The organism is Micromonospora vinacea (assembly GCF_015751785.1).
Taxonomy (GTDB): Bacteria; Actinomycetota; Actinomycetes; order Mycobacteriales; family Micromonosporaceae; genus Micromonospora; species Micromonospora vinacea.
This window is the reverse complement of record NZ_JADOTY010000001.1, coordinates 4,851,936-5,299,948: the sequence shown is the minus strand read 5'-3', so window position 1 is coordinate 5,299,948 and position 448,013 is coordinate 4,851,936. Positions and strand designations below refer to the sequence as shown.

At 71.9% G+C, this 448,013-nt stretch carries 439 protein-coding genes and 8 pseudogenes (2 of these 447 cut by a window edge); 198 read left to right on the top strand and 249 right to left on the bottom strand.

Going from position 1 to position 448,013, the window contains the following annotated elements:
• Positions 1 to 1,051 carry the 3' portion of an MFS transporter gene (locus tag IW249_RS24925; RefSeq protein WP_196922976.1) on the top strand. The gene continues 173 nt to the left of window position 1, outside the view, so 1,051 of the gene's 1,224 nt are visible here — the last part of the coding sequence; its start codon lies beyond the left edge, outside the window; the stop codon is at positions 1,049 to 1,051.
• A 71-nt stretch (positions 1,052 to 1,122) separates the two neighbouring features.
• Complete coding sequence (locus tag IW249_RS24920; protein WP_307788697.1) at positions 1,123 to 2,016, top strand: aminoglycoside phosphotransferase family protein; 894 nt, start codon at positions 1,123 to 1,125, stop codon at positions 2,014 to 2,016.
• Positions 2,017 to 2,038: 22 nt separating this feature from the next.
• Here IW249_RS24920 and IW249_RS24915 read toward each other — a convergent pair whose 3' ends face one another.
• Positions 2,039 to 2,614: a hypothetical protein gene (locus tag IW249_RS24915; protein ID WP_196922974.1), complete on the bottom strand. Its 576-nt coding sequence runs from the start codon at positions 2,612 to 2,614 to the stop codon at positions 2,039 to 2,041.
• A gap of 221 nt (positions 2,615 to 2,835) precedes the next feature.
• Here IW249_RS24915 and IW249_RS24910 point away from each other — a divergent pair, with 221 nt between their 5' ends.
• Both IW249_RS24910 and IW249_RS24905 read left to right on the top strand, forming a co-directional pair.
• Positions 2,836 to 3,774 (top strand): sialidase family protein, encoded by a 939-nt coding sequence (locus IW249_RS24910; RefSeq protein ID WP_196922973.1) that lies wholly within the window; start codon positions 2,836 to 2,838, stop codon positions 3,772 to 3,774.
• A 39-nt stretch (positions 3,775 to 3,813) separates the two neighbouring features.
• Positions 3,814 to 4,497, top strand: coding sequence for an SGNH/GDSL hydrolase family protein (locus IW249_RS24905; protein ID WP_196922972.1), 684 nt, complete (start codon positions 3,814 to 3,816; stop codon positions 4,495 to 4,497).
• 80 nt (positions 4,498 to 4,577) lie between these two features.
• Here IW249_RS24905 and IW249_RS24900 read toward each other — a convergent pair whose 3' ends face one another.
• The 12 genes from IW249_RS24900 to IW249_RS24845 all read right to left on the bottom strand — a co-directional run bounded on the left by IW249_RS24900 (position 4,578) and on the right by IW249_RS24845 (position 15,853).
• Positions 4,578 to 5,936, bottom strand: a complete 1,359-nt coding sequence (locus tag IW249_RS24900) for a hypothetical protein (protein ID WP_196922971.1) — start codon at positions 5,934 to 5,936, stop codon at positions 4,578 to 4,580.
• Complete coding sequence (locus tag IW249_RS24895; RefSeq protein ID WP_196922970.1) at positions 5,933 to 6,901, bottom strand: alpha-ketoacid dehydrogenase subunit beta; 969 nt, start codon at positions 6,899 to 6,901, stop codon at positions 5,933 to 5,935. Before IW249_RS24895 ends, IW249_RS24900 begins: the two co-directional genes overlap by 4 nt.
• Positions 6,902 to 6,929: 28 nt before the next feature.
• Entirely contained in the window at positions 6,930 to 7,901 is a 972-nt protein-coding gene (locus IW249_RS24890; RefSeq protein WP_196922969.1) for a thiamine pyrophosphate-dependent dehydrogenase E1 component subunit alpha, read from the bottom strand.
• On the bottom strand, positions 7,898 to 8,689 hold the full coding sequence (locus IW249_RS24885) for a DUF3050 domain-containing protein (protein ID WP_196922968.1): 792 nt from the start codon (positions 8,687 to 8,689) through the stop codon (positions 7,898 to 7,900). Before IW249_RS24885 ends, IW249_RS24890 begins: the two co-directional genes overlap by 4 nt.
• Before the next feature lies 1 nt (position 8,690).
• On the bottom strand, positions 8,691 to 9,599 hold the full coding sequence (locus IW249_RS24880) for a phytanoyl-CoA dioxygenase family protein (protein ID WP_196922967.1): 909 nt from the start codon (positions 9,597 to 9,599) through the stop codon (positions 8,691 to 8,693).
• The gene (gene hppD / locus IW249_RS24875) at positions 9,596 to 10,687 is read right to left on the bottom strand and encodes a 4-hydroxyphenylpyruvate dioxygenase (protein ID WP_196922966.1); all 1,092 of its coding nucleotides are present in this window, start codon (positions 10,685 to 10,687) and stop codon (positions 9,596 to 9,598) included. The genes IW249_RS24880 and hppD overlap by 4 nt, the downstream gene beginning before the upstream one ends.
• A 75-nt stretch (positions 10,688 to 10,762) precedes the next feature.
• Complete coding sequence (locus tag IW249_RS24870; protein WP_196922965.1) at positions 10,763 to 12,001, bottom strand: beta-ketoacyl-[acyl-carrier-protein] synthase family protein; 1,239 nt, start codon at positions 11,999 to 12,001, stop codon at positions 10,763 to 10,765.
• Positions 11,998 to 13,614 (bottom strand): class I adenylate-forming enzyme family protein, encoded by a 1,617-nt coding sequence (locus IW249_RS24865; protein WP_196922964.1) that lies wholly within the window; start codon positions 13,612 to 13,614, stop codon positions 11,998 to 12,000. Before IW249_RS24865 ends, IW249_RS24870 begins: the two co-directional genes overlap by 4 nt.
• On the bottom strand, positions 13,611 to 14,048 hold the full coding sequence (locus IW249_RS34420) for a beta-ketoacyl synthase chain length factor (RefSeq protein WP_307788696.1): 438 nt from the start codon (positions 14,046 to 14,048) through the stop codon (positions 13,611 to 13,613). The genes IW249_RS24865 and IW249_RS34420 overlap by 4 nt, the downstream gene beginning before the upstream one ends.
• 161 nt (positions 14,049 to 14,209) lie before the next feature.
• Positions 14,210 to 15,349 (bottom strand): beta-ketoacyl synthase N-terminal-like domain-containing protein, encoded by a 1,140-nt coding sequence (locus IW249_RS24855; protein ID WP_196922962.1) that lies wholly within the window; start codon positions 15,347 to 15,349, stop codon positions 14,210 to 14,212.
• Positions 15,342 to 15,587, bottom strand: a complete 246-nt coding sequence (locus tag IW249_RS24850) for an acyl carrier protein (RefSeq protein ID WP_112638592.1) — start codon at positions 15,585 to 15,587, stop codon at positions 15,342 to 15,344. The genes IW249_RS24855 and IW249_RS24850 overlap by 8 nt, the downstream gene beginning before the upstream one ends.
• Positions 15,587 to 15,853 (bottom strand): acyl carrier protein, encoded by a 267-nt coding sequence (locus tag IW249_RS24845; RefSeq protein ID WP_196922961.1) that lies wholly within the window; start codon positions 15,851 to 15,853, stop codon positions 15,587 to 15,589. The genes IW249_RS24850 and IW249_RS24845 overlap by 1 nt, the downstream gene beginning before the upstream one ends.
• Positions 15,854 to 15,868: 15 nt before the next feature.
• Between IW249_RS24845 and IW249_RS24840 the strand changes: the two genes are divergently transcribed.
• Positions 15,869 to 16,543: a 4'-phosphopantetheinyl transferase family protein gene (locus IW249_RS24840; protein WP_196922960.1), complete on the top strand. Its 675-nt coding sequence runs from the start codon at positions 15,869 to 15,871 to the stop codon at positions 16,541 to 16,543.
• Here IW249_RS24840 and IW249_RS24835 read toward each other — a convergent pair.
• The 3 genes from IW249_RS24835 to IW249_RS24825 all read right to left on the bottom strand — a co-directional run bounded on the left by IW249_RS24835 (position 16,471) and on the right by IW249_RS24825 (position 19,416).
• On the bottom strand, positions 16,471 to 17,820 hold the full coding sequence (locus IW249_RS24835; RefSeq protein WP_196922959.1) for a class I adenylate-forming enzyme family protein: 1,350 nt from the start codon (positions 17,818 to 17,820) through the stop codon (positions 16,471 to 16,473). The genes IW249_RS24840 and IW249_RS24835 overlap by 73 nt on opposite strands.
• A 295-nt stretch (positions 17,821 to 18,115) precedes the next feature.
• On the bottom strand, positions 18,116 to 19,258 hold the full coding sequence (locus tag IW249_RS24830; protein ID WP_307788695.1) for a helix-turn-helix domain-containing protein: 1,143 nt from the start codon (positions 19,256 to 19,258) through the stop codon (positions 18,116 to 18,118).
• Positions 19,255 to 19,416, bottom strand: coding sequence for a hypothetical protein (locus IW249_RS24825; RefSeq protein WP_196922958.1), 162 nt, complete (start codon positions 19,414 to 19,416; stop codon positions 19,255 to 19,257). Before IW249_RS24825 ends, IW249_RS24830 begins: the two co-directional genes overlap by 4 nt.
• A gap of 178 nt (positions 19,417 to 19,594) precedes the next feature.
• Between IW249_RS24825 and IW249_RS24820 the strand changes: the two genes are divergently transcribed.
• The gene (locus IW249_RS24820) at positions 19,595 to 20,962 is read left to right on the top strand and encodes an NsdA family TPR-like regulatory protein (RefSeq protein ID WP_307788694.1); all 1,368 of its coding nucleotides are present in this window, start codon (positions 19,595 to 19,597) and stop codon (positions 20,960 to 20,962) included.
• A gap of 516 nt (positions 20,963 to 21,478) precedes the next feature.
• Positions 21,479 to 22,567: an AlbA family DNA-binding domain-containing protein gene (locus tag IW249_RS24815; RefSeq protein ID WP_196922957.1), complete on the top strand. Its 1,089-nt coding sequence runs from the start codon at positions 21,479 to 21,481 to the stop codon at positions 22,565 to 22,567.
• A gap of 143 nt (positions 22,568 to 22,710) precedes the next feature.
• Here the strand turns inward: IW249_RS24815 and IW249_RS24810 are convergent, their stop codons facing one another.
• The 9 genes from IW249_RS24810 to IW249_RS24770 all read right to left on the bottom strand — a co-directional run bounded on the left by IW249_RS24810 (position 22,711) and on the right by IW249_RS24770 (position 31,031).
• Complete coding sequence (locus IW249_RS24810; protein ID WP_196922956.1) at positions 22,711 to 23,028, bottom strand: antibiotic biosynthesis monooxygenase family protein; 318 nt, start codon at positions 23,026 to 23,028, stop codon at positions 22,711 to 22,713.
• Positions 23,025 to 24,281 (bottom strand): beta-ketoacyl synthase N-terminal-like domain-containing protein, encoded by a 1,257-nt coding sequence (locus IW249_RS24805; protein ID WP_196922955.1) that lies wholly within the window; start codon positions 24,279 to 24,281, stop codon positions 23,025 to 23,027. Before IW249_RS24805 ends, IW249_RS24810 begins: the two co-directional genes overlap by 4 nt.
• Before the next feature lie 156 nt (positions 24,282 to 24,437).
• Positions 24,438 to 25,712 carry a beta-ketoacyl-[acyl-carrier-protein] synthase family protein gene (locus tag IW249_RS24800; protein ID WP_196922954.1) on the bottom strand — a complete coding sequence of 425 codons (1,275 nt, stop codon included), beginning with the start codon at positions 25,710 to 25,712 and terminating at the stop codon, positions 24,438 to 24,440.
• 115 nt (positions 25,713 to 25,827) lie between these two features.
• Entirely contained in the window at positions 25,828 to 26,232 is a 405-nt protein-coding gene (locus tag IW249_RS24795) for a cupin domain-containing protein (RefSeq protein ID WP_196922953.1), read from the bottom strand.
• Positions 26,225 to 26,980 (bottom strand): SRPBCC family protein, encoded by a 756-nt coding sequence (locus tag IW249_RS24790; RefSeq protein ID WP_196922952.1) that lies wholly within the window; start codon positions 26,978 to 26,980, stop codon positions 26,225 to 26,227. The genes IW249_RS24795 and IW249_RS24790 overlap by 8 nt, the downstream gene beginning before the upstream one ends.
• Positions 26,977 to 28,407: an acetyl-CoA carboxylase biotin carboxylase subunit gene (locus IW249_RS24785; RefSeq protein ID WP_196922951.1), complete on the bottom strand. Its 1,431-nt coding sequence runs from the start codon at positions 28,405 to 28,407 to the stop codon at positions 26,977 to 26,979. Before IW249_RS24785 ends, IW249_RS24790 begins: the two co-directional genes overlap by 4 nt.
• Before the next feature lie 19 nt (positions 28,408 to 28,426).
• Complete coding sequence (locus IW249_RS24780; protein WP_196922950.1) at positions 28,427 to 28,942, bottom strand: acetyl-CoA carboxylase biotin carboxyl carrier protein; 516 nt, start codon at positions 28,940 to 28,942, stop codon at positions 28,427 to 28,429.
• Complete coding sequence (locus IW249_RS24775; protein ID WP_196922949.1) at positions 28,939 to 30,696, bottom strand: acetyl-CoA carboxylase carboxyltransferase subunit alpha; 1,758 nt, start codon at positions 30,694 to 30,696, stop codon at positions 28,939 to 28,941. The genes IW249_RS24780 and IW249_RS24775 overlap by 4 nt, the downstream gene beginning before the upstream one ends.
• The gene (locus IW249_RS24770; RefSeq protein ID WP_196922948.1) at positions 30,693 to 31,031 is read right to left on the bottom strand and encodes a TcmI family type II polyketide cyclase; all 339 of its coding nucleotides are present in this window, start codon (positions 31,029 to 31,031) and stop codon (positions 30,693 to 30,695) included. The genes IW249_RS24775 and IW249_RS24770 overlap by 4 nt, the downstream gene beginning before the upstream one ends.
• 424 nt (positions 31,032 to 31,455) lie before the next feature.
• On the opposite strand from IW249_RS24770, the gene IW249_RS24765 reads away from it, so the two are divergent.
• From IW249_RS24765 to IW249_RS34415, 4 genes are all read left to right on the top strand, one after another.
• Positions 31,456 to 32,253: an AfsR/SARP family transcriptional regulator gene (locus tag IW249_RS24765; protein ID WP_196922947.1), complete on the top strand. Its 798-nt coding sequence runs from the start codon at positions 31,456 to 31,458 to the stop codon at positions 32,251 to 32,253.
• A gap of 129 nt (positions 32,254 to 32,382) precedes the next feature.
• Complete coding sequence (locus tag IW249_RS24760) at positions 32,383 to 32,793, top strand: TcmI family type II polyketide cyclase (protein ID WP_231392645.1); 411 nt, start codon at positions 32,383 to 32,385, stop codon at positions 32,791 to 32,793.
• A gap of 1 nt (position 32,794) precedes the next feature.
• Positions 32,795 to 34,138 (top strand): FAD-dependent oxidoreductase, encoded by a 1,344-nt coding sequence (locus IW249_RS24755; protein ID WP_196922946.1) that lies wholly within the window; start codon positions 32,795 to 32,797, stop codon positions 34,136 to 34,138.
• A gap of 351 nt (positions 34,139 to 34,489) precedes the next feature.
• Positions 34,490 to 35,527 (top strand): helix-hairpin-helix domain-containing protein, encoded by a 1,038-nt coding sequence (locus tag IW249_RS34415; RefSeq protein ID WP_307788693.1) that lies wholly within the window; start codon positions 34,490 to 34,492, stop codon positions 35,525 to 35,527.
• Between the two features lie 206 nt (positions 35,528 to 35,733).
• On the opposite strand, the gene IW249_RS24745 is transcribed toward IW249_RS34415, so the two are convergent.
• Complete coding sequence (locus tag IW249_RS24745; protein ID WP_196922945.1) at positions 35,734 to 36,450, bottom strand: isocitrate lyase/PEP mutase family protein; 717 nt, start codon at positions 36,448 to 36,450, stop codon at positions 35,734 to 35,736.
• A 38-nt stretch (positions 36,451 to 36,488) separates the two neighbouring features.
• A complete protein-coding gene (locus IW249_RS24740) occupies positions 36,489 to 37,244 on the bottom strand; it encodes an SDR family NAD(P)-dependent oxidoreductase (RefSeq protein ID WP_196922944.1) in 756 nt (251 codons plus the stop codon).
• Positions 37,245 to 37,334: 90 nt separating this feature from the next.
• On the opposite strand from IW249_RS24740, the gene IW249_RS24735 reads away from it, so the two are divergent.
• Positions 37,335 to 37,925: a TetR/AcrR family transcriptional regulator gene (locus tag IW249_RS24735; protein WP_196922943.1), complete on the top strand. Its 591-nt coding sequence runs from the start codon at positions 37,335 to 37,337 to the stop codon at positions 37,923 to 37,925.
• Positions 37,926 to 37,945: 20 nt separating this feature from the next.
• Here IW249_RS24735 and IW249_RS24730 read toward each other — a convergent pair whose 3' ends face one another.
• Positions 37,946 to 38,248: a GNAT family N-acetyltransferase gene (locus tag IW249_RS24730; RefSeq protein ID WP_196922942.1), complete on the bottom strand. Its 303-nt coding sequence runs from the start codon at positions 38,246 to 38,248 to the stop codon at positions 37,946 to 37,948.
• Between the two features lie 129 nt (positions 38,249 to 38,377).
• Here IW249_RS24730 and IW249_RS24725 point away from each other — a divergent pair, with 129 nt between their 5' ends.
• From IW249_RS24725 to IW249_RS24715, 3 genes are all read left to right on the top strand, one after another.
• Positions 38,378 to 39,073 (top strand): DUF1223 domain-containing protein, encoded by a 696-nt coding sequence (locus IW249_RS24725; protein ID WP_196922941.1) that lies wholly within the window; start codon positions 38,378 to 38,380, stop codon positions 39,071 to 39,073.
• Positions 39,074 to 39,113: 40 nt separating this feature from the next.
• Positions 39,114 to 39,512, top strand: a complete 399-nt coding sequence (locus tag IW249_RS24720) for an MmcQ/YjbR family DNA-binding protein (RefSeq protein ID WP_196922940.1) — start codon at positions 39,114 to 39,116, stop codon at positions 39,510 to 39,512.
• 157 nt (positions 39,513 to 39,669) lie between these two features.
• Positions 39,670 to 42,537 carry a glycosyl hydrolase gene (locus IW249_RS24715; RefSeq protein WP_196922939.1) on the top strand — a complete coding sequence of 956 codons (2,868 nt, stop codon included), beginning with the start codon at positions 39,670 to 39,672 and terminating at the stop codon, positions 42,535 to 42,537.
• A gap of 92 nt (positions 42,538 to 42,629) precedes the next feature.
• Here the strand turns inward: IW249_RS24715 and IW249_RS24710 are convergent, their stop codons facing one another.
• Together IW249_RS24710 and IW249_RS24705 are read right to left on the bottom strand one after the other, a co-directional pair.
• Positions 42,630 to 43,991, bottom strand: a complete 1,362-nt coding sequence (locus IW249_RS24710) for an endo-1,4-beta-xylanase (protein ID WP_196922938.1) — start codon at positions 43,989 to 43,991, stop codon at positions 42,630 to 42,632.
• Positions 43,992 to 44,332: 341 nt separating this feature from the next.
• Entirely contained in the window at positions 44,333 to 46,183 is a 1,851-nt protein-coding gene (locus IW249_RS24705) for a family 43 glycosylhydrolase (RefSeq protein WP_372432996.1), read from the bottom strand.
• Positions 46,184 to 46,734: 551 nt separating this feature from the next.
• Between IW249_RS24705 and IW249_RS24700 the strand changes: the two genes are divergently transcribed.
• The 3 genes from IW249_RS24700 to IW249_RS24690 all read left to right on the top strand — a co-directional run bounded on the left by IW249_RS24700 (position 46,735) and on the right by IW249_RS24690 (position 51,172).
• The gene (locus tag IW249_RS24700; RefSeq protein ID WP_196922937.1) at positions 46,735 to 49,068 is read left to right on the top strand and encodes a beta-L-arabinofuranosidase domain-containing protein; all 2,334 of its coding nucleotides are present in this window, start codon (positions 46,735 to 46,737) and stop codon (positions 49,066 to 49,068) included.
• A gap of 160 nt (positions 49,069 to 49,228) precedes the next feature.
• On the top strand, positions 49,229 to 50,167 hold the full coding sequence (locus IW249_RS24695; RefSeq protein WP_196922936.1) for an SMP-30/gluconolactonase/LRE family protein: 939 nt from the start codon (positions 49,229 to 49,231) through the stop codon (positions 50,165 to 50,167).
• A 132-nt stretch (positions 50,168 to 50,299) separates the two neighbouring features.
• Positions 50,300 to 51,172: an endonuclease/exonuclease/phosphatase family protein gene (locus IW249_RS24690; RefSeq protein WP_307788692.1), complete on the top strand. Its 873-nt coding sequence runs from the start codon at positions 50,300 to 50,302 to the stop codon at positions 51,170 to 51,172.
• Positions 51,173 to 51,209: 37 nt separating this feature from the next.
• Here the strand turns inward: IW249_RS24690 and IW249_RS24685 are convergent, their stop codons facing one another.
• Both IW249_RS24685 and IW249_RS24680 read right to left on the bottom strand, forming a co-directional pair.
• Positions 51,210 to 52,094 carry an MHYT domain-containing protein gene (locus IW249_RS24685; protein ID WP_196922934.1) on the bottom strand — a complete coding sequence of 295 codons (885 nt, stop codon included), beginning with the start codon at positions 52,092 to 52,094 and terminating at the stop codon, positions 51,210 to 51,212.
• Between the two features lie 167 nt (positions 52,095 to 52,261).
• A complete protein-coding gene (locus IW249_RS24680) occupies positions 52,262 to 55,063 on the bottom strand; it encodes a DEAD/DEAH box helicase (RefSeq protein WP_196922933.1) in 2,802 nt (933 codons plus the stop codon).
• Between the two features lie 86 nt (positions 55,064 to 55,149).
• On the opposite strand from IW249_RS24680, the gene IW249_RS24675 reads away from it, so the two are divergent.
• Positions 55,150 to 55,920, top strand: coding sequence for an HAD family hydrolase (locus tag IW249_RS24675; RefSeq protein ID WP_196922932.1), 771 nt, complete (start codon positions 55,150 to 55,152; stop codon positions 55,918 to 55,920).
• Between the two features lie 67 nt (positions 55,921 to 55,987).
• On the top strand, positions 55,988 to 56,905 hold the full coding sequence (locus IW249_RS24670; protein ID WP_196922931.1) for an EamA family transporter: 918 nt from the start codon (positions 55,988 to 55,990) through the stop codon (positions 56,903 to 56,905).
• Here IW249_RS24670 and IW249_RS24665 read toward each other — a convergent pair.
• The 6 genes from IW249_RS24665 to IW249_RS24640 form a co-directional block, all read right to left on the bottom strand.
• The gene (locus IW249_RS24665; RefSeq protein ID WP_196924941.1) at positions 56,868 to 57,791 is read right to left on the bottom strand and encodes a diacylglycerol kinase; all 924 of its coding nucleotides are present in this window, start codon (positions 57,789 to 57,791) and stop codon (positions 56,868 to 56,870) included. The genes IW249_RS24670 and IW249_RS24665 overlap by 38 nt on opposite strands.
• Before the next feature lie 137 nt (positions 57,792 to 57,928).
• Positions 57,929 to 58,879 carry a twin-arginine translocase subunit TatC gene (gene tatC, locus IW249_RS24660; protein WP_196922930.1) on the bottom strand — a complete coding sequence of 317 codons (951 nt, stop codon included), beginning with the start codon at positions 58,877 to 58,879 and terminating at the stop codon, positions 57,929 to 57,931.
• Between the two features lie 18 nt (positions 58,880 to 58,897).
• On the bottom strand, positions 58,898 to 59,212 hold the full coding sequence (gene tatA, locus IW249_RS24655) for a Sec-independent protein translocase subunit TatA (protein WP_196922929.1): 315 nt from the start codon (positions 59,210 to 59,212) through the stop codon (positions 58,898 to 58,900).
• 159 nt (positions 59,213 to 59,371) lie between these two features.
• Positions 59,372 to 59,617, bottom strand: coding sequence for a hypothetical protein (locus IW249_RS24650; RefSeq protein ID WP_196922928.1), 246 nt, complete (start codon positions 59,615 to 59,617; stop codon positions 59,372 to 59,374).
• Positions 59,618 to 59,627: 10 nt separating this feature from the next.
• Complete coding sequence (locus IW249_RS24645) at positions 59,628 to 60,683, bottom strand: helix-turn-helix transcriptional regulator (RefSeq protein WP_196922927.1); 1,056 nt, start codon at positions 60,681 to 60,683, stop codon at positions 59,628 to 59,630.
• Complete coding sequence (locus tag IW249_RS24640) at positions 60,680 to 61,678, bottom strand: helix-turn-helix transcriptional regulator (RefSeq protein ID WP_196922926.1); 999 nt, start codon at positions 61,676 to 61,678, stop codon at positions 60,680 to 60,682. Before IW249_RS24640 ends, IW249_RS24645 begins: the two co-directional genes overlap by 4 nt.
• 117 nt (positions 61,679 to 61,795) lie before the next feature.
• On the opposite strand from IW249_RS24640, the gene IW249_RS24635 reads away from it, so the two are divergent.
• On the top strand, positions 61,796 to 62,800 hold the full coding sequence (locus IW249_RS24635; RefSeq protein WP_196922925.1) for a cation diffusion facilitator family transporter: 1,005 nt from the start codon (positions 61,796 to 61,798) through the stop codon (positions 62,798 to 62,800).
• A 49-nt stretch (positions 62,801 to 62,849) separates the two neighbouring features.
• A complete protein-coding gene (locus tag IW249_RS24630; protein ID WP_196922924.1) occupies positions 62,850 to 63,935 on the top strand; it encodes a DUF3866 family protein in 1,086 nt (361 codons plus the stop codon).
• A 114-nt stretch (positions 63,936 to 64,049) separates the two neighbouring features.
• Here IW249_RS24630 and IW249_RS24625 read toward each other — a convergent pair whose 3' ends face one another.
• From IW249_RS24625 to rfbA, 4 genes are all read right to left on the bottom strand, one after another.
• Positions 64,050 to 64,244, bottom strand: coding sequence for a hypothetical protein (locus IW249_RS24625; RefSeq protein ID WP_196922923.1), 195 nt, complete (start codon positions 64,242 to 64,244; stop codon positions 64,050 to 64,052).
• A 79-nt stretch (positions 64,245 to 64,323) separates the two neighbouring features.
• A complete protein-coding gene (gene pafA / locus IW249_RS24620) occupies positions 64,324 to 65,682 on the bottom strand; it encodes a Pup--protein ligase (RefSeq protein ID WP_124771093.1) in 1,359 nt (452 codons plus the stop codon).
• 68 nt (positions 65,683 to 65,750) lie between these two features.
• On the bottom strand, positions 65,751 to 66,374 hold the full coding sequence (gene rfbC / locus IW249_RS24615) for a dTDP-4-dehydrorhamnose 3,5-epimerase (RefSeq protein WP_196922922.1): 624 nt from the start codon (positions 66,372 to 66,374) through the stop codon (positions 65,751 to 65,753).
• Positions 66,371 to 67,258, bottom strand: coding sequence for a glucose-1-phosphate thymidylyltransferase RfbA (gene rfbA, locus IW249_RS24610; protein WP_196922921.1), 888 nt, complete (start codon positions 67,256 to 67,258; stop codon positions 66,371 to 66,373). Before rfbA ends, rfbC begins: the two co-directional genes overlap by 4 nt.
• A gap of 85 nt (positions 67,259 to 67,343) precedes the next feature.
• On the opposite strand from rfbA, the gene rfbB reads away from it, so the two are divergent.
• Genes rfbB through IW249_RS24580 form a run of 6 tightly spaced genes read left to right on the top strand, consistent with a single transcriptional unit; the run spans position 67,344 to position 72,626 of the window.
• The gene (gene rfbB, locus IW249_RS24605; protein WP_196922920.1) at positions 67,344 to 68,345 is read left to right on the top strand and encodes a dTDP-glucose 4,6-dehydratase; all 1,002 of its coding nucleotides are present in this window, start codon (positions 67,344 to 67,346) and stop codon (positions 68,343 to 68,345) included.
• Positions 68,342 to 69,229, top strand: a complete 888-nt coding sequence (rfbD, locus tag IW249_RS24600; protein ID WP_196922919.1) for a dTDP-4-dehydrorhamnose reductase — start codon at positions 68,342 to 68,344, stop codon at positions 69,227 to 69,229. Before rfbB ends, rfbD begins: the two co-directional genes overlap by 4 nt.
• Positions 69,226 to 69,597 (top strand): DUF2304 domain-containing protein, encoded by a 372-nt coding sequence (locus IW249_RS24595; RefSeq protein WP_196922918.1) that lies wholly within the window; start codon positions 69,226 to 69,228, stop codon positions 69,595 to 69,597. The genes rfbD and IW249_RS24595 overlap by 4 nt, the downstream gene beginning before the upstream one ends.
• Positions 69,590 to 70,291, top strand: coding sequence for a glycosyltransferase family 2 protein (locus IW249_RS24590; RefSeq protein WP_196922917.1), 702 nt, complete (start codon positions 69,590 to 69,592; stop codon positions 70,289 to 70,291). Before IW249_RS24595 ends, IW249_RS24590 begins: the two co-directional genes overlap by 8 nt.
• Positions 70,288 to 71,601 carry a lipopolysaccharide biosynthesis protein gene (locus IW249_RS24585; protein WP_307788691.1) on the top strand — a complete coding sequence of 438 codons (1,314 nt, stop codon included), beginning with the start codon at positions 70,288 to 70,290 and terminating at the stop codon, positions 71,599 to 71,601. Before IW249_RS24590 ends, IW249_RS24585 begins: the two co-directional genes overlap by 4 nt.
• Positions 71,598 to 72,626, top strand: a complete 1,029-nt coding sequence (locus IW249_RS24580) for a glycosyltransferase family 2 protein (RefSeq protein WP_196922916.1) — start codon at positions 71,598 to 71,600, stop codon at positions 72,624 to 72,626. The genes IW249_RS24585 and IW249_RS24580 overlap by 4 nt, the downstream gene beginning before the upstream one ends.
• Before the next feature lie 69 nt (positions 72,627 to 72,695).
• Here IW249_RS24580 and prcA read toward each other — a convergent pair whose 3' ends face one another.
• The 6 genes from prcA to arc all read right to left on the bottom strand — a co-directional run bounded on the left by prcA (position 72,696) and on the right by arc (position 78,837).
• Positions 72,696 to 73,517, bottom strand: coding sequence for a proteasome subunit alpha (gene prcA / locus IW249_RS24575; protein ID WP_124771101.1), 822 nt, complete (start codon positions 73,515 to 73,517; stop codon positions 72,696 to 72,698).
• Positions 73,518 to 73,577: 60 nt separating this feature from the next.
• Positions 73,578 to 74,417 (bottom strand): proteasome subunit beta, encoded by an 840-nt coding sequence (gene prcB / locus IW249_RS24570; RefSeq protein WP_196922915.1) that lies wholly within the window; start codon positions 74,415 to 74,417, stop codon positions 73,578 to 73,580.
• Complete coding sequence (locus IW249_RS24565) at positions 74,336 to 75,007, bottom strand: endonuclease VII domain-containing protein (protein WP_196922914.1); 672 nt, start codon at positions 75,005 to 75,007, stop codon at positions 74,336 to 74,338. Before IW249_RS24565 ends, prcB begins: the two co-directional genes overlap by 82 nt.
• A 6-nt stretch (positions 75,008 to 75,013) precedes the next feature.
• On the bottom strand, positions 75,014 to 75,229 hold the full coding sequence (locus IW249_RS24560) for a ubiquitin-like protein Pup (protein ID WP_088948111.1): 216 nt from the start codon (positions 75,227 to 75,229) through the stop codon (positions 75,014 to 75,016).
• Between the two features lie 104 nt (positions 75,230 to 75,333).
• Positions 75,334 to 76,851, bottom strand: a complete 1,518-nt coding sequence (gene dop, locus IW249_RS24555) for a depupylase/deamidase Dop (RefSeq protein ID WP_372432995.1) — start codon at positions 76,849 to 76,851, stop codon at positions 75,334 to 75,336.
• A 201-nt stretch (positions 76,852 to 77,052) separates the two neighbouring features.
• The gene (gene arc, locus IW249_RS24550) at positions 77,053 to 78,837 is read right to left on the bottom strand and encodes a proteasome ATPase (protein ID WP_196922913.1); all 1,785 of its coding nucleotides are present in this window, start codon (positions 78,835 to 78,837) and stop codon (positions 77,053 to 77,055) included.
• Between the two features lie 178 nt (positions 78,838 to 79,015).
• Between arc and IW249_RS24545 the strand changes: the two genes are divergently transcribed.
• Positions 79,016 to 79,309 (top strand): ferredoxin, encoded by a 294-nt coding sequence (locus IW249_RS24545; RefSeq protein ID WP_091408893.1) that lies wholly within the window; start codon positions 79,016 to 79,018, stop codon positions 79,307 to 79,309.
• 49 nt (positions 79,310 to 79,358) lie between these two features.
• Here the strand turns inward: IW249_RS24545 and IW249_RS24540 are convergent, their stop codons facing one another.
• From IW249_RS24540 to IW249_RS24530, 3 genes are read right to left on the bottom strand one after another with little or no spacing between them, the layout of a single operon-like run.
• Complete coding sequence (locus tag IW249_RS24540; protein WP_196922912.1) at positions 79,359 to 79,931, bottom strand: hypothetical protein; 573 nt, start codon at positions 79,929 to 79,931, stop codon at positions 79,359 to 79,361.
• Between the two features lie 46 nt (positions 79,932 to 79,977).
• Complete coding sequence (locus tag IW249_RS24535; RefSeq protein ID WP_372432994.1) at positions 79,978 to 80,979, bottom strand: tRNA (adenine-N1)-methyltransferase; 1,002 nt, start codon at positions 80,977 to 80,979, stop codon at positions 79,978 to 79,980.
• Complete coding sequence (locus tag IW249_RS24530; protein WP_372433047.1) at positions 80,976 to 82,067, bottom strand: site-2 protease family protein; 1,092 nt, start codon at positions 82,065 to 82,067, stop codon at positions 80,976 to 80,978. Before IW249_RS24530 ends, IW249_RS24535 begins: the two co-directional genes overlap by 4 nt.
• 140 nt (positions 82,068 to 82,207) lie before the next feature.
• On the opposite strand from IW249_RS24530, the gene IW249_RS24525 reads away from it, so the two are divergent.
• From IW249_RS24525 to IW249_RS24505, 5 genes are all read left to right on the top strand, one after another.
• Positions 82,208 to 83,122: a RecB family exonuclease gene (locus IW249_RS24525; RefSeq protein WP_196922910.1), complete on the top strand. Its 915-nt coding sequence runs from the start codon at positions 82,208 to 82,210 to the stop codon at positions 83,120 to 83,122.
• A 210-nt stretch (positions 83,123 to 83,332) separates the two neighbouring features.
• The gene (locus IW249_RS24520) at positions 83,333 to 84,019 is read left to right on the top strand and encodes a response regulator (protein WP_112700581.1); all 687 of its coding nucleotides are present in this window, start codon (positions 83,333 to 83,335) and stop codon (positions 84,017 to 84,019) included.
• 355 nt (positions 84,020 to 84,374) lie between these two features.
• Positions 84,375 to 85,142: an ABC transporter ATP-binding protein gene (locus tag IW249_RS24515; RefSeq protein WP_112587338.1), complete on the top strand. Its 768-nt coding sequence runs from the start codon at positions 84,375 to 84,377 to the stop codon at positions 85,140 to 85,142.
• A complete protein-coding gene (locus IW249_RS24510) occupies positions 85,142 to 87,697 on the top strand; it encodes an ABC transporter permease (protein WP_196922909.1) in 2,556 nt (851 codons plus the stop codon). Before IW249_RS24515 ends, IW249_RS24510 begins: the two co-directional genes overlap by 1 nt.
• A 158-nt stretch (positions 87,698 to 87,855) precedes the next feature.
• Positions 87,856 to 88,233, top strand: coding sequence for a carboxymuconolactone decarboxylase family protein (locus IW249_RS24505; protein ID WP_196922908.1), 378 nt, complete (start codon positions 87,856 to 87,858; stop codon positions 88,231 to 88,233).
• 48 nt (positions 88,234 to 88,281) lie between these two features.
• On the opposite strand, the gene IW249_RS24500 is transcribed toward IW249_RS24505, so the two are convergent.
• The 3 genes from IW249_RS24500 to IW249_RS24490 form a co-directional block, all read right to left on the bottom strand.
• The gene (locus IW249_RS24500; protein WP_196924938.1) at positions 88,282 to 88,938 is read right to left on the bottom strand and encodes an HAD family hydrolase; all 657 of its coding nucleotides are present in this window, start codon (positions 88,936 to 88,938) and stop codon (positions 88,282 to 88,284) included.
• A 121-nt stretch (positions 88,939 to 89,059) separates the two neighbouring features.
• On the bottom strand, positions 89,060 to 89,803 hold the full coding sequence (locus tag IW249_RS24495) for a neutral zinc metallopeptidase (RefSeq protein ID WP_196922907.1): 744 nt from the start codon (positions 89,801 to 89,803) through the stop codon (positions 89,060 to 89,062).
• 146 nt (positions 89,804 to 89,949) lie between these two features.
• Positions 89,950 to 90,159, bottom strand: a complete 210-nt coding sequence (locus IW249_RS24490; RefSeq protein WP_196922906.1) for a hypothetical protein — start codon at positions 90,157 to 90,159, stop codon at positions 89,950 to 89,952.
• Between the two features lie 218 nt (positions 90,160 to 90,377).
• Here IW249_RS24490 and IW249_RS24485 point away from each other — a divergent pair, with 218 nt between their 5' ends.
• Positions 90,378 to 90,770: a YciI family protein gene (locus tag IW249_RS24485; protein ID WP_231393993.1), complete on the top strand. Its 393-nt coding sequence runs from the start codon at positions 90,378 to 90,380 to the stop codon at positions 90,768 to 90,770.
• A 3-nt stretch (positions 90,771 to 90,773) separates the two neighbouring features.
• Positions 90,774 to 92,030, top strand: a complete 1,257-nt coding sequence (locus tag IW249_RS24480; RefSeq protein ID WP_196922904.1) for an RNA polymerase sigma factor — start codon at positions 90,774 to 90,776, stop codon at positions 92,028 to 92,030.
• Positions 92,031 to 92,077: 47 nt separating this feature from the next.
• Here IW249_RS24480 and IW249_RS24475 read toward each other — a convergent pair whose 3' ends face one another.
• Positions 92,078 to 93,178: a calcium:cation antiporter gene (locus IW249_RS24475; protein ID WP_196924937.1), complete on the bottom strand. Its 1,101-nt coding sequence runs from the start codon at positions 93,176 to 93,178 to the stop codon at positions 92,078 to 92,080.
• A gap of 111 nt (positions 93,179 to 93,289) precedes the next feature.
• Here IW249_RS24475 and IW249_RS24470 point away from each other — a divergent pair, with 111 nt between their 5' ends.
• Together IW249_RS24470 and IW249_RS24465 are read left to right on the top strand one after the other, a co-directional pair.
• Positions 93,290 to 93,652: a metalloregulator ArsR/SmtB family transcription factor gene (locus IW249_RS24470; RefSeq protein ID WP_196922903.1), complete on the top strand. Its 363-nt coding sequence runs from the start codon at positions 93,290 to 93,292 to the stop codon at positions 93,650 to 93,652.
• Positions 93,649 to 94,152, top strand: coding sequence for an SRPBCC family protein (locus IW249_RS24465; protein WP_196922902.1), 504 nt, complete (start codon positions 93,649 to 93,651; stop codon positions 94,150 to 94,152). The genes IW249_RS24470 and IW249_RS24465 overlap by 4 nt, the downstream gene beginning before the upstream one ends.
• Here IW249_RS24465 and mug read toward each other — a convergent pair.
• Complete coding sequence (gene mug, locus IW249_RS24460; protein WP_196922901.1) at positions 94,149 to 94,718, bottom strand: G/U mismatch-specific DNA glycosylase; 570 nt, start codon at positions 94,716 to 94,718, stop codon at positions 94,149 to 94,151. The genes IW249_RS24465 and mug overlap by 4 nt on opposite strands.
• 74 nt (positions 94,719 to 94,792) lie before the next feature.
• Here mug and IW249_RS24455 point away from each other — a divergent pair, with 74 nt between their 5' ends.
• From IW249_RS24455 to IW249_RS24435, 5 genes are all read left to right on the top strand, one after another.
• Entirely contained in the window at positions 94,793 to 95,536 is a 744-nt protein-coding gene (locus tag IW249_RS24455; RefSeq protein ID WP_196922900.1) for an SAM-dependent methyltransferase, read from the top strand.
• A 37-nt stretch (positions 95,537 to 95,573) separates the two neighbouring features.
• Positions 95,574 to 96,383 carry a CPBP family intramembrane glutamic endopeptidase gene (locus tag IW249_RS24450; RefSeq protein ID WP_196922899.1) on the top strand — a complete coding sequence of 270 codons (810 nt, stop codon included), beginning with the start codon at positions 95,574 to 95,576 and terminating at the stop codon, positions 96,381 to 96,383.
• Between the two features lie 99 nt (positions 96,384 to 96,482).
• A complete protein-coding gene (locus tag IW249_RS24445) occupies positions 96,483 to 97,193 on the top strand; it encodes an alpha/beta fold hydrolase (protein ID WP_196922898.1) in 711 nt (236 codons plus the stop codon).
• Positions 97,194 to 97,620: 427 nt separating this feature from the next.
• Positions 97,621 to 98,808, top strand: coding sequence for a ThuA domain-containing protein (locus IW249_RS24440; protein WP_196922897.1), 1,188 nt, complete (start codon positions 97,621 to 97,623; stop codon positions 98,806 to 98,808).
• A gap of 87 nt (positions 98,809 to 98,895) precedes the next feature.
• Positions 98,896 to 101,727, top strand: coding sequence for a PQQ-dependent sugar dehydrogenase (locus IW249_RS24435; protein ID WP_196922896.1), 2,832 nt, complete (start codon positions 98,896 to 98,898; stop codon positions 101,725 to 101,727).
• A gap of 44 nt (positions 101,728 to 101,771) precedes the next feature.
• On the opposite strand, the gene IW249_RS24430 is transcribed toward IW249_RS24435, so the two are convergent.
• A complete protein-coding gene (locus IW249_RS24430; protein WP_196922895.1) occupies positions 101,772 to 102,539 on the bottom strand; it encodes a helix-turn-helix domain-containing protein in 768 nt (255 codons plus the stop codon).
• A gap of 80 nt (positions 102,540 to 102,619) precedes the next feature.
• Here IW249_RS24430 and IW249_RS24425 point away from each other — a divergent pair, with 80 nt between their 5' ends.
• Positions 102,620 to 103,006 carry a nuclear transport factor 2 family protein gene (locus IW249_RS24425; protein WP_231392643.1) on the top strand — a complete coding sequence of 129 codons (387 nt, stop codon included), beginning with the start codon at positions 102,620 to 102,622 and terminating at the stop codon, positions 103,004 to 103,006.
• Here IW249_RS24425 and IW249_RS24420 read toward each other — a convergent pair.
• The 3 genes from IW249_RS24420 to IW249_RS24410 form a co-directional block, all read right to left on the bottom strand.
• Positions 103,003 to 103,947, bottom strand: coding sequence for an acyltransferase domain-containing protein (locus IW249_RS24420; protein ID WP_196922894.1), 945 nt, complete (start codon positions 103,945 to 103,947; stop codon positions 103,003 to 103,005). The two genes, IW249_RS24425 and IW249_RS24420, sit on opposite strands and share 4 nt — an antisense overlap.
• Positions 103,948 to 103,976: 29 nt before the next feature.
• Entirely contained in the window at positions 103,977 to 104,561 is a 585-nt protein-coding gene (locus IW249_RS24415; protein ID WP_231392642.1) for a hypothetical protein, read from the bottom strand.
• A 119-nt stretch (positions 104,562 to 104,680) separates the two neighbouring features.
• A complete protein-coding gene (locus tag IW249_RS24410) occupies positions 104,681 to 105,109 on the bottom strand; it encodes a VOC family protein (RefSeq protein WP_196922892.1) in 429 nt (142 codons plus the stop codon).
• Positions 105,110 to 105,193: 84 nt separating this feature from the next.
• On the opposite strand from IW249_RS24410, the gene IW249_RS24405 reads away from it, so the two are divergent.
• Complete coding sequence (locus IW249_RS24405; RefSeq protein ID WP_196922891.1) at positions 105,194 to 106,111, top strand: NAD-dependent epimerase/dehydratase family protein; 918 nt, start codon at positions 105,194 to 105,196, stop codon at positions 106,109 to 106,111.
• On the opposite strand, the gene IW249_RS24400 is transcribed toward IW249_RS24405, so the two are convergent.
• Positions 106,079 to 106,999: a LysR family transcriptional regulator gene (locus IW249_RS24400; protein ID WP_196922890.1), complete on the bottom strand. Its 921-nt coding sequence runs from the start codon at positions 106,997 to 106,999 to the stop codon at positions 106,079 to 106,081. The two genes, IW249_RS24405 and IW249_RS24400, sit on opposite strands and share 33 nt — an antisense overlap.
• A gap of 168 nt (positions 107,000 to 107,167) precedes the next feature.
• On the opposite strand from IW249_RS24400, the gene IW249_RS24395 reads away from it, so the two are divergent.
• Positions 107,168 to 107,887: an SDR family oxidoreductase gene (locus IW249_RS24395; RefSeq protein WP_196922889.1), complete on the top strand. Its 720-nt coding sequence runs from the start codon at positions 107,168 to 107,170 to the stop codon at positions 107,885 to 107,887.
• Between the two features lie 142 nt (positions 107,888 to 108,029).
• On the opposite strand, the gene IW249_RS24390 is transcribed toward IW249_RS24395, so the two are convergent.
• Complete coding sequence (locus tag IW249_RS24390) at positions 108,030 to 108,470, bottom strand: VOC family protein (protein WP_196922888.1); 441 nt, start codon at positions 108,468 to 108,470, stop codon at positions 108,030 to 108,032.
• Positions 108,471 to 108,858: 388 nt separating this feature from the next.
• On the opposite strand from IW249_RS24390, the gene IW249_RS24385 reads away from it, so the two are divergent.
• The 3 genes from IW249_RS24385 (at position 108,859) to IW249_RS24375 (ending at position 110,857) form a co-directional block, all read left to right on the top strand.
• The gene (locus IW249_RS24385; RefSeq protein ID WP_196922887.1) at positions 108,859 to 109,302 is read left to right on the top strand and encodes a peptidoglycan-binding domain-containing protein; all 444 of its coding nucleotides are present in this window, start codon (positions 108,859 to 108,861) and stop codon (positions 109,300 to 109,302) included.
• Between the two features lie 99 nt (positions 109,303 to 109,401).
• Entirely contained in the window at positions 109,402 to 110,430 is a 1,029-nt protein-coding gene (locus IW249_RS24380) for an ArsR/SmtB family transcription factor (RefSeq protein WP_196922886.1), read from the top strand.
• 91 nt (positions 110,431 to 110,521) lie between these two features.
• Positions 110,522 to 110,857 (top strand): hypothetical protein, encoded by a 336-nt coding sequence (locus tag IW249_RS24375; protein ID WP_196922885.1) that lies wholly within the window; start codon positions 110,522 to 110,524, stop codon positions 110,855 to 110,857.
• A gap of 151 nt (positions 110,858 to 111,008) precedes the next feature.
• On the opposite strand, the gene IW249_RS24370 is transcribed toward IW249_RS24375, so the two are convergent.
• Together IW249_RS24370 and IW249_RS24365 are read right to left on the bottom strand one after the other, a co-directional pair.
• The gene (locus IW249_RS24370) at positions 111,009 to 111,221 is read right to left on the bottom strand and encodes a hypothetical protein (RefSeq protein ID WP_196922884.1); all 213 of its coding nucleotides are present in this window, start codon (positions 111,219 to 111,221) and stop codon (positions 111,009 to 111,011) included.
• Positions 111,222 to 111,264: 43 nt separating this feature from the next.
• Positions 111,265 to 111,489, bottom strand: a complete 225-nt coding sequence (locus IW249_RS24365) for a hypothetical protein (protein WP_196922883.1) — start codon at positions 111,487 to 111,489, stop codon at positions 111,265 to 111,267.
• 59 nt (positions 111,490 to 111,548) lie between these two features.
• On the opposite strand from IW249_RS24365, the gene IW249_RS24360 reads away from it, so the two are divergent.
• On the top strand, positions 111,549 to 112,007 hold the full coding sequence (locus IW249_RS24360) for a hypothetical protein (protein WP_196922882.1): 459 nt from the start codon (positions 111,549 to 111,551) through the stop codon (positions 112,005 to 112,007).
• 142 nt (positions 112,008 to 112,149) lie between these two features.
• On the opposite strand, the gene IW249_RS24355 is transcribed toward IW249_RS24360, so the two are convergent.
• The 4 genes from IW249_RS24355 to metH all read right to left on the bottom strand — a co-directional run bounded on the left by IW249_RS24355 (position 112,150) and on the right by metH (position 118,495).
• Entirely contained in the window at positions 112,150 to 112,845 is a 696-nt protein-coding gene (locus IW249_RS24355; RefSeq protein ID WP_196922881.1) for a 4a-hydroxytetrahydrobiopterin dehydratase family protein, read from the bottom strand.
• A gap of 126 nt (positions 112,846 to 112,971) precedes the next feature.
• Positions 112,972 to 114,066, bottom strand: a complete 1,095-nt coding sequence (locus IW249_RS24350) for a hypothetical protein (RefSeq protein WP_196922880.1) — start codon at positions 114,064 to 114,066, stop codon at positions 112,972 to 112,974.
• A gap of 68 nt (positions 114,067 to 114,134) precedes the next feature.
• Complete coding sequence (locus IW249_RS24345) at positions 114,135 to 114,725, bottom strand: hypothetical protein (RefSeq protein ID WP_196922879.1); 591 nt, start codon at positions 114,723 to 114,725, stop codon at positions 114,135 to 114,137.
• Between the two features lie 269 nt (positions 114,726 to 114,994).
• On the bottom strand, positions 114,995 to 118,495 hold the full coding sequence (gene metH / locus IW249_RS24340; protein ID WP_231393984.1) for a methionine synthase: 3,501 nt from the start codon (positions 118,493 to 118,495) through the stop codon (positions 114,995 to 114,997).
• A 276-nt stretch (positions 118,496 to 118,771) separates the two neighbouring features.
• Here metH and IW249_RS24335 point away from each other — a divergent pair, with 276 nt between their 5' ends.
• Together IW249_RS24335 and IW249_RS24330 are read left to right on the top strand one after the other, a co-directional pair.
• Positions 118,772 to 119,641 carry a PAC2 family protein gene (locus IW249_RS24335; protein WP_030332815.1) on the top strand — a complete coding sequence of 290 codons (870 nt, stop codon included), beginning with the start codon at positions 118,772 to 118,774 and terminating at the stop codon, positions 119,639 to 119,641.
• Positions 119,642 to 119,764: 123 nt separating this feature from the next.
• Positions 119,765 to 120,556 (top strand): GntR family transcriptional regulator, encoded by a 792-nt coding sequence (locus IW249_RS24330; RefSeq protein ID WP_196924936.1) that lies wholly within the window; start codon positions 119,765 to 119,767, stop codon positions 120,554 to 120,556.
• A 329-nt stretch (positions 120,557 to 120,885) separates the two neighbouring features.
• On the opposite strand, the gene mshC is transcribed toward IW249_RS24330, so the two are convergent.
• The 6 genes from mshC to IW249_RS24300 all read right to left on the bottom strand — a co-directional run bounded on the left by mshC (position 120,886) and on the right by IW249_RS24300 (position 126,452).
• The gene (gene mshC, locus IW249_RS24325; protein ID WP_196922877.1) at positions 120,886 to 122,124 is read right to left on the bottom strand and encodes a cysteine--1-D-myo-inosityl 2-amino-2-deoxy-alpha-D-glucopyranoside ligase; all 1,239 of its coding nucleotides are present in this window, start codon (positions 122,122 to 122,124) and stop codon (positions 120,886 to 120,888) included.
• 66 nt (positions 122,125 to 122,190) lie between these two features.
• Positions 122,191 to 123,009 carry an SCO1664 family protein gene (locus tag IW249_RS24320; protein ID WP_196922876.1) on the bottom strand — a complete coding sequence of 273 codons (819 nt, stop codon included), beginning with the start codon at positions 123,007 to 123,009 and terminating at the stop codon, positions 122,191 to 122,193.
• Positions 123,006 to 123,590 (bottom strand): DUF3090 domain-containing protein, encoded by a 585-nt coding sequence (locus IW249_RS24315; protein WP_196922875.1) that lies wholly within the window; start codon positions 123,588 to 123,590, stop codon positions 123,006 to 123,008. The genes IW249_RS24320 and IW249_RS24315 overlap by 4 nt, the downstream gene beginning before the upstream one ends.
• A gap of 157 nt (positions 123,591 to 123,747) precedes the next feature.
• The gene (locus IW249_RS24310; protein ID WP_196922874.1) at positions 123,748 to 124,461 is read right to left on the bottom strand and encodes an MSMEG_4193 family putative phosphomutase; all 714 of its coding nucleotides are present in this window, start codon (positions 124,459 to 124,461) and stop codon (positions 123,748 to 123,750) included.
• 105 nt (positions 124,462 to 124,566) lie between these two features.
• Positions 124,567 to 125,403: an undecaprenyl-diphosphate phosphatase gene (locus tag IW249_RS24305; RefSeq protein ID WP_112587410.1), complete on the bottom strand. Its 837-nt coding sequence runs from the start codon at positions 125,401 to 125,403 to the stop codon at positions 124,567 to 124,569.
• Complete coding sequence (locus IW249_RS24300) at positions 125,400 to 126,452, bottom strand: LLM class F420-dependent oxidoreductase (RefSeq protein WP_196922873.1); 1,053 nt, start codon at positions 126,450 to 126,452, stop codon at positions 125,400 to 125,402. Before IW249_RS24300 ends, IW249_RS24305 begins: the two co-directional genes overlap by 4 nt.
• 186 nt (positions 126,453 to 126,638) lie before the next feature.
• Here IW249_RS24300 and IW249_RS24295 point away from each other — a divergent pair, with 186 nt between their 5' ends.
• Entirely contained in the window at positions 126,639 to 127,610 is a 972-nt protein-coding gene (locus tag IW249_RS24295) for an aldo/keto reductase (RefSeq protein ID WP_124770871.1), read from the top strand.
• 55 nt (positions 127,611 to 127,665) lie between these two features.
• Here the strand turns inward: IW249_RS24295 and IW249_RS24290 are convergent, their stop codons facing one another.
• The 3 genes from IW249_RS24290 to IW249_RS24280 are packed head-to-tail and all read right to left on the bottom strand — an operon-like array spanning position 127,666 to position 129,976.
• Positions 127,666 to 128,571 (bottom strand): hypothetical protein, encoded by a 906-nt coding sequence (locus IW249_RS24290; protein WP_196922872.1) that lies wholly within the window; start codon positions 128,569 to 128,571, stop codon positions 127,666 to 127,668.
• Between the two features lie 14 nt (positions 128,572 to 128,585).
• On the bottom strand, positions 128,586 to 129,647 hold the full coding sequence (locus tag IW249_RS24285; RefSeq protein WP_196922871.1) for a WXG100 family type VII secretion target: 1,062 nt from the start codon (positions 129,645 to 129,647) through the stop codon (positions 128,586 to 128,588).
• Entirely contained in the window at positions 129,644 to 129,976 is a 333-nt protein-coding gene (locus IW249_RS24280) for a hypothetical protein (protein ID WP_196922870.1), read from the bottom strand. The genes IW249_RS24285 and IW249_RS24280 overlap by 4 nt, the downstream gene beginning before the upstream one ends.
• Positions 129,977 to 130,068: 92 nt before the next feature.
• Here IW249_RS24280 and IW249_RS24275 point away from each other — a divergent pair, with 92 nt between their 5' ends.
• From IW249_RS24275 to IW249_RS24265, 3 genes are all read left to right on the top strand, one after another.
• A complete protein-coding gene (locus IW249_RS24275; RefSeq protein WP_196922869.1) occupies positions 130,069 to 130,488 on the top strand; it encodes a YbaB/EbfC family nucleoid-associated protein in 420 nt (139 codons plus the stop codon).
• Positions 130,485 to 131,312: an SseB family protein gene (locus IW249_RS35065; protein ID WP_196922868.1), complete on the top strand. Its 828-nt coding sequence runs from the start codon at positions 130,485 to 130,487 to the stop codon at positions 131,310 to 131,312. Before IW249_RS24275 ends, IW249_RS35065 begins: the two co-directional genes overlap by 4 nt.
• 187 nt (positions 131,313 to 131,499) lie before the next feature.
• Positions 131,500 to 131,691, top strand: a complete 192-nt coding sequence (locus tag IW249_RS24265) for a DUF5703 family protein (protein WP_013734349.1) — start codon at positions 131,500 to 131,502, stop codon at positions 131,689 to 131,691.
• Positions 131,692 to 131,742: 51 nt separating this feature from the next.
• On the opposite strand, the gene IW249_RS24260 is transcribed toward IW249_RS24265, so the two are convergent.
• Positions 131,743 to 132,405, bottom strand: a complete 663-nt coding sequence (locus IW249_RS24260) for a hypothetical protein (RefSeq protein ID WP_196922867.1) — start codon at positions 132,403 to 132,405, stop codon at positions 131,743 to 131,745.
• A gap of 58 nt (positions 132,406 to 132,463) precedes the next feature.
• On the bottom strand, positions 132,464 to 133,792 hold the full coding sequence (locus tag IW249_RS24255; RefSeq protein ID WP_196922866.1) for a M20/M25/M40 family metallo-hydrolase: 1,329 nt from the start codon (positions 133,790 to 133,792) through the stop codon (positions 132,464 to 132,466).
• A 148-nt stretch (positions 133,793 to 133,940) separates the two neighbouring features.
• Here IW249_RS24255 and IW249_RS24250 point away from each other — a divergent pair, with 148 nt between their 5' ends.
• From IW249_RS24250 to IW249_RS24240, 3 genes are all read left to right on the top strand, one after another.
• The gene (locus IW249_RS24250; RefSeq protein ID WP_196922865.1) at positions 133,941 to 134,552 is read left to right on the top strand and encodes a hemerythrin domain-containing protein; all 612 of its coding nucleotides are present in this window, start codon (positions 133,941 to 133,943) and stop codon (positions 134,550 to 134,552) included.
• Between the two features lie 83 nt (positions 134,553 to 134,635).
• A complete protein-coding gene (locus IW249_RS24245) occupies positions 134,636 to 135,616 on the top strand; it encodes a LysR family transcriptional regulator (RefSeq protein WP_196922864.1) in 981 nt (326 codons plus the stop codon).
• Positions 135,617 to 135,676: 60 nt separating this feature from the next.
• Entirely contained in the window at positions 135,677 to 135,922 is a 246-nt protein-coding gene (locus IW249_RS24240; RefSeq protein ID WP_196922863.1) for a hypothetical protein, read from the top strand.
• Positions 135,923 to 135,978: 56 nt separating this feature from the next.
• On the opposite strand, the gene IW249_RS24235 is transcribed toward IW249_RS24240, so the two are convergent.
• The 3 genes from IW249_RS24235 to IW249_RS24225 are packed head-to-tail and all read right to left on the bottom strand — an operon-like array spanning position 135,979 to position 139,087.
• Entirely contained in the window at positions 135,979 to 136,329 is a 351-nt protein-coding gene (locus IW249_RS24235) for a DUF3140 domain-containing protein (protein ID WP_091408434.1), read from the bottom strand.
• Positions 136,329 to 136,532 carry a hypothetical protein gene (locus IW249_RS24230; protein WP_196922862.1) on the bottom strand — a complete coding sequence of 68 codons (204 nt, stop codon included), beginning with the start codon at positions 136,530 to 136,532 and terminating at the stop codon, positions 136,329 to 136,331. Before IW249_RS24230 ends, IW249_RS24235 begins: the two co-directional genes overlap by 1 nt.
• The gene (locus IW249_RS24225; RefSeq protein WP_196922861.1) at positions 136,529 to 139,087 is read right to left on the bottom strand and encodes an ATP-dependent Clp protease ATP-binding subunit; all 2,559 of its coding nucleotides are present in this window, start codon (positions 139,085 to 139,087) and stop codon (positions 136,529 to 136,531) included. Before IW249_RS24225 ends, IW249_RS24230 begins: the two co-directional genes overlap by 4 nt.
• Before the next feature lie 140 nt (positions 139,088 to 139,227).
• On the opposite strand from IW249_RS24225, the gene IW249_RS24220 reads away from it, so the two are divergent.
• From IW249_RS24220 to IW249_RS24200, 5 genes are all read left to right on the top strand, one after another.
• Complete coding sequence (locus tag IW249_RS24220) at positions 139,228 to 139,620, top strand: PIN domain-containing protein (RefSeq protein ID WP_196922860.1); 393 nt, start codon at positions 139,228 to 139,230, stop codon at positions 139,618 to 139,620.
• A 152-nt stretch (positions 139,621 to 139,772) separates the two neighbouring features.
• The gene (locus tag IW249_RS24215) at positions 139,773 to 140,033 is read left to right on the top strand and encodes a hypothetical protein (protein ID WP_030332749.1); all 261 of its coding nucleotides are present in this window, start codon (positions 139,773 to 139,775) and stop codon (positions 140,031 to 140,033) included.
• A gap of 6 nt (positions 140,034 to 140,039) precedes the next feature.
• Positions 140,040 to 141,116 carry a hypothetical protein gene (locus tag IW249_RS24210; RefSeq protein ID WP_196922859.1) on the top strand — a complete coding sequence of 359 codons (1,077 nt, stop codon included), beginning with the start codon at positions 140,040 to 140,042 and terminating at the stop codon, positions 141,114 to 141,116.
• Positions 141,109 to 143,784 (top strand): FtsK/SpoIIIE domain-containing protein, encoded by a 2,676-nt coding sequence (locus tag IW249_RS24205; RefSeq protein WP_196922858.1) that lies wholly within the window; start codon positions 141,109 to 141,111, stop codon positions 143,782 to 143,784. The genes IW249_RS24210 and IW249_RS24205 overlap by 8 nt, the downstream gene beginning before the upstream one ends.
• A complete protein-coding gene (locus IW249_RS24200; RefSeq protein WP_196922857.1) occupies positions 143,781 to 144,443 on the top strand; it encodes a hypothetical protein in 663 nt (220 codons plus the stop codon). Before IW249_RS24205 ends, IW249_RS24200 begins: the two co-directional genes overlap by 4 nt.
• 168 nt (positions 144,444 to 144,611) lie before the next feature.
• Here the strand turns inward: IW249_RS24200 and IW249_RS24195 are convergent, their stop codons facing one another.
• Both IW249_RS24195 and IW249_RS24190 read right to left on the bottom strand, forming a co-directional pair.
• Positions 144,612 to 145,889, bottom strand: coding sequence for a cupin domain-containing protein (locus IW249_RS24195; RefSeq protein ID WP_196922856.1), 1,278 nt, complete (start codon positions 145,887 to 145,889; stop codon positions 144,612 to 144,614).
• 9 nt (positions 145,890 to 145,898) lie between these two features.
• Positions 145,899 to 146,204 (bottom strand): hypothetical protein, encoded by a 306-nt coding sequence (locus tag IW249_RS24190; RefSeq protein WP_196922855.1) that lies wholly within the window; start codon positions 146,202 to 146,204, stop codon positions 145,899 to 145,901.
• Positions 146,205 to 146,361: 157 nt separating this feature from the next.
• On the opposite strand from IW249_RS24190, the gene IW249_RS24185 reads away from it, so the two are divergent.
• Entirely contained in the window at positions 146,362 to 147,135 is a 774-nt protein-coding gene (locus tag IW249_RS24185) for a DUF72 domain-containing protein (protein WP_196922854.1), read from the top strand.
• A 42-nt stretch (positions 147,136 to 147,177) separates the two neighbouring features.
• On the opposite strand, the gene IW249_RS24180 is transcribed toward IW249_RS24185, so the two are convergent.
• The 10 genes from IW249_RS24180 to IW249_RS24135 all read right to left on the bottom strand — a co-directional run bounded on the left by IW249_RS24180 (position 147,178) and on the right by IW249_RS24135 (position 153,012).
• The gene (locus IW249_RS24180) at positions 147,178 to 147,606 is read right to left on the bottom strand and encodes a DUF2267 domain-containing protein (protein WP_124775985.1); all 429 of its coding nucleotides are present in this window, start codon (positions 147,604 to 147,606) and stop codon (positions 147,178 to 147,180) included.
• Positions 147,599 to 147,784: a hypothetical protein gene (locus tag IW249_RS24175; RefSeq protein ID WP_124775983.1), complete on the bottom strand. Its 186-nt coding sequence runs from the start codon at positions 147,782 to 147,784 to the stop codon at positions 147,599 to 147,601. The genes IW249_RS24180 and IW249_RS24175 overlap by 8 nt, the downstream gene beginning before the upstream one ends.
• Positions 147,785 to 147,895: 111 nt before the next feature.
• The gene (locus IW249_RS24170) at positions 147,896 to 148,768 is read right to left on the bottom strand and encodes a DUF72 domain-containing protein (protein ID WP_196922853.1); all 873 of its coding nucleotides are present in this window, start codon (positions 148,766 to 148,768) and stop codon (positions 147,896 to 147,898) included.
• Between the two features lie 48 nt (positions 148,769 to 148,816).
• Positions 148,817 to 149,215: a TraR/DksA family transcriptional regulator gene (locus IW249_RS24165; RefSeq protein WP_091408390.1), complete on the bottom strand. Its 399-nt coding sequence runs from the start codon at positions 149,213 to 149,215 to the stop codon at positions 148,817 to 148,819.
• 164 nt (positions 149,216 to 149,379) lie between these two features.
• Positions 149,380 to 150,042 (bottom strand): nucleoside/nucleotide kinase family protein, encoded by a 663-nt coding sequence (locus IW249_RS24160; RefSeq protein ID WP_196922852.1) that lies wholly within the window; start codon positions 150,040 to 150,042, stop codon positions 149,380 to 149,382.
• Positions 150,043 to 150,083: 41 nt separating this feature from the next.
• Complete coding sequence (locus IW249_RS24155) at positions 150,084 to 150,689, bottom strand: winged helix-turn-helix domain-containing protein (RefSeq protein ID WP_196922851.1); 606 nt, start codon at positions 150,687 to 150,689, stop codon at positions 150,084 to 150,086.
• A gap of 248 nt (positions 150,690 to 150,937) precedes the next feature.
• Positions 150,938 to 151,486: a winged helix-turn-helix domain-containing protein gene (locus IW249_RS34815; protein ID WP_196922850.1), complete on the bottom strand. Its 549-nt coding sequence runs from the start codon at positions 151,484 to 151,486 to the stop codon at positions 150,938 to 150,940.
• A gap of 50 nt (positions 151,487 to 151,536) precedes the next feature.
• Complete coding sequence (locus IW249_RS24145) at positions 151,537 to 152,025, bottom strand: rhodanese-like domain-containing protein (protein WP_196922849.1); 489 nt, start codon at positions 152,023 to 152,025, stop codon at positions 151,537 to 151,539.
• A 41-nt stretch (positions 152,026 to 152,066) separates the two neighbouring features.
• Positions 152,067 to 152,522: a cysteine dioxygenase gene (locus IW249_RS24140; protein WP_196922848.1), complete on the bottom strand. Its 456-nt coding sequence runs from the start codon at positions 152,520 to 152,522 to the stop codon at positions 152,067 to 152,069.
• A gap of 112 nt (positions 152,523 to 152,634) precedes the next feature.
• Positions 152,635 to 153,012 (bottom strand): signal peptidase I, encoded by a 378-nt coding sequence (locus IW249_RS24135; protein WP_196922847.1) that lies wholly within the window; start codon positions 153,010 to 153,012, stop codon positions 152,635 to 152,637.
• A gap of 63 nt (positions 153,013 to 153,075) precedes the next feature.
• Here IW249_RS24135 and IW249_RS24130 point away from each other — a divergent pair, with 63 nt between their 5' ends.
• Positions 153,076 to 153,468: an ankyrin repeat domain-containing protein gene (locus IW249_RS24130; protein ID WP_196922846.1), complete on the top strand. Its 393-nt coding sequence runs from the start codon at positions 153,076 to 153,078 to the stop codon at positions 153,466 to 153,468.
• A 151-nt stretch (positions 153,469 to 153,619) separates the two neighbouring features.
• On the top strand, positions 153,620 to 154,570 hold the full coding sequence (locus IW249_RS24125; protein ID WP_196924935.1) for a DUF3500 domain-containing protein: 951 nt from the start codon (positions 153,620 to 153,622) through the stop codon (positions 154,568 to 154,570).
• A 105-nt stretch (positions 154,571 to 154,675) separates the two neighbouring features.
• Here IW249_RS24125 and IW249_RS24120 read toward each other — a convergent pair whose 3' ends face one another.
• The 8 genes from IW249_RS24120 to IW249_RS24085 form a co-directional block, all read right to left on the bottom strand.
• Entirely contained in the window at positions 154,676 to 155,434 is a 759-nt protein-coding gene (locus IW249_RS24120; protein WP_196922845.1) for a class I SAM-dependent methyltransferase, read from the bottom strand.
• 76 nt (positions 155,435 to 155,510) lie between these two features.
• The gene (locus IW249_RS24115) at positions 155,511 to 155,705 is read right to left on the bottom strand and encodes a helix-hairpin-helix domain-containing protein (protein WP_196922844.1); all 195 of its coding nucleotides are present in this window, start codon (positions 155,703 to 155,705) and stop codon (positions 155,511 to 155,513) included.
• A 38-nt stretch (positions 155,706 to 155,743) separates the two neighbouring features.
• The gene (locus IW249_RS24110; protein ID WP_196922843.1) at positions 155,744 to 156,232 is read right to left on the bottom strand and encodes a DUF2231 domain-containing protein; all 489 of its coding nucleotides are present in this window, start codon (positions 156,230 to 156,232) and stop codon (positions 155,744 to 155,746) included.
• Between the two features lie 331 nt (positions 156,233 to 156,563).
• Complete coding sequence (locus tag IW249_RS24105; protein ID WP_196922842.1) at positions 156,564 to 157,304, bottom strand: GAF and ANTAR domain-containing protein; 741 nt, start codon at positions 157,302 to 157,304, stop codon at positions 156,564 to 156,566.
• Between the two features lie 182 nt (positions 157,305 to 157,486).
• A complete protein-coding gene (secA2, locus tag IW249_RS24100) occupies positions 157,487 to 159,778 on the bottom strand; it encodes an accessory Sec system translocase SecA2 (protein WP_196922841.1) in 2,292 nt (763 codons plus the stop codon).
• Positions 159,779 to 159,853: 75 nt separating this feature from the next.
• A complete protein-coding gene (locus tag IW249_RS24095; protein ID WP_196922840.1) occupies positions 159,854 to 161,635 on the bottom strand; it encodes an ABC transporter ATP-binding protein in 1,782 nt (593 codons plus the stop codon).
• Positions 161,636 to 161,676: 41 nt separating this feature from the next.
• On the bottom strand, positions 161,677 to 162,765 hold the full coding sequence (locus IW249_RS24090) for a zinc-dependent alcohol dehydrogenase (protein WP_196922839.1): 1,089 nt from the start codon (positions 162,763 to 162,765) through the stop codon (positions 161,677 to 161,679).
• On the bottom strand, positions 162,758 to 163,768 hold the full coding sequence (locus IW249_RS24085; RefSeq protein WP_196922838.1) for a Gfo/Idh/MocA family protein: 1,011 nt from the start codon (positions 163,766 to 163,768) through the stop codon (positions 162,758 to 162,760). The genes IW249_RS24090 and IW249_RS24085 overlap by 8 nt, the downstream gene beginning before the upstream one ends.
• Positions 163,769 to 163,995: 227 nt before the next feature.
• On the opposite strand from IW249_RS24085, the gene IW249_RS24080 reads away from it, so the two are divergent.
• The 5 genes from IW249_RS24080 (at position 163,996) to ctaD (ending at position 169,712) form a co-directional block, all read left to right on the top strand.
• The gene (locus tag IW249_RS24080) at positions 163,996 to 164,979 is read left to right on the top strand and encodes a glucosyl-3-phosphoglycerate synthase (protein ID WP_307788837.1); all 984 of its coding nucleotides are present in this window, start codon (positions 163,996 to 163,998) and stop codon (positions 164,977 to 164,979) included.
• 79 nt (positions 164,980 to 165,058) lie between these two features.
• Complete coding sequence (locus IW249_RS24075) at positions 165,059 to 166,216, top strand: glycosyltransferase (RefSeq protein ID WP_196922836.1); 1,158 nt, start codon at positions 165,059 to 165,061, stop codon at positions 166,214 to 166,216.
• Positions 166,217 to 166,300: 84 nt separating this feature from the next.
• Positions 166,301 to 166,759 carry a DUF4383 domain-containing protein gene (locus IW249_RS24070; RefSeq protein WP_196922835.1) on the top strand — a complete coding sequence of 153 codons (459 nt, stop codon included), beginning with the start codon at positions 166,301 to 166,303 and terminating at the stop codon, positions 166,757 to 166,759.
• Between the two features lie 108 nt (positions 166,760 to 166,867).
• Positions 166,868 to 167,596 (top strand): ATP-binding protein, encoded by a 729-nt coding sequence (locus tag IW249_RS24065; protein WP_196922834.1) that lies wholly within the window; start codon positions 166,868 to 166,870, stop codon positions 167,594 to 167,596.
• Between the two features lie 124 nt (positions 167,597 to 167,720).
• Positions 167,721 to 169,712 carry an aa3-type cytochrome oxidase subunit I gene (gene ctaD / locus IW249_RS24060; protein ID WP_196922833.1) on the top strand — a complete coding sequence of 664 codons (1,992 nt, stop codon included), beginning with the start codon at positions 167,721 to 167,723 and terminating at the stop codon, positions 169,710 to 169,712.
• Between the two features lie 64 nt (positions 169,713 to 169,776).
• Here ctaD and IW249_RS24055 read toward each other — a convergent pair whose 3' ends face one another.
• Together IW249_RS24055 and IW249_RS24050 are read right to left on the bottom strand one after the other, a co-directional pair.
• Entirely contained in the window at positions 169,777 to 170,919 is a 1,143-nt protein-coding gene (locus IW249_RS24055; protein ID WP_196922832.1) for a SigB/SigF/SigG family RNA polymerase sigma factor, read from the bottom strand.
• 222 nt (positions 170,920 to 171,141) lie between these two features.
• Positions 171,142 to 172,584, bottom strand: a complete 1,443-nt coding sequence (locus IW249_RS24050; RefSeq protein ID WP_307788690.1) for a hypothetical protein — start codon at positions 172,582 to 172,584, stop codon at positions 171,142 to 171,144.
• A 145-nt stretch (positions 172,585 to 172,729) separates the two neighbouring features.
• Between IW249_RS24050 and IW249_RS24045 the strand changes: the two genes are divergently transcribed.
• Positions 172,730 to 172,960, top strand: a complete 231-nt coding sequence (locus IW249_RS24045; protein ID WP_196922830.1) for a CDGSH iron-sulfur domain-containing protein — start codon at positions 172,730 to 172,732, stop codon at positions 172,958 to 172,960.
• Between the two features lie 185 nt (positions 172,961 to 173,145).
• On the opposite strand, the gene IW249_RS24040 is transcribed toward IW249_RS24045, so the two are convergent.
• Genes IW249_RS24040 through IW249_RS24030 form a run of 3 tightly spaced genes read right to left on the bottom strand, consistent with a single transcriptional unit; the run spans position 173,146 to position 177,164 of the window.
• Positions 173,146 to 174,243, bottom strand: a complete 1,098-nt coding sequence (locus IW249_RS24040) for an iron-containing redox enzyme family protein (protein ID WP_196922829.1) — start codon at positions 174,241 to 174,243, stop codon at positions 173,146 to 173,148.
• A 49-nt stretch (positions 174,244 to 174,292) separates the two neighbouring features.
• Positions 174,293 to 176,047 (bottom strand): thiamine pyrophosphate-binding protein, encoded by a 1,755-nt coding sequence (locus IW249_RS24035; RefSeq protein WP_196922828.1) that lies wholly within the window; start codon positions 176,045 to 176,047, stop codon positions 174,293 to 174,295.
• Positions 176,040 to 177,164 (bottom strand): baeRF2 domain-containing protein, encoded by a 1,125-nt coding sequence (locus tag IW249_RS24030; RefSeq protein WP_196922827.1) that lies wholly within the window; start codon positions 177,162 to 177,164, stop codon positions 176,040 to 176,042. The genes IW249_RS24035 and IW249_RS24030 overlap by 8 nt, the downstream gene beginning before the upstream one ends.
• Positions 177,165 to 177,306: 142 nt before the next feature.
• Here IW249_RS24030 and IW249_RS24025 point away from each other — a divergent pair, with 142 nt between their 5' ends.
• Positions 177,307 to 177,855: a hypothetical protein gene (locus tag IW249_RS24025; protein WP_196924934.1), complete on the top strand. Its 549-nt coding sequence runs from the start codon at positions 177,307 to 177,309 to the stop codon at positions 177,853 to 177,855.
• 77 nt (positions 177,856 to 177,932) lie between these two features.
• Here the strand turns inward: IW249_RS24025 and IW249_RS24020 are convergent, their stop codons facing one another.
• Complete coding sequence (locus tag IW249_RS24020) at positions 177,933 to 178,271, bottom strand: DUF3817 domain-containing protein (protein ID WP_112602008.1); 339 nt, start codon at positions 178,269 to 178,271, stop codon at positions 177,933 to 177,935.
• Between the two features lie 153 nt (positions 178,272 to 178,424).
• Between IW249_RS24020 and IW249_RS24015 the strand changes: the two genes are divergently transcribed.
• Complete coding sequence (locus IW249_RS24015; RefSeq protein ID WP_196922826.1) at positions 178,425 to 179,903, top strand: glutamate-cysteine ligase family protein; 1,479 nt, start codon at positions 178,425 to 178,427, stop codon at positions 179,901 to 179,903.
• Positions 179,904 to 179,933: 30 nt separating this feature from the next.
• On the opposite strand, the gene IW249_RS24010 is transcribed toward IW249_RS24015, so the two are convergent.
• The gene (locus IW249_RS24010) at positions 179,934 to 180,320 is read right to left on the bottom strand and encodes a DUF2267 domain-containing protein (RefSeq protein WP_196922825.1); all 387 of its coding nucleotides are present in this window, start codon (positions 180,318 to 180,320) and stop codon (positions 179,934 to 179,936) included.
• Between the two features lie 327 nt (positions 180,321 to 180,647).
• Between IW249_RS24010 and IW249_RS24005 the strand changes: the two genes are divergently transcribed.
• A complete protein-coding gene (locus tag IW249_RS24005; RefSeq protein WP_231392639.1) occupies positions 180,648 to 181,661 on the top strand; it encodes a S66 peptidase family protein in 1,014 nt (337 codons plus the stop codon).
• Here IW249_RS24005 and IW249_RS24000 read toward each other — a convergent pair.
• Entirely contained in the window at positions 181,658 to 182,233 is a 576-nt protein-coding gene (locus IW249_RS24000) for a GNAT family N-acetyltransferase (protein WP_196922824.1), read from the bottom strand. The genes IW249_RS24005 and IW249_RS24000 overlap by 4 nt on opposite strands.
• A gap of 222 nt (positions 182,234 to 182,455) precedes the next feature.
• Here IW249_RS24000 and IW249_RS23995 point away from each other — a divergent pair, with 222 nt between their 5' ends.
• The 5 genes from IW249_RS23995 to IW249_RS23975 all read left to right on the top strand — a co-directional run bounded on the left by IW249_RS23995 (position 182,456) and on the right by IW249_RS23975 (position 187,754).
• Entirely contained in the window at positions 182,456 to 183,466 is a 1,011-nt protein-coding gene (locus IW249_RS23995; protein ID WP_196922823.1) for a carboxypeptidase-like regulatory domain-containing protein, read from the top strand.
• Between the two features lie 65 nt (positions 183,467 to 183,531).
• Positions 183,532 to 184,050 (top strand): RNA polymerase sigma factor, encoded by a 519-nt coding sequence (locus IW249_RS23990; RefSeq protein ID WP_307788689.1) that lies wholly within the window; start codon positions 183,532 to 183,534, stop codon positions 184,048 to 184,050.
• Positions 184,037 to 185,239 carry a WD40/YVTN/BNR-like repeat-containing protein gene (locus IW249_RS23985; protein ID WP_196922822.1) on the top strand — a complete coding sequence of 401 codons (1,203 nt, stop codon included), beginning with the start codon at positions 184,037 to 184,039 and terminating at the stop codon, positions 185,237 to 185,239. The genes IW249_RS23990 and IW249_RS23985 overlap by 14 nt, the downstream gene beginning before the upstream one ends.
• 80 nt (positions 185,240 to 185,319) lie before the next feature.
• Positions 185,320 to 185,682 carry an SCP2 sterol-binding domain-containing protein gene (locus IW249_RS23980; RefSeq protein WP_196922821.1) on the top strand — a complete coding sequence of 121 codons (363 nt, stop codon included), beginning with the start codon at positions 185,320 to 185,322 and terminating at the stop codon, positions 185,680 to 185,682.
• A gap of 20 nt (positions 185,683 to 185,702) precedes the next feature.
• Positions 185,703 to 187,754: an amylo-alpha-1,6-glucosidase gene (locus IW249_RS23975; protein WP_231392638.1), complete on the top strand. Its 2,052-nt coding sequence runs from the start codon at positions 185,703 to 185,705 to the stop codon at positions 187,752 to 187,754.
• 8 nt (positions 187,755 to 187,762) lie between these two features.
• On the opposite strand, the gene IW249_RS34400 is transcribed toward IW249_RS23975, so the two are convergent.
• Together IW249_RS34400 and IW249_RS23965 are read right to left on the bottom strand one after the other, a co-directional pair.
• Positions 187,763 to 188,299, bottom strand: a complete 537-nt coding sequence (locus IW249_RS34400) for a hypothetical protein (RefSeq protein ID WP_231392637.1) — start codon at positions 188,297 to 188,299, stop codon at positions 187,763 to 187,765.
• 123 nt (positions 188,300 to 188,422) lie between these two features.
• Positions 188,423 to 189,076: a TetR/AcrR family transcriptional regulator gene (locus IW249_RS23965; RefSeq protein WP_196922820.1), complete on the bottom strand. Its 654-nt coding sequence runs from the start codon at positions 189,074 to 189,076 to the stop codon at positions 188,423 to 188,425.
• A gap of 79 nt (positions 189,077 to 189,155) precedes the next feature.
• Between IW249_RS23965 and IW249_RS23960 the strand changes: the two genes are divergently transcribed.
• Entirely contained in the window at positions 189,156 to 189,830 is a 675-nt protein-coding gene (locus IW249_RS23960) for a maleylpyruvate isomerase family mycothiol-dependent enzyme (protein ID WP_196922819.1), read from the top strand.
• A gap of 159 nt (positions 189,831 to 189,989) precedes the next feature.
• Entirely contained in the window at positions 189,990 to 190,736 is a 747-nt protein-coding gene (locus IW249_RS23955) for an SDR family NAD(P)-dependent oxidoreductase (protein WP_196922818.1), read from the top strand.
• A 74-nt stretch (positions 190,737 to 190,810) separates the two neighbouring features.
• Here IW249_RS23955 and IW249_RS23950 read toward each other — a convergent pair whose 3' ends face one another.
• On the bottom strand, positions 190,811 to 191,749 hold the full coding sequence (locus IW249_RS23950) for a helix-turn-helix domain-containing protein (RefSeq protein ID WP_196922817.1): 939 nt from the start codon (positions 191,747 to 191,749) through the stop codon (positions 190,811 to 190,813).
• A gap of 94 nt (positions 191,750 to 191,843) precedes the next feature.
• Between IW249_RS23950 and IW249_RS23945 the strand changes: the two genes are divergently transcribed.
• A complete protein-coding gene (locus IW249_RS23945; RefSeq protein ID WP_196922816.1) occupies positions 191,844 to 192,857 on the top strand; it encodes a saccharopine dehydrogenase NADP-binding domain-containing protein in 1,014 nt (337 codons plus the stop codon).
• 249 nt (positions 192,858 to 193,106) lie between these two features.
• The gene (locus IW249_RS23940; RefSeq protein ID WP_196922815.1) at positions 193,107 to 194,615 is read left to right on the top strand and encodes a DUF1996 domain-containing protein; all 1,509 of its coding nucleotides are present in this window, start codon (positions 193,107 to 193,109) and stop codon (positions 194,613 to 194,615) included.
• A gap of 86 nt (positions 194,616 to 194,701) precedes the next feature.
• Here IW249_RS23940 and IW249_RS23935 read toward each other — a convergent pair whose 3' ends face one another.
• A complete protein-coding gene (locus tag IW249_RS23935; RefSeq protein WP_196922814.1) occupies positions 194,702 to 195,208 on the bottom strand; it encodes a hypothetical protein in 507 nt (168 codons plus the stop codon).
• 129 nt (positions 195,209 to 195,337) lie between these two features.
• Here IW249_RS23935 and IW249_RS23930 point away from each other — a divergent pair, with 129 nt between their 5' ends.
• A complete protein-coding gene (locus tag IW249_RS23930; protein WP_196922813.1) occupies positions 195,338 to 196,048 on the top strand; it encodes a carbonic anhydrase in 711 nt (236 codons plus the stop codon).
• 5 nt (positions 196,049 to 196,053) lie between these two features.
• Here the strand turns inward: IW249_RS23930 and IW249_RS23925 are convergent, their stop codons facing one another.
• The gene (locus IW249_RS23925; RefSeq protein WP_196922812.1) at positions 196,054 to 196,710 is read right to left on the bottom strand and encodes a hypothetical protein; all 657 of its coding nucleotides are present in this window, start codon (positions 196,708 to 196,710) and stop codon (positions 196,054 to 196,056) included.
• A 187-nt stretch (positions 196,711 to 196,897) separates the two neighbouring features.
• Here IW249_RS23925 and IW249_RS23920 point away from each other — a divergent pair, with 187 nt between their 5' ends.
• Positions 196,898 to 198,085 carry a DUF418 domain-containing protein gene (locus IW249_RS23920; protein WP_196922811.1) on the top strand — a complete coding sequence of 396 codons (1,188 nt, stop codon included), beginning with the start codon at positions 196,898 to 196,900 and terminating at the stop codon, positions 198,083 to 198,085.
• A gap of 9 nt (positions 198,086 to 198,094) precedes the next feature.
• Positions 198,095 to 199,186 (top strand): winged helix DNA-binding domain-containing protein, encoded by a 1,092-nt coding sequence (locus IW249_RS23915; RefSeq protein ID WP_196922810.1) that lies wholly within the window; start codon positions 198,095 to 198,097, stop codon positions 199,184 to 199,186.
• A gap of 15 nt (positions 199,187 to 199,201) precedes the next feature.
• On the opposite strand, the gene IW249_RS23910 is transcribed toward IW249_RS23915, so the two are convergent.
• The 5 genes from IW249_RS23910 to IW249_RS23890 form a co-directional block, all read right to left on the bottom strand.
• Positions 199,202 to 199,645, bottom strand: a complete 444-nt coding sequence (locus IW249_RS23910) for a DUF5990 family protein (RefSeq protein WP_196922809.1) — start codon at positions 199,643 to 199,645, stop codon at positions 199,202 to 199,204.
• A 14-nt stretch (positions 199,646 to 199,659) separates the two neighbouring features.
• Positions 199,660 to 200,313, bottom strand: coding sequence for a TMEM175 family protein (locus IW249_RS23905; RefSeq protein WP_196922808.1), 654 nt, complete (start codon positions 200,311 to 200,313; stop codon positions 199,660 to 199,662).
• A 20-nt stretch (positions 200,314 to 200,333) separates the two neighbouring features.
• Positions 200,334 to 200,861 (bottom strand): pyridoxamine 5'-phosphate oxidase family protein, encoded by a 528-nt coding sequence (locus IW249_RS23900; protein WP_196922807.1) that lies wholly within the window; start codon positions 200,859 to 200,861, stop codon positions 200,334 to 200,336.
• Positions 200,862 to 200,928: 67 nt separating this feature from the next.
• On the bottom strand, positions 200,929 to 201,675 hold the full coding sequence (locus IW249_RS23895; protein WP_196922806.1) for an MBL fold metallo-hydrolase: 747 nt from the start codon (positions 201,673 to 201,675) through the stop codon (positions 200,929 to 200,931).
• A gap of 33 nt (positions 201,676 to 201,708) precedes the next feature.
• Positions 201,709 to 202,113, bottom strand: coding sequence for a nuclear transport factor 2 family protein (locus IW249_RS23890; protein WP_196922805.1), 405 nt, complete (start codon positions 202,111 to 202,113; stop codon positions 201,709 to 201,711).
• 67 nt (positions 202,114 to 202,180) lie between these two features.
• Here IW249_RS23890 and IW249_RS23885 point away from each other — a divergent pair, with 67 nt between their 5' ends.
• The 4 genes and pseudogenes from IW249_RS23885 to IW249_RS23870 form a co-directional block, all read left to right on the top strand.
• Positions 202,181 to 202,777: a TetR/AcrR family transcriptional regulator gene (locus tag IW249_RS23885; protein WP_231392635.1), complete on the top strand. Its 597-nt coding sequence runs from the start codon at positions 202,181 to 202,183 to the stop codon at positions 202,775 to 202,777.
• A gap of 31 nt (positions 202,778 to 202,808) precedes the next feature.
• Complete coding sequence (locus IW249_RS23880) at positions 202,809 to 203,510, top strand: DUF4396 domain-containing protein (protein WP_196922804.1); 702 nt, start codon at positions 202,809 to 202,811, stop codon at positions 203,508 to 203,510.
• A gap of 182 nt (positions 203,511 to 203,692) precedes the next feature.
• Entirely contained in the window at positions 203,693 to 206,338 is a 2,646-nt protein-coding gene (gene rph / locus IW249_RS23875; RefSeq protein WP_196922803.1) for a rifamycin-inactivating phosphotransferase, read from the top strand.
• Positions 206,339 to 206,371: 33 nt separating this feature from the next.
• Positions 206,372 to 206,692, top strand: a pseudogene (locus IW249_RS23870) (serine hydrolase); the annotation flags it as partial.
• A gap of 4 nt (positions 206,693 to 206,696) precedes the next feature.
• Here IW249_RS23870 and IW249_RS23865 read toward each other — a convergent pair.
• Positions 206,697 to 207,263, bottom strand: coding sequence for a dihydrofolate reductase family protein (locus IW249_RS23865; RefSeq protein ID WP_196922802.1), 567 nt, complete (start codon positions 207,261 to 207,263; stop codon positions 206,697 to 206,699).
• A 270-nt stretch (positions 207,264 to 207,533) separates the two neighbouring features.
• On the opposite strand from IW249_RS23865, the gene IW249_RS23860 reads away from it, so the two are divergent.
• The 3 genes from IW249_RS23860 (at position 207,534) to IW249_RS23850 (ending at position 209,244) form a co-directional block, all read left to right on the top strand.
• The gene (locus IW249_RS23860) at positions 207,534 to 208,208 is read left to right on the top strand and encodes a winged helix-turn-helix transcriptional regulator (protein ID WP_196922801.1); all 675 of its coding nucleotides are present in this window, start codon (positions 207,534 to 207,536) and stop codon (positions 208,206 to 208,208) included.
• 115 nt (positions 208,209 to 208,323) lie between these two features.
• The gene (locus IW249_RS23855; protein WP_196922800.1) at positions 208,324 to 208,581 is read left to right on the top strand and encodes a hypothetical protein; all 258 of its coding nucleotides are present in this window, start codon (positions 208,324 to 208,326) and stop codon (positions 208,579 to 208,581) included.
• A 33-nt stretch (positions 208,582 to 208,614) separates the two neighbouring features.
• A complete protein-coding gene (locus IW249_RS23850) occupies positions 208,615 to 209,244 on the top strand; it encodes a 4a-hydroxytetrahydrobiopterin dehydratase family protein (protein ID WP_196922799.1) in 630 nt (209 codons plus the stop codon).
• A 22-nt stretch (positions 209,245 to 209,266) separates the two neighbouring features.
• Here the strand turns inward: IW249_RS23850 and IW249_RS23845 are convergent, their stop codons facing one another.
• Complete coding sequence (locus tag IW249_RS23845; RefSeq protein ID WP_196922798.1) at positions 209,267 to 209,608, bottom strand: DUF3592 domain-containing protein; 342 nt, start codon at positions 209,606 to 209,608, stop codon at positions 209,267 to 209,269.
• Between the two features lie 37 nt (positions 209,609 to 209,645).
• Here IW249_RS23845 and IW249_RS23840 point away from each other — a divergent pair, with 37 nt between their 5' ends.
• On the top strand, positions 209,646 to 210,032 hold the full coding sequence (locus IW249_RS23840; RefSeq protein WP_196922797.1) for a hypothetical protein: 387 nt from the start codon (positions 209,646 to 209,648) through the stop codon (positions 210,030 to 210,032).
• Between the two features lie 68 nt (positions 210,033 to 210,100).
• Here the strand turns inward: IW249_RS23840 and IW249_RS23835 are convergent, their stop codons facing one another.
• Positions 210,101 to 211,015: an SDR family NAD(P)-dependent oxidoreductase gene (locus IW249_RS23835; RefSeq protein ID WP_196922796.1), complete on the bottom strand. Its 915-nt coding sequence runs from the start codon at positions 211,013 to 211,015 to the stop codon at positions 210,101 to 210,103.
• A gap of 100 nt (positions 211,016 to 211,115) precedes the next feature.
• Here IW249_RS23835 and IW249_RS23830 point away from each other — a divergent pair, with 100 nt between their 5' ends.
• The 3 genes from IW249_RS23830 to IW249_RS23820 all read left to right on the top strand — a co-directional run bounded on the left by IW249_RS23830 (position 211,116) and on the right by IW249_RS23820 (position 213,337).
• On the top strand, positions 211,116 to 211,781 hold the full coding sequence (locus IW249_RS23830; protein WP_196922795.1) for a TetR/AcrR family transcriptional regulator: 666 nt from the start codon (positions 211,116 to 211,118) through the stop codon (positions 211,779 to 211,781).
• A 177-nt stretch (positions 211,782 to 211,958) separates the two neighbouring features.
• Entirely contained in the window at positions 211,959 to 212,144 is a 186-nt protein-coding gene (locus IW249_RS23825) for a hypothetical protein (RefSeq protein WP_196922794.1), read from the top strand.
• 308 nt (positions 212,145 to 212,452) lie between these two features.
• The gene (locus IW249_RS23820) at positions 212,453 to 213,337 is read left to right on the top strand and encodes a S41 family peptidase (RefSeq protein ID WP_196922793.1); all 885 of its coding nucleotides are present in this window, start codon (positions 212,453 to 212,455) and stop codon (positions 213,335 to 213,337) included.
• 174 nt (positions 213,338 to 213,511) lie between these two features.
• Here IW249_RS23820 and IW249_RS23815 read toward each other — a convergent pair whose 3' ends face one another.
• Positions 213,512 to 213,844 (bottom strand): YciI family protein, encoded by a 333-nt coding sequence (locus tag IW249_RS23815; RefSeq protein WP_196922792.1) that lies wholly within the window; start codon positions 213,842 to 213,844, stop codon positions 213,512 to 213,514.
• Positions 213,845 to 213,960: 116 nt separating this feature from the next.
• On the opposite strand from IW249_RS23815, the gene IW249_RS23810 reads away from it, so the two are divergent.
• From IW249_RS23810 to IW249_RS23800, 3 genes are read left to right on the top strand one after another with little or no spacing between them, the layout of a single operon-like run.
• Entirely contained in the window at positions 213,961 to 214,338 is a 378-nt protein-coding gene (locus IW249_RS23810; protein ID WP_196922791.1) for a DUF2089 domain-containing protein, read from the top strand.
• Positions 214,338 to 214,595 (top strand): hypothetical protein, encoded by a 258-nt coding sequence (locus IW249_RS23805; RefSeq protein WP_196922790.1) that lies wholly within the window; start codon positions 214,338 to 214,340, stop codon positions 214,593 to 214,595. Before IW249_RS23810 ends, IW249_RS23805 begins: the two co-directional genes overlap by 1 nt.
• An 11-nt stretch (positions 214,596 to 214,606) precedes the next feature.
• Positions 214,607 to 215,029, top strand: a complete 423-nt coding sequence (locus IW249_RS23800) for an SHOCT-like domain-containing protein (RefSeq protein ID WP_196922789.1) — start codon at positions 214,607 to 214,609, stop codon at positions 215,027 to 215,029.
• Positions 215,030 to 215,257: 228 nt separating this feature from the next.
• On the opposite strand, the gene IW249_RS23795 is transcribed toward IW249_RS23800, so the two are convergent.
• Positions 215,258 to 215,599, bottom strand: a complete 342-nt coding sequence (locus IW249_RS23795; protein WP_196922788.1) for a GlsB/YeaQ/YmgE family stress response membrane protein — start codon at positions 215,597 to 215,599, stop codon at positions 215,258 to 215,260.
• A gap of 21 nt (positions 215,600 to 215,620) precedes the next feature.
• Here IW249_RS23795 and IW249_RS23790 point away from each other — a divergent pair, with 21 nt between their 5' ends.
• On the top strand, positions 215,621 to 216,463 hold the full coding sequence (locus tag IW249_RS23790) for a hypothetical protein (RefSeq protein WP_231392634.1): 843 nt from the start codon (positions 215,621 to 215,623) through the stop codon (positions 216,461 to 216,463).
• A 62-nt stretch (positions 216,464 to 216,525) separates the two neighbouring features.
• Here the strand turns inward: IW249_RS23790 and IW249_RS23785 are convergent, their stop codons facing one another.
• The gene (locus IW249_RS23785; protein WP_196922787.1) at positions 216,526 to 217,035 is read right to left on the bottom strand and encodes a 2-thiouracil desulfurase family protein; all 510 of its coding nucleotides are present in this window, start codon (positions 217,033 to 217,035) and stop codon (positions 216,526 to 216,528) included.
• Between the two features lie 148 nt (positions 217,036 to 217,183).
• On the opposite strand from IW249_RS23785, the pseudogene IW249_RS23780 reads away from it, so the two are divergent.
• The 3 genes and pseudogenes from IW249_RS23780 to IW249_RS23770 form a co-directional block, all read left to right on the top strand.
• Positions 217,184 to 217,333, top strand: a pseudogene (locus IW249_RS23780) (VOC family protein); the annotation flags it as partial.
• Between the two features lie 333 nt (positions 217,334 to 217,666).
• Entirely contained in the window at positions 217,667 to 218,134 is a 468-nt protein-coding gene (locus tag IW249_RS23775; protein WP_196922786.1) for a peptidase inhibitor family I36 protein, read from the top strand.
• A 188-nt stretch (positions 218,135 to 218,322) separates the two neighbouring features.
• Positions 218,323 to 219,084 (top strand): hypothetical protein, encoded by a 762-nt coding sequence (locus IW249_RS23770; protein WP_196922785.1) that lies wholly within the window; start codon positions 218,323 to 218,325, stop codon positions 219,082 to 219,084.
• A gap of 28 nt (positions 219,085 to 219,112) precedes the next feature.
• Here the strand turns inward: IW249_RS23770 and IW249_RS23765 are convergent, their stop codons facing one another.
• The 4 genes from IW249_RS23765 to IW249_RS23750 form a co-directional block, all read right to left on the bottom strand.
• Entirely contained in the window at positions 219,113 to 219,592 is a 480-nt protein-coding gene (locus IW249_RS23765; protein WP_196922784.1) for a hypothetical protein, read from the bottom strand.
• Positions 219,517 to 220,284, bottom strand: a complete 768-nt coding sequence (locus tag IW249_RS23760; RefSeq protein ID WP_231392633.1) for a helix-turn-helix domain-containing protein — start codon at positions 220,282 to 220,284, stop codon at positions 219,517 to 219,519. Before IW249_RS23760 ends, IW249_RS23765 begins: the two co-directional genes overlap by 76 nt.
• Positions 220,285 to 220,400: 116 nt before the next feature.
• Positions 220,401 to 221,591 (bottom strand): helix-turn-helix domain-containing protein, encoded by a 1,191-nt coding sequence (locus IW249_RS23755; RefSeq protein WP_196924926.1) that lies wholly within the window; start codon positions 221,589 to 221,591, stop codon positions 220,401 to 220,403.
• A gap of 102 nt (positions 221,592 to 221,693) precedes the next feature.
• Positions 221,694 to 222,272, bottom strand: coding sequence for a DUF8453 domain-containing protein (locus tag IW249_RS23750; protein WP_196922783.1), 579 nt, complete (start codon positions 222,270 to 222,272; stop codon positions 221,694 to 221,696).
• A gap of 1,113 nt (positions 222,273 to 223,385) precedes the next feature.
• Between IW249_RS23750 and IW249_RS23745 the strand changes: the two genes are divergently transcribed.
• Complete coding sequence (locus IW249_RS23745) at positions 223,386 to 224,177, top strand: SDR family NAD(P)-dependent oxidoreductase (protein WP_196922782.1); 792 nt, start codon at positions 223,386 to 223,388, stop codon at positions 224,175 to 224,177.
• A gap of 152 nt (positions 224,178 to 224,329) precedes the next feature.
• Here IW249_RS23745 and IW249_RS23740 read toward each other — a convergent pair whose 3' ends face one another.
• Complete coding sequence (locus tag IW249_RS23740; protein WP_231392632.1) at positions 224,330 to 224,521, bottom strand: hypothetical protein; 192 nt, start codon at positions 224,519 to 224,521, stop codon at positions 224,330 to 224,332.
• Positions 224,522 to 224,714: 193 nt separating this feature from the next.
• Between IW249_RS23740 and IW249_RS23735 the strand changes: the two genes are divergently transcribed.
• Positions 224,715 to 225,455 carry a uroporphyrinogen-III synthase gene (locus IW249_RS23735; protein WP_196922781.1) on the top strand — a complete coding sequence of 247 codons (741 nt, stop codon included), beginning with the start codon at positions 224,715 to 224,717 and terminating at the stop codon, positions 225,453 to 225,455.
• Positions 225,456 to 225,598: 143 nt separating this feature from the next.
• Positions 225,599 to 225,889, top strand: a pseudogene (locus tag IW249_RS23730) (transposase family protein); the annotation flags it as partial.
• A 105-nt stretch (positions 225,890 to 225,994) separates the two neighbouring features.
• On the opposite strand, the gene treZ reads toward IW249_RS23730, so the two are convergent.
• From treZ to glgX, 3 genes are read right to left on the bottom strand one after another with little or no spacing between them, the layout of a single operon-like run.
• Positions 225,995 to 227,719, bottom strand: coding sequence for a malto-oligosyltrehalose trehalohydrolase (gene treZ / locus IW249_RS23725; protein WP_196922780.1), 1,725 nt, complete (start codon positions 227,717 to 227,719; stop codon positions 225,995 to 225,997).
• Entirely contained in the window at positions 227,716 to 230,022 is a 2,307-nt protein-coding gene (treY, locus tag IW249_RS23720) for a malto-oligosyltrehalose synthase (protein WP_196922779.1), read from the bottom strand. Before treY ends, treZ begins: the two co-directional genes overlap by 4 nt.
• 1 nt (position 230,023) lies before the next feature.
• Positions 230,024 to 232,141 (bottom strand): glycogen debranching protein GlgX, encoded by a 2,118-nt coding sequence (glgX, locus tag IW249_RS23715; RefSeq protein ID WP_196922778.1) that lies wholly within the window; start codon positions 232,139 to 232,141, stop codon positions 230,024 to 230,026.
• A gap of 315 nt (positions 232,142 to 232,456) precedes the next feature.
• Between glgX and IW249_RS23710 the strand changes: the two genes are divergently transcribed.
• The gene (locus tag IW249_RS23710; protein ID WP_196922777.1) at positions 232,457 to 233,896 is read left to right on the top strand and encodes a glycosyltransferase family 4 protein; all 1,440 of its coding nucleotides are present in this window, start codon (positions 232,457 to 232,459) and stop codon (positions 233,894 to 233,896) included.
• A 500-nt stretch (positions 233,897 to 234,396) separates the two neighbouring features.
• Positions 234,397 to 235,041, top strand: coding sequence for a maleylpyruvate isomerase N-terminal domain-containing protein (locus IW249_RS23705; RefSeq protein WP_196922776.1), 645 nt, complete (start codon positions 234,397 to 234,399; stop codon positions 235,039 to 235,041).
• 257 nt (positions 235,042 to 235,298) lie between these two features.
• Here the strand turns inward: IW249_RS23705 and IW249_RS23700 are convergent, their stop codons facing one another.
• The 4 genes from IW249_RS23700 to IW249_RS23685 form a co-directional block, all read right to left on the bottom strand.
• On the bottom strand, positions 235,299 to 236,582 hold the full coding sequence (locus IW249_RS23700; protein ID WP_091408199.1) for a citrate synthase: 1,284 nt from the start codon (positions 236,580 to 236,582) through the stop codon (positions 235,299 to 235,301).
• A 230-nt stretch (positions 236,583 to 236,812) separates the two neighbouring features.
• The gene (locus IW249_RS23695; RefSeq protein ID WP_196922775.1) at positions 236,813 to 238,816 is read right to left on the bottom strand and encodes a sulfatase-like hydrolase/transferase; all 2,004 of its coding nucleotides are present in this window, start codon (positions 238,814 to 238,816) and stop codon (positions 236,813 to 236,815) included.
• Positions 238,809 to 240,239 (bottom strand): class I SAM-dependent methyltransferase, encoded by a 1,431-nt coding sequence (locus IW249_RS23690; protein WP_196922774.1) that lies wholly within the window; start codon positions 240,237 to 240,239, stop codon positions 238,809 to 238,811. The genes IW249_RS23695 and IW249_RS23690 overlap by 8 nt, the downstream gene beginning before the upstream one ends.
• A gap of 17 nt (positions 240,240 to 240,256) precedes the next feature.
• Positions 240,257 to 240,406, bottom strand: coding sequence for a hypothetical protein (locus tag IW249_RS23685; protein WP_165947858.1), 150 nt, complete (start codon positions 240,404 to 240,406; stop codon positions 240,257 to 240,259).
• 201 nt (positions 240,407 to 240,607) lie between these two features.
• Between IW249_RS23685 and IW249_RS23680 the strand changes: the two genes are divergently transcribed.
• A complete protein-coding gene (locus IW249_RS23680) occupies positions 240,608 to 241,456 on the top strand; it encodes an arginase family protein (RefSeq protein ID WP_231393961.1) in 849 nt (282 codons plus the stop codon).
• Between the two features lie 12 nt (positions 241,457 to 241,468).
• Here IW249_RS23680 and IW249_RS23675 read toward each other — a convergent pair whose 3' ends face one another.
• The 5 genes from IW249_RS23675 to IW249_RS23655 all read right to left on the bottom strand — a co-directional run bounded on the left by IW249_RS23675 (position 241,469) and on the right by IW249_RS23655 (position 247,547).
• Positions 241,469 to 242,716 (bottom strand): bifunctional glycosyltransferase family 2/GtrA family protein, encoded by a 1,248-nt coding sequence (locus tag IW249_RS23675; protein ID WP_196922772.1) that lies wholly within the window; start codon positions 242,714 to 242,716, stop codon positions 241,469 to 241,471.
• Positions 242,713 to 244,929 (bottom strand): ArnT family glycosyltransferase, encoded by a 2,217-nt coding sequence (locus tag IW249_RS23670; protein ID WP_196922771.1) that lies wholly within the window; start codon positions 244,927 to 244,929, stop codon positions 242,713 to 242,715. The genes IW249_RS23675 and IW249_RS23670 overlap by 4 nt, the downstream gene beginning before the upstream one ends.
• Before the next feature lie 44 nt (positions 244,930 to 244,973).
• A complete protein-coding gene (locus tag IW249_RS23665) occupies positions 244,974 to 246,479 on the bottom strand; it encodes a sensor histidine kinase (protein ID WP_196922770.1) in 1,506 nt (501 codons plus the stop codon).
• Entirely contained in the window at positions 246,457 to 247,197 is a 741-nt protein-coding gene (locus tag IW249_RS23660; protein ID WP_372433046.1) for a response regulator transcription factor, read from the bottom strand. Before IW249_RS23660 ends, IW249_RS23665 begins: the two co-directional genes overlap by 23 nt.
• A gap of 119 nt (positions 247,198 to 247,316) precedes the next feature.
• Positions 247,317 to 247,547: a DUF8847 domain-containing protein gene (locus IW249_RS23655; RefSeq protein ID WP_091408172.1), complete on the bottom strand. Its 231-nt coding sequence runs from the start codon at positions 247,545 to 247,547 to the stop codon at positions 247,317 to 247,319.
• 200 nt (positions 247,548 to 247,747) lie between these two features.
• On the opposite strand from IW249_RS23655, the gene IW249_RS23650 reads away from it, so the two are divergent.
• From IW249_RS23650 to IW249_RS23640, 3 genes are all read left to right on the top strand, one after another.
• Complete coding sequence (locus IW249_RS23650; RefSeq protein WP_196922769.1) at positions 247,748 to 248,695, top strand: serine/threonine-protein kinase; 948 nt, start codon at positions 247,748 to 247,750, stop codon at positions 248,693 to 248,695.
• A 70-nt stretch (positions 248,696 to 248,765) separates the two neighbouring features.
• Positions 248,766 to 249,191: an OsmC family protein gene (locus IW249_RS23645; protein WP_196922768.1), complete on the top strand. Its 426-nt coding sequence runs from the start codon at positions 248,766 to 248,768 to the stop codon at positions 249,189 to 249,191.
• A gap of 397 nt (positions 249,192 to 249,588) precedes the next feature.
• Positions 249,589 to 250,437, top strand: a complete 849-nt coding sequence (locus IW249_RS23640) for a hypothetical protein (protein ID WP_196922767.1) — start codon at positions 249,589 to 249,591, stop codon at positions 250,435 to 250,437.
• 24 nt (positions 250,438 to 250,461) lie between these two features.
• Here the strand turns inward: IW249_RS23640 and IW249_RS23635 are convergent, their stop codons facing one another.
• From IW249_RS23635 to IW249_RS23615, 5 genes are all read right to left on the bottom strand, one after another.
• Positions 250,462 to 250,977 (bottom strand): ATP synthase subunit B family protein, encoded by a 516-nt coding sequence (locus IW249_RS23635; RefSeq protein ID WP_196922766.1) that lies wholly within the window; start codon positions 250,975 to 250,977, stop codon positions 250,462 to 250,464.
• 114 nt (positions 250,978 to 251,091) lie between these two features.
• Complete coding sequence (locus IW249_RS23630; protein WP_196922765.1) at positions 251,092 to 251,538, bottom strand: response regulator; 447 nt, start codon at positions 251,536 to 251,538, stop codon at positions 251,092 to 251,094.
• Between the two features lie 84 nt (positions 251,539 to 251,622).
• Positions 251,623 to 251,970, bottom strand: coding sequence for an STAS domain-containing protein (locus IW249_RS34810; RefSeq protein WP_196922764.1), 348 nt, complete (start codon positions 251,968 to 251,970; stop codon positions 251,623 to 251,625).
• 116 nt (positions 251,971 to 252,086) lie between these two features.
• Positions 252,087 to 253,127, bottom strand: a complete 1,041-nt coding sequence (locus IW249_RS23620; RefSeq protein WP_196922763.1) for a cobalamin B12-binding domain-containing protein — start codon at positions 253,125 to 253,127, stop codon at positions 252,087 to 252,089.
• Positions 253,124 to 254,881: a PP2C family protein-serine/threonine phosphatase gene (locus IW249_RS23615; RefSeq protein ID WP_196922762.1), complete on the bottom strand. Its 1,758-nt coding sequence runs from the start codon at positions 254,879 to 254,881 to the stop codon at positions 253,124 to 253,126. The genes IW249_RS23620 and IW249_RS23615 overlap by 4 nt, the downstream gene beginning before the upstream one ends.
• Before the next feature lie 221 nt (positions 254,882 to 255,102).
• On the opposite strand from IW249_RS23615, the gene IW249_RS23610 reads away from it, so the two are divergent.
• The gene (locus tag IW249_RS23610; RefSeq protein ID WP_196922761.1) at positions 255,103 to 255,441 is read left to right on the top strand and encodes an STAS domain-containing protein; all 339 of its coding nucleotides are present in this window, start codon (positions 255,103 to 255,105) and stop codon (positions 255,439 to 255,441) included.
• A gap of 73 nt (positions 255,442 to 255,514) precedes the next feature.
• Here the strand turns inward: IW249_RS23610 and IW249_RS23605 are convergent, their stop codons facing one another.
• Complete coding sequence (locus IW249_RS23605; protein WP_196922760.1) at positions 255,515 to 255,829, bottom strand: hypothetical protein; 315 nt, start codon at positions 255,827 to 255,829, stop codon at positions 255,515 to 255,517.
• 201 nt (positions 255,830 to 256,030) lie between these two features.
• On the opposite strand from IW249_RS23605, the gene IW249_RS23600 reads away from it, so the two are divergent.
• From IW249_RS23600 to IW249_RS23590, 3 genes are all read left to right on the top strand, one after another.
• The gene (locus IW249_RS23600) at positions 256,031 to 257,008 is read left to right on the top strand and encodes a DUF2267 domain-containing protein (protein ID WP_196922759.1); all 978 of its coding nucleotides are present in this window, start codon (positions 256,031 to 256,033) and stop codon (positions 257,006 to 257,008) included.
• Between the two features lie 115 nt (positions 257,009 to 257,123).
• Positions 257,124 to 257,918, top strand: a complete 795-nt coding sequence (locus IW249_RS23595) for a spermidine synthase (protein WP_196922758.1) — start codon at positions 257,124 to 257,126, stop codon at positions 257,916 to 257,918.
• 58 nt (positions 257,919 to 257,976) lie between these two features.
• Positions 257,977 to 259,062, top strand: a complete 1,086-nt coding sequence (locus tag IW249_RS23590) for an AI-2E family transporter (protein WP_196922757.1) — start codon at positions 257,977 to 257,979, stop codon at positions 259,060 to 259,062.
• A gap of 47 nt (positions 259,063 to 259,109) precedes the next feature.
• On the opposite strand, the gene IW249_RS23585 is transcribed toward IW249_RS23590, so the two are convergent.
• The 5 genes from IW249_RS23585 to IW249_RS23565 form a co-directional block, all read right to left on the bottom strand.
• Positions 259,110 to 260,411, bottom strand: a complete 1,302-nt coding sequence (locus tag IW249_RS23585; protein ID WP_196922756.1) for an NAD(P)/FAD-dependent oxidoreductase — start codon at positions 260,409 to 260,411, stop codon at positions 259,110 to 259,112.
• A gap of 54 nt (positions 260,412 to 260,465) precedes the next feature.
• Positions 260,466 to 262,619, bottom strand: coding sequence for an amylo-alpha-1,6-glucosidase (locus tag IW249_RS23580; protein ID WP_196922755.1), 2,154 nt, complete (start codon positions 262,617 to 262,619; stop codon positions 260,466 to 260,468).
• Positions 262,620 to 262,734: 115 nt separating this feature from the next.
• Complete coding sequence (locus tag IW249_RS23575) at positions 262,735 to 263,262, bottom strand: GNAT family N-acetyltransferase (protein WP_307788688.1); 528 nt, start codon at positions 263,260 to 263,262, stop codon at positions 262,735 to 262,737.
• 70 nt (positions 263,263 to 263,332) lie between these two features.
• The gene (locus IW249_RS23570) at positions 263,333 to 264,055 is read right to left on the bottom strand and encodes a VOC family protein (RefSeq protein WP_196922753.1); all 723 of its coding nucleotides are present in this window, start codon (positions 264,053 to 264,055) and stop codon (positions 263,333 to 263,335) included.
• A 96-nt stretch (positions 264,056 to 264,151) separates the two neighbouring features.
• Positions 264,152 to 264,916: a group II truncated hemoglobin gene (locus IW249_RS23565; protein WP_196922752.1), complete on the bottom strand. Its 765-nt coding sequence runs from the start codon at positions 264,914 to 264,916 to the stop codon at positions 264,152 to 264,154.
• A 71-nt stretch (positions 264,917 to 264,987) separates the two neighbouring features.
• Between IW249_RS23565 and IW249_RS23560 the strand changes: the two genes are divergently transcribed.
• From IW249_RS23560 to IW249_RS23550, 3 genes are all read left to right on the top strand, one after another.
• Positions 264,988 to 265,332, top strand: a complete 345-nt coding sequence (locus tag IW249_RS23560) for a winged helix-turn-helix transcriptional regulator (protein WP_196922751.1) — start codon at positions 264,988 to 264,990, stop codon at positions 265,330 to 265,332.
• A gap of 64 nt (positions 265,333 to 265,396) precedes the next feature.
• A complete protein-coding gene (locus IW249_RS23555; protein WP_196922750.1) occupies positions 265,397 to 266,041 on the top strand; it encodes a hypothetical protein in 645 nt (214 codons plus the stop codon).
• 79 nt (positions 266,042 to 266,120) lie between these two features.
• A complete protein-coding gene (locus IW249_RS23550; protein ID WP_196922749.1) occupies positions 266,121 to 267,050 on the top strand; it encodes an alpha/beta fold hydrolase in 930 nt (309 codons plus the stop codon).
• Between the two features lie 10 nt (positions 267,051 to 267,060).
• Here IW249_RS23550 and IW249_RS23545 read toward each other — a convergent pair whose 3' ends face one another.
• The 6 genes from IW249_RS23545 to IW249_RS23520 form a co-directional block, all read right to left on the bottom strand.
• Positions 267,061 to 267,480, bottom strand: a complete 420-nt coding sequence (locus IW249_RS23545; protein ID WP_196922748.1) for a hypothetical protein — start codon at positions 267,478 to 267,480, stop codon at positions 267,061 to 267,063.
• Between the two features lie 34 nt (positions 267,481 to 267,514).
• Complete coding sequence (locus IW249_RS23540; protein WP_196922747.1) at positions 267,515 to 267,808, bottom strand: DUF6510 family protein; 294 nt, start codon at positions 267,806 to 267,808, stop codon at positions 267,515 to 267,517.
• A gap of 35 nt (positions 267,809 to 267,843) precedes the next feature.
• On the bottom strand, positions 267,844 to 268,623 hold the full coding sequence (locus IW249_RS23535; protein ID WP_196922746.1) for a ferredoxin reductase: 780 nt from the start codon (positions 268,621 to 268,623) through the stop codon (positions 267,844 to 267,846).
• Positions 268,616 to 269,215, bottom strand: a complete 600-nt coding sequence (locus IW249_RS23530) for a sulfite oxidase-like oxidoreductase (protein ID WP_091408112.1) — start codon at positions 269,213 to 269,215, stop codon at positions 268,616 to 268,618. Before IW249_RS23530 ends, IW249_RS23535 begins: the two co-directional genes overlap by 8 nt.
• A 75-nt stretch (positions 269,216 to 269,290) precedes the next feature.
• Entirely contained in the window at positions 269,291 to 270,316 is a 1,026-nt protein-coding gene (locus tag IW249_RS23525; RefSeq protein ID WP_196922745.1) for a TerC/Alx family metal homeostasis membrane protein, read from the bottom strand.
• A 217-nt stretch (positions 270,317 to 270,533) separates the two neighbouring features.
• Positions 270,534 to 270,944, bottom strand: a complete 411-nt coding sequence (locus tag IW249_RS23520) for a DUF2267 domain-containing protein (RefSeq protein WP_196922744.1) — start codon at positions 270,942 to 270,944, stop codon at positions 270,534 to 270,536.
• 155 nt (positions 270,945 to 271,099) lie between these two features.
• Between IW249_RS23520 and IW249_RS23515 the strand changes: the two genes are divergently transcribed.
• Positions 271,100 to 271,372, top strand: a complete 273-nt coding sequence (locus tag IW249_RS23515) for a DUF2795 domain-containing protein (RefSeq protein ID WP_030332551.1) — start codon at positions 271,100 to 271,102, stop codon at positions 271,370 to 271,372.
• Positions 271,373 to 271,414: 42 nt separating this feature from the next.
• Positions 271,415 to 272,080, top strand: a complete 666-nt coding sequence (locus tag IW249_RS23510) for a DUF1345 domain-containing protein (protein WP_196922743.1) — start codon at positions 271,415 to 271,417, stop codon at positions 272,078 to 272,080.
• A gap of 267 nt (positions 272,081 to 272,347) precedes the next feature.
• On the opposite strand, the gene IW249_RS23505 is transcribed toward IW249_RS23510, so the two are convergent.
• From IW249_RS23505 to IW249_RS23485, 5 genes are all read right to left on the bottom strand, one after another.
• Positions 272,348 to 273,016: a hypothetical protein gene (locus IW249_RS23505; protein WP_231392631.1), complete on the bottom strand. Its 669-nt coding sequence runs from the start codon at positions 273,014 to 273,016 to the stop codon at positions 272,348 to 272,350.
• Between the two features lie 52 nt (positions 273,017 to 273,068).
• Positions 273,069 to 274,043 (bottom strand): pirin family protein, encoded by a 975-nt coding sequence (locus tag IW249_RS23500; protein WP_196922742.1) that lies wholly within the window; start codon positions 274,041 to 274,043, stop codon positions 273,069 to 273,071.
• Between the two features lie 100 nt (positions 274,044 to 274,143).
• Complete coding sequence (locus tag IW249_RS23495; RefSeq protein WP_196922741.1) at positions 274,144 to 275,145, bottom strand: hypothetical protein; 1,002 nt, start codon at positions 275,143 to 275,145, stop codon at positions 274,144 to 274,146.
• A 234-nt stretch (positions 275,146 to 275,379) separates the two neighbouring features.
• Positions 275,380 to 275,964 (bottom strand): hypothetical protein, encoded by a 585-nt coding sequence (locus IW249_RS23490; protein WP_196922740.1) that lies wholly within the window; start codon positions 275,962 to 275,964, stop codon positions 275,380 to 275,382.
• Between the two features lie 709 nt (positions 275,965 to 276,673).
• The gene (locus IW249_RS23485) at positions 276,674 to 276,997 is read right to left on the bottom strand and encodes a MazG-like family protein (RefSeq protein WP_196922739.1); all 324 of its coding nucleotides are present in this window, start codon (positions 276,995 to 276,997) and stop codon (positions 276,674 to 276,676) included.
• A 341-nt stretch (positions 276,998 to 277,338) separates the two neighbouring features.
• Here IW249_RS23485 and IW249_RS23480 point away from each other — a divergent pair, with 341 nt between their 5' ends.
• Positions 277,339 to 278,709, top strand: a complete 1,371-nt coding sequence (locus IW249_RS23480; protein ID WP_196922738.1) for an alpha/beta hydrolase family protein — start codon at positions 277,339 to 277,341, stop codon at positions 278,707 to 278,709.
• A gap of 66 nt (positions 278,710 to 278,775) precedes the next feature.
• Here IW249_RS23480 and IW249_RS35360 read toward each other — a convergent pair.
• The 3 genes and pseudogenes from IW249_RS35360 to IW249_RS23470 all read right to left on the bottom strand — a co-directional run.
• Positions 278,776 to 279,216: pseudogene (locus IW249_RS35360) on the bottom strand (hypothetical protein); the annotation flags it as partial.
• An 80-nt stretch (positions 279,217 to 279,296) separates the two neighbouring features.
• Positions 279,297 to 279,489, bottom strand: a pseudogene (locus tag IW249_RS35355) (hypothetical protein); the annotation flags it as partial.
• A gap of 527 nt (positions 279,490 to 280,016) precedes the next feature.
• Entirely contained in the window at positions 280,017 to 280,505 is a 489-nt protein-coding gene (locus IW249_RS23470; protein ID WP_196922736.1) for a VOC family protein, read from the bottom strand.
• A 66-nt stretch (positions 280,506 to 280,571) separates the two neighbouring features.
• On the opposite strand from IW249_RS23470, the gene tsaA reads away from it, so the two are divergent.
• On the top strand, positions 280,572 to 280,994 hold the full coding sequence (gene tsaA / locus IW249_RS23465; protein WP_196922735.1) for a tRNA (N6-threonylcarbamoyladenosine(37)-N6)-methyltransferase TrmO: 423 nt from the start codon (positions 280,572 to 280,574) through the stop codon (positions 280,992 to 280,994).
• A gap of 67 nt (positions 280,995 to 281,061) precedes the next feature.
• On the opposite strand, the gene IW249_RS23460 is transcribed toward tsaA, so the two are convergent.
• Both IW249_RS23460 and IW249_RS23455 read right to left on the bottom strand, forming a co-directional pair.
• The gene (locus IW249_RS23460; RefSeq protein ID WP_196922734.1) at positions 281,062 to 281,691 is read right to left on the bottom strand and encodes an MBL fold metallo-hydrolase; all 630 of its coding nucleotides are present in this window, start codon (positions 281,689 to 281,691) and stop codon (positions 281,062 to 281,064) included.
• On the bottom strand, positions 281,688 to 282,776 hold the full coding sequence (locus tag IW249_RS23455) for an S-(hydroxymethyl)mycothiol dehydrogenase (RefSeq protein WP_196922733.1): 1,089 nt from the start codon (positions 282,774 to 282,776) through the stop codon (positions 281,688 to 281,690). Before IW249_RS23455 ends, IW249_RS23460 begins: the two co-directional genes overlap by 4 nt.
• 184 nt (positions 282,777 to 282,960) lie before the next feature.
• Between IW249_RS23455 and IW249_RS23450 the strand changes: the two genes are divergently transcribed.
• Both IW249_RS23450 and IW249_RS23445 read left to right on the top strand, forming a co-directional pair.
• Positions 282,961 to 283,380, top strand: a complete 420-nt coding sequence (locus IW249_RS23450) for a hypothetical protein (RefSeq protein ID WP_196922732.1) — start codon at positions 282,961 to 282,963, stop codon at positions 283,378 to 283,380.
• Between the two features lie 25 nt (positions 283,381 to 283,405).
• The gene (locus IW249_RS23445; protein ID WP_196922731.1) at positions 283,406 to 284,578 is read left to right on the top strand and encodes a low temperature requirement protein A; all 1,173 of its coding nucleotides are present in this window, start codon (positions 283,406 to 283,408) and stop codon (positions 284,576 to 284,578) included.
• Positions 284,579 to 284,584: 6 nt separating this feature from the next.
• On the opposite strand, the gene IW249_RS23440 is transcribed toward IW249_RS23445, so the two are convergent.
• The 4 genes from IW249_RS23440 to IW249_RS23425 all read right to left on the bottom strand — a co-directional run bounded on the left by IW249_RS23440 (position 284,585) and on the right by IW249_RS23425 (position 288,035).
• Positions 284,585 to 285,496 (bottom strand): SDR family NAD(P)-dependent oxidoreductase, encoded by a 912-nt coding sequence (locus tag IW249_RS23440; protein WP_196922730.1) that lies wholly within the window; start codon positions 285,494 to 285,496, stop codon positions 284,585 to 284,587.
• Between the two features lie 22 nt (positions 285,497 to 285,518).
• Positions 285,519 to 287,027 carry a flavin-containing monooxygenase gene (locus tag IW249_RS23435; protein WP_196922729.1) on the bottom strand — a complete coding sequence of 503 codons (1,509 nt, stop codon included), beginning with the start codon at positions 287,025 to 287,027 and terminating at the stop codon, positions 285,519 to 285,521.
• A 73-nt stretch (positions 287,028 to 287,100) separates the two neighbouring features.
• Positions 287,101 to 287,556: a hypothetical protein gene (locus IW249_RS23430; RefSeq protein WP_196922728.1), complete on the bottom strand. Its 456-nt coding sequence runs from the start codon at positions 287,554 to 287,556 to the stop codon at positions 287,101 to 287,103.
• Entirely contained in the window at positions 287,556 to 288,035 is a 480-nt protein-coding gene (locus tag IW249_RS23425; protein WP_196922727.1) for a hypothetical protein, read from the bottom strand. The genes IW249_RS23430 and IW249_RS23425 overlap by 1 nt, the downstream gene beginning before the upstream one ends.
• Before the next feature lie 44 nt (positions 288,036 to 288,079).
• On the opposite strand from IW249_RS23425, the gene IW249_RS23420 reads away from it, so the two are divergent.
• The 7 genes from IW249_RS23420 to IW249_RS23390 all read left to right on the top strand — a co-directional run bounded on the left by IW249_RS23420 (position 288,080) and on the right by IW249_RS23390 (position 297,282).
• Positions 288,080 to 289,057 (top strand): helix-turn-helix transcriptional regulator, encoded by a 978-nt coding sequence (locus tag IW249_RS23420; protein ID WP_196922726.1) that lies wholly within the window; start codon positions 288,080 to 288,082, stop codon positions 289,055 to 289,057.
• Positions 289,058 to 289,149: 92 nt separating this feature from the next.
• Positions 289,150 to 289,782, top strand: a complete 633-nt coding sequence (locus tag IW249_RS23415) for an ATP-binding cassette domain-containing protein (RefSeq protein WP_196922725.1) — start codon at positions 289,150 to 289,152, stop codon at positions 289,780 to 289,782.
• Positions 289,779 to 291,056 (top strand): type 2 periplasmic-binding domain-containing protein, encoded by a 1,278-nt coding sequence (locus tag IW249_RS23410; protein WP_196922724.1) that lies wholly within the window; start codon positions 289,779 to 289,781, stop codon positions 291,054 to 291,056. Before IW249_RS23415 ends, IW249_RS23410 begins: the two co-directional genes overlap by 4 nt.
• Positions 291,053 to 292,819, top strand: coding sequence for an ABC transporter permease (locus IW249_RS23405; protein ID WP_196922723.1), 1,767 nt, complete (start codon positions 291,053 to 291,055; stop codon positions 292,817 to 292,819). The genes IW249_RS23410 and IW249_RS23405 overlap by 4 nt, the downstream gene beginning before the upstream one ends.
• Positions 292,816 to 295,200, top strand: coding sequence for a tetratricopeptide repeat protein (locus IW249_RS23400; protein ID WP_196922722.1), 2,385 nt, complete (start codon positions 292,816 to 292,818; stop codon positions 295,198 to 295,200). Before IW249_RS23405 ends, IW249_RS23400 begins: the two co-directional genes overlap by 4 nt.
• Before the next feature lie 40 nt (positions 295,201 to 295,240).
• Complete coding sequence (locus IW249_RS23395; RefSeq protein ID WP_196922721.1) at positions 295,241 to 295,864, top strand: ABC transporter ATP-binding protein; 624 nt, start codon at positions 295,241 to 295,243, stop codon at positions 295,862 to 295,864.
• Positions 295,861 to 297,282 carry a DUF6297 family protein gene (locus tag IW249_RS23390; RefSeq protein ID WP_196922720.1) on the top strand — a complete coding sequence of 474 codons (1,422 nt, stop codon included), beginning with the start codon at positions 295,861 to 295,863 and terminating at the stop codon, positions 297,280 to 297,282. The genes IW249_RS23395 and IW249_RS23390 overlap by 4 nt, the downstream gene beginning before the upstream one ends.
• Positions 297,283 to 297,312: 30 nt before the next feature.
• Here the strand turns inward: IW249_RS23390 and IW249_RS23385 are convergent, their stop codons facing one another.
• A complete protein-coding gene (locus tag IW249_RS23385; protein WP_196922719.1) occupies positions 297,313 to 298,344 on the bottom strand; it encodes an extracellular catalytic domain type 2 short-chain-length polyhydroxyalkanoate depolymerase in 1,032 nt (343 codons plus the stop codon).
• 290 nt (positions 298,345 to 298,634) lie between these two features.
• Between IW249_RS23385 and IW249_RS23380 the strand changes: the two genes are divergently transcribed.
• Positions 298,635 to 299,213 carry a dihydrofolate reductase family protein gene (locus IW249_RS23380; protein ID WP_196922718.1) on the top strand — a complete coding sequence of 193 codons (579 nt, stop codon included), beginning with the start codon at positions 298,635 to 298,637 and terminating at the stop codon, positions 299,211 to 299,213.
• On the opposite strand, the gene IW249_RS23375 is transcribed toward IW249_RS23380, so the two are convergent.
• Together IW249_RS23375 and pdxR are read right to left on the bottom strand one after the other, a co-directional pair.
• A complete protein-coding gene (locus IW249_RS23375; protein ID WP_196922717.1) occupies positions 299,195 to 299,905 on the bottom strand; it encodes a helix-turn-helix domain-containing protein in 711 nt (236 codons plus the stop codon). The genes IW249_RS23380 and IW249_RS23375 overlap by 19 nt on opposite strands.
• 41 nt (positions 299,906 to 299,946) lie before the next feature.
• Positions 299,947 to 301,419: a MocR-like pyridoxine biosynthesis transcription factor PdxR gene (gene pdxR / locus IW249_RS23370; protein ID WP_196922716.1), complete on the bottom strand. Its 1,473-nt coding sequence runs from the start codon at positions 301,417 to 301,419 to the stop codon at positions 299,947 to 299,949.
• Positions 301,420 to 301,481: 62 nt separating this feature from the next.
• Between pdxR and IW249_RS23365 the strand changes: the two genes are divergently transcribed.
• A complete protein-coding gene (locus tag IW249_RS23365) occupies positions 301,482 to 302,093 on the top strand; it encodes a LysE family translocator (protein ID WP_196922715.1) in 612 nt (203 codons plus the stop codon).
• 7 nt (positions 302,094 to 302,100) lie between these two features.
• The gene (locus IW249_RS23360) at positions 302,101 to 302,841 is read left to right on the top strand and encodes a B3/B4 domain-containing protein (protein ID WP_196922714.1); all 741 of its coding nucleotides are present in this window, start codon (positions 302,101 to 302,103) and stop codon (positions 302,839 to 302,841) included.
• Here IW249_RS23360 and IW249_RS23355 read toward each other — a convergent pair.
• Positions 302,814 to 303,416, bottom strand: coding sequence for an MBL fold metallo-hydrolase (locus tag IW249_RS23355; protein WP_196922713.1), 603 nt, complete (start codon positions 303,414 to 303,416; stop codon positions 302,814 to 302,816). The two genes, IW249_RS23360 and IW249_RS23355, sit on opposite strands and share 28 nt — an antisense overlap.
• Positions 303,417 to 303,495: 79 nt before the next feature.
• On the opposite strand from IW249_RS23355, the gene IW249_RS23350 reads away from it, so the two are divergent.
• Positions 303,496 to 304,302, top strand: a complete 807-nt coding sequence (locus IW249_RS23350; protein WP_196922712.1) for an SDR family oxidoreductase — start codon at positions 303,496 to 303,498, stop codon at positions 304,300 to 304,302.
• Positions 304,303 to 304,320: 18 nt separating this feature from the next.
• Here the strand turns inward: IW249_RS23350 and IW249_RS23345 are convergent, their stop codons facing one another.
• Positions 304,321 to 304,929, bottom strand: coding sequence for a hypothetical protein (locus tag IW249_RS23345; RefSeq protein ID WP_196922711.1), 609 nt, complete (start codon positions 304,927 to 304,929; stop codon positions 304,321 to 304,323).
• A gap of 181 nt (positions 304,930 to 305,110) precedes the next feature.
• Between IW249_RS23345 and IW249_RS23340 the strand changes: the two genes are divergently transcribed.
• The 3 genes from IW249_RS23340 (at position 305,111) to IW249_RS23330 (ending at position 307,472) form a co-directional block, all read left to right on the top strand.
• Positions 305,111 to 306,208 (top strand): DUF5919 domain-containing protein, encoded by a 1,098-nt coding sequence (locus tag IW249_RS23340; RefSeq protein WP_196922710.1) that lies wholly within the window; start codon positions 305,111 to 305,113, stop codon positions 306,206 to 306,208.
• Positions 306,209 to 306,281: 73 nt separating this feature from the next.
• Positions 306,282 to 307,163: a pentapeptide repeat-containing protein gene (locus tag IW249_RS23335; protein WP_307788687.1), complete on the top strand. Its 882-nt coding sequence runs from the start codon at positions 306,282 to 306,284 to the stop codon at positions 307,161 to 307,163.
• 72 nt (positions 307,164 to 307,235) lie between these two features.
• Complete coding sequence (locus IW249_RS23330) at positions 307,236 to 307,472, top strand: preprotein translocase YidC (RefSeq protein WP_196922708.1); 237 nt, start codon at positions 307,236 to 307,238, stop codon at positions 307,470 to 307,472.
• A gap of 7 nt (positions 307,473 to 307,479) precedes the next feature.
• Here IW249_RS23330 and rnhA read toward each other — a convergent pair whose 3' ends face one another.
• Both rnhA and IW249_RS23320 read right to left on the bottom strand, forming a co-directional pair.
• On the bottom strand, positions 307,480 to 307,953 hold the full coding sequence (rnhA, locus tag IW249_RS23325; protein ID WP_196922707.1) for a ribonuclease HI: 474 nt from the start codon (positions 307,951 to 307,953) through the stop codon (positions 307,480 to 307,482).
• 10 nt (positions 307,954 to 307,963) lie between these two features.
• Positions 307,964 to 309,244 (bottom strand): lycopene cyclase family protein, encoded by a 1,281-nt coding sequence (locus IW249_RS23320; RefSeq protein WP_196922706.1) that lies wholly within the window; start codon positions 309,242 to 309,244, stop codon positions 307,964 to 307,966.
• Positions 309,245 to 309,368: 124 nt separating this feature from the next.
• Between IW249_RS23320 and IW249_RS23315 the strand changes: the two genes are divergently transcribed.
• From IW249_RS23315 to IW249_RS23285, 7 genes are all read left to right on the top strand, one after another.
• A complete protein-coding gene (locus IW249_RS23315; RefSeq protein WP_196922705.1) occupies positions 309,369 to 310,196 on the top strand; it encodes an ArsR/SmtB family transcription factor in 828 nt (275 codons plus the stop codon).
• 333 nt (positions 310,197 to 310,529) lie between these two features.
• Entirely contained in the window at positions 310,530 to 311,015 is a 486-nt protein-coding gene (locus IW249_RS23310) for a hypothetical protein (protein ID WP_124775133.1), read from the top strand.
• A gap of 86 nt (positions 311,016 to 311,101) precedes the next feature.
• Positions 311,102 to 311,713, top strand: a complete 612-nt coding sequence (locus IW249_RS23305) for a class F sortase (RefSeq protein WP_196922704.1) — start codon at positions 311,102 to 311,104, stop codon at positions 311,711 to 311,713.
• 171 nt (positions 311,714 to 311,884) lie between these two features.
• On the top strand, positions 311,885 to 312,985 hold the full coding sequence (locus IW249_RS23300) for a magnesium and cobalt transport protein CorA (RefSeq protein WP_196922703.1): 1,101 nt from the start codon (positions 311,885 to 311,887) through the stop codon (positions 312,983 to 312,985).
• Between the two features lie 219 nt (positions 312,986 to 313,204).
• Positions 313,205 to 313,621 carry a YchJ family protein gene (locus IW249_RS23295; RefSeq protein WP_196922702.1) on the top strand — a complete coding sequence of 139 codons (417 nt, stop codon included), beginning with the start codon at positions 313,205 to 313,207 and terminating at the stop codon, positions 313,619 to 313,621.
• A 188-nt stretch (positions 313,622 to 313,809) separates the two neighbouring features.
• A complete protein-coding gene (locus IW249_RS23290; protein ID WP_231392629.1) occupies positions 313,810 to 314,532 on the top strand; it encodes a hypothetical protein in 723 nt (240 codons plus the stop codon).
• Positions 314,529 to 314,915, top strand: coding sequence for a VOC family protein (locus IW249_RS23285; RefSeq protein ID WP_196922701.1), 387 nt, complete (start codon positions 314,529 to 314,531; stop codon positions 314,913 to 314,915). The genes IW249_RS23290 and IW249_RS23285 overlap by 4 nt, the downstream gene beginning before the upstream one ends.
• A gap of 46 nt (positions 314,916 to 314,961) precedes the next feature.
• Here IW249_RS23285 and IW249_RS23280 read toward each other — a convergent pair whose 3' ends face one another.
• The 3 genes from IW249_RS23280 to IW249_RS23270 form a co-directional block, all read right to left on the bottom strand.
• On the bottom strand, positions 314,962 to 316,287 hold the full coding sequence (locus IW249_RS23280; RefSeq protein WP_196922700.1) for an MFS transporter: 1,326 nt from the start codon (positions 316,285 to 316,287) through the stop codon (positions 314,962 to 314,964).
• Positions 316,288 to 316,515: 228 nt separating this feature from the next.
• Positions 316,516 to 317,547, bottom strand: a complete 1,032-nt coding sequence (locus IW249_RS23275; RefSeq protein WP_196922699.1) for a mechanosensitive ion channel family protein — start codon at positions 317,545 to 317,547, stop codon at positions 316,516 to 316,518.
• 360 nt (positions 317,548 to 317,907) lie between these two features.
• Entirely contained in the window at positions 317,908 to 318,378 is a 471-nt protein-coding gene (locus tag IW249_RS23270) for a DIP1984 family protein (protein ID WP_196922698.1), read from the bottom strand.
• A 186-nt stretch (positions 318,379 to 318,564) separates the two neighbouring features.
• On the opposite strand from IW249_RS23270, the gene IW249_RS23265 reads away from it, so the two are divergent.
• From IW249_RS23265 to IW249_RS23250, 4 genes are all read left to right on the top strand, one after another.
• Positions 318,565 to 319,695, top strand: a complete 1,131-nt coding sequence (locus IW249_RS23265; RefSeq protein WP_196922697.1) for a peptidoglycan recognition protein family protein — start codon at positions 318,565 to 318,567, stop codon at positions 319,693 to 319,695.
• An 87-nt stretch (positions 319,696 to 319,782) separates the two neighbouring features.
• Positions 319,783 to 321,357, top strand: a complete 1,575-nt coding sequence (locus IW249_RS23260; protein ID WP_196922696.1) for an FMN-binding glutamate synthase family protein — start codon at positions 319,783 to 319,785, stop codon at positions 321,355 to 321,357.
• Between the two features lie 373 nt (positions 321,358 to 321,730).
• Positions 321,731 to 322,252: a GNAT family N-acetyltransferase gene (locus IW249_RS23255; protein WP_196922695.1), complete on the top strand. Its 522-nt coding sequence runs from the start codon at positions 321,731 to 321,733 to the stop codon at positions 322,250 to 322,252.
• Positions 322,253 to 322,371: 119 nt separating this feature from the next.
• Positions 322,372 to 322,836 (top strand): GNAT family N-acetyltransferase, encoded by a 465-nt coding sequence (locus IW249_RS23250; RefSeq protein WP_231393939.1) that lies wholly within the window; start codon positions 322,372 to 322,374, stop codon positions 322,834 to 322,836.
• On the opposite strand, the gene IW249_RS23245 is transcribed toward IW249_RS23250, so the two are convergent.
• Positions 322,728 to 323,705 (bottom strand): helix-turn-helix transcriptional regulator, encoded by a 978-nt coding sequence (locus tag IW249_RS23245; RefSeq protein WP_196922694.1) that lies wholly within the window; start codon positions 323,703 to 323,705, stop codon positions 322,728 to 322,730. The two genes, IW249_RS23250 and IW249_RS23245, sit on opposite strands and share 109 nt — an antisense overlap.
• A gap of 61 nt (positions 323,706 to 323,766) precedes the next feature.
• Here IW249_RS23245 and IW249_RS23240 point away from each other — a divergent pair, with 61 nt between their 5' ends.
• The 3 genes from IW249_RS23240 to IW249_RS23230 all read left to right on the top strand — a co-directional run bounded on the left by IW249_RS23240 (position 323,767) and on the right by IW249_RS23230 (position 325,973).
• Complete coding sequence (locus tag IW249_RS23240; protein WP_196922693.1) at positions 323,767 to 324,237, top strand: VOC family protein; 471 nt, start codon at positions 323,767 to 323,769, stop codon at positions 324,235 to 324,237.
• Between the two features lie 57 nt (positions 324,238 to 324,294).
• Positions 324,295 to 325,482, top strand: a complete 1,188-nt coding sequence (gene dinB / locus IW249_RS23235) for a DNA polymerase IV (RefSeq protein WP_196922692.1) — start codon at positions 324,295 to 324,297, stop codon at positions 325,480 to 325,482.
• A 122-nt stretch (positions 325,483 to 325,604) separates the two neighbouring features.
• The gene (locus IW249_RS23230; protein WP_196922691.1) at positions 325,605 to 325,973 is read left to right on the top strand and encodes a hypothetical protein; all 369 of its coding nucleotides are present in this window, start codon (positions 325,605 to 325,607) and stop codon (positions 325,971 to 325,973) included.
• A gap of 29 nt (positions 325,974 to 326,002) precedes the next feature.
• Here the strand turns inward: IW249_RS23230 and IW249_RS23225 are convergent, their stop codons facing one another.
• On the bottom strand, positions 326,003 to 327,424 hold the full coding sequence (locus tag IW249_RS23225; RefSeq protein ID WP_196922690.1) for a nitrilase-related carbon-nitrogen hydrolase: 1,422 nt from the start codon (positions 327,422 to 327,424) through the stop codon (positions 326,003 to 326,005).
• Between the two features lie 109 nt (positions 327,425 to 327,533).
• On the opposite strand from IW249_RS23225, the gene IW249_RS23220 reads away from it, so the two are divergent.
• The gene (locus tag IW249_RS23220; RefSeq protein WP_307788685.1) at positions 327,534 to 328,643 is read left to right on the top strand and encodes a sensor histidine kinase; all 1,110 of its coding nucleotides are present in this window, start codon (positions 327,534 to 327,536) and stop codon (positions 328,641 to 328,643) included.
• Positions 328,643 to 329,296: a response regulator gene (locus IW249_RS23215; RefSeq protein WP_196922688.1), complete on the top strand. Its 654-nt coding sequence runs from the start codon at positions 328,643 to 328,645 to the stop codon at positions 329,294 to 329,296. Before IW249_RS23220 ends, IW249_RS23215 begins: the two co-directional genes overlap by 1 nt.
• A gap of 55 nt (positions 329,297 to 329,351) precedes the next feature.
• Here IW249_RS23215 and htpG read toward each other — a convergent pair whose 3' ends face one another.
• A complete protein-coding gene (gene htpG, locus IW249_RS23210; RefSeq protein WP_196922687.1) occupies positions 329,352 to 331,280 on the bottom strand; it encodes a molecular chaperone HtpG in 1,929 nt (642 codons plus the stop codon).
• Positions 331,281 to 331,430: 150 nt separating this feature from the next.
• Between htpG and IW249_RS23205 the strand changes: the two genes are divergently transcribed.
• The gene (locus IW249_RS23205) at positions 331,431 to 332,129 is read left to right on the top strand and encodes an SDR family oxidoreductase (RefSeq protein WP_196922686.1); all 699 of its coding nucleotides are present in this window, start codon (positions 331,431 to 331,433) and stop codon (positions 332,127 to 332,129) included.
• Positions 332,130 to 332,189: 60 nt separating this feature from the next.
• Here the strand turns inward: IW249_RS23205 and IW249_RS23200 are convergent, their stop codons facing one another.
• Positions 332,190 to 333,644 carry a M28 family peptidase gene (locus tag IW249_RS23200; RefSeq protein WP_196922685.1) on the bottom strand — a complete coding sequence of 485 codons (1,455 nt, stop codon included), beginning with the start codon at positions 333,642 to 333,644 and terminating at the stop codon, positions 332,190 to 332,192.
• Between the two features lie 196 nt (positions 333,645 to 333,840).
• Here IW249_RS23200 and IW249_RS23195 point away from each other — a divergent pair, with 196 nt between their 5' ends.
• Positions 333,841 to 336,624 carry an ATP-binding protein gene (locus IW249_RS23195; RefSeq protein ID WP_196922684.1) on the top strand — a complete coding sequence of 928 codons (2,784 nt, stop codon included), beginning with the start codon at positions 333,841 to 333,843 and terminating at the stop codon, positions 336,622 to 336,624.
• A 14-nt stretch (positions 336,625 to 336,638) separates the two neighbouring features.
• Here the strand turns inward: IW249_RS23195 and IW249_RS23190 are convergent, their stop codons facing one another.
• Together IW249_RS23190 and IW249_RS23185 are read right to left on the bottom strand one after the other, a co-directional pair.
• Entirely contained in the window at positions 336,639 to 337,397 is a 759-nt protein-coding gene (locus IW249_RS23190; RefSeq protein ID WP_196922683.1) for a hypothetical protein, read from the bottom strand.
• Positions 337,394 to 337,894 carry a SigE family RNA polymerase sigma factor gene (locus tag IW249_RS23185; RefSeq protein ID WP_196922682.1) on the bottom strand — a complete coding sequence of 167 codons (501 nt, stop codon included), beginning with the start codon at positions 337,892 to 337,894 and terminating at the stop codon, positions 337,394 to 337,396. The genes IW249_RS23190 and IW249_RS23185 overlap by 4 nt, the downstream gene beginning before the upstream one ends.
• A gap of 138 nt (positions 337,895 to 338,032) precedes the next feature.
• Here IW249_RS23185 and IW249_RS23180 point away from each other — a divergent pair, with 138 nt between their 5' ends.
• A complete protein-coding gene (locus IW249_RS23180) occupies positions 338,033 to 338,863 on the top strand; it encodes a DUF3152 domain-containing protein (RefSeq protein ID WP_196922681.1) in 831 nt (276 codons plus the stop codon).
• A 21-nt stretch (positions 338,864 to 338,884) separates the two neighbouring features.
• On the opposite strand, the gene IW249_RS23175 is transcribed toward IW249_RS23180, so the two are convergent.
• From IW249_RS23175 to IW249_RS23165, 4 genes and pseudogenes are all read right to left on the bottom strand, one after another.
• Positions 338,885 to 339,532 (bottom strand): hypothetical protein, encoded by a 648-nt coding sequence (locus IW249_RS23175; RefSeq protein ID WP_196922680.1) that lies wholly within the window; start codon positions 339,530 to 339,532, stop codon positions 338,885 to 338,887.
• Between the two features lie 126 nt (positions 339,533 to 339,658).
• Positions 339,659 to 340,363, bottom strand: coding sequence for a S1 family peptidase (locus tag IW249_RS35350; RefSeq protein ID WP_443673252.1), 705 nt, complete (start codon positions 340,361 to 340,363; stop codon positions 339,659 to 339,661).
• 3 nt (positions 340,364 to 340,366) lie between these two features.
• A pseudogene (locus IW249_RS35345) lies at positions 340,367 to 340,723 on the bottom strand (snapalysin family zinc-dependent metalloprotease); the annotation flags it as partial.
• 337 nt (positions 340,724 to 341,060) lie between these two features.
• Positions 341,061 to 342,947, bottom strand: a complete 1,887-nt coding sequence (locus IW249_RS23165; protein ID WP_196922678.1) for an FG-GAP-like repeat-containing protein — start codon at positions 342,945 to 342,947, stop codon at positions 341,061 to 341,063.
• Between the two features lie 385 nt (positions 342,948 to 343,332).
• Here IW249_RS23165 and IW249_RS23160 point away from each other — a divergent pair, with 385 nt between their 5' ends.
• The gene (locus IW249_RS23160; RefSeq protein WP_196922677.1) at positions 343,333 to 343,896 is read left to right on the top strand and encodes an AMIN-like domain-containing (lipo)protein; all 564 of its coding nucleotides are present in this window, start codon (positions 343,333 to 343,335) and stop codon (positions 343,894 to 343,896) included.
• Between the two features lie 77 nt (positions 343,897 to 343,973).
• Here IW249_RS23160 and IW249_RS23155 read toward each other — a convergent pair whose 3' ends face one another.
• The 5 genes from IW249_RS23155 to IW249_RS23135 all read right to left on the bottom strand — a co-directional run bounded on the left by IW249_RS23155 (position 343,974) and on the right by IW249_RS23135 (position 347,145).
• The gene (locus tag IW249_RS23155; protein WP_196922676.1) at positions 343,974 to 344,552 is read right to left on the bottom strand and encodes a dihydrofolate reductase family protein; all 579 of its coding nucleotides are present in this window, start codon (positions 344,550 to 344,552) and stop codon (positions 343,974 to 343,976) included.
• Positions 344,549 to 345,748: an RNA polymerase sigma factor gene (locus IW249_RS23150; protein WP_196922675.1), complete on the bottom strand. Its 1,200-nt coding sequence runs from the start codon at positions 345,746 to 345,748 to the stop codon at positions 344,549 to 344,551. Before IW249_RS23150 ends, IW249_RS23155 begins: the two co-directional genes overlap by 4 nt.
• A gap of 16 nt (positions 345,749 to 345,764) precedes the next feature.
• On the bottom strand, positions 345,765 to 346,118 hold the full coding sequence (locus tag IW249_RS23145) for a YciI family protein (protein ID WP_196922674.1): 354 nt from the start codon (positions 346,116 to 346,118) through the stop codon (positions 345,765 to 345,767).
• Positions 346,119 to 346,157: 39 nt separating this feature from the next.
• Positions 346,158 to 346,571 carry a DUF6069 family protein gene (locus IW249_RS23140; RefSeq protein ID WP_196922673.1) on the bottom strand — a complete coding sequence of 138 codons (414 nt, stop codon included), beginning with the start codon at positions 346,569 to 346,571 and terminating at the stop codon, positions 346,158 to 346,160.
• A gap of 259 nt (positions 346,572 to 346,830) precedes the next feature.
• The gene (locus IW249_RS23135) at positions 346,831 to 347,145 is read right to left on the bottom strand and encodes an L-rhamnose mutarotase (protein WP_307788683.1); all 315 of its coding nucleotides are present in this window, start codon (positions 347,143 to 347,145) and stop codon (positions 346,831 to 346,833) included.
• 165 nt (positions 347,146 to 347,310) lie between these two features.
• Between IW249_RS23135 and IW249_RS23130 the strand changes: the two genes are divergently transcribed.
• From IW249_RS23130 to IW249_RS23105, 6 genes are all read left to right on the top strand, one after another.
• Complete coding sequence (locus IW249_RS23130) at positions 347,311 to 347,991, top strand: response regulator (RefSeq protein ID WP_196922671.1); 681 nt, start codon at positions 347,311 to 347,313, stop codon at positions 347,989 to 347,991.
• A 13-nt stretch (positions 347,992 to 348,004) separates the two neighbouring features.
• Positions 348,005 to 349,474 carry a sensor histidine kinase gene (locus IW249_RS23125; RefSeq protein WP_196922670.1) on the top strand — a complete coding sequence of 490 codons (1,470 nt, stop codon included), beginning with the start codon at positions 348,005 to 348,007 and terminating at the stop codon, positions 349,472 to 349,474.
• The gene (locus IW249_RS23120; protein WP_196922669.1) at positions 349,471 to 350,367 is read left to right on the top strand and encodes a Gmad2 immunoglobulin-like domain-containing protein; all 897 of its coding nucleotides are present in this window, start codon (positions 349,471 to 349,473) and stop codon (positions 350,365 to 350,367) included. Before IW249_RS23125 ends, IW249_RS23120 begins: the two co-directional genes overlap by 4 nt.
• Positions 350,368 to 350,504: 137 nt before the next feature.
• On the top strand, positions 350,505 to 351,134 hold the full coding sequence (locus IW249_RS23115; RefSeq protein WP_196922668.1) for a TetR/AcrR family transcriptional regulator: 630 nt from the start codon (positions 350,505 to 350,507) through the stop codon (positions 351,132 to 351,134).
• Between the two features lie 33 nt (positions 351,135 to 351,167).
• Positions 351,168 to 352,661: an MFS transporter gene (locus IW249_RS23110; protein WP_196922667.1), complete on the top strand. Its 1,494-nt coding sequence runs from the start codon at positions 351,168 to 351,170 to the stop codon at positions 352,659 to 352,661.
• Positions 352,662 to 352,770: 109 nt separating this feature from the next.
• On the top strand, positions 352,771 to 353,562 hold the full coding sequence (locus tag IW249_RS23105; protein ID WP_196922666.1) for a maleylpyruvate isomerase family mycothiol-dependent enzyme: 792 nt from the start codon (positions 352,771 to 352,773) through the stop codon (positions 353,560 to 353,562).
• A gap of 42 nt (positions 353,563 to 353,604) precedes the next feature.
• Here IW249_RS23105 and IW249_RS23100 read toward each other — a convergent pair whose 3' ends face one another.
• On the bottom strand, positions 353,605 to 354,804 hold the full coding sequence (locus tag IW249_RS23100) for an RtcB family protein (RefSeq protein WP_196922665.1): 1,200 nt from the start codon (positions 354,802 to 354,804) through the stop codon (positions 353,605 to 353,607).
• A gap of 376 nt (positions 354,805 to 355,180) precedes the next feature.
• Here IW249_RS23100 and IW249_RS23095 point away from each other — a divergent pair, with 376 nt between their 5' ends.
• Positions 355,181 to 356,188: a helix-turn-helix transcriptional regulator gene (locus IW249_RS23095; protein ID WP_196922664.1), complete on the top strand. Its 1,008-nt coding sequence runs from the start codon at positions 355,181 to 355,183 to the stop codon at positions 356,186 to 356,188.
• Here the strand turns inward: IW249_RS23095 and IW249_RS23090 are convergent.
• A complete protein-coding gene (locus tag IW249_RS23090) occupies positions 356,183 to 357,493 on the bottom strand; it encodes an RICIN domain-containing protein (RefSeq protein WP_307788682.1) in 1,311 nt (436 codons plus the stop codon). The two genes, IW249_RS23095 and IW249_RS23090, sit on opposite strands and share 6 nt — an antisense overlap.
• 159 nt (positions 357,494 to 357,652) lie before the next feature.
• Between IW249_RS23090 and IW249_RS23085 the strand changes: the two genes are divergently transcribed.
• Complete coding sequence (locus IW249_RS23085; RefSeq protein ID WP_196922663.1) at positions 357,653 to 358,840, top strand: spore photoproduct lyase family protein; 1,188 nt, start codon at positions 357,653 to 357,655, stop codon at positions 358,838 to 358,840.
• Positions 358,841 to 358,858: 18 nt separating this feature from the next.
• Here IW249_RS23085 and IW249_RS23080 read toward each other — a convergent pair whose 3' ends face one another.
• Both IW249_RS23080 and IW249_RS23075 read right to left on the bottom strand, forming a co-directional pair.
• A complete protein-coding gene (locus IW249_RS23080; protein WP_196922662.1) occupies positions 358,859 to 359,365 on the bottom strand; it encodes a DinB family protein in 507 nt (168 codons plus the stop codon).
• Positions 359,366 to 359,421: 56 nt separating this feature from the next.
• Positions 359,422 to 360,264, bottom strand: coding sequence for a M15 family metallopeptidase (locus tag IW249_RS23075; protein ID WP_307788681.1), 843 nt, complete (start codon positions 360,262 to 360,264; stop codon positions 359,422 to 359,424).
• 321 nt (positions 360,265 to 360,585) lie between these two features.
• Here IW249_RS23075 and IW249_RS23070 point away from each other — a divergent pair, with 321 nt between their 5' ends.
• Positions 360,586 to 361,623: a LacI family DNA-binding transcriptional regulator gene (locus IW249_RS23070; RefSeq protein ID WP_196922661.1), complete on the top strand. Its 1,038-nt coding sequence runs from the start codon at positions 360,586 to 360,588 to the stop codon at positions 361,621 to 361,623.
• 125 nt (positions 361,624 to 361,748) lie between these two features.
• Here the strand turns inward: IW249_RS23070 and IW249_RS23065 are convergent, their stop codons facing one another.
• The 3 genes from IW249_RS23065 to IW249_RS23055 form a co-directional block, all read right to left on the bottom strand.
• Positions 361,749 to 362,597 (bottom strand): peptidylprolyl isomerase, encoded by an 849-nt coding sequence (locus tag IW249_RS23065; RefSeq protein WP_307788679.1) that lies wholly within the window; start codon positions 362,595 to 362,597, stop codon positions 361,749 to 361,751.
• Between the two features lie 70 nt (positions 362,598 to 362,667).
• Positions 362,668 to 363,876, bottom strand: a complete 1,209-nt coding sequence (locus tag IW249_RS23060) for a D-alanyl-D-alanine carboxypeptidase family protein (RefSeq protein ID WP_196922660.1) — start codon at positions 363,874 to 363,876, stop codon at positions 362,668 to 362,670.
• Positions 363,877 to 363,923: 47 nt separating this feature from the next.
• The gene (locus tag IW249_RS23055) at positions 363,924 to 364,652 is read right to left on the bottom strand and encodes a MerR family transcriptional regulator (protein ID WP_196922659.1); all 729 of its coding nucleotides are present in this window, start codon (positions 364,650 to 364,652) and stop codon (positions 363,924 to 363,926) included.
• A 166-nt stretch (positions 364,653 to 364,818) separates the two neighbouring features.
• Between IW249_RS23055 and IW249_RS23050 the strand changes: the two genes are divergently transcribed.
• A complete protein-coding gene (locus IW249_RS23050) occupies positions 364,819 to 367,113 on the top strand; it encodes an ATP-binding cassette domain-containing protein (RefSeq protein WP_196922658.1) in 2,295 nt (764 codons plus the stop codon).
• A 62-nt stretch (positions 367,114 to 367,175) separates the two neighbouring features.
• Here the strand turns inward: IW249_RS23050 and IW249_RS23045 are convergent, their stop codons facing one another.
• From IW249_RS23045 to IW249_RS23025, 5 genes are all read right to left on the bottom strand, one after another.
• Positions 367,176 to 367,595 carry a protein-tyrosine phosphatase family protein gene (locus IW249_RS23045; protein WP_196922657.1) on the bottom strand — a complete coding sequence of 140 codons (420 nt, stop codon included), beginning with the start codon at positions 367,593 to 367,595 and terminating at the stop codon, positions 367,176 to 367,178.
• A 769-nt stretch (positions 367,596 to 368,364) separates the two neighbouring features.
• Positions 368,365 to 368,922: a hypothetical protein gene (locus tag IW249_RS23040; protein WP_196922656.1), complete on the bottom strand. Its 558-nt coding sequence runs from the start codon at positions 368,920 to 368,922 to the stop codon at positions 368,365 to 368,367.
• 699 nt (positions 368,923 to 369,621) lie between these two features.
• Positions 369,622 to 370,266: a response regulator gene (locus tag IW249_RS23035; protein ID WP_196922655.1), complete on the bottom strand. Its 645-nt coding sequence runs from the start codon at positions 370,264 to 370,266 to the stop codon at positions 369,622 to 369,624.
• Positions 370,257 to 371,426, bottom strand: a complete 1,170-nt coding sequence (locus IW249_RS23030; RefSeq protein ID WP_307788678.1) for a sensor histidine kinase — start codon at positions 371,424 to 371,426, stop codon at positions 370,257 to 370,259. Before IW249_RS23030 ends, IW249_RS23035 begins: the two co-directional genes overlap by 10 nt.
• 111 nt (positions 371,427 to 371,537) lie before the next feature.
• The gene (locus IW249_RS23025) at positions 371,538 to 372,320 is read right to left on the bottom strand and encodes a DedA family protein (protein ID WP_196922654.1); all 783 of its coding nucleotides are present in this window, start codon (positions 372,318 to 372,320) and stop codon (positions 371,538 to 371,540) included.
• On the opposite strand from IW249_RS23025, the gene IW249_RS23020 reads away from it, so the two are divergent.
• From IW249_RS23020 to IW249_RS23005, 4 genes are all read left to right on the top strand, one after another.
• On the top strand, positions 372,319 to 373,101 hold the full coding sequence (locus IW249_RS23020) for a carbon-nitrogen hydrolase family protein (RefSeq protein ID WP_196922653.1): 783 nt from the start codon (positions 372,319 to 372,321) through the stop codon (positions 373,099 to 373,101). The genes IW249_RS23025 and IW249_RS23020 overlap by 2 nt on opposite strands.
• Before the next feature lie 65 nt (positions 373,102 to 373,166).
• A complete protein-coding gene (locus IW249_RS23015; protein ID WP_196922652.1) occupies positions 373,167 to 373,970 on the top strand; it encodes an alpha/beta fold hydrolase in 804 nt (267 codons plus the stop codon).
• Between the two features lie 46 nt (positions 373,971 to 374,016).
• Positions 374,017 to 374,457 carry a VOC family protein gene (locus tag IW249_RS23010; protein WP_196922651.1) on the top strand — a complete coding sequence of 147 codons (441 nt, stop codon included), beginning with the start codon at positions 374,017 to 374,019 and terminating at the stop codon, positions 374,455 to 374,457.
• A gap of 45 nt (positions 374,458 to 374,502) precedes the next feature.
• Positions 374,503 to 375,003 carry a DinB family protein gene (locus tag IW249_RS23005; protein ID WP_196922650.1) on the top strand — a complete coding sequence of 167 codons (501 nt, stop codon included), beginning with the start codon at positions 374,503 to 374,505 and terminating at the stop codon, positions 375,001 to 375,003.
• 43 nt (positions 375,004 to 375,046) lie between these two features.
• Here the strand turns inward: IW249_RS23005 and IW249_RS23000 are convergent, their stop codons facing one another.
• The 6 genes from IW249_RS23000 to IW249_RS22975 all read right to left on the bottom strand — a co-directional run bounded on the left by IW249_RS23000 (position 375,047) and on the right by IW249_RS22975 (position 379,932).
• Complete coding sequence (locus IW249_RS23000; protein WP_196922649.1) at positions 375,047 to 375,688, bottom strand: histidine phosphatase family protein; 642 nt, start codon at positions 375,686 to 375,688, stop codon at positions 375,047 to 375,049.
• A gap of 33 nt (positions 375,689 to 375,721) precedes the next feature.
• Positions 375,722 to 377,167: a serine/threonine-protein kinase gene (locus IW249_RS22995; RefSeq protein ID WP_231392626.1), complete on the bottom strand. Its 1,446-nt coding sequence runs from the start codon at positions 377,165 to 377,167 to the stop codon at positions 375,722 to 375,724.
• A 110-nt stretch (positions 377,168 to 377,277) separates the two neighbouring features.
• Positions 377,278 to 377,481, bottom strand: a complete 204-nt coding sequence (locus tag IW249_RS22990) for a hypothetical protein (RefSeq protein WP_231392625.1) — start codon at positions 377,479 to 377,481, stop codon at positions 377,278 to 377,280.
• A gap of 2 nt (positions 377,482 to 377,483) precedes the next feature.
• Positions 377,484 to 378,527, bottom strand: a complete 1,044-nt coding sequence (locus tag IW249_RS22985; protein WP_307788677.1) for a LacI family DNA-binding transcriptional regulator — start codon at positions 378,525 to 378,527, stop codon at positions 377,484 to 377,486.
• Between the two features lie 135 nt (positions 378,528 to 378,662).
• On the bottom strand, positions 378,663 to 379,550 hold the full coding sequence (locus tag IW249_RS22980) for a Sco1979 family transcriptional regulator (protein WP_196922645.1): 888 nt from the start codon (positions 379,548 to 379,550) through the stop codon (positions 378,663 to 378,665).
• A 142-nt stretch (positions 379,551 to 379,692) separates the two neighbouring features.
• Entirely contained in the window at positions 379,693 to 379,932 is a 240-nt protein-coding gene (locus tag IW249_RS22975) for a DUF397 domain-containing protein (RefSeq protein WP_091406718.1), read from the bottom strand.
• Between the two features lie 264 nt (positions 379,933 to 380,196).
• On the opposite strand from IW249_RS22975, the gene IW249_RS22970 reads away from it, so the two are divergent.
• Positions 380,197 to 380,847 carry a GGDEF domain-containing protein gene (locus IW249_RS22970; protein ID WP_196922644.1) on the top strand — a complete coding sequence of 217 codons (651 nt, stop codon included), beginning with the start codon at positions 380,197 to 380,199 and terminating at the stop codon, positions 380,845 to 380,847.
• A gap of 4 nt (positions 380,848 to 380,851) precedes the next feature.
• Here IW249_RS22970 and rox read toward each other — a convergent pair whose 3' ends face one another.
• Complete coding sequence (gene rox, locus IW249_RS22965; RefSeq protein ID WP_196922643.1) at positions 380,852 to 382,279, bottom strand: rifampin monooxygenase; 1,428 nt, start codon at positions 382,277 to 382,279, stop codon at positions 380,852 to 380,854.
• A gap of 125 nt (positions 382,280 to 382,404) precedes the next feature.
• Positions 382,405 to 383,463, bottom strand: a complete 1,059-nt coding sequence (locus IW249_RS22960) for a phosphotransferase enzyme family protein (RefSeq protein WP_196922642.1) — start codon at positions 383,461 to 383,463, stop codon at positions 382,405 to 382,407.
• A gap of 137 nt (positions 383,464 to 383,600) precedes the next feature.
• On the opposite strand from IW249_RS22960, the pseudogene IW249_RS22955 reads away from it, so the two are divergent.
• Positions 383,601 to 384,062: pseudogene (locus IW249_RS22955) on the top strand (flavodoxin family protein); the annotation flags it as partial.
• 60 nt (positions 384,063 to 384,122) lie between these two features.
• On the opposite strand, the gene IW249_RS22950 reads toward IW249_RS22955, so the two are convergent.
• Positions 384,123 to 384,614, bottom strand: a complete 492-nt coding sequence (locus IW249_RS22950) for a type II toxin-antitoxin system PemK/MazF family toxin (protein WP_030336385.1) — start codon at positions 384,612 to 384,614, stop codon at positions 384,123 to 384,125.
• 50 nt (positions 384,615 to 384,664) lie between these two features.
• On the opposite strand from IW249_RS22950, the gene IW249_RS22945 reads away from it, so the two are divergent.
• The 3 genes from IW249_RS22945 to IW249_RS22935 are packed head-to-tail and all read left to right on the top strand — an operon-like array spanning position 384,665 to position 387,377.
• A complete protein-coding gene (locus IW249_RS22945; RefSeq protein WP_196922641.1) occupies positions 384,665 to 385,180 on the top strand; it encodes an NUDIX hydrolase in 516 nt (171 codons plus the stop codon).
• 26 nt (positions 385,181 to 385,206) lie between these two features.
• Positions 385,207 to 386,442: a hypothetical protein gene (locus IW249_RS22940; protein ID WP_196922640.1), complete on the top strand. Its 1,236-nt coding sequence runs from the start codon at positions 385,207 to 385,209 to the stop codon at positions 386,440 to 386,442.
• Positions 386,439 to 387,377: a phosphotransferase family protein gene (locus IW249_RS22935; protein WP_196922639.1), complete on the top strand. Its 939-nt coding sequence runs from the start codon at positions 386,439 to 386,441 to the stop codon at positions 387,375 to 387,377. Before IW249_RS22940 ends, IW249_RS22935 begins: the two co-directional genes overlap by 4 nt.
• Positions 387,378 to 387,401: 24 nt before the next feature.
• On the opposite strand, the gene IW249_RS22930 is transcribed toward IW249_RS22935, so the two are convergent.
• From IW249_RS22930 to IW249_RS22860, 16 genes and pseudogenes are all read right to left on the bottom strand, one after another.
• Positions 387,402 to 388,616 (bottom strand): FUSC family protein, encoded by a 1,215-nt coding sequence (locus tag IW249_RS22930; protein WP_307788676.1) that lies wholly within the window; start codon positions 388,614 to 388,616, stop codon positions 387,402 to 387,404.
• A 218-nt stretch (positions 388,617 to 388,834) separates the two neighbouring features.
• On the bottom strand, positions 388,835 to 394,345 hold the full coding sequence (locus IW249_RS22925; RefSeq protein ID WP_196922638.1) for a non-ribosomal peptide synthetase/MFS transporter: 5,511 nt from the start codon (positions 394,343 to 394,345) through the stop codon (positions 388,835 to 388,837).
• Positions 394,342 to 397,458 (bottom strand): non-ribosomal peptide synthetase, encoded by a 3,117-nt coding sequence (locus IW249_RS22920; RefSeq protein WP_196922637.1) that lies wholly within the window; start codon positions 397,456 to 397,458, stop codon positions 394,342 to 394,344. Before IW249_RS22920 ends, IW249_RS22925 begins: the two co-directional genes overlap by 4 nt.
• Positions 397,455 to 397,643 carry an MbtH family protein gene (locus IW249_RS22915; RefSeq protein ID WP_196922636.1) on the bottom strand — a complete coding sequence of 63 codons (189 nt, stop codon included), beginning with the start codon at positions 397,641 to 397,643 and terminating at the stop codon, positions 397,455 to 397,457. The genes IW249_RS22920 and IW249_RS22915 overlap by 4 nt, the downstream gene beginning before the upstream one ends.
• On the bottom strand, positions 397,643 to 398,596 hold the full coding sequence (locus IW249_RS22910) for a TauD/TfdA family dioxygenase (protein WP_196922635.1): 954 nt from the start codon (positions 398,594 to 398,596) through the stop codon (positions 397,643 to 397,645). The genes IW249_RS22915 and IW249_RS22910 overlap by 1 nt, the downstream gene beginning before the upstream one ends.
• 25 nt (positions 398,597 to 398,621) lie before the next feature.
• Positions 398,622 to 404,120, bottom strand: coding sequence for a type I polyketide synthase (locus IW249_RS22905; RefSeq protein WP_196922634.1), 5,499 nt, complete (start codon positions 404,118 to 404,120; stop codon positions 398,622 to 398,624).
• A gap of 14 nt (positions 404,121 to 404,134) precedes the next feature.
• A complete protein-coding gene (locus tag IW249_RS34395) occupies positions 404,135 to 406,075 on the bottom strand; it encodes a condensation domain-containing protein (RefSeq protein ID WP_231393928.1) in 1,941 nt (646 codons plus the stop codon).
• Positions 405,967 to 407,571 (bottom strand): annotated as a pseudogene (locus IW249_RS34390) (non-ribosomal peptide synthetase); the annotation flags it as partial. The pseudogene IW249_RS34390 and the gene IW249_RS34395, both read right to left, overlap by 109 nt.
• Before the next feature lie 110 nt (positions 407,572 to 407,681).
• Complete coding sequence (locus IW249_RS22895) at positions 407,682 to 409,991, bottom strand: lantibiotic dehydratase (protein WP_196922633.1); 2,310 nt, start codon at positions 409,989 to 409,991, stop codon at positions 407,682 to 407,684.
• Positions 409,988 to 413,086 carry a thioesterase domain-containing protein gene (locus tag IW249_RS22890; RefSeq protein WP_196922632.1) on the bottom strand — a complete coding sequence of 1,033 codons (3,099 nt, stop codon included), beginning with the start codon at positions 413,084 to 413,086 and terminating at the stop codon, positions 409,988 to 409,990. Before IW249_RS22890 ends, IW249_RS22895 begins: the two co-directional genes overlap by 4 nt.
• Positions 413,083 to 416,607: a beta-ketoacyl synthase N-terminal-like domain-containing protein gene (locus IW249_RS22885; protein ID WP_196922631.1), complete on the bottom strand. Its 3,525-nt coding sequence runs from the start codon at positions 416,605 to 416,607 to the stop codon at positions 413,083 to 413,085. The genes IW249_RS22890 and IW249_RS22885 overlap by 4 nt, the downstream gene beginning before the upstream one ends.
• Positions 416,608 to 417,193: 586 nt before the next feature.
• Complete coding sequence (locus tag IW249_RS22880) at positions 417,194 to 417,781, bottom strand: DUF2267 domain-containing protein (protein ID WP_307788675.1); 588 nt, start codon at positions 417,779 to 417,781, stop codon at positions 417,194 to 417,196.
• A gap of 68 nt (positions 417,782 to 417,849) precedes the next feature.
• The gene (locus IW249_RS22875) at positions 417,850 to 418,248 is read right to left on the bottom strand and encodes an NUDIX hydrolase (RefSeq protein ID WP_196922630.1); all 399 of its coding nucleotides are present in this window, start codon (positions 418,246 to 418,248) and stop codon (positions 417,850 to 417,852) included.
• A 50-nt stretch (positions 418,249 to 418,298) separates the two neighbouring features.
• Positions 418,299 to 419,585 carry an MGH1-like glycoside hydrolase domain-containing protein gene (locus IW249_RS22870; protein ID WP_196924917.1) on the bottom strand — a complete coding sequence of 429 codons (1,287 nt, stop codon included), beginning with the start codon at positions 419,583 to 419,585 and terminating at the stop codon, positions 418,299 to 418,301.
• A 116-nt stretch (positions 419,586 to 419,701) separates the two neighbouring features.
• Positions 419,702 to 420,523: a sugar phosphate isomerase/epimerase family protein gene (locus IW249_RS22865; RefSeq protein WP_196922629.1), complete on the bottom strand. Its 822-nt coding sequence runs from the start codon at positions 420,521 to 420,523 to the stop codon at positions 419,702 to 419,704.
• A complete protein-coding gene (locus IW249_RS22860; RefSeq protein WP_196922628.1) occupies positions 420,520 to 421,560 on the bottom strand; it encodes a zinc-dependent alcohol dehydrogenase in 1,041 nt (346 codons plus the stop codon). Before IW249_RS22860 ends, IW249_RS22865 begins: the two co-directional genes overlap by 4 nt.
• 116 nt (positions 421,561 to 421,676) lie before the next feature.
• Here IW249_RS22860 and IW249_RS22855 point away from each other — a divergent pair, with 116 nt between their 5' ends.
• The 5 genes from IW249_RS22855 to IW249_RS22835 all read left to right on the top strand — a co-directional run bounded on the left by IW249_RS22855 (position 421,677) and on the right by IW249_RS22835 (position 426,278).
• Positions 421,677 to 423,071, top strand: coding sequence for an ABC transporter substrate-binding protein (locus tag IW249_RS22855; protein ID WP_196922627.1), 1,395 nt, complete (start codon positions 421,677 to 421,679; stop codon positions 423,069 to 423,071).
• A complete protein-coding gene (locus IW249_RS22850) occupies positions 423,068 to 424,024 on the top strand; it encodes a carbohydrate ABC transporter permease (RefSeq protein ID WP_196922626.1) in 957 nt (318 codons plus the stop codon). Before IW249_RS22855 ends, IW249_RS22850 begins: the two co-directional genes overlap by 4 nt.
• Positions 424,024 to 424,890, top strand: coding sequence for a carbohydrate ABC transporter permease (locus IW249_RS22845; RefSeq protein ID WP_091406739.1), 867 nt, complete (start codon positions 424,024 to 424,026; stop codon positions 424,888 to 424,890). Before IW249_RS22850 ends, IW249_RS22845 begins: the two co-directional genes overlap by 1 nt.
• A gap of 110 nt (positions 424,891 to 425,000) precedes the next feature.
• Positions 425,001 to 425,615, top strand: a complete 615-nt coding sequence (locus IW249_RS22840; protein WP_196922625.1) for a methyltransferase domain-containing protein — start codon at positions 425,001 to 425,003, stop codon at positions 425,613 to 425,615.
• 57 nt (positions 425,616 to 425,672) lie between these two features.
• Positions 425,673 to 426,278, top strand: coding sequence for a class I SAM-dependent methyltransferase (locus IW249_RS22835; RefSeq protein WP_196922624.1), 606 nt, complete (start codon positions 425,673 to 425,675; stop codon positions 426,276 to 426,278).
• Between the two features lie 22 nt (positions 426,279 to 426,300).
• Here the strand turns inward: IW249_RS22835 and eccB are convergent, their stop codons facing one another.
• Positions 426,301 to 427,686 (bottom strand): type VII secretion protein EccB, encoded by a 1,386-nt coding sequence (eccB, locus tag IW249_RS22830; RefSeq protein ID WP_196922623.1) that lies wholly within the window; start codon positions 427,684 to 427,686, stop codon positions 426,301 to 426,303.
• Between the two features lie 129 nt (positions 427,687 to 427,815).
• Between eccB and IW249_RS22825 the strand changes: the two genes are divergently transcribed.
• On the top strand, positions 427,816 to 428,535 hold the full coding sequence (locus tag IW249_RS22825; RefSeq protein WP_196922622.1) for a polyamine aminopropyltransferase: 720 nt from the start codon (positions 427,816 to 427,818) through the stop codon (positions 428,533 to 428,535).
• A gap of 96 nt (positions 428,536 to 428,631) precedes the next feature.
• A complete protein-coding gene (locus tag IW249_RS22820; RefSeq protein WP_196922621.1) occupies positions 428,632 to 428,811 on the top strand; it encodes a hypothetical protein in 180 nt (59 codons plus the stop codon).
• Between the two features lie 12 nt (positions 428,812 to 428,823).
• Here IW249_RS22820 and IW249_RS22815 read toward each other — a convergent pair whose 3' ends face one another.
• Complete coding sequence (locus IW249_RS22815) at positions 428,824 to 430,626, bottom strand: acyl-CoA dehydrogenase (RefSeq protein ID WP_196922620.1); 1,803 nt, start codon at positions 430,624 to 430,626, stop codon at positions 428,824 to 428,826.
• 154 nt (positions 430,627 to 430,780) lie between these two features.
• Between IW249_RS22815 and IW249_RS22810 the strand changes: the two genes are divergently transcribed.
• From IW249_RS22810 to IW249_RS22800, 3 genes are all read left to right on the top strand, one after another.
• Positions 430,781 to 431,203: an MmcQ/YjbR family DNA-binding protein gene (locus tag IW249_RS22810; protein ID WP_196922619.1), complete on the top strand. Its 423-nt coding sequence runs from the start codon at positions 430,781 to 430,783 to the stop codon at positions 431,201 to 431,203.
• 99 nt (positions 431,204 to 431,302) lie between these two features.
• A complete protein-coding gene (locus IW249_RS22805; protein WP_196922618.1) occupies positions 431,303 to 431,683 on the top strand; it encodes a VOC family protein in 381 nt (126 codons plus the stop codon).
• Between the two features lie 40 nt (positions 431,684 to 431,723).
• Positions 431,724 to 432,419 (top strand): alpha/beta fold hydrolase, encoded by a 696-nt coding sequence (locus IW249_RS22800; protein ID WP_196922617.1) that lies wholly within the window; start codon positions 431,724 to 431,726, stop codon positions 432,417 to 432,419.
• 34 nt (positions 432,420 to 432,453) lie between these two features.
• On the opposite strand, the gene IW249_RS22795 is transcribed toward IW249_RS22800, so the two are convergent.
• From IW249_RS22795 to IW249_RS22785, 3 genes are all read right to left on the bottom strand, one after another.
• Positions 432,454 to 433,728 (bottom strand): MFS transporter, encoded by a 1,275-nt coding sequence (locus tag IW249_RS22795; RefSeq protein WP_307788674.1) that lies wholly within the window; start codon positions 433,726 to 433,728, stop codon positions 432,454 to 432,456.
• Positions 433,725 to 434,345, bottom strand: a complete 621-nt coding sequence (locus IW249_RS22790; RefSeq protein WP_196922616.1) for an ArsR/SmtB family transcription factor — start codon at positions 434,343 to 434,345, stop codon at positions 433,725 to 433,727. Before IW249_RS22790 ends, IW249_RS22795 begins: the two co-directional genes overlap by 4 nt.
• 61 nt (positions 434,346 to 434,406) lie before the next feature.
• Positions 434,407 to 435,978 carry an LLM class flavin-dependent oxidoreductase gene (locus IW249_RS22785; protein ID WP_196922615.1) on the bottom strand — a complete coding sequence of 524 codons (1,572 nt, stop codon included), beginning with the start codon at positions 435,976 to 435,978 and terminating at the stop codon, positions 434,407 to 434,409.
• A 114-nt stretch (positions 435,979 to 436,092) separates the two neighbouring features.
• On the opposite strand from IW249_RS22785, the gene IW249_RS22780 reads away from it, so the two are divergent.
• Complete coding sequence (locus IW249_RS22780; RefSeq protein ID WP_196922614.1) at positions 436,093 to 436,686, top strand: MarR family winged helix-turn-helix transcriptional regulator; 594 nt, start codon at positions 436,093 to 436,095, stop codon at positions 436,684 to 436,686.
• Positions 436,687 to 436,777: 91 nt separating this feature from the next.
• Here the strand turns inward: IW249_RS22780 and IW249_RS22775 are convergent, their stop codons facing one another.
• The 4 genes from IW249_RS22775 to IW249_RS22760 all read right to left on the bottom strand — a co-directional run bounded on the left by IW249_RS22775 (position 436,778) and on the right by IW249_RS22760 (position 441,641).
• Positions 436,778 to 438,289, bottom strand: coding sequence for a CehA/McbA family metallohydrolase domain-containing protein (locus IW249_RS22775; protein ID WP_196922613.1), 1,512 nt, complete (start codon positions 438,287 to 438,289; stop codon positions 436,778 to 436,780).
• 199 nt (positions 438,290 to 438,488) lie between these two features.
• Entirely contained in the window at positions 438,489 to 440,471 is a 1,983-nt protein-coding gene (locus IW249_RS22770; protein WP_196922612.1) for a Xaa-Pro dipeptidyl-peptidase, read from the bottom strand.
• A gap of 114 nt (positions 440,472 to 440,585) precedes the next feature.
• Positions 440,586 to 441,248, bottom strand: a complete 663-nt coding sequence (locus tag IW249_RS34385; RefSeq protein WP_231392621.1) for a hypothetical protein — start codon at positions 441,246 to 441,248, stop codon at positions 440,586 to 440,588.
• A gap of 246 nt (positions 441,249 to 441,494) precedes the next feature.
• Complete coding sequence (locus tag IW249_RS22760; RefSeq protein WP_196922611.1) at positions 441,495 to 441,641, bottom strand: hypothetical protein; 147 nt, start codon at positions 441,639 to 441,641, stop codon at positions 441,495 to 441,497.
• Between the two features lie 32 nt (positions 441,642 to 441,673).
• Between IW249_RS22760 and IW249_RS22755 the strand changes: the two genes are divergently transcribed.
• Both IW249_RS22755 and IW249_RS22750 read left to right on the top strand, forming a co-directional pair.
• On the top strand, positions 441,674 to 442,636 hold the full coding sequence (locus tag IW249_RS22755) for a helix-turn-helix transcriptional regulator (RefSeq protein ID WP_196922610.1): 963 nt from the start codon (positions 441,674 to 441,676) through the stop codon (positions 442,634 to 442,636).
• 58 nt (positions 442,637 to 442,694) lie between these two features.
• Positions 442,695 to 443,321 carry a DUF6624 domain-containing protein gene (locus IW249_RS22750; protein WP_196922609.1) on the top strand — a complete coding sequence of 209 codons (627 nt, stop codon included), beginning with the start codon at positions 442,695 to 442,697 and terminating at the stop codon, positions 443,319 to 443,321.
• Between the two features lie 46 nt (positions 443,322 to 443,367).
• Here IW249_RS22750 and IW249_RS22745 read toward each other — a convergent pair whose 3' ends face one another.
• Positions 443,368 to 444,141, bottom strand: a complete 774-nt coding sequence (locus IW249_RS22745; RefSeq protein ID WP_307788673.1) for a maleylpyruvate isomerase N-terminal domain-containing protein — start codon at positions 444,139 to 444,141, stop codon at positions 443,368 to 443,370.
• A 94-nt stretch (positions 444,142 to 444,235) separates the two neighbouring features.
• Between IW249_RS22745 and IW249_RS22740 the strand changes: the two genes are divergently transcribed.
• Positions 444,236 to 444,514: a DUF7336 domain-containing protein gene (locus tag IW249_RS22740; RefSeq protein ID WP_196922608.1), complete on the top strand. Its 279-nt coding sequence runs from the start codon at positions 444,236 to 444,238 to the stop codon at positions 444,512 to 444,514.
• A gap of 59 nt (positions 444,515 to 444,573) precedes the next feature.
• Here IW249_RS22740 and IW249_RS22735 read toward each other — a convergent pair whose 3' ends face one another.
• Entirely contained in the window at positions 444,574 to 444,969 is a 396-nt protein-coding gene (locus tag IW249_RS22735; RefSeq protein WP_196924914.1) for a winged helix-turn-helix transcriptional regulator, read from the bottom strand.
• A gap of 97 nt (positions 444,970 to 445,066) precedes the next feature.
• Here IW249_RS22735 and IW249_RS22730 point away from each other — a divergent pair, with 97 nt between their 5' ends.
• Together IW249_RS22730 and IW249_RS34380 are read left to right on the top strand one after the other, a co-directional pair.
• Entirely contained in the window at positions 445,067 to 445,924 is an 858-nt protein-coding gene (locus tag IW249_RS22730; protein ID WP_196922607.1) for an SDR family oxidoreductase, read from the top strand.
• Between the two features lie 178 nt (positions 445,925 to 446,102).
• Complete coding sequence (locus tag IW249_RS34380; protein WP_196922606.1) at positions 446,103 to 446,567, top strand: GNAT family N-acetyltransferase; 465 nt, start codon at positions 446,103 to 446,105, stop codon at positions 446,565 to 446,567.
• A gap of 33 nt (positions 446,568 to 446,600) precedes the next feature.
• Here IW249_RS34380 and IW249_RS22720 read toward each other — a convergent pair whose 3' ends face one another.
• On the bottom strand, positions 446,601 to 446,960 hold the full coding sequence (locus IW249_RS22720; protein WP_231392620.1) for a hypothetical protein: 360 nt from the start codon (positions 446,958 to 446,960) through the stop codon (positions 446,601 to 446,603).
• A gap of 108 nt (positions 446,961 to 447,068) precedes the next feature.
• Positions 447,069 to 447,758, bottom strand: a complete 690-nt coding sequence (locus tag IW249_RS22715) for a TetR/AcrR family transcriptional regulator (protein ID WP_307788672.1) — start codon at positions 447,756 to 447,758, stop codon at positions 447,069 to 447,071.
• Positions 447,759 to 447,959: 201 nt separating this feature from the next.
• Here IW249_RS22715 and IW249_RS22710 point away from each other — a divergent pair, with 201 nt between their 5' ends.
• On the top strand, positions 447,960 to 448,013 hold the beginning of the coding sequence (locus tag IW249_RS22710; protein ID WP_196922604.1) for an ion transporter. 894 nt of this gene lie beyond the right edge of the window; 54 of the gene's 948 nt are visible here — the first part of the coding sequence; its start codon is at positions 447,960 to 447,962; the stop codon falls past the right edge of the window.

The window sequence follows — 448,013 nt, the reverse complement described above, 5'->3', positions numbered from 1 at the left end:
GCTGGGCACGCCCTGGGCGGACCGGATCGGCCTGCGCCGTACCTCCATCTTCTGCGACGCGGGCAGCGCGGTGGCGATGGTCGTCGTCGCGCTGACCCCGTGGTTGGGCTTCGTCCCGCTGGTGGCGCTCGTCGCGGTGGCCGGTGCGCTGCGGGGCATCGGGGACCGGGTGAAGCACGTGATGTTCCGCCCGGTCGCGGAGGCCGCCGGGGTGCCGCTGATCCGGCTGACGTCCGCGTACGACGGGCTCAGCCGGGTGGTGACCCTGTTCGGCGCCGCCGTGGGCGGTCTACTGATCGCCGTGTTCGGAGTGACCGAGGCGATCCTCATCGACGCGGCCAGCTTCGGCGTCTGCGCGCTGCTCATCGGCGTCCTGGTCCGCCCACCGGCCGCGCCGACGCAACCCGCCCAGCCGGAGAGCTACCTGCGTGCGCTGCGGGGCGGCTTCAGCTACCTGGGCCGGGACCGGCCGCTGCTCGGCATGCTCGCCGTCATCTCGGCGCTGAACATGGTGGCCAACGCCAGCGTGGCCGTGTACATCCCGGTCTGGGTCGCCCGGGAGCTACCCGGCCCGAGCGGTCTCGGGCTGGTGCTGGCGGCGTTCTCGGCGGGCGCGCTGCTGGGAAACCTGGTGTTCACCGCACTCGGGCCCCGGCTGCCCCGGCGGCTGACGTTCCTGGTCGGCGCACTGGTCGCCGGCACACCCCGGCTGGTGGCGCTGGCGATCAGCGACGAACTGCCGGTGGTGCTCGTGGTGACGTTCCTGTCCGGAATCGGCATCGCGGCGGTCAACCCGCTGCTCGGGGTGGCGCTCTACGAGCGGGTGCCACCGGAGTTGCAGACCCGCGTGATCGGCATCGCCGGTTCGTTGGCGTTCGTCGGGTTGCCGGTCGGCGCGCTGCTCGGCGGCTGGTCGGTGGACGCGCTGGGGCTCACCCCGGCCCTGCTGACCATGGCGGCGGCGTGTCTGGTGATCACCGCGTACCCGCTGCTGAACAGGACATCCGGCCCGGATACACCAGCGCGGCCGACCCCCGTCGCCACCCGGTAAACCCGTTGCGGGGCATGCCCGGCTGCCGCAGGCTCGGACCGGTGAACGCACAGCCGCCGCCAGGCGTCCCCGTGACCGACGATGCAGTGGCCGACCGGATCGACGTGGCGCTGGTCCGCCGACTGGTGGCCGAGCAGTTCCCCCGGTGGGCGGAGCTGCCGATCCGCCCCGTCGCTGTCGACGGCTGGGACAACCGCACCTTCCACCTGGGCGGGGAGATGAGCGTGCGGCTGCCCAGCGGCGCCGGGTACGCCCTCCAGGTCGCCAAGGAGCAGCGCTGGCTGCCGGTGCTCGGGCCGCAGCTGCCGGTGGAGGTGCCGACCCCACTCGGCCACGGCCGGCCCGGGGCGGGTTACCCGTACCCGTGGTCGGTCTACCGGTGGATCGACGGGCGGACCGCCCACGCTGAGCGAATCGACGACCTGACCCGGTTCGCCACCGACCTCGCCGCCTTCCTGCGCGCCCTACGCGGCGTGGACGCCACCGACGGCCCGGCGGCCGGCCCGCACAGCGCCTGGCGGGGCGGTCCGCTGTCCACCTACGACGCCGAGACCCGGGCGGCGATCGAGACGCATCGCGACCGGGTGCCCGTCAACGTCGTCACCGGCATCTGGCAGGCCGCCCTCGACGCCACCTGGACCGGGCCGCCGGTCTGGTTCCACGGCGACGTCGCGGACGGCAACCTGCTGGTCCGCGACGGCCGGCTCGCCGCCGTCATCGACTTCGGCTGCTCCGGCGTGGGCGACCCCGCCTGCGACACAGTGATCGCCTGGACCCTGCTGCACGGCCCCAGCCGGGCCGCCTTCCGCGCCGCGCTCGGTCTGGACGACGCCACCTGGGCCCGAGGACGAGGCTGGGCGCTGTGGAAGGCGCTGATCACCCTCGACGATCGGGACCCGGCCAAGGCCGAGTGGGCCGGGCGGGTGCTCGGCGAACTCCTCGCCGAGCACCGCGTGGCCCGCTGAACCCCTTAGAGGCCGTGGCCCGTCAGCGCCCGGCCGCGGCCGGGGTGGCGTGTTCGGTACGGCAGCGCGGGCACCGCAGTCGCGTCCCGGCCGCAGTCCGGGGCACCCGGAGCCGCTGACCGCAGCCGCAGGTCACCACCAGCGCCGACGCCCGCAGGTATTCGTCCCGCTCCCGGCGCGGCCACCGGCCGTGGCAGCGGGCGCACCACTTCGGTGGGTAGCTGTGGTAGTGGGCCAGGCCGAACGCGCCCGCGACCATCAGCGCCGCGGGAACCAGCAGGCCGAGCGGCGCGAGCAGCGCGGTCGGCACTCCGCCGACGCCGTCGGAGACCAGCACGGCGACCACAGTGAGCACGACCACCGGCACACCGAGCACTGTGAACCCGAAACCCCAGGCGAAGGCCAGCACTGACGGCAGGAACATCCACATGCCGCCGGGCGCCCACCGGCGCACCCCGTACCCGCCGCAGCGTGGGCAGTTCGGCGAGGCGCGGTGCGGCACCGACCGCAGCGCCTTCGGCGCCAGCCACTTCACCAGAAGCTTGAGGATCTCCTCGACCAATTTCGACGCGAGGGCCTGAAGGAACGAACCGAGCATGCCGTCACCTCCCTCGCCGATCGATTCCGCTGTCGGCCCACCACCCATCGTGGGCGACGGGTGCCATCAGCCCACCCCAGCGCGCCGACGCCGTGACGCCCACGACGCCAATCCGACAGCACCCCCACGTTGTTCGTCGGACGTTCGGCTGCCGGTCGCGCGGGCGTCGGCCCGGGGCGGCTAGCGTCGACCGTCGTCACCGCACCTGGAGGCCGCAGCGCATGACGTCGTCACCCACCCGCCGCCGCACCGCCGAGGTCACCGCCGTGCGCCGGATCGGCGACAGCGCGCCGCACAGCGCGTTCACCGACCTCGTCCGGTACGCCGGGAACTGGTTCTGCGCCTTCCGGGAGGCCCGCACCCACCTCAGCGACGACGGCGTGATCCGGGTACTGACGTCGACCGACGGCCGGGCCTGGACCTCCGCGACCGTCATCGCGCGGCCCGGCACCGACCTGCGTGATCCGCGCTTCGTGGCGCGACCCGACGGGCGACTGCAACTGCTGGCGGCGGTCGCCACCGGCGCGGCCACCAAGACGTTCCAGACGGTGACCTGGCTCTCCACCGACGGGTACGCCTGGGGCGATCCGATCCCGGTGGGCGAGCCGGGCGTCTGGGTGTGGCGGGCCGCCTGGCACGACGACGCGATGTACGGCGTCGGCTACGCCACCCGGGAGCCGAGGTTCGCCCGGCTCTACCGCAGCACGGACGGGGTGGACCTGCGGCAGTGGGTGCCGACGCTGTTCGAGGGCGGGTACCCCAACGAGTCCGGTCTGGTCTTCGCCCCGGACGGCACCGCCCTCTGTCTGCTTCGGCGGGACGCGGGCACCGCGAGCGCGCAGCTCGGCCGGGCACTGCCGCCGTACCGGGACTGGACCTGGACCGACCTGGGCGTCCAGGTGGGCGGGCCGACGCTGCTCCGGCTGCCGGACGGGCTGCTGCTGGCCGGGGTGCGCCTGCACGACGGCGAGGTCCGCACCGCGATCTGCGTCGTCGACCCCGAGCGGGGCGAGCTGACCGAGCTGGTCGCGCTGCCGTCCGGCGGCGACACCAGTTACCCCGGCCTGGTCTGGCACGACGACCTATTGTGGGTGAGCTACTACTCCTCGCACGAGGGGCGGACAAACGTCTACCTGGCCGAGGTCAGGTTGACCGGCTGAGCCTGGCCGGGCAGCCCGCCGGCCGGTTAGCGTGCCGGCATGCCATCGACGTTGGACGAATCGACGGACCCGTACTGTCTGCGCCCCGGGGAGGCCGTCGACCTGCTGCACGGGCACCCGTGGCGGCGGTTCGTGGCGCTCGGCGACAGCGTCGTGGAGGGCATGTGTGAGCCGACACCCGGCTACCCGGACGTGCAGTGGGTCGACCGGGTCGCCGCCGAGCTGACCGCCGTCCGCCCCGAGCTGGCGTACCGGAATCTGGGTCGACGCGGGCTGCGCGCGCACCAGGTGCGTGCCACCCAGCTTGCCCCGGCGCTGGCCTTCGCGCCGGACCTGGCGCTGGTCGTCTGCGGCGGCAACGACGCCTTCCACCCGGCGTACGACGCGGAGGCGGTGGACGCCGAGCTGACCGCGATGATCACCGCGCTGCGCGATGTGGGCGCCGAGGTGATCACCGTGGGCATGTTCGACGTCTCGCACAGCCCGGCGGTGCCCGAACACCTCCGGCCCGGTCTGGGCGAACGAATGCGCCGCCTGTCCGCCCACACGGCAAACCTGGCCGAGAGCCTGAACACGATCCACGTCCACCTGACCGACCATCCCCTGACGGCCGACCCCACCCTCTACAGCACCGACGGCCGCCACGGCAGCGCCCGCAGCGACGCCATAGCAACGGCCGAAACCCTCCGCACCCTCTCCCACCGGCTCCCCTCACCCGGGTGATCATGAGGTTGGCGAGGCCAGGAGCGACCCAGAGCCCCGCTAACCTCATGATCAACCGGGAGATTGGCCCGGGGGGTGGTTCAGTCGGTTAGGAGGATTCCGGTTAGGAGGACGCCGTGGGCCAGGTTGAGGATTCCGTCGCAGCCGGGATAGCCGACCCTCGCCAGGCCGCCGGAGGCGTGGCGGCCGAACAGGTACGGGGCCAGCGAGTACGGGACGTCGGCGGTGACCGTCTCGCCCGTCTCGATCTGGACGAAGTCCATCGACACCCGGTCGGTCGGTAGGTACTCCTGGAGGATGGCGCCGCCCTGGTCGACGGCGGCGCGCACACCGTCGGCCCAGTCCGCCGCGCTCAACTCCGGGCCGAGCAGCACACCGTGCCCGGCCGAACCGTCGGCCGGCTTCGCCACCAACGTGGCCTGCTCGGCGATGGCCCGGTCGAGCACCGCGGCGGTCAACGGCACCGTGTACGGCACGTGCCGGCGGATCAGCGTCTGGTCGTCGGCGGGCAGCCCGTCCACGTCCTCCCACAGCCAACCGAATGTGGCCTTGTTGCCGAGCAGCCAGGCCGCCGCCGACACGAACATCGGCAGGGTGCCGGCGGCGAGGGCCACTGCCACCGCGTCCAGGCCGGCGGTCGGTGTGACCCGGTTGGGCACGAACAGCCGGAACAGCGCGTCGACCGGTGCGCCGTCGACGACGAGGCGGTTGCCGGCGTCCACCGTGGCGGTGGACACCGGGGCGATGACCAGGTCGATGCCGAAGTCCCGGGCGCGTACGGCGAGGGGGTCGAGGATCCGGATGAACGTCTGCGGGTCGTCGAGGCCCGGGTAGTCGCCGTCGAAGTCCATCAGCAGCGCCACCCGGGCGCCCTCGGGCAGCCGCAGCTCCTCGCGGATCGCCACGAACCGCTGGTCCAGCAGGGACGGCGCGGCCCGCACCGGCAGGTCGTCGAGGATCCCGTGCTCCCGGTAGAGGCGCGCGTACCGCTGGATGACGGTGTCGGCGTCGAACCCGCCGCCGAGGCTGCTGTCGATGTTGTACTCGACGAACTTCGGCACCCCGGCGGAGAAGATCACGTCCGGGCGGTACGCGGCCAGCAGCGCCTCGGTCAGCGGCTCGGACTCGTCCAGCAGTCGGGTCTCCCCCGCCGGTACGCCGAGCAGCTGGCGCAGCTCACCAGCGGTGCCGGCCCGGCGACGGCAGGCGTCGAGGATGAGCTGGGCCAGCCGGTCGCAGACCTCGTTGAGCTCCCGCCAGGCGTCGGCGGTGAGCACCGGGGGGCGGGCCAACCGCCACTGCTTGTTGTAGGTGGCCCGGCCGTGGAAGACCTGCTCCCAGGCCGCCGCCCCACTGGCCACCATGGCCCGACGGGCCGGCTCCGGCAGGTCGGTCCAGGCCCGGTCGGCCGCCGGCCACTGATAGTTCGGGTCGATCATGATCCGTCCTTCATGGTCAGGTGGATGGCGGTGGCGAGCTGGTCGCGGCCGGGCTGGACGGCCCGGTCCAGTGCGGGGGCGAACGGCAGCACCGCCCCGTCCGGTCGGGTGACCCGGCGTGGCGGGGCGAGCAGCCGGACCCGTTCCACCACCGATGCGATGATCTCGGCGGCCATGCCGCAGGAACGGTTACCGTCGTCGAGCACCACGAGGCGTCCGGTGCGGGCCACCGACTCGGTGAGACCGTCGATGTCGAACGGGTACAGGGTGCGCGGGTCGAACACCTCCACCGAGACCTGGTCGGCCAGCTCCTCGGCGACGGCGAGCGCGTCGTGCACCAGGTGCCCGATCGCGACCACTGTCACGTCGTCGCCGAAGCGGTGGATCCGGCCCCGGCCCAGCGGCACCGGCGTCAGGTCGTCGACGTCCTCGCGCAGGTCCATGGCGCCGGCCGGCGCGAACACCACCACCGGGTCGTCGTGGCGGATCGCGGTGACCAGCAGCCCGTACGCGTCGGCCGGGGTGGCCGGTACGACGGTGACCACGCCGACGTGGGCGAAGAGGCTGTACGGGTGGTCGGAGTGCTGCCCGGCCCACCCGGTACGCGAACCGGAGCCGGGCACCAGGTAGGTGACGGGGACACTGCACTGGCCCCCGGTCATCAGCGGGAACTTGTGCGCGTGGTTGACGATCTGTTCGAAGACCAGGAACAGCAGCGACGGGATCTGGAACTCGATCACCGGCCGCAGCCCGGCCAGCGCCGCCCCGGTGGCGAAGCTGGTGAACGCCTGCTCGGACAGGGGGGTGTCCCGGATCCGGTCGGTGCCGAACCGCTTGGCCAGCCCGGTGGTCACCAGGGACGCCCCCACCTGGACGTCCTCGCCGAGCAGGAACACCGCCTCGTCGCGGGCCAACTCGTCGGCGAGGGCCCGGGTGAGGGCCCGGCGGTACGACAGTCGGGGCACCTCAGCCACCTCCGGTGCGCGGGGTCATTCAGCCACCTCCGGTGCGGGCGGTCAGGCCGCTGGCGTACAGGTAGGTCAGCGCGTCGGCCGGGTCGGGTTCCGGGCTGTTCAGGGCGAACCGCACCGCCGCGTCGAGGATCGCCTCGACCTCGGCGTCCACGGCGGCGCGGTCGGTGTCGGTGAGGCGCTCACCCTGGATGCGCACCGGATCCCGGGCCCGGGCCCGGCTCACCTCGTCGGGCGGGCGGTAGTCGAGGCGTACCGCGTGTTCGAAGGTGTGGTGGGCGTCGAAGCGGTAGGTCCGGGCCTCGATCAGCTCGGGGCCGCCGCCGGCGCGCATCCGGTCGACGGCGGCGGACGCGGCGACGCGTACGGTCTCGGGGTCCTGACCGTCAACCTGGACGGCCGGGATGTCGAACGCGGCGGCCCGGCCGGCGATGCTGCCGGCCACCGCGCCGGCGACCGGCATGGTGGTGGCGTAGCCGTTGTTCTCGCAGACGAACAGCACCGGCACCCGCCAGAGCGCGGCCAGGTTGAACGCCTCCAGCAGCATCCCCTCGTTGACCGCGCCGTCGCCGAAGAAGCTCACCCCGACGGTGTCGCGGCCCCGGCGGCGGTGGGCCCAGACCGCGCCCGTGATGATCGCCCCGGAGGCGCCGACGATCGCGTTGGCGCCGAGCACGCCGATGCTCAGGTCGGCGGCGTGCATCGAACCGCCCCGGCCGGCGTTGAGGCCGGTGACCCGGCCGCACAGCTCGGCGAGCATGCGGGCCGGGTCGGCCCCGCGGGCCAGGACGTGCCCGTGCCCGCGGTGGGTGCCGGCGAGCACGTCGTCGGCACCCAGCGCGGCGCAGACGCCGGCGGCGATCCCCTCCTGACCGAGGTACGGGTGGATGCCGCCGACGATCTGCCCGCCGTGGACCAGCTCCACCGCCCGTTCCTCGAACCGGCGGATCAGCCGGACCGTGCGGTAGAGCCGGACCGGGTCGGCGTCGGTCACGCAGGCCCCTTGATGGCGGCCAGGATGTCGTCCCAGAGCCGGGCCCGGGCAGCGAGGGCAGTGTTGACAGTGTCGGCGCACTCCTGCCACTTGGTGTCGTCGTCGCCGCACAGGTCGGCGAGCATCTGCATGGCCATCGGGGTGTGCTGTTCGCCGTCGACCTCGATGTGCCGCTCCAGGTAGTCGACGAACGCGTGCAGCCGGTCGCTGCTCTCGTTGACCGAGACGACCTGGGTGAACATGTCCGGGATCAGGTCCTCCCGACCGAACGCGAAGGCCGCCGCCTGGCAGTGCACCGGGGTGGACTCGATGATCTGCCAGGTCGTCGCGGCGAACCTCGCCGACGCGGCCGGCACCCCGGCCTCGGCGAGCGCCTCGGTGACCGGCCGGCCGGTGCGCAGCCTGTCGATCAGGGCGTTCACCGCTGTGGTGTCCGCGCCGGCCTCGGCCATGCCCTGCACGTACAGCTCGAAGTGGCTGATGTAGCCGCCTCCCAGTTCGTCGCTCTCCTCGACCATCACGATGTCGTTGATGAGGCGGCGGCTGCCGGTCGGCCCGGTCGGGATCCACGGCACTGTGACGCAGGTCAGTTGCCGTTGCAGCGACTTCAGCAGGGACATGAAGTCCCAGACCGCGAAGACGTGGTGCTCCATGAAGGTGACCAGCGCCTGGTGGGTGTCGAGGTTGGCGTAGAGCGGGTGCTTGACCACGGCGTCGCGCCGGTCGGTCACCGCCCGCTCCAACCGCTCGATGCCCGGGTGCGTCTTACCCCAGTCGTACCGTGACATGTCAGCCTCCCTGCTGGGCGCGGTGGCGCCAGATGACCGGGCAGTAGTCGGGGTCCGCGTAGTCCGGCCGCCCGTCGTGGGTGCGGCGGACCAGCACGTCGTGGTTGTACGCGGCGAGCGTGCCGTCGGAGAGCGGATACTCCCGCCAGGCGTTGTCGCCGTCCTGCAGGTGCAGCGAGATCGCCTGCCGGGGGCGACCGCTGACGTTGGGGCCGCTGCCGTGGTAGGTGCGGCAGTGGTGGAAGCTCATGTGTCCCTTGGGGATCACCATCGGGATCTTGCGGATCTCCGCGCCGTTGTACGCGGCGTTCTCGGCCAGCATCTCCTCGAGCTGGCTGCGGTCCCGGTCGGCGAAGTGCCGCACCACAGTGTCGTCCGCGCCGATCTCCTTCCACCGGTGCGAGCCGTCGACCATGGTGATGGTGCCCATCTCCTCCCCGCAGTCGTGGAAGGGGATGAAGGCGGTGAGCATCTTCTCCGACGACGAGGACGCCCAGTAGTGCTTGTCGAAGTGCCAGGGCACGATGTTGCTCGGCTCGCCGGAGATCGGCGGCTTGTAGATCAGCGTGGACTGGAAGACCCGGATCTCGTCGGCCTGGGCGAGCCGGGCGGCGACCGCGCCGAGCAGCGGCTTGCGCAGGATCGCGCCGAGCCCGTCGTGTTCGTGGTGGACGTAGTCGTTGTGCCGCTGCACCGGGCCCAAGGACTGCTCCCAGTAGGCCAGCTTCGGTGGGCGTACCGGCAGCCGCCGGTCCCGCTCCCCGTCGTAGTAGCGCTGCGCGGCGGCGGCGAGGGCGTCCACCTCGTCGTCGGTGAACACCTTCTTCGACAGGTACCAGCCGTGCTCGGCGTAGTGCCGCACGTCGTCGTCGGACGGCAGCAGCGCCTGCTCCTCGGCGGTCAAGCTCACGCCCCCACCCCCTGTGGTGTGGCCGCCACGGCGGCCAACTCCCGTTCCTTGGCCTCGTAGAGCGCCTTGATGTTGCCGCTGCCGAAGCCCCGCGCGCCGCGCCGCTCGATCAGCTCCAGGAACAGCGTGCGACGCACGTGCATCGACTCGGCGAAGATCTGCAACAGCTGACCGTCGTGGTCGGAGTCGACAAGCACCCCCAGCTCACGCAGCCGGTCCAGCGGGGCGTCCACCCGGCCGACCCGCGCCTCCAGGGCGTCGTAGTAGCTGGCCGGGGTGCCGGCGAAGCGCACCCCGCGCCGGCCCAGCGCCTCCACCGCGCCGACGATGTCGTCGGTGCGCAGCCCCAGGTGCTGCACTCCCCCACCGGCGTGCTGGTCCAGGAACGCGTCGATCTGCCCGGGCCGCCGGGAGCGGTCCGGTTCGAGCAGGACCACTGTGACCCGCCCGGACGGGCTCTGCACCACCTTGGAGTTCATCCCCTGTCCGTCGACCTCGATGTGCTCCTCGAAGATCTGCGCGAAGTCGAACAGCGCTTCGAAGTGCCGGACCGTCTCGTCGAGCTGGCCGGGCGGCACGCAGACAGCCAGGTGGTCGATCTCGGCGAGCACCGGCGGGTGGTCGTCCGTCGTGGACGCCGCAGCGGTGATGGCGCCGGGCAGGAACTCGCCCCGGTCACCCCGGCGCTGCACCAGCCGGTGCCGCACGTCGGCGAAGCCGTCCACCTCGGCGATCACCACCTCGGCGTCCGCGCCGGTGCGGGTGGTCGGTGGCGTCACTCCTGTCGCACCCCGACCCACCAGCTCGGCGTACGCGGCCGACACGTCGTCGACCTCGACGGCGACGACAGCGATGCCGTCACCGTGGCGCTGCACGTACCGCGCGGCCGGATGCTCGGCGCTCAACCCGGAGGTGAGCAGCAACCGGATGTCGCCGTGGCAGAGCAGCACTGTGCGCTGCCCCGCCAGCCCGGTCTCCGGGCCACCCTGGCCACAGATCTCGAAGCCGACGGCGGTGCTGAAGTAGAAGGCCGCCTGTCGGGCGTCCCCCACGTAGAGTTCGATGTGGTCGATACCACGGATGTCCATGTCCCCTGAAACCCTTCCCACCCGATTCCCCCTGTGTTGCCGTCCGGGCACTCACCGCCCGGGATGCCGCCCCGATCACCCCCTCGGCTCGGCGACGCGGGCCAGCAGCAGGCTCACGTTCTGGCCGCCGAACCCGAACGAGTTGGTGACCGCGTACTCCAGGTCGGCCTTGCGGGGGGTGCCACGGATGTGGTCCGCCGGGCAGGCCGGATCCGGATCGTCGAGGTGGTACGTCGGCGGCAGCAGCCCCCGACCGAGCGCCAGCGCGGTGGCCGCCGCCTCCAGCACCCCGGAGGCACCGAGCAGGTGACCGGTGAGCGACTTGGTGGAGCTGACCGGCACACCGCCGACGCCGAAGACGTCGGCCAGGGCGGTGGTCTCCGCGATGTCACCGAGCTTCGTGCCGGTGCCGTGCGCGTTGACGTAACCGACCGCCGCCGCCGGCACACCGGCGCTGCGCAGCGCCCGGCGGATGCACGCCGCCGCGCCGGCGCCGTCCGGGCGCGGGGCGGTCGGGTGGTACGCGTCGGTCGTCGCGCCGTGGCCGGCCACCTCGGCGTACCCGACGACGCCACGCGCCGCCGCGTGCTCGGCGCGTTCGAGCACCAGCAGCGCGGCACCCTCGGACAGGACGAACCCGCTGCGGGAGGTGTCGAACGGCCGACTCGCCCGGCCCGGGTCGGTGCCGGCGCGCGCCAACGCCCGCGCGTTGCCGAAGGTGTCGGCGAAGGTCGGGAAGAGCGGTGCCTCGCTGGCCCCGCAGAGCACCACGTCGACCTCTCCGGTCGCGATGAGCCGGACCCCGTCGGCGACCGCCTGTGCGCCGGAGGCGCAGGCGGTGCCGACCGACGAGCTGTAGCCGCGGATGCCGTGCGCGATGGCGATCCGCGCCGCCGGCATGTTCGGCAGGATCCCGGTGAGCAGGTACGGGCTGACCGCCGCCCGCCCCCGGGCCGCCCGGGCCAGCACCTGCGACTCCAGGGTGGCCATCCCCCCGACCCCACCGACGATCACACCGATCCGATCGGGGTCGACGTCGCGGCCCACCTCGATGCCGGCGTCGGTGAGGGCGTCGGCGGCGGCGAGCAGGGCGAGGACGACGATCCGGTCCAGCACCCGTGTCTCCGGCCCGGACGCGACGGTCCGCGGGTCGATGTCGGGCAGCAGCCCGGCGACGTCCAGCGACTCGCTGACCGGGTGTCCCTCGGGCGGGCGGGTCAGCCCGGACCGGCCGGTGGTCAGCGCGTCGAAGGTCTCCTCGACGCCCCGCCCGACCGGTGTGAACAGACCCATCCCCGTGATCAATGCGGTCATGAAGGGGCCTCGGTGAGGTAGCGCTCGCGCAGGACCACCTTGCGGACCTTGCCGGTCACGGTGACCGGGATGTCGGCGGAGCGCACCGGCACGACCCGGCGCAGTGTGGCGCCGACGTCCGGGCCGAGGGCGGTGCGGACCCGCTCGGTGCGGTCCTCGGCCTCGTCGGCGCCGGCGGCCAACTCCAGCAGCACGTCGGTGACGACCACGCCGGCCTCGGCAACGATCACCACAGTGCAGTCGGTGACGTCCGGGCAGGCCGCGAGGATCCGCTCCTCGGACAGCGCTGTGTAGAAGCGCCGCCCGTCACCGGCGTCGACCGAGTCGACCGCCCGGTCCAGGTGGTAGTAACGGCCGTCGGCGTCGGCACGGACCAGGTCCCCGGTGAGGTACCAGCCGCGCTGGCGGAAGCGGTGGGTGGTGACCGAGTCGTTCCAGTAGCCCCGGAACAGCGACGGCGAGTCGATGCCCAGGAAACCCACCTCGCCGACCGGCACCGGGCCGCCGTCGGCGTCGAGCACCGCGACCTTGGTGAACCGGTACGGGCGGCCGATGCAGCGGCCGTACCGGTCGGTGTCGGCGCGGTGGGTGATGTGGAACATGGAGTGCCCCATCTCGCTGGAGCCCAGACCGTCGATGAAGACCGAACCGGGCACCTTCGCCACCCCGTCGCGGGTGACCGTGTCGTGCCAACCGACCGCGACGAGGCGACGGATGTGCGGCTCGTGCGAGGCGTCGCCGGTGTTGAACCACAGCCGTACCGAGTCCAGGTCGTACCCGGACAGGTCGAAGCGGGCCAGCTCCGCCCAGGTGACCGAGAAACCGAACACCCCGTCGGGGCGCCAGCGCTGGATCGCGTCCAGCACCCGCTCGCCGCCCTGCTCGGACAGCAGGAACATCTGCGCGCGGTTGCCCAGCGCCTGGTTGACCATCAGCACCGTGGCGGTGTGCGGGGCGGGCAGCGCGTTGAGGATCCGGGTGGTGCCCTGCGCCTGCGGCATGGTGAGCAGGTGCCGGGTGGCCGCGAACAGGCTGGCGTGCGAGTGCAGCACCGCCTTGGGCACCCCGGTCGTCCCGGAGGTGTGGGTGATCACGATCGGGTCGTCCGGGTGGTGCCGGTAGTGCGCCGGGGCCGTGGCCGGGTCACCAGCGCCGGCCTGCGCGGGGGTGCCGAGCAGCGGTACGCCGAGGTCGTGCCCGGCCAGCAGCGCGGTGTGCGCGTCGTCGGCCAGCACACCGACGCCCCGCAGGCGGCGGATGTACTCGGCGGCGATCTCCGGACGGAGTTTGCCGTTCATCAGCGCCGGGATCGCCCCGAGCCGGGCCAACGCCAGGAAGCTGAGCACCATGTCGGCGGCGGCGGTGGCCCAGACGGCGACCGGGTCGCGGGGGCGTACCCCCTGTTCGTGCAGCCAGGCGGCGCGGGCGGCGACCCGCTCGTCGAGCTGCCCCAGCGTCAGTGGCGTCTCGGCCGGGTGCCCGTCGACGGCGGTGTCGAAGGTCAGGCCGGGCCCGTCCGGGTCGGCGCCGTGCGCCAGTACCCGGGCCAGGACGTTGCCCGCACCCAGCTCGGTGTCGGCGGCCAGTGCGCCGCGCAGTCCCCGCGTCCTCATTGTCGTGCTCCTCCCCCCAGCAGCACCGCGACCGCCTCGGTCGGCCGGTCGGGTGCCTGTTCGATCAGGATCAGCAACACCTCGTCGGCGTCGCCGTCGTCGCGCAGCAGGTCGGCCTCGGCGACGCCGTCGCTGTACGGGTCGCCGGTCGGGCTGAGACAGACCACCGGGCCGCGCAGGTCCCAGCGGGCCGCGATGTGCCCGGCGACGCTGTTGGGCACGGACTGGAAGAAGAACAGCGGGCCGACCCGCCCGCCGGCCTCGACGGTCTCCCGTACGTGCTGGGCGCTGGCGAGATCGCCGCTGGCGCTGACCAGCACGATCCCCGTCCGCACTCCAGCGGGCACCCCCGCCGACCCGTACCCCCGCCGCAGACACCGCTCCGCGACGACCACCACCACCGGCGCGAAGTCCGAGTGCACGAACCCCGGCACCCCCGCCGCCGCACCCGCGACGTCCCCACCCTCAGGCCAGCAGGCCCGCGCCCTCTCCCCGGCCCCCTCCCCCGCCGATCTTGCGGTTTCGGTCGTCGTTTCGAGTGGTTGGTCGGATTCGTCGGGGCAGAAAGTGCAAGATCGCGGGGAGTGGGGGGCGGTCATCCGACGCCGACCAGGAGAGCGGTGTTGGCGCCGCCGAAGGCGGCGTTGAGGGTCAGGGCGTGGGTTGCCGTCGTCTTCTGTGGTTGGTCCTTGACGACGTTCAGGGGGCAGGAGTCGTCGGGTCCTAGCCAGCCGGCGTTGACCGGAAGCTCGCCGTGGCGCAGCGCGAGGGCGGTGACCACCAGTTCGAGCAGCCCGGACGCCTCCAACGCGTGCCCGTGCACCGACTTCGTGGAGCTGACCGCGACCCGGGTGCCATGCCCGCCGAGGGCCCGACGCAGGGCGGCTGCCTCGGCGGCGTCGCTCTGCGCGGTACCGGTGGCGTTGGCGTTGACGTAGCCGACGGCGTCCGGTGGCAGCCCTGCCCGGCGCAGCGCGGCGTCGACAGCGCGGGCCAGTCCGGTGCCGCCGGGCTCCGGCTGGCAGGGATGGAACGCGTCGCCGGCCCGCCCCCAACCGACCACTGTGGCCACCGGATCGACGCCGCGTCGCCGGCCGGTGCTCGATTCCAGCACCACCGCGACCACGCCGTCACCCAGTAGCAACCCCCGCCGGCCGGCGCTGAACGGGCGGACCGCCCCGTCGACAGCGAGGGCGCGACCGGCGTCGAAGAGCGCGAACTGGTCCGATTCGACCAGGTAGCCGGCCGCGACCACCACCCGCTCGACGTCACCGCGGGTGATCTGGGCGGCGGCGTCGGCCACCGCCGTGCTCGCCGACACGCAGGCGCTGGTGTAGACCCGGGTGTGACCGGACAGTCCACATCGAGCGGCGAGCTGACCGGCGAGCACGGCCGGGGCCGTACCGAGGGCCGGGCCTGCACCGGCGGCGGGGCCCGCACCGAGGGCCGGGCCGCCGTGCACGGCGAGCAGCAGGGCGCAGCCCGTGCGCTGCGCACGGTCCAGGCCGGCCGCCCGGCAGGCCGCGTCGATCGCGGCGGCCAGCTCGTCGGGGAGCGTGCCCACCTCGGGCACCGTGGCCGCCACTGTGACCCGGCGGGCAGCGGTGTCGAACCGGCTCACCGGTCCGAACGCCGGCACCCCGGCCAGCGCACCGGCGAGCTGCGCGTCGGCGCCCCGCCCCAGGGCACTGACCGCGTACACGCCGGTGAGCTGGGCGACGCGCGCCTCAACCATCTGCGGAGGCGGTCAGCGACGCCCGGAACACCACCAGGGCGTCGTCGACGGTACGGATACCGGCCAGTTCGTCGTCGGTGAGGTCGAGCCGGCAGTCGTAGCGCTGCTCGACGAGGTGCACCAGCCAGGCAAGCTCCATCGAGCCGATCCGGTCGGACACCTCGGCAGCCGGTTTCGCGGTGAGTTCGGCGAGCATGGTCATCAGGTCAGCTCGCCCCAGATCGGGCTGACCGCTCATCAGGCTTTGTCGCTCGTCGCCTCGGTGACGCGGTTGGCGACCATTGTGGTGAACTCGCCGACCGTCATGAGGGCCAGCTGCTCCGACTCGTCGTCGGCGAACGTCAGGCCGTAACGGTCCTCGACCCGGACGGACAGGTCGGCCAGGGCGAGAGACTCCAGGTCGACGCCGGACGGACCGAGCGTGGTGTCGTCGTCGAGCCCCTCGACGTCGTAGTTCATGTCGGCGAGCTGCTCGACGACGAAGGCGCGGACCTCGGCTCTCATGGATACCCTCTCTGCGTGGATCAGTTGACGGTGTCCGGTCGGGACACCGTCTACGTGTGGGTCGGCCGGGACACCGGCGGTCAGCCGGATCCGGCCGCTGTGCTGGTGCGGCGGGCGGGTTCGCTGCTGCTCGGTCGCGCGGAGACCGCTGTGGTGCTGACGCACGACCGCAAAGGACGGCCGGTCGTCAGGGTCGACGACGTCGGGTTGGCGGTCAGCGTCAGCCGCACCGCCGGGCTGGTGGTGGTCGCCGCCCGCCGCGCTGGCGCCGTCGGGGTGGACGTGGAGCGGATCCGCCCGCTGCCGGCGCTCGCGCTGGCCCGCCGCTGGTTCCCGCCCACCGAGCTGGCCTGGTTGGGCGATCGGCCCGAGGCTGGCCGGACTGTGGACTTCCTGCGGCTGTGGACCGCGAAGGAGGCGGTCGGCAAGGCGCTCGGGCGGGGGTTGCGGGACGACGGGCTGCGCCGGCTGATGCCGCCGCCGGGGCTGCCGTTGCGGCCGGTGCCCGGTGTCGAGCACCTGCGGGTCGGTCACCCGCACCTGGACGGGGGCCTCGTCCTGGCCGTCGCCGCGCACGCGAACGCGCCTGTCGACGTCGAGGTGGTGCAGTGGCCCGGTCACGGGGTGACCGCCGAACGCAGCACGTCGGTCGAGCGGACCAGCTTGCCGGTGGTGGTACGGGGCAACTGATCGAGCAGGTGCAGCACCCTGGGCCGTTTGTAGCCGGCCAACCGCTCGGCCAGGAGTTTGTCCAGCGTCTCCTCCGACAGCGGGCCGTCGGGTTGGACGTACGCGGTGATGCCGTCGTCCCAGACCACCACGGCGGCGGCCACCCCGGTCAGCTCGGCGACGGTGGCCTCCACCTCGGTCAGGTCGACCTTCATCCCGCCGACGGAGACCTGCGAGTCGAGTCGACCGCGCACCGTGACCAGGCCGGTGTGCTCATCGACGGTGCCGGCGTCGCGGGTGTGCAGCCAGCCGTCGGACCACCGGGTCGGGTCGCTCAGTCCGACGTACGGCGACGCCGGGCAGGACACCCACAGCTCACCGCCGGACTCCCGGACCTCGATCCCGGGCGCGGGGGCGATCGACGGTCGGTGCGCCCCGTACAGGTCGGTGCCGATCACCCCGACCTCGGTCATCCCGTACATGTTGCCCAGCGGCACCCCGTACCGGTCGGTGAACGCCCGGGCGACGGCCGCCGGCACCAGCTCGCCCCCGGTGGTCATCCGCCGCAACTGCGGCAATGGCCCGGTCGGGCGGGTGGAGGCGAGCAGTCCGATGTGGAACGGCACACCGAGGACGGTGGCCGGTGTGGTGCCGGCGCTGATCGCGGCCAGCACGGCGTCGCCGCTGAGCCGCTCCGGCGGCACCAGCTCGACCCCGGCGTGCAGCCCGTAGAGCAGGCCACCGACCAGGCCGAGCACGTGCACCATCGACGGCAGCAGGATGATCCGCTCGCCGGGCAGCGCCACCCCGTCGATCCGGGTGTAGCGGTGCACCTCGGCGACCAGGGCGGCGGCGGTGCGGCCGATCACCTTGGACGGGCCGGTGGAGCCGGAGCTGAGCTGGATCACGGCGTGGCCGCTGACCGCCGGGCGGTCGGCGTACCGGGTGACGCCCTCGGTGACGTCGACGAAGATCTTCAGCGCGCCGCCACCGGTCCGCACCGGGGCGACCATCACCTGCGGGGTCAACCGGCGCAGCGCGCGGTCCACCTCGTGGTCGGTGAGCCGGTGGTCGAGCAGGATCGCCTGCCCCCCGGCGCGCCAGGTGGCGAGCAGGTTCACCACGTACGCCAGCGACGGCGGCAACCGCAGCGCCGCGGCGCCACCGGGGCGCAGTCCGGCGGCGGTCAGCCGGTCCTGCGCGGCGGAGACCAACCGATGCAGGGTGCCCCGGTCGACGGGGTCGGGCAGACGGAGACAAACGTCGGTCGGGTGGCCCCCGAAGAGGACTTCATCCACCCAGCCAGGGTCTGTCGCCGTAGGATCTTCTGCCGTCACTGCCGTTCACCGCCCAGCATGAAAGAGGGCGAATCCGCCCATCACGTACGCTTGTCGGGGTGCTGCGGGGAACCATACGACGCCCACAGGGCCATTGCTAGATGCGAATGGATGGATCAAAAGCAGCGGCCAGCCGGATTGCCGACAGCCCGTTCGGCGGGCAGGATCGGGCGGGCGATCCGGCGGAGCGTCACCGAGGCATGACGCCTCGTACAACCGTCGCGTGGCCCCAGCCGGACGGCCGATGGCGTCACGCTCACCGGGTGAGTCCGACGAGGGTGGCCAGTCGCGCCACGCTGGCGGTCGCCCGGCCGCTGCGGGCGATCTCGGCGATAAGGGTACGGGCGGCGGGCCGGTAACGGACCTCGGCGGGCGCGACGGTGTCGGCGTCGGCCAGGGCGCGCCCGGCAGCGGCGACATCGCCGTTATGGAGGTAGGCGCGGGCGGCGTCCATGAGGTGGGCGGCGCGATGCTCTGCGGGTAGTCGATGCCAGTCGTCGCCGCGAATGGCCTTCTCGTGGCGGTACACGGCCTGGGCGGAGTCGCCAAGGTGCAGGGCGCTGACAAAGCGGGCCAGCCGCACGGTGGCAGGGCCGAACGCGGTGTGGTGCGGGTCGTCGGTGCCCGTACACCGCTCGGCCAACGCGGTGGCATGGTCGATCAGGTCGTCGGCGCGGCGGCCGTCGCCACAGCCGGCAGCAGCCATGGCGGCCTGGAGCAGCAGTGTTCCGCGTACCCCATCGTGGGCGGCCGTGCCCACGGCGGCGACGGACGCGGTGAGGGCGAGGCGGTCGCGGCCCAGGGCGCGCAGCGCCTGCGCTACGGCGATCGTGGCGGTGCCGGTGCGGATGGCGTCACCGGTGGCGGCGGCGACGGCCCGGTCCGCGGCCAGCCAGGCGAGGTCGGGTTCGCCGAGCTTGACGAGCACCGAGGCGGTGATCCGGTACACGGACACCAGCAGCCCCAGTGTGCCGTCGGTGGCGTCGAGCAGGGCGGGCAGCGCCCTGAGCAGTTGGGCGTAGTGGGCGTGCTGGTAGCTGAGCCAGGCGTGCGCGACGTGCCGTTCCACCTCGTCTGCGGACACAACTCGGGGGCGGCGTTGGTGGTAGTGGGCCAGGGCGGCGCGGACCGCGTCGATGCCGTCGAGGGCGGGGGCCGCCGTTGGTGGTGGCCTGCGGGGGTCAAGCAGCACGGTCGGGTCGAGGCGCAGAACCTCGGCGATCTCCTGGACGACTGAGTAGCGGTCCAGGTTGCGAACGCCGCGCTCGACCTTGTCTACCCAGCTCTTCGACTTGCCGAGCCGGTCGGCGAGCATCTGCTGGGTCATCCGGCGACGCACCCGCCACCGGGCCACCCGCCGCCCGACCGGCTCGTCACGCTCCGGCATTGGCCGGGTCACCCGTCCTGCCCCTGCGGCAGCGCCTGGGTGGGCTGCCCACAGTGGGGACACCACCTCGACTTCACCCGGAACGCCAGCAACCCGAGCAGGAACCCCGGCACCAGCCCACCAAAGATCAACGCCACCACTTCGGAAACCACAAGCACCTTCGCTTTCACAGCTCGCCATCGTGACTCGACCCCGCTCGTCCTGACGTGTCCAGTGGACTCCGTGCCGAGGGTCGCAAAGGCAGGTGCGCTCGGTGCCTATCAGTGCCCACGAGTGCCACAACCACCCGGTGTCGGACCGAATCGCTACTGTTCGTGTGGCGGTCGCTACAAACGAGGAGGCTGGACGGTGGCACCGAGTGGAGAGGCGTTGACGCGGTTGCTGGCCGAGGTGGGCTGGCAGCCGGAGCAGTTCGCTCGACGTCTCAACGAGTGCGCCGGGCGGCACGGGCGGACAGAGCGGCTACACCTCAAGACGCCGTACAAGTGGAGGAAGGGCGACGTTCCCCGGGCACCGTGGCCGTCGTTGACATCGGCGCTGCTGTCCGAGGTGTTGCAGCGGACGGTTGGTATCGACGAGCTGGGTTGGCCGAGCGACGGGTTCGAGGCCGTTCCAGCCTCGGCCGGTCTTGATCTGCCCTGGTCCTCAGGCGGGGCCTTGCGGGCGGGCGAGGTGGTGAACGAACCTGAGGGGATGACGCACCGACGGATGTTCCTCACTCTGCTCGGTTCCGCACTGACATCACCGGCGCACGAGTGGCTGATCGCCCAACCACCGCAGAACATCGCATCGACCGCAGGCCGGCCCGTGTCGGGCGACGTCGTGGACCACCTGGACGCGGTGACCGCCAGCCTGCGGCGGATGGACGACCACCTCGGTAGCGGTCAGACTCTGGGGCTGGTCCGGAAGCACCTGAGCACAGTGGTCGAGGTGCTGCGCGAACGCAGCTATACCGACTCGGTCGGCCGGCGGCTGCACGGCACCGCCGGTGAACTGCTGCGCCTCGCCGGTTGGCTCTCCTTCGACGACGGCCACCACACCCAGGCGCAGCGGTTCTGGATCGCTGGCCTCTATCAGGCCAACGCGGCCGGTGATCGCGGCCTCGGCGCGAACATCCTCGGCTTCATGTCCTGCCAGGCCAAGGATCTCGGTCAGCTCCGCCAGGCCGTGACCCTCGCGGAGACCGCGCGAGCCAGCTATCCGGCTACGAGCCCCAAGGTGGAGACGATCCTCGATCTGCGGGCCGCCGAGGCGTATGCCAACAACCGGTCCGTAACCGACACCCGCCGTGCGCTCGACAACGCATTCGACAGGTTCACGGACAGCCGGCCGGAGCACGGCGACCCCGACTGGTCCTACTGGATCAACGAGGCGCAGGCCCACGCGCAGGCCGGCTACTGCTTCGTCAAGCTCGAAGACTGGCCGCGCGCTCGTGACCACCTGCGGGCAGCCCTGCGGCTACAGAGCAACGAGTACACCCGCGAGGGCGCACTGCGTAACGCGTTGCTCGCGACCACGTACGTCCAGCAGGAACACCCCGAATTGGACAAGGCGCTCGCCCTCGGCGACCAGGCCGTGCAGACCCTGACCGGGCAGGTCACCTCCACCAGGTGCATCAAGCATGTCCGCAATCTGGTTGGCGCGCTGGCCCCGTACCGGCGCACTCCCACCGTCCGCCGTTTCTGTCAGGACGCCCGGGACCTCATCGCCTCGTGAACAGCCGCTCCGCGCGAAGGGGTCCCGCCTGCCTTACCTGCGCGAGGTGACCGGCAGGCCCCGGCTCGCCCGCATTGCGCTTCAACTATCCGCCCCGAGACCTCGGAGTAACTGTTCAACGACGCTCCGAAAATTCTGTCGTTCCGCGTTCCCATGAAGCTGCACCCGCATCGGACAGTGGTGCTGGCGGGAGGCAGACGTTTGCCGGATGACCGTGTACCTGGCTGGACAACTACCACGACGAATCACCGTGATAGCAACCGCATCCGAAGGGCAGTGGCTCGAGACTGAAGGATCTTCGGGATAGCGAGAAAGTATCCCGTGCTTGTTCTGCACCACGAACAGATCGCCCTCACACCAGCAAGGGGCCAGTTCGTGCGTCACCTTCGGGGCGATTCGGCGCACCTAAGAGCATGACAAGAAGTAGCAACGCACGAACGCACTGCATCCCTCACTGGGGCGCTCCGTCACCGCAACGGTGTTGCGTTCGAGGGGAGGTGGGTCCAACATGGTCTGATGATTGATCGGGTAGGCTGGGACCTTGACGAATGCGCCATCGCCTTGGGCAAATCACTGAAGTTGACCGAAGATTTCAATTCCCACAGCGCAACCCACATCTCACGGTTTGAAAAAATGACCGTCACTGAATTGAGAGAAGCGCTTGCGCTAGTCGCCGGGAGCGTAAAGAGTCACCTGCGAGAGTTGACGCTCTACGTGAGTCTTGTCGATGGACACCGGCACCGCAGACCGATTGACGAGTCTGCAAGGATAAGCCTGCTCCTCGAATTCGACTCCGAGGGCCGACTGGTCGCGGAGGTTGGTGTACTCGACCCGTGGATGCACGTCGAGGTCGAGGCTGGAAACGCTACCGGCCCAATTTTTCGATCTTACAATATCACCGCACTACGCATCAAATATATGGAGTACGGAAGTAGCGGGAACTACATGGAGTTCCGGCTACTGTTCGGTGATTCGTGGACGGTCGGAAGAATTGCAGAATTCACAGACCTGCTCGGCTTGATTGTGGGTCCAGACAAGATCGATCCAAGGTCACCCATTAGCGCTTTCTCCCTCGTCGCCTCCGGGCGCCCCGAAGGCCTCCTAGGGCAGGCGGAGTCCGCGTTCCTAGAGGTTAAAGAGAAGGGGTACGGTTTTCAAAATGAAAACCAGAAACATGAGTACGCGATGGATTTGGCCGCACTTGCCAATACTGAGAAGGGGGCACTACTCATCATAGGGATGAAGACCTCCAGAAACAAGGCGGGCCAGGATGTTATTACTAGTGCGGCCGGCTGCTCCGTCGGCTCCTTGTCCATCGAGTCCTATAATCAGATAGCGAAACAGAGAGTGGTGCCTCCCGTGGAAGGGATGGAGCTGCACCTTCTAGAACATTTCGGACGCCACTTCATGGCGATCCTCATTCCACCTCAGCCTGAATACCTCAAACCCTTCCTCGTTAAGGGTGGAGTCACACTGGAAGGGCGAACAAATGGTGCCTCCATTACGATACCGACACGGATTGGAGATGCCCGGTGGAACATGTCAGCGGAAGCCGTGCATTCTCTACTGGTCGCGGCCAGAGTAGCGCTGATCAAGAGTGAGTAATGTGATAATTTAATTGCGGGTGGGCCGATGGCGTCGGCCCCTGATATCAGGTGATGAAAAGTAGGTCAGTGGCGCCCCTGGGACCTACTTCTCATCACCTGATCATGCCAACAACGTCGCGATCACCGGGCGAGGGTGGAGCGTCAGGCCAGGGCCGGGGTCTGGGCGTGGATGTGGAAGCGCAGCGAACGGGCGTCGGTGAAGCACTCCCGCATCGGGCGCACCAGGTCCCGGTGCTCCGGGGTGCGTTCCCAGTCCTCGAAGTCGGCCAGGCTCGCCCACTCACTGGTGATCAACCACTGTTCCGGGTCGGTCGACGAACGGCACACCTGGTCGACCAGGTGCCCCGGCACGCCGCCAGCGACCAGGTGCCGCACCTCCTCGTACGCGGCGAGGAACTGCTCGGTGCGCGGCACCGGCACCCGTACCAGGAAGACCACCCGGGCCCGTTTGTCGCTCATGACGCCTCTCCCCTCATCGGCGCGGCCCCACGCAGGACCAGCGCGCTGTTGAACCCGTCGAAGCCCCGCGCGCAGACCAGCGCGAGCCGGCTGCGCGGCCGGCGGTGCTCGCGCAGGAAGTCCAACTCGCAGCCCTCGGCCACCTCGTCCGGCCCCGCCGACGCGGGCAGCGTGTCGTGGGCGAAGGCGAGCAGCGCGGTGGCCACGTCCAACGCCGAGCCGCCCTGGTACGCCCGTCCGGTCAGCGGTTTCTGCGTGGTCACCGGGGGCGGCCGGTCGGCGAACACGGCACGCAGCGCCTCGGCCTCGCTGCGGTCGTAGCGGGGCACCCCGAGCGCGTCGGGCAGCACCACGTCGATCCCGGCCGCGGCGACGCCCGCCCGGTCCAGGGCCAGGCGCATCGCCCGCGCGTACTGGGCCGGGTCACCGGTGCTCTCCGCCGTGGTGTGTGCGGCGTCGTGGGTGGAGCCCCACCCGCTCACCTCGCCGTAGACCCGGGCGCCCCGGGCCAGGGCGTGCCCCAGCTCCTCCACCACGAACACCGCTCCCCCCTCGGCCGGCAGGTAGCCGCTGGCCGTGGCGTCGAACGGCCGGTACGCCCGCTCCGGGTCGGCGACGTCACTGAGCAGCCCCGAGCGCAGCTGACAGGCGAGCGCGTACGGGCTCAGCGGGCACTCGGTGGCCCCGGCGATCACCACCGGGGTGCCCCGGCGCACCGCGCGGGCGGCGTGCGCCAGGCTGTCCAGTCCACCGGCCGACTCCGCGACCAGCACCCCGCTCGGGCCCTTGAACTGGTGGTGGATGGAGAGCTGCCCGACGCTGGCCGCGTAGAACCAGGCGATCGACTGGTACGCCCCGACCGTCCGCGACGTGCCGCCCCACAGGCGTTGCAGCTCCCGCTGACCGAACAGGTTGCCCCCGGACGAGCTGGCCAGGGTCACCGCGTAGCCGTACGGGTCGGGGGCCCGGTCGGGTAGGCCGGCGTCGGCCAACGCCAGTCGGGTAGCGGCGAACCCGAGGTGCGTCCACCTGTCGGTCTGCACCAGTTGCCGACTGTCGGCGTAGGAGTCGGCGGTGAAGCCGGGCACCTCCCCACCGAAGCGGGTCGGATAGCCGGACGGGTCGAACAACGTGATCGGCCCGGTCCGGCGGGTGCCGGCGAGGACCGTGCGCCAGTGCGCGTCCGCGCCGATGCCGCTCGGCGCGACCACCCCGATGCCGGTCACCACGGCGCGAGCGACCTCGGCACTCACGCCAGCACTCCGCTTCGCTCCGCGCCGGCGTGAGACGCCACGCTGCTGTGCCTGATGGTTCGCTCGCTACGCTCACTCACGCCAGCACTCCGCTTCGCTCCGCGCCGGCGTGAGACGCCACGCTGCTGTGCCTGATGGTTCGCTCGCTACGCTCGCTCACGCCGCCACCGTGCCGAGCATCCGGCGGAAGACCATCGCCGACTGGAAACCGCCGAACCCGCTGCCCACCGAGAGGGCGACGTCCACCGGGACCTCCCGCGCCTCGTTGGGTACGTAGTCCAGGTCGCACTCCGGGTCCCGGGTGCTCCAGTTCGCTGTCGGCGGCACCACACCGAACTCGATGGCGAGGGCGCACGCGGCCATCTCGATCGACCCGATCGCGCCGAGCGAGTGCCCCACCATCGACTTGATCGAGCTGATCGGTACCCGGTACGCGGCCTGGCCCAGCGCCCGCTTGAACGCGGCCGTCTCGTGCCTGTCGTTCTGCCGGGTGCCCGAGCCGTGCGCGCTGATGTAGGAGACCTGCTCGGGCAGGATCCGGCCCTGCTTGAGCGCGTCGGTGACGGCGAGGCCCATCTCCAGCCCGTCCGGCCTCAGCCCGGTCATGTGGAAGCCGTTGCTGCGGCTGGAGTAGCCGGCCACCTCGCAGTAGATGTGCGCCCCGCGCCGCCGGGCGTGCCCAGCCTCCTCCAGCACCAGCACCGCCCCGCCCTCGGCCAGCACGAATCCGTGCCGGTCGGCGTCGAACGGCCGGGAGGCGTGGGCCGGGTCGTCGTTGTCCGGGCTGGTCGCCTTGATCGCGTCGAACGAGGCGACAGTGACCGGCGAGATCGGCGAGTCGGCCGCACCGGCCAGCATCACGTCCGCCTCACCGTCCACGATCATCTGGTGGGCGTACCCGATGGCGTCGATACCGGAGGTACAACCGGTGGAGACCACCTGCGCCGGGCCGTGCAACCCGTGCCGGCAGGCCACGTCCGCCGCAAGGCTGCTGGGCACCAACGCCTGATAGAGGTACGGGCCACCGCGCGCCCCGTCCACGAGCCAGCGCCGGCCGTGCTCGCTCACTGTGACGTACTCCTGCTCCAACGCCATCGTGCCGCCGACCGCCGTGCCCAGCACCACTCCGGCCCGGTCCCGTTCCGCGTCGGTGAGCACCAACTGGGCGTCGGCCACCGCCTCGGCGGAGCAGGCCAGCGCGAACTGCACGTACCGGTCGGCCCGCCGCAGTTCGGCCTCGCTGAGCCCCGCCGCCACCGGGTCGAAGTCGCACTCCGCCGCGATCTGCGATCGGAACGCCGACGGGTCGAAGAAGCTGATCCGCCGGGTGGCGGTCCGCCCCTCGGTGATGGTCTTCCAGAAGCGGTCCCGGCTGGCGCCGCCCGGGGCGACCACCCCAATCCCGGTCACCACCGTGCGGCGCCCGGTCATCGCGTCACCTCTGTTCGCGACTGCGGGGCTCGCAAACCCGGCTCACTCCTCGCGCTCACGCTGCCATCGATGGTTCGCGACTGCGGGGCTCGCAAACCCGGCTCACTCCTCGCGCTCACGACGTGCCCCGCTGTTCGACAAGCTCGGTGTCGACGTGACCCAGCTCGGGCCGGGGGGCGAGTGGGCCCAGGTGGAAGACCACCTCGGCCGGCTCGACGCCGGTGTTGCGCAGCCGGTGCCGCACGTTCACCGGTACGAACAGCCCCTCGCCGGCGGCCAGCAGCGTCGGCTGGTCGTCCAGGTCGACGGTGATCGCGCCCCGCACCAGGTACAGGAACTCCTCGCTGTACGGGTGGTAGTGCTCGGCGATCCGCTCCCCCGGTTCGAGGGTGGCCACCCCGAGGAAGCCCGAGGTGCTGCCGACGGTGCGGGGGCCGAGCAGCACCCGCAGCTCACCGCCGCGACGGCGGTCGGCGGGTACGTCCCGGGCGGCGATCGGGCGGGTGCTCAGGTCACTCATCGTCGGCTCCCGTCGGCGCGTCGCTGGCGGTCGTGCTGCCCTGGTCGGCGCGCTGCCAGGCGATCCGCTCCAACCGGTCCTTGATCACCGCGAGTTGGATCACGCTGTTGGTGTTGATCCGCTCGGTCATCGCCGCGTTGTCGACCGGCGCGGTCGGCTTCATCGCGAAGTCCTGCGTCCAGGTCATCCGGGTGCCGTCGGCCTCCTCGGTGTAACGCCAGTGGATGCGCATGTACTCGAACGGCCCGGTCTCCACCCGGTGCGCCCGCACCTGCCTGCTCACCGGGTCGGCGGTGCGCTCGCTGACCCAACTCCAGGACACCCCGTTCTCGTCGGGGTACATGGTGAGCCGGAACCGCACCGTGTGCCCCTCGCGGTGCAGGATCTCCACCACGGCGTACTCGGTGAACAGCTCGGTCCAGTTCGCCACGTCGTTGGTGACCTCCCAGACCAGGCCCAGCGGCGCTTGGATGACCACGCTGTTCTCGGTGTGCCCGGGCGGGTCGGCGCGGCGGGCGACCAGGTCGGCCACGGCGGGGATGCTCAGCTGCCCGGCCTGCTCGGGGATGCTCACCTGCCAGCGGTCGGATACGACCGCCGACAGTTCCAGCAGGGCGAGCGAGTCCATGCCCAACTCCTCCAGCGACGCGGCGGGCGCCCGGGCCGCGGCGTCGGCGTCCAGCCCGCAGTGCGCCACCAGGATGTCGGTGATCTCGGCGGTCATCGGGCGACCATGGGTGACGGTCATCGGGTCCTCCTGTGGGTTGCGTCGGGATCTGCGGCGGGCGCGGTGCGCGGTGCGGGAGTGGCCGCCGGCCCCCGCGCCGGGGCGGCGAGCAGGCGGTCGACCAGGCCGGTGGTGTAGCGGCCCTTGCGGAATGCGGCGTCGTCGAGCACCCGCCGGACGAACGGGATGGTGGTGTGCACGCCCGGACCCGCGATGTCGAACTCGTCCAGGGCCCGCTCCAGGCGGTTGAGGGCCAACTCCCGGTCGGGCGCCCAGACGATCACCTTGGCGAGCAGGGAGTCGTACCAGGGGCCGACCAGGTATCCGGCGCTGGCGTGGGTGTCCACCCGGGTGAACGGGCCGCCGGGCGGGGTGAACCGCTCCAACCGTCCCGGGGTGGGGGCGAAGCCGCGCGCGGGGTCCTCGGTGTTGACCCGGCACTCCACAGCGACGCCGTGCAGGCGGATCTCCTCCTGCCGCCAGCGCAGCGGCACCCCGGCGGCGATGTGCAGTTGCTCGTGCACCAGGTCGATCCCGGTGACCATCTCGGTGACCGGGTGCTCCACCTGGATCCGGCAGTTGATCTCCAGGAAATGGAACTTCTCCTCGGCGTCGACCAGGAACTCCAACGTGCCGGCACCGACGAAGCCGACCTCGAGCGCCCCCCGCAGCGCGGTCTCGGCGATGGTGTCGAGAACGGCGGCGGGCAGTGCCGGGGCGGGGGCCTCCTCGACCAGTTTCTGGTGCCGGCGCTGCACCGAGCAGTCCCGGGTGCCCAGGTGCACGCCGTTGCCGTGGGCGTCGCAGAGCACCTGCACCTCGACGTGCCGCGCCTCGGTGAGGTACCGCTCGACGTACACCCGGTCGTCGCCGAAGGCGGCCTGCGCGGCGGCCCGGGTGCGCGCGTACGCCCGGCGCAGCTCACCCGGGGTGTGCACCACTGTCATCCCCCGGCCCCCGCCCCCGGCGGCGGCCTTCACGATCACCGGGTAGCCGACGGCCTCGGCCACCTCGGCCGCCGCGGCGGCGGTCGGCACCGGCGCGACACTGCCCGGCGACAGCGGCAGGCCGGCGCGGCTCATCAGTGCCCGTGCCGAGGACTTGTCGGCCAGCGCGGCCATCACCGCAGGTGGGGGGCCGATGAACGTCAGCCCGTTGTCGGCGCAGATCTCGGCGAAGTCGGCGTCCTCGGAGAGGAAGCCGTAGCCGGGGTGCACGGCCTGCGCGCCCACCTGCCGGGCCGCCTCCACGATGGCGGCGGCGTTGAGGTAGCTGCGCCGACTTGACGCCGGTCCGATCCGGACGGCCTGGTCGGCGAGGCGGACCGCCGCCGAGTCGGCGTCGGCGGCGGAGTAGACCACCGCAGTCCGGACGCCGAGCTCCTTGCAGGCGCGCAGCACCCGCAGCGCGATCTCGCCCCGGTTGGCGATCAGCACTGTCTCGAACATGGTCAACCACCCCGCGCCGTCACGCCGGGTCCAGTTCGACGAGCGGCTGGTCGTACTCGACCGGCTGGCCGTCCTCGACGAGGATCGCGGCCACCCGGCCGGCCCGGTCGGTGGTCACCTCGTTCATCAGCTTCATCGCCTCGACGATGGCGACCGGCTGGCCCGGGCGGACCAGGTCGCCCACCGCGACGAACGGCCGCGCGCCGGGCTCCGGCGCCCGGTAGAAGGTGCCGACGATCGGTGCCCGCACCGCGGCGGGCCCGGGCACCGGCGGCCGGATCGCCGCTGGCGGCGGCGCCGTCGGCGTCGCCTGGGCCGGTACGGCGGGTAGGTCCGGTCGGCTCGCGTCTTCGGGGTGCCACTCGACCTCCAGCACCGCCGGCCCGCTGCGCAGCCGGATCCGGCGCACCGGCCCGGCCAGTTCGGCGATCAGGTGCTGCGCCTGCCGGCGTAGCCCGGCCAGCGCCTCCTCGCCGTCCACCCCGACCTCGTCGGACGCGTCGACTGTCGACAGCGCACCATCACCGGCGGTCATCGCAGGCCCGCCCGGGCGCCGGCGCGGTTCGCGCCGAACCGCCGGAAGCGTTGCCGGCGCAGGCGGACCAGCATGGCGGGCGGCACGTCCAGCAGCGGCAGGAGATTGGCCAGCAGGGCCGCCCGCAAACGGTGGGCGGTCTCCGCCGGGTCGTCGTGCGCGGCGCTCGTCGGCTCCGACACGACCTCGTCGACCACCCCGAGCCGACGCAGGTCGGGCGCGGTCAGTCGCAACGCGCGGGCCGCCTGCGGCGCCGCGGAACGGTCCGGCCAGAGGATCGCCGCACACCCCTCGGGGCTGATCACCGAGTAGACGGCGTTCTCCAGCATCAGCACCCGGTCGGCCACCGCCAGCGCCAACGCGCCGCCGCTGCCGCCCTCGCCGGTGATCACCGCGAGCACGGGGGTGGGCAGCACGGTGAGGGTGAGGATGTTCTCGGCGATGGCCGCCGCCTGGCCCTGCTCCTCGGCGCTCACTCCGGGGTCGGCGCCCGGGGTGTCCACGAGGGTGACCACGGGCAGGCCGAGGCGGGCCGCGAGGCGCATCAGCCGCAGCGCCTTGCGGTGCCCGGCGGGGCTGGCCATGCCGAAGTTGCGGGCGACCAGCTCGGCGGTGGTGTGCCCCTTCTGGTGGCCGATGACCATCACGTGCCGGCCGGCCAGCCGCGCCACTCCACCGACGATGGCCGGGCAGTCCGCGCCGAGCCGATCGCCGTGCAGCTCCACGAACCCGTCGAAGACGGAGTCCAGGTAGTCCAGTGTGGTCGGTCGTCCGGGGTGCCGCGCCATCCGGACGGTGTCCCACGCGTCGCGTACCGCCGGGGTGTCGCCCGCTCCCGGGGTGCCGGCGTCTCCCTCGACCGCCGGCCGCGCGAGAGCCAGGCCGTCGTCGGCGAGACGCTCGCGGTGCGACGCCGGCTCCTGCCGGGGTACGGGCGGACGCGCCGGACGGCCGGCGCGGGTCGCGGCGAGCAGCGCCACCAGCCGTCCACGCAGCGACCTTCGCTGCACCACCATGTCGACCTGCCCGTGTCGGAGCAGGAAGTCGGCAGTCTGGAAGCCCTCCGGGAGGGCCCGACCGGTGATCTGGCGGATCACCCGGGGGCCGGCGAAGCCCATCCGCGCGCCGCTCTCGGCGAGCACCAGGTCGGTGTTGGTGGCGAACGAGGCGGCCACCCCGCCGTAGGTCGGGTCGGTGAGGACGCTCACGGTGAGCAGCCCCGCCTCGCGCAGCGCGGCGATGGCCTGGCTGACAGTGGCCATCTGCATCAACGACAGCGCACCCTCCTGCATCCGCGCCCCGCCGGAGGCGGTGACCAGGACGAGCGGAGTGCGATCGTCCAGCGCCCGTTCGGCCGCCCGGGTGATCAGCTCGCCCACCGCGCAGCCCAGGCTGCCGCCGAGGAAGCGGAAATCCATCACCGCCAGGGCCACCGGGTGCCCACCGATGGTGGCCGTGGCGCAGACGACCCCCTCGGCCAGGCCGGTGCTGGCCCGGGCGCCGGTGAGCCGGTGCGGGTACGGCAGCACGTCGACGAAGTCGAGCGGGTCCGCCTCCGGCAGCAGGTCGGGCAGCAGACGCAGGGAACCCGGGTCGACCAGCTGGCGCAGGCGTTCCGGCGCGCCGAGTCGGGCATGTTCCCCGCACTCCGGACAGACGTCGAGGTTGCGGCGCAGCCGTTTGCGGTAGAGCAGGCTGGCGCATCCGGCGCAGCGGGACCAGAGCTGCTCTTCATGCGGCGCGGTGGCCGTCACGACCGCCGCCCGCCGTCCGGCGCGTCGAACCGGTAGAAGCACCGCGCCATGGCGTCGCGCGGCGAGCGCCAGGTCGGCAGGTACGGCGAGACGTACGGTCGCAGGCGGTCACTGACCCGGATGAACTCGGGGTGGTCACGAGCGGCCTCCACCGCGCCCTCCGCCGGCTGCGCGGTCTCGAGCAGATGCACGTAGAGGTCGTGCAGTCGGTACAGCGAGCGGTGCCGGACACCGACCAGGCGCGGCAGCTCCGTCGCGTCCGACTCGGCGAAGATCTCGGCGACCCGCTCCTCGGCGGTCGGATCCACCTTCGCGACGATCAGCGATCGCTCCATACTGGGCCTCCCCCCACGACGTCCGGCCGGCGACGGGTGGCCCCCGGACGCGCTGGACGACTGCCGACACGATGCGCCGATCCTCGTCACGGCGGCGTCACCGCGCCGGGCCGACCAGCGACGCATGGCGGTGACGCTGCGTTGACGCAACCTGTGTATCAGCTATGCGCCCAGCGCTCTCCGCTCGCTAATGTTTATGCAGTTCAGAACCGATCTCGGGTTGACTGTCACTAATAGACGGCGCCGCTGACGTTGACTCAACGTGACCATCATTGATAATCTTCAGATTGGTCAGCCCGGCGGCCTCGGTGGGCGGGGCCGCGCCCGACCACGCCTCCGTCGGCGGGGTCGACAGTGGCGTCGCGGGCAACCGATCCGGGACACAGCAGACAGTCGGGACGAGCGTTCCGCAGGGGGTGCCGCCGTGGCCGCTGATCCGTCCGTGCCGACCGCCGGAGACCCGCCCGACGAGGGCGTCTCACTGCACCTGCTCGGAGGCTTCCGACTCCTCCGCGAGGCCGTGCCGGTCGTGGTGCCACGCGGGCTGCAACGGGTGATCGCGCTGATCGGGCTCCGCCCCGGCGCCACCCGCAGCCAGCTCGCCGGGCTGCTCTGGCCCGACGCGTCGGAGGAACGGGCGCTGTCCTCCCTACGTACCGCCCTGTGGCGGCTCCGACAGGACCCGTGCTGCCCGATGACAGTGGCCAGCGACACCGTACGCCTCGGCCCGGCGGTCCGGCTCGACGTGGACGACCTGGTCGGCACCGCGGCCCGGGTCCGGGACGGCGACGACCCCCGCACCGCGGCCGGGGCACTCGCCGCCGGGCGGCACGACCTCCTCCCCGGCTGGTACGACGACTGGGTGCTACTGGACCGGGAGCGCCTGCGCCAACTGCGCCTGCACATGCTGGAACAGGTAGCCGGGCACCACCTGGCCGCGGGGCGGCACGGCGAGGCCCTCGAAGCGGCGCTGGAGGCGATGGCCGCCGAGCCGCTACGGGAGACACCACACCGGCTGGTGGTCCGCATCCACCTGGCCGAGGGCAACGCCTTCGAAGCGGTGCACGCCTTCTACGTCTACCGGGACCTCCTGCGCCGGGAGTTGCGGCTGGAGCCGAGCCCCGCCATGAGCGCCCTGCTCGACGACACGCTCGCCCCGATCCGGCAGGCCAGCCGCGAGGCCATCACCGACCGCCCGTCACCCGCCGTCCGGCGTACGTGACGCGCCGCCCGTCACCGACCGCCCGGCGTACGTGACGGTGATGTGACAGGTGCTGCGGCACGGTGGGCGCACAGAGCACGTGGCACCGGTCCCCGAGGGGTCGGGCAGGCCACCGGCGGAAGGGGTCCCATGAGTCGTCTACTGATCGTCAGCCGGATCATCCCAGGAGCGGAGGGGCGGGTCGCGCAGATCTTCGCCGAATCCGACGCCACCGAACTCCCCGGCCTGACCGGCGTCACGCACCGATCCCTGTACTGCCTGCACGACCTGTGCGTACACCTGCTGGAGACCTCGGACGACGTCGACCCGGACGCGCTCGCGGCGGCCCGCAACCACCCGCTCTTCAAGCAGGTCAACGAGCGGCTCTCCGCGCACACGTCGCCGTACCTGCCGACCTGGCGCTCCCCCCGGGACGCGATCGCCGGCTGTTTCTACCGGTGGGACGCGGCCGAGGCGCCCACTGCGCGCCCAGCCAGCGCCGACGCGCCCGCTCCACGACCGGCCAGCAGCGAGGCGCCCGCCGCGCACCCGGCCGGCTGACATGTCCGCCGCGCCGCCGCACGTCCTGATCATCGGCGCCGGCACGGGAGGGCTGTGCCTGGCGCACGGCCTGCGCCGCGCCGGGATCAGCGTCGCCGTCTACGAACGACACCGCGACCGCACCGAAGGGCTGCTCGGCTACCGGGTCGGCATCGGCCCCACCGGTAGCCGGGCGCTACGGGAGTGCCTGCCCCCCGAACTGTTCGCCACCTTCCTGGCCACCTGCGCCCGGCCGCCGCACTACTTCAACGTCGTCACCCAGAGGCTCCGCCAGACCGCGACGTTCGGGCTGCGGCCGAGCGCCGACCCGGTACGCACCGAACACTCGGTGGCCCGGATGGTGCTGCGCCAGGTGCTGCTGACCGGCCTGGAGGACGTGGTGCAGTTCGACAAGACCTTCACCCGGTACGAGCAACGCGACGACGGCACGGTCACCGCGCACTTCGCCGACGGCACCAGCGCCACCGGCGACCTGCTGGTGGCGGCCGACGGCACGCACTCCGCCGTACGCCGCCAGTACCTGCCGCACGCCGTCACCCGCGACGCCGGGACGATCAACATCGCCACTCGGATCCCGCTGACCCCGCACACCAGCGGTCTCATTCCGGAGCGGGTTCAGCAGGGCATCTCGCTGATCTTCGGCGTCGGCGGGATGATGGGCGTGCTGCACGTCATGGAGTTCAAGTGGGACGCCGACCGTGCGATCAAGCCCGGCGTCAGCGAGGCCGACGCCGCCCGGCTCCGAGACTGGCCCGGCCTGGCCCACGACACCACCACCGACAACATCAACCTGATCATCTGGAGTGCGGCCAACCGATTCCCGGCAGACATCATGGAACGCCGCGGCGAGGACCTGGTGCAGGTCGCCCTGAACCTCACCTCGAACTGGCACCCGCACCTGCGGGAACTGCTCGCCCACGCGGACCCGGCCAGCGCCCTACCGATCAAGGTGTCCACCTCCGAGCCGGTGCCGCCCTGGAAGAGCAGCACCGTCACCCTGCTCGGCGACGCCATCCACACCATGACCCCGGGTCGCGGCGTGGGCGCGAACACCGCGCTGCGCGACGCCCGCCTGCTCTGCGCGCAGCTCAGCCGCGCCACCGCCGGCGACAAGACACTGCTCCAGGCGGTCGCCGACTACGAGGCGGTGATGGCACCGTACGGCTTCGCGCGGGTCGCCGAGTCGTTGAACCGCAGCGGCACCAACGGCGACGACCGGATGTACCGGCCGGTGGTGGGCCGGCTCGCGCTGCTCGGCGCGCGCGGCTACTTCGGAGTGACCAGCCGGGTGCCGCCGCTCCGGCGCCGGTTCGTCGACGAATTCCACACCTACGAGGGTGACTGAGACTGAACCCCGCATCGCCCGACCCGGGCTCGGCGTCCCTCGCCGGGCCCGGGTCGCATCATGTCCGGCGCGGTTGTGCCAGGCCGGTCTCGCCGAGGTCCGTTCCGTACCCCGGCTTCGATCTCATCGCGTCCGGGCCCTGCCGGGTCACGGTCCTTCCGGTCCTCGTCTCAACCTGTCGGATTCTGGTGTGATTGGGCGACGCTGTGTCACCCGGCAGGCACCGACTGAGGTGGCTGGCCCACCCTCAACGCTGTCGGCCGATCCTCTCTCTCGCCGGCAATACGCGTGTGCGAAGCTGCGGCGAGTTTTTCTCGTGACTTTTCCAACGAGCTGAGAGGGAGGTTCGCCGTGGCGTGGTCTTTCGGACACTCGCTGATACTGGTGCTGGCACTGTTGCTGGGCCTGGCCGCCGGGTGGCTGCTGCGCGGCCGGCGGGGCGTACAGGGCAATTCGATAGTGGATGGTGACCCCGTCGCCGGCCTGGCCGTCATCGAAACGCCCACGCCCGCTGCCACCACCGACGAGGCCCGGCCCGCGGCCGCCGTCGACCCGGCACCCGCCGCGGTCGCCGACGAGCCGGTGCCGGTCGACACGGTCAGCGCGCCAGCCGCGGTGACCGGACCGGACGGTCCCACGCCGGTGCCCGTGCCGGCGGACGCACCGAGCACCGCCGACCCGGCGGACATGGCGCTGACCGAGGACCCGCCACCGGTACCGGCGACCGAGCAATCCGACGTCGAGGAACTGCGTCAGGAATCGGCCCCCGAGCCGGTCACTGTCGACGAGCAGACCGCCCCGGCCGCCGCCGTGGTCTCTCCCCGGCAGCCCGCGGACGACCTCCCGCCCGCCAACGACGCGCCGGTCGCGGCCACCACCGTCGACAGCGCGCCCGCCGACGCGACGCCGGCCGACGACGCGCCGGCCGACGATGCGGAGACCAAGGCCGCGGCGGTCGACCCGACGCTGGCGCAGGCCGACTCCGTGAACGCCGAGCCGGCCCAGGCCGATTCCGCAGTCGACGCTGCGGAGGCCGAGCGGTCGGCGGTGGCAACGCCGCCGGTCCGGCCGGTCAGCACCGCGACCCCTCCGGTCCGGTCGGGCTCCGACACGACGATCAGCAGCGTCGACGCCGACCCGACGGGCCCGGCCGACGACTTCCGCCGGATTCAGGGAATCGGGCCGAAGATGGCGGCCGCGTTGCAGGACGCCGGCGTGCGCACGTACGGCCAGCTCGGCGAGTTGGACGAGCCGGCGCTGCGCGACCTGATCCGGGCCGCCGGCCTGCGCGCCGCACCGGGGTTGGCCAGTTGGCCGCAGCAGGCGCGCGTGCTCGCCGGCGCCGGCGAGGAGATGGCGGCGGTGCTGCCGAACGGCAACCAGGCCTGACCGCCTGTTTTCGAGCCCCCGGCAGCCGTCACTACGACGGCGCGCCGGGGGCTTGTCCGTAGCTGCCGAGAATCCCCCACGCCACCGTCTCGGTGATCGACTCGGCTTTCAGGAAACCGCGCCATCCACCCGCCCCGGACACCCCGACTTGCAGGAACCCCAGGCCGCGCGGCTGCGCGGCGTTAGCGCGGGAGTGACGTGCAGCCTCAGGCGCGCAGCTCGGCCGCGAGGTCGCCGATCGACGCCATCGCGTACCGCTGCATGCCCGGGCCGAAGGTGATGCGTGTGGCGCCCAGCCGGCCCAGCTCGGCCACGGACTCCCGGTCCGGTCCAGCGGCCATGTTGATCGGCCCGGAGATGCCCTCCCGCAGCTGCGGGAGCACCTGCGGTGGCGCCAGGATCGGGTAGACGCAGTCGGCGCCGGCCGCCACGTAGAGGCGGGCGCGTTCCACCGCGTCGGCCGGGTCACCCGTCCCGACCAGGAAGGTGTCGACGCGCGCGTTGATGAAGAGATCGTCGCCCGCCTCCGCGCGTACCTCGGCCAGCCAGTCGGCGTGCCGCCGCGGGTCCTTGAGGGTGGCGTGTCCCTCCGAGTCCTCCAGGTTGCAGCCGACGGCGCCGGCCTCCAACAGCCGCCCGACCAGCTCGCGAGGGGCGAGGCCGTAACCGCCCTCGACGTCCGCGGACACGGGAACGGACACGGCGCGGACGATGCGGGCGACCGCCGCGAACATCTCGTCCGGCGGGGTCGCGCCGTCCTCGTAGCCGAGCGAGGCGGCGACACCCGCGCTCGGGGTGGCGAGCGCCGGGTAACCGGCGTCGGCCAGCACCCGGGCACTGGCGGCGTCCCAGGGGCCCGGCAGGACGAGCGGGTCGCCGGCGGCACGGTCGTGGTGCAGGGCACGGAAAGTGGCGGCTGTCATCGTTGGGGTCTCCCGACGGGGCTGCGGAGGGGCGGGGCTCAGGCGGTGTATCCGCCGTTGGAGTCAAGCACGGCGCCGGTGATGTACGAGGCCGCGGGGCTGGCCAGGAACACGATGGCCGCGGCGGTCTCGGCGGGGTCGCTGACCCGTTGGATCGCGAGGCTGGACACCATGCCCTTGAGCATGTCCGGGGACGGTGGCTCCATCCCGGTCAACATCAGCCCGGCCTGCAGCATGTTGACGGTGATGCCGCGCGGCGCCAGGTCGCGGGCGACACCGCGGGTGTAGCCGACCAACCCGGCCTTGGTCGCGGCGTAGTCGGCGAGGCCGGGTACCCCGACGCGGGTGCCGATTCCGGAGCCGATGTTGACGATCCGCCCGTTGTCGCGCAGCACCTTCGCCGCCGCGCGGATGATCGCGATGACGCCGGTGTAGTTGGTGGCGTGCATCCGGTCCAGGATGGCCACGTCGACGTCCGGGTCGTCGACCGTCCTGCCCTGCTCCAGGGAGATCGCGGCGTTGTTGACCAGGATGTCCAGGCCACCGAGCCGGGTGACGACGTCGTTGATCAGCTGCGGTGCGCGGGAGCTGTCCGCCTGGTCGTTCTGCAGGGCGAGGGCGCGTACCCCCCGGCCCTCCAGCTCCTCCACGACGGCGGCGGCCTTGTCGACAGAGCCGACGTAGGTGATGGCGACGTCCGCGCCGGCGTCGGCCAGAGCGCGGGCCGTGGCCGCGCCGAGACCGCGGGAACCGCCGGTGACGAGGGCGACCTTGCCGGCAAGAGGCTGTGTCATGGGTTGGTCCTCCAGGCGATCTGGTTATTGACTGATCGGTCCACCATACGTTTGGTGGACCGATCGGTCAATAATTGCTACGCTGGTCACATGGCCAGGCCACGACAGTTCGACGAGGAGCAGGTGATCCGCGCCGTCCGGGACCAGTTCTGGGACGCCGGCTACGCGGCGACCTCGCTGGAAGACCTGGTGCGCGTCAGCGGGCTGGGCAAGGGCAGCCTCTACGGCGCCTTCGGTGACAAACACCGGTTGTTCCTGCGGGCGCTGCGGGAATACACCGACACCAGCGGCGGCTACCTGCGCGAGATGCTCGCGTCCGCTCCCCGCGCCCTGGACGCGCTGCGCGCGTTCGTCATGGCGCCGGTGAACGACCCGGGCGGAGCCGCCGCTCGGCGCGGTTGCCTCATGGCCAACAGCACGTACGAACTCGCCACCAGCGACCCCGACGTTCTCGCCGAGGCGCGGCGCACCTACGAGGCGACGACCGCCCTGGTCGCCGAGAGCGTCGGGCGGGCCCAGGACGAGGGTGACCTACCGCGCGACGCCGACCCGGTGGAGACGGCGCGCGCGCTGCTCGCCGCGCAGCAGGGGCTGGTGTTCATGGGGCGGACCGGGCTGGACATCGACACCCTGACCGCGACCGCCCGCACCCTCGCCGCCACGCTCCTACCGGACGCCTGACAACGCCCGGCGGCGCGCGCTTATTTGATCTTGCGGGTGGACCGGACCACGATGCTCTCGTACTCCGGGTGCTTGACCACCCAGTCGGCGATGAACGGGCAGATCGGCACGACGGTCCGGCCCTTGCCCCGGGCGTCGTCCAGCACGGCCCGCGCCAGCGTCGACCCGACGCCCTTGCCCTCGTACGCCGGATCGACCTCGGTGTGGGTGTAGGCGATGATCGCGCCGGTCAGCTGGTAGGTGACGAACCCGACGACCGCGCCCGACTCGTCGCGCGCCTCGAAACGCTCCCGCGCCGGCGCGTCTGTCACGGTGAACTGCACCCGACCATCCAACCACCCGGCCTGGCGGCACTCCCCGCGAGGCCGGCAGGGACGCGGCGCCCGCGCATTGTCGTTGCCGAAACGGGAACGCAGCGCCGCCGGCCAGACCGTGGGAGGAGACACGCCACCATGACGAATCCATCGGCCGACGGCGGCTTCGCCGTCGTCGAGATGTTCACGTCCCAGGGCTGCAACAGCTGCCCTCCCGCGGAGGAGTTGCTGAGCGAGATCGAGCGCGACGCCCGGGATCGGGGACAGAACGTCTTCGCCCTCGGTTTCCACGTCGACTACTGGGACGACCTGGGCTGGCCCGACCAGTTCGCGGACGCGGCGTACACCGCGCGGCAGGAGGCGTACGCCCGCGCGTTCGGCACCCGAGGTCTGTACACCCCGCAGATGGTCGTCAACGGCACCGTCGAGTTCGTCGGTTCCGATCGCCGACGGGCGGCCGGCGCGATCATGTCCGCCGTGGCCGCGACCGCCACCACACCACTGACGCTCTCCATCGCCAACGTGGGCAATGACCGGGTGATGGTGGACTACCGGGCCGAACGGCCGCCGGAGCGCGCGGTGTTGCACGTGGCGGTCGTGGAACGGGATCTGACCAGCAACATCGCCCGGGGCGAGAACGCCGGGCGGACGCTGCGGCAGGACAACGTCGTACGCGCCTTCCGGTCGGTGGGCCTGGACGCCGAGCGGGGGCAGATGGAGCTGGCCACGCCACCTGATCTCGATCCGCGGAACGCGAGCGTGGTCGGCTATGTCCAGGAGAACGGCGAACGGGCGATCGTCGGCGCCACAGCCGTCGAGCTGTCCACCGCGTAATCTCGGCGCATGCGGATGGTGCGCGGTGCGAGGGGGTTCGGTGGCTGACGCGGACGACGTACGCCGGGTGGCGTTGGCCCTGCCGCACACGGTGGAGATTCCCAGTGACGGCTTCGACTTCCGGGTGGCCGACAAGGGTTTCGTCTGGTCCTATCCGGAGCGGGTACCGGGCAAGCCTCGGGTGATCCGGCTCGACATCGCTGTGCTGTTCGTCGGCGACGAGGCCGAGAAGCAGGCTCTCCTGCTCGGGGAGCCCGAGATCTTCTTCACCACGCCCGGCTACCACGGCCTGCCCCTGGTGCTGCTGCGCCTGGCGGCGGTCGACCTGGACCGGCTGACCGAGCTGGTGACGGACGCGTGGCGGATGCGTGTGCCGGACTCGCTGGTGAGCGACCGTGAGGGCGAACCGCTGGGGGACCGTGCCGCCGCCGGCAAATAGCGACATCAGCACGCAACGGGTTGGACACATTGACGGGGATCTCGGTACTCCATTACCGTTGCCGAGAGAGCGCTCTCTCACCTGACCTTCCCCCCAATTCAGACGCAAAGCGCTGGACCCGGCAAGGGCCGCACCCGGCGCGCGCGATGGAGGCACGATGAAACCTCCCGTCCCCCACCGCCAATGGGCCCTGGCCGCCGCCACCGCGCTGGCCCTGGTCGTCGGCGGCCTCGCCATCCCCGTCACCCGCGCGGCCGAAGCCGCACCCGTCGGCGCCGGCAGCTACACCACCACCCCGGTCGGCCCGCTCCCCAGCGGCTGCGGCGCGATGTCCAGCAACCCCCGGCAGTTCGCCACCGCCAACGCGCCCACCGGTCCGATACCCACGAACGACTGGTGGTCCTCCCTACTGTGGAAGCGCACCGACTGCTCCTTCAGCGAACCGCTGCACGCCCACCCGATCTCGTACGACACCTTCGGTGACGGGCTCGGCTTCTCCGCCAACTCCACTCCCGCCATCAGCGGCACCGCCACCGGCGTCGGTGAGTTCCACTACCCGTACGTGCAGGACATCCGGGTCGGTGTGGCCGGGCTCGCCGCACCCCTGGTCAAGGTCGACGGCTGGACGGACTGGACGGTCAGCCCGCACTGGAGCGACGGAACGCGCACCATGCGCGCGACCATCGGCCACGGTCTGCCCTTCGCGTACTTCCAGACCACCGGCGGGAACGCGCAGATCAGCACCGCCGGCACCCCCGACGTCTGGTCCAACAGCGGCGCCACCATCGGCTTCCGGGTCAACGGCCACGACTACGTCGGGTTCGCGCCCAGCGGCGCCAACTGGACCGTGGCGTCGGGTCGGATCTCGTCCACCCTGGCCGGTCGCGGTTACTTCTCCGTCGCCCTCCTGCCCCCGACGTCGAGCGCAACCGAGCGCGCCGAGCTGGCCGCTACCTACGGCCGGTACGCCCACGCCCACGTGACCGGCACCCAGGTCTCGTACGCCTACAACCCCGCGAGCAGCGGCCTGACCACCACGTACGCGTTCACCACCACCGCCCGGGAGGGCACCGCCACGCAGACCGTGGTCAGCCTCTACCCGCACCAGTGGAAGTCGCTGAGCGGCTCCACCGCGATCACGCCGACCTACCCGTCGGCGCGCGGCCGGATGAAGGTGCTCACCGGCGTCAACCAGTTCCGCACCGCCATGAAGTTCCAGGGCATCCTGCCGGAGCTGCCGGCCGTCGGCGACGGCAGCGGTGCTGACCTGGCGACGCTCACCGGGCACCTGGCCGCCACCCGCGCCAACCCGATGGACCAACGTGGCAACGACACCTACTGGACCGGCAAGGGGCTCGGCCGGGCCGCGCGGATCGCCGAGATCGCCGACCAGGTCAACGACGTCACGACGCGCGACAGCGCGCTGAACGCGATCCGCAGCACCCTCACCGACTGGTTCACCGCGTCCAGCGGCAAGACCAGCCGGGTCTTCTACTACGACAACAACTGGGGCACCCTGATCGGCTACCCGGCGTCGTACGGGTCCGACCAGGAGCTCAACGACCACCACTTCCACTACGGCTACTACATCGCCGCTGCCGCGACCCTGGCGAAGTTCGACCCGACCTGGGCGGCCACCAGCCGCTACGGCGGGATGGTCGACCTGCTGATCCGGGACGCCAACAACTACCGTCGCGACGACACCCGCTTTCCGTACCTGCGGGACTTCGACATCTACGCCGGCCACGACTGGGCGTCCGGGCACGGGTCCTTCGGCTCCGGCAACAACCAGGAGTCCTCGTCGGAGGGGATGAACTTCGCGAGCGCCCTGATCCAGTGGGGGCAGACGACCGGTGACACGGCCGTCCGCGACGCCGGCGTCTTCCTCTACACCACGCAGGCCGCGGCCATCCAGGAGTACTGGTTCGACGTCAGCGACCAGAACTTCCCCAGCGCGTTCGGGCACTCGACGGTCGGCATGGTCTGGGGCGACGGCGGCGCGTACGCCACCTGGTTCAGTGGCGAGCCGGAGATGATCCAGGGCATCAACCTGCTCCCGGTCACCGGCGGTCACCTCTACCTGGGCAACAACCCGGCGTACGTGCGGACCAACTACGCCGAGCTCGTCCGCAACAACGGCGGACAACCGACAGTGTGGCAGGACATCCTCTGGCAGTTCCACGCCCTCGGCGACCCCGACACGGCACTGGCGAACCTCCGCGCGAACCCGGGCTACACCCCGGAGGAGGGCGAGAGTCGGGCACACACGTTCCACTGGATCCGCAACCTCGCGGCCCTCGGCAATGTCGACACGACCGTGACCGGCAACCATCCGCTGTCCGCGGTCTTCTCCCGCAACGGGGCTCGCACCTACGTGGCGTCGAACCCGACGGCGGCGCCGATCACTGTGACGTTCTCCAACGGCACCACGCTCACCGTGGGAGCCGGCAAGACGGCCACCACCGGGGCGTACACCTGGAGTGGTGGCAACGCGGCCGGCGGCGTCCCCCCGACGACGCCGACCACCCCGCCGCCGACGACCACCCCGCCGCCGACGCCGGGCAACCCGACGCGGTACCTGTTGCCCGGCGGTGGGTTGGGCGCCGCCGGTAGCGCGGCCACGACGACGGTCGCGGCGGCGAACGGAAACCACGACGGTACGCCCACCAACGCCCAGGTCTTCACGGCGACCGGCCTCAACCTCGCCTACGCCGGCGGGCAGACGGCGTTCGACCTGTTCGTGGACGCCGGGACGGCGGTCGGCAACGGCGTGCAGGTGCGGATCTCCTACGACCTCACCGGCAACGGCAGTTGGGAACGGGTGGAGACGCTGCGTTACTTCGCCACCGACCCGGTCACCGGCTACGAGCACTACACCCAGAACGCCGGCCTGTCCTCGGCCACGGGCACGTTGGGCGCGCTGAGCAACGGCACGGTCCGGGTGGAGGTGTGGTCGGCTATCGGCAACAACCCGACCACTGTGGGCATCGGCAACCAGTCGGTGCTGCGGCTTCCATACTCCTGATCGACCTGATCGTCGCGACACGGCGTCGGCCGGTGTGGAGGACCAGGATCGGTCCCCCACACCGGCCGACGTCTGCGGTCAGTCAGTCGTGCTCAGGAGGCGGTGCAGGTCGGCGTGATGCCGGCCCCACTGCCCGTGCCCTGGAAGCCGAACTCGGTGACCTGGCCCGCGCCGAGCCGGCCATTGTAGTCCACGTTGGCGAACCGGACCGTGCCGCTGGAGCCACTGGCCGTCGCGCTCCAGGTGTTCGTGACACTGGCACCGCTCGCAAGCGTGGCGCTGACGTTCCACCCGCTCGTTCCGGCGGAGCCGGCGGTCACCTTCACTGTGGCCACGAAACCGCCCGTCCACGAGTTCAGCGACACCGACGCCGAGCAGCCACCGGTTCCCGGCGGCGGGGTGGTCGGCGGGTCCGTCGGCGGGTCGGTCGGCGGGTCCGTGGGGATGGCGGGGCCGGCGTTGAGGGCGTTCAGAACGCTGGTGTACGCGGCCTTCTTGTTGCCGTTGCAGTCGAACAGCAGGGCGTTGTCGGACCCACGCCACGAGTCACAGTCGCGCACCCCCCACACCGTGATGCCGGTGCAACGGGAGACGTTCATGCAGGCGCGGGTGACGGCGCCGAAGATGTTGGCCTGGTTGCCACCGGTCATCACGTCCAACTCGGTGATCTGCACATCCACACCGAGATCAGCGAAACGCTGCAGATTGGCCTGGTAGTCACCGGCCAGCGAGGTGCCCAGGTGCGACTGGAAACCCACGCAGTCGATCGGCACGCCACGGGACCTGAAGTCCCGCACCATGTTGTAGATCCCCGTCGACTTCGCGTTGATCCCGTCGGTGTTGTAGTCGTTGTAACACAACTTCGCACCCGGATCCGCCGCCCGCGCCGCCCGGAACGCCGCCTCGATCCAGTCGTTCCCGGTGCGCTGAAGGTTCGAGTCCCGACGCCCGCCACTACCGCCGTCGGCGAACGCCTCGTTCACCACGTCCCACGAGTGGATCTTGCCTCGGAAGTGCGTCGCCACCTGCGTGACGTGGTTGATCGCCGCGTTGCGCAACGCGCTGCCGGACATGCCCTGCGCCCAGCCCGGCTGCTGCTGGTGCCACAGCAGCGCGTGACCCCGCACGCTCATGCCGTTGGCCTGCGCGTGACTGACCAGACGATCACCACCGGTGTAGCTGAACCGACCCTGCTGCGGCTCGGTGGCGTCCCACTTCATCTCGTTCTCGGCCACGACACTGTTGAACTCACGGTTCAGGATGGTCGCGTACACGCTGGTCGAGAGCTTGCCCGTCGCGACGGCCGCGCCGAAGTAGCGGCCCTTCTCGGCCGCCGAGGCCCGGAGGGTCGTGCCGGCGCTGGCCGTGGAGGTCAGCGTCAACGTCATACCGGCGGCGAGGGCGCCGGCAACGGCGATGGTCACCGCCGCTCGCAGGGCTCTTCTGTGATTCATGCGGATTCCTTCTCTGTGGTGGTGCAGCGATGGAGACGCACGCCCGAATCTGCTCCTGCGACATCGGAGACGTCAGCAACGGTCGCCGTCGCGGCAGCGGGTGCGGGGAAGTCCTGACCCGACGTCCGGCATGCCCTGGGCGGACGTCACGGGTCGAGGTGCCACAGCAGGTTCGCCCGGTGAACCACAGGTGCGGCCGCCCTCAACCATCGACTGTGAGCGATAACATGCCGTTCGTCAAGTCGTCACCAATCACGCCTGGCACCTGTCGCCCCGTCGCAGTGGCCGGGCACGTCGCCGTGCTGCCGGAGCCGCGCCGAGCACGGCTCCGGCAGCACCCGTCACTGGAACGAGGCGTCGTCGACGAGGAGGCTGTCGGTGCCCTCGGCTGTCTCGACGTAGAAGGCGGCGCTGGTCAGGGTGCCGCTCCACGACACGGTCGTGGTGCCGGTGAGCAGGGTCCAACCGTTGACGTTCACCCCGACCGCCGGGGTCAGCTGGAGGTAGTTCGTCGTGCCGTTCGCGGTCAGCGACAGTGTCGCCTTCGCCGACGGGGTGCCGCCCTGTGCTCGTACCCAGACGTTCGTGGTGTAGCTCTTGCCGTTGGTGAGCTTGCTGGTCACGTCCTGGCTGGGGCCGTTCCAGGCGCCGGTCCGGCCGGTGATGGACAGCGACCCGGTACCGCCGTGCGCGACTGTGGTGTTCCTGGCGAGCGTTCCGCTGCCGTGCACACCCCAGCCCGTCGTGCCGTTCTCCACATCGCCGTTGGTGATCAGGTTGGTGGCGCTGCCGCCGCCGGTGCCGCCGAACTGCCACCAGTTGATGTTGAACAGGTTGCCGCTGCCGCCGGCGAAGCGCAGGTAGAGATCATGGGTGCCGGTCGCTCCGCTGACCGAACAGGTGCTGGTGGTCCAGGTCTGCCAGCCGCCGGTGCCACCCACGGTGCAGGTGCCCACGGTCGGGCCGTTGGCGCTGTCGAGGCGTACCTCGATCCGGCCGCCGCTGGTTGCCGACGCGACCCGGGCGCTGAACGCTGTCGCACCCGCGCCGAACGCGACGCCCTTGACCTTGATGTAGTCGCCGTTCTCGATCCAGCCGACGTTCATCCCGCCCTCGCTGGACACTTCGGTCTCGATCCCCGAGCCCCACGCGATCGTCTCGGCCTCCTGCCGCACGTACGGGTTCAGCGTGCCCACCTGCGGGGCACCCGTACTCGTCATCGTGATCGTCGGGAACAGACCATTGCTGGTGTAACTGAACTTCTCCACAGCGACCGAACGCGTGTAACCACCGCCACCGGGCAGTGCGCCGTTGTGATAGAAGAAATACGAACCACCCTGGAAATCGATCACACCCGCGTGATTGGTGAAACTGGCGCCCTGCCGCGGCATGATCGTTCCCCGATATGTCCACGGCCCCGTCGGTCCCGTGGCCGTGGAGTACGCGATGAACTCCGAGCAACACTCCGCCGCGAACACGTTGTAATACAACCCGTTGCGCTTGAACACCCACGGCCCCTCCTCGTAGAGGGTCGGCCGACTCGCGTTACCGCTCCGGGTACCGAACCCCGCCGTGGTGAGCGGGATACGCGTCGCGCTGCCGGAGAACGAAATCATGTCCGGGTTCAATTTCACGTACCACAGACCCGGGTTACCCCAGTACAGATAGGCCTGCCCGTCATCGTCGATGAACGCGTGCGGGTCGATTTCGTTGTTGCCGACCAGTGGCCGACCGAGCGCGTCGCGAAATGGTCCGGTCGGGCTGTCCGCCACCCCGACGCCGATGACCATCTGCCCGTTGGAGCGCTGGCGCACCGGCACGTACCAGTAGAACTTCCCGTTACGCGGAACGACCTGCCCGGCCCACGCGTTGGCGTCCGCCCACGCGAACGTCGCCAGATTCATCGGCGAGCCGTGATCGGTCCAGTTCACCATGTCCGCGGACGAGTACACCCGCCACTCACGCATGGTGAAGTAGGTGGACCCGTCCTCGTCATGTCCGGTGTAGAGGTACACCCGGCCGTTGTGCACCATCGGCGCCGGGTCGGCCGTGTAGATGTTCTGGACGATGGGGTTGTCGGCCTTGGCCGTACCGGGGATCAGGGCGAGGACGCAGGCCATGCTGGCCAGCCAGGCGATGACCCGCCTGGCCCGGCGGGTGGCCCGGGTTGTGGTTCGATCTTCCACCTTCACGATTACTCCCACAGAGAGTGCGCCGTGCGCGATGCCTGACTGGGTGACGTGTTAGCGCTAACAGGTTGCTCCTGAGGACCCCTCCCCCGTCTGACCTGGATTTTTGCGAGTGCGAGATGACAGTCGTAACCACATCGCAGCAGTGATGTATCGACGCTGACATCGATAAGTTACGATGCACCGTACTGAGCGGCCGGGCGAGCGTCAACGGAAGAGCAGTCCTCGACATCCGTCACGCACGGTTATCGCTCCGGTGAACGCCAGGCAGGCGAATGTCCGTTTCGGACCATAGCTGCCACCTGAGCCCGGCACGCCAGGTCAGCCGCTCCGAGGGACGAGTCGGCGAGGCGCCTTGGGGGTTGCGGGCGTGTTAACGACCAACTATGTTAGCGATCACATCGATGTGCCGCGATAAGCGCAGGGGTGGGCACCCAGCGTCCACGGCGACCCCGTCCCACCACCCACACCGCACCCGTCGCCGGCCCTCTGCCGCCGACGATCCCCCGCCATCGATGGCGGCCCCGACGTACCCGGCCACCTGGAGGTTCCCCATGCCACCCCCACCCCTCAGCCGCCGCCACCTGCTTCAGGCCGCCGGAGCCACAGTGGCGCTCTCCGCGGCCGGCACCGCCGTCTCCCCCGGGAGCGCGTCCGCCGCCGTCGTGCCCCCGGTCCGGTCCGACATCGGCGTCTCGGCGTACGCGTTCGACCTCGGTCAGGTGCGGCTGACCTCCGGCCGCTGGATGGACAACCAGTCTCGGACGCTCAACTACCTGCGGTTCGTCGACGTCGACCGGATGCTCTACAACTTCCGCGCCAACCACCGGCTGTCCACGAACGGCGCCGCCACCAACGGGGGCTGGGACGCACCGAACTTCCCGTTCCGGACCCACATGCAGGGCCACTTCCTGAGCGCGTGGGCGTACGCGTACGCGGTGCTGGGCGACACCACCTGCCGGGACAAGGCGAACTACATGGTCGCCGAGTTGGCCAAGTGCCAGGCCAACAACGGCGCCGCCGGCTTCGGCGCGGGATACCTCTCCGGCTTCCCGGAGTCCGACTTCAGCGCGCTCGAGGCACGGACGCTGTCCAACGGCAACGTGCCCTACTACTGCATCCACAAGACCCTCGCCGGGCTGCTCGACGTCTGGCGCTACATCGGCAACACACAGGCCCGTACGGTGCTGCTGTCACTGGCGGGCTGGGTCGACACCCGGACCAGCCGACTGAGCTCCAGCCAGATGCAGTCGATGCTGGGCACCGAGTTCGGGGGCATGAACGACGTGCTCGCCGACATCTACCAGCAGACCGGCGACAGCCGGTGGCTCGCCACCGCACAGCGGTTCGACCACGCCGCCATCTTCGACCCGCTGGCCTCCGGCCAGGACCAGCTCAACGGTAAGCACGCCAACACGCAGGTGCCCAAGTGGATCGGCGCGGCCCGGGAGTTCAAGGCCACCGGGACCACCCGTTACCGGAACATCGCCAGCAACGCGTGGAACATCACCGTCGGCGCGCACACCTACGTCATCGGCGGCAACAGCCAGGCGGAGCACTTCCGGCCGCCCAACGCGATCGCCGGCTACCTCACCAACGACACCTGCGAGCAGTGCAACACGTACAACATGCTCAAACTGACCCGGGAGCTGTGGCTGCTCGACCCGAACCGGGCGGACTACTTCGACTACTACGAGCGCGCGCTGATGAACCACCTGATCGGCGGACAGAACTCGGCCGACAGCCGCGGCCACATCACCTACTTCACCCCGCTGCGGCCGGGTGGTCGTCGGGGTGTGGGCCCGGCGTGGGGTGGCGGCACCTGGAGCACCGACTACAACTCGTTCTGGTGCTGCCAGGGCACCGGCCTGGAGATCAACACGAGGTTGATGGACTCCATCTACTTCTACAACGGCACCACGCTGAGCGTGAACCTGTTCACGCCGTCGGTGCTGAACTGGACGCAGCGCGGCATCACCGTCACCCAGACCACCAGCTTCCCGGTCAGTGACACCACCACCCTGACCCTGAGCGGCTCGATGAGCGGCTCATGGAGCATCCGGGTGCGGATCCCGTCCTGGACCAGCGGTGCGACGATCGCCGTCAACGGCACTGTGGAGAACGTCACCACCACACCGGGCAGCTACGCCACGGTCACCCGCACCTGGGCCGCAGGCGACACCATCACCGTGCGGCTGCCGATGCAGGTCGCCATCAAGGCCGCCAACGACAACGCCAACGTCGGCGCGATCACGTACGGCCCCGCGGTGCTGGCCGGCAACTACGGCAACACAGCCCTGAGCACCCTGCCCACCCTCACCGTCTCCTCGATCACCCGGACCAGCACCAGCTCGCTCGCGTTCACCGCCAGCGCCAACGGGTCCACTGTGAACCTCGCCCCCTTCTACGACGCCCACGGCTACAACTACACGGTCTACTGGAACACCAGCGGAAGCGGCGGCCCCACCGGCAGCTACCGCCTGGTCAACGTCGGCACCGGGCTGGTCCTCGGCGTGCAGAACATGTCCACCGCCGACGGCGGTCTGGCCGTGCAGTGGGGCGACAGCGGCACCGCGGACCACAACTGGGTGGTCATCACCGACGGCAACGCGGTCCGGTTCCGCAACGTCCACAGCGGCAAGGTCCTGGGCGTGGAGAACATGTCCACCGCCGACAACGCCAGAGTCCTCCAGTGGGCCGACAACGGCACCGCCGACCACCGGTGGATCCTGGTGGACAACGGCGACGGCACCTACAAGATCCGCAACGTCAACAGCAACAAACTGCTCGGAATCCTGAACGGGTCGACCGCCTGGGGAGCGCAGGCCGTGCAGGATCCAGACAACGGCAGCGCCGACAACCGGTGGAGGCTGGTCCGCAACGCCTGACAGCCGCCCCGCTCGACGGGCTCACCGGCGCGGTCACCCGAAGGCCGCGCCGGTGACGCCGAGCGGACGCCCGCCAGCGGTCGTACAGTGGGGAGGGTCCTGGCCCCAGTGAACGTGGCGGACGTGTCGGCTCGTGCCGCTTCCGCCCGGAAGGAGCACAGTGAACCGCCCCCTCCGCACCACGCTCGGCGGCGCGTTGACCGCCGCCATGCTGGTCACCATCGCCGTCGCGCCGGCGCAGGCGCACCCCGCAGGGCAGCCGCCGACCGTCCTCGCCCTTCCCGACGGCTTCCAGCCCGAGGGCATCGCCACCGCCGGCCGGTACGCCTACTTCGGCTCCCGCGCGACCGGCGCCATCCAGCGCGTCGACCTGGTCACCGGCCGGGGCACGACGATCGGCGCGGCCACCGGCACGCCGTCGCTCGGCCTCAAGGTCGACCCACGCGGCCGGCTCTTCGTCTCCGGCGGCACGGCTGGCGACGCGCGCGTGCTCGACACCCGCACCGGCGAAGTCCTGGCCCGCTACCAGTTCGCCACCGCCCCGACGTTCGTCAACGACGTCGTGCTGACCCGCGACGCCGCGTACTTCACCGACTCGAACCGGCCGGTGCTCTACCGGCTGCCGCTCGGTCGCGGCGGGGCGCTGCCTCCCGCCGACGCCTTCACCACGATCACACTGACCGGCGCCTACGAGCAGGTCGGCACCGGCGTGAACCTCAACGGCATCGCCACCACACCGGACGGCCGGGCGCTGATCGTCGTCCAGTCCACCACCGGCACGCTGTACCGGGTCGACCCGGCGACCGGCGCGAGCACCGTCGTGGACGTGCCGGGCCACACCTTCACCAACGGCGACGGACTGCTCCTGCTCGGCCGCACCCTCTACGTCGTGCAGAACCGCCTCAACCAGGTCGCTGTGGTCCGGCTGAACCACACCGGCACCGCCGGCACGCTCACCAGCATCATCACCGACCCGACCTTCGACGTGCCCACCACCGTCGCCAAGTCGTTGGGCCGGCTCTACCTGCCCAACGCCCGGTTCACCACACCGCCGACCCCCACCACGCCGTACACCGCCGTCGCGGTCCGCACCCACTGACCGACCCGAGGGGGCACCCGCCGCGGGTGCCCCCTCGCGGCCCGCCGCTCTGGATCCCAATCGCCGATCGGCCGCCAGTAGGATCACTGGTACCTCGGCGATGACTGTCGCCTCGTGCACCCCGGAGTCCGTGTGGCCGCCCGTTCGTACCGGTTCCTGCGCCGCACCCTGGCGGTGGGCTGCCTCCTCGCCGCTGCCGCACTGCCGGCCACCCGGCCGACAGTGCCGCCGACCGTCATCGCCGACGCCACGGACGCCCCGCAGCCCACGGTCCTGCGGATGCTCCAGCTGAACCTCTGCAACAGTGGCCGCGCCGGCTGCTACACCGGACGAGCAATGGCCAGGGCCGCCGAGGTGATCACCGCCGAGGCACCCGACCTGGTCACCCTCAACGAAATCTGCGCGGGCGACCTGTCCGCCCTGCACGGCGTGTTCCAAACCGTCCACCCTGGCCGGACCGTGGTGGCCGCGTTCCAGGCCGCCGGCGACCGCCCGAGCGGCGACGACACCCGCTGCCGCAACGGCCAACGGTTCGGCATCGGGCTGCTGACCCACGTGCGGACGTCGGCCACCCCGCACACCGTGTACGCCGGAACCCACCCCACCCAGGACCTCGCGGACCCCGAGGAACGAGCCTGGCTCTGCGTCGACGTCGACGGCGCCCTGCTCGCCTGCACCACGCACCTGTCCGCCACCGGCTACCGCATCGCGCTCACCCAGTGCGACCACCTGCTCGACACCATCCTGCCGACGATCAGCCGCGACGCCGGGGACGAGCCCACAGTGCTGGGCGGCGACCTCAACCTGCGCGCCGGGCACGACCCCGACGTGCGGTCCTGTACACCACCGGGCCATCAGCGGATCGACGACGGCCGGCTGCAACACATCACGGCGACCACCGACATCACGCTCTGCTGTCGCGAACTGGTGCCCATGCACGGCGCGACCGACCACCCCGGGCTACTGGTCACCCTCACCATCGGCCCCAGCCGCCGGCCGGCCTGATCCGCGCCGCGCGGAAGGCGGGGCCGGCCGCACGTCGTCAGCGCGGCGGCGTGTCCCGACGGGACGGGAACGGGGTCCCCGGCTGGCCAAGGGTGGACCGGGCGCGCAACCCGACCGGGTCGGGAGCGGCCGTGGGCGTCGAGGGCGCCGGTTCCGCGAGCCGGCGCCCGTCGAGGTACGCGGCGGCGGCCCGGTCGTCGTCGGTCGGGGCGGCGAGCAACGCGTAGAGCAGACCGACGACCCCGAAGAGCACCGCCAGCACGATCGGCACCAGCAGGGTGCTCACCCCGGCGCCGGTCACCTCACCCGCCCGCTCGTGACGGTGCACCGACAGGGCGCTCATACCGGTGAAGTGCATCCCGTTGACGGCAATCCCCATGACCAGCGCGGAGGCGAAGATCGCCAACCCCCGCCGGACGGTCATCGCGAGCCACAGCGCGACGGTGGACGCGACCACGGCGATGACCACCGAGAGCACGACCCGGACGGTGTCGTAGCCGAGGCTGCCGTTGAGGCGCATGGCGGCCATTCCGGTGTAGTGCATGGAGGCCACCCCGGCGCCGGTGAAGACGCCGCCGGCGATCAGTCGTACCGGATTCAGCCGACCGGTGCCCACGATGGCCAGGCCGATACCGACCGCCACCACGGCGATGGCCGTGCTGGCCGCGGTCAACGGCACGTCGTAGCGGATCCGGGTGTTCTCGACGGCGAAGCCGAGCATGGCCATGAAGTGCATCGCCCAGATGGCGGTGCCGCCCAGCGCCCAGGCCGACAGCAGACCCCACCACGCCCGCTGACGGTTCGTCCGGGCCGTACGGATGCGTCCCGCGCAGACCAGACCGAGGATCGAACCGAGCACGGACAGCGCGTAACTCAGGGCGGGCGTGATCCACCCGTACTCAAAGTGATTGATCTCCGCCACGGCGTCTTTCTCCCCATTCGTTACCGACGCGTCAACAAGACGCCTCGGCAATGATCAGGGGTGCTGTGATCAGGCGCAACAGTGCCCCCCCGGGCTATTCGCGGGGTGCCGCGGCGGTGACGGTCCGCTGCGTCGATTCGACAGCCGAAAATGACTGGGCGTAGTGGTCAGCCTGACGTGTGGTACGCGAGAACGCCTCGATTGACGGCCGCTATAGCCTGTCGCGCGGTCGAGCGCAGCTCCGTTGTGGCACCACCGGAGTCGGCAATCTGACCGAGCAGGTCGACCACCTGTCGGGCCCACCGGACGAAGTCACCGGCGGGCATCTCACCATCGATCTCGTGCCCGCTGCCGAGCACCTTGGCCAGCGCCTCGCCCCGCGCCCACCGGTAGACGGGCCAGGCGAAACCGAGATCCGGCTCCCGGGTCGCGGTCAGCCCTCGCGCCGCCTCGTCGGCCTCGATCTCCCCCCACAGCTTCAGCGTCTCGTCCACCGCGTCGGCCACCGGCCCGCGCGGCAGCGACGCCCGCTCGTCGACATCACGACGCGCCTCGAACACCACCACGGACACCGCGGCGGCCAACTCGGCCGGCGACAACCCGTTCCACACCCCCCGGCGCAGACACTCGGCGACCAGCAGGTCCGCCTCGGTCCAGATCCGGCCCAGCATCCGACCGGCGTCGGTGACCGCGCCGTCGTGGGCGAGGTAACCACGCTCGGTCAGCAGTGCCACGATCCGGTCGAACGTCCGAGCGAGGGAGCCCGTACGGCCACTGACCCGCTCGCGCAGCTCCTCGGTGTCGCGTTCCAGCCGCCGACGCCGCTCCGCCCAGCGGGCATGCTCCTCCCGCTCGGGGCAGGCGTGGCAGGGGTGGTTGCGCAGCTCGGTGCGGAGCTGGGTGATCCGGTGGTCCTCGCCGCTCACCTGGCGGGAGCGGCCCCCGCGTCGGCCACCATGCCGGTCCAGGCCGGTGCCGCTGACCTCGGCGGCCAGGTCCCGCCGGGCGCCCGGGGACCGGTGGTTGAAGTGCTTGGGCACCCGGATCCGGGCTAGCACCTCGGCCGGGGTGGTGAAGTCGCCGGGGCTGACCCGCCCGGCCCACCGGTCCTGGGTGAGCACCAGTGGCCGGGGCTCACCGAACCCGCCGGTCGCCGGGTCCAGCACCACGGCCAGCCCGGCTCGCCGGCCCGACGGCACCCGGATCACATCGCCGACCCGCAGCCGCTCCAGCGACGCCACCGCGGCGGCCTTGCGCTGGGTCTGCCCCTGCCGGGCGATCGCCTTCTCCCGCTCGGCGATCGCCACCCGCAGCGCGAAGTACTCGTCGAAGTCGCCGTGGTGGCAGGCGGCCTCCACGCCGTACGCCTCGATGGTCTCGGTGTTGCGCTGCACCTGCCGGGCCAGGCCGACCACCGACCGGTCCGCCTGGAACTGGGCGAACGAGGACTCCAGCAGAGCCCGGGCCGGCTCCGCGCCGACCGTGCCGACCAGGTTCACCGCCATGTTGTACGACGGCCGGAAGCTGGAACGCAGCGGGTAGGTGCGGGTGGACGCGAGCCCCGCGACGTGCCGTGGGTCGGTCTCCGGGGACCACACCACCACGGCGTGCCCCTCCACGTCGATGCCACGGCGACCGGCGCGCCCGGTGAGCTGCGTGTACTCCCCCGGGGTCAGGTCGACGTGCGCCTCGCCGTTGTACTTGACCAGCCGTTCCAGGACCACGCAGCGGGCCGGCATGTTGATGCCCAACGCCAGCGTCTCGGTGGCGAAGACCGCCTTGACCAGGCCGCGGACGAACAGCTCCTCGACGATCTCCTTGAACACCGGCAGCATGCCGGCGTGGTGGGCGGCCAGACCGCGTTCCAGGCCGTCCAGCCACTCCCAGTAGCCCAGGACCGACAGGTCCTCGCCCGGAATGGCGGTGACCCGGGACTCGACGACCCGACGGATCTCGGCCCGCTCCTCCGCCGAGGTGAGCCGCAGCCCGGCGGCGAGACACTGCTGAACGGCGGCGGCGCACCCGGCCCGACTGAAGATGAACAGGATCGCCGGTAGCAGACCCTCCCGGTCCAGTCGGTCGACGATGTCCGGGCGCATCGGGCCACGCCAGCGCGGGCCACGCCGGCCGGCACCGGGGCCTGCGCTGCGCCCCTCCCCCAACTCCAGGCGACGCACGGTGTCCCGGGTGTACCGCAGCAGCTCCGGGTGCACGTCGTGCTTGCGGGCGGCGTCGGCGTCGTGGAACAGGTCGAACATCCGCTTGCCGACCAGCATGTGCTGCCACAACGGCACCGGCCGGTGCTCGCTGACCACCACGGCGGTCTCGCCGCGCACGGTGACCAGCCAGTCGGCGAACTCCTCGGCGTTGGAGACGGTCGCCGACAACGAGACCAGGGTGACCGAGGCGGGCAGGTGAATGATCACCTCTTCCCACACCCCGCCGCGGAACCGGTCGGCCAGGTAGTGCACCTCGTCCATCACCACGTACGCGAGGCCCTGGAGGGTGCTGGAGCCCGCGTAGAGCATGTTGCGCAGCACCTCGGTGGTCATCACCACCACCGGCGCGTCGCCGTTGATCGCGTTGTCGCCGGTCAGCAGGCCGACCTGCTCGGCACCGTACCGGGCGACCAGGTCGTGGTACTTCTGGTTGGACAACGCCTTGATCGGCGTGGTGTAGAAGCACTTGCGCCGGGCCGGTGGGGTCGTCGCGTCGGCGGCGGGCGCCGGGTCGTCGGGCCGCCCGCGCAACGCCAGGTGGACGGCGAACTCCCCGACCACCGTCTTACCCGCGCCGGTGGGAGCGCAGACCAGCACACCGCTGCCCCGCTCCAGCGACTGACACGCCTCCCGCTGGAAGTCGTCGAGGTCGAACCCCAACTCGAGCGCGAACTCGTCCAGCGCCGGAAACTGTGCGGCTTGTGCGGCCTTGCGGCGCGCCGCTGCGTACCGCTCGGCGGGGCTCGACATGGCTCCAAGATTAGTGCGTGCCGAGTCACGTCACCGCACAAGGCCGTCCGGCGGTGCGGTCGGAGGCGGTCGGTAGGGTGCACGGCGTGCCGGACCATGCCGAACCGCCCCAGACCAGTCCGCCGGGCACCGCCGAGGCGCCCGCCGCCCGCCGGGCGTCCCGACGCCCTGTCAAAGCGGTGCTCTTCGACTTCCACGGCACCCTCGCCCAGGTGGAGGACCCCCAGCGGTGGGTGCTGGAAGCCGCGGCGGCGTGCGGCGTCACCCTGAACCGGGTCCGCGCCACCTCGCTGGCCGACCGACTGCTGACCGCCGGCCGGGCCGGCGGGCCACTTCCGGCGCGGGTGCCACCCCGACTCGCCGAACTGTGGGCCGACCGGGACCTCTACCAACACGCCCACCGGGGCGCGTACACCGGACTGGCCGAGACCGTCGACGCCGGCATCGACGGCTTCGCCGACGCGCTCTACGAGCGGCTGCTGACCGCCGAGGGCTGGCTACCGTACGCCGACACCGCCGCCACCCTGACCGCGCTGCGCGACGCCGGGGTGCCGGTGGCAGTGGTCAGCAACATCGGCTTCGACCTACGACCACACTTCGACACCTGGGGGCTGACCGACCTGGTCGGCGCGTTCGTGCTCTCGTACGAGGTGGGGCGCTGCAAACCCGACCCGGCGATCTTCTGGCGTGCCTGCGGCATGCTGGGCGTCGACCCGGAGCAGACCCTGATGGTCGGTGACACCCCGGCGGACGCCGGCGCGGTGGCCGCCGGCTGCTCGGTGCTGGTGCTCCCGGCCGCCGAGCCGGGCCGGGAGAACGGGCTGGGCGCGGTGCTCGACCTCGCCCTGCCCGGCTGACCTGCGGTTGCCTCGGCCACGCCGGTGGACGCCGCCGCACAGTGGCCGACGAGGACCGCCTACCGTCGTGCCCGTGACGGAGACCCTGCTGCCCACGCCATCGCCGGCCGACACGCCACCGGCCCGGCGCGGCGGTGTCGCCGCCGTGGGGCTGGTGCTCGGTGGGGCGCTGTCGGTGCAGTTCGGCTCCGCCGTGGCCGCGTTGCTCTTCCCGCGTACCGGGGTGGCCGGCGCGGTGACCCTGCGGCTGACCATCTCGGCGGTGCTGCTGCTCGTCGTGTGCCGGCCCCGCCTGCGCGGGCACGACCGGTCGGCCTGGCTCGCGGCCGGCGCGTTCGGGCTGGCGTTGGCCGGCATGAACTCGCTGTTCTACCAGGCCATCGAACGCATCCCGCTGGGCCTGACGGTGACGCTCGAGGTGCTCGGCCCGCTGGCGCTGTCGGTGTTGACCGCCCGACGACTGGCCAGTTGGGCCTGGGCGGGGCTCGCGCTGGCCGGGGTGGCGCTGCTCGGGCAGGGCGGCTTCGACCGGCTGAACCCCGCCGGAGTGGCCTTCGCCTTCGGCGCGGGCGCCATGTGGGCCGCGTACATCGTGCTGAGCGCCCGGGTCGGCGGCCGCTTTCCCGGCGCGGACGGGCTGGCCCTGGCGCTGGCCCTCGCCGCGCTGGTCACCCTGCCGCTGGGCATCGTCGACGGCGGCGCGGTGCTGCTCGACCCGCAGGTGCTGGCGCTGGGCACCGCCCTCGCGGTGCTCGCCTCCGGGTTGCCCTACACCCTGGAGCTGCTGGCGCTGCGGCGGATGCCCACCGCCACCTTCGCGGTGCTGATGAGCCTCGGCCCGGCCGTCGCCACGCTCGCCGGGTGGCTGGTGCTGCGGCAGGCGCTGACAGTGCTGGAGTGCGCCGCCATCGTGCTGGTCATCGCGGCGAGCATCGGCGCGGTACGGGTCAACGCAGCAGCCGCAGGGCGCCCGGAACGGCGCTGATCGTCACCGGCAGTTCCAGGGAGCGTTCCCCGTCGGCGTACGAGGTGATGCCCTCGGCTGCCAACTCCACGGTGCGAGCCCGGAAACTGCGCACCAGCGGGTGGCTGACGTGGGTGCCCTGGTAGATGCGTGGCTTCACCCGGACCAGGGTCCTCCGGTTGACCCGACCCGCCACCACCACGTCGAGCAGCCCGTCGGTCGGGTCCGCGTCGGGGCAGATCCGCATCCCACCGCCGTAGGTGGGGCAGTTGCCCACCGCCACCAGCACCGCGTCCAGGTCATGCGACACCCCGTCGAGGCGCAGCGTGTAGCGGCGGGGGCGCAGCCGGGCCAACTCGACCAGGATCGCCAGGTCGTACCGGCGCGGACCGCGGGGCCAGCGCATCCGGTTGGCCCGCTCGTTGACGATCGCGTCGAACCCGGCCGCGAGGACCGCCCCGTACCAACGCTCGGCGCCGTCGACGGCGACCATCCGGGCCAGGTCGACCGGTTGGCTGCGCCCGTCGCGCACCGCCTCGGCGATCACCGCCGCCGCCGCGAGGGGGTCGGCCGGAAAGCCGGTGTCCAGGGCGAAGTCGTTGCCGGTGCCGGCCGGGATCGGCCCGAACGGTACATCGGTGCCGGCGACGGCCTGCAACGCCCGGTGCACGGTGCCGTCCCCACCGACCGCCACCAACGCGCCAGCGCCCTCGGCGACGGCGGCCCGGCACGCCGCCTCCGCCTCGGCAGGGCTGGACGCCGGCAGCAGCCGGACCGGCCGGCCGGCGGCGGCCAACCCGTCGAGCAGCCGGGGCAGCAGCGCGCGGTGCCGTCCCCGGCCGGCGGTCGGGTTGACGAGCACGGCGACCGGGCCGGGCAGGTGATCGTCTGCGGTCACGGGCAGCACCGTACCGGTCGGACACCAGCCGTTCACCAGGGGCAGGTGCCGTCACCATCAGTTCCGCTGCCGGCGCGCGTGGTGATGCAGCGACGCCGCCCCCGGTCAATGGGGGCGGCGTCGGCAGAACGGGTGGTGCGCGACCGTCAGGTCATGTCGTCGTAGCGGCGTTCGATCGGTGCCGGTGGGGCGACCGGTTCGGGTACGCCGATCGGCGCTGCCGAGTCGACCCGCTGCCCAGCCACGACCGGGTCCGCGTCGAACTCCAGCGGCGACACCTCGTCGTCGTCGATGCCGGCGTAGATCTCCTTGCCCCGCCCACGCCGCTTGTCGTTGAGGAAGGCGATGCCCACCGCGCCGAAGTACAGCGCGGAGAGGCAGATCGCCAGGGCGGTCATCCCGAACGGGTCCGGGGTGGGGGTGACCACGGCGGAGAAGGCGAAGAACACGAAGATCGCCACCCGCCACCAGCTGAGCAACCGTTTCGCGCTGGCGATGCCCACGAAGTTGAGCATCAGCACGACGAGCGGGAACTCGAAGGCCACACCGAACAACAGGATCAGGTTGGTGACGAAGGAGATGTACTTGGTGATCTCCAGTGTCGTGCTGATCTCGCTGTCCGAGATGCTGAGCAGGAACTCCAGGCCCTTGGCCGTGACGAAGTACGCCAGCACCGCACCGGCCGCGAACAGCGGCGCGGCGAGGGCGGTGAAGAAGTACGCGTAGCGCCGCTCGTGCCGGTGCAGGCCGGGCGCGATGAACGCCCAGAGCTGGTACAGCCAGATCGGCGCGGCCACGATCAACCCGACCCAGAGCGCGACCTTCAGGTTGAGCAGGAACAGGTCGGCCGGGCCGAGCTGCACGAACTCGCACTTGCCGTCGACATATCTGGCCTGCGGCAGGTCACAGTAGGGCTGCTGGAGCAGGTGCAGCACCGGCTTGGCCAACCAGAAACCGAAGCCGAACCCGACGAGGATCGCCACGGACGCGCGGAACAGCCGGTTACGCAGTTCGCGGACGTGCTCGATGAGCGTCATCGAGCCGTCGGCGGCCCGCTCGAACGCCTTTGGGCCGCGTTTACGCAGTGCGAAGGCCACGGTGGTGGGGCCCTTCGGTCAGTTGTCGCGGACGCGGTGCACCGGGTCGACGACCGGCTGCTGCGGCGGGGTCTGCTGGTACGGGGCCTGCTGCGGCTGGCCGGCGTACGGCGCCTGCTGCCCGGCGTGCGGCGGCAGCGGCTGGTAGCCGGCCTGCGCGTCGGCCTTCTCGGCGAGGTCGCGGTCGTCGTCCTGCAGGCTCTTGGTCTCGGCCTTGATGATCCGCAGCGACCGTCCCAGCGAACGGGCCGCGTCGGGGAGCCGCTTCGCACCGAAGAGCAGGATCAGCACAACCACGAGAACAGCGATGTGCCACGGCTTGAGGGCACCCATGAGAAGCTCCAGTCGCTCTGTGTCCGGGGGGTGGTACGCAGCCCATCGTACGTGCGGATCGGCTGCCCGCCACCCGCTGGGTGATGGTGGTATGGCCGGGAGGGTGAAGTCTTGACCAACCCGCGATGATCCGTCAACCACCGCCGGGTGCGTACACGATCAGCCGCGCTTGGCCTTGATCACCGCGAGTCGATGGGATGTGGTGTCGAGCCGACGTTGGACGTCCTCGGCACGCTGTTGCAGCGCCTCGGCGGTTTCCCGCAGCGCCTCGGCCTCGGCGGCCCGCCGCTGCAACGCCACGGCGGCGCGGCGCAGTCGGGGCAGCCGGGCCAGCACCGGCCGCACGGCCAGCGCGAGCGCCACGAGGGGTAGCAGCACCACGGCGAGCACGATCCAGATCAGCACGGCGGTCAGCCTACTGGGTGCGGCCGGCCACCGCCGGGTCACCCGACGGGGTCCGCTCCGGCTCGACCTCGGCGGGCCGGGGCACGGCCGTGGGCGTGGGCACGGCGTACGCGTCCAGCGCGGCGGCCGCCGTCGCCCGCACCTGCTCGGCCAACTCGACCGGGGCGACCACGGTCACCTCCGGGCCGAGGCCCAGCACGAACCGGCGGGCCCATCCCAGGTCGGTCACCCGCAGGGAGACCAGCCACTGGTCGCCGTCACCGGCCTCCACCCGCTCGCACGGGTAGTACTCGGTGATCCACCGCTCGCCCCGGCCGATGCGCAGGGTGATCAGCGGCAGGTCGGCCGAGGGGCGGAACACACCCTCGGTGAGGTCGTGCGGGACGGCCTGCGGCGGCACCGCGGCTGGCTCGCCCAGTTCGGTGATCGCGTCGATCCGGTCGCCGCGGAACAGCCGAACGGCCTCCGCACGCCGACACCACGCCTCCACGTACGCCCGGCCGCCGACCATGAGCATCCGCAGCGGGTCGATGACGCGCTCGGTGGTCTCGTCCCGGGCGGCCGTGTAGTAGGTGATCCGCAGGGCCTTGCCGCCCTCCACGGCGGCGCGCAGCGCCTCGACCCGACGGGTGTCCCCGGGCAACCGGACCGCCACCGGGGCACCCACCAGGTCGCCCGCGTCCTCGATCTTGGCGAGGGCCCGTTCGACCGCCTCCCGGTTGGCCACCCCGGGTGTCTCGGCCAGCATCCGCAGCGCCACCACCAGCGCGAGGGCCTCGTCGGGCGTCAGCCGCAACGGCCGGTCGATGCCGGCGTCGTAGGTGATGGTCACCCGGTCGCCGTCGAACGCCATGTCGATCAGGTCACCGGGGCCGTAGCCGGGGAGCCCGCACACCCAGAGCAGCTCCAGGTCCTCCCGGAGCTGACGTTCGGTGACGCCCAGGTCGCCGGCCGCCTCGGCGATCTCGATGCCGGGCCGGGCCAGCAGGTAGGGCACCAGGTTCAGCAGTCGGGCCAGCCGGTCGGCGGACGCGCGGGAACCGTTGCGGGCGGCCGGGCGGGTCACCGGGCACCCCCGCTGCCGGCCAGCTCGTCGTGGCGCACGGCGATCTCCTTGAGTCGTTGGATGACCGCCTCGCGGACCTCCGGTGGGTCGAGGACCCGCACGTCCGGGCCGTAGCCGACGAGGTGGCCGGCCAGCCCGTCCGGGTCCGCGTACGGCAGGACCAGCCGGTCGCCGTCCGGCCCGGCGGTCACCTCCACCGCCCAGCGGCGCAGCCCGGCGGCCCGCCCCGGCGCGGCCAGCACTGTGGCCCGGCCGGTGCGCTCCACCGGGCCCGACCAGCGGGCCACGTGGCTGATCAGGTCGACGTTTGCCGGCGGCTCGTACGCGCCGGGGGCGCCGGTCACCCGGACCGCGCCGACGACCCGGGACAGCCGGAAGCAGCGGGTCGCCTCACGGTCCTGGTCGTGGCCGACCACATACCACCGGCCGCGCCAACAGACCACGCCCCACGGTTGCAGCCGGCGCCGGCTGGGCGCGTCGCGGTCGGGCACCCGGTAGTCGAACCCCACCTCGCGGCGGTCCCGGGCGGCGGCGGTCAGCGGCGCGAACGCCGGGTCGACAGTGACCATCGGCTCCAGGCCGAGGGTCGCCTGCGGGTCCACGTCCACCCCGGCGGCCCGCAGCTTGGCCAGCCCGGACGACGCGGCGGCGGCCAGCCCGGCGTGCTGCCACAGCCGGGCGGCGATGCCGACCGCGGCGGCCTCGTCCGGTTCGAGGAGGATGTCGGGCAGCGCGTACTCGCGGTGGGCGATCCGGTAACCCGGCTCGGCGTCGAAGGCGCTCGCCGTGCCGGTCTCCAACGGCACACCCAGCTCGCGCAGCTCGGCCTTGTCCCGCTCGAACTTGCGCTGGAACGCCTCGTGGTCGCGCGCGTCGTCCGGATCGTGCTCGTAACCGGGCACGGTCGCGGCGATCTGCGCGGCGGTCAGGAACCGTCGCGTGGACAGTAGGCAGATCACCAGGTTGACCAGGCGTTCGGTGCGGGTCCGCGACACGCGGTAGACGCTAGCAGCCGACCCGCCCACACCGTGCACCCACGCGGGCGTGCCGCACACTTGTTCGGATCGGGCCTCCCCCGGCGCGTCGCCGTCCCCGGTCATAGGGTGATCCTCATGTCGCAAGCGGAGGCCAGGCCCGAGAGCGAGAGCACCGGCACAGTCGTCGTCGCCGGCGCCGCCAACCTCGCCATCGCGGTGGCCAAGCTGATCGCCGGGCTGATCTCCGGATCCGCCGCGATGCTCTCCGAGGCGGCGCATTCGGTCGCCGACACCACCACCGAGGTGCTGCTCTTCCAGGCGCTGCGCCGCGGCGCCCGTCCGGCCGACCAGCGACACCCCTTCGGGTACGGCAAGGAGAGCTACGTCTGGGCGTTCTTCGCGGCCATGTTCACGTTCGTCGCCGGCGCCGGTTTCGCCGTCACCCACGGCGTCACCACGATCCTGGTGCACGAGCACAGCGGCGACTACCTGCTCTCGTACATCGTGCTCGGGGTGTCGTTCGTCATCGAGTCGATCTCACTGGCCCGGGCCGTGCGGCAGGTCCGCCGCGAGTCGCGGCGCTGGCGGACCACGCCTCGACGGTTCCTGCGGCTGACCGCCGACACCACAGTCAAGGCGGTCTTCCTGGAGGACAGCGCCGCCCTGATCGGTCTGGTGCTGGCCGGGCTCGGCGTCGGCCTGTCGCACGCCACCGGCGACGAGGTGTGGGACGGCGTCGCGTCGATCCTGATCGGGTTCCTGCTGCTGACGGTCGCCGGGGTCCTCGCCGGCAACAACCTGTCGCTGCTGGTGGGCCGGGCCGTCCCGGAGCGGCTGCGTCACGAGATCGAGCAGGATCTGGCCGGGCTGCCCGAGGTGGAGCGCATCGACACCCTGTTGACCATGCAGCTCGGCCCGCAGGACATCCTGGTCGCCGCGAAGGTCGACTTCCGCGACGAGGCCACCGGCGCGCAGATCGAGGCCACCGCCGACGAGGCCGAGCGGCGGCTCACCGACCGGTACCCGGAGATCCGCTTCGTCTTCCTCGACCCCACCCGTTCGGTGCCGGGCGCCACCGGCACCGCCCGGCACACCCAGGCCGGGCCGAGCCCGGACGCCGGCGGCACCGAACCGACCTGACCCACACCCGGGCGCGGGCCGCCGGGCCCGCGCGGCTAGCGTGCCCGTCATGGTGCGATGGCGTACGGGGACGGTGGCGACGCTGCGACGGCAGTGGACCGGGGCGGTGGAGCTCGACGTCGACCTGCCCGACGGCACTCGGATGCGGGCGTTGGCCTACCCGGAGCTGGTCGGCACGCCCGAGCCCGGCGACCGGGTGCTGCTCAACGCCGGCGCGCTGCTGATGGGGCTGGGCACCGGCGGGTACGCGCTGGTGGTGGCCCTGCCGGACCGGCTGCCGCCGGACCCGCCGGACGTCGCCGACACCCGCGACGCCGGGCACCTGGTCAAGGCCCGCTACACGCCGTTGCAGCCGATCCTCCTCGGCGTCGACGAGGAGGCGTCCCCGCACCGCGACGTGCTGGCCGACGCGGACGACCTGGACGGTCTGCCGGTGGTCACCGCCGACCTGCACTCGGCGCTTCCGGCGATTTTGGCCGGCATCCGGGCCGACGCCCCGCAGGCACGGGTCGCGTACCTGCTCACCGACGGTGGGGCGCTGCCCGCCTGGTTCTCCCGCACCCTCGCCGGGCTGCGGTCCGAGCTGGCCGGCACGATCACCGTCGGGCAGGCGTTCGGCGGTGACCTGGAGGCCACCACAGTGCACGGCGGTCTGCTCGCCGCCCGGCACGTGCTCCACGCGGACGTCGCGATCGTCGCTCAGGGCCCCGGCAACCTGGGCACCGGCACCCGGTGGGGGTTCTCCGGCGTCGCCGTCGGCGAGGCGGTCAACGCGATCGCCACACTGGGCGGCCGACCGGTCGGCTCGTTACGCATCTCCGACGCCGACCCCCGCCCCCGACACCGGGGCGTGTCCCACCACAGCCTCACCGCGTACGGCCGGGTGGCGCTCGCCCCGGCGGAGCTGGTGGTGCCCGAGGACCTGGCGCCGTCCCTCGCGGCCGAGGTGCACGCGGCGCTGGCTCCCCTGGCGGCCCGGCACCGCATCGTCCGGGTGCTCGTCGACGGTCTCGACGCCGCGCTGCGGGCCAGCCCCGTGCCGCTGTCCACCATGGGCCGTGGCCTCGACGCCGACCACGCGTACTTCCTGGCGGCAGCCGCCGCCGGCCGTCACGCGGTGACCCTCCTCCCCTGACCCGATCCGAGCCGCCCGACCCGGTTGATCATGAGGTTGTTGCCCGCCGCCTCGGCGTGTCATGGCAATAACTCCATGATCGACGCGGGCGGGGGCGGGGGCCTGGGGGGGCGGTTAGGCCAGGAAGATCAGGGCTAGCCAGCCGCCCACGATGAGCACCAGCGCCAGGGCCAGCACCCAGGTCGGCACCGTGTACTCACCGCGCCGGTTACGGTCGATCTCGGCGCGGATCTTCTCCCGCCGGCGTTCGACCCAGTTCTGCCGCTCGGAGCCGCGCTCGGAGCGGTCGGAAGGTCCAGAAGTCGTCATGGCGCGCTCAGCTTAACCGCTCGGTGCGCCGGACCGACCGGCCCCGTCGGCGCAGGGCACCGCCGGGGCCGGCAACCGGTCACATGCTGGCGATCAACCGCTCCACCCGCTCGTCGTACGCCCGGAACGGGTCCTTGCAGAGCACTGTGCGCTGGGCCTGGTCGTTGAGCTTCAGGTGCACCCAGTCGACTGTGAAGTCCCGGCGCTTCTCCTGGGCGTGCCGGATGAACTCGCCCCGCAGCCGGGCCCGGGTGGTCTGCGGCGGGGTCTCCTTGGCCTCGAAGATCTCCGGGTCGGTGGCCACCCGGTCCACGTCGCCGCGGCGCTCCAGCAGCCCGTAGAGGCCCCGGCCACGACGCACGTCGTGGTACGCCAGATCCATCTGCGCCACCCGGGGGTGCGACAGCGGCAGGTCGTGCTTGCGCTGGTAACGCTCGATCAGCCGCAGCTTGCTGACCCAGTCGATCTCCCGGGAGACGGGCTCCAGATCGCCGGTCTCCACCGCGTTGAGCACCCGGCCCCACAGCTCGACGACCCGCTTGGCGGCCTGGTCGCCACCGCGTCGCTCGACGAACTCGGTGGCCTTGGAGAGGTATTCCTGCTGGATGTCCAGGGCGCTGACCTCCTTGCCGTTGGCCAGCCGCACCTTGCGCCGGCCGGTGATGTCGTGCGACACCTCCCGGATGGCCCGGATCGGGTTCTCCAGGGACAGGTCGCGCATCACCACCCCGGCCTCGATCATCCGCAGCACGATGTCGGCGGTGCCGACCTTGAGCAGCGTGGTGACCTCGTTCATGTTGGAGTCGCCGACGATCACGTGCAGCCGCCGGTAGCGCTCGGCGTCGGCGTGCGGCTCGTCCCGGGTGTTGATGATCGGGCGGCTCCGGGTGGTCGCCGAGGAGACGCCCTCCCAGATATGCTCGGCCCGCTGCGAGAGGCAGTAGACCGCGCCGCGTGGGGTTTGCAGGACCTTGCCGGCCCCGCAGATCAACTGCCGGGTGACCAGGAACGGGATGAGCACGTCGGCGAGCCGGCCGAACTCGCCGTGCCGGGAGACCAGGTAGTTCTCGTGGCACCCGTACGAGTTGCCGGCCGAGTCGGTGTTGTTCTTGAACAGGTAGATCTCACCCGCGATGCCCTCGTCGTGCAGCCGCTTCTCCGCGTCGACGAGCAGGCCCTCCAGGATCCGCTCGCCGGCCCGGTCGTGGGCGACGAGATCGGTCACCGAGTCGCACTCCGGTGTCGCGTACTCCGGATGCGACCCGACGTCCAGGTAGAGCCGGGCTCCATTACGCAGGAAGACATTGCTCGACCGGCCCCAGGACACCACGCGACGGAACAGATACCGCGCGACCTCGTCCGGGGACAGCCGCCGCTGCCCGCGATAGGTGCAGGTGACGCCGTACTCGGTCTCGAGGCCGAAGATTCGCCGCTCCATGGTGTGACATTAGCCGCCCGGAGGCCCGGTTCGTCACTGTCAGACCACAGGTCGTGCCCCGAGCGCTGTCACATACCGGTTGAGTGCGACATTCCGTCCGGGCCGAGGCTCGCCACGAACCGCCGGCAACTGTCGTACTCCGGGAGCAGGCCCCGCTCGCGGGCCTGCGCGAGGGTCGGCGCGGCGTCGTCCCGCGCGGACAGCAGCGGCACCTCGGCGGGCCACTCGATGCCCAACTCCTCGTCCAGCGGGTGCACCGCGTGCTCGCCGGTCGGGTTGTAGGTGGCCGAGCAGAGATAGCTCAACGTGGCGTCGTCGGTCAACGCGCAGAACCCGTGCCCCAGCCCCTCGCTGAGGTAGACCGCCCGACGGTCGGTGTCGTCCAGCCGGACGCCCTCCCAACGGCCGAAGGTCGGCGAACCCACCCGCAAATCCACGATCACGTCGAGGACCGCGCCCCGCACACAGGTGACGTACTTGGCCTGCCCGGGCGGGACGTCGGCGAAGTGCACGCCGCGCACCACGCCACGCGCGGAGACCGACAGGTTGGCCTGGGCCAGCCGCAGCGGATGCCCCACCGCCTCGGCGAGCTTGTCGAAGCGGTACCACTCCATGAACATGCCGCGCGGGTCACCGTGCTGCTGGGGGGTGATCTCCCAGGCGCCCTCGATGCTCAACTCACGGATCTTCACCAGGAACCCCCGTCGCCGGACTGCTCGGTGAGCAGACGGAGCAGGTAGTCGCCGTAACCGCTCTTGGTCAGCGGCTCGGCGAGCGCGCGCAGCTGCGCGTCGTCAATCAGGCCCGCGCGCCAGGCGACCTCCTCGACACAACCGATCTTGAGGCCCTGCCGCTCCTCGACCACCCGGACGAACTCGGCGGCCTGCATCATCGAGGTGAACGTGCCGGTGTCCAGCCAGGCGGTGCCCCGATCCAGCACCGTCACCGACAGCTCCCCGGTCTCCCGGTACGCCTCGTTGACCGCCGTGATCTCCAGCTCACCCCGGGCGCTCGGGGTGAGCTTGCGGGCGATGTCCACGACCCGGTTGTCGTAGAAGTAGAGGCCGGGCACCGCGTAGCGGGACTTCGGCCGGGCCGGCTTCTCCTCGATCGAGAGCACCCGACCATCGGCGTCGAAGTCGACCACGCCGTACTCCTGCGGGTTGGCCACCTGATAGGCGAAGACCCGCCCGCCGACCGGGTCACCGTGGGCGGCGAGCTGCCGACCCAGACCCACGCCGTGGAAGATGTTGTCGCCGAGCACCAGCGCGACCGACTCGGCGCCGATGAAGTCCGCGCCGAGGATGAACGCCTGCGCGATGCCCTCCGGACGCTCCTGACTGACGTACTCCAGCCGCAGCCCGAACTGGCTGCCGTCGCCGAGCAGCCGACGGAACTGGTCCTGGTCGTCCGGAGTCGTGATCACCAGGATCTCCCGGACCCCGGACATCACCAGGGTGGAGAGCGGGTAATAGATCATCGGCTTGTCGAAGACCGGCATCAGCTGCTTCGAGACGGCCCGGGTGATCGGCCAGAGCCGGGACCCGGTGCCGCCGGCAAGTAGGATTCCACGCACCGGGAGAGCCTAGCCGCACCCGGGCACATTGTGCGGGGGTCGCATAGCAGGTGCCGCACCGCCTGTCGCGTATACTTCCGGACCCGTGAGGATCCTCGTCACCGGCGGAGCCGGATTCATCGGGTCGGAGTACGTTCGCCTGCTGCTGGGCAAGCCGCTCGGCAGTGCAGCCGGCGTGCCGCCGCTCGAGCCGGCCGTCGTGACCGTGCTGGACAAACTGACCTACTCAGGCAACCTGGCCAACCTCGAACCCGTCCGCGACGATCCGCGACTGCGGTTCGTGCAGGGCGACATCTGCGACCCGGTCGTCGTCGACGAGGTGGTGGCCGAGCACGACGTGATCGTGCACTTCGCCGCCGAGTCACACGTCGACCGCTCGATCGCCGGCGCCGCACCCTTCGTGACCACCAACGTGCTGGGCACCCAGACGCTGCTCGACGCCGCCCTGCGCCACGGCACCGGCCGGTTCGTGCACGTCTCCACCGACGAGGTCTACGGCTCGATCGACGAGGGCTCCTGGACCGAGACGTGGCCCCTCGCCCCCAACTCGCCGTACTCGGCGTCCAAGGCCGGCTCCGACCTGCTCGCGCTGTCGTACCACCGCACCCACGGCATGGACGTGGTCGTCACCCGCTGCTCCAACAACTACGGCCCGTACCAGTTCCCCGAGAAGGTCATCCCGCTGTTCGTCAGCAACCTGCTCGACGGTGGCACCGTCCCGCTCTACGGCGACGGCGGCAACATCCGCGACTGGCTGCACGTGCACGACCACTGCCGCGGCATCGCCCTCGTGCAGCAGAAGGGCCGCGCCGGTGAGGTCTACAACATCGGCGGCGGCACCGAGCTGACCAACAAGGAACTCACCGGCCTGCTCCTGGACGCCTGCGACGCCGGGTGGGACCGGGTCGTTCCGGTCACCGACCGCAAGGGCCACGACCGCCGGTACTCCCTCGACATCACCAAGATCAGCGACGAGCTCGGCTACCAGCCCAGCATCACCCTGGAGCAGGGCCTCGCCGACACCGTCCGCTGGTACCGGGACAACCGCGGCTGGTGGGAGCCCCTCAAGTCCGCGCCGACCGCATGACCCGAGTACTCGTCACCGGCGCGGGCGGCATGCTCGGCCGGGACCTGGTCACCGTGCTGGGGACACGGCCCGACCTCAAGGTGACCGCCGCCACCCGCGCCGACCTGAACGTCACCGACCGCGCGGCGGTGGACGCCGCCGTCACCGGGCACGACCTGGTGATCAACGCGGCGGCGTGGACCAACGTCGACGCCGCCGAGGCCGACGAGGCCGCTGCGACGGCCGTCAACGGCCACGCCGTGACCAACCTGGCCGCGGCGTGCGCCACCGACGGAACCCGGCTCATCCAGGTCTCCACCGACTACGTCCTCGCCGGCAACGCGGACACCCCCTACCCGGAGGACGCGCCCACCGCGCCGGTCAACGCCTACGGCCGCGGCAAACTGGTCGGCGAACAGGCCGTCGCGCGGCTGCTACCCGACACCGGGTACGTCGTACGCACCGCCTGGCTCTACGGCGCGCACGGCCCGAACTTCGTGGCCACCATGCTCCGACTCGCCACCCAGCGCGAACACCTCGACGTGGTCGACGACCAACACGGCCAACCCACCTGGTCCTACGCGCTCGCCGAGCGGCTCGTCGCGCTCGCCGACGCGGCGCTGGCCGGTCACGCGGCGCCCGGCGTCTACCACGGCACCTGCGCCGGGCAGACAACCTGGTACGGGTTGGCCCGCGCCGCGTTCACCCTGGCCGGGCTGGACCCGGACCGGATCCGACCCACCACCAGCGACCGGTATCCGCGTCCCGCCCCCCGGCCTGCGTACAGTGTGCTAGGGCACAGCCGCTGGGCAGCCGTGGGTCTGGCCCCGCTTCCGGACTGGCACAGCGCCCTGGTCGACGCGTTCCACTCCCCCGCTCCACCCGCCCCGTGGAAGGTCGCATGAAGCTCACACTCGTCACCGGACTGACCGGCCTGCTGCTCCTCGGCACCATCGTCGAGCTGCTGCGCCGCCGTCAGCTGCGCGAGAAGTACGGCATGCTCTGGCTCGCCGTGCTGATCATCGTGATTCCGCTGTCGCTGTTCCCCCGGCTGCTCGACAACGTCGCCGAGACGCTCGGTGTCGCCTCCGGTGTCAGCCTCGTGCTCTTCCTCGGCATCGTCTTCCTGCTGCTGGTGTGCGTCCACCTCAGCTGGGAGGTCAGCGCCCTGGAAGAAGAGACCCGGACCCTGGCCGAAGACCTCGCCCTGCTCCGCGCCGAGATCGACGCGGACCGGGCAGCCCGAGACGAACTGGTGTCGACCGATGGTTAACGGCAAGCGCACCCTGATCATCATCCCGGCTCTCAACGAGTCGGGCTCGATCGCCGACGTCGTCGGCGAGGTCCGCGGCGAACTGCCCGGCGTCGACGTGCTCGTTGTCGACGACGGCTCCACCGACCGCACCGCCGCCGTCGCCGCCGCCGCCGGCGCGAAGGTCGCCAAACTGCCGTACAACCTCGGCGTCGGCGGGGCCATGCGCCTGGGCTACCGCTACGCCCGCGACCACAACTACGACGTCGCCATCCAGATCGACGCCGACGGCCAGCACGACCCGCGGTACGTGCCGAAGCTCGTCGACCTGCTCGAGGACAACGACCTCGTCATCGGCGCCCGCTTCGCCGGTGAGGGCGACTACAACGTCCGCGGCCCCCGCCGCTGGGCGATGGTGATGCTCTCCGCCGTGCTGTCCCGGGTCGCCCACACCAAGCTCACCGACACCACCTCCGGCTTCCGGGCCGCCAACCGGCGAGTCATCGAGATGTTCGCCAGCTGGTACCCGGCCGAGTACCTCGGTGACACGGTGGAGACCCTGGTACACACCGCCCGACGCGGATACCGCATCCGGCAGGTCCCGGTCGCCATGCGCAAGCGGATGGCGGGCACCCCCAGCCACTCCCCCGCCAAGGCGATGGTCTACCTCGGTCGCGCGTTCGCCGTCCTCACGCTGGCGCTCATTCGCCGGTGATCCGCCGCCTGCTACGCCTGATCCCGCCCGGCACCATCGCTGTTGGTGCCGGGCTGGGTCTTCTCGGCCTCGCCTCCTACGTCCACCTCGCCGTCGCCGGCCACAGCCTCAGCGGCGCCGACTACAACCGCCTGTCGGTGCTCTGGTCGATCGTGTTCACCCTCGGCATCGGCGTGTTCCTGCCGATCGAGCAGGAGGTCGCCCGGGTCGTCGCCGCCCGGCACAGCCAGGGGCTTCCCCCCGGGCCCGTGCTGGCCCGGGGCGTCACCGTCGCCGCCGCGATGCTCGCCGTGCTGGTGCTGGCCGTCACCGCCGGGCGCCAACTCCTCGCCGACCACCTCTTCCACGGCGACGGCACCATGGTCACCGTCCTCGTCGGCGCGCTCGCCGCGATGGCCGTCGCCTACGCCACCCGCGGTGTCCTCTCCGGCCTGCAACTCTTCCCCTGGTACGGCACCCAACTCGGCATCGACGGCGGGCTGCGCATCGCCATGGTCGCCCTGCTCGGGCTGGCCGGCGTCACCTCCCCCGTCTGGTACGGCGTCGTGCTCGTCGTCGCCCCGCTGGCCAGCGTCCTGCTCACCCTGCCGCCGGTCCTGCGCGCCATCGGCGGCGGCCCACCGGTCGCCTGGGCCACATTGCTGCGCGGCCTCGGGCTGCTCACCGCCTCCAGCCTGCTCTCCCAGGTCGTGGTGAACGTCGGCGTGATCAACCTGCAGCTGCTCGCCCCCTCCGACACCGCAGCCGCCGGCGCGCTGCTCTCCGCCCTCGTGCTGGTCCGCATCCCGCTGTTCGTCTTCGGCTCCCTACAGGCGTCACTGCTGCCCGGCCTGGCCACCACCGCCACCACCGGCGACCAGGCCGGCTTCCACAGCCTGCTACGCCGGGCGCTCGCCATCGTCACCGCGCTCGGCCTCACCGGGGCCGTCGGCGCCGTACTGCTCGGCCCGTGGCTGGTCGGCGTACTCTTCGACGCCCCCGGCGTCCTCGGCCACGGCGACTTCGCCTGGCTGGCCGCCGCCACGCTCGCCTACCTCTGGGCGATGGTGCTCGGCCAGGCCCTCCTCGCCCTCGACCGGCACCGCGCCCAGGCCCTCGCCTGGACCGTCGGCGTCGCCGCTCTGATCATCGTGACGCTGCTCCCCGCCCCGGTGATCCTCCGGGTCGAGCTGGCCTACACCGTCGGCTCCGTCATCGTGGCCGCCACCATGGCGGTGCTGCTGCTGCGCGGTGGCGTCCGCCGACCCACCACCCTCACCCGGCCGCTCGCCGACGCCGTCACCCCCGCCGTATCCGGAGGCATCCGATGACCAGCCCACAGGTGACCGCGGTAATGCTCGCCTACGGCGCCGAGCCATACCTGGTCGACGCCGCCCGGGCCGTACTGGCCAGCACCGACGTCGAGATCGACCTCGTCGTCGTCGACAACGGCTGCACCGGCGACGGCATCGACATCGTCAAGGGCCTGCCAGGGGTGCGGGTGATCCGACCGGAGGAGAACACCGGCTACTCCGGCGGTTGCCGCGTCGGCGCCGCCGAGGCCACCGGAGACTGGCTCGCCTTCGTCAACTCCGACGCCGTCGTCGCCCCCGACGCCCTCGCCAAGACGGTGGCAGTCGCCGCCGAACCCGGCGTCGGCGCCGCGATGGCGTCGATCCGGCTGGCCGACACCCCGGAGCTGATCAACACCTCCGGCAACCCGCTGCACTTCACCGGGCTGTCCTGGGCCGGCGGCAACGGCGAACCCGCCACCGCGCACGCCGCCCGCACCAGCGTCCCGTCGCTCAGCGGCTGCTGCTTCGTGATCAGCCGCCAACGGTGGCAGGAGCTCGACGGCTTCGCCGCCGAATACTTCGCCTACCACGAGGACACCGAGCTGAGCCTGCGGCTCTGGCAACGCGGCCTGCGACTGGAGTACGTCCCCGACGCCGTCGTGCGCCACCACTACGAGTTCTCCCGCAACGACCTGAAGCTCTACCTGGTGGAACGCAACCGACTCGTCACGCTGCTCACCGCGTACCAGACCCGGACGCTCCTGGTGCTCGCCCCGATGCTGCTGCTCACCGAGGCCGCCATGCTCGCCGCCGCGATGGCCGGCGGCTGGACCAAGCAGAAGACCCGCGGCTGGGGCTGGCTGTGGCGCAACCGGGCCTGGGTCGGTGCCCGTCGCCGCCAACTCCAGACCGAACGGACAGTGCCCGACGGGGTGATCGCCGAGCTGATGACCGCCCGGGTCGCCCCCTCGAACGTCGACTCGCCTCCCGGCATGGGCATCTTCAACGCGGTCGCCGCCGGCTACTGGGCTCTCGCCCGGCCGCTGCTCCAGCGCCGCTGACCCGGCCCGTACCCAGACGACAGCGCCGGGGCCCACTCACGCGGGCCCCGGCGCTTTCTCGTCACACAGTCAGCTGTCGGCCTGCCCGGGCCGATCCTCCAGGTCCGCGGAGCCCGCCGAACTGGTCGGCTTACCCGCCTCCCCGGTCGGCACGCTCGGCGTGTCCGGCAGGTCGCTCGCCGGCGGCGCCGCCTTCCCGTCCAACAGCGCGGTCAGCGCGGCCCCGGTGATCCGCCGGAACGTCCGGCCGACCCGCTGACGGTCCAGTACCGCCACCTCGAGCTGGTTCGCGGCGATCGTCCGGGCCGCCCCGCCCTCCCCGCCGACACTGCTCAGGGCCTGCACGGCGACCTTCGCGGCCTCCCCGAGCGACATGTCGGGCCGGTGGTTGGACTTCAGCACACCGGTGATGGCCTCGGCCTGACCGCCCATCGCCATCCGCCCCGGCTCGTCGTTCACCGAACCGTCGTAGGTGAGCCGGTACAACTCGTCCTCGGCGGCGGTGGCCCCCACCTCCGCCACGCAGATCTCCACCTCGAACGGCTTCGACTGCTCGGTGAAGATCGCACCCAGGGTCTGCGCGAACGCATTGGCCAGGGCGCGCCCGGTCACGTCCCGCCGGTCGTAGCTGAGCCCGTTCAGGTCGGCCATCCGCACACCGGCCCGACGGAGATTCTCGAACTCGTTGTACCGACCGACAGCGGCGAAGCCGATCCGGTCGTAGATCTCACTGACCTTGTGCAGGGCGCTGGAAAGGTTCTCCGCGACGAAGAGCACGCCGCCGGAGTAACTCAAGACCACCGCGCTGCGCCCCCGGGCGATGCCCTTGCGGGCCAACTCGGAACGGTCGCGCATGATCTGTTCGGGCGAGGCGTAGAACTGCATGGCCACGGCGGCGGTTCTCCTTACGGCGCTGTGCTGACGACTGCTGGCTGGTGGGGGTGGACGAGACTAACCGCCCGGGTTCTCCATCCGGCCGGCGACCACGCCCTCGGCGATCGTCGCCGTCTCGGCGTCGGTGAGCCGGTAGGTGCCCTCGGCGGTAGCGGTCATCACCACCGGGTAGATCCGCCGGGTCAGGTCGGGACCGCCGGTCGCGGTGTCGTCGTCAGCCGCGTCGTAGAGCGCCTCGACCGCCAGCCGGGTCGCGTCGGCGACCGACAGCCCGGCGCGGAAACGCTTCTTCAACGCGGACTTGGCGAACAACGACCCGGACCCGATCGCGTCGTAGCCGGTCTCCTCGTACGGGCCACCGGTCACGTCGAAGCTGAAGATCCGACCGGCCCGCGCCGGGTCGGCGGCAGCCAGGTCGAAGCCGGCGAAGAGCGGCACCACGGCGAGCCCCTGCATGGCCGCGCCCAGGTTGCCCCGGATCATCGAGGCCAGCCGGTTGGCCTTGCCGTCCAACGAGAGCATCGCGCCCTCGATCTTCTCGTAGTGCTCCAGCTCCACCTGGAACAGTCGCATCAGCTCGATCCCGATGCCCGCGGTGCCCGCGATGCCGACCAGCGAGTACGCGTCGGCCGGGTGCACCTTCTCGATGTCGCGCTGAGCGATCAGATTGCCCATGGTGGCCCGTCGGTCACCGGCCATCACCACACCCTCGGCGGCCGCGATGGCCACGATGGTGGTCGCGTGCGGTGCCAGGTCGGCGGCCATGCCCGGCGGCAGCGGTCGCCGACCGGGCAGCATCTCGGGGGCCACCCGACTCAGAAACGTCGTGAAGGAGGACGTCCCCGCGTTGGTGAACACATCTGGTAGACGCCCGGATGGATCAAAGCCCGCTGCCACGTGGTTCCTCTCAGGTACGTGATCGCCCTGGCCAGCCTCATGGGACTGTCACGGAACTGGCCAAGACCACCGTTGCAGTTGAAGCAGAGTATCCCGCGCACCCATCCGGTGCGATGATCGTGGTCCAGATGTTGCGGGTCGGCACCGCCACAGATCGCGCAGACCCCGCCCTGCTCGGCCAGGAGCTCCTGAAACTCCTTCTCGCCCACGCCGTACCGCCGCCGCAGGTGGTACTCGCGAGTCCCGCCGTAGAGCCGCTGCGCTGTCTCCTTACCCCGGGCATTATGGCAGGGTTTGCAGTAGCTGTGCCGGCCGCTGGCCTTGGTAGTCGTGGTGGGAAAGTCGTCCAGAGGCTTGATCTGCTCGCAGTCCGGACACCACTTGAGACCTTCCCCGACGGGCGTGGGCGACCTCCGCTGCGGAGCAATGCCGCGCTTGCGCCGGCTCGCCTCCGACCGGACAGCGGCACAGGCTTTGCAGTAGAAGGCGAGCCCGTCTACACGTCGGCGGTCACGGTGAAACTCCGTGCTGCACAGCGTTCTCTTGCACTGCGGGCATACCTTGTCCGGGAGGTCTGCCGAATCGGACATATGCCTCTATTCCCCCCCTTTCTGGACGTAACCCCTCACGAATTCTTCTGCGTTTTCCTCGAGGACGGAGTCGATCTCGTCGAGGAGGTCGTCGACGTCCTCGGTGATCTCGGCGTGCCGCTCGGCCACCTCGGGGTTGGCCTCGGTGGTGACGTCCTCGATTTCCTCGCCCTGACGGGACTTGCCGGACTGCGACTGGCCGCCGCTGTCATGAGTGGCCATTGCTGCCTCCTCCACGATCGTCTGCGATGAACTTACCTCGCGCAGGCGACGAAAAGCCCGCCGCGCGCCGGCTTGCGGCACACGGCGGGCATTCGCACCGGGGCTCAGCCTCCGGTCAACGTCTCCAGCAGGTCCTTGGCGCTGGCGCAGCGGTCGAACAGGGCACCGACGTGCGCGCGCGTCCCCCGCTCCGGTTCCATCATCGGCACCCGAACCAGCGACTCCCGGCCCACGTCGAAGATCACCGAGTCCCAGCTCGCGGCGACCACCTCGGAGGCGTACTGGGCGAGGCAGCGCCCCCGGAAGTAGGCCCTGGTGTCCTCCGGCGGCTCGGTCATCGCGCTGCGCGTCTCGTCGTCGGTGAGCAGCGTCTTCATCGCCCCCCGGCTGACCAGCCGGTGGTAGAGGCCCTTCTCCGGCCGGACGTCGGAGTACTGAAGGTCGACGAGTTGCAGCTTGTGCGCGCCCCAGCCGAGCTTCTCCCGCTCCCGGTAGCCCTCCAGCAGTCGCAGCTTGGCCACCCAGTCCAACTCGTCGGCGCAGAGCATCGGGTCCCGGCCCAGCCGGTCGAGGACGCTCTCCCAGCGGTCGAGCACGTCGATGGTCTGCTCGTCGGCGTCGGTGCCGTACCGGTCGTCGACAAAGGACCGGACCCGCTCCAGGTACGCCCACTGCAGGTCGAGGGCGGTGAGCCGACGGCCGTCGCGCAGTCGCATGCGGTGCGTCAGGGCGGGGTCGTGGCTGACGGCGCGCAGCTCGCTGACCGGGTCGGCGATGCCGAGGTCGGCGCCGAGCGCCTTCTCCTCGATCATGGTGAGGATCAGCGCGGTCGTGCCGACCTTGAGGTAGGTGGAGATCTCGGAGAGGTTGGCGTCGCCGATGATGACGTGCAGCCGGCGGTACTTGTCGGCGTCGGCGTGCGGCTCGTCGCGGGTGTTGATGATGGGCCGCTTCAGGGTGGTCTCCAGGCCCACCTCGACCTCGAAGAAGTCGGCGCGCTGGGAGATCTGGAAGCCGCTCTGGCCGCCGTCCTGACCGATGCCGACCCGGCCGGCGCCGCAGACGATCTGCCGGGTGACGAAGAACGGCGTCAGGTACGCCACGATGTCGGCGAACGGCGTCTGCCGGCGCATCAGGTAGTTCTCGTGGGCGCCGTAGCTGGCGCCCTTGTTGTCGGTGTTGTTCTTGTAGAGGTGGATCGGCTGGGTGCCGGGGATGGTGGCGGCTCGGCGCGACGCCTCGGCCATCACCCGCTCGCCGGCCTTGTCCCAGCGCACGATGTCGCGGGGGGTGGTGACCTCCGGGGTGGAGTATTCGGGGTGGGCGTGGTCGACGTAGAGCCGTGCGCCGTTGGTGAGTATCACGTTGGCTAGGCCGAGGTCTTCGTCCGCGAGGGCCTCGGCGGGGTCGTACGCGGCACCGGAGTAGGTGAAGCCGCGGGCGTCGCGCAGCGGCGACTCTTCCTCGTAGTCCCACCGTGCCCGGCCGCCCCGGTTGAGTTCCGGACGTGCCCCGTAGGCGTTGACCACCTGCGATGAGGTGACCATCGGGTTGGCCCCGGCCTGCCCGGGCACGGAGATGCCGTACTCGACCTCGGTGCCCATGATCCGTCTTACGCTCATCGACCTACCCGCTTCGCTCGCCCGACCCGGTCCACCGTCAGGTCGAGCGTAGTCCGCCCTGGGCGCCTGCACTCTGTAGGTGAGTGCCGGCGGGGCGGAACAGTTCGGTGGATTCGGTGTCGGAATTCGCTGCCGGGGCGACGCCCTGACCTACCCGCAGCGAGGGTGTCCGCCGGGATGGCGGACACCCTCGCTGGTGGGTCAGAGGTACTGGCCGGTGTTGCTGGCGGTCTCGATGGACCGGCCGGCCTCGGCGCCCTTGCCGCCGGAGACGAGCGTGCGGATGTAGACGATCCGCTCGCCCTTCTTGCCGGAGATGCGCGCCCAGTCGTCGGGGTTGGTGGTGTTGGGGAGGTCTTCGTTCTCGCGGAACTCGTCGACGCAGGCGTCGAGCAGGTGCTGCAGGCGCAGCCCCTTGCGACCCGAGGTGAGGAACTCCTTGATGGCCATCTTCTTGCTCCGGTCGACGATGTTCTGGATCATCGCGCCGGAGTTGAAGTCCTTGAAGTAGAGGACTTCCTTGTCACCGTTGGCGTAGGTGACCTCGAGGAATCGGTTCTCCTCGGTTTCGGAGTACATCCGCAGCACCACGGCGTCGATCATCGCCGCGACGGTGGCCTGGGCGTCGCTGCCGTGTTCGGCCAGGTCGTCCGGGTGCAGGGGCAGCCCGGAGAGGATGTACTTGGAGAAGATGTCCTTGGCCGCCTCGGCGTCCGGTCGCTCGATCTTGATCTTCACGTCGAGGCGACCGGGGCGCAGGATCGCCGGGTCGATCATGTCTTCCCGGTTGGAGGCGCCGATGACGATGACGTTCTCCAGCCCCTCCACGCCGTCGATCTCGCTGAGCAGCTGCGGGACGATCGTGTTCTCCACGTCGGAGGAGACACCGGAGCCGCGGGTCCGGAAGATCGAGTCCATCTCGTCGAAGAACACGATCACCGGCGTGCCCTCGCCGGCCTTCTCCCGGGCACGCTGGAAGATCAGCCGGATGTGCCGCTCGGTCTCACCGACGTACTTGTTGAGCAGCTCCGGGCCCTTGATGTTGAGGAAGAAGCTGGTGTGCTTCTCCTTGCCCTGCCGCTCGGCGATCTTCTTGGCCAGCGAGTTGGCCACCGCCTTGGCGATGAGCGTCTTACCGCAGCCGGGCGGGCCGTAGAGCAGGATGCCCTTGGGTGGGCGGAGCTGGTGCTCACGGAACAGGTCCGCGTGCAGGAACGGCAACTCCACCGCGTCGCGGATCTGCTCGATCTGCGACTGGAGGCCACCGATGTCGCCGTAGTCGACGTCGGGCACCTCCTCCAGGACCAGCTCCTCGACCTCGCTCTTCGGGATCCGCTCGTACGCGTACGCCGAGCGGGGCTCGATCATGAGCGAGTCGCCGGCCCGGATCGCCGAGCCGATGAGCGTCTCGGCGAGGTGCACGATGCGCTCCTCGTCGGAGTGGGAGACCACCAGCGCCCGGTCGCCCGGCCCGCCGTTCGGTCCCTCCAGGATCTCCTTGAGCATCACCACTTCGCCGACCCGCTCGTAACCGAACGCGTCGACGATGTTGAGCGCGTCGTTGAGCAGGACCTCCTGGCCGCGCCGCAGGTCACCCACGTCGAGCGAGGGCGAGACCGCGACCCGTAGTTTGCGGCCGCCGGTGAACACGTCCACCGTGCCGTCCTCGTGCTTGGCCAGGAAGACGCCGTACCCGCTCGGCGGTTGCGCGAGCCGGTCGATCTCCTCCTTGAGCGTCACGATCTGCGTGCGAGCTTCCTTGAGGGTGCTCACCAGCCGGTCGTTGTTCTCGGTCAGCCGCGCCAACTGTGCCTGGGTGGCCGCCAGCCGCTCTTCGAGCTGCCGGACGTGTCGGGGGCTTTCGGTCAACTTGCGCCGCACCAGGGCGAGTTCCTCTTGCAGGAACGCGACCTGCGTGGAGAGATCGTGGGCTTCCTTCTCCCACCGTGCGGCGCGCGAGTCCGCGTCGTCGCTACGTGCTGCCACGTCCCACCTCCCCGGGGGGCTTGAACGTTCTGCCCTAACACTAGCCGCTATGAGGCCGATTCGGTCCCACGCAACACCCTCGTCACCGAACCTTGATCGCCAAGGGTGGCCTGACGGGCCGTTACCGGCGTTCAGGTACCGTCGGAGCGTGGCACGGGAGAACATGGGGGGTGCACAGGTGGCCGAGGTCGCGACCGACGAACTGCAGGTCTGGGTCGACCAGGACCTCTGCACGGGCGACGGGCTCTGCGTGCAGTACGCGCCGGAGGTGTTCGAGTTCGACATCGACGGCCTGGCCTACGTCAAGGGCGTCGACGGTGAGCTGCGGATGGCACCGGGCAGCCGGGTCGACGTCCCCGCGCACCTGCGGCTCGAGGTGATCGACTCCGCGAAGGAGTGCCCGGGCGACTGCATCCACGTGGTGCGCGGCGACGGCGTCGAGGTCGCCGGCCCGGACGCCGAGGAAGACTGACCCACCGGCCGGGCCACGCGGCCCGGCCGGGCCCGGTACGGGGTACGCCTCAGAGCAGCGGACGGCCGACCACCGAGGCGACCAACCGCGCGAACTCCTCCAACCGGGCGATCTGCCCGGCCCCGCCGTCGTCGAGGGTCTTGCCGAAGCGGAGCGCGTCGTGTCGGGGGGTGCCCGCCATCTCCTCGCTCGGCGGCGCCTCGTCCAACGAGGTGAGCAGCAGGTAGACGTCGATGCTGTCGACCCTGATCTCGCCGCTCTCGGCACGGTTGAGCCGCCGACGGCAGCCCACCTCGGTGACTGTGGAGACCGGCACCACCCGCAGCGACGAGGTCATCGAGCCCGGCGGGCCCTCCTCCGGAGGTACGTCCTCGCCGTGCCAGAGAATCAGCCGACTGCCATCGCAGACGACGACCTCCTGCCACACCCCGTTGACCTCGTTGACGAAGCGTTCCAGGGTGAAACCGAGCACCGACGCGCCACGCAGCACGCCGCCGAGCGCCTCCAGGGCAACGTCCGGGTCGCGCAGGTAGGCCCGCGCCGCTGATTCCAGGTCCTGGTAGGGCGACCAGTCGGGAAAGACCGCGGGGAGGTCTCCACCGCCGTAGCCCGGTCGGCTCATGCCAGCGTCTCCCAGTGCTCGGCGGTGCCGACACCCAGCTCGATGGTCACGGCCTGTCCATCTCCCCCGCACCGTCGGCCTGGGCGCCTGCCGCCTGGGCGGCCGCGGCCTGTCGGGCCGCCTCCGCCTCGCGCAGGTCCTGGCGGCGCTGCGCGTACGCCTCGGTGCCCTTGCTGGGCTTGCGCCGGCGCGGCGGCGCGGTGACCCCCGGGGCCAGCTTGCGCGCGGACACCAGGAAGGCGGTGTGCGCGATCATGCGGTGGTCCGGGCGGACGGCGAGGCCCTCGGCGTGCCAGTCACGCACCAGGGACTCCCAGGCCCGCGGCTCGGTCCAGCCGCCGCGCTCGCGGAGCGCCTCCACCAGCTCGGAGAGCTGCGGTGTGGTGGCGACGTAGCCGATGAACACCCCACCGGGGACCAGCGCCCGCTCGACCATGTCGAGGGTCTCCCAGGGGGTCAGCATGTCCAGGATGATCCGGTCGAAGCCGGTCTCCTGGCACTGCGCGACGTCGCCGACATGCAGGTTCCACGAGGGGTGCGGCCCGTTGAAGAACGCCTCGACGTTGCGCTTGGCGATCTGGGCGAAGTCGTCACGCAGCTCGAACGAGTGCAGCTCACCCTCGGTGCCGACGGCGCGCAGCAGGGAGCAGCTCAGCGCGCCGGAGCCGGCGCCGGCCTCGAGGACCTTGGCGCCGGGGAAGATGTCGCCCATCGCGACGATCTGCGCCGAGTCCTTCGGGTAGATGACCTGGGCGCCGCGCGGCATGGACAGCACGTAGTCCGACAGGAGTGGCCGCAGGGCCAGGAAGGCGGTGCCGCCCCCGGAGGTGGTCACCACGCTGCCGTCGGGGAGCCCGATCAGCGCGTCGTGCGCCAGGATGCCGCGGTGGGTGTGGAACTCCTTGCCGGGCTCCAGCGTCACTGTGTGCATCCGCCCCTTGGGGTCGGTCAGCTGGACCCGGTCGCCGGGCCGGAACGGCCCCCGGTGCACGGGTGTCAGCGCCGGGTTGGCGGGGTCGGCGGCGACGGTGGAGGGAGTTGCGGTCACGGTGTCATCTTCCGGTTGGGTTCGAGGAGCTGGGCCAGGTCCGCGATGTGCAGAATGCCGACGACATCTTCGCCTGACGTCACCACGTACTGCGCGCCCGGGTGGGTCTGTACGGCCTCCATCACCCGCTCGCCGTCCCACCCGACCGGCAACGTGGGAAGTGTGCCCAGTGACCGGGCTACGGCGTCGACCGCCAGCCACGGTCGGCGCTCGACCGGCACCGCGTCGGCGGCGGCCGGGTCGACCAGCGCCACCGGTCGACCGGTGGAGTCGGTGACCAGCAGCGCGGAGCCGGGCTGCCCGCTCTCGGCGTGTCGGCGTTGGGCCTCGGCCAGCGGCGTTCCGGTGGCCACCGGCCAGGCCGGCCGGGCCAGCCGGGCGAGGTCGATCAGCGGGAACCGGCGGCTGACCCGGGCGGCCCGGATCGACTGCCCGGCGCCGCGCCAGAGGGTGACGGCGACCAGCAGCATCAGCGGCAGCGCCAACGGCGCCAGCCGCCGCTCGACGGTGAGCAGCAGGACCAGGGCGGCGGTGCCGACGGCGACGATCCGGCCGGCCCACCCGGCGACCTCGGTGCCGAGGTGCCGGTCGCGGGTCAGGCCCCAGACGGCGGCGCGCAGCGCCCGGCCGCCGTCGAGCGGCAACCCGGGCAGGCTGTTGAACAGCGCCACGATGACGTTGCTGACCGCGAGCTGGAAGGCGAGCTGGTGTGCCACGGTCCCCTCGGGCAGGGCGAGAGTGGCGGCGACCGCCAGGACGCCGAGCACCGCGGAGACCGCCGGGCCGGCCAGCGAGACCAGCAGGTCGACGCGGGGCGACGGGGCGTCCCGGTCCATCTCGGTGTAGCCGCCGAGCAGTTCCAGGGTGATCCCGCGCACACCGATGCCGTAGCGCCGGGCGGTGAGGGCGTGGCCGAGCTCGTGCAGCAGCACCGAGCCGAGGAGCGACACGACGAACCCGAACCCGATCAGGTAGCCGCTGAGCTGCGGAAGGTCCAGTTGTCGGCGGGCGAACTCGCCGTACAGCACCGCGATGAGCACCGCGAGCAGGACCATGGAGCCGTTGAGGTGCAGCGGCACCCCGAACACCCGGCCGACGTTCAGGCCGAGGCGTCGGTCTGGTCGGCGCGGCGGCCTGGTTGTCTGCTCCATCGCCACGATGCTACGGACCGTCGCTGTGTGGGGCGGGCGGCGGTCGGTGTCACACCGGTGCCCTAACCTTTGCCGACATGACGGCGGAATCGGTCACCACCTCCCAACCCTCCCCCGCGGCGCCGACGCCGCCGACGGTGCGGGCCTCGCTGTCCCCGTCGCGGGCGGCGGATTTCAAGACCTGCCCGCTGCTCTACCGGTTCCGCAGCATCGACCGGCTGCCCGAGCGCACCACCATCGAGCAGGCCCGGGGCACGTTGGTGCACGCGGTGCTGGAGCGCCTGTTCGACCTGCCGGCCACCGGCCGCACACCGGAGGCGGCCGGCGACCTGGTGGCCCCCCAGTGGGACCGGCTGGTCACCGAGCAGCCGGAGCTGGCCGGGATCTTCGACGGGGCGGAGCCGGCCGGCCCGGTGGAGTTCCTCCGCTCCGCCGCCGGGCTGTTGCAGGGTTACTTCGCGGTGGAGGACCCGACCCGGCTGGAGCCGGCCGAACGCGAGAGCCTGATCTCCGCGGTCGTCGACGAGGAGTTGCTGATCCGGGGTTACCTCGACCGGCTCGACGTCGCTCCGGACGGCGCGCTGCGGGTGGTCGACTACAAGACCGGCGGCGCTCCGCGGGAGGCGTTCGAGGCGCGGGCGCTGTTCCAGCTGAAGTTCTACGCCCTGGTGCTGTGGCGCACCCGGGGGGTGGTGCCCCGGGTGCTGCGGCTGCTCTACCTGCGCGACGCCGAGGTGTTGGACTACACCCCGGACGCCGACGAGCTGGTCCGCTTCGAGCGCACAGTGGTGGCGTTGTGGCGGGCGATCGAGCAGGCCACCGCCCGGCAGGATTTCCGGCCCCGGCCGAGCCGGCTCTGCGACTGGTGCAGCCACCAGGCGCTCTGTCCCAGCTTCGGTGGCACCCCGCCGCCGTTCCCGGTCGCCGCGGCGAGCGCCGACCCGCTGCGCGACTCCCGGTCCACGCCGGTGACACCGGGCGCCGACGAGTGACGGCCTGCTGACCGACCCGTACGCCCGGCGCGGCGATTCGGGCCGCCGGGAATCGCCTGCCACGGGCCGACGCCGGAGACCCGACCGCAGCGGTGCCGTCGCGGTCGGGACAGGGCGACCGGCCGGCCTCTACGGTGATCCGCGACGCACCGGCTCCGGTACGCGAGGATGACCGGTGCGCGCCAGGACGTCGGCGGGACGGGAGACGAGATGAGCGATCAGGCGCCCTCGGCGCGGCCGGTGCGGATCCTGCTCGCCGACGACCAGCCGCTGCTGCGGACCGGGTTCCGGATGGTGCTGGGCGCCGAGAGCGACCTGGACGTGGTGGCCGAGGCCGGTGACGGCGTGGAGGCGGTGGAGCTGTCCCGCCGGCTGCTGCCCGACGTCGTGCTGATGGACATCCGGATGCCCCGGATGGACGGGGTGGCGGCGACCCGGGCCATCGTCGATGCCCGGTTGCCGGTACGGGTGCTGGTGCTCACCACCTTCGACCTGGACGAGTACGTGGTGGGTGCGTTGCGGGCCGGCGCCAGCGGGTTCCTGGCCAAGGATGTGCCGGCGGAGGACCTGATCGCGGCGATCCGCACGGTCGCCGGCGGGGACGCGGTGGTGGCCCCGCGGATCCTGCGGCGACTGCTGGACCGCTTCGCCGAGTTGCTGCCCGACCCGGCGGCGACACCGTCGGCGGCGCTCAACGCGCTCACCGACCGGGAGCGCGAGGTGCTCGTGCAGGTCGCCCGAGGGCTGTCCAACGCCGAGATCGCGACGGTCCTGTCGGTGAGCGAGACCACCATCAAGACCCACGTCGGGCATGTGCTGACGAAGCTGCGGCTGCGCGACCGGGTGCAGGCGGTGGTGCTGGCGTACGAGTCGGGACTGGTCCGCCCTCGGGCGTAGCCGGACCGGCCCGGGTACCTCACCCGGCGTACTCGAAGATCCCTCCGTGGGGGGACGGCCACCGTTGCCGCCGTCACCTACCGTGACCGGAGATGGCCTGGTTCGGTTGACCCTCCTGTGGCGTCAGGTGGAAGTGTCGGTGCTGCCGCCCGCCGCCGTGGGGAAAAACGGTCGACCGGCCGTCGACTCAGGGGCAACCCTGATGCGGCATGGGGGTGCACCCGCAGCGGGAAATCCGCGCCGGGTCCCCCCAGGGTCGGACGGGGTGGGCGTACTCAGCACCGATGATTGAACAGTCGCGCCGGACCATCGGGGGGCGGCGTGCATTTTCGGACAGACGGAAGAGGTAGATGACGTGACCGCGACGGTAGGCCAGCAGGCGCAGGCCGCGGCCCGGGCGAACGACGTGTGGAAGGTGTACGGCAGCGGCGAGGCTCAGGTCGTCGCGCTGCGGGGGGTCAGCGCGGAGTTCGAACGTGGCCGCTTCACCGCGATCATGGGCCCGTCGGGTTCCGGTAAGTCGACGCTGATGCACTGCCTGGCCGGCCTGGACTCGGTGACCCGGGGGACGGTGTCGATCGGTGAGACGACGGTCACCGGGCTGGGCGACGCGGGGCTGACGAAGCTGCGGCGCGACAAGGTGGGCTTCATCTTCCAGCAGTTCAACCTGCTGCCGACGCTGACCGCCAAGGAGAACATCCTGCTGCCGCTGTCGATCGCCGGGCGCAAGCCGGACCCGGCCTGGTACGACACGGTGATCGAGACGGTGGGTCTGAAGGACCGGCTGGACCACCGGCCGGCGCAACTCTCCGGTGGGCAGCAGCAGCGGGTGGCGTGCGCGCGGGCGCTGGTGTCCCGCCCCGAGGTGATCTTCGCGGACGAGCCGACCGGCAACCTGGACTCGCGCTCCGGCGCGGAGGTGCTCAACTTCCTGCGTAACTCGGTGCGGGAGCACGGCCAGACCATCGTGATGGTGACCCACGACCCGACGGCCGCCGCGTACGCCGACCGGGTGGTCTTCCTCGCCGACGGCGAGATCGTCTCGGAGCTGATCGAGCCGACCGCCGAGACGGTGCTGGACACCATGAAGAAGCTGGACACCCCGGCCGAGGTGGGCAACTGATGTTCCGCGCGACAATGAAGAGTCTGCTGGCCCGCAAGGTCCGGCTGATCCTGTCCGGCCTGGCGGTGGTGCTCGGAGTGATGTTCGTCTCCGGCGCGTTCGTGCTCACCGACACGCTGGGTCGCTCCTTCGACTCGGTCTTCGCCGACGGTTTCTCCGAGATCGACGTGAACGTCGCGGCGAAGCCGAAGGTGCAGGTCAACGAGATGGAGGGCGAGCAGACCGTCGCCCCGCTGCCGGCCGCCCTGGTGGACCGGGTGAAGCAGGTGCCGGGGGCGGCCTCGGCGACGGGCGTCGTCAACGCCGATGGTGCCCGGGTGATCGGCAGCAACGGCAAGGTGGTCACCTCGTTCGGCCCGCCGCAGTTGGGCGAGAACTGGACCGGCGAGAGCGAGCTGCTGAAGCTGCGCGAGGGGCGGGCGCCGCAGGCCGAGGACGAGATCGTCATCAACAAGGCGTTGGCCACTGCCGCGAAGGTGCAGGTCGGCCAGAAGGTCGGCGTGCTCACCGCGTTCGAGTCGAAGAAGCGGGACTTCACACTGGTCGGCGTGTTCGGTTACAGCGGTGACCGGGACTCGATCGGCGGGGTCAACGAGGTCTTCTTCACCACCCCGGTGGCGCAGCGGCTGATGCTCGGCGAGCCGGATGTGTTCAGCAGCATCACCGTGCAGGCCGCCGACGGGGTCTCCGACGAGAAGCTGCGCGACGACGTGGCCCGCACCCTGGGCGCGGACTTCGAGGTGAAGACCGGCGAGCAGGTGGCCGCGGACGCCTCGGCCAGCCTGAAGGAGGGCCTGTCCTTCTTCAACAAGATCCTGCTCGGCTTCGCCGCGGTGGCGCTGCTGGTGGGCACCTTCCTGATCCTCAACACCTTCTCGATCATCGTGGCGCAGCGGACCCGGGAGTTGGCGCTGATGCGCGCCATCGGGGCCAGCGGCCGGCAGATCATCGGTTCGGTGGTGCTGGAGGCCATCGCGGTGGGCTTGATCGCGTCGGTGCTCGGCCTCGCCGCCGGCATCGGGGTGGGCGCGCTGCTGGCGTACCTGTTCGGCAAGCTCGCCGGTGGGCTCACCCTCGCCGGCATCGGTGTGCCGGCGGCGGCGGTGATCGGTTCGTTCGCCGTCGGTCTGGTGATCACCGTGGTGGCGGCGTTGCTGCCGGCGCTGCGGGCGTCCCGGATCCCGCCGATCGCGGCCATGCAGGACGTGGCCACCCCGGACCGGCCGTTGACCAAGGTCACCGTGGCCGGGTCGCTGGTCACCGGTATCGGCGCGGTGCTGCTGTTCCTTGGGCTCAGCGGCAACGCCGGTGGTCAGACGTTGTCGACCATCCTCGGTGGGGTGCTGTTCGCCTTCATCGGGGTGGCGCTGCTGACCCCGCTGATCAGCCGGCCGGTGGTGAGCCTGCTCGGGGCGATCTTCTCCTGGTCGGTGCCGGGCAAGTTGGGCCGGCTCAACTCCGGGCGCAACCCCCGTCGTACGGCCATCACGGCCGCCGCGCTGATGGTCGGCATCGCGCTGGTCACCGGCGTCACGGTCATCCTCGACTCGGCCAAGGGCAGCATCAGCGCGCTCGCCCAGGACACCATCAAGGCCGAGCTGGTGATCGCCGGCCAGCAGGGCGGCCCGCGTCCGCCGACCTTCGACCCTGCGGTTCTGGACCAGGCCAAGGCCCTGCCCGGTGTGCGGTTGGTCGACGGCGAGTACGGCGACATGGCGCGGATCGACGGCGAGGGCACCTGGGTCGCGGCGAGCAGCGACATCACGTCACTGCGGCAGATCTTCGGCGCGAAGCCGACCGCCGGTGACATCGACCGGCTCGGGCCGACCCAGATGCTCGCCAGCTCCGACACGGCCACGTCCCGTGGCTGGTCGGTGGGCTCCACCGTCAATGTGCAGCTGACCCGGGGCGAGGCACGCACCTACACGATCAGCGGCATCTACGAGTCGTCGCAGCTGACCAACCCGGTGACGCTGCCGGTGACCGCGGCGAAGGACTTCGCCATCCCGCAGCCCATCCAGGGCTTCATCCAGCTGGCCCCGGGCACCCGGGTGTCCGACGTTCAGCCGCAGGTGGAGGCGTTGCTCGCGGACAGCCCCGAGGTGTCGGTGGCCGACCGGGACGCGTTCATCAAGCAGCAGACCAGTTCGCTCGACGGGCTGCTCACGATGATCCAGATCCTGCTCGCGCTGGCCATCGTGATCGCTGTGCTGGGCATCATCAACACCCTGGCCCTGTCGGTGCTGGAGCGGACCCGCGAGCTGGGTCTGCTGCGGGCGATCGGCCTACGTCGGTCCCAGACCATGGGCATGATCACCGTGGAGGCGGTGGTGATCTCGGTGTTCGGCGCGCTGCTCGGCGTGGCGGTGGGCACCGGCCTCGGCGCCGCGGTGGTCGAGGCACTCAAGGACGAGGGCATCACCGACCTGATCCTGCCCTGGGGGCAGATGGGTGTCTTCCTCGGCCTCGCCGCCATCATCGGCGTGGTGGCCGCGGTGCTCCCGGCCGTTCGGGCGGCCCGGATCAACGTCCTGGGCGCCATCGCCCACGACTGATCGGCACTGCCGAGGCCCCCGGTCGCCATCCGCGCGACCGGGGGCCTCGGCCTGTCCCATTCCCCCTCGGCCACCCGTGCACGACTGCCAGGATGGTGCTGCCGGCAGGGCGCCGGCCCGCCCGCGAACCGGGCGGCCGGAGAGCCGGGGCCGGTGACATGACCGATGAGGACGCGTACCAGGGGGCACTCGACAACGCCGAGCGGCTGCTCGGCCAGCCGTTGGTCCTACCGCTCGGCGAGGGCGAACCGTCGGTGGGGCACGACTTCCGTCGTCTCGCCACCGTGCAGACCTTCGGCGCGGCCTGGCCCCGGGAGGGACTGGACCTCCGCAGCCGGTGCCTGGTCTCGGTGGCGATCGCCGCCGCCCTCGGCACCCACGAGCCGCTGCGCGGGCAACTGCGCATCGCGCTGACCTCGGGCGTGACCAGGGAGGAGATCGTCGAACTGTTCGTCCACCTGGCCGCGTACGCGGGGGCCGCGCGGGCGTTCGACAGCTACCAGGTGGTCGCCGCGGTCTTCGCCGAGCGCCAGTGAGCCGGCCGGTCCCGTCAGCCGAGCGCCCCTGACCCGCGCCGGGTTAGCTCAGCCGGTCGTCGCGGCCCGATCGGTCAGCAGCGCCGCGAGCAGTTCCAGGTCCACGCCGGCCAGGCTCTCCACCTGGTGTACGCCGACGGTGCGCGGCAACGCCACCTCCGCCGGTACGGCCAGCACCGCCGCGCCCGAGGCGAGCGCGCTGGCCACCCCGGTCGGCGAGTCCTCGATCGCCACGCTTCGCTCGATCGGCACACCCAGCAGCCGAGCCGCGGTCAGGTACGGCTCGGGGTGCGGCTTGGCCGCCACCACCTCGTCGCCGGCGACCACCGTGTCGAAGTTGTCCCGACCGAGGGTGTCCAGGGCGATCTCGACCAGCGCGCGAGGGCTGGAGGTGACCAGCGCGGTGGGGATTGCCGCCGCGCGGACCGCACGCAACAGGTCGTACGCCCCCGGACGCCAGCGCAGACCGGTCCGGAACAGGTCCAGGATCCGGGCGTTGATCCACGCCGCGCTGATCTCCGGGTCCCGCTCGGGCTGCCCCAGGTCGTCGTGCAGGATGCGCATCGACTCGGCCATGGCGGTACCGATGATCGACTGGCGGGCGTCGACGGAGAGCTCCCCGCCGTACTCCTTGGCGAGTTCCTGCAACGCGACGTCCCACAGCTTCTCGCTGTCGACCAACGTGCCGTCCATGTCGAAGAGCACAGCGGCGGGGTGATGGCTGCTCAGCGGAACCTCCAGGGTCGTGACCGACACCGGCGATCCTGCCAGCACGCCCCGTGGCCGGCGGCGGCAACGGCCGTCAGGGTGATCCGGGCAACCCCGCTCAGCCCAGGTCGCACTCCTTCAGGGAACCCTCGTAACCCCGGAAGAACATGTCGGTGCGCTGCTCGGCGGTGCCGTGCGCCCCTTCCGCGAACCACGGCTGGTCCGGGTCGTCGCCGACCGCGGCCACCCCCTCGCGGAACTCGTCCAGGTCGCCCTCGGCCAGGGTCAGGGCGCCCGAGCGCACGGAGTCGCCGAGGTACGCCCCGGCCATGCAGTCGGCCTGCAGCTCCTGCTGGATGGTGAAGCTGTAATTGATGCCGAGCCGCACCTGGATGGCGTGCGCGTACTCGTGCCCGAGCAGGTAGAACACGAACGCGTCGCCGACCTGGCGGAACGCCGCCACCGACCAGGCGACGTCGTACGCGATGAAGTCGCCCTGCGAGCAGTAGACGGCGTTGTTGCGGGGCAACGGCTGGCCGCCGCAGGACACCTCGCCGTCGCGCTGGTACGGGGTGATCCGGCGGATCGGTCGGAACCGCTGCCCGGATTCCTTGAACTGGGCCGTCCAGTACCGCTCGGCGACCTCCTGCGCGTCGGCGACGTCCTGCTCGAACTCGGCGACGCTCGTGGTGCTGTCGGCCCGGGTGGTGCTCGGTCCCGGCGAGGCGGCCGTCGGGTTCGTCCCGGGCCGTTCGGCCTCCGGCTCGGCCAGCCCACCGCCGGCGCAGGCGAGGGAGACCAGGGCGGCGATCAGCAGACCCGCCAACGGGCCCCGCGCGTCGCGTCCGAACCGTGCCCCCACTGTGCCTCCCCAGACATCGGTGCTCAGGCTGGTAGTACCCCGACGATAGGACCGAAACGCCCGTCACCGGTGTCACGCACGGCACGGCCGGACGGTTCACGCGCCGTCGGCGCAGGGCGGGCCGGACGGTTCACGCGCTCTGCCGGTCAGCCGCCCGACTCCCGACCGCGCTGCCACGTGTCACCCTGGTCACCGTGCCGCTCGGTCTCGTACCGCTGCTGCCGCGCCCGAGCGTCCCGCCCGGCCCGAGGTTCGTCGCCCCCAACCTCATCGGCCCGCCCCCGTCGCACCACAACGCCAAACGCCACCCCCGCCACCAGCACGAAACCCCCGACCACCACCCACACCACAGTCATCCCGCCAACCTAGGCCCCACCCACCACCCCGAACCTTTGTTGATCATGAGGTTAGCGTCATCCCGCTCGGCGTGTCGTGACGCTAACTTCATGATCACCGGATCGGGTGGGGGTGGACCCGGGGACGGTGGGATGTCTGGGTGGGGGTTTGGGGTTCGACGTTTCCTGTGGGGGCGCCGGGGTGGTGTCCGTGGGAGAAGGGAAGAACCGTGAAGTACATGATTTTGCTCTACGGGTCGCAGCAGGACTACGACGTGCTGTCGGGACGGGCTTCCGACCGGCCGGCGATGTCGGCCGAGCAGATCGCGGCGATGCACCAGCACATGGAGACCTTCCACCAGGCGCTGGCCGAGTCCGGAGAGCTGGTCGACGCCCGAGGGCTCAGCGAGCCGGTGCACGCCCGCCGGGTGCAGGTGCGCGCGGGGGCACCGGTGGTCACCGACGGCCCGTACCCGGAGACGCAGGAGGTCCTCGCCGGTTACACCATCGTGGAGTGCGCAAGCTTCGACCGGGCCACCGAGATCGCCGCCGGCCTGGTCGACCCGGACGCCCCCGGCGGGTACGTGGACGTGCGACCCGTGCTCGACGGTGTCGAGGACCTGGCCGGCTGACCCGTGCCGGAGACCCCCGCCGAGGATCTGCTGCGCGAGCTGGCGCCGCAGGTCCTCGGCGCGCTGGTCCGCCGCTACGGGCACTTCGACACTGCCGAGGACGCGGTGCAGGAGGCGCTGATCGCCGCGGCGAACGGTTGGCCGCGCGACGGCGTACCGGAGAATCCGCGTGGTTGGCTGATCACCGTGGCGTCCCGGCGGCTGACCGACCTGCTGCGTCGCGAGCAGGCCCGGATGCGACGCGAGGACACTGTGGCGCGGTGGGTGCTGCCGGAGCAGTGGCGCGCCCCCGCCGCCGATCGTCCGCCGGCGGACGCCGACGACACGCTCATCCTGCTGTTCCTGTGCTGCCATCCGGCGCTGTCGGCGGCGTCGCAGATCGCGCTCACCCTGCGCGCGGTGGGCGGGTTGAGCACCGCCGAGGTGGCGCGCGCGTTCCTGGTGCCGGAGGCGACGATGACCCGGCGGATCAGTCGGGGCAAGCAGCGCATCCGCGACAGTGGGCTGCGGTTCGCGCCGCCCACCGGCCCGGAGCGCGCCGACCGGCTCGCCGCCGTGCTGCACGTGCTCTACCTGATCTTCACGGAGGGGTACGCCCGCACGGCCGGGCCCGGGTTGCTGCGCGCCGACCTGACCGCCGAGGCGATCCGACTGACCCGCCTGGTGCGCCGGCTGGTGCCCGAGGATCCCGAGGTAACCGGGCTGCTCGCGTTGATGCTGCTCACCGACGCCCGCGCGCCGGCCCGGATCGGCGCGCACGGCGAGCTGGTGCCGATGGCCGAGCAGGACCGTTGCCGGTGGCGGGCCGACCAGATCGCCGAGGGGGTCGAGCTGATCAGCGGGGCGCTGCCGCGTGGGGTGGTCGGGGCGTACCAGCTCCAGGCGGCCATCGCGGCCGTGCACGACGAGGCGCCCAGCGCGGCGGACACCGACTGGGCGCAGATCACCGCCCTGTACGAGGTGCTCCTCGGGATGTCCGACAACCCGGTGGTGGCGCTCAACCACGCGGTGGCGGTGGCGATGAGCCGCGGCGCACCGGCCGGCTTGGCGCTGCTCGCCGACCTGGCCGACGACCCCCGTCTCGCCGACGACCCGCGACTGCCGGCCGCCCGCGCCCACCTGTGGGAGCTCGAGGGTGAACGGGTCGCGGCGCGGGAGGCGTACCGGATGGCGGCGGCACGCTCGACGAACCTGGCGCAGCAGCGCTACCTGAACGCCCGCGCGGATCGCCTCGCCGGCGACCCGCCGCCCGCCGGCTGAGCCGTGCGGTCACGGACCGAGCCGGCGGGCCGCGCGGGTGGCGTCGGTCAGGGGCTGGCGGCCAGGAAGACGAAGGCGGCCATCAGCACCAGGTGTACGCCGCCCTGCAACACGTTGGCCCGGCCGGGCACCACGGTGAGCACGGCGGTCACGGCGGTGAGCGCGAGCAGGGCGAGTTGGGTGCCGCCGAGGCCGAGCAGCAGCGGGCCGTCCAGCCAGATCGAGGCGATCGCGATGGCCGGGATGGTCAGGCCGATGCTGGCCATCGCCGAACCGAGCGCGAGGTTCAGGCTGATCTGCACGCGGTCACGGCGGGCGGCGCGGGCGGCGGCCAGGGTCTCCGGCAGCAGCACCAGCAGGGCGATGATCACGCCGACGAACGCGTGTGGCAGGTTCGCCGCGGCGACGCCTGCCTCGATGGTCGGGGAGACGGTCTTGGCGTCGCCGACCACCGCGACCAGCGCCACCAGCAGCAGCCCCAGGCTCATCAGCGCCGCGCGGGTGGTCGGCGGCTTCGCGTGCTCCTCGGCGTCGATCACCTGGCCCTGGCTGTCGACAGGCAGGAAGTAGTCGCGGTGCCGGCCGGTCTGCACGAGCACGAACAGCCCGTAGAGCGCCAGCGAGGCGACGGCGGCGAAGGCGAGCTGGGCCGGGCTGAACTCCGGGCCGGGACGGGCCGTGGTGAAGGTCGGAATGACCAGACTCAGGGTGGCCAGGGTGATCACGGTGGCCAGGGCCCCGCCGGTGCCCTCCGGATTGAACACCGCGACGCGACGGCGCAGCGCCCCGAGCAGCAGGGACAGGCCGAGTATCCCGTTACAGGTGATCATGACGGCGGCGAAGACGGTGTCGCGGGCGAGCGACTGGGTCTTCTCCGGCCCGCTGATCATCAGCGTGACGATGAGGGCGACCTCGATCACGGTGACCGCGACGGCGAGCACCAGCGACCCGTACGGCTCCCCCACCCGGTGGGCGACCACCTCCGCGTGGTGCACGGCCGCGAGCACGGCACCTCCCAGGAGCAACGCGACCACCACGATGACCGGGCCGGGCAGGTTCCGCCCCCAGGTGACGATCAACACCAGGACGGCGAGCACGGGTACGGCGAAGGTCCAGTCGGTCAGTCGGGAGCGAAGCAGGGCGGCCATGCCGTACAGAGTGCCAGGCCAGGTGATCATGTGCCCACCATCGACGCAGCGACCTGCGGTGCCGACGGTCCACAGCGGGCAAACCCGTAACCCATAGGTTACGCTTCCGGGGTGGATGAGGTGGCCGTCGCGATCGCGGACCCGGTGCGGCGGCACATTCTGACCCTGTTGCGCGACGAGCCGCTCTCCGCCGGCGACATCGCCCGACGGTTCACGATCAGCCGGCCCGCCATCAGCCGACACCTGCGGGTGCTGCGCGGCAGCGGCCTGGTCCGTGACGAGTTGGTGGGACGGCAGCGGATCTACCGGCTCGACCCGGGCCCGCTCGCCCCGCTGTTGGACTGGCTCACCGCGCTCACCACAGTCGACCGGTGGGGCCGGCACCTCGACGCGTTGGAGACCGAGGTCTATCGCACCCGCCGAGAGCGCCGCAGCCGCGGCCCGGCGGAGCACCGAAGGGAGCACACGGCATGACCCGCACACCCGCCGGACGCCTGTTTCGCACCGACACCGGCCATGATCTCGTCCTCACCCGGACCTTCCGCGCTCCGGCGGCGGACGTCTGGGCCAGCCTGACCGAGCCGGAGCGTACGGCCCGCTGGTTCGGCCCGTGGGAGGGCGACGCCGGGCCCGGACGGACCATCCGGGTCCAGATGGCGTACGAGGAGCAGCAGCCCTGGTGTGAGATGCGCATCGACGCGTGCGAACCGTCGCGACGCCTCGCCGTGTCGATGGTCGACGACTACGGCAGCTGGCTGCTGGAGCTGTCGCTGACCGAGACCGACGGCACCACCGAGCTGCGGTTCGTGCAGCACCTCACCAGCGTGGAGGGCATCGCCGAGGTGGGCGCCGGTTGGGAGTACTACCTGGACCTGCTGGTCGCCTCCCGGGACGGCTCACCCCGCCCCGAGTTCGACGAGTACCACCCGGCGATGCAGCCCTACTACCAGGGGCTGGTCACCTCGGCCGGCTAGGCGTCGAGTTCCCGCCGCAGCTTGGCGAACTCGGCGGTCAACGCCGGCAGGGGGAAGTGCGCGTTCAGGCCACTGGGGTTCGGCAGCGCCCAGACCCGGGCCGGGCCCAGCCGGTCCGGCTGCGGCCCCAGCCCGGCCTTCGGTCGGACGAAGGCGATCCGGTACGCGGTCACCCCGAGGATCGCCACCCACCGCGGCCGGTAACGCTCGGCCCTCACCGCCAACCCGGCCACGCCGGCCACCAGTTCCTCCGACGTCAGCTCGTCGGCGCGGGCGGTGGCCCGGTTGCTCAGGCTGGTGATGCCCAGACCGTGGCGCAGCAGCTCGTCGTGCTCCCACGGGCGCAGCTCCCGGTCGGTGAAACCGCCGCCGTGCAGGGCCGGCCAGAACCGGCTGCCCTTGCGGGCGAAGGGCAGGCCCACGGCGGCCGAGTAGAGGCCGGGGTTGAAGCCACAGAACAGCACCCGCAGGCCGGGGCCGATCACGTCCGCCAGGCCCCGACCGGCGGCCGCCGCCACCTCCTGCGGGGTCGGCCGCCGAAACGGCCCCGCCTGCTCCGCGCCCATCTGACCGATCCTGCCGTACGCCGGGGTGTCGGGCCCGGCGCACGCCGACGATCACGCTTTGACACCCTCAACGCATGCAGTCAACCGACCACCTCGCCGCCAGCCGCTACGCCCGGATGCGCTGGAACACGCCGCTGTCGCAGGAGCACGCCGCGTTGCTGCTGCAACGACTCGACGTCCGTCCCGGCGCGCGCGTGCTCGACCTCGGCTGCGGCTGGGGTGAGCTGCTGCTGCGGGCGGTCACCGCCGGCGGTGTGTCCGGCCCGGTCGCCACGCGGGGAGTCGGCGTCGACACCGACGAGGCCGCGCTCGCCCGGGGGCGGCGACTGGCCGCGGGTCGGTCGCTGAACCGGCACGTCGCCTTCGTGATGGGGGAAGCGGCGGCCTGGCAGGAGCCGGCCGACCGGGTGCTCTGCATCGGCTCGGCGCACGCCTTCGGCGGCACCACGGCCGCCCTCGACGCCCTCGCCGACGTGGTCCGCCCCGGTGGACGGCTGCTGTTCGGCGACGCCTACTGGGAACGGTCCCCCACGGAGGAGATCGCCGAGGTCTTCGGCCCAGAGGTCCCGACCCTTCCCGGCCTGATCGAGGCCGCCCGCGAGCGCGGCTGGCGGTTGCTGCACCTGAGCACCGCCGACCAGCGGGAATGGGACGACTTCGAGTCGACCTGGCTCGCCGGCCGGCAGGAGTGGCTGCTGGCGTACCCGGAGGATCCCCGGGCGGCCGACGTCCGCGCGGAACTCGACGACCGGTTGCGCCAGTACGTCGGCGGTTACCGAGGTGTCCTCGGCCTCGCCTACCTCGTCCTCGGCCGCTGACGGTCGGCCGTTGACGCCGCTGGCTACGCTGCGCGTGGTGAGCGCCGGACCTCGTCTCGCCCTGCCCTGGCGTGTCCTCGTCGTGGCCACCGGCGCCGTGCTGGTGTGGCTGTTCCTCGGCGCCCTGCTCGACAGTGACTACGACCGGCCCACCCATGCGGTCGGGGCGGTCCTCACCACAGCTGTCGTCGTACCGCTGGTGGTCGTCGCCCGTCGCGTCCTGGACCGACGCCCCTGGGCCGGCCTGGGGCTGCTGTCGCTACGCGCCGGCTGGCGGCGTCTGCTGTTCGGCATGGCCTGCTGGCTCGTCCCCGCCGCGGCGGGATTCGCGCTCTGCCTCGGTCTCGGCTGGGTCGAGATCAGCGTCCGGACGTCCGTCGGAGACGTGCTGCGCGTGGCGGTGCTGCTGGTCGTGCTGGTCTTCCTGAAGGAGGCGCTGCCGGAGGAGCTGGTGTTCCGTGGGTACCTGCAACACCACCTCGCCACCCGGCTGCCCGCCTGGCAGGCGGTGATCGGGCAGGCCGTGCTGTTCACAGTGTTCGGGTTCCTCATCGGGGCGGCCAGGTCCGTCGATCGACTGGCGCTCTTCCTCGTCTTCGCGCTGCTGCTGGGCGCCTTCCGCGCCGCGACCGGCGACATCTGGGCCGGCATCGGCCTGCACGTCGCCTTCCAGACGGTCGCTCAGCTGTTCGGCGACGTGGGGGCGGTGTTCGACGTGGTCGGCGGGGACGTCCTCGGTGTGGTGGCCATGGGGGTCATCCCGTTCTCGGTCAGCTGGATCGTCCTGCGTCACCGCTACCGGGACCACCTGGACTGGCGCGCCCTCGCACCGGACCCGGTGCGCTGAGCGGCTGAAGCCTGGGCGTTTGGCACACCGGGCCGACCGGCGTGGGGAAAAGTGGCGGGCGAGAGTTGTCGTCGACCGGCGAGCGCGTGGGGGTTCCAGATGAGTGACACGTCTCCGGCCACGCCCGCGCGCAACGTCGTCCTGGTCCATGGCGCCTACGCCGACGGCTCCTCCTGGTCCGACGTCATCCCGCTCCTGCAGCGGGCCGGGCTGACGGTCACCGCGGTCCAGAACCCGCTGACCTCCCTGGCCGACGACGTCGCGGCCACCAACCGCGCCCTCGACCGGCAGGACGGCCCGACGGTGCTGGTGGGCCACTCCTGGGCCGGCACGATCATCAGCGAGGCCGGCAACCACCCGAGGGTCACCGCCCTGGTGTACGTCGCGGCCCGCGCTCCGGACGCCGGCGAGGACTACAACGCGCTCGCGGCGAAATACCCCACGCCGCCGGCGAACGCCGGCCTCGTGCACCACGACGGGTACGCACAGCTCAGCGAGAGCGCTTTCCTCGCCGACTTCGCCGGGGGAATCGAGGAGACCCGTGCCCGCGCCCTGTACGCGGTGCAGGGCCCGATCGCCAAGGACCTCTTCCAGGGCCGTACGACGACGGCCGCCTGGCGGGACCGACAGTGCTACTACTCGATCTCCATGCAGGACCGCACGACCGCGCCGGAGCTGGAGCGGTTCCTGGCCGATCGGATGAATGCGACGACCATCGAGGTCGAATCATCGCATCTCGCCATGGTCACCCACCCCGAGACGATCGCCGACCTCATCCTCATGGCCACCCGGGGCACCGGACCCGCGTAGGGCGGCAGCCGAGGCCGACCGCCGTGGTGGTCAGGTCAGGGCGCACGCGGACCGGCAGCGCCACGAGCTGCCCCGCGGGCCGTTCTCGATAGTCGTCGGCGGCCATGCCATCGAGCATACGTCATACGTATCATCTCGGCGCCGACCCCGACCGTTCGCGGCCGCACTCGGGACCGAGCACGTGGGCTTGACGGGGCGTAGACATCGGAGGTTTACTGCGTCAACGATGCCAGTCGATGAATTCTGACCGTCCATTGTGGGGCGTTTGGATCGTCGTCGGCTGGTTTCACCCCCACCCCCGCACCCCCACCACCCCGCACCACCTCAGCCGAGCATCGGCGGCCCGGCTTCCGCACCACCGCCATCACGGCCTTCGGCCTGCCCGCCTGCACAGCCTGAGGTCGACGCTCAGCAGAGGAGCAAGACCATGCGTTCCCGTCCCCGCCTGTTGGCACTCGTCACCGGCCTGGCCGTCATGCTGGCCAGCCTGGTCGCCCTGCCGACCCCCGCCTCGGCGGCACCACTGACCAAGGTCCTGGTGTTCAGCAAGACCGCCGGTTTCCGGCACTCCTCCATCCCCAACGGCATCGCCGCGATCCAGCAGCTCGGCTCGGCCAACGGCTTCACAGTGACCTCGACCGAGGACGCCGCCCAGTTCACCACCTCCAACCTGGCCCAGTACCAGGCGGTGGTCTTCATGTCGACGACCGGCGACGTCCTCAACGCCAGCCAGCAGACGGCGTTCGAGTCGTACATCGCCGCCGGTGGTGGCTACGTCGGCGTGCACGCCGCGGCCGACACCGAGTACAGCTGGCCGTGGTACGGCTCGCTGGTCGGTGCGTGGTTCGACTCGCACCCGGCGATCCAGAACGCCACCGTGAAGATCGAGGACCAGACCAACCCGTCGACCGCCCACCTCGGCACCACCTGGGTCCGCTCCGACGAGTGGTACAACTACCGCACCAACCCGCGCTCCAGCGCACGGGTCCTGGCCAGCCTCGACGAGTCGTCCTACAGCGGCGGCAACATGGGCGGCGACCACCCGATCACCTGGTGCAAGGCGTACGGCGGCGGGCGTGCCTGGTACACGGGCCTCGGACACACCGAGGCGTCGTACACCGACCCGAACTTCACCCGCATGCTGCTCGGTGGCCTCCAGGTCGCCGCGGGCTCCGTGACGGCCGACTGCTCGCCGCGCACGACGACCCCGCCGCCCACCGCCAGCGGTTCCACCCTGCGGGCCCGCGCCAACAACCAGTACGTGAGCGCGCCCAACGCCACCACCTCGCTGATCGCCAACAAGACCTCCGTCGGCACCACCGAGCGGTTCGACCTGGTCAACCTCGCCAACGGCAACGTGGCGCTGCGCGCCAAGGGCAACGGGCAGTTCGTCGCGGCCGAGAACGCCGGGGCCGCCGCGCTGATCGCCAACCGGGCCACCGCCGGCGCCTGGGAGACGTTCCAGCTGGTCCGTAACTCCGACGGCACGGTGAGCCTGCGGGCCACTGTGAACAACCGCTACGTCGCCGCCGACAACGCGGGCGCGTCCCCGCTGATCGCCAACCGGACCTCCATCGGTCAGTGGGAGAAGTTCGACCTGGTCACCACCAACTGACCTGGTTCCCCGCTCGTTCTCCACCACCCCACCTGGTCGTGGTGCGCCCCCGCGCGCCCGTCCCCCGGTCGTCGAGAAAGGACGATCATGCTCTCGTACCCCCGGCGCTGGCCCCGGGCGCTCTTCGCGGCGGTCCTCACCGTCGCGAGCGCGGCCCTCGCTGTGGCTGCACCGTCCACCGCCCAGGCGGCGGTGATCCCCGCCTCCGACTATCAGCAGGTCAAGCTCGCCACCGGGTCGGGTGAGCTGGGTGAGGCCATGTCCCTGGCCGTCCTGCCCAACCGTTCGGTACTGCACACCGCCCGCAACGGCGTCCTGCGGGTGACCGACGTGGCCGGCAACACCAAGGTCTCCGGCACCCTGTCGGTCTACACGCACGACGAGGAGGGGTTGCAGGGCGTCGCCGTCGACCCCAACTTCGCCACCAACCGGTGGATCTACCTGTACTACTCCCCCACGCTGAGCACCCCGTCCGGGGACGCCCCGACCACCGGCTCGCAGTCTGACTGGGACCGGTGGAAGGGGCACCTGCGGCTGTCCCGGTTCACCCTCAACAGCGACGACACGCTCAACCTGGGCAGCGAGAAGATCGTGCTCCAGGTCGCCAACGACCGCGGGCAGTGCTGCCACGTCGGCGGTGACCTGGACTTCGACGCCGCCGGCAACCTGTACCTGACCACCGGCGACGACACCAACCCGTTCGAGTCGTCCGGCTACGCGCCACTTGACGAACGGACCAACCGCAACCCGCAGTTCGACGCCCAGCGCTCGGCGGGCAACACCAACGACCTGCGGGGCAAGGTGCTGCGGATCAAGCCGCAGGCCGACGGCACGTACACGATCCCGTCGGGCAACCTGTTCGCCCCCGGCACGTCGGGCACCCGCCCGGAGATCTACGCCATGGGCCTGCGCAACCCGTTCCGGATGAGCGTCGACAAGGCGACCGGCGTGGTCTACCTCGGTGACTACGGCCCCGACGCAGGCAGCACGAACTCCAGCCGGGGCCCTCAGGGTCAGGTCGAGTTCAACCGCATCGCGTCGCCCGGCAACTACGGCTGGCCGTACTGCACCGGCAGCAACACCAGCACGGAAACATACAATGAATACACCTTCCCGTCCGGGCCGTCGCAGTCCAAGTACAACTGCACGGGCGGGCCGACCAACAACTCGTTCCGCAACACCGGGCTCGGCACGTTGCCCGCGGCGAAGCAGGCCTGGATCAAGTACGCGGGCGACTCCGGTTCTCCGTCGGAGTTCGGCAGCGGCTCGGAGTCGCCGATGGGTGGGCCGGTCTACCGGTACGACGCCTCGCTCAACTCCAGCATCAAGTTCCCGGCCTCGCTGAACGGTCAGTTCTTCGCCGGCGAGTACGGCCGCCGCTGGATCAAGGCCATCGCGGTCAACTCCGACGGCTCGCGTGGGGAGATCTCCAACTTCCCGTGGACCGGCACCCAGGTCATGGACATGGCCTTCGGCCCGGACGGCGCCCTGTACGTGCTGGACTACGGCACCGGCTCGAACAACCAGGCGCTCTTCCGGATCGAGTACATCGGTGGTGGCAACCGCAGCCCGATCGCGGTCGCCTCGGCGAACCCCACGTCGGGGGCCAATCCGCTGACTGTCAACTTCTCGTCGGCCGGCAGCTCCGACCCCGAGGGCGGCGCGCTCAGCTACCTGTGGACCTTCGGTGACGGCACCACGTCGACGGCGGCCAACCCCACCAAGACGTACACCACCAACGGCACGTACTCACCCACGTTGAAGGTCACCGACCCGACCGGCCTGTCCGGAACGGCGAGCCTGATCGTCACCGTGGGCAACACCGCGCCGACGGTGTCGCTCACCACGCCCGCCGACGGGCAACTGTTCACCTTCGGTGACACGGTGCCGTACCAGATCTCGGTGAGCGACCCGCAGGACGGCACCATCGACTGCTCCAAGGTGAGCCTGACCTACGCGCTGGGCCACGACAGCCACGCCCACCAGATCACCTCGAAGACCGGGTGCAGCGGCTCCATCACCTTGCCGACCGACGGTGAGCACGACTCGGCGGCCAACATCTACGGGGTCTTCGACGCCGCGTACACCGACAACGGCGGGCTCACCACGCACAGCATCAAGACGCTGCAACCCAAGCACCGCCAGGGTGAGCACTTCGGCGCCCAGTCCGGTGTCCAGGCCACCGACCACACCAACGCCGAGGGTGGCCGCACGGCCGGGTTCATCGAGAACAACGACTGGATCTCCTACCAGCCGTACAACCTGGCCAACGCCAACCGCGTCACCGTAAGGGCGTCGTCGGCCGGCGCCGGTGGCACCATCGAGGTCCGGGCCGGGTCGGCCACCGGCACCCTGCTGGGCACCGTCACGGTTCCGGTGACCGGCAACTGGGAGACCTTCGTCGAGGCGTCCGCCACGATCAGCAACCCGCCCACCGCGTCGACGACGCTGTACCTGGTGTTCAAGGGTGGGTCCGGCTACCTGTTCGATGTCGACGCGTTCACCTTCACCACCGGCACCGGTAGCAGCGCGCCGGCGACCACCTTGCGGGCGCAGGTCAACAACCAGTACGTGTCGGCGGTCGGCAGCACCGCGTTGATCGCCAACAAGGCCAGCGTCTCGACGACCGAGCAGTTCGACCGGGTGGACGCTGGCAACGGTGCCATCGCCCTGCGGTCGCGCGCCAACGGGCTCTACGTCTCCGCCGAGAACGCGGGCGCGGAGCCGTTGATCGCCAACCGCACGTCTGTGGGTGCGTGGGAGACCTTCCAGCTCATCAACAACTCCGACGGGACGGTCAGCCTGCGCGCCACGATCAACAACCAGATCGTCGCTGCCGAGAACGCCGGGGCCGGGTCACTGATCGCGAACCGGACGTCGGTCGGATCCTGGGAGAGGTTCGTCCTGACCACAGGCTGACGAACGAGTGGTGGGCCCGGCCTGGACGGTGACCAGGCCGGGCCCTACCGCGTGAAGTAGGCGGCGCTCTGCGGGTCCGCCGGGTAGTAGGACTCCACAGCGATCTCCTCGATGGTGATGTCCATCGGAGTGCCGAACGTGGTGATGGTCGAGAACAGCCGCAGCTCGCATCCACCGACCCGCAGGATCATCGGGAGCACCACGTCGGCGTCGACCCGTTGGCCCGTCGGCTCCTCGGGCAGCGGGCTCAGCAGTTCCTCGTAGAGCGCCGCGAGTTCCGCGTCGGGAGCGGCGGCGAGCTGGCGTGAGATCCGGCTGCGGAACACCGCCCGCACGTCGCCCAGGTTGACGACCAGGGGGGCCAGTCCTCGCGGGTCCAGGCCCAACCGGACCAGGTTCACCGGCGGTCGCAACAGCTCGGGCGCCGCGTACGCGAAGAACGGGTCGACCGCGCGGTTGGTCAGCACGATGTTCCACCGGCGGTCGAAGACCAGCGCCGGATACGGCTCGTGCGCCTGAAGCACCCGGCGGACCGCGTCGAGGGCACCGGACAGGGCGGCGTCCTCGAGCGGACGCTGCGGGTACCGGGGCGCGAAGCCGGCGGCGAGCAACAGCTGGTTGCGATCACGCAGCGGCACGTGGAGCTGGTCGGCGAGCCGGAGGATCATGCCGGCGCTCGGCGTGGACTTGCCGGTCTCGACCAGGCTGACGTGCCGCGCCGAGACATCCGCGGCAATCGCCAGGTCGAGTTGGCTGAGCCCTCGGCGCTTGCGCCACTGCCGCAGGAGTTCCCCGACCGCATACACGATCATGAGCCTACTCATCGTCGCTCGGAACACCATGAAGTGCGATGTCATCGACAGGCGCCCGGGCCGCGCAAATACTTGCGGCCATGACCACCGAGAACAAGAGCATCGTCGGACGTGCGTTGGCAGGGCTGGTCGACACCGGCGACGTCGACACGCTCGCCTCGTTCCTGAGCGAGGACTTCATCCACCACCGGTCGGATTCGACGACCTCGACCAGGACGCAGTGGCTCGCCGCGGTCCGCGCCGCACTGGGCCCGACCGCCGGCATGCGGGTCGACGTCCTGCACCTCCTGGCCGACGGTGACCACGTCGTGGTGCACTCGCGACGCCGACTCCCCGACGTGGGGCCGGAGATCGTGGTGGTCGACGTCCTGCGGATCGCCGACGGGCTCATCGCAGAGGGGTGGGAAGTCATCGAACCGGCGGCCCGGACGGCCGTCAACGACGCGTGGTGGGACGCGGACGCCTAGATCGGGAAGCGGCCGTGGCGCCAGTGCCAGTGGCCGCCGGCCCGCAGATGGTCGACGATCGCGCGCTGGAGCGCGGTGCGGCGCGGCAACTCGTCGAGCGGCGTGGTCAGGGTGCGGAACCCGAAACGCAGCACCTCGATGTCGGCGTCCGGCCCCGCCGACTCATCGTAGGGCTCCAGCTCGAACCGGCGCTGGAACCGCACGATGTTGGAGTCCTCGGGGAGGTACTCCCGCAGCTGCGGGTCGAGCAGCCACGAGGCGCAGGAGAACGCGGTGTAGCGCTCGTCGGGAAAGTGCCGGGGAAAGAACGCGCGGGCCTCGTCCAGGGACGCCTCGACCGCCTCCGGGGTCAACGGCCCCGAATCGGGGACGTGCAGGCCGATGGCGCCGTCGCCACGCTGGTGCTGGAGCCGACCCAGCTCGTAGACGCTGCCGCGCGAGTGCAGCGTCAGCCAGCTCTGCATGATCGGCCAGCCCTCGCCGCGCATCCGTCGGTCGATGGCGAGGTTGCGGCCCAGGTCAGCCAGGGTCACCCAGGTCACGGCATCGGGGACCCCGTGGTCGCTGTGGTACCCGCGCACCACGTCGACCAGGGCCAGGTACGCGTACACGTAGAGGTGCCGCCAGGCGGGCCCCCGGTCTCGGGGCAGCTCCGGGCCGGGCGACAGCCAGTCGTAGCCCGCGAGGTCGGCGCGGACCACGGCGATCGAGCGGTCGAGCAGCCAGCGCAGCTCGGGAGTCCACAGCGGAGAGTCGGGGTCGGGCCAGCCCGCCATGATCTCGGCGGCGTCGTCCGGCGGCACGGCGAGCCGGTCGAGGAGCGCGGGCGCGTCGGCCTTGGCCGGCAACGGTGCTGACGGCCCGTCACCGGCGAGCCGGTGCACCCGGTCGACCTCCTCGACGGGCACCCCGAGCCGGGCGGCGATGTCGTCCAGATCCACGCCGACGACCCTACCGGCCGGCGGGGGTCTCAGGAGTCCGCCGGCACCCCGGCGTCGAGCTGCCCGATCATCGGCGCGAGGAGGTCGTTGAGCTCCCGGGCCAGCACCGCCACGGCCCGGCGCGCCGCCGCGGCGACCTCGTCGTCCGGACCGTCGGGCGTCGGCGGCAGGTCGTCGAGCGGGACCGGCGCCTCCACCTGAAGCAACGCGCGCAGATGCGGGCGGCGGGTCTGGTCCTCCTCGGTGGGCGTGGTGAACTGGCCGAACAGCTGGGGCCAGTCCTGCCAACCACGGTCGCGCTGCCACTGCTTGGTCCAGGTCAGCTCGGCCGGCCAGCGGGAGGCCACTGTCACCGCGCAGACCAGGCTGCCGTCCCACGGGCTGCGCGCGCAGGTCGCCGAGATGACCCGCCGGTGCCAGCGGACGAAGCCGGGCGACAGCTCGGTGGCCAGCCGCCAGGCGGTCACCGCGAACGCCACGGGCGCGAAGTCACCCCAGGTGTCGGCGAACTCGTCGATCCGCCGGAGCACCTCGGCCTCGTACCGGCCGCGCCCGTCGGTGCCGTGCTCGCGGTCGAACTGCTCGTCCAGCCAGAAGGCGCGCGGCTCCGGCATCCTCAACCCCGTTTCACAGCGATGGTGTCCCGCACCTCCAACCTATGCGAATGTCGGGGTCGCGGACGCCATCCTCGCCCGTTGTCAACCTGCGCTCTGGTGAGGTGGCGCAAACCCGCTCAGCCGACGAAGACGCAGAAGGGATGCCCGGCCAGGTCGGCGTACACGCGCAGCGGCTCGTCGGGGTCGTCGATGCGGTCGTACAGCAGCCGGCCGCCGAGGCGCAGCACCCGCTCGTGCTGGACCAGCAACTCGTCGACGGACTCCACGGTCAGGTCCAGGTGGAGCTGCTGGGGCACCGTATTCGTCGGCCACGTCGCCTCCGGCAGATGCTCCACCTGCTGAAACGCGATCTGAGGGCCACCGGCGGGCGACCGCAGCACCAGCCAGTCACCGCCGCGTTCGTCGGCCTCGCCGGCCGTTGGCGGTTCGTCACCAGGCCGGTAGACGAAGCCCAGCAGCTGTCGGTAGAACTCCGCCAGCGCCCTCGCATCGGTGCAGTCGAGGACCACCGAACACAGCTTGGGCACGCTCTCCTGGTCGACCACGCTCGATCACCTCCGGGTGCCATTCTGGTCGAACCGCGCCGCGTCCGCTTGACAAGGAGCCGGTTCCAGAGTGGACGATGCACCGTGCGAATTCTTGTGGTGGGTGGCAGTGGCCTGATCGGCGCTCACGTCGTGGACGTGCTCCGGGAGCGTGGCCACGCCGCCACCACTGTGGCGCGTACCGCCCAGCCGGGCATCGACCACCTGCTCGACGTCGGGTCCGCCTCGATCGAGCAACTGCGGCCGTTGCTCGCCGGCAACGACGGCGTCGTGTACGCCACCCGCACCGAGGAGCAACGGCCGCTGCCCAAGCCGATCTATCCCGAGTTCCGCCGCGACAACGTCGACCCGGTGGTACGCCTGTTCACCGCCGCCCGCCTCGAAGGGCTCACCCGAGGTGTCGTGATGGGCTCCTACTACACCTACTTCGACCGGCTCCACCCGCAGTGGCGCCTCGCCGAACGGCACACGTACATCCGGTGCCGCCTGGAGCAGGCCCGGGAGGGGCGGGCCGCCGCCGGTGACAGCCTGCCGGTCGCCGTACTCGAACTACCCTTCGTCTTCGGTCGCGCCGGCGACCGGCTGCCCAACTGGGCCGGTCCGCTGGACCGGTGGGCCCGCTCGCGTACCCCTCTGGTCGCCCCGACCGGCGGAAGCGCCGCAGCGTCCGCCCGCAGCGTGGCCGAGGTCGCGGTCGACGCCCTGGAGCAGGCCAGCGGCGCGGACGTCCCGGTCGCCGACGAGAACCTCAGCTGGCACGACATGATCGCGCGCATCGCCGACGCGGTGGGCCGACCCCGCCGGGTCCGCCGCCTACCGGCCGGGGCGGCGCGGGCCGCGCTGCGACTCGGCGGCGCGGCGCAGGCCCTCGGCCGCAAGGAGTCCGGGGTGAACCCCAGCTACCTCGCCGACCTCCTGCTCGCCGACCTGTTCATCGAACCGACGAGCGGCCGGCCGCTGGAGCCGGCCCTACGCGAGACCTTCCCGGTCGGAGCCGCCTGACCCCCCTTGACGTCGATCATGTGATTGCCTGGCCTGCCGGGCGGCGATCTCCACGAACTCGTGTACCAGGGGTGACTGGTTGTCCTCGGCCCAGGCCAGGCACACCTGGTTGTGTCCGAGGTCGGCGACGGACACGTGGACGACATCCGGTCTCGTGTAGAACGTCGCCGTCGACAGCGGCAGGATCACCATCCCGGCGGACGCGGCGACATGCTCCAGCTTCTCCTCGACGGAATTCAGCTCGGGCCGGGGGCCGGAGTCGGGGTCCGTCGGGCGGTTCGGCAGGTCCCGCCACTCCGGCACCGCGTCCGGGTCCTGCAGCAGCCGTTCCTCGACCAACTCGGTGAGATCGACCGACTCCTTGCCGGACAGGCGGTGATCCGTGGGCAGGACGACGACGCGGGGCTCGGTGAACAGTGGGCGCAGGCGCAGGCCGCGCTGGTCGACCGGCAGCCGCACGTAACTGACGTCCGCGCGCCCCTCGCGGACGATCTCGGCCTGGTCGTCCCAGGACGTACGGACGACGTTGACGGCAAGGTCGGGGTGCCGCTGGCCGATGGCACGGGCTTCGGCGGTGACGAGAACGCCGGGCATGAACGCGATGGTGAAGGTCGGCCTGCCGTGCACGGCCCGTTGCACCCGCCGCCGCAGGGCCTCGGCCGAGGCGAGCAGCGGACGGGCGTCGGTCAGCAGCTGGCGACCGGCCTCGGTCAGCACGGTGGAGCGGCGGTCCCGGACGAAGAGTTCGGCGCGGAGTTCGTGCTCGAAGGCCCGGATCTGGCGCGACAGGACCGGCTGGGCGATGCGCAGCCGTGCGGCGGCCCGACCGAAGTGCAGCTCCTCCGCGACCGCCACGAAGTAGCGGAGCTTGCGCAGATCGACGTCCACCCTGCCCCCGTCCGGTTTCCGCTCCGGGCGGTTCCACGATACCCGCCGGGTATGACTGGGGTGATGCCCAACGGGCATCACAGGAGGTGAAAGAGGTCTTGGACGCGGACGTTCCCGGCGGAGCACGGTGGTAACCGTCTCCACCACACCATCCGGAAGGACACGATCATGACCCTCATCGACCAGCGCGTCGTCGTACTCGGCGGAACCTCGGGAATCGGCCTCGCCACCGCCACCCGCGCCGCCCGCGACGGCGCCCAGGTCGTGGTCGCCTCCAGCAACCAGCGCAGCGTGGACCGCGCCCTCACGATCCTGCCGACCACCACCCAGGGGTACGTCGCCGACCTCACCGAACCCGACGCCGTGTCCCGGCTGTTCCACGGTCTCGGCTCGTTCGACCACCTCGTCTACACCGCCGGCGAACCCCTCGCGCTGATGTCCGTCGACGCCCTCGACCTCGCCGCCGCCCGGGCCGCCTTCGACCTGCGCTACTTCGGCTCCCTGTCGGCGGTCAACGCGGCACTGCCCTACCTACGCCCCGGTGGATCGATCACCCTCACCACCGGCACCGCCAACCACCGACCCAGCGCCGGCTGGTCGGTCGCGGCCAGCATCACCGGGGCGATCGACGCGCTCGTCCGCGCGCTCGCCGTCGAACTCGCCCCAATCCGGGTCAACGCCGTCTCCGCAGGCGTGATCCGCTCCCCGCTCTGGGACTCCCTGCCCGAGGAGACCCGGGAGCAGATGTACGCGCAGCTCAGCGAATCGCTGCCGCTCGGCCGGGTGGGCGAGCCCGAGGAGGTCGCCGAGGCGTTCGTCTACCTCCTGCGGGCGACCTACGCCACCGGCACGGTGGTGACCGTGGACGGCGGCACCCTGGTCGCCTGACCCCGTCACCTGCTGCCGGGCTCTGCACCCCGCGCCCCGCGCCCTCCAAGATCGCACTACTTCAGGGATCTAGTGGTCTCCGTCGCCCGAGAGGCCCCTATATCCCTGAAGTAGTGCGGGCGGGACGGTCCTGCGGTGGCCGTCATCGGAGCTGTTCGGCCAGGCCGACGACGATGCCCTCGGGGCCCCGGACGTAGCAGAGCCGGTAAATGTCCTCGAACTGCGCCAATTCCCCGACGAGCTCGGCGCCGTGGCCGCGCAGCCGGGCAACGACGTCCTCGATGTCGTCGACGGCGAACATGATGCGCCGAATGCCCCGCGTGTTCGCCGGTGCATCCTTCGGTTCCGCGCTGATCGCCGTCGGTCGGTGGAACATCGCCAGCTCGACCTTGCCGTGACCGTCCGGGGTCCGCAGCATCGCCACCTCCTGCCGGACGTCGTCGATCCCGATGACACGCTCCACCCACCGCCCCTCGACCGGACCTCGCCCCTCCACCTCCATGCCGAGTTCGACGAAGAACGCGATGACCGCGTCGAGGTCCTCGACAACGATGAGGACGTTGTCCATCCGCTGGATCGCCATGCTGGATCTCCCTGCTCTGGTGCGGTCACGATGACCGCATCCTCCCCGAGGACGGAGCCACTCGTCCGTTCTCGACATCCATAGCGGCCCGCCTTGGCGCGTGGCGGGCCGCTAGCCGTCGGCCCGGCTGTGCGGAGGCACGAGCATTCTCGACACGCCCGTCTCCACGTCGTACTCATAACCAGAGATCTTGATCTGGTCAGACAACAGGTGGCCCATTTCTGGACCCTAAGCGAGGCGCCCTGCCGCACGGCCGCGTATCTGCGATGTGGCCTGATCAGCGCCTGTTCCGCAGGAGTTAACACCGTTGGTCGGTCCGGGACCCGTCAGTAGCGTCGTGCGCGTTCGGTCGACGACCTGATCGGCCTTGACCACAAGGAGAAAACGGATGGTCTCTGCGTTTGCGCGGCGCCTCGCCAGCGTGGTAGTCGCTGGCACGGTTCTGGCCGGGGCGATGCTCACGTCGGCGGGCCCGGCCGCAGCCGCCTACCCCACCTGCTACGGCAAACGGAAGGTGGCGACGGCCCCGTACAACGAGCTGGTGTGGATTCCCGCCGTGTCGTCCACCGGCTCGACCAGCTGCAACCTGCGCCTGGGCAACTACAACAACACCGGTGTCAGCGTGCTCCAGGATGCGATCAACAGGTGCAACCGGCCGCAGAACTTCGCCCCGATTGTCGTAGACGGCGACTTCGGGCAGAAGACCAAGGATCTGCTCATCGTGGCGCAGGCGATCCGGGAGACGACGACGGACGGCATCTACGGCCCCCTCACCCGGGATGCGCTCTTCTGGCCACTGCCATCCGGGGAAGGCTGCCGCGCGGTCCTCTGACCGCCGGTCAGTCGTCGCGGGGTGTGTCGGCACGGCTGACGGCGTCACCGCCACCATCCGGGCCTTGCGAGCGGACCGCGGCCACCCGATCATCGCCGTGTGCTGCGCATCCACTTCTCCCGCGAAGATTTGGCGCGTATCCATTTCGCGCCCGGCGTCGACTGGTTCTGGGAGACCGCACTTAGCATCCACCAGCTGCGTCTGCGCGACTCCCATCCCCTTCTCGACTCGTGGAAGCGGTCCGCGCGGCAACAGCTACATCCCTCCGCCGGGCTGAGAGCGAAGACGAACCTGATCATCGCTCTCAGCCCGCCCCGCGGCTACTTCCCCGACTTCCTCACACCCCCGGACCAGGGGTTCGATTCTGGCGTCGAGGCCATCCTGTCCACCCCCCGCGCCCGGCTACGACACGAGATCGGCCTGCTCGGGGCGTCCAACAGGGACATCCGCGCCGGCGTCGACAGCCTCGCCCGAGGCCAACCGGCGGCGCTGGCCGCCCTCGGCTCGGCCCTGCGGGCCTACCGCGACGTGGTGCTGGCACCGATGTGGGCACAGGTGTCCGCCGCAGTCCAGACCGACCTGCAACGCCGCCTGCGGCACCTGGTCGCCGGAGGATGGGCGCAGGTGCTTGACACCCTGCACCCCCAGGCCAGATACGCCGACGGCACCCTGCACGTCGCGCAGTGGGGCGTGGCCCGCGACAGCGACCTGCACCTCGACGGACGCGGGCTGACCCTGATTCCGTCGTACTTCAAGGAAGCCCGGCAGCTGATGGTGCTCGCCGACTTCGACCTGCCGCCGGTGCTGGTCTACCCGATCGACCCCGCCATCCGGGTCCTCACGGACGCCAGTCACTCACCCCTGGCCGCGCTGATCGGCGCCACCCGCAGCCGCATCCTCGAACTCGCGGCGGGCCGCAACACCTCCGAGATCGCCCGGATCGCCGGCATCTCCGTGCCGGCGGCGAGCAAACACCTGGCGGTACTGCGCCAGAACAACGTCATCACCAGCGTTCGACGTGGTGGCATGGTCATCCACACCACGACCGCGCTCGGCATGGCGCTGCTACAAGGCGACGGCGTGACCGCGGCTGGGGTCAACGTCGCTGGTGTACGCGCCACCGAGTAGCTGGCGCGGCCATGCGACGCCGCACGGCCCGGCGATGGCCGGGATGTGTGGGGAGGCCGGATGATCGAGGTAACGGGACCCGTCAGGACTGATGCTGGCATGCAGGTGCTCTGGAACCCGGCCACACGGCGGCTGGAAGGCTGAGTGGGTGGGGCTGAAGAACGAGTTCGCGGCAGAGCTTGCCGAGGCGCGCCTGGCTGAATGGCAACGCGCCAACTACGGCGACTGGCGGGCGATGCTCGACGACAAGGAGGTACGTACCGTCGTCGGGGCGGACGGCACGCGGTACTGCATGGTCAGCTACGCCCTTGATGACGGCGACGGGCGTATCCGTATGTCCGTCGCCGTGGATCACGGGACCTGGTCGGCGTTCGTACCGCTGGTGCGCGACGAGATCATGAATCCGGATGGCACGTTCGTGGAGTGAGGAGCGGTCAGCTGCTGCGACAGTGTGCCGGCAGCCGTCCGTGCGTCCGGGCTCGATCGACGTGAGGCGAATATCGGCGGAGACGCCGACGGACTATCGCACCAGTCGCCCGGCGCGGGGGCGCCAGGTCAGGCTGCGGTCTTGCGGATGATCAGTCCCGGTCCCACTCCGACGAGGCACTGAGCACCAGCGGGATCGTGTCGACCAACTCTCGCGGCCCTTCCATCTGCCACGCACGTACACAGCAGCCGCAGCCGGTCTCCGCGATTGAGGTCAACGACTCGCGATAGCGCGCGATCCACGTTTCGGCGTCGGCCACCTCATGAGGCACGTCCACGCGAGCCATCATGCTGAATCGAGACATGGCGACACCGTAGCGGGAACCAGGCACGGTCCAGGCCCCCGCGCTACCACCGCCGACGCCATTCGACGGCACCCCGATGCGCCACCGCTGGGGCGTCTCCGCGCTGGACGTACAGCACCTCGTCCTCGACCCACCAGACGTCACCGGCACGAAGAACGACGGGAGATGCCAACGTCAGGGCGAGGCAACAGCCGTCGGAGCTGCCGGGCAAGCCCTCCAGGTCGTCCACCAACGCCGCCCGGCCTGCAGTGACGGGCTCGGTCTTCACGCCACCATCTTGCCGGTGCCCGTGTGGCCCGGCGACCCCTTGGCCCTAGCCTCTCTGGGATGGAGCAACTGCGCGACCTTGGCATCCGAATGGCGATGGACGAGCCGATCGGCGATGACCTGCCGATGGCGGCCGCTCATGCTCTGACCCGAGACGTCGACTCTCCGAGCTTGCGTGAGCTCGCCGGCCTTTCGAAGGGCCAGTCGCGGGAAGCCGTCGACCTGTTCCGGCTGGCGATGGATGAGCTGGGCTGCCCCGTCCCGGACAAGAGCGCCGCCCGACTACACCTCATGCGCCAGGCGGCGGCGAACATACTCGCCGGAAAGGGTGACCCCGAGGATCTGGCGCACCAGATCTACTGGCATGCCTGTTACTCCGACCGGCCGGAGCTGCGACCGGTCGGCGATCGTTTCCTGGAGTTGTTCGCCGGATGGGGCGCAATGTACAAGGAGACGGAAGAAGCGGTCGCGGCCATGAAGGCAGCGGCGCGGTCGTTCCTCCGCGACCACCCGGCCTGAGCGGCTGTCCGCTGTCAGTGTGCGCGACAAGACGGCGCGGTCGTCGTTCCAGGCCGCCGCGAGGGCGTGACGCTGGATGTCGATGACCGGGGTGAGCACGGTCGCCAACGGCCGCGACCTCTGACTGGCCGGTCAGCCCGGTCTACGAGTCGTCTCGGCCCTGCCAGGTCGTCACACAAGCCTCGTTACCCTCGATGTCGGCGAGAACCCAGAAGGCGGGGGCACGGGACGCGGATACCAGTCGGCCACCGGCCGTCAGCGCGGCGTCGATCCGCCGTGGTGCCTCGTCGTGCGGGACGCAGATGTCGAAGTGGATGCGATTCCGGTCCGGGCGTGGCTGATCCATCTGCTGAAACCACATCGCCGGACCCTGCCCGACCGGGTCGACGATCGGATCCTCGGGACCGTCGGCTCCCGCCTCGTCCGTGTAGCCCAGCACGGCCTTCCAGAACGGCCGGACCGCTGCGATGTCGAACGCGTCGATAGCGATCTCCACGAGCTGGACCGACCGCGGCGCTCCCGTACCAATTTCAGGCTCCGTCCGTAGCCCGACGTTCCGCATGGCGGCGGAAAGCCGATGCGCAAGGTCGATATCGCAAGCCGTGAGCGCCGCCTGATCCAACGACTGCAGGGTCAAGACGACCCGGTCTGGCCGGATGTCAGCGCGTAGGTGCCCATCGGCGTCGCTACCGCACGCCGCCACTACGCGCGCCGCCACCTCCGTTGCCTGGACCAATGAGCCGACGGGGACCGACGTGCGCAACGCGCCCAGCAAATACCGCCATCCCTGGTCGCTGATCGCATCCGAGGCCGCCTGCCGACTCAGCGCCTGGTCCATGTAGGCATCCTCACATGCGCCCGTAATGAGTTCCGCACGCTGGCAAGGTTCTCCAACATGTCTGCGCTGGTAGCGGGGCCCGTCGAGGGCTGAACGTCCATGTTCCACGCAGCGTGCGGCGCGCGATTAGCCGTCGAACCGTTCCCAGATGAAGTCCGGCGCGCGCAGCAGTCGCAGCGCCGACCGGTATCGGCTTCCTGCGTATACCTCTACTGATCCATCGGGGCAGGTCGCGGTCGTGACGACGAGCCCGGGAGCTACGTAATGCTGGGTAGGGTCTCCGGGCCATCGCATGGGTTGCAGAGGTACCTGATGCAGCGGTTCAACCAACCGCCGCGCCTGTTCGGCTGCAACAGTCGCGAAGCCACCAAAGGGACTGGAGTATGACGCCTCGCAGAGGAGGAACTGCAACAGGAACGCACTTAAGGGCTCCCGCTCGTGCTTCGCGTGCAGTCCGCTGTACTGAACTGTCGGGTCAGCCTCGGTCGGGTCCAGCAACATCGCGAAGACGCCCTGGCTCTCCGCCCCGAACTGCACCAGCCCGTCGTCCTCGTCCTCGAGCTCGTCGGCAGTGTAGAGCTGGTTGTGTAACCCGTACACCTCTTCGCGGCCGGCAGCCGCCCGGTAGAAGGCGAGCAACGGTTCGGGAAGTACCCGGTCCACGTCGCCAAGCGCATCGTCGCCTCGTGGGACGTCGGCGTACCAATCGGCCACGAACTCACCCAACGCGGCGACACCGTCGTAGGGCAGGAACCCGAGCCAGTTGAGGCCGGGAAGCGGGTGCTGCGATGTGGGCCGTACGCGGTCGAGAACGTGGAACGGCAGACGGTCTGTGATGTGCAGCTGGCAGAACGACAGTTTGCCTGGCAGACGATACGGAAACGGGCTGTCCTCAGCTATGTCACCCGGTTCGTGACGGCTGACCGCATGCCGCAACTCGCCCAACGACATGAATCCCTCTGGGAGGCGGACGAATCCGAGGCGCGGAAGCTCGGACCCGGCCAACCGGGCTTCCACACCTGCGGGGAAGGGCCCATGCAGCGCCAGATCGTCAAAGTTCTGCACCGCGCTGCCGTCGGGCCGGTCCCCGGCCTGGACGATGACCAGCGTCGCCGACGGCCCGACCACGAAGCTGACATCGCCACCCGACAGCACCTGCGCTCGCGCTCCCGCATACGACAGCACATCGGCCTCCGCAACGACACACCACGGCTCAGGCACGCGGCAAGGCTAGATGATTTCTACGCTCATCGGGTGTCCAGGCGTCGTCCCTAGCAATCGTTGGAGTACTAGAGCAGCGCATTTCCCAGAGTCCAATCTCCAGGGACGAGACGGTAGATCCGCCGCAGATCGTCTGCCGTCCGGCCCCGGACGAACAGCCACGCCCACTCGCCTGCCCCGTCCAGGCGCAGCAACTGGCCCGGGGCGGAGAACCAGCGAACTGGCTCCGCCGGTTCAGACCACATCGGGTACTCGGGAAAGTTGACCCGCTGGTAGTTCGCCTCGACCACGCTGATCAGCTCGGCCGGTAGCTCGGCGGCGTTCTCCAGGTACTCCGAACCGAACAGCACCTCGGTGAGCACCATCTCCACGCAGGCCAACGAGACACTGTCCAGGAACGGCCGCCAGCCCTCCCCGTGCTCCACGACCACTGGCGGATCCAGGTCAGCGATGTCGGGCAGTGGTATTCCCCACGACGCCACGCCTTGGTTCTCGTCGCGAAAAACCAGCACCTCGCCGCGCTCGTCGACCTCAAGGACGCGTGGTGGCAACAGCCGGTCCTGGTTTCTTGTCAGGTCATCGCGCCGACCGAACAACAGGTACGCCTCACGCAACGCCGCCGGAAGCTCGAATCCCAGCGCCTGTTCCGCATCACGCACCTCTTCGCGGTCAACCCCGTCACCGTCGCGCAACGGCCTGGTCCACTCAGCTGCGAAGGCCCGGATGAAGCGCCAGGCCTCCGCCCGACCGCCGATCCCAGACAACATGGCTCCCCGACATCGAACCTGTCCGTCATCCAACCCTGCCCATCCGCGCCCCGTCTACGGACCCTGAGGCTAGCGCCCGAGTTGACGGCCTGAAGACGGCATGACCATGATCCAGGGGCCTTCCGGGCGACCTGAGGTGCAGCTCAGGTCGCCCGCCGCCGCTACTTGGCGTTGAAGTAGTTGGCCTCCGGGTGGTGGACCACGATCGCGTCGGTGGCCTGCTCCGGCATGAGCTGGAACTCCTCGGACAGCTCGACCCCGATCCGGTCCGCGCCGAGCAGGTCCATGATCTTCGCCCGGTCCTCCAGGTCGGGGCAGGCCGGGTAGCCGAACGCGTACCGGCAGCCCCGGTAGTCGTTGTGCAGGATGCCGGCCAGGTCCGCCGGGTCGTCGTGCCCCAGCGGACGACCGTCGGGCAGGGTCATCTCGGCGCGGATGCGCTGGTGCCAGTATTCGGCCAGCGCCTCGGTGAGCTGCACGGACAGCCCGTGCACCTCCAGGTAGTCGCGGTACTCGTTGCGGGCGAACAGCTTCGCCGCGTACTCGCTGACCGGCTGGCCGACGGTGACCAGTTGCAACGCGACCACATCGAGCTGGTCGCCCTGGGGCCTGAAAAAGTCCGCCAGGCAGAGCCGCCGCTCCTGCCGCTGCCGGGGGAAGGAGAACCGGGCGCGCTCCGCGTGCCCGTTCTCGTCGAGCACCACCAGGTCGTTGCCCTCGGAGTACGCGGGGAAGTAGCCGTACACCACGGCTGCCTCAAGGACCTGGTCGGCGATCAGCCGGTCCAGCCAGTACCGCAGGCGCGGCCGGCCCTCGGTCTCGACCAGCTCCTCGTAGGAGGGTCCGCTGCCGCCCCGGGCGCCGCGCAGCCCCCACTGCCCGGAGAAGGTGGCCCGCTCGTCGAGCAGCGCCGCGTAGTCGGCCATCGGCACGCCCTTGACGACCCGGGTGCCGAAGAACGGCGGGGTGGGCACCGCCACGTCGGCGGCCACGTCCGAGCGGACCGAGGAGTCGTGCAGCTCCGGCAGCGAGGTGGTGACCATGGAGCGCTGCCGTTCCCGGCGCGCCCGCCGGGCCGCGAGAGCCGCCTCCCGCTCCGGGTCGATCACCGGGGCGCCGCCACGCTTGGCGGTCATCACCTTGTCCATCAGGGACAGGCCCTCGAACGCGTCCCGCGCGTAGTGCACCTGCCCCGGGAAGGTCGACCGCAGGTCGTCCTCGACGTACGCGCGGGTCAGCGCCGCCCCACCGAGCAGGACGGGCCAACGCTCCGCGACCCCGCGGGTGGCCATCTCGGCCAGGTTCTCCTTCATGATGACTGTGCTCTTCACCAGCAGCCCGGACATGCCGATCGCGTCGGCGCGGTGCTGCTCGGCGGCGTCCAGGATGGCGCTGATCGGCTGCTTGATGCCGATGTTCACCACCTCGTAGCCGTTGTTGGACAGGATGATGTCGACAAGGTTCTTGCCGATGTCGTGCACGTCGCCGCGCACCGTGGCGAGCACGATGCGACCCTTGCCGCCGTCCTCCGCGGTCTCCATGTGCGGTTCCAGGTAGGCCACCGCGGTCTTCATCACCTCGGCGGACTGGAGCACGAACGGCAACTGCATCTGGCCGGAGCCGAACAGCTCACCGACCACCTTCATGCCGTCCAGCAGGATGTCGTTGATGATCGACAACGGGGACCGGCCGCCGGCCATCGCCTCGTCCAGGTCGGCCTCCAGGCCGTTGCGCTCGCCGTCGATGATCCGCCGCTTGAGCCGCTCGTCCAGCGGCAGCGCCGCCAGCTCCTGGGCGCGGGTGGCCCGGGCACTGGTCACGTCGACGCCCTCGAAGAGCTCCAGGAAGCGCTGCACCGGGTCGTACCCCTCGCGGCGCCTGTCGTAGACCAGGTCCAGGGCGACCTCGCGCTGCTCGTCGGGAATCTTCGACATCGGCAGGATCTTGCTGGCGTGCACGATCGCCGAGGTCAGCCCGGCCTGCACGCACTCGTGCAGGAACACCGAGTTGAGCACCTGCCGGGCCGCCGGGTTGAGCCCGAAGGAGATGTTCGAGATGCCCAGTGTGAAGTTGACGCCCGGGTAGCGGCGGGAGATCTCCCGGATCGCCTCGATCGTCTCGAGGCCGTCGCGGCGGGTCTCTTCCTGCCCGGTGGCGATCGGGAAGGTCAGCGCGTCGATCAGGATGTCGGCGCGGTCCATGCCCCACCGGCCGGTCAGGTCGTCGATCAACCGCGCCGCGACCCGGACCTTCCACTCCTGGGTACGGGCCTGCCCCTCCTCGTCGATGAGCAGCGCCACCACCGACGCGCCATGCTCGCGGACGATCGGCATCACCCGGGCGTACCGGGACTCGGGGCCGTCGCCGTCCTCGAAGTTCACCGAGTTGACCACGCAGCGGCCACCGAGCATCTCCAGCCCGGCCTCCACCACGTTCGGCTCGGTGGAGTCCAACATGATCGGCAGCGTCGACGCGGTGGCGAACCGGCCGGCCAGCTCCCGCATGTCCTGCGTGCCGTCCCGGCCGACGTAGTCCACGCACAGGTCGAGCAGGTGCGAGCCGTCGCGCGCCTGACTGCGGGCGATCTCCACACAGGCCCGCCAGTCACCGGCGAGCATCGCGTCCCGGAACGCCTTCGAGCCGTTGGCGTTGGTCCGCTCCCCCACCATCAGCACCGACGCGTCCTGGGCGAACGGCACCGGGTGGTACACCGAGGAGACGCCCGCCTCGTGCTGAGGCTCGCGGGCCGGGGCGGTGGCGCCGTGCAGCCGCTCGGACAGCACCCGGATGTGCTCCGGGGTGGTGCCGCAGCAGCCGCCGATCAGCCCCACGCCGTACTCGGTGATGAACCGCTCCAGGGCCTCGGCCAGCTCCACGGGAGTCAGCGGGAAGTACGCCCCGTCGGCGGTCAGCACCGGCAGGCCGGCGTTCGGCATCACCGACAGCGGGATCCGGGAGTGCTGCGACAGGTAGCGCAGATGCTCGCTCATCTCAGCCGGGCCGGTGGAACAGTTGAGCCCGATCAGGTCCACCCCGAGCGGCTCGATCGCGGCGAGGGCCGCGCCGATCTCACTGCCGACCAGCATCGTGCCGGTGGTCTCGACAGCGACGTGACAGATGATCGGCACCGACTGGCCCAGCTCGGCCATCGCCCGCTTCGACCCGACCACTGCCGCCTTCACCTGGAGCAGGTCCTGGCAGGTCTCGATGATCAGTGCGTCCGCGCCGCCGACGATCAGACCCGCGGCGTTCTCCTGGTAGGCGTCGCGCAGGGTCGAGTAGGGGGCGTGCCCGAGGGTGGGCAGCTTGGTGCCCGGCCCGATCGAGCCGAGCACGAACCGGGGCCGCTCGGGGGTGCTGGCCGCGTCGGCGGCCTCCCGGGCGATCCGGGCGCCCGCCTCGGACAACTCGCGGATGCGGTGCGGGATGTCGTACTCGGCGAGGTTGGCGAGGTTGGCGCCGAAGGTGTTGGTCTCCACGCAGTCGGCGCCGACCGCCAGGTAGGCGTCGTGCACCCCACGCACCACGTCCGGGCGGGTGACGTTGAGGATCTCGTTGCACCCCTCCAGCCCGTCGAAGTCGTCGAGCGTGAGGTCCGCGGCCTGCAGCATCGTGCCCATCGCGCCGTCGGCGATGAGGATCCGGTCTGCCAGCACATCCATCAATGAAGTCCGCACCCGTTCAGGGTAGTGCGATAGGGCCGTACTCCACGACCGCCCTCGAGCGATCCCCTATTGTGTCACCGGGATCACCCTGTCTGGTTCGTTCGGGTATGACCTGTTGCCGGAGCGGCCGACCGGCGCGGCCGACGGGCCGCACCCTCGCCCTGCACGTAGGCTGACGGACGTGAAGGACAACAGGGACGCCGCCGTGCCCCACGGTATGACGACCGGGCGCGGTCCCGGCGCCAGCCGCGACGAGCAGGGTGAGGTGACGGCGTGACCGAGTTCGACGGACTGCCGGTGCTGCGGTCCCCGGTGGCGATCGCCGCGTTCGAGGGTTGGAATGACGCCGCCGACGCGTCCACCGCCGCGGTCGAGCACCTGGAGCAGGTCTGGAACGCCCGACAGATCGCCGAGCTGGATCCGGAGGACTTCTACGACTTCCAGGTCAGCCGGCCCACCATCACGATGGCCGACGGGGAGACCCGGCGGGTGGAGTGGCCGACGACCCGGTTCATGGTGGCCAGCCCGGAGGGCACCGACCGTGACGTGGTGCTGATCCGCGGCATCGAGCCGAGCATGCGCTGGCGGACGTTCTGCGAGCAGGTGCTGGAGATCTGCCACAGCCTGGAGGTGGAACGGGTGGTGCTGCTCGGCGCGTTGCTGGCCGACGTGCCGTACACCCGGCCGCTGCCCATCAGCGGCAGCGCCTCCGACGCGCAGGCCGCCGAGCGCTACCAGCTCACCCCCACCCGGTACGACGGTCCGACCGGCATCGTCGGCGTGCTGCACGACGCCTGCACCCGCGCCGAGGTGGACGCCGTCTCGTTCTGGGTGCACGTGCCGCACTACGCCAACAACCCGCCCTGCCCGAAGGCCACCCTCGCCCTGCTGCACCGGGTCGAGGAGGTCGTCGACCTGCCGGTGCCGATGGCCGACCTGGCGGAGGAGTCCGCCGAGTGGGAGCAACGGGTACGCAGCGCCGCCGAGCAGGACGCCGAGCTGGGCGAATACGTCCGCGAGCTGGAAGAACGGGTCGGCGACGAGGGAATCACCCCGTTGACCGGTGACGAGATCGCCCAGGAGTTCGAGAAGTACCTGCGCCGCCGGGGCGGTTCGGCCGGTCCCACCGCCGGCTCCTGGTAACACCGTTTCGCTGCGGGCCTTCGGACCTTTTGTGGTCCGGGGGCCCGTTTTCGCGTGTCCCGGGTAGCGCCGTCACACCCTCTAGGGCATCCTAGGAACCTAGATGTGATCAAGGAGGCGGGTGTGCAGATCAACCCCGGGGCCGCCGAGTTCCCGCACCGACAGATCGCCGCGCAGCTCAAGGCCCAGGTCCGCCGCGGCGACTGGGGCCCGGGCGAGCGGCTGCCGTCCATCCCGGCCATCGCCGAGATGTTCGGCGTCGCCAAGCAAACCGTGCAACGCGCCGTCGACCAGTTGCGCGTCGAGGGCATCCTGATCACCAAACCCGGCTCCGGTACGTACGTCCGGGGCACCCGCCGCCGACTCAACCGCCTCTCCCGAGGCCGGTACGGCGGCTTCCGCGGCTACCACACCGACCTGGCCGCCCGATACCGCCAACAACTCGTCTCCGTCGGGCACGCCCCCGCCCCCGCCGAGGTGGCCGACGCGTTCGGCGTGTCCGACGGCACCAACCTGCTCTGCCGCCGGCACCTCGTCCGCACCGACGACTCCCCCGTCGAGGTGGGCGCCTCCTGGTTCCTGCCCCGCGACACCGCCGGCACCTCGCTGGAGCGCACCGAGGCGTTCGGCCGGCCGCTCTACCAGGAGGCCGAGGAAGCCACCGGACGGCGGTACGTCTCGGCCACCGACACGATCAGCGCCCGCCAGCCGAGCCGGGAGGAGGCCGAGACCCTCCAGATCCGGCCGGACACCCCGGTGCTGCACCTGCTGCACGTCGCGTACGACGCGCAGCGCAAGCCGATCGAGGTGTCCCAGGCGACCTGGCCCGGCCCCATGACCACCCTCACCGAGGAGTACAAGATCCCCGGCCCCACCCCCGATCCGGACCCCGACCCCGGCCTGATCCTGGGCTAACCCGCCCAGCCCAGCCCGGCCCGGCCCGTCCCGGCCCGTCGATCTTGCACTTTCTGTCGCCCTTTTGCCCCGCTTAGCAACTTTCGGAACGTCAGAAAGTGCAAGATCGACGGCTGAGCATGGGGGCGACGCATGGCGCCGTTACGCCCCACTTCGAGCGCTCCGTCGATCATGGAGTTGTGGTGCGTCGCATAAGGGGCGCAGCACTACATACCGGCCACCACAACTCCATGATCGGCCAAGCCAGCGCGGGGCGAGCCAGCGCGGGGCGAGCCAGCGCGGGGCGAGCCAGCGCGGGGCGAGCCAGCGCGGGGCGAGCCAGCGCGGGATTAGAGGCGGATGCCCAGGAGGGCGTCGACCGTCTTCGCGAAGAGGGCGGGCGCTTCGGGGTCGTCGGTGGCGCCGGCGAGGGTCGCCTCGGCCCAACGGTCGGCTGCGGCAAGGGCTCCGGGGGTGTCCAGGTCGTCGGCCAGGCGTGCGCGTACCTCGGCCAGCAGCTCAGCCCCGGACGGCCCGGCGGGCGCGGCGGCGGCCCGCCGCCAACGGTCCAGGCGCTCGTGCGCGGCGGTGAGCAGGTCGTCGGTCCAGGTGCGGTCGCTGCGGTAGTGCCCGGATATCAGCGCCAGCCGGATCGCCATCGGGTCGACCTTGTCGGCGCGCAGCCGGGACACGAAGACCAGGTTGCCGCGGGACTTGGACATCTTCTCGCCGTCCAGGCCGATCATTCCGGCGTGCACGTAGTGCTCGGCGAACGGCGCCTGGCCGGTGAGCCGCTCGGCGTGCGCGGCGGAGGCCTCGTGGTGCGGGAACAGCAGGTCGTTGCCGCCGCCCTGCACGTCGACCCGGTCGCCGAGCAGGTTGAGGGCGATCACCGCGCACTCGATGTGCCAGCCGGGGCGGCCCCGGCCCAACTCGCCGCCCGGCCAGGACGGCTCGCCCTCGCGGGCGCCGCGCCACAGCAGCGGGTCGAGCGGGTCCCGCTTGCCGGCCCGGTCGGGGTCGCCGCCGCGCTCGGGGAAGATCTCCAGCATCTGCTCGCGGGTCAGGTTCGACTCGTAGCCGAAACGGGGCGTGGCGGAGATGTCGAAGTAGACGTCGCCGGTGCCGTCGTCGAGCCGGTACGCGGCGCCGTCCTTGAGCAGCACCTCGACCTTGTCGGCGATGTCCGGGATCGACTCGACAGCGCCCACGTAGTGCGCCGGCGGGATGATCCGCAGCGCCTCCATGTCCTCCCGGAACAGTGCCGTCTCGCGCATCGCCAGGACCACCCAGTCCTCGCCGTCGCGGGCGGCCCGCTCCAGCAGCGGGTCGTCGATGTCGGTGACGTTCTGCACGTAGCGCACCGGGCGGCCGGCGTCACGCCACATCCGCTGCACCAGGTCGAACGTGATCATGGTGGCGGCGTGGCCGAGGTGGGTGGCGTCGTACGGGGTGATGCCGCAGACGTACATGCTTCCCGCGTCGGCCGGCTCACTCGGGTGGACACCCTGCCGCGCCGAGTCGTACAACGCCAGTGGCTCGCCCCTGCCCGGCAGCCGTGGCACCTCGTGTCCCGCCCAAGACTCCATGGGATCAGCCTAGCCAGCCCGGCGACGACGCCGGAGCACCCCACGGGTGATCAAGATGACAGCGGCTCACATGGGCGGCCAGGGCATCGCCGGCCAGTCCTCCGGAGGTTGGGGGAAGCAGCCGGTGTCGCGCAGCCGGTCGATCCGGGCAGCCACCTCGGCCACCTCGCTGATCGTCAGGTGGTCGGCCAGCTCCGCGCCGAGCGCCCCGGCGGCCTGCCCGGCCAGCGCGTCGAGCATCTCCACGGCGTCCGCGGGCAGGCGCTTGCCGGCCCAACCCCAGAGCACCGTCCGCAGCTTGTCCTCCACGTGGAAGCTCACCCCGTGGTCCACGCCGTAGATCCGGTCGTCGGCACCGACGAGCACGTGACCGCCCTTGCGGTCGGCGTTGTTGAGCACGGCGTCGAGCACCGCGAGCCGGGCCAGCCGCGGGTCGTCGGCGTGGGCGAGGGCGTACGCGGCGCCGTCGTCGTCGCGGGCCGCGGCGATCGGAATCCAGCGCGGCGGCAACTCCCCGGCGGGCAGGAAACCGACGAGCGGTTCGGCGTCCTCCGGCTCGTCGATCCACAGCTGGCAGGAGCCGGGGCCGAACGGGCCGTCGCGCAGCACTGTGGGCGGCACCAGGTCCCATCCGGTGGCCCGGGAGACCAGGTACGCCGAGACCTCCCGACCGGCGAGGGTGCCGTCGGGGAAGTCCCAGAGTGGGCGCTCGCCACGGACCGGCTTGTAGACGCAGCGGGCGGTCACCCCGTCCAGGGTCAGGATGCCGCGCAGCGTCGTGTTCGACGCGTCGACAAGCCGACCCTCCAGGTCGAGGGCGCCGTCACGCAGCAGCCGCAGCGCGGCGTCGCCGTCCTGGCGAGGCTGGAGGCCGGACGAGGTCACCGGTGGTAACCGTTGTGCCGCGGGCAGAGGTGCCCGGCGGGGTCCAACGGTTGGCCGCAGAGCGGGCACGGTGGCCGGCCCGCGTTGACCACTCGCCGGGCCCGCTCGATGAACTGGCGGGTCGCCTGCGGGGTGAGCCGGACCCGGAGCCGATCCAGGTCCTCGTCCGGCTCGTCGTCCTCGTCCTCGTCGTCGTCCTCGTCGTCCTCGTCGCCGAGCTCGACCTCGGGCTCGACCTCGCCCGCCGCGATCGCCTCGATCACCACGGTCGCGGTGTCCACGTCGAAGGCCAGCCCGAGCGTGCCGACCCGGAACTCCTCGTCGACTGGCGTGTCCAGCGGCTCGTTGTCGCCGATCACCGGCGCCAGCTCGGGCAGGTCCACCCCGAAGCGGCGCTGCGCCTCGGTGAGCAGCTCCTCCAGCTTCTCGGCGAGCAGGGACACCTGGACCTTCTCCAGCGCGACGCTGACCAGCCTGCCGCCGCCGCGGGCCTGCAGGAAGAACGTGCGCTCCCCCGGCGGCCCGACAGTCCCGGCGACGAACCGCTCCGGCGGTTCGAAGGCGTGCACCTGGTGGGTCATACCCACGACCCTATCCGGCCCGCCTTGGCACCGCGCACCCCACCGACGCGAATCGCCGCAGCGGCGGCGCGCCCGGTGCACGAGGGGCTAAACCCGGGCGTGGCGGCGTTTCCGGCGTGCGCCGACGCCCCGGTCGCGGGCGCTGTCGTGACGTGCCTCACCGCGCCGCACCCGCCCCACCGCCGACGGCCGCGTCCGAGTCGGCCACCCGGCTCGCGCGGCGACGCCGCTTGGGCGGCGGCGGCACCAGCGCCGCCAAATCGCCACCGGTGTCGTTGAGTCGCACCACAAACGGACGCAGCGGCGTGAACCGGATCGCCGTCACCGACGCCGGGTCGGCCACGATCCGCTGAAAGGCGTCCAGGTGTACGCCGAGCGCGTCCGCCACGATGGCCTTGATCACGTCGCCGTGGCTACAGGCCAGCCAGACCGCCTCGGGCCCGTGTTCCGCGCTCACCCGGGCGTCCCAGGAGCGCACGGCCGCCACGGCCCGCGCCGCCATCGCCGCCATCGCCTCCCCGCCCGGGAAGACCGCCGCGCTGGGGTGCTGCTGGACGACCGGCCAGAGCGGCTCCTTGGCGAGCTTCTTCAGCGGCTGCCCCTCCCAGCTGCCGTAGTCGCACTCGATCAGCCCGTCCTCGACGACCGGGGCGGCCTGCGGAAGCGCCAACTCCAGCGTCTGCCGGCATCGGATGAGCGGGCTGGTCACCACGGCGGCCAGCGGCACCGGCCGCAGCCGCTCGCCGACCGCGGTGGCCTGGGCGCGCCCGGTGTCGTCCAACTCGACCGGTTGCCGGCCGGCCAGGCCGCCATCGGCGTTCGCCGTGGTTCGGCCGTGTCGCAGAAGCAGAAGGGTCGCCACGGAGACCACCCTATGACCTGCGCCCCGCGCCGGGCCGTCGTGGGCTCCGGAGGGATCACGACTGCGGCCCCCGCCTCCGCCTGCGGGCGGAGCCGGGGGCCGTCGACAGATCGGTCAGGTGGCGTCGATCGTTCCGGTCAGCAGCAGGGCCAGGACCAGGGTGCCCAGCGCGACCCGGTACAGCACGAAGACGTACAGGGTGTGGTGGGCGACGTAACGCAGCAGCCAGGCGATGGCCGCGTAGCCGATGCCGAACGCGATGAGGGTGGCCACGATCGTCTGGGCCACCGTGGGCACTGACGTGCCCGGAGCGGACGGTTCGAAGACGTCCCCGAGGCTGAACACGCCGGACATCACCACCGCCGGGATGGCCAGCAGGAACGAGTACCGTGCCGCCGCCTCCCGGGTCAGGTTGAGCAGCAGGCCGGCGGTGAGCGTGCCGCCGGAGCGGGACACCCCGGGGACCAGCGCCATGGCCTGGGCGAAGCCCATCACGATGCCGTCCTTCATCCGGAAGTTCTCCAGGGTGCGGGTCTGCCGCCCCCAGTACTCGGCGAAGGCCAGCACGAACGCGAACACGATGAGCGTGGTCGCCACCACCCACAGGTTGCGCCCTGCGGTCTTGATCTGGTCCTTGAACACGAAACCGAACAGCCCGATCGGGATCGAGCCGACGATCACGTACCAGCCCATCCGGTAGTCGAGGCTGGAGCGGACCGACTTGTCCCGGATGCCCACCAGCCAGGTCCGGGTGATCCGCCAGATGTCCTTGGCGAAGTAGATCAACACGGCCGCTTCGGTGCCGAGCTGGGTGACCGCTGTGAACGACGCGCCGGCGTCCCGGTCGAAGAAGATCGCCGAGGTGATCCGCAGATGCCCCGACGAGCTGACCGGAAGGAACTCGGTCAGTCCCTGGACGATGCCCAGGACGATGGCCTCGACCCAGGTCACTCGCCGACTCCCGAGAGGTCGAGAGCCTCGGCGACGGTACGCAGGGTCTGCACACCACTGTCCCGGTCGGCCACGAAGAGGGTCACCGACAGCGTGGTGACGCCTGCGGCGGCGTACTCCCGCATCCGCTCGGCGATGCGCTCCTTCGGTCCGAGCAGCGAGGTGCGGTCGATGAACTCCATGGGTACGGCAGCGGCGGCGTCGCGCTGCCGCTTGGCCAGGTACAGCTCCTGCACCTCGCGGGCGGCGTCGCCGTAGCCCATCCGGGTGGCGAGCTGGTTGTAGAAGTTCTGCTGACGGCTGCCCATGCCGCCCACGTACAGCGCGGCGTACCAGCGGACGAGTTCGGCGCAGGAGGCCACGTCGTCACCGATCACCACGGGCACCGACGGCACGACGTCGAACCCGGCCAGATCCTTGCCGACCTTGGCCCGCCCGGCGCGCACCGAGGCGAGCTGCTCCTCGGCGAACTCCGGGGCGTAGAACACTGCCAGCCAGCCGTCGGCGATCTCGCCGGCCAGCTCAAGGTTCTTCGGGCCGACCGCGGCCAGGTAGATCGGTATGTGCTCGCGGGGAGGGTGGAAGCCCAGTCGCAGGGCCTTGCCCGGGCCGTCCGGCAGCGGCAGCGTGTAGTGCTCGCCGTCGTACGCCACCTCCTTGCGGGCGATGGCCAGCTTGACGATGTCGACGAACTCGCGGGTCCGGGCCAGCGGCTTGGCGAAGCGCACGCCGTGCCAGCCCTCGGACACCTGCGGGCCGGAGACACCCAGACCGAGCCGGAACCGGCCGCCGGAGAGCGCGTCGATAGTGGCGGCGGTCATGGCGGTGGCGGCCGGCGTACGGGCGGGGATCTGCATCACCGCGGCGCCGACATCGATCCGTTCGGTCTGCCCGGCCATCCAGGCGAGCATGCTGGGCGAGTCGGAGCCATAGGCCTCCGCCGCCCACACCACCGAATAGCCCAGCCGGTCCGCCTCCTGAGCCAGCGCCAGGTGGTCGGCCGGTGTGCTCCACGCGGTCTGGTATCCGAGACTGAGCCCGAGTCGCACTGGTCCTCCCCCATCCGTGGCACAGGTCGCCCCAGGTTACGCAATGCCGATAACGGACTCGATCACCGGCTCGACCCCTTTGATCCCCCCTCCATCGGGGCAGCCCGGGGCGGCGGAACCGGCAGAACCGGCAGAGATACGGGAGCGAGGATATCGGTGGCGGCAGGTTCGAAATAAGGTTCACCCATGCAACAGCGACCGCTCGGCCGAAGCGGGCTGGCGGTTTCCCGGCTCGCGCTCGGCACCATGACCTGGGGCCGGGACACCGACGCCGACGATGCGGCCGCTCAGCTGAAGAGTTACCTCGACGCGGGCGGCAACCTGATCGACACCGCCGACGTGTACGGCGACGGCGACGCCGAGTCGGTGATCGGCTCACTGCTGGGCTCCCTCGTCCCCCGCGAGGAGCTGCTGATCGCCACCAAGGCCGGGTTGCGCCCCGGCAGTGGGCGACGTCGGGACGGCTCCCGGGGGCACCTGCTGCGCACGTTGGACGCGTCGCTGCGCCGGCTCGGCACCGACCACGTCGACCTGTTCCAGGTGCACGGGTACGACCCGGACACCCCTCTGGAGGAGACCCTGGCCGCCCTGGACCACGCGGTGGCCAGCGGCAAGGTCCGCTACGTCGGGGTGTCGAACTTCTCCGGCTGGCAGACCGCGCGGGCCGCCGCCTGGCAGACCGCCTGGCCGGGGCGGGCGCCGGTGGTCGCGTCCCAGGTGGAGTATTCGCTGCTGGAGCGGGGCGTGGAGCGGGAGGTGCTGCCCGCGTGCGACGCGCTCGGCCTGGGCGTGCTGCCCTGGTCGCCGCTGGGCCGGGGCGTGCTCACCGGCAAGTACCGGCACGGCCGTCCGGCCGACTCCCGGGCCGCGTCGCCGCACTTCGAACGGTTCGTCGCCACGTACCTGGAGCCACGCTGCTCCAGCATCGTGGAGGCGGTGGCGACAGCGGCCGGTGGGCTGGGGGTGTCGCCGCTGGAGGTGGCGTTGGCGTGGATCCGGGACCGGCCCGGCGTGACCGCGCCGATCCTCGGCGCGCGGACTGTGGGGCAGCTGCTCGGTGCGCTCCAGGTGGAACGGATCACCCTTCCCGAGGAGATCACCACCGCGCTGGACGACGTCTCCGCGGTGCCGGTCGGCTACCCCGAACGCGACGGCTGACCCACGCGCCGGGTCACCGTTGAGCAGCCGGCCGGGCCAAGGCTGACCGGCCGGGTCACGGCGTCGGGCGCTGGCCGGGGAGGTCCTGGATCGCGGTCAGGAAGCGCGACTGGTCGTCGCGGAGCGCGGGCTGAGTGAGCCGGATCCACGAGCCGTCGTCGAAGACGATGGTGGAGGCGAGCTGCACCAGCCCGCTCGCGCCACGCTCGGAGTCGACCCGGGCCACCCGGTCGCGGCGCACACTCCACAGCACCCGCGGTTGACGGCGGTCCGGCCGGTCGGCGTCCGGGCGGGGGCCCATCCGCAGCAGGTGCAGGTGGGTGTCGGTCACCGCCAGCGGGGTGCCGTTGTAACGCTCCAGGAAGAGCAGCAGGCTACCGGCGAGGGTGGCGAGGTCGCCGCTGAAGACGTACCGGCGACGGTAGGCGATCTCGGCGAGCTGGTCGGCCAGCGGACGGTACAGGCTGAGCCGAAACAGGGCGCGGAACGCCTCCTGCTCCTCGGTGAGCGGGATCGGCTCCCGCTGGGCGGGTTGCTGGGGCAGGCCCGGCTCCGGCGCGGCCACTTCCGGCACACCGGCGGCGATGGCACCGGCCTTGCCCGGCAGCAGCAGCACACCCGCGGCCAGCCGCACCGGCGTCAGCACGGCGTCGACCCAGACCACCGGGTTGACGATGTTGAGCAGCCCGAACAGCACCTTCGGGTCGAGCGAGTCGACAAGCTCGTCGGCCATCACGGTGGCGAGCTGCCGACCGGCCTTGTGGGTCGCCGGGACGCGGACCGGGCCGAGCCCCACATAGCGCAGCTCCTGCCCGGGCAGCAGTGGCCCGACGAGAGCACGTTCGGGTTCGTCGCTGGTGCGGAACTCGTCGCGCAGTTCACGGGCCTTGTCCCGGGCGGCCCGCGCGCCGCCGAGCACCGCGTCGGTGAACCGACCGAGCCGACCCCGCTCCCCTGACATCACCCGTCGCCCCCCTAGCGGCCCGCCGGCTGACCTGCCGGCGGCTGCCCGAAGACATTCTGGTCGATCCAGTCCGCGCCGCCCTGCACCGCCTGGTCGATCTGGTCGCCGACCTGTTCGCTGCCGGGAACGGAGAGCCCGCTGGTCAACGCGACACTCCCCCAGGTGACACCGTGGACCACCGAGTTCGGCACGTTCCACGGCAGGTGGGTCGCCCAGTCCCGGGCGATCACCCGGGCCCCGTCGGCGACACCGTGCGCCCGCAGCGCGGCGGCCCGGTCGAGGGCGCCCATGTCGAACGGGGAACCGGACTTGCCCAACTTGTAGGTGCCCTTGGTCGGGTCGAGGACCTTGTGGTGCCACTTGTCGAGCTTGCCGGCGGCGCGGCGCTTGTCGGCGTACTTCTTGCCGGCGCGCAGCGCCTTCTGCATGTCGACCAGCTTGTCCAGGTGCGTCCGCAGCTTGCGCAGATACAGCAGAACCCGCTGGAGCAGGCGGATGACCTTCTGCAGGTGCACCGCGAGCGGCCGGATGACCTTCAACATCCGGGTGACGACGATCAGGCCCCTGGTGACGGCCACGCCCACACCGGCAGCCCAGGACGCGCCCATGGTCACCGGGGCCATCAGCAACGCCGTCACCAGCGTCACCAGGAGGAAGTTCACGAACTCCACGCAGATGTCCACGAGCACGTCGTGCACTGTCTGCAGACCGTCGGCGACACCGCGCAGGTACTCCGCGGTCGCGGCGAACTGCTCGGCGACGTCGAGGAGCTGCTGCTCCACCTCGGCCAACCGCTGGCCGTACGCCACACCGGACGGTGAGCGCCAGCCTGCCTGCGCGGACTCCCGGGCCCCGCGGTGCCCCTGGGCCAGGTCGCGCACCTGCGCGGCCAGCGCGTCCCACTCGGCGGCCTTCGCGCGCAGCACGGCGGGCTCGCCGTCGACCAGGTCGACGAGCTGGATCAGTGGCCACGCCAGGGTCCGGCAGACACTGTCGACGGCGTCCTGCACGCCGGAAAGCGCGCTGTCCAGGCCGTTCCACAGCTGGACGGCACTGCCGGCCGGGCCGCTCATCCGGGCAGCCCCGCCTGGATGGCCTTGAACCCGGCGTCGAGGTCCCGCTCGTTGTGCTCGTACGCCTCGACGGTGTCGGCCAGCGCCGTGGCGACCCGCCCGAACGCGGCGTTCGCGGCGGCGAACAGCTCCTTGCCGCCGGTGACCTGCTCGGCGTACTTGTCGCGAAGCATGTCGCTGGCGAACGGCAGATGACCGAAGGCGTCCGACGGCACGTCGCCGGCCGAGACGATCTGCCGTTCCAACGCGGCGAGCGAGCTGGCGACCTGCTTGGCGGCTGTCTCCAGTCGACGGACCGCCTGCACGTCGACATCGATATCCGGTGGCATGCCGTTCCTCCCCCATGAGTCGAGCGCACCGACGATACGATCTCCCGGCCGCCGGGCACCACCCGGTCGCACGATCCACGGGGAGGAATCTCATGACGGACCCGACGTCCGCGTTCGACGCGCTCGCCGGGCGGATCGCCGACATCGAGCGCCGGTTCGCGGGCCTCCGCGACGACCTGGCCGAGCTGTCCGGCACCGCTACCGACGAGAGCGGGCTTGTCTCGGCGACCGTCGACGCCACCGGAGCGCTGACCGGGCTCACCCTCGCGCCGGCCGCCCTGCGCGCCGGCACCGAGGGGGTGGCCGAGCTGGTGCTCGACGCGTACCGGCGGGCTCGCGAGGTCGCCTCCACGCACGTCGACGAGCACACCGAGGGGTTGGACGTCGCGCTCGGCGCGGGGCTCGGCGACCTGTTCGGCACGCCGGGCGACTTCTCGGCGCTGGGCCGGCTGGAGGAGACAGTGGCCCGGCTCGGGCGGCTCGACGACCGCCTGCCGGGCGCACCGGCGTGACGTCGCCGTCGCCGACCTGGCCGGAGGTCGCCGCTCGGCTGCGGGACACCGTCGCCCGCTGCGACCGGGACACCGACCTGGAGCTCTCCGCCGGTCCGCGCGGGATCCGGCTGCTGGTGCGCCGCCAGGTGGTACGGGTGATCTGCCCCGGTCACGACGAGGCACGCCTGGCCGCGCTCGGCTGGCACCGTCCGACCGGCGGCGAGGGCTGGTGGTACGAGACGGCGCGCACTCCGGAGCAGGTGGAGCGGCTCAGTGTGTTCGTGACCCGTACCGCCGCCGAGGTGTTGACCGACGAGCCCGGCGCGCTCTCCTGCCGGCCGGTGCCGCCGGCCGCCGGCCCTGGCCCGACGGTGCCGCCGGCCGGGCACCCTGGCCCGGCAGCGCTACCGGTCGCCCAGCCGGCACCGGTCGAGGTGACCCAGGTCGAGGCGACACCCGCCGAGGCGGCGGAGCCGACGGTGGTTGCGGTGCTCGCCGCTGCCGTCGACCGGCGTGACCTGCCCGGCTACCTCGGAGCGCTGGCCGGCGCCACTGTGTGCGTCCCCCTCTCCGGGGAACCGGCGCCCGACGCCGACTTCCCGTGGACGGTGGTCGGCGACACGACCGGGGCACCGCTGCTGCCGGTCTTCACCTCGCCCGGGGCGCTCACCGCGTTCGCCGGGGACGGGGTGCCGTTCATCGCGCTGCCCTGCGCCGAACTGTTCGAGGACTGGCCGGACCCGGCCTGGGGGCTGACTGTCGACCCGGGCACCCCCCGGGCTGTCGCCCTGGCCGCGCCAGCCCTCGCCGCCCTGCTGACGGCAAACGTCCCCCCGGCCTGAGCGCCGCCCCTTTTCAGCGATCTTGCGGTTGCTGTCGCGGCACACCGGGCGTTCCCCCTCATTCCGGCAACAGGAACCGCAAGATCGGCGCGATGGGGCGCGGGGCGGCACGAACCGCCCACGGCAGCGTCGTTGGTCACTCCGGAGGGGGTGGCGAACAGCCCCTGGGCTGGGCAGCATGGAGGGCATGGACTACGAGTACGCGCCACTGCGGCTGCCGCCGAACGTCGACCGGCTGACCGCCGCGGCGCAGTTGGCGATCCAGGCGGAGTTCTCCGGATGGGAGTTGGCCCGGGTGCGGCTGTACCGGGACGGCACGCGCCAGGTGGTGCTGCGTCGTCGGCGGGTCAACCAGCCGCAGCCGGGTCTGTCGTACTGACGACCGGGCGGTGCCGCCCGAGGCCGGAGTCGGCCCCGGGCGGCACCCGGCCTAGTGCTGGTGCCCGGCGTGGTCGTGGTCGTCGTCGAGCTCCAGGAACGGGTGCTCGTCGAGCCGACCGACCAGCCGGTCGTCGGCAGCCGGCTGGAACGGGCCGACCGCGTCGTCGTCGTCGAACGACTCCAGGTCGACAGGGGTGCCCACCTCGCTGACCATGACCACGCCGTCGAGCGGCTCCAACTCGGGGACGTCCAACGCGCCGAGCGAGCCGTCACCGCTCTGCAGCAGCTCCAGCACCGCCTCGCCGACGCCCTCCACCGGCGCCGGCTCGTCGTCCTCCGGGGTGCCCTCGCGGCGGGCCGCCTCGGCCACCCGCAGCAGCGCGGCGACGCTCGGCACCCGGTAGTCACGACGCTGACGCACCGAGATCACCCGGGGGTGCGGGTCGCTGGCCTCGGCACCCTCGCCGCCGCCGAAACGCTCGTCGGCCTCGTCCGGGTCGATCGAGTCGACATCCCACGGCGTCACCTCGCCGAAGGCGTCGAGCAGTCGCTCGTCGTACGCGTAGGAGGCGTTGTTCAACGCCACGTACGCCTGCCAGACGTCGTCGTCGTCGACGCGGCCCTGCGCGGCGCGTACGGCAGCCAGGTGGTGGCGGGCCGCTTCGATCACCCGCTCGAGAGCGGCGTCCAGCTCACCATGCTGGTCGGTCATGTGGGGCAGTCCCTTCACGATGGGGAGGTTGCGCGCCGGCGGCCACCGCCGGACACGACTAGCAGGTGCGGAGGAACCGGTCGAGAACCCGCACGCCGAACTGTAGTCCGTCCACCGGAACGCGCTCGTCGATGCCGTGGAACAACGCCGAGAAGTTCAGGTCGGCGGGCAGCCGGAGCGGGGCGAACCCGAAGCAGCGGATGCCGAGCTGCGAGAACGCCTTGGCGTCGGTGCCACCGGAGAGCATGTACGGAACGGGACGCGCCCCCGGGTCCTCCGCGCGCAGCGCCGCCGACATGGCCTCGACCAGGTCACCGTCGAAGGTGGTCTCCAGCGCCGGCTGCCGCTGGACGTACTCGATGGCGATGTCCGGGCCGACCAACTCGCGCAGCTGCCGCTCCAACAGCTCGGACTGGCCGGGCAGGCTGCGGCAGTCGATGGTGGCGGTGGCCCGGCCGGGGATGACGTTGTCCTTGTAGCCGGCGCTCAACCGGGTCGGGTTGGCGGTGTTGCGGATGGTCGCGCCGATGATGTTGGCGATGGGGCCGAGCTTGGCGATGGCCGTCTCCGGGTCGTCCGGGTCCAACTCGATGCCGAGCAGGTCGGAGACCTCGGTCAGGAAGGCCCGCACGGTGTCGGTGACCACCACCGGGAAGCGGTGTCGGCCGATCCGGGCGACCGCCTCGGCGAGCGCGGTGACGGCGTTGTCGTCGTGCATCATCGAGCCGTGCCCGGGGCGGCCCTTGGCGTGCAGCCGCAGCCAGTCGATGCCCTTCTCGGCGGTCTCGATGAGGTAGAGCCGCTGGCTGTCGTTGACCGAGTAGGAGAAGCCGCCCACCTCGCCGATCGCCTCGGTGCAGCCGTCGAAGAGGCCCCGGTGGTTGTCCACCAGGAAGCGCGCCCCGTAGTCGCTGCCCGCCTCCTCGTCGGCGGTGTATGCGAGCACGATGTCGCGCGGGGGTCGCACGCCGGTGCGCTGCCAGTGCCGCACCACGGCGAGCACCATCGCGTCGAAGTCCTTCATGTCGATGGCGCCCCGGCCCCAGAGGTAGCCGTCGCGCAGCTCGCCGGAGAACGGGCCGACCGACCACTCGTCAGCGTCGGCGGGCACCACGTCCAGGTGGCCGTGCACCAGCAGCGCGCCCCGGCTCGGGTCGGTGCCCGGGATGCGGGCCACCACGTTCGCCCGGCCGGGCGCGGACTCGTGCAGGACGGACTCCACGCCGACCTCGGCGAGCTTCTCCGCCACGTACTCGGCCGCGCGGCGCTCGCCGACGCTGGTGTCGTTGTCACCCGTGTTGGTGGTGTCGATGCGCAGCAGGTCGCGGCAGAGGTCCACGACCTCTGCGGTGGGGTCGGGTCGGGCGGAGGCGGCATCGCTCGTCATCGCCTCTTCATACCAGCATGGGCTGGTCGGCGGGCCGGCGCGGGTGGACGCATCGACGGCTCGGTTTCGCGGTGGTCGCGTTCGGGTACCGCCGCCCACGACCGTACGTCCCTGCCGGAGCTTCCGCCCGCCAGTCGAGGAGGGCACCATGTCCGCTGTTCCCCTGCCGCCGTTGCCGCCCGCGCCCGCACCCGAGGAGGGCTACCGACCCGCCGGTCGCAGCATCGCCGACATCGTCGACCGGGAGCACCGGCAACTGCTGGCGCTGCTGGACCAGCTCTCCGGCCCGGACACCACACCGCGGGAAGGGCTGCCGGTGCTCACCGCCGCGCTGTCGCGGCACCTGTCCGCCGAGGAGCAGTACCTGCTGCCGGCGGTCCGCGCGGCGCTGCCGGCGGCCACCGAGCGGGTGGACGCGGAGATCAACGCCGACGCGGCCCTGCTGAGCGCCCTGAAGGGGCTGACGGACGAGGCGCTGACCGAGGTCGCGGAGCGGGTCCGCCGACACGTCGACGGGGTGGGCGCGCTGGTCGTCGAGCTGCGCGCGGTCGCGACCGAGGAGGAGCTGATCCGGCTCGGCAACCGGTTGGAGATCGCCGAGGAGGCCGCGCCGACCCGACCGCACCCGGGCACGCCGGCCACCCCTCCGTGGAACCGGATCGTGGAGCCGGCGGTCGGGGTGGTGGACAAGGTCCTCGACGCGGTGACCCGGCGGCCGACGTACCTGGCGGACCTGCCGGAGCCACCGCGCGACCGGTGACCGGCGGCCGCCGGCAATGCATTCATTATCACCGATCCGCTCGGGCTATTCCGCCAGCAGACCCGTAGTCCTACCGTCACCCTATGAACCTGGAGCTGCGTCACCTGCGGGTGGTCTGCGCGATCGCGGAGACGGGAAGTGTGACGAAGGCGGCCTCGGCGCTCGGCCTGGCCCAGCCGGCGCTCACCGCCCAGCTCCAACGCATCGAGCGGACGCTGGGCGGCCCGCTGTTCGACAGGGACCGGCGCGGGGCCCGGCCCACCGCACTGGGTGAGCTGGTGCTGGCCCGCGCCCGGGTGCTGCTGCCGGCGATGAAGGGGTTGCAGGACGAGGCCGCCCGGCTGGCCGGGGCGGGCGACACGCCGCCGTGCTACCGGTTCGGTGGGGTGAACAGCCCGATCCTGGGTCGGCTGGTGCACCGGTTGGCGGCCGAGCAACCGCCGGCCCAGATCACCACGTACGCGTCCTGGTCGGTGGACGAGTTGGCGCAGTTGGTGGCCGGCGGTCGGCTGGACTTCGCGCTGGCCGGGGTGTGCGGCGACGCCAGCCCGTCGGCCGGGTTCGGGTTGAGCTGGCAGGAGGTGGCCGTCGACCCGGTACTGGTGCTGCTGCCGGAGACCCATCCCCTCGCGGCCCAGGACGAGGTTCGCCTGGCGGACCTGCGCCACGAGCAGTGGGTCGCCGCGCCGGGCGACGGCTGCTTCGCCGACTGCTTCGCCGCCGCCTGCGCCCGCGCCGGCTTCACCCCCCGCAAGGTGTACGAGACCGACATCCGCGGCTGCGTCGACCTGGTGGAGGCCGGTGTGGCGGTGGCCCTGTGCCAGGCGACGTTCCGCCCGGTGAGCGGTCTGGTCACCCGTCAACTCGCCGGTACGCCGCTGCGCTGGCGGCTGCTACTCGGTTGGCATCCGGACTCCCCCGCCGCCCAGGGCGCCCAGCTGGTGCTGGAGACGGCCAAGGCGGCGTACGTCGACTCGTTGGCGCCGCACCCGGCGTACCTGGCCTGGCTGCCCCGCAACCCGGGGTTCGGGGTGCGGCAGCCGACCGGGGTCCGGCCGGGCTGACCGGCCGGTATTCCCGGCCGCTGGCGGTGCGAACCGCCGTGGGCCGGGTATCTGGCGGACATGACCGACCTCTACCCGCCCGCCGACGACCGCGAACTACTGCGCCAGGCGGCTGCCGCGCACACCGCCGCCACCCGTGAGGTGGAGGCGTTCCTGCGCCGACTGCCGACGGTGCCCGACCCGGCCGACGTGACCGAGTACGCGAACCTGCTCACCCGGGAGGACCAGACCCGCGGCGACCGGGACGCCGCCGCCGACGCGGCGGGCCTGACCATCGGCAGTCTCGAGTCCGACCAGGGCCAGTAGTACGCCGCGACGGTGCCGTCCCGGGCTCGGGACGGCACCGTCGCGGGTGGCCTCGCTCAGCGTTCGACGAGCGGATCGTGACCCAGGTCGAGCAGTGAGTGTCGCCAGCTGTCGTCGGCGTTGCCGCGCGACGGCTTGGCGTCCATCAGCTCGCGGATCCGCTCGACCGCCTCCCGCATCACCTCGATGTCCTCCGGGGTGAGGTCCACCTTGCGCTTGTTGAGCACCTTGAGGATCTCCCGGCCGGGCTGGGGCAGGTCGAGGTTCGGGTTCGGGCTGAACGACTCCTCCCCCGAACCCCGGGTCAGCAGCCAGGTCCGCAGCTGCTCCGACGGGACGTTCACCTCGGCGTGGAAGTCCTCCCAGAGCACTTCCACCTCGGGGTCGAGCCGCGCTTCGCGTACCATCAGGTCTCCTCTCCGGGCGGCGGCCCGGACGTCTCCGGGTCGTCCTGGTCGGTCTTCGGGTGCAGGCCCTCCGCTGGCACCCGCGTGCGGCGGGGGTTCGCGGTGGGCGACGCCAGGATCGGGTCGGGATGGTCGTCCTCGTCCCGGGGTTTCGCGGGCTGGTGCGGGTCCTCGTGGTCGTCCCCTCCCGCCGACCCGCTCATCGCGGGTGGGTGGTCGTGGCGGCGGTGTACCCCCGCTCACCCGCGGTCACGTCGAAGGTGAGCGCGCCGTCGCGGACGTCCACAGTGACCTTCTGCCCCGGCGAGATCGCCGACTCCAGCAACATCCGGGACAGGTGGTTGTCCACCTCCCGCTGGATCACCCGGCGCAGCGGGCGGGCACCGAACTCCGGCTGGTAGCCGTGCTCGGCGAGCCAGTCGATGGCGGCGGTGGTGAACTCCACCTGGAGGTCCTGGGCGTGCATACGGCGGCGGGTCTCCTCCAGCAGCAGCGCGGTGATGTCGCGCAACTGCTCGGCCTCCAGCCGGCGGAAGATGATGACCTCGTCGATGCGGTTGAGGAACTCCGGGCGGAAGTTCTCCTGCAGGCGACGCATCAGCCGCTCGCGCAGCTCGTTGCTCTCCTGCTCGCTGCCCACGTCCCCGGTGCCGAAGCCGACCGAGCGCTGGGCGCCGGTGATCAGCTCGGAGCCGAGGTTGCTCGTCATGATCAGGACGGTGTTCTTGAAGTTCACGGTACGACCCTGGCTGTCGGTCAGCCGCCCGTCGTCGAGCACCTGGAGCAGGATGTTGAACACGTCCGGGTGGGCCTTCTCGATCTCGTCGAGCAGCACCACCGCGTACGGGCGGCGACGCACCGCCTCGGTGAGCTGACCGGCCTCCTCGTAGCCGACGTATCCGGGCGGCGCACCGACCAGCCGGCTGACCGTGTGCCGCTCCTGGAACTCGCTCATGTCCACCCGGACCATCCGGTCCGCCTCACCGAACAACGCCTCGGCCAGAGCCCGCGCCAACTCGGTCTTGCCGACACCGGTCGGGCCGAGGAACAGGAAACTGCCCATCGGCCGCTCCGGGTCGGCCAGCCCGGCCCGGGAGCGACGCACGGCCTCGGCGACCGCGCTGACCGCGTCGTCCTGACCGACCACCTTCTGGTGCAGGTGACCCTCCAGGCGCAGCAGCCGGTCGCGTTCCTCCTCGGTGAGCTGGCTGACGGGGATGCCGGTGGCCCGGGAGATCACCTCGGCGATCTCCTGGGGGCCCACCTCGGGCACCTGGGAGCCGGACGAGCCGTCGTCGCCGTTCGCGCGACGGATGTCCTCCTCCAACTCGGCGATCCGGTCGCGCAGCGCGGACGCCCGCTCGTACTGCTCGTCGGTGACTGCCTGTTCCTTGTCCCGGCGTACCTCGTCGAGTTCCTGTTCCAGCTCCCGCACGTCGGACGCGGGGGTGCGGGTGCGCAACCGCACCCGGGCGCCGGCCTGGTCGATGAGGTCGATCGCCTTGTCCGGCAGGAACCGATCGGTGACGTACCGGTCGGACAGTTCGGCGGCGGCGACCAGCGCCTCGTCGGTGAAGCGCACCTGGTGGTGGGCCTCGTACCGGTCGCGCAGCCCGCGCAGGATGGCGATGGTGTCGTCGACGCTGGGCTCGGGCACCAGCACCGGCTGGAACCGCCGGGCCAGCGCGGCGTCCTTCTCGATGCTCTTGCGGTACTCGTCCAGCGTCGTCGCGCCGATCACCCGCAGCTCACCCCGGGCGAGGGCGGGTTTGAGCATGTTGGACGCGTCCATCCCACCCTCGCTGCCGGCGCCGCCGGCCCCGACCAGGGTGTGGATCTCGTCCATGAAGATGATCAGCTCGTCCCGGTGCGCCCGGATCTCGTCGATCACCTTCTTCAGCCGTTCCTCGAAGTCGCCCCGGTAGCGGGTGCCGGCGACCAGGCCGGCCAGGTCGAGCTGGACGACCCGCTTGCCGAGCAGGGTCTGTGGTACGTCGCCGTCGCAGATCCGCTCGGCCAGCCCCTCGACGATGGCGGTCTTGCCGACGCCGGCCTCGCCGATCAGCACCGGGTTGTTCTTGGTCCGCCGGGACAGGATCTCCACGGCCTGTTCGATCTCGTCGGCGCGTCCGATCACCGGGTCGATCTGGTCGTTGCGGGCCAGGTCGGTGAGGTCCTGCCCGTACTGGTCCAGGGTGGGGGTGCCGCGGTCGGGCTTGGGCCCGGTCATCGGCCCGCGCTCGGCGTTGGCGGCCTGCAACGACTCGGGTTGGATCCGGCCGGCGGCCAGCATCCGCCCGGCCGGTGACTCCGGGTTGAGCGGCAGCGCCATCAGGATGTGCTCGGGGCCGATGTAGTTGGCGCCCATCGCCCGGGACAACTGATGGGCGTCGAGCAACGCCCGCTTGGCGGCGGGGGTCAACGACAGGTTGGGCGGCACCTCCCCGCGCGGCGCGCCGTCGCCCTTTCCGCCGAGGGCGTTGAGCAGGGTGTCCGGATCGGCACCGGCCCGGCGTACCAGGTCACGCAGCGGTTCGCGTTGCAGCGCCGCCCAGAGCAGGTGGTCGGTGTCCAGGTCGCTGCTCTGCCGTTGCGCGGCCCGCCGGGCCGCGTCGGCCAGCATCTCCCGGGCGTCGGCCGTCATCAGTCGGGTGATGTCGACCCGGTGCGGCGGTCGGCGCCCTCCCTCGCCCCGGCCGAAGTACCTGGCCAGGAATTCGTCCCACGGGTCGGAGCCGATGTCACCGGGTCCCATCATGTCTGTCCTCCGCAGTAGGGCTCGGCACGGTCGGCAGGGGCTACCCGGCGCGAGCGCCGACAAACGCCGCATGTGGCGGAGGACCGGCATTCCGGGAGTGGCGTCGGGTCACTGCCGGCCGATGGTGGGAGGCTGACGGGATGGATGAGACCCCGCTGCTGATCGTGGATGGCGCCAACGTGGTGGGCTCGCGCCCGAACGGGTGGTGGCGTGACCGGGCCGGGGCCGCCGCCCGGTTGCGCGACTCGCTCGCCCCGGTGGCGAGCGTCGGGTTGCCGGCCCGCCTGACCGCCCCGGTGGAGGTGGTCCTGGTGGTCGAGGGGGCCGCCCGGGACGTGCCGGGCACCGAGGGCGTCCGGGTGGTTTCCGCCGCCGGCTCCGGCGACGACACGGTGGTCGAGCTTGTGGAGGGCGCGCCGCGCCGTCGCCGGCTGGTGGTCACCGCCGACCGGGAGTTGCGCGGGCGCGTGACGGCGCTCGGCGCAGAGGTGTACGGCCCGCGCTGGCTCCGCGAGGAACCGACCAACAACTGAGAAGTTCTCGCACTGGGACTCCCACAGATCGGACTCCCGGCACTTCCGAGGGCCTTCCGGACAGGCGGGCAGGAACACCGACAGGGCGGATGTTCTTTCGGGACCGCCGATAGGCTCTAATGGAGATCTCCCCGCCCCCAGGAGGTTCCGCCGTGGCGAGCGTCGCCGAGCTGAAGGCTGCCATCGATGTCGCCCTCCAACAGATCGGAGACGGGCAGACAGCTGTGCAGGCGGCCGGCGAGAAACTGTCCGAGGCACAGCAGACCCTGGCCGGGGCGCTGGAGGGCAGCGGGCACGAGACGGTGGAGGCCGCCCAGGCGTCGCTGACCCAGGCCAGCCAGGAGCTGGAGGAGTGTCTCGCCGCGACACTTGTCGCGGTGGAGCAGGCGCAGCTCTACGTCTCCACCCTGTAGGCGACCATGTCCATCATCGAGGATGTCGGCGGGCAGGTCCGTGCCGCCACCGAGGAGTTCCCGGTGGCCCTGCTCGGGCAGGCGCTGGAGAAGTTCGGCCTGGCCGCGGAGCGGCTGCGCTGGGTACGACAGGAGTCGGCCAACCCGATGGGGGTGCCCGAGCTCTCCGCCGCCACCGAGCACGCCGAGAGCGCCGGCTACGCGCTGCGGGTGGCACAGGAACAGCTGTCGGCCTACCTGACGGCGATCGGGCTCGGCGCGGACGGCGCCCCGGCCCCCCGCCCTGAGCAACGCGCTCCCCGACACGACACGCCCCCGGCGTCCGGGCCCACCCCTGTCGCGCCGGAGCAGGCCGAGCAGGTGCGGATGCGCCGCTGGTGGTCGGTGCGGGTGGCCGAGCTGACCGGCGGGCGCGAGGGCACCGACGACGAACCCGACGAGCGGGTGGACGACTCCCAGGAGTTGCTGCGCCGGGTGGTGGGTGGTGTCCGCTCCGGCGACCGGGACCGGCTCCGCAGGGAACTGCGCCGGGCCCCGGCCGACGTGGGGCTGGGCATGGCGGCGCTGGCGCCGCCGCTGCTGCGCGAGTTGGCCGGCGAGTTGCTGGGGCACCCGCCGCGCGCCACCGACCTGGGGCGCCTGCGCGGCGAGTTGGACGGACGTGTCCGGGACCTGCTGCCCGGGCTGCCGCCGCCCGTGCTGGAGACGCTGCTGACCCGAATGTGCCGGATGCCGCCGCCGCGCGCCTCCGGGGAGCCACCGCACGCCGCCGACTCCGCGGTGACCGCTGGGGTGGCGACCGGGCTGCTGCTCGCCCGCCTCGGCCGGGACCTGCCGGCCGGCGGCACGAGAGAACCGGCGGGCGCGGGGCAGCGAGGCGACGCGGGGCAGCCGGCGCGGGCCGGGCAACCGGCGGGCGCGCCGCAACCGGGCGGGACCGGACGGCCAGCGGTCGGGGTTCCCCGCCCCGGCGGTGCGGTGCAGCGGCCGGGCACCGCCGCTGCGCAGCGCTCCGGTGGTCTGCCGCCGCGTTCGGGCAGCCCCTGGCGGGACGCGCCGACGCGTCGGGGCTCCGATGGCTGACCGGCGCGGTCAGCTGGCCAGCCGGGTCCGGGACACCCTCGCCGAGGCGTTGGGGGCCACCCGCACCCGCCTGTCCGCCGCCCAGGCCGACCTGACCGCCGGGCGGGAACGACTCGCCCGCGTCCAGCGGGCGGCGGCCGCCGTACCGGAGCGGGTGGGCACCCAACGGGACCGCCGCATCGCCGAGATCGACGCCCGCTACTCGGCCCGGATCGCGGAGCTGGCCCGGCGGGCCGCCGACGCGGCCCGCCAGGAGGCGCCCGGGTGCGCGGGGTCCGACTGGGCCGGGTGGACGCGGACCCCCGCCCGCCGGGCCGAGCCGCCCGGCGCGCTGCGGGTCGGCACTGTCGGGATCGACGGCGTCGACCCGGTGCCCGCGCTGGTGCCGCTGCTCGACGCCGGGCACGTCCACCTCTCCGGCGACGACCGCGCCGGCTGCGACGCGGTGGTCTCCGCGTTGCTGCTGCGGGCCGTCGGCCGCGCCGACCCCGGGGCGGTACGACTGATCGGGTACGACCCGGACCAGCTCGGCGGTGGCCTGGCCGGGTTCGCCCCGTTGGGCACCGCGGGGCTGCTCACCTTCGTCGGCCCCGGCGGGCTGGGCCCGCTGCTGGACGACCTGGTGGAGCAGATCCGCCGGATCAACGAGACGGTCCTCGCCGGGGAGTACGCGTCGCTGCGCGAACTGGCGGCGGCGACCGGCCGACGACCCGAACCGTGGCGGGTGGCGGTGCTGCTCGGTGGTGAGGAACTGAACCGGCACGAGCGCGGCCAACTCGACCGGGTGGTGCGGGCAGGCGCGGCCTGCGGCGTACACCTGGTGGTGCACGGTGCGCCGTTGCCGGAAGATCCGACGGTGACCCGGGTGGTGGCCGGGGCGTCCGGCGCGCGGATCGGCGGTTCGGCCGGGCTACCGGTGCGGCTGGACCCACCGCCACCGGCGACGCTGGTCACCGAGACCTGCCGGGAGATCGCCGCCCGGGTGAACGCGGGCCCACCGCCGACCCCCTTCACCGATCTGCTGCCCCCGCCCGAGCTGATGTGGCGGGAGGACTCCTCCGACGGGCTGACCGCGCCGATCGGTGAGGGTCCGCAGGGCCGGCCGGTGCGGTTGACGCTGGGCGACTATCCACCGCACGCGCTGATCGGCGGGCCGTCCGGCACCGGCAAGACCAACCTGATCTTCGCCTGGATCGGCGCGCTGGCGGCCCGCTACTCCCCCGCCGAGCTGGAGTTCTACCTGCTGGACTTCAAAGAGGGGGTCTCCTTCGCGCGGTTCGCGCAGGGCCGGCGCGACCCGAGTTGGTTGCCGCACATGCGCCTGGTCGGCATCAACGTCAACACCGACCGGGAGTTCGGGCTGGCGCTGCTGCGCTTCCTCGCCGAGGAGTTGCGCCGACGCGCCGACGCGGCCAAGAAGCACGAGGTGACCAAGCTGGCCGAGCTGCGGGCGGTCGACCCGACCGGACACTGGCCACGGATCGTCGCGGTGGTGGACGAGTTCCAGATGCTGCTGGCCGGCCGGGACGTGGTCGCCCGGGAGGCCGCCGACCTGCTGGAGGACCTGGCCCGCCGCGGCCGGTCCCAAGGCATCCACCTGGTCCTCGCCTCGCAGGACGTGCGGGGCATCGAGGCGCTCTGGGGTCGCCCCGCGCTGGTCGCCCAGTTCACCCTGCGCATCGCGTTGCCCAAGGCGCTGCGCATCCTCGCCGAACGCAACGACGCCGCGCAGTCGCTGCCGCGCTGGCACGCTGTGGTCAACGCCGAGTCGGGCATGGTGGAGGGCAACGAGGTCGCGCGCATCCCGTCGGCCAGCGACTGGGAGACCTGGAGCGGGCTGCAGCATCGACTGTGGCGGATGCGCGCCCCCGACGCGGCGCCCGCCCGGCTCTTCGACGGCGACGCCATCCCCCGGCTGGCGGACGCCCCGGACTTCCGGGCGCTCGCCGTCCCCCCGGACGGGACCACGCCCCGCAACCCGGTGGCAGTGCTCGGCGAGATCATCGACGTGCAGTCCCGCTCGGCGTCGCTGCGGCTGCCGCGCGCCCCGGGCCGCAACCTCGCGGTGCTCGGCACCCGCGTCGATGAGGCGTGCGCGGTGCTGGACGCGGCGGCCCGGTCGCTGGCCCGTCAGCACCCGCCGGGCACCGCCCGGTTCTCCATCGCCTGCCTCGACCCGGACGCCGACCCGATCGCCCGGGCCCTCTACGACGACCTGGCCGACGACGCCGCCTGGTACGACGAGGAGACCGTCGGGGAGCTGATGGCCGAGACCGCCGACGGGCTCAGCGGCCCGGCAGGCCCGCACTACCTGCTGCTCTTCGCTGTCGACGCGGCAGCGGGTGCGCTCGCCGCCCGGGTGGGTCGACGCACCGGCCTGGAACAGCTGCGCCGGATCATGCACGACGGGCCGGAACGACGTACCCACGTGCTTGCCTGGTGGCGGGGCGTCGCCCGGATGCGCGCCGACCTTGGTGGGCCGGGCGCCCGGACCGACCAGATCGGCGCCTGGGTGGCCCTGGACGCGCACGGCGACGAGCTGGGCTCCTCGCTCTACCCGGGCACCGGCGGCCCGGACTGGTATCCCCGCCCCTGGCGGGGGCTCTTCTTCGACCGGGCGGTCCACCGCACCGGACAGGTGATCATCCCGTATGGACCCACACGATGAACGAACCGGTGACCAGCGAGACGTACGCGGCGCAGCTGCGGCGACTGGCCGACCTCACCACGCGGGTGCGCGAGCAGCGCGCCGAGGCGCACACCTGGCACGAGCGGCAGTGCGCTGCCGCCGAGCGGGCCGTCGCCGACGCGGTCGAGCAGCTCCGGAGCGCCGAGGAGGAGCTTGTCGCCGCCCGTGAGCAGCAGGAACGGGTCGACGCCGAGGTGGCGCACCTGTGGCAGCAGGTCCGCTCACGCCTCGGTGCCCGCCGCCTCGGCGGCCCGCCCGCGCCGGCGAACGGGGTCGGGGCCACCGACCCCGTTCTGCTGCTCGCCAAGGCCCGTGACCTGCTGGAGCGGGCCGGGCAGCCGGGCGAACTGCCGGGCTCGGTCAACCCGCTGCTGGCGCTCTGCGGGGTGGCCGGCGGCGTGCTGGCGTACGCGCTGGGCGCCGGCGCCCGCGCGCTCGGTGTCGGGTACGGCGGCGACCTGGCGGTCGGGCTACCGGTGCTGGCGCTGGTGGTGACGCTGCTCGGGCCCCTGGTCGGCCTGGTGCCGGCCCGGGTGCTGGCCGACCGCCGACACGCGGTGCTCGGCCCGCGACCGATCACTGTGGTCCTCGGCGCGGGGGTGATCACGACGGTGCTGCTGCTGGTGCTCGGCCGCTGACCCCGCGCGGCGCGGCCCCCGCCGCGCGCCGGTACGGGTGATCGACTCGGCTTCCTGGAAACCGCGCTGTCCCTGCCTCTCGGACACCGCGACTTCCTGAAAACCGAGTCGATCACGGCTGGCGAGCCCGTCCGGCCGGGACGGTCGATCACCGCCGACCGGCCGGCCTCAGGCCGGGACGAGCACCGCCTCGCGGAGCAGCCGGCGGGCCAGGGTGACCCGGTCGGCGTCGTCGGGCAGGCCGGGCAGGTCACCGACCCGGCTGACAGCGCCGGTGAGGAGGGCGCGGGCCGCCGGTTCGCAGCTCACCGGCAGGGTGATGGTGCGGTCGAACAGCCGCAGCGCCACCGTGTCCGCGTCGTGCGGCACCAACTGCCAGCGCAGGCCGGGCCGCACTGTGAGCCGGGATTCGACGTCCAGGGTGGCCAGCGCGTCGGCCTGGGCGAGTGGTCGGATCGGCGCTGGGCGGGCGGCCGGCCAGGCGCGCTGCCGCAGCCGCGCGGCGACCGCACCCGGGTCGGCCCGCAGCAGCCAGTCCCGCAACGCCTCCACGGTCTCGGTCAGCTCCGGCTCGATGGCGTCCGGGTCGGCGACGTCGGTGCCGAACGGCAGGCTGGCCCGTAGCCGCTGATCCTCGGCGGCCAGCGCCAGCAACTCCTCGACCAGGGCGTAGCGGGTGAGCGCGCGGATGCCCACGGTCAGGTGCAGCGAGCTGGCGTCCTGCGCCTGCGCGCTGTGCAGCCACCCCCGGGGCAGGTAGAGGGCGTCGCCGGGGGCGAGCACCACGTCCAGCGCGGCCGGGCCCTGCGCGGTGGCACCGACCTCGTCGGCGCGCCCGCCCCACTGCTGCTTCTCCAGCGGGTCGGGCAGCACCGGCGGGTGGATCCGCCAGTGCTTGCGGCCATCGACCTGGAGCACGAACACGTCGTGGGTGTCGTAGTGGGTGGCGAAGCCCTGGCTGCCCGCCGGCGTCAGGTAGGCGTTGATCTGCAACGGCTGGTTGAGCGCGAGGCCCAGGTCGCGGGCGAAGTCGACGAGCGGCGGCCAGATCCGGTGCAGACCCTGCAACACCAGGGTGGCCCCGGACGCGTACTGCTCCAGGACCCGTTCGTCGAGGACCTGGTCGCCGATCTCGGCGCCCGCGCCGCCGCCGCCGGTCCAGCGTGACGCCGCGACCAACTGGCCGTCCTTGGCCACGCGCAGGAACGGGGTACGCAGACCGCGCCGACTCAGCAGTTCGTCGGCGTCGGTCGGGCTGAGCAGGTCGGTGAAGCCGGCCGGGTCGGGCAGTTCGGCGGCGCGGGACAGCAGCGGGGTGTGCCCCCAATGCGCGGCGGCGAACTTGGCCGGTTCGACCGAGACGCAGCGGGCCAGCGCCGCGGCGGCCTCGGGGGACGGAACCGCCGGGCGACCGTGGTGGCCGCCCGGCGGGTCGAGGTACGTCATGGCGTGCCGCTACCGGGCGCTGCCGTCAGCGCCACCGTCCTGCTGGCCCGGAGTGGCACCACCGTCGGCCGGGCCTTCCGCGCTGCCGTCGGCGCCACCGTCGTGCTGGCCGGGGGTCGCCCCGCCGTCGGCCGGACCCTCCGCGCTGCCGTCAGCGCCACCGTCGTGCTGGCCCGGCGTGGCACCACCGTCGGCGGGGCCTTCCGCGCCGCCGTCGGCGCCACCGTCCTGCTGGCCGGGGGTCGCACCGCCGTCGGCCGGACCCTCCGCGCCGCCGCCGCCGGTGGTCTGCATGTCGTCATCGTTGAGTGCCATCGGTACTCCCTCGGGTGTGCCGCCCCGCCGTGCGCCGGGGTCCGTCGTGCTGCGGGTGGTACCCCACGCGCGATCTTCTCTAACCCTCACCGTAGACGCCGAACCGGGGCGACACGGGCAGTTCGCGAGCGGCGGCGGAGAGTGCCAGGATGGGGTGGTGATCCTGGTGGGCACGTCCGGCTGGCAGTACCGGGACTGGCGCGGCCGCTTCTACCCGCAGCGGCTGCCGCAGCGACTCTGGCTGGAGCACTTCGCGGCCGGGTTCGCCACTGTCGAGGTCAACAACGCCTTCTACCGGCTGCCCGAGCGGGACACCTTCGCCGCCTGGCGGGCGCGAACCCCGGAGGACTTCTGCGTGGCGGTGAAGATGAGCCGCTACCTCACCCACATCAAGCGGCTGCGCGACCCTGCGGAGCCGGTGGCCCGGTTCCTGGGCCGCGCCACCGCCCTCGGCGACCGGCTCGGCCCGGTGCTGCTGCAACTGCCACCGAACCTGCGGGCGGACGTCGAGGCGCTGGACGCGACGCTGCGACTCTTCCCGGCGGAGGTGCGGGTCGCCGTCGAGCCCCGGCACCCCTCCTGGTGGACCGACGCCACCCGAGCCGTGCTGGAACGGCGTCGGGCCGCGCTGGTCTGGGCGGACCGGCTGGGACGCCCGGTCGCCCCCCGCTGGCGCACCACCGACTTCGGCTACCTGCGGCTGCACGAGGGGCGGGCGCGGCCGTGGCCCCGCTACGGTCGGGCCGCCCTGCGATCCTGGGTGGGCCGGCTGACCGACGCCTTCGGCCCGGACGAGCCGGCGTACGTCTATTTCAACAACGACCCGGGCGGCGCCGCGATCGTGGACGCCATCGCGTTCGCCGCGCTGGCCCGTCGGGCCGGGCACCCGGTGTCCCGGGTGCCCGCCGCCGCCGAGGCCGCCGACGACTGAGCCCGCCCGACGGTGGTCGGGCGGGCTCGCGGGGTCAGGCCGTCACGGCATCATCGTGGCGAGGTCCTTCGGCATGGTGTCCTTCACGTCCTGCCACTCGCCCTGGGTGACATGGCGGCGCAGCGTGTCCAGCACCACCTGCGTCACCCGCTCCGGGCCACCCTCCGCGTCGTACGGGAAGCCCTGCCGGACCTCGTAGAGGAAGTCGTCACGGTTGAGCTTGATCGGCACGTCGGACGGCACCCAGCCGTCGAAGTAGATCCCCCGCACCAGCACCGGCAACTGCTGGGCGAACTCCACGCTCTCGTCCACCGGCAGCCGGTCGCGCAGCAGGTGCAGGACCGTGCGCAGCGCCGCGTACGACTGGTTGCGCCGTTCCTTCGGCCAGCCGTAGGCGTTCTCGATGTCCTTGAGAATGAGGTTCGTCTTGTCCAGCGAGGACTCGAACGCTGAGATCATCGCGTCAGCCATCGGTCGACCCCCGTTCCGTGGTGTCCCACCGTCGGTCGTCGGCGCGGCGCGGCGGCCCCACCGGCCCACGGCGGGCCCGCACCGGGCTGCCCTGCGGGGCTCGCCGGGCGTTGTCGGCCGCGCCGACCACATGTAGGACGGCACCGCGCCGTCGATCCGTCACCAGTCGAACCGTCATCCCCGTCACCTCCGTGTCGTCTCCGGCGTCGGCCGCCCAGGGACGGCCGTACCCACCGCGTCCACCCTGCCCGCCAGTGGGGTGAGGCGGCCCCACCCGGATCGGGTGAGGTCAGTCGGCGTCGAGGAGACCCGCGAGGGTCTTTGCGTTGGTCTGCGCGTAGTCGCGGTAGCAGTTGTTCATGAGGACGTGGGTCTGCCCGGCCTGGTCGGCCAGCTCGCGCAGCTTCGGCGCCCAGTCGGCCAACTCCCGCTTGGAGTAGTGGTAGCCGAACTTCTCGTGGATGTCCTTGCTGGTCCACTTGTCGCTGTGCCCGTGGAACCGCATGACCGCGAGGTCCGCGGTGGCGGCCAGCACCGGGGGCAGCGACGAGCGGTGGCCCTGCGGCATGTCCACGCAGACGTACGGCAGTTTGTGCTCGCGCAGGAAGGCCAGGGTCTCGTCGGCGTTGTCACCGTCGAACCAGGAGGCGTGCCGGAACTCGTACACCGGGCGCAGCGGCGCGCAGCGCTTCGCCACCTCCAGCAGGTACTGCTTGTTGGCCCGCTTGATGGTGAACCAGGGCGGGAACTGGAACAGCAGCGCGCCGAGTTTGCCGGCCTCGACCAGCGGGTCCAGCGCGGACAGGAAGCGCGTCCACACCTCCTCGTACGACTGCGCGGGCAGGTCGTCGGGGTAGACGTTCTTCTTCTCGGTGTCCGGGCGCAGGTCCTTGTAGAGCGCGCTGACCCGGGTGGGGTGCCCGGTGAGCAGGCTGAACGCCTTGATGTTGATGGTGAAACCGGCCGGGGTGCGTTCGGCCCACAGTCGCGCGGTCGCCTCGGCGGGCGGCGAGTAGTAGGTGGCGTCCACTTCGACCAGCGGGAACTGCCGGGCGTAGTAGGCCAGCCGCTTCTCGGGGGTGTCTGCGGTCTGCGGGTACCACCCCGAGTCCAGCAGTGTGCGGTCGGTCCAGGACGCGGTGCCCACGAGGATGTCACCCATTGTGGAAGTCCATCGCGTCGCGGACCGACCGGCAACCGCTGGTGTGGCTCAGGCCGCCCGCCGCTCGCGAGTCTGCTTGCACGTCACACACGTGGTGGCGGACGGGAAGATCTCCAGCCGCTCCACCGGGATCGCCGCCGAGCAGCCCTCGCACCAGCCGTAGGTGCCCTCCTCGAGCCGGCCGAGGGCGTGCTCGTACTGGGCGCGGCGGTCGAGGATGGTGCGCAGAAGGGACTGGGCGGTGTCCCGCTCGGCGGTCTTGGTGCCGCTGTCGGCCTGGTCGTCGCCGGCGGTGTCGCCGACCTCCACCAGCCGCAGCACCTGGCTCTGGAGCACCGCCTGGTCGTACTCCGCGGTCAGCTCGTCGTAGCGCGCCTGGAGCGACTGCCGGATCTGGTCGATCTCCGTCTGGGACCGGGTCGTACCGACCGTGTCGTGGACGAGCATCGCTGCCTGCCTTTCCTGGGCCTGTGGCTCAAGGTGTACCGGGTGCCGGCGGCGCGGGGCCCCGGTCACGGTCGCGTTCGGTGCGCGGGCGATCACCCGCGCTCTGTGAGCCGGGCGAGTACCCGCCGGATCAGCCGCGCAAACCGACATATTCTCGGTTGTTGTCAGTCGTCTCCGCCGGGTTCCACGAGGGCTGGTCGGCGGGGGTCGTCGGCGCGTACCACCACGTCGGCGAAGCTCGCCGGAGCGACCTCCTCGGCGTACCTGTCGAAGGCCGGCAGCGCCCACTGCTGGGCTGGTTCGGTCCGTCGGCGCAGCGCCGCCGGCGACAGCTCCAGGTGGACGGTGACGTCGAAGGGCAGCGCGCCGCCGAGCAGCAGCGAACCGCTGACCAGGACGACGCCGCCGGGTGCCAGGTCGACGTAGCGGGCGCGGCTGGCCCGATCGGCGTCGGCGTCCCAGAGCGACGGGAGGAGCCGGCCAGTGCCGCCCGACCCGGCCGGGTCGAGCACCTCCCGACGGAGCCCGGCCTCGTCGACCCAGGCCTCGTAGAAGGAATCCGGGTTGGTGCGTCCCAGCTCGAAACGCAGCGAGGCGGGGCGGAGGAAGTCGGTGGCGCGGACGTGCAGCACCGGGTGGCCCTGGGCGCGCAGCGGGTCGACGAGCGCGGCGGCCAGTTCGTCGGCGCCGGCGGCGGGGGCGCCGTCCACTGCCACCCGCAGTCGCGCCGGCCCCGCGGGACCGCTCGCGGCGTGTGTCGCCGCCTGGGCCAGGCGGCCGGTCAGCTCGGTGACGAGCAGGTCGGGCGAGATGGGACGGATGCGCACCCGACCATCCTGCCCGGCGCCGGGCGCGTCGGTGCCGCCGGTCAGCCGGTGCGGTCGATGGTGACCCGGGCGTCGTCGGCCAGCCGGTAGCCCACGCCGTAGACGGTGGTGACCAGCGGGACGTCCACGCCGACCTTGCCGCGCAGCCGACGCACGTGCACGTCGACGGTGCGGACGCCGGCGTGCTCGTAGCCCCAGACGGCGTTGAGAAGCTGCAGTCGGGTGAACACCCGGCGCGGGTGGGCGACCAGGTGCAGCAGCAGGTCGAACTCCAGCCGGGTCAGCGGCAGCGGCTCCTCGTCGCGCAGCACCGAGCGCGACGAGGCGAGGATGTGCAGGGCGGGAATCGTCGGGCTGATCGGGCGGGCCGGCGACCGGCCGGCGGGCGCCTGGTCGGGGCGACGTTCGGCCGGGACCGACCCGATGATCACCCCTTCGCCCCGTTCCAGCATCTCGCGAGCGGCCTCCAGCAGCCGACGTGCCGCCGGGGTCAGCGACTCCTCACAGGCCAGCGGGATGGACAGCGTCACGGTGAGCACGGGCGCTGCGGTGTTCGCCGGGCGACGCTGGCCACCGGGAGGTCGGCCGGGCACCGCGGGTTGGGACGTATGCCATCCGGCGCGCGACGAGGCAGGGCTGACCGACATGGTCCTCCTTGGGCTGGTCCGGGTATCTCCCCACGGCCCGGGACGCCGCTGCATCGATGCTTCCCGGCGCCTGGGCGAGGGTCAAGAGGCGGCTGCGTTGCATGAATGTGACAATTGACGAACACATCGGAGCCAGATGCTCGCTCTGCGTACGAGGCCTGATGATTACAGCAGAGTCGTCGAGATGCCCCGATACGGGGGTCCCCGACCGGTTCACCAGGCCTGTCACATCGCCGCCGGACCAGGGCTCAGCTGCTGTGATCCACGCTGATCGGGGCCTCGTCGGCCAGCCGGTACCCGACCCCGTAGACAGTGGTGACCAGCTCCGAGCCGGCCAGCTTGGCGCGCAGCCGACGGACGTGCACGTCCACCGTCCGAGCCACCGCGTGCTCGTAGCCCCAGACGCTGGACAGCAGTTGCAGGCGCGTGAAGACCCGGCGGGGCCGCTCGGCCAGGAACAGCAGCAGCTCGTACTCGATGCGGGTCAGCGGAATGACCCGGTCGCCCTGGCGGACCATCCGGGAGCCGGCCAGGATGCGGACGTGGTCCGCGTCGGCGGACGGCGCGGCGGCGACAGGGCGGGGGGCCGGTCGCGGCCCCGACCTGGGGTCCTGGGCGGCACCCAGTTGGCCCTCACCCGATTCGGCCAGCTCGCCGAGCAGTTCCACCAGCCGGGCCAGCCGAGGGCTCAGCGGCCCGGGAACGAGGTCGAGGGTGATGGTCAGGGTCGGGCTGGTGCGTGGGCGGGCCGGGCGTACGCCCGGGTGCCGGCGGGTGGGGATCGCGACGACGGACATGGTGCCTCCTGAGTGGCGGTGCGGCCGCCACGCCGGGTGTGGCGTGGCGGTCAGTGGCGCGCCCACCCGGCGTTGACCGGGGACGCGTGGGGAGAGGAGTGGTGCAGTGGGGTCGGGCCGAGGGCCGGCAGGCCCGCGATCCGCCAGGCCGCGAACCCGCCGACCACATCGGTGGCCCGGTGCAGGCCGACGTCCTGCAACGCGGCGGCGGCCAGCGACGAGGTGTAGCCCTCCTGGCAGAGGATCATCACCGGCACGTCGTAGTCGACGGCCTGCGGCAGCCGGGCCGGGCAGCGCGGGTCGAAGCGCCACTCCAGCACGTTGCGCTCCACGATGAGCGAGCCCGGCACCATGCCGTGCGCGGCGCGCTGCGCGGCCGGTCGGATGTCGACCAGCAGCGCTCCGGTCCGGTACGCCAGGTGCGCCCGCTCCGGGTCGAGCCGGCCCAGCCGGGCCCGCGCGGCGGCCAGGATCTCGTCGATGCCCCGGGAGCCCAGCGGCGGCACGGGGGCGGGACAGTGCTCGGCGGTTGTCTGCATTATCGGTTCCTTCCGGTGACAGGGGAGATCTCGGGGCGCACTTACCAGGACCGGCCGGCCTCGGCGACCTCGGCGACGCGGAGTCGCCCGTCCAGGAGGTGGTAGCGGGTCATCCGCAGCAGCGCCGGCCGGTAGACGTGCACGCTGACCGCCGGATCGACGCCCCGGTTGGTCACCTGGTGCACGTGCCGGGGGCCGAAGCGGCGGCCGGCGCCGGCCGACAGCAGTCGCGGGCGTAGTCGGCCGACGCTGACCGTCTCCTCGGTGAGCGCGCCGCTGACCACCCGGAACGCTCCGGAGGAGCCGCCGTGGTCGTGCAGGTCGGTGCCCTGCCCGGGCAGCCAACTCAGTGCCCACACCTCGTGCTCGTCGCTGACGGCGAGGCGGGCGTACCAGCGCTCGGCGGGATCGAAGCGCAGCGCGACCGGCCAGCCGGCCGGGTCGGCCCACCTGGCGGCGACGGCTTGCAGGTCGGGCTCCGGACGGTGGTGCGTCATGGCGGTTCCTCGCGGGTCGTTCGGCGGGGTGCCCTCGTACTCTAGACGGCAAAGCCTATAGGTTTAGTAGGTAATTCCGCCTGGTGGGACGCCGGTCAGCCGCACGGGTCGATCAGCGCACCACCGGCGGGTCCACGCGGTAGCCCGGCAGCGACGGCCAGCGCACCGTCAACACCACCGACGCGCGCTCGGCGAACCAGGAGTGGTCCACCCCACGGGCCCACACCACGTAGTCGCCCGGCGCGGCCAGCCGTACCGTCCGGTCCGGCAACTCCACCCGGAAACACCCCTCGACGAGTACGAGCAGAGTGGTCCGCACCTCACCGGTCGCCCACCGCGACCGGGCCTGCCCGGGCGGATGCACGCCCCACTTCACCTCGACGTCGGTGCTGTGCCGGATCTCCCCCGCCGGCGCGAAGTGCCCGAGCAGCCAACCGGCGTTGCTGGCGCCGTCGACGCCCGCGTTGCCCACGTACACCGTCTCACCCATCGGACCCTCCCCCAGCGCACCGGCCGAGCAACCTACCAGGACCGGTGTGGCTAACCTGAACGGGTGACCGAGAAACTCGACGCCGAGACCCTGGCGTTCGCGCATCGGATGTTCGACCTGGCCCGAGCCGGCGCCACCGACGAACTGGCGGCACAGGTCGACGCCGGCCTGCCGGTCAACCTCACCAACGACAAGGGCGACACGCTGCTCATCCTGGCCGCGTACCACTCCCACCCGGACACGGTGGCCGCCCTGCTCAGCCGCGGCGCCGACCACACCCGGGCCAACGACAGGGGTCAGACCGCGTTGGCCGCGGCGGTCTTCCGCAGCAGCACCGAAGCGGTCCGGGCGCTCCTCGCCGCCGGCGCGGATCCGGCACACGGCAACCCGTCGGCCATCGACACGGCGGCCTTCTTCGACCTGCCCGAGATGACCGAGCTGCTGCGCGTCGGCTGACACCGGCACGCCCGGCCGGTATACAGGGTCGGTGGAAGATCCTCTGCCGGAGCAGATGCGGGCGGCCAGCACCGCGCTCCTGACCGCCCTCGACCCCGCCGCCCGCGAGAGCGCCGTGCACTCGTTCGACGACGAGGCGGCCCGACGCTGGGTGGAAGATCCTCTGCCGGAGCAGATGCGGGCGGCCAGCACCGCGCTCCTGACCGCCCTCGACCCCGCCGCCCGCGAGAGCGCCGTGCACTCGTTCGACGACGAGGCGGCCCGACGCTGGCTGGAATACCGGCCCCGACCCCGACCGGGCGTCTGCCTCGCCGAGCTCGACGTCACCGCCCGCAAGGCCGCGCACCGGCTGCTGGCCACCGCGCTCAGCCCCTCGGCGTACGCGCAGGCCATGGCGATCATCTCGCTGGAGGAGGTGCTGGACCGGGCCGAGGGCTGGCAACGCGGGCGGCACAGCGCCGACTACTGGGTGGCCGTGTTCGGCGATCCAGCGCGCGACGACCGCTGGGCGTGGCGGCTCGAAGGGCACCACCTGTCGGTGAACATGACAGTGGTGGACGGTCAGGTCTCCCCCGCGCCGATCTTCTTCGGCGCCAACCCGGCGGCGGTCCGCTACGCCGGCCGGCCGGTCTCCCGCCCCCTCGGCGTCGAGGAAGACCTGGCCCGTGCCCTGCTCGACGCGCTGGGCCCGGCCGAGCGGGCCGCCGCGATCATCGCCGACGAGGCCCCCGCGGACATCATCAGCGCCACCCGTGGGCGGGTCGACGCGCCGCTGGAGCCACTCGGCGTACCGGCGGAGCGGCTGGGACCGACCGGCCGCGCACTGCTCGACCAGGTGGTCGCCCTCTACCTCGACCGGCTGCCGCCCGAGCTGGCCATCCGGGAGGCGGCCCGGCTGGACGCCGGCCCGCTGCACTTCGCCTGGGCCGGCCCGACCCACCCCGGGCGGCGGCACTACTACCGGGTGCAGGGCGACGACCTGCTGATCGAGTACGACAACACCACGGCGGACGGCAACCACGCGCACACAGTGCTGCGCCGCCCCGCCAGCGACTTCGGCGCCGACGTCCTGGCAACCCACCACCAGACCCACCCCCACTAGCAGGGCCCCCACCGCCGTCGATCTTGCAGTTTCGGTGGTCGAATTGCCCGGGTGGGCGGCTTTCGGGGGTGCCGAAAGTGCAAGATCGGCGGGTGAGGGTGTCCGTCAGGGGCGGTTGGCCTCGATGAGGAAGCGTTGGGCGTGGGCCACGAAGGGGCCCTCGTTGGTGATGCGCTGGTGGAGGTCGCGCAGTGAGGCGCGGTAGCGGTCGACAGTGAACCCGGGCACCGTCCAGATCACCTTGCGCAGGAACCAGACCACCGCGCCGATGTCGGAGAAGGTCGCCCGCAGGGTGGCCCGCCGCAGGTCGACCACCCGCAGGCCGGCGGCTTCGGCGGCGGCGACCGCGTGCTCGGGGTGCCGTTGGGTCGGCGGCGGCAACGGCCCGAGAATCGCCTCACTCAGCTCCCGCATGGTGCCGTTCCCGATCTGCTGCGACAGGAACGTCCCGCCCGGCCGCAGCACCCGCGCCGTCTCCACCCAGTCGGTACGCACCGGATGCCGACTGACCACCAGGTCGAACGAGGCGTCGCGGAACGGCAGCGGCCCGTCCGGCGCGACCGCCACCACCGTAGCGCCGACCCGACGCAGGGTCCGTCGGGCCACCTCCACGTTCGGCGGCCACGCCTCGGTGGCTGTCAGCAGCTTCGGTGGACGCGGCACCTCGGCGAGCACCTCCCCGCCGCCGGTGTCCACGTCCAGTGCCGCGTCGGCGCGCGCCATCCGGTCGGCGACCAGCCGGGCGTACCCCCAGGGTGGACGCTCCTCGGTGGCCCGGCCAGCCAGCCAGCCGAAACCCCAACCATCGACGGGTGCTGCGGCGGCCTCCGCGATCAGGTCTTCGGCGTCACGCTCAACGGTCATGGCGGTCAGCCTGGCGGCCGGCCACCGGGCCGGCAACCCATTTGCCGCCGCCGGGCCGGGGCGTCGGCAGTGGATTTCAGCCGAGGCCGAGCCCGTGCTCTTCGAGGGCGGCCTGGAGGATTCCGATCGCCTTCGGGCCCATGCCGTGCAGCTTGGCCAGATCACCCCGGGGGACGCCCGCGAGCTGGCGCAGCACGGTGTAGCCGGCACCGTGCAGGGCCCGGGTGGCGGGCGCGCCGATCTTCGGGAGCGAGTCCAGAGAGGAGGTCATCCGCGGATGGTAGACCGACCGGTCCGGCGCGCGGGCGGTCAGGGGCGGGCGATCTCGCCGGTGGAGCTGGCGAGCGCGTCCAGGCCGCCGGCCTCGACCCGGCCGCTGCTGTCGAACTGACGCATCAGCCGGGCGCCCAGGTGCACGCCGACCCCGCCGACGGCCAGCGCGACCAGCTCGGTGACCAGGATCGCGACCGACGCGCCACGCTGCGGGGAGTGTGACCGGACCAGGCAGGTGAGCAGGAACATGGCGGCCATCACCGCGTTCACCAGGTTGAAGGCGACGGCGGTACGGCGGGTGCGGTCGCCTGGCACATCCCACAGGTCGACCATTCCGGCCACGGCGGTCAGCGCGGCGGCGACGAGGGCGGCGACGGCCGTCCAGTAGCCGACCTCGCCGAGGAACGCGGGCCCGCCGATCACGTCGGTGAGGTCGAAGACGGTGGCACTGACGAAGAGCCCGAGCGGGAATGTCACCAGCATCGGTTGGATCGGGTGCCCCTGCACCCGCAGCCGGCTCTGCATCGGTCCTCCCCCGGGTCGGCGCAGCTCACCTGACCAGAGTGCTACCCGGGGCTGGTCGAGGCGAAACGATGCCGCCCGACTCGCCGGCAGCAGGGAGAACGGGCACGCCGCACGCCGCCTGCGACGCCGGACGGCCGGACCGACGGGTGATCGACTCGGTTTTCAGGAAGTCGCGGCGTCCGCCGGCCTTGGCACCCCGACTTCCAGGAACCCGAGTTGATCACGCGGCAGGCACGGCCGGCACCACCAGCGCGGCCAACCCCACCACGCGGCCAACCCGACCGGCACGGTCAACCCGACCGGCACGGCCACCCGACCGGCGCGGCCGGGATCAGGTGTCGCGTTGGCGGGAGACCGTGCGGACCAGGCGTTCGGCCACCTCGCGCAGCGGGATGTCCAGCGACGAGGCGGCGGTGCGCAGCACGTCGAGGGCCTCGGCCGGCGGGCACCCGCGCTGCGTCATGATCACACCGATGGCCTGGCCCACCACCCCGTCGTGCAGGAGCGAGGCGTCGCGTTCCCCGGCGAGGGTGAGCTGCCGGCCGCGGTCGCGGACGGCGGCGAGCAGCAGGCCGGCGTGTTCGGCGAGCAGCATGGCGGTCAGCTGGTGTTGCGGGGTCAACACGTCCGGCGCGGCGGCGTACAGGTTGATCGCCCCGATCACCTGGTCGTCGATGTCGACCGGTGCGGAGATCACCCCGCGTACGCCGAGGTCGCGGGCGCGAGCCGTCCAGGCCGGCCAGCGGGGCTCACCGGCCAGGTCGGCGGCGAGGACCATCTCGCGGCGGTGGATCGCGCTCATCGCCGGGGAGTCCGGCCCGTGTCGCAGGTCGTCCAGCCCGGCCAGTCCCTCGTCGGAGGCGGCCACCCCGGCCGGCTCGCCGGCCCGCAGGGCGGTGAACCCGCACCAGCGCACCCCGGCGACGGCGTCCCGGGTGACCCGGACCAGGGCCAGTAGCGCCTCATCAAAGTCGGTCAGGGCGATCAGCCCGGCGGTCAGCTCGCGTAACAGCGCGGCTGCTTCCAGGACGCCGAGGGTCTGCACCACCGGTTCCCGCGTGTCGAGGTTCACCGGTTCGCAGCCTCCGTGCCGTCTGGCGCCTGTACGGCACGCATCGTCACCTGTGTCATCGTCTGCTCTCTCCCCGACTCGACCGACCAGCCCTACTACCCTGGGAAACCTGGGTCGAAACGGCGTAAATCGGGGCCCCTGCCGCACCCGGAGGCGCGACCGGGGCCCCGACGGACGGTACGTCAGCGCGAGGCGCCGCTGAGCCGACGCCCGATCGACGCGATCAGACGGTCGAGCTCGGACCCGAACGGGTTGTCGTGCACCAGGTACGTCCAGGTGGCGGTGGGCCGGACCAGGGTGCCGTCGTCGGGCTGCCAGTCCTCATCGAATTCGGTCTCGGTGAAGGTGGCGATGGTGCGGGCCTCGATCTCCGGGATCAGGTCGTTGAACGCCGGCACCGCGGCCCGGTGGAACTCGTCCAGCGGGTCGAGCCGACCCAGTGCGCGCAGGTGCACGCCCTCGCGGACCTCCGACAGCTCGGCCAGGTGCTCGGCCCAGAGCCGGTCCAGGTGGTAGAGCGCGATCGACCGGGCGGCACGGGCGAGCAGGTCCTCGTCCATCTCGCCGGCCTTCTCGGGCTCCTTCTCCAGCAGCATCACCGCGGCCACGTCGCTGGTCAGCAGCCGCTCCCGGCGCGCGGCGAGGGCCTTGCGCTGCTGCTCGATCACCACGCTGTAGCGCCAGGTGTTGCGGTGGATCTCGTGGTTGACGCCCTCGGCGACCCGCTGGGCGTGCTCCACCGCGTAGTCGACCTGCTCGTCGGTCACCAGACCGTCGGCGTTCATCCGCGGCGAGGCCGGCACCGAGTCGGCGGCGTGCCGGACGACGAGGTCGTCCTCGAGGCTGACGAAGAAGACCGAGCCGCCCGGGTCGCCCTGCCGGCCGGCCCGACCGCGCAGCTGGTCGTCGACGCGGCGGCTGTCGTGCCGGCCGCTGCCGATCACGTAGAGCCCGCCGAGTTCGGCGACCCGCTCCTGGTCGGTCTGGTCGCTGCCGCCGAGGCGGATGTCGACGCCCCGACCGGCCATCTGGGTGGAGACCGTCACCGCGCCGTACGCGCCGGCCTCGGCGATGATCGCCGCCTCTTCGTCGTCGTTCTTGGCGTTCAGCACGACGCAGGGCACCCCTGCGGCGTTCAGCCCGGCGGCCAACCCCTCGGACTCCTTGACGTCCAGGGTGCCGACCAGCACCGGCCGCCCCTTGGCGTGCCAGCGCTGGATCTCGTCGATCAGCGCCTCGTCCTTCTCCGCCCGGGTGGCGTAGATGCGGTCCGGCTCGTCCTCGCGGATGCACGGGGTGTTCGGCGGGATCACCGCGACCTCGAGGTCGAAGAACTCCCGCAACTGGTCGCCGACCAGCACCGCGGTGGCGGTCATCCCGCAGACCTTCGGGTAGAGCGCGATGTACGCCTGCATGGCGATGGTGCCGAGCACCTCGCCCTCGGCGGTGGCGTCCAGCCCTTCCTTGGCTTCGACCGCGGCCTGGAGGCCGTCCGGCCAGCGGCGGCGCTGGGCCACCCGGCCGCGCATCTCGTCGACCAGCTCGACCGAGCCGTCCCGGACGATGTAGTCGACGTCACGGTGCAGCAGGGCGTGCGCGTGCAGCGCCACGTTGACAGCGGAGAGCTGCGCGACGTGCTCCTCGTCGTACAGGTCGATGCCGAGCTTGGCCTCGATGGCGGCCAGGCCGGCGGAGGTGAACGCCACGCTCCGACCGTCCTCGGCGACCGTGTAGTGCTTGCCCTTGCGCAGGCCACGGACGAGCGCGGCGGCGGCGTGCACCGGATCCTGCTCGCCCGGCACCGCGCCGGCCAGGACCATCGGCACCCGGGCCTCGTCGATCATGATCGAGTCGGCCTCGTCGACGATGGCGGTGGTCAGCGCGGGCTGCACCCGGTCTTCCACGTCGGTGACCAACTGGTCGCGCAGGTAGTCGAAGCCCGCCTCACTGACCGAGACGTAGGTGACGTCGCAGGCGTACGCGTCGCGCCGCTCCTGCGGGGTGGAGGCCTCGTTGACCCAGCCGACGGTGAGGCCGAGCAGGGTGTAGACCGGCTCCATCCACTGGGCGTCGCGGCGGGCCAGGTAGTCGTTGATGGTGAGCACGTGCACCGGGCCGTTACCGAGCCGGACGTGCCCGTACGCGGCGATCGTGGCGGTCAGGGTCTTGCCCTCACCGGTGGCCATCTCGGCGACCTTGCCGGAGAGCAGCGACATCGCGCCGAGCAGCTGCACGTCGTACGGCCGCTGATCGAGGCCACGGCGGGCGGCCTCGCGGCCGACGGCGCAGATCTCCTCGTAACCGGCGGCGGCGCCCGCGGCAGCGGTCAGCTCGGCGTCGTCGAGCGCGGAGAGCTCAGCCTCGCGCGCCTCGATCGCCGGGAGCAGTTTCTCCAGCGGAGCAAGATCCACGGTCGAGCCGGGGCGCTGGAGGAACCGCCGGAACTTGCTCTTGAACCGTTGCGACACACCCATGAGCGGCAACGGTACGCGATTCCGGGCGGCGTGCGCGGCCCGGCCGCCCGGCAAGTCGGCCTTCCTGGGACGACGTCAGCCGACCAGCAGCTGGTGGGTGGCGAGTTCCCGGTACAGCGGGTCGTTGGCGGTCAGCTCGGCGTGGGTGCCCACGGCCACCATCCGGCCGCCGTCGAGGACGACGATCTGGTCGGCGTCGACCACCGTGGCGAGCCGGTGCGCCACGATCAACAGGGTCCGGCGGACGGCCACGGCGTCGATGGCGCGGCGCAGCGCTACCTCGTTGCGCGAGTCGAGGTTGCTGGTCGGCTCGTCGAGCAGCAGCACCGGCGGGCCGGCGAGCAGCGCGCGGGCGATGGCCAGTCGCTGCCGCTCACCTCCGGAGAGCAGGACGCCGCCCTCCCCCACCTGCACGTCGAGGCCCTGCGGGGTGCGCTGTGCCAGGTGGCCCAGATTGACCTCGTCGAGGACGGCGCGCAACCGGTCATCGGTGGCGTCCGGGGTGGTGATCAGCAGGTTCTCCCGCAGCGTGCCGGCCAGCACGGGGGCCTCCTGCTCGACGTAGCCGAGCCGGGCCCGCAACGCGTCGCGGGGCAGGTCCCGCACGTCGGTGCCGTCGAGGCGGACCGCGCCGGCGCTCACCTCGTAGAAACGCTCCACCAGGGCCAGTAGGGTGGACTTGCCGGCGCCGGAGGGACCGACCAGGGCGGTCCGGGTGCCGGCGGGCACCGCGAAGCTGACCTCGTGCAGCACCGGCTCGCCACCCGGGTAGCCGAAGCCCACCCGGTCGAACTCGATCACCGGGGTCGGGCGGCGCGGGGTCGCCGTCGCCACGGCGGGCGCGGGCCGGTCGTCCGCGCCCTCCGCCGGCACGGTGAGGATCTCCTCGATCCGCTGGAGGGCGCCCAGGCCGGACTGCAACTGGGTGTACGCCCGCAGCACCTGACCCAGCGGCAGCGCCAGGAGGAACAGGTACATGACGAACGCGACAAGGTCACCGACGGAGATCGCCCCGGCGGCGACCCGCGCCCCACCGATGCCGAGCACCAGCAGGAACGCGCCCTGCACGGTGACCGAGCCGATCGGGCCGACCAGCGCCTGCACCCGGGCCACCCGTAGCCCCGCCGCGTACGCCTCCCGGGCGCTGCCGGTGACGGCCTCCGTCTCCCGGGTCTCGGCGCGGCTGGCCCGGATGGTCCGGGCCGCCGAGATCGCCCGTTCCACCGCCGAGGTCATCTCGCCGATCCGTTCCTGGGCGACCCGGGCCAGCGCCCGGACCCGGCGGGCGAAGGTGGCGGCGAAGACCAGCCCCAGCGCCACCCCGAGCAGGGTGACGCCGAACAGCAGCGGGTCGAGCAGCACCATGGCCGTGCCGGCGCCGACCACCGTCACCGCCCCGGTGACCGTCTCGAAGAGCCCGGAGGTGACCACCGCGCGCAGCAGCGTGGTGTCCGAGCCGACCCGGGAGAGCAGGTCGCCGGTGCGTCGGCTGTCGTACTCGGCGATGGGCAGCCGCAGCAGGTGGCCGGCCAGCCGGCGCCGGGTGCCCAGCACCACTCCTTCGGCGGTGCGTTGCAGCAGGTAGTCGCGCAGTCCGCCGATCGCCGCGCCGAGCACCACGAGCGCCACCAGCACCGCCACCAGCCGGGACACCCCCTGCTCGGCGCCGATCCGCTCGAGCACCGACCGGGTGAGCAGCGGCTGCGCCAGCGACGCCGCCGAGCCGACCAGCGACAGCGCGCCGACCACGACGAGGGTGCCGCGGTGCTCCCGCAGGTACGGCAGCAACGCGGCCAGGCCGACCGACCGGCTCTTGGCGGTGCCGGGAGGAGCCGGTCGGTCCTGCACTGTGCTCATGCCGGGAACGGTAGCCGCCCCTGGCACGCGACGACGGCGGGTCAGACGGTGAGCACCACCTGAAGCTCCTGGCGGCGACGGTCGGCCAGGTCGGTGAGGAGGGTGGGCGCCTCGTCGAACGGCACCACCGCCGAGACGAGGTGCTTGCGGATCGTGTCGCCGTACGTCCTGAGCAGGTCGACGGTCTCGGCGGAGAGCCGTTCGCGGTCCCAGGTGGGTGCGAGGCCGCGCGGCACCCGGCCGATCTGGGCGCAGCGCAGCGACAGCCCGTTGTGGTGGAACTCCTCACCGAGGCGGACCGCGTCCGCGCCGCCCTGGTAGAAGGCGAGGTCGATGACGGTGCCCTGGGGCCGCAGCAGCCGCAGGGCGAGGTGCAACGCCCACGCCTGCCCCCGGCACTGGAACACCACGTCGGCGCCCCGGTCGCCGGCGGTGTGCGCCCAGCGGGTCTTGAGCACGACCGCCGGGTCGTCCGCCTCGGGGTCGAGGGTTTCCAGGCCGAGCGCCTCGGCGACCTGGCGGCGCTGCGGGGTGGGGTCGAGCACCACCACCGACGCGGCGCCGTTGCGTCGGGCGAACAACGCTGTCAGCAGGGCCACGACTCCGGCGCCGACGACGGCGACCCGTCGCCCGCGTACTCCGTCGCCGAGCGCCCGGACGTCGGTGCCGTGCAGGTCGGCGGCGGCGTGCAGCAGACCGTTGGCGCAGATCGGGCCCATGTGCGCGACGTAGACGCCGAGCAGCGGGTCCAGGTCGTCGGGCAGCGCCACGAACCGTTCGGCGACCGGGTCGGCCAGCCAGCCGGTGCGGTGCCCGTACGTCATTGCGCCGACAGTGCCCACCGCGACGGCCGGCGTGTCGCTTTCCACCACCCGGCCGACCTGCATGTAACCGAGTCGGGTCACCGGGTAGGGCGTGCTGGCCTCGCCCGGCTGGAACAGGCCCAGGTCGGCGTTCCAGGTGACGTTCAGGTAGGGGTTCGTGCCCTTGACGTAGCTCAGTTCGGTGCCGGCGGAGACGCCGCTGAACAGCGTCTCGACCCGGAACGTGCCGGGGCGCAGCGGCGCGGCGTCCTGCTCGACCAGGTCGACCCGGCCGGGGCCGGTGACCACGACGACCTTGTCACGCATCGACTGTCACCCCGCTGGCGAGCACCGTCGGCGTGGTCGCGGTGGCGAGCCGCACCGTGGTGCCGGTGCGGGCCGAGTCGGCCACCGCGAGGGCCAGGCGCTGGGTGGCGAGGGCCTCGGCGTACGGGACGCGCACGTCGTCGCCGATGCCGCGGACGGCGTCGACGAAGGCACGGTCCACCGCCACCCGGGCGGCGTCCGGGTCGGCGGGGAGGTGTCGTTCGCCGTCGGCGTCGCGGATCGACAGCCCGTCCTCGGTGATCGCGAGGGCCAGCCCGTCGGCGAGGATCTCCAGGCCGGCGCGGTGCTTCCAGCCGAGGACGCAGGCGGCGCTGAGCGTGCCGACCGCGCCGTTGGCGAAGCGCAGTGCGGCGGTGGTCACCGAGTCGATGTCGGCGCCGTCGACCGGCGGTGGGGTGCCGTTGCCGTACGCGGTGACCTCGCTGACCTCGCCGGCCAGCACCCGGATCAGGTCGAGCACGTGGGCGGCCTGCTCGACCACCGGGCCGCCGGAGCGGTCCCGCAGCGACCACCACGCCACCGGGGGCACCTTGTCCAGCCAGGCGCCGCTGACCATCCGCACCGGACGGTCGGCGAGCAGGTCGCGGGCCTGGTCGAGCACGCTCAGGTAGCGCCAGTGGTGGCCGACCGCGGTACGCAGCCCGCGCTGGGCGACCAGGTCGGCGATCCGCTCGGCGGTGCCCAGGTCGACCGCGACGGGCTTCTCCACGAACATCGGCACCCCGGCCTCGATCACCGCCTCCTCGGCGGGGCCGTGCGCGAACGGAGGCACGCAGACGTACACGGCGTCCAGGCCGGCGGCCAGCAGTTCGGCGACGTCGGCGCACGCCCGCCCGCCGTGCTGTGCGGCCAGCGCGGCCGCGGCCTCCGGCGCGACGTCCGTGACGCCGACCAGCTCGACGTCGTCGAACCCGGCCAGTACCCGCGCGTGGCGTTGTGCCACACCGCCAGCTCCGACCAGACCCACCCGGCAGTTCCGCATTCCGACACCCCTTCGAAGACTTTTCATCTGCGATGGGAGCAGTCCCCTGGGGTGTGCGCAATCAAACGTTCATCCCCCGGGAACGCTGAGATGTCACCGTTGTGATCAAGCTGTTGCCCAGAAAGCGGTTAGCGCGTGGTGAGGAATGGGAACAACCAAATTCGGTTTTTCCACGCACGAACGGAGGGGTGCCCGTGCGGGACGAGACATCGAGCGTGTCACCGGTGGTGGAGGCATGGGCCACGTACCGGACGACGTCGGCGGGGGACTGGCCGGCGCGTCGACTGTTGCGCGCCAAGGGTGAGACCCGGGTCAGCGTGGTGCTACCGGCGCGTAACGAGGAGGCCACCGTCGGCGCGATCGTGTCGACCATCCGGGAGCACCTGATGGATCGGGTGGCCCTGGTCGACGAGCTGATCGTGGTGGATTCCCGTTCGACGGACCGGACCGCGCAGGTGGCCCGCGCCGCCGGCGCGGAGGTGGTCAGCCAGGACGCGATGACCCGGGGGTTGCCCCGGCTCACCGGCAAGGGCGACGCGCTCTGGGCCGGGCTGGCCGCCGCCGAGGGAGACGTGGTGGCGTTCATCGACGCCGACCTGCGGGAGTTCCGACCGCACTTCGTGAGCGGGCTGCTCGGCCCGCTGCTGACCGACCCGTCGGTCGACTTCGTGAAGGGCTTCTACCACCGGCCCCTGGTGGGCACCGCCAGCGTGGAGCAGGACGGCGGGGGCCGGGTGACCGAGTTGATGGCCCGACCGCTGCTGAACCTCTTCTGGCCGGAGCTGGCCGGCTTCGTGCAGCCGCTCGCCGGCGAGTACGCGGGCCGCCGGGACGTGCTGGCCCAGGTGCCGTTCGTCTCCGGGTACGGGGTGGAGACGGCCATGATGATCGACCTGCTCGACCTGGTCGGCCTGGACGCCTTGGCGCAGGTCGACCTCGGTGAGCGCAAGCACCGCCACCAGGACACCGCCGCCCTGGGCCGGATGTCCGCGCAGATCATGTTGACCGCCTGGTCCCGGCTGCAACGGCGCGGCTGGGCGACCCCTGGTCTCGTGCCGGAGGCATTGCTGACCCAGTTCCGTCGCGGTGGTTCGGACACTCTGCCGAACCTGGACCGCGAGATCGTGGTGAGCGACGTGTCGATCGAGGAGCGCCCGCCGCTGGCCGAACTGCGCCACCGGCTGCCCCGCCGCCGGGTGGCCGCCGCATGAGCGCGAGGAGTGAGCCGGTCCTGCGAGCCCCGCAGTCGCGAACCGTAGGCGCAGCGAGCTGCCGGAAGGGACGAGCCCGATGAGCCTCACCGTGCTGATGAACGCCGGCCCGTGGCTGTCGGTGCCACCGCCCGGCTACGGCGGTATCGAGAACGTGATCGCCACGCTGGTGCCGGAGCTGCGGCGACTCGGCGTACGGGTGGTGCTCGCCTCGGTGGGCAGCAGCACCCTGCCGGTGGACGAGCAGGTCTCGGTCTTCGCCGACGGGCAGTTCGCCGCGTTGCAACGGCCGTACAACCAGGTCTGCGGGATCGCCCAGGCGCACCTGGCTGGGGTGGTCCGGGAGTTGCACTCCCGCGACGACATCGACCTGGTGCACGACCATGTCGAGGCGGTTGGGCTGGCCACCCTCGCCGCGATGGGGCCGGCCGGACCGCCGACCCTGCACACCCTGCACTGGGACCTGGCCAAACACCCGGCGCTCTACGGCAGCCTGGACGGCGGCGACCGGGTCCGGGTCAACGGCGTCTCCGCGTCCCAGCTGGCCCGCGCCCCGCTGGCGCTGCGGGAGCACTCGGTGGGACACGTGCACCTGTCCACGCCGCTCGCCGTCGATGCCGACCGGCAGCCCCGACCGGAGAAGGGCGAGCACCTGCTCATCCTGGGCCGGATCAACCCGGGCAAGGGGCAGGACGTGGGTGCCCGGCTCGCGCACCGGGTGGGTATTCCGCTGGTGCTGGCCGGCCCCGTCGGCCCGTACCATCGGCCGGCCGAGCTGGCCGCGGCCGGCGACGAGGCCCGGCAGAATCCGGACGTGCGGTTCTTCCTCGACGAGGTGGCGCCGCACGTCGACGGTGACCTGGTTCGCTGGGTCGGCACCGTGGCCGGTCAGGAACGCGATGACCTGCTCGCCAGCGCCCGCGCGTCGCTGTTTCCGTTGCGCTGGGAGGAGCCGGGCGGCACGGCGGTCGTCGAGTCGCTCGCCCTCGGTACGCCGGTGGTGGCCACCGCCCGGGGTTGCCTGCCGGAGCTGATCGAGCACGGGCGCACCGGGCTGCTCACCACCGACGAGGAGGAGTTGGACGATCTCGTCCTCGCCGCCGAGTTGCTCGACCCGGACGAGTGCCGGCGGGTGGCCGCGCAGCGCTTCACGCCCGCGGTGATGGCGCAGCGCTACGTCGAGCTGTACGAGCGGGTCCGGCAGTCGGCGCGCGCGCCGAGGTTGCTGCCGGCCTGACCGCTGGCGCGGCTGGGCGGTTTGCCGGTCTTGCCAGCGGGTAGCCGGCAGCGCTCATGCCCGCCGCGCGACGAGGAGCCGGGAATGGTCGGATCGATGGCGCACTCCCGGGCCCGACCCAACCCGGCCGACGGCAAACCGCCGGTCCGTCGCGCGGCGGCGACGGTGGGCGTGTTGTTCCTGCTGGTCGGCGCGCTCGGCTTCGTGCCGGGGATCACCACCGGGATGGACGCGCTGCGCTTCGCCGGCCACGGTTCGGGCGCGTACCTGTTCGGGGTCTTCCAGGTGTCGGTGCTGCACAACCTGGTGCACCTGGCGTACGGGGTGGTGGGTCTGCTGCTGGCGCGGACGGTCACCGGCGCTCGGGCGTTCCTGATCGGCGGCGGTGCGGTCTACCTGGTGCTCTGGCTCTACGGGCTGGCGGTGGACCACGACACCGGGGCGAACGTGTTACCGGTCAACGACGCCGACGACTGGCTGCACCTGGGGCTCGGCGTCGGCATGATCGCACTGGGCGTCCTGACCGGCCGGGCCCGTCCCTGACCTGGGGTTGCGCGGCGTGACCTGCCTCGCCCCGGCGTCGGTCCGGTTTGGCCGGGAACGGCCTCGGGTAGTTGGCAGATCCCGACCCAGCAGCGAATTGAGGCGCCGATGTCGAGCGGGATCACCTGCGAGGTGCGTACCACGGCACCGGTGGCGGTCGTCCGGCTCACCGGCCCGCTGCACCTCGGCACGATGCGCTCGGTGCACCAGGCGCTCAGCGACGCGCTGGTCGACCAGCCGGAGGCGCTGGTGGTCGACATGGCCGGGGTGAGCGTGGAGGACCGGTTGGCGCTGTCCGTGTTCGCCGCGACCGCCCGCCGGGCCGAGGAGTGGCCGGCTGTGCCGGTGCTGCTCTGCTCCCCGTCGCCGGTTGCCGCACGGTGGCTGGCCGAGTCGACCACGTGTCGGGTGCTCCCGGTCTCCACGGACTGCGCGGAGGCGACCCGGTTGGCCGGCACCACGTCCGCCTTGCGGATGCGGGCCCGACTGGAGCCGGTGGCCGGGGCCTGCCGGCGGGCCCGGGACCTGGTCACCGACGCGTGCGCGCGGTGGAACCTGCCCGAGGCGTCCGGCCCGGCCGCGTTGGTGCTCAGCGAGCTGGTCGGCAACGTGGTGCGCCACGCCGGCACGCCGATGCAGGTGACGGTGACCCTGCGCCGGCCGTATCTGCACCTGGCGGTGGTGGACGGCAGCAGCGCCCAGGCCCGGGCGGGTGGGACGGACCTGCACGCCGAGGGTGGGCGAGGGTTGATGCTGGTCCGGGAGCTGACCCAGCGGTGGGGCAGTGTGCCGGCCGGTCAGGGCAAGGCCGTCTGGGCGATGCTGCCGGCAACCTGAGCGTTCGAGGTCCTTGCGCCGGTACTGGCGATCTGACCGAAATTACCGTCGTTGGCTGGTTACATGGTGTGAGGGTGGGTAGAGCACGCCCGTCCTTTCTGCCGTCACGACGGGGTGAGCAGCCATGCCCAAGCGGGTAACCACAGAACCCGGTCGCGATCGGGGCCCGGCGATCCTGGCACCGGCCCGTTTCGGGGGGTTCCCGGGAGCGGTACGGGCACCGGTCCCCGGAAACTCCCTGATCAAGTTCCTCGCCACGACCGACCACAAGCAGATCGGCCTGCTGTATCTGCTGACTTCCTTCGGGTTCTTCGTGGTGGCGGGGCTTCAGGCGATGGTGATGCGAGCCGAGCTGGCCCGCCCGGGGATGCAGTTCCTCTCCTCCGAGCAGTACAACCAGCTCTTCACCTCGCACGGCGCGGTGATGCTGCTGCTGTTCGCCACGCCCGCCGCGTTCGGGTTCGCCAACTACATCGTGCCGATCCAGATCGGCGCACCGGACGTGTCGTTCCCTCGCCTCAACGCGCTCGCCTACTGGTTGTACCTCTTCGGCGGCCTCATGGTGATCGGCGGGTTCATCACCCCGGGGGGTTCGGCGGACTTCGGCTGGACCGCGTACAGCCCGCTCAGCAGCGTCGAGCACAGCCCCGGCGTGGGCGCGAACATGTGGGTGCTCGGCCTGGTCGTCTCCGGGCTCGGCACCATCCTCGGCGCGGTCAACCTGATCACCACGATCCTGACCCTGCGCGCGCCCGGCATGACCATGTTCCGGATGCCGATCTTCACCTGGAACATGCTGTTCACCAGCGTGCTGGTGATCCTGGTGTTCCCGCTGCTGGCCGCCGCGCTGCTGGCGCTCTCCGCCGACCGGTTGCTCAACGCGCACGTGTACGACCCCGCCACCGGCGGCCCGATGCTCTGGCAGCACCTGTTCTGGTTCTTCGGCCATCCCGAGGTCTACATCATCGCGTTGCCGTTCTTCGGCATCATCACCGAGATCATTCCGGTCTTCTCCCGCAAGCCGCTCTTCGGCTACACCGGGATCGTGCTGGCCACCATCGCCATCACCGTGCTGTCCATGACGGTCTGGGCGCACCACATGTTCGCCACCGGCCAGGTGCTGCTGCCGTTCTTCAGCATCCTGAGCTACCTGATCGCGGTGCCGACCGGTGTGAAGTTCTTCAACTGGATCGGCACCATGTGGAAGGGCCAGCTCACGTTCGAGACGCCGATGCTGTTCGCCATCGGCTTCCTGGTCACCTTCCTGCTCGGCGGCCTCACCGGGGTGCTGTTGGCCAGTCCTCCGGTCGACTGGCACACCCACGACAGCTACTTCGTGGTGGCGCACTTCCACTACGTGGTGTTCGGCACGGTGGTCTTCGCCCTCTTCGGCGGCTACTACTTCTGGTGGCCCAAGATGACCGGGCGACTGCTCGACGAGCGGCTCGGCAAGGCGCACTTCTGGACGATGTTCATCGGCTTCCACGGCACCTTCCTGGTGCACCACTGGCTGGGCAACGAGGGCATGCCGCGCCGGTACGCCGACTACCTGCCCACCGACGGCTTCACCACGCTGAACACGGTCTCCAGCATCTTCGCGTTCATCCTCGGCCTGTCCACCCTCTTCTTCATCTACAACGCCTGGAAGTCCTGGCGGTACGGGGCGATGGTGACGGTGGACGACCCGTGGGGCTTCGGCAACTCCCTGGAATGGGCCACCAGTTGCCCGCCGCCGCTGCGCAACTTCGACCGGATGCCCCGGATCCGCTCCGAGCGCCCCGCCTTCGACCTGAAGTACGGTCCGCTCGTCGCCGACCTGGGCCGCGACCTGCCGCAGCGCACCACCAAGCCACCGCAGCAGTTCTCCGACGAACTGCGGATGGAGCACCACGCACCGGAGTCGCCGGCCGCCGAGGGCGCGCACGGCGCCCGGGACGCTGTCGACTACCGGCCGGCGCCACGCTCCGGCGCCCGCCCGGTGGACGTGCCGGAGCCTGAGGGCGTCCGCCGGCCGAGCTTCGAGGAGAGCGACCCGCCGCAGGACGCCGAGGACGCGCCGAAGCCGCACGAGCGCTGGCGGCATCCGCACAGCGACGGCAACCCCGAAGAGCACTGACAGGGGTACGCGGAAAGGGCCGACACCTCGCGGGGTGTCGGCCCTTCGCCCGTTTCGGGTGCGGTCAGTCCCGGGCCGGCGCCAGGCCGGCGGCGGTGAGCGAACGGCGTACCGCGGGTTGGACCCGGGTCAGCCGCAACGGCACCCCGGTCCGTTCCGCCGCGTCCCGCCCGGCCATCAGCGCGGCGATCCCGCCTGCGTCGAAGCCGCCGGCGCCGACCAGGTCGACGACCACCTCGCTGGGCTGGCCGGTGACCGCCTCGAGCATGGCCCGGCGCAGCTGGTCCGCGCCGTCGCGGTCGATCTCGCCGCCGACCTCGACCACCACCGTGTCGCCGTTCTGCTTGACCGAGATCCGGGTTTTGCCCGGGTCGGGTTCGGCGGCCCCGTTCTGCCACGGCGGCGGCGCGTCGGCGAGCATCGCCTGACGCAGCCAGGTGAGCGCCCGTGACAGCAGCCGGGACACGTGCATCTGCGAGATGCCGAACCGGGCGGCGATCTCCGCCTGGGTCTGGTTGCCGTAGAAGCGCATCGCGAGGATCCGTCGCTCCCGCCAGGGCAGGCGGTGCAGCAGACCGCTCACCGTCACCCGGTCGTCGACCGATTCCAACGCGTTGTCCGACTCGCCGACCAGGTCCCCGAACTCGGCGGAGCTCTCCCCACCCACCGGCGCGTTGAGGGAGGCCGGGCTGTAGCCGGCCGCCGACTCCAGGGCGGCGAGGATCTCCTCCTGCGGGGTCTCCAGCCGGGCCGACAGTTCGGCCACCGACGGGGCCCGGGACAGCTCGCTGGTGAGCGCGGCGGTGGCCTGCCCCACCTCGAGGATGAGGTCCCGCAACCGGCGGGGCACGTGCACGCCCCAGGTGCGGTCCCGGAAGTGTCGTTTGATCTCGCCCACGATGGTGATCGCGGCGTACGCGGTGAAGGAGCCCCGTTCCGGGTCATAGCGGTCGACGGCGTTGACCAGCCCCAGTCGGGCCACCTGCTCCAGGTCCTCCAGCGGCTCTCCACGTCCCCGGTACCGGCGGGCCAGCCGGCCGGCGAACGGCAGCGCGAAGCGCACCAGGTCGTCGCGGGCCTCCCCTCGCCGCTCCGGTGGCAGCCCGGCGATCCGGGCCGCGTACGCCATCGCCGCCGCGTCGAGATCCTCCAGACCCCGATCGGTGGGTGGTGGTGTGGTCGTGGTCGTGCTCGTCTGTCCGAACATCCGCGCCTCCCTCAGGAAGGTCCCCCGCCCGGATCGGGAAACCGGTCGTGCGCGTGGTCGAGCCACGCACCGGGCCGGAAAGTGGGTCAGTGACTGGGATGCCAGCGGGCGACACCGCCTCTACGCAGCGCAATCAGGCCGTCGCAGCCAGCGATGTTCCCGCTCCGTAGGTACTCAATCACGGGACCCCGGGTTCGCGAGGATGTTTCGGCGTCCTCCGTCTCAGGAGACCAACAACCCCTGGTGGCCGCCGCTGTCGCGGAGCACGGAAAGGGCCTCGGCGACCCCCAGCGGGGGCGGCGCGGGCAGGTCGTACGGCTGGGCACGCAGGACCTCGGTGGCCCGGCGGGTGGGCACCGAGGTGACCGGGTAGCCCCGGGCGGTGGTGCGGTCCAGCGCCCGACGCCGCCGGCCGAACCCGGCGACGGCCAGCCACTGCGGCAGCCCGGCCAGCGCGGGCGAGCGCACCCCGGGCGGCTCGGGCAACACGTCCACCGAGCTGAACGCCTCGCTGCCGGCCAGCCACCACTCGGCCTCGTCGACGTTGCGGCGGGTGGCGTTCTCGCACCAGTACGGCACCAGCCCCGCCCGCACCACCTGCCACGGGTCGAGCAGTCGGCCGCACTCCACCACCAACCGGTCGCCGGTCTTGCCGGCGCGCCGCAGCCACCGCCGGTACAGGTCGGCCACGCCCGCGCTCAGCGCCGCCGGCCGGGGCACCAACACCCGGTGCAGCGGGTGCTGGTGCCGGGCGGACCAGTCCCGAGCGGCCAACTCGAAGCCCGGGTCGACGCCGTGCTCGGCGTACGCCGACGGTACGGACACCTCCGGCGGCTCCCACCGGGTCGCGTCGCCGCCAACGGAGCGCAGCACCTGCCGCAGGGCGTGGCTGTCCGGGTGGAAGTCCACCGGGTCCAGCCCGCTGCCCGGGCAACCGACCTGGAAGCTGTGCCCCGGACCGCGCTCCAGGACCGGCCAGGTGCGCGCGTCGCGGATCAGCAGCACGGGGGCATCCGGCAGCAGCCGGTCGGCAAGGAACTGCGCGTACGCGGCCGGTAGGGCCCTCCACGCGGCGGTCAGGGACACGGTCGCCCCGGCCAACGCGCCCCCGCTGGCCGGGCAGTGCACCTGGCGCAGGTGCAGATCGGCGTTGCCGGCGAGCAACCGGGTGGCGAGTGCCGCGCCGTGCTCCACGGCGTCCGCCGGGCGGTCCACGCCGCCGTCGGGCCAGTGCACTGTCATCTCGAAGCCCGCCGGCAGCCACGGCACGCCGAGGGCGACCGCGAGGTGCGCCGCCGCGCCGTGCGGAGACCCGATCAGCACCCCGGGGTAGCGCCGGCGGGGGTACTGGTCGACGAACCAGCGGGCCACCCGGGCGGCGTCGACCTCGTCGACCTGGGCCACGGTGAGGGCGACCCGGCCGGCGGCGCGGGTGACCGCGGCGCGGCGTACCGGCTCGGGGGCGCCGGGGAACCGCGATGTCGGCCCGGTGTGCCCGAGGTCGGCGCAGTCGACCCCGCGCAGCGCCCGGGCGGTGGCGGCGACCAGCACCCGGGCCGAGCTGCCCGCGGCCACGACCCGGTCGCCGGCCAGACCGGCGCCATCGGCCGTGAGCCCCTTGTGCACCTTGTGCACCGGCCCCACCTTGCCTCGTTCGCTCACCACGCGGCCCGGCTTCCCGTCCCGATGGGGTTCAAACGGGGCATCACCCACCCGGCGGCACATTCCGCTGGTCAGCGGGGTGCCCCGGTCATCACCGTCGTTCTGCGTCTCGGGTTTCGGCAGGGCCAGGACGGGCACTTCCGGGGCCATGCGCGCCGACGACACCAGCGAGCCCACCGCCGCCACGATCACCCCGTACGAGGACGGACCGCTGCTGGTCCGCGGCGACTTCGCGTTGGTCACCCCGGACGGTGAGCGCATCGACGCGCGTCGGGGCACTGTGGCGCTGTGCCGGTGTGGCAAGTCGGCGCTCAAGCCGTTCTGCGACGGCACCCACAAGGCCATCAACTTCCGGGCGGGCACCACCCGCGAGGGCTGACCGCACGTCGCCGCGTCGCCGCGTCACGCGGCGAGAGCGCACGGACGGGCCGCACCAGAGACACGCCACCTTTGCTCTGCACCCGCCCACGCGCCAGTTACGGACCGTGCGTGGTGCGCGGGCGGGTGCAGAGCAAAGGATGGATTCCGCGCTCACGCCCCACCCAGACAGCCGGGCGGTCTGGATCAGACGAGCGCGGGCGGGGCCGGCGGGGCCACCGCGGGCAATGCGACAAGCGAGACCCTGGGCGGCAGGGCCGGCGGGGCGGGTGTCCGCAGCGAGCTGCGGCCGGCGGCCCACCTGTCCAGCAGGTGCGCGGCGAACAGCCGGTCCACCGCGAGCCCGGCCGCCGCGCCGAAGAGCACGTCCTCGGCCAGGGCCGGCTCGACGCGGACCAGGCCGCCGCACATGTCGTGCGCGGCGATCTGCTCGTGCACCGCGTCGGCCTCGACGTGCTCGTCGTAGAAGCGGGTCGCCACCTCGTCGAAGCCGAGCCGGCGCAGCCCGTTGCCGTAGCGACGGTTGGGCAGCGAGGAGGTCATCTCGAACGCGGCCAGGTGCCCGAGCAACGCGCCGCGCAGCCGTCGGTGCAGCCCGAACAGCGACATCAGGTTGTTGGTCGCCAACGTCACCGCCGGCACCACGTCGACGTGGGCGCCGTAGGCGGTGTCCAGGCCCAGTCGGTCGAGGGTGCTCCGGAACAGCTCGGCGTGCATCCGGTCCAGCCGCCCGTTGCCGTACTCGTCGGTCTGGATCTCCACGAGCGCGGCCTTGGCCGGGCCACCGAGGCGGGGCAGCGCCCAGCTGTGCGGGTCCGCCTCCCGCAGGTGGTAGACGGAGCGGTGCACGACGAACTCGCGGAACTGGGCGAGGTCGGCGCGCCGTTGCAGCGTCGCGGCCAGCGACGGCCCGTCATCGGCCGCGACCAGCTCGGCCAGGCCGGCCGCCACCCCGGCGGCGGGCACCGGCGGCGCGCCGACCAGCCGACGCAGCGCCGCCTCGAACGCCCGTTCGCAGCGGGCGCGCAGGGCCAGCAACGTCGGCTGCCACTCCCACGACTCGTCCACCCCGAGCCAACCCCGATAGTGCAGCTCGTAGCAGAGGAACAGCGTCAGCTGAAGGTCCTCGTCGGTGATCGGGTCCGCCGGGTCGAGGCCGACACCGAGATCGGCCGGCAGGTCGTGCGGCGGGTGCCGCAGAGCCTCGACGACCGCCGCGGAGAGCGGACCCCGCTCCCTCGGCAGGGTCGCGGGACCGTAGCGGCGGTCGGCGGGCTCGGACATGGGACCTCCAGCGTCGTCGGGCCGCTACTGATGCCCTGGTCCAGGGTGGCTAAACGAGATCGTCGGCGTTCGCGGTGACCTCCACCTGCTCGCGGACCTTGCGGGCCGGGGCGCCCTCGGCGTACAGGCCGCGCAGGTCGGCGAAGGCGGGCTCCGGCGGCGCCAGCGACACCGCCGGGTCGACGACCGCCTCGAATACGCAGGGGCGGTCCGCGGCGAGGGCCTCGTCCCAGGCCGCGCCGACCAGCTCCGGGCGGTCCACCCGCACCCCGTGCAGCCCCAGCAGCCGGGCCCACCCGGCGTACGGCACGTCCGGCCGGCGGTGGGCCGGGTCGGATGATGCTTGCCGTCCGCCACCCATGCCGTTCTGGTCCCGGTTGTTGAGCACCAGCACCACCAGCCGCGGGTCGCGCCACTGCTGCCAGAGGTGCGACACGGTGATCAGTTCGGCGAGCCCGTTGAGCTGCATCGCCCCGTCACCGACCAGGGCGATCACCGGCTGGTCGGGGGCGGCGAGCTTGGCCGCCACCGCGTACGGCAGCGCGCAACCCATCGAGCCGAGGGTGCCGCACAGCTGCGCGTTGACCCCGGGCGGCAGGGTGAGGTGCCGGGCGTACCAGTAGAGGACCGAGCCGACGTCGACGGCGACCGCCCCGGTGCCGGGCATCCGGGCCGACAGCTCCTGGAGGACGAGCTGCGGGTTGACCGGGTCCGCGGTGGCGGCGGCCCGCTCGGCGGCGACCTCCCGCCACCGGTCCACCGAACTCTCCACCGTCGCCCGCCACTGCTGCTCGGGCCGACCACGCAATCGGCTCAGCAGCGCCCGCAGCGTCTCGGCGGCGTCACCGACCAGCGGCACGTCGGCCGGGTACCGGGTGCCGATCCGGCGACCGTCGATGTCGATCTGCACTGTGCGCGCCTGCTCGGGCATCGGGAAGTAGTCGGTCCACGGGTCGTTGGTGCCGACCATCAGCAGCGTGTCGCAGCCACCCATCAGCTCGGCCGCCGCCGGGGTGCCGACCTCGCCGAGCACCCCGGTGTGGAACGGCAGCCGCTCGTCGAGCACCGGCTTGCCGAGCAGCGAGGTGGCCACCCCGGCGCCGAGCCGGTCGGCCATCTCGATGATCTCGGCGGCCGCGTCCCGACCGCCCTGGCCCACCAGGATCGCGGTCCGCTGACCGCCGCTGAGTAACTGCGCGGCGGCGTCCAGGTCCACCTCGTGCGGCAGGACCCGGGCCAGCGGCTCGCCGGGGGTCGCCGTGATCACCCCGGCGCTGTACGACTGCAGGTCGGGCACCAGCGCCTCCTGCAACTGCCGCGGCAGCACCACGCAGGTCGGGCTGCGGGTCGCCGCCGCCGTCCGGAACGCCTGGTCCAGCAGCGCCCCCACCTCCTCGGGGCGACGGCCGTACCGGACGAACTGGTTGCACACGTCCCCGAAGAGCCGGCTCAGCCCGATCTCCTGGTGCGCGCCACCGAGCGGGCCGGAGATGTCCTCCCCCACGATGGCGACCACCGGCTTGCTGTCCAGCTTCGCGTCGTAGAGGCCGTTGAGCAGCTGGACGGCGCTGGGCCCCTGGGTGGCGAGGCAGACCCCGATGCCGCCGGTGAACTTGGCGTGGCCGGTGGCCATGAACGAGGCGGTCTCCTCGTGCCGGGCCGGGATGAACGCCGGCTCGCCGCCGGTGCGGTCCAGCGCCTCGACCAGTGGAGCGATCGCCTCGCCCGGGTACCCGAAGGCGCGGGGCACCCGCCAGGCCAGGAGCCGCTCCACCACGACGTCCGCGACCGTTCGATCAACCATTGCCGCGCCCCGGCGTGCTGGGGTCGACGTAGCGCAGCACCGCGCCGACGCCGTCGGTGAGGTCGGGTGCCTCCTCGGGGCCGAGCACTGTCAACGCCGCGTCGGTGCCGACGAGCGCCCGGACCAGTGCCGCGTCGGCGCGTACCCGCTGCGGGTCGGCCACCGACATGGCGGCCAGCTGCCCCGGGTCGACGGCGATCTCGGTGGGTTCCGCGCCGATCCACAGCTCACCGTTCGCCGACGGGTCGTCCACGATGATCATCATGTCGACCTGGTTGCGTTGCAGGGCCGAGACGACAGCGTCGAGGCCGCCGCCCACGTCCTCCTGCACACCGAACTTGTCCAGCGCGGCGCTGATCCGCTGGTCGGCGATCTCCGCGATGGTCTGCACGGTGAGGTCGTCCAGCATGGTCTGGTCGGCGCCGCCGGCCCGCGACCCGGCGTCGGTACGGACCACCAGGTCCTGCCAGCGCTCCGGCATCTGGGCGGCGATCATTCCGGTGGCCCGGACGTCACCGGCGACCACCACCACGTCCGCGCCGACCTGGTCGGCCAGCTGCACGGTCGCCGCTGTGACGTCGCCGGCATTCTGGTGCCACGCCTCCATGGCCGCCCGCTGGTAGCGCGACTGGGACCAGCCGCCGGGCTTCGCCCGCCGCAGTGGGAACTCGTCCCGGCCGGCGACGTGCGCCCGCCGGGGCACTCCGCCGGCGCTGACCGCCATCGCGTCGGCGCCGAGCCGGTCGGCGATCACACGTACCCAGGCCACCTGCTCGCCGCGTTGCGCGAGCAGCGGCATCACGTGCGGCAGCGGCCCCACGTGGGCCAGGTCCCGCAGTGGTGGCGCGGACAGGTACTCGGAGAGCACCACCCGGCCGTGACTGGCAAAGAGCGCCAGACCGTAGTCCCCGACCATCGGATCATGACCTCGGACCACCCGGTCCAGCGCGGCGATGTTCGCCTCGTCCGCCCCCTGTTCGGCCAGGCTGCGCTCCAGGGCACGCCAGCGCAGATCCAACGCGGGATGGGCGTCCTCCGTGTCCGCGGAGGCGTCCAGATACACCGAGCACCACGGCCCGGGACGGTCGTAGAGCGGGCGCAGGAAGGACAGCTGCATGCTCGACCCCTTTCCAGCTCGGCCCCCCGCTTACCCGGGTCGCCGGGGATGTCACCTCGCGGCCGTGAGCCCGTGACCAGGTTTCATTCACGTCGTTCAACCGAGGACGTCGATACGATCTGTGAACACAAGCGGACTCTCGGTGGTGGGAATGGACAGCGGACTCGATACCCGACGGATCGTGCACCCGACGGAACGAATCGTCACCGGGCGGCTGATCCGCCTGCTCGACGGTTACACCCGCGAGGTACGCATCGGTCAGCCGGTGCTGGTGGCGGTGCTCGCCGCGGCGGCCTTCGCCCGGTTGCCCGCCCTGCTGCTGCGCTCGCTCTTCTCCTTCGGCGGCGGCGGCACCCGGCGTCGCTGGAAGGAGCTGAAGCAGGGCCCGGAATACCTGGTCACACCGGTGCGGCTGCGCAACACCGCCGGTCAGCTGTGCGAGGTGGAGCTGCACGGCCACCTGCCGCAGAGCGCCCTGCACCCGGCGGACCAGGTGCAGCTCACAGTGCGCCCGCAACGCGACCCGGAGCTGCCGCCCCGGATCGAGCGGATCGTCAACCTCACCACCGGGCAGTTGCTGACCCCGCGTACCGCGACGCTCTGGTCGCATCTCGGGCCGCCGCTGCTGTTGCAGGCGTTCCTGGGCGCGCTGCTGCTGGCCGGCATCGCGGCCTGCTCCGCGCTGACCTGATCCCGGCCAGCCCCGTCAGGGCCGGCCGGTCTGCCTCGGTCCCAGCCGGCCACTCGGCGAGCGGGCGGGTTGGCGGCTCAGCCGACCGGGGCGGGCTCGCGGGCCGGTTGCCGGTCGACGCCGAGCATTCCCCGGCGACGGGCCCAGCGCTCGAAGGCCAGGGTGGCGAACGGCGGCACGGCGCTGGCCAGGGCCACCGCCGTGGCCAGCAGGCTCCACCGGTGCAGCCGGGCCACGGCCAGCACCAGCAGGACGTACGCGACGAACAGGCCGCCGTGGATCGGCCCGAAGATCTTGACGCCCAGCTCGTTGTCCGGCGGGCCGTACTTGACCAGCATGCCGACCAGCAGGGCCAGCCAGGAGCAGGCCTCGGCAATCGCCGCCGCGACGAACAGCCGGGTCACCTTCTCGCGCATCCGCACGCCACCACCTCTCGGGGCGCAATGCTATCGGTCTGCCCTGGCTGGGCTAACAGGGCGGGCAACTGGGTAGGAAAGGGTCCTCGGGTCTTCCCCCGCCCGCCGATCACGTGCGAGGTTAGGGGGACCAGCGGTGACAGGGTGGTGACCATGGGCGAGGACGTCGGCGTACGAACCTTCAGTCGAGAGGATCGAGCCCGCTACCGCGACAAGGTCCGCCGCTGCCTGGATGTCTTCGCCGAGATGCTGCGCGAGTCCCGCTTCGACCTCGACCGGCCGATGACCGGCGTGGAGATCGAGCTGAACCTGGTCGACGAGGCGTCGAATCCGGCGATGCGCAACGCCGACGTACTGGCGGCCATCGCCGACCCGAGCTTCCAGACCGAGCTGGGCCAGTTCAACATCGAGATCAACGTGCCGCCGCGCCGGCTGACCGGCACCGGCACTGCCGACTTCGAGGAGTACGTGCGGGCCAGCCTCAACGCCGCCGAGGTGAAGGCCCGGGCGATCGGCGCGCACATGGTGATGATCGGCATCCTGCCGACGCTGCGCCCCGAGCACCTGACCGCCGAGACGTTGTCGGCCAACCCCCGCTACAAGCTGCTCAACGAGCAGATCTTCGCGGCCCGCGGCGAGGATCTGCCGATCGCCATCAGCGGGGTGGAGCGCTTGGCGGTCACCGCCGACACGATCACCCCGGAGGCGGCGTGCACCAGCACCCAGTTCCACCTCCAGGTCAGCCCGGCCCAGTTCGCCGACTACTGGAACGCCGCCCAGGCGGTGGCCGGCATCCAGGTCGCGGTCGGCGCGAACTCGCCGCTGTTCTTCGGCCGGGAGCTGTGGCGCGAGACCCGCATTCCGCTGTTCCAGCAGGCCACCGACACCCGGTCGGAAGAGATCAAAGCCCAGGGGGTACGCCCCCGGGTCTGGTTCGGCGAACGGTGGATCACCAGCGTGTTCGACCTGTTCGAGGAGAACGTGCGCTACTTCCCGGCGCTGCTGCCGGTCTGCGACCCGGAGGACCCGGCGCAGGCCCTCGCGGCCGGCGAGGTGCCCAATCTGGCCGAGTTGCGCCTGCACAACGGCACCGTCTACCGGTGGAACCGCCCGGTGTACGACGTGTCGCGGGGCCGGCCGCACCTGCGGGTGGAGAATCGGGTGCTGCCCGCCGGTCCGACCGTGTTGGACACCATCGCCAACGGCGCCTTCTACTTCGGGTTGGTGCGCGCCCTCGCCGAGTCGGACCGGCCACTGTGGTCGCAGATGTCGTTCAGCGCCGCCGAGGAGAACTTCACCAGTTGTGCCCGGCACGGCATCGACGCGCAGGTCTTCTGGCCCGGTCTCGGCTACCTGCCGGTCACCGAGTTGGTGTTGCGCCGGTTGCTGCCGTTGGCGTCTCACGGCCTGGACCGGTGGGGGCTCGACCCGGCCGAACGGGACCGGCTGCTCGGCATCATCGAGCAGCGCTGCCTGACCAGCCGCAACGGCGCGACGTGGCAGGTGGAGACGCTGCACCGGTTGGAGTCGGCCGACCACCTGGACCGGCCGGAGGCGCTGCGCGAGGTGGTCCGGCACTACGTGGACCTCATGCACAGCAACCGCCCTGTGCACGAGTGGCCGATTCCGTGAGCGCACCGGGAAGCCCGATCGGCGCGAGGCTCAGCCGCGTGGGGTGGGGACACCGAAGAGGTCGATGATGCCGCCGGGAAGCTGGGCGAGCAGGTCGTGTCGCTCGTCGTCGTTCAGCGCCTCCGCGACGGTACGCAGCACCGCCTGGGCGTGCTGACGCACCTGGTCGGCGTTCGCGACCTGTTCGCGGTCGCCGACGTGCTTCAGGAACTCACCAATGTCCCACCGGCGGCCCTGCGGATTACGGGTGACCGACGCGTCCAGCCGATCCGGCAACTGTGCCGCCAGGTTGTCCGCCTCCTGTCCGGCGAGCCGTTCACCGAGCACCGACAGGACGGCCTGTACGGACCGCACGGCCTCGTTCTCACCCAGGCCCGCGCGCTGTCGTACCGTGGCGATCATCTGCTCGTAGTCCATGCCTGCTCCTTCGGTCTCGTCGGCATGCCGTCTGGCCTGCCTGCTGACGAACGGGGCGAGTTCCCACGGTCTCTGGCGACAAACGGGTCACGCGTGGACCCGGACTTTCCCGCCGTCGGCGGGCGACCCTCGCAAACATCCGCGAACCAGGCGCGATCGCCGCGACTGGCACTGTCCCTTGTGGACCCCGCCTGACATCGACGATTGTCGTAGGCTGTGGCGGCTCGCACATCGTCTGATCACGATGAGGGGACGCCGGTGACCACTTCTGGAACAGACCCAGCCACGCTCCAGGGGGCCGGGCGGCTGCCCCTGTCCCGTCGACACATGCTGCGGATGGGAGCGGCGGCGGCCGGCGGCGCGGTGCTCGTCGGCTCGGCGGAGGCCGCGCAGGCCGCGCCGGCTGGTGCGAAACGCGCCCTGCGGGCGCCGGCGTTGGCACCCGGTGACCGGGTTCGGGTCGTGTCGCCCGGCGGCACCCCCAACCCCACGAACATGGCCCGCGGCATCGAGATCCTGCGCAGCTGGGGCCTGGAGGTCGAGCTGGGCGCACACGTCTTCGCCACGTACGGCTACCTGGCCGGCACCGACGCACAGCGGCTGGCCGACCTGAACGCCGCGCTCACCGACCCCGGGATCCGTGCTGTCTTCGCCGCCCGCGGCGGCTACGGCACCCAGCGGATCGTCGACCAGATCGACGTCTCCGGTCTGCGCCGGGATCCTCGGGTGGTGGTCGGCTTCAGCGACATCACCAGCATCCACGGCAAGCTCTGGCGCGACACCGGTCTGGTCACCTTCTACGGCCCCATGGTCAACTGGAACGACGCCCGCACCGGCCCGGAGTCGGCCGAGGCGCTCCGCAGGGCGGTGATGACCACCGCGCCCGTGACGATCGTCCGGGACCCGGCCGAGACAGCGGCCCCCGTGCTGGTGCCGGGGACGGCATCGGGGCCTCTGCTCGGCGGCACCCTGACGATGATCTCCACGTCGCTCGGCGCGGGGGACGCGCCACGGTTCGACGACGCGATCCTGTTCTTCGAGGACGTGGACGAGGCTCCGTACAGCATCGACCGGATGCTGACCGAGCTGCGTCGGGTGGGGGTGCTGGCCAGGGTCGCCGGGGTGGCCATCGGTCAGATCACCAACAGCGTCGGTGGAGCGGGTGAGTGGGACGCTGCGGCGGTGCTGAAGGATCGCCTGTACGACCTGGGCGTGCCGGTCCTGGCCGGGCTGCGACTGGGCCACGGCAACGGACAGCTCACCGTTCCGCTCGGCGCGCGGGCCACCATCGACGCCGAGGCGGGGACCTTGACGGTGGAGCCGGGAGTCCGCCCGCGCTAGCCGTTCGGCGCCGGCTCCCAGGGGGACGGGTCGTCGCGCAACCGGCTGTAGAGGTAGGCGTCGCGCCACTGGCCAGCGCGGAACTCGCTGGCCCGGATGATCCCCTCCAACTGGAAGCCGGCCTTCTCCAGCGCCCGCTGCTCGGCGACGTTCTCCGGGTGGGTGCCGGCCTGGATCCGCTGCGCCGGGCTGTGCTGGAACAGGTAGTCGCAGAGCAACGCCTGCGCGCGCCAGCCGATGCCCCGCCCGCGCCATGGCGGCAGCAGGACGATGCCGATCTCCCAGTACGACGCCCGTCCGGCGTAGCGCCCGGAGAGGTAGCTGACGAGGCCGGCAGCGGACCGTTCCTGCTCGACCTCGACGATGAGCCGCCCGTCGTCCTCGCCGAGGTAGCCGTCGACAGCGAACCTCCGCGCCGGTGCCCCGGCGTCCCGGAAGCCGGCCCAGTCCAAGCCGATCAGGCCGGGCTCGGTGCAGAGCCGCCGGAATATCGCCAGGTCGGGCTCGGCAACCGGTCGCAGCCGGACGGTGAGGTCGGTCGAGACCGGCGCCGACGTGCCACCACTCTTCATGGCGACACGCTAACTCGCCACGGCTGGTGGCTGGTGCCCGTGACGCACTCCCCCGCCGGCAGCGCCCACCCGGTCAGACCTTGAGCAGCACCTTCGTGCAGTCGTCCTGCGGGTGCGGAGGTGGCCGCCGGGAACGGTCGACATCACGACATTGACAGATTTGGATCAGCTGAGCGCCGATACCGTCGGCCCAACCCGCCGCGCCGCCGGAAGGACACCCCGATGAGGCACGCTCTCCTGCGCCACCTGACCGCCACCATCGCCGTCGCACTGCTCGTCGGGGAGGCCGCCGCGCCGGCCACCGCGCGTACCCCCGGGTCGCCCGCGCCCGGCGGCGTCCGCACCGTGGTCCGCGACGCGGCGACCGGCGCGCCGGTCCCCCGGGCCTGCGCCGCGCTCGTCCCGGTGGACGCCGCGGCGTTGGCGGCGGTCACCCTCGGCGAGGACCAACTCGGACGGTACGGGGGCTGCGCCGACGAGCAGGGCGTCCTGGTGACCGGCGACGTCGCCCCGGGGAGGTACCGGCTGCTGGTGCACCCCTACGACACGACGGTGCACGGCTTGCAGTGGGTCGGCCGGCACGGCGGCACCGGTGAACGCGAGCGGGCACAGGTGATTCAGGTGCGGCCCGGCGTGGTGACCAGCGCGCCGGCCATCCGGCTCGACCCGCCGGGCACCGTCGTCGGGGTGGTGACCAACGCGGCGACGGGCGCACCGATCCCCCGTGCGCTGGTCATGGTGGTGCCCTACGTGCCGCACCCGAAGTACGACGACCACGGCCCGACCACCGACGAGGACGGCCGTTACACGATCACCGGCCTCGGCCCGTACCACTGGCCGGTGCAGTTCGCCGCCGCCGGGCTGGCGACCGTCTGGTCCGGCGGGGTGGGCGGTCGGCAGCAGGCGCGGCCGGTGCGGGTCCGCGCCCGGCAGACGGCGACCCTGAACCAGGCGCTGCCAGCCGGAACGCCGCTGACCGGGACGGTACGGGTCGACGAGTTGCTCACCTACGCCCAGGTGATCGCGTTCGACGCGGCCACCGGGGACCTGGCCGGCGTGGCGGACGTGGGCAGCGGTTACGCCCTGCGGCTGCTCCCCGGACAGCGGGTGAAGGTGCGCTGCGACTGCGCGTACACACCGCCGGTCTGGCACCCGGACGCCGCCGGCTTCGACGCCGCGCTCCCCGTGCGGATCCGGCGGACGCCGGTCGTGGTGGACTTCAACCTCGGCTGACCGGATTCTGTCCGGCCATTGGAACCTTCTTCCCGGCCCGTTGGTGGGAGTGGTGGAGAAGGGGGGTGACGGTGTCCGACGGCGATCTGATCTCCGAGCTCTACGCCGGCTGTTTCCGACGACTGGTCGTGCAGCTGTACGCGGTGACCGGCGACCTGACCGAGGCGCAGGAGGCGGTGCAGGAGGCGTTCACCCGAGCGCTGATGGCGCCGGGGCGGTTCGCCGGGCTGGAGAACCCGGAAGCCTGGTTGCGTCGGGTCGCTGTGAACTGGGCCCGCAGCCGGTTCCGCCGTCGGCGGATGCTCGACGGGCTGCTGCGCCGGATCGGTCCGCCGCCAGCCGTCGCCGATCACTCCCCGGAGCACCTCGCCCTGCTCGCGGCGCTGCGCGTGCTGCCGGAGGGGCAGCGGGTCGCGCTGGCCCTGCACTACCTCGTCGACCTGCCGGTGGACGAGATCGCGGCCACGCTGGGCGTGTCGTCCGGGACTGTGAAGTCCCGGCTGTCGCGGGGCCGGGTCGCCCTGGCGGCGCTGCTCGCCGACACCGACGCTACGGAAACCGGGAGGATAGATGTCCGGTCGTGAGTTCTCCGGATTCGACGTGGACACCGTCACCGAGGCCGTCTCGCCGCCGCCCCTCGACGAGCTACGGAGCACCGCTCGGTCCCGTCGACGCCGGTCGGTCGCGATGGTGACGGCCGCACTGGTCGTCCTGGCCGGGCTGACTGTCGCACCGCTGGTGGTCGAGCCGGACCGGGCCGCGCCGGCCGACCCGCCGACGCCGTCGGGTGCGCAGTTCAGCCAGTTCACCCTGACCGGGCCCGACTCCGCTGTCGACGTGCGGCAGGACGGCTGCGTCGTGCGCTTCGCCTACACCGGCGACAACGGCCGCAGCTGGTCGGACTGGGACGCGGCGCGTTTCGAGGGCAGCCGATGTGTGGCCGGCACCGCCGCCGGGACGCCGGGCAGCGGCACGAACTTCTTCGTCCTCGGTGAGCGGTCCTACCTGGTCACCGACTCGGGGCTGCCCCACCTCTCCACCGACTACGGCCGCACCTGGCGGGACGCGGATTCCGCGATCGTCGCCGTACCCGTGTTCCCGGCGACGGCCCGACCGGTCCTCTGCGGGTTCGGCTGTGCGCCGGTGTCGGAGCCGCTGGCGGTGGACCCGTCGAGTGGAACGGTGTACCGGCTCACCGCCACGGCACCCTCGTGGCGTCCGCTGTTCAGCCTCTACCCGGCAGCCGACGGCAGCATCTGGGCCACGTACCAGATGAGCGGCGGCCAGGGTTCGACAGTCGCGCGCAGCGCCGACCGAGGCGCGACCTGGACCTCCTGGGAGGTGGGCGACGACGCGACGGTGGTCACGGCGGCCGGGCTCGACGATCGGGAAGGGTACGTGCTGACCCAGTCGTCGAAGGGCGGGGTGCGGCTGCTGCGGACCACTGACGGCGCGAAGACCTGGACGGCCACCGGCGCCGACCTGGCGGGCCAACTGCCCTACGACCTCACCGTGGGGTCGGACGGGTCGCTCCTGGCGATCGCGCCCGGCGAGGGCACCGACGACGACCGCCCGGGGCGGTTGCTGGTCAGCCGGGACGACGGGGAGCATTTCACTGTCGCCCGGGAGTACGGCCAGCTCGTCGGTGCGGTCAGTGTGGCGCCCGGGTACGCGTGGGTCTTCGGGCGCGACGACGGGTCGACGGGCGAACCGGACCACGTCCTCGTCACCACTGACGCGACCACCTGGACCCGCTTTTCACTCGCACCGTGAACAGGGGGCATCGTCCGGCGTTAGGAGTGACTCGCACCGGGTAGCCGGCATCCGCTCTTACCAGCGCCCGAGGAGGTGGGATGTCGGCGACCAGCGCCTTCTTCGAGCGGTTGACGGTTGCTTGCCGGGATCCGCGGTTCAGCAAGGTCCGTGGGAGCGTGCGATTCGACATCCGCGACGGTGGCCACCTGGAGCAGTGGCTGCTGGACATCGACCATGGCCGGATGCGGGTGACCCGAAGCGGCGGTCCCGCCACCACTGTGATTCAGGTGTCTTCGCAGGTAGCGGAGGCGATGGCGCGGGGCGAGGTGAACGGGCTGGCGGCGATCACCCGGGGCGACATCATGGTCGACGGTGACCTCGCCCTGGCGCTGCGCATCGGGCGGCTGTTCCCGCGTGAGCCCGGGCCGCCTCAGCGCGACGACCCCGACAGTGGGGCGTGACCGACAGTGGGGCGTGACCGATGAGGGACATCGCGGGCACCGTGGCGTGCATCGACGGGAACACCTTCATGGTGTCCGACGCCAGTGGCGACGTGGAATCCTCCCCGAGCACCCCGGTCGGTCTCTTCGCCGCCGACACGCGCTTCCTGTCCCGCTGGCGGCTCACCGTCAACGGCGAGTGCATGACCGCGCTGTCGGTGGACGACAGCCAGTACTTCGAGGTCACGTTCTTCGTGGTGCCGGGCGCGGCGGTGGACTACGTGGAGGCCGACGTGTCGGCCATTCGGCGTCGGCGCATCGGCCCGGATCTCACCGAGTCGCTGACGATCTTCAACTACGGCGAGCGGGACATGACGCTCGACGTGCGCCTGGAGGTGGCGGCCGACTTCGCCGACATCTTCGAGATCAAGTTCGACAGCGGTGACAAGACCGGCGCCCGTTACACGCACGTCGGCCCGGACGAGTTGCGCCTGGGCTACCGGCGCGACACCTACCGACGTGAGGTCGTCGTGTCGGCGAGTGAGCCGGCGGAGTTCGACCCCGGAGGCCTCCGGTTCGCGGTCCGGCTGCCCCCCGGGAGGCAGTGGTCGACCCGGTTGCAGGCCGTCATGCTGGCGCTGCGTCCGGACGGCGTCGACCTGCGCGCCGCCCTGCGCGCCCAACGGCCGGACGACTCCACACTGCCGGAGAGCGTGCAGGCCTGGATCGCGGCGGCCCCGACCCTGGACACCGAGAACGTCGGCCTTCAGCAGGTCTACCGCCGCAGCCTGGTGGACCTGGCGGCGCTGCGCTTCGCCCCGCTGTCGCTCGGCGGCGCGAGCGTGCCCGCCGCCGGGCTGCCCTGGTTCATGACCCTGTTCGGCCGGGACAGTCTGTTGACCTGCTTGCAGACCCTGCCGATCGCCCCGACGCTGACCCCACCGACCCTGCGGATCCTCGCGTCGTTGCAGGGGGTTCGGACCGACGACGTGTTGGAGGAGGACCCGGGTCGGATCCTGCACGAGCTGCGCTACGGGGAGTCGGCCGCGTTCGAGGAGCAGCCGCACTCCCCCTACTACGGCACCGTGGACGCCTCACCGCTGTTCGTGGTGCTGCTCGACGAGTACGAGCGGTGGAGCGGCGACACCGCGTTGGTGATGGAGTTGGAGCAGGAGGTCCGCGCGGCGCTGGCCTGGATCGACCTGTACGCGGACCTGAACTCCACCGGCTACATCTGGTACCAGCGACGCAACCGCGCCACCGGCCTGGACAACCAGTGTTGGAAGGACTCCTGGGACAGCATCTCCTACGCCGACGGCCGGCTGCCGGGCTTCCCGAGGGCCACCTGCGAAACCCAGGGGTACGCCTACGACGCCAAGATCCGAGGAGCCCGGCTGGCCCGTACCTTCTGGGGTGATCCCGCCTTCGCCGATCGGCTGGAGAGCGAGGCGGCTGCCCTGTACGAGCGGTTCAACCGGGAGTTCTGGCTGGAGGACCGCGGCTTCTACGCGCTCGCGCTCGACCACGACGGCACTCCCGTGGACAGCCTGTCGTCAAACATCGGGCACCTGTTGTGGAGCGGCATCGTGCCACCGGAGCGGGCACCCCGGGTGGTCGAGCACCTGATGGGTCCGGCGCTCTTCTCGGGTTGGGGGGTGCGGACGTTCGCCGAGGGGCAGCGCCGCTACAACCCGCTCGGCTACCACAACGGCACGGTCTGGCCGTTCGACAACTCGTTCATCGCCTGGGGTCTGCGCCGGTACGGGTTCGGCAACGAGGCGGCCCGGATCGCCGAGGGCATCCTCTCCGCCGCCACCTACTTCGAGGGCCGGCTACCCGAGGCGTTCGGCGGGTTCGACCGCGACACCACCCGGTTTCCGATCCGGTATCCGACCGCCGGCAGCCCGCAGGCGTGGTCCAGTGGAGCCTGCATGCTGCTGATCCGCACCATGCTCGGCATCAACCCGCACGAGGATCACCTGGCCGTGGACCCGGCGCTACCCGCCACCTTCGGGCAGATCGCGCTCCTGGACGTCCCCGGCCGTTGGGGCAAGCGCGACGCGTTCGCCCGGCACCGCCCCGACCAGCGTTAGCGGCACGTTCAGCTGACGGTGAAGCCGCCGTGGGCGCGCGTCTCCCTCAGCCAGTCGAGCCAGGACACCCACAGCTCGTCGGTCTCCCACTCGGCGCGCAGGCTCGTCGGCGACGCGTCGTAGAGAATCAACGCCTGCTCGATCTCGGTCTCGCCCACCACCCAGGGGCCGTTGCTCGTCAATTTGAACTCGGGAATCCCCACCTTTCCGGGGCTGGTCTGCGCGGCTGCCGCCCGTTCGGCCGCGTTGTAGGCGTCACGTCGGTGCTGATCGTTGCGCCAGTCGTCGAAGCTGTCGAATGGCCAGTCCGGAAAGGGCTGCGGCGTTGCCTGGTAGGTCATGCCGGCCCACCGCATGCGTTCCCGACAGAACTCCATGCCGGCAATGTTCAGAGCGAACTGGTAGGCGGCGGCGAGCGACGAGTATTCCTCGTAGCACTGTGGCCAGTTGCCGCACGATCCGTTCAGATCCATGCACGCTTCGGCGTGGGCGCGCGCGGTCGCGGCGGGTTCCGGCAGATCGACGTGTTCGAAGCTGTAGCCCATCGGACCCCCGACCGCCGTGCAGAGCAGAAGTTTGGCATTCTGCCCGACGTCGACCAGCGACGCCCTCCGCGCGTACCCCGCCTCGGCGTCCCACCACGACGCCCGCCCACCACGAGGTCGACGCTAACGACCTGCCTGATCGTGAGGGCTGAACGGGCGGGGAGTGTGCGTGATGCCGTTGAGGATGAGCGTGAGTCCACGCTCGAATTCCTGACCTGTGAACACAGCCCCGACCGGCGCTAGTTCGGCGAGGGTCGGTAGAGCACCTTGCGCAAGCGCTTCGATACGGCGGGCGGCGGCGGCGGGATCTTTCTCGCGGGTGAGCGCGCCGGCCAACTCGTTCTGCGCGATACCCGTAACGAACGCCGAGACGGCGCGGAACGCGACGAACAGGTCGACGCCGTCCAGACCTCCGCGGGCGAGGGCCGCCGCGAGCGCCTCGGCTGGAGCGAGGCTGGCCCGCGAGGAGGTCCGGCGGGTGAGTATGAGCGGGATGACCGCCGGGTGTGCGCGGAAGGTCCTCCACATGGCGGTGGCCACGGCACGCGTGTCGGCCAGCCAATCGTCGGTTGGCTCCGGGATCTGGACGCGGGACGAGACTGCGTCGACCACGAGTTCCTCGAGGGCTTCGCGGCTGTCGACGTAGTTGTAGAGGGTCATGGCGCCTGTTTTCAGGGACGCCGCAAGGGAGCGCATGGTGAGCCCGGCCAAGCCATCCCGGTCGACGATCACCAGCGCGTGCTGCTGGATGTCCGCGAGGGTGAAACGGGCTCTCATGCTGGCTCTCCTCGGATGAGTACGGCGTACGTATCCGACGGTACTATACGTACGACGTACGTATGACCGGAGGAGATTCATGATCACCAGAAGCTCGCAGCGTCTGACAGAGACCGGAGCGGGATGGCGTGACCTGGCTCGTCAGCAGGATGACGACTTCGTCGCCTTCGCCCGCACCCTGACCGACGAAGAGTGGGAGCTACCCAGCCTCTGCGCGGGCTGGACGAACAAAGTTGTGCTCGCCCACCTCGTGCTCGGCCTACACCTGCCGCCGTCCCGGCTGCTGCTGACAATGCGACGGCGGCGTTGGTCGTTCGACGCCTCGAACGATCTCCTGAGCCGTGAGTACGCCAGCCAAACCAGCGCCCCGGATCTGATCGACGCGTTCAACCGCTTCCGGGCGCGCCCACGGGGCATCGGACGCCTGCTACCGGCGCCGCTACTGCTCGGCGACCACGTCGTTCACCATCTCGATATCGCATTCAGTCTTGGCAGGTCCGGCGTCTTGGCACCACCGGTTGCCGACGCGGTCCTCACCGTCGAGACACGCGTGCCCAACCCCTTCATCCCCGCGGTCGCACGGGCCCGCGGCATCGCGTTCCGCACCACCGACACGGGCTGGTCGCGCTCATCGGCCGGGGCCCCCGAGGTCGTCGGCGCCGCCGAGAGCATCATCTCCGTCCTCGCCGGTCGGCCCCACGCCGTCGCGCACCTGTCGGGCAGCGGCACCACCATCCTGGCGAACCGGCTCTGAGGCGAACGGACTCCGCGCGTCGGGCCCGCCGCATTGCCCGACCGGCCGCATCAGCGGCGTGCCCGACATCACTCGACACGTACAACGTACGCATGCAATGGTTACGTACGTTGTACGCATCCGGTTCGGAAGTACCAAACCACCCAGCAAGGAGATCCCGTGGGAACCAAAACGGCCCTCATCACCGGCTCGACCAGCGGAATCGGTCGTGCCACTGCACTCAAGCTCGCCCGCAGGGGCGTCCACGTCGTCGTCTCCGGCCGCAACGTCGACCGAGGGCTGGAAGTAGTGGAGGAGATCCGCACCGAGGGAGGCGAGGCCGACTTCGTCGCCGCCGATCTCCGCGACGCGCAATCCGCGGTGGAACTCGCGGCCAAGGCCACCCAGGTCGCCGAGTCCGCAGGCAGGACCCTCGACATCCTCGTCAACAACGCGGCGATCGGGGCCGGTGGACCAACCGCGGGCACCGAGGAGTCGACCTTCGACGCGGTACTGGGCACCAACCTGAAGGCGCCGTTCTATCTGGTCGCGAACCTTGCACCCGCGATGGCGGCACGAGGCGGTGGAGCAATCGTCAACGTCTCCACCCTTGCCGCCGAAGTCGCCCTTCCGGGCCTGTCGGTCTACGGCGCGAGCAAAGCCGCCCTGGACCTGCTGACCAAGAGTTGGGCAGCCGAGTTCGGCCCGGCGGGAGTGCGGGTGAACTCCGTGCGCCCCGGCCCGACCCGCACTCCGGGATCTGAAGCCCTGGGCGAGGTCCTGGGACAGCTCGCGGCCCAGGCCCCGCTGGGCTTCATCGCCGACCCGGAGGACATCGCCGCCGTCATCGCGTTCCTCGTCAGCGACGAGGCACGGTTCGTCACCGGCGTGATCCTGGACGCCGACGGTGGGCGCACCGCCGTCTGAGCGAGTCAGCCTCGCTGGCCTGACTGGGACCTCCCCGGCCGCCCCGTCCTCGGGCTGCCGGGGAGGCCGTGCGCTCAGGCACTGCGGAAGGTGCGCCGGTACGCGTCCGGCGGCACGCCGACGGTGCGGTGGAAGTGTCGACGCAGCGTCGCGGCGGTGCCCATGCCGGCGGCCTCGGCGATGGCGTCGATGCTGTCGTCGGTCTGCTCCAGCAACTCCTGGGCGCGGCGGACCCGTTGCGTCGACAGCCACAGCAGCGGGGTCGTGCCGGTGGCCGACCGGAAGTGGCGGGCCAGGTTGCGGGAGCTCATGTTCGCCTGCCGGGCCAGGTCCTCGACGGTCAGCGGCCGGTCCAGCCGGGCCAGCGCCCAGGGGAACACTGTGGCCAGCGGGTGGTCGTCACGGGCAGGCACCGGGGTGGTGAGGTACTGGGCCTGACCACCGGCGCGGTGCGGTGGCACGACCAGGCGGCGGGCGACGGCGTTGGCGACGGTCGAGCCGTGGTCGCGGCGGATCAGGTGCAGGCACAGGTCGAGCGCGGCGGCCTTCCCGGCGGAGGCGAGCACTGTGCCGTTGTCGACGTAGAGCACGTCCGGGTCGACCCGTACCAGGGGATGGCGGGCGGCCAACGCCTCGGTGTGGGCCCAGTGCGTGGTGGCCCGCAGCCCGTCGAGCACTCCGGCGGCGGCCAGCACGAACGCGCCGGTGCACAGCGAGACCATCCGGGCGCCCGCCCGGTGGGCCGCGCGGACGGCGTCGAGCAGGTTGGGGGGAAGGTCCGCGTCGACGTCCTCCACCGACGGGACGATCACGGTGCCGGCACGGGCCAGGCGGTCCAACCCGTCGTCGGGCGCCACCAGGAAGCGGCCGACCCGGACCGGGCCGGGGCCGCAGACCACCACGTCGTACCAGGGGTCGGCCAGGCCGGAGGGGTCGTGGGCGAAGACCTCGCACGCCAGGGCCAGCTCGAAGTGCAGCATCCCGTCGGTGGCGGCGATCGCGACAAGGGCCATGTCCGAAACTGTACGGGGGTTGGCGTTCCCGACACTGGTCGGTTGCCGACCGCTGCGCGAGGCTGGTCCCAGTCGATCTTTCAAGGGGGCAGCGATGGGTTACCGGGTGGCGGTTTTCGGGGCGTACGGGCACACCGGACGGTTCGTGGTGACGGAGTTGCGCGAGCGCGGGTTCGATGCGCTGCCGGTGGGCCGCGACGCACGCAGGCTGGACGCGTTCGGACTCGCCTACCGGGTGGCGTCGACCGACGATCCGGCCTCGCTCGACGTGGCGCTGACCGGCGTGGACGCGGTCATCAACTGCGCCGGCCCGTTCGCGTCGACCGCCAGCGGCGTGATCGAGGCCGCGCTGCGCGCCGGGATCCCGTACGTGGACGTGGCCGCCGAGATCGAGGCCAACCTCGACACGTTCGCACACTTCACCGAGCGTGCCCGCGCGGCCGGTGTCGCCGTGGTCCCGGCTATGGCCTTCTTCGGTGGGCTCGGCGATCTGCTCGCGACGACGGCGATGGGCGACTGGACGTCGGCCGACGAGGCGCACGTCGCGTACGGACTGAGCAGCTGGCACCCGACGGCCGGGACGGTCGCGGCGGGGGCCGTCTCCCGCGAGCGCCGCGCCGGCCGCCGGGTCCGCTACACCGGCGGCCGGTTGGAGTACCACTCCGGGGAGCGGGATCTGCCGAGGCTGGACTGGGACTTCCCCGCGCCGCTGGGTCGGCGCACGGTCCTCGGGGAGTTCACCATGGCCGACGTCGTGACCATCCCCCGGCACCTGGCCATTCCCGAGGTCCGCACGTACATGACCGTCGACGCCGCCACCGACCTGGCCGCCGCGGCCGTGCCGGTCGCGGTCGACGAGCGGGGCCGGTCAGCGCAGACGTTCACCGTCGACGTCGTCGTGCGTCGCGGCGACACGCGCCGCCGGGTCGTGGCCAGTGGCCGGGACATCTACGCCGTGAGCGCGCCGCTGGCAGTGGAGGCGACCCTGCGCATCCTCGATGGTCGGACGAGGGCGAGTGGCGTCGCCTCCGCCGGTGAGATGTTCGACGCGCCCGACTTCCTGCGCGCGCTGTCGCCAACCGTCACCGTCGAACCAGTCAGTGAGTGAGGCCGATGATTCGGCCGCAATTCGTTACTCAAAATCCGTAATCCCGGCACCAGAACCGAACGACAGGACTTAATGGAAACATAAGCCTCTACGCGCGAAAAATTGTCATCCCGAGCCGTCGCGCTGGCTGCCAGGGCACTTGTGGACCGGCCTCCTTAATTCTTTCCCGGCGAGTTGATGACGGCCCCTGACGTGCACATACTCCTTCCGACAAGAGCTTTATCGTCGACTCGAAGGACATCACTGGTAATGCGGACTCCCCCCGCGCACGTCGCACCGCCGGACCGGGCGCGAAAGCGTCGTCGCCTCGCCCGCGTCACGCTCGCTTCCGCGGTCATCGCCGCGCTGGCCGGCAGTGGCATCTACATCGCCGGCGCCCAGGCCGAAGAGGTCGCCGTGCCCGGCCGGGTGCAGGCAGAGGCCTTCGCGGCGCAGTCCGGTGCGCAGACCGAGGGCACCGGCGATGCCGACGGCGGTCGGAACGTCGGCTGGCTGGCCAGCGGCGACTGGCTGCGCTACGACGGTGTGTCGATAACGGGCGTCGACCTCACGGCCCGGGTCGCCTCGCTCAACACCGCCGGCGGCGTTGTAGAGTTGCGCCTCGGCGCGCAGAACGGTCAACTGCTGGCCAGCTTCCCGATCGCGGGGACCGGTGGCTGGCAGAAGTGGAAGACCGTCACCGCGAAGGCGTCCGCCGTGCCGGCGGGCCCGCAGACGGTCTTCGCCGTCATGAAGAGCACCTCGACGTCGGACTTCGTGAACCTCAACTGGTTCACGTTCGGCCCCGCGGCGGGCACGTCGCCGAGCGCGTCGGCCACGCCGAGCACGTCGGCCGCCCCTTCGACCACGCCGAGTTCGTCCCCGTCCGCGTCCCCGTCGTCGTCCGTCCCGCCGGGCGCACCGGCCGGCGCCTGGGTGCCTGTCGACCAGGCCAAGTGGAGCAGGGAACTGGCCGCCTTCAACGCCATCACGCCGAAGGCGGTGCCGCCGGGCACCACCCGGGTTCCCGAGTTCCACACCGACTGTGGCGTCGCGAACTCGGCCCCGGACGACCCGATCGTCCTGCCTGGTCTCTCGGGCGCCTCACACATGCACACCTTCTTCGGCCCGAAGATCGACGCCTTCACCACCACTGACAAGCTGTTCGCCGCGGCGAACACCTGCAACGCCCCCGGGGACAAGAGCGCCTACTGGACCCCGGAACTGCGCAAGGACGGCAAGGCCGTGCCGATCAAGAGCATGCGCATCTACTACGGCTCGCGGGTCAAGGACCCGTCGACCGTCAAGCCCTTCCCGCCGGGCCTGGTGGTGGTCGAAGGCGACGCCAAGCGGCAGGTGGACACTCCGAAGAACGCCGGTAGCAACCAGTTCTGGTGCGCGGGCAGCGCCGAGATCGGCCGCAGCGCCGACGGCAACTGGCCGAAGTGCGCCCCCGGTGGCAACCTGATCTTCCAGCTCGTGTTCAAGGACTGCTGGGACGGCAAGAACATCGACTCACCCGATCACAAGTCGCACATGGGCGACCCGGTGAACGGCGTCTGCACCGGCAAGTACCCGGTGGCCGTACCGGATCTCTCCTTCATGGTCAACTATGAGTCGCTGGGCGGTGACGGCCTCAGCCTCTCCTCCGGCAAGCCGTCATCCATGCACGGCGACTTCATGAACGCCTGGGAGCCGGAGCGCCTCGGTGACCTGGTGAAGTCCTGCCTCAACCAGAACGCCAAGTGCGGCATCGACACGACCTTCGCCGGCGGCTGACACCGCCTCCGTTTCGACGGACGGCCCCCACGCCCAGGGCGTGGGGGCCGTCCGTCATCACACCCGACCTGATCGGGCCGCGACGGTCAGAGAACCATGATGACCCCGTGGGCCTTGCACGCGGAGCTGACGTCCTTGCCGGCCTTTTCGAAGGCCGGGTTGTCGGCGGCGGTCGCCGGGTCCGCCGCGGCCGCGGCCTTGGCCGCCTCGGCGGCGAACGTCCGCAGGGCGTCGGCCAGCTTGCCGTCGCCGCTCGAGGCGACGGTGGTCACCTTCTGCTCCAGACCGGTCAGGAGCTTCTTGAAGTCCGCCGCCGACGCGTCCCCAGTCGTGAAGACCTTCACCATCTCGGCGCTCATCTCGTCGTTTGCCTTCTTCACCGCCTCGCAGAGCTTCTTGTCAGTCGCCGCGCCAGCCGCGGGTGACGAAGCCGGCGTCGCGGCGGCGGAGGTGGCCACCGCGGACGGGGCGGCGGACGTCGGCGCGGGCGTGGTGGGTCCGGCGGTCGTCGCCTTGTCACCGTCCCCGCAGGCGGCGAGGGCTGTCGTAACGGCGAGGATCAACATGACGGAAGCAAGACGGGAAGATTTCACGGACGCGGACGATAGCCGATCTCCAAACGATGATCAATTTGCTCGACCTCCCGCCCACGGAGGGCGGCAACCATTGTGGACGGCGGGCTGGTAGGAAGAGGCGAGTTGCCTCACCGCAGGGAGATGATCGTGGCACGTTCCCACCTGTCCCGCCGTTCGCTGCTGACCGCCGGTGGCGCCGCCGCCGTGGCGCTCGGCGCGGCCGCGGCCAGCCCGTCCGCCGCCGCTGCCGCGCCAGCCGACAACCCGGTCGACACGCCGGCCGAGGCGCTGCGCCGGCTGCAGGCCGGCAACCGGCGGTTCACCTCCGGCCACGGACGGCACCCGCACCAGGGCCTGACCGACCTGCACCGGCTCGCCGCCGGTCAGCACCCGTTCGCCATCACCGTCGGCTGCGCGGACTCCCGGGTGGCCCCCGAGGTGCTCTTCGACCAGGGGTTGGGTGACCTGTTCGACAACCGGGTGGCCGGCAACATCGTCGACGACCTACTGCTCGGCAGCGTCGAGTTCGCCGTGGAGGAGTTCGGCAGCCTGCTGATCGTCGTCCTCGGCCACGAACGCTGCGGCGCGATCACCGCCACCATCGACGCCATCCACACCGGGGGGACGGCGCCCGGGCACATCGGCACCATCGTGGACGCCCTGCGCCCGGTCGTCGAGCCGGTGCTGAACCAGCCCGGCGACCCGGTGGAGAACGCGGTCCGGGCCAACATCGCCGCTCAGGTGCGGGCGCTCAGCGCCCGCAGCACCATCATCTCCGAGAAGGTGCACGAGGGCGCGCTGCGCGTGGTCGGCGCCCGCTACGACCTCGACAACGGGCGGGTCTCCCTGGTGGCCTGAGGCCGTCAGCCCATCCCGGGCCACCCGGACGGCGACGCTGGTTGGTCATCCACCGACGCCGACCAGCGCCGCCGGTCGCGTCGCGGCAGACGGGTACGGCGGTAGTAGGACCATCCGGCCAGCGGCAACGCGACCGCCCAGGCCAGCAGGAGCGGGAGGCCGATCAGGACGCCGGTCGGGGTGAAGATGTCCTCCGTGCTGGAATCCGCCAGGTCCGCGGCGAACTGCCAGGGCAGGGTCGCCGAGTAGCCGATCATCAGGGCGGATCCCAGCACCGTCGGCGTCAGCGGCACCCACTGTGGCACCCGACGTCCGCGCAGCCACGGCACCCACCGGGGAAAGACCGTTCCCCAGTCACTGATGAGCCCCAGCGCCAGGACGCCTCCGAGCGCGGCGAGGACGCACAGCAGACCCAGGTAGAACGCGCCGGCCGGCAGGCCCAGGAAGCCATCGACCGGATGATCCCCCACCCCGGGCCCGCGACCGTGGTACCACTCGCGGAACGGACCGGGATTGGCGAACAGCGGGATGCCCAGGATCCACGGCACGTGCAGCGGGATGAAGCCCAGCACGGGGGCGATCCACGCCACGTGACCGGCTCGGCGGGCCCAGGACGGCGGTGGCGGCGCGGCCGTGGTCCTTGCGCGTGGTGGTCGACTCACAGCTTGTCTCCCTCTCAACGGTGGGCGTTGGCACATCCGAGATCACCGTCCCCGAACGGCGAGGCGGGCGGATCGCCGCGCGGAGGGAACCACCTCCCCCGGACCGGGGAGCGGGCCTTTTCGTCACGACAGCGCGTGTGACGAAAACACTTTCCGGCAGTGGGCCATGGTCCGGAGGCTGGACACCATGAATGTGACAGGGCTCGACCGACCCGGCGACAGCCACCCACCGCCCTCGCCCGGGAACACCCTCGCCCGAATCAGCGCCGTCGACGCACTGCGCGGAAGCGCGCTGCTGCTCATCCTGCTCGTGAACATCTCGTTCTTCAGCTCCGGCTACGACTTCCACCTGGTCGACGATCCGACGCGCGGCACGCTCGACCTGCTGATCTCCGGCGCGGTGGAGCTGTTGTTCGCGATGAAGGCGTACCTGCTGTTCGCCTTCCTGTTCGGCTACAGCTTCACACTGCAACTCGACTCCGCGGCCCGGCGCGGCGCGGCATTCCGCCCGGCCTTCCTGCGCCGGCTCACCGGGTTGTTCGTTCTCGGCGTGCTGCACGCGGTGCTGCTGTTCCACGGCGACATCCTCACCACGTACGCGCTGCTCGGTCTCGCGCTGTTCGCGGTCCGGCGGATCGAGCCCCGCACCGCGCTGGTCGCGGCGGCGGCCATCATCGGCGGCATCGCCGTCGTGGTCGGGATCGCCGCGGTCCTCGGTGCCACACTGGTCCCGGACGAGGCCGCCGCTGTCGACGCCGGTGCGCGTTCCACGCTGGCGCTGGGCGGTGGCCTCGGCGATGTCGTCCTGGAGCACCTGCGGTCGATGCCGGCGATGATCGGTGGCCTGGCCGTGCAGGGCCCCCTGGCGTTCGCGGCGTTCCTCGTCGGGCTGGCCGCCGGCAAGCACCGGCTCCTCGCCGCCGTGCCCGCCCACGAGGACCTGCTGCGCCGGTGCGAGAAGGTGGGGTATCCGGTCGGTCTGGCCGGCGCCGTCGTGTTCGCGGTCGGTGGCTCCACGGCGAACCTGACCGGGCTGATGGTCAGCATCGTCACCGCGCCGTTCCTGGCCGCGGCCTACGCGGCGACGTGGCTGCGCCTGTTCACGCGGCGGCCGCGCGTCGCGGACGTGTTCGCGCCCGCCGGGCGGATGGCCCTGACGAACTACCTGGCCCAGTCGCTCGTGTGCGTGCTCGTCTTCACCGGTGTCGGGTGGGGTCTGGTCGGCCGCACCTCGCCGGCACAGACGCTGCTGATCGCACTGGTGATCGTCGCGGTCCAGCTGGTGGCCAGCGCCTGGTGGCTGCGGCGGTTCCGGTACGGCCCTGTCGAATGGGCGCTGCGCGCCTGGACCCACCGGGCGCGCCGCCCCAACTAGGGTGCAGACATGGTCGATCGGCACCAGGTGATGAACTTCCGGGTCCAGGCCCAGCAACTGGACCGGACCGAGGGCACGCTCGCCGACACCGCCGTCCTGGACCTCGGGGTGCAGAACACCGGTCCGGACGGCGCCCGGTGGGCGCTGGCGGTACGCGGGGTCGACGTGACCGCGTTGTCCGATACCGAGCTGGTCCTGCTGTGGACCGTACGGGGCGCTCCCCACCTCTACCGTCGGGCCGACGTCGCAAAGGTGGCGGCCGCCGTCGAACCCTTCTCCGAGGCCGACGCGGGCAAGCGCATCTACGACGCCGCCAAGCCGTTGAAGGCTGCCGGCATCGACACCCTCGCGGCCCTGGACGAGATCGCCGCCCGGATGCGGGCCGTCGTCAGCACACCGACGGTCAAGGGGGATCTCTCCGGACGCCTGGCCACGATGCTGCCCGAGCCGTACCTGCGGTTCTGCCGGCCGTGCGACGCCACGCACCTCTACGAGATGCCGTTCCGGCTCGCCGCCCTGCGGGCCGGACTGGAGTTGCAGCTCGACACCTCACCCCCGGTCCTGCGGCGCATCACCGGGTTCCGGAAGGCGGCCGCTCCGGGTGACCGCTTCGACCTCGTCCGCGCGTACCTTCGCCTGCTCGGCCCGGCCACCCCGAAACAGGTGGCCGACTATCTCGACGCCCCGGTGAGGGACGTGAAGGCGCACTGGCCCGAGGATGTGATCGAGGTGACCGTCGACCGCGAGGTACGTTCCCTGCTGGCCGCCGACGAGAAGTCGCTGGAGTCGGCCGACGGCCGAGGCACCCGCCTGCTCGGCCCGTTCGACCTGTTCCTCCAGGCCAAGGACCGGGCAACGCTGGTGCCGGACGCCGCCCACGCCAAGGAGCTGTGGCCGGTGTTGGGTCGCCCCGGCGCGGTCCTGGTCGACGGCGAACTGGCGGGCACCTGGCGCCCCCGCAAGTCCGGCAATACGTTCACTGTCACCGTCCAGCCGTGGCAGCGGCTGCCGGACGCCACCCGTAAGGCAATCACCGCGCAGGCCGAGCACCTCGCCGCGCACCGCTCCGTCTCCCTCAGCGGCGTCGACTTCGGCGGCTAGCCGGGGCGACGACGCTCACTCCACTGCCCACACGATGGCGGGCGGGTGCACCCGAGCGCAGATCGGCTCACCGGCGGCATCGGTCAACCCGAGCCGGCCGACAAGCGTTCCGTTGCCCTCGTGGGCGGCGCGCAGCTGCTCGGTCGGCACGTCGGTGAACATCAACTTCGCGCGTCGGAACATGGCGAAGCCGTCCTGGGTCACCGCACCCCAACTCAGGTACAGAAAACGTGCCCCGGGGCGGCCGTGCACCCAGGGGCCGCCGACGTCGAGCGTCCCGTCGATCTCGCGGCTGGACACCTCGAAGGACCAGGTGGCGCTGGCCGCGTCGGCCGGCACCTGGTCGACCACCTCGTCCTTGCGCTGAACCCCGACGTGCACGTTGCCCAACCGCAGCGCATCGGCCTCCGCACCGGGGCGCTGACCTGGGAGATCGTTGCCGTCGATCCTGATCCGCATGACACCGACTCTAGTTAACCGGCCGGCTGCTCGACGGCGGTGTCGTCCTCGCCGTACTCGCCGCGGATGGGCAGGTAGTAGGCGGGCAGGAAGGCGGCGATGATGGCGACGCCGGCGATCGGCACGAACGCGCCGACGAGGATGCCGGAGCCGATCCAGAGCAGCGCGAGCGCGAACCGGCGGCCGATGGCCCGAGCGCCGAACGGACCGAGGCCGGGGTCCAGCAGTGTCGCGCGCCGAAGGTGGGCCCACACGATGTTGAAGAGGGCCGCCGCCGTCCACAGTGTGCCGCCGTAGACGACGACCGACGCCCGCAGTCCCTGCTCAGCGCGCAACGCGTCGGCGAGCAGTGACGTGGAGAACGGCAGGAACGCGATGACCATCAGGAGCAACGTGTTGAGGAACAGGACCCCTCGGTCGACGTGCCGGACGCGGTCGAACATGACGTGGTGATTCACCCACACCTGCCCGATGAGCAGGAAGCTCAACGTGTACGCCAGGTACGAGGGCCACAGCGCAGCGAGCCCCTGGACGAGGTTGCCGAAGTCGTGGGGCGGTTGGATCTCCAGCACGAGAAGCGTCACGGCGATCGCGAAGACACCGTCGCTGAAGGCCAGCAGACGGCCCGGGCTACGGGTGAGCCGCGACGTTTCCCTTGTGGGAGGCACATAGCGAATTATGCAATAGGTCAGCTTTCGTCACTGGCGGAGCGACGCCAGAACTGGCGTGGCGCGAACCCCTCACGTCGCAGCCAGTGCTCGGTGTAGACGATCCGCTCCGCCTCGACGACCACGAGCGTGTCCTCGGGCGGCTCGGACAGCGCCCGCCCCCGCTCGGCGTGCTCGTTCTCCCATCGAACCGCCGCCCAGTAGTGCGCGCGGTCGGGATGCTCCGGAGAGAGCACAGTGGCCGTCCCGAACACTTGGGCACCGCGGCTGCTGGCCAGTCCGACCAGCGGCGCGAAGATGCCGATGGACACGCGCGGGTCGGCGGCGATGTTGCGCATCTTCGGTGAGCGTGGCGCGGCGGTGAAGAGCACCGCGAAGCCGAGCGGGAAGTACCGCACCGGCGTGGCCAACGGCCCGTCCGGACCCGTGGTCGCGAGCACACACATGTTCTGCGACGACAACAGGTTGAGGAGGCGCTCTTCGAGCCGTTCCCGGTCGAGCCGTTTCGCTGGCGTGGGCTCCGACAGCCATGGATTCGTCAACGGCATACGACGTCCTCGATCATGGCGAGCACCCTAACCGCGCGACCCGCCGTCAAGATCGGCAGGGCGTGGCCTAGACCGTCCTGCGCAGGTAGGTCTCGGCCAACTGGCGAAGGCGCGTCCGGTCGAAGCTGTCCCCGTGGCCGGGATGGACGACGGACACGTCGAGGTCGACGAGGACCTGCATGCTTCGCCGGTACGCGGCCACGTCGGAGTTCGGCAGATTGTCGATCAGGGCACCCTCGTAGATGATGTCGCCCGAGTACAGGGTGCCGGTGCGTTCCTCCAGCAGGGCGATGCTCCCGGGCGTGTGGCCGGGAAGGTGCAGCACGGTCAGCGCCCGCCCGCCCAGGTCGATGCGGTCGCCGTCGTCGAGCAGGCGGGTCAGGGTCATCGGTTCGACGCGGTAGGCGGCCGGGTCGTAGCCGGGGTCGGGCAGGACGTCGATCATGAGCTCCGGGACGGCTTCCCCGGCGGCGTCGATCCCCAGTTTCTCGAAGAGTTCCGGGCCGTACAGGCTCGCCGGTACGCCCGCCGCAAGGATCCCCGCCTCGGCGGGGTGGGCGGCCCGGTCATCGAACTCCGCCGCCGCACCGACGTGATCCAGGTGCGCGTGGGTGAGCACGACCATCGGATCGCGCTCGAACAGGCCCGGAATCGCCTCCCGCACTGCGACGACACCCAGCCCGGCGTCGATCACGATGTCCCGATCGGTGCCCCGCAACCACCAGAAGTTCGCCGACAGCAGCTCGTTGACGTGCGGTTCCGAGATCCGGACGACGTCGCCGTCCACGTCGGCCCGCGTATACCAGTCGACCATGCCCGAGAGTCTGCCAGCGCGACGGTGCCGCTTCTATGCCTGACCGACGGCCTGAGCGATGGCGAGGGTGTGCTGGTACTCGCGCCAGTGGACCAGTTTGCCGTCCCGAGTCTGGAGCACCCCGATGAACGGCGCCGAGGCGGTCACCCCGGTCGCCGTATGGGTGCCGACCAGTTCGTATTCGACCACGATCACCTCGGGGTCGGCGGTTTCGTGCAGGACCAGGTTGCGGCAGTCGTCGAACCGGACCGGGAACGCCGCGCGGCCCGCCTGCGTGTACTCAAGGACCCGTTGCTTTCCCTCGATACGCGTGGGGCGGCCGGGTTCGGCGAACGGTGTCTCGATCACCACATCGTCGGCGAGCGAGTCGGCCTCGTAGGTGGGCAGGTTCGCGAGCCAGCGGGCGCGCATGCTGTCGAAGATCTCGCTTGGTGTCATGTCGTCCTCCTGGATAATGAGTCGTGACTCGACTTACCCCACCGACAATAATGAGTGGAGACTCACTTTGGTAGAGGGGTCGTCGCTGCGTGCCGACGCGCAGCGCAACCACGCACGCATCCTGGACGCCGCCGAGGCGGTGTTCGCCGAGTTCGGCTCCCGCGCCTCCACCGAGGAGGTGGCCCGGAGGGCCGGCGTTGCCATCGGCACGGTCTTTCGGCACTTCCCCACCAAGGACGACCTGCTCGCCGCGATCATGAAGCGACTGCTCGCGCAGCTCATCGAGGAGGCCGGGAAACATGACCTCTTCGCGTTCTTCACGCACATGGTGGCGCAGGCCGCCGCGAAGAAGACCGTCGTCGACCTGCTCGCCGGGTCCGGGGTGGACATCCGGCTTCCGGACGCGGTAGGTCACCTGGAGGAGGCGGTGGGCCTGCTGCTGGAACAGGCCCGGGCCGCCGGAGCCGTCGCCGACTCGGTACGGCTACCCGAGACGATGGCGCTCCTCGCCAGCCTGTGCCAGGGCGCCCTGCACGGCGGGTGGGACCAGCAGCTGCAAGCCCGCACACTCGCGGTCATCTTCACCGGCCTGAAGCACGACCGACCAGCACCGCGCCGGCAGGCGGGAACGCCCGAACCGCCAATCCGGACGAGTACGACATGAGAGACTCGCCCGGCGCGCGAAAGGGGCGGGGATGCAACCAAGCTGGCTGGTGGCGCTCTCGTGGGCCTCGCTCGCGGTCGGGGTCGTCAGCTTCGCTGTCGTCCTCGCCGACACCTATCTTCGCGGACACCGGCAGCCGGTCCGGGTCATGGAGATCGTCTGGCTGGTGACAGTCCTCTACGTCGGCCCGGCCGCCGTGCGCCTCTACTGGAACTGGGGCAGACCCGAGGCGTTCTCGCGACGGCGGCAGGAGGGTCAACAGCAACGGCCCCGCCGGGGCATCGTCGTCACCCACGTGTCCCGCTGCGGCGCCCACTGCGCTCTCGGCTTCATCGTCGCCGAGGTCGCCCTGTACGCCGTGAGATTCGACCCGGCCGAGGACCCGATGTGGGTCGGCTACGCCGGCGACTATCTGATGGCGGTGACGATCGCCGTGCTCTTCCGGTACTTCGCCGGGCCGGGTCGCAGCCTGACGAAGGTCGGGCAGGCACTGTCGAGCGTCGGCAGGATCGAGCTGCTGACCATCACCGTGTTCGAGGTGGCGTTGTTCGCGTGGCTGACGCTCGCCCATCGCGTGGTCTTTCCGGAGCAACACCTGGGACCCGACAGCCCCACGTTCTGGTTCGCCGGTCAGCTCGGGCTGATAGCCGGCTTCATCGCGGCCTGGCCCACCGCCTCCTGGCAGCTCGGCCGAGCGCAGAAGATCGAACCGCGCCGACTCCCCTACGACTGAGCAGGGCCCGCTCGCCGGCTCGGCCGCCCCGACAAAAACAAGCGGCAAGGAGATCACTCTCCCTGCCACTTCTAACGTATATCGCACCTGGGGGCTTGCCGCAAGACCCCGGTCGTGGCGCAGAATCGGCGGCCGGACCAGCACAAACGAGGTAACGGGGGCGCGACGTGGGTGTGTTGTCGATGGGTGGGGACCGCGGCGACCGGGTACCGCTGTTGGATCTTCGAGAGGTCGACGAGACGCAGGTGTCGCTCGTCGGCGGTAAGGCCGCACACCTGGGCGCGCTGTCCCGGATCGACGGCATCCGCGTGCCGGCCGGGTTCTGCGTGACGACTGATGCCTTCCGACGGGTCCTGACGCGGACGCCGTCGATCGACGAACAACTCGATCAGCTGTCGCGCCTGAGCCCGGACGACCGGGAGGCGATTCGCACGCTCAGCGCGGAGATCCGCCGCAGCGTCGAGGAGACAGCGATTCCGGGCGACCTTGCCGACGCGATCACCGGCGCACTCGCCGCGTTTGGTGAGCAGGCCGCCTACGCAGTGCGGTCCAGCGCGACGGCGGAGGACACGCCAACGGCGTCCTTCGCCGGGCAGCAGGACACCTACCTGAACGTGGTGGGGCCGGAGGCCATCCTGCGGCACATCAGCAGGTGCTGGGCGTCGCTGTTCACCGAGCGGGCCGTCATCTACCGCCTGCGCAACGGCATCGACCACCGTACGGTTCAGATGGCTGTCGTCGTACAGCTGATGGTTTTTCCGGATGCCTCGGGCATCCTGTTCACGGCGGACCCGGTGACCGGCAACCGGACTGTCGCGACAGTGGACGCCAGCTTCGGCCTCGGCGAGGCCCTGGTGTCCGGCCTGGTGAACCCGGACGTCTTCACAGTGCGCGACGGCGAGGTCGTCGCCGGGACGGTCGCCACCAAGCAGCGCGCCGTCACCGCGCTGCCGGGCGGCGGCACACGGGAAGTGGCGATCGACAGGCAGCGGCAGGAGCAGCCGGCGCTGACGCAGCCGCAGGTGGTGCGGCTCGTGCGGCTCGGGCGACGGATCGAGGCGCACTTCGGCAGTCCGCAGGACATCGAGTGGTGCCTGGTCGACGACGACTTCCAGATCGTGCAGAGCCGGCCGATCACCACGTTGTTCCCCATCCCGGCGGCCGACGACCAGGAGAACCACGTCTACCTCTCGGTCGGTCACCAGCAGATGATGACCGACGCCATGCGGCCGCTGGGACTCTCCATGTGGCAGTTGACGGCGATGGCTCCGATGCTGGAGGCCGGCGGGAGGTTGTTCGTCGACGGCACCCGGCTGCTGGCCGCACCGGCCAGCCGCGCCAGGTTCCTGGAACTGGCGGGCAAGTCCGATCCGCTGATGCGGGACGCGCTGGAGACCCTGCTCGACCGCCGGGACTTCGTTCCAACGCTGCCGGACCAGCTCGGTCCGGGCAAGCCGACGACCGGCGGCCCGTCCGCCTCGACCGAGACCGACCCGGCCATCGTGACCGAGCTGATCGAGCGCAGCGAGGCGTCCATCGCCGCCCTGCGGCGCGACATCGCGCCGGTAACCGGTACGGCGCTGTTCGACTTCCTGCTGGAGGCCTTCCAGGAACACAAGCGGGTCCTCAGTGATCCGCTGAACATGCAGGCGATCATGGCCGGCATGGAGGCCACCTGGTGGCTCAACGACCGGCTGCACGAGTGGCTGGGCGAGAAGAACGCCGCGGACACCCTCACCCTCTCCGCCCCCGGCAACGTCACATCGGAGATGGGGCTGGCGCTGCTCGACGTCGCCGACGTGATCCGTCCCCATCCGGAGGTGGTGGCGTTCCTCCAGGGCGTCGCACACGAAAGCGTCGCGGACGACGGTGTGACGCACGACGACTTCCTCGACGAACTGCCGAAGGTAGCGGGCGGGGCCGAGGCGCGCGCCGCCATCGAGGCGTACCTCGACCGGTACGGCATGCGCTGCGTCGGCGAGATCGACATCACCCGGCCGCGGTGGAGCGAACGCCCCGCCACGTTGGTGCCCGTGCTCCTGGACAACGTCAGGCTCTTCGAGCCGGGCGCGGCCCGGCAGCGTTTCGAGCAGGGTCGGCAGCAGGCGCAGCAGCGGGCGCAGGAGGTGTTGACGCGCCTGCGGGCGCTGCCGGACGGGGAGCAGAAGGCCGACGAGACCGCGCGGATGATCGACCGGGTACGGAGCTTCACCGGCTACCGGGAGTACCCGAAGTACGACATCATCCGCCGCTACTTCGTCTACAAGCAGGCCCTGATGGCAGAGGCCGAGCGACTGGTGCACGCCGGCGTGCTCGCCGAGCGGGACGACGTCTTCTACCTCACGTTCCAGGAATTCCACGAAGCCGTCCGCACGCACCGGGTGGACGGCGAGCTGATCCGGCAGCGCCGAGACGCGTTCCGGTCGTACCAGGCGCTCACCCCGCCCCGGGTGCTGACCTCCGACGGCGAGGCCATCACCGGGGCGTACCGACGCGACGACGTGCCAGCCGGTGCCCTGGCCGGTGTGCCGGTGTCCGCCGGGACTGTCGAAGGGCGCGCCCGCGTCATCCTGGACATGGCGCAGGCCGACCTCGAAGCCGGCGACATCCTCGTCACGGCCCACACGGACCCCAGCTGGACGCCCCTGTTCGTCGGCATCGCCGGCCTGGTGACGGAGGTCGGCGGGTTGATGACCCACGGCGCGGTGATCGCGAGGGAGTATGGCCTGCCGGCTGTCGTCAGCGTGCTCGACGCCACCCGACTGATCCGCGACGGGCAACGGATCCGCGTGCACGGCAGCGACGGGTACGTCGAGATCCTGTCCTGACCGACGGCACGTCAGGAGGAACGACGATGGTGATCGCGTGCCCTGGCCGGCGACCTCCGGGCGTACACCGTGGGGGAAGCTCTGGAACCGGCGGACCGTGACGTGCTGCGCGGCTGGCTTCGGGGCAACACCACCGGCGCGGGGCTGGTCCGCGCCGGGGTGCCGGCCGGCTGGGTGGTCGGGGACAAGTCCGGGACCGGCGGGTACGGCACCCGCAACGACATCGCGGTGATCTGGCCACCCGACCGGGCCCCGATCGTCCTCGCCGCGCTGTCCAGCCGCGACACGAAGGACGCCAGCCCCGACGACGCCGTCATCGCCCAGGCCACCCGGATGGTCGTCGCCCAACTCTGAGCAGCTAGGCGGGGCGGTACTTCAGGAGAACGACCCCGGAGGCGAAGGGTTCAGCGGACACCAGCTCCAGTCGCACCGGCGGCTGACCACCGTCGAACAGCGCCTTTCCCCGGCGCAGGAACACCGGATGCACCAGGAGGTGCAGCTCGTCGATGAGCCGGAGGTCGGCGAGGGACCGGATCAGTGTGAGGCTGCCGTAGACCACGATGTCGCCACCGGGCCCACGCTTGAGTTCGGCGATCTCGTCGGGGTCGAGGCGGGCGAGCCGGCGGGTGTTCGTCCAGGTGGCGGTGTTTCCGGAGGCGGAGACGACGATCTTCTCCAGCGCGTCGAGTCGTTGGGCATACCCGCGTACGTCGTCCGGCTGGTCGGGGTTCTGGGCGGCCAGCGGCCAGTGGCCGGCGAAGTCGGCGTGCGTGATCCGGCCCAGCATCAGGCTGCCGGCGTTGTCCACCAGCGCCCGCTCGTACTTCTGCAGGTGGTCGTCGACCAGCAGCCAGTCCATCTCGTCGTCGGGGCCGGCGACGAACCCGTCCACTGTGGTCCACATCGACACGACAATCTTGCGCAACGTCGTCCTCGCCCTCGTGGTGTGGTGAGCCCCGGGAACCCGGGTTACTGGCCGCCGCTGAGCGCGGCTCGGACCAGTTGCGGTGTGCGAGCCGGGAACCGCTCGTGAAAGTCGACGACTCCGACCCAGGTGGGTCGCAGGCCCCGCCGCCGACGGGGTGTCCAGGAGCTTCACGTCACCTTGCGGCAGGCTCATGAGAACCACGCTAGGGGTCTAACTCCTAAAGAACAAGCGAGACTCCTGAATTAGGATCCGGGTAGGGTGGACGCCATGAGCGGCATGCGTAGTTACGGGGATCCGTGCGGTGTCGCGCGTGGACTGGACATCATCGGCGAGCGGTGGGCGCTGCTGGTGGTACGCGACCTCCTGCTCGGCCCCCGGCGGTTCAACGACCTGCTCGGCGGCCTACCCGGAGTGAGCCCGAACGTGCTGAGCCAGCGGCTGCGCCAGTTGACCGAGCACGGCGTGGTGCGTCGGCGGGACCTGGGCCCGCCGACGCGGGTTCACCTCTACGAGCTCACCGAATGGGGTCGCGCCCTGGAGCCGATCCTCCTCCAGTTCGGGCGCTGGGGAAGCCAGTCCCCTCAGTCACCCGACGGCGCTCTCGGCATCGACTCCCTGCTGCTCAGCATCAAGGCCGCCTTCGACCCGGCGCGAGCCTCGGCACTCGCCGGCAGCTACGCGTTCCACATCGACTCCGACACGTACGTCGCCGACGTCGCCGACGAGACGGTGCAGCTCCGGCGCGACACGGCGTCCGACCCTGACGCGGCGCTCACGACCGACCTCGGCACCCTCCGGGCCGTCTGTGGCCAGGAGATCACCATGGCGGCGGCGGTGGAGTCGGGCGCGCTGCGGTTGAGCGGCGACGAGGACGCCAGGCGGCGCCTCATCGATCTGCTCCTTGCCCCATTCACCCCCGCACCCCAGCCCGCCACACCCTGACGCCCACCCGCCCGGGCCACCACGCCTCGCCGTCCAACCGTCTCGGCCGGTCGATCATGGAGTCGTGGTGGGCCACAAAAGCGGCGGTCCACTGCCAAACCGGCACCACAACTCCATGATCGACAGAGCGCGGTCGCCCGCGACGGCCCAACGCCGATCCGATCGCTTCCCTGGCGTCGAGGTGACCGCGCCGGACATGACCGAGGAGGAGGCGGTCGCCGCAGGAATGCCGGAGTGGGCCGGCATCTCCCACGAGCAGATGCACGTGGCCGGGCAACCCGCCCGCCTCGGGTACGCGCGCGCTCTCGGCATTCCGCTCACCACGTTCGCCGAGTGGGCGCGCGAACACCTGCCCGAGCCGTCGCGGCACTGAGGGCGCAACACCACCGATGTTAGGTTCCCTGCCATGACTGCGCAGATCAGGGCCGCTGATTTCCACGCGGCCGACGGTGTCGAGGACTGGCGCTGCCTCTACCACCTGGTCTCGGCCTACTTTCCGACCGGCTCACTGGCCAAGGGCATCGCGCTCGTCGACGAGATCGGCCGGCTCGCCGACGAGGCCCAGCAGCAACACCTCAGCGTCGACCTGCGCGACACCGGCGTCACCGTGAGCCTGACCCGGCGCGACATCGCGTTGGCCCGGCGCATCTCGGCCGCCGCCAAGGATCTGGGCCTCCCCGCCGACCCGACCGCCGTCCAACTCATCAACATCACCCTCGACGCACTCGCCAGCGCGGACGTACTGCCGTTCTGGCAGGCGCTGCTCGGCTACCGGCAGATCGGCGACGACTACCTGTTCGACCCGTCGCGCCGCGGCCCGGGCTTCGGTCTGCAACCGTCGGACGAGGCACGCCCGCAGCGCAACCGCATGCACCTCGACATAGCGGTCCCCCACGATCAGGCGGAGGCTCGCATCGCCGCCGCCCTGGCCGCCGGCGGCCACCTGGTCTCCGACGCCCACGCACCCAAGTGGTGGGTCCTGGCCGACGCCGAGGGCAACGAGGCGTGCGTCGCCAGCTGGGTCGGCCGCGACTAACAGAATCTTGAGGCGGCCCGACCTACCCGCGGGCGGTCGCCTGCCGTCGGCGGCGCCGTTTGAGAAGCTCGTGGATGACGCCCCACAGCCCGACGATCGCGAGCGCTATTCCGCCGAGCGCGGGCAGAAACTCCGCCCCGCCTCGGGACACCCACAGCCGGCCATGCTCCGGGGCATCCGGCGAGTAGAGGACCGAGACGGAGTCACCGTCACGGTAGAGGGAGCCGCTGCTGGTGACCATCTCACTGAGGACGACCTGCCGTCCATCGGGTACGGCGTACTGGAATTCGTAGTACGTCCCCTGGCGGTTCGCGCGTAACGGCGTCTCAGATGAGCTGATCAGCCTGGCGGTCGTGTAGACCATCCGTGGCCTGCAAAGGGATTGTGGCACCATCGATCCGGTGAACGTTCGTCGTCTGACGGCCGTCGACATGTACGGCAGCCGAGGAACCACCCGCCGACGGTGGATCATTCTGGCCGAGTTCCTCGTCGGCGTGGTTGTCATGGTGACGTGGGGCAGCTGGCTGCTGTCGTCGTCGAACGACCTCGGCGGCCGGGCGTTCGGCCTGTGGCTGACCGGCGCAGGTCTCAACTACGCACCGCTGTCCGCGTACGCGCTCATGCTGATGCGACGCGGTGCCCTCGACGCCGAACTGACCGGCGTCGACACCAACCGGGAACTGCGCCGCTACACCGTGCTTCAGCTCTGGGTCTTCGTGCCGCTCTCGCTCGTCGTCTTCACCGTCCGCGACACCCTGGCCCGGCGGAACAACTCCTTGACCCCCTGACCGCCGCCGGGCCGCCGCCTGTGAGTTCCTTGGCCGCGCCCCGGCCACGTGCCGGCCCTGTGGCGCGGTCACGCCGCGACGGCTGCCCGAACCAGCGGGAACCGCACGCCGGTGAGGTCTTCCGAGACGGCCCAGAGACGTTGCTGCACGCTGACGTCGTAGGAGTCGGGGCTGGACGCGACCAGCTTCGGGTAGCCGCGCGACTCGGCCAGGCCGTCGGGGCCGTAGTACTGCCCGCCGAGGACGGACGGGTCGGTGGCGGCCCGCAGGGTGGGCAGCGCGCCCGCCGTCGCGGGCTGGGTGATCGCCGGGGCGAGCCAGGTGAGCGGTCGGCGGACGACCGCCGGGACGTTGCGGGGCAGTTCGGTGTTGGAGATGCCGGGGTGTGCGGCCACGGCGACGGTGGTGCCGTGCGCGGCGAGCCGACGCTGCAACTCGTAGGTGAACATCAGGTTGGCGAGCTTCGACTGGCCGTAGGCGGCGACCCGGCCGTAGGAACGTTCCCATTGCAGGTCGTCGAAGTGGATGGCGGCGCGGATGCGGTGGCCGTTGCTGCTGACCGTGACCACCCGGGAGCCGGGCACGGGCAGCAGCAGGTCGAGCAGCAGGCCGGTGAGCGCGAAGTGGCCCAGGTGGTTGGTGCCGAACTGCAGCTCGAAGCCGTCGCGGGTGGTCCGCCTCGGGGTGTACATCACGCCGGCGTTGTTGATCAGCAGGTCGATCCGCGGGTGGGTGGCGCGCAGGCCGGCAGCGGCGGCGCGCACCGATTCCAGCGAGGCCAGATCCAGTTCCCGTACGGAGACGTCGCCGTTGATCCGGGCGGCGGCCAGCCTGCCCTTCTCCGTGTCGCGCACGGCTAGCACGACCGATGCCCCGCGCTCGGCGAGCCGCCGGGCCGTCTCGAAGCCCAGCCCGGTGTTGGCGCCGGTGACCACTGCCACCCGGCCGTCCTGGCGCGGAATCTGCTGCTCGGTCCAGTTCATCTCAGGCTCCCTTAGGTACCGCCGGTAACTTATGCTGAACGGTAAGGTACCGGCGGTACGCTGTCAAGGGACCGCCGGTACCTAAGCTAGGGTTGGCGTCATGACGTTCCAGCGAGCGCGCAGCGAGGAGCAGCGTGCGGTCCGGCGCCGGGCGATCCTGGAGACGACCTCGGCAATGCTCGACGAGATGCCGGTGGCCGAGGTGACCCTGAACGAGCTGAGCCGGCGGGTCGGCCTGGCCAAGACGGCCGTGCTGCGCTATTTCGAGTCCCGCGAGGCGATCCTGCTCGACCTGCTGGACGACCGGACGACGACCTGGCTGGCCGAGCTGGAGCAGGAGCTGGCCCACGGTGTCGACCTGAGCGGGTCTGCGCTGGAACGCGCGGAGCAGGTGGCAGACGTGCTCAGCCGGTCGCTCGCCGCCCAGACGGTGCTCTGCGATCTCTTCGGCGCGCAGGGCGGGGTGCTCGAGCACAACGTCTCGGTCGAGGTGGCCCGCCGGCACAAGCGGGCTGCACTGGGCAAGCTCGCGGTGATGGCCAGCCTCGTCCGGCGGCACCTGCCCGAGGTCGGCGACAACGCCGAACTGTTCTGCCTGAACACCTTGATCATGGGTGGCGCGCTGTCCGCCTACACGTCGCCGCCACCGAGCCTGCTCGCCGTCTACGAGTCCGAGCCGGCGCTCGCGGTCCACCATGTCGACCTGCGGTCAGCCCTGCGACTCGCGATCATCACGTCGCTCGTGGGCATGCTGCCGCGCTCCTGAGCCAGAACTCGCTCGTCGCTGCTCGAATCACTCCCGCACCTGCTGCTGCCAAAGCGAGGGGTGGTCGTTGCCGGCTTCGTACCGTCGGCACGGTGACGCGACGTCGGAGGTTTGGCCGACGAGAACTTCGAGCACAACCAAGAGGGTCAGGTGGGAGTCCCCGAAGGAGTGAGGCCAGTGAAGCGACCGACTCTCGGCATACTCCTCATGGTCTTGGGCACCATCGTCGGGTACGTACTCGCCAGCACCGTCGGCGAGCGCAATCCGGACGCATTCGTGGGCACATCCGCCGTGATCATCATCCTGGTTCTGGCTGCCGTGCTCGTGCACCTGCTGCGTCGCCGGCGGCAGCAGCGGGATTGAGGAAGCCGCGGAAGTTCGCAGGGGGAGGTTCACGATGCGGCGTCGTCAAGCAACAGGTGCGCTGGTCGTACTCGCATTCTTCGTGTTGATCGCCGCGGTGCAGTTCGCCTGGCCGGAGATGCAACCAGCCCTTCGGTACCTGGCCGGCGGATTGATCGCGGTTGGGTTGCTCCTCGTGGCCGTGGGCTTCGTGCGGAGAGAACGACGGCGACGCGCTGACACCTGACAGCGCGGCCACACCTCGTGGCACCTGGGTCAGTGCGAAACCCGGTGGCCATAAGGCTGTTTGCGGTCTACCGTGGCCCGCCGTGCTCTCAAACGAACAGATAATCGGGCAGGCCCTGGACCGGATCGAGGCGGGGTACGTCTTTCCTGAGAAGGTCGCGGACATCGACGCCGCGATCCGGCGCCGTCTCGTGGCAGGCGAGTACGACAACCTGGACGGGCCGGCGCTCTGCGAGACGGTGACCGCTCACCTTCAGAAGGTGTGCCCGGACAAGCATCTGCGGCTGCTGTGGTCGGACCAGCCGCAGTCGCTGGATCCAGCGGACGAAGACGGCGGGCGGGCCGCCTTCCTCGCGCTGCTCAGGGCGGAGAACCAGGGGATTCGCCGGGTCGAGCACCTGGACGGCAACGTCGGGCTCATCGACGTGCGGCGCATCGCGTACGCCGACGAAGGCGCCGCCGCGATCGGCGCGGCCATGCAACTGGTCGCCCTCAGCTCAGCGCTCATCCTGGACCTGCGCGCCTGCTCCGGCGGAACACCGGAGGGAGCCGCGATGTGGTGCAGCTACTTCTTCCGCGACGACCAGGTGCACCTCAACGACTTCTACGAGCGGTCCACCGGCGCCACCCGCCAGTTCTGGACGACAGCGCACCTGCCCGCGCCCCGCTACGCGGACCGCCCGGTCCACGTGCTCACCAGCGCGATGACGTTCTCCGGGGGCGAGGATGTGGCGTACACCCTTCAGGCGCACGGCCGGGCGGTCGTCGTCGGTGAGACGACGCGTGGCGGCGCGCATCCGACGGCCCGCCACCCGGTCACCGAACACATCCTCGTGACCGTGCCGACCGCGCGCACCATCAACAGCGTCACCGGCACCAACTGGGAGGGCGTCGGAGTGATCCCCGACGTACCCGTGCCGGCAGACCAGGCACTCGACACGGCCCTCAAGGCCATCCTGGGCGCATAGGCGCGGCTGCGTCGGCGGCAAATGATCGACTCGGGTTTCGTGAAGTCGGGGTGTCTACGGAGCCGAGACACCCCGACTTCCGTGAAGGCGAGTGGATCGTGCCGACCGCCGGCGAGGCGCAGCGCGAACCCGCGGTCGGGCAGCCTAATCGTCCCCGACGAGCGGCGTTGAGTGTCAGCTTGGCGGCGGCGGACACTCCAGGACCGCTATCGAGTTTCCGGCGAACAGCGCCAGGTGCGGGTGCCCGGAGAAGATCTGGACCGCCTCGTCGTGCGAGCCCGCTTCCACAATGGTGTAGGCGATCAGGGAATCGGTGAAGTCCTCGACACCGCGCGCCGTGACCAGCTTCTTTGCGTACAGGGGAGCGCCGGGGTCGACGATGGCCTTCTCGTTGGCCTGCGCCCACGACGCCCACGCGTCCATGAACTCGGTCTGCTGCTGTTCGGTGAGGTCGGCCTTGTCGGCCTCGTCAGCCGCGCCGTTGAAGAGCGCCAGGAACCTGCCCATCCCCGCATCATACCGACGGCCTGCTCCTGCCACCGAGCCATGATCACGAGAGCGCATCTTAAGAAAATTAAGGTCCAGCTCTTGGAAGTTAAAGATTTCTGAGTTACACATTACATATGACAGAACAGGCGATGGACTGGCAGGAACTCACCAGCCTGACGCGGGGGCAGCCGTTCGTCGTCGAGCGGGTGCGCCTGGCGAGCAACGGCGTCGCGATCGAGGGCGAGTTCGAGCCACCGCAACTGGCTCAGCTCAACGTCGATGATCAGGTCTTCGTCACGGCGTTCGTGCGCTGCCACGGTTCGATCAAGGAGATGGAACGCATCTTCGGGGTGAGCTACCCGACGATCAAGTCCCGGCTCAACCGGATCACGCAGATGCTCGACTTCGTCGAGACCGACCCGGCGCCCTCGCGAGCCGACGTCATCGACCGGTTGCGCCGCGGTGAGATCACCGCACAGCAGGCGTTGGCCGAGTTGGACGGCCGGCCGTGATGCCGCAGTTGGTGACCGTCAAGGTCAACCGCCCGGACCGCCGGCCCATCCGCGTCTGGGTTCCGGTGCTCCCTGTGGCGCTTCTGCTCTTCCCGGTCGTGGTCCTGGTCGTGTTGGCGGCGATCGTGGCCTGCGTCGTGTTCCGCATCGGTGTGGTGCGGGCACTCGGCGCCGTTTGGCGTGTCATCTCGGCGCTGCCCGGCGCCCGCTTCGACATCGAGCACTGCCGCACGGCCGTGCTCGTGGCTATCCGATAGGAGAGGTTCGAATGACCGAACAACGCAAGGACATCCTCGACATGCTGGCCGCCGGCAAAATCACCGCCGACGAGGCGGAGCAGCTCATCGCCGCACTCGAACGGGACCAGGCACCGGCGACGGCGAGTCACGACGCCCGGCCGAAGGGCAAGGTGAAGTACCTGCGGGTGCTGGTGGACGCCACCGACAACGGCGAGCCGTCGCGGGTCAACGTACGGGTGCCACTGCAACTGCTGCGCGCCGGCGTACGGCTGGCGGCGCTGGTCCCGCCGCAGGCCCTGGCCAAGGCCAATGCCTCACTCAGCGACTCGGGTGTGCCGATCGACCTGACGCAGCTCAAGCCCGAGCAGTTGGAGGCGCTCGTGGAGCACCTCGACGAGATGACAGTGGAGGTGGATTCACCCGATGCCACAGTGCGGGTCTTCTGCGAGTAGGCGCCGTCTGATGGGGCGGGCCCTCGAGAGGGTGCGGGAACACCCTCCCGAGGCTGCGCCCGCCGCAGCAGAGCACAGGAACTGCCAACCGGAAGTTTAGCCACTCACCAGCAAACCAGCGGAGGGACCACTCGGACGGGTGGTCCCTCCGCTGGCATCCCGGACAGGTCGGCTGGGACAGCCGACGACAGGGCAGCGCACGTTGCGGCCCCCGGGGGGCTCGCTCGTTCAGCCCTTGGCCTGGCTGCGGCGGACCCGCCGACGGGGCTTCTCGTCGCCGCCGGCAAGCCGGGTGAAGGTGAGCATGTTCGCCAGCGCCACGGCGATGATCGCGACGCCGACCTGGATCGCGAGCACGACCCAGTCCCAGCGCAGCACCCACACCTTCACGCCGGCTCCGTCGTCGATATCAAGCGCCCTGGCGACCACGGTGCCCAGCACCGCCGAGCCGACGCCGATGACGAACGTGGCGAAGAAACCGATCCGCTGCCTCCCCGGCAGGATGAGTCGGCCGAGCAGGCCGACGAGAGCACCGATGAGCACCGCGCCGAGATAACCAGTTACCAGCATTGCCGAATCTCCCCTCCAGCAGTGCCCAGGTACATGCCCGAACCTCACGTTCCCGGAAACCCCGCTCGATCGCGGTCTGGTTCAGGGCTTGCGGGCGGCTGGTCGCTGGCGCAGGGTAAGCGCGCACAGCACGCCTCTGATCAGGGCCGCGGACATGTCCCCTCGATCCACTACGCTGGCGGATCTATCCCACGTGACCGAAGGACGCACATGGCCCGCCCCTACAGTCCCGGACCGAAGCAGTTCGTCTTCGCCGTCGGTGATGGCAACGATCAACACGTCTCCGTGGGCGACCCGCAGGAGGCCTACGTGGCGTTCTCCGCGTTCTTCCAGGGTCGAGAGTCTGACACCTACACCATCACTGACGAAGCGGCGAGGCAGAGTCTGGTACTCATGCCCCGTCTGGGTGTGATCTCCCGGATCAAGGATGCGGACCAACCTCGGTCGGAACACCTCCGGGTCGAGAGGGCCAACCGCTACCTTCCGAGCGCGATGCTGTTCTTCGAGAACGGATATGCCGGCCTCGACCACTTCGGTCAGTGGTTCTCCGACCTCTCCGACCTCGACGCGTCGCCGGAGACCCGCGGTGCCGCCCGCGCCGCCACGTTCACGACGGAAGCAGCGGCGATCGAAGAAGTCGGACGGATCTGGGCAGATTCCGGCATCGTCGACCCGAGCGACAAGTACTACGTCTTCTTCGACTCGCATGATGTCGACGATGACCGGGCCGAACGAGCCGAACTTCTCCAACTGATCGAGTTCCTCGGGCTCGAACGGGTCGACGCCCCGGCTGGGGCCGTCGGGGGCGAAGTCTGGGTGCGTACCGACCCACGCCTCGACGTCGAATGTGCACGGTGGTCGTGAAAGATGAGAGACATCTTCCGGACCTGTGGCCGACTTACCGACCGCTGACGGCGCTGGGCTCGCTACCCGGTGCAGCGCTCTGACTTCTCCAGGTCAGCGAGCATCGCTGCGGCTTGCGCAAGCTGCCCTTCGTGGAACACCGGTATGCCGTGACGTAGCAGTTCCTCTGCGGCTACTCCCCGTCCGGGCACGGTACGCCCGGTGAACGAGCCGTCATAGATCACGCTACTGCCGCAGGTTGGGCTGCCGTCGACAAGGATCGCGAGCGCGACGCCTGCCTCCACCGCCCGATCCAGTGCTCGTCGAGCGGCGAGCCTAAACAGGTTGGTGACGTCTGCGCCGGTGGCTTCTTCAACCCGCGCGGAACCCGCGAGAACGTCCCCCGCAGTCCCCCCTACTATCTCGGCGGGCGGGCGAGGAATCGGGAATCCCACCGCGACCTCCGGACAGAACCGCACGAGGCGTCCTTCGGCCGACCAGCGGTCCCAGATCAGCGAGTTCACCGGCACATATGTCGCGTTGTAACGCAGCGCCCGCCCCTGCAAGCATCCGCTGACAAGCACCTTCAGCACGGGCCGAACCGTAGCACCGGGCCGACACGATTGACGGAGAAGCTGACCCAGGAGCAGCATCCGCCACGGCCTGGCGGAGATGGCTGACCGACACCGCAGCGTCCAAACCAAGACCAGACGCGAGAATCTGCCGCAATCCATGCGACCTGTCGCGCACGATCAGGCAGAGGCTCGCATCGCCGCCGCCCTGGCCCTCGGCGGCAACCTGGTCTCCGACGCGCACGCACCCATGTGGTGGGTCCTGGCCGACGCCGAGGGCAACGAGGCGTGCGTCGCCACCTGGGTCGGCCGCGCATAGCAGGACGGCGACCTTTCATCTCGTGAGCCCGACCAGCGTGGCGAGTCGCGCCACGCCGGCCGGCGCCGGCTGCGCGCGGGCAACTTCGGCGATCACGGTACGCGCCAACGGCCGCCCACCGACCACCCCCGCGCGGACGCACCTGGGCGCCCCTCACCAAACCCGGGCGGACCCTCAGCGGCAACCCGGGAACGCGGGACAGGGTCGAGATTCGAACTGGTTCGAATGTCTCGGCTGCGCCGCTATCCCCGAGGTTGACTGACGCCGTCCACACCGGTGCCACCAGCACAACCACTCAGCTCCGGCGGAAAGATCCCCCAGCTAAGGAGACTCATGAAGCGACAAATCCTGGCGTTCTTCGGTGCGTTGGCGCTGGCGGCCGGCGGGCTCCTGGCCGTGGCCAGCCCGGCCCAGGCGGCGACGTCGCGCAACGGCGTGTGCGAGAGCGGCGAACTGTGCATGTGGCAGAACAACGACCTGCGCGCCGGTCGCTACGACACCCTCTCGACCACTGCGAACTTTCGGCAATGGTCGTTCGTGGCTGCCTGCACCTCGGACTGCTCGCTGCACGACAACGTCAGCTCGTTGCGCAACTACGACCCGGTGAACCCGGTCCGCCTCTTCGAGCACGAGAACTACCAGGGCCTCTACTTCTGGCGCCAGAAGGCAAACAGCGGCCAGTCCGACGAGGCCCTGAACCTGACGCTGGACCGGGACCAGAACGGGAACGACTGGAACGACCGATTCGACTCGTTCTGCTTTGTCTGGGCCGGCCAACCGCAAACCCGCTGCCGCCCCTAGGACCGCATCGAGGGGCTCGCGTCGGCCGTGAGGTAGCGGGCGACGCGGGCCCCTCCACCCTGAGCGAGGTCTTCATGCCCACAATCCATAGGCAATTCGCGGCCCTGGTGCTGGCCTGTCTGACCGTCGGTGCCGGGGCCGCCTGTGACTCGAGCGGGCCCGCGCGGCGGGCCGCAGGGCCAGCACCGGTGGCGACCACGAGCCTTCCGTTGGACCGACTGTTTCCGTCCGGGGATGAGGACCTGCTTCTCCAGCGGGCCGAGGCGAAACTTGTCGTGGCCTGCATGCGCCGGCTCGGCATCTCCTACCGGCCGCCGGATCCGCACCACACCGACCCGGCTGCCACACGCGACGGGTTGTACGGGCTGGTCAAGCACGACCAGGCGCAGCGCCTCGGTTACCACGCCGCACCCGGCGGTGAGGCGGCTGAGGACAAGCCTCCACCGCCTCCGGAAAGGACGGCGCTGGCACTGACCGGCACCCGGTTCGGCACCGACGGACCCGAGCCGGCCGGCGGCCGGATCCCTGAGGGCGGCTGCCTCGGCGAGGCGAGCCGGCGCCTGACCGAAGGCGCGCCACCGGTCGGCGAATCGCTCCTGTACGACATGGCCCTCCGAGCCGGCCAACAGGCAGAACAGGACAGTCGCGTTCAGGCCGCCTTCCGGGCCTGGTCGACGTGCATGGCTGACAAGGGGTTCACCTACGCCGACCCCTGGCAGGCCAATGACGACCCGAAGTGGAGCACCGACCATCCCAGCGACGTGGAGCGCCGGACCGCGGTAGCCGACGTCGCGTGCAAGGACAGCACGGATCTCGTGACGATCTGGCAAGCCGCGATGGTGGAGCACCAACAGCGCACGATCGCGACCCGCTCCGCCGACATCGAACGCTACGAGCAGGCCAAGAGCGCCCGGCTCGCCAACGGCCGACGCGTGCTGGCGACGAGGTGAGACAAGCCGCAACCAACAGGTAGGTCGGTCAGCGGGTGAGGCCGACCAGGTTGGCCAGTCGCGCCACACCGGCCGGCGCCGGCTGCGCGCGGGCAACATCGGCGATCACGGTACGCGCCAACGGCCGGCACCGGACCTCAGCCGGCGCGACGCTGTCCGCGTCCACGACTGCGCGGGCAGCGCCGCGCACGTCACCCACCTGGAGGTACGCCCGCGCGACATCCACCAGATACGCGCCCCGGTACTCGGCCGGCAACCGCCGCCACGCCTCCCGCCGCACAATCACCGGATGTCGCCGCACCGCCTCAACGGCGTCACCCCGTGAGGCCGCCACCAGCACCCGCGCCAGCTCGACGGCGATCGGCCCGAAGCTGGTGTGGTGCTGATCGTCGTACCCCCGAAGGTTGGCGGCGACGGCCGCGGCCCGGTCGGTCAGCTCGTCGGCGCGGCGGCTCTCGCCGCAACCGACGGCGGCCAGGGCAGCCTGGAGCAGCAGCGTCCCACCCACGGCCCACTCCCCCCCGACCGATGCGGTGCGACCCTGCCTCCGCCCCGGTGATCATGAGGTTGACGGTGGCTTTGATCTTCATGAAGTCCGTCAACCTCATGATCACGGGGGTGGGCTGGTGTGGGGGTGATGCGGTTGGCGGCGGTTAGGGCCGCTGTTAGGGCCAGGTGGTCGCGGCTGGAGGCGCGGAGCGCCTGGGCTACCGAGATGGTCGCCGTTGCGGCCAGGATCGGGTCGTCGCCAGCGGCGGACATCGCCCGGTCGGCGGCCAGCCAGCCGAGGTCGGCCTCGCCGAGCTTCACCAGCAGCGACGAGGTGATCCGGTACGCCTGCACCAGCAACTCCGGTGACCGCGCACCCTGGGCGGCGTCGAGCAGACCCGGCAACACCCGCACCAACTGCCCGTAGTGCGCGTGCTGGTAGCTCAACCAGGCGTACCCGACCTGCCTTCTCAGCTCGTCCGTCTCCTGTGGGGCTTGCGAGGTGTCGTAGCAGGCGAGCGCGGCTCGGATGTCGTCCACCCCGTCCAGAGGGCCGGCCGGCGTTGGCCGCTGCTGGCCGAGCAGCACCTCCGGGTCGACCCGCAGAACGTGGGCCAGCTCCTGGATCACCGAGTACCGGTCCAGGGCGCGCACGCCGCGCTCCACCTTGTCCACCCAGCTCTTCGACCTGCGTAGCCGGTCGGCGAGCATCTGCTGGGGTAGAGGCCGGACGGCTCGCTATCAACCACTGCCGCACCAGGCCGTCGGGACTCCCACGTCCCAAACCGGACAGTAGAGCGGATTGGTGATGGCGTGATTACTGGCAGTTATGCGGCCAGGTTGATGCCGATGCGGCCGGCGAGCAGGCGCAGCTCGTCGGGGATGGCTCGACGTTGCGCGCGCTGGGCCAGGGTCACCAGGGCATCGCGGGCGAGGGGGTTGATCGCGAACGGGATCGGTGCGGCTCGCTCGGCCTGCACGAATGCGGCGAGGGCTTCGACGTCCCGACGACCGCCGTCCGCCAGGGCGCGACCGAGGTCGAGCCAGTAGGACTGCTGGCGGATTGACGCTGCGAGCACCTGCGGTCGGACCGTCCGAGACAGCTCGATGACCCGGCCCGACTCGCCCTGCTCGGCGGCGATGGACATCTCCCACAGCCCGACATTGGTTGGTCCGAACCCGCAGCCGTTGAAGCCCGCACCATCGGCCGGATCCCCGAGGGTCGCCGCTTCGCGAGCCGCCTCTGCAAGGTGGTCGCGCGCGACGTCCAGGCGTCCACTCACCGCCGAGGTCAGCGCCGCCGAGAGGTGGAGCTGCCCGAGCATCTGTCGCACCCGCTCATCGGCGGCGTCAGCTTGCAGCTCGATCAGTGACCGGTCGGCGGCGCGGGCCGCGACCGGTGCTGATTCGATCGGCAGACTCTGCGCATAGGCAAAGCGCGAGGCCGCGATCCATGCCGGATCTTCGGTGTCGTCAGCGACCGCCCCGGAAAACCGGGCGGCGTTGAGGGCCAAATGGCGGTAGCCGAGGTTCCGCAGGCAGGTGGCGGCCTGGTAGGCGACCTGGACGAGCACGGTGCCGCCTACGGCGGCGGCTTCTAGCAGGAGGCTGGGCAGCATGCGAGCCATCGCCGGATAGTTGCAGGAGGTGCGAAGCTGCTCGGCGCGCGCGACCTCGCGCGCCAGGTGGTCCTTGGTGAAGGTCGACGGGCGGCGCTCGCCGTCCTCGATCTCGATTAGGGCTGACCAGATCGCCGGAACACACTCGGCGGCGCTCTCACGGGCCGGATCACCGGACTCGGTGCCCTGGCCCAGCAGGTCGGCCACGGTGACCTGAAGCGCGGCGGCGAGAGTGACGAGAGTGGAGCGACGATCGATGGTCTTCCGGCCCGACTCGACCTGCGAGATGTAGGACTGGGTGACACCGGCGAGCCCGGCGAGGACGGCCTGGGTCATGCCACCCCGGCGCATCCGCCAGTAACGGATCCTGGCACCGATGGTGTCCGGCTTCGTCACCATGCCTTCGCCAACCCCCAGGTAGAGGACCAGGACAGCGGCCACACCCTGCTGCCCCCGCACCTCGGACGGTACACCGAGAGTGTGTACGAGTGGCGGCAGCCACTACAGATATTGGCTTGGCTCGGTTTGCGCATCGTTATTTATCGAAGATTCCGCATCATCCCTTTCGTGCGAAGGAAGTTCAATCTGATGACGGGGGGACCCTTCGAACCACGCCTCCTGCCGCTCGTTGCCATATATCGATTCATACTGCACATGAATCCTGATCCGCTGGGTCACCGCCGTCCAAAATTCGGCATCTCTCGCTGGCTGGTAGTCCTCTACCGCAAGGATCATCAGTTCCTGGCCAACCGGGATGGGCTTACCTGGGCGAAGGGTTGAGAAGTTTGGCCAGACCGCGAACGTGCCGCGCAGTGGATCGACAACCTGCTTCTCCCACGGCCCGACTTCATCGCCGTCGAGATACAGCGTAGTTACCCGAATGATAGCCGGGCCAAGGCCGGCATTTCGGATTCGAATGCCGGCCAGGCCGCTATTCAACCGGAGGCAGTCCAGGCTCAACAATGGACGAATCGATTGGAAGTTGTGCCTTCGGCTTGCTCTTGCCTCCGTAATCGAAACCACAAGTGAAGCGACGGCGATCACAGTTGCGCAGATGGCAGTAACCGAATTCGCGTCCACAGCTCTCCTCGTCCAACGGTGAGTCGGGCATGCCATCGATCAGGAGGCACCGTCCTCCAAGCTACGTCGCTCGGGCAACCGGAAACGGTCGCGTTGTCAGTTCGCGGTCGGCCAGCTACCGGGACCAAAGTCCGGTGCGGCATGCAATACCCTTCACACGATCCGACCTTGACGTCACACCTCCACGATCGCCGCAGTCTCCGATCGACCGCCGCTCCCGCCAGCGCGCCACCCGACGGACCGCCCATCCCCGCCTCCTCCGGTAGAGGCCCAGCTGCTCAGGAGCGACCGTTGCCGCGTCGACTATCAGGACGCGTTCACGTTCCAAACCGGACAGTAGGACGAGATGACGATGTCGTGATTACCGGCAGTTATGCAGCCAGGTTGATGCCGATGCGGCCGGCGAGCAGGCGCAACTCGTCGGGAATGGCTCGGCGCTAGGCACGCTGGGCCAAGGTCACCACGGCATCGCGGGCGAGGGGAGTGCACCATCACCCCTCCGGTCATCGGCCAGCACAACACAGCCTGATCCAGCGACGAGCCGCCCGCGCAATCCTCGTACCCTCGCTCGCCTTCCGCTTCTAGCCGCGATCCGCGCGCATCCCCCTCCACGCGATTCGACATCAACGTCACACCGCCACGAATCGCCGGTCCCGGGCAGAGGCGCGTAACGCCGGGGCTACCGAGATGGTTGCCGCTGCCGCCAGGATCGGGTCGCCGCCGGCAGCGGCCAGTCGCCCGGGTGGCGCCCAGCGATGAACGATCCGGCCAAACCGCCGTCGTTCACAACGGCACCGACCCACAATTTGGAGTGCGGAGGCGGTATCCGCAGCCGCCGTGCGGAGCGCCCGGTTGCGGGTGGGTCAACACCACGGCTCGGTACGGCAGACCCAGGAACCCCCGAGGCGGGACTTTCGTCGCAGTCAGATCAATCGGCCGTGGCCGCACGTACCAACGGTCCGACCACACCAGCGTCAGCCACTGACGCCGTGCTCATCAGATGCTCATCAGATGCTCATCGGTCTGCGGCAAGGTCGAGAGGAACGCCTGCCGACGTTGGGCAGGTGCACCGTTCTGGCACCAGTCGGCGACCACTCACTAGGAGAACAGCACGTGGACCTGCAGCTCAGCGGCAAGACCGCATTCATCAGCGGATCCAGTCAAGGCATCGGTTACGCAACCGCGAAGGCCCTGGCCGGCGAGGGTGTCAACGTGGTCCTCAACGGCCGCGACCCGGAAAAGCTGGCCGAGGCTGTCGACGTGTTGCGTCGGGAGACGCCCCGCGTATCCGTCACTGGTATCCAAGCCGACTTCTCCGTTGCCGATGACGTCGACAGGCTGTGCGACGAACTGCCCACCGTTGACATTCTCATCAACAACGTCGGGCTCTTTGAGCTCAAACCTTTCGACCTCATTTCCGACGAGGACTGGCGGCTCTACTTCGAGGTGAACGTGCTCAGCGGGGTCCGGCTTGCGCGGCACCTCATGCCGGCAATGCTCGATCGGGGGTGGGGCCGGATCGTGTTCGTGAGCAGCGAGTCGGGCGTCAACATTCCCGCCGACATGCTTCACTACGGCACGTCCAAGACGGCGATGCTCGCAGTGGGCAACGGCCTGGCGAAGCTTACGAAGGGCACTGCGGTGACCGTCAACTCGGTGCTGGGCGGCCCCACATATTCCGCCGGCGTCGCCGAAACGGTCAGGTCGCTGGCTGATGCTCAATCCCTCCTCGAGGACGACCTGAAAGTGGCGATCATCGGCGCCAACCAGACCTCCCTACTGGGACGCTTCATCGAACCAGATGAGATCGCAAACACCGTGACCTTCCTCGCCAGTCCCGCCGCATCGGCAATCAACGGATCGGCGGTACGCGTCGATGGAGGTGTGCTGACAACGATTCTGTGAGTCCGCGGGGCGGCGAAGCTGCTTCCGTCGCCGGTCGAGCAGGACCCGGGCTGCGGTCCTGACCGCGATGCCGGGCACCGGGGTCAGGACCGCGCATCATGACGCTTCGGCGTAGCCACGCACCATCGTCCTGCGCCGGAGCAGCCGGCCAGTCAGCGGGTGAGGCCGACCAACGTCGCCAGTCGCGCCACGCCGGCCGGCGCCGGCTGCGCGCGAGCAACCTCGGCGATCACGGTACGCGCCAACGGCCGGCACCGAACCTCAGCCGGCGCGACACTGTCTGCGTCCACCAGGGCGCGGGCAGCCCCGCGCAGGTCACCAACCTGGAGGTACGCCCGCGCCACGTCAACGAGATACGCGCGAGGATGGCCTGTTTCTCGGCGGGGATGGCGGGGCGAAGGTCTGTGTCGTGCCATTGATCGCGATGGTCGCCGAGCCCAGCGGCCGCGGCTGCTTGACAACGTTGCGGATCGCCAGCTGAGTCGGCAACCGAGACCTCGCCGCCGACGCTGGTGACTCTCTGCAAGGATGGTGGCCGTGGTGAGCTTCCACGCCCGGTACGTGTCCGGTGATCCCGACGACGTATGGCGCAACCTGCGCGGTCTTGGCCTACGGGTCTTCGACGCCCCGTACCGCGAGGACGCCGAGGCGGTGGCGCGCGAGTTCGCCGACCGTGCCCGCAGGAACGTCGAGACGCTCGTTGAGCGGCTGCAGGCGCGGGGCTTCCGTGCGGAGGAGAACGACGACGAGGGGACGCCGTGTCGCGCCCACGTTCCCCCGTCGCCGGGCGCGCCCGCGCTGGCCGACTGGCTGGAGGTGACGTTCGCGCCGTTCCCGATGACGATCAGCGCGTGGATCCGGCAGGTGGGCGATGTGTGGCTCGTCGGGGAATTGCCGGGTTGGCCGGCCAGCGTGCTCGCGGACCCGTTGGTGGTGCAGCTCGAGTGGGCCGAGCGGGGCGGCTCGCGCTCCTACTACGAGGCCGAGCAGGCCGCGTACCTCAGGGACACCGCGCGCCGGGACGCCGGCATCCCGTTCCAGCTCGACTACGCGCCCGACGAGCTCCACAAGGCGAACATCAGCGGCGACGCGCCCTACGGCATCGACCTGCCCGGCCCCGGAATCGACGGGAAGGTGGGGCCCGCGATCTGGTTCGTCGACGATCTCAACACTGCGTTCGCGGCCGGCGGCTTTCCCGGTGCGTTGTGGGACGAGGGCTACCAGGAGCCGCCCGCCGGATTGCGTGAGTCGCTCGCCGCGGGGCTGCTGCGGCTCTGAGGCCGCCAGACGGCTGGCCGGTCAGACCCAGTTGACTCATTTCGGTTAGTGCGTGAAAACAGCCCCACCTGCAGGCATCACCGCAGACGGAGCCCGCCACGTGGTACGCGAACCTGGCTTCCTTCTACGCCGCCGCTGCGGCCCTCGCGGCCGGTTTCGAGGTCGGCGTCGCCACCGCTTGGCGCGACGCCCAAGAGGCGGTAGCCCTGCTCAACTCGCCAACCGACGACCTGGACACCCCGATGCGGCGCATCCGGCTGCTGGCGCGCGGTGCTGGACAGGACGCTGATTTCGATCGACCGGATCACGAGCAGAAGCCGTACTACAGCAGCAAGCACACACGCCACGGCGTGAACGTGCAGGTCATCGCGGACGCAGCCGGCCGGCTCGTGCGGGCATCACCGGCACTGCCCGGTTCGGAAAACGACCTGACGAATCATGCGCATCCTGTTCCGCAGATCGGTCAAGCCGTGGCGACTGCTTCGGCGCTGGATGGTGCCCTGGTACACGACACGGGTGTTTCTGAGGTCGCACCTTGGTCAGAGCGCCACGATCGCCGCAGTCTCCGCCGGCAACTGGATCCGGTCCCGCATGACCGTGACCCCCTCCCCCGTAGCCAGCAACACCCGTCGAACCACCCCAGGCAGCGAAATCCCCTGCCCCCGCCCCGCAAGGTTGGCGACAACAAGCGTGTCCCCCCGCCGCATCACCAGGAACTGGTCCCCATGCTGCACAGAGACAGCGTTCAACCGAGGATCCGAAAGATCAGGAAGAGACCGACGCAGGGCGATCAACCGCTGGTAGAACGCCAACATCTCCCGATGCTCAGGCTTGTCCAGCTCCGCCCAGTCCAACCGCGACCGCACGAACGTCTCCGGGTCCTGCGGATCCGGCACGTCCCCCTCCGGCCACCCGTGCGCAGCGAACTCCCGCCGCCGCCCGGTCCGCACCGCAGCTGCCAACTCCGGCTCGGGGTGCGAGGTGAAGAACTGCCAGGGCGTTGAGGCAGCCCACTCCTCCCCCATGAACAGCATGGGAGTGAACGGCGCCGTCATCAGCAGCACGGCCCCGACCCGCAGCAGCGAGGGCGACAGCGAGGCGGAGATCCGATCCCCGGTGGCCCGGTTACCGATCTGGTCGTGGTTCTGCAGGTAGGCCACGAACCGGTGCCCCGGCACCCGAGGATCGACCGGCCGCCCGTGGTGCCGGTTGCGGAAGCTGGACCAGGTGCCGGCGTGGAAGAACCCGCCGGTCAGCACGTCCGACAGCGTTTCCAGGGAGCCGAAGTCCCCGTAGTACCCCTGCCGCTCCCCCGTCAGCAACGTGTGGAGCGCGTGGTGCGCGTCGTCGTTCCACTGGGCGTGCAGCCCGAACCCACCCGCCTCGCGCGGCGTGATGAGCCGCGGGTCGTTGAGGTCCGATTCGGCGATGAGCGACAGCGGCCGCCCCAGGTGCGTCGACAACGATTCGACGGAAACAGCCAGCTCTTCCAAGATGGGCACCGCCCGCGAGTCGCGCAGCGCGTGCACGGCATCCAACCGCAGCCCGTCGACGTGGTAGTCGCGCAGCCACATGAGCACGCTGTCGATGATGTAGCGGCGTACCTCGTCGGAGTGCGGGCCGTCCAGGTTGATCGAGCGGCCCCAACTGTTGCTCTGCTCGGCGAGGTAGGGCCCGAACCGCGGCGCGTAGGCCCCGGAGGGCCCGAAATGGTTGTAGACAACGTCGAGGATCACCCCCAACCCCTTGGCATGGGCGGCGTCGACGAACCGTTTCAGGCCGTCGGGGCCGCCGTAGGGCTCGTGTGGGGCGTACCAGCAGACGCCGTCGTACCCCCAGTTGTGTTCGCCGTTGAAGGCGTTGACCGGGAGCAGCTCGATCAGGTCGACGCCCAGGGAGACGAGGTGGTCGAGGCGGTCGATGGCCGCGTCGAAGGTGCCTTCCGGGGTGAAGGTGCCGATGTGCAGCTCGTAGAGGATGCTGCCGGGCAGTTGCCGGCCGGTCCACAGGCTGTCGGACCACGCGAATTCGGCGTGGTCGTAGCGGCGGCTGGGCCCGTGCACTCCCGCAGGCTGCCACGGTGACCGGGGGTCGGGCAGTGGGGTTTCGTCGTCGTTCAGCAGAAAGGAGTAGTCGGGGCCGGCGTCGGGCACCTCGACCCGCCACCAGCCGTCGGCGGCGGCGCGCATCTCGTGGTCGGTGTCGCCGGCCAGGCGCAGCCGCACCCGCTCGGCGTCCGGTGCCCAGACGGAGAATTCGGTCATGAAACGGCCTCCTCGGCAACGGTGAGAGGAGCCAGCAGAGCCACGGGATAGTCGGCCAGAAGGTCGTCCAGTGGGGTCTCCCCGCCACTGTAGACCCGGCCGGTGAACAGGTCCTTCACCTCGTGAACGGGAAGTGACAGGGCTGTGTCACACCACCCACCGGCGCGGGCCAGGCCCAGGGGCAGCCGGGTCGCCACGGCGATCACGCCGCCCCGGTCGAAGGCCACCACGTGCCGGCCCACCGGCCCGTGCGCGGGCACCGGCCGGTAGGTGGTGAACAGCTCCGGGTGCGCCCGCCGCAGCCGCAGGGTCCGCGACACGACGAGCAGCTTCGCCGCTCCGTCGGTGTCGACCGGGGGACGCCAGCCGCCGTCGATGCGTGCCAGCAGCTCTCGGCGTACGTCGAAGTCGACCGGGCGGCGGTTGTCCGGGTCGACGAGGGAGTTGTCCCACAGCTCGGTGCCCTGGTAGGTGTCCGGCACCCCGGGCATGGTGAGCTGGATGAGCTTCTGCCCGAGCGAGTTGCACCAGCCGGCCGGGGTGATCGCGGCGGCGAGTTCGGTCAGCTCGTCGTGCAGGCTCGGGTCGTCGTACATCCGGTCGACAACGGCGTGCACTGCCTGCTCGAAGGCCGGGTCGGGGTTCGCCCAACTGGTCGAGGCCCCGGCCTCCCGGGCGGCCTTCTCGACGTACGCGTGCAGCCGTTCCCGTTCGATCGGCCACGCGCCGACGGCGGTCTGCCAGAGCAGGTGGGCGAAGGCCGGGTCGGGCAGCGGCGCGTACTCCATCCAGGCCTTGACCTGCTCGGCCCAGCGGCCCGGCAGTTCGCTGAGCACCGCGAGCCGGGCGCGGACGTCCTCGCTGCGTTTCGTGTCGTGGGTGGAGAGGCTGGTCATGCTGGCGGGCCAGCGGACCTGGTGGGCAGAGGCGAAGCGGTGGAACTCCGCCGGCGGCACCCCGAAGTGGGCGGGGCTGCCGCCGACCTCGTTGAGCGCCACGAACCGGGTCCAGCGGTAGAACGCGGTGTCCTCCACGCCCTTGGCCATCACCGCGCCGGTGAGCTGCGGGAACCGTTGGGCCAGCTCGTCGGAGGGGTCGCGCAGTCGACGGGTGACAGCGTCCAGGGCACCGGCCAGGTCGGGGCGGCGGCGGCCGGCCTCGGAGCGGGCGGCGGCGAGGTACCGGGCGCCGTGCGGCGGGTAGCCCCGGTAGACCGGGAACGCGGCGGCCAGTTCGGCGAGCGCCGCGCCAGCCTGCTCGGTGGGCACCTCGGGGGCGAGGGCGGCCAACCGGGTGAGCTCGGCGGCGAGCAGTTGGGTGGCGGCGGCCAGTTTCGTGGCGTGGGTCAGGTCCTCCCAGGAGGTGTGCCGCCCGGTGAGGCGGTTGTCCAGCGCGGTGAAGTCGCCCTCGGCGTCGGTGTCGACGAAGAGCCCGCTGACCGCGGCCAGGGCGTCGTATCCGGTGGTGCCGTCCACCGGCCAGTCCGGCAGCTCCTCGCCGTACTCCAGGATCTTCTCCACCACGAGCCAGGCGTCGGGCGCGGCGGCCCGCAACCGGGCCAGGTAGCCGGCCGGGTCGCGCAGGCCGTCCGGGTGGTCGACGCGGATGCCGTCGACCTCCCCGGCGGCCGCCCAGCGCAGGATCAGCTCGTGGGTGGCGGCGAAGACCGCCGGGTCCTCCACGCGCAGACCCGCCAGGCCCGCGATGGCGAAGAATCGGCGGTACGTCAGCTCGGCGTCACCGCGCCGCCAGGAGACCAGCTCGTAGTGTTGCCTGTCGTGCACCTCTCGGGCGCTGCCGTCGCCGGTGCCGTCGGCGACCGGGAAGCGGTGCTCGTGGTAGCGCAGCTCCCCGTCGACCACCTTGAGGTCGTCGAGGGCGGCGGGGTCGTCGGCCAGCACCGGCAGCAGCAGCCGGCCCCGGTCCCAGTCGATGTCGAACCAGTCGGCGTACGTCGAGTCGCGCCCCCGGCGCAGCACGTCCCACCAGGCGGGGTTGGCGGCGGGGACGGCGACCCCGGCGTGGTTGGGCACGATGTCGACGACCAGGCCGAGGTGCTTGTCGCGTAGCGCTGCCAGCAGCCGCTGCCGGGCGGCCTCCCCGCCCAGCTCCGGGTTGACGGCCCGGTGGTCGACCACGTCGTAGCCGTGCTGGGAGCCGGGGGTGGCGGTCAGCAGCGGGGCGCTGTAGAGGTGGCTGACGCCGAGGTCGTCCAGGTAGTCGACGATCGCGGCGGTGGCGTCCAGGTCGAAGCCTGGGCGGACCTGGATCCGGTAGGTGGCCTTGGGAGGGGTGGCCGGCATGTCAGATCGTCCTCTCCAGCACGACGAGGGAACGGTCCGGCACCCGGATGGTGCCGCCCGCGCTGATCACCGTGGCGTCGCCGGGCTCGGGTTGGGCCGTGCTGATCACCCGTTCCCACTTCTGGCCGTACTCGCTGCCGGGCATGGTGAAGTCCAAGGGCGCGTCGTGGGCGTTGAAGCAGAGCAGGAACGACGCGTCGTGGTGCTTCTGGCCGTACTGGCCGCGCTCGCGGATGCCCTCGCCGTTGACGAAGAGCGCCACCGAGCGGCCGAAGTCGTTGCCCCAGTCCTCGCCGGTCATCTCCCGCCCGTCGGGGGTGTACCAGGCCAGGTCGGGCAGCGGCTCGTCGATGCCGCGCCCGTTCACCGGCAACCCGGTGAAGAACCGGCGACGGCGGAACACCTGGTGACGTTTGCGGAACGCGGTGAGCGTGCGGACGAAGTCCAGCAGCTGTTCGTCGGCGTTGTCCCAGTCGACCCAGGCCAGCTCGCTGTCCTGGCAGTAGACGTTGTTGTTGCCGTGCTGGGTGCGGCCCAGCTCGTCACCGTGGCCGATCATCGGCACGCCCTGCGACAGCATCAGGGTGGCCAGGAAGTTGCGCCGCTGCTTGGCCCGCAGGGCGAGGACCGCCTCGTCGTCGGTGTCGCCCTCGACGCCGCAGTTCCAGGACCGGTTGTGGCTCTCGCCGTCGCGGTTCTCCTCGCCGTTGGCCTCGTTGTGCTTGTCGTTGTACGACACCAGGTCGTTGAGGGTGAACCCGTCGTGCACGGTGACGAAGTTGATGCTGTGGAACGGCCGGCGGCCGTCGTCCTGGTAGAGGTCGGCGGAGCCGGAGATCCGGGACGCGAACTCGGCCAGGGTGGCCGGCTCGCCGCGCCAGAAGTCCCGCACGGTGTCGCGGTACTTGCCGTTCCACTCCGTCCACAGTGGCGGGAAGTTACCCACCTGGTAGCCGCCGGGGCCGACGTCCCACGGCTCGGCGATGAGCTTCACCCGGCTGACCACCGGATCCTGCTGCACCACCTCGAAGAAGGTGGAGAGCCGGTCCACCTCGTAGAACTCCCGGGCCAGGGTGGCCGCCAGGTCGAACCGGAAGCCGTCGACGTGCATCTCGGTCACCCAGTAACGCAACGAATCCATGATCAGTTGCAGCGAGTGCGGGCTGCGCACGTTGAGGCTGTTGCCGGTGCCCGTGTAGTCGACGAAGTAGCGGGGGTCCTCCTCGCTGAGCCGGTAGTAGCTCGGGGCGTCCACACCCTTGAAGCTCAGCGTCGGGCCGAGGTGGTTGCCCTCGGCGGTGTGGTTGTAGACCACGTCGAGGATGACCTCGATGCCGGCCGCGTGCAGCGCCTTCACCATGCCCCGGAACTCCTGCACCTGCTGGCCGAGCCGGCCCAACGCGGAGTAGCCGTGGTGCGGGGCAAAGAAGCCGATGGTGTTGTAACCCCAGTAGTTGCGAAGCCCCAGGTCGACGAGCCGGTTGTCGTGGATGAACTGGTGCACCGGCATCAGCTCGATCGCCGTCACCCCGAGCCGGGTCAGGTAGTCGATCATCGGCGGGGAGGCGATGCCCGCGTACGTGCCGCGCAGCTCCTCCGGGATGTCCGGGTGGCGCATGGTCAGCCCGCGCACGTGCGCCTCGTAGATCACCGAGTGGTGGTAAGGAGTGCGCGGCGGCTTGTCGTTGCCCCAGTCGAAGTACGGGTTGACCACCACCGACTTCGGCATGAACGGCGCCGAGTCGGCCTCCGACATCCGCTCCGGCTCGTCCAGGTCGTAGTCGTAGACCGCCGGGTCCCACTCCACGTCACCGTCGATGGCCTTGGCGTACGGGTCGATCAGCAGCTTGTGCGGGTTGCAGCGCAGCCCGTTCGCCTGGTCGTACGGGCCGTACACCCGGTAGCCGTAGCGCTGGCCCGGCTCGATGCCCGGCAGGTACGCGTGCCACACGTACGCGTCGACCTCGCGCAGCTCGACGCGGCGCTCCGCGCCGGTGTCCCACTCGTCGAAGAGGCACAGCTCGATCCGCTCGGCCACCTCGGAGAAGATGGCGAAGTTGGTGCCCATCCCGTCGTAGGTGGCGCCCAGGGGATACCGCTCGCCCGGCCAGACCTGCATGTCGCTCCTTAGACCATGGTTATGTGCGCACCGGCCGAGATCGCCCGCGCGCACGCAGGTAGTGCCCCCGGCCCGGGCGCGCCAATCCATCCTTTCAGGCGGTGGGCGGAAACCACCTGTCTGATGCGCGCTACACCCATCGGGTGTCCTCCGTCACGATGACCCTTTTCGAGGTGCGTTCTTGGGTCCGATGCACTTTCCTTGACCGGGGACAAGCGTTCGCGCGTGCCCGCCAGGCCCTCGGCCACCCCTTACACCTCTCGCTCCGCCGCCACTGACGCCGGCGCGTACCACCATGCATGGACGGAGATTGATGTGACGACCCTGCGGGTCGACGAGCAGCTCGCTGCCACCAAGGACCGGGCCCACCGGCCCACAGTGACCTCCCGGCCCCCGGCGCAGCCCGGTCCCGCCGCGCAGCCCGGCACGCCCGTGCCGGCGCAGCCCGGCCCCGGGGTGCCCCCGCAGACCCGCCGCATCCTCATGCTGTCCTGGGAGTACCCGCCGGTGCTCGTCGGCGGTCTCGGCCGACACGTGCACGCCCTCTCCGTAGCCCTCGCCGCCGCCGGCCACGAGGTCACCGTCGTCACCCGCCACACCGACGGCGCACCCCTCGAGGAATACGCCGACGGCGTACGCATCCTGCGCGCCCCCGAAGACCCGGTCACCTTCCCCCTCGCCACCAACTCCCTGCTGGCCTGGACCATGGCCTTCAACCACACCCTCACCCGCACCGCCCTGCGCGCCACCCAGGCCGGCTCCTACGACGTCATCCACGCCCACGACTGGCTCGTCGCGCACACCGCGATGACGGTGCGCGACCACCTGGACATCCCGCTGGTCAGCACCATCCACGCCACCGAGGCCGGGCGGCACCAGGGCTGGCTGCCGGAGGAGATGAACCGCACCATCCACGGCGTCGAGCAGTGGCTCAGCAGCGAGTCCAACCGGGTGATCGTCTGCTCCGGGTACATGCGCGACGAGGTGAACGCCCTGTTCGGCGTACCGGCTGGGCGGGTCGACGTGGTCGCCAACGGCGTGGAGCCGCACCGCTGGCGGGTGCCCGCCCGTGCCGTGGCCGCCGCCCGCGCCCGCTTCGCCGGAAACGGCCCGCTGGTCACCTTCGCCGGCCGCCTGGTCTACGAGAAGGGCGTCCAGCACCTGATCGCCGCGCTCCCCCGGCTGCGCGAGCGGCACCCCGGGCTGCGTGCCGTGATCGCCGGCGACGGGCCGTACCGCGCCGAGTTGGAGGCCGAGGTGCACCGCCGCGGCCTGGGCGGCATGGTCACCATGCCGGGCTTCCTCGGTGGCACCGACCTGCCGGCGCTGATGGCCGCGTCCGACTGCTTCGCCGTGCCGAGCATCTACGAGCCGTTCGGCATGGTCGCCCTGGAGGGCGCCGCGGCCGGCGCTCCCCTCGCCGTCGCCGCGACCGGTGGCCTCGCCGAGATCGTCGAACCGGGCGTCGCCGGGATGACCTTCCGCCCGCACGACCCGGACAGCCTGACCGACGCCGTGGACGCCCTGCTGTCGGACCCCGACCGCGCCCGCGTCATGGCCCGCCGAGCTCGCCGGCTGGTCCACGACCAGTACGGCTGGGCCGCCATCGCCCACCGCACCGCCGCCAGCTACGCCGCCGCCATCCACCACGACGCCGCGTTCACCGCCGAGCGCGCCGAGCAGCGGATGTCCCAGGGCCGCGCCCTCCCGGCGCTCCCCGAGGGCAACCTCCTCGCCGCCGCCGGCCTGCGCTGACCTTCGTCGTCCAGGCCCGACTCCGGCTTGGGCTCGGGCTGACCTCGGACCCGGCTCGGACTGGCCTCGGGCTCGGGCTGACCTCGGGCTCGGGCTGGCCTCAGGCTCGGGCTGGCCTCAGGCTCGGACTGGCCTCAGGCTCGGACTGGCCTCGGGCTCGGGCTGGCCTCGGGCTCGGGCTGGCCTCGGGCTCGGACCCGGGCAGGGTTGATCGACTCGGTTTTCTTGAAGTCGGGTTGTCCCGGTGCCGGGGACCCCGCGACTTCCGGAAAGCCGAGTCGATCATGCCGTGACGAGTGTGCCGGGCAGGTCCGCGCCGGAACGCCGGAGCGCCGGAGCGCCGGAGCGCCGGAGCGCCGGGCGAGTAGCGCGCCGCCGAGCCGCCCAGTGTCAAGCCGTCAGGCCAGGGCCCGCAACTCGCCGCCAAGCAGCCCAGTTTCAAGCCGTCAGGCCGGGGCCGCAGCTCGGCGGCTGCCGGCCGGGGCTGTCAGAATGTGCGAATGTCTCGCCCTGTCGACGCCCTGGATGCCAGCTTTCCGGTCGCCGCCTCGATCGCGCTGGACCTGATCCGACGCTCCGAGGTGACCGAGCGGTGGTCAGACCCGAGTGCGCTGCCGCACCTGTCCGTTGGTGGTCTGGCGTGCCACCTGGGACGTCAGGCGGTCCGCGCGGCGGAGCTACTGCCGATGCCGACCGACCTGCCGGTGTTGGAGGCGGCCGACAACCATTACGAGCGGGCCGCCTGGGTCTCCGAGGGGTCCCCGGACAAGAACACTGTCGCCTCCGGCTCCGACGAGGCCGACGCCGCACGCGGGGCGGCCGACCTGCACGCCCGGTCCGCCCGGGCGGTGGAGGAGGTCGGCGACCTGCTCTCCCGGGGTGCCGCCCGTGAGGTCGTGCCGATCCCGTGGCAGGGCTGGGCGCTGCGGCGCGGTGACTTCCTGCTCACCCGTCAGCTGGAGATCGTGGTCCACTCCGACGACCTCGCGGTGAGCATCGGCGTACCCACGCCGGAGTTCCCGGCGGACGTCTTCGAGCCCGTCCGCGACCTGCTGGTCCGACTGGCCGTGCGCCGCCGTGGCCAGTCCGCACTGATCAGCGCGCTCAGCCGCAGCGAGCGGGCCCAGGACATCTCCGCCTTCTGACCGCCCGCCCGGTCGTCGATCACCCGCCGCCGCCCGTGATCGACTCGGTTTCCTGAAAGTCGGGGTGTTCCGGCCCGTGATCGACTCGGCTTCCTGAAAATCGGGGTGTCCAAGCGCGAAGAACACCGCGCCTTCAAGGAACCCGAGTCGATCATGCCGGGCCGGGGCGGGCCGGGCCGGGGCGGATCGGACTGCGGGAACGCGGCAGGCCGCCGACCCGGAGGGGTCGACGGCCTGCTGGTGAGGCGAGGAGCGGGTCAGCGCTCGCCGAAGGGGACGTAGTCCCGCTCGGCGGAGCCGACGTAGACCTGCCGCGGACGGCCGATCTTGGTCTCCGGGTCGCTGATCATCTCGCGCCACTGGGCGATCCAGCCGGGGAGCCGGCCAAGCGCGAAGAGCACAGTGAACATCTTGGTCGGGAAACCCATGGCCTTGTAGATCAGGCCGGTGTAGAAGTCCACGTTCGGGTAGAGCCGACGGGAGACGAAGAAGTCGTCGGCGAGGGCGATCTCCTCCAGCTCCATGGCGATGTCCAGCAGCGGGTCCGGCTTGGCCATCCGGCCCAGCACGTCCTGCGCGGCCTTCTTGACGATCGCCGCCCGCGGGTCGTAGTTCTTGTAGACCCGGTGGCCGAAGCCCATCAGCTTGACGCCGTCCTGCTTGTCCTTCACCTTGCGGACGAAGGACCGGACGTCGCCGTCGCCGGCGTGGATCTGCTGGAGCATCTCCAGCACCGCCTGGTTCGCGCCGCCGTGCAGCGGGCCGAACAACGCGTTCACGCCGGCCGAGACCGAGGCGAACAGGTTGGCGTTGCTGGAACCGACCAGGCGGACGGTCGACGTGGAGCAGTTCTGCTCGTGGTCGGCGTGCAGGACGAACAGCATGTCCAGCACCTTCGACATCACCGGGTCGACCTCGTACGGCTCCGCCGGCACGCCGAACGTCATCCGCAGCAGGTTGTCCACGTACCCCAGCGAGTTGTCCGGGTACAGCAGCGGCTGACCGATGGACTTCTTGTAGGCGTACGAGGCGATGGTGGGGACCTTCGCCATCAGCCGGACCGTGGAGATCTCCACGTGCTCGGAGTCGAACGGGTCCAGGCTGTCCTGGTAGAAGGTGGACAGGGCGCTCACCGCGGACGAGAGCACCGCCATCGGGTGGGCGTCCCGGGGGAAGCCGTCGAAGAAGCGGCGCATCTCCTCGTGCAGCAGCGAGTGCCGCCGAATCCACTCGGTGAACTCGGTCAGCTGCTGCTCCGTCGGCAGCTCACCGTAGATGAGCAGGTAGGAGACCTCCAGGAAGGAGGACTTCTCGGCCAACTGCTCGATCGGGTACCCCCGGTAACGCAGGATCCCCGCGTCGCCGTCGATGTAGGTGATCGCGGATGAGGCAGCGGCGGTGTTGACGAAACCGGGGTCGTACGTGGTCATCCCGGTTTCCTTCAGCAGCTTGCTCACCCCGATACCGGCGGGGCCCTCGACCGCAGGATGCACCGGCATCGACAGCTGCCCACCGGGGTGATCGAGCTTGACTTCCGTCATGTGGTTCCTCGCTTCGCCGGCAGATCTACGTTGAATTGCCTTCGCTTCTACCGTAATTGCGGCCCGGGGGACAACGCCCGCCGTGGTTCGGCGGTGAGGTATGCGTCACCCGATTCCCGACCGGGCGGCCGGGAAACCCGGCATCCCGCCAGACGGGACCGGACCGGACCGACCCCGGGACCGGACCGGACCAACCCGGAAGCCAGACCGGAGCGAACCCGGAAACCTTGTCACGACAGGGCGAGGCGTCGCAGCGTACCGTCCGTCGCGACCTGGAAGACGTCGAGCTGGTTGGTGCCGGCGTGGAACAGCTTGTCGTCGGCGAGCAGCGCGGCGAACCGACGTCCGCCCGGGTCGGCGGGCACCACCGGGACGACGGCCCCGATGCGGCCGTTGACGGCCACCGCGAGGAGGGTGCCGTCCGGGATCCGGTCCGGGACGTCGCCCCAGACGAGCGCCGGGAGGGTGCCGGTGTCCGGGTCGGTGGCGGTGAACGCGGCCAGGTCGGCGACCCGGGCGCTGCCGGCGGCAGGGCCGGCGCGTACCTCGGTGCCGACCAGGGGGTGCGGTGTCGGCTGGGGTGGCGGGGTGGGTACGCCACCGGGGAAGGTGACCGGTTCGCCGGGGCGGTCGTAGAAGTGCTTCGTACCGTCGGTGCGGGGGGCCTGCCGGGCGGAGCGCCCGTCGACCCGCCAGGGCAACCGGATGCCGGCCTCGTCGGCCACTGTCGGCAGCAGGTCGACGTGTTCCCAGTTGCGGTCGTCCACCCGGCCGGTCTGCTGCCGGGGTTCCTTGACGAACGTCGGCACCCAGGCGACCTCGCCGGCGGCGGCCTTGATGGCGTCCATGCCCCGGCCCTGGGCGCCGGGGCGGAAGCTGACCCCGTGGTCGGCGGTCACCACGACGAGCGCCTGGTCGTAGAGGCCGTTGGCGCGCAGCGTCCGCAGCGTCTCGCCGATCAGCCGGTCGGTGTAGCCGAGCTGGGCGAGGTGCCGCTGCCGGGCCAGGTCGACCCACCCGGCGCCGTCGTTGGGCAGGTCCTCCGGGGCGTCGTAGCGCGCCCCGGACGGCAGGTACGCCCACGGTGAGTGCGGCATCAGCAGGTGCAGGAAGTGCAGGGTGGGCCGGGTCGTCGGCTTCAGCCCGGCGAGGAAACTGGTGAACCGGGCCGGTTGGTTGTCGTCCAGGCTGTCCCAGCGGAACTTCGGGTCGGCCGGCACCGGTTCGGCGGCGTCCAGGCCGGCCTCGGCCCGGGTCTGCTCGCGGTAGGAGTCTTCCGGGTCGACGGCGCTCTCCGTCGGCCCGGCGACCCGGCCGAGCAACTTGCCCGTCTCGCGGACCAGCACGCCGAGGCCCTGTTCCGGGGTGACCGGCTGCTCGCAGCGACTCGGTGGGCAGAGCCGGGTGATGCTCTCCTCGGCGCGAATGTCGTACAGGCCGCCGAAGGCGGTGAAGATGTTGTCCGGGTACTGCGAGTAGTGCGGGGCGACCGGCTTGGCCGGGTAGCGGCCGGTGAGCATCGCCGGCAGCGCGTTGGGCGTCCACCCGCTGACGCCGGTGGAGTTGCGGTACCAGGTGGATCCGCCGGCCAGCTCGGCGAAGTGCGGGTACCGCGCGGCGTCGACCTTCCCGTCCGCGCCGAGCAGGCTGACCAGTGGCAGCTCGTCGAGGATCAGCATGACCACCGGCGGGTGCACGGCCGAGCCCTGCGCGGTGCCGGCCGCGCCGCCGTCGCCGCGCGGCAGGACCACCGCCGAGGTGGGTGAGGCGAGCACGAAGAGCGCCACGAAGGCCACCGGGCCGGCGGCGGCCAGGCGCAGCACCCGGCCCGGCGCCCGCCACCGCCGGTGTGCGGCCGCGCCGGCGGCTCCGGCGAGGGCGGCCACCAGCAGCAGCGGTACGCCCCGAAGTGGCGTCACGTGTCGGCCCACCTGCACGGCGAGGGCGGCGACCAACAGCCCGACCAGCGCGGTGTGGGTGATGGCGCGGGCGGTCCGGCCGGCCAGTCGGCTGAGTGCGGCCGGCAGCGCCACCGCGACTGTGGGGATCACCGTCACCAGGGCGACGAGCAGCAGGATCTGGGCCGGGTCGGCGCTGTGGAAGAGGAAGAAGTCGGGGCTGCGGCCGAGCACGTCCAGCAGCGGCTGGGTGACCACGAAACCGACCAGCGCGACGATCTCCAGCAGCCGACCCAGCTCGCCTCGCCAGCCCTGGTCCCACAGCGGTTCAGCCACCCATCACCGTCCGGTAGAGCGTGCGGGTGCCGGAGGGCAGTTCCAGCCGGTCGGTGATCCGCCCCCGGGCGGCGAGCAACGTCTCGAAGGTGTCGCGTCGGTAGTCCGGGAAGAGACCGGCGGGCTTGTTGGCCAGCAGCCGGGTCGCCATCGGGTCCTCCGGGTGGACGAACTCCACCACCACCGCGCCGCCCGGCGCGGTGAGCCCGGCCAGCCAGTCGATGACCTCCGGCAGTGGCACGTTGCGTCCGATCGCCAGGTGGTGCACCACGGCCAGGGCGAGCACCACGTCGGCGGACGCTCGCTCGGCGAAACCGGCCCGCTCGACGCCGCGCCAGCCGCCTCCTGGCGAGGGATCGGCGAGGTCCAGCACCAGCGGGAGGATGCGGCGCTGCCCCTCGGCGCGCAGCTGTCGGTACAGCTCGTCGACGACCGTCGGGTCCTGCTCGACGGCGACCACGTAGTCGGCGTGCCCGGCCGCCAGCCGGGAGTACCGGCCGTCGTTAGCGCCGAGGTCGAGCACCAGGCGCGGGCGGGTGCCGGCGGCCACCGCGGCGGCCACGAACTGTTCCTTCGCCACCCGGTCGCGGGCCGAGTAGCCGCAGGTGCGTTGGTAGTCCGACCAGTGGCTCCCGGGCGGGCGGCGGTCCAGCTTGCGGACCAGTTTCTCGATGCCGCGTACGGTGGCGAGCAGCAACTCCCGGGAGAAGCCGGCGGCGCGCAGTTGGTCGCGGACCTCGGTGGTGCTGGCGGCGGAGTTGCGTTGCTGCATGGCCCCGTGCAGGTGCAGGTGGGTCAGCACGCCGGGGCGCAGCCGGCGGGCCCCGTGGAACAGCGGCCGCAGCTCGTCGGCCTCGATGCCGTCGACCCGGGCGCGCAGCCACGGTTGGAAGTCGACGCCCAGGTGGGCGGTGAGCATCAGCGGGTAGAGCACCGTCTGGCAGAACTGCCGGTAGCCGGCCCACGGTTCGCCGTCGCGGACCGGCTCGAAGGAGCCGATGTCGATGAAGACCGGCTCGGCGCCGCGCCACTGGAGGTTGTAGGCCGAGCCGTCCTTGGTGGTGAAACCCTCGCCGAGTGCGGCGTTCAGGATCTCCAGGTGCAGCAGGGCGGCGTCGCGCAGCATGCTGAACGACCACTCGTACGGGTGGGAGACGAACGGGATGCGTTCGTGGCGCAGCACGGCGGCCCACGGCGTCCCGGTCGCGGCGGGCACCAGGGTCGGCGGGGCGTCCTCGGTGGCGCAGACCTTGCGTGCGGCGACGAGCGCCGGGAAGAACGTGCTGCCGGTCAGTGCACGCCAGTGCTCGGCGGCCTGCGTGTCCAGCCCGCGCAGCACCTCGTCGCCGACGTGGAAGACCCGGTTGGCCGGGTCGCGGAAGGAGGCCGGCTCGGGCCGTACCTCGGTGGGTGAGATCGCCATCGTCGGAACTGGCCCGCTCAGCGCTGGTCGGTGGGTTGCCGGCGGAACCGGTCGACCAGCCGTCGCCAGTAGAGCTTCGCGGCGACCGCGGCGCCAGCCACCCCACCGACGACCGCCTGCACGATCAGGCTGCCGGACCCCGCGTCCAGGTAGGCCAGATGTTCCACCGATCGCTCCTTGCCCTCGCCGCCTCGACACCGGCGTCCCAGGCGTACACCAATGAGGCTTTTAACCCAGAAAGCCGGACTTGTCCATCACCGTACGCCGGTCCCTGTCGCCGTCGCGGGCACATCGGCGCACTCCCAGCCTCACCACAGAATGTGGCCGGGACCGGCCGATCCCGCCGGTACGCTGCGGACGTGCGCTGGATGATCGTGGACGCGCCGCTGGACTCCTCCGGCGCCGGGCGCGGCGAGGAGCGGGCCCCGGCCGCGCTGCGCCGGGCCGGCCTGCGCGAGGCCCTGGCCGCCGACGACGACGGGCGGATCGACGAGGCGCGGTTGCGCGACCCGAACCGCGACCCGGCCAGCGGTGTGATCGGCGCGGCCGGCCTGGTCCGGGCCGGCGGCGCCATCGCCGCGCGGATCGGCGCGCTGATCGCGGACGGCCACCGACCACTGGTACTCGGCGGCGACTGCGCGATCCTGCCCGGCATCTGCCGGGCCCTGCCCCCGGCGACCGACCTGTGGTTCGTCGACGCCCACCCGGACTTCCTCGACGGCACGACCTCGCCGACCGGTGAGGCCGCCGACATGGACCTCTCGGTGGTCACCGGGCACGGCCCCACCACCGCCGTCGGCCCCGACGGCACGCTGATCGAGCCGAACCGCGTCCACCTGCTCGGGCACCGCCCGCCCACCGACGAGAGCAGCCGGGTCGAGGCAGCCCGGATCGACCCGGCGATCCACCAGGTCAACGCCGCCGAATTGCTGCACCGGGGCGCGGCGACGGTCGGAGCAGGGCTTGCCGACGACGGCGACGGACCGACCTGGCTGCACCTCGACCTGGACGTGGTGGACCCGCGCGACCTGCCCGCGGTGACCTACCCCGAGCCGGACGGGCCACGCTGGGCCGACCTGATCGCGCTGGTCACGCCGCTGGCCCGCGCCGACCGGCTGCTCGGGATGAGCGTGACCGACCTGAACCCCGACGAGGACCCCGACGGGCGGCACACCCGCCGCGTCGTCGAGGTCCTCACCGAGATGCTGAGCGGCTGACCGGCCGGTGCCTCAGGTGCGGCGGTGGTGCATGCCCAGGCGCAGCAGCACGAACCGCAGCACTGTGGCGGCCAGGTTCGCGACCACCAGCACGGCCAGCTCCACCGGCCGGGCCGGCACGGCCGAGACGGTGTGCAGCGCGGCCAACGCGCCACTTGTCAACGCCAGGCCTAGGGCGAAGGCCAGCAACCCCTGCGCGTGATGCCGGGCGGCGTGCCGGCGTCCGCTGATGCCGAACGTCAGCCGCCGGTTCGCGGCCGTGTTCGCCAGCGCTGTCACCAACAACGCCAGCAGGTTCGCCGGCTGCGCGCCGAGCAGGCCCCGGGTGGCCACGAACAGCAGCAGGTACGCGAGCGTGCTCGCCACGCCGACCGCCGCGAACCGGACCAGCTGCCGGGGCAACCCGACCGGCACCTGCCCCGGCAGCGCCGGGCCGCGCCGGGCACGCGGCCCGGTCAGCGGCGCCCGGCCAAGCTGGGCGCGCAGGTCGGCCAGGGGCAGCGCGCCGGTCAGCAGCGCCCGGCCCAGCCGGCCCACGCCACGCAGGTCGGCCAGGGCGGTGGCGACGATGTCCACACGGCTGTCCGGGTCGTCGACCCAGTCCACCGGCACCTCATGGATCCGCAGCCCGGCCCGCTGGGCCAGCACCAGCAGCTCGGTGTCGAAGAACCAGCCGGTGTCCCGCACCAACGGCAGCAACTCGGCGGCCACGTCGGCGCGGATCGCCTTGAACCCGCACTGCGCGTCGGAGAACCGTGCCGCCAACGCGCCGCGCAGCAGCAGGTTGTAGGCGCGGGAGATGACCTCCCGCTTGGCGCCGCGCACCACCCGGGAGGTACGCGCCAGCCGGGTGCCGATCGCCAGGTCGGAGTGGCCGGAGATGAGCGGCGCGACCAGCGGCAACAGCGCTGCCAGGTCGGTGGAGAGGTCCACGTCCATGTACGCCAGCACCGGCGCTGACGACGCCGACCAGGCGGCGGAGAGCGCCCTCCCCCGCCCCTTGGCGTCCAGGTGCAGCACCTCGACGCCGGGCAGCTCGCCGGCGAGGCCGTCGGCCACCTTCAGGGTGTCGTCGACACTGGCGTTGTCGGCGATGGTGATCTGGAACGGGTACGGGAAGTGCGTGCTCAGGTGGGCGTGCAGTCGCCGTACGCACGGCCCGAGATCGACCTCCTCGTTGTAGACCGGGATCACCACGTCCAGCACGGCGGCGGTGGGTCGGGCCTGGATGGCGGCCCGTGGTCCGCCCAGCGCGGTCATGACGCCTCCGTGCCGGCACTGAGGTCATAGACGGTGACCCCGTCGACGGTCTGCGCCGTGAACGTCTCCGCCACCCAGGCGGCGATCTCCTGGGACGCCGAGCTGCCGCCGTTGGCCCGGAAGCCACCACCACCGACGAAGTAGTGGATCTTCCCGTCGGCCACGTACCGCTGGAACTGCGTGAGCGTCGGTGACGGGTCACTGCTGTTGAACCCGCCGATCGGCATCACCGGTTCGCCGGTGGCGAGCTGGTAACCGGACGCGTTGTTCGAGCCGATGGTCGCCGCCACCCAGGTGTAGTCGGCACTGTCGCGCTCCAACAGCTCGCGCAGTGCGGCGCTGGGCTCGCGGGCGTCGAGCAGCCCACCCATTCCCCCACCGGCCGTGCGCCCCTGGCCGCCGGGGACCTGGCCGCCGCCCGGGACACCGGGCACGCCGTTGCGGCCGCCGCCGGGGAAACCTGGCCCCTGACCGCCGTTGCGGCCCCCACCGTTCTGGCCGCCGTCGTTCTGGCCGCCGCCGGGGAGTTGGCCGCCGTCCGGGAAGCCTCCCGGGAACTGGCCGCCGCCGGGGAGTTGACCGCCGGTCGGCAGTTCCATGCCGCCGGGCGGTCGTCCGCCGGGGAAGCCGCCCCGGCCGAACCCGCCCGCCACGAACGGGCCGGCGCTCGGGATCGACCCGGTGTGCGGGGTGGCGGCGGTCTGCACCGCGTACGCCACCTGGCCGGCGAGGGCCACCGCCGCGCCGAGGCCCAGCACCACCGGCACCAACCGGCGGGGCAGCCGGGTGACCAGCAGCAGCAGCGCCGCACCGACCAGGCCGGCGACGAGCACAGTGGTCCGCAGCCACGGGTACCAGTCGGGGCTGCGCCCGAGCAGCACCCACGCCCACCAGACGGTGACCGCGAGCGTGCCGGCGAGCGTCGCCGTGGCGGCGAGTGGACGCCACCGCTGCCAGCGTGTGCCGGCACCTTCCGCGGACGCGGGCAGCAGTCGGCGTTGCCGCCAGAGCAGCGTCACGCCGATGCCGACGAGCGCGCCGATCGCCGGTGCGAGCGCCACCGTGTAGTAGGCGTGGAAGATCCCGGACATGAAGCTGAAGATCAGGGCGGTGACCAGCAGCCAGCCGCCCCACAGCAGCAGCCCGGCCCGGGTGCGGTCGGTGCGGGCCGCTCTTCCGACCAGCAGCAGGCCGACCACCAGCAGGATCAGTGCGGCCGGCAGCAGCCAGGAGACCTGACCACCGATCTCGCCGCCGAACATCCGCAGCACGCCGCTCTGCCCGGAGAACGGGCCACCGCCGCCACCCGGCCGCGCGCCACCGCCGCCGACGCTGCCGACCTCCTCGCCGGTGATCCGGCCGAGACCGTTGTAGCCGAGGGTCAGCTCCAGGATGCTGTTGCCCTGCGAACCGCCGATGTACGGGCGGGCGCTGGCCGGCACCAGCTCGACCAGTGCCACCCACCAGCCGGCGGAGACCACCACCGCCAACCCGGCCAGCAGCAGTTGCCGGACCCGCCGCCACAGCCCGGTCGGCGCGGCCAGCAGGTAGACGCCGGCGAAGACCGGCACCACCAGGAACGCCTGCAACATCTTGGTGAGGAAGCCGAACCCGACCAGCACACCGACCAGCACGATCCATCGGGTGCTGGCCGTCTCCAGCGCGCGCACTGTGGCGTACGCCCCGGCGACCAGCAGCAGGACCAGGAGCGCGTCGGGGTTGTTGAACCGGAACATCAGCGTCGCCACCGGGGTGACAGCGAGGACCGCGCCGGCGATCAGACCGGCGGCCGGCCCGTACCAGCGCTTCACCGTCGCGTGCAGCACGCCGACCGAGGCGACCCCGCAGAGCGCCTGCGGCACGAGCATCGCCCAGCTGTTCAGCCCGAAGACACGCACGGACAGTGCCATCAGCCACAGCGACGCGGGTGTCTTGTCGACGGTGATGGAGTTCGCGGCGTCCGACGAACCGTAGAGGAATGCCTTCCAGCTCACCGAGCCGGCCTGCACGGCCGCCGCGTAGAACGAGTTCGCCCAGCCCGACGCGCCCAGGCCCCACAGGTAGAGCAGGCCGGTGGCGAGCAGCAGGATCACCAGCGCGGGCCGGGCCCAGGCCGGCGAGCGGCGCGTCGGCGGTGAGTGCTCGTCGGGGCGGGAGGCTGGCGGCGGCTCGGGTGCGGCGGGTGCCGTCGGCAGGGTCTCTGTTCTGTCCATGCGGCCAGCCTCGGGGGCGGGGCTGGCGCGACCCCGTGCGCCGACTATGCGTCAGCTGTGGGATTGGGCAGCCGGACGGTGAACAGTGTCCGACCTGGACGGCTCTGCACCTCGACAGTGCCGTGGTGGGCCTCCACCACGGCCGCGACGATGGCGAGGCCGAGGCCGGTGCTGCCGTGCGCGCGGGACCGGGAGCTGTCGCCCCGGGCGAACCGCTCGAACATCTCCGGTTGCAGCTCCACCGGCACCCCGGGCCCGTCGTCGGCGACGGTGAGCACGGCGCTGGCGGCGTCGACGGCCAGCGTGGTGGTGACAGTGCTGCCGGGCGGGGTGTGCACCCGGGCGTTGGTGAGCAGGTTCGCCACCACCTGGTGCAGTCGGGCGGCATCGCCGGGCACCCGGATCGCCACCTCGGGCAGTTCGAGCTGCCAGCGGTGCTCGGGTCCGGCGACGTGCGCGTCGCTGACCGCGTCCACCACCAGGGCGGTCAGGTCCACCGGTTCGACAGCGAGCGGCCGACCGGTGTCGAGGCGTGCCAGCAGCAGCAAATCGTCGACGAGGCTGGTCATCCGGGTGCTCTCCGACTCCACCCGGCGCAGCGCGTGCGCCACGTCGGCGGGAACCTCGTCACGGCCACGCCGAGCCACCTCGGCGTAGCCGCGGATCGCCGCGAGAGGCGTCCGCAACTCGTGGCTGGCGTCGGCGACGAACTGGCGTACCCGGGTCTCGCTGGCCTGCCGAGCGGAGAGCGCGTCGGCGACGTGGCCCAGCATCCGGTTCAGCGCCGCGCCGACCTGACCGACCTCGGTGCGCGGGTCGGTGTCGGCGGCCGGGACCCGGACGGCGAGCGCCACCTCCCCCCGGTCCAGGGGCAGTTCGGTGACCCGGGTGGCGGTGGCGGCCACCCGGTTGAGCGGTCGCAGGGTCGCCCGCACGATGAGCGCGCCGGCGGCTCCGGCGATGACCAGCCCGACGGCGGCCACCCCGGCCTGCGCGGCGACCAGTGCCCAGACGGTCTCCTGGACGCCGGAGAGGGGGACCGCGACGACGCGTACCCGGCCGTCCCAGTACTGCCGGGCCACGGCCCGGTAGTCACCGCGATCGCCGAGGTCGACGGTGCGCGGTCTGGCGTCGACCGGCAGGTCCGCCAGCACGGCGACCTCCCCCACCGGGACGGACTGCTCGTCGGGGAACGGATCGGCGCTGGAGACGCTCCTGGTCAGGGTCCGGGCGCTTGTCACGCGGCCGTCGGTGATCTCGGCGACCACCGCGCCGGACGGCAACCCGGGCGGGATGCCCGGTCCGTTGCCGGGGAAGGCCGGCCGTCCCGGCCGGTCGCCCCGCATGGCCGTCGCGGGGGCCAACTGGGCGTCGAGCCGGTCGATCAGGAACTGCCGCAGCGCCACGGTGGTCAGGCCACCGATGGCGACGCTGACCAACGCCAGCAGCGCGAGCAGGGCGAACACCAGTCGGGTACGCAGGGAGCGCCCGGCCAGCCACCCACGGACGGCCCGCAGCGGGCGGCGGCTACTCGGCGGGTTTGAGGACATAGCCCGCGCCGCGCAACGTGTGGATCATCGGCGCCCGGCCGGCGTCGATCTTCTTGCGCAGGTACGAGATGTACAGCTCCACCACGTTGGCCTGGCCACCGAAGTCGTAGTTCCACACCCGGTCGAGGATCTGCGCCTTGCTGAGCACCCGGCGCGGGTTGCGCATCAGGTAGCGCAGCAGCTCGAACTCGGTCGCGGTGAGGGTGACCAGTTGGCCGGCCCGGCGGACCTCGTGGCTGTCCTCGTCGAGGCTGAGGTCACCGACGGTCAGCACCGCCTCCTCCCGGGCGGCGATCGCCAGCCCGGAGCGGCGCAGCAGCGCGCGAAGACGGGCGATCACCTCTTCCAGGCTGAACGGTTTGGTGACGTAGTCGTCGCCGCCGACGGTCAACCCGGCGATGCGTTCCTCGACCGCGTCGCGGGCGGTCAGGAAGAGCACCGGCACTGTGGGGGCGTGCTCGCGCAGCCGGCGCAGCACCTGGAAGCCGTCCAGGTCGGGCAGCATCACGTCGAGCACCACGGCGTCCGGCTGGAACTGTCGGGCGGTGCTCAACGCCGCCATGCCGTTGCCGGCGGTGCGGACCTGCCAGCCCTCGTAGCGCAGGGCCATCGACAGCAGGTCGGTGAGCGTGGGTTCGTCGTCGACCACCAGCACCCGGACGGGTTCGCCGTCGGGGCGACGCAGCTCGATCCGGCTCGGCGCGGCCTGCCCGTTCATGACCATGCGCCCCATCGTGGTCGCCACGCCTGTGCCACGCCCCTGCGGAAGCTGTGCGCCAGCTGTGCGGCCGGGCCGACGCGACGCCGGCGACCCCACCGGTCAGCCCCGCCTCGTGGTCACTCGGACACCCCGTAGGCGTCGGTGCGCACGAAACGCATGCTCCAGCCGCCCGCCTCGTCGGGCCGGTCGCGTTCGTAGAGGTGGTCGGGGCCGGGCTGCACCGGGCCCGTGCCGTCCGGGTGCCGCATGATCCAGCGCTGGGGTGGGGCGCCGTCTGACCCGGCCGGCAGCAACCGGACCAGGCCGTCCGCGGGCCCGCCGACGAAGCGTACGGTGACCTCGCTCATCGCGGCGTCCCCTCGGTGACCGTGCCGGCACAATGGGTGACACCGGCTCTGGCTCGCAAGCTACCGCACCCGCCGCTTCGGCGCAGCGAGGTGCGCGGGGCCGCCTGCCCCCGAATCCGGCTCCGGTTTGCCCAGCTTGGCGCCCGGGTACCGCCACCTCAGCACCCCGCCGCCGGCGGGGCGAGGGCGAGGAGCGGTCGATGCGGATGCTGGACGGGCGGTACCGGCTCGAACAGCGCATCGGGGTGGGCGGGATGTCCGAGGTGTGGCGGGCGTACGACCAGGTGCTGGACCGGCCGGTCGCGGTGAAGCTCATCTCGCCCGGCCGCGAGGATCGGGACGGCCCGGTGGACCGGATCCGCGCGGAGGCCCGGTCGGCGGCCCGCCTGGAGCACCCGAACGTGGCGAGCGTGCACGACTTCGGCACCTCCTCGACGTGGCCCGGTCGACCGGTGCCGTACATCGTGATGGAGTTGGCCGAGGGTGAGACCCTCGCCGTGCACCTGCGCGCCGGGCCACTGGACTGGCAGATCGCGGTGCGGGTCTGCGCGGAGGTCGCCGCCGCGCTGGCCGCCGCGCACGCCGAGGGCATCGTGCACCGGGACGTCAAACCCGCCAACGTCATGCTCACCCCGGCCGGGGTGAAGGTGCTCGACTTCGGCATCGCCATCGCCGCCGGAGCACCGGACCCGATGCCGAGTGGCATGGTGCTGGGCACCCCGGCGTACCTGGCGCCCGAACAGCTCGACGAGGCGCCGGCCACTCCCGCCGCCGACATGTACGCCCTCGGCGTGCTGCTCTACTACAGCCTCACCGCCCGCCTGCCGTACCGGGCGGCGACCGCCAGCGAGCTGCTGCTCGTACGGCGCCGGCAGCCCCCGGAGCCGCTGCCCGACATCGCCGGGCTCCCGCCGGAGGTTGCCGAGCTGTGCCACTCCTGCCTCGCCGACGACCCCGAGCAGCGTCCCACCAGTCTGGTCGCCGCTCTGCTGCTGGCGGAGGCCGTGGACGCCCGGGTGTACGTGCCGATGACGATCCCGACGACCCGCCGGCTGGCCCCGATGTCGCCCTGGACCGAACGGGCCGCCGCTGAGGCCACCGAGGCGGTGGCCGTGGCCCACGAGCCGAACCTGCCCGCCGGGCGCTGACCGGACGGCAGGCGGCGTTTCGTCGGGCGGCGAAGGGGAAGCCGGCCTGGTGAGCGACGGGAGAAACGCGATGCCGGATCAGAGTTCCTGGCTGCGTGAGGCCACAGCGACCGCCGAAGGCGGTCACGTACGCACCGACGATGGCGGGCTCTCCACCGCGCTGGCCTCACCGCTGGCGCCGCACTGCACCGGGCTGACCCCGGAACAGTTGCTGGCCGCGGCCTTCGCCTCCTGCCTGCACCACGCGGCGGTGGAGGTGGCCGGAGAGATCACCGACGAAGCCCACACCGTGCAGGTCCGGGCAGAGGCGAAGCTGGGCCGGGACAACGACGGCCGATACCGGGCAGACGTGCACGCGGAGATCTCCTCAGCCGGCCTGAGCCGAGATCAACTAGCCGATCTGGTCGAGTACGCCGACCGACTCTGGCCGTTCTCCAGCAGCGACACCAGCCGGCACCGGCTGACCGTCACCCCAGCCGAGAACGGCCGGCACTAACCCACCGCCCGCACGCCCGCACGCCGCACGCCCGCACTCCACCGCGCCGATCTTGCACTTTCGGTCGTCGATATCAGGGTTGATGCCCCCTATGTCACGACAGCAAGTGCAAGATCGCGTAGCAGGGAGAGGGTCCTGGGGCCGGGGGGGCCGGTTGGTGGAGGTATGCCTCGGTTGTTCGGGTGAGTCCGGAAGATGGCCGGCGGTGACGCCGGCAGGGGTGGCGGAGCGACCGGATTCGCCCGGCAAGTCGGGAATAACCGTCTGGTGTGATCCGCGTGGTTGATCGGCTTCGCTCAGGCTTTGCCCACTAAAGTCACCATGATCAGGGCAAATTGTGGCGCATGCCACCGTACGGGCTGCTGGCATCGGGCATTTGGTTCTTTAACCTCGGCAGGTGCATCCCGCCGACCCCTCCTCCCAGAAGCTGACCGACGCGCGCCCGACCACCCCCTCGGACGACGCCGCATCAACCGAACGGACGATCGGCCGCCACCGCGTTCCCGAGCCGCCGCGGCGTGCCCTGCTGGGCTCGACCCCGCTGCGGGTGGCGCTGGCCACCGGTGTCACCTGCTGCCTCAGCCTCGTAGCCGTCGCCACCGCGCGAGGCAACGACGAAGCCCCCCGTACGGTCGAGCCGCTCGCCGAGGCGGTGGCCGACCGCGCCGCGATCGCCGACGAGCGCGCCTCCCGGTCGCTGGACCGCGACGTCGCCCCCGCCCGGATCCTGCCCAGCCCCACGGCGAAACCCACCCCCACTCCCACCGCCGTCCGCAAGGCGCCCAAGAAGCCGGTCAAGCCCCGCCGCCCCCGGCCGGTGGCCGGCCTCGACCAGGCCCAGATGGACAACGCGAAGATCATCGTGGACGTCGGCCTGGAGATGAAGATGCCCCGCCGCGCCCTGGTGGTGGCGCTGTCCACCGCCATGCAGGAGAGCAACCTCTACAACCTGGCCAGCGACGTCCTCCCGGAGTCGGCGGAGTACCCGAACCAGGGCAGCGGCTCCGACCACGACTCGGTCGGGCTGTTCCAGCAGCGCCCCAGCAGCGGCTGGGGCACCGTCGCCCAGCTGATGCGCCCGTCGTACGCCGCGCGGGCCTTCTACACGGCGCTCAACGAGATCCCCGGCTGGCAGGACATGAGCGTCACCGCCGCCGCCCAGGCCGTACAGATCTCCGCCTACCCCGACGCGTACGCCCAGCACGAGGACCGGGCGACCACAGTCGCGGCGGCGCTCACCGCCTGAGCCGGGCACCCGCGCCAGCGCGGCTCAGCGACGGCCGGGCGGGGGCTCCGCGTCCAGGCCGCCGACTCCGACCCGACTGCCCGGTACGCCCGCAGCCGCAGTCGGGGTGTCGACGGGCACCTGGTCGGCCGTCAGCTGGTCGAGGATCTCGTCCACCCGCTCCTCGCGCCGCCGGCGGGCGTCCAGCGCCGCCTCGACGTCACGTCGGGTCTGCACGGCCTCCGCGTACGCCCGCTCCCGCACCAGCCGGGCCTCCTCGCGGGCATCGTCCAGCTCGGCGCGGGCCTGGGCCAGGATCTCGGCGGCCTCCCGCCGCACCGCCTCACCGGCGGGCCTGGTGGTGGTGGCGTCGCCCAGGTCCAGTCGTTGCAGGAGCCCGCTGAGCCAGGCCGCCTCCTGGCGGATCTCGTCCCACTCCCGGGTCGCCCCGGCCGCGCCCTCGGCTCGCGCCGCGAGCCGGGACAACCGGATCCCCAACTCGTCCAGGCAGTAATCCACCTGCCGCTGGTCGTAACCGGTCTCAACGACGGAGAACCTCATACTGTCGCCCCCCCAGGCAGCTGCTGTTACTTCCCCACCTGGATCCTCGGCCGCGACCGCTCGCGCCGAGGGGGTTCGGGAAAAATGTTCAGCATGCGCCGGGCGGCGCCGGCGTCAGCTCCGCTTGGGCAGCACGACGACCCGGCCGAAGAACTCGTCGATGCGGCGAACCACGTCGTTGAAGTCGTCCAGGTCGATCGGCTTGGTGACGTACGCGTTGGCCTGCAACGTGTAGCTGCCGACGATGTCGGTGTCGGCGTTGGAGGTCGTCAGCACGACGATCGGGATGGTCCGCAGATCCTCGTCCTGCTTGACCGCCCCGAGCACCTGCCGACCGTCCATGCGCGGCATGTTCAGATCCAGCAGGATCACGTCCGGGCGGCGGGCCTGCTCGTGCCGGCCCTCGGCGCGGAGAAACTCCATCGCCTCCTCGCCGTCACTGACCACGTCGATGATCTTCTCGACGTCGGAGTCCGCCAGCGCCTCCTCGATCATGAGCACGTCACCCGGGTCGTCGTCGACCACCAGGATGCGTACCGGCTGCGGGCTGTCTACGCCCATCACTACCTGCCTCGGAGTCGGCGGGGACGGGACCCTGACGGTCACCGCGTTGGCGGGGAAATGCTGGCGGGGAAATCTAGCCCATCAGGAAGCACTACGGGACGCGGGGTCGACCGACTCCGGTTCGTAGCGCAACACGTCGGCGAGGCCGGTCACCCGTAGCACCCGCTCGACCCGCCCGTTGGCCCCGGTGAGCCGGAGCCAACCCCCGTCGGCCGCCGCCTGGTTGTCGCCCCGGACGAACACGGCCATCCCGGTGGAGTCGCAGAACGTGAGGTCGGTCAGGTCGAGCAGCACCCGGGTCTCGCCCGCCGCGGCCAGTTTGTCGATCGCGGCGGTCAGCTCGGGGGCGGTGCTCAGGTCCAGCTCGCCCGCGAGCCGCAGGCAGGCGCCACCACCGTCGCGCTCGACGTAGCTGACGCTGAACGTCACCGTTCTCCCCCTCGCTCCACCCTCGGGTGGGACGTTTGCAGTCCGGCAAGTATACGCAGAGCTGACTGTGGCGCCCACGAGCGCGGTGATCGCCCCGGGTGCCACCGGCGGGTCGGTCAGCGGGACGCGCCGGGCAACGCCGCACATCCCAGCGCCAGCGTCCGCGCCGCCCGGGGGAAGTCCCGCAACGCGGCGGCGTAGTGCTCCAGCGGCAGGACGACAGCCCCGGCGGGCACCCCACGACTGCGCAGAATCCCCGACAGCCACTCCACGAACTCGGTGAACAACGAGGCGTCGTCGACGTAGACCGCCGCGGCCAGAAAATCCACTATGTGGCCCAGGTCGCTCACTGTCGCGTCGAGCTGAGCGGCGGTGTAAGCCCGGGCCGACGGCACCCGCTCCCGCAGCTCCGCCAACGCGCTGTCGATCAGCTCGCCGCGACGGCGCACCAGGCTGGCGTACTCGTCGTCGGCCAGGTGGGCCAGCCGCGCCGGCGGCGCAGCGCGCAGCGCCCGTTCGTCGGCGATCAGCTCGGCCGCCGAGGGCGCGTCCGGCGCCCAGGCCACCCCCAGCCGGCGCGCCCACCGGCCGTCCGCGCCGAAGCCCCGCCCACCGACCACCACCGGCACGTCCGAGCGGCGGCAGGCCTCGATCATCCGGTGGGCGTACGGCAGGCGCATCGGCAGCGCACACGCCAGCGCGACAGCGTGCGCGTCGTAACGGTGCAGGTACGACACCAGGTGCGCCGCCGGCACGCTGGCGCCCAGGAAGGTCACCTGCCACCCGCGCAACCGCAGCACCTCGGCCACCAGCCGGGGCGGCAGCGCGTGCCACTCGCCGTCCATGCAGGCGACCACCACCCGGCCGCCGGTCGGCCGTGGCTTGACGTGCGCCGACACCGCCGCCACCACCTGCTCGCTGATGTGGGTGGCCGCGTGCTCCTGGGCGACGCTCCACTCGTTGCGCGCCCACCGCTCGCCCACCTCGGCCTGGGCGGGCGCGACCAGGTCGAGCAGCACCCGCTCCGCCGGGACGCCCGCGTCGAGCAGGCCGATCGCCAGGTCGGTCGCCGCGTACTCGTCGGCCTCGGCGAGGTGGTCCAGGTAGCCGGAGTACGCCTCGTCGTCGAGATCGGTGGTGGCCGTGGCGGCGGTCACGCGTCAGTCTCCTCTGTCTGGTCGATGCCGGCGGGCACCGAGTGCAGGTGCCGGACGCTGCGCCCGCTCACACCGGCCGCGCGCAGCGCCAGCACGGCGATGTCGTCGTGGTCGCCCTGCGCCAGCCAGTCGCAGGTGACCTGCTCGACCCGTTCGGCCAGGGCCGGCGCGGGCATCCGCTGGCAGCCGGTCAGCGCGGTGACCAGACGCTCGGGGCCGAACAGCTCGTCGCCGCGCCGGCCGCCCCGGGCCTCGGTCACGCCGTCGCTGTAGAGCAGACAGGTCTCGCCCGGCGCCAACCGCACGGTGACCTCCCCGACGCGGGGGTCGGGCACCACGCCGATCAGCATGCCGCGCAACGGCACCGTCTCCACCTCACCGGAGGCGCGCAGCACCAGTGGCGGCAGGTGCCCCCCGCCGGCCATGGTGAGGGTGAGGCCGCCGTCGCGCTCCGGGCGGGCCACGCCGAGCACTATCGTGGCGAAACGGCCCTGGCCGTGCGCCTGGGTGGTCTCCAGCAGCGCGTCGTTGAGCAGCCGCAGCAACCGCGCGGGGTTCGACTCCAACCGGTGCAGCGCCTGGAGGCACTGGCGTAGCTGACCGGTGAAGACGGCCGCTTCGACACCCTTGCCCGACACGTCGCCGAGGAAGAACACCGAGCCACCGTCGGTGAGCCGGTGCGAACCGTAGAAGTCGCCGCCAATGCGCAGCCCCGCCTGCGCGGGCCGGTACGCGGTGCCCCACTGCACACCGGTGGCCTCGACCGGCTCGACCGGCAGCAGGCTGGCCTGGAGGGTGTCGGCCACCTCGGCCTGGTCGCGGTAGAGCAGCGCGGTGGTCAACGCCGCGCCGGCACGGGCCGCGAACGCGCGGACCAGCTCCACGTCGTCGTCGTCGTACCAGCGGGTGGCGCGGCGGGCCACCAGCAGCACACCGACCGGCGCATCGCGGCCCGGCAGCGGGACGACCCGAGCGGCGCTCTCGGTGCCGGCGAGCCCCGGCAGCCAACCGGCGTCGACCGCCTGCTCGACCAGCCAGTCCACCGCGTGCGGCTCGGCGCCGGTCAGCCCGTCGGCGATGGCGCTCGGCAATTCGCCGCCGCCCAGTACGCCGCTGTCCACAGTCGGCGCCTCGTCGTCGGTGCGCGTCGCCCGCCACCAGCGGGCCCGCCCGCCCCGCGGGGCGAGCACCAGCACCGCCACCTCGGCCAGGGTCGGCACCGCCAGTCGGACGACAGCGGCGGCGGCCCGGTCGGGGTGCAGAGGGTTGCCCAGTTTGTCGCCGACCACGGCCAGGAACGCCGACCGCGCCCGTTCGGCGAGCAGCGCGTCGGCCCGGCTGACGCTGTCGGTGACATCCTCGACGTACCAGCAGCAGCGGGCGCCGGAGAGCGGCACCTGGCGCGCGGTGAGCCGACGCCCGCGGTGGGTGAAGCCGCCGGGAACGCCCTGGCTCAGGCCGGGCACACCGGCGGCGCTGAGCAGTTCACCGGGCGTCACCTCGGGCAGCAACCGCTCGGCCACCGGGCTGACGTGTCGCACGACGCCGTCGGCGTCGCAGACCACCAGGCCCTCGCGGAAGTGCTCGACGACCTCGAACCAGTCGGGCGTGGCCTGACCCCGGTCGGGGGCCAACGGCGGCAGAGCGGCAGTGGGGCGGCGAACGTCGGCGGACCACGCCGAGGGTCGTGTCGTGCTCGGCGTGGAGAGCCGTCCGTCGCCCGGGTCGAAGTCCCTGACGTCGGAAGCAGTCACCAGCTGAGCCTCACTCCTTGTCGTTCACCGAACCCGTGCCGGAACCGGCGTCCACTGTCAAAAACTCTCCAGGCCACCCTACGCCGGAACCCGGATAGCGGCATCTCACGGCAGGTGGCGGGCATCGCCACCACCCGCTGCGGCGAGGGCTGCGTGACCGCCACGCGTGCGGGTCACAGCCCCCGCTTTGCGTTTTGTCGCTCGACCGGGAAAATGGTGGGATGCCCGACCAGCTGTTGACCATCGAGACAACCCGGCTCGCCGCCGGGCACGTCCGACTCCGGCTGACCGGCGAACTCGACTACGACAGCGCGCCCGAGTTGATCGCCGCGGCGGCCGAGCTGCGCGGCAACGACGACGCCCCGGTCCTGGTGGACCTGACCGGAGTGACCCTCTGCGATTCCTCCGGGCTCAGCGCGTTGCTGGTGGTGCACCGCGCCGCCGGGACGATCCAACTGACCGGGGTCAGCCCTCAGCTCCAGCGGATGCTGGACCGCACGGGCCTGAGTGAGTTGCTGGCCGTGGCGTACGCCGACGACGACGTGCGCGCCATCGGCTGACCGGCAGGCCACCCCGAGTGCGAACGGGGTGGCCCCCGACCCTGGGACCTGGGGTCGGGGGCCGGAGGAATGTCTAGGGTGCCGTCATCGGCTGGAGCCGGGGTCCGTCCTCCCGCAGCTCGCCGGTCGGGGTCGCGTCGATGTCCTCGGGTTCCCCCGAATCGGGCGTCTGGTACAGATAGCGGACGAACTGCCCACCCGCCTCGTTGTCGTCCGCGCCGGGCCACTGGCCTATGCAGTCCATGCCGATCACCTCCCGGCCGGTCCCGTCGGCCTCCTCCAACAACGCCCACAGGCTCACCGGGTAACACCTGGTGACCTCAGGGGTGAGTTGCCAGCGCGCGTACCAGCCGGGCCGGGCGGGGACGATCTCGACAACTTCCTTCATGACGGCCTTCCTCCCGCGTACCTCGGAAGAACTCCGGTCCTGCCCCCATCCTGCGGGCCGTGCGGGTGAGCACCCCTCACCCCCGCCGGATGAAGCGTGGCGCAGGCCGCTGCGACCCGGCCGGCGGCCTCCGTTTCCTTCTCCGGGACGGCGGGAAGGCGACTGGCGCAGCCACGATCCCCAGCGGAAAGGGATGCCACCATGCGCAAGCAGATGGAGGGCGACAACCAGCGGCGCCGGGCACTGGCCCGGCAGGCCCGGGAGCAGAATCGCCAGCCCAGCGAGATCGGCGCCAGCCTGAGCGCCTCCAAGCAGCTCACGAGCCTCGATGCGGGTAAGCGGGCGGGCCCACCACCGGCCGGAGTGCACAAGTCGGACACCACGCGCGGCGGGCCGGCACCGCCGCCGGTCGGTAGCGCCGACAACCCACGACCGCAGCCGTCCCCGCCGAGCGGCGCGGCCGGTGTGAACAGCATGGGCTACCACCAGTTGGTCGACGAGGTCCGGCGTCGCGCCGGGGTCGACTTCAAGACGGCCAAGGTGGGCACCGAGGCGACTGTGCTGGTCCTCGCGTTCGCCCTGGAGGCCGCCGAGCGGCAGCGGCTGCTCGCCGCGGTGCCGTCGTCGCTGCACGACGTGCTGCCGGTCGACGGCATCGAGCGACACCAGGACCTGCCCGGCTTCCTGGCCGAGGTGGGCCGGATCAGCGGCAACACCCCGGAGCAGGCCCGGTACCAGGCGGAGGCGACGATGGCCGCGCTCGCCGAGCAGGACGGCGACCTGGTCGAGTCGCTGCACGTACCCGACGGGTTGCGCGACCTGCTGAACCCGCCGGAGGTCGGCGGCGGCCTCGTGGGCGCCTCCACCACCACACCCACCCTGGACGCCGACGAGATCGACGCGGCGCTCGACGACCTGCCCTACTGGGCCGGCGACAGCCAGGGCCTCTACCGGGTGGTCGCGCTGCCGCCCGACAACCTGGACCGGGTCCTCGCCCGGCTCGACCGGCTGCGCCGGGACAACGGCCGGGGCCCGAGCATCGGGCGTCCCGGAGACACCGCCGCCGTGTTGACAGTGCGGACCAACCAGGCCAACGGGGTGACAGCGCTCGACGTGGACCTCGCCCGCCAGATCGACGACGCGATCGACGAGGTCGGGGCCGGGATGGCCGGCGGCTGACGGCCACCGCGACATCAGGCGGGCCGGCGGACCGGGCGCAACCCCGCTCCGCCGGCCCGTCCGCCGTGCCGGGCCACGGGCCGGACGTACCGTGGGCTCGGCTAGCGTGCCGGATATGAACCGCGCCGCCGACCGGCTGGAAGTGGTCGCCGACCCGGTCCGCCGGACCGGGCGGACACTGCTGTCCGCCGGGGTCGAGCAGTCGTACGTGGATGTCGAGGATCCCCGGTACCTGCATTTCGAGTACGTCCGGCGGATCGCCTCGGCGGTGGACGTGGCGGCCCCGGCCGGCGCCCCGCTGAATGTCCTGCACCTGGGCGGCGGCGCGTTGACGCTGCCCCGCTGGCTGGCCGCCACCCGGCCCGGCTCCCCGCAACGGGTCGTCGAGCGGGACGCCGCGGTGGTCGAATTGGTATCCCGGGAGTTGCCGCCGCTGCCGGCGGAGGTGCGGGTGGAGGTCGCCGACGCCCGGGACGCCCTGACCGCCACCGCGGACGGCCGGTACGACCTGGTGATCGCCGACATCTACCGGGCGGCCCGGATGCCCCGGCACGTCCGCACCGTCGAGTTCGCCGCCGAGGTGGCCCGCGCCCTGCGCCCCGACGGGTTGTACCTTCTCAACGTCACCGACCTGCCGCCGCTGGTCGGCACCCGGGTGCAGGTGGCCACGTTGCGGGCGGTCTTCGCCGACGTGTGCGTGGTCGGCGACCGGCGAATGCTGCGCGGCCGCAGGTACGGCAACCTGGTGCTGGCCGCGACCTCCCGCCCCGGCGGGCTGCCGGTGGCCCGGCTGGCGGTAGCCGCCCTGCGCGACCCGGTGCCCGGCGGGCTGCTGCACGCCGCCGCGCTCGACACGTTCGTCGCCGGCGCACACCCCGTCACCGACGCGGACGACCACTCCCGCCACTGAACGCCGTTGCGCCCGCGATGCCGGGTTTCCGACGGCACGCGCGGGGAAGGCCCGCCGGATGAGCGACGTCGACCAGCGGGCGACCGCCCGCCGCACCCTGATCGTGATCGGTCTGGTGCTGGCGACCGCGCTCGCGCTGGGCTTCGTGTACGCGACCCGGAGGGTGCTGGTCTGGGCGGTGGTGGCCGCGTTCTTCGCCGTCGCGCTCAAACCCCTCGTCGACCGGCTGCAACGCCGCTTCGTCCGGCGTCGGGCGCTGGCCACCCTGCTGGTGTTCCTCGCCGCGTTCGTCCTGCTGGCGATCCTGGCCGCGCTCATCCTGGTGCCGTTGTTCGGCGAGCTGGGCCGCTTCGCCGACCGGGCGCCGGACCTGCTGCGGGAGGCTCGCGCCGGACGGGGCCCGGTCGGGCAGGTGCTGGAGCGCACCGGCGCACGACGTTACGTCAGCGAGCACTCCGAGCAGCTGCGCGACCTCGGCGGCCGGCTGCGCCAACCGGCGGTCGGTGTGCTGCGCGGCGTCGTCGAGTCGGTCGCCGGGCTGGTCACGGTCATCGTGCTGGCGTACCTCATGGTGTTGGAGGCCCCGCGGATCACCCGCGGCCTACTGGCGGCGGCCGGGGACGGTCAGGGCGAGCGGCTACGCCGGGTGGGCCGGGAGGTGTCGCGGACCGTCACCGGCTACCTCACCGGGAACCTGCTGATCAGCGTGATCTGCGGGGCGTTGACCTTCGTGGTGCTGACCCTCACCGGCGTGCCCTTCGCGGCCGTGATCGCCCTCCTGGTGGCGGTCGCCGACCTGATACCGCTGGTCGGGGCGACCCTCGGCGCGGTGATCGCGGCCGGCGCCGGCTTCCTGCACTCCCCCACCGCCGGGGTGGTGGTGCTGGTCTTCTTCGTGGTCTACCAACAGTTGGAGAACCACCTGCTCCAACCGCTCATCCTGTCCCGCGCGGTCCGGCTGAACCCGTTGACCGTGCTGGTGAGCGTGCTGCTCGCGGCGGAGCTGGCCGGTCTGCTCGGCGCGCTGCTGGCCATCCCCGCCGCCGGCATCATCCAGACCCTGCTGCGCGAGTACGGCCCGCTCCGGCTGCGACCCGCAACGCCGGCCGGCCCGGACGCGCGACCGGCCGACCCGACCGACTGACCGACCGTCGCGGCCGGCCTGCTCCGCGACGGCCTGGCCGGGCCTGCTCAGCGGGACCGGGTCGCGACCTCGGGGGTGGTGCTCTCCAACGGCACCGCGTTGGCCGGCACCAGCCCCAACTGGACCGCGGACCGGGTCAACGCGGCGTCCAACGCCCAGTCGGCGCTCACCCGTGTGCGGTTTCCCGGCATCGCCATCAGGTGGTATGCCCGGGTGACCGCCTTGGCCGGCAGCCCGGACAGGTTGACCTGCAACGGGTTCGCCGCCGCGTCCTTGCCACCCAGGTCGACGACCCAGCCCAGATCGTGGTGCTTGTACGGCTTACGCCGGCCGAACCCGTATGACGCGGCGATGTTGTACGCCGCGCGCTTGCCCTGCCGCTGCGCGTGCTGGGCGGTCATCCCGCACACCTTGCCCGGGTTGACCAGGTCGGGCACCGCGGCGGCGTCCCCGACCGCGAAGACCTCCGGGTAGCCGGGAACGTTGAGGAACTCGTCGGTGACCAGTCGACCCCGGTCGGTCCGCAGGCCCAGCTCGTTGACGAACGGGTCGGGGCGCACCCCCACACACCACACCAGGGTGCAGGTCGGCACGTACTCGCCGTCGGTGAGCTTCACCCCGTCGCAGGTCGCCTCGGCCACCGAGGTGCCCATCCGCACGTCCACCCCACGCCGGTCGAGCACCTTGTGCGAGGTGTCCGACATCCGCTTGTCCAACTCCGGCAGCACCCGCGACGCCACGTCGAGCAGCATCCAGCGGGGCCGCACGGTGAGCCGGGGCCGCTGGGCGTGCAGCGCGTCGGTGAACAGCTGCCCGTGCGCCGCCACCTCCGTGCCGGTGTAGCCCGCCCCGACCACCACGAACGTGGACCGGGCCCGCTGCTCAGCAGGGTCCTCGGCCTGCTCGGCCAACTCGACCTGCCGGACGATGTGATCATGCAGGTAGACGGCCTCGGGCAGACCGCGGAAGCCGTGCGCGTACTCGGTCACCCCAGGGATGGGCAGCAGCTTGTTGACGCTGCCCACGGCGAGCACCAGCCGGTCGTACGCCAGCCGGTTCTTCTCCCCCTCGGCCTGGGTGAAGCCGACCCAGCGGTTCTGCAGGTCGACGTGGTCGGCCTCGCCGATCACCACCCGTACGCCCTTGAGCGTCCCGGTCAGCGGCACGGCGATGCGTCTGGGCTCGACCACCCCGGCCGCCACCTCCGGCAGCAGCGGCAGGTACAGGAAGTAGTCGGTGGAGTTCAGCACCACGATCTCGGCCCGGTCCCGGGCGATCCGGCTCAACGTCTTCGCCGCGTGGTAACCGGCGAACCCGGCCCCCACGATCACCACACGAGGTTTCGTCATTGCGCGCCGTTTCCCGTCGAAGGCCGCGACAAACGTCCGAGGCGCCAGCCGCACTCAGCTGGGCTGGAGCCGAACGTGGCCGCTGCGACCGATCGCCTCCAACTCCCACTCCTGGCCGAACGCCCGCACCCGCTCGGCGGCGATCCGGCCTAGTTTCTCCGGGACGTCCGGATCGAGGACCAATCGGCCGTTGACCGGATTGACGCCGAGCATGGCGCGGATCAAGGCCAGCGGCGTGCCGGCCGCCCACGCCTGCGGGCTGCACGCGGTCGGGTACGGCACGGCGAAGAGCAGTCGTTTCCGGTCGAAACCGCTGAGCGCCTCCGGCAGCCGGTAACCGAACTGGTCGGCCGCCTCGATCATCGCCAGACTGATCCGGTTCGACTCGGTTCGGTAGCCATAGCGGGCCAGGCCGAGCGCGGCGATCGAGTTGTCGTGCGGCCAGACCGTGCCCAGGTGGTAGCCGAGGGCGTTGTAGAGCTGCTCCTCCCGCGACAGCGTCCGGATGCCCCAACCGGAGAACATGTCCGGCGACATGAGTTGCCCCACCACCGCCCCGGCCCGCTCCGGCGGGACGATTCCGCTCCACAGCAGGTGACCCATGTTCGAGGTCTTGGAGTCGACGCGGTTCTTGTCGCCGTCCAGGGCGACCGCGTAGTAGCCGCCCCGTTCCTCGATCCAGAAGTCGTGGTTGAACCGCTCGTACAGGGTGCTGGCCTCGTCGCGGAGGCGGCGCGCCAAGGTGGGGTTGTCCAACGGCCCGTCGAACAACTCGGCCAGCCGCAGTTTGGCGTCGTAGGTGTAGCCCTGCAGGTCGGACGTGGCCAGCGGGAGCACGGGGATCCGGCCGTCGGCGAAGCAGACGCCATCCGGTGAGTCCCGCCAGCACTGGTTGCCCAGCCCCTCGGGCGAGCGGGTGCCGTACTCGACGTAGCCGTCGCCGTCCCGGTCGCCGTACTCGTCGATCCAGCGCAACGCGGCCACCGCGTTGTCCCGCAAGTGCCGGACGGTCTCGTCGTCGCCGGTCCAGCGCCAGTACTCGGAGAGCAGGATCAGCCAGAGCTGGGTGGCGTCGGCGGTGCCGTAGTACGGCCCGAACGGTTTCTCACCACTGCGGGTCAACTCGCCGCTGCGCACCTCGTGCAGGATCTTGCCGGGTTCCTCGTCGGTGAAGTCGTCGCACGTCTCACCCTGGAGCCGGGCCAGGGCGAGCAGGGTGCCCTTCGCCAGCGCCGGCCCGGCGACCAGCGTCTGATACGCGGTGATCAGGGTGTCCCGGCCGAAGACGGTGAGGAACCACGGCAACCCGGCACCGGGCAGCAGAATCCGCTGGCCCTTGACCTCCAGGTCGAGCCGCAGAGCCGCCAGGTCGCTGCGGGACTGCCGCACGGTGCGCTCCAACGCCTCGCTGTCACTGTGCAGCACCGCCCGGTCCTCGATCCACCGGCGCAGCGGGTCGTCGGCCCGGCCGTGGATGACGTCGGCGATGTCGCCCCGGACCGGCTCCACCACCCCCATCCCGGGCGGCAGTGGTACGTGCAGGTCGACCTGCCACTCCTCGCCCTGGGCCAGGCTCAGGTCCCAGACCAGGTCGTCGCCCTCGATACGGTCGGCGGGCTTCGCGCAGCACACCCGGGTCTGCGCGGAGAACTCACCGCGCTGGTAGGAGAAGCACAGCTCGGACCCGTCGGCGGCGTGGTCGCGGCTGATCTCGGCGGAGCGGTCCCGGACCCTCGACTTGACCTCGAACAGGTCGGCGAAGTCGGCGGCAACGGCCAGCCGCAGCTCCACCCGGACCGGCTCCCGCCCGAAGGAGATCAGTTCCACGCGTTCGTGAAACCCGTCCCCGACGTAGCGCAGGCGCCGCACGCCCAACGTGTTCGGCGGCAACCCGGGCAACTCCGGGTTGGTGAGCACGTACTGCGCCGAATAGTGGTCGATCGTCTCGGCGCGCAGCAGCAACAGCTCACCGCCGTTGACGGTCAGGCTCCAGCCGCTGATCAGACGGGTGTCCAGGTGGACGAGCCCGCCGATACTCCCCGTCGGCACATCCCCGCACGCGTTGGAGTACAGGAACGTGGGCCCGCTGAGCACCGCCAGGGAGTCGGGGCCCAGCTCGGGTGGAATGGCCCGCTGGTCGGCGCTGTCCGTATCCGCGACGGACAGTCCGGGGATGGGATTGGCAGGGGTCGCGCGCACGACAGCCATGACACCCACCGTAGGAAGCAGGGTACGGAGCGTCATCACCCCGTCCGGGTGAAAGTTCCGGACTCCGCTCCCGCAGTGAAGCCCTGCCATCGGCCGGGTTCGGCCGGCCCGACGGTCAGGCGGGCGTTGGTGCGGTGATCGCCCAGCGCTCGTGGTCGCGCCAGCCGCCGTCGATGAACAGGTAGTCCGGGGAGAAACCCTCCAACCGGAAACCCAGCTTGCGGGCCACCCGCCGCGACGGCTCGTTGCCCGGTTGGATGTTCGCCTCCAGCCGGTGCAGGCCCACCGCTGTGAACGCGTGGTCGATCACCAGGGCCACGCCCGCCGACGCGTGCCCGGTTCCGCTGTACGGCAGGAAGGCCGCGTACCCGAGGAAGCCACCACGCAGCGCGCCCAACACGATCCCGCTGATGTTCACGTAGCCGGCTATCTCGCCGCTGGCCCGGTCGCAGATCAGGTAGCCGGCGCTGTCGCGGCGACGGATCCGGCGCAGATAGAGCTCGTACTCCTCCGGGTTGGCCGGCGCGGCCAACCACGGGTGGTGCAGGTCCCGACTGCGCCGCACGGCGGCCACGAACTCGTCGGAGTCGGTGGGCCGGGGCCGGCGGATCGCGGCGGGACCACCGGTACGCAGATATCTCACGGCGGACCACTCTGACCGACCGGGGCCGTCGTTGTCCAACCGCCCGCCAGGTGACCCCCGCACTGTCGCGCTAGCGGGACGTCAGCAGGCTGAACTCCTGACCATCGGGGTCGGCCAGCACCAGTCGGCCTGTCCCGTCCTGGTCGGTGTCGACCCGCGTCGCCCCGAGCGAAAGCAGACGGTCGACCTCGACCTGCCAATCGACGTCGCCAGCCGGGGCGAGGTCGAACCGCACCCGATCCCGGCCGCCATTCGGCATGTACGGCGGACCGCCCCAGGAGATCTTCGTGCCGCCGTTCGGTGCCTGGATCGCGGTCTCCTCGTCCTGGTCCCAGACCAGCGGCCACCCCAGCGCCTGGCTCCAGAAGTAGCCGACCGCCTGCGACCCGTCGCAGGCCAACGCTCCGACGAAGCCGCAGCCGGCGAGGAACTTGTTGCCCGGAGCGATGACGTCGAACTCGTTGCCCTCAGGGTCGGCGAGCACCACGTGATCGATCTCCGGGCCCTGCCCGATGTCGGCATGCCGCGCGCCGAGTTCCAGTGCCCTGGCCACCGTCTGCCGCTGGTCCTCCAGCGAACTGCTGGTCAGGTCGAAGTGCATCCGGTTCTGGACGACCTTCGGCTGCTGGTTCGGGGCGAAGCGGAGGTGGAACTCGTTGTCGTTTCTGGGTAGGAGCAGGATGCCGTCGTGCGGATCGTCGACGATGTCCCGCCCCAGGAGCCCGGACCAGAACTGCGCGAGCCGCAGAGGCTCGCTCGCGTCGAAGCTGATCGCGAACAGGTGTGCAGTCATCGCTGCGCTCATCTCCCATCGGACGGACGCCGTGCCAGCCGTCGGAGCGGGAGCCTAGGGGTGCGCCAGGTAGAGCGCACCCGAGTTTCGGCGGGCTCATCCCCGGTAGGGCGGGGCCACACCCCAGCCCCAGCGTGGGACCGGTGCCTGCCGGACCGGGTCCGCGTCCGGTTGAGAATTGCCCACCGCCAACCGGGTGCCCCACTCCAGGTAGCTCGCGAAGGCGGCGCGAAACTCCGGATCATCGGGTAGGCCGACCTCGTCGGCAGCGTCCATCATCAGGTTGACCCACCGCCGACGCTGCGCCTCGGTGATCGCCCTGCCCAGGTGCTGGCCGAGCATGTGGCGGTAACCGCCGTGCTCCATCGTGTAGGTGGCCGGTCCGCCGAAGACCTCGGCAAGCCATACCGCCACATGTCGGGCATGGTCGGGGTGCATGTGGGCGAACATCGGCGCGAGCAGGTCGTCGGAGCGGACCAGTCGGTAGAAGGCATCGCAGAGTTTCCTGAACGCGTCGGTGCCGCCGGCCCACTCGTGCAGGCTCGGCGGCGCAGCGCCACCAGGGCCGGCAACCGACGTTGGAGCGTAGTGCCGCATCTCCTGGATGTCCTCGACGTACGGCTTGATCGCGGCGAAGAACTGCCCGAACACCGGGCCGCCCCGAAACCCCAACAGGTGCTCGTCCACCGATGTCCAGGTGATGCGCAGCAGGTAGCAGGCGGGGTCGTCCAGGCAGCGGCTCAACTCGTAGTCCACACACTGCGGCGCGGCGCGTAACGCGCCTGCGGCCCGCTCGTACGCCGCCTCGAAACCGTCCAGCCGTTCCTGCGGCACGCGGTACCTGATGTACTCGATCACCATGGACACAGCTGAACACCCGCAGCGGCGATGATCAAGTACGCACCTTTTGGTACGTGCTGAGGGAGGCCCCGATGCCCAAGCGATACCACTGCCCGGTGGAGCTCGCCGTCGACATTGTCGGCGGAAAATGGCGACCCGTGATCCTGGCCCATCTCAAGGAGGGCGTACACCGCTACGGCGAACTGCGCCGCCGGATGCCAGGGATCAGCGAGAAGATGCTGACCCAGCGTCTGCGCGAGTTGGAGGCCGACGGGCTCGTCCTGCGGCACGACCAAGAGACCACACCACCCCACGTCGAGTACCGGCTCACCGACGAAGGACTCAGCCTGGCCCCGGTGTTGCAGGCCCTCTACGACTGGGGCGCCGCGCGGGCCGCACGTACCGGCACCACCATCGACGAACCCGCTGCTGCCTGACAGCCGTCCGACGGTGGCTGCTCGCGGGCACCACGCAGTAAGTCGTCGATGCGAGAATCGGCCGGTGGAGAACGAGCTGACGGCGGCCCTGGCGGGCGTACGGGACGCGTTCGCCCGGTATCCGCGCCGTGCGGTGCTCGACGGCTGCCCGCACTGCGAGGGCTCGGTGCTGGTCGACGAGCACGACCTCTTCTCGCTGACCATCAGCCTCGGCAACACGGTCGGCGGACGTGTGGACGTGAAGGCCCTGCTCCCCGTGCTCCTTGAGCGCCTGCTCGGGTCCGACGAGCTGGAACCGGTCATCGTCTTGGGCAAACTCCGCTATGAGGAGTGGCGCACCTGGCCGCGGGTCGAGCAGGAGGCCATCGACGCGTACCTCGACGTGGTGTGGCGGGCGTTGCTGGCGGATCATCCGTCGCGGCTCGGGTCGTTCACCGACCCGACGGACTTCCTCGACGCGGCCCACGCGGCCGGCGAGCGCGTCGAACGATTCCTCGACGTCTGGGACGCCACGCTCACCCCGCCGGCAGACCGTCACCTGGCCGAGCTGGTCAGCAGACTCAACTTCACCAGTCAGAAGCCGAGCGCCCTGGGCGACTGGTTACGCCGAGAGGCGACCCGCGACCGCCTGCACCGCGCGTGGGAACGTGACTACGACTCACAGTGGGCCGACGACCTCGCCCGGGCCTACGACCTCCTCCGCCACTGAGAGGCTCCTCGCTTCGCGACCAGACCACGTGCACCCGACCGAGCCGACGTCGATCAGAAGCGCCTGACAAGGAGGCCGAATGGATGCCGAGTCGCAGGACCCCGTCGTCGTCGCGCTGTCCAGCCTGGTACCAACTGGTGTCGACAGTGGCCGGCTGACCCGGGAGTCCGACCGACAGTTGCGGTGGGTGGCAGCCGGCAGCGCCACACCACCGGTCGTCCTGGTCTCCGGGGCCGGCGAAGTCGGGCTGGACTGGGCCGTCGTCCTCCCTTCGCTGGCCGAGAGGGCCCGCGTCATCGCCTACGACCGGGCCGGTCTGGGAGCCAGTGACGCCGACTCGCGGCTGACACTGGGCTCCCAGGTACGCGACCTCGTGGCACTCCTGGACGACGTCGGTCCCGCAGTGCTGGTCGGTCACAGCTGGGGCGGACTGCTCGCCCAACTAGCCGCTTTCGCCCGTCCCGACCAGACGCTCGGCCTGGTCCTGCTCGATCCGTTCCACGAGGACAGCACGGCAGAGGTGCCACTGCCTCTGCGTGTCTCATCGAACCTCCTGCTCAACGCCATCCCGGTGCTCAAGGCGATCGGGCTCTTCGATCGGATCGCGGCGACCATGGGCCGCACGCTCGCGGAGCGCTGCACCGACGACCCGGAGACCCAGGCATCGATCACCCACGCGTACCGGGCCAGCTATCGCACATTCGCTCAGGTCACGACCATTCGGGCGGAGAACCGCCTCGCCAACACCTGCACCCGGGAGGTGCGCGCCGCGCGCGCGACGTCGACCGCCCCCGACATACCGATGAGAATCCTGACCGCGACCCGCGGCAAACCGGCGGCCCTGCGACAGCGCTCCGATGACCTCGCCGACCAGACCGCCGCGGTCTTCCCACACGGCGTCCACGTCGTGGTGCCCGACAGCGGCCACTACATCCACAAGGACCAACCCGCCGCCGTGGTCGAAGCCGTGCGCGCCGTCCTCGCCCAAGCCAACCAGGATACGCCGTAGCGGGACAGGGTCAGCGCCCCTGGACCGCCGACCGGGCGAACCATGGCGCCAGCCACGGGCTGAGCGCGACGAGACCAACGGCGAGGGCGGTGATGACGGCCTGCCCGATCCGGCCCGGGGTGACGCCGCCCGCCGGGTCCAGCACGTAGTTGGCGTACCCGTTCGCGGCCGCGTCCGTCACCAGCACCGCGCAGCCCAACACGAGCCCCTCCACCCGGCGAGCGGCCAACAGCAACGCCGCCAACGGATCCCACAGCGTCAGGGACGTGAAGTAGAACGCCAGCCACCCGGGCAGGGCGAGCTGCGGCCCGAACTGGGGCAGGAGCAACTGCACCACGTGCACCGCGGTGCCGTAGGCGAAGACCAGCACGGCCACCGCCACCACGCACCGGACCGCGAGCGGCACACCACTCCACCGACCGGCGCTCATCCGGCCATCCTGCCTCAGCCGGGCGAGCGTTCTGTCAGAGCGGGCCGGGGAACGTCTGCTCCATCGGCATCGGCACCTGGAGGAACGTGGTGCCGCGCATGTCCAGCCAGGCCCGGTCCGGACCACGCACCAGACGCACCATCACCTCCTCGCAGGAGGGGCAGCGGGCGACGAGACCCGGGGCGTGCGAGTAGACGTGCAGGCTGGCCATCGAGCCGGTCGTCCCGCAGTTCTCACAGCGGCCCATCGCGCTGCTCAGGTCGACGGTGAACAGCTCCCGCATCGGGCCGTCGAGCATGTTGCCGTCCAGGTACGACATCTCGGTCATCGAATCTCCTCGACACTGCGTGAGCGAGCGGGTGGTCAGCCGGTGGGGCCGAAGCGTTCGGTCTTGACCCGACGCGACGGGTGACCCAGCCCCACCAGAAGGTCGGCCACGGTCTCCACGAACGCGGTCGGGCCACAGACGTAGGTGAGCGGTTCCAGGTCCGGTGGCCACCCGTGCGTGTTGACATCGGCCAGCCCGATCCGGTGCGGCTCACCGCGCCAACCCTCGGGCGCCTCACGGGTGTAGACGTACGCGACGTCCAACCCGAAGTCGTCGCGGACCCGGCGGCGCAGCTCGTCGGCGTAGATCACGTCGCCGGGGGTGCGCACCGAGTAGATCAGCCGGAACGGCGCCTTGCTGCCCACCGCCCGCCGGGCCCGGATCATCGCCATCAGCGGCACGACGCCGGAGCCGCCAGCGACGAGCTGCACCGGCGCGGTCTCCTCGGGCCGCCAGATGAACCAGCCACCGAGCGGTCCGCGGACCTCCACCGGGTCGCCGGCACCAAAGACATCAATGAGGTACGGGGACACCTCGCCGTCGTGCACCCGCTGCACTGTCACCTCGATGCGCGGGCCTCCGGGCCCGTCCACGGCCGGCCCGGCGATCGAGTACGACCGGGCCGCCTGGTAGCCGTCCGGGGCGGTGAGCCGCAGGTCGACGTGCTGCCCGGGCAGGTGCCCCGGCCAGTCCGGCACCTCCAGCACCAGGGTCTGCGCGGTGGGTGTCTCCACCCGGCGCTCCACCAGGCGGCCAACCTGCCAACGGTTCGGCGTCCGACGCTGGGTGCTCGTCGCCGCTGCGCGCTCAGTCACCCTGGTACCGCTGTTCGCGCCACGGGTCGCCGTAGTCGTGGTACCCGGCGGTCTCCCAGAACCCCGGCTCGTCCATCGTCTTGAGCCGGAGGCCGCGCACCCACTTGGCGGACTTCCAGAAGTACAGGTGCGGCACCAGCAGTCGCGCCGGCCCGCCGTGCTCGGCGGGCAGCGGGGCGCCGTCGAAGGTGTGCACCACCCAGGCCTGACCGCCGCGCAGGTCGTCGAGGGGCAGGTTGGTGGTGTACCCGCCGTAGGAGTGCGCCAGCGCGAAGTGCGCCCCCGTGTCGACGTCGGCGAGCAGCGTGTCCAGTGAGACGCCCTGCCAGTTGGTGCCCAGCTTGGACCAGCGGGTGACGCAGTGGATGTCCACCATCGGCGTCTCCTGCGGCAGGGCCATCAGCTCCTGCCACGACCAGCGGTGTTCGCTGCCGTTCTCGGCGGAGATGACGAACTCCCAGGTGTCCAGTGACACCCGGGGCGTCGGGCCGGCCGAGAGCACCGGAAAGTCCTCGGTCAGATACTGACCGGGTGGCAGGGCCGGCTCCTGCGTTCGGGGCCGACCCTGAAAGCCCGGTGACACGATTCCCATTGCACAGTCGTACCACCCGCGCCGGCCGGGGCGGGAGCTTTCCCGCTTACCCCCTCGTCAGCCGGCGCGGCGCGGTCAGTGCCGTTCCGCGACGACCTTGCGGTCCTCGGGCAGGTCACCGCCCCGGGTGGCGCGCAGGCTGGTCAGGGTGACGACCACCAGCACACCGATGATCACGCCGAGCGAGGCCAGGGTGGGAATCTGCGGCACGCTGTCCCAGATGCCGTGCGCCCAGTGCAGACCCAGCTTGAGGCCGATGAACGCCAGGATGATGGCCAGGCCGTAGCTGAGGTGCACCAGCCGGCTCAGCGCCGCGTGCAGGACGAAGTAGAGCGCCCGCAGGCCGAGCAGGGCGAACGCGTTGGTGGCGAACACCAGGTACGGGTCCTCGGTGATGCCGTAGACCGCCGGCACCGAGTCGACAGCGAAGACGACGTCGGTGGCCAGCACCGCGACCACCACCAGGGCGAACGGCGTGAGTGCCCGCTTCGCGCCCTGCCGGACGGTCATCTTGGTGCCGTGGTAGTCGTCGACCACCGGCATGACCTTGCGCAGCAGCTTCACCGACCGCATGTTGTTGATGTCGACTTCCTGCTGATGCCCGGACATGGCATCGCGCAGCAGCTTCACCGCTGTGGCGATGAGGATGATCGCGAAGAGCAGGAAGGCGAAGTCGAGGGTCTGCAACGCCGCCGCGCCGAGGGCGATGAAGACGGCCCGCAGCACCAGCGCGCCGGCGATGCCGTAGAGCAGCACCCGCTGGGCGAGCACCGCCGGCACCGCGAACGCCGCCAACAGCAGCATGAAGACGAAGAGGTTGTCGACCGAGAGCGACTTTTCCACCAGGTAGCCGGTCAGGTACTCGACGCCCTGCTGGGAGCCGTAGCGGGCCCAGAGCCAGCCACCGAACGCCAGCGGCAGCGCTATGTAGAACGCCGACCAGCCGATGGCCTCCCGCATCGACACCTCGTGCGGGCGACGCGTGACCAGGAAGTCCAGCACCAGCAGCAGGATGACGCCGACGATGGTGACCGCCCACAGTGTGGGCGTGCCCACCGACGACAGGTCGCTGGCGGCGGACAGATACGACACGTGACTCATGTGGGGTCTCCTCGAACACCGTCATGTTCGAGGTCTCCTTCACCCATCACCTGATGGGCAACCACCCGAGGCACGCCGGGCGCGCCGTACTGACCGGAATGGTTCGTGGGAAGTACTCCCCTCGCACGACAAGGTTAGGCCAGGCGGAATCGCCACGCCAAGCGGGACATCGATGGTTGCCCTGGTAAACCGCTGTGTATCACCGGGGCGAGCGCTGTCAGCCGCGGCGCAGCGTCGCGCCCGGGGCCATCGCCGGCTCGATCAGGCCCCGATAGTCACGCGGCAGTTGAGTCGCCACGTCATCGAACTCACCACCGGTGATCGCCTCGCGCAGGGTGGTGAAGACCGCCCGGCTGGCGTCCTCGGCGGCGCGCTCCCGCACACCGGCACGCAACGCGACCCGGGCGACGAACTCCGCGGCACCGAACCGGTCCGCCTGCTCGGTGCTCGGGCTCGGTTTGAGCACGAGTTGCAGCGGTTGGGGCAACTGGGCGGCCAGGTCCAGGACCTCCCCGCCGGTCAACCGCTCGGCGAACGTCTCCAACACCGCCCGGGTCAGCTCGACCGCCTGCTCGGACGACGTGGCGGTGCGCTGGGAAACCTGGTCGATGAAAGTGTCGTAGTTCATCGCGTACCCCCTTGGCTCGCGTCGGCGTCTGCGGGTACCCGCGGCGGCCGGGGAGAAACGGCGCCGGGAATCCTTCGCGGGGTGGGCGTGACCGGCCGGCGGGCGGGTAACCGCCGCCGGTCGTCACCACATCGATGCCCGAGGGAGCCCACGCCATGGCGAGCTACGCCGACGTCCTGCAGTACCTGTCGAGCCTGGACTACCCGGCCGAGAAGGACGACGTGGTCCGCGAGGCCGAACGGGAGGGTGCCCCGCCGGACGTGCTGAAGGCGCTGCGTGCCCTGCCGCCGGTCGACTACGCCAACGGGACCGAGGTGGCCCGGTCGGCCGGGATCGAGGCGGCGCCCGAGGTCGGCCCCGCCCAGCGGGCCGAGCAGGCCCGGGACAAGAAGCACAACAGGGTCTCGCAGCACCTGCGCGGCATCTGACCCGGCGGTGACGCCCACCACCCCGACCCGGGAGCGTCCCGAATGACCCAGACCGGCCCCGACCGGCCAGCGGACGTGCGTTTCCCGGCGGCGAAGCAGCTCGCCGTCGTGGCGGTGGTCGGCGTCGTCGCGGGCTTCGCCTTCACGCTGCTGCTGCCCCTGCCGCTCGCCGCGCTGGCCGGCTGGGACGTGGGCGCGCTGAGCTGGCTCGTGCTGGTCTGGCACAAGATCTGGCCGATGGACGCCGAGCGGACCGCCCACCTGGCCGTCCACGAGGACCCGAACCGGGCGATCCGGGACGCCCTGCTGCTCGTCGCCTGCCTGGCCAGCCTGCTGGCCGTGGGACTGGTGGTGGCCAGTGCGCAGAGCGCGCCCCCCGGAACGGCCCGGGAGCTGCACAGCAGCCTGGGGGTGCTCAGCGTGGTGCTCTCCTGGTTCGTGGTGCACACCGTGTTCGCCGCCCGGTACGCCCGGATCTACTACACCGGCCCGGACGGCGGGGTGAACTTCAACCAACCCGAACCGCCGCGGTACTCCGACTTCGCGTACGTCGCGTTCACCATCGGGACGACGTTCCAGATCTCCGACACCAACCTGACCAGCAACGAGATGCGTCGTACGGTGCTGCGGCACTCGATGGTGTCGTACCTGTTCGGCGCGTTCATCATCGCCGTGACAGTGAACCTGCTGGCCGGTCTGGCTCGGTAAGCGGGTTTTCCCGGCCGCGCTGTCCCCCGGAGTGCGACACGGGGGCGGGGCCGATCGAAGGGCCGGGACAGGCGGGCGCCCCTGGTCACGAACCGCGACCCAGGGCGCCACGCAAGCCTGCCCAGGCGGTGAACCGCATCCGAACCGGTCGCGGTCACCAGGCGGTGGAGGTCCGCCCGAACCGAGCGGCCAGCACTGCCGGGTCCAACCATACGGCAGAACATCCTCCGTTTGGTCAGAATTTGGGGAAGTGTGGGCCAGGGCACGTCACGGCCGACGGGTCACCTCCGCGTACCGATGCTCCAGGTCAACCCGGGCCAACGCCCCCACCAGCCAGGCCAACTGCTCCGACTCGCCACTGGCCAGGCCGGCCAGGTCGTCCGCCGACCTACCCAGCCCGAGCCGACGCGCCGCAGCCAACGCCCGCCGGTCGGCGACCGGGGCCACCTCCCGCCACAACGCCTGCGCCTCCCGGAGAAACAGCTCGACGACCTGTTCGTCCACGCCCGGAAGCTCGGTCAGCAGGGCCCGCTCCCGGACCGGGTCGTGGTGCGCCACCGCCCGCAACCGGCGCAGATCACCCCGGTACCGCTCGACCACCGTCCGGGCCAGATCACCCAGCACATCGGCTACCGCGGCCACGTCACCACGCTGACCGCTGGCGCGCAGCACCCGTACCCGGTCCTCGTGCAGCGAACGGGCCAGCCGGGCCGCGCTGTCCCACCCCTCGTCGCGCAACGCCCGCGCACCGTCCAACGCCCGTCGGAAGTCACCACGACGGGCCAACAGCACCGACAGGTAGAGCACCTGGAACAGGCTCGCCGGGTTGTTGGTCACCCGGAACCCGTACTGCTCGGCGAAGCCCCGCCCGGTGCCGGCCAGCCGGCGCGCCAGGCGTTTACGGTCCTCCACCGAAGTGATCAAACTGGTCGTCATGCCGGCGACTACCCGCGCCGCCAGGGGGTCACACGCCGGCCACGCGTGCCCGTCACCCGTGCAGGCCGCCGGTGCGGTCGCGGGCCTTGAGGCGGGTCGTCGGCAGGGCGGGGGCTGGCAGCGGCGGCGCCGGATCGTCGGCGACCACACCGAAGCGTCCGTCGCCGGCCATCCAGTCCTCCCGGGCCGCGGCGATCTCCTCATGTGACCGGCCCACGAAGTTCCACCACATCACCAACGGCTCCTCGAACGGCGTACCGCCCAGCAGCAGCAACCGGGCTCCGGCCCCGCCACGCACTGTCAACTCCCGGCGGCCCGAGCCCAGATACAGCAGCGCCCCCGGCTCGAACCCCACCCCGGCCGCCTCCGCCGACCCGGACATCGCCAGCACGGCGTACTCGAAATCGGGCCGCAACGACATCGTCGCCGGCGCCTCACCGCGCAGCTCCAGCTGCACCCCCACCAGCGGGGTGTGCACCACCGCCGGCGACCGCTCCCCGGCGAACTCGCCGACCAGCACTGTGAAATCCAGATCGCCGTCCCGCCAGCGCGGCAGGTCGGCGTGGTGCGCGAAATCGGCCGCTCCGGCCCGCGCCGGGTCCGGCAGCGCCACCCAGAGCTGCACGCCGTGCATCACCGGCGGGTGGGTGGCCGGCGACCGCTCCGAGTGGGCGATGCCCTTACCGGAGGTCATCACGTTCAGCTGGCCGGGCACGATCGGCTGCACGTTGCCGAGGCTGTCCCGGTGCAGGATCTCCCCGTCGAGCAGCCAGGTCACCGTCTGCAGCCCGGTGTGCGGGTGCGGCGGTACCTCCATCCCGGGCCGCTGCGCCACATCGTCCGGGCCGAAATGATCCACGAAACACCACGCGCCAACCATCCGCCTGGCGCGCTGCGGAAGCAGCCGCCGCACCGTGGTGTACCTACCCAACGGCACGTCGTGGCCGGGCAACAACACGCTGCCGGGATCGACGTCGGCCACGCCAGGCGGTCGGGTCTGCGCCAGCATTGATTCAGTACGCTCCACCGCCCGACTGTACGCGCCCACCGACCCGCGACCGCGTCGCTTCCAGCCAGCCAGGCGGTTCACCAGCTCGTGGTGATCAGGGCGGGCTGGCCGGCGTGGTTCACCGGTTGCTGGAAGACACCAGCACGCTGTTGGCGCCGGCAACCAGGTCCAGGTACAGGCGCTCCGCCGACCGGTCCCAACCCGGTGTACCCAGCACCGAACCCGCGGCCACCCCATCCCAGCGGTCGTCACGTACCACCACCGAGCCGGCACCGACCCCCGCCCGAACCCGAACCGGGGTCTCCCCCGGAACCCGGACGTCGAGCTGGCTGGTCCCGCCGGTGAGTCGTACGGTCAGGATGCTGGCGGGGTTGTCTGAGCGCGGGCCGGTGGGGTTGCCAGAGCCAGCGGCGGTGATCGGTGGCAGGAGAATCTCGGTGCGGCTGGAGCCGCCAGCGAGTTCCACGCCCAGCAGCCGGGCCCGGGTCAGGTCCAACACCTGACTACTCACCCCGCCAACGAGGTGGAGACGCCAGGCGACCCGCTCGTTGAGCAACACCCGCGCGGTCCGCGGTCCGCGCGCACCGGACTCCACAAGGTCGAGCCGCACGGTCTCCCCCTGCACCGCCGGTCGGGCCGCCACACTCGAGCCGGCCGGGGTACTGATCCGGTACAGGTCATCGCCCAACTCGGCCACCCGCAACTCGAACGCTGACAGCCCGTCCGCGAGCACGAAGGTGCCCTTCTGCCGCCCTGCCAGCGGCGCTGTCGACAGTTGCTCGGCAGCAGCACCCGCACCACCGCGGCGACCCCCAGCCCCGTCCGGATCGGCGACGCCCCCTGGACGGCCGTCACCACCCTGCCGGGCGCCGTCGGGACGGGTGCCGTCGGGACGGGTGCCGTCGGGACGGGTGCCGTCGGCTTGGCCGGAGTAGGTCATGCCGAGGCGGTCGGGGTCCGCAACGATCACGGCCACCGCCGCCGCACCCAGGAGCAACACGACGGCAGCGGCAGCCACCAACAGGCGAGCACCGGTGGACCACCGCCGTGGTGCGGCCCCACCGGGGGGTTCCGGCTCTGACTCCGGTTCGCGATCCGCGCCGTACCCCACTGCGGCCATGCCTCTATCCCTCCGCCGGTCCCCGGTCAGGGGTACGTACCCGCCAGCCGATCGGATCACTCGGCGCCGATCGCGTCGCTCCGCTGCGTCGCCGACGTAGATCTTGGACAGTTTCCGTTCGGATGCAGCGGAAAGACCGCTGGCCGGCACCCCGAATATCGGGTGCCGGCCAGCGGTCGGTGGTCGTGCCGGGTAGTGCGGTGGTGCGTGCGGGTGGCTCAGCTCTGTTGCAGGTCAGCTGTTCCAGTACTGGCCGACCAGGTCAGCGGCCTGCTGCTCCCACGGGGCGTAGGCGTCCGGGTACGCCGAGACCTGGACGGTCTGCGCGGCGTCGGTCAGGGGCATGTCCTGCCACCCGTCGACCTGCTTGAGGCCCTTGAGGAACGCGGTGGTCGAGTACTCGGGGTCGGTGATCTGCTCCGGGGTGCCCCAACCCGAGCTCGGGCGCTGCTGGAACAGGCCCAGCGAGTCGTGGTCATTCATATCGCCGAGGTGGCCGAGGTTCTCCAGCTTCGACTCCTGCAGGCTCGTCGCGATCGAGATCACCGCGGCCCGCTCCGGCAGACCGGCCTTCTTCGTGGCGGCGATGATCGCCTTGACGTTGGCGGTCTGCTCATCGTTCAGGGTGATCCGGGACTGGTCGCCCTGGGTGCCGTGCGGGATCAGCTTGCTGATGTCGGGCTTGTCAGCCTGCACCGCGACTGCCACGGGCTTGGCGTCGACCGAGTTGGACATGTGGGCGACCGGGCCGGCGAAAACACCGCCGGCGAACGCGAGACCAGCAACAGACAGCATGCTCTTACGGAAGATCGTGTTCATGGGGGTAGCTCCTTCGGGGGTAGGAACACCCGCACCACCAAAGGGGGAAGGTGGCGGGGTGTGAGCACCTCGTCCGGCGCTGCACGTACAAGGGGGAAAAGTTTGGGGGTGACGCCCTGTCGGGCCTCGGGTCGGCGGCCTGCGAGCGGGGCTCGTGGCGCCGGGTCCATGTGTAACGACCGGCGGGCCGGGGTCATTCCGGGGTGGCCCATCCATCGGCACCCTCAACAAGGCGATGCCTGCGGTCGTTCGTGGGGACTGCAACGACCGGGCGGAGGCCGGCATTCCAACCTGCGCCACCAGCCCCGTGGGGCGGGGCGGCGGGCCGGGTGGTGCTGCGATCGTCAGGGTATGTAACGACCCCCGCCCGCCCACGATTCCAGCCCACCGGTGCACCCGGTCACAACCCAGAACTGCCCAGCGTGGCACAAACCGCCCAGCCATCGTCGGACCTAGCGCGTCCAAGCACCCCACACCCGCGTGATCCACTCGGGTTTACGGAAGTCGGGGCATCCGGGACGGTGGGTCACCGCGTTATCAAGGAACCCGAGTCGATCACGAATGCATCGACGGGGGGCGGCGCAACCCAAGTGCGGGCAGGGTTCACATATCGCATGGGCCATCCCCCGCGCAGCAAGTGGCTGCTGCGTGCCGGGCTGAGCAATCGGATGGCGGCTGGCGATAAGCGCGGACCGGGCATGACTGGGCGCTAGGGACGTGCTTGGTTTCCCAGGCGGGAGCGGACCTTTGCGGCGCAGGCGTCCATGCTCGTTCGCGCGTCCAGCCCCAGGCTTTCGATGGCCACCAACGCGGTGAAGGCCACGTCGGCCAACTCCGCCGCGACGTCCTCGCGGGTGTGGGTGACACTCTTGCGCGGATTCTGCCCGAGAAGACCGATCCAGGCGGCCGACGCCTCCCCCGCCTCCTCGGTCAGCTTGAGGATGCGGCAGGTCAGCTCCGTCTGCCCGGTGCCGTTCGCCGCGTCCAGCCAGCTGCGCGACGCACGGGCCGCCTCCCAGATCGACTCGTCCACGGCGACCAGTCAACCCGATCGGCCCACCGGCCCGAACGCCCGGGTACGGCACGACCACGAAGCGGTGAGCCACCGACGGACAGATCGACAGCCAGGACAACGGCCGGGACGACCGACGAGACGGGAGCCACGGCCTCCGGCGGGCACCGGGTCGAGTGACGGCGGCCTCCGTCCGGGAGGCGTCTCGGCGGACTGACCGGCTGGACAGTCGTGCTTGACCGGCTGCTCAGCGTACCCATTGACACTGGTCGACGGCGGTTCTAGGTTCAGGACGCTACCGGCCGGTAGGCAACCGTCCCGCTGGTCGCCCCCGGGCGACATCCGTCCGATGGGGAGCATCGATGCTGTCCACACCCGTTCGTACCCTCCGCCGGCTGCTCGCCGCCGCCGCGACGCTGACCCTCGCCGTCGGGCTGGCTGGTGCCGCGCCGGCCAGCGCCACCGGTCGCGACGCGAGGGGCGGCGAGCCGCTGCCCGGCTACACCATCGAGAATCCGCCGTTGGCCCCACTGGTCGTGGGCGGCAAACCGACGACGGTACGCCAGGGCGTGCACCGGCACGCCGGGTACATCATCGAGGTCCCGGCCCGGTGGAACGGTGACCTGGTGTTGTGGGCGCACGGCTACCGCGGTCAGGGCACTGTGCTCTCGCCGGAACCGCCGGCCTTCGGGCTGCGCCAGCGCCTCCTGGAGCAGGGGTACGCCTGGGCGTCGTCCTCGTACGACCGGAACGGCTTCGACATCCGCTCCGGTGTGCTGGGCACGAAGGATCTCGCCGACCACTTCGGGCGGACGGTCCGTCGACCGCAGCGCACCTACGTCGCCGGGGTGTCGATGGGTGGGTACGTCATCGGTCGTTCGCTGGAGCAGTATCCCGGCTTCTACGACGGCGCGTTGCCGATGTGCGGGGTGCTCGGTGATCAGACGCTGCTCGACTTCTACCTGGACTACAACCTGGTCGCGCAGACGCTCTCCGAGGTGCCGGCGTATCCCACGCCGGCCGACTACCTGACCAACGCGGTGCCCCGCATCCAGGTGGCACTCGGGCTGGCCGGGCTGACGCCCACCGGGCCGGACACCACCACCGAGCGGGGCAAGCAACTGCGGGCGATCACTGTGAACCGTTCGGGCGGGCCGCGTCCGGGAGCCGACGCCGCGTTCGCGCTCTGGAAGGACTTCCTGTTCTCGATCAGCGTGCCCACCGGGAGCGGCAACTCCCCCGCCCAGCGGCCCGGGCAGCTGTCCACCAACCTGCTCACCCGCTACACCCCGAACAGCCCGGTCAACGTCAACGCGACAGTGCAGCGGGTCGCACCGGAGAACGTGTGGCAGCGCCTCCTGCCGACGCTGACCGAGGTGCCGCGGATAGCCGGTCGCCCCAGCGCGCCGGTGCTCAGTCTGCACGGCCTCGGCGACCTGTTCGTACCGTTCAGCATGGAGCAGGCGTACGCCACCGACGTGGCGCGGCACGGTCGCAGCACGTTGGTGGTTCAGCGGGCGATCCGGGCCACGCAACACTGCGAGTTCACAGCGGCGGAGGCCGGCGCCGCCTGGGACGACCTGGTGTCCTGGGTACGCACCGGCAAGCGTCCGGCCGGCGACACCGTCACCGACCCGGCGGTGGTGGCCCGACCCGACTACGGCTGCCGGTTCAGCGACCGGGCCGCGTACGCGGCCGGGGTCGGCACCCGCCGCCTCTACCCGGCCTGCTGAGGTACGCCTACACGAAGAACCGGCCGGCTCCCGTCGAAGGGAGCCGGCCGGCCTCGTGTGCGGGTGTCACCAGAGCTGCTGGACGATGTCCGCCGCCTGCTCCTCCCACTGCGCGTACGCGTACGGGAAGGCGGAGACCTGCACGGTCTGCGCGGCGGTGGTCAGCGGCAGGCCCTGCCAGCCGCCGACGTTCTTGAGTGCGGTGAAGAACGCCGTCGCGGCGTACTCCGGGTCGGTGATCTGGTCGGGCGTGCCCCAACCGGACGACGGACGCTGCTGGAACAGGCCCTGCGAGTCGTGGTCGTTGTACGCGCCGAGGTGACCGAGGTTGTACAGCTTCGACTCCTGCAGCGAGGTGGCGACGCCGATCACGGCGCCCCGGTCACCGACGCCGGTCTTCTTGGCGGCGTCGACGATGGCCCGGGCATTGGCCAGCTGCGCGTCGTCGAGGGGTACGCGCGACTGCGCGCCCTCGATGCCGTGCGGGATCAGCTGGGCCCGGCTCGGCTTGCCGGCCGGCGGCTTGCCGGTGGCGGAGCCGGTGGTCAGACCCGACTCGACGGGCTGTTCGTCCTGGCGTGCTGAGGTGGCGGCCTTGCCGGTGGCGAGGTCGATGGCGGCGACGGCGCCCTGGTGCGGTCCGGAGGTGACCGGGGCGGCGGCTGCGGTCGGCGCGAGCGCCAAACCGCCGAGGGCGGCCACACCCGCCACGCTCAGCGCGGTCTTGCGGTACGAGTCCTTAGCGATGGCGGGGAGCCATCGAGTGAAGTCGGCCTTCACGATGGTTGCCCTTTCGATCGTGCGGAGCGCTCCGGGGTGAACGCTCCTCGGGAGATGACCGCGGAAAAGGGTTTGGGCTCCGGCGGTACGGGGGACACAACCAGGTTCACCTGTCGGTCATTCCGGAAATGCCCGACGGTCAGCTCGCTGCGGTGCCGGTCACGGCCCGGAGTCGGACATGGCTGCTCTGCCCGCATCAGGCCAGACAGCCGTGACGGAGGGTGTTCTCGGACCCTGGGGGCACGGTCCGGAAGTCAGCCTTTGCTCTGCTTACCTATACGCACCGGCCACGTTCCGTGGCGATCCGGGCGTATGGGGAGAGACCTCCGCGGCTGGCGGAAAGCGCCCATTCGCAGGTCACGGGCCGTGGTGCGTATAGGTAAGCAGAGCAAAGGGGCCATGCGGCGTCAGGGGAGGCAGGTAGTTGGCGGCTTGCCGCTACTGTCAGTGAGCCTCTAGGCCCCAGCACTCTGGCTCAGGGTGCCACCGCGACGGGAAACCGTGCCGCCGGGCAATCAATTCCACCGTCAGGTGTCGCCGTCACGTCCGGGCTTCGCGTCCCCCGTCCCGACACCCTGGTCCGGCGTGGCGAGTTCCTGGAAGACGGTGATGTGCAGGCCGGCGGGGGCGTCGAGGCGGGAGTTGAGCGACTGCCACGGCGTACGCGTCGGCGGCGCGACCTCGCTCGCCCCGGCGGCCACCAGACGGGCGGTCGTCGCCGCCGCATCGTCCACCTCGAAGGCCACCCGGATGCGCGGCGCGACCTGCCGACCCACCTCGACCTCGTCGATCAGGCGTTTCTGTGCGGGGTTGGCGATCTCCAGGGTGGCGCGGCCGGCGTCCAGGATCACCACCCGGGCGTCCCCCTCGCCGCTGAACGCCGCCTCCTCCGGCAGGCCCAGCGCGTCCCGAAAGAACGCGACGGCGGCATCGTGGTCGGCGGCCTCCACCACGAGACGCAGCTGACGGACCACGGGCACGGGCGGATCGGCGGGGACGGGCTGGTCGGCGGCCATGAGCAGGATCCTAACGGCGCGGCGGGGCTAGGTTGGGACCGTCCAGGAGGGAGGGAGGGAGCGAGGATGGTGGAGAGCGAGGATGCGTACCTGCTGCACCCGGTGGGTCGGGTCGCCTCGTCGTTGACCGACGCGGCGAGCGCGCCGCGGCAGGGCGACGAGGGGGCGCCGGCGGCGTGGCTGGTCTTCGACCCGCAGGTCGAGCGGGCCCTGCGTGACCTGCGGGTCGGCGCGGAACTGCTGGTGCTGACCTGGCTGGACCGCGCCCGGCGCGACGTGCTGGCGGTGCACCCACGCGGCGACGAGAACCGGCCGGAGACCGGGGTGTTCAGCACCCGCTCCCCGCACCGGCCCAACCCGATCGGGCTGCACCGGGTGCGGGTCCTGGCGGTGGACGGGCTGCGCGTCGAGGTGGCCGACCTGGAGGCCCTCGACGGCACCCCGATCCTGGACGTCAAACCGGTGCTGGGCGCGGCCGACGAACGATGAGTTCGTCGACCACGCACCACCACGTCAGCAGTACGACGCGTCGGGCCGACCGGAACGCCCGCAGCGGTCAGTGGCCGCGGGCCAGCCACTCCTGCAGGTGCGGGGCCTCCGCGCCGATCGTCGTGTCGTCGCCGTGGCCGGTGTGCACGACCGTCTCCGCCGGAAGGGTCAGCAGGCGGGTGCGGATGGACCCGACGATGGTGTCGAAGTCGCTGTACGAGCGGCCCGTCGCGCCCGGACCACCGGCGAAGAGCGTGTCGCCGGTGAACACCGCGCCCAACTCCGGTGCGTGGAAGCTGCACGCACCGGGGCTGTGCCCGGGGGTGTGCAGCACCCGCAGCGTGGTGCCGCCCACCTCGATGCTCTGCCCGTCGTGCAGCTCACCGTTGGGCGGCAGGTGCGGGTGGACCATGTCCCAGAGGACCCGGTCGGCGGCGTGCAGCAGCACCGGCGCGCCGGTGGCCTCGGCCAGCTCGGGCGCCACCCGGACGTGATCGTCGTGGGCGTGGGTGGCCAGGATCGCCCGGACGTGCCGGTCGCCCACCAGGGCGAGGATCGCCGCCACGTCGTGCGGCGCGTCCAGGACGACGCACTCGCGGTCGTCACCAATCACCCACACGTTGTTGTCGACGTCGAACGTCTGCCCGTCCAGGGAGAACGTGCCCGAGGTGACCGCGTGGTCGATCCGGGCGGTCACGGGAACACCACCACCGAGCGGAGCACGTCGCCGTTGTGCATCCGGTCGAACGCGTTCTCCACCTGGTCGAGCGCGATCTCCTCGGTGACGAACGCGTCGAGGTCGAGCCGGCCCTGCAAATACAACTCGGTGAGCATCGGGAAGTCCCGGCTGGGCAGGCAGTCGCCGTACCAACTGGACTTGAGGGCCCCGCCGCGCCCGAAGACGTCGAGCAACGGAAGCTCGACCTGCATCTGCGGGGTCGGTACGCCGACCAGCACCACAGTGCCGGCCAGGTCGCGGGCGTAGAACGCCTGCTTCCACGTCTCCGGTCGGCCCACCGCGTCGATCACCACGTCGGCGCCGAAGCCGCCGGTGGCGGCACGGATCGCCTCGACCGGGTCGGTCTCGGAGGCGTTCACCGTGTGCGTGGCGCCGAACTTGCGGGCCCAGTCGAGCTTGCGGCTGTCGGTGTCCACCGCGACGATCGTGGTGGCGCCGGCGAGGAGCGCACCGGCCACCGCCGCGTCCCCGACGCCGCCGCAGCCGATCACCGCGACCGAGTCGCCCCGGGTCACGTTTCCGGTGTTCATCGCCGCGCCCAGCCCGGCCATCACCCCGCAGCCGAGCAGACCCACGGCGGCCGGTCGGGCCGCCGGGTCCACCTTCGTGCACTGCCCGGCGTGCACCAGGGTCTTCTCGGCGAACGCGCCGATCCCCAGCGCCGGCGCGAGTTCGGTGCCGTCGGTGAGGGTCATCCGCTGGGTGGCGTTGTGGGTGTTGAAGCAGTACCAGGGCCGACCCCGGCGGCAGGCGCGGCAGACCCCGCAGACCGCCCGCCAGTTGAGGACCACGAAATCGCCCGGGGCGACGTCGGTGACCCCCTCGCCGACCTGCTCCACGATGCCCGCCGCCTCGTGACCGAGCAGGAACGGGTAGTCGTCGTTGATGCCACCCTCGCGATAGTGCAGATCGGTATGGCAGACACCGCACGACTGGATCCGGACGATCGCCTCACCGGGCCCGGGATCGGGCACCACGATGGTGGTGACCTCGACCGGCGCGCCCTTGCTGCGGGAGATGACTCCCCGGACTTCCTGGCTCACTTCGCCTCCTGCTGGTGGTCTGCGGCAGGGCCGGGCGCCGCGTGGGCGGGTGTGCCACGGGCTCGGCGGTGGGCCCCCGGCGAACCTACCGCGACCACCACGGCCAGCCCAGCCGGCCCGGCGGGTTATCGCGGGCGGTCCGGGGTACGCGGGCCGCATTCGACCACGGCCGACGGGAGTGACAATGAAAACCGCGCACCTGCCACTGCGGGTCAGTATCGGCGCGTACTTCCTCAACTCGGGTCTCGGCAAGCGCACCCTGGAGGGCACCGCCGCCGAGGGCTTGCACGGGATGGCGGTCGCCGCCATGCCCCAGCTCGGTCAACTCGAACCGGCGCGCTTCGCCAAACTGCTGTCGTACTCGGAGATCGCCCTGGGGGCGGCGCTGATCGCGCCGTTCGTCCCGGCGCCCCTGGTCGGGCTCGGCCTGACCGCGTTCGGCGCGGGCCTGGTGCAGCTGTACCTGAAGACGCCGGGGATGCGCGAACCCGGCAGCATCCGCCCGACCCAGCAGGGCGCGGGATTGGCCAAGGACGTCTGGCTGGTCGGCGCGGGGCTGACCCTGGTGCTGGAAGGGCTGACCCACGGCCGTCGGCGCGGCTGACCGGCGGGCGGCCTGAGGAACTGCGGTGAGCCAGCCTCGGTCGGTGCGGCCGTTCTACCGGCCGATGCGGCCACGTCGTCGCGACGAGCCGCACCGTACTGCCACGCCGCTGGAACTCTTCTTCGACCTGTGCTTTGTGGTGGCCGTGTCGCAGGCCGCCACCAACCTGCACCACGCCGTCTCCGAGGATCAGCTCGGCCACGCGCTGACCAGCTACCTGATGGTCTTCTTCGCGATCTGGTGGTCGTGGATGAACTTCACCTGGTTCGCCTCGGCCTACGACACCGACGACGACCTCTACCGGATCACCACGCTGGTCCAGATCGCCGGCGCGCTGATCATCGCCGCCGGAGTGCCGCGGGCGTTCAACGACGGCGACTTCAGCGTCATCACGTACGGCTATGTGGTGATGCGGATCGCGCTCGTGGTGCAGTGGTGCCGGGCCGCCGCCGGTGACCCGGCGCACCGCCGGGCGGCCCGGCGGTACGCGATCGGCGTCAGCATCGTCCAGCTCGGTTGGCTGCTCCGGCTGGTCCTGCCGCCGGATTGGGGTACCGCGGCGTTGCTGCTGCTGGTCGTGGCCGACCTGCTGGTGCCCGCGGTGGCCGAGCGGCCGGGGATGACCCCCTGGCATCCGCGCCACATCACCGAACGGTACGGGCTGTTCACCCTGATCGTGCTCGGTGACGTGGTGCTGGCCACGTCGGTGGCCATCCAGACCGGGGTGGATGCCGGCGACCGTCACCTCTGGTCGCTGGCGGCAGCGGCCACCGTGATCGTGTTCGCTCTCTGGTGGCTCTACTTCGACCGTCCCATCGACGCGCCCGACCGGATGCCGTACACGCTGGTGTGGGGCTACGGCCACTACCTCATCTTCGCGGCGGTCGCCGCTGTCGGCGCGGGTCTGAGCGTGTCGGTGGACCACGAGCGGCACCTCGCGCACATCTCGGGAAGGACCGCCGGGTACGCGGTGGCCGTCCCGACCGCCGTCTTCCTGCTCACGGTCTGGGTGCTGCACGTACGCCGGCAGCAGCACGGCGCGGTGGTCGTCGCCTTCCCGGTCGTCGCGCTGCTGGCACTGCTCACGCCGTTCGGTCCGGCGCCGGTGTACGCGGTGGCGGCGCTGCTGGTCGCCCTCGTGGCGTTGACAGTGGTGCTGCGTCGTCGCGACGTGGGCCCGAGGGCGACGGTGGTCTGACCGCTGTCACGCCACCTCGCGGGCTGGGTCGGCGAGGGCGTCGGCGGTGCGGGGCACGGGCACGCCGGGGGCCGGCGGCGCCGGACGCGCCACTCCCCGGTTCAGGCCGGTGACCAGGACCCGGTTGTACGAGGCTGGCATGACCCGGGCCAGCAGGTCGGGCAGCTTCGCCGACCAGCCGATCAGCACCCGGCCCCGACGCCGCTCGACGCCGCGCAGGATCACCTCGGCGGCCCGCTCCGGCGCGATGGTCAGCAGCTTCTCGAACTGCGCTCGGCCGGCCGCGTACTCGTCGTGGGACACGCCGCTGCCGATCCGGGCGTTCTCGGTGATCCGGGTCCGGATGCCGCCGGGATGCACCGAGGTCACCCCGATGCCGTCGTCGACCAACTCGTGGCGCAGCGCCTCGGTGAAGCCGCGCACGGCGAACTTGCTCGCCGCGTACGCGGTCTGCCCGGCCGGCGCGATCAGCCCGAACAGACTGGAGATGTTGACCAGGTGTGCCCCCGGCTCGGCCCGGAGGGTGGGCAGCAGCGCGTGGGTCAGTTGCGCCACGGCCCGGAAGTTGACGTCGATCACCCAGCTGAACTCGTCGAACGTCACCTGGTCGAACCGACCGCCGAGGCCCACACCGGCGTTGTTGATTAGCAGGCGTACGCGTGGGTGCCGCTGGCCGATCTCCGCGGCCACCTGGGCGGTGGCGGTCTGGTCGGCGAGGTCCACGAGGTACGTGGCGAGCTGACGATCCGGGTGGTCGGCGCGGATCGCGGTGGTGACCGCGTCCAGCCGCTCGGCGTCGCGGTCCAGCAGGACCAGATCGCTGCCTCGGCGGGCCAGCGCGTGGGCCAGCGCCGCGCCGATGCCACTGGCCGCCCCGGTGACCACGGCGGTCGCGCCGGCGAAGTCGAACCTCTGCACGATCGTGCTCCTCTGCTGGCGGTTACCGACGCTCGGACGCGACGGGACGTGAGGTGCGGTCAGGCGCGGTCATCCCGCGGGCGCGCGAGAACCGCACCCCCTCGTCGGTGAGCCGGCCGTACCGCATCAGCAGCACGTCGCGGGCGTAGTTCTGGTGCAGCCGCCACGGCGCTGTCGCACCCTGCTTGGGCAGCGTGTCGACGGCCCGCAGCACGTAGCCGGAGCGCAGGTCGATCAGCGGCACCCGCCCCGCGTCGGGCGGCGGGAGCGCTGTGACGACCTGCTGGCCGGTGCGGTCCAGGTGCCGCAGCAGTCGGCAGACGTAGCCGGCGACCAGGTCGGCCTTGAGCGTCCACGACGCGTTGGTGTAGCCGAGGGTCAACGCGAAGTTCGGCACACCGGAGAGCATCATGCCCTTGTAGGCGACGGTGCCCGGCAGGTCGACGTCGACGCCGTCCACCCGCAGCGTCAGGCCACCGAGGGCGAGCAGGTTGAGCCCGGTGGCGGTGACCACGATGTCCGCGGCCAGCTCCGCGCCGGAGGTCAACCGGACACCGGTAGCGGTGAAGGTGTCGATGGTGTCGGTCACCACCGACGCGGTGCCGTCGCGCACCGCCGCGAACAGGTCGCCGTCGGGTGCCACGCAGAGCCGCTGGTCCCAGGGGTCGTAGCGGGGCGAGAAGTGCCTGTCGACGTCGTACCCCACCGGGAGCCGGCCCCGCGCGGCCCGGCGCAGCACCCGCTTGACCAGGCTGGGCGCACGCCGGCTGAGCTGGAAGTTGACTGTGGACAGCAGCACGTTCTTCCAGCGCACCACCGGATACGCGGCCTTCGCCGGCAGCCAACGCCGCAACGCGTCGGCCAACCGGTCGCGGGCGGGCAGCGCCAGAAGGTACGTCGGCGAGCGCTGGAGCATAGTCACGTGCGCGGCCCGCTGCGCCATCGCCGGCACCAGCGTGACAGCTGTGGCGCCGCTGCCGATCACCACCACCCGCTTGCCGGTGTGGTCCAGGTCGTCGGGCCAGTGCTGCGGGTGCACCAGCCGCCCCGCGTACGCCTCGACACCGGGCAGGGGCGGGGTGTAACCCCTGTCGTAGCGGTAGTAGCCGGCGCAGGCGAAGAGGAACGAGCAGGTCAGCACCACTGTTTCGGCGGTGTCGGTGCGCTGGGCGTGCACCGTCCAACGGGCGGTGTCGCTGTCCCACTCGGCGCGCAGCACCCGGTGGCGGAAGCGGATGTGCCGCGGCACGTCGTACTCCCGGGCGGTCTCCCGCACGTACTCCCGGATGGTCGTGCCGTCGGCGATGGCCTTCGGCGCGGTCCACGGCTTGAACAAGTAGCCGAGGGTGAACATGTCCGAGTCGGAACGGATGCCCGGATAGCGGAACAGGTCCCAGGTGCCACCGATGGCGTCGCGCGCCTCCAGCACCGCGTACGTCTTGTCGGGGCAGTCACGACGCAGGTGGCAGGCGGCGCCGATGCCGGACAGGCCGGCACCGATGATCAGCACGTCGACGTGGTCGGAGGCCATCGCGTTCCTCCATCCGGGGCGGTGATCGGACCCTAACACCGCCTCCGGATGGCCGACAGTTGTCGCGAGAGCGCTAGGACGCCCGGGTGAAGGTCATGATCCAGTTGGTCTCCCAGGTCTGCTCGCCGTCGACCGAGAACGCCTGCTCCCAGCGGGCGGTCGTCGCGCTGATGCCCGACCAGATGAACCGGCACCGGACCGGGCGACCCTCGTGCTGGTCGTCGGCGTAGAAGCGGCCGACTCCGTCGACGAAGCGGCCCACCATCGGCGGCTGTCCCAGCACCCCGGTGTCGCTGCTCATCCAGTAGATCGACCACTCCTGCCGGGCCGGGTCGAAGATCCGGACCGTGGCACCGGCGGAGCCCTTGGTCGGGAAGGTGATCTCGTCGAAGTGACCGCCGCCGGCGAAGAAGCCGTGTGCCACCGACACCCCGGGAAACTCCTCCCACTCGTCGGAGCCGACCAGCCGCTTGCGCAGCCGCCGGTTGACGACGTTCCAGGTGCCCACAAAGAAGTCGAAGTCGCCCATCAGCGGCCCACCGGCCCTTCCGCTCGCGTGTCGTCCAGATATCCAGGCAGGTTGGGAGCGTCCGGCGCAAGCACGTGCCGAACCCAGGCGGCCCGTTCGTGCTCCAACACCGCCAACTCCCAGACGCAGCCGACGGCGGGTCGACGTACCTCGACGAAGTTTGTCGGATCGTCGTCCGGGCAGTCCAGCGCCGGTTGACCGGCCGCGGCGACGCGGACCTCCACCGCGTTGTCCCACACCCAGGTGTACGCCAGCAGGTAGGCACCGGTGTCCGCGCCCCGGTGCAGCACCACCCACCCGGCGGCCGGGGTGCCGTCGTCGACGAGGTCGACCAGCAGGAGGGGCAGCTGCTCGTACGCGGCCTTCTCCACCTCGGGTTCGATGGGTCGCTCGGGCTGGTCGATGTGGTAGCGCTTGAGGTGCCGGCCGTTCACCAGCACCGGTCCGGGCGTTCGTAGTTCCTTGTCGCGAAATGCCATGGCGGGACGGTACGAGCGGTCCCCTGACAACTAGTGTCAGTGAAGTGCGTGCTTCTCGACTTCTCTCCGTCCTGCTGCTGCTCCAGTCGCATGGGCGGTTGACCGCCGCGCAGCTCGCCGAGCGGTTGGCCGTCTCTCCCCGCACCATCTACCGGGACGTCGAGTCGCTGCATGCCGCCGGCATCCCGCTCTACGGCGAGGCCGGGCACGCCGGCGGTTACCAGCTCGTCGACGGGTGGCGGACCCGACTGACCGGGCTGACCGCCGAGGAGGCCGACCGGTTGTTCCTGGCCGGGCTGCCCGGCCCGGCCGACGAGTTGGGCTACGGCGACGTGGTGGCCGCGCTGCAACTCAAGCTGCACGCCGCGCTCCCCGCGCCGCTGCGCGACCGGGCGACCCGACTGCAACAACGCTTCCACCTGGACACTCCCGGGTGGTACGCCGACGGCGACGCCTCCCCCGAGCTGGCCCGCACGGCCGAGGCGGTCTGGCGGCAGCACCGCGTCGAGGTGCGCTACCGGGGCTGGAACGGTGAGGTGACCCGCGTCCTGGAGCCGTACGGCCTGGTGCTCAAGGGCGGCCGATGGTATGTGGTGGCCGACCAGCCCGGCCGGGGCGCTCCGAAGACCTACCGGGTCAACCAGATCCTCGCGTTGACCCCACTGGCGCAGGAGTTCGACCGCCCCGCCGACTTCGACCTGCCGTCCTGGTGGCGGGCGCACGTGGTGCAGTTCCGGGCCCGGCTGCACCGCGACGAGGCCCACGTCCGGCTCTCCCCCGCCGGGCGGGAGCGGCTGCGCGAGATCGGCAGCGATCCGGTGGTGAGCGCGATGGACGCCAGCGCCGGGCCACCGGACGCACGGGGTTGGGTGACCGCGGTGCTGCCGATCGAGTCGCTCACCCATGCCCACGGCGACCTGCTGCGCCTCGGCGCCGACGTCGAGGTGCTGACCCCGGCGGCGCTGCGCGAACGGCTGGCCGCCACGGCGGCCGGGCTCGCCGCGCTCTACTCCCCCGCCTGAACAGCCCCCGACGTCTCCACAGTGGAAGAGTCGGGGGCGTCGATTGTCGTCACGGTGTGCCACCCTGGGACGGTCATCGATGGTCACCGGAGGTGAGGGTCACGTTACGGCTACGCGCACTGGTCGCCGTCCCCGGCACCGGCCCGGTGACCCTCGACGTTCCCGCCGGCACGCTCGCCGCCCTGGTGGCGCCGCCCCGGTTCGGCACGGCGGTGGCCCGGGTGCTGGCCGGGCTCGCGCCGCCGGTGACCGGTCGCGTCCTCGTCGGCGACCGGGACGTCACCGGCCTGCCGCCGCCCCGCCGGCAGATCGGCTACGTGCCCGCCGGTGGCGCGCTGCTGCCGCAGCTCACCGTGCGGCGCAACATCGAGTACGGCCAGCGCAAACGTGAACGGGTGCACGAGGTGGCCAACGACTGGACGGCCACCGTCGTCGACCGGCTCGAGTTGGGGTTGTCCCTCGCCCTGCTTCCGCACCAGATCTCCGCCGCCCAGCGGTTCCGGGTGGCGCTCGCCCGAGCGGCGGCCTGCCTGCCCGAGGTGCTGGTGGTCGACCTGCCGGCCGGTTCGGCGGGCGACAGCCGCCTCGGTGACCTGATGCCCCGGCTCTCGCCACCGGACGCCCCCGGGGTGGCGGTGCTGGTCTGCACCGCCGACCCGGCCACCCTGGCCGAGATCGCGGTGCGGCACGAGCTGGTCACCGAGCCGACCGAGGCGACCCGATGAGGCCGCCCGCCGGAGTGAGCCGTCGTACGCTGCTGCGCGCCGCCGCCGCGGGCTCCACCGCGCTGGCCGCCGGCTGCTCCGGCGGAACCCGGTCGGTGCAGGTCGCGGTGGTCTGGAGCACCAGCGAACTGGACCGGTTCCGCGAGGTCGTCGCCGGCTACCCCGCCCCGGTGCAGGTGGTCAGCGCCGGCAACGACATCGACGCGTTCCTGCGCGCCCGACACCTCGCCGGCACCAGCCCGGACGTGGCGATCCTGCCGCGCCCCGGCCTGGTCACCGAGTACGCCCAGCGCGGCTGGCTGAGCCCGGTGCTCGCGTCCACCGAGTACGCCGTACCCGCCGGGTTGGGCGAGCTGCTGACGGCCGAGGGCCAGCGCTACGGCGTCTGGGTCAAGGCGGCGCACAAGTCGCTGGTCTGGCACCTGCCCTCCATGTTGCCCGTGCAGCCGGCCAACTGGGACGCGCTGGTCCGGCGGACCCAGGAGCTCGGCGCGCTCGCCCGGCGCGACGGCGGGCCTGCGCCCCTGGCCATCGGGGCCGCGGACGGTTGGGTGCTCACCGACTGGTTCGAGAACGTCCTGGCCGACGTGGCACCCGAGAGCTACAACGCCCTGGCCCGACCGGACGCCGACTGGCAGGGCGGGCCGGTGCGCGAGGCGCTGGACCGGCTCGCTGGGCTCTGGAGCATCAACGGGGCGTTCGTCGGCGGTGGCCGTCGCGCCCTGCTCACCCAGTACGAGGAGTCGGTGATCCAGGTGGTGCACACGAAGCGGGCGGTGATGCTCGTCGGGGCCGACTTCACCGCCGACGTCGCCGACCCGTTCCAGCGCGGCCCGGAGGCGCCTGTCACGTTCCGGTTCCCGGGCGCCCAGCCGGGCGGCGGCCCACTGATCGTCGGTGGGGACGCGGCCGTGGCGTTCACCGACGCCCAGGGCGGGGTCGAGCTGGTCGAGTGGCTCACCCGGGTCGACTCGTTCCAGCCGTGGCTGCGCGCCGGCGGCTACCTCTCGCCCAACACGAACGTCGCGATCGGCAGCTACCGGGACCGCGTCGGGCAGGGGCTCGCCGCGGAGATGCGAACGCCCGGCACCCTGCGTTTCGACCTCTCCGACCAGTTGCCGGGCGCGTTCACCGGCTCGGACGGGGTGGGCATCTGGCGGATCATGCAGGGCTTCTTCGCCGACGTCACCGACGGGGTCCGCGCCAGCGAGGCGATCCGCCGGGCCACCGGCCTGCTCGCCGCCGCGGCGCGTAGCGCGGGGGGCGGCCGATGAGCCAGGTGCGGGTCCTCGGCGAGCTGGCGGTCCTCGACGACGTCGGTCCAGCCCGACGGGGGCGGGCCTACCCGGCGGTGGGGGCGACGTCGGCCCTGCTGCTGCCGGCTGCGGTGCTGCTCGGCGGGTTGGTGCTGTGGCCGGTGCTGCGGACCATGCACGCCAGTGTCACCACCGACGGTCGCTGGGTCGGCGCGGCGCACTTCCGGACCGCGCTCGCCGCCCCGGGCACCGGCGCGGTGGTCGGCCGGACGGTCCTCTGGGCCCTGCTGGTGCCGGCGGTGGTGACGGCACTGGGCTATCTGCTCGCCGCCGCGTCCCGCCGCTCCGAGGAGGGCGGCCTGGTCCGGCTGATCCTCCTGGTGCCGGTGGCGTTGCCGCTTGTCGTCACCGGGGTCACCTTCCGGCTGATGTACGACCCGGACCCGAGCCGAGGGCTGGCCACCCTGGTCGCGACCCGACTGGCCGGCCGCTCGGTGGAGGACGCCCCGCAGTTGCTCGGGCCGGGGATGGTCACCGTCGCGTTGATGTCGGCGTTCGTCTGGGCCTGGGTCGGGTTGGCGGTGCTGGTCTTCCGGTCCGCGCTGGACGCGGTGCCACCGAGCCTCGCTGACGCGGTCCGCGCCTACGGCGGCAAGCGTCGCCATGTGCTGTGGGACGCGCAGTGGCGGCCGCTGCTGCTGCGGACGACCGCTGTGGTCTTCGCGTTGGTCGCCGTCGGCACCAGCCGCACGTTCGACCTGATCCTGGTGATGACCCCCGGCTCGGTCCGCGACGAGGCCTCGGTGCTGGCGCTGCGGATCTGGCAGACCTCCGGGGGCACCACCACCGGCGACGGCGCCGCGCTCGGCGTGGTGTGGCTCGTGGCGGTGATCGGCGGGATCATGGTGGCCGCGCTCTTCGTCCGGCAGGCCTGGCCTCCACCGCCGGTCGAGGCGGCACCGGAGCCCGCTCCGGTCGCCCCGCCCCGGCGGGTGTTCCGGCTGCTGGCGGCGGGTGCCGCGATCGCCTGGCTGGTGCCGCTGGCGGTGCTGGTCGCCACGTCGGCGCACGGCCGGGTGGACGCCGCCGCGCGCGGCTGGTGGTCGGCGCCGCCAAACGGCGAGTCCTACCGCAACCTGGTCACCGGCACGGAGCTGTGGCGCACGCTGGGCTTCACCCTGCTGCTGGCGACCGCGGTGACCGCCACGGTGCTGGTGGTCGCGCTGCTGGCCGCGTACCCGTTGGCGTGGTTGACCGGGCCGGCCGCGCAGGCCACCGGTCTGCTGCTGCTGGCCGCCAGCGTCGTGCCGATCCAGGTCATCGCCGGGCCGGTCAACGAGGTGCTGGGCCTGGTGCTCTCCTCCGGCACGGCTCAGGGCCTGGCCCTGGTGCACATCGCGCTGGGCGTGCCGTTCGCGGTGCTGGTGCTGCGCAACGCGTTTGCCGACCTGCCGGTCGAGCAGGTCCGCGACGCCCGGCTGGGCGGCCGGCGGTGGTGGCACACCCTGCGCCGGTTGGCCCGGCACAACCGGTCGGCGGTGGTAGCGGTCTCCGTGCTGGAGTTCGTCCAGGTCTGGAACGACCTGGTGGTGGGTCGGCTGTTCGGTGGGCCGGGGTCCTTCCCGCTCGGGCCGTTCCTGGCCGAGCAGACCCGCAGCTTCGTGAGCAACAGTGGCGCGCTGGCCGCCAGCTCGGTGCTCGCCTCGGTGCTGCCGGTGGTGCTCGTGGTCCTGTCGCGGCGGCACCTGGTCGCCGGGCTCGTCTCCGGGGGCGTCCGGTGACCGGGCCGGGCGGTCCGCGCGGTGGCTCGCGCTGGCCCGCGCTGATCGCGATCGCCGGCGTGGTCGGCAGCATCCTCGCCAACGTGGCCAGCAACCTGGCCGGCAACCTCCTCTCCGAGCTGGCGGCCAGCGTGCTCGGGCCGGTGACGATCGTGCTGGCCTCCGGTGGCGTCGTCGGTTACGTGGTGTACGAGGTGCGCCGCCGCCGGGCCGGTCGGGAGGTCGGCCCCGAGCCGACGGAGGTGCTCACCACCCCGGCCACCGGGGCGCCCAACCTGCCGTACACGGCGGAGTTCACCGGTCGCGACGAGCACGTCGACGCGCTGGTCGGTCTGCTCGCCCGGGAGCACGCGGTGGCGGTCCTGGGCCGACGCGCCGTGGGCACCTCCGCGTGCGCCGTGCAGGCCGCGAACCAGTGCCGGAACGACTTCCCGGACGGGCAGTACTACCTGGACCTGCGGCGGCGCGGCCGACCCCGCTCGGCCCGGCAGGTGCTCACCGCGCTGGCCCGGATCCTGGGCACCGCCCCGCCGACCTCCGGACGTCCGGACGCGCTCGTCGCCGCCGCCGACGCGCTGCGCGGCCAGCTCGACGGTCGCAAGATCCTGCTGGTGCTGGACAACGTGGACCGTCCCGACCAGGTCCGGCCGCTGCTGCCGCCCACCGCGCGCACGTGCCGCCTGCTGCTCGCCGGTGGTCCGGCGCTGGTCGGTCTGGAGGGTGTGGTCGCGCACTGGATCGCCGAACCGGGCACGTCCGAGGCGGTGGAGTTGTTCGCCACGGCGGGCGGGGCCGCGCCCGCCGCCCGGGTCCGCCGCGCCGACCCGCGCACCGACCCAGCGGTACGCGACATCGTCGACCTGTGCGGGCGGCAACCGCGTACCGTCCGTGCGCTCGGTTACCGCACCGCACAGCACGGCTGGCGGCACTCCGACGTGCTGGACGCGCTGCGCCGGGCGGTGCAGACGCCACCGCACCAGCGGCTCGCCGTCTCACCGGTGGCCCGTCTGGTCACCGAACGGGACATCGCGTACCGGGTGTTGCCCCGCCAGGCCCGCCGGTTGTACCGGCTGATGTCGCTTGTCCCCGCCCCGGTGGACCGGCCCACCATCGCCGCGCTGGCCGGGCGGCACCCCGAGCTGGTGACGGCGCTGCTCGACCGGTTGGCCGCCGCGGCGTTCGTGGTCGGCGCGCCCGGCGACCGGTACGAGATCCGTCCCCTGCTGGCCGGCAGCGCCCGACTGCACCTGCGGGACGCGGACCCGGCCCGGGCCCGGGTCGCCGCGCAGGCCCGGTTGACCCGGCACCTGGCCCGCAGGGCCGAACGGCACGCGGCCAACCTGGCGGTGCTCGGCTCCCCACCGGACCGGGAGTGGTCGCTGCCGCTGGACGACGACCCGTACGGCTGGTTCGACCTGCACCAGGAGCTGCTGCTGGCGGTGGTGCGGGTGCCGGCGGGCGCGAAGGAGACGCTGCCCCGCCGGGTCCGCCGGTGGTGGTTCCGGCTGGCCGTGGCGCTGTGCGGTTGGCTGGCGTACGCCGACCGGCTCGACGAGTGGGAGCAGGTCTGCCGCACCGTGCTGGCCACCCCGACCGCCGACGACCGCCCGGAGATCGCGGGGTGGGCGCACAACGAGCTGGGGGTGTTGCGCCGACGCCGGCACGACCCGCAGGGGGCGGCGGCCGCGCTCACCCTGGCGGTCAACGAGCGGGGGCGGCGGGGCAACGCCCAGGCGCGGATGAACCTCGGCCTGGCCCTGCTCGACCTGGGGCAGCTCGACGACGCGGTGGAGCACCTGGAGATGTCGCGCCGACACCGCTCCGGCGCCGACCGGGCCGGGCACGCCCTCACCGAGCTGGGCCTGGGCGCGGCCCAACTGGCCCGGGGCGAACCGGACACCGCGCACCACCACCTGGTGCGGGCGGCCAACACGTTCCGATCCGTGGGCGACGCGCGCGGGTACGCGGCGGCGCTGACCAACCTGGTGCTGGTGCACGCGGCGCTGGGTGAGCACCTGGACGCCGCCCAGGCGTGGCGGGCCGCGCTGCGCGAGTACGAGTCGGTGAACGACCCGACGAGCCGGGCGACGGCGCTGCTCAACGCCGGGGCGACGCTGCTGAGCAGCACCCCGGGGCAGGCGCGCACGGCGTACGAGCTGCTGGCCGAGAGCCGCCGGCTGCGCGAGGAGACCCGGCCGACCGCCGGGCTGGCGCGCACCCTGCTCTACCTGGGTGACGCCTGCGCCGCGCTGGGCGACCGGGCCGACGCGCGGCGGCACTGGGCCGACGCGGCGGCGGTGGCCGAGGAGGTCGCCGACACGCAGGGGTTGGCCGCCGCCGACGCCCGACTCGAAGACGACGCCGACAGCCGGGTGACGTAGGTCGCTCGGGTTGGTCGGTGGCACAGCTCTGGGAGACTCTGTGATCGTGGACGCGCTCTCGGTACGGGGACTCAGTCGCAACTTCGGCAACCTGGTCGTGCTCGACGAGGTGAGCTTCACGCTCCCGGCGGGCCGGATCGCTGTGGTGCTGGGCCCCAACGGCAGCGGCAAGACCACACTGCTGCGCTGTGTCGTGGGCGCCGACCGGCCGGACGCGGGTGAGGTGCTGGTGCAGGGCCGCCGTGCCGACGAGACCGATCCTCAGGTGCGGGCGCTGGTGGCGGCCGCCCTGGACGACATCGACTTCTTCCCCGACCTGTCGGTGGTCGAGCATCTGGAGTTGGTGGCGTACGCCCACGGGGGCGACGCCGAGCCGGTCGAGGAGGTCCTCGCCGAGCTGGGCCTGGAGCCGGCCCGCGACCAACTGCCGGTGACGCTGTCCAGCGGGCAGCGCCGCCGGCTGGCGCTGGCGTCCTGTTTCGTCCGGCCCCGCCGGGTGCTGATCCTCGACGAGCCCGAGCAGCGGCTGGACGTCCGCGGGCGACAGTGGCTCGCCGACCGACTCCTCCGGGAACGGGCGGCGGGCGTTGCCGTGCTGTTGGCCTCGCATGACCCGGAGCTGATCGACGCGGTGGTCGACGAGCGCATCGAGATCGGCAAGTGACCGCCGCGCCGGCCACGATCGCCGACGCGCCGGCCGGGGTGCCGACCGCCCGGCAGGTGCGAACGCACCTACGCAAGGCCCGCAGCCGACACCACGACCATTCCCTGGGCGACGTGCTCGGCGACGCGTACGTCATGGTCCTGTTCGTGGGCATGTACGGCTGGTTCGCGATCAGCGCCAGCCGCGACCTGCTGGACTCCCCCACCGTGGGGCAGGCCGAGCCGGGGGTGCGCTGGTGGCTGGCGGTCGCCGCGCTGCTGGCCGGCGCAGGGCTGGCCTGGCGTGGTCTGCGCGCGCTCGGCCCGCTGCTGGTCACCCCGGCGACGCAGAGCTGGGCGACCAGCGCGCCGATCGACCGGCGGGCCTGGCTGGCGCCGCGCTTCGTCCTGCTGCTTTTGGGTTCGGCGGCCGGCACTGCGGCGCTCGGAGTGGCAGTGGCGGCGCTCGGCGGGGTCAGCGAACCGTCCGCCCTGGGCTGGGCGGCGGCGGCCGGCGCGGGGTGGGGCGCTGCCGCGCTGGCGCTCAGCGTCGTCGCCCAGAGCAGCCGGTCGGGTCGGCGCTGGCCGACAGCGGTCGGGGCGGCGCCGATGGTGGCCGCGGCCGTGATCACCGCAGTGGTGGTGCTCGTCGGTCGCTTCGGCGACGGCCTGCCCCGGCCGGCGACGACGCCGACCGTCGCGGTGTTCGCCGCCGCGGTGCCCCTCGTGGGCTTGGGTGTGATCCTCGCGGTACGCGCGCTGCCCCGGGTCGACCGGGCCACCCTGACCACCGGCGCGCAGTTCGCCAACGCCGCCGCCACGGCCACCATCCTGCTGGATCCGAGCCTGCTCGCCGGCCTGGTGGAGAGCCGCCGCTGGCGCACGATCGGCAGAGTTCACAGCCGCCGGTTCCGGCCCGGCCCCGGCTGGTGGGCGTTGCTCCAGGCCGACGTCCGCCGGTTGCGCCGCCACCCGAGCGCCGTGCTGATCTGGGCGGCGCTGATCGGGGTGCAGTACGCTGCCGCGCTCGCCCTGCCCGGGTTGGCCGGGGCCGCGCAGGTGGTGTTCGCGTACCTCGCCGCCGGCCGGCTGACCGGCGGCCTGCGGTCGGTCAGCCGCTCACCCGGTCTGCGTCGGGCGCTCGGCGGCAGCGACAACCTGCTGCGCGGGATCCACGTGGTGGTGCCGGCGGTCGGTGCGGGCCTGTGGTGGTTGCTGACCCTGCCCACGGTCGACCCGGGGCCGGCCTGGCTGGCGCCGACGCTGGCGCTCGGGGTGGTGGCCGCCGCGTTCCGGGCCGGCACCCGCCCGCCCATCGACTACGGCGGCGCGACGGTCAACACACCGTTCGGGATGATCCCGGTCGACCTGATGCGTCAGGGGTCACGGGGGCCGGCGCTGCTCGCCGTGCTGGTCCTCGTCCAGCTGTTCCTGGGCTGACCGGCCATCCGTCCGGCCAGCCCGGGGCACTCAGCCGTCCAGCCGACGGACCATGTTCATGATGGTCTCGACCTGCGCGCCGCCCTTGATCGGGAAATTGGTCGCGCCCAGGTAGCCCCACCAGTCCCAGCAGCCGTTCGGGTTGCTGAGGGAGGTGCTCGCCTGGGGGTACAGGACGATCAGGTTGTTGGTGTCGGCGTACTGGTTGAGGTTGGCCCGGTCGACGAACGCCGTGCCCACCGCGCCGGAGGACTGCACGCAGCCGTGCAGGGCGACCAGCAGGCGGCACGACTGGCCGGCCGCGCAGGCCGATGGGACGTAGGCGAAGCCGTTGGCGTCCATGCTCAGCCCGTTGGCCCAGCCGTTGACTGCGAAGGTGTTCTGGCTGAACCTGATGAGCGAGCCGCCGAGCGTCCCGGTGTTCGGTGCGGTCACCCCGCCGAGCAGCTTGCGCAGGAGGACGTTCTGCGGGTCGGTGCCGCAGTCGTTGAGGTACGGCGACGCGGTCGCCGCGCATCCGAGCGTGCCGTACGGCGTGACCCAGGAGTGACCGGCGGCGGAGCCGCTGTCGTACTGCACGCTGGCCCCGAAGTGCTGGTAGTACCGGACCAGGTCGTCGGTGACGGACTTCTTGACGGTGGTGTCGTTGCCGCCGTGGAACACGTACACCGGGTCGCCGGACAGGTTGCCGACCGGGTCGACCCAGCCGTACGACGCCCAGGTCCGGGTGTACGTCTGCAGCGCTGACACGTTTGTCGGGTACCGGTTGTCGCCGCAGCCGTAGAGCGCCTGGGCGACGGTGTTCTGGGAGCAGTAGTACGGTCCGGCGGCGAAGACGGCCGCTCCCCGGATCCGGGACGAGTAGGCGACGTGCAGTTGGGTGGCCATGTAGCCACCGGAGGAGACCCCGGCGACGTAGACGCCGGAGACGTTGTAGGTGCCCAGCGACCCGGAGACCGGGGGCTTGGTGGGCGGGTTGGCGGCCTGGGCGGGTGCCGCCGCGGTCAGGATCAGCAGGAACAAGGCCGCGAGGGTGGTGGCGGCTTTCAGCGGTGTGGGCATGGGCGCTCTCCTCGGCAGCGCCAACGGGGGCGTCGGCGTGCGCCGAAGCTACCGTGACATAGACCACACCAGATATGAGCGTAACCGCCACGTCCAACCGCGTCGAGGTGTCCCCCACGCCCACGTCTGCATCGGGGAAAGCGCGGCTACTCCAGATCGCCACCTTTGCTCTGCTTCAACCGAGGCAACATCCGCGCGTCTGGACCCGATGTCGTTTCCGTCCAAGACAGCGCCGCGACCGCCATCTAGCGTGGACCCAGCAGCTCGTTCGAGCATGAGGAGACACCACAATGCGCAACCTGGTCTACACCGGTTTCATGTCGCTCGACGGCGTCGTGGACTCGCCCGGCGGCGGGCCGGGTGAGGAGCACCGCAGCGGCGGTTGGGTGTTCAAGGACCTCGAGTTCGTCCCGGAGGCCTGGTCGCTGAAGGGCGAGGAGCTCACCGACACGACGGCGCTGATGTTCGGCCGTCGCAGCTACGAGGCGTTCGCGCCGGTCTGGCCCGGTTCGGAGGACCACGCCGACTACAAGGAGCTGCCCAAGTACGTGGTGTCGAGCACGCTGCCCGACGACGCGCTGGTCGACGGGTGGGGGCCGACGACGATCCTGCGCTCGACCGGGGACGTCGCCGCGCTCAAGCAGGGCGAGGGCGGGGCGATCTTCATCCACGGGAGCGCGGAGCTGGCCCGGCGGCTGTCGGACGAAGGGCTGATCGACCAGTACAACCTGCTCGTCTTCCCTGTGCTGCTCGGTGCCGGGAAGAGCCTGTTCGGCCGGGCCGACCGGGACAAGCACATGCTGACGCTGCGGGAGTCGGAGAGCTACTCGAACGGCATCCTCAAGCTCGTCTACGACGTCAAGCGCTGATCCAGGTCGAGGCCGATGGCGCCGCCGGTGCCCTCGCGCAGTTGCCTGACGGTGCGTCCGACGTAGCAGCGCAGTGCCCGGGCCAGGTGCGGCTCGTCGAAGTAGTCGAGCTTGGCGACCACGTCGGCGGCCGGGTCGCCGGTGGCCAGCAGCTCCGCCGCCGTACGGGCCCGCTCGACCTGCCGGATCGCGCCGCGCGTCAGGCCGGTCGCGGCGCGGAACCGGCGTTCGACGGTACGCCCCGAGACGGCCGGACGGTGGCCCCGCAGCAACTCGGCGACGAGCGGGTCACGGACCACGGCCCCGGCCCGGACGAGGCTGTCGACCAGGGCCTCGGCGTCGTCGGGGCCGGGCGTCTCCCAGCGCGCGCCGTCCAGCCGGAACGTCCGGCGTGTGGTGTCGGGAAGCTCGATGCCGCCGTCGACGAGCGTCGGCGTGGGCACGGCCCGCAGCGAGGTGCCGACGGCGAACTCGATGCCGGTGAAGGTCGCGCCCTCCGGCACCGGCGCCGTGCCGGTCCGGGTCTCGGGACCGGTGATGCTCGTGTACGTCCGGCCGGCCTGCTCCCAGAACACCAGGCCCCAACGCACCCCTGCCACGGACGTCATCGTGGTGACCTGCTCGCTCGTGCAGGTCCACACGGCGTCGACCCAGGGCGAGTCGGACCCGCGCGTCTCGAACCGCAGTCCCACTGGCGAAGGATACGCCGGCGAGCACGGTGGACCGGACGGTCCTAGCCGGAGCGGAGAGCGGCGGCGACAGCGGCGACGCCGTCCTCGATCTCGGTGGGCGTACGGGCCGCGTAGCCCAGCACGAGGCCCGGCCGGTACGGCCGCTGGCAGTGCCAGGACAGCGGTTGCACCTTCACCCCGCGCGCCAGCGTCGCCGTGGCCAGTTCGGTGTCGAGAACCGCGTCGTCCAGCGTGATCATCAGGTGCAGGCCGGCGGCGGCGCCGTGCACCGTCGCCGATGGCAGCGCGCGGGCCAGCGCGGCGATCATGGCGTCCCGCCGGCGGATGTGTCGACGGCGCAGCAGCCGCAGGTGCCGCTCGAAGGCGCCGGAGGTCATCAGCTCCGCCAGCACCAGTTGCGGTAGCACGGCGTTGCCCAGGTCGGCGTTGCGCTTGGCGGCCACCACCGCCTCGCGCAGTCGCGCCGGCACGAGCAGCCAGCCGACCCGCAGGGCGGGGGCGAGCAGTTTGGAGACGCTGCCGGCGTAGCAGACCTGCTCGGGCAGCAGTCCACGCAGCGCGGGCACCGGAGGACGGTCGTAGCGGTGCTCGGCGTCGTAGTCGTCCTCGATGATCAGACCGCCGGCCCGCGCCCAGGCAACGAGGTGGCGGCGGCGGTCACCGTCGAGCACCACGCCGGTCGGGAACTGGTGCGCGGGGGTGAGCATCACGGCCGGTGCGCCACTGGCGACCAGCTCGTCGACCCGCAGCCCGGCGTCGTCGACGGTGATCGGCGGGGTGTCCATCCGCCAGTTGTTCAGGTGCTGTCGCACCCCGAGGGAGCCCGGGTCCTCGACCGCGATCCGGTCGACGCCGGCAGCGGTGAGTGCCTGGGCGAGCAGGCCGAGCGCCTGGGAGACGCCGGCCACGATGATCACCTCGGCGGGGTCGACGCTGATGCCGCGGTTGCGGGCCAACGCGGCGGCGACGGCCTGCCGCAGCGCGGGCGTGCCACAGGGGTCGCCGTAGCCGAGGTCGGCCGCGGCGAGGCGACGCAGCACGGTCCGTTCGGCGCGCAGCCAGTCCGCGCGGGGAAAGGCGGCCAGATCGGGTACGCCGGGCGTCAGGTCGATTGACGCGTGCGCCGCGCGTACCGCGTCGAAGATGTCGGTGCCCGGTGCCGGCGGGAAGGTCGCGACCGGTGCCGGCGCGGCGGCCGGGGCGGGTGTGGGCGCGGCCGGCGCGGCGACGACCACAGTGCCGGCCCGCCCGCGACCGGCAACGTGCCCCTCCTCGGTCAGGCGCTGGTACGCCTCGGTGACCACGCCCCGGGACACACCGAGGTCGGCGGCGAGCACCCGGGTCGGCGGCAACCGGTCGCCGACCGGCACCCGACCCTCGGCGATGGCCTGCCGCAGCCGGTCGGTCAGCCAGTCGGCGCGCCCACCCGGCGCCGCGTCGGCGATGGTCAGGTGCAGGAAGTCGGACCCGGCCGATATGGACCTCTCGGACGCCGTCGTTTTGGCTCTGCCCATCGGACCATTGTGGCAGCAGAGTGAGCAGGAGCCAGACCTGCCCACTCCGCCGGAGGATCATCGTGACCATCCCGTTCCTGATCACCACGCTGATCGTGGTGGTCACCCCCGGCACCGGGGTGATCTTCACGCTCTCCGCCGGCCTGTCCCGGGGCGCACGGGCCGGGGTGCTGGCCGCGTTCGCCTGCACGCTGGGCACGCTGCCGCACCTGCTGGCCGCGATGACCGGGCTGGCCGCGCTGATGCAGACCAGCGCGGCGGCGTTCGAGACCGTCCGCTACCTCGGCGTCGGCTACCTGCTCTACCTGGCCTGGTCCATGGCGCGCGACCGCGACGCCTTCGCGGTAGCCACCGATGCGCCACCCCGCTCGGCGATCCGGGTGATCGTCTCCGGGGTGCTGGTCAACCTGCTCAACCCGAAGCCGACGATGTTCTTCGTCGCGTTCCTGCCGCAGTTCGTGGACACCACGGCACCGGGCTCGACCCGGGCGATGCTCGGCTGCGGCGCGGTGTTCATGCTGCTCACCTTCGTGGTGTTCAGCGGCTACGGCATCTTCGCTGCCCGGGTGCGCGACCGGGTGCTGACCCGGCCCCGGGTCACCGACTGGCTGCGCCGATCCGCCGCCGGCACGTTCGTCGCGCTCGGCGTGACCCTCGCCCTCACCGAACGATAGGACCACAGTGCAGTTCGAACATGCTCCGCAGCTTCGTGACGCGTACCCCGACCTGGTCGCCGGTGTGGTGCTCGCCGACGGGATCACCGCCACCACCGACGTGTCGGCACGCACGGCCGGCTATCTCGCCGCGGCGCAAGGACGGTTGGTCGGCGGGGCCGAGAGCGGGTTCCCGGAGATCCAGGCGTGGCGGCGGGCGTACGCGGCGATGGGACTGCGACCCACCAGGTACCGGTGCGCGGCCGAGGCGCTGCTGCGCCGGCTGCGCCTGGACGGCGAGTTGCCCCGGGTGCACCCGCTCGTCGACCTCTGCAACGCCATCTCGGCCGCGTACGCCATCCCGGTCGCGGTGCTCGACCTGGACCGGGTCGACGGCGACCTGGTGGTCCGGCCGGCGCACGGCGACGAGGCGTACCTGAGTTTCGCTGGCGACACCGAGCATCCCGAGCCGGGCGAGGTGACCTTCGTCGACTCCGCCGGGCGGGCGCACGCACGACGGTGGACGAACCGGCAGAGCGGCTGGTCGGCCGTGCGGGCGGGCACCTCGTCGGTGCTGATCGTCGCCGAGGCGCTGCACCCGGGTGGTGAGCCGGCCGTGACCCGGCTGGTCGCCGCCCTCGTGACGGAACTGACCGACGGGTGGTCCGCCTCGACGGCCGCCGCGGTGCTCACCACCGCCGCACCCCGCTTCCGCGCCCCAGCGGCGGATGACGACCGGGGTCAGGCGGTGTCGCCGGGCACCAGGTGACGGTAGCCGGGGATGGTCTCGGCGAACCAGCCGGCGACGCTGGCCAGGCCGCGGTCGTTGAGCTGCGCGTCGTGGATCGGGTACGCCGCCGCCGCGCCCACGGCGCCGGCGAACCGGATCGCCTCGTCGAGGCGCAGCCAGGACCCCTGGGCCGGGACGAGCAGGGTACGCACCGGCTCGTCCGGCACGTGCAGGGCGTCGCCCGGGTGGTACAGCTCGCCGCCGATCAGGTAGCCGAGGTTCGGGCAGTCGGGCTGTCCCTCGTGGATCGCGGCGTGCCGGCCGCCGTGCGCGCTGACCGGGATGCCGGCCGCCGTGAAGCGTTGCCCGGCGCGGACCTGGGTCACCGGAAGCGGGGCGAGATCCGGCAGTCGGGCGCCTTCGGGGGCGTACACGGGGACACCGAGACCGGCGAGCCGCAACACGTCCACGTGGTCGGTGTGTTCGTGGGTGACCAGGACGGCGTCCGCTCCGACCAGGGCCCTCGGCTCGCTCCACGTCCCCGGGTCGACGACCAGCACCCCACCGTCGTGTTCCACCCGCACGCACGAGTGGGTGAATCGGGTGATCCGCATCAGGCGACGGTACGCCGTCGGCAGACAGGTCGTGGTCCCCGTGGCGGTTGGCCCGGCCCTGCCGGGGTAGTGCGCCAGCATGCCGCAGCGATACGAGAACTACCCGAGGATCGCCGTCGTCACCGGCGCGGACTCCGGCATCGGCAAGGCCTGCGCGGTGGCGCTGGCCACTGCCGGTTTCGAGATCGGCGTCACCTGGTACGGCGATCCCGACGGCGCGCAGCGGACGGCCGCCGAGGTCCGCGCGACGGGGCGGCGCTGCGAGGTCGCCGAGGTGGACCTGACCCGCCTGCCGGACGCGGCGGGGGTGGTGGACGAGTTGGCCGACCGGCTGGGTGGCATCGGGGTGCTGGTCAACAACGCCGGCACCGGGGCCTCGACGCCGTTCGTCGACACCGGGTGGGAGCAGTGGCGCGAGGTGCTCGCCGTCGACCTGGACGCGCCCTTCCTGTGCGCCCAGCGGGCGGCGCGACGGATGCGGGCCACCGGCGCCGGAGGGCGGATCATCAACATCACCAGCGTGCACGAGCACGCGCCCCGGGTGGGCTCCGCCGCGTACTGCGCCGCGAAGGGCGGGCTCGGGCTGCTGACCCGGGTGATGGCCCAGGAGTTGGCCGCCGACGGCATCACCGTCAACGCCGTCGCCCCGGGCGAGATCGCCACGCCGATGACCGGTCAGGAGGATGTCGACCCGTTCACCCAGGAACGGCCCGGTGTGCCGCTGGGGCGGCCCGGCGACGCCCGGGAGGTGGCTGCCGTGGTCGCGTTGCTCGCCTCCCCCGCCGCCGGTTACGTCACCGGCGCGTCCTGGCCGGTCGACGGGGGCATGTTGCTGATGGGCCCCCAGGCGGCGGCGTTGCCGAACGACGACTGGCGGTCGGTTTGACCAACGCCGCGGGCGTCGTCAGCGCATCGGCGCGGCCGACGCCCGGACGATGTACGCGAACTGCACACCGAATGCCACCACCGCGACCAGCACCCCGACCGGGACCGCCACCTCGCCCCCGGCCCCGACGGTTGTGGTCACCAGGGCGATGCCGAGCCCGCTCAGCACGGCGTTGACCGCGCCCACGAGCGCGGCCGTGGTCAGCAGGAACTCCCACCGCCCCGGTCGCGTGCCGACCAGGTTCCAGGCCGTGCTCATGGCGTCGTCGGTCACCACCGCGTCGGCGAAGAAGTCGTGCTCGCCGGCGAGCTGGTGTTGGTAGTAGGCCCGGATGCGTTGGATCCGCCGCAGGTCCAACGAGTTCTCGACTGTGGTCTCCACCAGCCGCAGGAACGTCAGCACCCCGATGATGATCAGGGTCGGCAGCACCGCGGCCAGGTACGGCCGGACCAGCTTGTCGTTGCTGGCGACGAAGCCCAGGCCGATCAGCGCCGCCGACAGGACGGACAGGAAGATGGTGGCGCGGCCGGTGGCCTCGGCGATGGTGCCGGCGCGGGACGTCTGCAACGCGTAGTGCTCGGTGGTCAGGACGGTGAGAAGCGCCTGCTCGCGTTCGCTCTCGTCCACCCCGCTACCCTCCGTGGTCGCATGACTCCGTTACCGTCACTCTATGAGCGGCGGGGCGGGTCGGAACGGCGAACCGACCGCTCGGAGAACGGGACAGCGCCCAGCAAAGCGGGCACGTATCCTCCGAATTTCGGTGTTCAGCAAGCGGCGGTGGGGCCGACCGACGGCGGAAGGGGACCGGATGCCCGGGTGGGCTGGTCGGGGCGGGCGGCAACGACGCGCCTTCGTCGTCGGCGGGGCACTGTTAGCGATCGCCGTCGTCATGCTGCTGGCCGCCTGGCGCAGCACCGGCTTCCTCAGCGACCTGCTGCTCAACCTCGGGGCCAGCGTGGTCCTCGCGGCCATCTCGTACGTCATCTTCGACCCGTTGTTCGAGGAGGCCCGCAAGGCGCGGGTGCAGGAGCACCTCAGCTTCGACCAGCAGGCGTTCGTGACGCGGCTGCAGCGCTCCGGACGCCGGGTGCGCATCCTCGACACCTGGACGATCCTGCTGGAGCAACGGCACCGCGAGGAGACCCTGAGCGCGGTACGAGCGGCGCTCGCCAACGGCGCCCAGGTGCAGTTGCTGCTGCTCGATCCCGACTGCACCGCCGCCCAGCAACGCTCCGAGGAGCTGGAACGGCAACGGGTGGACGTGCCGCGGCAGATCCGCACCAACCTGCGCCACCTGGCGGCGTTCGCCGACGCGCTCGACTCGCGGCTGCGGCACCGCCTCCAGGTCCGGCTCTACGACGCGTCCCCGTCGATCCAGCTCTACCAGTGGGACGGGCGGGCGCTGATCTCGTTCTTCCCGATCGGGAAGTTGTCGTTCAACGTTCCGCAGCTCGAGGTGGACATGGACAGCCCGTGGGGTGGGTTCGTGCACGCCCGGTTCGAGGAGCTGTGGGAGCACGAGCAGGCCACCCTCGACCTGGAGCGGTACTGGTCGGTCATGGTCACGCTGCGCCACGACGAGTCGGACGTGGTCGAGGTACGCGTGCCGTACGTGACGGTGGACGGGCAGCACTACGTCGACTGCCGGGGGTTCCGGGTCACCGGGCCACTGACCGTGCGAGCCGTGCTGCCGCCCCGCGCGCCCGGGGCGGCCCCCGGTGTGTTCGCGCTGGCCGAGCCCGCCGACGGGGACCGCACCCCGGCCGACGTGGTGAAACGGCACTTCGACCAGAAGTACGGCCACGGCGACGGCGAGCGGGACATCCGCCGACTGGTGCCGCCGCCGGTCGATGCCCGCCCCCCGGCCCCCCGGCCCGCGACGGCCGGTGACACGCACGCACGGTGACCCCCGAACGGGCCGTCGGCTCGGCCCGGGAAACAATGGTGGCCCAACCCTGATCGCCAGGAGGACCGTCGGCGTGTCGCACCCCACCGCACCGCCGTCCGGGGCGGCGCAGCTGCGCGCCGACTGCGGACGCTGCTTCGGGCTGTGCTGCGTGGTGCCCGCCTTCGCCGCGTCGACGGACTTCGCCATCGACAAGCCGGCCGGCTCGCCCTGCCCGAACCTGCGCCCCGACCACCGCTGCGGCATCCACACGGAGCTGCGGGAGCGCGGGTTTCCCGGCTGCACGGTGTTCGACTGCTTCGGTGCCGGGCAGCAGGTCGCCCAGGTGACCTTCGGCGGGCGGGACTGGCGGGACGCGCCGGAGACGTTGCCGGCGATGGCGGAGGCGTTCGCGGTGCTGCGACCGCTGCACGAACTGCTCTGGTACCTCACCGAGGCGGTGGCGTTGGACCCGCCGGCCGACCTGCGCGCCGAGTTGGAACGCGCCCGCGCCGAGACGCTGACGCTCACCGAGGGTGACCCGACCCGCCTTCGCGCGTTGGACGTCGCCGGCCATCGGAACCGGGTCAACCCGCTGTTGTCCCAGGCCAGCGACGCGGCCCGGACCCCCGCCGGCACCGACCGGCGGGGTGCGCACCTGCTCGGGGTGGACCTGCGCCGTGTCGACCTTCGGCGGGCCAACCTGCGCGGGGCGCTGCTCATCGGCGCCGACCTGCGCGGAGCGGACCTCGGCCTGGCCGACGTCACCGGCGCGGACCTGCGCGGGGCCGACCTGCGGGGCGCGGACCTGCGGGGCACCCTCTTCCTGCACCAGACGCAACTGGACGCCGCCCGGGGCGACACCCGCACCGAACTGCCGCAGACGCTCACCCGACCGGCACACTGGACGGCGCTACCGCTCACCCCGGTCCGTCAGCCGGCCCGGTCCCCGGCCCGTCGGGGCCGCCGCCGCTGACCGCGAGGTTTCGGCCGGGACGACGCCGGGTAGCCAGCGCCGACGCGGACCGGCATCGACGGGGGGCACGGCGTGGGCTACCGAAATCGCCAAGGTGAGCAGCCGGGCGACCCGCAGCACAGTGAGGACGAGGCCGGCCAGGTGCCGTTGGTGCAGGTCGAGGCGGACACCGACGTCCCCGCACCGGCGGACACCGACGTCCGGCCGGACATCGTGACCGAGCCCGACAACTCCGGCGTCGCCGGTGGTTCGTCGGGCAGCAGCGGCGGTGGGTCCAGCATGCCGAAGCACCCCGACGCGACCCGCTGACCCGGGCTCAGCGGCTGGTCAGCGCGCCCCGGGCCTCGGTCATGCCCTTGTTGGCGAGCCCGTCGGCCCGCTCGTTCTCCGGGTGCCCGTTGTGCCCCTTGACCCACAGCCAGGTGACCTCGTGCCGTTCGCAGGCCGCCTCCAACCGCTGCCACAGGTCGGCGTTCTTCACCGGCTGCTTCGCCGCGGTCCGCCAACCGTTGCGCTTCCACGACGCCAGCCAACTGGTGATGCCGTTACGCACGTACGTGCTGTCGGTGTGCAGCTCCACGGTGACCGGCCGGTTCAGGCTCTCCAACGCCTGGATGGCCGCCATCAGCTCCATCCGGTTGTTGGTGGTCGGCGTGGCCTCACCGCCGCACAGCTCCCGCTCGTGATCGCCGTAACGCAGGAGCGCGCCCCAACCACCCGGCCCGGGGTTGCCACTGCACGCCCCGTCGGTCCAGATCTGCACGCCCCTGCCGGCCACCGCGTCCACCATGCCCGGCAACCTACCGGGCGCGGACGTCGTCCTCCCCGCTCGGGGGGCCGGCGCGCCGCGCCGTCGGCGCCGAACCCACCACCGCGGGAGGGATGGCCGGCGCGGGTCGGGTGGGGCGCAGCCGGTCGCGGACGCGGTGTACGGCGTCACCGGCGGTCGCGGCGATCATCGGCACCAGCCGGGTCGAATTCATGATCGCGACCTCCTCGGCCGCAGTGGTGCCCCCGTCGAGGAAGCGCAGCACCCGCTCGGCCGGGTTGCGGTCGAAGAGCCGGTCGAAGAAATCGGGACCGCCCACTCCGCCCCGGTCCAGCGCCCGCAGTGCCACAGCGTCCATCCAGCGGTGCCGGCTCGGGTACGCCGGCGCGGGTACCGGCGCCCGTCCCACGGCGAGGGCGCGAGCCACCTGGTCGGCCTGGCGGTACATGGCGGAGAAGGTGAAGCCGGTCGAGGGACGGGTCGCGCCACCGGCCGTGCCGAGCCGCACCACGCGAGGGGTGGGCCGGGCCGGGAACGGCGCGTCGGTCATCGGGATCACCCCGTTCTCCACCTCACGCACCCGCAGCCCGGCCGGATCCAGCCCGAGCAGGTCCCGGTAGCCGGCCAGCGCCGCGTCGTACCCGGCGTCGGTGAGCAGGTCCGGCGAGAACTCGGTGTACTCGACCAGGGCGTAGCGGTCGCTGACCGGCAGCACGTACCCGAAGGAGACGCCCCGGGGCGGCTGCGGGGTACGGAAGTCCATCAGCACCGCCCGCGTCGGGTCGAACACCGGCCGGTCCGCCTCCAGCCACCACCCCCGGAAGTGCTGCAACCAGGTGGTTCGTCCCGCTCGCGCTGGCGGGCGGGGGCGGGAGTCGAGCACCCAGCCAGCCCGTACGCTGCGCCCGTCGCCGGTGCCCACCAGCACCCGGGCGCCGTCGTCGCGCACCGTCTCGGCGGGCGCGACGATCCGGGTGGCGTCGAGGCGACGCTCGGCGTCGGCAGCCCGGTCGTAGACCGGGCCGGAGCGGAGCATGGCGTACCGCAGCGGGGTGAGGTCCAGGACGCGGCGTCGCGCCGCCGTCGCCACCTCGACCTGCTGCCAGCTCGCGCTGAGCAACGGGTCCAGGTCGCTGTCGGGGTGGCCCCAGAACGCCCAGGTGCGGTCCTGACCACGTCGGCGCACCGGGTCGACGATGGCGATCCGTAGATCCCTGACGCCGTGCCGGTCCAGTGCGGCGAGCAGCAACGACGCCGCACCGCCGCCACCGAGCAGCGCGAGGTCGACGTCGAGCGGCGCGGAGTCGGTCACCCGCACCACGCTGCCACACGATCGCACCCGGTCGCCTGCCGCCACCGCCGCCAGGTTGACAGGCAACCCATAGGTTGCCTAACTTAATAGGCAACCGCCTGGTTACCTATTCGGGGGCAGGTCGATGGACGACGCGTTTCGGGCGCTGGCCGACCCCAGCCGGCGACGACTGCTGGACCGGCTCAACGAGCGCAACGGCCAGACCCTGCGGGAGCTCTGCGACGGGCTGGCCGGCACCCGACAGTCCGTCAGCAAGCACCTCTCGGTGCTGGAGGCGGCCAATCTCGTCACGACCGTGCGGCGCGGCCGGGAGAAGCTGCACTACCTCAACGCCGCCCCGATCAACGCCATCGCCGACCGGTGGCTCAGCCGCTACGACCGCGAGCGCGCCGCCACACTGGCCGACCTGACCACCGCATTGGAGCGACAACCCATGGAGAGCCCGACCTTCGTCTACACCACCTACGTCACCACCACCGCGCAGCGCCTGTGGTCCGCGCTCACCGAACCGGCGTTCACCCGTCGCTACTGGGGTGGAGTCGCGCTGGTTTCGGACTGGCGGGTCGGGTCACCAGTGCTGTGGCAGGACGCACCGGACGGCGAGCCTCGCGACCTCGGCCAGCGGGTGCTCGTCGCCGAGCCGTACCGCCGACTCTCCTACAGCTGGCACGGCTTCCAGCCCGAGCACGCCGAGCACTTCGGCTGGTCCGCCGAGGAACTGGCCGCCCGGCTCGGTGAGCGCCGGTCGACGGTGACCTTCGAGATCGAGCCGCACAGCGGGTCGACCGTCCGGCTGACCGTCATCCACGACGACTTCTCCCCGGACAGCGAAATGCACCGGGCGATCAGCGGCCAGCTCGACGGCAGCGGCGGCTGGCCGGAGCTGCTGGCCAGTCTCAAGACCCTGCTGGAGACCGGCGAGCCGATGCCCGACCCGACCCCGGCCCGCTGACCCGAGCGCACATCCGACGCGCGGCCCGGCGGCGGATCGTGCCGACCAGGCGGTGCATTTCCGCCGTCTCTGGCAATACCTCGCCATCGGCCCAGCGACGACAGCCCGACCGGATGGACATCGATCGGAGCACCGGTGCCGGTCGGGCCGTCCGGGCCTTTCCGCAGCTCTCCCCGCCTTCGGGTGGACACGTGACGGCAACGAGGATTTCTCATTTTCACCTGATCGAGGACCCAACCCACCTAGTGTTGGGCACACCGGTGCTAGTCACGGAGTTGGCCACCCGAACGACGTCCCACGCAGTCAGCGGACGAAAAGTGAGGGAAGACGCGTATGAAGGTCTCAACAGCACTCTGCTCGGCGGCGCTCGGCGTGGGCCTCGGCACGCTCCTGCTGCCAGGCGCCGCACTGGCCGACACCACTGTGTCACCGGCCACCACCCCGGTCGGTGGGACCGTCGTGCTCACCGCGACGACCTGCAACCCGAAGTCGGGTGACGCCATCTTCCGGGTCACCGGCCCCAACCGCGACCAGAACGTCCGATCCACCACGGCCGCCGCCGGCGGCGGACTGAGCGCCGAGCTCTTCACCGCCGGGTTCACCCTGGGTACGTACACGGTGGCGGCGACCTGCGGCGACGGCAGCTCGGCCGGCACCGCCACGTTCGCCGTCACCCCGATCGGCGGCGCGCCGGCCGGCTCCGGCGGCGACAACCGTGACACCGGCGCTCTCGCCGCCGGCGGCACGCTGCTCGGCACCGCCCTCGCCGGCGCGGTGATCCTGATCCGCCGGCGCCGTCCGGTGTCCACTGTCGCCTGATCGGCGACCGCTCCATCCCTGAGACGGGTGCCCGCGCCGGTGACACCGGTGCGGGCACCCCGACGATCCGGTACGGAGGTGCACACGTGTGGTGGCGGCGGACCCTACCGGCAGTGGTCGCCCTGCTCGGCGTGACCGGGCTCGGGCTGATCACCGTCGGACTCACCGCCGACCCGGCGCGGCCACCACGACCGTCGGCCGACGCGCCGACCCGCACCCACCCCGCACCGGACCTGGCACCGCTGCCACCGGCCGCGCCGGTCCGGGTGCAGATCCCCGCCATCGACGTACGCGCCGACATCGTCCCCGTCGGCGCCGACGCGGCAGGGGTGCTGGAGGTGCCGCCACTGGATCGGCCCACCCTCGCCGGCTGGTACCGGCACGGCGTCAGCCCCGGTGAGACCGGCAACGCCGTCCTGGTGGGACACGTCGACTCGCCGGCCGGCCCGGCGGTCTTCTTCGACCTCGGTCGGCTCCGCGCCGGGCAGCAGGTACAGGTCACCCGCGCCGACGCGCGGGTCGCCACGTTCACAGTGGACGACGTCCGGGCGTACCCCAAGGAGCACTTCCCCACCACACTGGTCTACGGCCCGGCGGACGCCGCCGGGCTGCGCCTGATCACCTGCGGCGGCCGGTTCGACGCGGCGACCGGCAACTACGTCGACAACGTCGTCGTCTTCGCCACCCGCACCGCCTGAACCGAACCGCCCTCCTCAACCGAACCGCCCCGCCTGAGCCCGGGCCGCAGGCCCGCGCCGCCCGCACCGCCCAAGCCGCCGCCCCGCTGTCGGGAGCCGGACCCTGCTCGGCAGAATGCGGTGGCACCATCCCCTGATCGGGGCGGTGCGCCGGCGACGGGGAGGCACGCGGTGGATCAGCGACCGGTACGGGACCGGACCGGTCGGGGCGTACGCGCCCTGGCCCGTCGACTGCTCGGACGCGTCGAGGACGCCTCCCCCACCCCCCGTCGGTCCAACCCGGACGCCGTGGTCGACTGCGCCGTCTACGTCAACGGCCGCCGGGAGCCCGGTCAACCGCACTACGCCGACGCGTACGCCAGGGCGCGGCACGGCCGCGACGCCTTCGTCTGGTTGGGGCTGCACGACCCCGGCCCGGCCGTGCTCGCCGCGGTCGGCCAGACCTTCGGCCTCGACGAACTGACCGTCGAACAGGCGCTCGCCGACGGGCACCGGCCCACAGTGCAGCGCCACGGGCCGGTCACGCTGCTGGTCCTGCGCACCGCCGGGTACGTGGAGCACGACGAGCTGACCGACACCTCCGAGGTGATCGACACCGGGGACGTCATGGTGCTGCTCGGTGACCGCTTCGCCATCACTGTGCGGCACGGCGCCGCCGGGGCGCTGCGCAGCGTCCGCGCCGACATCGAGCGCCGCCCCGCGCTGCTGGCCGCGGGCCCGTGGGCGGTGGCGTACGCGGTCTGCGCCCGCATGGTCGACTCCTACCTGGAGGTGGCCGGGCACGTCGAACGGGACCTGGAACGGGTCGAGGAGGCGGTGTTCGCCCGCGACCGCGCGGCCGACATCCAGCACATCTACCAGCTCAAACGGGAGGTGGTGGAGTTCAAGCGGGCGGTCCTGCCGTTGCAGGCGCCGATGCGGACGCTGCTCGAACCCGACGGCCCGCCGCGCGCCCTGCACCGCTGGTTCGTCGACGTCGACGGCCGGCTGAGCCGGGCGGTGGACCGCGTGGCCGCGTACGACGACCTGCTCACCTCGATCGTCCAGTCGCGCCTGGCGCAGCTCGCCGTGGAGCAGAACAACGACATGCGCAAGATCGCCGCCTGGGCGGCCATCGCGGCCACCCAGACCGGCATCGCCGGCATCTACGGCATGAACTTCGACCACATGCCCGAGCTGGCCTGGCGCTACGGCTACGCCGGCGCCCTCACCCTGATGGCGGCGGCAGCCCTGTTCCTGTACCGCCTGTTCCGCCGCTCCGGCTGGCTCTAACCCCCGCACCCCGCACCCCGCACCCCCACACCCCGGCCCCGGCCCCGGCCCCGGCCCCGGCCCCGGCCCCGGCCCCGGCCCCGGCGATCTTGCACTTTGTGTTGTGGATACGCACCTTTTTACTGCTTATGTCGCAGCAGGAAGTGCAAGATCGCGGGAGCGAGGGCGGGCGCGGGGGCGGGGTGGGGGTGGGTCGGCTCTCTGCGGCAGGATGGTGACGTGGGTAAGGGTGCGGGACGTCGGCGGGCGAACGCGACGACGGGACGGGTGTGCCCGTGCGGCTCCGGCCGGGCGTACGCGGACTGCTGCGCCCCGGCGCACGGCGGCGACGCCCCGGCGACGGCCGAGGCCCTGATGCGCTCCCGGTTCAGCGCCTTCGCCCTCGGCGACTCCGGTTACCTGCTGCGCAGCTGGCACTCGTCGACCCGGCCCGCCTCCCTGGAGCTCGACCCGGGGCAGCGGTGGACCCGACTGGAGATCGTGGAGACCGAGCGGGGCGGCCTGCTCGACGCCACCGGTACCGTGACGTTCCACGCCCACTACCGGGACGCGGGCCGGCCCGGCACGTTGACCGAACACAGCCGGTTCGTCCGCGAGGACGGCCGGTGGGTCTACCTCGACGGTGACCAACCCTGAGGGGCGTTTGGGCGTAGGATGACGTCGGCGTAGTCCTGCGCCGCACCTCCCTCCCGGCGCTCACGCCGCCGGCAACGCGGAGGCAAAGGGGGCCTGGAGCCCTCGGGACGTGGTGCCACATGCCCCACTCCGGCGGGGTCGGCGGGAGCGTGAGTCCCGGTGACCGTGCCGTTGACCGGGAGCATGTGATGACCACCCAGAGATCGTTCAAGGCCCGGGTCCGGACCCGGATGGAGAAGACCGGCGAGAGCTACACCACGGCCCGCCGGCACCTGATCAATCGGGCAGAGCCGGCGTCCAGCGCCGCGTCCCCTCCAGCACCTACCGAACCGACCGTCACGGCTGCCGCTGCGCAGACCGAGCGGATCGCCGACGACCTGATCCGCGCCCGGACCGGCCGTGGCTGGGCCGAGTGGTTCGCAGTGCTCGACGCCGCGTCCGCCACCGGGTGGACGCACACCCGCATCGCCCGTCACCTGGGCACCGAACACGAGGTGCCGGGTTGGTGGGCGCAGACCATCACCGTCGGGTACGAGCAGGCCCGCGGCCTGCGCGCGCCGGGTCAGCGACGCGGCGGTGGCTTCGAGGCAAGCGCGAGCCGGACGGTTGCCGTGCCGGCGCGCCGACTGTTCGAGGCGTTCGCCGACGAGACGGCACGCGCCCGCTGGCTGCCCGACGTCGAGGTGCGCGTCCGCACCGCCACCGCGCCGCGCAGCTTCCGGGCCGACTGGGCCGGCGGCCCCACCCGGATCGTCGTCGGCATCGACGCTGTCGGCGAGTCGAAGGCCCGGGTCAGCATCCTGCACGAGAAGCTGACCGGGGCCGAGCAGGCCGCGGAGCTGAAGGCGTACTGGCGGGAACGGCTCGCCGCACTGAAGGCACTGCTCGAAACGGACGGAGACCACCGATGACCATGACGTTCATCAACCTGCCGCTGCGCGATCTGACCACCGCCACCGAGTTCTACCGGGCGATCGGCTTCACCAGCGACCAGGCCGAGCCGGACGGCGACACCATGGTGCTCACCGTCTCCGACACCACCCGGCTGGTGCTGCACCTCCGCTCGGGCTTCGAGGCGTACACCGGGGTCGCCACGCCGGACACGGCGACCAGCCGGGAGGTGATCATCGGGCTGTCGGCGTCGAGCCGGGGGCAGGTCGACGAACTGGTCGACCAGGCGGCGGTGGCCGGTGGGGAGTCGCTTGGGCCGGGGATGGCCAACGGGCCGATGTACATGCGCGGCTTCCGGGACCTCGACGGCCACCAGTGGTCGTTCCTCCACATGGCCGGCTGACAGTGCGGCCCGGCGGCGGCCGGAAAAGGCCGCCGCCAGGCCCCGGTCAGTCCGGGCCGCCGGGCACCGTCGCGACGACGCCGGTGGGCACGGCCGTCCGGCGCTCGCGGCGGGTCAGCAGCACCACCGCCACCACGACGTACGCCCCGGCGGTCAGCGCGAACGCCACCGCGTTGCCGGCCGCCGTGGCGAGCAGGCCGTAGCCGGCGTACGTCCCGATGATCAGCACGTCGGTGGCCATCCCCGCCAGGGAGGTGACGGTGGCGCGGCTGGTGCCGGTGATCCGGGCCTGGAGCCGCGCGTCGGCCAGCACGGTGGCCAACTGCGCCGCACCGAAGGCCACCGCGATCAGCACGAACCCCGCCGGGTGTCGGAGCAGGGCACCGCCGGCCAGCGCGACGCCGACCAGCCCCAACAGCGCCGCGTACCCTCGGCTGCCCAGCCGCTCCCCCGCCGGGGCGAGCAGCCCGCCGACTGTCACCCCGGCCCAGAGCAGCAGGAGCAGCAGGGGTACGGCCTGCGCGCCGACGCCGGTGTCCAGGGCCAGCAGCGGCGTGTACTCGTCCAGGGCACCCCAGTTGGCGGCGACAACGGCCACCAGCAGCACGGCGGCCCGTACCGGCGGACGGGTGCGGACCTGCGACACTCCGGCCCGCAGCGTGTCCCACCACCCCAGGTCACCATCGTCGTCAGGGCTCGCAGGCTCGTCCTGCCGGGGTGGTGCGACGCCCACCGGCCGGGCGGCCATCGCCGGCTCGGCGACCGGAACGCGTACGGCGGCGGGCGCGCGGTGTTCCGGGAAGCGGGTGGCGACGATCGTGGCGAGCAGGCAGGCGAGCACGCTGGCCGCGCCGACCACCGGGTACCCGCCGACGGCGAGCACCGGGCCGGCGAGCACTCCGGAGACCACCACGCCCAGCACACCCGCCGTCCGCGCCCGCCCGAGCACCCGGGCGTACCGGCCGACCGCGCCGAGCCGGTCCAACTCGGTCCAGACCAACGCCTCCAGCGCACCGGAGACCAGTGCGCCACCAGCGCCCCAGAGCAGGAAGCCGACCGCGAAGGCCGGGTACGACGGCAGCAGCACCCAGAGCGCGAAACCGGCGGCGGCCACCAGCGGGGCGAGGCACAGCAGTAGCCGGCGGGACAGCACGTCGGCCCAGGCGCCGGAGGGCACCTCGAACAGGATGCCGGCGGCGGACCAGATGACGAAGAGCGACGCGATCTGCCCCACCGACAGCCCGGTGTCGGCGAAGAACACCACGTACAGCGGGTAGAGCAGGACGAGGTCGCTGAGGAACGCGTACCCGTAGAGGGTCGCCGTCAGCCGGCGGACCGCCGGGTCGGGCACGCGCGAAGCGATGGGGGTCATGGGGCCTTCCCGTGGGAGTGGAGACGGACACCGGAGGTGCGGTGCCCGTGGTGGCCCACGGGATCGGCCGACGCTGCTGGATCAATGTCGCCAGGTCATAGCCGCGATGCTAGACAACCCGCACGGCTGCGGCCAGCGCTTTCAGCGCGCCGGGCGGGCGAGGCGGGACCGCCAACGCGCGGCGGGGCGGGATCAGATCGATCCCGCCCCGCCGACGTACCGCTGGTGTCAGCGCCGGTCGACCGGCGGAATGACAGTGGTGGTCTCGCTGTCGTCACTGGTGCGCTGCCCGGGCACCGCGTGGTCGGTGCCGCCCCGGACCACCTGGGTCGCGTCGGAGTCGACACCGGCGCCCACCACCTGGGTGACCTCCGAGCCGCTGACCACCTGGGTGGCGTCGGAGCTGGCCGGGAAATGGACGACCTGGGTGGCCTCCGGGTCGGTGGGCCGGGTCACCACCTGGGTGGCGTCGGCATCGGCCGGCCGGGGCACCACCTGGGTGGCCTCCGCGCCGCTGCTGGTGGTGGTCGACGCGCGCGCCAGCTCCGCCTCGGCATCGCGGCGACCGGCCCGGTACGCCTGGGCGTGCTCGGCGATCAGCTGCGACTCCTGCTCGGCGCGGGTCAGCCACGACTCCCAACGGCTCTGCATCGGACGGATCAGCCCGCCGCCGACACCGACGACGAGGATGCCACCGATAGTGGCCAGCACGGCGATCAGCACCGGAGTGGTGACCGCGGTGGCCACGCCGATCTGGTTCAGCGCGGCGATGACACCGAGGCCGAGGATGAACACCGAGGCGATGGTGGCCAGCACCCGGCCGTACGACAGACCGCCGAGCGCACCGCTGATGATGTCCTTGACCGCGTTGGCGATGGCGGCGGCGACCACGACGATGACGATCGCGACGAAAGCCCGGGGCAGCCACGCGATCACCGCGCCGAGCAGGTCGGAGATCGGGTTCGGCCCCCAGATGCCGAAGGCGAGCTGAAGGGTGAACAGCAGCACCGCGTAGTAGACGAGCTTCGCGACGATGTCGCTGGCGTCGTACCGGGAGCGGCTCAACGCGCGGCGGATGCCGCCGCGTTCGACGGCGCGGTCGAAGCCCACCCGTTCGAGGACCTTCTCCACGATCTTCAGTACGGCCTTGGCGATCAGCCATCCGGCCACCAGGATCGCCAGGAAGGCGACGGCCTTGGGCAGGAAGAGCATCACCGAGCGGAGAGCGTCGCCCACCGCGTCGCTGACGTTGTCACTCATCTGGTCATTCCTTAAAAGGGGCAGCCGGAACGGTCAGCCCCGGACCTACCCCCGACCCGACGCGCGGAAACGCCGACCAGGAAGGGCCGCCCCTCACGACCGGGTGTCGGTGAGCGAACAGCACGCGGCCGCGCGGATGTGGAGTGCCCCGAACCCGCCCTCGCCGTCGAGGATCTGTACGTGGTGATGAGGTGTGCATGTTGCGGTGTTACCTGTCCTCGGTGCTGGGCTGCATTGTTCTTGGGGAGTCGAACCCCGCGCTGCCCACCGCGCGCCAAGAAGGGTTCCGGGGTTACAGCCCGGACCTGTGTGTACACGCCTCCACGACGGCTACCTGCTCCACATCGCTGCTGGGATGGGTCAGTCCAGCAGGTCAGCCTCCCAGTTGGTGCGCTGAATCCGCACCTCGAGCTCGCGGAGCTGCCCCGCGAGCCCGTCGGCGCGTTCCCGAAGCTCGGCGACCGGCAACGCCGCGAGCATCTTCAGCTCGGAGCGGAGCTGCCGGGCCAGGTGACCACGGCCGCTACCGGCGGCGGCGTCGGCGGCCGCCGTGATGGCGGCGTGCCGCAGTCGCAGGACGTCCCGCCGGGCCAACGCGTCGGTGAGCGTGCCGAGGTCGTCGACCGGCACCGCGGCGTTGGTCCGGTTGATGCGCCGGATCAGCGTCTCCAGGTTGTCGAGGACCTGGTCCAGCTCGGTCAGGAGCACCGTGGCGTCCTCCGGAGGCAGTTCGCCCTCCTGGTACCGGGCGCTGCCATTGATCCGGGTCCGCAGCTGCTCGACCCGTCGTGCCGCCTCGGCGCGTTCGGTCAGCGCCTCACCAAGTTTCATCTTCCACCCCCGAGTCAGCGGCCAGGTTAGCGGGACATTGATCTTTTGGTCGATCGCTTTTCCAGCTGCCCGTCGGGGGTGGACGCCCTCTAGCGCGCGGGCGAGTCTTGGCAATATTCTCCGAAGTACGTGCGGCCACTGGAGCTACTTTTCATCCCCCCGCCGTCGGCCGCAGGAGGAGATGCAATGCACGTCGACCATTCCGAAGTGGATCGCCGGACGCTGCTGCGGGCCGGTCTCGGCGCCGCCACTGTCGCCGTCGTCGGAAGCGAACTCGCCTTCCCGAACGCGGCGCAGGCCGCGCCGGGCACCGACCTGGACTGGATCATCAGCTGTGACGAGTGGGCCGCCCGCCCACCGAAGGACCCGCTGTCGGTGAGCGCCATCGCCACCAACAAGATCATCGTGCACCACATGGCGTTCCCGAACGTCACCGACTACTCCCGGGAGCAGGCGGTCAAGCTGGCCCACGACTGCCAGGACCTGCACATGGACGGCAACGGCTGGTCGGACACCGGCCAGCACTTCACTGTGAGCCGCGGCGGTTACGTGCTGGAGGGCCGCCGGGGCAGCCTGGAGCGCCTGGAAGCCGGCGACCGGCAGATGATCTCGGCGCACTGTCCGGGTGAGAACGGCCGGGCCATCGGCATCGAGAACGAGGGCACCTACGTCACCGAGACACCACCACAGGCGCTGACCGACTCCCTGGTCAAGCTCTGCGTCGCGATCTGCCGGCAGTACGGGCTGCACGCGCACGACATCTTCGGCCACTGGGACTTCCGCACCACCGAGTGCCCGGGCGCGGCCTTCTACCGGCAGTTCCCCGACCTGCGGCGGCGGGTGCACGCCGCCCTTGGCACCAAGCTCGGTGACGTGCCGGCGCGCCGCTGGCCGGACCTGTGGCGTTTCGTCAACTCCCCGTCGGTCCGGGTGGTGCAGCACCTGCTCGCCTACCGGGGTTACCCGGTGACCGTCAGCGGCACGTTCGACGCCGCTACCGTCGCGGCGGTGCAGGACTGGCAGGCCCGCAACGGCATCGCTGTGGATGTGGACGCCACACTCACCACGCCGACCTGGGAGACCCTCGCTCCGGAGCTGGACCAGCACGCCGCCGGAGCGCCGGTCACGGCCGTGCAGGAAATCCTCGCCACCAAGGGGTACGCGGTCACCGTCACCGGGGCGTACGACCACGCCACCCGGAGGGCGGTGCAGGACCTTCAGGCGCTGCACGGGCTGCCGCGCAACGGCAAGCTCAGCACGAGCACGTGGTGCACGATCGTCGGCGGATCGGTCCGGGAGTCGTTCCGACACCGCTGAGCGAGTGGTGGCGGTGCGGGGCGCACCCGTACCGCCACCAGCCAGCTCACCGGTTTGATCCGCCGCCTCGGCGGAAAGAGTGCCGGCATGAGATGGGCCCGTCGAGCCGTACCCGCCGTCGCCGCCGCCGTCGCGGCCCTCGCCGCGCGGGACCTGATCCAGCGCGACCACGCGCTGCGGCGCAACTTCCCGGTCCTCGGGCGCGCCCGCTACCTGTTGGAGACGATCGGGCCGGAGTTACGGCAGTACATCGTGGCCGGCAACAACGAGGAGCGGCCGTTTACCCGCGACCAGCGCCGCTGGGTGTACGCGTCGGCCAAGCAGGAGAACAACTACTTCGGTTTCGGCACTGACAACGACATCGAGTACACCCCCGGGTACCCGATCATCAAGCACCGCACGTTCGGTCGCGCCGTGCCGCCGTCCTCACCGACCGCCGGGCACGACGTGCGGTTGCCCTGCGCCAAGGTGCTCGGCGCGGCACGGGGTCGCGCCCGGGCGTTCCGACCGGAGTCGGTCGTCAACATCTCCGGGATGAGCTTCGGCTCGCTCTCCGGCAACGCCATCACGGCGCTCAACAAGGGCGCGGCGCTCGCCGGCTGCCTGCAGAACACCGGCGAGGGCGGCCTGTCGCCGTACCACCGCAACGGCGGTGAGCTGGTCTTCCAACTCGGCACCGCGTACTTCGGCTGCCGTGACGAACACGGCCGGTTCAGCCTCGACCGGCTGAAGGACCTGGTCTCCGGCGCGCCGGTGCGGGCGCTGGAGATCAAGCTGAGCCAGGGCGCCAAGCCGAGCCTCGGTGGGCTGCTGCCCGGGGCGAAGGTGTCCGCCGAGATCGCCGCCACCCGGGGCATCCCGGCTGGTCAGGACTGCGTCAGCCCGTCCCGGCACGCCGAGTTCTCCGACTGCGACAGTCTGCTCGACTGGGTGGAGTTGCTGGCCGCCGAGACAGGACTGCCGGTCGGCATCAAGTCGGCGGTCGGTGACCTGGGCTTCTGGCAGGAACTGGCCACCCTGATGCGGGACACCGGCCGGGGTGTGGACTTCGTGACGGTCGACGGCGGCGAGGGCGGCACCGGCGCCGCACCACTGATCTTCACCGACTCCGTGTCGCTCCCGTTCCAGCAGGGCTTCTCCCGGGTGTACAAGATCTTCGCCGAGCACGACCTGCACGAGCAGGTGGTCTTCGTCGGCGGCGGCAAGCTCGGACTGCCGGACAACGCCATAGTGGCGTTCGCGCTCGGCTGCGACCTGGTCAACGTCGGTCGCGAGGCTATGCTGGCGATCGGCTGCATCCAGGCGCAGAAGTGCCACACCGACACCTGCCCCACCGGCGTCGCCACCCAGAACGCGTGGCTCGCCCGGGGCCTGGACCCGACGTTGAAGTCGGTCCGGGCGGCCAACTACCTGCGGACGCTGCGCCGGGACCTGACCAAAGTTGCCGAGGCCTGCGGCGTCGAACACCCCGGCCTGATCGGCACCGAGGCCGTGGAGATCCTGGACGGCCGCACCGGCTCCACCCCACTGCACGAGGTGTACGGCTACCGGCCCGAATGGGGGCTGCCCTCGCCCACCGACCAGGCGGAGATCATCCGGTTGATGGTCCCCGAGGCACCCCAGGGCGGCAGCGCCCCACCCTCCGCGACCGCCGTCGGCTGAGATCACGCCCGGCCAGCCGGCACGGGCCGCACGCGCGGACCAGAGAGGCCCCAGGCCCGGGGGCGGCCCGCAGGCCCTGGCTGGGCCACGGCCACTCGGATCGCGGATCGCGGATCGCTTGATGACTGGGCGGCATCTTGATGACTCACAGACATCAGCCGTTTCCCCGTCATGTCCGCGAAGTGCCGCCGCCGGCCACCACGACCGCCAGCCACCACGACTGTCAGGTACGACGACCGCCAGGCACAGCAGCCACCAGGCACAACCATCGCCGTTGCACGTCGGTCGGCCGGGCGGCCGACGCGACCGCCGGCACATCGGTGCCTGCGATAAACGCGTGGAGCCGGCGACTCACCGCGAATATGGTGGCGCGGTGCTGATCAGACGCGAGACACCCGCCGACGTCGACGCCATCCGGGCGGTGCACTCCGCCGCCTTCGCCAAGGCCGACGGCGACGCCGTGCCGGTCGAGGCGACGCTCGTCGACGCGCTGCGCGCCGACGAGGGCTGGCTGCCCGCGTACTCCCTGGTGGCGACCGATTCGGACGGTCGGGTGGTCGGGCACGTGGTGGCCACCCGCGGCCTGGTGGGCGGTGCGCCCGTCGCGCTGGGCCTGGGGCCGCTGGGCGTGCTGCCCGACTGGCAGCGGCGTGGGGTCGGCAGCGCGTTGATGCACGCGGTGCTCGGCGCGGCCGACGCGCGGGACGAACCGCTCGTGGTGCTGCTCGGGCACCCCGACTACTACCCGCGCTTCGGGTTCCGGCCCGCCGTCGAGCTGGGCGTGACTCCGCCACAGCCGTGGGGGCCGCAGTACTTCATGGGTCGACCGTCGCACGCGTGGCGTGAGTCGGTCCGGGGCGAGTTCCGCTACGCCGGCCCGTTCGACGACCTGTGAACCGACCCGCTGTCCGCCGGCGGCGCGCCACCGATCTGGACGGCTGCGTCGCAGCGCTCGCCGAGGTTCACCGGGTCGACCGGTACCCGCTGAACTGACCCGCCGACCCGCACCGTTGGCTGCGCGAACCGCACCCGGCGCGGGCCTGGGTCGCCGTCGACGCCGACGCGGCCGTCGTCGGGCATGTCGCTGTGCATCGGATCCCCGATCAGGTGGACGGGCGGCCGACTGCCGAGGTGGCTCGTCTCTTCGTGGCGCCGAAAGCCCGGGGGTTGGCGTTGGGCAGCGCGCTGCTGGACCGGGCCCGCCGGTGGGCGGAGAAACGTGGCACGGACCTGGTGCTGGAGTTGGCCGCTGGTGGCACCGCGGCCGCTGCGCTGTACGAGCGCGCGGGCTGGCGGTGCCTCGGCACCAGCACGGCGCCCTGGGCCGCTCCCGACGGTAGCCCGGTGTCGCTGCGCCACTACACGCTGCGTCACCGCGCGCCGGGCTCCGACGTCGCACCGGCCAGCACCGCGAGGCGACGGGCGAGCCGACCCGCGGCCTCGCGCAGCTCGGGAGGCTCCAGCACCTCCATCTCGTGATCCAGGCGGCCAAGGTGCGCGGCGAGCCACTCCAGGTCGTCGCCGCCGACGACCAGCACGGACCACCCGTCGCTGTCGTCCTCGACCCGCCCCACCTGGGGCGGAACCACCTCGCGCACCCGCTCGGCCGGGGCACGCACCCGCACCCGGGCGAGGTACCGGTACGGCGCCCCGGTCACGGCCCGCTGCACGAAGGCGACCGGATCCGGGTGCTCGCGTGCCGGGAAGCGCCAGGTCGTCGCCATCGCCGCCCGCATCCGGTCCAGTCGGAACGTCCGCCAGTCGTCGCGGTCGACGTCCCAGGCCATCAGATACCAGCGGCGGCCCGTCGTGACCATCCGGATCGGCTCGACCGTCCGTTCCTGCTCCACAGCGCCCCGGTCGGGGTAGTGGAATCGAACGCGTACCCCGTCCCGACAGGACCGGGCCAGTGTCACCAGCAGTTCCGCGTCGATCTCGGCGACCGGGCCGATGAGCGTGTCGGTGGAGCCGTGCACCGCCCGTACCTCGGCGCGGAGCCGCGACGGCATCACCTGGTCGAGCTTCGCGAGTGCCCGCAGCGCCGCCTCGCTCGCCCCGGCGACAGTGCCCCCGGAGGCGAGCCGCAGCGACACCGCCGTGGCGATCGCCTCCTCGTCGTCCAGGAGCAACGGCGGCAGCCGGGTGCCCGCACCGAGTTGATAGCCGCCGCCGACGCCCGACACCGCGTGCACGGGATAGCCGAGCGTCCGCAGGCGCTGCACGTCGCGGCGCACGCAACGGTCGGTGACCCCCAGTTCGGCGGCGAGTTCGGCGGCCGTCCAGGACAGTCGTCGTTGCAGCAGCGCCAGCAGGCGCAGCACCCGCTCGGTCGTCGCCTCGACGGTCACCCGTCGATCGTTGCACGGATAGCGGAACGACCCTGTCCGCTATCCGGGGGAGGCTGGGATCATGACCGACCAGATCAGGAAGCAGGGACCCACAGTGACCCGCGACGTCCAGATCACGTTCGACTGCGCAGACCCGGCCCGGTTGGCCACGTTCTGGGCCGAGGCGCTCGGCTACCAGCTGCAGGCCCCGCCCGGAGACTTCGAGTCCTGGGACCAGGCGTTGGAGGCGATGGGTGTGCCGCCGGAGAACCGCAACGACGCGTCGGCGGTGGTCGACCCCGAGGGCACGCGACCGCGGCTGTTCTTCCAGCGGGTGCCGGAGCACAAGCAGGTGAAGAACCGCGTCCACCTCGACGTCCGTGCGGCCCCCGGGTTGGAGGGTGACGAGCGGATGGCGGCCCTGGAGGCGGAGGCCGAACGGCTCGTCTCGCACGGCGCCGAACGGCTCAGTCGACACGAGCCCGCTCCCCCGTTGGGCGCCGGTCATCTCATCATGGCCGACCCTGAGGGCAACGAGTTCTGCCTCGACTGATCGGGCGTTCGCCCAGCTCACTGCCGCGTCGGCCGGGCGTCATGCGAACATGTGTACGTGTCGCCCGGCGCCAGCATCCTGCACGCCGACCTGGACGCGTTCTACGCGTCGGTCGAGCAGCGCGACGACCCGCGCCTACGCGGGCGGCCGGTAATCGTCGGCGGCGGCGTGGTGCTCGCGGCCAGCTACGAGGCGAAGGCGCACGGCGTCCGCAGCGCGATGGGCGGCCAGCAGGCGCGTCGGCTCTGCCCGGACGCGATCGTCGTTCCGCCACGGATGTCGGCGTACACGGCGGCGAGTCGCGCGGTCTTCGAGATCTTCCGGCAGACCACACCGCTGGTCGAGGGGCTCTCCATCGACGAGGCGTTCCTCGACGTGGGTGGCCTGCGGCGGCTGGTCGGGCCACCGGCCGAGATCGCCGAACGACTGCGCCGGGAGGTCAGCGACCGGGTCCACCTGCCGATCACGGTGGGGGTGGCCCGCACGAAGTTCCTGGCCAAGGTGGCCAGCGGAGTGGCGAAACCGGACGGCCTGCTGGTGGTCGCACCGGACGCCGAGCTGGCGTTCCTGCACCCACTGCCTGTGGAACGGCTCTGGGGCGTCGGCCCGGTCACGGCCGCCAAGCTGCGCGAACGCCGGATCCGTACCGTCGGGGAGGTGGCCCGCCTCGGTGAGGCGGCGCTGGTGTCGCTGCTCGGTGCGGGCGCCGGCCGGCACCTGCACGCGCTGGCACACAATCGCGACCCCCGGGCGGTGCAGGTGGGGCGGCGGCGCGGTTCGATGGGCGCGCAGCACGCGCTGAGTCGTACCCCGCACGCCTCGACGGAGCTGGACGCCATCCTCGCCGGCCTTGTCGACCGGGTCAGCCGGCGGATGCGGACGGCCGGGCGGTCCGGCCGCACTGTGGTGTTGCGGCTGCGCTTCGGCGACTACACCCGGGCGACCCGATCGCACACGGTGGGTAAGGCGACGGCGGACACCACGCCACTGCTCGCCGCCGCGCGTGCATTGCTGCACGCCGCGCTGCCCGAGATCGATCGCCGTGGTGTCACACTGATCGGTGTCTCGGTGGGCAACCTCGACGACAACCCGGTCCAGCCGGAGCTGCCGTTCCAGCCGGACGTCGGGTCCGATCTGGACGCTGCTGTCGACGCGGTCCGCGACCGGTTCGGATCAGCGGCGCTCACCCGGGCGGTGTTGCTCGGCCGGGAGCCGGGCGTGGAGATGCCGCTCCTGCCGGACTGACCGATTCGCGTGCGGCGTCCGCGGTCGAGCTGCGACCAGAGACACATCACAGCAGGTCGGCGGTTTAGCCGGCGGCTGACGGGTGACCCTTGGGGGGTACAGCCTGACGAGGGGGGCCCACGATGTCCGACGACACCAGCAACCGACCTAGCCGCACCGCCGAGCGCCCGCACGACGTGACCGACCCGCTGCTGTGGCAGTTGGCTGTCGACGTGCTGAGCGCACACGAGCCGGACGACGAGGGCCACTGCCGCAACCTCCAGTGCGCCGGGCAGTCCTGGCCGTGCGCGGCCCGCACTGGCGCCGAGCACTCGCTGCGACTGGCCCGCAGCACACCCGGCTCCGTCGAGCTGACCGTCGACGGCACCGACAGCGAGGACGTCGACACGGACGGGCGCCGCGACGCCGCGGTACCGGCCCCCCGCTGGGGCTGGAACGCCGGCCCGGCGGCGACGCACCGAGGGCCGAAGGCGTCCGCCTCCGCGGCGTGACGGGCCACCGACACCTGAACTGATCCGCGCTACACGGACGAACGCTCGGCCGGTTGTCCGGCCGAGCGTTCAGCTGTCGTGGCGGAGCCAGGCCACCGGCCGCCACGTGCCCCACCCACGGCCAGGACCAACAGGGCCACTGACAACAGCGGAAACCAGTCTCCGGTACGCGAATAGACAGTGCCCCAGCCCGACGTCGGGGCGGCGAGCAGCAGCTCCGCGTCACCGGCGGTGGCCTCGCCCACCATCCTGCCGCCGGGGTCGGTGACCGTCAGCCGGCCGAACGCCGCGGCCCGGACCACGACGAGCCCGTTCTCCACACCCCGGACCACTGCCATCCGACCGTGCAGCCAGCCATCGGAGGTGAAGTCCAGGGCGGGGACGAGCAGCACCGAGGCGCCCTGCGCCCGATACCGCCGGACCAGGTCGGGATGGTCGAGGTCCTTGCAGATCGCGACGCCGAACCGCCCGTCCACGAGCACCTCGCCGTCACCCGGCGTCAGCCAGTCCTCCAGGCCCGGGATGAGATGCTGCTTCTCGTACGTCGTGACGGTCCCACCCGGTTCGAGCACCAGCGCGACGTTGCTCGCCCCGCCGGCCCGTTGCCGCACCGCACCGACGACGACCTGAGCCTCGGTCTGCCGGAGCGCGGCCACGAGCACGGGCATCGTCGTGTCCGACACGGCGAACACCTTCTCCGGCAGGACGACGATCCGTGCCCCACGGGCGACCAGGCCCTCGACCCGCGCGGCGTAACGGGCGAGCAGGTCACGGCCTTGCGGCTCGTCGACCGGAAGTCCGTCCTCGGGCTGGCGCAGGGCCACCAGGCCGACGGTGAGCCGCGCGGCCGGGTCGGGGGAACGGCCCAGCGACCAGGCCGACCACCCGCCGGCGCCGAGCAGGAGGACGAGCAGGCAGGTGAGGGCGGGGCGTGGGCTTGCGCGCAGGGCGGCGAGGGCGATCGGGACGGCGAGCAGCAGGTAGGTGACGCCCCAGACTCCGGTGAGCGCGGTCAGCTGGATGACCGGACGGACGTCGGCCTGGGTGTAGGCGAGGCTCCACCAGGCGCCGTGCGGCAGCAGGCGGGACGCCGCGTACTCCCCCAGCACCCAGAGCGATGGCACGGCGAGGACGGCGAGGGCGGTTCGTCCGCGTAGCAGCAGTACCCGGGCGAGCAGGACCGTGCCGGTCGCCAGCCCGAGGCCGAGCAGGACCACGCCGGCGACCGCGGGGACCGGTAGTCGCAGGGTGCCGAGGTAGTAGCCGACCACGCCGCCCTGACCGATCGACCAGGCGAGGGCGGTCGCGCAGAGCGCGGTCCGCGGGCGTACCCGCGTCGAGGCGAGGATCAGCGGGAGCGGGGCGAGCCAGGTCAGCGCGGGGATCGGGTGCAGCCCGGTGCCACCGAGCCAAAGCAGGCCACTGAGGAGCGTGGCGAGGATCGTCATCATGGGTCGAGCGTGCGGCGCGGGCGGCCGGGGCGGATCACCGTGCGGGCCGGGATCGATCTGGTCCCGTGGAGGGAGGCGTCGGCGCGCCGGCTCGGACGATACTGCCGACGTGAAGCAGTACGTCAATCTCGCCGTCACAGTGGCCGCCGTCGCCGCGACAGTGCTGCCCGCCCTGGTCGGTGGGCCACGTGCCTGGTGGGTGCTGCCGCTCGCGGTCGCGTCGTCGGTGCCGGTGCTGTGGCGGGACCGGGCGCTGATCCGGGTCGCCCTCGTCGTGGGCGTCGCCACGACCGTGTCCGCCTCGCTCGGCGCTCCCCCACTGCTGCCGGTCGGACCGCTGGTCTGCCTCTACACGTTCGCGGCGCGGGCCTCCCTGCCGATCCGCCTGCTCGGCGTCGCGCTCACCGCCGCCGGCCTGCTGGTCTCGCTGCTCTACCCCCGCCCGGACGTGGAGGTGCTGCGTTACCTGTCGGTCGCCTACCTCTTCGCGTATTTGCTGGGCACCAGCACCCGGGCCCGCCGGACCCAGGCCGCGGCCCTCGCCGAACGCGATCGTCGCATCGCCGGTGAACGGACGGCGGCGGTGCTGCGCGAACGCACCCGGATCGCCCGCGACCTGCATGACATCCTCACCCACGCGGTCGGCGTCATGATCGTCCAGGCGGAGGCGGGTCCGCTGCTGGTCCGCCAGCAGCCGGATCGCGCTGATGCCACGTTCGCCACGATCGCCGCCACCGGCAGGGACGCGGTCGTTCAGCTCCGCCGCGCGGTCGGCAGCCTGTACGAACCCGCCGACCAGCCACTTGACCAGCCGGGTCTGGGCCACCTTCCCGTCCTCGTCGAGCGGGTCCGTGCCGCCGGCCTCGATGCCGTGCTCAGCGTCTCGCCGTCCGGAGGTGCCGTCGAGCCGCCGCCCCCGGACGTCGGGGTGGCCGCCTACCGGATCGTGCAGGAGTCCTTGACCAACGTGGTGCGGCATGCCAGGGCCCGATCGGTTCGGGTCCGACTGGACCACACGGCGAACTCGCTGACCGTGTCGGTCACCGATGACGGCTGCGGCTACCGCGGGTCCGACGCGGGCCTGCCCGGGTACGGGATCGTCGGCATGCGCGAGCGCGCCCACGCCTGCGGCGGCACCCTGCGCGCTGGCCCGGCCTCCGGCGGTCACGGCTTCACGGTGACCGCTTCCCTGCCGCTGTCGGCACCGGCGGTGGTCTGATGCTGCGGGTCGTGCTCGCCGATGACCAGGATCTGTTCCGGGCGGGGTTCGCCACCATCCTCGGCGCCGAGCCGGACATCGAGGTGGTCGCCGACGTCCCGGACGGCGCGGCGGCCGTGCGGGCTGCCCGCGAACACCGTCCCGACGTCGTCCTGATGGACATGCGAATGCCCGTCCTCGACGGTGTCGCCGCGACCCGCCAGGTCTGCGCGCTCACGTCGAGCCGGGTCCTCGCTCTGACCATGTTCGACACCGACGACCACCTGTACGCGGCCCTGCGGGCCGGGGCCAGCGGCTTCCTGCTCAAGGACGCTCCCCGAGCCGACCTGGTGAACGCGGTCCGTGTGGTCGCCGCCGGGGACGCGCTGCTTGCCCCCGCCGTCACCGCCCGGGTCATCGGCGAACTGCACCGGCGCGGCCATCCGGACCCCGCCCGGGCCGCCGCGGTGACCGGCCTGACGCCCCGGGAGACGGACGTGCTGCGCCTGATCGCGGCCGGTCTGTCCAACGCCGAGATCGCCGCCCACCACCACCTCAGCGAGCACACGGTGAAGACCCATGTCGGCAACCTGCTCACCAAACTGCACCTGCGCGACCGCGCCCAGGCGGTGATGATCGCCTACGAGTCGGGTCTGGTGATCCCCGGCCGCTGACGGGACCGGCCGGCGGGCCGCCGCTCGGGCGGGCCGCCGGCCGGTGGTACGCCAGTTACAGGGTGCGCGCCAACCGATCGGCGAGCGTCCGGGTGAACCGGGCCGGGTCGGTCAGCTCACCGCCCTCGGCGAGCACCGCCAGGCCGTAGAGCAGCTCGGCGGTCTCGGTCAGCGCGGTGGGGTCGCTGCCCTGCTCGTGGGCCTTGCGCAGCCCGGACACCAGCGGGTGGCCCGGGTTGATCTCCAGGATCCGCTTGGTGGTGGGGAGCTCGTGCCCCATCGCCCGGTACATCTTCTCCAGGGTCGGGGTGAGGTCGTGGGCGTCGCCGACGACGCAGGCCGGTGAGGTGGTCAGCCGCGACGACAGGCGGACCTCCCGGACGCTGTCGGTGAGGGTGGTCCCCAGCCAGTCGAGCAGGCCGGCGAACTCCTGTCGCTGCTGCTCGCGCTCGGCCTCGGCCTGCTGCTTCTCCTCGTCGGTGTCCAGGTCGATCTCGCCCTTGGCGATCGAGCGCAGTGGCCGGCCGTCGTACGTGCCGACGCGCTCGACCCACACCTCGTCGACCTGGTCGGTGAGGAGCAGCACCTCGTGCCCCTTGGCCCGGAACGCCTCCAGGTGCGGGGAGTTCTCGATGGCGGCCCGGGACTCGCCGGTGGCGTACCAGATGTCGCTCTGGCCGTCCTTCATCCGCGACACGTAGCCGGCCAGGTCGGTGGGCTCGGCCGGGTCGTTGGTGGAGGCCACCGACAGAATGTCCAGCAGGGTGTCCCGGTTGTCGGTGTCGTCGATCAGCCCTTCCTTGACCACGGCGCCGAACTCGGTCCAGAAGGTGCGGTAGCGCTCGGCGTGGTTGGCCTTGAGGTCCTTGACCGTGGCGAGGACCTTCTTGACCAGGCGGCGGCGGACGATCTGGATCTGCCGGTCCTGCTGGAGGATCTCCCGGGAGATGTTCAGTGACAGGTCGTGCGCGTCGACAACGCCCTTGACGAAGCGCAGGTAGGTCGGGACCAGGGCCTCGCAGTCGTCCATGATGAAGACGCGCTTGACGTAGAGCTGGACGCCTCGGCGGCCCTGCGGGGAGAACAGGTCCAGTGGGGCGTGGCTGGGCAGGAAGAGCAGCGCCTCGTACTCGAAGGTGCCCTCGCCCTTCATGTGCACGACCTCGAGCGGGTCGGCCCAGTCGTGGCTGACGTGCTTGTAGAACTCGTTGTACTCGGCGGCGTCGACCTCGTCGCGGGGCCGCGCCCAGAGCGCCTTCATCGAGTTGAGGGTCTGCACCTCGCGGGTGGCGGCCTCACCGTCGGCGCCGGGGCGTTCGACGCTCATCCGGATCGGCCAGGCGATGAAGTCGGAGTAGCGCTTGACGATCTCGCGGACGGTCCACTCGGCGGTGTAGTCGTGCAGGTTGTCCTCGGTGTCGGCCGGCTTGAGGTGCAGGGTCACGGTGGTGCCCTGCGGCGCCTCGTCGACCGCCTCGATCGAGTAGGTGCCCTCGCCGGTGGACTCCCAGCGGGTGCCGCCGGTCTCGCCGGCCTTGCGGGTCAGCAGGGTGACCCGGTCGGCGACCATGAACGCGGCGTAGAAGCCGACGCCGAACTGGCCGATGAGGTCCTGCTTGGCGTGGGCGTCGGCGGACTCGCGCAGCTGGCGCAGCAGCTCGGCGGTGCCCGACTTGGCGATGGTGCCGATCAGCTGGACGACCTCGTCGCGGGTCATCCCGATGCCGTTGTCCCGCACGGTGAGGGTGCGGGCGTCGCTGTCGATCTCCAGTGCGACGTGCAGGTCGTCGGTGTCGGCGACGAGGTCCTTGTCGACGAGGGTGGCCAGCCGGAGCTTGTCCAGTGCGTCGGACGCGTTCGAGATGAGTTCCCGCAGGAAGACGTCCTTGTTCGAATAGATCGAGTGGACCACCAACTGGAGGAGCTGACGCGCCTCGGCCTGGAATTCCAACGTTTCGGCCTGGTTGCTCACACCGTCTCCCATCTCGGCTCGTGCGGAGGTTCGCGGAAAGGATACGAGTCGTCACCGGTCCGGCTGTGGGCGCGTCCGGGTCGTATTCCCGATCCGGTCGGCCCAGCGTGGTGAGATAGCTGACTTTGCCTGACAGAAGTCAGGTCGGATAGCGTGACGGCCATGAAGATCGCTGGAAGCACCGCCCTCGTCACCGGCGCCAACCGTGGCTTCGGCCGACACCTGGCCGCCGAACTCCTCGCCCGGGGCGCCACCGTCTACGCCGGCGCCCGCAACCCCGACAGCGTCGACCTGCCCGGCGTGACGCCGGTACGGCTGGACATCACCGACCCCGCCTCGGTGGCCGCCGCCGCGAAGCTGGCAGGCGACGTGAACCTGCTGATCAACAACGCCGGCATCGAGACCGGCACCAACCTGCTCGACGGCGACCTGGACCTCGTCCGGCTGGAGCTGGAGACCCACTACTTCGGCAACCTGTCAATGGTCCGGGCGTTCGCGCCGATCATCGCGGGCAACGGCGGCGGAACGATTCTCAACGTGCTCTCCGCGCTGTCCTGGGTGAACTTCCCCGGCGTCGGGGCGTACGGCGCCGCGAAGTCGGCCGAGTGGGCGATGACAAACGCGCTGCGCGTACAGCTCGCCGAGCGGGGCGTCCGGGTCTCCGGCCTGCACGTCGGCTACATGGACACCGACATGACCGCCGGGGTCGACGCCCCGAAGTCCGACCCGGCGGTGATCGCCCGGATCGGGGTGGACGGCATCGAGGCCGACGCGTACGAGATCGTCACCGACGAGACCAGCCGCCAGGTGCAGGCCGGGCTGGCCGGCGGCGTCGCCGCTCTCTACCCACAGCTCCCCTGACCCACGACGCGACGGGCCGCCACCGGTAGAAACCAGTGGCGGCCCTTCCCGGGTACGCGGTCAGCTCGCCTGCAACGTCACGTCGTCGATCACGAAGGTGGTCTGCAACGACGAGTCCTCGGTGCCGGTGAACCGCAGCGTCACCGCCTGCCCGGCGAACGCGGCCACGTTGAGGGTGCGCTGCACGTAGCCGGTTGCGGCGTTGAGATTCGAGTACGTCGCCAGCGTGGTCGAACCCGCCTGTACGGTGAGCCGGTCGTACGCCGTGGAACTGGTGGTCTCGGCGGTGTCGATGTGCAGCCAGAACGACAGCGTGTACGTGGCGCAGCCGGCCGGCAGTGACACCGACTGCGACAGGCTCTCGGTGCGGGTACTGCCGTACCCGTTGAGCCACGCCTTGTACGACCCGGTCCGGGCCGGCTGGCCGCTGGCGTTGGTGATCACGCCGGAGGACGCGGTCCACGGCGTGCTGCCGCTCTCGAATCCACCGTTTGCGACCACTTGACCGCCGGTGCAGCTCGGGGTCCCGCCGCTCACGGCGAGCTGCCACAGCGCGTACGCGACACCGTCGGCCGCCCGGTTCAGCACTGTGGCGCTGACGTTTGCGGTGGTGTCACAGGACCGGTGGTAGCACGGGTCGTACGCGGCGTTGGCGGTGCCGCCCCACTTGGCCGCCTGGGAGCTGGTCTTGCGGGCGCTGGCGCCGGCGGCGTAACCCGAGGTGGGGATGCCGGCCTGCTGGAAGTAGTAGTCGTCGGAGCGGCCCTGACCCTCGACGTTCTCCTCCGGTTGCAGGCCCAACGAGTCCCAGTACGCCTTCAGCGGCGCCGCCGTGGTCGAGCTGACCCGGTTGATGAAGTAGCCGCCGTTGGTCGAGCCGACCATGTCGAAGTTGTAGTAGCCCTTGATGTAGCCGCGCTGGGTGGTGCTGAGCGAGTTGACGTAGAACCGGGAGCCGTTGAGCCCCTGCTCCTCGTCGGTCCACCAGGCGAACCGCACCCGCTTGGTCATGGTCGGGTTCCGCGAGGCCAGGACCAGCGCGTTCTCCAGCAGGGTCGACGAGCCGGTGGCGTTGTCGTTGATACCCGGACCGGCCGAGACGCCGTCCAGGTGCGCGCCGAACATGACCACCTGGTCAGCCGGGCCGCCGGGCCACTCGGCGATCAGGTTGTTCGAGGGGTACCTGCAGCTGGAGCAGTACTGCTCGCTGACGGTGTAGCCGGCCGCCTGGAGCCTGGTCTTGACGTAGGTGAGCGAGGCGGTGTAGCCGGCGGAGCCAGCCCGTCGGTTGCCACCGTTGCTGGTGGCGATGGTGTTGAACTGGGTCAGGTGCGCCTGGACGTTGGTGACGGAGATGTCCGGTGCGGCCAACGCGGCGGCGGCCGCGGCGATCGGCCGGGTCACCGCCGTCGTCGCGGTCGAAGGTGACGCGGTCGCCGGCTGGGTGGCCAGCGTCACCGTCATCCCGGCGAACACGGCGAGCGCGGTTCCCGCGCTCAGCGTTCTGCCTCTCATGGGGGCTCCTCGGGGGGTTGGAGAGATACCCGAGACACTTACAGATATCTATTTCTTGAGCATCGGTCGTTCGTCCCGAACCGCCGCCGGTTCGACGGTGGGTACCGGCGTCGGCACAGGTGAGTAGAGGTGTCAGGATGGGTAGGTAACGCGGCAGGGTCGTCGGGCCCGGAACGGGGGCTTGCGATGGGGTCGGATGAGCGTGACGCGACCCACCACTGACCTGTTCCTCGGTGGCGGCGACACCGGGCGGTTGATGGCACAGCTGGACTGGGCCCGCACCCCCCTCGGCCCGGTCGACGGATGGCCGCAGAGCCTGCGCGCCGCCGTGCGGATGGTGCTCTCCTCGCGGTACCCCATGCTGCTGCTCTGGGGCGAGAGTTACTCCCAGCTCTACAACGACGCGTACTCGGCGCTGATCGGCGACAAGCACCCGGGCGCGCTCGGCGACGACGTACGGGTGACCCTGGCCGAAGGCTGGGACGTGCTCGCCCCGCTGATCGAGGAGGCCATGGCGACCGGGGTGGCCAGCTGGGTCCCGGCGCTGCAACTGCTGCTCGAGCGGGCCGGCTACCGCGAGGAGGCGTACTTCAGCGTCTCGCACGCCCCGGCCCGCGACGACGACGGCCACACCGTCGGCGTGCTGACCGTGTGCAGCGAGGTCACCCAGCAGGTGGTCGGCGAACGCCGGCTCCGCCTCCTGCGCGACCTGTCAGTGCTCGGCGACGGGCGCACCGTCGACGTGGACGCCACCGCCACTCGGCTGATCGACGTGATCGACGGCCATCCCCTAGACGTGCCGTTCGCCGCCATCTACCTGCGCGACGGCACGGCGCTGCGACGGGTGGCCTGCACCGGCGGCGACCGGGCGCACGCTCGGGCCCTGCCGGACGCCGTCGAGCTGACCGACCCGGGCCCGCCCGCGTACGCCTGGGGGCTGGCGGACGCCGCCGAGGGTCGGGCGACCCGGGTGACCGACGTCGCCGACCGGCTGCCGCTGCCCGCCGGCCCGTGGAACGACCCGGTCCGCACCGCGCTGGCGCTGCCGCTGCCCTCCGCCGACGAGGATCAGCCCCTCGGCGTCCTACTCGCCGGGGTCAGCCCCAGCCGAGGGCTCGACGAGGCGTACCGCTCCTTCCACCAACTGCTCGCCCAGCAGATCTCCGTGGCGCTGCGCAACGCCCAGGAGTACGAGGAGGAGCGGCGCCGGGTCGAGGCGATGGCGGAACTGGACCGGGTCAAGACCGACTTCTTCGCCAACGTCAGCCACGAGTTCCGTACCCCGTTGACCCTGATCCTCGGCCCGCTGACCGACGCCCTCACCGACGCCACCGCACCGCTGGCGGCGGTGCAGCGGGAGCGGGTGGAGACCGGCTGGCGTAACGCCACCCGACTGTTGACGCTGGTCAACAGTCTGCTCACCTTCTCCAGCCTGGAGGCCGGGCGCGCGCGCAGCGACGCCCGGGTGGTCGACCTGGCCGCGCTGACCGCCGAGCTCGCCGGGGTGTTCCGGGCCGCCGTCGAACGGGCCGGGCTGACCCTCGAGGTGAGCTGCCCACCGCTGCCCCGGCCGGTCTCGGTCGACCCGGTCAACTGGGAACGCATCGTCACGAACCTGCTCTCCAACGCACTGAAGTACACGTTCATCGGCCGCATCCGGGTCACCCTCGACGCCGACGACGAGGAGGTGCGCCTCACCGTCGCCGACACCGGCATCGGCATCGCGGAACGGGACCTGCCGAAACTGTTCGAACGCTTCCACCGGGTACGGGGCGCCCGCTCGCGCAGTCACGAGGGCACGGGCATCGGCCTGGCCCTGGTGCACGAGTTGGCCCGGCTGGAAGGCGGTGACGTGCGAGTGACCAGTCAGGTGGGCGTCGGCAGCAGGTTCACCGTGGCGCTGCCCTGGTCGGCGGCGCACCGCACCGCGGTCACCGGCCCGGCGGTGGACGGGCGGGGTGACGCGGCCCGCGCCGCCGTCGAGGAGGCGATGGGCTGGCTCACCGAGCAGGGCGACGCGGTGACAGAACCCGATCCCGCGTTCGGGCCGGCCACCGACGACCTGGCCGGGGCCCGGATCCTGCTCGCCGACGACAACGCCGACATGCGGGCGTACCTCACCCGACTGCTCACCGGGCAGGGCTGGCGGGTGCGGGCCGTCACCGACGGCCGGCAGGCCCTCGACGAGATTCACCGCGACCCGCCCGACCTGGTCCTGACCGACGTGATGATGCCGGTACTGGACGGCTTCGACCTGGTGCGCCGGCTACGCGCGGACCCGGCGACCCGGGCGCTGCCGGTGCTGGTGCTGTCCGCCCGGGCCGGCGGGGAGGCCAGCGTGGAGGGCCTGAGCCTGGGTGCCGACGACTACCTGGTGAAACCGTTCGCCGCGGCCGAGTTGCTGGCCCGGATCCGGGCCAGCATCCGCCGAGCCCGCGACCGTACCCCCGCGGCGGCGATCGGCGGCGACCCGGCGACGGTCGCTGCCCCGACGCCGCCGACCCGACCCGCCCCGGTCGGCCCCGTTCCGCCGACCCCGATGGTCGAAACCGTCAGCGACGTGTCAGTGGTGGTGGAGGCGCCGCTCGACCCGGACGGGCTGGGCGACCTCCTGGACGTCGGATGGACGTACCCGTCCGCACCCACCTCCGCCGCCGCGATGCGTCGGGACGTCCGGGGCGCACTGGGCGAACTGGACGTCGACCCGGACGTGCTCGAAGATCTCCTGCTCGCCGCCTCGGAGGCCATGAACAACGCCGTCGAGCACGCGCAGCGGCCCAGCCGACCGGAGGTGCGGGTGCGCGTCCAGGTGGGTGGCGGGCTGGTCCGGATCTCGGTACGGGACTTCGGCACCTGGCGGGACCGCCGGCCGGCGATGGACCGGGGGCGCGGCGCGCTGCTGATGAACGCCTACGGCGACGTGCGGCTGGTCTCCACCGCCGAGGGGACGACGGTGACCATCGAGCGTCGACTGGGCTGAGCGCCGGCAGCGCGTCAGAGTCGGCCGCCGCCGGCGTCGCGGGCGATGATGCCGTCCAGCCGCTCCCCCGGCGTGAGCCGGGCCGGGTCGAACCAGAAGATCAGCACCTGCTTGTCGCCACTCCATGGCGCCACTCGGGCGTCGACCTGCCGACCGTCGACGGTGCCGATGATCCGCTTGGCGGGGCCAACGAAGTAACCGAAGGTGGGCACCGGCGAGGCGAAGCGCTCGTCGTAACCGATCTGGTGGAACCCGGCGCGACGGTCGCTGCCCTCCACGTCGTTGACCAGGAGGTCGGTGCTCAACGAGCCGTCCGGAGCCTGGCGACCGGCGGCCAGTCCCATGGACACCTTGGGTTCGCCGGGCACGGACACCCGGACGAAGTAGTAGACCCGACGCTCGGCGCCGTGCCGCACCCCGCTGTCCACGATCTGGCCGAGGGGCTTCGGTGGCGGCTCGTCGCGGCCCACCGTCGGCGGCGGCGTGGAGCCCGGCGACTTCTCCGCCCACGGCGAGACACCGGCCGACGGTGGAGCGACGGCGACCGGCGGCGGGTGCTCGGTCGGCGCCGGATCGCCCGGACCGGACGCGCCGACCGCCACCACGACGACCACTGCGGCCAGGCCGGTCGCGAGCGTCGCCGCCCCGGCTCCGGCGACGCGCCGACGGGTACGCAACCGGCGTCCCTCGCGCATGACGGTGGCCAGGTCGAGCACGGCGTCGGGGCGCTCGGTCGCCCGCATGGCGTGGCGGAGCCGGTCCAACTCGCTCATCGGCGCGCCTCCTCATCGGCCGTGCGGGGCGTGGCGCTGCGCAACTTCTCCAACGCTCGCGAGCTGGTGCTCTTGACGGTGCCGACGGAGACGGCGAGTTCCCGGGCCACCTGTGCCTCCGGCAGGTCGAAGTAGTAGCGCAGGACGACGATGGCGCGCTCCCGGGGGCTGAGCGCACCGAGGATGGTGATCAACCAGCGCCGGGTGGTCACGTCGTCGGCCACGTCGCCCCGCCGCTGCTCCGGCACCTCGTCGGTCGGGTACTCCCGCATCGGCCGTCGCCACCCGTCGACCAGATGGTTGACCAGCGTGCGGCGGGCGTACCCATAGGCGTCGTCGTCGTGGATCCGCGACCATGACGCGTAGGTCCGGACCAGGGCGGTCTGCGCGGCGTCCTCGGCCTGGTGGTGGTCGCCGGTCATCAGGTACGCGGCGTGCACCAGTCGCGCGGACGCCGCCCGCGCGAACTCGACGAATTCCGCGTCACCCCGCGCCACCGCGAACCCTCCCCGTGCCACAGAGCTAGAGACGGGCGGGGCCGGCAAAAGGTTGAGCCCTGGGTCACATCAACTTTTCGCCACTGTCACCCGTCTTCTCCTCCGCGCCGCCGCCGAGCGACGCGCGAGGGGAGAGACATGTCGACGAAGGCTACCCGCCGCTGGGGTCCCGCCTGGATGGCGTCGCTGCTGGTGGTGGCGCTGCTCACCGGATGCGGCCTACCGGCCGCCGGGCAACCCGCCACCGACCCGGTCGCCGCCGGACCGCTGACCGGCGCGGCGGCGACACCGACCGGTCGGCCGACGGCGACCGTCGAGGTCCGACCCAGCACCCCGCCCGTCATCCCGGTCAGCTACCCCGCCACCGGTGGTAACCGCTGGTCGGTGGCGCCCGGCGAGAACACGCCCGGGCGTGCGACGACCGGCCAGTTGATGCGCTACCGGGTCGCCGTGGAACGCGACATCCGGGGCCTGCCGGCGAAGGACATCGCCACAGCGATCACCGCGACGTTGAACGACCCGCGCGGGTGGACGGCCGGCGGGGCGTGGCGGCTGCGCCGGGTCGGTGCCGGCGAACCGACCGACCTCACCATCTACCTGGCGACCCCCGGCACCCGTGACACCCTCTGCCAGGACGTGCCGGACGCCTACACCTCCTGCCGCAACGGTGCCCGGGTGGTGCTCAACGTGGCGCGTTGGGTCAAGGGTGTACCGGGTTACGGGGCGAACCTGGGCACCTACCGGCAGTACATGGTCAACCACGAGGTGGGGCACAAGCTCGGGTACGGCCACGAGCGGTGCCCCGGGCGAGGTCGGCCGGCGCCGGTGATGCAGCAGCAGACGCTGGGCCTGCACGGCTGCACCGCGAACGCCTGGCCGTACCCGAAGGGCAAGACCCGCTACAGCGGGCCGGTCGGGGCGTACGACGACGGGATCCCCCGGCGTGAGGGCGCCTACTCGGCAGCCTGAGACCGACGGCGGGGCGCGCCCTCAGGTGCGCCGGCGGCGCTCCTGTTCGAGTCGCTCATCCTGGCGGCCCATCTCGTAGATGGCATTGAGGCTGGTCGGCAAGCGGCTGACGTTCTCCGGCATCGGGCCGGGATCCGGTGCCGGGTCGGAATCCGGTACCGGGCCGGGGTCGGGTGCGGCGGCGGGGACCGGGGCCCGGCGGCGCACAAACAGCAGTGCCAGGGCCGCGAGGACCGCCACGACCAGCAGGTACGACGTGGGTGGCCAGGCACTCCAGCTGGGGTCGGCGAGGGCTGGCGGGGCGGTCGGCGCGGGGGCGTCGCCGTCGGGCCTGGGCACGGCGGCCTCGCGGGTGCCGGTGCCCTCGTCGGCGGTGCGGCGATCGGGCGCGGCGGGTGCGCGAAGACCGCCCGCCGATCCGGCGGGCACCGGGATCGCGCTGGACTCCACCGGGCTGGGCTGACCGGCGACCGGTGGCCGACTCGGCGTGGACGCCCCGGTGGGGGTGGCGCTCGACGGCGGAGCGGCACTCGGCGTGTCGCCGCCGAGCAGGTCGTCGACGATCTGGCCGACGCCACCGATGATGTCGCCGAGCGGATCCGAGGTGGCCGACGGGGACGGCGCCGGCGCGAGGGCGAGGGTCAGCGCGAGGACGACGACGGTAGGCATGACGCCACCTCCGATGTGCCGGATATGCCACGCACCGTATCGCATCGTGAGATGGCGTGGGTGGCACCGGCACACCGGGGCGGGGGCGCGTCTGGTGCTCGCCCCCGGCCGCGGTGTCGCTGATGGTCAGACGGGCAGCCCACCCACCTGAGTGGAGATCCACGAGCGGATCGACGGCAGGTCGACGTAGATGGACGGGCCGGTGGCGCAGGTGGAGTTGTTGTTGCCGGCCCGACTCGTCGCGCCGATCAGGTTCCACACCCCGTTGACCCGGCGCACCTGCGGCCCGCCCGAGTCGCCGTAGCAGGCACCCGAGTTGCCGTTGGTGTTGTTGGTGCAGATCTCGTACGGGCCGTTGATGCCGGAGCACCGGCTGTCGGCCACGATGGACGTGTCGAGCTCGTTGGCCACCGCCGGAGCCGACCCGCAGCCCCGCGGGGCGCAGGTCTGGCCCCAGCCGATGATCCGGGTGGCGGTGCCGACCGCGCCGGAGGTGCTCGGGATCGGGGCCGGCGCGTACGTGACCGAGCTGGCCAGTTGCAGCAGCTTGACGTCGACGCTCGGGTGGTTGACCGCACGGGTCACCCGCACCACTGTCCCGCCGCTGGTGCGGTTGATGCTGCCCACCCGCACCGAGGACGGCGTCGAACAGTGCTTGGCGGTGACCGCCCAGTTGCCCTTGATCAGGGTGCCGGTGCAGCCGGAGACGTACACCATGAAGGGGTAGTTTTCGGTGGCCGGCCGGCCACCGACCACAGTCGGGCCGATGTCCGAGGCGCCGTTCCAGGTGTATGTCGTGCTGGCCGGCGCGGCCAGTGTGCCGGCGAACAGCGAGTTCACCCGGCTCGCCTCTGCGGCGCTGGGGTTCGCGTTGCGGCAGGAGACCGGTGCGCTGCTGCCGGACATCAGGTCGGAGCAGAGGCCGGTGCGCCGGTCCGGCAGGCCCAGGATGTGGCCGACTTCGTGGGTGGCGATGCGGGTGCGGTCGTAGCCCTGGTTGACGGCCGTGCGGCCCATCCAGATCCGGCCCGAGCCGAGGCCGGTCGGCTGCGCGCGGGGCCAGCCGTCGTCGACGTAGATGGTGATGCTGGCCGGGGTGCCGGCCAGGAGTCGGACGTTGCTGACCCGGCTGTTCCAGATCTGCGCCGCCTGGTCGAAGTTGGTGCGGAACTCGCCGGTCCGGCTGGCGTCGTAGTAGACGGTCCGGACGGCGGCGGCCGGCGCACCGGTGGCGAGTTGCGTCCCGGCCGCCGCCAGGATCGCCACCAGCATGGCCAGCGCCACACGTCGCACTTGTCGTCGGAACATCGGGTACTCCCCTACTGTCGTCCGGCGACCATCGGCCGCCAGTCATCGATGTACGCCGATATTAGTGTGACGGCGTTCGATGTTCGGCATAGCGGAAGCGTCATACCGGCGACGTAGACGGCGGTTGCGCCACCCGGCACCTGCCACGGCGCCCGGACAGCGGCGCGGCCTCCGCCTTCCTTCTGCGGAGGCCGCGCCGTGGGCAGGCCCGGATCAGTGCCTACCAGTTGCCGAGCACCAGGCGCCCGCCAACCTGACTGAGGCTGAACGGCCCGCTGTCGTACCAGACACGGGCGGCGAAGTTGCCGTTGCGCCAGACGTAGTACGAGAACGTGCCATCGCCGTGCTGGTAGGCCATCACGATGTCGTCCCTGCCGTCACCGTCCACGTCACCGGAGGCCATCCGATCACCGACGACGCTGAGCCGGAAGGCCCCGGAGTCGTAGTCACTGGTGCGGTTGAAGGAGTCACCGTCGGACAGCCACCGGTAGGTCCGCATCGTGCCGTCACCCTGGTCGTAGGCCATCGCCGGTTCCGCCTTGCGGTCACCGTTGAAGTCGCCGAGCACCAGGCGCCCGCCGACCCGGCTGAGGCTGAACGGCCCGCTGTCGTACCAGACGCTGGCTGCCGAGTTGCCGTTGCGCCACACGTAGTACGAGAACGTGCCATCCGGCTGCTGGTAGGCCATCACGATGTCGTCCCTGCCGTCACCGTCCACGTCACCGGAGGCCATCCGGTCACCGACCGCGCTGAGCCGGAACGGCCCCGAGTCGTAGTCGCTGGTGCGGTTGAACGAGTCCCCGTCGGACAGCCACCGGTAGATCCGCATCGTGCCGTCACCCTGGTCGTAGGCCATCGCCGGTTCCGCCTTGCGGTCACCGTTGAAGTCGCCGAGCACCAGGCGCCCGCCAACCTGGCTGAGGCTGAACGGTCCGCTGTCGTACCAGACACGGGCAGCCGAGTTGCCGTTGCGCCACACGTAGTACGAGAACGTGCCATCCGGCTGCTGGTAGGCCATCACGATGTCGTCCCTGCCGTCACCGTCCACGTCACCGGACGCCATCCGGTCACCCACGGCGCTGAGCCGGAAGGCCCCGGAGTCGTAGTCACTGGTGCGATTGAAGGAGTCACCGTCGGACAGCCACCGGTACATCCGCATCGTGCCGTCACCCTGGTCGTACGCGACGGTCGGGGCGGCACGCCCCGCCGGCTTCGGCGGGGATGGCGGCGTGGAGGATTTCACGATCTTCGTGTACCGCCGCGCCACGTAACTGGTGGCCCGGTGGCTGTCGATGGTCCCGGTGTCGATCGCGGCCGTCCGGATCTTCACCGGCGTCGACCCGAAGGTGTAGTAGGTGAAGTGCCGACGGTCGGTCTTCCAGCTCTTGAAGAGGACGACGTGCTTCGCGGCGAGGTTGAGGATGTCGCCGGCCTGTAGGTCCGCCTTGCTGATCTGGGTGGAGAACTGGTGCAACGTGTGCGTGCTGGGGTCGGCATTCAGGTGCCAGGCCATGCCCACGTAGCCGGAGCAGTCCCGCCGGTACTTGCGGGTGTGCGTGGGGTCCCAGGAGAACGCCCGCTGGCTGTACGGGCCGGGCTGATGGTCCACCCAACCCTGGGCGCGTTGCATGACCTCGGCTCGCGTGATCGACCCACCGATCGAGGAGGCCGACGCGGACATCTGACCACCGTCGGAGCCCTGGGTCGCCGAGGGATCCTCGGTCTCGTCACCCGGATCGTCGTCGGGCAGCTCGTCGCCGGGGTCGTTCAGTTGGCACCCGTCGAGCTGGGCCGCGATCTCGGTCGGCACCGACTCGTCGCAGACCCCGCCCGAGCCGACGTTGAGCGGCTTCCACTGCTGCGCCACATCCTCGTAGCGGAACAGCACGAACGACGCGTCGTACTCGCCCTCCGCCGGAACGACAGCGGTGGCCCAGGGCAGGGCGCAGCTCACGCTCTCCAGCACGGCCGGGTTCCCGGCCGCCTCGTCGGTGAGTGGGTCGGCCCGCAGACCGGCCAGCAGGGTGGCCGGCGTCGGGCACACCGGAGCCTCCGCCGCAGCGGCCTGGGACGGGATCCCACCCGGTATGGCGAGAACACCCGTCATCATCAGTACTGTCGCGAGCCTTCGCCCGCCGGATTCACGCACAGCCTTCCTCCCCGTTCGTTCGTTGACGGACGTCGGCACGTCGGATGGTCGAGGGCGAACTGCCCGCACCGCGGCGGACGTCAGTGGCTGAACGCACGTGTCACCCCGGATGCATCCGGAGCGCAACTCCCGACGGTGGCCACCCGCCGGGGAAGCGTCCGGAATGGAGGCTACGACAGCAGTCGATGTCCGTCTGTCCCCGATCTGACGGTCAGACCACCCGCTGTTACCCGGCGGTTACGTCGCAGCGAAGCTCCTGTGCCGGGGTAGGACGACGGTGGCGGCAGAGGGTCACCGGCAGCGCCGCCGCGGCGTGACCCCGACACCGAACGGAGAAAACACCATGAGGATCAGGAGCGCACTGACCGCGTTGGCGGTCGTCCTCGCCGGGCTGGTCGCCAGCGCCGGCAGCAGCACCGCCGCGGGCACCACGACCACTGCGGCGTACTGCGGGATCACCTGGGGCAGCGCGGAGAAGACGGCCGGCGCGCTGAGCGGCGCCCCGCTGGTCGACGTACGGACCGGCCGGCACGACTGCTACGACCGGGTGGTGTTCGAGTTCGCCGGCCCGGTCGACGGTTACGCGATCGGTTACGGCGAGACGTGGACCGAGGGCGAAGGGCTGGCGCTGTCGCCGTACACCGCCGGGGGCGCGCTACTGCGGGTCTCGCTGCGGGCCCCGGCGTACGACGACGACCACCTGGGCACGGTGCCCTACGCGGTCGGTGAGCACGTGGCGAACCTGCTGCGCTACCCGACGCTGCGCGACGTGGTCTTCGGCGGCAGCTTCGAGGGCTACAGCACCTTCGCGGTCGGAGTACGGGCCCGGTTGCCGTTCCGGGTGCTCGTACTCGCCGGCCCCGGCACCCACAGCCGGGTGGTGCTCGACGTCGCCCACCAGTGGTGACCGGAGCCGGCCGAACCGCGTGGCCGTCCGCCCGGGGTAGGGCGGATGGCCTGGCGGGGCACTGACCCGGGTCTCAGTCAGACGTGCAGGGTCGGCCGGTAGACGAGTTCCTGGGTGCGGCCGTCGAGGGTACGGCTCTCGACCAGCTCCAGGTCGAAGTCGGCCGCGCCCTGGAAGATCGGCTCGGTGCCGGTCTGTCCGGTGACCACCGGGAAGAGCGTCACCTGGACGAGGTCGACCAGCCCGGCGGCCATCAGCGCCCGGTTCATCGACAGGCTGCCGTGCGATCGCAGCGGCACGTCGGACTCCTCCTTGAGCCGGGCGACGACGTCGACGGCGTCGCCGCGCAGGACGGTCCCGTCCGGCCAGTCGAGGGGGCCCTCCAGCGTGTTCGACACCACGGTCGCCGGCAGGTTCCTCATCCGGGTCACCCAGGCGTCGCGGACCTCGGACTCCTCGGTGCTCGCGGCCAGCATCCGCGCAAACACCCGGTACGTGTTGGCCCCGAAGACCATGCGCTGCTCCGCGCTGTAGACGGACAGGCGGTGCGCAAGCAGTTCGGGGCCCTGCTTACCCCAGTAGCCGCCCCAGTTTCCGCTGGTGGTTCCGAAGCCGTCGAGGCTGGAAAAGACGTCGACGGTGTAGGTGGCGGTCATGATGCTCTCCATTCACGGGTGAGTTCGGTGCGACGCTTCTGTAGGTAGGCCCGCTCGGTCTCATTGGTGGCCAGGGCCGCGGCCTGGTCGTAGGCGGCTCGGGCCTCGTCGTCCCGTCCGAGCCGGGCCAGCAGCTCGGCCCGGGTGGCGGGCAGCCGGTGATAGCCCGGGAGGTCGACGTCCTCCAACGCGGCGAGGGCCACCGCCGGTCCGTGCACCTCGGCGACGGCGACCGCACGGTTGAGCGCGACGACCGGGGTTGGCGCGAGCGCGTGGAGCTGGTCGTACAGCGCCAGGACCTGCGGCCAGTCGGTGGTTGCGCCGTCGGTGTGCACAGCGCTGATCGCGGCCTGGATCTGGTACGGGCCGGGCCGGTTGCGGCGCAGGCACCGGCGGACCAGGCCGTGGCCCTCGGCGATGAGCGACCGGTTCCACAGTGACCGGTCCTGGTCGGCCAGCAGCACCAGTTCGCCGTTCGGGTCGAGCCGGGCCGGGCGGCGCGCCTCGGTCAGCAGCAGCAGGGCGAGCAGACCCAGGACCTCGGGCTCGTCGGGCATCAACGTGGCGAGTTCGCGGGCGAGCCGGATCGCCTCGCCGCACAGGTCCGTTCTGATCAACGGGCCGGCGGTGGCCGCGTAGCCCTCGTTGAACATCAGGTAGAGCACGGCGAGCACCGGCGGCAACCGGTCCGGCAGCTCGTGTTCGGCCGGTACCCGGTAGGGGATGCCGGCGTCGCGGATCTTCTTCTTGGCGCGCACGATCCGCTGGGCGACCGTCGCCTCCTGGACCAGGTAGGCCCGGGCGATCTCCGGTACGTCGAGGCCGCCGAGCAGGCGCAGCGTGAGGGCCGTCCGGGCGTCCGGTGCGAGCGCCGGATGGCAGCAGGTGAAGATGAGTCGCAGCTGGTCGTCCCGCACCGGTCCCACCTCTCGTGGCTCGTCGGGGTGATGCAGCAGCAGGGCCTGGGCGTGCCGGGCCTCGCGGGTCGACTCCCGGCGAAGCCGGTCGACGGCACGGTTGCGGGCGGTGGTCACGATCCAGGCGCCCGGATTCGGCGGCGGGATCTGCCACTTCTGCAGCGCCGTGGTGAAGGCGTCCTGGACCGCCTCCTCGGCGAGGTTGATGTCACCGAGGAGGCGGGTCAGCGTGGCGACGCAGCGGCCGTACTCCGCGCGGTAGATGCTCGCCAGGTCCATGTCGGGAGACCTGTGGTCAGGCCTGGGACAGGTCGTCGAAGGGACGCACCTCGACCGGGCCGCAGGCCGCCGCGCACCTCTCGGCCCAGGCCAGCGCCGCGTCCAGGTCCGCGCACTTGATGACCCAGAACCCGGCGATGTGCTCCTTGGTCTCGGCGAACGGCCCGTCGCTCATGGTGGCGGTGCCGTTGTCGACCCGGACGACGGTGGCGCTGTCCGGTGACGTGAGCCCTCCGCCGAAGACCCAGGCACCCGCGGCCTGCATGTCGTCGTTGATCCGGCCGGTCTCCCTGAACATGGTCTGCGTCTCCTCGTCGGACGGCGTCGGCGCGCCCTCGACGAAGTGCACTGACAACAGGTACTGCTTCATGACGATCCTCCGGTGGCTCGATGGTGGGATGGCGACAGGTCAGACGGCCAGGCGGCGCGCGACAGCGGGGATCACGATCGCGGCCGCGACCAGGTGGGTGAGCATGAGCAGCGCCTTGGTGGCCGTCCCGGCGTCGGCGATCACGTCCGGCACCAGGGACAGGACGGTCAGCACCACTGTCGTGCGGACGAACGTGCGCCGGGGCCGTCGGGCGAAACGGGCCAGCAGCGCGGCGATGACCACGCCGATCAGCGAGAAGACGGCGGTCAGCACGCCGAACCCCGTCACGGGGATCGGGGCTCCGGCCAGTTCGAGGCTGATCCCGGCCAGGTGGCCGACGGCGGCTACGGCCATGGTGGCGGCGCTCGCGGCGGCCGTGGCGGCGACACCGGTCCGGATCACCGCACCGACTGTCGACGCGGTGGCGTGGGTCGTGTTCGCAGTGGCGGTCATCGTGCCCTCCAGTGGGTGTGCGGCCCGTTGCGATGCCGGGCTCTCACCAGGGCTACGAACGGAACCGATCCCAATCGACAGCACGCCCGGAATTTTGTCGAAGAATTTCGACTCCGACGGAAGGCGAGACAGTTTCGGGACATAGCGGGCGAGCCGGACCACCGATTCTCGCAGCTCGCCCAACCCGCGCGCTGAAACGAGCCGTCAAACCCTCCCCACCTCGCACCCTCCCCCTCTCGTCGATCTGGGCCTCGTCGACCTAGGCCTCGTCGGGCAGGTGCCAGACCTCGCGCATCGGGGCCCACCAGTCCCCCGAGCCGGGCTCGGCGATCGACTCCTGACACGGATCGGTCAGCTTCCACCACTCCTGCGTCTGCGGGTCCGCGGCGATCAGCCGCAGGTCGGCCTCGTAGTCGTCGCCGACGTACTCGTAGTAGCCGAAGAGCAGGTCGTCGTGGAGAAAGATCGTGTAGTTACTGAAGTTCGCCTCGCGCAGCGTCTTCTCGACGCTCGGCCAGACCGCGGCGTGCAACCGCAGGTAGGTCTCTCGCTGCTCGGGGCGGAGTCGGATCACGCAGCCATGACGTTGCACGTCGTGCCCTTTCGTATGAACTGGTTTCAGGGGTGCCGAAGGCACTGACCGTAGCGGTTGGACGGTGCCCTCAGGGGGCCAGCCGGCCGCCGATGTCGACCGTTCTGCCAGGACTACGCACTGTGGCGCCGGGTCTACCCTCGGGTGATGGACGGCCGTGTGCTGGTGGTCGAGGACGACTTCTCGATCCGGGAGGTCACCGCCCTCGGTCTGCGCCGCGCCGGCTTCCGGGTCGACACCGCCGTGGACGGGCGGCAGGCCCTGGCCGCGTTCCGCGCTCACCCGGTCGACCTCATCGTGCTCGACATCATGCTGCCTGGCCTGGACGGTCTGGAGGTCTGCCGGGAGATCCGGCGAACCAGTCAGGTGCCGATCCTGATGCTGACCGCGCGCACCGACACCATCGACGTGGTGGTGGGGCTGGAGTGCGGTGCGGACGACTACCTGCGTAAACCCTTCGACCTGCCGGAGCTGGTGGCCCGGGTCCGCTCGGTGCTGCGCCGGGTGAGCGTGCCGGCCCCGTCGACAGTTCTCGAGGTCGACGGCCTGGAGATCGACCCGGGTGCCTTCGTGGTCCGCCGGCACGGCCGGGAGGTGACGCTCACCGCCACCGAGTTCCGCCTGCTACTGGAGCTGGCCCGTCGACCCGGTCAGGTCTTCACCCGGGAGCTGCTGCTGGACCTGGTCTGGAACCACGACTTCCTCGGCGACTCCCGCCTGGTCGACGTGGCGGTGCAGCGGCTACGCGCCAAGATCGAGGACGACCCGGCGCAGCCTCGGCTGATCCGGACCGTGCGCGGCGCCGGCTACAAGTTGTCGACGGGCTGACGGGGGGTCGGCGATGGCCGGACGCGCGGTGCTTCCGGGCCGCCTGCGGCGCCGGCTGACGATCGCGTTCGTCCTGGTCGCCGGCGTCTCGGCCGGTCTGCTCGCCGGCGGGACCGGGCTGCTGCTGCGACAGTCCTGGCTGGACGCGTCGCTGCGCGAGGCGGCCGCCGACGCCCGCTACCAACTCGTGCTCGCTGGGCAGTTCCTGCCGCTGACCGAGCAGCGCAGCACCGAACTGCTCACCAGCTTCGAGGCCAGCGGTCGGCACGTGCTGCTCGTCGACGGTCCGGCCCGCGCCTCACACCCCGCGTACGCCCCGGTGCTGGGCACCCGGCTGCGGGCCGTCGTCGCGGACGGGCGGCTCGGCTACCAGCGCTCCGCGCCGACGGAGCGGCCTCGGCTGCTGGTGATCGGCGGGCGCATCCCCGGCTCGACGGCCGAGCTGTACGTCCTGACCGTGGAGGACGACGTCGCCACCGACCTGGGTCAGCTGCGCACCGCGCTGGTGGCCGGCTGGGTGTTCGTGGTGTTGCTCGCCGCCGCTGTGGGTCACGCGTTGGCCCGCCGCACGTTGGAGCCGGTGGGCCGGGCCAGCCGGGCCGCCCGAGCGCTCACCGAGGGCCTGCTCGCCACCCGTCTGCCGGTACGCGGGCGCGACGAGTTCAGCGTCTGGGCGACGACGTTCAACGAGATGGCCGAGGCACTGGAGTCGAAGATCGCGGCGCTGTCGGCCGCGCAGGCCCGCGAGCGGCGGTTCACCGCCGACGTCGCGCACGAGCTGCGTACCCCGGTGACCGCGTTGGTGGCCGCGGCGTCGCTGCTGCGCGAGCACCTCGACGAGTTGCCCGACGACGCCCGGCCGGCGGCCCGGTTGCTGGTCGGCGACGTGGTCCGGCTGCGACGGCTGGTCGAGGACCTGATGGAGATCTCCCGGCTGGACGCCGGGCGGGAGCAGGTGGCCGTCGGGCCGGTCGACGCGTTGGCGCTGCTGCACGGTGTCGTCGCTGCGCGCGGCTGGTCGCCGCGGGTGCGGGTCACCGGTGATCCGGTCACGGTGCGCACCGATCGGCGTCGGCTGGAGCGCGTGCTGGCCAATCTGGTCGCCAACGCGGTCGAGCACGGCGGTGGAGAGATCACGGCCAGCGTCGCGGGCGCGGGCCGGCTTGTGGTCTTCGAGGTCACCGACCAGGGGCCCGGCATCCCGGCCGAGCACCTGTCCCGCGTGTTCGACAGGTTCCACCAGGTCGACAGGTCCCGATCCACTCCGGGCAGTGGGCTCGGGCTGGCCATCGCGCGGGAGCACGCCGAGCTGCTCGGCGGCGCGCTGGGCGTGCGTAGCGATCCGGGCGAGGGCACCCGGTTCCGGCTGGAGCTGCCCGCTGACGGCCCCGCCGGTCCGCACTGTGACGTGCCGCGCCCGGACGACCGCGCCGACCCGGGACGGGTTGGGCCTGCCGCTGGCCCGCCGGGCGGTGTGGGATGAGCCGCCGGGTCGGGCCGGTCGTACCGGTGCTGGTCGCGGCGCTCCTGCTCGGCGGCTGCGGCACTCCCCGCTCCGGTGACCTGGGCCCGGCGCCCACAGCGCCGCCGCCGAGCGGCGCACCCACCACCGACCGTCCGGTACCCACCCCGAGCCGGACCGCGGAGCTGACGCCATCGCCCACGAACCGGCCGCCGGGTCCGTCGGCGGCGGCGTCCACGGGCACGCGTCGGCCGGACCCGGTGAGCATCGAGCTGTGGTACGTCCGCGCCGGGCAGCTCGTGCCGACCCGGCGCACCCGGCCGGCCACTGTCGCGACGTCCCGGCTGGCGCTGACCGAACTGGCCGCCGGGCCGAGCCCGGCCGAGGCCGCCACCGGGATGACCACGGTGCTGTCGGACGACGTCGAGGTCACCCGCATCGCCGACGGCGTGGCGACGCTGCGGGTGCCGTCAACCGGCGACCCGGCCACCCGGCGGCTGTGCGAGGCGCAGGTGGTGTGGACGCTCACCCAGTTCCCCACGGTGCGTCAGGTCCGCTTCGACGGCGCGGCCCCTGTCGATCGGGCGGACTACACGGACCTGCTGCCACCGATCGTGGTCACCGGCCCGATCCCCGGCGAACGCGTCGCGGCCCCGCTCGTCGTCACCGGCACCGCCACCGTGTTCGAGGCCACTGTGAGTGTCCGGGTGCTGGACGCCGCCGGCCGGGAGGTGGCCACCGGTTTCGGCACCGCCAGTTGCGGCAGCGGCTGCCGGGGTGGCTACCGGGTGGTGGTCGGCTGGCGCACGGTCCGGGAACAGAAGGGCACTGTCGAGGTGTACGAGGTGTCCGCCGAGAACGGCGCGCGGATCAACACGATGGCGGTGCCGGTGGTCCTCGCCCCGGGCGGCTGACCACCCCGTTCACCCGCCGGACCCCCGCTAGAAACGCAATCGTTTCGTCGACCGAGTGCGAGGCAACTCACGAAAGCCTGCACGATCAGCCAATCGCGAACTAGGGTCAGTACGACATCGTTTCGCGGGGGGTCGGGATGCTGGGTGGTCAGCAGGTGGGCGCGGGTGCCGGGGTGCCGGCAGCCCGGGGTCCGCGCTGCACCGACAGCGCCCTGTTCACGGTCGTCATCGACACCCTGCGCGAGGTCGGCTTCGACCGGATGACCATCGACGCCGTCGCCGCCCGCGCCCACGTCAGCAAGGCCACCATCTACCGACGCTGGGACGGCAAGGCGGAGCTGGTCGTCGCCGCCCTGCGTGACCGGCACGTCGGTGTGCACAACCCGCCCGACACCGGCTCCCTGCGCGGGGATCTGATCGAGTTGCTGCGGGCCACGGCCGCGATCTGCACGGCCGACTGCGACCTGATGCAGGCGTTGACCTTCGCCATGCGGACCAACCCCGAGCTGGAACGCCTGGTGCGTCACCAGGTGCTGCCGGCCGGGCGGGTGGCCAGCACCGCCATCCTGGTCCGGGCCGCCGCCCGCGGGGAGATCCCGCCGGAGGCCGGCGAGCGGGAGTTGTTCCACGATCTGGCCCCCGCGCTCACCATGTCCCGCATCGTCGCGCACGGCCTACCCGCCGATGACGCGTTCCTCACCCAGGTCGTCGACCAGGTGCTGATCCCGGTCCTCCGCTATCAGCACGACCGTCCGTCTCCGGCCTGATTCACCGATATTCGCAACACGGAAGGCTTCACCATGCCCGGAACCACCTCGACCGCGCCCGGCGCGCCCAACGCCGGGACGTCGACAGGCGCACCGCACCCGCGGCGCTGGATCGCGCTTGCGGTCATCGCGGTCTCACAGCTGATGGTCGTCCTGGACGCCACCATCGTGAACATCGCGCTGCCGCAGGCCCAGGCCGACCTGGGAATCACCGACGCGAACCGGCAGTGGGTGATCACCGCGTACACGCTGGCCTTCGGTGGTCTGCTGCTGCTCGGCGGTCGCATCGCCGACTACTGGGGGCGCAAGCGCACCTTCCTGGTCGGCATGACCGGTTTCGCGCTCGCCTCCGCCCTGGGCGGTCTGGCCACCACCGGTGAGATGCTCTTCGCCGCCCGCGCGTTGCAGGGTGCCTTCGGCGCGCTGCTCGCCCCGGCCGCGCTGGCGCTGCTCACCGTCCTGTTCACCGAGGCCACCGAGCGGGCCAAGGCCTTCGCCGTGTACGGCGCGATCGCCGGCGGTGGATCGGCGGTCGGCCTGCTGCTCGGCGGGGTGCTTACCGAGTACGCCGACTGGCGCTGGTGCCTGCTGGTCAACATCCCGGTCGCTGCCATCGCCATCGCCTTCGCGCTTCCGCTGGTGCCGGAGAGCCGGGCCCACGGCAACACCCGCTACGACGTACCCGGTGCGATCGTGGTGACCGCCGGCCTGGTCTCCCTGGTGTACGGCTTCACCAAGGCCGCCGAGGACGGCTGGGACGCCACCGCGACGCTCGGTTTCATCGCCGCGGGCGTGGTGCTGCTCGCCGCCTTCGTGGTGATCGAGCTGCGCTCCAGCCACCCGCTGCTACCGCTGCGGATCCTGCTGGACCGCAACCGGGGTGGGGCGTTCCTCACCTCGACGCTGATCGGCGCCGGCCTGTTCGGGGCGTTCCTCTTCCTGACCTTCTACTTCCAGGTGGTGTTGCAGTACAAGCCCCTCGAAGCCGGTCTCGCGTCCCTGCCGGTCACCGCCGGTGTGCTCATCGCCGCCGGTGGCGCCAGCCAGCTGATGCCCCGGTTGGGTGCCAAGCCGCTGATGGTCGCCGGTTCGGCCCTCGCCGCCCTGGGCATGCTGGTGCTGACCCAGATCGACGTGGACACCCCGTTCCTCACCCACCTGCTGCCCGCGCAGGTCATCCTGGGCCTGGGGCTCGGCTTCACCTTCGTCCCGCTGTCCAGCCTCGCCCTGGTCGGGGTGCCGGAACACGACGCCGGGGCGGCCAGCGCGACGCTCAACGCCACCCAGCAGATCGGTGGCTCGCTCGGCACCGCGCTGCTGAACACCTTCTACACCAGCGCGGTCGCCGCCTACCTGGTCGGCCGGGCGCCGAACCCGGTCAACCAGGTCGAGGCGCTGGTGCACGGCTACCGGGTGGCCTTCGCCTGGGGCGCCGCGCTGATCGTGCTCGCCGGACTGGCGACCCTGGTCCTGGTGAAGGTCCGCAAGGAGGACATCCCGACCGGCAACACAGTGCACATGGGCTGAGCTGACCGACGTGGCCGCCGGCCGGAGCGCCCCGACCCTGGGGTGGGCCGGCCGGCGGTCACGTCCGGTAACGTCCCGACCATCGTCGAAAATCCGTTTGAGGAGATCCATGTCGACCCCTGCTGACCAGATCATCACCGCTCTGCGCGCGGGCCACGAGGAGCTCGCCGCGCTCGTACGGGACCTCAAGGAGGACGACCTGCTCCGGCCGTCGGGGGCCAGCGAGTGGCAGGTGTCCCAGGTGCTGAGCCACCTGGGCAGCGGCGCCGAGATCAACCTGGCGACGCTGGACGCCGCCCGTTCCGGCGCGCCCGGCCCGGACGGGGACTTCAACCGTGGCGTCTGGGCACGCTGGGACGCCATGTCCCCGGCCGAGCACGCCGCCGGGTTCCTCGCCACCAACGAGCGCCTGGTCGAGGCGTACGAGGCGCTGGACGCCGACACCCGGGCCTCGATGCGGATCGACCTCGGCTTCCTGCCGGAGCCGGTCGACGTGGCCACCGCGGCCCGGTTCCGGCTCAGCGAGTTCGCCCTGCACCAGTGGGACGCCGAGGTGGCGTTCAACAGGTTCGCGGCGGTGACGCCGGGTGCGGTGGCGCTGCTGCTCGACCAGATCGGCGGCATGCTGGCCTGGACCAGCCGACCGCAGGAGCTGGCGGGGCGGGAGGCCACAGTGCTGGTTCGGCTACACGCGCCGGAGCGCACGTTCGGGCTGCGGCTGGGCGAGAAGGTCGAGGTCGTCGACGCGCCGGAGCGTCCCGACGGGGAGCTGGTGGCACCGGCCGAGGCGTGGCTGCGGCTGGCCACCGGACGGCTGGGCCCGCAGCACACCCCCGACGGGGTGCAGGTGACCGGTTCGGTGACAGTCGACGACCTGCGCCGGGTCTTCGTCGGCTTCTGATCAGCGGCCGTGCGGGCCGGTCTCCCCGGCCCGCACGGCACGTCAGCCCTTCACGCAGACCACCTGCTTGAGGTGCGCGACCACCTCGACCAGGTCCTCCTGCTGGGCCATCACCTCGGTGATGTCCTTGTACGCGCCGGGGATCTCGTCGACCACCCCGGCGTCCTTGCGGCACTCCACCCCGACGGTCTGCGCCGCCAGGTCCTCGGTGCTGAACGTCCGCTTGGCCTGCGCCCGGGACATCCGACGCCCCGCCCCGTGCGACGCCGAGCAGTACGCGTCAGTGTTTCCCCGCCCCCGCACGATGTACGACCCGGTGCCCATCGACCCGGGGATGATGCCCAGGTCACCCCGACCGGCCCGGATGGCGCCCTTGCGGGTCACCAGCACGTCCACCCCGTCGTAGCTCTCCTCGGAGACGTAGTTGTGGTGACAGCTGATGGGCTCGTCGTAGCCGACCTGCGGGAAGTGCTCGCGCACCACGCCGCAGAGCAGGGCCAGCATGACTGCCCGGTTGCGCCGCGCGTACTCCTGCGCCCACCACAGATCCCGCCGGTACGCGTCCATCTCCGGCGTCCCGGCGAGGAACACGGCGAGGTCCCGGTCCGGAAGGTCGGCGTTGTGCGGCAGCCCCCGGGCCACCCCGATGTGCCGCTCGGCCAGTTCCTTGCCGATGTTGCGGGACCCGGAGTGCAGCATCAGCCAGACCCGCCCCTCGTCGGCGCCGCCCTGCTCCAGGCAGACCTCGATGAAGTGGTTGCCCCCGCCGAGGGTGCCGATCTGCCGCTGCGCCCGCGTCTCCAGCTGCGCCACCCGCCGGTCCAGGCCGGCGAACCGGCCCCAGAAGTCGTCCCAGCCGGCCTGCTCCAGGCCCCGGATCCGACGCGTGTCGACCGAGTCCTTGCGCTGGGCGAAGCCGACCGGAATGGTGGCCTCGATCGCGGAACGCAGACCGGCCAGGTCGTCCGGCAGGTCGGCGGCGGTCAGCGAGGTACGGACCGCCGACATCCCGCAGCCGATGTCGACGCCGACCGCTGCCGGCGAGACGGCCTGCCGCATCGCGATCACCGAACCGACCGTGGCGCCCTTGCCGAAGTGCACATCGGGCATGACGGCGACACCCTGTACCCAGGGCAGCGCGCCGATGTTGCGCAGCTGCTTGGCGGCCTGCGGCTCGATGGCGTACGGGTCGGTCCAGACCCGGACCGGTGCCCGGGTACCGGCGAGAGGGGTGAATCCCATGGTGGACTCCTTCAGTCGGCCGTGACCGTTAATGATCAGATTTGGTCGCCAGCGGCGGTGCGCGGATACGAAAGGGCCGCCCGATCCCGGTGGGATGGGCGGCCGGCGGACGCGTCAGCGTCGGCGTCAGTCGCGCCACCCCGGCTCGTAGCGCCGCAATGGGCGGCAGGCACGGGTTTTGGCGGTGGTCCGCAGAGGGGTGCCGGCGGGGAGCAGGCACCCGCGGGCGTCGGTGCGGACGCGTCGCGACATGGCGTACTCCCTCCGGTTTCGATCGGTTGACGTTGCACCGACGAGACTAGGAGGGCTGCGACGCGTCCGCAATGGATATCCCCACGGACCGCCCTCCACGCGGCGGTAGGGCAGACTCGCGGGCATGGTGGAGACCTCAGTGCGCCTGCTGCGGTTGCTGACTCTCCTTCAGGTGCGCCGGGACTGGTCCGGCGCCGAGTTGGCCGAACGGCTCGCGGTCACCACCCGCACGGTGCGCACGGACGTGGAGCGGCTGCGGGTGCTGGGCTACCAGATCGAGTCACACCCGGGGGTCGCCGGCGGCTACCGGCTCGGTGCCGGGTCGGCGCTGCCACCGCTGCTGCTCGACGACGACGAGGCGGTGGCGGTGGCTGTCGGGCTGCGGGCGGCGGCGGGTGGCTCGGTGACCGGCATCGAGGAGACCTCGTTGCGGGCGCTGGCCAAGCTGGAGCAGTCGCTGCCGTCCCGGCTGCGGCACCGGGTGGACGCCCTGCGCTCGGCGACCGTCTCCGCCGCCGGCGGTGGCCCGACAGTGGACGCCGACACGCTCACCGCCGTCTCCACCGCCGTGCACCGCCGGGAGCGGCTGCGGTTCGACTACGCCGGGCATGACGGCACGGTCAGCGTGCGCGACGTCGAGCCGTACCGGCTGGTCTACACCGGGCGGCGGTGGTACCTGCTGGGGTGGGACACCGACCGGGCCGACTGGCGGACCTTCCGCGCCGACCGGATCCAGCCCCGGGTGCCGACCGGCCCGCGCTTCGCGCTCCGGGAGCCGCCAGGTGGCGACGCGGTGGCGCACGTGCTGCGCGGCGTCGGCTCCACGGCCTGGCCACACCCTGCCCGGGTACGCCTGCACGCGTCGGCCGAGACCATGGCGCAGCGGATCCCCAGCACGGCGGGCCTGCTGGAGGCGATCGACGAGCGGGCCTGTCTGCTGCACACCGGTGGGGAGTCGCTGGGCAATCTGGCCGCCTTCCTCGGCACCCTGGCTGTCGACTTCGACGTGCTCGACCCACCGGAGCTGCGCGCCGTCATCCGGGACGTCGCCGCCCGGTTCGGTCGCGCCGCCGGCTGCGCGCCGGGGCGAGTCGCGGTTCACCCCGGCGCGGACGCGGCAGTGGAGCTATGACTGCGGCACCAGCCGGAAGGACTGCGCCGCGGTGCCGTTGCAGGTGTACTGGATGAGCTGGACGCTGTCGGCGGTGGACGCTCCCGGCACGTCGAGGCACTTGCCGCTGAGGCGGTTGACCAGGCGGTAGTACCCGCCGCCCTCGGGCTCGGCCCGCCACTGCTGGTTGTTGCCACCGCTGTAGGACCAGAGCTGGATGCGTGCCGAGTCGGCGGTCGACCGGTCGGTCACGTCGATCACCTGGGCGCTGTTGTTGCGGTTGTTGACCCGCAGGTACCCGCCGCTGGTCGGCGCGAACTGGTACTGCTGCGCGGTGCTGCTGTTGCACGTGTACTGCTGGATGGCAGTGCCGTTCGCGCTGGCTGCGGCCCGCGCGTCCACGCACTTGCCGTTGCCCCGGTTGACCACCGTGTGCCAGGCGGTGGGCGAGATCGGGCCGTCGGTCGGCGGGGGCGTGGTCGGGGGGACGGTGCCGACGCCGGCCAGCCAGTGCAGCCCGTCGATCAGCAGCTGGTTCTGCTGCGGGCTGTCGAAGGTGGAGGACAGCCCGGTGTTGGTGCTGTAGTTCATCGCGTTGTGGCCGAAGTTGGCGTAGAGCATCTTGTACTGCCTGTTGCTCCAGACGAGCGGGTAGTAGCCGCCGTACCAGGACTGGTTGGGGTCCGTGCCGACCGGGAAGCTGGACGGGTCGATCGAGGCGAGGATGTCGATGTTGGGGTTCTGCCGCAGGTCGTTGCTCCAGGAGTACCACTCGCTGATCGACGACGGGAACGTCGCCGGGAGGTTCCGGGTGGCGGCGTGGGTGCGGTTGTCGGCACGCATGGTGACCCGGGTCGGTCCCCAGGTGTTCGTCTGGAACGAGCCGGTGCCGAGGAAGGTGTTGTAGTACCAGCTCCAGCTCGACGGGTTGTCGGTCCACGCGCTGACGTGGAAGCCCAGCCACGCCCCGCCGTTCTGCATGTACTGCTGGAACGCGCCCCGCTGGGCGGCGGGCGGCGCGTCGTCCAGGAACATGACGACCTTGTACTGGGCCAGGTTGGCGGTGTTCAGCAGACCCCAGTTGTTGGTGGCCTCCCAGGAGAAACCGTGCTGGGCGGCGGCCTGCGGGAACCAGGCCCGGGCGTCCTTGACGAAGTCGATGTGCGCGGCGTCCCAGGTGCCGTTGTAGAAGGCCAGCACCTTGAACGTCGGCGCGGCCTGCGCGCTTCGCGAGGCGTTGACCGCGAGACCGGCGGTCACCGCGACGACCAGGGCGACGAACAACGACAGGATCCGTCTGGTACGGGAGGAGAGTTCTGCGATCACCTGATCGTCCCTTCGGTCGGGACGCGCGCCGCCGCGTCGATGTGCATCTGTTCACAAGGTTTACAGATAGATGAGAGGTTATGCGCTCCGGTTGGGCGGCGTCAATCGCGGGGGCGGCCGATCGGGTGGGATTCCTGCGGCAACGGGTACCCCGGCCGGATGACCAGCCCGGACGCCGTCGACGTCGACCAGCCGCTCGCCGTGGACGTGCCCGCCGCGCCGCACGACGCCAGCGGCGAGCGGGTGCCGACCCACGACCTGGCCGGCCTCGCGCCGCCGGCCCGGTCGGCGCGCCGCTGGACCCCGAGCCGAGTGGTGGCCACCCCCGCCGCACTCGACCACCCGCACGGCCAACGGATCGTCGAGCGGGTGCGGGCGCTCGGTATCGAGGTGGAACACCTGCGCGCCAACCGGCTCACCGGGGTACGCGGGCAGACCGACCGGGAGACGTACACCCGGGCCAAATCGACGATGGCGATCGTGGTGAGCCCGCCCTCACGGCGCGTCCTGCAACCCATCGCGCCCAGCGCCGACTGGCGGGTCGACCTGGCCGAGGGCTGCCCGGCGCACTGCCAGTACTGCTACCTGGCCGGATCACTGTCCGGCCCACCGGTGACCCGGGTGTACGCCGACCTCGACGACATCCTCGCCGGGCTGGCCGCGTACGCCGGGCGGGGGACGGTGACCAGCCGCAACGCGCGACGGGCCGACGAGGGCACCACCTTCGAGGCGTCCTGCTACACCGATCCGCTCGCCCTGGAACACCTGACCGGCAGCTGGCGGCGCGCGGTGCAGCACTTCGCCGACTGGAACGCGCCAGTGCAGTTGCGCTGGACCACCAAGTACGCCGATGTGGACACCTTCGTCGGGTTGCCGCACGCCGGCCGGACCCGGGTCCGCTTCAGCGTCAACTGCGCACCGGTCAGCGACCGGTTCGAGGGCGGCACCGCCCGGGTGCCGGACCGGCTGGCCGCGCTGCGCCGGCTCGCCCTCGACGGCTACCCGGTCGGGCTGACCATCGCGCCGATCATCGCGCTGCCGGACTGGCGGGAACGCTACGGTGAACTGCTCGACCAGGTCCGCGCGGCTGTCGACGGGGTACCGGACCTGGACCTGACCGCCGAGCTGATCACCCACCGGTTCACGCCGGGCAGCAAAGAGGTGCTGCTCGGCTGGTATCCGCGTACCCGGCTGGAGATGGACGAGGAGTCCCGCACCCGCAAGCACGGCAAGTTCGGCGCGGTGAAGTACGTCTACCCCCGTGAGCAGATGGCCGAGCTGCGCGACTGGTTCACCGCCGAGCTGACCGCCCGCGTCCCGGCCTGCCGGGTCCTCTACTGGACCTGACCGGTCGTATGGGGCGGGCTAGACGCCGACGACCCCGTCGATGCCCTCGCGCAGGAAGTCGGCGTGACCGTTGTGCCGGGCGTACTCGTGGATCAGGTGCAGCATCACCAGCCGCAGTGACACGGCCTCGCCGGAGCGGACGTTGCGGCCGGTCACGTCGAGCGACGCGGCCGCCCGCTCGATCCGGCGGGCATGCTCGACCTCCCGCTCCCAGGCGGCGAACGCCTCGGCGCGGGTGGCCGAACTGGCGTCGTACGCCTGCTGGAAGTCGCCGGTCTCCGACCAGACCAGGCCGATGTCCGCGCCGTCGATGACCCGCCGGAACCAGGCGCGCTCCACCTCGGCCAGGTGTCGTACCAGACCGAGCAGGGACAGCGTGGAGGGCGGCATCGACTGCTGGCGCAGCTCCTCGTCGGAGAGACCCTCGCACTTGAGGGCCAGCGTCGCGCGGTGAAAGTCGAGGAAGGCGCGCAGGGTTTCCCGCTCGTCGCCGGTAACCGGGGGGCCGATCCGTTCGGTGCTCATTGAAACGATCATGCCGGATGGCGGCGGCGGTGCTGTCGGTGAGGCCGGGCCGCGGGTCAGCCGACCGAGGAGCGGGCGACCGGCGCCGCGAAGAACGTGTCCGGGTACGGCTCGTCGCGCAGGCTGTAGTGCCACCACTCACGGTCGTAGTTGACGAACCCGGCGTCGGTCATCAGCCGCTGCAACAACCGACGGTTGTCCCGCGCCTCCCCGGTGATGCGGGGGTCGGCGGTGTGTGCCCGGGGGTCGAAACAGTCGAAGCCCGTACCCATGTCGATGCTGTTGTCCGGGAAGCGCTGCCCGCGCGGCGCCGTGCAGGCGACCAGCTGTTGCCCGACCCGGTACGGAGGTTGGCTGGCGGCGGGCTCGTCGACCAGTGTCAGGTCCAGGGTGCTGCCGCGGCTGTGCGCGGTGGGCGCGCCGATGTAACCGTCGGCGAAGAGCCGGTTCTTGGCCAGGTCCGGGTAGAACTCTGCCTTGGTCTGTTGCTCACCGGGGCGCTTCGACCAGGCGACGAAGTCGTCCACGGCCGGTTGGGGGCGGTAGCAGTCGTACACCTTGAGGCTGTGCCCGCCGGCCAGCGCGGCGTCCTGTACGCGGCGCAGCGCCTCGGCCGCCTGCCGGGTGAGCAGGCACAGCGGCTCGCGGTAGCCGGTGATCGGACGGCCGACGAAGTTGTGCGGTGTGGCGTACCGGATGTCGGCGTGGATCCGCGGGTCACTGTCGGTCAGGACCACGAACCCCGGCAGCGGGGCCGCCACGGAGGTGGACGCGGTCGGCGCGGGTGTGGGGCTCGCCGACGTCGGCTGCGGCGTGGCCGGCGCGGGGCGGGGCTCCGGCCGTGAGCAGCCGCCGAGCAGCGTGGCGAGCGCGAGCACGACGGCCAGGCGGTAGCGCACGACTCCTGTCTATCAGCCCAGCTGGTGCCGTCATCCCGGGATCCACCCGGTTCGCCGAAAGTCGGCAGGTCCCCGGCCACCGGGCAACCCCGATGTCGGGAAAGTCGAGTCGGTCGAGGGCCGTCGACCGCACCGACGAGCGAAAGTGACCGAAAATACTCCGGAACTTTTCCGCAAATGCAGCGAAGCTTCGGTCGGTCTGGCATGTCGTCAACCCCCGCCGGTGAGGCAAGATGACCCGTGGAACGGGCACGCCGTTTCGGGACACACGGTGGGCGACGCCTTGTGGGTCGTTCCTCCGGCTCGGTGAAGGAGACGCGGGTGGGCGCGGACGACGGACGCAGGGTGACCATCACCGCGATCGCACGGGAGGCCGGGGTGTCGGTGCCGACCGTGTCACGGGTGCTCAACGGTCGCTCCGATGTGGCCCCGGACACCCGGGAACGGGTCGAGGAGTTGTTGCGCCACCACGGCTACCGGCGTCGCACCAGCCGCAGCGTTCGGCGTGCCGGTCTCGTCGACCTGGTCTTCAACGACCTGGACAGCCCCTGGGCCGTGGAGATCATCCGAGGCGTGGAGGATGTCGGGCACGGCGCCGGCGTCGGCACTGTGGTCTCCGCGATCCACCGGCAGCCCACCGCGGCCCGGCAGTGGCTGCAGAACCTGCGCACCCGGGCCACCGACGGCGTCATCTTCGTGACCTCGCACCTGAGCCCGCCACTGCACGCGCAGCTGCGTCGCCTCAACGTGCCGGTGGTGGTCGTCGACCCGGCCGGGGTGCCGGCCATGGACGTGCCGACGATCGGCGCCACCAACTGGGCCGGTGGGCTCGCCGCGACCGAACATCTGCTCGCGATCGGGCACCGGCGCGTCGGTTTCGTGGCCGGGCCGACGCACCTGCTGTGCAGCCGGGCGCGGCTCGACGGTTACCGGGCCGGGTTGGAGGCCGCCGGGGTGCCGGTGGACGACGCGCTGATCTACCCGGGCGACTTCTACCACGCCTCCGGGTTCTCCGGCGGGACGGCGCTGCTCGACCTCGCCGACCCGCCGACCGGCATCTTCGCCGCCAGCGACCAGATGGCCTTCGGCGTCTACGAGGCCATTCGACGCCGCGGGCTGCGCGTACCGGACGACGTGAGCGTTGTGGGTTTCGACGACCTGCCGGAAGCCCGCTGGGCCTCACCGCCGCTGACCACCGTGCGCCAACCGTTGGTCGAGATGGGACGGTTGGCGGCCCGGACCGTGCTGCGTCTGGCCCAGGGCGAGGGCATCGACTCGCCCCGGGTGGAACTCGCCACCGAATTGGTGGTTCGGGACAGCACCGCCGCCCCGCCGACCGGGTCGCCCGCCTCGGCGTGACGGCCGGACCCGCGCCGGAAACCGGTTGGACCGGTTCCGGTCCGTTCCCGGAAATTACGGCCAGGGGCGTGCGCGACCCCCGGCGGCGCGGTGAGCGACCGACGGTCACCCACCGCGCCGTACGGTCAGTGGTGGTGGTGCCAGCGGACGGCCTTGCGGATGGTCACCGGCAGGGCGGGCGCCCCGTCGACCGGTGCCGGGTCCTCGGCTGTCGGCGCCACTCCCCCGGCGGCGATCCGGTCCAGGGTGGCCAGGCCGGCCGCGTCGACCTCGCCGAAGATCGTGTAGTTGGGGCGCAGCGCGGAGTTGGCGTAGACCAGGAAGAACTGGCTGCCGTTGGTGTCCGGCCCGGCGTTGGCCATGGCCAGCACGCCACGGGCGTACACCCGGCGCTCCCCGGTCGGGTCGGTGGGCGCGGGCGGCAGGTCGGTCGGCAGTTCGTCGCGGTACCGGTAGCCCGGGCCGCCCTCGCCGGTGCCGGACGGGTCACCGCACTGGAGCACGCTCAGCGTCGGGTACGCGGTGAGCCGGTGGCACGGGGTGCGGTCGTAGAAGCGCTTGCCGACCAGGTGCAGGAAGCTCTGCACAGTGCACGGCGCTGCGGCCCGGTCCAGTGTCAACCCGATCGGACCGTGGTTGGTCGCCACTGTCACCCGGACGCTGCCCCGGACCGGGGTGCGCCGCGGGTCGGGCGGCAGCGGCACCGGCCGGGCCGCAGGTTCGTCCGGGGTCTCGGTGTACGCGCACGGGCCGTGGGTGGTGCGCGGCGGCCGGACGGCGGTGTCGACAGCGGTCAGCGGCGCGGCGGAGACGCGCTCCGCCTCGGCCGACGGGCCCGGCGCGGCGAGCGCGGTGGCGGACGCGCCGACGACCAGCGCGCCGGCGAGCACTGTCACCCCCGCGAGGCGGGTCAGGGCGCGCACCGGCCGGCGGGGTGCCGCCACTGCGGGGCGCGGTTGGAGTTCACTCGACACAGGGATCCTCCTGGACTGGTGGTGCCAGAAAGACCGGAGTCTATGGAGGGCAGCGCCCGATGTCGATCCGTCAGGGCATCCGACGGCGACGCCGCCACAGCAGGCCGCCCAACAACGCCACCACCGTCGCGCCGCTCACCGCGGTCACCGACCAGAGCCACCCCGAGCCGGTACGCGCCGGCCCGCTGGCCGCCGCCGGCCGGGGCGCGCCGGGTGCCGCCAGCGCGGACGGCGCCGCCGACGGGGTGGCAGTCAGCTCGCCGGGTTCGACCAGCCGGCCCACGGCGGCGTCCCGGGGCAGCCTGAAACCCCAGTCCAGCAGGGCCGCACCCTGCTCCCAGCCGCGTGCCGGTGCCGATTCGGCGCCCAGCAGGGTCACCACCAGCCGCCGCCCGCCGCGTTCCGCCGCACCCACGTAGGTGTGCCGGGCCAGGTCGGTGAAGCCGGTCTTGCCGCCGAGCGCCCCCGGGTACCGGTAGATGAGCTGGTTCTCGTTCTGGATCTCGAAGCCCTTGGTGCGTTGCGCCGGCTGGGCCGGAATCGACGTCTGCTCGGTCAGCGCGTACCGCCGGAAGGTCGGCTGGGCGAAGCAGGCCCGGGCGATCAGCGCCAGGTCGTACGCGCTGGTGAACTGCCCCCTACCGTCCAGCCCGGACGGGGTGACCGCGTGCGTCTGGAGCGCGCCGAGGTGGTGCGCGTGCTCGTTCATGGCGCGGACGCCGGCGGCGCTGTCCGTCCCGCTGCCGAGTCGGGCCAGCGCGTTGGCGGCCTCGTTGCCGGAGTTGAGCAGCAACCCGAGCCAGATCGTCTCGATGGTGTACCGGCCGCCCGCGACCAGGCCCACGGCCGAGGACCCGGGTTCGATGTTCATGTCAGCGTCGGTGACGGTGACCGTCTGCTTCGGGTCGAGCCTGGGTAGCATGGTGGCCGCCAGCAGGAGCTTCTGCACGCTCGCCGGTGTGCCGTACTCGTGAGGGCCGCAGCCGCCGAGCACCTGGCCGCTGTCCAGGTCGGCGACCAGCCACGACGTGGCGCTCACCCTCGGTGGCGCGGCGACGCCGGCCGGCACGACCAGGCCGGCCGTGTCGAGCGCGCCGCCGCCGACCATCCGCTGCGCGGGAACGGCGGGCGGGGGCGACGGCCGGGGTGGGCGGGACGCCGCCGGCGCCGGCAGTCGGGGGCAGCGCATCGTCGGCGCGGCGGACGCTCCCGTCGCACCGACCGGCACGGGAGCGAGCAGGACGGCGGACGTCGTGGCCGCCAGCAGCGCAGCTCTCATGTGCCCGACCCTAGTCACGACGATCGCCCGGCGGGACGGGATGCCGGTCAACTCGCGTCGCCCCGAGCGAGCAGGTAGTCGTGCAGGGCGGCACTCCCCCGCAGCCGACGCAGGCTGCGGGTGTGCAGCTCCTGCTCGCGGCGGCCCAGCTCGGCGCGGACCCGCGCAGCGCTGCCGGTGGTCCGCAGCTCGCCCAGCACCGCGGCGATGATCTCGAACGGGTACGCGCCTCGGCGCAGCAACGCGATGACCTGCGCGGCGCGTAGCTCCGCCTCGTCGTACACCCGGTAGTTGGTGCCCGGGGTGCGGCCCGGCCGCAGCAGCTCGCGCTCCTCCCACAGCCGCAGCTGCGAGGTCCGGACCCCGACCAGGGCGGCGACCTCGCCGATGCGGGCGCCGTGGCGTGGTGCGGGTCGGACCGCCGGTGGGCTGGCCAGCACGGTCTCGAAGGCGCCGAGCACCCGGCGGATCTCGGCGCGTTCCCGGTCCAGCTCGGCATGGCCGCCGTCGAGCGCCGCCAGGGCCGCCGGCAGGTCACCCCGGTGCACCGCCGCCATGATCTCCCGGGTACGGCTCCAGCCGTGCCCCTCGGCCAACCGCCGCGCCACGGTCAGCGCCCGAGCGTGCTCGGCGGTGAAGATCCGGTAGCCGCTCGCGGTGCGGCGCACCGGCGGCAGCACCCCCAACTCGACGTAGTTGCGCACCTGCTGCACCGAGATCCCGACGGTTGCCGCCAGGTCCACGGCGCGCAGCCGATCCTTCGAGGCGACGTCCACGCGAGCCACCGTACCGCTTACGACGTGATTTGAGACTTTCCCGGACGTGCTGCCGGAACCAGCGCTCGGATCTCGGCAAAAGTCTCTACATGGGCATGAATGAGACAATGGAACCCGCCAGTGCTCGGCGGGGCGAAGTCCCGCCACGATTCCGTGAAGGGTTCGCATGTCGCAGCCAGCATGGTCCGCCGCCGACAGCCACGACATGATCGAGGTACGCGGAGCGCGGGAGAACAATCTCGCCAACGTCTCGGTCGACATCCCCAAACGCCGGTTGACCGTCTTCACCGGTGTCTCCGGGTCGGGCAAGTCGTCGCTGGTCTTCGGCACCATCGCCGCCGAGTCCCAGCGCATGATCAACGAGACCTACAGCGCGTTCCTCCAGTCGTTCATGCCGAACCTCAACCGGCCGGACGTCGACTCGTTGCGCAACCTCAGCGCGGCCATCGTCGTCGACCAGGAGCGGATGGGGGTCAACTCCCGCTCCACCGTCGGCACCGCCACCGACGCGTACGCCATGCTGCGGATCCTCTTCAGCCGACTGGGTCAGCCGTCCATCGGCGGCGCCGGGGCGTTCAGCTTCAACCTGCCCGAGGGCATGTGCCCCACCTGCGAAGGGCTGGGCCGGGTCTCCGACCTCGACGTCAACGAACTGGTGGACGTCGAGCGCTCCCTCAACGACGGCGCGATCACAGTGCCCAACTTCGCCGTCGGCTCCTGGTACTGGCAGACCATCGTCGGCTCCGGCCTGTTCGACCCGGACGTCAAACTCCAGGACTTCACCCCGCAACAGTGGGACGACTTCCTGCACAAACCGCCCACGAAGATCAAGGTGGGCAGCAACAACTGGACCTACGAAGGCCTGGCGGTCAAGGTCAAGCGGCTCCTGCTGGCCAAGGACCGCGAGTCGATGCAACCGCACATCCGCGCCTTCGTCGACCGGGCCGTCACCTTCACCAGCTGCGGCGACTGCGGCGGCACCCGACTCAACGCGGCGGCCCTGTCGTCGCGGATCGCCGGGCACACCATCGCCGACTGCTCGGCCATGCAGATCAGCGACCTGGCGACCTTCGTCCAGGGCATCCACGACCCGGGGGCCGCGCCGCTGGTCGCCAACCTTCGCGACCTGCTGGACTCCCTGGTCGAGATCGGCCTGGGCTACCTCAGCCTGGACCGTGAGTCGGCGACCCTCTCCGGCGGCGAGGCGCAACGGGTGAAGATGGTCCGGCACCTCGGCTCCAGCCTCTCCGACGTCACGTACGTCTTCGACGAACCCACAGTCGGCCTGCACCCGCACGACATCGCCCGGATGAACGACCTGCTGCTGCGGCTGCGCGACAAGGGCAATACAGTGCTGGTGGTCGAACACAAGCCGGAGACCATCGCCATCGCCGACCACGTCGTCGACCTCGGACCGGGCGCCGGCACCGACGGCGGTCGGATCTGCTTCACCGGCGACATCCCCGGCCTGCGCCGCTCCGACACCCTCACCGGGCGACACCTGGACCACCGGGTGGCAGTGCGGGACGCGGTACGCCAGCCCACCGGGCAACTCGCCATCCGCCAGGCCGACCTGCACAACCTGCGCGACGTGGACGTGGACATCCCCCTCGGGGTGCTCACCGTGGTCACCGGCGTGGCCGGATCCGGCAAGAGCTCACTGATCCACGGCTCGCTGCGCGGCCGGTCCGGGGTCGTCATCGTCGACCAGTCCCCGATCCGTGGCTCCCGACGCAGCAACCCGGCCACCTACAGCGGGCTGCTCGACCCGATCCGCACCGCCTTCGCCAAGGCCAACGGGGTCAAGGCCGCGCTGTTCAGCGCCAACTCCGAGGGCGCCTGCCCGGCCTGCAAGGGGATCGGGCTCATCTACACCGACCTGGCGATGATGGCCGGCGTCGCCAGCGTCTGCGAACGCTGCGAAGGGCGACGCTTCACCGACGAGGTGCTCACCTACACGCTGCGCGGCAAGAACATCAGCGAGGTGCTGGCCATGTCCGTCACCGAGGCGTACGCGTTCTTCCCTGGGGGTCCGGCGCACCTCATCCTCGGCCGGCTGGTCGACGTCGGGCTTGGCTACCTCAGCCTCGGCCAGCCACTGACCACCCTGTCCGGCGGGGAACGGCAACGACTCAAACTCGCCATCCACCTGGCCGAGAAGACCACCACGTACGTCCTGGACGAGCCGACCACCGGCCTGCACCTGGCCGACGTGGACCAACTCCTGGCCCTCCTCGACCGGATGGTCGACGCCGGAAACACGGTGATCGTCATCGAGCACCACCAGGCGGTCATGGCACACGCCGACTGGCTCATCGACCTCGGCCCCGGCGCCGGCCACGACGGCGGCCGCATCGTCTTCACCGGCACACCAGCCGAACTGGTCGCCACCGGCGACACCCTCACCGCCACCCACCTCCGCGAGTACGTCACCGACCCGGCGGTGGTCGACCACGGCTGACACCGAGGCCAGCGTGCGTCGCCACGGGCGGGCCGACACGAGCGGCGGTGGTCCGGCGGCGGTCAGGTGACGCGGCGCAACCAGCGCCGCTGCCAGGGGGTCTCCACCGCCTTCGGGTGGTAGCCGGCCCGAACCCACGGCACCGCCCGCTCCACCGGCAGACCGTCGAGGATCGCCAGCGCGGCCAGGGCCGTTCCGGTGCGACCCACCCCACCCCGACAGGCCACCTCGACGCGATCCCCGTCGTGCGCGCGCCGCAGCGCCTCCCGCAGGGCGTCGAGGGCGTCGGCGCGGTCGAGCGGCACCCAGAAGTCGGGCCACCGGATCCGCCGGTGCGGCCAGGCCGGGTCCGGACCAGGGGCCAGCAGCACGGCGAAGTCGGCGGGCGAGGTCGCGGCAGCGACGCGGCGTCCGCGCACCGTCGCCCCACTGGGGAGTACGAGTACGCCCGGCTGCTCGGACCACTGCTGTGCGTCAGTCACCCGCACATTGTGCCGCTGTTCCGCCCACGGACAGGTACAGACAGCGCCGCCCCCGGCCGGTGGGCCGGGGGCGGCGCTGGTGTCGGTGTGCAGGTCGCCTCTCGGCGAGTGGCACGACGCGGCTCCAGCCGAACGGTATTCCGCGAAGGCAATATTAGGTGAGGCCCGGGGACACTGAGTCACACCGACACTGTCCACAACCAGCCTTACCCCGGCGTTGTTCCCGCACCCCGCCACGCCACCCAGCCGACCAGACCGTTTGCCCGTCTGCCCGTCGGCCCGTCGGCCCGTCGGCGTCGGCGTCGGCGTCGGCGTCGGCGTCGGCGTCGGCGTCGGCGTCGGCGTTCCATGGCAACGACCCACCGCAACGCCTTGCCGCACCGCGGGGCCGTTCCGCCGGGTCCCGTCGCTGCCCCGTGGGTTGACTGCCGACCACACCACCCACCATCGCGGCACGCTTCGGCCATGTCCGCGCGAGATCTTGGACAGTTTCCGTTCGCGCAGAACGGAAACTGTCCAAGATCTGCACCCAGCCACCCACCGAACCGCGCCATCTGCTTCCACCACGCGCCGGGCAGCGGGCAGCGGGCACCGGGCGGCTACGACATCCGCCGTCGGCGGCCCGCGCCATGTGGCTGCTGCATGGAGACGAGGAAACGCCGCTGGCCGGCACCCCGGGTTGCGGGTGCCGGCCAGCGGTCGGTGTCGTGCTGTTCTGCTGTGTGCGGTGGTGCCTTGGTTCGGTCGCGCGGTAGTGCTGTGGTGTGGGTCAGCTGTTCCAGTACTGGCCGACCAGGTCAGCGGCCTGCTGCTCCCACTGGGCGTACGCGTCCGGGTAGGCCGACACCTGGACGGTCTGCGCGGCGTCGGTCAGGGCCATGTCCTGCCACCCGTCGACCTGCTTCAGACCCTTCAGGAACGCGGTCGTCGAGTACTCCGGGTCGGTGATCTGCTCCGGGGTGCCCCAACCCGAGCTCGGGCGCTGCTGGAACAGGCCCAGCGAGTCGTGGTCGTTGCGGTCGCCGAGGTGGCCGAGGTTCTCCAGCTTCGACTCCTGCAGGCTCGTCGCGATCGAGATCACCGCGGCCCGCTCCGGCAGACCGGCCTTCTTCGTCGCGGCGATGATCGCCTTGACGTTGGCGGTCTGCTCATCGTTGAGGCTGATGTGGGACTGCTCGCCCTGCGGCTTCGGCGCCTGCACAGCCACGGCGACGGGCTTGGCATCCACCGGGGTGGCGGCGTGGGCGGCGATCGGACCGGCGAACACACCACCGGCGAACGCGAGACCAGCAACAGACAACATGCTCTTACGGAAGATCGTGTTCATGGGGGTAGCTCCTTCGGGGGTAGGAACACCCGCACCACCAAAGGGGGAAGGTAGCGGGGTGTGAGCACCTCGTCCGGCGCTGCAACAAACAAAGGGGAAAAGTCTGGGGGGGGTGACGCCCTGTCGGGCGTCAGGTCGGCGACCTGGCGAGCGGGGGGCTCGTGGCGCCGGGACCCTGTGTAACGACCGGCGGGCCCAGGTCATTCCGGGGTTTGGCCCATCCATCGGCACCCTCGTGGTGGCGGTGCCTGCGGCCGTTCGTGGGGACTGTAACGACCCGGGGGCCGGGGTCATTCCGGGGTGGCCCACCTGCCGGCACGCTCATCGTGGCGGTGCCACGGTCGTTCGTGGGGACTGTAACGACCGGGCGGAGGCTGCCATTCCAACCTGCGCGACCAGCCCCTTGGGGCGGGGCGCGGGCCGGGTGGTGCTGCGATCGTCAGGGTATGTAACGACCCCCGCCCGCCCACGATTCCAGCCCACCGGTGCACCCGGTCACAACCCACACCACCCATCAGCGACCCAAACCGCCCACACGGACACGCGACCTACGGCGCCAATCCACCCCTCACCGGGGTGATCCACTCGGGTTCACGGAAGTCGGGGCATCCCGGACGCCAGGACACCCCGACATCAAGGAACCCGAGTCGATCATTGCCGGCACCGCCCGCGCGTGCCCGGCCTTCGATTCTGGGCCGGTCAGGTGCCCAAATAGCGCAGCACCGCGAGGATTCGCCGGCTGTAGCCGGTGGTATGAGCGAGGTCGAGTTTGTCGAAGATGGCGTTGACATGCTTCTCGACCGCGCTCTGCGACACGTGCAGCCGCTGGGCGATGGCGAGATTCGTGTGCCCCTGGGCCATCTCGTGCAGTACGTCCCGTTCCCGGGGTGTGAGCCGACCGAACGGGTCTTGCCGTTCCGAGCCGGCCACCACCTGACGGACCACCTCCGGATCGAGGGCGGTGCCTCCGGCGGCGACCCGGTCGAGGGCGTCGAGGAAGTCGTCCACCTGGGCGACCCGGTCCTTGAGCAGGTAGCCGACCCCCTCGGGGCGGTCTGCGAGCAGCCGCCCCGCGTACCGCCGCTCCACGTACTGGGAGAGTACGAGGACGCCGGTGTCGGGCCACCGACGACGGATCTCCAGGGCGGCCCGCAGCCCATCATCGGTGTGGGTGGGTGGCATCCGGACATCGGTGACGACCACGTCGGGACGGGATCGGCCGACCGCCTCGACGAGCTGGTCAGCGGTCCCGACCGCCGCGAGCACCTCGTGGTCCTCGTCGGCGAGCAACCGCGTCAGGCCCTCCCGGAGCAGCGTCGAGTCTTCGGCGAGGACTAGTCGCACGGCAACTCGGCCAGCACTGTCGTCGGACCGCCGGTCGGGCTGGTCACCAGCAGCCGGCCGTCCAGTGCGGCGACCCGCCGTGCCAGCCCGGACAACCCGCGCCCGGTCGGTTCCGCCCCGCCGACGCCGTCGTCGTGCACGCGCATCCGGATCCACCCATCCTGTACCCCGATATCGACCGTGACCAGGGTAGCGGCGGCGTGTTTCGCGGCGTTGGTGAGCGCCTCGCAGGCCACGAAGTACAGCACCGTCTCGACCTGCCGGTCGGGGCGGACCGGCAGGTCGCAGCGGATCCGCACCGGCACCGCGGCACCGCGGGCGACGATGGCCAGCACCTCGCCCAGATCATTGCCGTCCAGTGCCGACGGGTAGACCCGCCACGCGACCTCGCGCAACTCCTCGATGGCCCGCTGCACGTCCTCGTGTGCCTGGGTGAGCAGCGCGTGCGTGCGGTCGGCGTCGCGCGCGCGCCGGGCCCGGCCGAGCAGCATGCCGAGGGCGACCAGCCGCTGTTGGAGGCCGTCGTGCAGGTCGCGTTCGATGCGCTGCCGTTCGGCGTCGACCGCGGCGATGACCCCAGCTCGGCTGGTGGTCAGCTCGTGGACCCGCCGGGTCAGCTCCGCCCGGCTTCCCGGGCCGAGCAGGCGTCGAGCCAGCCGGATGTCCAGCGCGGCGATGCTGGCTACGGCCTGGACGTTGAGCAGTAGCAGCACCGCCCCCACGGCGATCTGGGACAGGGTGTCGAGCACTGTCAGCTCTCCGCGCACCGCCGCGCTCAGCACGATCCCGGCCAGCACCACGCCGACGCCGAGCACGGCGTACGCCAGCAGGCCGAGTGTGCCGGGTAGCAGTCGGGCGGCCAGGTAGCCGACCTGCCGGCGGGTCGTCACAGCGTTCGGCGCGGGCAGATCCGCTGCGGCGAGCAGCCTGGTGAGGCGGCGATGTTCCATCCGCACCAGGCGCCCGCCGTACCTGCCGGTCAGGGCAGCGACCCGACGGCTGGCCGCGGGCGCGAACACGCGCACGCTGAACGCGGCGGCCGCGACGGCGAGGAAGGCGAGCTCGACGGCGGCCGTCGCGATTCCGATGGCGACGCCGACCGGTAGCCGGAGCCTGCCCCACAACCCGCCGGTTCGCCGTTCCCCCACCACCTCGCCCACCTTTCCGCACCGCGCCTGCTCCCCCTTGCCCCGCGTCAGGTGACACGCCCGCAGGCGACCTCGGGTGACGCCTGGGGTGAAGCAGAGCAAAGGAAACCAGAGAGGGGTCGACTAGCGCTCGTCGGAGGCCCACGATCCGCTTCGGTAGAGGGTGCCGCGACCGCCCGGATCGGGCATCGCGTTCAGTGCGCTCTGCTCGGGTTCGGTCGGCTCGGGGTTCCGCGCGGCGCGACGGGCCTTCAACACGCGGGACCCGACGAACCAGGCGGCTGCCGCCACGCAGACCACGATCACCACTTTCTGCAGCGTGCCGACGTACCCCTCGACGAGGTGCCAGTTGTCGCCCAGCAGGTAGCCGGCGAGCACGAAGGTGGTGTTCCAGATCAGGCTGCCCAGCGTGGTGTAGAGCAGGAACGTGGTCACCGGCATCCGCTCCACGCCGGCCGGGATGGAGATCAGGCTCCGGAAGATCGGGATCATCCGGCCGAAGAAGACGGCCTTCACGCCGTGCCGCAGGAACCACGCCTCGGTCCGGTCCACGTCGCTGAGCTTCACCAGTGGGAGTCGGGAGACGATGGCGCGCATCCGGTCGCGCCCCAGCGCCGCGCCGATCAGGTACAGCGCGAGCGCGCCCAGCACCGAACCCAGCGTGGTCCAGAAGATCGCACCGACCAGACTCATCCGACCCTGGGCGGCGACGAAGCCGGCCAGCGGCAGGATCACCTCGCTGGGGATCGGCGGGAAGAGGTTCTCCAACGCCACCGCCAGGCCGGCGCCCGGCCCGCCGAGTCGTTCCACCAGGTCAGTGACGTAGCCGACGATCCCGTCCTGCGGTGGTTCCGCTGCGGCGGCGGGGGTTCCGGTGGCGAACACGGCGTGGGACGTTCGAATCATGCGCCCACGTTACGAAGTCATCCTGAGAGTCGACCATGAGGCCGACCGCCCGGCCGCGCGGGTCGACCACACCGGTGGGGGTGCGGAAAGCCGCACCCCGCTGCGGCTGGCGGTGGTGCAGCCGCCGTGCGTACCCCTGGATGTCGCGGCGAACGCGCGGGCGCACGCCGCCGCGGTCCGCGCGGCGCGCGCCCGGTTGGTGGTCTTTCCGGAGCTGTCGCTGACCGGGTACGAGTTGGAAGCGCCGGTCGTGTCGGTTGACGACCCGCGGTTGGCGCCGCTGGTCGAGGCGTGCGCCGAGACGGGCGCGTTGGCCCTGGCCGGTGCGCCGATCGCGGGCGACCACATCGCGATGCTGGCGGTGACCGGCGGCGGTGCGACGGTGGCGTACCGGAAGATGTGGTTGGGGGACGCGGAGGCCCGTCGCTTCCGGCCCGGCGACGCGCCGGTCGTGCTCGATGTGGACGGTTGGCGGGTGGGGCTGGCGATCTGCAAGGACACCGGCGTGGCCGCGCACGCGGACCGGACGGCCGCGCTCGGGATCGACGTGTACGCGGCGGGCGTCCTGGAGTTGGCGCGCGACGCCGCCGTGGTGGGCCAGCGGGCGCACCGGGTCGCCACCACGCACCGGATCTGGGTGGCGATGGCGAGTTTCGCCGGGTCGACCGGCGGCGGCTACACCGAGGCGGCAGGGCGGTCGGGTGTCTGGACGCCGGACGGCGAGGTGTACGCCCGCGCGGGCACCGACCCGGGCGAATCGCTCAGCGTCAGCGTCGGCTGACTGGGCAGTCGACGTCGGACCCATCCCCTAGCGTGGGGCAGTGTCATCGACACGAGGAGGAGCGCATGGCCGAGGCGGCGACGACCGGCACGGTCCGCTCGGCGGACGGCACCATCATCGCCTACGAACGCAGCGGCGCCGGTCCTGCCGTGATCCTGGTGGATGCGGCTGGCGGGTTCCGCGAGATGGGCCCGATGAGGTCGCTCGCGGCCCACCTGGCCGAGGAGTTCACCGTGCTGACCTACGACCGGCGGGGCCGGGGGCAGAGCTCCGACACGTCGCCGTACGCGCCGCAGCGGGAGGTGGAGGATCTACGGGCCCTGATCGAGGACGCGTCCGGCGGTTCGGCAGCCCTCTACGGTTTCTCCTCGGGGGCGGTTCTGGCGCTGCTCGCCGCGACCGGCGGCCTGTCGGTCACCCGGCTGGCCCTGCTGGAGCCGCCGTTAGCGCAGGGCGAGCAGTCGACGGACGATCCGGGCCTGGCCGCGGACATCACCGAGCTGGTCGCCGCCGGCCGTCCGGGCGATGCGATGCTGCATTTCCAGCGCAGCATCGGCGTGCCCGCGGAGTTGATCGACGGGATGCGCGACGGGCCGGGCTGGCCGGCCATGGAGGCCCTGGCGCACACTCTGGTGTACGACCTCACCCTGCTCACGGCCCTACCTGCCGAGGCACTGACCACACTCACGATCCCGACGTTGGTGCTCGACAGCGCGCAGAGCGACGCACGGCTGCACGGCTGGGCACAGGGGGCGGCCGAAGCGTTACCAGCTGGGCGGCACCGGACGCTGCCCGGCGAGTGGCACGGCGTTTCTGATGAGGTGTTGGCACCGGTGCTCGCCGACCATTTCTCCGGCCGCGCAGACTGAACGGCGACGCCTGGCACCTGTCGTACGTCTCGGGCAGGATCGGCCCATGAGCACTGTCCCCTCCCGACTGTCAGTCGTCACAGTGGGAGCACGCGACGTCGCCGCGCTGCGCTCGTTCTACCGGTCGTTGGGGTGGCCGGAGCTGCCGGCCAGTGACGACGGCTGGTCGGCCTTCCTGCTCGGTGGTGTGCTTTTGGCGCTCTACCCGCTGCCGGAGCTGGCCGCCGAGGCGGCGCCGGGCGTACCCGCGCCGGCCGGTGGCTGGTCCGGGGTCACCCTGGCCTGCAACGTCGACAGCCGCGACGAGGTCGACACGGCGTTCGAAGCGGCCGTCGCGGCGGGCGCGACGGTGGTGGCGGAGCCGACCGACCGGTCCTGGGGCGGGCGCTCCGGCTACATCGCCGACCCGGAGGGTAACCGCTGGGAGATCGCGTGGGCGGGCACGGCCCGCTTCGACGAGCGCGGCGCTCTGATCTCCTTCGGCTGAGCAATGGTGTTTGCGCGTCGACGATGACCTTGGAATGCTTCGGGAATGACCTCCTTTCCCCCGACCTTCGCCGATGATGTCGTCGGCCAGCCAGCTCAGGCGCAGTTCGAGGCGTTCATCGACGAGCACCGCAGGGCGCTCAACGGCTACCTGGACGGGCTGACCGAGGAGCAGGCGCGCCGGTCGTTGGTGCCGTCCCGGACCACGCTGCTGGGTCTGGTGAAGCACGCCGCGTTCGTGGAGAAGGTCTGGTTCGACGAGGCCGTCACCTGTCGACCCCGCTCGGAGATCGGCATTCCCGCCACGCCGGACGAGTCGTTCATCCTCGACGACGCCGACACGATCGCCACCGTCCAGCGCGCGCACCGGGAAGCCTGCGAAGCCTCCCGCCGCGCCACGTCCAGCCTGGGCCTCGACGACCTGCTCCGCGGTAACCGGCGCGGGCCGCTGCCGCTGCGCTGGGTCTACCTGCACGTGCTGCGCGAGTTCGCCCAGCACTGCGGGCACGCGGAGATCCTGCGCGAGCAGATCCTGGCCGCCGAATAGCCGCGGCGCCGGCCTGAGCTGGTCGCGCACGGCATGGCCTGGGTCACCCTCTGGGCCACCCGGCGGTGTCGGCGAAGCGGCGCAGCGTCCAGCGGGCCGGCGGCCAACCGCCCGGGTCGTGGTCGGTGGTCCATTCGGTGATCGAGGCCGGGGGCACGTCCAGGTCGAACGCCCGGAAGACCGGCTGCGCCGCGAGCGCGTGGAACCCGCCCTCGACTGTCTCGCTGTGACCGACCAGGATCACAGTGGAGCCCCGGTGCCGGTGGGCGATCTCCATGATGGCGCGGCTGACGCGGACCACCAGTTCGGCCCAGCTCTCGTTGCCCTCCTCGAATGGTCGGAACACGCCGCCACCTGGCACCGCGTGGTCGGTGCGGAAGAGGGCGGTCGGCAGGCCGTCGGCGTACGGAGGTGTGTGCCAGGTGCAGAGACCACAGTCGGCCACCGGCCGGACGCCCAACGCCGCGCCGATCGGTTGCGCGGTCTCGACCGCCCTGCGCAGCACGGACGAGTAGACCGCCACCGGTCCGTCGGCGGCGACCTCCCCGGTGAGCCGGTTGGCCAGGTTGTGGGCCTGCTCGTGGCCGAGGGCGGTGAGGCCCCGACAGCCACGCGGCCCACCGACGATTCCTTCGAGCTGGTGGACCGACTCGCCGTGTCGCACGAAGATCAGACGTGTCCGCATCGGGACATCATGCCAGCGGTATTGACGGGAGTATCAGTCGTCCGTACGGCCGGTGGAGAAGCTGCCGGCCCGGCTGAGCAGAGCGTCCAGTTTCGCGCCCGTCTGCGCTGGTAGGCGGTCCCGCCGCACCAGCTCGGCGATGTGGTCCCGCAGGTCGGCGACGCGCTTGGCGCGGTCCCGGGTGCGGCGGTCGAGGTCGGCGAGGTCGTCACGCAGATCCTCGGCGGTCCTCGGGTCGACGTCGCCGCGGGCGACGGCGGTGGCCAGGACGGCGGCGAACTCCTTGCTCACCTCCCGGAAGCTGACCGGTATCTGCTGCCCGACGCTCGGGGGCGCGGTGCTGGTGGCAGAGGGCGAGGGAGGTGCGGCCGGCGTCGGCGAGAGTGTCGTGGGCGTGGGCGCCGCCGGGGCGGAGGTCGACGGTGCGTCGGCGACCTCGGCTGGGTCCGGGGTGTTCGGCCTGCCGAGCGGATTCTCCACGAGCAGGGCGCCGACCCCGACCAGTACGGCGAGCACGGCGGCGACGAGCGCGGCGAGAGGCCGACGCGTTCGGCGTCGGGCCGGCGGGGCGGCAACCGGGACGGGGCGGGCGGCCACCGACCTGTCGATCAGGGTGGGCGGGTGGGCGGCTGGCCGGATGCGCAGCAGCTCGGTGGGTGGCTCCACCGGCTGACCGGCGCCGAACCGGCGGGCCAGGTGCGCGGCGCTCGGCCGGTCTGCCGGGTTGGCGGCCAGGCAGGCGACGGTCAGCTCGGCGATGTCGGCGGGGAGGCCGGGCACCCGCAGCGGCGGCACCGGGGTGCCCCGCCGGTGCACCTCCAGCGCGTCCTCCCAGCTCTGCACGGGCAGTGGCGCCCGCCCGGTGAGGGTGCGGTAGAGCAGTGCGCCGAGGGCGTACACGTCGCTCGCCGGGTCGGGCGGGCCGGCGGTCAGCCGTTCCGGGGCGAAGTAGGCGGGGGTGCCCATCAGCGGTTCGCCGGACTGGCTGTCGAGGCCGCCGAGCGCGGCGATGCCGAAGTCGAGCACCTTGGCGCCGGTGTCGGTGAGCATGACGTTGCCGGGCTTGACGTCACGGTGCACGACGCCGATGCGGTGCGCGGCGGCCAGCGCGGCGGCGATCTGCCCGGCCACCCGGACCGCCTCCGGCCAGGGCAGCGGCCCGGACCGGAGCCGGTCGGCCAGGTTGTGACCGTCGACAAGCTCCATCACCAGGTACGGGACCACGACGCCGCCGGCCAGGGTCGCCTCGGCGTAGTCGTACACCTGGGTGACGTGTGGGTGGGTCAGCCGGGCGGCCGCGCGGGCCTCGCGTTGGATGGTGGCCCGCAGCTGTGGGTCGGTGGCGAACTGCCCGGCGAGCACCTTGATCGCGACCGGCCGCCCGAGCACCTCGTCGTCGCCTCGCCACACCTCGGACATGCCACCGAGACCGATCCGCTCGTGCAGTACGTAGCGGTCGTGGAGGCGGAGAGTGGGCATGAGCGGTGACATGGCTTCACCAGTCTGCCTGGCAACACCGCCCTCGACCACTCTGCGTGCCCGGCCCCACACTGTTCGTCCCGTGCGTACCGGAATGGGATTGGTGCGGGTCAGGAGCAGCGCGGGGTGCTGGGCAGCGGTCGCGGCTGGATGCGGTCGGCGAGCCGGCGCAGGGCGAGGGCGGTGACCTGCCGGGTCGGGGCGAGCAGGGCCCGGCGGGGGTGTTCGACCTGGACCGGAGCGTCCGGTCGGGCCGAGTTGACGTGCCGGTTCATGGCGTCGAGGGCGGTGATGTATCCGGTGGGAAGTTCCATGGTCAACTCCTCGGGACAGGTCCGGTGGAGCCCCGGACGACGAGTGCGGTGGGCAGCAACACGTGACCGGCCGCGGCGTCCGCGGGCGGGTCGAGCAACAGTTCGGCGGCGATCCGGCCCTTCTCCTCGGCCGGTTGCCGGACGGTGGTGAGGCCGGCCGCGGCGGCCCCGGGGATGTCGTCGAAGCCGGTCACCGAGACGGTGGGACGGTCATGCGCCGGTCGTGCGGCCAGGGCGTCGAGCACGCCGAGCGCGAGGACGTCGGAGCCGGCCAGCACGGCCGTCGGTGGCGCGGGTTGGTCGAACAGCCCGGCGACGACGGTGGCCGCCGCCGGGCGGCTGTTGCCGGGGACGTTGACCACTGTCAGCTCGGCCCAGTCGACGCCGACCTCGGCGAAGGCGTCGGCGAACCCGCTGAGCCGACCTCGGGTGGTCGGATGCGGCACCTGGTCGACCCCGGCCAGGCTGAGCGGGCCGGGCGGCGCGTCCGGCAGCACGGAGTCGGCGAGCAGCGCAACCCGACGGTGCCCGAGCCCGGCGACGTGCGCGGCGACGCTGCGCGCGGCGGCCCGCTCGTCGATGCCGACGAACCGCTCGTCGGCGCCGGCGTCGTCGCGGGCGGCCGTGCTGACGAACGGCAGCCCACGTTGGCGGATCACGTCCAGCGCCCATTCCTCGTCGGCGACGCAGTAGACGCAGAACCCGTCGACGGCGGCGTTCTCCACGGCCCGCCGGGCGTCGGTCACCGCCGGAGGCAGCGGCACCAGCAGCATGCTCGTGCCGTGCCGCTCGGCGGCCGCGCCGACACCGGCGAGGAAGCGGACCGCGAACGGGTCGGTGAAGGCGTACGACAGTTGCGAGGTGAACAGCACTCCGATCGACCCGACGAAGCCCCGGCGCAGGGAGCGCGCGGTGGGGTTGGGGCCGGGGTATCCGAGTTGCCGGGCGGCGTCCAGGATCCGCTCGCGCAGGGCGGCGGAGAGCTGGTCGGGGCGGCTGTAGGCGTTGGACACCGTGCTGCGGGAGACGCCCACGGCGTCGGCCACGGCTTGCAGTGTTGGCTTCACCGGCACCCCTCTGCATCGATTCAGTCTGTATCGATACAGAGACTAGCCCGACGGGTCCGCGTCGGTCAATACGTCAGCTGAGAATCCGCCCTGTGGGGCCGGCGCGGTCGAGAGTCAGGCCGGGTAGGTGTCGTCCAGAAGGCGGCTGAGGATCTCCGCCGTACGCTCCGGCGGCTCGGCCTCGACGCAGAGCCGCTCCATGGCCACCGCGTAGTAGTCCAGGTCGTCGCGCTTGTCGAGGTAGATGGCGCTGGTGAGCTGTTCGATGTAGACGATGTCGGGAAGCTCCTGGTCGCCGAAGCGCAGGATGGTGAAGGCGCCACCAGCGGCGGCGTGGCCACCGGCGGCGAATGGAATGACCTGGAGCCGGATGTGCGGCGACTTGGTCGCCTCGATGAGCGCGGTGAGCTGGCCCCGCATGACCTCGGCACCGCCGATGGGTCGGCGCAGCGCCGCCTCGTCCACCACGGCCCAGAGCTGCGGCGGATTGCTCCGCTGGAGCAACTGCTGACGCTGCATCCGCAGCGCGACACGCCTGTCGATCTCACCCGGGCCGGCCGCGCCGTGCCCGAGCAGCACGACCGCCCGGGCGTACTCCCGGGTCTGCAGGAGGCCGGGCACGAACTGCACCTCGTAGCTGCGGATCAGTGCGGCGGCGGCCTCCAGGCCCAGGTACGACTGGAACCAGGACGGCAGCACGTCGCCGTAGCGGTGCCACCAGCCGGGGCTGTTCGCGTCCCGCGCGAGCTTGAGCAGCGCGTCACGCTCGTGTTCCTCGGTGACGCCGTAGAGCGTCAACAGGTCGGCGACGTCGCGCTCCTTGAAGCCGACCCGGCCCAGCTCCATTCGACTGATCTTGGATTCGGAGGAGCGGATCTCCCAGCCGGCGCCCTCCCGGGTCACCCCGCTGGACTCCCGCAGACGACGCAGTTGAGCGCCGAGCAGCATGCGCAGCACGGTCGGCCCGGTTGTCGGGCCACCCTCGGCGGGAACCATCGTCACGTGCGGACCTCCGGACACCGACCCACGACGGCCGGGCGCCCCGGCCCGGCCGACGTGTAAGCATGCCATGGACCGACAGTGAGGTGAACTCCTCCGCGCCGGTGAATCGGTCCCGTCGCCGGGACGACCCACCCCCGGCCGGTCAGTTGATCAGATGGTCGAAATCTCCGTCCCGCGCACCGAGAACGAAGGCGGCGATCTCGTCGACCGTGTAGATCAGCGCCGGCCCCTCCGGGTGTCGTGAGTTCCGGACCGCGATGCCCGCTCCCTCGGGCAGTTCGGCCAGTTCGACGCAGTTGCCGCTGGGGTTGCTGCGGCGACTCTTCTGCCAGCTCAGCGGAGGCAACTGGTGGATCGGTACGCCATTGGGTGGCTGCTGCATGAAGGCGTCTTTCTGTTACGAGCCCGCCGGTGGCCGTGGGAGGAGCGGTGACGGCGAGGGGGTGCGGTATCGACATTGGACGGTTCTGCACGTGCATCTGCTATTGCATCTGCACCCGACGGCGAGCATGATAACGCACATGATCGGTGCCCATCCGTTCACTTTGTGTTACCCCCAGACGGGCGACGATCAGGCAAAACTGGGCCCGACGCGGCGCGCCGCGTCAACCGAAGGCTGGAGGCGGTCGCGGCGATGGGAGGGTTCGTGCCGGATCCGATGAGTGTCGCCTCCGGCGTCTGCGCAGCCGGCGCGCTGCTCTCCTCCTGGCAACTACGCCGACGGGCGGTGCGCGCCGAGGCCGAGATCAGCCACCTCCAGGCAGAGCTGGCCGCCGAACGGCACGCCGCCAGTCACGACCCGCTCACCGGGCTGCCCAATCGCCGCGCCTTCTACCGCCTGGCAGCCGCCCTGCTCACCGACGCCGCCGGCCAGCCGCTGATCGCCGTGGTGCTCGACCTGGACGACTTCAAGCAGATCAACGACCGGTACGGGCACGCCGCCGGCGACCAGGTGCTGATCAGCGTGGCCGAACGGCTCGCCGGCTTCGCCGGTGACAATCTCGTCGCCCGCCTCGGTGGCGACGAGTTCGCCGGCCTGCTCTCCAGCCCCACCGTCGACCGGCGCTGGATCGATCACTCCACCCGCCGGCTCGCCGAGACCGTCGCCGCGCCGATCCGGTTGAGCGGGTGCAGCGTACGGGTCACCGCCTCCGTCGGGCTCGCCCCGGTGACCGGCCCGGCCCAGCTCACCGACGCGCTCAGCCGCGCCGACGCGGCCATGTACCAGGCGAAGAGCCTCGGTGGCGCCCGGTCGCCCCGCCAGTTGGTCGACAGCGCGTTCCTCGCGGAGCGCTGACAGTTCAGGTGACAGGCGCGCCAAACCACCTGGGCAGTTGGCTGAGCAGGTCGGCCTGGTCGTCGCCGACCCACGCCACGTGACCGTCGGGCCGTAGCAGCACGGCAGGGACCGCCAACTCCTCGCTGACGTCGACGACGTGGTCGACCCGCTCCGCCCAGCCGGAGACCGAGAGCTGGCCGGTCTGGTCGAGCAGCAGGCCGCGGCCGCCGTGCATCAGCTCGTAGAGGCGCCCCCGCTTCAGCCGTACGTCACGCATGTGGCGCCCGAGCATGTCGTGGCCCGCGCCGACGTCGTAGCGGACCCCGATCGCGGTGATCTTCTCGATCAGGTACCGGTTGACGTCCTCGAAGTCCAACAGCTCCGACAACAGGTGGCGCACCGACCGCGGCCCCGGCTCGGGTGAGAGCAGCAGCATCTGCGCCCGGGTGTTGTTCAGCACGTCAGCGGCCACCGGATGCCGTTCGCTGTGGTAGCTGTCCAGCAGCCCCTCCGGCGCCCAGCCGTTGAGCTCGGCGGCCAGTTTCCAGCCGAGGTTGAACGCGTCCTGGATGCCGAGGTTGAGCCCCTGCCCGCCGGTCGGCGGGTGGATGTGCGCCGCGTCGCCGGCGAGCAGCACCCGCCCGACCCGGTAACGCTCGGCCAGCCGCGTGGCGTCACCGAAGCGGGAGAGCCAGCGCGGTGAGTGGACACCGAAGTCGGTGCCCGCGTACACCCGCAGTTGGTGTTTGAAGTCGTCGATGGTCGGTGGGACCGTGCGGTCCTCGACCACCCCCTCGGCCGGGACGAGGACGCGGTACACCCCGCCTCCGAGGGGCCCGAGACCGAATCGGAGGTGGGTCCTGCGGACCTCGGCCACCACGTCGGCCACCGTCTCCGGCGGCACGCCCACCTCCATCTCGCCCAGCAGCGTCTCGACGCTGCTGGGCTCGCCGGGAAAGCCGACACCGAGCAGCCCGCGTACGGTGCTGCGACCGCCGTCGCAGCCGACGAGGTAGCGCGTACGCAACTGCGTGCCATCTGCCAGCCGCACTGTCACCCCGTGGTCGTCCTCGCTCAGCCCGACGAGCTCACTGCCGCGCCGGATCTCGACGCCGACCTCGCTGGCGTGCTCGCTCAGGAGACGGTCGGTGGTGGTCTGCGGAATGCCGAGGACGTACGCGTGTGCGGTGTCCAGCCCGCCCGGCGACGGCTTGGGAATCGCGGCGAAGAAGCCCCCGACCGGGTGTTGCTGCCCGAGGGCGAGGAACCGCTCCAGCAGACCTCGCTGGTCCAGCACCTCGATGCTGCGTGCGTGCAGGCCGAGCGCGCGGACGTAGCTGGTCGGCTCGGTCTCCTTCTCGATCACGAGTGGGTGCAGCCCGTGCAGCCGCAACTCACTGGCCAGCATCAGGCCGGTCGGTCCGCCGCCGGCAATGATGACATCGATCATGGAATCCCCCGATTTTCCCAGATTTGGGCGTCGGCTGGAGATTCTGCGGCACCACCCGGGTCTTGCCGCAAGGCCCCCGGTGCGATATATGTTGGAGGTGGCAGAGAGCGAATCCGCTCTCTGCCTTACTTTTTGTCCGACGTAGACGACGTGGTCGCCGCTCGGCCCCGCCGGTCACTGTCGCGCAACGCCGTATCGGCGAGAGTGACCAGACCCACCGGTGACACCAGCCCCCGCACGATCCGCGCCGCCCGGCCCCGGTCGGCAGCCGCCGCGTCGAGGTCCACCGCCTGGCGGGTCCAGTCGCTGAGGTCGTCCAGCGCGCGGACCGCGAGGAACCAGGCCAGGCGCACCCTGTCGACATCGGTCCTGCCGTAGCCGGCGAGCACGGCCTGCTGCTGCTCGGGAGTGATCGGCGCGAAGGCGAGCACCCCACCGAGGACGAACATGAGGTCGCACTCGGGCGGGGCGAGCACCGCGTCGTCCCAGTCGATCAACCAGACCTGCCCGTCCGCGCCGAGCAGCAGGTTGCCCAGGTGCGGGTCGCCGTGGCAGACGACGTTCGGGCCGGGTCGGTCGCGCTGGTCGGCGGCGCGGCGCTCGACCTCACGGGTCAGCACCCCCAGCCGGTCGGCCACCGCGGACCACACCCCCGCCAACTCCGCGACAAGCGGGTCCGCGAGGTCGGCCGGGGCCGGGTCGCGCAGCCGCGCGGCCATCGCCCGGGTCGCGGTCACGATCGAGGGGTACGCGGCACCGCCCGCCGGTAGCAGCCGGCTCAGCTCGTCGGTCACCGGCACCTCGTGCACGGCGGCCAGCACCTCACCGTACGCGCGCCAGTGCGCGCCGGTCATCGGAGCGTCGAGCGCCCGCTGGTCGGAGACCCACGGCACCACCGAGACGCGGCGCCCGTCATTGTCGATCGACAGCCGTCCGTCGTCGGCCCGCAGCGGCCCGACGATGCCGGGCACGCCCTGTTCGGCCAGGTACGCCGTCACCACCAGGCCGGCCGGGGTGCCGCCACCGCTCAGCTTGACCGCGTACCGAGAGCCGTCGGCGGCCTGGGCGAGCCACAGTCGGGCATGCTGGTCGGCGCCGGAGGTGACCGGCTCCATCGTGGACAGACGCACGCCGAAGCCCGTCCGCACCTGGTCGGCCACCTGCCGCGCGACGTCCTGCACCATGCGGACACCATGCCAGCGCTCCGGCCACCGGCCCAGCGATTTTGCCGGTCGCGCGCCGTTCTGAGCCGGCATTTGCGGGTATGGGAAACCGGTAGCCGAATACGACCGCCGAGAGGAATCGACGTGGCGACAATCCGCGCCCTCGGCCAGCGATCCGCGCCAAGCTGATGGCAGCGCAGGTGCTGATCATCGCCACGCCGATCTGGCTCGGTCAGCCCTCCAGCGTCTGCAAGATGGTCCTCGAACGCCTCGACGCCGAACTCTCCGAGACCGACGCCGAGGGCCGGCTCCTCACCTACGGCAAGGTCGCCGGTGTCGCGGTGGTCGGCAACGAGGACGGCGCCCACCACACCATCGGCCAGGTGCAGCAGGCACTCAACGAGGTCGGGTTCACCATCGCCGCAGCCGCCGCGACCTACTGGGTCGGCGAGGCACTGCAGACTGTGGACTACCGCGACGCCGGACCCAAGCCCGACACCACCGGCCGCACCACGAAGGCCCTGGCGCTCAACACCGCACACCTGGCCCGGCTCCTCGCCGACCAGCCGTACCCGCCGCCGGACGCGAAGGGTGCCGCGGTCGGCCCGAGCACTGAGTGACCCTGACCGCCAGTCGCCTCACCGTAGGGCTGCCCCACCGCTGGGGCAGCCCGGCGGCGGTCAGCGCCAGCCGTAGCCGGCGCGCAACGCCTGCCCGACCCGGTCGAACCGGGGCCGATCCAACACGGCACCCTCCCGGCGGATGCTGTCCTCGCGCATGGTGAGCACCCGGTCCAGCCGGACCCAGCTCGGCCGGTTGTCGCGGTCCCACTCACCCGGCCCGAGCGCGAACCAGTGCCGCTGCCCGTCCCGCTCGCTCTGACTGGACAGCATCAGCCCGAACAGGGTCCGGCTGTGCCGCCCGACGACAAGCACCGGCCGGTCCTTGCCCTGGCGGGGGTCGTCCTCGTACGGCACCCACGTCCAGACGATCTCGCCCGGGTCGGCCTGACCGTCGCGCTCCGGAGCGTAGGTCAGCTCCCGACGCTGCAACGCGCTCACCTGACGACGGCGGGCCACCTGCGCGGGCGCCGGCCCGGTACGCCGGGGCGACGGGATCACCGCACCGACCCGAGAGATACGCGCCGCGACATTCCTCAACAGACCAGCCACGGCGGGCAGCCTACCCGCCGCCGAAGCAGGCCGTACGACAGACTGGCCCGATGAACGAGCTGCCCCGCGACCTGCCGATCCTGGAGCGACGCGCGGTGCGGGTGGTGGTCACCGACGGCACCGACCGGGTGTTGCTGTTCCACACCCAGGACCCGGACCATGCCCGGCTGGGCACCTGGTGGGAGCTGCCGGGCGGTGGCATGGATCCCGGTGAGACCTATCGCGACACGGCCGTGCGGGAGCTGCGGGAGGAGACCGGCATCGTGATCACCGCCGACCAGGTGGGCGCGCCGGTGTGGCGGCGGCGGGCGAGCTTCCTGCACCGCCAGCTGCGGCACGTCCAGGACGAGGTCGTCGTCGCGGTACGACTGGCCGGCCCCGGCCCGGACGTGGACGAGGCACACCGGCTCGACTACGAACTGGAGGACTATTTCAGCTTCCGCTGGTGGCCGCTGCCGGAGGTGGTGGCCAGCCGGGACAGGTTCTACCCCGGGCAACTTCCGAGGCTGATCATCCCCTTCCTCGCCGGTGAAGAGATCGACGAGCCGTTCGAGCTGTGGTCGTGAGCCAGACCAACGGGCAGAGTGGGGGCATGACGACCGATCTGCGCGAGCCGCTGTCCGCGTACGCCGCGCGGCTGCACGCCACGGCCGGCGACCGGCACCACGTCGCCTCCCCGCTCGGTGCCTGGCTGCTGCTCGCGGTCGGTGCCACAGGGGCGACCGGGCCGGCCGCCGCCCAGGGAGCAGCCGCGGAGCTGGCCCGCGCCTTGGGCACCGACCTGCCGAGCGCGGCCGAGGTCGCCCGAACGCTGTTGGACGCGCCGCACCCGTTGGTCGGGTCCGCCACCGCGCTCTGGCACCGGTCAGGGCTGGGCGACGACGGGCCGGCGGCGTGGCGGGCCGCGCTGCCCCGCACGACCGAGGTCGGCGTGCTACCAAACCGGGCCGGGTTGGACGCCTGGGCGCGCGAGCACACCCTCGGCCTGATCGACACGTTCCCCCTGAAGGTCAGCCCGAACGTGGTCTTCGCCCTGGCCAGCGCGTTGGCCACCCGGGTGTCCTGGGCGAACCCGTTCGACGTCGCCGACGCACGCGCGCTCGGCGCTGACAGCCCGTGGGCCGGCGAGCTACGGCGGGCGCTGCGCAGTCCGAGCCACAGCCACCGGTGCGCCATCGTGTCCACCGCGAGGGCCGGTGACGTGATCGTGCACGCCGCACCGGCCCAGAAGACCGACGGCGCGGGCCTGGTGGTCCTCTCGGTGGCCGCCTCGCCGCAGGTGCCACCGGCCGAGGTGCTGGCCGTCGCGTACGACCTCAGCGCCGGCGCGGCCGACGGCGCGCAACCGGCGGGCAGCCGCTCACTGTTCGACCTGCCGCTCGGCGAGACTCCGCTGTGGACGCTCACCGAGGAGCGGGTACGCACGCGGGCTCGCGACGGCCGCGAGGAGCGGCACACCGCCGTCCTCCCCTGCTGGTCGGCCCGGAGCGACCACGACCTGACCGCCCCGGCGCTCGGCTTCCCGGCCGTGGCGGCCACACTGGCGACGGCGATGGCGTTGCCGGTGGAGCACTTCGAGGCACGGCAGACGGCGGTGGCCCGGTTCGACAGGTACGGCTTCGAGGCGGCGGCGGTGACCGGCATGTTCGGGCTGACCAGCCTGCCCCCGGAGGGTGTGGCCCGCACCGCCGAGCTGCGCTTCGGCCACCCGTACGCCGTGGTGGCGGTCGCCACCGACGCCCGGGCCGACGGCGTCACCGGCCCGTGGCACGGGTTGCCGGTCTTCTCCGCCTGGGTCGCCGAGCCCGAGGAGGTGCCCGAGGCATGAGTTACCTCGCGGAGGACCAGGCGGCCGGGGTGCTCCGGCAGTGGATCGGCACGGCCGCCCCGAAGCTGCTGGGCGAGGGCATGGAGGGCGCGGTCTACGAGGTAGACGACTCTCGGGTGGCAAAGATCTGGTTCGCCGGGTCGGTCGAGTCGTCCCGCCGGGCGGCGGCGTTCTACGACGCCCTGGCCGCGAAGCCGCTGACGTTCCAGGTGCCGCGGATCACGCAGGTGGAATCGGTGGGAGGTCGAGTCGTCACCATCGAGCGGAGGCTGACCGGAACGACACTGGCCGCCGCGCTCGCCGCCGGCGCGGTGTCCCGCGAGGACGCGTACGCCATCGTCGTCGACATCGTCGCCGCGCTCGCGACCGGCGGTGGTCTCCAGGCGGCCCGGGAGATGACCGTCCTGGGCGAGGACTCCCCGCTGTTCAGCGCCGGGGAGGGCTTCGCGGTCGCCCTCGCACGCCTCGCCGAGCGCCGGGGCGCGCGTTTCCGACAGGTGCTGAGCGGAGCCGTCGTCGACTTCGAGCGGAAAGCCGCGGCACTGTCCAGCCGCCTCGTCGAGGTCGACAGTGGCCGGCGTGCGGTACTGCACGGTGACCTGGTCCCGGGGAACATCCTGGTCGAGGCCTCGGGCCGACCCAGCGCGGTGCTGGACTGGGGCTTCCTCACCACCGAGGGTGACCCGGCGTTCGACGCGGCGGTCACCGCCGCCATCTTCGACATGTACGGGCCGGAGGCGGCGCACGTCGAACGCGACCTCCTCGACCGGTTCGAGGCGCGGTTGCGCGCTGACCGCGCGGCGCTGCTCGTCTACCGGGCCGCCTATTCGCTGATCACGGCGAACGCCTACGACCCGACGGGTCAGGACGGCCACTTCGCCTGGTGCGTGGCGGCACTCAACCGGTCCGACGTCACCGAGGCTCTGCTGGGCTGACACCCGGCCGGCCCGGGCAGGTCCTCAGGAGGATGCGCCACCCGATCCGAGGGATCCCTCGCCGCGCTGCTCGGCCTCCCGCACCACCTGGTTGGCGGTGCTCGGATCGCATCCGGTGGCGCGCAGGAGGTCGCTGGCGGCGGTGCGCAGCTGGGTCACCACCGCATCGCCGAACTCGTCCACGCCCCGCGCCCGGGCGCGGCCGGCCTGGTAGACGGCGTCGCGTACGGCCTGGTGGGTGCGCTCGGTCGGCCGGCCGGCGCGGTGCTCCCGGCGCAGCAGCTCGACCGCGTCGGCGAGCCTTCCGACGCTGACCGGCAGGTCCGCGGGGATCGGCTCGTTGTACTGCATCGCCAACGCCGACCGGCGGGCCACTCCCCGGCTGTGTTCGATGACGCGTTCCACGTGTTGGCTGGCACGCGCGAATCGCTCCACATCCTGACGGCGCAGCCATCGGGCGGGCGCGAGGCTCACCACCTCCTCGGCGCCGCTCAGCGCCTGGTGCATCCGTTCGAGGTCGGGGCCCATGGCGCGCAGCGCGTCCAACGCGCGGACCGCCCGCTGCTGATCCCCGGTGTGCAGCGCGGCGGAGACCTCCCGCAGTTGCCGGGCGAGGCACTGGTAGATCGGCGCGGCGTCCCGGTCGAGGATCCGCATCGGGTTCAACGGCACCAGCACCGCGACCACCACCAGACCCACGACGCCACCGACCATCGCCTCGACGATCCGGGGCCACTCGAGGTCCTGCTGGGCGGGGCTGAGAGCGGCGAGCAGCACCGCCGTACCACCAGCCTGACCGACGGCGGCACCGCTGCGTCCGAACAGCACGAGCGTGGCGAAGATCGCGCACCCGACGACGAACCCGGTCTGCCAGAACCCGGTGCCCAGAAAGGACAGCAGGAAGTCGGTGGTGGCGATACCGAGACCGACCCCGACCAGCAGTTCGATCGTGCGATGGGCGCGTTGACCGAGCGCGGCGACGATCGTGCCCACGGCCGCCGACGGCGCGAAGATCGGCGCGGGGTTACCCAGCACGTTGTGCCCGATCGCCCAGGCCAGCGCCGCGGCGAGGCCCGCCTGCACCGAGATCACCAGTGCGACTTCCAGCTGACTGAGCCGCAGCCGCCCGGCCCGACCACCGCGACCGCGAACCCGGGCAGCGGACGCCCTGACCCGTCCCGCCACCCGCTCACGCCGTGGGCGGGTGACGTCGGGTTGGCGGCGACCATCAGGATCCACCGAGCACTCGTACCATGCCACAACCCAGCCAGTCCGGACAATCCCGACACAAGCGCCAGGGTCGGACCGAGCCGGGGCGGGCCGCGGTCAGGTCAGAATCCGCCGTCGCGCGACGAACCGTGGAAGGTCGCGACGCCGACGGCACTCACCTACCTACAGTCGGGGGCCGAGCTGAACCCGGAGCTGTGACATCTCGCCGCCTCCGTGAGAAGTTCCACTCAGCCCCCTGCCGGCACCTGCTCCTCCTCGCGCTGCGCGGCGCGGGCCGCGAGCCGACGTTCCCGCTCCTGGGCGCCGATCAGGTCGTCGGGCAGCGAGTCCGGCACCTCCAGGTCGAAGCGGCGCAGCAGCCGGATCGAGACGCCGCCCAGGGTGATCAGGATCAGCACCGCACCGAGGCAGACGTACGCGAAGCCGATGCCCCGACCCTCGCCAGTTCCGATCACCGCGCCCACCGACCCGGCGAGCACCCCGTCTGGGGCGAGCATCGGTTCGAACAGGCTGGTGGCCGCCGGAGCGAGCAACGCAAAACCGATCGGCAGTGTCGACCAGGAGATGGTCTGGTTGAGGCTGAACACGCGGCCATGGAAGCGCTGCGGCACCTTGACCTGGACGATGGTGGCGTAGATGGACTGCGCGGTGGTCATCGACATGGCCAACCAGAACGCTCCGACGCCGATCATCACGACCGACGCGTCCAAGCCGACGAGGACGCAGCCGAGCGCGGTGCCGAGGTTACCGATCAGCACACCGACCATGCGCCGGTGTCGAGGGCCGCCCCACAGCGCCATGAGTACGCCACCGGCGACCGCCCCGAGCGCCTCGGCGAGGGCCACCTGGGCCACCTGTGTGGCGCTGCCGAAGGAGAGCACCAGCGGGGTGACGAGCACCAGCGCCGGGGCCAGGAAGATGTTGCCCAACGCGAAGTATCCCAGCATCAGACGGAAGCCGCGGTGTCGCCACGAGTAGCGCAGGCCGTTGGCGATCGCCACGAGCAGCCGCTCCTTGGGCCGCCAGCCGAGCAGGTCGGGAAAGCGGACCACGGCCAGGGTGACCACCGCGACCAGGTAGCTGGCCACGTCCAGCAGCAGGATGCCCTTGAGGTCGATGGCGGCGAGCAGGCCCGCGGCGAAGACCGGCATCAGCAGCAGGGCGAAGCCGTTGGAGAGTTGGGTGATGCCCATCGCGTGCCCCAGGTAGCGTTTGGGCACCAGTTGCGGCACCGCCGACTGGAACGCGATGCGCTGGAACGACGCAGCCACCTGACTCAGCGCCACCAGAACGTAGATGTGCCAGAGCGCGAGGTTGCCGGTCCAGAGCAGCGCGGCGAGCACCAGCTGGATCGTGCCGGCGCTGCAACTGGCGATCATCATGATCTTTCGCCGGCTGACCCGGTCGGTGATCGCCCCGGCGACCGGCAGCATCAGCACCCCGCAGATCAGCGCCAGCGCCCAGAGCAGACCCAGGTTGGCTACCGAGCCGGTACGGGTGAACAGCCAGATCGGCAGGGCGAACGCGGTCAGCGCCGAGCCCGTGGTGGAGACCAACTGCCCGACGGTCACCGCCACGAACCGGGCCATGCTCGGTTGGACCGCCGGCTGCGCCGGGGTGGTGACGGAGTCGACGCCCCGGGCGTCGGCCACCACCCACGCGGCGTCCTCACCGCGGGCCTGCGTCGTCAACGCGGACACGTCACCGTCGACCAGCGCCGGATGCACCTGGGTGACGATCTCGGCCAACTCCTGCGCCCGATACTTGAGGAAGAAGTGCCCCGCTTGATCCAGCACCACCAGCCCCAGCCGGTCGCTGAGGAACTGCCACTCGGCGTAGCGCTCGGTGTGGTAGTCCGTGACCGGGTCCTCCGAGCCGACCACCGAGATGATCGGGGCGCGCAGCTTCACCGCACGCCGGTCGAGCAGGTCGGTGAAGTATTCCTCCGAGGCTCGGGAGTCGGCCCGCATGTTGCTGATGATCCGATCGGCCTGCTCCGGGTCCAACTCGTTGGTGTCGACCCCCATCGACTTGAGCCAGCTCGCGTAGTGCCGGTTGCTGCGCAACTTCTCGAGCCGGGTACGCACCGCCGCGAACAGGCCCTTCGGGCGGGCGAACGGGAACATCGCACCGATGTAGAGGGCCGTCAGTTCCCTGCCGGCAGCCTCCACCTTGCGGGCCACCTCGGCGACGATCGCACTGCCTACCCCGCAGTGCCCGTACAGCGCGAGGGGGCCCTCGACACGCGCCAGGATCTCCTCGGCGACGCGGGTGGTCAGCTCGTCGAACGGCAGCGCGGCCTCGGTGAGCCCCACATCGTGCCCGGGGATGGCCAGGGACCAGAGCGCGTGCCCGGCTGGCAGCGCGTCCGCGAGAGGCTGGTAGACGATCGCGCTGCCACCGCCGTACGGCACGCAGACGTAGGTGATGACCCGCCGCGCCGCCGGGGCCGGCTTGGTCAGCTCGTAGAGCAGCCGGCGCGGCTCGTCGCCATCGTCGCCGCCGGACATGAAGGCGGCCAGATCGCGGATCGTGCGCTGCTGGAACAGGTCCATCACACCGACCGGCCGGCCGCCGTGCTCGGCCTTGCGAATCCGCGCCACCACCTGGGTCGCGAGCATCGAGTGCCCGCCCAGGTCGAAGAAGTCGTCGTCGATGCCGAGGGCGTCCACACCGAGGATGCCGGACCAGATCCCGGCGAGCATCCGCTCGGTGTCATCGCGCGGCTCGACGAGCGCCACCGACCCGGCGCGGGTGACCACCGGCGCGGGCAGCGCCCGACGGTCCAGCTTGCCGTTCGGGGTCAGCGGGAACACGTCCACGGTGACGAACGCCGCCGGCACCATGTACTCGGGCAGGGTCTCCTTCAGCGCCACCTTCAACGCGTCGTGCTCGGCCGCGCCGACCACGTACCCGGTGAGGCGCTTGTCGCCGGGGGTGTCCTCACGGACCAGCACGACGGCCTCGGTCACGCCGGGCTGGGCGCGCAACGCGCTCTCGATCTCGCCCAGCTCGATACGCAGGCCCCGCAGCTTGACCTGGTGGTCCATCCGGCCGAGGAACTCGAGCACACCGCCCGGCTGGCCGCCGGGCGCGACCCGCCAGCGGGCCAGGTCGCCGGTGCGGTACAGCCGGGCGCCCGGCTCGGCGGCGAACGGGTCCGGCACGAACCGCTCGGCGGTCAGCGCCGCTCGGCGGTGGTACCCACGGGCCAGCCCGACGCCGCCGATGTGTAGCTCACCGGCGACACCGACCGGGCAGGGGTTGCCCCAGGCGTCCAGCACGTGCAGGCGCAGGTTGCTGATCGGTGCGCCGATCGGCACGCTGGTCAGACTGGCCAGCAATGCCGGGTCGCAGGTCCACGCGCTGACGTCGATTGCCGCCTCGGTCGGCCCGTACAGGTTGTGCAGGCCGCAACCGGGCAACCGGGCGGTGAATTGCCGGGCTGCCGCGAGCGGCAACTCCTCGCCGCTACAAATCACCCGGCGCAGCGCGGTGGCCGCCTCGACGCCGTCCTCGGCGAGGAAGACCGTCAACATCGACGGTACGAAGTGGGCGGTGGTGACCCGCTCGGTGACCAGCAGGTCGCGCAGGTAGCCGGCGTCCTTGTGACCGCCCGGATCGGCCAGCACCAGCCGGGCGCCCTCGCGCAGCGGCCAGAAGAATTCCCACACCGACACGTCGAAGCTGGCCGGGGTCTTCTGCAACACCGCGTCGTCGGCGCCGAGGTGATAGGTGCGCTGCATCCAGTCGAGGCGGTTGACAATGCCCCGATGGGTGTTCGGCACGCCCTTGGGCCGGCCGGTGGAGCCGGATGTGTAGATGACGTACGCCAGGTTGGCCGGGCCGCCCATCGGAGTCGGGTCATTCGCCGGCTGGTCGGCCCAGGCCGACTCGTCGTCCAGGACGAACACGCTGGCGTCGGTCGCGGGCAACACGTCACGCAGATGCCCCTGCACCAGCACCACCGGCGCGGCGGCGTCGGTGACCATGAACGCCAGCCGGTCCGCCGGGTACTCCGGGTCAAGCGGCAGGTAGGCGCCGCCGGCCTTGAGCACTCCAAGCAGGCCCGCGACCAGCTCCGCCGAGCGTTCCGCGCAGACCCCGACCAGGGTCTCCGGGCCCACCCCGGCGGCGCGCAGCCGGTGCGCCACCCGATTCGCCGCCGTGTTCAGCTCGGCGTACGTCGTCGATCGGCCGGCGAACCGCAACGCGACCGCATCCGGTGTACGGGCGGCGCGCTCCTCGATCGGGGCGTGCAGGGTCTGCTGCCGCGGGAAGTCGCCGGCGGTGTCGTTCCACCCGGCCAGCAGCTCCCGCTCGGCCGGCGCGAGCAGATCCAGTGCGGAGACCGGCAGGTCCGGCGTGGCGACCACCGTGCGCAGCAGGGTGGTCAGCCGGTGCGCCATCCGCTCGACGGTGTCCCTGGTGAACAGATCGGTGTTGAAGACCAGCTTGCCCCAGAGGCCGTCACCAGTCTCGACTGCGTGCAGCTCGAAGTCGAAGCGGGTGGCGCGCAACTCCATCGGTTGCCACTCGAAGCCGACCCCGGCGTCGTCGGCGACCCCGGCGAACCGGCCCATCTCGTAGTTCTGCAACACGAACATCGCCTGGAAGACCGGCGAGCGGCTGACGTCGCGCGGCAGCCCCAACTCGTGCACCACCCGGGCGAAGGGCACCTCGGCGTGCTCCAGCCCGTCCAGCACCGCCCTGCGGGTCCGCTGGAGCAGCTCGATGAAGCTCGGTTCGCCGGCCAGCTCGGCGCGCAGCGGCAGCATGTTGACGAACATGCCGACCACGTTCTCCAGCTCGGGTGCCGACCGCCCGGCCACCGAAGCGCCGACCACGAAGTCGTCCTGCCCGGCGTGCCGGGCCAGGAACACCTGGTACGCGGCAAGCAGCGTCATGAACAGGGTCCCGCCGTAGGAGCGCGTCAGCGCGGCCAGCCCCTCGGTGGTGACCCGATCAACGGTGAACTCGACGAAGTCCCCCCGGTAAGTCTGGGTGGCCGGACGGGGCAGGTCCAATGGCAGTTCCAGCGGGGTGATGCCGGCGAGCCTGTCCCTCCACCAGTCCAGGTGCCGGCGGGTGCCCGGGGCGGCCAGCTCCCGCGCCTCCCAGACGGCGAAGTCGCCGTACTGCACCGGCAGGCTGGGCAGCTCCCCGTCACGGTAGCGGCTGATCAGGTCACGCAGCAGCACGTCCACCGACCAGCCGTCACCGACGATGTGGTGCTGGCCGAGCAGCAGCACGTGCTCCCTCGCCGTCAACCGGATCAGCAGGGCGCGCAGCAGTGGCCCGTTGGCCAGGTCGAACGGCTCGGCGGCGGCCCGGTCGATCAACTCCTGCGCGGCGACCTCGTCGGCGGCGTCGACCACGGTCAGCGGCACCTCGACCAGGTCGTCGAGCACCACCGTGGGCCGACCATCGGGGTCGGCCGGGAACCGCGTGCGCAGCGATTCGTGCCGGCGGGTCAGGTCGGCCAACGCGCGGCGCAGCGCCGCGACATCGAGCGGGCCGCGCACCCGCAGCGGCACTGCGATGTGGTACGCCGCCTCGCCGGGCGCGAGCTGGTCCATGAACCAGACCCGCTCCTGGGCGTACGACAGCGGCACCTCGGCGTCCGGCGGGCGGGGGGTGATCCGCGCGGTGGGCGCGCCGCCCGACCGGCGGCGCAACCGTTGGGCGATCAGCGCCTGCCGGGCGGGATCGCGGGCCGTGTCCTTCACGTCCGTCATGAGGGGGTGTCCTTCTCCGCCACGAGCAGCGCGGCGACCTCGGTTTCGGAAAGCTCGTCGAGCTCGGCGGCGATCCGCGCTTCGATCTGGGCCGCCAGGTCGGCCACCACCGGGCTGCTGAACAGCGCTCGCATCGGCAACTCCACGTCCACCTCGGCGCGGATGCGGGCCATCGCCCGCATGCCGCGTAGCGAGTTGCCGCCGAGAGCGAAGAAGTCGTCGAGGACGCCGACCTTCTCCACCTGGAGGACGTCGGCGTAGACCTCGGCGACCAGGGCCTCGGCGTCGGTACGCGGAGCGAGGAACCCGTCGGTGGTGGCGACCGCCGGTGCCGGCAGCGCGGCGGTGTCCAGCTTGCCGTTCGGCGTCAGCGGCAGCGCGTCCAGCACGACGAATGCGCTCGGCACCATGTGCGCGGGCAGCTCGAGGGCCAGGTCGGCGGCGAGCGCCGCTGTGTCGACCGGGCCGACCAGGTAGCCGACCAGCGTCGGCTCCCCGCCGTCGGCGCGGACCACGACCGTTGCCGCGTCCACGTCCGGGCGGGCGCGCAGCACCGACTCGATCTCGCCCAGCTCGATCCGCATCCCCCGGACCTTGACCTGGTCGTCGCGGCGGCCCAGGTACTCCAACGTCCCGTCGGCTCGCCACCGGGCAAGGTCACCGGTGCGGTACATCCGCTCCCCCGGCGGCCCGTACGGACAGGGCAGGAACCGCTCGGCGGTGAGGGCCGGTCGGCGCAGGTAGCCCCGGGCCAGTTGCGCCCCGGCGACATACAGCTCGCCGACCACACCGGGCGGCACCGGATTCAACGCCGCGTCGAGCAGGTGGACCCGGGTGGTCCAGGTGGCCTGGCCGATCGGCACCGGCCCGGCGGGCACCAGGCGGCCGGGCGCGATCCGGGCCGCGACGCAACCGACGGTCGCCTCGGTCGGGCCGTACTCGTTGACCACCGTCACCTCCGGGTGCGCCGCCCGCCAGCCGGCCAACTGCTCGCCGGTCAGCGCCTCCCCGCCGATCACCAGGTCGGTGGTGGGCGACAGCGCGTCGTCGAGCAGCGGCAGGTGGCTGGGGGTGACCTTGAGGAACGTGGGCGGTCCGCCGGCCCGAGCGGCGGGCGTGTCGATGCCCGCCAGCCGGACCGTGCCGCCGGCGGTGAGCGGGCCGAGCAGCCCGGTGACGGTCAGGTCGAACGAGATCGGCGAGTGCAGCAGGGCGGTGCCGGCCAGGCCCGGGTAGGTGCCTCGGGCCCAGGCCAGGTAGGCGGTCACCGCGCGGTGCTCCACCAGCACGCCCTTGGGCCGGCCGGTGGAGCCGGAGGTGTAGAGGACGTACGCCGGGTGCTCCGGGCGCAGCGGCGACCGGCGGTCGTCATCGAGCAGGTCGGTGTCGTCGAGGTCGGCGGCGGTCGTGGAGTCGAGCACCAGCGCGTCGGCCCCGGCCAGCGCGGCCGTCTGCGGGGTGGCCAGCACCAGTGTCGGCTCCGCGTCGGTGAGCAGGTAGCCGATCCGGTTCGCCGGGTAGTCGGTGTCCACGGGCAGGTACGCCGCACCGGCCTTGAGCACCGCGAGGATCGCCACCAGCAGCTCCACCGATCGGGGCAGCAGCAACGCGACCCGGGTCTCCGGCCCGGCACCCCGCTCGACCAGCAACCGGGCCAAACGGTTGGCTCGGGCGGACAGCTCGGCGTAGCTCAACTCCACCCCGTCGCAGAGCAGCGCGGCCGCCGCCGGGGTGGCGGCGGCCTGCCGCTGCACCTCGGCGACCACAGTGGTCGGCACCACCTCGCCACCGGTGCCGGCCCACGTGCGCAGCAGGTCGCGTTCGGCGTCGTCGAGCAACGGCAGCGCGGACAGCCTGGTGGCCGGGTCGGCGACGACGGCGGTGAGCAGCCGCAGGTAGCGGGCGACGACCGTCTCGGCGGTGGCCCGGTCGAACAGGTCGGTGCGGTAGACCAGGCGGCTGGTGCCGCGCGTTATGTCGAAGGCCAGGTCGTCCTTGGTGGTGCCCAGCGCCACCACGTCCAGGCCGGAGTCCGGGATGAAGTTCAGCGCGGTCTGGAACACCGGCTGCACCGACGGGTCGCGGTGCGCGGCGACCGCCTCGACGATCCGCTGGAACGGCGTCTGCCCATGTTCCATCGCGCCCACCAGACCAGCCCGGACCCGGCCGATCAGCTCGGTGCCGCTCGGGTCGCCGGTCAGGTCGCAGGACACCGCGACCGGGTTGACGAACATACCGATCAACGGGGCCAGCTCGGCGGCGTCCCGGCCGGCGGTGGAGACACCGACCACCACCTGCGGGTCGCCCGAGATTCGGGACAGCAGCGCGGCGAAGGTGGCCAACAGCACCATGTACGGAGTCGCAGACGTGCCAGCGGCGAGTTGCCCGACCCGGTCCAGCAGGCCGTCGGGAAGGTCGAAGCGCACCTCGTCGCCGGCGAAGCCGAGCTGGGCGGGGCGCGGCCGGTCCAGCGGCAGGCCGGTCACCGTCGGCGCACCGGCCAGGCTGTCGCGCCAGAAGGCGAGCTGCCGGTCCAGCTCGTCGTCGGTGAGCTGGTCGCGCTGCCAGACGGCGAAGTCGGCGTACTGGATGGGCAGCTCGGGTACGTCGGCCGGGGCGCCGGTCAGCGCGGCCCGCGTGAACGCGGCCAGTTCGGCGTCGAAGAGCACCGCGGAGTGGCTGTCGAAGACCGCATGGTGCACCACGAACTGCAACCCGAGCCGGTCGGCGGCGAAGCGGACCAGCCGGGCCCGCCACAGTGGCGGGGCGTCCAGCGGGATCGGCGTCCGCGCCAGCTCGGCCAGCGTGTCGGTGGCGCGGGCTTGCTGCTCGTCGGCGGGCAGGTCGGTCAGGTCCAGCTCCGGCAGCTCCACCGGCTCGACGGCCCGGACGACCTGCGTCAGCACCCCGTCGGCCATCCGCAGGTGGGTGCGCAGTGCCTCGTGTCGGGCGACCACCTGCGTGAGTGCCTCGGCGACCTGGGTCGCGGTGACGCCGGCCGGAAACCCGAACGGCGCGGAGATGTTGAAGACCGGCGAACCGGGGTCGAGCTGGTTGGCCGTCCACACCCGCTCCTGGGCGAAGGAGGCCGGGAAGGTCCACTCCTGGGTCATGACGCCGACTCCCGCACCGAACGGGGGCGCATGTCGATCCACACGGTGTCGATGTGCGCCAGGCACTCCTCGCGGGTGCCGGCGAACCCCACGTCGTACCAGCCCGCCGGTAGGTCCCGTCCGGCCGGCCAGATGGAGTACTGCTCCTCGTCGTTGCGCACGACCAGGAATCGGGGCTCGGCCATCACAGTGCTCCATCGGTGTCGGGGGTGTGCGGTTCGGCCATCGCCACGGCGATCTTGCGGGGGCCGGTGTACGGCTCCCGGCCGTGCGCGGCGGTCATGTTGTCGACCACCAGCACGTCGTCGCGCTGGTAGTCGAAGCGGACGCTGGCGGCCCGGTAGGCGGCGCGCAGGTGGTCCATGACATCGACGGGGATCTCGCCGCCGTCGCCGTAGTAGGTGTTCGACGGCAGCCCGTCCGCGCCGAACATGGCCAGCAGCCCCTCCTGGAGGTCCTTGGCCAGGCTGCTCACGTGGAAGAACGTGGCATGGTTGAACCAGCGGGGGATGTCCGAGCCGGGCCGCTGGTGCACGACGTCGCGGACCGCACGGGTACGCAGCCCGTCGCGGCCCACCCACTCCAGCGTGATCCGGTTCGCCGCCGCGTACGCCTCGACCTCGGCGCGGTCGTCGGTGCCGAACACGTGCTGCCAGCTCGCGCCGAAATCTCCGTGGAAGTTGCGCATCAGCATCCAGCGGCGGCGGACGAACTCCTCGCGTACCGCGGGGTCGATCTCCCGGTAGACCCGGCGGATGTCGGCCAGCGGAGTGGCGCCCAGTGTCTGCGGCGCGGTGATGCAGTAGAAGAACAGCGTCAACGGCCAGCGCGCCTGGTACGAGTTCTCGTTGTGCAGGAAGATCTCCTCGTCCGGCGGGTAGTCGGTCGAGGTGTACACCCGGCCCTTGATGGCGTGTCGTGGTGAGGACCGCTCGGTGTAGGTCAGCGGCTCACCGGCCAGCGCCCGGACCACCCGGTCGAAGCCGTCCACCCCGCCCACGTCGAAGCCGCGGAACAACAACCCGCCCTGCTCGGCCACGGCTGCCCGCAGCTCGGCGCGGCGCTCGGTGATCAGCTCGGTCAGTGTCCGGCCGTCGGATTCGACGACCACGGGCAGCGTGGCGGTCGTGTCGCTCATTGTTCTCTCCACTCCTGGTTTCTCGTCACGCACGGGGCAGTCGCGGAATGGCGGGGATCGGTGCCGGGGTGACCGGCTCGTCGGTCTCGGCCGCGGCGACGCGCAGTTCCTCGATCCGGGCTGCCAGCCCGGCCACGGTGGGGGTCTCGAAGAGGCTGCGCATCGGCAGGCGCACCCCGGTCGCCGTGCGCATCGCCGCGATCAGCTGGACCGCGACCAGGGAGTTGCCGCCCAGGGCGAAGAAGTCGTCGTCGACGCCCACCTCGGGCACCCCGAGCCGGTCCTGCCAGACCCGGGCGATGGCCAGTTCCAACTCGGTGCCCGGCCCGGCCGTGCCGGCCGACGCCCCGGTCGCGGCCGGCCCGGAGGCCGCCTCGTCGCCGGCCAGGTTGCCGGAGGTGACCCGGCCGGCACGGTGCCGAATGTCCTCGACCGTCCGGGTGGCGATCACCACCTGGGCGCCGAGACCGGCGGTGAGGCTACGGCGGAACGCCTCCGCGCCGTCCACCGGCCGGATGTCCTCGGTGGACGGGGCCGGCACCGCCCCTGCGTCGTCGCCGGCAGGCCCGCTCAGGCCACCGGTGACGGCGCCCTGGTCCACCCTGCGCAGGACGAAGTCGCTGATCTCGACCAGCTCCCGGCCGTCCGGGTCGCGCAGCGACAGGTCCGCGGCGACCACCTCGTCGGTGCCGCCGGTGCGGTGCCGCAACCGGCTGGTGAACCGGGCCGGCAGCGAACCGCGCACCACGATCCGGCCGTAGGACAGTGGCAGGTAGGTGCCACTGCCCTGGCCCCGACCGAACGCGGTCGCCACGTCCAGCAGTGCCGGGTGCAGGCCCCAGACGGGCAGGTCGTCGGCCGCCGAGGCGGGCGCCTCGACGACCGCCAGCTCCTCGCCGTCGGCCAGGTGGTGCTCCCGCAGCGCGGCCCAGCGCGGCCCGAACGTCAGCATGCTGGTCCGGCCCCGCCCGAACGACGCGTCGTCGTCCACCCGGCGACCCACGACCGTGGCCGGTTGCGGTGCCGGTGCCGGCTCGTCGGTCCAGCCCGCGCCGCCCCGCACGTGGGTCCGCAGCCGGCCGCCTGCGAGGCTCCGCACCGCGAACTCGGTGCCGCCCTCGTCGGTGCCGGTCAGCTCCACCCGGTACTGGGCGACGGTGCCTTCGGGCACCGCGAACGGCTCGAGGAAAACCACGTCGCGCAGCTCCACCGCCGCGGCCGGACCGGGCGCGGGCAGCGCGGCGGCCACCGCGGCCCGGACCGACTCCAGGTGGGCGGTGCCCGGCACCACCGGCACACCCCCGATCCGGTGCTCGTCGAGCAGCCAGTGGGTGGCCGCGGAGACCAGCCCGTGCAGCACGGTGCCGTCTGGCCCGGTGACCTTCGTGGTGAGCACCGGGTGGTCGACCGCCGCGGTGACGGTGTCCCGGCCGGCCGCCCGGAAGCCGGCCGGCACGGCGGTCTCCACGGCCATGCCGACCTCGGCCCAGCCGCCCCAGTTCTGCGACAGCACCGGTGCCCGCCAGCCTGCGCCCGAGCGCGCGTGCGCGTCGAGGAACGCGTTCGCGGCGCAGTAGTCGACCTGTCCGAAGCCGCCGACCACGGCGGTGATCGACGAGCACAGCACCACGAAGTCCAGTGGCAGGTCACCGAAGACCTGGGCGAGGGCGAGCGTGCCGGCGAGCTTCGGGGCGAGCACCCGCTCGGCCTCGGCCCGCTCCTTCACCTCGGCCATTCCCCCGCCGGGCAGGCCGGCCGCATGCACGATGCCGTCGATGCCACCGTACGCGGCCTGCGCGGCGTCGCGGACCCGGCGCAGGTCGGCCGGGTCGGTGACGTCGGCGGCGAGCACCAGCACCTCGGCGCCCGCGGCCTCCATCCGGCGGATCGCCGCGATGGCCCGGCCGGCCCGGTCGTCGCCGTGCACCGCGAGGTGGTCGTCCCACCGCTCACGCTCCGGCAGCCCGGAGCGGGCCAGCAGCACCAGCCTGGCCCGGGCCCGGGTGGCGAAGTCCTCGGCCAGGGTGATGCCGATGCCGCCGAGGCCACCGGTGATCACGTACCGGCCACCGTCACGCAGGGCTCCCGCCTCCACCTCGGAGTCCACCGTCACCTGCTCGAAGCCGGGCAGCCAGCGACGCCGCCCCCGCAGCGCCACCTCGGCCCGCTCCGGGTCCAGGAGGCGGCGCAGCTCGGCGACCACGGCGGCGACGTCGTCCTCGGCCGGGTCCCCGTCGACCAGCCGCACGGCCAGCCCGGGCAGCTCGGCCGGCAGCACCCGGACCAGCCCGGCCAGGGTGGTGTGCTCCGGGCGACGCAGGTCGTCGCCGCGGACGTCGCCGACCCCGCTGGTCACCAGGTCCAGGGCGAGGCCGTCGTCCTCGCTGGTCAGGCCGGCGCCAGCGAGTGCCTGCACCAGGTGCAGGGCGCTGAAGAAGCCCCGCTCCTGCGCGGCCCAGACCGCCGCGATGTCGGTGCCGGCTGGCGGGCCGTCCAGCGTGAACGCGTGCACGAACCGGGCCGGCACCGCGTCGGCGGTAAGCGCCGCGACCAGGTCGTCGTAGTCGGCGCGTACACCGGGGCGCAGGTGGTAGCCGTTGTCGGTCCCGGCGAAGGAGTCGCCGGGGCGTACCACGATCGGGTCGGCGCCGGCGGCCCGCAGGCCGGCGACCAGCGCGTCACCGCGCGGGCCGGCGGTCAGCACCAGGCAGCGGCCCAGCGGCTCGGCCGCCGGCAGCGGCGCGGCCTGCTGCCAGACCGGCACCGCGAACCACTGCGGCAGCGGTCGCGGACCCACCTCGACCGGGGCGGTCACGACCGGCTGCTCCGGATCCGGGTCGATCCAGAAGCGGCGGCGCTCGAAGGGGTACGTGGGCAGCGGCACCCGCCGGGCCGCCGGGTCGTCGTCGAAGCGCACGGGCACGGCGGCGGACCAGAGCGCGCCAGCGGCGCCGAGCAGGGTGGCCAGGTCGCCGGTGCCGTCGCCCGGCCCGGGCAGGCTGCTCAGCGGGGCGAGCGGGCGCTGCTCCGGTGCGGCCCTGGCCACCTGCATCCGGGCCAGGCTGGCCAACTGCCGGCCGGGGCCGCACTCGAGCAGCTGCCAGGTGCCCGCCGCGAGCAGGGTGGCGACGCAGTCGCCGAAACGGACCGGCTGCCGCAGGTGCGCCGCCCAGTACGCCGGGTCGGTGGCCTGCTCGGCGGTGATCCAGGTGCCGGTGACGTTGGACAGGAACGGCAGCGTCGGCGGGCGCAGCGTGACCGTGCCCATCAGCGCCGTGAACTCGGCCAGGATCGGGTCCATCATCGGCGAGTGGAAGGCGTGCGAGGTGCGCAGCATCTTGCTCTTGCCGTCCAGCGTGGCGGCGAACGCCTCGACCGCCGCGGTCGGGCCGGCCACCACGCAGGTGCCCGGGCCGTTGACGGTGGCGACCGCCAGCTCCGCGGGCAGTTGCGCGGCGACCACCGACTCGTCCAGCGCCACCGCCAGCAACGACCCGGTCGGCACCGACTGCATGAGCCGGCCCCGGCCGGCGACCACCCGCAGCGCGTCGGGCAGGTTCAGCACGCCGGCGATGGTGGCGGCGACGTACTCGCCGATGGAGTGGCCGATCATCGCGGCCGGCCGCACCCCGGCGGCCTGCCAGAGGACGGCCAGGGCGTACTCGACGGTGAACAGGGCCGGCTGGGTGTAGCGGGTCTCGACGAGGCGCTCCCCCGCCGCCGGGTCGCGGCCGAGGATCAGGTCACGCAGGTCCAGGCCGAGTTCGGGGCGGAGCAGCTCGGCGCACTCGTCAACGGCGGCCGCGAAGCTGGGCTGCTCGGCGTAGAGCTGCGCGCCCATGCCGGCGTACTGGGCTCCCTGACCGCTGAACAGGAAAGCTACCTGTGCCCGGGCTGGACTGTCGGTCAATGGTTGCGGTGCGCGGGGGCCGCGCTTGGGAGAGCGCAGGGCAGCGACCGCGGCGGGCAGGTCGGTGGCGACCACGGCGCGGCGGTGCGCGTACTGCCGGCGGCCGACGCGCAGGGTGTGCGCGATGTCGGCGAGGTACTCCGGCCCGGCGTCGGCCGCGCCGTCCAGGTGATCGGCGAGGCGCCGCACCGCCGCGTCCAGGGCGGTGGGGGTGGCCGCGGAGACCTGGAGCAGGTGCGCCGGGCGCACCCGCCGGTCGTCCCGGTACGCCGCCGGCGCCTCCTCCAGCACCACGTGCGCGTTGGTGCCGCCGATGCCGAACGAGCTGACCCCCGCCCGGCGCGGCCCGCCGTCGGCGTCCCACTTGGTCAGCGTGTTCGTCACGAAGAACGGGGTGTCGGCGAACTCGACCGCCGGGTTCGGCGTCTCGAAGTTGATCGTCGGTGGAATCAGACCGTGCTCCATGGCCAGCACCGTCTTGATCACGCTGACGATGCCCGACGGCTGGCTGAGGTGCCCGATGTTCGACTTCACCGAGCCGATGCCGCACCAGCCCCGCTCGTCGGTGTCCTTCGTGTAGACCGCGGAGAGCGCGGCCACCTCGATCGGGTCGCCCATCGCCGTGCCGGTGCCGTGTGCCTCGACGTAGGTGATGGTGCGCGGGTCGACGTCGGCCATCGCCACGGCCTGGGCGACCACCGCCATCTGCCCGTCGACGCTCGGCGCGGTGAAGCCGACCTTGCCGGCGCCATCGTTGTTGATCGCGTTGCCGAGCACCACGGCGCGTACGGTGTCGCCGTCGGCGATGGCGTCGGAGAGCCGCTTGAGCAGGGTCACCCCCACTCCGCTGCCCCACACCGTGCCGTTCGCGTCGGCGTCGAACGGGCGGCACCGGCCGTCAGGCGAGGTGAAGCCCTCCATCCCCAGGTAGCCGACGTGCGGCAGCTCGATGTTCGCCGCGCCGGCCAGGGCCATGTCGCACTCGCCGTTGCGCAGCGCCTCGCAGGCCAGGTGGAAGGCGACCAACGAGGTCGAGCAGGCGGTGTGCACGGTCATGCTGGGCCCACGCAGGTCCAGCCGGTACGACACGTTGGTGGCCACGTAGTTCGGCGAGTTGCCGGTGGCGATGGACACCGCGGTGTGCGGGTTGCCGCCGACCCGCTGGTTACGCAGCACGTTGCGCTGCAGGTACAGGTTGCCGCCGGTGCCCGCGTACACGCCGACCGCGCCGTCGTAGCGCGACGGGTCGTAGCCGGCGTCCTCCAGCGCGGTGTGGCAGGTCTCCAGGAACAGCCGGTGCTGTGGGTCGGTCAGCTCGGCCTCCCGGCGGGTCATCCCGAACAGCCCGGCGTCGAACTCGTCGTACCCGTCGACCAGCGGGACGCGATTGACCCAGCCCGGATCGTCGACCTCGTTGACTGTCGCGCCCCGGGCCAACTGCTCCTCGCGGGTGAGCTCGGTGACCGACTCGACCCCGTCGACCAGGTTGCGCCAGAACTCGTGCACGTCGGCGGCGCCGGGTAGGCGCGCGGCGAGGCCGACGATCGCGATCGGTTCGATGCCCTCGTCCGCCAGGTCGGTGGCGTCGTTGGGCCGTGTGGTCGGGTTGCTCATCAGGCTGTCCTTCGTCACGCGGTGCCGCCAGGGCGGCGGGGAGGGATACGGCGGGTACGGCCACGGCGGGCGGCGGCCCGCATCGCGGCCCGGGCCAGCTCCGGCCGGTCGGCGGCGCCGTCCAGGCTGGCGGCGAGGGCCCGGACGGTGGGGTGGCGGAACAGGTCGAGCATCCGGATCGAGCGGCCGGTGGCGGCGATCAGCCGGGCGTGCACGGCGGCGAGCGCCAGCGAGTGGCCGCCGATGTCGAAGAAGTTGTCGGTGACGCCGACCCGGTCCCGCTCGAGGACCTCCCGCCAGATTCCGGCGATCAGCTCCTCGGTCTCGGTGAGCCCGTCCGGTCCGGCGGGCAGCAGACCGGGCGGCGGGCCGGCGGCCTCCGCACCGGCGACCGTCATGGCGCCGAGCTGCGGCACCCGCACGGTGGGCCGGGGCAGGTCCCCGGCCACCGCACGGGCCGGCGCGTGCGGCGTGGCAGCCAGCGCGTCCACCAGGTCCGCCAGGTCGGCGAGCAGGTCCTCGATCCGGGTGGCGTCGAACAGGTCGGGGTTGTAGACCACCTCGACCCCGGCCCGGCCGTCGCGCTCCACCACGTAGACGGTGATGTCGAACGGCGAGCCGGGCTTAGGCACGGCCACCGGCTCGGCGCTCAGCCCGCTCAGGTCCAGTCGGGGCGGGGCGAAGTTGAGCACGTTGAACAGCACCTGCACCAGCGGCGCCCGGGCGGTGTCCCGGCCGACGCCCAGTGCCTCGACGATGCGTTCCAGTGGCGCGCCGGGGTGCGCCGTGGCCTCGTGCAGCTCGTCGGCGCACCGGTCGACCAGCTCGGCGAAGCTCGCGCCGGCGGTCCGTACCCGGACCGGCACGGTGTCGATGAAGAAGCCGACCACGTCGTCGAAGGCGGCCAGCCGCCGGTCGGCGACGATCGCCCCGAGCACGTGGTCGTCGCCGCCGGTGAGCCGGGCGATCAGCTCACCGAAGGCGGCGAGCAGCACCGCGGCGACCGTCGTGCCGCGCCGCTCGGCCAGCTCCCGCACGGCGTGGTCGGCCGGCGCCGACAACCGGACGGACGCCTCCGCGCCCGCGTAGGTCTGAACCGCCGGCCGGGGCCGGTCGCGGGGCAGCTCCAGGACGGTCGGCGCGCCACTCAGGTGCCCGGCCCACCAGGCCAGATCGGCCTCGCCCCGACGCCGGTCCCGCGCGTCCCGCCACACCGCGTAGTCGGCGTAGCGGGCGGGCAGCTCCGGCAGCGCGGGCGGCTGGCCGGCCACCGCCCGGCCGTACCCGGTGGCCAAGTCGTCGTAGCAGACCCGCTCGGACCAGCCGTCGAAGACCGCGTGGTGCCAGGTGACCGCCAGCACGTGCTGGTCCGGCCCGAGCCGGTAGACGGTCACCTGCCAGGGCGGCCCGGTGGCCAGGTCGAACGGGTGCGCGGCGCCGGCGGCGAGCATCCGGGCCAGCTCCGCCTCCCGGTCGGCGCTGTCGGTCAGGTCGACCACCGGCACCGCCACGTCGGTGGGCTCCGCGCAGACCGCGTACGGCACGCCGCTGGTCTGCGGGATGCGCCACCGCAGCACGTCGTGCCGGACAGCCACGGCCCGCAGCGCGGCGCCGAGCGCGGCCGTGTCCAGCGGCCCGCGCAACCGGTGCGCCACCGCGATGTTGTACGGCGCGCTGGACGGCGCGAGCTGGTCGACGAACCAGAGCCGGCGCTGCGGCGGGGGGAGAGCGTCGGCGGGTTGCCGGTGCTCAACTCGTCGCCGGCGCTCGGCGCGACGGCGACCTGCTCGACCAACCGGCCGAAGCCGCGCAGCGCGAACACCTCCCGGGTGTCCACCTGCCGGCCCAGCTCGTCGCGCAGGGCGGCCACCAGCCGCATCGCCGCGATGGAGTTGCCACCGGCGGCGAGGAAGTCGGTGTCCGGACCCGGCGGCGCGCCCAGCAGCCGGGTCCAGATCCCGGCCACCGCCGCCGCGACCGGGTCGTCGGTCAGGTCGGCGGGCACCGCCGCGTCGGCGGGCGTGCCGCCCGGCTCGGCCGGTGGGGTGGTGAGGGCGGTGACGGCCAGCGCCCGCAACGCCGGCCGGTCCAGCTTGCCGCTGGTCGGGCTCACCGGCAGCGCGGCGCGGCGCAGCACCCGGGCCGGCAGCATCGCGGCGGTCAGCCGACTGCCGGCGTACGCGCGCAGCCGCGCGTCGTCGGGCGCGTCCGTCGGGGTGAGGAACGCGACCAGCTCGGTGCCGGCCGGCCCGGCCACCGCCTCAACGGCCACCGAGGCGACGCCGGGCAGGTCGGCCAGCACCGCCTCGACCTCACCCAGCTCGATCCGCTGCCCCCGGATCTTGACCTGCCGGTCGGCCCGGCCGAGGTAGACGATCCGCCCGTCCGGGTCGTGGCGGACCAGGTCACCGGTGCGGTACAGGCGCTCACCGGGCAGGCCGGAGAACGGGTCCGGGACGAAACGCTCGGCGGTCAGCGCGGGCTGGCCCAGGTATCCGTCGGCCAGCCCGGGCCCGCCGATCAGCAGCTCACCGGTCTCCCCCACCGGCATCGGGTCCAGCGCGGCGTCCACCACGTACGCGCGATGGTTGGGCAGCGGCCGGCCGATCGGCACCGGGTCGGTCTCGGTGGCGCTCAACGGGCCGCTGACCGCCAGCACCGTGGTCTCCGTCGGCCCGTACCCGTTGAGGAAGCGCCGGCCGGGCGCCCAGCGCGCGGCCAACGCGGCCGGGACGGCCTCGCCACCGCACAGCACCGTGCGCCAGTCGGGCACCTCCTCCGGGTCGAGCATGGCCAGCACGGTGGGCGTGATGAAGCCCCAGTTCACCTCGTGCGCGACGATGAACCGGGCCAGGCGCACCGGGTCGGCGCGGTCCTCGGCGCCGAGCAGCTGCACCGTGCCACCGAGCAGCAGCGGGACGAACAGGTCCATGGTCGCCGCGTCGAAGCCAAGTGAGGCGATGCCCAGGCTGCGCACGCCGGCGTCCGCGCCGCTGAGCGCGACCACGCCGCTGACGAACTCGACCACGTTGCGGTGGGTGGTGAGCACACCCTTGGGTCGGCCGGTAGAGCCGGAGGTGAACAGCACGTACGCCGGATCGCCGGGGCGGGCCGGGCACGGCGCGAGGGAAGCCGGACCGGGCAGGCCGATCGCCTCGACACCGGGCGCGGCGCCGAACTCGGCCTCCGCGGCGTCGCCCACCACCAGGGACAGGCCCGCGTCGGCGGCGATCGCATGCAACCGCCGACGCGGGCCGCCCGGCTCCAGCGGCACGTAACAACCGCCAGCCAGCAGCACACCGAGCACGGTGGCCACCAAGTCCGGTCGACGGGTGCCGCACACACCCACCCGGGTCTGCCGACCGACCCCCCGGGCACGCAGCGTGGCGGCCACCCCGGCGGCCCGGGACAGCAGCTCGGCATAGCTGAGCCGCGTGTCCCACTGGCGCACGGCCACCGCGTCCGGGGTGCGGGCGGCCTGCGCCACGACCAGCTCGGCGAGCGTCGCGTCCGGCCAGGGCAGCGACTCGCCCCGCACGGCGCTGACGGACAGGATGTCGGTCACCCGTTTCCCCCGGGGTAGCTGCTCGGATCGGTGACCTGCAGGCGGAGCTCGTTGACGTACCCGCGGCCCTCCGCGTCGGTCACCCAGCTGTCGTCGGGCGTCGGCAGCAACTCGGTGACCACGATCGCGACGTCCGGCCCGGTACGGGCGGCGGCGTCGACCATCGCGCACAGCGACTGGGCGTAGAGCGGGCCGGTCAGGTCTACATAGCAGGGCTTGACCTCGGTGCCGAGCTTCACGAACACCCGCTCCGGCAGGCCGAGCCGGGCCCGCCATCGGCGCACCGCGAGGAACCGGCCGGCCTCCCCCTTCACCCCGGCCAGACCGCTGTCCCCCACCGTGGTCCGCCACGTCCGCCGGGCAACCACCAGGCGGTCGATGGTGATCCGGGGCGTGTGCGGCGCCGGGTCGAGCAACTTGAAGCTGTCCAACAGCAACGACCCGAGCAGGTTGGCGAAGACCTCCACCAGCGGCCAGCGGGTGCCGTCGGGCAGCACCGCCTCCAGCCGGTCACCCGCCGGCACCACCCGCACCTCGGTGGCGGGGACCAACCGGTCGATCTCACCACCGCGGGCGGTGTCGATGCCGAGCTGCCGGTCGGCCGCGCTGTTCAGCCCGTACGTGGTGCGGGTGGTCACCCTCGGGAAGCCCTCGGGGTAGAGCACCCGGACCCGGGCCGGGCCGAGGTCGGCGTCCAGCCCGGCGCGCAGCGCCACCGGGTCCGGGTGGAACGGCACGAAGACCGCGCTGTCGAAGGGCACGTGAGCCGGGTGCAGCTCGCCCAGCACCAGCAGGAACTCACCCCGGTTCAACGCGTCCAGGTCGACGGCGCTGATCTGCACGTCCGGGCTGTGGATCCGGCCGGACGGCCAACCCGGCGCGGTCGCCGGGAACACCCGGTGGGCCCGCTCGGTCAGCTCCGCGGCGCTGAGCCGCAGCTCCGACTGCCCCGGCGGCAGCGCGGCCAGGTCGAACAACTCCGCCCAGCGGGCGGTGAAGCCGGCTCCGGCGGCAGCCAGTGGCCCCTCCGGGGCGAGCAGCAGCCCCTGGGCCAGGGACCAGACGTCGGCCAGCCGCACCGGGCCGTCGGCGCGCAACTCCTCGTACAGCTCGGCGAGGAGCCGTTCGCAGGCGGCGCCGATCTCCGCGGTCAGCCACCGCGCGGCCTGGAGCAGCACGGCCAGCGGCGCGGCGAGGGCATCGAGCACCCCCGCACCGACGGTCACGCTGAGATCCCGGGCGGTCTCCTCGTACACCACCGTCCGGCCGACGTACATCTGACCGGCCTGCCGGGTGGCGGGCCGACCGGTGACCTCGGTGAACTCTGCGTTCAGCGCCTCCAGCGCGGCGCCCAACCGGTCCGGGTCGCCAGCCGCCGCGGCGACGTCGTCGCGGCGCGCACAGAGCCGGTCGAAGCCGTCGATCACCTCGGCGCGCAGGTCGGCCGCGCCGATCGCGTCCAGCCGCTCCCGCAGCACCTGCTCGGCCCGGGGGCTGATCGGCAGACCGGCGTCCCAGGTCAGCAGGCCACGCTCGACCAGTCGGTCGAGCAGCAGGTACGCGTCGGCGGCGGAGCGCATGCCGGCGTCGCCGTCGGCAAGGATCCCCTCGACCAGCCGCAGTGCCGGCGTACGCCCGTCGCACCCGGCCAGCAGCCGGGCCTCCAGCGTGGACACCTCCACCGGGGGGTGCAGCGGCCGGTGCAGCCGCCGGCCCTCCACCGTCAGGTGCGGCGCCAGCGCTGGCGCCCACCAGCGACGCACGTCCAGGTCGTCGGCGAGCCGATCGGCGTACGCGATCAACGCCCACGCCTCGAAGCGCACCAGCCGGCCCGACAGCAGCCCCGGCCCCGGGCTCAGCCGGGTCGACTCCTCAGCGGGGTCGAGGACGCCCCAGCAGACCGGGCCGAAGAAGCCGATCGTCTCGGCCTTGCCGCAGTAGCGCTGCCAGTAGCGCAGCAGGCTCAGTTCGCGCCGACGCCGCCAGTGGTTGCGCACCGACGGGTCGGTACGCAGCAACCCGTCCAGGGCGGTCAACATGGCCGGGTTCTGCCAGGTGACCGCCTCGCGCAGCAGCGGATCGGCGGCGATCTCGCCGGCGGTCACCGAGGCCCCGGCCAGGGCCTCGGCGAACGCCTTGTCGAACAGGTCGGCGCTGTCATCGCAGGCCAGCAGCGCGTCCGCGGCGGCGGCGGCCTCCGGGGCGGCGAAAGCGGCCAGGCCGTCGGCCGGGAAGCCGGCGGTACGCAGCACCACGTCGCGCCAGACCGACCAGCCCGTCGTGCCGAGGGGCAACAAGTGCTTCATCGAATCAGCTCCGGCTTGTCGGTGTCCACGATGTGCAGTCGTAGTTCGCTGAAGTAGCGCCGGCCCGCCGCGTCGGGCACCCAGGCGTCCTGCGGGGTGGGCAGCATCTCGCTGACCACCAGCGTCGTGGCGTCGCCGCCGTCCCGGCCGGCCGCCCGCACCATTGCGCAGAACATCGTGGCGAAGGCGGGACTGCTCAGATCGACGAAGCAGGGCTTGGTCTCGGTGCCGAGCTTGACGTACACCTGCTCCGGCAGGCCCAACCGGCGCCGCCAGTCCCGCACGGCCAGGAAGCGGGCCCGCTCCGCGGTCACCGCGCCCAGGCCGCACGCGCCGACCGTGGTCCGCCAGGTCTGCCGGGCCACCACCAGCCGGTCGAGGGTGATCCGCGGGGTGTACGGCGCGGCGGCGACCAGTTTGAAGCCGTCGACCGCGTGTGTGCTGAGCAGCCCGGCGCAGACCTCGGTCAGCGACCAACGCTGTCCGTCGGCGGCGGCGACCACCAGCCGACCCGCCTCGTCGTGCACGGTCAGCGCCACGGTGGGCAGCACCCGGTCCGGGTCGGCGTTGGGCGCCGGCGCGAAGGCCAACTGCCGGTCGGTCGGGCCGATCAGCGCCTCCGCGACCCGGCTCGTGCGCCGCGGCCAGTCGGTGGGAAAGAGCAGCCGGATCCGGTGCGGACCGAGGTCGGCGGCCAGCGCGTCACGCAGCCGCTCCACGTCCGGGTGCGACGGGGTGAACACCTGACAGTCGAACGACGGCCAGGCGGCGTGCAGCTCGCCGAGCACCACTGTGTAGTCGCCCCGGGCCAGCGCGGCCGCGTCGGCCGCGCAGATCTGCAGGTCCGGGCTGTGCAGCCGGGCGTTGGACCAGTCCGTCCGCACGGCCGGGAAGGCCTCGTCGACCCGGGCGGCCAGGTTCGCCACGTCGAGACGCACCTCGGTGGTGCCGGGAGGCTGCTGATCCAGCTCGAACAGCTCCGCCCAGCGGGCGGCGAACTGAGCGGCGACCGCGTCCACCGGGCGCTCCCCGGTGCCCCAGAACAGCCCCTGGACCAGGAACCACAGGTCGGACAGGGCGACCGGGGCGTCGCCGGCCTCGGCGCGCAGTTCCTCGTACAGCTCCCGGAACACCGCCCCGTACGCGTCCTCGAGCGCGACGGCCAGCCAGCGGGCGGCCCTCAGCAGCATGGCCAGCGGCGCGGCGACGGAGTCCAGCAGCGGCGCTCCGAAGACCACGTCCAGGTCCCGGCTGGTGTCCTCGTAACAGAGGGTCCGGCCGGCGTACATCTGTCCGGCCCGGCGTTGTGCGGCCTGCCCGGTCAGGTCCGTGAACGTCGCGTCGAGCGCGCCGAGCGCCACCCGCAGTCGGTCCGGGTCTCCGGCCACCGCGACGACCGCGTCCCGGGCGGCGCAGAGCCGGTCGAAGCCGGCCTGGGCGGCGGCCCGGGCCGGGGCGTCGCCGACGGCGGCGATCCGCTGCCGCAGCACCTCCTCGGCGGCCGGACTGACCGGCAGTTCGGCGTCCCAGGTGACCAGCTCGCGCTGCACCAGCCGGTCCAGCAGCGCGTACCCGTCCTCCGGTCGGCGCAGCCCGATGCTCGGGTCGGTCACCACGTCGCGCGCGGTGCGGTGGCCGTCGGCGGCGGTGAGCAGGGCCGCCTCCACCGGGGACAGCGGGACGGGGGGCCGGCCCGGCCGACGCACCTCCCGGCCGACGAGGCACAGGTGCGGGGCGAGCCGGGGCGCCCACCAACGGCGCACCGCCGGGTCCTGACCGATCCGCTCGGCGTACGCGGCCAGCGCCCAGGACTCGAACCACACCCAACGGCTGCGGGTCAGCGCGGCGCCGGGGCGCACCCGCGCCGCCACCGGCAGCTCGGGGTCGATGGTGACCCAGCAGCTCGGCCCGAAGAAGCCGACCGTCTCGTTCTTGCCGCAGTACCGCTGCCAGTACTTGAGCAGGGTGCGTTCCCGTTCCCGGCGTCGCACGTTGCGGGCGGCATCGGGGCCGCCCCGGGCCAGGCCGTCGAGGGCGACCAGCGCACTCCGATTCTGCCAGGTGACCGCCTCGCGCAGCAGCGGGTCGGCGGCCAGCTCGCTCAGCCCTCGGCCGGCGGCGGTGATCGCCGCGGCGAACTCCTTGTCGAACAGGTCGGCACCGGTGCCGCTGGCGAGCAGCTCGTCGGCCGCGGCGGCGGCCTGCGGGGCGGCGAGCATGGTCAAGCCCTCGGCGGGGAAGCCAGTGCTGCGCAGGATGGCGTCGCGCCACACCGACCAGCCGGTGTCGCCCAGCGGCACCCGGTGCCCGTCCGCCGCGGCGCGCGCCGGCCCGCCCGTCGTCGGGGAGCGAGCGGTCTCCCGTTCGAGCGCGGCGCGCAGGTCGGCGCGGATCGCCGCGGCCAGCCCGGGCAGCGCGTCGTGCAGGAAGAAGTGCCCGCCGTCCAGCTCGTGCAGGGTGAAGCCGGCGCAGGTGTGCTCCCGCCAGGCGTCGCTCTGCTCCCGGCTGACCGCCCCGTCGTGACGCCCGCTGAACACCACGATCGGCACCGGCAGCGGCTCCTCGGGTCCGTACCGGTAGCCGTCCACCCGCTCGAAGTCGGCGCGCAGCAGCGGCAGCAGCAGCTCGACCAGCTCGGGGTGCCCCAGCACCTCGCCGGGCAACCCGCCGCCGACCCGCAGCCGGCGCAGCAGCTCCTCATCGTCCACCTGCGACAGCCCGTCGAAGACGCTGGGCGCGTTGATGTGCGGGGCGCGGGCGCCACCCACGTAGAGCCGCAGCGGCAGCGGACACCCGCGTCGGCGCAGCTCGCGGATCACCTCGAAGCCGAGCCGGCCGCCCATCGAGTGGCCGTAGATCGCGTACGGACCGTCGGCCCGCTCGGCGATGGCGGTGGCCACGTCGGCCACCCGGAAGCGGGGGGCCTCGCTGATCCGGTTCTCCCGGCCGGGTAGCTGCACGGGCAGCACCTCGACGTCCGGCGCGAAACGGCCCGGGAAGTGGCGGAACGCGCTGGCGCCGGCGCCGGCGTAGGGCAGGCAGAACAGTTGCACCGGCGCCGGATCGCGGCTGCCAGCGGAGAGGAACCAGGTCACCGCTCGCCTTTCTGAGGGGGGTCGATCCAGTACCGCCGCCGCTGGAAGGGGTAGGTGGGCAGCGAGGTGCGTCGGATGGCGTCGGCCGGGTGCAGGGCCGTCCAGTCCAGGTGTTGGCCGGCCACCCAACTGGCGGCCAGCTCGCGGAGCGCGCCGGCCGGGCCGGCGACCCGGGCGTCGGTGCTCAGCAGCTCGTCCAGCGCGGTGACCGCGCCGGCCGCGTCGGTGGCGACCACGGCGGCCCGGCAGCCGAACTCGCGCCGGCCCAGCGCCAGCGTCGCGGCGACCTCGGCGAGGGCAGGCGCGGAGCCGGCCAGGTGCCGCCGCAGCCGGGTCAACGCCGCCCGAAGGGCCACCGGGGTACGCGCCGAGACCGGCAGCACCTGCACCCCGGTCGGCCCCGCGTCGGGCGGTTCCGCCGGGGGCGGCTGTTCCACCACGACGTGTGCGTTGGTGCCGCCCAGCCCGAACGAGCTGACCCCGGCGACCCGACGCGGCGCGTTCGGCCACTCCCGTACCTTCGTCGGCACGTAGAACGGGCCGTTGGCCAGGTCGATCTCCGGGTGCGGCCGGGTGAAGTGCAGGTTCGGCGGGATGACGCCGTGCTGCACGGCGAGCACCGCCTTGATCAGACCGGCGATGCCGGCCGCGGCGTCGAGGTGGCCGATGTTGGTCTTCACCGAGCCGAGCGCGCAGGTCTCGGCGGGCGCGGTGCCCTCGTACACCTCGTGCAGCGCGGCCACCTCGATCGCGTCGCCGAGCGGGGTGCCGCTGCCGTGCGCCTCGATGAAGCGGACCTCGCCCGGGGTGACCTCGGCGGCGGCGAGCGCGCCGGCCACCGCGGCGGCCTGCCCGGCCGGGCCGGGGACGGCGAAGCCGGCCCGGTCGGCGCCGTCGTTGGTGACCGCCCAGCCGGGCAGGATCGCGAGGACGTGGTCACCGTCGGCCTGCGCGTCGGCGAGGCGGCGCAGCGCCACCACTCCGGCTCCGGAGCCGAAGCCCGCGCCCTGGGCGGCCTCGTCGAAGGCCCTGCAGCGGCCGTCCGGTGAGGCCAGACCACCCGGGATGTGCCGGTGTCGGGGCCACATCACGCTCACTCCGCCGGCCAGGGCGATGTCGCACTGGTAGTCGGCGAGGCTCTGCGCGGCGAGACATACGGCGACCAGCGAGCTGGAGCAGGCGCTCTGCACCGCCACCGCCGGCCCGGTCAGCCCCAGCCGGTAAGCGACCTGCCCGGGAAGGTGGTCGGCGAGCTGCCGACCGACCAGCCGGGCCTCCCAGTCGTCCGGGTCGACGTCGCCGACCACGGCTGGGTTGTCCATGAGGTGGAACAGGAAGTAGCGGTTGACGGAGGTGGCGGCGTACACGCCGACCGGGCCGGGGAACCGGGCCGGGTCGTGACCGGCATCTTCCAGCGCCTCCCACGCGGTCTCCAGGAACAGTCGGTGCTGAGGGTCGGTGCGGGCGGCTTCCTGGTCGCCGAAGGCGAAGAACTCGGCGTCGAAGTCGGCGACCCCGTCGAGCCGGCCGGTGGCCTTGACGTGCCGGGGGTCGGCGCGAAGTCCGGGGCCGACCCCCAGCGCCGCCAACTCCTCGTCACTGTGGTCGTGGATGGCGTCCACGCCGGCGCACAGGTTCCACCAGAACGTGGCCGCGTCCGCCGCGCCGGGGAATCGGCCGGCCAGACCGATCACGGCGATCTCGTCGCCGGTGTACTCGCGTACGCCGACGGTTGCGGCGGACGGGCCAGCGGGCATGGGGGGCACGGCGGCCAAGGCCACGACGGCCGGTACGGGTCCGACGGCCGGTGCCGGCGCGACGGCCGGTGCCGGTGGGTCGACCAGCCGAGCCTGGGCGGCGACCGTCGGATGCTCGAAGAGCCGGAGCAGCGGCGGCCGGACGCCGAACCGTTCGGCCAGCCGCTGCTGCACCTGACCGAGCAGCAGGGACTGCCCGCCGATGTCGAAGAAGCTGTCGGAGCGGCCGACGGCCTCCCGTCCGAGCACGGCGCACCAGATGTCGTGCACGATCCGCTCGGTCGGGGTAGCCGGCTGGTCCCCCACCGACCCGGCTCGGGCAGGGTCGGGAAGGGCCCGCTCGTCGACCTTCCCGCTGACGGTCAGCGGGAACTCGGCGACCGGCACGACGGCGCGGGGCAACGCGTACTCGGGCAGGTGCCGGGCCAGGGTGGCCCGGAGCGCGGCCGGGTCCACCGGCGGCCCGGCCGACCGGACGTAGGCCAGCACGTCACCGTCGCGGGCGATGGCGCGCACCTCCGCGACGCCCGGCGCGGCGGCGAGCACCGCCTCGATCTCGGTCAGCTCGACCCGGAACCCCCGCAGCTTGACCTGCCGGTCGAGCCGGCCGAGGCAGCGCAGATCGCCGGTGGGCAGCAGCTCACCCAGGTCACCGGTGCGGTACGTCCGCACGCCGTCGGGGTCGCGGCCGAAGGTGTCGCTGGCCTGACCGAGGTAGCCCGGCGCGAGGTGTTGGCTGCGGACCACGATCTCGCCGTCCGGTGCCAGTCGCAGCGCGTACCCGGGTAGAGCCGTCCCGATCGGCAGCGGGCCCGTGGCTGCCGGGTCGACGTCGGCAAGCGGCAGCGCGTATCGGGCCGCGAAGGTCATCTCGGTGGCCCCGTAGCCGTTGACCAGGACGCAGCCCGGGGCGAAGCGACCTCGGGACCGGGCGGCGTCAGCGTAGGTGGCCTGCTCGCCGCCGAGCAGCACCACCCGGACCCGGTCGAGCCGTTCGACGCCCGGGGTGTCCAGCAGGTACCGGTAGACGGTAGGGGTGGAGTGGTAGACGGTGACACCGTGGCGGGCCAGGTGCTCGACGGCGTACGCCAGGCCGTGCCGTCGCAGGTCGACCGGGACGACGGCGGCGCCGGTGAGCAGCGCCGGGTACAGGTCGGGGATGGACGCGTCGAAGCTGAACGAGGCGAGCAGGCTGAGCCGGTCGCCCGGCCGCAGGTCGAGGGTGGCGATCTGGTTGTTCACCACGTGCGCGAGGTTGCGGTGGCTCTGCCCGACGGCCTTGGGGCGCCCGGTGGACCCGGAGGTGAACAGCACGTACGCGAGCGCGTCCGGGTCCACCCGCACCGGTCGCAGCGGCGCGGGTCGCACGTCGATGGCCGGGACGATCCGCAGGCTCGGCCGGTCGGCGGCGAGCCGTCGGGCCAACTCGGTGTGCTCGCCCCCGCAGAGCAGGGCGGTGGCGTCTGCGCCGTCGAGCAGTTGGCGCAGCCGCTGCTCGGGCAAGCCGGGGTCGAGCGGCACGTAGGTGGCGCCGGTGGCGAGCGTGCCGAGGATGGCGGCGATGGTGGCGGCCCCGTGTGCGGTCAGCATGCCTATCCGGTCGCCGGGCTGGACGCCCGCTGCGGTCAGCAGGTCGACGTGCCCGCCAGCCAGGCCGGCGAGGGTGGCGTAGTCGAGCGGGCCGGTGTCGCCGAGCACGGCAGGCTGATCGGAACGGGTGGCGGCGACGTCGACGAAGTGGTGGACCAGTGTCGAGGTCTTCATCTCAGAACGCGCGCGGGCATCCACAACGGACAGGCGCACAGCAATAGATGAAAGTGATCATGATCCCCCCCAGGACTTCACAATGGAAGGAGCATAGAGTTTGATGGCCGTCGAGAAAGATCATCGATTAGAGTCGGACCAAAGGGTCGACGCGGGGCTCGGACGACGGACGTCGAACTTCATCCGATCATCCCTCTGGCGCGGCAGCGGATTTTCACCTAACACGACTTCATCCGGCTGATTTTTCGGCGTGACAATCCTTGCGCGGTGGATTTTCGCGATAGCCACAATGCGGTCGAGTAATCGACAGCCCGCCGGTCTACGGCCGGATCAGTGCCCGTACGAATGGTGAGCGCCAGGGAGCAGCCGTGGCCGGAGGGTCGAGCGGGCGACGCGAGCGGACAGCGCGGGGCCGGATACTCCGTTGAGCGTGTTGTCTGTGAGTCATCTTGATGACTCACAGACATCACGCCGATCCCGGCAAGGCACGGCGGGCCGCCGAACACGCCTGCTCCGCCGCGTTCAGCTCAGCGACGCCAGAGCCGGCGTGGCACGAATCCCTCGCGGCGACGGAGCACGGGCCGGCTCAGGGCAGGTACGGGTCGGACGAAACGGGAGGGTCGGATGCGGCACCGCCGCCTCCGCCGTCGCGCGGCAGTCGCGCCACCATGTCGCGGAACTCCCGTACGGTCATCGCCTCCCGCAACGTGGCGAAGACGGCGCCGGTTCCGGCCCGGGCGGTGGCCGCATCCACCCCGGCGCGCTGCCCCACCCGGCGGAGGAACTCCGCCGGGCCGGCGTCCGACGGCGGTGGAACCGCGCCACCCACCTCCAGGCCCACGCCGGTGTTCAGCCCGCCCACGCCAGGCTCCGGTCCACCGCTCAGAAGCGGATCCACGCCGAGATCCGCACCACCGGCCCCGCCCGGATCCGGGGGTGAGCCCCCGGCCAGATCCGGACCAACGGCCCCGGCCGGATCCGGGGCCGGGCCGGTGAGGTAGCCCCCGACCGAGTTCGGAAGGTGCCCGGCGAGGTCGTCTGGCGGGCCGCCGGTCACCCGCTCGGCCATCGTCTGGAGCACGGCGCGGGCGAGGGCGGCGGCCTGCTCGGTCGGCAGGCCGGACCGCCGGGACACCGCGTCGATGAAGTGCGGAAACCCGTCGCCGTCCGTCACGCCCCGGCGGTTACCCCCGGCCGACGCCGCCAAACCGCGCCGCCAACCCGGGCCGGCAACCTGGGCCGTCAGCGCAGCAGATCCTCCGCCAGCAGGTGGTCGAAGATGATCTGGTCGACCGGCGACGTGCGGTGCCGGTCGGCGTACCCGAGCCAGGCCATCTCGGCGATCTCGCTGGCCGGCCGCAGCTGCCCCTGATAGCCGGCCCGGTAGCAGGTCATCCGCACCGTGGTGCCGGCCGCGTGGCCGTGCGCCTCGGCGGTGAAGGTGCCCAGGTGTACGGCGCCGGGCACGTCGACCTCGACGCTCAACTCCTCGTCGATCTCCCGGCGCAGGGTCTGCAGGTCGGTCTCGCCCGGCTCGCGCTTTCCACCCGGCAGGTACCAGACGTCCTTGCCCACCGACCGGGTGCTCAGCACCCGACCGTCCTGCAACAGGATCCAGGCCACCTTGTCGATCTCGCGCACGTTGCTCCTCACGGCCGCCGGGATCGGGGACGCTACCACCGGCACCGCGCTCAGTCGGCCAGCAGGTCGAGCACCAGCGCGGCCGTCCAGCCGAACGACGGCGAGCCCAGCCCGGCGCCGGTGTCCGGGTGGAAGTACTCGTGGCAGCCGGCACCGGCGACCAGACCGATCATCGAACGGCGCAGCCCGGCGGCCAGCTCCGGGTGCCCGTGCGTGAGCAGCCCACGCCGGACCAGCCAGCCGATGTTGAGCCAGCTCGGCCCCCGCCAGTAGCGCAGCGGCTCGAAGTCCGGTGCGGTGCGGTCGTAGGTGGGTAGCGGCCGGTCCATCCGACGGGCCACCCCGAAGCGCGCCGACCGCGCCTCCACGACCAGCGCGTCGGCCTGCCGGGTCGGCAGGTCGGGCAGGATCAGGGGGGTCAGGCCGAGCACGGTACGGGCGTTCACCAGACGGTCGGTGCGCAGGTCACGGGGCTGGAACGTGCCGGTGTCCGGGTCGTGGAGCCGGCGGAGGAGAGCCTCGGTGATCCGGGTCGCGCGGGCCCGGTGCGGCCCGGGGTCGTCGCCGATGAGCGCGGCGATCTCGGCGAGGGCGTGTTCGGCGGCCCCGAACGCCGCGTTGAACAGCGGGCACTCCACCAGGAACGGGTGACCGTCGGCCAGGTCGCGGTCGGCGTAGCCGTGCTCGCGGTAGGCGGCGACGATCGCCAGGTAGCGCGCGTAGTCCAGGTCCGTGGGGCGGTGTGCGGCGTCGGCGTGCGTGGTGTCGTGCCGACGGTACGCGCGCATGACGGCCGCCTCGGCCGGCACCGCGGCCATCGGCTCGTCCCACGCCGGGCTGTTGTCCAACCCGGACTCCCACGGGTGCACGATGCAGACCAGCCCGTCACCTGCCACGTCCCGCCGGTCGGCCAGGTAGCGCTGTTGGGCGACCAGCGCGGGATAGAGCCGGCGCAGCGCGGCCAGCCCCCTGGGGTCGGGCGCCCGCCGGTACGCCAGCAACGCGGCGAGCGCATGCACAGGCGGCTGGACCAGGCCGGAGGTGGCCACCGCCGGTGCTCCTGGCACGTCGGCCGAGCGCCACATCTCCGGCCCCGGGAAGTACGCCCCGACCCGTATCGCCGGGTTGAACACGATGTGCGGCACCCGTCCGTCGGCCCACTGCGCCCGGAACAGGCTGGCCAGCTCCCGCCAGGCGCGGTCGGGGCGAACCTGGGCCAGCCCGATCGCGATGAACGCGGAGTCCCAGCTCCACTGGTGCGGGTAGAGCGTGCGCGAGGGCACCGTGTGGTCGTGCTCCCAGTTGGCGTCGAGCGTGTCGACAGCGAGTCGACGCAGCCTGGTCGCGTCGGCCGGGCCACCCGTGCCGGCGGCCTCGGCGCGCGTCGCCCCGGCGTCACCGGTCCCGTCGACACCGGCGGTCGCGTCGACGCTGGTCGGCCCGGCGTCGGCGGTCACGCGGCGGCCCGCCGGGGCAGCGCGTGTCGCAGCACCGTGGCCGCCTGTTGCAGTGCCCGGACCGGGTCGCCGCGCAGCCGGCACTCCAGGGCCAGCCAACCCCGGTAGTCCAGCTCCAGCAGGGTACGCACCAGTGCCGGCCAGTCCAGGTGCCCGGCGCCGGGTTGGTACCGGTTGGAGTCGCTGACCTGCACGTGCCCGAGGTACGGGGCGGCGGCGCGCAGGGCGCGGTGCACGTCGTCCTCCTCGATGTTCATGTGGAAGGTGTCGGCGACGACCCGGACCGACGGCAACCCGAGCGCGGCGCAGAGCGCCACCGCCTGGTCGAGACGGTTGACCATGTGGTCCTCGTACCGGTTGAGGGGTTCCAGGAAGAGGGTGACCCCCTCGGCCCGGGCGTGCTCGCCCAGCTCGCCGAGGGCGTCGAGGAGTACCTGCCGGTCGCCGTCGGGCGGGCGGGGCGGCTCGAACGGCGGCAGTCGCCGGGAGAACATCCCCCAGGCGGCCGGGGTCATCACCCCGACGCCGCCCAGCTCGGCGATCACCGTGAGCTGGGAGCGCAGGTTGCGGACGGCGTCGGCGGAGCGGGCGGGGTCGAAGTCGCCGATGAAGTGGTCCATCTCGACGCAGACGGTGGGCATCACCACCCCGGCGGCGCGGGCCCGGCGCAGCTCGGGCAGCCGGCGGGCGAACGCGAGGTCGCCGCGGCCGCGCAGCTCGATGCCCTGGTAGCCGAGGGCGGCCGCGAGGGCGTACTTCTGGATCAGGTTGGTGCCCGGCAGGAGTTGTTCCTGACAGGCCAGCGCGATGGTGGTCATGAGAACCTCAGCACGACTTGGAGGACGTCACCGGCGCCGCGGTCGAGCAGCGCGAGGGCGTCGGCGACCGCGCTGGCGTCGACGATGTGGCTGACCAGCGGCAGCGGGTCGACGCTGCGGTCGGCCACCAGGTCCATGAAGGTCTGGGCGACCCGGTCTCCGGTCCACCGGCCGGCCATGCTCGGTGCGGGGGTGGGCCCGGAGACCTGGGCGGCCACCAACTGGATGCGGTTGTGGTGGAACTCCTCGCCGAGGCCGAGCGCGTCGGCCTGGCCCTGGTAGAAGCCGGCGGCCACGACCCGGCCGGCGTGGGTGGTGGAGCGGATCGCCTCGTGCAGCGCCGGGTACGCGCCGGACAACTCCAGGCAGACGTCGGCGCCCCGACCGTCGGTGGCCTGGCGCAGCACGGCGGCGGCGGACGTGACGGTGGCGTCCACTGTGAACGTCGCACCGTACCGGGCGGCGTGCTCCAGCCGGTCGGGTACCGGGTCGACGGCCACCACCCGGGCCCCGGAGAGCACGGCGAGCCGGGTGGCGAGCAGCCCGATGACGCCCTGCCCGAAGACGCCGACCCAGTCGCCGAGGTGCAGGTCACCGGCGAGCACGGCGGTCAGCGCGATGGCGCCGGGGCGGGCGAAGACCGCGGCGAGCGGATCCAGGCCCGCGGGCAGCGCGCGGACCGCGTCGGCGGCGAGCACGGCCTCGGCCCGGTGCCCCCAGATGCCCCAGACGAGCTGCCCCGGATGCCGGTCGGTGACGTCCCGCGCGACCTCGACGACCTCGCCGACCTCTTCGTAGCCGAAGCCGATCAACGGATAGGGCACCGGGGTCTGCCGGGGGACGAACATTCGGGCGGCGTCGTCCCAGTCCTTGCTGAGCCGGGGATTGCTGCCCCGGTAGAGGGTCAGCTCGGTGCCGGCGGAGATGCCCGAGTAGCAGGTGCGGACTCGGACCTGGCCGGGGCCGAGCGGATCCGGCGGGCAGGGCTCGAGGCTGATGCGTCGAGGCCCGGCGAGAGAGACCACCCAGTTGCCCATGTGTCACATCCCGGTAGCACTGGGCTCCAGGATAGACACAAAATCGCACTATGTCTTGTTATTGATCAATCGAAGGTGTTGAATCCGGCATGTACCCTTCGAGAGGAGTGCCACCGATGTCAGCACCTCCGAGGCGGATACTCGCCACCACCCTGATCATGACACTGGCCACGTCCACCCTGCTGGCCTGCGGGGACGACCAATCAGACAGCAACAGCAAAAAGATCACCGTTTGGAGCCTGGAGGACGTCGCCGACCGGGTCACCGCCACCAAGGCGATCATCGCCGACTTCACCGCCAAGACCGGGATCCAGGTCGATCTCGTGACCGTCAACGAGGACCAGTTCCCCTCCCTGATCGCCGCCAACGCCGCCGCCGGCGACCTGCCCGACGTGGTGGGGTCGGTCTCCCTCGCCGGCATCCGCACGCTCGCCGGCAACGAACTGCTGCACGCCTCGGCGAACGCGGAGGTCGTCGACAAGCTGGGCAAGCAGACGTTCTCCCCCCGGGCGCTGGAGCTCACCGCCGACGACGGCAAACAGCTCTCCGTACCCAGCGACGGGTGGGGGCAACTGCTCGTCTACCGCAAGGACCTGTTCGCCGCGGCCGGCCTGCCCGCCCCCGACACGTACGAGCGGATCACCACCGCCGCGGCCCGGCTCAACACCGGCGGCGTCGCCGGAATCACCGCGGCGACCGCCCCCAGCGACGTGTTCACCCAGCAGACCTTCGAGCACCTGGCCCTGGCCAACGGCTGCCAGCTCACCGACGACTCGGGGAACGTCACACTGGATTCGCCCCAGTGCGTCGAGGCGTTCCGCTTCTACGGTGACCTGATCCGCACCAGCTCCGTGAAAGGCGCACAGGACGTGGACACCACCCGGGCCACCTACTTCGCCGGCAAGGCGGCGATGGTGATCTGGTCGCCGTTCATCCTCGACGAGCTGGCCGGGCTTCGCAACGACGCCAAGCCGACCTGCCCGCAGTGCCAGGCGGACCCGGCGTTCCTCGCGAAGAACAGCGGGTTCGTCACCGCGATCAAGGGCCCGAACGGCACCGAACCGGCCCAGTACGGCGAGATCAGCTCCTGGGCCGTGCTGGACGGCGCGGCGGCCGACCCGGCGAAGTCCTTCGTGGAGTACATGCTCAGCGACGGCTACCCGCGCTGGTTCGGCATGTCCCCGGAGGGCCGCTTCCCGGTCCGCAAGGGCACCCCCGCCGAGCCGGAGGCGTACCTGACCGCCTGGAACACCAGCCAGGCGGGCGTGGACGCGAAGAAGCCCCTCACCGACGTGTACGGCGACGAGGTGCTGGCCACGCTGCGCCGCAGCCCGGACACCTTCGGGCGGTGGGGCCTCAGCCAGGGCCAGGGCAAGCTGGTCGGCGCCATGCTGGGCGAGTTGCCGGTGCCCAAGGTGCTGGGCGACCTCGTCTCCGGCAAGTCCGACCCGGCGGCCACCGCCAACCGCGCCAAGAAGGACGTCGACGCCATCAAGGCGGGCGTCAATTGACCACCACCGCGCCCGGCCCCGGCCGCTCCCCCACCCGGGAGCGGCCGGCGCCACCCCGACGCCGACCGTTGACCCTGCGCCGCCGCGAATCCCGTGCCGGGCTCGCGCTGGTCGCACCGACCCTGCTCGTCACCATCGCGGTCATCGGCATCCCGATCGTGTGGACAGTGGTGCTCGCCTTCCAGCGGGTCCGGCTCGCCACGCTGCGCAAGACCGGCCTGTTCGGCGAGTTCACCATGGACAACATCGACCGGGTGCTGCACACCCCCGGCTTCGCCGAGACGCTGTGGGTCACGCTCATCTACAGCATCGGCGGCACCGTCGGGTCGATCCTGCTCGGTCTGGTGGCAGCCCTGGTCGTCCGCCGGCCGTTCCGTGGCCGCACCCTGGTCCGAGCATCCATGCTGCTGCCGTACGTGGCGCCGGTGGTCGCTGTGACGTTCGTCTGGCAGGTGATGCTCGACCCGCAGCTCGGCATCGTCAACGCGTGGGGTCAACGCCTGCTCGGCTGGGACGCCCCGGTGCCGTTCCTCACCCAGGAGTCGACAGCGCTGGCCACGGTGATCGTCTTCGAGGCGTGGCGGTACTTCCCGTTCGCGTTCCTGTTCCTGCTGGCCCGGCTCCAGGCGGTGCCCGGCGAGTTGGAGGAGGCCGCCCGCGTCGACGGCGCCACCCCCACCCAGCGGTTCCGGCACATCCTGCTGCCGCAACTGCTGCCGGTGATCGCCCTGCTGGGCGTGCTGCGGTTCATCATGACGTTCAACAAGTTCGACGACGTCTACCTGCTCACCGGCGGTGCGGCCGGCACCGAGGTGGTCAGCGTGCGGGTGTACGAGTTCCTCACCGCCCGTACCGACATCGGTGCCGCTGCCGCGCAGGCGGTCGTGCTGGCCGTGGTGCTCATCGTGTTCGTGCTGATCTATCTGCGCTTCTTCGGACGGAGGGTGGGCTGATGGACCGGGACGTGGTCGAGACGGTGAGCCTGCGTTGGCTGCGCCGCCTGGTGATCGCCGTGTTCCTCGTGATCACGGTCTTCCCCTTCTACTACATGCTGGTGCTCTCGGTGCGCCCCATCGAGCGGCTGCTGCTCGACCCCGGCGCGCTAGTGGTCGGCTTCGGTGAGCTGACAGTGGCCACGTACGCCGAGGTGCTCAAGGCCACCGACGACGGCGGCCAGGGTTTCCTCACCTTCATCCGCAACAGCGGGTTGGTCGCCGTCGCGGCGACAGTGCTCACCCTCCTGGTCGCGATCCCCGGCGCGTACGCGGTGGCCCGGCTGCGGTTCTTCGGCCGGCGGCAGGTGGACTTCCTGTTCCTGGCGGTCTACCTGTTCCCGTCGATCGTCATCGCGATCCCACTGTTCGTGGTCTTCACCCGGGCCGGCCTGCGCGGCTCGCTCTTCGGTCTGGTGCTGGTCTACATCTCGCAGACGTTGCCCGTGTCGGTCTACATGCTGAAGAACTACTTCGAGACCATCCCGGTCAGCCTGGAGGAGTCCGCCGCCATCGACGGCGCCGGTCGGCTCGGCATCATCCGGCGGGTCAGCCTGCCCCTGGCGATGCCGTCGATCATGGCGGTCGCGCTCTACGACTTCATGATCGCCTGGAACGAGTTCCTCTTCGCCCTGCTGTTCCTGGTCGACAAACCCAACCGGTGGACGGTGTCGCTCGGGTTGTCCCTCCTCGCCGACGGGGTGGAGGTGCCCAAAACGGTGCTGATGGCCGGGTCGGTCGTGCTCACCCTGCCCATCGTGATTCTTTTCTTCGCCAGCGAGCGGCTGCTCACCGAGGGGCTGACCAGCGGCGCGGAGAAAGGCTGAGCCGGCCGGTGTCACAGTCCGGAAACGCCGGGCTGTGATGTCCCCCACGATCCCCTTCATGTCCGTACCATCGGCACGTTCTTATCCGGCACAGCTAAGGGAGTCGGCGCATGAGTCAGGCAGGGCGGCGTCAGCCGACCGAGACGGCGGGCGAGGACTACACCGACCGGCTACAGCGCCTCGGTGGTGCCCGTTGGAAGCGGATGCTCGACGTGCAGGCGCCGTACCGGTGGAATCTGCGCCGCCTCAATCTGGGCACCACCCTCGACGTCGGTTCCGGCCTGGGTCGTAACCTCGCCAACCTGGACGGCAACGGCGTCGGCGTCGACCACAACCCGACCTCGGTGGCGCACTCGCGGGCCGCCGGGTTCGAGGCGTACCAGGTGGACGAGTTCAAGGAGAGCCCGCACGCCCGGCCGGGGGCGTTCGACTCGCTGCTCGCCGCGCACCTGCTGGAGCACCTGCCGGCCGAGGAGGCGCTGGAGGTCATCTCGTCGTACCTGCCGTACGTGCGCTCGGGCGGGCAGGCCGTGTTCATCACCCCGCAGGAACGCGGGTACGCCAGCGACGCCTCACACGTCCGGTTCGTCGGCTTCGCCGAGGCGGCGCAGGCCTGTAGGGATTTGGGCCTGACCGTCACCCGGCAGTATTCGTTCCCGTTCGCCCGGCCGCTCGGGCGGGTGTTCACCTACAACGAGTTCGTGACGGTGGCCCGGCTGCCCTGATCCCGGCTGTCCCCGGGTCGACCGCCGGGCCGCCACCGGCCCGGTTACGGTGGCCACATGGCCAACCCGACCCGCTGGGCGACCGACACCGGTCCCGAGCACTCACAGTGGTACATCGACCGGTTCCGCAAGCTCGTGGCCGAGGGTGCGGACCTGGCCGGTGAGGCCCGACTGGTGGACGCCCTCGTCGCGCCCGGCTCCCGGATCCTCGACGCCGGTAGCGGCACCGGCCGCGTCGGTGCCGCTCTGGCCGAGCGGGGGCACACGGTCGTCGGGGTGGACGCCGACCCCGCGCTCGTGGACGCCGCCCGCGCCGACTATCCCGGCCCGACGTGGCTGGTCGCCGACCTCGCCGAGCTGGACCTACCGGCGCTGGGTGAGGCGGAGCCGTTCGACGCGGCGGTACTGGCCGGCAACGTGCTCGCCTTCGTCGCCGTCGGCACCGAACCGGAGGTGCTGCGCCGGGTGGCCGCGCACCTGCGACCGGATGGCGTGCTGACGGTGGGCTTCGGCACCGAGCGTGGCTACCCGCTGACCGCGTTCGACGCCGACGCGGTGGCCGCCGGGCTGCGCGTGGAGCAGCGCTTCGCCACCTGGGACCTGCGCCCGTGGCGCGACGACGCCCCGTTCGCGGTCAGCGTTCTGCGCCGACCGGCCGAGTGACGCAGGCGGGGCCGCGTCGACCTCAGTCGGGGGCGGCGACAGCACGGGCGGCGGCCGGGTCGAGAGTGGCACCGGCGGGCACCAGGCTGACCAGCCCGGCCGGCAGCCGCACCGGCCGCACGTCGCGGTAGCCGAGCATCGGGAGCACCTCCCGGTCGGCCAGCACGTACCGTCGGCCCAGGTCGGTGACGACGGAGACCGCGCCGCCGGTCGCCCCGGGCGCCGCGGCGGCCTCGACCACCGCGCCGCGGCCCGGCTCCACCACCACGTGGTCGGCCAGCACCGCGCCGCCGGTCGGCGCGGTGCGGGGCACGGCCGTCAGGTCCCGCAGGGGTACGCCCCAGCGCACCTCACCAACCCCGCCGTCGTCGCCGATGCGGGTGCAGAGCGCCCCGCCGTCGCCGGCCGCGAGCCGGGGCGGGGTCGGCGGCGGGGCGTTCGGCCCGGTCGGGGCGAGGTCGGGCACCGTGGGCAACGCGGCGAACCGGCCCAACGTCATCGGCACCGGCTCGACCTGCCCGGTGCGGGCCAGCAACAGCCCCGCCTGCAACTCGGTGATGCCGGCCAGGCCGGCGTCGAGCGCCACCGCGTACTGCCTGCCGCCACCGGAGTTGCTCACCAGGTAGACCGCGCCGATCGTGGCACCCGGCACGCGGGTGGCGGGCCGGCCCAGCGCAGGCAGGTCGAGCGGAGCGAGGTCGGCGCCGGCGGGCAACGAGTTGAGGAGCGCCGGCGCCACCGGAACCGCGTGGGCCCGGGTGGTGGCGAGTGCCGCCAGCACCCGACTGGGATCACGGACCAGGTAACGCCGCTGGTGCCAGACCAGGTGCAGCCCACCGTCGGGGTGGCGCAGCAGCAGCGCGTCGTCGCCCAACGGCCGGCCACCGTCGGGCTCCGTGCCGATCAGCAACGCGGAGCGGGGCGCCTCGACGCGCGCGCCGGCCGGGATCGTCGAGCAGACCGTCCACGCCGTGGCGGCCAGCCGGCCCGGGGCGGGCAGCGAGTCGGGTGCGTCGGCTATGCCCAACGGCAGCCCGCGCGGCACCCCGTCGATGGTGCGTCGGGACACCAGCACCGTCTTCGACCGGTCCGCGCCGACGATGAGCAGCGCCGAGGCGTAGTTGAGCACCGGGTGCAGCTTCTGCTCGCGATACACGAACCGGGCGCCGGACTCCTTCTCCACGATCACCGCGCCCGGGTCACGCCACCCCTTGCCGCCGCCGGCGAACAGCCCGTAGAGGGCGAAACCTCCGAGCCCGATCACCGCGACCAGGACGCTGGCCAGACCGGCGCCGGCCAGCCGCCGAAACGGCGACTGCGCGGGGTCGGTCTCCCTCATGACCAGGGCGGCGACCGCTCGCTGGACGCTGAACTGGTAGGAGTGCAGCTGGTCCTGCCGCGACGGCATGAGTCCCCTCCGGTGGATCGGCCGGGCACAGGATATGCGCTGCGTCGATCTCCTGCGGACCCTGCGTGGCCGCCCGTCGCGGGGCAACCGCTACCATCCGTGGACGAATCCGGCGGCGAGAGGGCACCCGTGGGCGCGCGTTTCGAAGAGCTGGCCTGGCGGGAGACCCCGATCGGCGCGATCAGCCTGCGCCGACGCCGGGACCCGGCACTCCAGGTCGAGGTGTACGAGGTCAAGCTCGACGACGAGTACCTGATGTCCAGCCTCTTCCCTGTCGCGGAGATCGAGTTGGCCCGGCTCGGCCTCGCCGAGGTGGCCGGTGACTCCCTCGACGTGGTGGTGGGCGGTCTCGGGCTGGGCTACACCGCCTGCGCGGCGCTGGGCGACCCCCGGGTGCGCTCACTGCTCGTGGTGGAGGCGATCGAGGACGTGATCGACTGGCACCGGCGGGGGTTGCTGCCGTTCGCGGCGGGGCTCGCCGAGGACCCCCGGACCCGCTTCGTGCAGGCCGACTTCTTCGCGGCGGTCGCCGGTGACACCGGCTTCGACGCCGAGGTGCCCGGTCGGCGGTTCGATGCCGTGCTGCTCGACGTCGACCACTCCCCGCGCAACGTCCTGCACCCGAGCCACGCGGCGTTCTACCCGCCGGCCGGTCTGCGCCGGCTGGCCGCGCTGCTGCGCCCCGGGGGAGTCTTCGCGCTCTGGTCGGACGACCCGCCGGACGCCGAGTTCACCGCGGCGCTCACCGAGGTGTTCGGGGACGTGCGGGCGCACGTCGTGCCGTTCGCCAACCCGCTGACCGGTGGGGAGTCGGCCAACACCGTCTACGTGGCGCGTACCGGCCCCTGATCGACTCCGGTATGCCGCTCGCGCATGGTGTCGGCCGGACGGGGAAGGAGAAGCCGGGCCGGCCGCACCAGGCGCGGCCGGTTACGGGAGGTCGACATGCGTGCACTGCTCTGGGTTGTCGGCGTGGTCGCCGGTGTGCTGATCCTGCTCGGGTTGCTCCTCGAGGCGGTCCGCTGGCTGATCATCATCGGTGTGATCGCGCTGGTGATCGTGATCGTCTGGGGCGTCGTCAAGGGGCGCCAGGCCATGAGCCACCAGTCCCGCGGACGGCGATGACGCCGGGTTCGGTCAGAACCAGTCCGGGCGCATGTCGAGGGTGGTCCGATCCCGGCTGTCCAGCAGGTCGAACTGCGGGCCGGTCCGGGGCAACTCGACATTGAAGAAGTAGCGGGCGGCCTGCCGCTTGCCGGCGTGGAACGCGTCGTCGGCCCCCTCCGGCGGCAGCGCCAGCACCTGCTCCAACCACATCCACGCGATCACCACGTGCCCGACGGCCTCCAGGTAGGCGCTGGCGTTGGCCAGCGCGAGCACCGGGTCACCGTCGGCCCACAGTCGACGGGTGACAGCGGTGACCCGGTCCACCGCGGCGGCCAGCCGGTCCGCCAACTCGGCCGCCTCTCCCCCGGCCTTGCGGGCCCGCTCGACAGTGTCACCGATCGTCGTGGTCAGCAGAGCGAGACCAGCGCCGCCCTGCATGGTCATCTTGCGCCCCAGCAGGTCCAGTGCCTGAATGCCGTGGGTGCCCTCGTGGATCGGGTTGAGCCGGTTGTCCCGGTAGTGCTGCTCCACGTCGTGGTCCCGGGTGTAGCCGGCCCCTCCGAGCACCTGGATCGCCAGATCGTTGGCGGCGAGGCACCACTGCGACGGCCAGCTCTTGGTGATCGGGGTGAGCACGTCCAGCAGCAGGTGCGCGCGCTCGCGGTCGGCCTCGGCCGGGGCGGTCTTCTGCTCGTCGAGCAGCCGCGCGCAGTAGAGCACCAGCGCCAGCGCCCCCTCCACGTAGCTCTTCTGCGCCAGCAGCATCCGTCGTACGTCGGGGTGGTCGATGATCGGCACCTGCGCGGTGGCCGGGTCCTTAGCGCCGACCGGCCGGCCCTGCGGCCGTTCCTTCGCGTACGCCAGACTCTTGAGATAGCCGGTGTAACCCAGCGCGGTGGCACCGGCCCCGACCCCGATCCGGGCCTCGTTCATCATGTGGAACATCTGCGCCAGACCCTGATGCGGCGCGCCGACCAGGTGACCGACGGCCCCGGCGCGGCCGGCCGGGGTGTGCGCGCCGTCGCCGAAGCTGAGCAAGGTGTTGGTGGTGCCCCGGAACCCCATCTTGTGGTTGAGCCCGGCCAACACCACGTCGTTGCGCTCACCGAGCGACCCGTCCGGGCCGACCAGCACCTTGGGCACGATGAACAGCGAGATGCCCTTGACCCCGGGCGGCGCGCCGGGGATGCGGGCCAGCACCAGGTGGACGATGTTCTCGGACAACTCGTGGTCGCCGCCGGAGATCCACATCTTGGTGCCGAAGAGCCGGTACGAGCCGTCCGCCTGCGGCTCGGCGCGGGTGGTGATGTCGGCCAGTGAGCTGCCGGCGTGCGGTTCGGACAGGCACATGGTGCCGAAGAACCGGCCGTCCAGCATCGGCCGGACGTAGGTGTCCACCTGCTCGGGGCTGCCGTGCGCCAACAGCAGGTTCGCGTTGCCCAGGGTGAGGAACGGGTACGCCGAGGTGGCCACGTTGGCGGCCTGGAACCAGGTGAAGCAGGCCGCGGCGACCGCGTGCGGCAGTTGCAGGCCACCGACCGAGGCGTCCAGGCCGGCGGTGAGCAGGCCCGTCTCGGCGAAGCTGTCCAACGCCGTACGGACCTGCGGGATCAGCCGCACCCGCTGCCCGTCGAAGGTGGGCTCGGCCAGGTCGGCGGCGCGGTTGTGCGGGGCGAACTGCTCGGTGGCCACCCGCTCGGCGAGATCCAGGGCGTCGTCGAAGGTCTCCCGGGAGTGCTCGGCGTAGCGGGGACGCTCGACGAGTTCGGACACCCGCAGCCACTCGTGCAGCAGGAAGTCGAGGTCACGGCGGGAGAGCAGGGTGGACGGCACGGCACTCCTCAGCGGGCACGGGGGCGGGTCGAGCCGGGGCGACGGCCCACTGTCGCCCCGGCCCATCCTGGCCGATCGTCAGGGCGCACACCACCGGGCCGGGTGGGGTTCGGCGAGCGGAACTTGTCACACCGACCGGTTAGCGTCGTTGCCCGTGACCGCACCCGGAGACGTCCCGCCCGAGGTCCTCGACCGGCTCCGGCCGATCTGTCTCGGGTTGCCGGAGACCTATGAGGAGCCCGCCTGGGTGGGCACCCGCTGGCGGATCCGCAAGCGGACCTTCGCCCACGTGCTCACCGTCGACCCCGAGCGCCAGCCGGTCCACGCACGGGCCGCCGCACTCGACCAGCCCGCCTGCCTGCTGACCTTCCGGTCGCCACTCGACGAGATCGCCGGGCTCCTCGCGACGGGGCACCCCTTCTACAAACCGGACTGGAGTCCGAACGTGATGGGCATGGTCCTGGACGAGAACACCGACTGGGAGGAGGTGGGTGAGTTGCTCACCGAGAGCTACTGCGTCATGGCCCCGAAGCGGCTCGCCGCCCAGATCGGTCCCCCGGCACCGCCGCCCGGCTGAGCGCCGGCCCGGGTCGCGTACCTCAGTGCCTGCTCAGGTAGCGTCGAAACGCGGGCAGCCGTCGAGCGGCACCCCCGGATCCTCGATACCCTGGCCGGCATGCACCGAAGCCGCGTGTACGCGCTGCTGATCGACGCGCCTGAGGCGGAGGCCGCCCGGGCGGCGGAGTTCTGGTCGGCGGCGCTCGGCGTCAGCACCCGGTCCCATCCTGCCGAGCCGCAGTTCATCGGTCTGCACGAGGCGCTGCCAGGGCTGGTCGCCGCGGTCCAGGCGGTCGACGACGTGCCGCGCTTCCACCTCGACATCGAAACCGACGACGTGCCGGCCGAGACCGCGCGGTTGATCGGTCTGGGCGCCACCGAGGTGTCGCAGTGGCTCGAGTGTCGGGTCCTGCGGGCGCCCGGTGGTCACCTGCTCTGCGTGTTGCCGGTGGAGAGCCCGCCGGAGCTCTTCGCCGCCGAGGCCCGCACCTGGTCCTGACGCGTCGGGGCTGTCGGAGGGTGCCGCTAGGGTCCCGCCCATGGCTGAATTCGTACTGGTGGCGGGGGCGTGGCTGGGATCGTCGGCATGGGACGAGGTGGTGGCACCACTGCGGGCGGCCGGCCACGGCGTCCACGCGTTGACCCTCTCCGGTCTCGCCGAGAAGCGGGGCGTGCCCGCCGGGCAGCAGACCCACGTGCAGGACATCGTCGACGAGGTCGAGCGCCACGACCTGCGTGGTGTGGTGCTGGTCGGGCACAGCTACGCGGGCATTCCGGTGGGCCAGGCCGCCGAGCGGATCGGCGACCGGTTGAGCCGGGTGGTCTTCGTGGATTCCGAGGTGCCGGTCGACGGTGGGTCGTTCGCCTCCGGCTGGTGGCAGGGCCAGGCGGCCTTCGAGGCGCAACTCGCCGACAACGGCGGCGATTGGGCTCCGGCCAGCGTGGCCGACGTCGACGGTCAGGGTCTCACTGACGAGCAGATCGCCCGCCTGCTCGGAGGCGCCACTCCGCACCCGGGCGCCACGCTGACCGAGCCGGCCGTGCTGAGCCGACCGCTGGGTGAGCTGCCGGCGACTTACATCAAATGCCTGCTCGACGGGCCTGAGCCCAACGACACGGTGGCCAGCCTGCTGACCAGCGACCGCTGGCGACTGGTCACCATGGACACCGGCCACTGGCCGATGTTCTCCCAGCCCGCCGAGCTGGCCCGGATTCTGTTGGCGGAGGCGGCCTGACCTGGGGTGGCACGATGAAGAGCCGCCAGAGCCCTCAGGCCGCCGGTTCGTCGAGGGTTCTGATGTGGCGCACCGGCGACGCGACCAGCCAGAGCACGGCGAGCACGCCACCCAGGCCGGCGATGGCCAGGGTGGGTCGCAGCCCGATGGTGGTGCCCAACGCGCCACCGACCAGCGCGCCGAGCGGTCGGATGCCGTAGTTGACGGCACTGTAGGCACCGGCCCGGCGTCCTCGCGCGTCGTCGGGTGTCACGGCGGTGAGCAGGGCGTTGAGGTTCACGTCCATCAGCATCACCCCGACGCTGGAGACCAGCTCGATGGCCGCCAGCATGGCCACCTTGGTCCAGGTGGGGCCGGTCACCAGCGCGGTCAGCGCCAGCGGCGCGGGGAAGAGCACCGCGCCGATCATGGCGGTGCGGCCCAATCCGATGGCGCGGGAGATCCGTGGGGCGAGCGCCGCGCCCGCGAGCCCGCCGAGTGCCCCGAACCCGAGGGCGACGCCGATCGCGCCGGCGGACAGGTCGAGGTCCCGGCTGGCGTAGAGCACCAGCAGCGCGCCGGTGATGAAGGTGAAGAAGTTGACAGTGCTGGTGCAGCCGAGGGCGGCCCGCAGCACGGGGTGGCGCAGCACCAGCACGAGCCCTTCGCGGACCAGGCCGAGAGTGGACGTCTGACGCGGCGGCGGAGGCGCCTCGGTCACCGGGATGCGGCGGAGCAGCAGCGCGGAGCCGAGGAACGACACCGCGTCGACGAGGATCGCGACCGGCGCGCTGAGCGCCTGGACCAGCCCACCGCCGACGGCGGGGCCGGCGATGAAGGACAGCGATCGGCTCATGCTCAGTTTGCTGGTCGCGTCCACGTACGCCGATCGGGGCACCAGGGCGACGAAGAAGGCCTGACGCGCCATGGCGAACAGCACCGCTCCGAGGCCGGTGAGCAGTGCCACCAGGTAGAGCTGGGTGAGGGTGATCGCGTCGAACAGGTAGGCCACCGGCAGGCTGAGCAGCACCGCGGCGCGGACCAGGTCCGCGATGATCAGGAGTCGCCGCTTGTGGGTGCGTTGGTCCACCCACGCACCGAGGAACAGGCCCAGCAGGTTGGGCAGCCAGATCAGCGCGGTGAGGACACTGACCTGCACGGGTGTCGCGGTGAGCAGGGTGACGGCGATCAGCGGTAGAGCCAGTTCGCTGACCCGGTCGCCGAACTGGGAGATCGTCTCGCCGGCCCAGAAGGTGCGGAACCGCCGGTCGCGGTGCAGGGCCGGCGGAGGCACGGCGCCGGTGGCGCTCGCAGTGCCGGTGGCGGTCACGACGTGGCCGCGTCGTCGTCGCCGGGCTCGGTCGAGGCTTCGTCCCCCGGCTCGGGCAGGAGGTAGCGCAGCATCCGGACGATCCGCGCGCCGTCCGGGGCCGACGCCTCCTTGCGCCGCACGTATGGAGCGATCAGCTCTTCGATCGACTCCTCCAGTTGCCGCAATTCGTCGGCGGTGGCCACGAACCGGGTGTCGGCCATGCCGGCCAGCGCGCGCCACTCCGGTTCCAGTCGGGGTTCCTCGTGCAGCAGCCACTGCTGGGGTGCGTCGGCGTTGCGGGCGAACATCTCCGCGCGCAGCTGTTGGCTCGCGGACTGTCCCTCGACACTGTCGGACGCGGTGAAGCGGAAGCCCCGGGCGACGGCCTGCCACCAGCGTTCCCGCTTGCTGGTGGCGCCATCCCAGTCATGGACCAGGCCGAACGTCGCGAGGTGCCGCAGATGCCAGCTGACCACCGACGGTGTGGCGCCGACGTGCGGTGAGAGTCCGGTCGCCGTGGCCGGGCCGTGCCGTTGCAGGTGTTCGAGGATCGCCAGGCGCACCGGGTGGGCCAGCGCCCGCAGCGCCTGCGGCTCGGTGATCTCGAAATCCCCGTACGGATTCTTGAGAGACATGTTTCGAGAGTAGTCTCTCAGATTAGATCGGGGCAACCCCGAGCCGGCGGTGCCGCGTTGATCAGGCGATGCCCAGCCGCGCCAGCGGCTCGACCAGTTCCCGCTCCTCGTAGCTGAGGTGCGACAGCAGGGCGTCGGTCAGCAGGTCCACCGCGGCGCGCAGCTCGGCGATGCCGTCCGGAGACCCGACGTACGCGACCAGGGCTCTGTCGACACCCTCCAGCACGTCGTGGATGGCGTGGTGCTCCTGCTCCAGCCGGTCGACCACGGGGTTGAGTCGGGGGTCGCGCGCCCGCAACCGGGGGAAGAGCGACTGGTCCTCGATCGTGTGGTGGGTGGTGACGATGCGGCAGTACGACTCGCAGTAGACGCCGAGTGTCCACCGGTTCTGCCGCATGGTCATCGTGTTGATGTGGGACCGGGCCGCGCCGGCGTCGATCTCGCCGGCCGCCACCTGCTCGATCAGGTCGTGGATCTGGGCCAGCTCGGCGCGCAGGCCGTCGTGGATCTGCACGAGGTGCGCGCCGGTGGCCTGCTCCTGGGGGGTGTAGGTGCGCTCCGGGTCGGGCGCGGGCCCGGTCGGCCGGGTCGACTCGTCCCACACCTGCTGCTCGCTTCGCCGTACGCCGTCGTCCGGGGTCGGCACCACGGCGAAGGTACCGCCGCTCGCGGTGGCGTGGCTCGACCGGGCCGGCGACGCGACGACCCGCTCCGGCTCTGGAGTCGCAGCCGGAGCCGCACCCCGGTCACGTTCGGCGGCGACCAGCTCGCGGACGGCGGGGGCCACCTCGCCGGCGAAGCGGCGCAGGTCGTCGGGGTCGTCGCTGCCGAGGATGAAGGTTCCGACGCCGTCTACCAGTGCCAGCTCGGCCAACTCCTCGGCCCACTGCTCGGCGGGCCCGTTCAGCGGGCCGCTCCCGACGGCGGAGAACTCTCCGGCGATGTTGAGCAGCCGACGCACGTCCTGTGGGGATCGGCCGGCCTGCTGCGCGGCGTCGTCGATGATCTCGTTGCCCTTGCTCAGGTCACCGGGCTGAAGGTAGCCCAGCGTGGGCAGCCAGCCGTCGGCCCGACGCCCGGTGAGCTGGAGCATCCGGGGCTTGTACGCGCCCAGCCAGATCGGCACCGGGTGGGCCGGAGCGGGTCCACGCTTGGCGCCGACGACCCGGTAGAACTCGCCGTCGACCCGCACTCCGCCACGCGTCTCGGCGTCCCAGAGCTGACGGACGACCTCGATGGCCTCCTCCAGTGCTCGCACACCCTGGCCGGGGTTCAGCCGTCGGCCGCCCATCGCCTCGATGGCATCCCAGAACGCCCCCGCTCCGAGGCCGAGGCTGATCCGGCCACCGCTGAGCAGATCCAGGCTGGCCACGCTGCGGGCGAGCACCGCCGGCGGGCGCAGTGGCAGGTTCGTCACGTTCGCCGCCAGGTGCACCCGGCTGGTGCGGGCCGCCACGAAGCTCAGCAGCGTCCAGGTGTCGAGGAACGCCGGCTGGTACGGGTGATCCTGGAAGGTGACCAGGTCCAGCCCGACCTGCTCGGCCAGGACAGCGACGCCGACAGTGCGGTCCGGATTGCCAGCGCTGGGCGTGACGAAGGATCCGAAGACCAGGTCGTGGCCGTAGTCGCTCATCTGCGAGCCTCCCGATTCACCCGACGCCTCGGGTGATGCGTCGTGGCCTTAACCTTATGCCACACAGAACATCTTGTGCCAACAAGGTCTGCTTGACTGCGGTATTGTCGGGGGATGACGGGTGCCACTCGCCGGCCGGACCGGCCCGATCCGCTCGACGACGACCTGGGCTGGATGCTCGGGATCGTCTTCCGCGGCTACATCCGGGCGGCCGAGCACGCGCTCACCGACTTTCCCGGTGGCCCGCGCGGCTACCAACTGCTCACCGCGGCCAGCAACGGGCCGGCCCGAAACCAGGGCGCGATCGCCGAGGAGATCGGCATCGACCGCACCGTCCTCACGTACCTGATCGACGACCTGGAGCGGCCCGGGTTCGTCGTCCGGCGCGCGGATCCGGCCGACCGGCGCAACCGGCTGATCGAGGTCACCGACGCCGGTCGTGCCGCCTGGGACCAGCGGCGGTTGGCACTGCGGCAGGTCGAGTCGCACCTGCTGGGGGCGCTCACGCCGACCGAGTCGGCGACGCTGCGGTCACTGCTGCAGAAGGTCGCCTGCTCGGCCCAGGCGATGGACCCACTGCGCGACCTCTGCGAGGTGGTGACACAGGTGCAGGCCGACCCCACGCCCGCGGCCCGCCGGACCGGAGCCGCGGCGGTGCGCAGCGGGCGAACCACCACCCCCCGGGCCCGCCGCCGCAGCCCCGAGTGACCGGATACGACCGGGCGGGCCCGCCCCGCTGCGCCCGACGTCGTCCGTCGAGCGGTGCCGGACAGGCCCGCGATGTCGCTGTCGCGCTCGGTCAGCGCACGTGCACGAAGACCGGGTTCGAGTAGAACCACAGGTCGTCCCACGGGCTCTCCAGCCCGTCGGCGAGCGGCTCGGCCTCGTCGGTGCTGGTGCCGCGCACCCGCGCGTAGGTGTCCGCCTCGACATTGCGCAGGGTGTGCCGGATGACGTAGCTGTCGCCGTGCCGACGCCAGTCCCGCGGGCCGAACCGGGCCGCCACCTTGGTGGTGGGGTTGGTGTCGGCGTCCAGGCTGGCGCTCGGGCCGGTGATCTGGCCGACGATCAGGTCGACCCGGCGGACCTCGGGCCGGTCGCCGTTCGCGTTCACCCCGCCGAGCGGGCGGAACGTGATCTCGATCTCGACATCGGTACGGCTACGACGGCTCACCGTGATCGTCTCGCCCACCTCGGCGGTCCTGCCCTGAGAGGTGGCGGTGACGTCGAGGCTGCGGATCAGGTCGCCGGTGGTGACCCAGATCCGGCCGTTGCGCAGGCCGTCCATGATGTCGCCGTAGTCCTGGCGGGCGTGCACGTACGTCTTGCTGTACTCGCCCGGCCAGAAGTCCGAGCCGCCGCGGGTCCAGTGCACGTGCGAGTCCGAGGTCGCGGTGATCCACCAGCGCCGGCCCTCGCCGAGCAGTGAGTCCCACAGGCCGCCGACCCGAGCGGTCATCTGGTCGAAGCCACCGTAGGTGGGGTGGTTTCCGTACCCGCCCCGCTTGCCACCGTTGAGCGGGCCGGCCTGGTGGCCGGGCGCTCCCTCGAAGCCGATGTAGACGTCCGGCGCGGCGTTGTTGCCGTTGCGGAACTCGCGCGGGGTGTCCTGACCGTAGACGCCGAGACCGGGCGCCGAACGCGACGCGTGGTGGGCGATCACCAGCGGCTTGTGCGGCATGCCCCGGGCGACCTTGAGGAACTCCACCATCTTGGCCTCGGTGTCGCGGGCCGGGTCGGTGGGGAATGCGTCGTACTTGGCGAACCGGCTTTCCAGCTCGAAGAGCTGCTTCGCCTCGTCGTCGTGGCGCGGGATCATCAGCGTGTGGTGGTCCAGCGAGGGCGCGTCGAACTCCATGCCCCAGAACTGGAGCACCTCGGGGACCAGCTTGCGGGAGCGCAGCAGGTCGGGGTACGCCTGCTCGATGTTCACCTTCGAGTGGGTGGGTCCACCGTGGTCGGTGCACATCGCCCAGGTCAGACCGAAGTTCTTCGCCATGATGGCGTTGGTGACGATCGGGTAGACCGCGTCCGCGCCCTTGTGGAAGACGATCGGGGACTTCGTGGTGTCGAACTCGCCGCTGTACTCGGAGTGGATGTGGTGGTCGCCCGCGCGCCACGTCCGGTTCCTGGAGTTACCCCGGTCGGTCTTGTCGTCGTCACCCGGCCGGCGGTCCTCGTCGGCCCACGCCGCACCGGCGCCGACCAGTGGGCTGGCCGCGGCCAGCGTCGCGCCGACGCCCGCGTACTTGACCAGCTTGCGCCGGGACAGCTGCGCGTGCTCGGTCTCTTCGGGATGCTTGTCTCTCACGTGAGAGCCTCTCCTCGATCAAGCGAATGCTCTTTCGATCAAGGAGCCTCGGAGAAGGCGGTGAACACCCGCCGTACGCAACGGGTGCGCACGATGAACACCCTGCCCCGACCTGCGCGCAGCGCCGGACGGGGCAGCAGCGGGTGACTCAGCGACCGCGCGGAGTGTCCAGTCGGGACCGGCCTCGGGCAGGGCCGGGTCAGGGCACCTGCCGGGGGTCACGGGCCGTGCGGGCCGCCGACGGGTCGGCCGGCGCGGTGACCACCGACGGTGCGACATCGACGGCGGGCAGCCCCACGCGGCCGGCGGCCGGAAGGATCAGCTCACTGCGGCCGAGATCGACCCGCACTGTGGCGTCCCGGTCGTTCGTCTCGGTGAACTCCGGGTCGCTCTGGCCAAGGACCAGGCCGAGTACGTGCCCGGCGGGCAGCACCGCGTCGTACGCGTTCAGCGGCACGGTCACCGTGTACCACCGGTCCGGGAGCAGCGGGCTGCTGAACCGCAGCGAGCGGTGATGGGCGGCGTCGAGCCACCCCCGGGTCAACACGGCGTGGTCGGTGACCGCGGTGATCTCCTCGGTGTCCCGGTAGCAGGCGTCGTCGGCCGCCGTGGAGGCTCCCCAGCAGGACTCGGTCGTCAGCGTCCGGACGCCCTCCGAGTTGTCATAGCTGATCCGCTCGGCGGTGCCGTAGTCGACCAGCCGGGCGGTCAGCTCGGTGGTCGGCCGATCCACCCGGACCCGCAGCCGCACCGAGGGGCTGCCGGAGATCCGCAGCGGGGCGGTGAGGGCGCCGGAGAGGAAGACCAGCCGGCCGGCGGTCGCGGTACCGGGCTCGGCGACCAGCTCGGCCTCGGTCAGTGACTCGTCGAGGTAGGCCCGCTCCTGACCCGGCCGCGCGCCGCGCCCACCGAGGGTGCCGGTCACGCCGTCACCGGCACCGAGCGGAACGCGGACGTCCCGGGCGCCGGGGGCAGGCCAGTCCCGTTGCGTCGTCCACGTGCCCGGCGCGGTCTCCCGGTCGACCCGGGGCTCGCCCATCACCCCGTTGCGCAGCCCCTGCAACCAGTAGTCGAACCAGCGGTGCAGGGCGGCCACCCACTCGGCCCGCCGCACGTCGAAAGGGTCCTCGTGGCCGGCCTGGTAGAGCCACAGCTTGCGGGGCACACCCTGGTCGGCCAACTCCTGCCACCAGCGGGCGAACTGGTTGGTCGTGACGTTCAGGTCGTTGACGCCGTGCGCCACGAACACGCTGGCCCGGACCCGGTCGGCCGACGGCCGGTAGTCGCGCTGCGCCCAGAACCGGTTGTAGTCGCCGGTCTCGTCGGCGCTGTCGGCGCGCAGCCGCGCCAGCACGCCCGCGCAGGCGTCGTCGGTGCGACCGTTGACGTACGAGTGCAGGAAGCCGGGGTAGTCGGCGGCCCGCAGGTTCCCCTGGTAGCGCATGTAGTCGTACCAGCTGGAGATGGCCGAGATCGGCACGATGGTCGCCAGCCCGGGCACGCCGGTCGCGGCGACCCCGTTGGCGACCGAACCGTCCCACGACTTGCCGATCATGCCGACCTGGCCGGTGCTCCAAGCCGCGTCCACCGGTCGGCCGTCGGCGGTGAACGCGCGGGCCCGCCCGTTGAGCCAGTCGACGACGGCCTTGGCGCTGCCCACCTCGGCCGGGCCGCCGACGTCCTCGCAGCCGGTGGAGCGGGCGGTGCCGGCGAGGTCCACGGCGGCGAACGCGTACCCGCGCGGGACGAAGTAGTTGTCGTAGAAGAGCGGGGCCTTGGCGATCACGCCGGCCGCGTCGTACGTCTTCAGCTCGCCCTCGTTGCCCCGACCGCAGCAGAGGTAGTAGGGCGAGGCGTCCATGATGACCGGTACGCGGACCCCGGCGGTGGCGGCTTCCCGGGGCCGGACGAGGTCCACCGCCACCCGGTCGCGCACCCCGTCTCCGTCGGTGTCGGCGCGGGTCTCCACCCAGACGCTCTCCCGGATCGCGTCGGCGTAGGAGTAGGCGGGGACCGTCTTGTCGCCCACGACGTGCGCGGGCGGTGGCCGGTGCCCCGCCGCCGGTTGCGCCGCGATCGGGGAGGCGACCACCGGCGCTGCGGGCAGTGCCGCGACCAGCAGACCGACCAGGACGCTGGCGACCCGAGCGCGGGTACCGGCGATCGACGGAGCAGACGTCATCGGTGTCCTCCCGGGGCGCGACACGTGGTTCATATTCCATCGCATCGATGGGCCTGCTGCCTAGTGCCGTACCGATCCGGGTTCCGACCGACGGGTGGGGCGCCGACGGTCGAGTCAGATCCGAGCGCGGGGCAGCCAGCCCAGGAACCGGAGCCGGACCCGAGGCAGCGGCAGCGTGGGCAGGTCCTCGGCCGCCGCGACGAGGCAGGAGCCGAGATAGACCGCGAGGGAGGCGCGCGCTCCACCGAACTCGGCGAGCAGCTGGCTCTGCTTGGTGGCGCAGGGCCACTCGCGGCCGCACCCGGTGCAGGTCCAGCTCGGCGGGTTGGGCAGGTGCTCCGGCAGCTTGGCGCGGCGGTACCGACCGACGACGCTGTTGTCCGAGCGCACGTCGCGTCGCCGCGACGCGGGACCGTCGTTGCGGTGGGGTACCGGACGGGCACCGGGTAGGTAGCGCCCGACGGTGCCGAGGAGCACCCCGACCCGGATCAGCGCGTCCGGTCCGACCTGCTGGGTCAGCAACGCGGTCATCAGGTAGTGCCCCAGCAGGTCGAAGGCGTCCCGGTTCAGACCCAGGTCACGGCAGAGGTCGACGAAGTCCGGCGTGGCCAGTGGCACCCGGTCGTCGAGTGCCCGGCGGAGCACCTCACGCAGCCCACGCCCGAGCCGCTCCAGCGCGTCACCCTCGCCCAGGCCCAGGCTGTCCTCGTCCGCCACCCGGGCCAGCGCCTCGGCGACGGCCAGCCGAACGACGCGGTCAGGATCGCTACTGTCCAACGGTTTCCCCCTCCGTGGGTCGGCCTCCCGGCGGTGACCCGGTCGTCCTCCGATGAATCATGAACAAGATTTCGCTGTCGGCCACGAGGGTGGCTAGGACCGCAGACGCAGAACCATTCGGCGCGCTAGCCGGAAAACGAAGTCGAGCTGCCGACACGCGGCCGTGATTCGCCGGGCGACGGGTCCGCGATTGTCGTAGGGTGACATTCCCATCTACAGATATTGCGCTCCACAGTCGTTGAATGGTCAGACCAGATCCGACGCCCGCAACCGGTCGCTGCCGTCCCGCTCGCGACGTTCCCCGTCACCGCACCGCCGCCGGCCAAAGACGTGCCGGTCACCGCCGAGCACCCCGGCACGTCCCGAACCTGCCGTCGGCACCCGTTCCAGCACCCGGCGGCACCTCCACCGGACGGAGACAGCGGATGACGTCATCGCCAGTGCAGACCCACCAGTTCGACAGTCGCGACCCGGCGGCCATCCACGAATTTCTGTCCGCCACGTACGACCCGAAACTGCGCATTCAGAGCAAGAACGGCTATCGGCTCAACCACCACCGCGTCGACACCGGCCCCTTCGCCATCGCTACCACCCGGCAGACCGGGCACCTCGACATCGATGCCAGCACCCTCGGCGGCCTGGTCATCGGCCGCACCCGCACCGCGCACGTCAATCGCTCCTGCGCCGGATCGGCCCACCGGTTCGGCCCCGGTGAGGTCTTCCTGGTCACCAGGCCGGAGGAGCCGTGCACCGTCCAGTGGCATCCCGGTGAGGTGGAGCTGTGCGTACTGGACCTGTCGGTGCTGGCGCAGGTGGCCACCACCGCGCCGGCCCGTCGGCCCGGTCGGATCGAGTTCACCGAGCTGGGCGCCGCCAGTGCGGCCCTCGCCCGGCAGTGGCGCAACACCACCAGCTTCGTCCGCGACGTCGTGTTGAACAGCCCCGCCGCCGGGGCACAACAGCTGGTGATCGGCAACGCCGCCCGGATGCTGGCCGCGGCGGCGCTCGCGGTCTTCCCCAACACCGCGTTCACCGAACCGACCGCCGCGGACCGGAACGACGCCACCACCGCCACGCTGCGACGGGCGATCGCGTTCCTGGAGGAGCACGCCGACCGGGACATCAGCGCGGCCGACATCGCCGGCGCGGCCGGCGTCTCCCTGCGGGCGGTGCAACTCGCCTTCCGTCGTCATCTCGGCACCACCCCGATGGCCTACCTGCGTCGGGTCCGGCTCGTCCGGGCACACCACGACCTGGTACGCGCCGACCCGGGTCAGGAGACGGTCTCGGCGATCGCCAGTCGGTGGGGATTCGCCAGCCACAGCAGGTTCACCGCCCGGTACCACGCCAGCTTCGGTGTGCCGCCGCGCGAGACGCTGAACACCTGAGACACGGTCGCGGTCCGCGCCTTGTGGGGGTGACCACGACCCGACGACAATCGACGAGGTGAAGCTCCCGTCGCCGCTCACGGTGCCGCTGGTGGCACTGCTCACCCTCGCTGCCTGCGGCACCTCGTCCGGGCCGGCCGGCGACTCACCGAGCAGCGCGCCGCCGGCAGCCCCGAGCGCCTCCTCCCCCGCCTCCTTCGACAAGGCGCTGCACGACGAGTTGATCGCGATGCTGGCGCGCGACCAGGCCGACCGCGGGGGCACGCCGCAGAGCGAGTCCGACCAGGCCCGCACCGCCCGGTTGAAGGAGATCATCCGTACCCACGGCTGGCCGACGTTCGCCCTCGTGGGCGAGGATGGCGGCAACGCCGCCTGGGCGATCGCCCAGCACTCCGACCAGGATCCGACCTTCCAACAGGAGGCACTGGACCTGCTGCGGGCCGCAGTGACCGCCCGCCAGGCATCGCCGGGCAACCTGGCCTACCTGGAGGACCGGGTCGCGGTGGGCAAGGGCGAGCCCCAGGGGTACGGCACACAGATCCGCTGCGGACCGGACGGCCCTGTCCCGACGACTCCGATCAGGGACGAGCCGGAGGTCGAACGACGCCGGGCCGAGGCCGGCCTGCCGACGCTGGCCAGCTACCTGGCCGAGATGACCACGATCTGCGCGCAGGACGCCAACTAGTGCGGCTGCTGCTGGCCCTCTGACCGGGAACGTCTACCGGGTTGCCTTACGCGTTCGGGTCCCAGTCTGCGAGCTGCTCCATCGGCTGGGTGTCGCCGGTGGTCTCCAGACCATCGAGCGGGACGCGGTCGTAGAAGTAGAGGACCAGTTCGCTCGCTGCGCCACGCATCCCCATGTCGCCCGGCTCCGCGTCGGTGGCGAGGTCGTCGCAGCGGACGCCGTCGGCGTTCAGGGTCAGGCGCCAGGAGCGGCCCTCGGTCGTGTGCAGGTCGATGGTCGCCGGCTTGAACGGCCAGGGGACGGTCGTCGCCGCGACGGTCGTCAGGAACTCGTCGACGCCCTCGACCGCCACGTCCGTCGGCAGCGGCTGTGCGGCCCCCTGGGTGAGCTGGACGTCGTAGGTGTGGACAGCCAGCTCCTGAATCTGGTGCCGGGCCACGGCTCCGCTGGTCTGCGGGGCCTGCGAGCGGCCCCACCAGGTCCAGCAGCCGCGGTCCGGGCCGGCCGCGCGCATCGCGTCGAGCATGAGCTCGGTCGACTCGGCGAGCCAGGCGTCCAGGGATTCGCGGTCGCGGGGCGCCGTCGGGGCGCCCTTCGGGTCCGTCCTCGCCGGGGGCTCAGCGCCCGGGCCAGCCGCGATGATGGCGGCCTGGCGGCGGCGGCCGTCGCCGAGGTGCTGCGCCAGTTCGCGCAGCGTCCAGTCCGGGCAGGTCGGGACCTGGACGTCAAGGTCGGGGGCGGACGCGATCGCGGCACGGAACGCGGCCGAGCGGTCTTCGATCAGCCGCAGGACCTCGGGAAACTCCACAATGTATTGCACGCCCGTTGTGTATCACTGCGCTTCGGCCGCCGGATAGCAAATTTGTCGGACGAACCGGGAGCGTTCACCGGGTGGGCCGGGTTAGCCTGCGCCCGTGAAGGTCTATCCCCTCTGGCACATCAGCCACCAGAACGAAGGCGGCCCCGACGACGAGACGATTCACCTCGACGACGAGGGGGTGTTCGTCGACGAGCAGGACGGCGACGACGTCAAGCTGCTCGGCATCTACTCCTCCGAGGCCGTGGCTGAAGAGCGGATGCGCCGCGCGCGTCTCTTACCAGGCTTCGCCGACGAGCCGGACTGCTTCCAGATCGGGGAGTACGACCTCGATGAGGACCACTGGACCGAGGGCTTCGTCCGCGTGTCGGTCTAGGCCTTCGGGCGAGCGACCCTGCAGAGGGCAGCAACCCGGCAAACGTCCCGGTCAGAGCACTAGCCCCGGTCGCGCTCGCGGCTGTCGCGGGCGGTCTGCAGCTCGGGCACCGAGGCTTCCAACAGGTCGGCGAGGCCGCGCAGTTGCTCGGCGACCCGGGCGCCCAGGGGGGTCAGCGAGTATTCGACCCGCGGTGGAATCGCGGTGAGCACCTCGCGGGTGAGCATTCCGTCGCGTTCGAGGGTCTGAAGGGTCTGCGAGAGCATCCGCTCGCTGACCCCGTCGATGCGGCGCCGCAGCGCGTTGAACCGGTAGCGACCCTCGCCGAGCGCCAACAGGGCCAGCGAGGCCCATTTCGAGGTGACGTCCTCGAAGGCCGCACGGGAGGTGCACCCCCGGGCGAAGACATCGCTGACGAATTCCTGGGTAGGCCCCGCCGGGTCCTGGGCCGGCATGTCGCTCACCTCACCAGCCTATCCCACGCTGCTCGTAGGTTAGTGCTGTAGATTCGTAAGTGCTTACTGATCTGTTTCCCACCCTCCGGAGGTTCCCATGCCCACCTACGCCGTCACCGGCGCCACCGGCCGACTGGGCCGCCTGGTGATCGAGCAGCTGCTCGACAGCGGCGTACCCGCCGCCGAGATCGCCGCCGTCGTCCGCAGCCCGGAGAAGGCCGCCGAACTGGCCGCGCGCGGAGTAGAGATCCGCAAGGCCAACTACGACGACCCGTCGACGCTGCCCGGCGCCGTGGCCGGCGTACGCCGCCTGCTGCTCATCTCCGGCGACACTCCCGGTCAACGCGTCGCACAGCACACAGCGGTCATCGACGCCGCCAAGCTCGCCGGGGTCGAGCGGCTCGTCTACACCAGCATCCTGAGGGCCGACACCACAGCGAACCCGCTCGCTCCGGAGCACAAGGCCACCGAGGAGGTCCTCGCCGCGTCCGGTCTGGCCTACACCGTGCTGCGCAACAGCTGGTACACCGAGAACTACACCGACCAGCTGCCGCAGTACCTCGGGTCCGGCACCATCCTCGGCGCCACCGGCGGCAGCAAGATCTCCGCCGCGACCCGGGCGGACTACGCAGGGGCGGCCGTGGCCGCGCTGACCCGCGCGGAGGACGGCAACGCCGTCTACGAACTGGGCGGCACCGCGTTCACCTTCGACGAGCTGGCCGAGGCCGTCACCGAGGTGACCGGCACCACCGTCGTCCACCAGGACATGTCCGCCGCCGAGCTGGCCTCGGCCCTAGAGAACGTCGGCCTGGACGCGGGCACCGCCGGTTTCGTCGCCGCGCTCGACCAGTCCATCGCCAACGGCGAGCTGGCGACCGACAGTGACGACCTCAGTCGGCTGCTCGGCCGGCCGAGCACCCCGCTGCGCGACGCCATCCGGGCCGCGCGGGCCTGACCGGTTCACCGCCGAAGCGGGCGGCGGCGCCCCGGTTGCCGTCGCCCGCCACGTGGTGCAGGCGGCCACGTATCCTCCAGGGCATGGTGAGGTGCGTCGACGACCAGTGCGGTCGGCACAGCCGGCCGCCACGCCGGCACCCGGCGCGGTCCGAACTGGACACTCCGGCGTCGGCCCGGTGAGCGGCGGTGACTTCGTCGTCCGCGCCGCCGTACCGCAGGACGACCCCGAGCGGGTCTTCGACGTGCTGTGGCAGCTCGCGCCCGACGACGCACGGCCGGACCCCGGCCGGCTGGCCGCCGCCTGGCGCGACCTGCACGCGCAGGCTGGCCGGCGTCTCCTGCTGGCCGTCGCCGGGAGCACCTTCGTGGGCACCCTGGACACCCTCGTCGCCCCCAACCTCACCCACGGCGCGCGACCGTACATGGTGGTGGAGAACGTGGTGGTCGCGCCCGAATGGCGCCGCCGCGGGGTCGCCCGGGCCCTCATGCTGGCGGCGCTCGACGACGCGGCGGCGGCCGGCTGTTACAAGGTCCAACTGGTGTCGAACGCCGCGCGCACCGACGCCCACCGGTTCTACGCGTCAATCGGGTTCGCGCAGTCCGCTGTCGGTTACCGCCGATACCTCACCACCGCGCCGTGACACCGGCTGCGGGCGCTCCCACATCCCGGCCGACTACTCCGCCTCGTCCTGCTCATCGGTGAGCTCGGCCAGGACGTCGGCCGCGTCCCGGTTCCCGCCGTCGGCGAGCCGGCGAAGTTCGCCGACGTCCGCCCGCTCCGCGGCCAACTCGACGAGCTGGTCGGCGGCGTCCCGGTCGCCCTGGTCGGCGAGGCGCCGCAGCTCGTTCAGGTCGCCGAGTTCGGTGGCGAGCTCGACCAGTTGGGCCGCCGCGTCGGCGTTGCCGTCCTCGGCCAGCTGACGCAGCTCGGCCAGGTCACCCCGCTCCCCCGCGAGCTCGACGAGTTGGTCGATCGCGTCCCGGTCACCGTCCTTGGCCCGTTGGCGCAGGTCAACAAGATCAGGGTCGGACATCGCGCACCTCTCCCGCAGCTGGCGCGGGGTCGTCTGGCCCCGCCCACCATCGAGAACCTAGTCGAGGTGCGCGGAGAAACGGCAGAAACCACAGGTCCGCCGAGGCGGTCAGCCCGTCTCGGTCGACTCCACGAGCAGCAGACCGGTCAGCAGACTGCGCAGGGTCCGCTCGACGAGGTCCGCCCGGGGCGCCGGCCCGGAGGGCTGACTGAACGCCGCGACCAGGTGCGGGTACGCGGCGAGGTCCACCCCGGCGAAGCTGAACGCCCCGGCGGCGGACTCACGGCGGGCGAAGAGGCTCACCACGCCGGTCATCATCGCGATGGCCTCGAACTTGGCGGCCACGGGGCAGCGCACGGGTTGCAGGACCCGGAGGCAGTTGTCGAACCAGGCCAGGCTCTCCGGGCCGATGCCGGAGGGCCGGTGGATCACGTCGAGCAGCCACGGGTGGGCGCCGAACAGCGCCAACTGACGGCGCCCCAGCAGCACCATCGTCTCCAACCAGTCGCCCTCCACCTGTGGGTACGGGCGCAGCTCCCCCGCCGCCCGGTCGGTCATCAGGTCCAGCAGGTCGTCGCGGGACGACAGGTAGCGGTAGAGGGATCCGGCACCGGTGCCGAGCGCGGCGGCCACGGCGCGCATCGACACCGCGGCCAGCCCTTCGGTGTCGGCCAGGGCGATCGCAGCTACGACGATGCTGTCCCGACTGTGCCCCGGAGCGGGCCCGCGGCTGCCGCGTTCGGGCCTGCTCCAGATCGGCTGCCGGTCGGGGCCGCCGGTCGCGGCTGTGTCACTCACTGACCTACTGTAAACCGCAAACGTCGTTCGCGATTTGCGGGCCGGCACACGGCGAACGAGTCCCGCCGCACGGATCGCGCGTCGCCCAGCGTCGTTGATCTTGGATAGGCTGGTGGGCATGCCCGCACACCATCCGCACCGCCACGACGACGGCCGGAGGTGGGCCCCTGCGGCGGCGCGCCTGATCGAGTCGGCCGACTGGTGAGTGACGCACCCGTGCCCGCCCCGCGGGGTGGTCCGTCCACACCAGAGCCG

Excerpts from the sequence above, each read along its gene's own strand:
- IW249_RS24445 (WP_196922898.1), top strand. The coding sequence starts at position 96,483 with ATGAGTGACACGTCTCCGGCCACGCCCGCGCGCAACGTCGTCCTGGTC.
- IW249_RS22935 (WP_196922639.1), top strand. The coding sequence starts at position 386,439 with ATGAGTTACCTCGCGGAGGACCAGGCGGCCGGGGTGCTCCGGCAGTGG.
- IW249_RS23920 (WP_196922811.1), top strand. The coding sequence starts at position 196,898 with ATGAATGTGACAGGGCTCGACCGACCCGGCGACAGCCACCCACCGCCC.
- IW249_RS22975 (WP_091406718.1), bottom strand. The coding sequence starts at position 379,932 with ATGCAGCAGCCACCCAATGGCGTACCGATCCACCAGTTGCCTCCGCTG.
- IW249_RS23965 (WP_196922820.1), bottom strand. The coding sequence starts at position 189,076 with ATGAGAGCCCGTTTCACCCTCGCGGACATCCAGCAGCACGCGCTGGTG.
- IW249_RS24020 (WP_112602008.1), bottom strand. The coding sequence starts at position 178,271 with ATGCGCGAGAAGGTGACCCGGCTGTTCGTCGCGGCGGCGATTGCCGAG.
- IW249_RS24035 (WP_196922828.1), bottom strand. The coding sequence starts at position 176,047 with ATGGTTGATCGAACGGTCGCGGACGTCGTGGTGGAGCGGCTCCTGGCC.
- IW249_RS23470 (WP_196922736.1), bottom strand. The coding sequence starts at position 280,505 with ATGGCCGCCGACCAGCCCGTCCCCGCCGATCCGCCCGTGCCCGTGGTC.
- IW249_RS23450 (WP_196922732.1), top strand. The coding sequence starts at position 282,961 with ATGAAAACCGCGCACCTGCCACTGCGGGTCAGTATCGGCGCGTACTTC.
- htpG (WP_196922687.1), bottom strand. The coding sequence starts at position 331,280 with ATGGGAGACGGTGTGAGCAACCAGGCCGAAACGTTGGAATTCCAGGCC.
- IW249_RS24315 (WP_196922875.1), bottom strand. The coding sequence starts at position 123,590 with ATGACCCACCAGGTGCACGCCTTCGAACCGCCGGAGCGGTTCGTCGCC.
- IW249_RS23100 (WP_196922665.1), bottom strand. The coding sequence starts at position 354,804 with ATGGGATTCACCCCTCTCGCCGGTACCCGGGCACCGGTCCGGGTCTGG.
- IW249_RS23805 (WP_196922790.1), top strand. The coding sequence starts at position 214,338 with ATGCCGCAGTTGGTGACCGTCAAGGTCAACCGCCCGGACCGCCGGCCC.
- IW249_RS24725 (WP_196922941.1), top strand. The coding sequence starts at position 38,378 with ATGACGAATCCATCGGCCGACGGCGGCTTCGCCGTCGTCGAGATGTTC.
- IW249_RS24800 (WP_196922954.1), bottom strand. The coding sequence starts at position 25,712 with ATGACCGGGCGCCGCACGGTGGTGACCGGGATTGGGGTGGTCGCCCCG.
- IW249_RS23060 (WP_196922660.1), bottom strand. The coding sequence starts at position 363,876 with ATGAGAGCTGCGCTGCTGGCGGCCACGACGTCCGCCGTCCTGCTCGCT.
- IW249_RS24195 (WP_196922856.1), bottom strand. The coding sequence starts at position 145,889 with ATGACGTACCTCGACCCGCCGGGCGGCCACCACGGTCGCCCGGCGGTT.
- IW249_RS24770 (WP_196922948.1), bottom strand. The coding sequence starts at position 31,031 with ATGGAGCGATCGCTGATCGTCGCGAAGGTGGATCCGACCGCCGAGGAG.
- IW249_RS22755 (WP_196922610.1), top strand. The coding sequence starts at position 441,674 with ATGACGTCATCGCCAGTGCAGACCCACCAGTTCGACAGTCGCGACCCG.
- IW249_RS24785 (WP_196922951.1), bottom strand. The coding sequence starts at position 28,407 with ATGTTCGAGACAGTGCTGATCGCCAACCGGGGCGAGATCGCGCTGCGG.
- IW249_RS23085 (WP_196922663.1), top strand. The coding sequence starts at position 357,653 with ATGACCAGCCCGGACGCCGTCGACGTCGACCAGCCGCTCGCCGTGGAC.
- IW249_RS23945 (WP_196922816.1), top strand. The coding sequence starts at position 191,844 with ATGGGTTACCGGGTGGCGGTTTTCGGGGCGTACGGGCACACCGGACGG.
- IW249_RS23630 (WP_196922765.1), bottom strand. The coding sequence starts at position 251,538 with ATGGGCGTAGACAGCCCGCAGCCGGTACGCATCCTGGTGGTCGACGAC.
- IW249_RS22720 (WP_231392620.1), bottom strand. The coding sequence starts at position 446,960 with ATGTCCGACCCTGATCTTGTTGACCTGCGCCAACGGGCCAAGGACGGT.
- IW249_RS24465 (WP_196922902.1), top strand. The coding sequence starts at position 93,649 with ATGACCCGCACACCCGCCGGACGCCTGTTTCGCACCGACACCGGCCAT.
- IW249_RS24485 (WP_231393993.1), top strand. The coding sequence starts at position 90,378 with ATGATTTTGCTCTACGGGTCGCAGCAGGACTACGACGTGCTGTCGGGA.
- IW249_RS24085 (WP_196922838.1), bottom strand. The coding sequence starts at position 163,768 with ATGCGGAACTGCCGGGTGGGTCTGGTCGGAGCTGGCGGTGTGGCACAA.
- IW249_RS23270 (WP_196922698.1), bottom strand. The coding sequence starts at position 318,378 with ATGAAACTTGGTGAGGCGCTGACCGAACGCGCCGAGGCGGCACGACGG.
- IW249_RS22995 (WP_231392626.1), bottom strand. The coding sequence starts at position 377,167 with ATGCCCACTCTCCGCCTCCACGACCGCTACGTACTGCACGAGCGGATC.
- IW249_RS24120 (WP_196922845.1), bottom strand. The coding sequence starts at position 155,434 with ATGACCGTTGAGCGTGACGCCGAAGACCTGATCGCGGAGGCCGCCGCA.
- IW249_RS24055 (WP_196922832.1), bottom strand. The coding sequence starts at position 170,919 with ATGTTCGGACAGACGAGCACGACCACGACCACACCACCACCCACCGAT.
- IW249_RS24580 (WP_196922916.1), top strand. The coding sequence starts at position 71,598 with ATGACCAGCCCACAGGTGACCGCGGTAATGCTCGCCTACGGCGCCGAG.
- IW249_RS23380 (WP_196922718.1), top strand. The coding sequence starts at position 298,635 with ATGCGCAACCTGGTCTACACCGGTTTCATGTCGCTCGACGGCGTCGTG.
- IW249_RS24490 (WP_196922906.1), bottom strand. The coding sequence starts at position 90,159 with ATGACTGTGGTGTGGGTGGTGGTCGGGGGTTTCGTGCTGGTGGCGGGG.
- IW249_RS23960 (WP_196922819.1), top strand. The coding sequence starts at position 189,156 with ATGATCACCAGAAGCTCGCAGCGTCTGACAGAGACCGGAGCGGGATGG.
- IW249_RS23900 (WP_196922807.1), bottom strand. The coding sequence starts at position 200,861 with ATGCCGTTGACGAATCCATGGCTGTCGGAGCCCACGCCAGCGAAACGG.
- IW249_RS24440 (WP_196922897.1), top strand. The coding sequence starts at position 97,621 with ATGCGTTCCCGTCCCCGCCTGTTGGCACTCGTCACCGGCCTGGCCGTC.
- IW249_RS24885 (WP_196922968.1), bottom strand. The coding sequence starts at position 8,689 with ATGTCACGGTACGACTGGGGTAAGACGCACCCGGGCATCGAGCGGTTG.
- IW249_RS23265 (WP_196922697.1), top strand. The coding sequence starts at position 318,565 with ATGCACGTCGACCATTCCGAAGTGGATCGCCGGACGCTGCTGCGGGCC.
- IW249_RS23665 (WP_196922770.1), bottom strand. The coding sequence starts at position 246,479 with ATGTCCTCAAACCCGCCGAGTAGCCGCCGCCCGCTGCGGGCCGTCCGT.
- IW249_RS23385 (WP_196922719.1), bottom strand. The coding sequence starts at position 298,344 with ATGCCCACACCGCTGAAAGCCGCCACCACCCTCGCGGCCTTGTTCCTG.
- IW249_RS23015 (WP_196922652.1), top strand. The coding sequence starts at position 373,167 with ATGGCCGAGGCGGCGACGACCGGCACGGTCCGCTCGGCGGACGGCACC.
- IW249_RS23340 (WP_196922710.1), top strand. The coding sequence starts at position 305,111 with ATGCCCGGGTGGGCTGGTCGGGGCGGGCGGCAACGACGCGCCTTCGTC.
- IW249_RS23570 (WP_196922753.1), bottom strand. The coding sequence starts at position 264,055 with ATGACTGCACACCTGTTCGCGATCAGCTTCGACGCGAGCGAGCCTCTG.
- IW249_RS23580 (WP_196922755.1), bottom strand. The coding sequence starts at position 262,619 with ATGGCTGTCGTGCGCGCGACCCCTGCCAATCCCATCCCCGGACTGTCC.
- IW249_RS24780 (WP_196922950.1), bottom strand. The coding sequence starts at position 28,942 with ATGACCGCCGGTGATGGTGCGCTGTCGACAGTCGACGCGTCCGACGAG.
- IW249_RS23025 (WP_196922654.1), bottom strand. The coding sequence starts at position 372,320 with ATGATTCGAACGTCCCACGCCGTGTTCGCCACCGGAACCCCCGCCGCC.
- IW249_RS24540 (WP_196922912.1), bottom strand. The coding sequence starts at position 79,931 with ATGAGCCGACCGGGCTACGGCGGTGGAGACCTCCCCGCGGTCTTTCCC.
- IW249_RS23435 (WP_196922729.1), bottom strand. The coding sequence starts at position 287,027 with ATGGCCTCCGACCACGTCGACGTGCTGATCATCGGTGCCGGCCTGTCC.
- IW249_RS23690 (WP_196922774.1), bottom strand. The coding sequence starts at position 240,239 with ATGGCGATCTCACCCACCGAGGTACGGCCCGAGCCGGCCTCCTTCCGC.
- IW249_RS23830 (WP_196922795.1), top strand. The coding sequence starts at position 211,116 with ATGACGTTCCAGCGAGCGCGCAGCGAGGAGCAGCGTGCGGTCCGGCGC.
- IW249_RS34400 (WP_231392637.1), bottom strand. The coding sequence starts at position 188,299 with ATGGGCTACAGCTTCGAACACGTCGATCTGCCGGAACCCGCCGCGACC.
- IW249_RS24375 (WP_196922885.1), top strand. The coding sequence starts at position 110,522 with ATGCTGGCATGCAGGTGCTCTGGAACCCGGCCACACGGCGGCTGGAAG.
- IW249_RS23705 (WP_196922776.1), top strand. The coding sequence starts at position 234,397 with ATGTCTCGCCCTGTCGACGCCCTGGATGCCAGCTTTCCGGTCGCCGCC.
- glgX (WP_196922778.1), bottom strand. The coding sequence starts at position 232,141 with ATGCAGGTCTGGCCGGGCGAGCGGTATCCCCTGGGCGCCACCTACGAC.
- IW249_RS24845 (WP_196922961.1), bottom strand. The coding sequence starts at position 15,853 with ATGAGAGCCGAGGTCCGCGCCTTCGTCGTCGAGCAGCTCGCCGACATG.
- IW249_RS23405 (WP_196922723.1), top strand. The coding sequence starts at position 291,053 with ATGAGCCAGGTGCGGGTCCTCGGCGAGCTGGCGGTCCTCGACGACGTC.
- IW249_RS24870 (WP_196922965.1), bottom strand. The coding sequence starts at position 12,001 with ATGACCGCATTGATCACGGGGATGGGTCTGTTCACACCGGTCGGGCGG.
- IW249_RS23700 (WP_091408199.1), bottom strand. The coding sequence starts at position 236,582 with ATGACGGAAGTCAAGCTCGATCACCCCGGTGGGCAGCTGTCGATGCCG.
- IW249_RS23000 (WP_196922649.1), bottom strand. The coding sequence starts at position 375,688 with ATGCGGACACGTCTGATCTTCGTGCGACACGGCGAGTCGGTCCACCAG.
- IW249_RS22780 (WP_196922614.1), top strand. The coding sequence starts at position 436,093 with ATGACGGGTGCCACTCGCCGGCCGGACCGGCCCGATCCGCTCGACGAC.
- eccB (WP_196922623.1), bottom strand. The coding sequence starts at position 427,686 with ATGCCGTCGCGGCAGGACCAGCTGCACTCCTACCAGTTCAGCGTCCAG.
- IW249_RS24525 (WP_196922910.1), top strand. The coding sequence starts at position 82,208 with ATGACGGCGGAATCGGTCACCACCTCCCAACCCTCCCCCGCGGCGCCG.
- IW249_RS23240 (WP_196922693.1), top strand. The coding sequence starts at position 323,767 with ATGACCGACCAGATCAGGAAGCAGGGACCCACAGTGACCCGCGACGTC.
- IW249_RS23160 (WP_196922677.1), top strand. The coding sequence starts at position 343,333 with ATGAGGATCAGGAGCGCACTGACCGCGTTGGCGGTCGTCCTCGCCGGG.
- IW249_RS23150 (WP_196922675.1), bottom strand. The coding sequence starts at position 345,748 with ATGGACCTGGCGAGCATCTACCGCGCGGAGTACGGCCGCTGCGTCGCC.
- IW249_RS24220 (WP_196922860.1), top strand. The coding sequence starts at position 139,228 with ATGGATGAGACCCCGCTGCTGATCGTGGATGGCGCCAACGTGGTGGGC.
- IW249_RS24635 (WP_196922925.1), top strand. The coding sequence starts at position 61,796 with ATGTCGCAAGCGGAGGCCAGGCCCGAGAGCGAGAGCACCGGCACAGTC.
- IW249_RS24700 (WP_196922937.1), top strand. The coding sequence starts at position 46,735 with ATGCCACCCCCACCCCTCAGCCGCCGCCACCTGCTTCAGGCCGCCGGA.
- IW249_RS24200 (WP_196922857.1), top strand. The coding sequence starts at position 143,781 with ATGAACGAACCGGTGACCAGCGAGACGTACGCGGCGCAGCTGCGGCGA.
- IW249_RS23880 (WP_196922804.1), top strand. The coding sequence starts at position 202,809 with ATGCAACCAAGCTGGCTGGTGGCGCTCTCGTGGGCCTCGCTCGCGGTC.
- IW249_RS23815 (WP_196922792.1), bottom strand. The coding sequence starts at position 213,844 with ATGGGCAGGTTCCTGGCGCTCTTCAACGGCGCGGCTGACGAGGCCGAC.
- IW249_RS23540 (WP_196922747.1), bottom strand. The coding sequence starts at position 267,808 with ATGACCGAGATGTCGTACCTGGACGGCAACATGCTCGACGGCCCGATG.
- IW249_RS22865 (WP_196922629.1), bottom strand. The coding sequence starts at position 420,523 with ATGACCACCATCGCGCTGGCCTGTCAGGAACAACTCCTGCCGGGCACC.
- IW249_RS24275 (WP_196922869.1), top strand. The coding sequence starts at position 130,069 with ATGACGGACCCGACGTCCGCGTTCGACGCGCTCGCCGGGCGGATCGCC.
- IW249_RS24065 (WP_196922834.1), top strand. The coding sequence starts at position 166,868 with ATGTCGAGCGGGATCACCTGCGAGGTGCGTACCACGGCACCGGTGGCG.
- IW249_RS24565 (WP_196922914.1), bottom strand. The coding sequence starts at position 75,007 with ATGTCCGATTCGGCAGACCTCCCGGACAAGGTATGCCCGCAGTGCAAG.
- rfbD (WP_196922919.1), top strand. The coding sequence starts at position 68,342 with ATGACCCGAGTACTCGTCACCGGCGCGGGCGGCATGCTCGGCCGGGAC.
- IW249_RS22840 (WP_196922625.1), top strand. The coding sequence starts at position 425,001 with ATGAGTCAGGCAGGGCGGCGTCAGCCGACCGAGACGGCGGGCGAGGAC.
- IW249_RS23645 (WP_196922768.1), top strand. The coding sequence starts at position 248,766 with ATGCCGGATCAGAGTTCCTGGCTGCGTGAGGCCACAGCGACCGCCGAA.
- IW249_RS24475 (WP_196924937.1), bottom strand. The coding sequence starts at position 93,178 with ATGGCCGCCCTGCTTCGCTCCCGACTGACCGACTGGACCTTCGCCGTA.
- IW249_RS24230 (WP_196922862.1), bottom strand. The coding sequence starts at position 136,532 with ATGAGCGGGTCGGCGGGAGGGGACGACCACGAGGACCCGCACCAGCCC.
- secA2 (WP_196922841.1), bottom strand. The coding sequence starts at position 159,778 with ATGGGTGTGTCGCAACGGTTCAAGAGCAAGTTCCGGCGGTTCCTCCAG.
- IW249_RS22790 (WP_196922616.1), bottom strand. The coding sequence starts at position 434,345 with ATGTCTCTCAAGAATCCGTACGGGGATTTCGAGATCACCGAGCCGCAG.
- tatA (WP_196922929.1), bottom strand. The coding sequence starts at position 59,212 with ATGGGTGCCCTCAAGCCGTGGCACATCGCTGTTCTCGTGGTTGTGCTG.
- IW249_RS24390 (WP_196922888.1), bottom strand. The coding sequence starts at position 108,470 with ATGGCGATCCAGCGGATGGACAACGTCCTCATCGTTGTCGAGGACCTC.
- IW249_RS24760 (WP_231392645.1), top strand. The coding sequence starts at position 32,383 with ATGAGTCGTCTACTGATCGTCAGCCGGATCATCCCAGGAGCGGAGGGG.
- treZ (WP_196922780.1), bottom strand. The coding sequence starts at position 227,719 with ATGACCGAATTCTCCGTCTGGGCACCGGACGCCGAGCGGGTGCGGCTG.
- IW249_RS23095 (WP_196922664.1), top strand. The coding sequence starts at position 355,181 with ATGGTGGAGACCTCAGTGCGCCTGCTGCGGTTGCTGACTCTCCTTCAG.
- pafA (WP_124771093.1), bottom strand. The coding sequence starts at position 65,682 with ATGGAGCGGCGAATCTTCGGCCTCGAGACCGAGTACGGCGTCACCTGC.
- IW249_RS23605 (WP_196922760.1), bottom strand. The coding sequence starts at position 255,829 with ATGAAGGAAGTTGTCGAGATCGTCCCCGCCCGGCCCGGCTGGTACGCG.
- IW249_RS24180 (WP_124775985.1), bottom strand. The coding sequence starts at position 147,606 with ATGGCTGACGCGATGATCTCAGCGTTCGAGTCCTCGCTGGACAAGACG.
- IW249_RS23140 (WP_196922673.1), bottom strand. The coding sequence starts at position 346,571 with ATGACCGCCACTGCGAACACGACCCACGCCACCGCGTCGACAGTCGGT.
- IW249_RS23560 (WP_196922751.1), top strand. The coding sequence starts at position 264,988 with ATGCCCAAGCGATACCACTGCCCGGTGGAGCTCGCCGTCGACATTGTC.
- IW249_RS23525 (WP_196922745.1), bottom strand. The coding sequence starts at position 270,316 with ATGAGTCACGTGTCGTATCTGTCCGCCGCCAGCGACCTGTCGTCGGTG.
- IW249_RS23290 (WP_231392629.1), top strand. The coding sequence starts at position 313,810 with ATGACCACCCAGAGATCGTTCAAGGCCCGGGTCCGGACCCGGATGGAG.
- IW249_RS23855 (WP_196922800.1), top strand. The coding sequence starts at position 208,324 with ATGATCGACAGAGCGCGGTCGCCCGCGACGGCCCAACGCCGATCCGAT.
- dop (WP_372432995.1), bottom strand. The coding sequence starts at position 76,851 with ATGAGCGTAAGACGGATCATGGGCACCGAGGTCGAGTACGGCATCTCC.
- IW249_RS24590 (WP_196922917.1), top strand. The coding sequence starts at position 69,590 with ATGGTTAACGGCAAGCGCACCCTGATCATCATCCCGGCTCTCAACGAG.
- IW249_RS23050 (WP_196922658.1), top strand. The coding sequence starts at position 364,819 with ATGTCGCAGCCAGCATGGTCCGCCGCCGACAGCCACGACATGATCGAG.
- IW249_RS22945 (WP_196922641.1), top strand. The coding sequence starts at position 384,665 with ATGAACGAGCTGCCCCGCGACCTGCCGATCCTGGAGCGACGCGCGGTG.
- IW249_RS23130 (WP_196922671.1), top strand. The coding sequence starts at position 347,311 with ATGGACGGCCGTGTGCTGGTGGTCGAGGACGACTTCTCGATCCGGGAG.
- IW249_RS24260 (WP_196922867.1), bottom strand. The coding sequence starts at position 132,405 with ATGACCGACCAGCATGGTGAGCTGGACGCCGCTCTCGAGCGGGTGATC.
- IW249_RS23120 (WP_196922669.1), top strand. The coding sequence starts at position 349,471 with ATGAGCCGCCGGGTCGGGCCGGTCGTACCGGTGCTGGTCGCGGCGCTC.
- IW249_RS24855 (WP_196922962.1), bottom strand. The coding sequence starts at position 15,349 with ATGGTTGAGGCGCGCGTCGCCCAGCTCACCGGCGTGTACGCGGTCAGT.
- IW249_RS23940 (WP_196922815.1), top strand. The coding sequence starts at position 193,107 with ATGCGGACTCCCCCCGCGCACGTCGCACCGCCGGACCGGGCGCGAAAG.
- IW249_RS23350 (WP_196922712.1), top strand. The coding sequence starts at position 303,496 with ATGCCGCAGCGATACGAGAACTACCCGAGGATCGCCGTCGTCACCGGC.
- IW249_RS24385 (WP_196922887.1), top strand. The coding sequence starts at position 108,859 with ATGGTCTCTGCGTTTGCGCGGCGCCTCGCCAGCGTGGTAGTCGCTGGC.
- IW249_RS23215 (WP_196922688.1), top strand. The coding sequence starts at position 328,643 with ATGCTGCGGGTCGTGCTCGCCGATGACCAGGATCTGTTCCGGGCGGGG.
- IW249_RS23995 (WP_196922823.1), top strand. The coding sequence starts at position 182,456 with ATGAGGCACGCTCTCCTGCGCCACCTGACCGCCACCATCGCCGTCGCA.
- IW249_RS22925 (WP_196922638.1), bottom strand. The coding sequence starts at position 394,345 with ATGACGGACGTGAAGGACACGGCCCGCGATCCCGCCCGGCAGGCGCTG.
- IW249_RS24910 (WP_196922973.1), top strand. The coding sequence starts at position 2,836 with ATGACGTCGTCACCCACCCGCCGCCGCACCGCCGAGGTCACCGCCGTG.
- IW249_RS23950 (WP_196922817.1), bottom strand. The coding sequence starts at position 191,749 with ATGGCCCTTGTCGCGATCGCCGCCACCGACGGGATGCTGCACTTCGAG.
- IW249_RS24145 (WP_196922849.1), bottom strand. The coding sequence starts at position 152,025 with ATGCAGACAACCGCCGAGCACTGTCCCGCCCCCGTGCCGCCGCTGGGC.
- IW249_RS23760 (WP_231392633.1), bottom strand. The coding sequence starts at position 220,284 with ATGCTCGCCGACCGGCTACGCAGGTCGAAGAGCTGGGTGGACAAGGTG.
- IW249_RS24630 (WP_196922924.1), top strand. The coding sequence starts at position 62,850 with ATGGTGCGATGGCGTACGGGGACGGTGGCGACGCTGCGACGGCAGTGG.
- IW249_RS22770 (WP_196922612.1), bottom strand. The coding sequence starts at position 440,471 with ATGACGTCTGCTCCGTCGATCGCCGGTACCCGCGCTCGGGTCGCCAGC.
- IW249_RS23895 (WP_196922806.1), bottom strand. The coding sequence starts at position 201,675 with ATGGTCGACTGGTATACGCGGGCCGACGTGGACGGCGACGTCGTCCGG.
- IW249_RS24070 (WP_196922835.1), top strand. The coding sequence starts at position 166,301 with ATGGTCGGATCGATGGCGCACTCCCGGGCCCGACCCAACCCGGCCGAC.
- IW249_RS23020 (WP_196922653.1), top strand. The coding sequence starts at position 372,319 with ATGCGCCCACGTTACGAAGTCATCCTGAGAGTCGACCATGAGGCCGAC.
- IW249_RS23190 (WP_196922683.1), bottom strand. The coding sequence starts at position 337,397 with ATGAGCGAGTTGGACCGGCTCCGCCACGCCATGCGGGCGACCGAGCGC.
- IW249_RS23005 (WP_196922650.1), top strand. The coding sequence starts at position 374,503 with ATGACCTCCTTTCCCCCGACCTTCGCCGATGATGTCGTCGGCCAGCCA.
- IW249_RS23410 (WP_196922724.1), top strand. The coding sequence starts at position 289,779 with ATGAGGCCGCCCGCCGGAGTGAGCCGTCGTACGCTGCTGCGCGCCGCC.
- IW249_RS24355 (WP_196922881.1), bottom strand. The coding sequence starts at position 112,845 with ATGGACCAGGCGCTGAGTCGGCAGGCGGCCTCGGATGCGATCAGCGAC.
- IW249_RS24455 (WP_196922900.1), top strand. The coding sequence starts at position 94,793 with ATGCAGTCAACCGACCACCTCGCCGCCAGCCGCTACGCCCGGATGCGC.
- IW249_RS24165 (WP_091408390.1), bottom strand. The coding sequence starts at position 149,215 with ATGCTCGTCCACGACACGGTCGGTACGACCCGGTCCCAGACGGAGATC.
- IW249_RS34815 (WP_196922850.1), bottom strand. The coding sequence starts at position 151,486 with ATGTCCGTCGTCGCGATCCCCACCCGCCGGCACCCGGGCGTACGCCCG.
- IW249_RS24815 (WP_196922957.1), top strand. The coding sequence starts at position 21,479 with ATGATTGATCGGGTAGGCTGGGACCTTGACGAATGCGCCATCGCCTTG.
- IW249_RS24250 (WP_196922865.1), top strand. The coding sequence starts at position 133,941 with ATGTCCGCTGTTCCCCTGCCGCCGTTGCCGCCCGCGCCCGCACCCGAG.
- IW249_RS24015 (WP_196922826.1), top strand. The coding sequence starts at position 178,425 with ATGGGCGAGGACGTCGGCGTACGAACCTTCAGTCGAGAGGATCGAGCC.
- IW249_RS22905 (WP_196922634.1), bottom strand. The coding sequence starts at position 404,120 with ATGAGCAACCCGACCACACGGCCCAACGACGCCACCGACCTGGCGGAC.
- IW249_RS24285 (WP_196922871.1), bottom strand. The coding sequence starts at position 129,647 with ATGAGCGGCCCGGCCGGCAGTGCCGTCCAGCTGTGGAACGGCCTGGAC.
- pdxR (WP_196922716.1), bottom strand. The coding sequence starts at position 301,419 with ATGGGCAGAGCCAAAACGACGGCGTCCGAGAGGTCCATATCGGCCGGG.
- IW249_RS23610 (WP_196922761.1), top strand. The coding sequence starts at position 255,103 with ATGCCCGACCAGCTGTTGACCATCGAGACAACCCGGCTCGCCGCCGGG.
- IW249_RS23845 (WP_196922798.1), bottom strand. The coding sequence starts at position 209,608 with ATGGTCTACACGACCGCCAGGCTGATCAGCTCATCTGAGACGCCGTTA.
- IW249_RS23205 (WP_196922686.1), top strand. The coding sequence starts at position 331,431 with ATGAAGATCGCTGGAAGCACCGCCCTCGTCACCGGCGCCAACCGTGGC.
- IW249_RS24075 (WP_196922836.1), top strand. The coding sequence starts at position 165,059 with ATGAGCCTCACCGTGCTGATGAACGCCGGCCCGTGGCTGTCGGTGCCA.
- IW249_RS23195 (WP_196922684.1), top strand. The coding sequence starts at position 333,841 with ATGAGCGTGACGCGACCCACCACTGACCTGTTCCTCGGTGGCGGCGAC.
- IW249_RS23285 (WP_196922701.1), top strand. The coding sequence starts at position 314,529 with ATGACCATGACGTTCATCAACCTGCCGCTGCGCGATCTGACCACCGCC.
- IW249_RS24280 (WP_196922870.1), bottom strand. The coding sequence starts at position 129,976 with ATGCCACCGGATATCGATGTCGACGTGCAGGCGGTCCGTCGACTGGAG.
- IW249_RS23850 (WP_196922799.1), top strand. The coding sequence starts at position 208,615 with ATGACTGCGCAGATCAGGGCCGCTGATTTCCACGCGGCCGACGGTGTC.
- IW249_RS24795 (WP_196922953.1), bottom strand. The coding sequence starts at position 26,232 with ATGAGTGACCTGAGCACCCGCCCGATCGCCGCCCGGGACGTACCCGCC.
- IW249_RS24235 (WP_091408434.1), bottom strand. The coding sequence starts at position 136,329 with ATGGTACGCGAAGCGCGGCTCGACCCCGAGGTGGAAGTGCTCTGGGAG.
- IW249_RS23775 (WP_196922786.1), top strand. The coding sequence starts at position 217,667 with ATGAAGCGACAAATCCTGGCGTTCTTCGGTGCGTTGGCGCTGGCGGCC.
- IW249_RS23175 (WP_196922680.1), bottom strand. The coding sequence starts at position 339,532 with ATGCCTACCGTCGTCGTCCTCGCGCTGACCCTCGCCCTCGCGCCGGCG.
- IW249_RS23010 (WP_196922651.1), top strand. The coding sequence starts at position 374,017 with ATGAGCACTGTCCCCTCCCGACTGTCAGTCGTCACAGTGGGAGCACGC.
- IW249_RS24745 (WP_196922945.1), bottom strand. The coding sequence starts at position 36,450 with ATGACAGCCGCCACTTTCCGTGCCCTGCACCACGACCGTGCCGCCGGC.
- IW249_RS22940 (WP_196922640.1), top strand. The coding sequence starts at position 385,207 with ATGACGACCGATCTGCGCGAGCCGCTGTCCGCGTACGCCGCGCGGCTG.
- IW249_RS24000 (WP_196922824.1), bottom strand. The coding sequence starts at position 182,233 with ATGAAGAGTGGTGGCACGTCGGCGCCGGTCTCGACCGACCTCACCGTC.
- IW249_RS24040 (WP_196922829.1), bottom strand. The coding sequence starts at position 174,243 with ATGTCCGAGCCCGCCGACCGCCGCTACGGTCCCGCGACCCTGCCGAGG.
- IW249_RS23915 (WP_196922810.1), top strand. The coding sequence starts at position 198,095 with ATGGTCGATCGGCACCAGGTGATGAACTTCCGGGTCCAGGCCCAGCAA.
- IW249_RS24560 (WP_088948111.1), bottom strand. The coding sequence starts at position 75,229 with ATGGCCACTCATGACAGCGGCGGCCAGTCGCAGTCCGGCAAGTCCCGT.
- IW249_RS23600 (WP_196922759.1), top strand. The coding sequence starts at position 256,031 with ATGCGCAAGCAGATGGAGGGCGACAACCAGCGGCGCCGGGCACTGGCC.
- treY (WP_196922779.1), bottom strand. The coding sequence starts at position 230,022 with ATGCCGGCCACCCCTCCCAAGGCCACCTACCGGATCCAGGTCCGCCCA.
- IW249_RS22735 (WP_196924914.1), bottom strand. The coding sequence starts at position 444,969 with ATGCCGGCCCAGGACCCGGCGGGGCCTACCCAGGAATTCGTCAGCGAT.
- IW249_RS23105 (WP_196922666.1), top strand. The coding sequence starts at position 352,771 with ATGTCGACCCCTGCTGACCAGATCATCACCGCTCTGCGCGCGGGCCAC.
- tsaA (WP_196922735.1), top strand. The coding sequence starts at position 280,572 with ATGGTGGAGAGCGAGGATGCGTACCTGCTGCACCCGGTGGGTCGGGTC.
- IW249_RS23115 (WP_196922668.1), top strand. The coding sequence starts at position 350,505 with ATGCTGGGTGGTCAGCAGGTGGGCGCGGGTGCCGGGGTGCCGGCAGCC.
- IW249_RS23985 (WP_196922822.1), top strand. The coding sequence starts at position 184,037 with ATGTCCGGTCGTGAGTTCTCCGGATTCGACGTGGACACCGTCACCGAG.
- IW249_RS22835 (WP_196922624.1), top strand. The coding sequence starts at position 425,673 with ATGGCCAACCCGACCCGCTGGGCGACCGACACCGGTCCCGAGCACTCA.
- IW249_RS24135 (WP_196922847.1), bottom strand. The coding sequence starts at position 153,012 with ATGGGTGAGACGGTGTACGTGGGCAACGCGGGCGTCGACGGCGCCAGC.
- IW249_RS23355 (WP_196922713.1), bottom strand. The coding sequence starts at position 303,416 with ATGCGGATCACCCGATTCACCCACTCGTGCGTGCGGGTGGAACACGAC.
- IW249_RS22785 (WP_196922615.1), bottom strand. The coding sequence starts at position 435,978 with ATGAGCGACTACGGCCACGACCTGGTCTTCGGATCCTTCGTCACGCCC.
- IW249_RS23755 (WP_196924926.1), bottom strand. The coding sequence starts at position 221,591 with ATGGTGACGAAGCCGGACACCATCGGTGCCAGGATCCGTTACTGGCGG.
- IW249_RS23655 (WP_091408172.1), bottom strand. The coding sequence starts at position 247,547 with ATGAGCGAGGTCACCGTACGCTTCGTCGGCGGGCCCGCGGACGGCCTG.
- IW249_RS23080 (WP_196922662.1), bottom strand. The coding sequence starts at position 359,365 with ATGAGCACCGAACGGATCGGCCCCCCGGTTACCGGCGACGAGCGGGAA.
- IW249_RS23230 (WP_196922691.1), top strand. The coding sequence starts at position 325,605 with ATGTCCGACGACACCAGCAACCGACCTAGCCGCACCGCCGAGCGCCCG.
- IW249_RS24265 (WP_013734349.1), top strand. The coding sequence starts at position 131,500 with ATGGACTACGAGTACGCGCCACTGCGGCTGCCGCCGAACGTCGACCGG.
- IW249_RS24435 (WP_196922896.1), top strand. The coding sequence starts at position 98,896 with ATGCTCTCGTACCCCCGGCGCTGGCCCCGGGCGCTCTTCGCGGCGGTC.
- IW249_RS23280 (WP_196922700.1), bottom strand. The coding sequence starts at position 316,287 with ATGACCCCCATCGCTTCGCGCGTGCCCGACCCGGCGGTCCGCCGGCTG.
- IW249_RS24740 (WP_196922944.1), bottom strand. The coding sequence starts at position 37,244 with ATGACACAGCCTCTTGCCGGCAAGGTCGCCCTCGTCACCGGCGGTTCC.
- IW249_RS23975 (WP_231392638.1), top strand. The coding sequence starts at position 185,703 with ATGAGGGACATCGCGGGCACCGTGGCGTGCATCGACGGGAACACCTTC.
- IW249_RS23505 (WP_231392631.1), bottom strand. The coding sequence starts at position 273,016 with ATGACGACCAGTTTGATCACTTCGGTGGAGGACCGTAAACGCCTGGCG.
- IW249_RS24225 (WP_196922861.1), bottom strand. The coding sequence starts at position 139,087 with ATGATGGGACCCGGTGACATCGGCTCCGACCCGTGGGACGAATTCCTG.
- IW249_RS24175 (WP_124775983.1), bottom strand. The coding sequence starts at position 147,784 with ATGACGGTTCGACTGGTGACGGATCGACGGCGCGGTGCCGTCCTACAT.
- IW249_RS23550 (WP_196922749.1), top strand. The coding sequence starts at position 266,121 with ATGGATGCCGAGTCGCAGGACCCCGTCGTCGTCGCGCTGTCCAGCCTG.
- IW249_RS24425 (WP_231392643.1), top strand. The coding sequence starts at position 102,620 with ATGACCACCGAGAACAAGAGCATCGTCGGACGTGCGTTGGCAGGGCTG.
- IW249_RS23680 (WP_231393961.1), top strand. The coding sequence starts at position 240,608 with ATGATCGTGGACGCGCCGCTGGACTCCTCCGGCGCCGGGCGCGGCGAG.
- IW249_RS23585 (WP_196922756.1), bottom strand. The coding sequence starts at position 260,411 with ATGACGAAACCTCGTGTGGTGATCGTGGGGGCCGGGTTCGCCGGTTAC.
- IW249_RS23225 (WP_196922690.1), bottom strand. The coding sequence starts at position 327,424 with ATGATGACGATCCTCGCCACGCTCCTCAGTGGCCTGCTTTGGCTCGGT.
- IW249_RS23835 (WP_196922796.1), bottom strand. The coding sequence starts at position 211,015 with ATGAACTGGACCGAGCAGCAGATTCCGCGCCAGGACGGCCGGGTGGCA.
- IW249_RS23650 (WP_196922769.1), top strand. The coding sequence starts at position 247,748 with ATGCGGATGCTGGACGGGCGGTACCGGCTCGAACAGCGCATCGGGGTG.
- IW249_RS23040 (WP_196922656.1), bottom strand. The coding sequence starts at position 368,922 with ATGAACACGATCTTCCGTAAGAGCATGTTGTCTGTTGCTGGTCTCGCG.
- IW249_RS24090 (WP_196922839.1), bottom strand. The coding sequence starts at position 162,765 with ATGCGTGACAAGGTCGTCGTGGTCACCGGCCCCGGCCGGGTCGACCTG.
- IW249_RS22915 (WP_196922636.1), bottom strand. The coding sequence starts at position 397,643 with ATGGCCGAGCCCCGATTCCTGGTCGTGCGCAACGACGAGGAGCAGTAC.
- IW249_RS22895 (WP_196922633.1), bottom strand. The coding sequence starts at position 409,991 with ATGAAGCACTTGTTGCCCCTCGGCACGACGGGCTGGTCGGTCTGGCGC.
- IW249_RS22910 (WP_196922635.1), bottom strand. The coding sequence starts at position 398,596 with ATGAGCGACACGACCGCCACGCTGCCCGTGGTCGTCGAATCCGACGGC.
- IW249_RS23530 (WP_091408112.1), bottom strand. The coding sequence starts at position 269,215 with ATGGGAATCGTGTCACCGGGCTTTCAGGGTCGGCCCCGAACGCAGGAG.
- mug (WP_196922901.1), bottom strand. The coding sequence starts at position 94,718 with ATGGGCGCGGAGCAGGCGGGGCCGTTTCGGCGGCCGACCCCGCAGGAG.
- hppD (WP_196922966.1), bottom strand. The coding sequence starts at position 10,687 with ATGGACATCCGTGGTATCGACCACATCGAACTCTACGTGGGGGACGCC.
- IW249_RS24115 (WP_196922844.1), bottom strand. The coding sequence starts at position 155,705 with ATGACCTCCTCTCTGGACTCGCTCCCGAAGATCGGCGCGCCCGCCACC.
- IW249_RS24520 (WP_112700581.1), top strand. The coding sequence starts at position 83,333 with ATGAGCGATCAGGCGCCCTCGGCGCGGCCGGTGCGGATCCTGCTCGCC.
- IW249_RS23275 (WP_196922699.1), bottom strand. The coding sequence starts at position 317,547 with ATGAGTGACAACGTCAGCGACGCGGTGGGCGACGCTCTCCGCTCGGTG.
- IW249_RS24430 (WP_196922895.1), bottom strand. The coding sequence starts at position 102,539 with ATGATCGTGTATGCGGTCGGGGAACTCCTGCGGCAGTGGCGCAAGCGC.
- IW249_RS22805 (WP_196922618.1), top strand. The coding sequence starts at position 431,303 with ATGCACCGAAGCCGCGTGTACGCGCTGCTGATCGACGCGCCTGAGGCG.
- IW249_RS24900 (WP_196922971.1), bottom strand. The coding sequence starts at position 5,936 with ATGATCGACCCGAACTATCAGTGGCCGGCGGCCGACCGGGCCTGGACC.
- IW249_RS24790 (WP_196922952.1), bottom strand. The coding sequence starts at position 26,980 with ATGACCGTCACCCATGGTCGCCCGATGACCGCCGAGATCACCGACATC.
- IW249_RS24710 (WP_196922938.1), bottom strand. The coding sequence starts at position 43,991 with ATGAATCACAGAAGAGCCCTGCGAGCGGCGGTGACCATCGCCGTTGCC.
- IW249_RS22800 (WP_196922617.1), top strand. The coding sequence starts at position 431,724 with ATGGCTGAATTCGTACTGGTGGCGGGGGCGTGGCTGGGATCGTCGGCA.
- IW249_RS23890 (WP_196922805.1), bottom strand. The coding sequence starts at position 202,113 with ATGACACCAAGCGAGATCTTCGACAGCATGCGCGCCCGCTGGCTCGCG.
- IW249_RS23310 (WP_124775133.1), top strand. The coding sequence starts at position 310,530 with ATGAAGGTCTCAACAGCACTCTGCTCGGCGGCGCTCGGCGTGGGCCTC.
- IW249_RS23315 (WP_196922705.1), top strand. The coding sequence starts at position 309,369 with ATGGACGACGCGTTTCGGGCGCTGGCCGACCCCAGCCGGCGACGACTG.
- IW249_RS24680 (WP_196922933.1), bottom strand. The coding sequence starts at position 55,063 with ATGTCGAGCCCCGCCGAGCGGTACGCAGCGGCGCGCCGCAAGGCCGCA.
- IW249_RS24210 (WP_196922859.1), top strand. The coding sequence starts at position 140,040 with ATGTCCATCATCGAGGATGTCGGCGGGCAGGTCCGTGCCGCCACCGAG.
- IW249_RS23595 (WP_196922758.1), top strand. The coding sequence starts at position 257,124 with ATGAACCGCGCCGCCGACCGGCTGGAAGTGGTCGCCGACCCGGTCCGC.
- IW249_RS23495 (WP_196922741.1), bottom strand. The coding sequence starts at position 275,145 with ATGGCCGCAGTGGGGTACGGCGCGGATCGCGAACCGGAGTCAGAGCCG.
- IW249_RS24915 (WP_196922974.1), bottom strand. The coding sequence starts at position 2,614 with ATGCTCGGTTCGTTCCTTCAGGCCCTCGCGTCGAAATTGGTCGAGGAG.
- IW249_RS23180 (WP_196922681.1), top strand. The coding sequence starts at position 338,033 with ATGTCGACGAAGGCTACCCGCCGCTGGGGTCCCGCCTGGATGGCGTCG.
- IW249_RS24190 (WP_196922855.1), bottom strand. The coding sequence starts at position 146,204 with ATGGCACTCAACGATGACGACATGCAGACCACCGGCGGCGGCGGCGCG.
- IW249_RS23480 (WP_196922738.1), top strand. The coding sequence starts at position 277,339 with ATGCTGTCCACACCCGTTCGTACCCTCCGCCGGCTGCTCGCCGCCGCC.
- IW249_RS23910 (WP_196922809.1), bottom strand. The coding sequence starts at position 199,645 with ATGCGGATCAGGATCGACGGCAACGATCTCCCAGGTCAGCGCCCCGGT.
- IW249_RS22885 (WP_196922631.1), bottom strand. The coding sequence starts at position 416,607 with ATGAAGACCTCGACACTGGTCCACCACTTCGTCGACGTCGCCGCCACC.
- IW249_RS22960 (WP_196922642.1), bottom strand. The coding sequence starts at position 383,463 with ATGGTGCAGGACGTCGCGCGGCAGGTGGCCGACCAGGTGCGGACGGGC.
- IW249_RS24255 (WP_196922866.1), bottom strand. The coding sequence starts at position 133,792 with ATGACGAGCGATGCCGCCTCCGCCCGACCCGACCCCACCGCAGAGGTC.
- ctaD (WP_196922833.1), top strand. The coding sequence starts at position 167,721 with ATGCCCAAGCGGGTAACCACAGAACCCGGTCGCGATCGGGGCCCGGCG.
- IW249_RS23590 (WP_196922757.1), top strand. The coding sequence starts at position 257,977 with ATGAGCGACGTCGACCAGCGGGCGACCGCCCGCCGCACCCTGATCGTG.
- IW249_RS24595 (WP_196922918.1), top strand. The coding sequence starts at position 69,226 with ATGAAGCTCACACTCGTCACCGGACTGACCGGCCTGCTGCTCCTCGGC.
- rph (WP_196922803.1), top strand. The coding sequence starts at position 203,693 with ATGGGTGGGGACCGCGGCGACCGGGTACCGCTGTTGGATCTTCGAGAG.
- IW249_RS24110 (WP_196922843.1), bottom strand. The coding sequence starts at position 156,232 with ATGCAGAGCCGGCTGCGGGTGCAGGGGCACCCGATCCAACCGATGCTG.
- IW249_RS23260 (WP_196922696.1), top strand. The coding sequence starts at position 319,783 with ATGAGATGGGCCCGTCGAGCCGTACCCGCCGTCGCCGCCGCCGTCGCG.
- IW249_RS22730 (WP_196922607.1), top strand. The coding sequence starts at position 445,067 with ATGCCCACCTACGCCGTCACCGGCGCCACCGGCCGACTGGGCCGCCTG.
- IW249_RS24045 (WP_196922830.1), top strand. The coding sequence starts at position 172,730 with ATGCGCGCCGACGACACCAGCGAGCCCACCGCCGCCACGATCACCCCG.
- mshC (WP_196922877.1), bottom strand. The coding sequence starts at position 122,124 with ATGGAGTCTTGGGCGGGACACGAGGTGCCACGGCTGCCGGGCAGGGGC.
- IW249_RS23520 (WP_196922744.1), bottom strand. The coding sequence starts at position 270,944 with ATGAACTACGACACTTTCATCGACCAGGTTTCCCAGCGCACCGCCACG.
- IW249_RS24290 (WP_196922872.1), bottom strand. The coding sequence starts at position 128,571 with ATGTCAGGGGAGCGGGGTCGGCTCGGTCGGTTCACCGACGCGGTGCTC.
- IW249_RS23860 (WP_196922801.1), top strand. The coding sequence starts at position 207,534 with ATGAGCGGCATGCGTAGTTACGGGGATCCGTGCGGTGTCGCGCGTGGA.
- IW249_RS24155 (WP_196922851.1), bottom strand. The coding sequence starts at position 150,689 with ATGTCGGTCAGCCCTGCCTCGTCGCGCGCCGGATGGCATACGTCCCAA.
- IW249_RS23800 (WP_196922789.1), top strand. The coding sequence starts at position 214,607 with ATGACCGAACAACGCAAGGACATCCTCGACATGCTGGCCGCCGGCAAA.
- IW249_RS23515 (WP_030332551.1), top strand. The coding sequence starts at position 271,100 with ATGGCGAGCTACGCCGACGTCCTGCAGTACCTGTCGAGCCTGGACTAC.
- IW249_RS24205 (WP_196922858.1), top strand. The coding sequence starts at position 141,109 with ATGGCTGACCGGCGCGGTCAGCTGGCCAGCCGGGTCCGGGACACCCTC.
- IW249_RS23545 (WP_196922748.1), bottom strand. The coding sequence starts at position 267,480 with ATGAGCGCCGGTCGGTGGAGTGGTGTGCCGCTCGCGGTCCGGTGCGTG.
- IW249_RS23670 (WP_196922771.1), bottom strand. The coding sequence starts at position 244,929 with ATGGACAGAACAGAGACCCTGCCGACGGCACCCGCCGCACCCGAGCCG.
- IW249_RS24755 (WP_196922946.1), top strand. The coding sequence starts at position 32,795 with ATGTCCGCCGCGCCGCCGCACGTCCTGATCATCGGCGCCGGCACGGGA.
- IW249_RS23810 (WP_196922791.1), top strand. The coding sequence starts at position 213,961 with ATGACAGAACAGGCGATGGACTGGCAGGAACTCACCAGCCTGACGCGG.
- IW249_RS23165 (WP_196922678.1), bottom strand. The coding sequence starts at position 342,947 with ATGACGGGTGTTCTCGCCATACCGGGTGGGATCCCGTCCCAGGCCGCT.
- IW249_RS23795 (WP_196922788.1), bottom strand. The coding sequence starts at position 215,599 with ATGCTGGTAACTGGTTATCTCGGCGCGGTGCTCATCGGTGCTCTCGTC.
- IW249_RS23125 (WP_196922670.1), top strand. The coding sequence starts at position 348,005 with ATGGCCGGACGCGCGGTGCTTCCGGGCCGCCTGCGGCGCCGGCTGACG.
- IW249_RS23425 (WP_196922727.1), bottom strand. The coding sequence starts at position 288,035 with ATGGCATTTCGCGACAAGGAACTACGAACGCCCGGACCGGTGCTGGTG.
- IW249_RS22860 (WP_196922628.1), bottom strand. The coding sequence starts at position 421,560 with ATGGGCAACTGGGTGGTCTCTCTCGCCGGGCCTCGACGCATCAGCCTC.
- IW249_RS23635 (WP_196922766.1), bottom strand. The coding sequence starts at position 250,977 with ATGAGGTTCTCCGTCGTTGAGACCGGTTACGACCAGCGGCAGGTGGAT.
- IW249_RS24360 (WP_196922882.1), top strand. The coding sequence starts at position 111,549 with ATGGAGCAACTGCGCGACCTTGGCATCCGAATGGCGATGGACGAGCCG.
- IW249_RS23565 (WP_196922752.1), bottom strand. The coding sequence starts at position 264,916 with ATGGTGATCGAGTACATCAGGTACCGCGTGCCGCAGGAACGGCTGGAC.
- IW249_RS24865 (WP_196922964.1), bottom strand. The coding sequence starts at position 13,614 with ATGAGGACGCGGGGACTGCGCGGCGCACTGGCCGCCGACACCGAGCTG.
- IW249_RS23980 (WP_196922821.1), top strand. The coding sequence starts at position 185,320 with ATGTCGGCGACCAGCGCCTTCTTCGAGCGGTTGACGGTTGCTTGCCGG.
- IW249_RS24510 (WP_196922909.1), top strand. The coding sequence starts at position 85,142 with ATGTTCCGCGCGACAATGAAGAGTCTGCTGGCCCGCAAGGTCCGGCTG.
- IW249_RS23660 (WP_372433046.1), bottom strand. The coding sequence starts at position 247,197 with ATGAACGGGCAGGCCGCGCCGAGCCGGATCGAGCTGCGTCGCCCCGAC.
- IW249_RS24370 (WP_196922884.1), bottom strand. The coding sequence starts at position 111,221 with ATGTCTCGATTCAGCATGATGGCTCGCGTGGACGTGCCTCATGAGGTG.
- IW249_RS24240 (WP_196922863.1), top strand. The coding sequence starts at position 135,677 with ATGACCGACCTCTACCCGCCCGCCGACGACCGCGAACTACTGCGCCAG.
- IW249_RS23675 (WP_196922772.1), bottom strand. The coding sequence starts at position 242,716 with ATGACCGCGCTGGGCGGACCACGGGCCGCCATCCAGGCCCGACCCACC.
- IW249_RS23510 (WP_196922743.1), top strand. The coding sequence starts at position 271,415 with ATGACCCAGACCGGCCCCGACCGGCCAGCGGACGTGCGTTTCCCGGCG.
- IW249_RS24810 (WP_196922956.1), bottom strand. The coding sequence starts at position 23,028 with ATGAGCGACAAACGGGCCCGGGTGGTCTTCCTGGTACGGGTGCCGGTG.
- IW249_RS24095 (WP_196922840.1), bottom strand. The coding sequence starts at position 161,635 with ATGAGCACAGTGCAGGACCGACCGGCTCCTCCCGGCACCGCCAAGAGC.
- rnhA (WP_196922707.1), bottom strand. The coding sequence starts at position 307,953 with ATGGTGGACGCGGTGGCCGGCAGGGGCGTGCAGATCTGGACCGACGGG.
- IW249_RS22820 (WP_196922621.1), top strand. The coding sequence starts at position 428,632 with ATGCGTGCACTGCTCTGGGTTGTCGGCGTGGTCGCCGGTGTGCTGATC.
- IW249_RS24395 (WP_196922889.1), top strand. The coding sequence starts at position 107,168 with ATGACCCTCATCGACCAGCGCGTCGTCGTACTCGGCGGAACCTCGGGA.
- IW249_RS24850 (WP_112638592.1), bottom strand. The coding sequence starts at position 15,587 with ATGAGCGGTCAGCCCGATCTGGGGCGAGCTGACCTGATGACCATGCTC.
- IW249_RS22855 (WP_196922627.1), top strand. The coding sequence starts at position 421,677 with ATGTCAGCACCTCCGAGGCGGATACTCGCCACCACCCTGATCATGACA.
- IW249_RS24030 (WP_196922827.1), bottom strand. The coding sequence starts at position 177,164 with ATGCAGCTGTCCTTCCTGCGCCCGCTCTACGACCGTCCCGGGCCGTGG.
- IW249_RS22990 (WP_231392625.1), bottom strand. The coding sequence starts at position 377,481 with ATGGAACTTCCCACCGGATACATCACCGCCCTCGACGCCATGAACCGG.
- IW249_RS23430 (WP_196922728.1), bottom strand. The coding sequence starts at position 287,556 with ATGGGCGACTTCGACTTCTTTGTGGGCACCTGGAACGTCGTCAACCGG.
- IW249_RS24505 (WP_196922908.1), top strand. The coding sequence starts at position 87,856 with ATGACCGATGAGGACGCGTACCAGGGGGCACTCGACAACGCCGAGCGG.
- IW249_RS24735 (WP_196922943.1), top strand. The coding sequence starts at position 37,335 with ATGGCCAGGCCACGACAGTTCGACGAGGAGCAGGTGATCCGCGCCGTC.
- IW249_RS22920 (WP_196922637.1), bottom strand. The coding sequence starts at position 397,458 with ATGACCCAGGAGTGGACCTTCCCGGCCTCCTTCGCCCAGGAGCGGGTG.
- IW249_RS24245 (WP_196922864.1), top strand. The coding sequence starts at position 134,636 with ATGAACCTGGAGCTGCGTCACCTGCGGGTGGTCTGCGCGATCGCGGAG.
- IW249_RS24010 (WP_196922825.1), bottom strand. The coding sequence starts at position 180,320 with ATGGACTACGAGCAGATGATCGCCACGGTACGACAGCGCGCGGGCCTG.
- IW249_RS22845 (WP_091406739.1), top strand. The coding sequence starts at position 424,024 with ATGGACCGGGACGTGGTCGAGACGGTGAGCCTGCGTTGGCTGCGCCGC.
- IW249_RS23110 (WP_196922667.1), top strand. The coding sequence starts at position 351,168 with ATGCCCGGAACCACCTCGACCGCGCCCGGCGCGCCCAACGCCGGGACG.
- IW249_RS24005 (WP_231392639.1), top strand. The coding sequence starts at position 180,648 with ATGCTGCGGATGGGAGCGGCGGCGGCCGGCGGCGCGGTGCTCGTCGGC.
- IW249_RS23155 (WP_196922676.1), bottom strand. The coding sequence starts at position 344,552 with ATGACCGCCACCTACACCGTCGACGTCTTTTCCAGCCTCGACGGCTTC.
- IW249_RS23490 (WP_196922740.1), bottom strand. The coding sequence starts at position 275,964 with ATGAACACGATCTTCCGTAAGAGCATGCTGTCTGTTGCTGGTCTCGCG.
- IW249_RS24295 (WP_124770871.1), top strand. The coding sequence starts at position 126,639 with ATGCAACAGCGACCGCTCGGCCGAAGCGGGCTGGCGGTTTCCCGGCTC.
- IW249_RS24715 (WP_196922939.1), top strand. The coding sequence starts at position 39,670 with ATGAAACCTCCCGTCCCCCACCGCCAATGGGCCCTGGCCGCCGCCACC.
- rox (WP_196922643.1), bottom strand. The coding sequence starts at position 382,279 with ATGATCGATGTCATCATTGCCGGCGGCGGACCGACCGGCCTGATGCTG.
- IW249_RS24170 (WP_196922853.1), bottom strand. The coding sequence starts at position 148,768 with ATGGGTGACATCCTCGTGGGCACCGCGTCCTGGACCGACCGCACACTG.
- IW249_RS24140 (WP_196922848.1), bottom strand. The coding sequence starts at position 152,522 with ATGACGCACCACCGTCCGGAGCCCGACCTGCAAGCCGTCGCCGCCAGG.
- IW249_RS23200 (WP_196922685.1), bottom strand. The coding sequence starts at position 333,644 with ATGAGAGGCAGAACGCTGAGCGCGGGAACCGCGCTCGCCGTGTTCGCC.
- IW249_RS24415 (WP_231392642.1), bottom strand. The coding sequence starts at position 104,561 with ATGCCGGAGCCGCGCGCCTTCTGGCTGGACGAGCAGTTCGACCGCGAG.
- metH (WP_231393984.1), bottom strand. The coding sequence starts at position 118,495 with ATGGATGTGCTGGCAGACCGGATCCTCATCGCCGACGGCGCGATGGGC.
- IW249_RS23145 (WP_196922674.1), bottom strand. The coding sequence starts at position 346,118 with ATGAAGCAGTACCTGTTGTCAGTGCACTTCGTCGAGGGCGCGCCGACG.
- IW249_RS24905 (WP_196922972.1), top strand. The coding sequence starts at position 3,814 with ATGCCATCGACGTTGGACGAATCGACGGACCCGTACTGTCTGCGCCCC.
- IW249_RS24625 (WP_196922923.1), bottom strand. The coding sequence starts at position 64,244 with ATGACGACTTCTGGACCTTCCGACCGCTCCGAGCGCGGCTCCGAGCGG.